The sequence below is a fragment of the Rhodobacteraceae bacterium S2214 genome, from assembly GCA_025141675.1.
GTDB lineage: Bacteria > Pseudomonadota > Alphaproteobacteria > Rhodobacterales > Rhodobacteraceae > Yoonia.
In genome coordinates, this window is the sequence record CP081161.1 from 287,962 (window position 1) to 747,217 (window position 459,256).

A 459,256-nucleotide genomic window follows, 5' to 3' on the forward strand; every position below is an offset into this window, starting at 1 on the left:
CCAACCTTCCATGCCTCCCGCATCCAAGACGTCGCAACAGCCCGCCACGCGATTGCGGAAGGTCATCTCGACATGGTCGGGATGACCCGTGCCCATATGGCTGATCCGCATGTCGTGCAAAAAATCATTGCCGGTCGCGAAGCCGAAATTAGACCCTGTACCGGGGCAAACTACTGTCTCGACCGGATCTATCAGGGTGGTATGGCGCTTTGCATCCACAACCCGTCCACGGGTCGCGAACAGGAGATGCCGCACAGGATTACGAAGGCCGAAACCAAGAAGAAGGTCGTGGTCGTCGGCGCTGGTCCCGCTGGTTTGGAAGCCGCGCGCGTCGCCGCCGAACGAGGTCACAAGGTCGTTGTATTCGAGGCCGCAGATCAGGCTGGCGGTCAAATTCGACTAACCGCACAGACACCGCGGCGTGCCGAGATGATGCAGATTATCGATTGGCGGATCGCAGAATGCGAACGGCTTGGCGTGACGATCCGGTACAACACCTTCGCGGATGTTGCTGACATCACCGCAGAAAACCCCGACATCGTGATCATCGCAACAGGCGGGATGGCGAACATTGCGCTTTATGAAACGGGCCAAGATGCGGAACACGTTGTGTCGTCTTGGGACATCATTTCTGGCGATGTGACACCAGCACAGTCGGTTTTAGTCTATGATGAAGCAGGCGACCATGCTGGTCTGCAAGCAGCTGAGATTGCGATGAAAACAGGCTCTAATGTTGAGATTATGACGCCAGACCGCACCTTCGCACCAGAGGTCATGGCGATGAACTTGACCCCCTATATGCGTGCGTTGCAAGCGGACAACGTGACGTTCACGGTCACGCAGCGCCTGAAAGCCGTGGCAAAAGATGGCAATCGGTTGGCTGCTACCATCGGCACCGATTATTCGGATCGCACCACGGTGCAACACTACGACCAAGTGGTCGTAAATTATGGGACGTTGCCACTGGATGATCTGTATTTCGACCTCAAGGAATTGTCGTCAAATCGTGGCGAACTGGATCACGACGCTTTCATCGATCGTAAACCCCAGACAATCACCACCAATCCAGATGGTGCTTTTCAGCTGTTCCGGATTGGTGATGCCGTGTCTGCGCGCAATACGCATGCCGCAATTTACGATGCGTTGCGTTTGATGTCCTGCACCTAAAGAACCGCGTCGACCGCAGCTTTGGTGACCGCCACCACTTCGTCCGCTTGATCGCGCGTCAGGCAGAAGGGCGGCGCAAAACCAATGATATCGCCTTGCGGCATCGCACGGGCAATTACGCCACGCTCCAACATTGCGGCCACGATACGCGGTGCCGTTTTGTCTGCGGCGTCAAGAAACACGCGGTCGTCACGATCCTTGACCAGTTCAACGGCGCACAGCATTCCCTCACCGCGAATTTCGCCGACATTCGGATGGTCGCCCAGCGCTTCGGTCATCGCATTGTTCAAATATGCGCCGACTTCGCCTGCGTTAGACACTAATTGCAGATCGTCCAGTAGTTTCAGGTTCGCAACACCCGCCGCCGCGCAGATCGGATGTGCCGAGTAGGTCCAACCGTGACCTATGGGGCCAAATTCGTCGGTGCCACGCTCAAGCACCTCCCACATTTTGTCGGACACGATAGACCCTGACAAAGGCGCATAAGCAGATGTCAGGCCCTTAGCGATCGTGATCAGATCAGGTTTCAAACCATAGTGATCGGACCCCATCATTGTGCCAAGTCGCCCGAAACCAGTCACGACTTCGTCCGCAATCAACAGAATGTCGTACTTTTTCAGAACCGCCTGAATCGCCTCCCAATACCCCGCAGGTGGCGGCACGATGCCCCCTGTTCCCAAAACGGGTTCGCCGATGAATGCGGCGATGGTGTCCGGGCCTTCGGCCTTGATCAGCGCCTCTAGTTTCGCGGCACAATCAGCGGAAAAAGCGGCTTCATCCATGTCGCGATCAGCGCGGCGATAATAGTAGGGCGCCTCTGTGTGGATGACTTGGCTTAAAGGCAGATCGAATTTCTTGTGAAACAGTTCCAACCCCGTCAGCGACCCTGTCACAAGACCAGACCCGTGGTACCCCCGCCATCGCGAGATAATCTTTTTCTTCTGCGGGCGTCCGAGGATGTTGTTGTAATACCAAACGAGTTTGATGTTCGTCTCATTCGCATCAGACCCTGACATCCCATAGTAGACATGGTTTAGTCCGTCGGGCGCACGGTCCGCGATCATCTTGGACAACGTAATCGACGCTTCGGTACCGTGCCCGACATAGCTATGATAATAAGCCAGATCTTGGGCTTGCGCGGCAATCGCATCCGCAATTTCGGTCCGGCCATATCCGACATTCACACAATAAAGACCCGCAAAGGCATCCAATGATGACCGCCCTTCGCGGTCCGTGATGTGCACACCTTTCGCCCCTTGAATGATCCGGTTTCCCATCTCGCGCCGCGCAAATTGCGCCAAATGTGTAGAAGGGTGGAAAAAATGATCATGGTCCCATTGGGTCAATTGATCGTTTGTCAAGGTGTTGGTCATCGATTGCTCCGCCGTGGTTCACCGCGACGCTAGGACATCCGTTTCAGCACAACTACCCCCAATCACGACAAACTAGCCATGCATATGGTCGGTAGCAGACTTGTCAGGTTGTTCAAAACGGTCAAACCTGAACATGTCAGCCTATTACGAAAGCGTGAAACCCGATGACCGACCAAGACGATAACTTTAGCACCACAGAATATCGGCAACGGATCACCAAGGTACGTAAAGCGATGGAAAAGGCCGGATTAGAGGCCATTTTTGTCACCGACCCATCCAATATGGCGTGGCTTACGGGCTACGATGGTTGGTCCTTTTACGTCCACCAAGGCGTGATCCTAACGTTGGAAGGCGATCCCGTTTGGTGGGGCCGTGCGATGGATGCTGTTGGGGCGCAGCGCACTGTTTTCATGTCGCATGGAGATCACATCAGAGGCTACGACGATACGTTTGTGCAGAACCCTGAAAAGCACCCGATGCAGGAACTTGCGACATTGATGGCCGAGCTTGGCCTGCAAAACGCCAGTATTGGTGTCGAAATGGACAATTACTATTACACCGCCAAGGCGCACACTGTTCTTCTCGCCCATCTTCCCAATGCCACCTTCGCAGATGCAACTGGTCTGGTGAACTGGCAACGCGCCGTGAAGTCAGAACTGGAAATCACCTATATGCGTCGCGCCGCGCGGATCGTCGAAAGCATGCATGAACGGGTCCTTGAACTGGCGGAACCGGGATTGCGTAAGAACGAACTGATCGCCGAAATCTATGCAACCGCGATCCGCGGTGCCGATGGGCATTGGGGCGACTACCCCGCGATTGTGCCGATGGCCCCTTCTGGTCTGGATGCAACCGCCCCACATCTGACGTGGGACGACCGTCCTATGCAAAAAGGCGAAGCGACGTTTTTCGAAATCGCGGGCGCACATCGCAGGTATCAATGCCCGCAGTCCCGCACGCTTTTTCTAGGTGAAGTCCCGCAGAAATATCGTGATGCAGAGGCCGCCGTACTGGACGCCATCGAAGCCGGTCTGGCGCAAGCCAAACCCGGCAATCAGGCGCAAGACATCGCAAATGCCTTTAATCAGACACTGAATAAGGCCGGTTTTGAAAAAGACAGTCGGTGTGGTTATGCCATCGGGATCAGTTATCCACCTGATTGGGGGGAACGCACGATTTCATTCCGCCGCGGCGACACGACAATCCTTGAACCCGGCATGACGTTCCACTTTATGCCCGCGTTATGGCTTGATGACGGTGGGCTCGAAATCACGGAACCCATCCTCATCACACAAACGGGTCACGAATGCCTGTGCAACACACCTCGTTCTCTATGGGTCAAAGCATGATCACACCAACTATTCCGCTAGATGCAGACGGGGTCCATCACGGGTTTCTGAAACTGCCGTACAGCCGCAACGACAGCGCGTGGGGGTCTGTCATGATCCCGATCACGGTCGTTGCAAATGGCGACGGACCAACCGCGCTTTTGACAGGTGCGAACCACGGGGACGAATACGAAGGACCCATTGCGCTACAAAATCTCGCCGCGTCCTTGGACCCTGCAACGATCACAGGCCGTGTCATCATCCTACCCATGATGAACCAACCCGCGTTTGCGGCGGGAACGCGGTGTTCCCCAATTGACGACGCGAATATGAACCGCAGTTTTCCGGGCAAACCTGACGGGACCGTCACCCAGAAAATATGTCACTACGTTGCGACGGAATTGGTCCCATTAGCCGATGTTGTCTTGGACTTTCATTCAGGGGGCCGCACGCTTGATTTCCTGCCGTTCGCTGCGGCTCATATCCTTGATGACAAGACCCAAGAAGCGGCTTGTATGGCCGCGATGCAGGCGTTTAACGCTCCCTATTCGGTCCGGATGTTAGAGATCGATAATGTCGGCATGTTAGACACCGAAGTGGAAAGCCAAGGCAAAATCTTCGTGACCACAGAACTAGGCGGTGCAGGCACGGCGACTGCAAAAAGCGTGTCTATTGCGGTCAAAGGCATCCAAAATCTACTGATCCATACTGGTATTTTGCAAGGCGAGATGCAGATCAGCGACAGCGTTCAGCTCGATATGCCCGACGACACATGTTTCGTATTCGCGCGCGATGCGGGGTTGATCGAATACCTTGTCGATTTGGGGGAACCCGTCGCCATAGATCAACCAATCGCGCGGATTTGGCCCGCTGATCGAACGGGTGTGGCCCCAACAATCTGCCATGCCCAGCGCGCTGGTATTATGACCGCACGACATGTCCCTGGACTGGTGAAAATGGGGGACTTCGTGGGTTTGGTGGCCGTACCGATTTAGGCTAAATAGGGTGCGATCAAGCTGCGAACATCAACAACGGCTTTTAGCCGCGCGGCTAGCAGGAACATCCCCGCAAATTTGCGCTGCAAGAACAGCACGTCAATCGGCAATGGCGGCGGAACAAAGCCGTCTTCGGCCAATTTCATGCCCTCTGCCTGCATTTTTCGTGAAAGCGTCGTATCGGCAAAATCGATCACTAGTTTCGACGCAAGTTCTGCGAAGACCAGATCAATCATCGCTAGAATCCGATCATTATGTTCCGGTCTTGTCGTCCCGTCAATAAATCCAATGTCCAGCGCAACGCGTCTGATCTCTGCGGCATCTCGGGCGATCCCCGCAATGATCAGTTGCCTATATAGATCGGCAATCTCAGCCCCAATCACACGCGTCGCACCGAAATCGAGCAAAACAATCTGACCGGATGTCTGATCATAGCGGTAATTCGCAAAGTTAGGGTCTGTTTGCATCAATCCAAAGGCAAACAATTCCCGTAGCGTCAAACCAATCAGATCAGTCGCAACTTGGTCGCGTACGGTTTGCGGCGCATCGGCAAGATCCTCAATGGCTGCGCCATCCATATACGTCATCGCCAAAATCTGCGGCGTCGACCAATCGTCCTGTAAGTCTGGCACGGCGAAGGTTCCGTCATCTTTTAGCAGGCCTCGAAAGCGCATCATTTGGGCTCCTTCGCGGGTGTAGTCGGTTTCTTCGTGCAGCTGCTTGCGCGCTTCATCAATGTAGGGTGCCAGCGTGAAGCCCTTGGGCAACAACCCCGACATCCGGATCAATGCGCCGACATTCGCAACATCGCTATCAATGCTTTGCGCCACCCCCGGATACTGCACCTTGATCGCCAGATCGCGGCCATCTTTCAACGTCGCACGATGCACCTGACCAATCGACGCCGCCGCAATGGGACGCACATCGAATTTTGCAAACGAACGAAGCCACCCATCAGGCCACTGCGCGTTCAGCACCTTTTTCAGCTGGGCAGGTGGCATGATATGGGCATCGTCGCGCAACCGCGCCATGATCTGCGATAACTCGGGGGGAAGCACGTCACCCGTATCCATGGACACCAGTTGCCCGATCTTCATCGCAGCACCGCGCATTTTCGCCAATTCATCCGCGACGCGGCCTACATTGCGCGGCGTCAAAAGCAAATCACGCATGGACGGGCGTTGTCCACGACCAAGGCTTGCAGCACCACCAATCGCCATATTGCCCACAACGCCAGCGGTCATCGACCCCAATCGCGTCAACCTGCTTAGGCGGCTCGCGGGAACAGCGGTAGCGCGCGATCTGTTTCTTGGATCATCCATAGACTGCAAATAGGAGCGATACCGCCTGCGACCACCCAGAAGAGTCTCAACAAGCGAAAGATAGACTTTTACGCGATCAACGCCAGCAAGTGATCGGCAAGTACCTGATTGCTCGACATGACCGGTTTTCCGATCTCAGCAGAAATAGGACCGATCACATCAAGCGTCCGTAGGTTTGTGCAAGACAAGAAGATGGCATCAAAATCGCCCTGCAAACCAACAGCCGCAGCATGAATGTCGGCAGGGTCAATCCGAACGACGTTTCGTTCCTCCGGTTCATCAAAACTGGCAAAACTGGTGACCGCGATCCCATTTACCGCCAACACCTGTCGCAGCTTGGCCGACACTTCAGCGACATAGGGACTAATCAGGCCGATACGCGTGATACTTTGGCCGTAGCATGCCGCGATTAACGCAGAAACCGGTTCGGTCACTGCAGACGTTTGCGCACCCGCGCGGACGAATTTTGCGATCTTGGCAGGGCCGATCTCCGCCGTTCCTGATGTGCACCCGTACCCAATCGCATCAAACGTTAAACCTGGTGGAAAAAGCGCGGTGGCGGACGTTAAAACCTGCGCCATGCCCGCCAATGTATCGGACGAAACGGTCGTGTCCGATGGCACGCGCGAGACATAGACGTCGACATCAACTGGCAACAATCGCCGCATATCATTTTCCAAGGTTTCGTCGGTTTGCAGAACCGCTAACCCGATGCACTTTCGACCTGTTTCGACCAATTTGTACGGTAATGCCATTACAATACTCTCATCTGGTTCGGTCGGAAATCTGACAGAAATTGTGCGGGGCCATCTGTGATCACGATGTTCTCTTCATGGACCATCATCTTGTCGTTCTGCATCACGATTCCGGGTTCAAGGGTCAGCACCATGCCCGGTACAAGCACCGTTTCATCCGCGGCTATAATCGACGGCCATTCCGTCAGCTGCATCCCCAAACCATGCCCCAGACGTCCAGCGTCAGAGCCTGTTTTTCCAGGATTGACCACATCGTTCATGGCGTGAAAAAGGTCTGCCATCGTTGAACCCGGACGGGCCAAACTGGCACCCGCTTGTATCGCTTCCATCAAACGATCATGCGCGTTCCTAACATCGACATTCGGCGCCCCGACCGCAAAATTCCGATCAAAATCACAGAAATATCCTTCCCAAACCATGCCTGTATCCAACATGAGGACATCACCGTCTGCCAAGGGCGTATCAGACGCCGGCGAAATCACGTCACCATAGCCACCCTGACCCGCAGCGCCAGCAAGATACGGCACCCAATCGGCCCCTTCATGCAAACACAAGGCTTGGAATTCGCGAAAAACTTCTGACAATGGCACACCAATCTTCGCAAATTCATGCACCCGATCAAACGCACGTTCTGCAATCCGGCATGCGGTCCCGATCTTCGCGATCTCGGCATCCGACTTGATCATCCGCAAATTGCGCACAATCGCGCTGTCCCCGACAAGGACGCGGTCAAGCAGTCTCTGTTCAAGGGCCTTCAGCGCGGCCAAAGGCATCCGCACGTGTGTTTCCATCTGATCTGGCAATGCAATCCGGCCGCCGGACGGAGCACACTCTGCCAGTGTATCAACAAGCAGGCCAATGCCGTCATCATCGTAATCGGGCGCACGCCATGTTCGGATATCCGTAATCCACGTCAGCGCCATCAAATGCGCACCAATCGCTGGGATAACTGCGATCGGTGCCCCTTTGGACGGTATCACCACAAACCACGGCCGCGTGGGGCTTTCCCAAAACCGTGTCAGGAATCCGGTAAAATACCGCACATCCGGTTCTGTCGTGAGCAGAAGCGCATCAATGCCGTTTTGTGCCATAAGGTTCTGGGCCGCCGCGACCCGTCGTTGAAATTCAGCAGGTTTAAAACCGCGCGGCGGCGTCATGTTGCCTCTTCACTGAGAATGCATAGGACATGAGACGAAGGCGTCAGTCCAAGCTCCGCTTGATGACCCGATGCGGCGAGTAGACAGGCAATGCCCGCAGCGCCGGATGGCGTTGATGGCAGGCCCAAGGTTGCTGCGACATCCGCTCCTTTTTGACCTTCATCCTCTGAAATCAAGACAAAGAAATCCGCATCCATTGCAAGCCCTTTCAGCGCGATCAACGACGGTTCCTTACAGTCCAACCGCCCCATGTTAGACACTGGTCCGGTCGTAATCTGCGCGGATCCCGCTGCGATTGACGCATGAATGGCAGGTGCTGCGTTCGGTTCGACAACAACGATCTTTGGCGACCCACCCCACACTTTGCGGGCATACGTCGCGCAAGCAACCGCTAATCCGCCAACACCGGCTTGCAAAAAGATATGCGACGGTGGCGCATCCATTTGATCAACAGCTTCGGCCATGAGGGTCAGGTACCCTTCCATCAGCCGATGTGGCCGATCCATATATCCCGCCCACGAACTATCCGACAAAAGGGTCCACCCCTTTTCCATCGCTGCGGCTTGCGCACCGGCCATGCTGTCTTCGTAGATGTCGCCGTGGCGCACAACCGTAGCACCCATTGCGGCTAGGCGGTCTGCGAAAGCCTGTGGAACTGATTGCGACAGATACACGACCGCCTTTGCGCCGAATGCAGCAGCACCTGCAGCCACGGACAGACCGTGGTTGCCAGCGCTCGCTGTGACGTATGTTTGTCCCTTTGCTGTGCCCGCTTCTGCGTCACAGGCAATCACATAGGCAGCGCCCAGCGCCTTGAAGCTGCCCAAGCCCATACGTGCCCGTTCGTCTTTGACTGACACATGTGCGACGCCAGTCATCGCCGCCAATTCGGGCACCGATACCAAAGGCGTAATCGCAGCGGCAGGGCATCGTTGTAGCAATGCCATGGGACGGTCCGCGTCGCTGCTTGGCCAAGGCACGTCTTCAAGGCCAGAAAGGGGGGTGTGGGGGTTCGCCAGTATATCCATACCCATTTGGTAGCATAAAACTGGCACGAACCTGTTCCGTTTTCGCCTTTCTCAAGTCTTTCGACGACGGAAACGCGCGCGTTCATCCATTTGAATGTCAGGCCCCGTGCCATTGCTGCGGAAAATCGCAGGAGAGCACGGGGCGCGTTTTTGCGTGGGCAGGTACCGGGATTGCGTAGGCTTTCGATCTTCAAGCAAAGCGTAAGAGACTAGTAATCCGTCTCTTCATCTCGACGTTTCAAATGAGTCAAAAGGGAAAACAATGCGTCAGTACTTTTGTCGCGTGTTTCCTGATCAAAGTTTTGCGATGGCCCTTCTTCGGTCTGCTGTTCTTTCATGCGGTTCGATTGTTGTGATGACGCCATTTGTTCGTCCTTGTAGGATAACTGTCGAATAGGAACTCTTTATTCCCACCACACAAACGCTTGGTTAATCCCGTTTGTTCCCGTAATTCGTTGCTCTGATTCACCTTTAGCGTGCAAATCGAAACACGTTAATACACTTTATGCATGTCGGACAGCGACAGCCTAAGTTTTACGAGGTCGCAGCCGAATATGGTTAACGCCGTCACGCGAAATAAGTGAACTGACCATTCATATTGTCAATCAATCCGCCTTTGAAATGACCACTGAAGAGATCTTAGTCACTACAAAACAGCCCCATACGGCTCCTATAGGTGGATTGTTCAATCACCCATCCGAAGCACGCACTTCATAAAATGAGCTGCTAGTTGGTGACCTGCGTCCCAATGCTAATGATCTGCGGAATGAGTTGCGACAACGCACGATCCCAACGTGTGACAGGCTGTTGCGCGACAAAGATCGTGTCGTCAGGGCGCAATTCAAACTGCGCGGCCAACGTGAAGTTAGCAGCATTGCGCAGGTCAAGATTCCACGCCGTGACAGCGCCAAATTCCCGCGGATGAGTGGACCCGCGCAGGACGTATACTTGACTCACGTCGCCTGTTGATGACGCGATCCCACCATTTTCAAACAGTGCATCGGAAAGGCTCGCACGGCTTTCATACGGCAATGGGAACCGGGATTGCTGACCCACTTCACCGGCCAGATAGACATAGTCGCGGTTGTCCGCACCCAGATCGATCCGTGTTTGGAAATTCTGGCGCGCTTCGGTCAAATCGGCACGACGCAGACCGATTTCAAGCTGAAGTTCCTGCAACGCTGACTGCCGATTGCTTTGACGCACGTTGGCGATGGTAAGCTGCTGTTCGAAATACTGCTGGGCGCGATCCAGTTCAAATTCGGAATCGACGAACAACACATCACCATCTTGCAGACGGGTCCGTGTAAGTTGGCTATTCGCGTAAAGCTGTGCGAGCGGGATTTGATACAGACTACCGTCGCGGTACAGGCGGACAGAGGCAAAATCGATGTCGCTGACTGCGATCCCACCAGCGCGCGCCAATGCTTCGTCCAGATACAGGGGGACAAGCGTCACAGGGACAACCGTCGGGTTCGATACAGAACCGCCGATTGAAACACGCTGGGAATTAAACTCTGCAATCTCAAGGCTGAAATTCGGATCAACCTGATTACGCACCAATTCTTGGAACAACCGCGCCTCGGCGTCTTCAATACTCCGCCCAGCCAAATCAATCCGGCCAATGTTCGGGATGTTGATTGTGCCGTCGTCTTGCACAGTGTAACCTTGGCGCGAGTTTTGTGCGGCCAGCAAGCCGGACAATTCGGCAACGGTGTCACCGGTCGGCGTTGGCGTAGAAAGCAAAACAACGTCACCCACACCAATCTGGTAAGGTTGCGCTGGCGCATCCGGCGGCAAACGCAAGGTCAAGGATTCTGGGGCAATTTCAGGCTGCAATGGTGCATCCGGCAAAGCGCCAGCGCCGCGAATTGCACCGCCTGACCCAGCTGTTTGCGAAAAGATCGCAGGCAGCGCCGCAGGTGTGTACGGCGACCGATTAGCTTGTACGACTGTTTCGGCAGTGACAGGCACAACGCGCACGTTCGTGCCTTGGCCAGCGCCTGCAATCACGTCAGGTGTCCGATAAACAGAGTCGCAGGCCGCTAAAGCCAACGCAATCACAGCCATTCCTATCAGACGCACCCGCGTACTCCTCATCTTAACGTTCGGACACGTATCAGCGTCGCAATCTGCGCGAACATATACCGTTTCAGTGCTTGTGATCCAGTCACAAGACGGTCTCGTTCGCATATAGTTAGTTGGAATAGTACTGCGCGCCGTATCCAGCATATGCGCCATAACTACCGCCATAACCGTATTTCTTCATACCAGCCGCATCGACCTGGCTTAGGATCAATCCCGTCACCTTTTGGTTCGCGTTCTGAATCAGGCGTAGGGATTCGTCGACTTGCGGCCGCGATGTACTGTCCCATTTCACAGAGAACAGCGTCGCATCAGCGACCTGCGCGATGATCCGTGAATCGGGAACGATCAGAACGGGCGGCGTATCAATGATGATGATGTCATAATTGTCCCGTTGTTCCGCAATAAAGTCTTTAAAGCGGCGAGACGAGAAAACATCAGCCGCGTTCGCGCTGGTCTTTTCCCCGAATATGACGTCGAACCCTTTGTCTTCGAAATGCTCCACGACTTCAGATACAGCTTTGTCACCAGATAGAACCGAAACGATACCATGGGTTGGTTTCGCATCGAAGTATTGGTTCAGCGTGCGACGGCGGATATCCCCTTCAATCAAAAGAACTTTTTGACCCATGGAAGACAGGTTTTGCGCCAACGCCAATGAATTTGTTGTCTTACCTTCACCCGGGATGGACGACGTCGAAACAATCACTTTTGGCGGGTTATCAAGATCAGACAACATGATTGACGTACGCAAATCACGAACGGCTTCGGCAGCCGCAGAAGCTGGTTTCGAGATCAAATAATCCAGAACTTTCATCCGGCGACGGGCTGGGATTGTCGGGATTTGTCCCACGACGGTGACGCCAGTGTGTTTTTCCAAATCACTTGCGGTTTGGAACCCGTTCCGACGACTTGCTCGTAGCAAGACAACACCAACGCCCAACATAATTCCAAGGATGCCGGACAGCGCAACGATCCGCGACTTTTTAGGTTCGGACGGATTACGCGGAATAACCGCATCCGAAAGAATCCGACTATCCGCTTGCTGGATACCCTGTTGGGCAGAGGTTTCTTTCAAACGTGACAGGAAATATTCGTAAAGCAGACGGGTCGCTTCCGCTTCTCGGGTTAATTGCTGAAGTGCGATCAGATCACGGCTTTGCGTCGCGATCCGCGCTTCCAATTCTTGTTCCGCGTTATCCAACGCCGTGACCTGCAATTCAGCGCTTTCGACGTTCTGTTCGGCGCGCAAAAGCAGCGATGCAAAACGGACATCAAACGCCGCAACGCTGCGTGGGTCGGACGCCACGGTGTCGGACAGCCGACGCAATTGCGGGTCATTCGAAACGGCGACTTTTTCTACGATGCTCGTCGCGGATTCGAATGCGTCCAATGCGATTTCAAATTCGCTTAATGTTTCGCGGGCATCCGCTGAACGTTGGCGTAAGTCATTGAGTTCTAATTCAGAATCTTTAATGATTTCGAGAGACACCAAATCAGTGCCAGCGTTGAAATCTGCAATAGCACCTTCCGCATCCTCAAGTTCAATCTTCAATTCGGAAACGCGATTACTTAGCCAAGCGGTAGCTTGCTCCATCGCTTCGAATTTCACATTGACCTGATTGATGATGTACAATTCTACAATTGTATCAGCAATTTTCGCGGCCTTAATGGCGCTTTCGGATTCCGCAGTAATTCGAAACACAAGAGAACCGTTCACGTTCTGCACAGACGTCTTGCCAAGCAGAATATCAACCGCTGAATCGAGGGCGCGCTGGTTTGCAACATCGACAGGAACAACTTCGGGTTCAGCGCCCGACAAATCAGCGCCCGTGACAGATCCAATGGCTCCTTTTACGGACTCGATCGCAGTGGATTTCCATTGATCAATCTTGGTCTCAGGTCGCAACGACGCATTAAATTCCGGATCATTCGTCAAATCCATACGATTGACGACCAATTCCATCAGGCTGCGCGCGCGCAGAACTTCAATTTCAGATTTAACTTCCGTTGAATCGCCCGACGCACCGCTTACCACGCTCTGCAAATCAAGCACAGGTGACTGTTGATTCGTTTCCAGAATTACAACAGCTGTGGACCTGTAAATCGGAGTTGATGCAAAATACGCGACGTATACGCCAATACCAGCAGCAATAACGAAAAATAGCGCGATGATCCACTTACCAAGCCAAACCGTCCGTAGCAGCGCAAACAAATCAATTGTGTCGTCATCGACATCTTCAACAAAACGCTTTTGATCCAATGACTTATCCGCTTCTCAGTTCGGCTAGGCGGCAGCAATATCAACTGGCCACACATATTTCTTCTATCTCGGCAAACTATGCCAATTTCCCCGCAAAAACTACGGGGAACTTCGTGGGTGCTGAAACACCTGCAATTCCCCGTGTCCTAATCGGCATTTTCCATAAAAACAAGCACTCTAAGGCTTTGAATCGCGTTTGTAACATGGTATGCGATGCTAGGAAAATCTGGAGAACCCAATGGACACTAAAGTTATTCTTTCAGCTATCGCACTGACAGTTGCGGCAGCCCCTGCATTCGCTCAAGCCGTTGAGCCTGCTGCACCAGCAGCAGCTGGCGCAGCTACAGCAACAGCTCCTGTAGCGGTTACTGGCTTCACACCACTTGCTGGTGCGGCTCTCGGCGCAGCCGGCCCGCTCGCACTTGGCCTTGGCGCAATCATTGCAATCGGCGCGATCGCCGGTGGCGGTGACAGCGGCGGTACAAGCGGCACAAACTAAATTCGATACGAATTTAGACTAGGTTTTGGAAGGGCCGCAGTTTCGACTGCGGCCCTTCTTGATTGAAATATCCCATTAAAATGCCAAATACTTAGCCAGCACTCAGAAATAGCTGATTAAGAATAATATGATCAATTCGTCCCCGGTGAAACGTTCGACCAAACCAAGGTCGTTCATATCGAGGAGTGATCAATGCAACACCTTTACAATGCCAAGGCGCGGGTCTTTGACATACTGAAATTCGCGTTTGCGGCCATCATCATGGGTTCGACTGCGTCAGCGCAACCGTAATCAACGCCCGTGACCGGCACCTATGTCGAGATTTCCAATGACCGCGGCGGCTTGCTACTTGATCGCATCGCTGAATTGCAGCAATTGCGCCGAACTGGGCAAAGCGTGAAGATCACGGGCAACATCTGCTATTTGACTGCACTATGCTTCTAGGCTTACCGCAAACTTGCGTTTCACCATCAACGAAATTTGGTTGTCACGGACCCAGTTCTTACGGACGCCCGCTTGAACCGGCGCTTTTCGAACAAGCATCAAAGGTCATGGCAGAGCACTACCCAGCAGTTCTCAAAGATTGGTATATGAAGACAGGGCGTTTCGAAATTGTCGATGTCTATCGCTTTCGCGGGTCAGACATTATCAAGATGGGAATTCAATCCTGCTAGGCGGCAGATCACGCACCGCCACGGCGCAGAACGGTTTGCATCGTCCGACACACAATCCATGCTTCCAAACCAAGCGATCTATTCTGGATGTAGTGGAGGTCAGCGGCAACTTTGTTGCGCGTACCCTCTGTACTTTCGACATAACCGACTTCAGTCTGGGCATACCCGCTAATGCCCGGACGGACAGCATGCCGTTCTTTATAGCCGGGGATCGTTTCAACGTATTCATTCGCATGATCAATAAAGTCGGGACGTGGCCCAACCAAACTCATGTCGCCGTTAAGGACGTTGATAATTTGCGGGACCTCATCCAAACGGGACTTACGAAGAAAGTTGCCAAGTTTCGTGATCCGGTGCGTTTCAAGCGGGTCGTTTGCGCCGCGCTCGATCACAGGTGCACAAGTCATACTGCGGAACTTAATAGCGCGGAACGGTACGCAGTCCTTGCCCATACGGGTTTGGACATAAAACAATGGGCCCTTGTTTTTGAACGGGTTCAGAACCAAAAGTGCAACTGCTGATAGAAGCATCACTGGTGCCAGTAGAACGCACATTACTATATCAAAGGCACGTTTCGTTGTCGTGTAAACAAAACCCGGGTCAACAGTGCGCGAACGGCATGGCGATAATGCTGCGGACGCATTGGAGGCACGTGGAGTAACTGCAAACTCTTCGACTGGTTGATGCTTCACAGTGTCCCCCGGGAACTGAACTAGTAGTACGTAAAAATTTCTATTTCTCTTATAGACTACGTTTGGGTATTAACGAAGCGTAACAAATTTAGCAAATGGTGGTTGTGCATACCCCTTAAGCGTATGGCAATATTGCAAAAACTACCAGTCCAACCCTTAAGTGTTGTTAATCATGCTAAATGTTTTTGAAATTAATTTGCAATCGCTCTTAAGTGGAATTGATTGATCCGGTTTCTAAAAATTCGCGAAACGACACCGACAAAGACCGATTTCCTAAATCTTTAAGGGACTATTCTATAATAAAAAAACTGGTTCCGCGGTGAATTTTTGAAAGATGAACTCAAACCCAGAACCACAATTCTGCATCGCAGCATCAATTGTCAATCAGATGACAAAGCGAAAATGATTCGACAAAAGATCAGCGATCCATAACGTCAAATTTTTCGGCACATCGGCGACTTATCGCTAATGGTGCAGAATATGGAACTGTTCTCGGATAGCCCGATCTTGGTCTGTCGTCAGATATAGCGGGCCGTCTTCACCCAAAACGTGCTTTGCCCGCGCATTGGCCCTGTCCCATGCAGACTCAGCGCCAGCATCTGCCCAAACTTGCGGCTGGGTGCGGTCAGCGAACTTTGGGTAATGATAGTCACGTTCCATCGCTTGATACGTATGATCCGCACCAAGGAAATGCCCGTCACCCAAGATAGCGCCGCAAATCGCGTTGAACCCCAGATTATCTTCGGTCACTTCAACACCGCGCAGCGCCCGATATGTCATCGCGTGCATTTCGTCATCCAGAATGAACGCTTCGAAACTTGCCCCCAACAACGCGGCGGTCATACCTGAGCTTTCGTAAATCAGGTTTCCACCAGCCAGCGCCGCCGCCAATGACGTCATGCCTTTTTCGACCCCGTATTGCGCATCGATCCCTTTCGCATCCGTCATCGACGCAGCCACACCGGACGGGAGCCCCAACCAATTCGATAACTGGGCAGAGGCCGCGTTCAATAACGTCGTTTCCCCGCCACCGCCTGCAAAGGCCCCGCTGCGCAGATCAATCACCAACGGCCAATTCGAAAACACCATCGGATATCCCGGCGCAATAACGTTCACCATAACAAGGCTCGCAAGCGTCTCGGCTAAAGACTGCGCAAGGAAACCCGCCATCGTGGCCGGTGCCGTCGCCCCTGCTTGGGCGGCCGTAATACACGACATCGGAATGTTATGTTCGATACACTTATAGACGACATCCACAGCATCATCACCAAATCGCATCGGCGAAATAACCGGTGAGATATGGCATTTCACAAACGGTCGCTTGGCAAAGGCCCCTTCGCCGCCTGCCGCAATATCGAACATACGCACGATGGGATCGACATGTTCCGCTATCGTGAACGCAGTCGCCGTCGGTTTCGTCGTATTGCGCAGCAATGCGTATGCCGTGTTGACGTCCAAATCGAAATTGTCGGGGACGTCCGTCGCGATACAACACCGCGTGAACCATGCGACGTTATCAAGTTGATCCTGCAGACGCGTAAAATCATGTAAATCACGCAGCGTCGACGGCCGGTAAAGCCCCGTGTCCAGATCCAGCGTATTCACCGCCGCGCCACCAGTACCAAAATAAACCTTGTCACCGCCTACCTCGATTGACCGATCCGGATCGCGACCATGCAGCGTGAACTTTTTAGCAGCCTTTGCGATACAATCTTCGACCAATGCCTTTGGGAAAACAACACGCCCATCGTCGCGGAATTGTGCGCCTGCACCTAATAGGTCGGCACGCAACCGATCGGGCACCTCGCCCATTCCAAGCTCTGCCAACAACCGCAGCGCTGTATCGTAAACCTGACGCAAATCAGTCTCGGACAACGGACGATACTGGCCTCCCCGCTGCCCCGGAGGTGCCGGATTCACCGTCGGCGGCGCTGCGCGTTTCGCAAGCCTTGCATTACGTCCTGACCGCCGCGGTTTGTCTGACATCATCGTTCCTTTGCTGCCTGACAAAAACTGAAATGCCTCAGCTACGATAAAGCAAAACCTTTCTCTCGTTTTCCGGATTCCTTGACGCCCCGTTCGACAAAAATAGAACGCTGAAAATTCCATTTGACCACTGCCTATGTTTCGCTGTCATTGGGTTTAAACACACAAGGGAACTGTCACATGAAGTCGCAAACAAAGGTTGTCGTTATTGGCGGTGGTATTGCAGGGTGCTCAACTCTTTATCACCTGACCCAAGAAGGCTGGTCCGATGTTGTCTTGGTCGAACGCAATGAACTGACATCCGGCACGACGTGGCATTCCGCAGCACAGGTCACGAACTTTGGCGGCAATCAGACCATGGTTGGCCTGAAGACCCATTCGATCAATCTTTATAAAGAACTGCGCGACGATGCCGACTATCCGGTACAATACAACCACGGTGACGGCGGCATCCGCTTGGCAAATACAGAGGCGCAGATGGACGGCTACCGGCACTTTGCGTCTATGGCGCGTGGGATGGGCGTTGAATTCGAAATCCTCGATGCCGAGGAATGCGCGCGCCGCCATCCGCTGATTTCGACTGACAACCTGTTGGGTGGTCTGTGGGATGGCAACGACGGTGACATTGATCCGGCATCGCTTTGCCAAGCGCTTGCACGGCGCGCCCGCAAAGCGGGGGCCGAGGTATATCGCAACACTCCTGTGACTGGCCTGACGCAGCACAAAGATGACAGCTGGACGGTCCACACCGAACATGGCGATATCGACTGTGAAATCGTGGTGAACGCATGTGGTTACCGCGTGAACGAAGTCGGCGCGATGATGGGTGTTGAACATCCTGTTGCGTCGATGGAACACCAATACTTTGTCACCGAAGACATCCCCGCGATTGTCGAATCCGACAAGCGTATGCCGCTGCTGCGTTGCCCGATCAGCGATTACTACAGTCGTCAGGAAAAGAACGGCCTCTTGATCGGTTTCTACGAACAGGGCTGTAAAACGTGGGGCATGGACGGCATCGATCCGCATTTTGTGAATGCGCTTTGCCCCGACGACCTCGACCGGATTACCGACGTTTTGGAGGGCGCGTTTGAACGGATGCCTGTCCTGATGGAAGTCGGCATCAAGAATGTCGTGAACGGCCCGATCACCTACACCATCGACGGCGCACCGCTTGTGGGACCGATCCCCGGCAAGCGCAACGCGTTCTGCTGCATCGGTCTGCGGGCGGGGCTTGGTGAAGGCGGCGGTCACGGCTGGCTGCTGGCCCAACAGATCGTCCATGGCGAAGCGGTTTATGACACATGGTGCATCGATCCGCGTCGTTTCGGCGAACACACGAACGTCGAACTGACCGCGCTAAAAGCCATCGAAGATTACCAAAACGAATTCCGCTTCCATTTCCCCAACGAACACCGTCCGGCTGGGCGTAATGCCAAAACGACGCCTTTGACCCCAGTTATGGCGGCTGAAGGCGCAGAATTCACCATCGTAAATGGCTGGGAACGGGTGGATTACATCAAACCATCAGCGGATTTCCACCACACCCACACCTTCAAGTTCGACGAAAGCTTCGATGCCGTTGGCGAAGAAGTCAAAGCAGTTCAAACCAGCGTTGGCATCTGCGAAGTTAACGGGTTCAACCGGTTCGAACTGACAGGTGCAGACGCAAGCAATTTCCTGAACCGGATGTCATGTAGCACCGTGCCACGCAAACCGGGCCGTATGGGTCTGATCTATCTGCTCAACCACCACGGCAACGTCAAAGCGGAAGCCACAATCGCGAACATTCCTGCGTCAGATCGTGGACCTGACCGGGTTTGGTACGGTTCAGCCGCCGCGTCAGAATTGCACGACATGGATTGGTTGCAGCAGCACATTCGCGATGACGAGGACGTGCAGATCAAATCCCTGACGAACGATCAAACCATCCTGATCATTGCTGGTCCAAAGGCCCGCGATGTTCTGTCGTCGGTCAGCCGTGGCGATTGGTCAAACGAGGCGTTCAAATTCCTCGCCGTGCGCGAGGCTTACATCGGGATCGCGCCAGCGACCGTGATGCGGGTCAGTTTCTCTGGCGAAACCGCATACGAATTGCACATCCCGAACGCGTCTCTTTACGGTGCGTATTTGACGCTTCGTGAAGCGGGCAAGGCTCATGGCATGAAAATTTTCGGTGCAAAAGCGGTCGATTCCATGCGGATGGAAATGGGGTATCTGCATTGGAAAGCCGACATTCTGACCGAATTCGACCCGTTCGAAACGAACCTGAACCGTTTCATTAAAATGGACAAAGAAGACTTCGTCGGCAAAGCCGCGCTCGAAAAGAAGGGCGACCCGAAACACCTGCTCGTCTCCATGGCGCTTGATAGCACAGATGCGGCTGCGCATGGTGGATCTTCGGTCATGATCGACGGCAAAGTCGTAGGCACCGTCACATCGGGTGATTGGGGTTACCGGACCGGCCTGAACATCGCATATGCCTTTGTAGAGACTGCATATGCCGCAGAAGGCACCGCAGTCGAGGTCGATGTTCTGGGTAAAATGGTGCCCGCCAAGGTCATCCCGGCAGGTCCATATCAGGCGCAATCTAGCCGTTAAGAACCGCCGTCACGATGCTGTCCTTGGATGGCATCGTGGCCGCATAGGCAGGCCCCGTTGCGATAAAGCTTTCATCGGCGGCAAGCAGTTTCACGGGCAAATCGGTCTGCTCAGTCAAAAGCGTCACGACGCCTTCGCCCACGTTGCCCGATTTCCGGCATTCATCGACCACCAGCACGCGTTCTGCACCTGCAAGCGCTGCGATCAAATCAGTCTCTGGCAAAGGCGAAATCCACCGCAAATCAACGATCCGCGTGGCAATTCCCTTGTCTGCCAAGTCAGCCGCAGCCTGCTGGCTAAGGTAATGACCGTTGCCGTAGGTCACAATCGCGACAGGCCCGTCGCCTGTTACGCCAACGCGACCCAGCGCAATGGTTTCATCCACCGCCGGATAGGTCTGCATCCAGCCTTTGTCGACTTTTTCGTGCAGATCACGCATCGGATACAGCGCAATAGGCTCTACAAACACCACAACGCGCTGTTCTTCGCGTGCAAGCCGCACACATTCGCGCAGCATCTTGACGGCATCGTCGCCACGGCTTGGCACCGCCACGACCACGCCCGGAATATCGCGCAGCACAGCCAGTGAATTGTCGTTATGGAAATGCCCGCCAAAGCCCTTCTGATACCCTAACCCCGCGATCCGGACGACCATCGGGTTCGTGAACTGACCGTTGGAAAAGAACGACAGCGTCGCAGCCTCGCCCCTAATTTGGTCTTCGGCGTTGTGCAGATACGCCAAGAACTGGATTTCCGGCATCGGGGTAAAGCCGTTATGCGCCATGCCAATCGCCAGCCCGAGGATGGATTGCTCATCAAGCAACGTGTCGATCATCCGGTCACGCCCGAACCGCGCGGACAGCTTTTGCGTGACGCCGTAAACGCCACCCTTTGCGCCGATATCTTCGCCCATCATCGCAATGTCGCCATGCGCAAGCATCAGATCGGTCAAAGCCCAATTCAGCAGTTTCGACATCGGCTGCGGTTGGGTCATCTGTTTCAAATCAGATCCGAACGCAGCGCCTCTCGCGTCTGTCGACGGACCGTTGGTCGCAGGCAGATCGCGTTTTGGCGGCACTATGCTGTCCATGACTTGGGCGGCATTTTGCAAACGCGGTCGGGTGATCACCTCAGCCGCGACGCGTGCGCAATTGTCTTCGGTCTGCGTGTAAATCGCGGCAACCTCATCCGCCGTAGCAGCCCCTGCCGCAATCAACAAACGTGCGGAATGCAGCAAAGGATCGTCGCCTTCCCAACTTTCAAAGACGGTCTTAGGCAAATAGCTTTGCTGCATGTCTGAACCTGCATGACCATAGAGCCTAACAAGGGACAAATGCAGGAAAGCCGGTTTTTTGCGGGTACGGACGTAGGCCGCTGCTTCTGCCGCGACACGATAGGTTTCGAACAGATCAAGACCACTGGCGTGAAAGTACTTCAGCCCCGGTTTTTGCGCAAAATTCGCATGGACCCAGCCCTGCGGCGTGCGCGTTGAAATCCCGATGCCATTGTCTTCGCACACGAACAAAAGCGGCAAGGGCACCGATTGATAGGACGTCCAGCAGGCAGTGTTAATCGCCCCTTGGGCGGTGGAATGGTTCGACGACGCATCGCCAAACGAACACATCACCAAGCCATCCTCTGGGATCGATTGCTGCACAGGCGTATGCCGCTGACACATCCCGACCGAATAGGCGGCACCAACTGCCTTCGGCAAATGGCTGGCGATGGTGGATGTCTGTGGCGGAATATTCATTGCACGCGATCCCAGCACCTTATGCCGACCGCCCGAAATCGGGTCATCAGTGGATGTCGCAAAGCTGAGCAGCATGTCGCGGGTCGCATCGACGCCGACCTGGGCGGACCGACGTGTCTGGAACGCACCATCGCGGTAATGCAGAAACGCCATGTCATCTGGACGCAAGGCAGACGCGACTGCAGCCATCCCTTCATGGCCGGATGATCCGATTGTATAAAATCCTTCGCCCACCGCCTGCATTTTGCGAGACCTGCGATCAAGATTGCGGCTTAGGCACTGCGCCTCAAAAATCGCCAGCGCCTCTGCATTGGACAAGGGACCTTCAGGGACCGCGCCGTCCGGAAAATCACCTGACGCGAGACGCGCCATAAATGCGTCATGCACAATATCCGCGCGATCCATTTATGTCACCCGACTGGTTTGTTTGAACTTGGGATCATCCCACAGCCGATTGGTCATCACATCGGCAATAACATCTACGGCGCCGGTCACATCGTCCGCATCAATGTAAAGCGGCGTAAACCCGAAACGCATAATATTAGGCGCACGGAAATCACCGATGACGCCCTGCGCAATCACCGCCTGCATCGCGGCATAACCATGCTCAAACGCAAACGACACCTGACTGCCGCGTTGTGTCCCATCCCGTGGGCTGACCAGCGTCAGGTCAGGGCAACGCGCCTCAATCTCTTCAATGAACTGATCACACAACGCGATGGATGCGGCCCGCAGATCATTCATATCGACATTGTCCCAAACCGCCAAAGCAGTCTCTAACGCAGTCATTTGCAGCACAGGTGGGGTTCCAACACGCATGCGTTCAATCCCCATTGCGGGACGATAATCAGGTTCAAACGCAAAAGGCGCGTCGTGGCCTAGCCAACCTGAAAGGGCTGGAGAAATATCACCAACGATATCAGGACGCGCATAGATAAACGCGGGCGCACCCGGTCCACCATTCAGGTATTTGTAGGTACAACCAACGGCGAATTCGCAGCCACATCCGGCGACATCAACAGGCAAGGCCCCTGCACTATGCGCAAGGTCCCACAGCATCACGGCACCCACATCGTGCGCCTTGGTCGTCATTGACGCCATATCGTGCAGACGTCCCGTCCGATAATCCACCTGCGTGATCATCGCGACGGCAACGTCATCGGTTAGCGCGTCCATCACATCTTCAGGTTCCACGATCCGTAGTTCATGCCCCTTACCAAGATGCGCAATCAGGCCTTGCGCCATATACAAATCGGATGGGAAATTTCCACTGTCGGACAGGATCACCTTGCGATCCGGCCGCATTTCAAGCGCAGCCGACAACGCCTGATAGACCTTGACCGACAGGGTATCGCCCATAGTAACGGATGCTTCCGGTGCACCGATCAAACGACCGACCATGTTCCCGACACGCATCGGTTGTCCCATCCAGTCATCGACGTTCCACGCCTTGATCAAATGTTGGCCCCATTCATCAGTCACGGCAGCCTGCAGCCGCGCATTCACCGCTTTGGGCAAAGGGCCAAGAGAATTCCCATCAAGATAAATCATGCCCTCAGGCAAGACGAATTGATCTTTCAGCGGCAGAGTCATGATACGCGTCCTTCGTTAGCCAACAAAGGCATGTGTGATCCGACTGTCAGGGTCCTTCAACCCCTCAATCACCGAGAAATGGTCGCGACCTTCGTTGATTTGACAGGTGATCTGCGCGCCTTGCGCTGACCATGCCCGCCCGAACAACTGCGCTTGGCGGATAAATTCGGGGCGTTCATTGCCACCAACCCACGCGGTGATCCGGGCCGTCGGATGTGGGTTCAACAAAGCCGGGCTTTCGCGGTCAGCCTCTGCTTCATCAAGACGCAAAGTCGCGTTCATCTTTGTCTGCATCAACGGGCGCAGATCATGGACGCCGCTGATCGACAACGCGTGGTCAATACGATCCGCAATCTGGCTATCGGCACAAACCATCCGCGCAACCAGATGCCCACCTGCCGAATGCCCCGCGATACGAATAGGTCCCGACACCAAAGTCGCTGTATGGGCAATCGCGGCAGTGATCTGTTTGGTGATGTCGCTGATGCGCGCCTCTGGGGCCAGTGTATAGCTTGGAAAACACACTGCCCAACCCCGCGCACGCGCCCCTTCGGCATATGCCGTCCACATGGATTTATCGGTTTGCATCCAATAGCCGCCATGCACAAACACGGCCAAGCCCTGCGGTGCCCCATCCGGTAAAATCAGGTCAAACACTTCGCGCGGGGCTGCGCCATATGCGATGTCTTGTTCAATCTGGATGCCACTGTTGCGGTATGCTGCGGCCTCGGATGTCCAGCGATCCGGAAAGGTTTCCGATCCCGGAATGTAGGCTGAATTGGCGAATGCATCGTCCCAATCAAAATCCGTCACGTTTGTTCAACACCTTCTTCTCGCAGCACGACAAGGAAACTTAGCAGCTTTTCCTTGTCGATTGGTTTTGCCAGCAGCTTAAGCGAAAGCGCCGCGCAATCGCGACGCAACGCCTGACTGTGATCCGCCGAAATAACAGCCGCAGGCACATTCCCGTAAGCCGCTTGTAGATCGCGATACAAATCAATGCCGGTCACATCGCTGCCAAGCTGAAAATCCAGCAAGACCACATCAGGCACCAATTGGATTTCTTCGAGCAAGTCTTTCGCGTCTTGCGCGTTGCTTGCTGGCAGAACCTCTGCTCCGTGGCTTTCCATCATGAATGTCATGGCTGTGGCCAACTGCGCGTCGTTTTCCACCAACAGAACGATCATCCCGTCAAGCGCATCTCCCCAATCCGCCTGAAACTGCGGAATTGACACAAGGGTATCACCGCTGCCCAGCGCGATCTTCGTATCCACCGCAAAACAACTGCCGCGCCCGATTTCGGACCGCAGGTTCAAATCATGACCAAGGCCCTTTGCCGCGCGATCAACAATCGCAAGCCCAAGGCCAAGCCCGTCATTCGGTGTCGCCCGGTCCAATCGTTCGAATTCTTGAAACACGGCTTGCTGGTCTTTGTCCGCGATACCCGGTCCGGTGTCCCACACTTCGATGCGCGCTGAACCTTCATGGCGGCGCACCCCAACCAAAACGCGGCCAGCCCTCGTATATTTGATCGCATTGGAAATCAGGTTCTGCATGATCCGTCGCAGATACCCCGGATCGCTTTGCACACTAAGGCTGCTTTCAATGATCGTTAGGGATAGACCTTTTGCCGCCGCCACAGGTGTTAGTTCATCGCGCAACGGGCCAAAAATCGCAGACAATCTGACAGGCTGAACATCGAACACGGCTTTGCCCGCGTCCAGTTTGGAAATATCCAACAAGGCGGCGATGATGTTTTCAACGCCAGCAAGCGCAGTCTCTGCTTTGCCTAGAACGCTCAGGGTTTGCGGCGTATCCAACTGATCCGACAGAGACGACATGAACAATTTAGCGGCAGACAACGGTTGCAAAAGGTCATGCGATGCAGCCGCAACAAAGCGCGATTTCGACGCATTCGCACGTTCCGCTTCGGCCAGCGCCACACCTAGTTCTTCGGTCCGCGCAATTACGCCCGCTTCCAGTGTTTCGTTCATGTCGAACAGCGCCCGCGCCGCTTGGCGTTCCGACGTGACATCGGTGAAACTAATCACAAAACCCCGATCCGGCATTTCCTGTGCAAAGACGCTTAGGATTTGGACATCATTTCGGGTGACTTCGAACGCAATCGGCTTGCGCCGCGACCGACGATTGGCCCAGCGCGACAACCGCGCGTCGTCAAAGCCATCATGGAAGGTCAATTCGTTACGGATGTTGTCCAATAGCGCCGAAAACGTCAGCCCATGTACGCTTTCATCGGCCGGCATCGCAGCAAAATCGCTCATTGTTTTATTCCAACCGACCAGTTCTTTGTCGTGGTTGAAAATGCAGACCCCTTGGTTCAGGTGATCAAGCGTGGCCTGTAGAATGCGCGCTTGCTGATCCAGCAATTGATCACGCTGTTGCCGTTCGGACCGCATCATGTCGGTCACATCTGTTTGCAGAATAACCGTCCCGCCCCGCGCCGTGCGGTGTTCGGAAATCTGCAACCAGCGGTTCCATCTCAGTCGGACGTTAAACACAACGTGGTCGTGGCTATGACGGGACAAACGGGCAGCAGCCCAATCTGCAGGGCTTTCCCCGCTTTCGTGCGCCAAATGCGGGCTTCGCGAAACGAGCTCGACGTATTCCTGAAACGGTAATCCTTCGGCCAGATCGTCGGCAACATCAGCGATATCACGGCAAAACCGACTGTTGAACAACACCAGCCGTTCATCCGGATCAAACAGCGCAAAGCCTTCGTTAATCGTTTCAATCGCTTCGGTGATGTTCGTTCGCGCAGCTTCGGTTTCGAAATTCGCCTGCTCCAACCGCGCATTGGAATCCTGTAGCAGATCAAGCGTCCGTTCCAGTTCCTGCGTTCGCTGCCGCACCTGCGTTTCAAGCAACGCCGCGCGTTCAAACTGCTGATACGCCAACCCCGACTGATCGTTCTTCTGTTCGACACGCCGCATCAACGACTGGGCAATCACCAATAACTTTTCGTTCTGCCGTTCTAACGGATCATTCGGGTTTACGATCGACATACGGTGCTATCTTTGCGATAAAAGGCAACGCCAGTCATCGTTTGGTTCACATGCAACGGGCCAATTTGTTCGCCATATGTGGAAAAGCCGGTCACGTTATTCTTGGCCATGATGGACGATAATTCGTTCGTCATTTGGGTTTGCTCGGCCTCAATACGACGCAGGATGCAATCACACCCGATGATATCCGTGAACGGTTGATCAGCGGCCATGTCTGCCATTTTATCCGACAGATGGCTGGCCATATTCTGGGGAGTCGCCACCGTCAAAACCATGCCTTCATCAATCGCAGAAAAGAAAACCAATTCGCCCGCGTCGTTAACCTGCTGAATGGCGCGCACATGGTGATCTCCACCAATCCGTACGACCACGGGATGCGACGCGAACGTAAACCGGTCAAGCTGTTCAGGGTCCTTACCTACAATCCGCGCATATTCGCGACCAGCGGGTTCCGCGTTGATCGATTTCACGATCCGCAGTTCTGGATCAGCATTCGTCACAACCATCTGTGTGTTTGTCGGCACAAGGTGATCAAGGCTGAACACTTTGGTGCGGTGGCGACTGCGGATCATGTTCAAGACAGCACCGTTCGCCATGATTTGCCCGTTCAAAGCGACCAGCGTTTCAGTGAAATCCGCGCCATCCCCAGCCGACGCACCAAACAACGGCATATCGCGCAGTGCAGGTGAAATCGTCGTCGTCAGCGCATCTTCACGCAGGGACAAGCCGTCAACAATCAAGAAGGCAAACCCTTCTTCCATCTCGGGGCTACGGTCTTGCAAGGCGACGCGTTCTTGGGCGACGCGGTCCATTTCGAATTCGACCTGAAAGTTCTCGAGATCGGTAAAAGCCAAAGACTTGGACGCGAAATCAGCGGCTGGAAAGCCGACCGCAACGATCAAACCATCATCGTAACCCATTGCGCCAATTTCGCCCGCCGTAGTGCAGGCAACGACATCAGTATCCTGATAAAGTTGGCCAGCTTCCGCAACAACGCTTGGAAAATCGGCCTGCGACGTGACGAAAAGCGCCAATAGCGCAAGCGGTTCATCACCCAGCAGTTGCCGTAATGCTTTGACTGGCGCGGTTGTTGTACACCGCACCTCCGCCTTACAGAGCACGCTCTGGCGGACTCCCCCCGTCGTCGTCATTGTCGTTTCTCCCTGACCGAAAGATATGATCAGGTCTCTCCGTTTGGCAATCTGTTAAAGAACCGCGCTTCTTGCGCGACCAACACCGCTTGTGTCCGGCGCTGCACGCCCAGTTTACGCATGATCGCGGTGACATGGACCTTAACGGTGCCTTCCGCGATCGACAGATCAAACGCGATTTGCTTGTTCAGCTTGCCTTCGCAAATCAATTCCAGAATACGCCCCTGCTGGTTCGTCAAAGACGATAGTCGGGTCAGAACCTGTTCCAGATCATCCCCTTGGGCCGATTCGACAAAACCTGCGGGCTTATAAACGCCGCCCAGCGCAATCGCGGCCAAGGCTTCTTTGAAAACGGCCCTGCCGGAATGCTTTGGTACAAATCCAGACGCACCAGCCGCAATCGCCCCGCTGATGATCGCGTTGTCGGTCATCGACGACACGATCACGACGGGGGTTTTTTCCGCAGCACGCTTGATGCGGATCAATCCATCAAGACCACTGACGTCAGGCAAATTCAGATCAAGCAATATCAACGCAGGACCGGGTGATCCCCTGTCCGCCAAAACACGAAGCCCCTGTTCAATACAGTCGGCAGTGACAACTTCGGTGAAGTCATCCAACGCGCTAAGCGTCAATTTCAACGCGTCACAAAAAAGCGGGTGGTCGTCGATGATCAATGCCCAGCCGCGGGTGTGCGCAAAACGCGTATCGGCGGAAGCAGTTTGAAGATCATTTGTCATAACGCCAGTAAATCAGCCAATTGCAGCCACGCCAATACACCAAAGGTCTAAGGGCGCCTTGTGACACGACCGCAGAAATGTTTTGGCGAAGCGCAGTCTTGGTGTCATCATCTGTACACGACTCCTGCGTCACTAAGCCCTTGGTCGTATATCGCCAAGAAGATCGGGGTCCTAGGCTAAGCTGCGCAAGCAAAACGGAATACCTTATGAAATTAACCGATAGCCGTAGAATTCAAGCGGACGTGACCACAATCTGGGCAGGGCTTCTGAACCCTGACGTGTTGAAAGAATGCGTACCAGGATGCACCGAAATGTCCGGATCCCCCGAAGAGGGATTCGAAGCTACAGTCGTGCAAAAGGTGGGGCCAGTGAAGGCGACCTTTAAAGGCGCAGTGCAATTGTCCGACATGGTCGAGAACGAAAGCCTCGTGATGACGGGCGAAGGCAAAGGTGGGCCAGCGGGTTTTGCCAAGGGCGGCGCGAACGTGCGGCTAGAGGCCGATGGCGACGCCACGATCCTGCATTACGAAGTCGAAGCAAACGTCGGTGGCAAGCTCGCGCAGCTGGGATCGCGGATCATCGACGGCTTTGCCAAAAAGATGGCCGATCAGTTCTTTGCGAACTTTCAGGATGCGGTGGAACCACCCGATCCAGATGCGGCCGACGCAGAAGACGATACAAAAAAGAAAGGCTGGTTCCGGCGCATGACGGGCAGCTGAGACAAGAAATCCAAGGGAGGATGCGATGACAAAAGTCACGATGACCATCAACGGAAAAGAAGTTTCCGGAGACGTAGAAGGGCGCACATTGTTGTCGTCCTTCTTGCGTGAAGACTTGCGCATGACGGGGACTCACATCGGCTGTGATACGTCGCAGTGCGGCGCCTGTGTTGTGCATGTCGACGGTAAAGCGGTGAAATCCTGCACGATGTTTGCAGCAGAAGCGGACGGCGCGCAGGTATCCACGATTGAAGGCCAAGCGAATGCAGACGGGTCTTTGAACGTGATCCAACAGGCGTTTCAGGATCACCACGGCCTGCAGTGCGGATTCTGCACACCGGGCATGGTGATGACGACGGCTGCACTGCTCAAGGAAAACCCGAAACCGACCGAACAGGAAGTGCGCGAGCACCTTGAAGGCAACATCTGCCGCTGCACCGGTTACCACAACATCGTCAAAGCGATTTTGGCGGCATCGGGTCAAGATGTCAGCGCAATCGCCGCGGAGTAAGCAAATTTCTAGAAAATTTGGACGTCGTGTCGAGGAGGGCGCGATGGACAAAGGGAGGAACGTAAATGCCTAAAGATGGTGGAATTGGCGCAGCAACCACGCGCCGCGAAGACGTCCGGTTCTTAACCGGATCAGGAACATACACCGATGACATCCAAACAAATGCCGAATGCGCGGCTGTGTTTGCACGCTCAACCGTGGCGAACGGTGTTATCAAATCAATCGATACAACAGCAGCCGCTGGCATGCCCGGCGTTCTTGCGATCTTCACTGGGGAAGATTTCGCAGAGGTTGGCGGCAACCCCGCTGGCTGGCTGATCAACAGCCGCGATGGCGAACCAATGAAGGAACCAAAGCGTCCGGTTCTGGCGCATGGCAAGGTCCGGCACGTCGGCGACGCATACGCCGCTGTCATCGCTGAAACAGTCGCGCAGGCCCGTGATGCGGTTGAGGCGATTGAGGTAGATATCGAAGAACTGCCCGCAGTCGTGAACATGAAAGACGCCCTTGCTGGCGACAATTATGTGCATGACGAAATCGGGACAAACCAGTGTTTCGACTGGGGTTGGATCGAAGACAACCGCGCGGCAACCGATGAGGCGATCAAGAACGCCCATCACGTGACGACGCTGGAATTGGTCAACAACCGTCTTGTGCCAAACGCAATGGAGCCACGGTGTTCCATCGGTCATTATCACCCCGGTACTGGCGACTACACGCTGCACACCACATCGCAGAACCCGCATCTGACACGGTTGCTAATCTCTGCGTTTGTGATGGGCATTCCTGAGAACAAGCTCACTGTGATTGCCCCAGATGTAGGCGGTGGTTTCGGGTCGAAGATCTATCACTACGGTGAAGAAGCGCTTGTTCTGGCAGCCGCCAAGAAACTGGGCCGCACAGTCAAATGGACCGCCGACCGGACAGAGGCGTTCTTGACGGATGCACATGGTCGCGATCACGTCACCAAGATTGAGCTGGCGTTGGACAAGGACGGCAATTTCCTTGCCTTCCGCACAGAAACACACGCCAACGTCGGCGCGTATCTGTCAAACTTTTCCACCGCGACGCCAACCTTCCTGCATGGCACTTTGATGGCGGGCAACTACACGGTGCCGCTGGTCTACGTGAACGTCAAAGCAGTGTTCACCAACACTGCTCCCGTCGATGCGTACCGTGGTGCCGGACGGCCAGAGGCGACTTATTCGCTAGAGCGTGTCATCGACATGGCGGCCCGTGAAACTGGTCGCGATCCGATTGAGCTGCGCCGTCAGAACTTCGTCAAACCGGATCAATACCCCTTCGCGTCAGCGGCTGGTCTTGAATACGATTCAGGCAACTACGACGCCCTGATGGATAAGATGGAAGAGGTCGCCGATAAGGCTGGTTTCGAAGCCCGTCGCAAGGAATCCGAAGCCAAAGGCATGCTGCGTGGTTTCGGCGTGAACGCGTATATCGAGGCCTGCGGCATCGCGCCGTCAAACCTTGTTGGTATCCTCGGCTCGCGCGTTGGGCTGTATGACGCCGCAACTGTCCGTGTAAACGCGACTGGCAATCTGTCCGTCATGGTCGGTGCGCACAGCCACGGCCAAGGCCACGAAACGGTGTTCCCACAAGTGGTCGCTGAAATGCTGGGCATCGACCCACAAAGCATCGACATCGTTCACGGTGATACATCCAAAATTCCGTTCGGAATGGGGACCTACGGGTCACGTTCCTTGGCGGTTTGTGGGTCAGCTGTTGTGCGGGCAACCGAGAAAATCATCAACAAAGCGAAGAAGATCGCAGCCCATATGCTGGAAGCAGCGGAAGGTGATATAGACTTCACGGATGGTGAATTCTCTGTCGCTGGGACCGACAAAAAGGTCAGCTTCGGCGAAGTCGCGTTGAAGGCCTACATCCCCCACAACTTCCCTCTCGAAGACATCGAACCGGGTCTTGAAGAAACAGCCTTCTACGACCCTGCAAACTTCACCTACCCATCGGGTGCCTATTGCTGCGAGGTCGAAGTTGACCCCGAAACCGGCAAAGTGCGTGTAGACCGGATGACGGCCGTCGATGACTTCGGTAACGTGATCAACCCGATGGTTGTGACCGGTCAGGTGCATGGGGGTCTGGGTCAAGGGATCGGGCAAGCGTTGCTTGAAAACACGACCTACGACGAAAACGGGCAACTCTTGTCTGCGTCCTACATGGATTACACCATGCCGCGTGCCGATGACCTGCCGAACTACATCGTCGATCATAGCCAGGGGAATGCCTGTACGCATAACCCATTGGGTGTAAAGGGCTGCGGCGAAGCAGGCGCAATTGGGTCACCGCCAACGGTGGTCAATGCCGTAATCGACGCGCTACAGTCCGGCGGTAATAACGTCACGCACATCGACATGCCTGTCAGCCCGCATCGGGTTTGGGCTGCCATGAACAACGCTGAATAAGGAGAGCGGACCATGTATGCATTTGACATTGAACGGCCCGCAACGGTGGCAGACGCCGCCGCGGCGTTGGCAAACGAAGACGCACAGGCGCTGGGCGGCGGTCAAACGCTGATCCCGACGCTGAAAGCACGGCTTGCCAGCCCGGAAAAGCTGGTCAGCCTGTCTGGTATTGCTGAAATGCAGGGCATGTCGTCGGAGGACGGCAATCTGCGGATCGGTGGTGGAACTATCCATGCGACCGTCGCATCCGAGGCAGGCGCGATCTATCCAGCGCTCGCCGGTCTTGCGGCCAACATTGGCGATCCTGCCGTGCGCAATCGCGGGACCATTGGCGGATCAATCGCTAACAACGACCCTGCAGCGTGCTATCCTGCGGCAGCCTTGGCATCCGGTGCGACGATCGTGACAAACACACGTGAAATCGCAGCAGACGACTACTTCCAAGGAATGTTCACGACGGCACTGGAAGAAGGCGAGATCGTCACAGCGGTATCTTTTCCAGTTCCGGAAAAGGCGCACTACGAAAAGTTCGTGCAGCCTGCGTCACGCTTTGCGCTGGTTGGGGTGTTTGTCGCCAAATACGCGGACGGTGTACGCGTCGCCGTGACAGGCGCATCCAATGATGGCGTGCATCGCTGGACGGCCGCAGAAGAAGCGCTTTCCGCGAACTTCTCGGCAGACGCCCTGGCGGATCTGACAGTCCCAGCGGATGATCTGATCAGCGACCTGCACGGGACCGCTGAATATCGGGCACATCTGGTCAAAGTCATGACCGGACGGGCTGTTTCGAAAGCCAGCTAAGACCAATTGAAAACAACAGAAGGCCTCGCAGTTTGCGGGGCCTTTTTCATTCTGGGTTGGGGTCACTTAATCTTAGGAAATGTGGGTTATGTTCGGCGTCGTAACGGATGAAGAACGTGGACCTCATGTTAACGGACGATCAAATTGATCTCATTAGGGATTCCGCCGAACGCATTGCCGAAACCAATGTGGCGGCAACAAATGCGTTCTATGCAAACCTGTTTTCAGCCGCACCAAGCATCCGAAACCTGTTTCCGGACGACATGTTCAACCAAAGCGAAAAACTTTGGAATTCCATCGTCATGGTTGTGGAAAGTGCAGACGACCTTGGTGAAATCACGGACGCGCTGAAACAACTGGGCGCCAGACACGTGCAATACGGCGCTGAACCGGAACATTACGAACTGGTGTCACAGATTCTGATCGAAACGATCTCTGCGCTCATGGATAATCACTGGACCCTTGCACATCAGGATGCGTGGCAGACTGCACTCAATGCGGTTTGCACTACCATGCTGAAAGGTGCTGCTGACAGTGGGACCTAAAGAAACACAACGACCGACAAGCCATACTTCATTTCACATGGCCCGTTTCAGTGTGCTGCTAGACGAAGTGCATAACCTGCGTCTTGCCAGCCATAATTTCGCGATGTTGTGCTTATCTGCCAGTACATTGTCCGATAGCGGGCCAAACGACGCACGTGTTGTGCGTCAGCGATTGCGTGAAATATCTGGTTTGTGGGCCCGTTTGCGGAATGCAGGTGATCACATTCTGTACGGAAGCGACAGCCACCTCATTCAGATCATGTCAAAAGCGTTTACGCGCCAAACTGAGGATTCGTTCCGATGCTTTGAAGACATCGGCATTAGCATCTGCACTCAGCTTCTGTTTGACCAACGCCCCGAAACAACGGAATTGCGCGAACTGATGCGGATCGTGACCGAAGAATTGCATCAAACGATAGACGGGTTATTGGCGGCGGCCCGACATGTTGGCCAGATCGGGGATCAAAGCGCATCCAGATTGGCGTCTGTCGATGAACTGACTGGTTTGCCAAATCGGCGCGCATTGTATGACCATATCCAACGGTACGACGCAGGACATTGGCCCCATAGCAACGTCGCTGTGATGCAGATCGATCTGGATCGTTTGAAAATCATCAATGACACGATGGGGCATGCGGCCGGTGACAAGGCGCTGCGCCACGCGTCATCCGCGATGATATCCACCGATCATCCCAACATGTTTGTCGCGCGGACGGGTGGGGACGAATTCGTCCTTCTGCTATTCGGCGACTTCGAATCCGACGCGCTAAAGGACATTGCCGATCAATTGATCGCCACTATTTCCACCCCTTTCATCGTAGAGGGCAAGGAATGCTACGCAGGGGCGAGCGTTGGTATCGAAACAGGTAATTTTGCGGATGGTCTGCCGCTTGATTCATACATTCGGAACGCTGATCTCGCCCTTTACACTGCAAAGAATGGCGGGCGCGGTAAAAGCAGGTTCTTTTCGCCCACATTGCGAACCCAGATTGAGAAGGTCGAAGAACTACAATCGGACATGCGCGAGGGTCTGCAAAAAGGGGAATTCAGACCGTATTTCCAGCCGCAGGTCGAAGGACGATCGGGCAAAATCGTTGGTTTTGAATCCTTGGCGCGATGGCATCACCCTTCACGCGGGGTGCTAACACCATTCCATTTCCTGTCTGCCGCCGAAGATGCAAGATTGCTCGATCAGCTTGATCAGCACCTGATGGTCAGCACCTTTACCACGCTCCGTACATGGATTGATCAAGGGCTCGACGTGCCACAGGTTTCCCTGAACCTGACAACAAGCCGCCTGTTAGATGTCGATCTGGTTGATACCATTCTGTTCGCGGCAAGCGATGCGGGGGTCGATCCTAGCAAGATCAGCGTCGAAATTCTCGAAAGCGCGATGATTGATAACACATCAAAGCGCATGATCGAGAATATCAAAAATCTGTCCGCTGCAGGTATCAAAGTGGAGCTGGATGATTTTGGAACAGGCCATGCGTCGATATCAAACCTACGGCATTTCAGGGTGGACCGGATCAAGATTGATCGCAGCTTTGTCAAAGACGTCCATCTATATTCCGAACTCGCTCGCATCACATCCGCGATGATCGGGTTAGCGCATTCTTTACGGATTGATGTGTTGGCGGAGGGGATCGAAACACCCGAGGAACGGCTCGTGCTCAATGCGCTTGGCTGCGATCACATTCAGGGGTTCGGCGTGGCGCATCCGATGCCAGCAAGCGATGTGCCTGACTGGCTTCAAGCAACGCAAAAGATAAAAAAGCTACCGCCGCGCCGTCGTAAAAACAGCGCGGCATAGGTTTTTATCTGACATGACCTGGTTTTGGATCGGTCTCAGCCGCGGCATCTACCTCTGGCGCATCGACAACTTCTTCGGCGTCTTCGATTTCAACAATGATAACATCGTTATCAGGGGTCGCTACATCTTCTGGTTCCGCAGGCTTCGCCAACTGACCAACAATCAACGGCAGCATTTCAGTTCCAGATGGCATCGCCACATCGCCCTTTGTCGGTGTCGTCCACGCCAATGTGTCAAAGGAAGAACAATTGTCACACACAGGCACCCAAACCGGATGCACGTGCTGGCATGTTGAACAGACCCACTGCGGACCACGTGATGCGGTCAGCGCTTTGGTCAACCAACCACGAACAACTTCATCACTTTTGCCTTCACCGCGTTCAATCGCCGCCATAAGTGTCAGGCTACGCGCAGTCGGATCCGTTGTGACAAGATCGCCAAGCGCGCGTTTTGCTTCTGGGAAGTCCTCTGCGGCGATGTTCAATTCGGCCAACAGCATCTTCGTTTCGGGATGATCCGGCTTCACTTTCGTCAACGTTTTGAAACGCTTCAGACGTGCAGCGGCGGTTTCATCCGGTGCAATCTCGGCAAAGGCAGCCGCCAAATCAGGGTGCGGCTGGGCGGTCCACGCCTTTACAATCACACGTGACGCATAGCGCGCATTGCCAGCGGCAACGTAACCACGGGCAGCCATACAAGCAGCTGGGATCAGATCCGGTGACATCCGGTTCGCTTCAATCGCAGCTTCGCGGGCTTCAACATCTTTGCCTTCGTTCAGGATATCCTTGGCTTCGGACAGCGCCAGAACGGCATCACGACGACGGTGCACATCGCGCGGCAATGATCCCGCTTTCAGTTTCGCATTCAGCGTTTCGCGCGCACCTTTCCAGTCTTCTTTCTCAGCTTGCAGCTTTATCAGAACGTCCTGTGTTTCAGTGTGCTTTGGCTTCAGCGCGAACGCCTTTTGCGCCAGTTTCAACGCCGTATCGGTTTCGCCATCATCCAGCTTTTGCTTGAGAATACCGCGCACACCAACAAAGCGCGTGCTGTCATCTGCCAACAGCTTTTTGTACGTCGCCTCGGCCTTACGACGATCACCGGCCATTTCAGCGGCTTGGGCTGTCAGAAGGTTCGTCAGCTTCGGGTTATCAAGGTAACGTTCAGCGCGGGACGCTTTTGTCATCGCAAGGTGACCTTCACCGGATGCCAGCGCCATCATCCCTTCGGACAGCGCTTCGAACCCTTTGCGTTCACGGTTGCGGTCGAAGTAGCGCGAAATCGCGGTTTCATCACCGTTCAAGAACTTGAACGTCGCGATCAGCAATTTGACCAACCGCAGACCCAGCCACACCAGAACGACCAGCGCGATAAAGGCAAAGACCGCTTCTAGCACCGACAGTGTAATTTCGATCCCGCCGATGGTCAGGGCAACGCCGCCTTGCACCTCGAGCAGTTGGGTCGCGCCGTATGTCAGGCCAGTGACAATAAGAATGAAAGCCAGAATTTTGATCAGGGACCAGAGCATCGCGTTGACCTTCAGTTATCGTTTAAGGAAGTAGAAATGTCGTTCGCCGCAGCCAATGCATCAGCACGGGCCTGCGCCTGTTGCACCCAGCCGGCCAATGGACCAGCGGCACCTTCAGGAAGGGCGGACACTTCGGACAATGCGGTTTCAAGCTGGCCTTCTTTCAAAGCAGCTTCCGCACGTGACAATATGGCATCTGCGTCATCCCCATCACGGGGTGCAACAGACCGGACGTTAAATTGTTCCCGCAAAAACGATCCGAATGCGCCCGTACTTTCGCCGGATGACCCATCAGATCGCGCGTCGGACAATGCTTGACGGGCCGCAGGTGGAAAGTCGCCTTGCAGCTTTGCCAATGTCGGCACGCCTTCGGCAACTGCCGTCAAAGCGTCCGGCGCAGGTTCGCCCAGCACATCTTCGAGTTCAGCCAACGCAGCGGTCATCGGTGCGCCAGTATCCAAAGAACTGCGGATCTGTGCCAGTGCTGCGCGACCTTTCGCGTTACGCGCGGCCAACAAAGCAGCTTCTTCAATCGCTGCCGCTTCTTCGCGGGTCGATTCAAGTTGCGCAAAAGCGGCGCTTGCTTGTTCTTCGACTTGGGCACGCAGGTTGTCCAGCTCTGCCTGATAGGCCTGCAGCGCAGTGTCTTGTAGCGTGCCATCCGCACTTGGCTGTTTTTCCAGCGCGACTAGGCGGTCTTCGAAAGAGGTGATTCGTTCGTCCACGGACGCGAATTGGTCAGTCACTTGACCGCTAAGTGCCGCGATTTCGTCCGTCAAAGGTGTGATGTCAGGACCTGTTCCCAAACCCGCGATTTCAGCCTGCAGATCCGCAATCGCAGCTTCATTTGTGTTCATCGTATCAACCATCGCTGGTTCAAACCGTGGGATGAAATAATAAGCAGCGCCAAATCCAAGACCCGCTGCAATCAAGCCGCCTAATATGGCGGGCAAGAACACACTATTCGATGCGGAATCGTGTGGCTCAGGAGACGTGTGGACCTGTTGCGTAGGCGTTTCCGGCGATGACACGGGTGTATCATCAACGATCGTCTCTTCGACGATAGGTTCCGGTGTGATCTCTTCTGCAACAGCAACTTCTTCTGGCGTGTCGGGGATCGTTTCCTCGGTGACGTCTTCTGTCACCTCCGGTGTTTCGTCAGGCGTTGCCTCGGCAATCGTTTCTTCGGCTTCGACCACGTCTGGGGTCTTATCCTTTTGACTAGATTTGCTCTTCTTGGCCAACGTATCGCCCTTTCCCAACTCATCAACGCGACCCAAAGGCCGACAGTTCACGTTATAACGCGTAGCACAGACCCTCAAGCCATGATCAGGGGGAGATTTCGGCATATCGCGCCAAAGTCGCCGCAACCATCCCCGCCCCATCGCGGGACTTTGCAACTGCGCGACTGACGACGGGCGCGTTTTGCTGCACGACATCAATCGCTTCACTTATGACGACGAGATGCAGCGGTGCAGAGAAATCCGCAATCTGTCCGAACAGTTTCGCACTGCGTGGCGAAAAAAGTGGCACAATTATAGGGGTTTCGCCCTTTAATGTATCAAGCGCCAATTGCGTGGGCGCAATCGCAACCTGATCATAGGCGATCACAGCTTCGCAATTGATACCTGCAGCAGATACATCGTCGACGACAGTGCCAGCGACATGACGACCCCGCAGATGAACCATCCGACCAACCGGTGCCTGTGCGACAATAAGCGCCACAAGACTGCGATTATTCCCATCTGCGATCCGTACATCAAACCCAAGCTCGGCCGCCGCCTGCGCAGTCCGCGATCCAACGCACCACGCTGTTATGCCAACAGGGATTCCCACGCGCATCGCTTGCGAAACACCATTCATGGACGTGAAAACGACGTGCTTCATGTCATCCAACGCCCCGACAACCGCAACCGGCGCGATTTCAATCAAAGGAGAGATAACACAGTTCACGGGCCCACCATGCGCCGCTTCCAATGACGCGGCAAACGCTTCTGCCTGCGCTTTTGGTCGTGTGATCAGCACAGTTGCTGACATGTCGGATCGCCCCGCCGTTGTTTTGCCCTGTGCAGAGTGTTACCTGCGAAACGGAAACAGGCAATGGGCGCATGATGACTGATACTCTGACCGTTCTTGGGATCGAAAGCAGCTGCGACGATACAGCCGCCGCCGTGGTCCGGTTGAATGGCACCGCTGATGTGCTGTCCTCTGTCGTCTACGGCCAAACTGCGCTGCATGCCGATTTCGGCGGCGTCGTCCCAGAAATTGCAGCACGTGCGCATGCTGAAAAGCTGGATCATTGTGTGGAAGACGCCCTGTCTCAGGCAAATCTGACGCTATCGGATCTTGACGGGATCGCGGTCACGGCGGGTCCGGGTCTGATTGGTGGTGTGTTGTCCGGCGTCATGTGTGCGAAAGGTCTATCCGCTGCGACGGGGCTTCCCCTGATCGGCGTGAACCATCTTGCGGGCCACGCTTTGACGCCGCGCCTGACAGACGACATCGCCTATCCATTCCTGATGTTGCTCGTATCAGGTGGGCATTGCCAATTCCTGATCGCGAAGGGCCCCGACGATTTCAAACGTCTTGGCGGCACAATCGACGATGCACCGGGTGAAGCGTTCGACAAAACCGCCCGCATTCTGGGCCTGCCACAGCCGGGTGGTCCGTCAGTTGAAAAGGCAGCGGCAAACGGTGACCCCAAACGGTTCAAACTACCCCGTCCGCTATTGGATCGGGAAGGATGTGATATGTCGTTCTCGGGCCTAAAAACCGCAATGCTGCGCGCCCGCGACGGTGTCGTGGCCGAAAAACAGGGTCTAACGCAGGCAGATCAGGCAGATCTATGCGCTGGGTTTCAAGCAGCGATCACAGATGTCCTTGTCGAAAAATCGCGTCGTGCGTTGACTGAATATCTTAAACTGAACCCAACGACGCCAACTTTGGCGGTGGCAGGCGGTGTCGCTGCGAACACAGCGATCCGCGCGGGGTTGCAAGACCTTTGCGCGAAACACGATGTCGCCTTCACTGCACCGCCTTTGGCACTTTGCACCGATAACGCAGCGATGATCGCCTATGTCGGACTAACGCGACTGGCCAAGAATGACGTGGATGATTTGACCCTATCAGCGCGCCCGCGCTGGCCCTTGGATAACACCGCCGCACCCATGTTGGGATCCGGCAAGAAAGGCGCAAAAGCATGAGCATCGCAGTCATTGGTGCCGGCGCATTTGGCGCAGCATTGGCCATAACATGGGCGCAATCAGGTCAAGACGTCACCCTTTGGGGCCGTGACGCAGACGTCATGAATGCGATGCAGACAAACCGCAAAGTGCCGCGCCTGCCAGACGCATCGCTACCCGCAAAAATTACCTGTTCTGCGAATTTAAACACTACATTTGCACAGGACACGATCGCGTTGGCGCTGCCTGCACAGGCAATGCGCCCTTTTTTGGAAACCCACAATCAGGCCCTTTCCGGCAAATCGCTGATCGCTTGTTGCAAAGGGATCGATCTGACCACGATGACGGGCCCAGTTTCGACAATCCGGCAAATCGTCCCAAACGCCAATGCCGCGATGCTCACCGGACCCAGCTTTGCTGCAGATATCGCAAAGGGCCTGCCAACGGCGCTGACGCTCGCGATCTCTGACGACGCTATCGGCACAACGTTACAGACCCAACTGTCCACCCCGACGCTGCGCATCTACCGCGCGACCGACACGATTGGCGCGGAACTGGGCGGCGCGTTAAAGAACGTGATGGCAATTGCGTGTGGCGTGGCCATCGGCGCGGGCCTTGGCGATAGCGCACGGGCCGCGCTTATGACGCGCGGGTTTTCTGAAATGCTGACGCTCGCGGATAAATTGGGCGCGGAACGTGCAACGCTTGGTGGCCTGTCTGGCTTCGGTGATCTTGTACTGACCTGCACCTCTACCCAATCCCGCAACTTCCGGTATGGGCAATCGCTGGCCCGCGAAACCGGCTTTGACAAAACTACGACTGTCGAAGGTGCCGCCACCGCAAAATCAGTGACTAAACTGGCGAAATCGCTTGAATTGGATCTGCCGATCTGCACGGTTGTGGCTGATCTGATTGATGCAAAAACCGACGTGTCCACGGCGCTAGAGGCGCTGATGGCCCGTCCCTTAAAGGAAGAATAGACATGCTTGTTGCACTTATGGCCCGCGATAAATCTGGTGCTTTGCAAACGCGGCTTGATAATCGCGAAGCACATCTGGAGCATATCAAAGCGTCCGGTATCGTTGAAATGGCTGGGCCATTGCTGGACGCAAACGGCGGCATGTGCGGATCGCTGATCGTGCTAAACGTCGAAGACATGGCGCAAGCGCAAGCATTTGCTGACAATGACCCATATGCAAAAGCGGGCCTGTTCGAAAGCGTCACTTTGGATGCTTGGAACAAGGTGATCGGCTGATGGCCTACTGGCTTTTCAAATCAGAACCCGATGTCTTCGGCTGGGATGATCTAACCGCCAAAGGCGACGCAGGCGAAGAATGGGACGGCGTGCGCAACTACCAGGCACGCAACAACATGCGGGCGATGGCCAAAGGGGACCGTGGTTTTTTCTACCATTCGCGGTCCGGACTGGAAATCGTCGGGATCGTTGAAGTCTGCGCTGAAGCCCACCAAGACAGCACAACAGACGATGAACGCTGGGATTGCGTCGATGTCAAAGCGGTGCGTCCCTTCGCAAAAGCGGTGACATTGCAGGACATCAAAGCGGACGACAGGTTGTCTGAAATGGCGCTGGTGAAATCGTCGCGGCTTTCAGTTCAACCTGTCACCGATGACGAATGGGCCATTGTCTGCGCGCTAGGCGATACAAAACCCTAGGCGTCCAGCCAAACGTCGCCCATAGTTCACACCATCCAAAATAACGGAGGGGACTATGGGATTTATTGCAGTGATTGTAGCAGCCGTCGCTGGCTGGGCATTCGGGGCAGCGTGGTACATGTCGCTGTCAAAGCCATGGGTGGCTGCGGCCAAGATCGAAGTTGACGAAAACGGCAGACCTCTCGGGGATTCCGCGGCACCCTACATCATGTCGATGATCGCGATGATTTTAGTCGCAGGAATGATGCGGCACACATTTGCATTGTCCGGCATCGAGACCTTCGGGAAAGGCCTGATTTCCGGACTTGGTGTCGGTCTATTCTTCATCAGTCCGTGGATCATGATCAACAACGCTTACGGCATGCGGCCGTTCAAGCTGACGTTGATTGATGCTGGATACGCTACCTTTGGCTGTGCGGTGATCGGGGCCGTTTTGGGCCTGTTCTGAACCGAAAAAGAGGGTCCGACGCGCCACCGGACCCTCTTTCACCCCGCGTGCTCCCTAGCACCACACGCGTATCTGAATTCTGGTCGGGGCCGTTCTGGCCGTGATAATTTGATACACCACTCAGGCGCAGATCGCGAACAAACGTTGTCCAAAATTTGAACCAAAACGAAAAAAAGCCCGCCAACAACGGGCGGGCCTTTCCTAAATCTAAACCGTCGGCTTAACCGTAAACGGATTCTTTACCGAAGTGCTTTGTCAGCATGTAGTAGACAACAGCGCGGTATTTGTTGCGCTCTGATTTGCCGTAAACTTCGATCACAGAATTGATTGCTTCCATCAGCTCTGGACCGTCTTTCAGGCCAAGCTTTTTGATTAGGAAGTTGTTTTTGACGGTTTCAAGCTCTGACGCTTGGCTGCCCGCAACTGTAGATGCATCGGCGTTATAGATCGAAGGACCGCAGCCAATCGTAACCTTTGTCAGCAAATCCATGTCAGGCGTCATGTTGCATTTGCCCTTAAGATCTTCCGCGTACTTTGCGATCCAATCGTCTCTCTTACCCATTTTGTCGTCCCCGTTCATGTATTTGGCCGATTTTGGCCGGGTATCGCGCGGTCTCCGCGCGCATTGCGGTTACGTTAATCCGTCGATTCGTCCTGCGTAAAGGAAAAATCAGGGGGAAACTTTGCATGAGCGGATCAGCGACACAAACCCCAGCCACTTGATTGCACATGAAAGTGGTCGGCATGCAGGGCGTTGTAGTCCGGCGAAAGTGTCACACGGAACCAATCGCAGGCACTATCACGCGCCCGACGCAGGAACGCGCCCTTCGGTCCACCGTCATCCCAATCGTTGATCAACCGCAAGCGTGTTCCATCGTCTAGACGAAACCCCGACACATCAATCGCATCCGCGGTCGCATGGGTGCTCCAACGTTCAGACGACCCCCTGATCCGCCTGCAATTGTAGCTGCCGATGTGGTCAATCTGTGAAATCTGCGCGCCAAACAGGTCGTGTGCAGCGGGCTGTAGCGCGTGTTCTTCCCACATCGCCATACGCAACCCAATGGCGCAACGCGTTTCAATCGATGCTAGGGACGCGTCACCAACCCCACGCAAATCCACGCGGCCTGTGATGTGGCAAGTGTCAGATGCCTCTAGATCCGGCATCGCCGTATATCGGGCCGCAGACTCTAACACAGCCAAACAGCTTTGCGTCGACGCAAGCGCACGATCCAATTTCCATCCGGTGATCGGGGTCACGTCGTCCGCCACTTGCAACGGCAACGTTGGATTCCAACCGCGCGGCAGTGGCGTCTGCGGATGGTACAACGCCTGGTAACCACCCCAGACAATACCACAGACCAAAAGCAAAGACACCGCCCGCCCCAACAGGGACGGACGGCGTTTTTCATGTTCAGGTCGTAGGTGAGGTTTCACCCCAGACGCCTTAGTAGCGGTAATGCTCTGGCTTGAACGGGCCTTCTGGTTTCACGCCGATGTAAGCTGCTTGTTCGGCATCGAGTGTCGACAGTTTCACACCGATGCGGTCGAGGTGCAGGCGCGCAACCTTTTCGTCCAGATGCTTGGGCAAAATGTACACGCCGGGCGCGTATTCAGCCGTTTTCGTCCACAATTCGATCTGGGCCAGCACTTGGTTTGTGAACGAAGCGGACATCACAAAGGATGGGTGCCCAGTCGCGTTACCAAGGTTCAACAAACGGCCTTCAGACAACAGGATCAGGCGATTGCCATTCGGCATCTCGATCATGTCGACCTGTTCTTTGATGTTCGTCCACTTGTGGTTCTTCAACGACGCCACTTGGATTTCGTTGTCGAAGTGACCGATGTTGCCCACGATCGCCATGTCTTTCATCCGGCGCATATGTTCGATGCGAATGACGTCTTTGTTGCCTGTAGTGGTGACAAAGATATCAGCGGTTTCAACGACATCGTCCAGCGTCGTGACTTGGTAGCCGTCCATTGCAGCCTGCAACGCACAGATTGGATCAACTTCGGTCACGATCACGCGTGCACCAGCACCGGACAAGGATGCGGCGGAACCTTTCCCGACGTCACCATAACCCATCACAACAGCGACTTTACCAGCCATCATCGTATCAGTGGCGCGGCGGATACCGTCGACAAGGCTTTCCTTACAGCCGTATTTGTTGTCGAATTTGGACTTTGTCACAGAGTCGTTGACGTTAATCGCTGGGAACGGCAGACGACCTTCCCGCTGCAGTTCATAAAGACGGTGAACACCTGTTGTTGTTTCCTCGGACACGCCAAGGATCGCTTCTTTGGTTTTTGTGAACCAACCCGGTGTTTCTGCCATCCGCTTTTTGATCTGTGCGAAAACGGCTTCTTCTTCTTCGGATGTCGGCACTTCGATCAGATCGGTTTCGCCAGCTTCAACACGGGCACCCAACAGAACGTACAATGTCGCATCGCCACCGTCGTCCAAGATCAGGTTCGCGCCTTCTGGGAACAGGAAGGACCGGTCAAGGTAGTCCCAATGTTCAGTCAATGACTGACCTTTGATCGCAAACACGGGAACGCCGGATTCCGCAATCGCCGCGGCTGCGTGATCCTGCGTGGAAAAGATGTTGCAAGACGCCCAGCGCACATCGGCACCCAACGCGACCAGCGTTTCGATCAGAACCGCTGTTTGAATGGTCATGTGAAGCGAACCAACGATCCGCGCACCCGCGAGTGGTTTGCTGTCGCCATATTCAGCGCGCAACGCCATCAAGCCCGGCATTTCAGTTTCAGCGATGTCCAGCTCCTTGCGGCCGAAACCGGCGAGCGCGATGTCTTTGACGATATAGTCTTCAGCCATGGAAAAAGTCCTGATGCATGTGAATTTGGGTCGCCATAACATTCCCAGCCGTTCTCGACAATGCGACGCACTGGTGCAAAAAAGAACGCAGAGCTTAAGAAAGATAAAACATGAAACAACCACGTGCGTGGCAACGGATGCTATCAGGCCGCAGGTTAGATCTGCTTGATCCAACGCCCGTTGATATCGAAGTCGAAGATATTGCGCATGGCCTTGCTTTTGTGGCGCGTTGGAATGGCCAAACAGCGGGCGATCACGCGTATTCGGTCGCCGAACATTCGCTTTTGGTCACGGACCTGTTCTGCCGCATGCAACCCAAAGCCCCTGCAAAATGGCAATTGGCCGCGTTGCTACATGACGCGCCTGAATATGTGATTGGCGACATGATCAGCCCCGTGAAAAACGCGGTCGGTCCGGGATATGAGGCGCTAGACGAACGGTTGGCCGCAGCCATTCACATCCGGTTCGGTTTGCCTGCAAAAATACCAGCAACCGTGAAGAAACAGATCAAAAAAGCGGACAAAGTCAGTGCATGGATGGAAGCCACGCAGATTGCAGGCTTTACTGTTGCAGAAGCGGACAAGTTTTTCGGTAAGGTAGACCAAACGCTGATGAGCGGGTTGACCATTACACTACGCCCAGCGCCCGACGTGCGGGCGGATTTCACAACAAAACATGCACAACTCTTAGGCCAATTATGACCCTGACGGCACGCCCATCCCAAGAATCCGATCTTCCTGCTCTCGCCGCGCTGTTTAACCACACGGTCAGACAGGGCGGCACGACAGCACATGAAGAAGAATGGGACGCGCCAACCTTCAAAACTCATTATTTTGATGACCCCGTTATGGTCCACACTGTTCTGAAAGATGACCAACCCGTCGGTTTTCAAGCGGTTTTTGCACTGCCAGACAACGGCTTATCTATCGGCAGCTTTACGGATCAACAAAACCCTGTACGGGGCGCAGGGTCTGTTATGTTTGAGGCGACCAAAGCCGCGGCCATCGCCGCCGGTTACGCGTTTATCAACGCCAAGATCAGGGCCGACAACGTCCCCGGCTTGGCGTACTACACGAAGATGGGCTTTACGGATCACGCAATCGACAAAGACGTGCCGTTAGCAGACGGCACGCCGATGGATCGGATTACAAAGCGACTGATGCTTTAAACCTCAACTATCGCCAAATCCCGATGTCTTTCGCCATGCGAATCCGGTGTTCATCCGCTTTACGTTGCTGGCGGTGATATGTGTCTTGGTGCAAGTTGTGCTTCCAATGATCAGGCGCACGCCAGTCATCAATCATAGTTGCAGTCTTGATCGTACGGTTGAAAATACCAAACATTGTGCGTTCCTTTCGTGTTTTCCTGCATTTTTGATAAAACACTTGCGTCCAGACACCGAGTCAGGAAGAATTTCGATATGTTAGCTGAACTATCATATGAACTGGCGTGACATCCCATCGCTTGCAGCCCTAAAGGGTTTCGAAGCCGCCGCGCGTGCGGGATCATTCAGCGCGGCTGCGCGTGAACTGAACGTCACCCATGCCGCCATCGCACAGCACGTCAGATCCGTTGAAGCACACTTGGGCATGTCCCTCCTTAACCGCGAAGGCCGCAAAATGGTCCTGACCGATGCCGGTGCGCAGCTCGCCAATGATCTGGGAACGGGGTTCAGCACAATCATTGATGGGGTGGCCCGCATTGTTGAAGACGTGAATACACGCCCTTTAACCGTCACTGTGACCCCGAACTTTGCGGAATACTGGTTAATGCCGCGGCTCTGTGGTTTCTGGAGCCAGCATCCCGAGATCACGGTCACTGTCCACGCAAGCAATGACCTGATTGATCTGCGCCGCGACGGATACGACATGGCCATTCGCTATGGCGAAGGCGACTATCCGGGCCTTCAATCACAGTTTTTGGTGGCGGGCGACTACGTCGTCGTCGCCACACCTGACCTGTTGGGGAACCGCAGGGTCGATACGTTAGCCGATCTGCAGGATTTGACTTGGCTGTTTAGCCCCACCCTGCCCGTCTATAAGCGCTGGGCGTCCGAAAACGGGTTGGACGTGGATGTCTGCACGATCCGCGAAGTCAGTTCCATGAGCATGATCACATCGGCGGTACGCGCAGGGGGCGGGATTTCGGTGGTGATCCGCGCGATGGTCGAAGACGACATCGCATCAGGTCGGTTGATCGTAGTGCAAGAAGGCGCAGCTGCGCCAAACCTAGGTTACTACGTTGTCAGCCAAGACGGCGCCGAAACCAATAAGGTCAAAACATTCCGCAAATGGTTGCTGTCGCACAGGTAACTCTGGGGCTTTCGTGACAATTTTTTGCAGTCCAAGCGACGGAAACGTGTGACGTCTGCGTTTAACCATCAACGCATTTTTAGAGAATTACGAAAAGCCATGTTACACCGCACTGCCATTGCCGCCGTCTCTGCTGCCATTCTGACAATGACACCTGCTTTCGCTGATAGCGTTGAAATCTATCTGGTCGATATGCTGGACAACACACAAAACGGCTATTGTGTCGATATCGCACGCGCGCAGGGGACAGCCGCAAACCCAGACGACGGCTTGCAAGGCCATACATGCTACAGCCCGTCCGGCGAACTGATGGTTGACCAAATCTTTGATACTGAAAAGTTCGTGGATAACGTGCTGTATATGCCTGAATTCGACGTTTGCGCTGAAATCGCGTCTGACGAAGCGGGTACAGCCATTGATCTGGCGACCTGTGATGGCAGCGATGCGCAAGCGTTCAACTTCTCTGGTGAAGGCACAATCACACCGGTTTCCAATGACACGATGTGTTTCACTGTCGCCGAAGACACCCGCACAGGGCGCAGCGATGCCAATCAGATCAAAGTGCTGTCACTGGAAACGTGCACAGATGACAACGCAGCCTATCAGACATGGAACGTACGCACCGCATCTGAATAATGCCGCCTAGCAAAGCCCGTTAACGCGGGCTTCGCTTTGCCAAAATGCGCTGCAATGTCCGGCGATGCATGTTCAAGCGACGTGCAGTTTCAGACACATTGCGGTCGCATAACTCGTACACCCGCTGAATATGTTCCCAACGGACGCGATCCGCGCTCATCGGGTTTTCAGGGGGTGGTGGTAGATCATCACCGTTGGCAAGCAAGGCGTTCGTGACATCAGTTGCATCCGCGGGCTTTGACAAATAATCGGTTGCGCCGATTTTGACCGCAGCCACCGCTGTTGCAATCGCACCATATCCGGTCAGGACCACAATGCGGGCGTCAGGCCTGCGTTCGCGCAAAACTTCGACGACATCCAAACCGTTCCCGTCGCCAAGACGCAAATCCACGACAGCATATGCAGGTGGGCGCGCTGTCGCGATGGCCTTTCCTGCTGCAATTGAATCGGCCGTTTCCACGGCGAAACCGCGCTTTTCCATCGCTTTTGCGAGGCGTTTCAGAAAAGCTTCATCATCATCAACTAATAGAAGTGACGGGTCTTCGCCGATGGGCAGTGCATTATTTTCCGCAGTCATCACCGTTTCCTTTGTTCGAAACAGGACTTAGACCAACGGAACGCCGGGTCAAATGCGACCTTTTCCCCTAAGTGGCGTTCACGAAGCAGCTCACCGTCTCTGCAACTTCCTCTGCAGTATTGGTGTTTCGGAAGAATTCCACAAACCCTATTTCAGGCAACGTCAAATAGGTCAGGGTTGTGTGTTGCATCAGGTAGTAGTCAGGATCACCGCTGGAATCCTTTTGATAGAAGGTGCGGTAGGCTTTTGAAGCCGCATCAACCTGTTCTGCGCTACCGGTCAAACCAATGGCCTTGTCATGAAAATTATAGGCGTAGTCGCCCACGATTTCAGGCGTGTCGCGTTCTGGGTCAATCGAAATGAAGACAGGCGTGGCTTCAATCCCCTGTTCGGCCAACAGATCAACGGCTTGTGAATTGCGCGCCATATCGACCGGGCAGAAATCTGGGCAAAAGGTGAACCCGAAATAGATCAGCGTCGGTTCTGTGATGATATCTTTGTCCGTGACCAGTTCGCCGTTTTTGTCCAACAGTTCGAACGATCCGCCAATATCCCCACCCGCAACAGCAGTCGCACCGCATTCTTCGATACCGCCGCCAAGTTGCGTGACGGCAATCGTTCCGCCAATCCCTAGACCGACAACTGTCGCCGCCGCTATCGCAAGTTTCTTTGACATAGTCTGTCCCTTTTTGGTCGCATGGCCCGTGTATAACGTATCCTGTATGTAGGGGTACATAACAGACAGGTAAACGGCGATCACATGGACGTTTCTGACTACCACATCGGCGAAGACCGCGAACGCAGCAATTGGGTCAGGCTACGCACGCTTTTGCGCGTTCGATGGTTTGCGATTGCGGGACAATCTGCCGCAATCCTTGTGGCGGTCCAGCTCTATGGATTGCAGATGCAAACGGGGTACGCGACCGCAGTGATTGGTTTGGCGATCATCGCGAACCTGTATTTCACGTCCGTCTATCCCGAGAACAAGCGCCTTTCAGAACGTGAAGCATTCTTCATGCTGATCATCGACATCTTTCAGCTGACACTTTTGCTGTATGTGACCGGTGGCTTGGTGAACCCCTTTGCGGTCCTGATCTTGGCACCTGTCACTATCGCCGCAACCGTTCTGCAGTTGCGCAGTACTTTGGTCCTGGGGATGGTCGCGATCACATTGATTTCACTGATCTCGCAGTTCTCGCAACCCATTGCGACGGCGGACGGGATCGTCCTGACGTTGCCCCCCTTGATCCAGTTCGGGTTTTGGACCGCCTTGGTCATCGGGATCACTTTCCTTGCGGTCTACGCCCGCCAAGTCACGATGGAAATGCACACGATGGCAGAGGCGCTTTTGGCGACTCAACTGGCATTGGCGCGCGAACAAAAGCTGACCGATCTAGGTGGGGTCGTGGCCGCAGCGGCGCACGAATTGGGCACGCCATTATCAACGATCAAGCTGATCAGCAGCGAATTGATGGAAGATCTATCCGAAAATACAGATCACTACGACGATGTCGTTTTGATTGGGGAACAAGCCGATCGGTGCCGTGATATTCTGCGATCCATGGGCAGGGCCGGCAAAGACGATCTTCACGTTCGGCATGCCCCATTGGAAACCGTGGTCCGCGAAGCCGCTGAACCCCACATGAACCGCGGGAAAACGGTTATGTTACGGGTTGGCCCAATGGATGACGATTCAATGGCGCAACCGTCCATTCCGCGTCGCCCTGAAATCGTGCACGGTCTGCGCAACCTTATCCAGAACGCGGTCGATTTTGCAGAAACAAGCGTCCAGATCGAAGTCGCATGGGGCGAAGACCTAATTAAAGTGCGGATCATGGACGACGGCGCAGGGTTTCCAGCGTCGGTCATCGGCCGCATCGGCGATCCCTTTGTCCGACGCAGACGCCAAACCAACGACCGTCCCGGGTACGAAGGTATGGGGCTCGGTATGTTCATCGCAAAGACGTTGCTGGAACGGTCTGGCGCGACACTGACCTTCGCCAATAGCCGCATCAAAGGGCAGGCTGGTTGGGCGGGTCAACCGCTAGGTGGTGCGATCGTATCTGTCCGCTGGCCCCGCAATATCGAATTCATCGCGACCCCTGATGCTGATGAACCACTTGGTGAAAACCAACAATTTTCATAACGGTCAAAACGAATTTTCTGAGTCTCACTAAACGTTTACCCAACATTAACCTTACAAAGCGACTCTCAGCCTGGGCAAAATTAGGTTGGGCAAATGGAATCACTAGGGCTTTTGGAGGTGGCGTTGATCGCTACCATATCGTTGGGTGGGACTGCGGCTGTCGCATTAGGGTTTTGGTTTTACTGCACGCTCGGTTTGAACCATCGCTACGCGGGTTTAGACAACATCGTTCCGACATTTCTGTTTGATGGGAACGAATTGCGCGACGCAACACCCGACGCACAGATGTTGATTAAGGACGTCCCGCCGCACATGAACGAACGGGAATCCATGTTGCATATCTTAAGTGCGCGCTTTCCGACACTGAACACAGTCATGGACCGTATCGGTCGAAATGAAGTGCATACACTGACGGCAACGGACGATTCAGCCATTTCTCTTGAGGTCACCGAAATCGACGGTTTGATCCAAGTAAAACTGATCGGGACATGCACCCAAGATAGTTTGACGATCAGTGCAATCGCCGCGCAAGATGCGATGCTTGATGAACTGACCATGCTTCGGAACATCGCGGACAAATCCCCGCACATGGTATGGCAGCAAGACAGCGACGGGCAGCTAAATTGGGCCAATCAGGCATATCTCGACCTGTGCGACCTCATATCTGACGATCAGAATAAGTCCGTTAAATCGTGGCCAAGCGAACCTGCTTTCCCCGATTTGCATCACGATATGACCGCCGACGATCACGTGTCGCGGCGTAAATCGATCGATATTCCGGCCAAAAATGGCGAAGCGTGGTTCGATATCACAACCTTCAAAAACGGAAACGACGCGCTACATTTCGCGAGCAATGCGAATAAGGCAGTCCTTGCGGAACAGGAGAAACGCAAAGCCGTTCAAATGTTTGGCCGTATATTCGCGCAACTTTCGACCGGACTTGCAACTTTTGACGCGAACCATCGCCTGACGATGTTTAATCCGGCGCTCATCGAAATGACAAATCTGGCGCCGGAATTTCTAAGCAGCAAACCGTCGATGCAAATGTTTCTGGACAGCCTGAGAGAAGCACGGCTGCTGCCGGAACCCAAAGATTACGTCAAATGGAGAGAACAATTCCCGCTGAACGATTCATCTACGAAACGCACAGCCTATTGCGAAAACTGGGAAATCGCCGACGGGCAAACGTTCAAGGTAATCGGCCAGCCCGCACGAGATGGATCTTACGCCTTCTTCTTCGAAGACATCACTGCTGAAATTTCCATGACCCGCCGTTTTCGGTCAGACCTCGAAACCGGACAAGGCGTTATGGACGCTTTACCCGATGCAATCGCTGTTTTTTCAGCAAACGGTACATTGGTGACAACGAACAAGGCCTACGCCGACCTTTGGGATGTCGACTATGACACAACTGTGCGCGTGCACGATCTACGGGCAGAAATGATGATGTGGCAAAGCCATTGCGCCGCTGCACCGATTTGGGGCGAATTGCGCGACTTCATTGGCAAAAGCGGGCATCGCAAACTGTGGACCGATCGCGCGATTTTGGACGATGGACGACAGTTTACCTGTAAGGCGCAACCAATTGCTGGTGGTAAGACGATGATTTCATTCTCCGTCCTGTCGCGGATGAGCCCTCGGGTTCAGCAAAAATTGGCCATGCCTGACCCAGCGATCTACGGGCTGAAAGGCTGAATTCGCTTGCAGGTACAGCGTCAGGTCATAATCATGGGATATGACCACGACCTCGCTATTTTTCCCGCTTGAATCCGATACGCAGCGCTTTGCCGCGCAAATGTCGGCTGTCCTAGCCCCCGGTGATACGATCCTGCTGTCAGGTGACATCGGGGCCGGAAAGTCGGCATTCTCAAGGGCGGTCATTCGGGCGATGGTTGGTGCAGAAATCGACGTTCCATCGCCAACCTTCACCCTTGTCCAGACATACGAAACGGAGACCGCAGAGATTTGGCACTGCGATCTCTATCGGCTCACGCATCCGGATGAAGCGTTCGAACTCGGGCTTGATGAGGCGTTTGAAACTGCGATCTGTTTGATCGAATGGCCCGATAGATTGGGCGACGATGCCCCGTCAAATGCCCTAACACTGCATTTCCAGGCCTTGGAAAATGGCCATTCAGTCACCTATTCGCCAAACTCGGCATGGGCCAAACGGTTGGAACATCTCAATGACTGATCGGGCATCGTTGATCGGCGATTTCCTGAAAGGGTCGCAGTGGGAAAATTGGGCGCAACACGCACTTGCCGGTGATGCATCATCGCGGCGTTATCTGCGCCTGACCAATGAAAACCAGTCGGTCATTCTCATGGACGCGGACCCGCAGACGGGACAAAGCACTGCGACATTTGTGAAAATCGGTGACTGGTTGGCGGATCAACATCTGCGCCCCCCGCAAACCCTGATTCATGATCCGAACAATGGTCTACTGCTACTCGAAGATCTCGGGCGCACCGATTTCACAATCCAATTGACCCACGCACCCGATCAAGCAACCCAGCTTTATACAGCTGCAACCGACATTCTGGTGGCACTTGATCGCGCAACCCCGCCACCAGACCTGGCACGCATGACACCCGAGGTCGGCGGCGAAATGCTGGAAATCACTGCCGAATGGTACGGTGACCCCCAGCAAACACAGATCGCTACCGAAATGTCTGACCACATGGCACGGCTCTGTCCAACGGCTGATAAGATTGCGCTGCGGGACTATCACGCCGAAAATCTGATTTGGCGCGCCGATAAAAAGGGCACCGACAGAGTTGGCCTGCTTGACTATCAAGACGCATTTATCGCGCCGCGTGGCTACGATCTTGTTTCGTTGCTCCGTGATGTCCGGCGCGTCGTTGATCCCGATCTGGCCCGCGCCATGACGGACCACTTCATCGTCGAAACCGACGCTGATCCCAATGCCATGCAAGCCGCACTTGCCTGTCTGGCTGTCCAACGGAACCTGCGCATTTTGGGTGTTTTCGCGCGGCTCGCACGTCGCGACGGGAAAACACGATACATGGCCATGATCCCGCATGTGAGGCAAATGATCCAAACCGATCTTGCCCACCCTGCCCTGCAAAAATTGCAAAAATGCGTTGAACAGACACTACCTGCGCCGGAAAATGCGGCAATTAAGGACCTGCTATGACCTCTATCATGTTATTCGCGGCGGGCCTTGGCACGCGCATGGGTCCACTGACCGCCGACAAACCAAAACCGATGGTAGAAGTCGCGGGACGCCCGTTAATCGATCACGCGCTTGATCTGGCCAAAGGTCAACCGTTGGATCCACCCGTCGTGAACCTGCACTACAAAGCAGACATTCTGCGTGACCATTTGACTGATCGATCTGTCGTGTTTTCCGACGAAACCGATTTGCTGCGCGATACCGGTGGTGGACTGCGTCACGCGCTTCCGCTGCTGGGCCCCGATCCCGTCGTCACGCTGAATACGGACGCCATATGGAACGGGCCAAATCCGATTGCGCAGCTGCTGAACGCGTGGCGTGATGACATGGAAGGTCTACTTATGTTGATCCCGACTGCGCAAGTTCTGGGTCACAAAGGCAATGGCGACTTCGTCGTCGACGACACAGGACGCCTGACCCGCCAACCCGGTCACATTTACAGCGGCCTGCAAATGATCCGCACCGATGGTTTGGCCGAAATTTCGGACGACGTATTTTCCCTTAACCGCCTATGGGACAACGCAATTGCACGCGGCACTTTGCACGGGATCACATATGCGGGCCGTTGGTGCGATGTTGGCCAACCTGACAGCATCCCGGTCGCAGAAACACTGATCGGTGAGAATGCCGATGTTTGAACCAAGCACAAAACCACGCATTTTCGGCCTGCAACCGGGATCAGATTTCGCGACCGCACTAGTGGCCGGATTGCTGGACTACGCGGGCGACATGCCTCCGCAGGACTTCGCGAAAATCCAGATTTTTGTAAACACATCACGCATGCAACGCCGCATCAGAGACGTGTTCGACGCCGGCCCTGCACGATTGCTGCCGCGTATCCGGTTGATCACCGATCTCGCTAAAGACCCCATCGCCACGGATGTAACGGCACCTGTGTCACCATTGCGCAGACGGTTGGAATTGGCCAAGTTTGTGTCTGCTTTGCTCGACAAAGAACCCGAACTCGCCCCGCGCGCAGCGCTTTACGATCTGTCCGATAGCCTCGCAAAATTGATGGACGAAATGCAAGGCGAAGGGGTTACGCCTGACAACATCAGCGGCCTCGACATCACCGATCAATCCGGACATTGGGACCGCGCGTTAAAGTTTCTGAACATCATCGCGCCTTACTTTGCGGCCGACAGCGCAGAACCTGATATCGAGGCCCGCCAACGCCAAGTCATTGAAACCATGATCGCGACATGGGCTGATACACCGCCCGCCCATCCGATCATTGTCGCAGGATCGACCGGGTCGCGGGGGGCAACGGGATTGTTCATGCGCGCGGTTGCGAACCTACCAAACGGCGCAATCGTCTTGCCCGGTTTCGATTTCGACATGCCGACGCACGTCTGGAACGCGCTAGATGGCGACAAAGGCGTTGCAGAAGATCACCCGCAATTCAGGTTTCGCAAACTGATGTCTGCGATGGATCTGCAGCGTGACGATATCCAGCACTGGGGCAACTACCCTGCCCCGAACCCTGCCCGTAACGCATTGGTTTCACTGTCATTACGTCCAGCTCCCGTGACGGATCAATGGCTGGCGGACGGCCCCGATCTTGGTGATCTCACCGCCGCGACCAAAGGATTAACGCTGGTCGAAGCCCCATCCCCACGGGCAGAGGCCGAAACGATTGCCCTGCGCCTACGCCAAGCAGCAGAGGACGGTGTCACCGCCGCCTTGATCACGCCAGACCGAAACCTGACGCGCCAAGTCGCCGCTGCCCTTGATCTGTGGAACATCGTGCCGGACGACAGTGCGGGCATGCCGCTTGCCCTATCGCCGCCCGGTCGGTTCCTGCGGCATGTCACTGACGCATTGAACCGCCCTTTTACCAGTGAAGCGTTGTTGACGTTGCTCAAACATCCGTTGTGTCATTCAACCGAGAACGACCGCGGTCCGCATTTGTTATCCACGCGGGAATTAGAGCTGTTTATCCGCCGCAACGCTGTCCCTTTCCCAGATGAACAAACGCTAATCGATGCCTCAAATCACAAGGGATTTCGTGTTGATCCGGATTGGTCCGCATGGGTGCAAACGATCCTGCAATCTGTTTCACCGTCACCAAAACAGTCTCTATCAAGCCATATTGAACGCATTATTGATCTGTCAGAGGCGCTGGCGCGTGGTCAAAGCGATGAAGGGTCCGGTGGTCTTTGGGATGAAGCAGCCGGTCGCGAAGCCTGCAAGGTTTGCGACACAATCCTGCGCGACGCTGACGCCAGCGGCGACATGTCCGCTACCGAATTCACGGGCCTGTTCGGCGCGCTGCTGGCGGCAGGCACCGTGCGCGACCGCGATGCAGGCCATCCAAACATCCTGATCTGGGGGACGTTAGAGGCGCGTGTGCAAAGCGCCGATCTCGTCATTCTTGGCGGCATGAACGAAGGTGTCTGGCCAGAAGCACCCACACCCGATCCATGGCTTAACCGCAAAATGCGGGCACAAGCGGGGTTACTGCTGCCCGAACGGCGCATCGGATTGTCCGCGCACGATTACCAGCAGGCCGTCGCAGGGGCCGAGGTCTGGATCACACGCGCCAAACGTAACGCCGACGCGGAAACCGTTCCGTCGCGCTGGGTGAACCGCCTAACCAATCTGCTCAGCGGTTTACCGGATCAAGACGGTCCTGCCGCGCTGAAGGCGATGCAATCCGAAGGCAACCGTTGGATCGCAATGGCCGCACGGTTAAGCGTGCCTGACGCACCAACAAAACCTGCGCACCGTCCATCCCCGAAACCGCCGGTCAGCGAACGCCCCGACACAATCTCGGTCACGCAGATCAAGACCCTAATCAGGGACCCTTACGCCATTTACGCGTCAAAAGTGCTGCGCCTGCGTGATCTCGACCCTCTTGTCCCGACCGCCGATGCACCACTGCGCGGGGTCATCATCCATGCGATCCTTGATGAATTCATTGGTAGTAAACCTGACGCGAAAGACCCTGCCGCATTCACGCAACTGATGGAAACCGCGGCACGCCATTTCACCGCAAACTGCCCATGGCCCACCATCCGCGCCCAATGGATGGCGCGGATGGAAAAGCTCGCGCCGGTTTTCCTCGCCGCTGAAGCAATGCGGCAAGCCAAAGGTAGCCTTGCAGTATCCGAAGGGTGGGGCGAAATGCACATGCCCTCCGTCGGCATCTGCATCACCTGCAAAGCGGACCGGATCGACCTGACGCCGGAAAACACCGCCCTGATCTACGATTACAAAACCGGAACGGTGCCCACCAAGGACGTGCAGGAAAAGTTCGACAAACAGCTTCTGGCAGAGGCCGTGATGGTATCGCGTGGTGCGTTCAAAGATCTTGGCGAAAAACACGTGGACGAAGCGGTTTTTCTCGGCGTGAATGCAGCCATGCGCGACGTGCCGGCACCCTTGGATGAGAACCCGATTGAAGCGGTTTACGCTGGATTAGAGACGCTTTTTGGCAAATGGAACACGCAAACTACAGGCTATAGCGCTCGGATGGCGATGTTCAGTAAAGACGACTTCAGCCCCTATGACCACTTATCACGCTTCGGCGAATGGACGATGGCGGATCTGCCAAAACCGGAGGATTTGTCATGATGCGCGACGATGCGACCCAACGACAGGTCAACGCGGCCGATCCACTCAATTCTACATGGCTGTCTGCCAACGCAGGGTCGGGGAAAACACGGGTACTGACCGACCGCGTGGCGCGGCTTTTGCTCGAACAGGTCGATCCGCAGAACATTCTGTGCCTGACCTACACCAAAGCCGCCGCCGCCGAGATGCAGAACCGACTGTTCAAACGGCTTGGCGCCTGGGCGATGATGCCTGACGACGCGTTGCGGGCTGATTTGACAACACTTGGTTTTGACAAAACGATCACGAAAGAAGAACTTAATCGCGCCCGCACCTTGTTTGCGCAGGCGATTGAAACGCCGGGTGGTCTGAAAATTCAAACGATCCACTCATTCTGCGCGGGCGTGCTGCGTCGGTTCCCGCTAGAGGCCGCCGTCAGTCCACAGTTTCGCGAAATGGAAGACAGGCAGGCCGAGTTGCTGCGCGCAGAGGTCATGGATGATCTGCTGCTTGGCCCGCACGCCGACACGGTTCACACGATGTTGCGGCATTTCACGGGGGCAGATGTCGCGGCATTGACCGCTGAAATCGCGAACAAACGCAGCCTGTTCACCGCAAAAACCAAAGACAGCGATCTGCACGCAGCGCTCGATTTGGCGGAAGGGGTGACAGAGGACATTCTGCTCGACACCGTATTGGGGCCGGAAGAACGCAACACCTTGAAACGCCTGCAAGCGGTGCTCGCGAAAGGCAGCAGCACAGAGGTCAAAGCCGCAAATGCGCTAGCGACAATCGACTTCAATGCGCCACCGAAACTAGCCGATATCGCCACATTAGAGTCTGTTTTTCTATTCGGTCCGACTGCCAAAGCCCCCTTTGGCGCGAAGATCGACAAATTCCCGACTAAGGCGACACGCGAAGCGAACGCAGAACTGATCGACGACGTGAACATCATCATGGAAACTGTCGAACAGGCTCGCAACGACCGTCTGGCTTTGATGGCATTTGAACGCTCAACCGCGCTGAACCGGTTCGGCGCGGCCTTCGTGCCTGCATACGAAGCCCGCAAAACCGCGATGGGAATGCTGGATTTTGACGACCTGATCCAGAAGACCAAAGGTCTGCTCACCGACCGTCGCGTTGCCCAATGGGTTCTGTTTCGTCTCGACGGCGGTATCGACCATGTCCTGGTGGACGAAGCACAGGACACCAGCCCCGATCAGTGGGCCGTGATCAAACAGCTGACGCAGGAATTCACTGCGGGCGAGGGCGCTGATCCATCGCGCCGCCGCACCATTTTCGTCGTCGGTGACAAAAAGCAGTCGATCTATTCGTTTCAGGGCGCTGATCCCGCCGCGTTCGATCAAATGCGCGACCACTTTGAGGAAGGTCTCGCAGCCGTCGATGATCGCTTGCATGGCGAAGCGTTGCTGCATTCTTTCCGGTCGTCGCAGGCGATCCTGCGCGTCGTGGACGAAACATTCACCCGCGACCGCGCCGCTGGACTGGAACCAAACGTGCAGCATCTGGCATTCAAACAAAACATGCCGGGACGCGTTGATCTATGGCCCGTGGTCGAACCATCTGACGAAAAACCCGACATCGACTGGACCAATCCTGTTGATGTGATCAGCCCCGATCATCACGTCGTCCGGCTTGCCGATCAGATCGCATTCGACATCAAACGGATGATCAAAGAAGAGACTATTCCAGTCGAAATCGGCCATTCCGGCACCTATGATCGTCGTCCCGTGACCGAAGGCGACATTCTTATTCTGGTGCAACGGCGATCTGAGCTGTTTTCGGAAATCATCCGCGCCTGCAAAACCGCCAAACTGAAGATCGCGGGCGCAGATCGATTGCGAGTCGGGGCGGAACTGGCCGTCAAAGACCTCGCAGCACTTCTATCCTTCTTGGCTTTGCCAGAGGATGATCTGTCGCTAGCCGCTGCGTTGAAATCCCCGCTGTTTGGCTGGACCGAACAGGATCTTTACACGCTCGCACACCATCGTCCGCAAAAGGGGTACCTTTGGCCCGCCTTGCGTGACAGCGATCAATACGAGACTACCAAAACCGTCTTGCGCGATCTTCGCAAACAGGCCGATTTCTTACGCCCTTACGATCTGATCGAACGCATTCTGACGCGCCACGACGGGCGTCGCAAACTTCTCGCGCGGTTGGGATCCGAAGCCGAAGACGGTATCGACGCGCTGCTGTCCCAAGCACTGGCCTATGAATCCACCGGCGTCCCCAGCCTAACGGGGTTTCTTGCGTGGATGGCGACCGACGACCTAGAGGTTAAACGCCAGATGGACAGCCAAGGCGACCGGATCAGGGTTATGACCGTGCATGGGGCCAAGGGGCTAGAGGCACCGATCGTATTCCTGCCCGAAACGGCGGAACGCAAAAACATCGTGCGTAGTGAATTGATCGAAAAGAACGGTGTCGCGTTATGGAAAACCAAATCCGACAGCACGCCACCCGCAATCGCCGAAAAGCTGGACGCGATCAAAGCCAAGCAGACCGAAGAACGGATGCGGCTTCTTTACGTTGCCATGACGCGGGCCGAAAAGTGGCTGATCGTGGCAGCTGCGGGCGATGTCAAAGACGGTGATGACAGTTGGTACAACATCATTTCGGACGGCATGAAGCAGGCAGGTGATGTGGTCGAAAGGGTCGGGTATCACGATATCCGCCGCGTCTCACACCTTGACTGGAACGCAGGCGAACGTCGCGAAAAAACAGTCACTAAAAAGGCAGAAGTTCAGAAAATCACATTTGGTGAAACCCCTGAAGGGACACGATCACAGACCATTTCACCGTCCGATCTGAAAGGCGCCAAAGTGCTGCCCGGCGATCCGCGCGACGCCGATCAAGAAACCGCAAAGGCACGCGGCACCATGATCCATCGCTTGCTGGAACACCTGCCACTTGCCGAACCAGAAAACCGCTATGACCTTGGCCTGAAAATACTGAACGGGCAGGGAGATGACACCTTTGACACCGACCTGATCGACCATGTCATTGGTTTGCTGAACACGCCGGACCTGACGCCAATCTTCGCCCCCGATGCGCTTGTCGAAGTTGATGTGACCGCCGATCTGCTCGAACTGAACGACGACCGTATTCACGGCGCGATCGACCGGTTGATCGTCACAGATACCAAAGTGCTGGCTATTGATTACAAGTCGAACCACAAAGTGCCGGATCAACCACAGGACGTCCCTGTCGGCCTATTGCGTCAGATGGCGGCCTACCAATCCGCGTTGCACCAAATCTTTCCAAACCACGCGATTGAAACTGCAATCCTTTGGACACACACAGCAAATTTGATGCGGCTGCCTGCGGACATGACCCGCGATGCACTACGTACGGTAACTGACGCGTGAACGCCGCTTGACCCTCCCCGCGCTGGTTCATAGGTTCTGGCCAAGCACATAAATCTAGGAGAGCCATCATGGCCACAGTAGCCGTCACCGACGCCACATTCGACGCCGAAGTCCGTCAGTCCGATATCCCCGTTGTTGTGGATTTCTGGGCAGAATGGTGCGGTCCATGCAAACAGATCGGCCCGTCTTTGGAAGAACTGTCCGCTGAAATGGACGGCAAGGTTAAGATCGTCAAAGTCAACGTCGACGAAAACCCGAACTCACCAGCACAAATGGGCGTGCGCGGCATTCCTGCGTTGTTCATGTTTAAAGGCGGCGAAGTCGTCTCTAACAAGACGGGCGCGGCACCAAAAGCTGCGATCCAAGGCTGGATCGAAGAATCCATCTAAACCAATCACTTTGGTTCGAAAGGGCGTCCATTGGGGCGCCCTTTTTGCGTTTTGGCAGCCGCTATTGTCAGCAAACCATCGGATTGCCATATAGACGCTAAGCAACAAAGGACGCGACCCATGGCAAACGACGACTTTCCCGGCTGGCACGGCACCACAATCATCGGCGTGCGTAAAGGTGACGAAGTGGTCATCGCAGGCGACGGTCAGGTCAGCCTTGGCCAGACGGTGATTAAAGGCACAGCACGTAAAGTGCGGCGACTTTCACCGGGCGGGCACGACGTGATCTGTGGATTTGCGGGATCGACAGCAGATGCGTTTACACTGCTGGAACGTCTGGAAAAGAAACTCGAAGCCACACCTGGTCAGCTCGCGCGCGCATCTGTTGAACTGGCCAAAGACTGGCGCACCGACAAATATCTGCAAAAACTCGAAGCAATGTTGATTGTGTCCGATGGCAGCGAACTGCTTGTGATCACGGGGGCAGGGGACGTGCTGGAACCCGAACACGAGGTCACAGCGATCGGATCAGGCGGTAACTACGCGCTGGCAGCGGGTCGCGCCCTGATGGACAGTGATCTGAACGCCGAAGAAATCGCCCGCAAAGCGATGGCAATTGCATCTGACATCTGCGTCTACACCAACGGTAAACTGACTGTTGAAACAATCAAAAAGCCCACGTCGTAAACGCGGACTCTTTTTCTTTTGGTCGTAAATATCTCGGGGGTTTGGGGGCTGGCCCCCAATTACTTGGCGGATGCAATCGCCAAACCAACGCTGAACTTTTCGCACCAAATCCAGACTTCGTTGTAGTCATCGGGGTTCACGCTAGGGCGCAATTCCCATGACGACGCGCCCTTGTATTGGCTCGGCTGCAAGACAAGCGTATGCACCGTTGCCGGATCGTACACGCCATCCTTGCCCAGCGCGATACGAGGATCGGGTGCGCTGTCAAAGTTGAAATCATCCAGCAGATACACAGTGTTGCCCACAATCTCTGCGGTGCCAGTTACGGTGTGGTTGTTGATTCCGCGAAACGAAAACAGCCGGCCATGTCCGCCAGCGAATGCAGCAGGGGCAGCAGTTGTGGCAAGTGCGGCAGCAAAAAAAGTACGACGGTCCATTGGTATCCTCCGGTAAATGGCCTCTTGCGACAGACCCTAGCGACGAAAAATCTGTCAGGATACCGCGCATACGCGTTTGTGAACTCTCGCGAAAATCATGTCATCACTTGGCCTTTGGCCCAACAGACCATAGGTATCTGACATGATCGAAACTGATGACATCCGCGCAAGCGTCGCCGCAGGCATTCTGTCCGAAAAGCAGGCCGCGTCTCTGACCGCCCTCGCGCACAGTCGCCGTGGCGCGCGCGAAGGCCTGCATCCTGGCGATGAACCGTTTGAGCTGTTCAAAGGCTTCAACGAAATTTTCATCATCGTGGGCCTGCTGATCCTGTCGCTTGGCTGGGTCGGCCTGATCACCGCCGTCTTCGACACGCAAATCATCGGATTTCGTGATGCAGCACTTTGGTACGGTGTCCCCGGTGCGGCATTCCTTTGGCTGCTGTCCGAATATTTCATCTGGCGCAGGCGCATGGTTGGCCCCGCGATTGCCCTGTCGATCCTGTTTGGTTTGAACGCTGGCGTTACGCTTGTCGCCTACTTCGCCGAACCCTTCATGATCGGCCAACAAGACTACAGCAGTCTGCCTTTCCCACTTGCCATGACCACCGTCGCTGTCGGCCTTTTCTGGCTGCGGTTCCGTGTACCCTTTGCGATGGCGATGATTGCCGTCAGCTTGTTCATTGTCGCGATGATGGTCGCAGCCATTAACCAAGGGACGCCCCAAAACCCCGCTGACCTGTTTCTCCTTTCCGCTGGCGGACCCTTCGCGTGGATCACTCTTGGCCTTGGCATCGCAATCTTCATTGCCGCTATGGCGTTTGATATGTCTGATCCGCACCGTGTCACGCGCCGCGCCGCCAACGGGTTCTGGCTGCACGTTGTCGCCGCCCCCGCGCTTGTGAACACCATCGCCCTGTCGCTGATCAACGACGAAAACATGACCGTTCTTCTGGCGTTCCTCGCCGTGATCGCTGTCATCGCAATGATCATCGACCGCCGGTCGTTCCTGATCACGGCCATCGGTTATGTCGTGGCCGTCGCAGGCACCGTCTTTGGCGGCGATGGCATCGCGACGACGATCCTTGCCCTTGGCATCATCCTTCTCATCTTAGGTGCATTCTGGGAAAAATTCCGCGCAAGGCTGCTACGCCTCATGCCCGGTTTCATCCCGCTGCACCGTCTTCCTCCTGCTGAATAAGAGACCCTTATGACTGACCTGACCCCCCGCGAAATCGTGTCCGAACTGGACCGCTACATTATCGGCCAAAAAGACGCGAAACGTGCTGTTGCCGTGGCATTGCGTAACCGGTGGCGGCGCAACCAATTGTCCGACGATCTGCGCGATGAAGTGTACCCGAAAAATATCCTGATGATCGGGCCCACTGGCGTTGGTAAAACTGAGATCTCGCGGCGTTTGGCAAAACTCGCGCGCGCACCTTTCATCAAGGTCGAAGCGACCAAATTCACCGAAGTCGGCTATGTCGGCCGTGATGTCGAACAGATCATCCGCGACCTGATCGAAATCGCAATCAACGATACCCGCGACCACATGCGCGAAGACGTGAAAGCCAAAGCGCGCGAAGCAGCAGAGGAACGCGTCATCACCGCCGTAGCCGGCACCGACGCCCGCGATCAAACCCGCGAAATGTTCCGGCGCAAACTGAAATCAGGCGAACTCGACGACACGATTATCGAACTCGAACTCGCCGACACATCCAACCCCATGGGCGGTTTCGAAGTTCCCGGTCAGCCCGGCGGCATGGGCGGCATGATGAACATCGGCGACCTGTTCGGCAAAATGGCAGGCGGACGCACGGTCAAGAAAAAGATGTCCGTCGCGGACAGCTATGACGCCTTGATCGCGGACGAGGCCGACAAACTCCTCGACGATGAAAGCGTGACAAAGGTCGCGCTGGAAGCGGTTGAAAAGAACGGCATCGTGTTCCTTGATGAGATCGACAAGGTCTGTGCAAAATCTGATGCACGCGGCGCTGATGTGTCGCGCGAAGGTGTGCAGCGCGACCTGCTGCCGTTGATCGAAGGCACAACCGTGTCCACCAAACACGGTCCCATCAAAACTGACCACATCCTGTTTGTGGCATCCGGCGCGTTCCACGTCGCGAAACCGTCTGATCTGTTGCCAGAACTACAAGGTCGCCTGCCGATCCGCGTTGAATTACGCGCACTGACCGAGGACGACTTCATCCGCATTCTGACAGAAACAGACAACGCGCTGACCCTGCAATACACGGCGCTCATGGGCACTGAAGACGTAAAAGTCACCTTCGCACCCGAAGGCATCGCAGCCCTTGCCAAAATCGCCGCGGAAGTGAACGAAAGCGTTGAAAACATCGGTGCGCGCAGGCTCTACACCGTGATGGAGCGTGTCTTCGAAGATCTGTCCTTCAACGCGCCCGACAAAGCAGGCGACGAAATCACGGTCGATGCAGCCTTCGTCGAAGAACATCTTGGCGAACTCAGCCGCTCCACAGACGTCAGCCGTTACGTACTCTAAACCCGCATCCCGCGCCCCTTTCTTTTGGTAAAAAATATCTCGGGGGGTGCGGGGGGCTGGCCCCCCGCCTGTCTCTGCAAAAGCGGTCTTTCCTTCCAATCCGCATCGGCGCAATGTCGCGCCATGACTCCAGGCTACATCCAGTTCATTCGCGAAAACGCGCCCTTTCTTGCGACGGGCGCTTTGCTGTCATTTCTGTCGTCCTTCGGGCAGACGTTTTTCATCGCTGTGTTCGCGGGCGATATCAGGACCGAATTCAATCTGTCCCACGGTGACTGGGGGTTATTGTATATGCTGGGCACGGGCGCATCCGCCGTCGCAATGGTGTTCGCAGGTGGTTTGGCCGACAAATTCCGCGTGCGCAGCCTTGGCATCATCGTCGCTGCCATGCTCGCCGCTGCCTGTTTCACGATGGCCTACAATACGACGGCCGTCATCTTGCCGTTTGTGATCTTTGCGCTGCGTTTCACTGGCCAAGGCATGATGACCCACACTGCCGTTGTTGCCATGGCCCGCTGGTTTGTCGCGACACGGGGCAAGGCGCTGGCAATTGCAGGGCTTGGTTACATGTTGGCCGAGGCAACATTGCCGCTCACCTTCGTTTGGCTGAAAACATTCGCAAGCTGGCGCACGTTGTGGATCTGCGCGGCGATCTTCACGCTTGCAATGATCCCCGTGTTGATCCGCCTCTTGCGCCTTGAACGCACACCGCAATCGGTGACCCAAGAAAATGCGTCACCGGGCATGGGCGGCCACCATTGGACGCGCCGCGACGCTTTGCGCCACCCGCTTTTCTGGGCGTTGACGCCCACCATCATGTTCTTTCCGGCCTTCGCGACGGCCTTTTGGTTCCACCAAGTTCATTTTGCAGACCTAAAAGGATACAGTCACCTCGCGCTCGTGTCCGTTTTTCCCATCGGGACGGGGGTGCTTGCTGTATCTAGCATCGCTTACGGATGGTTGATCGACCGGATTGGCGCCAAGATCATTCTACCGTTTTACTTGTTGCCGTTGGTCGCCGCCTTCACCCTGCATTGGTCCGCCGACCACCTTGCATGGACCGCGTTGGCCGTATGTCTCATGGGGCTCGCGGGTGGTGGGCAGGCGACCGTATTGATGGCGATCTGGTCCGAATTCTACGGCACGCGTCACATCGGATCGATCAAGGCGGCGGCGACGGCCGTGATGGTGCTGGGCTCTGCAATCGGTCCCGGATTGTCGGGTTGGTTGATCGACATAGGTGTCGGGTTTGAACAGCAAATGTTGGGGTACGCGGCATCGTTTATCGTTGCTATTTTGGTGATGCTAATTCCGCTCAAGAACGCATCCAAAGATCTACCGACTGCGCCGTAGATACACGTAATAAGCTCCGTGCCCGCCATGTTTCAGATGGGCAGGGGTCACCTGCAAAATCGCCTGCGCCATCGGCGGCAAAGCAAGCCATTGCGGCACCTGATGCCGCAAAATCCCGTTGCGCACGGGGATCGCATACCCTTCGTCGCGTTCTTTACCCTTACCTGTGATCACCAGCACCAGCCGTTTGCCAACGGCCTGCGCGCCTAGGATGAACGCAACCAATTCAGGATGCGCTTCGGCCAATGTCATCCCGTGCAGATCAAGCCGTCCTTCGGGTTTCAACTTGCCCTTCGTCATCCGCCCGTAGTTCTTGGCGTCCATATTCACAGGGGCCGATTGCAGTCGTGCACCAACAGGTTTCAGCACATCATTGGGGCGTTTCGGGTCGGCCTTCGCGCCAACCATGAAATCCTGAATAATATCGCGTTCGCGCGGGGCTGCCTTCTTAGGTGGCGCAACAGGTTCCGGTGTCTTTGGCCGTTTTGGATCAAGCGGTTTCATCCGGCCTGCCACGGAATCCCATAAGTCCCGTTCTTCGGGTGACAGATGCCGTGGCTTGCGCATTATTCAATCACATCGTCTGGCAGCTTCGCGAAAGCACGCTGGATCGGCAACAGCACAACAATGCGGCCCGTGTCCTTGATCCGACCCGCATCGCGTCCTGCTTGATCACCCGTGCCGTAGAAAATATCGGCGCGTTGGGCACCCTTGATTGCAGAACCGGTATCCTGCGCAATCATCAGACGATTGAGCGGATCAGCGCCTTCTTTTTCAATCCAAACCGGTGCACCAAGCTTTGTGATCGACGGATCAACAGCAATAGACCGCATCGTCGTAATCGACCTGTTCATCGCGCCAAGCGGGCCTTTGTCGGCAGGTACTTCACTGACTTCACGGAAAAAAACGTAGCTGTCGTTCACCCACAACAATTCGCGACCTTCTTCGGGATTATCATTCACCCAATTACGGATCACATCGGCGGACACCTGATGCTGTTCAAAAATCCCGCGGCTGACCAGTTCCAGCCCAACGGACGAATAATCTCGACCGTTCTTACCGCCATATCCGACGCGCAAGCCACCACCATCTGGCAGCTTCACGCGACCCGACCCCTGCACCTGCAAGAAAAACAGATCAACGGGATCAGCCAGCCAAGCGATTTCCAATCCCTTGCCGGCCAGCAGATCACCTTCCTGCAATTCACGGCGGGTGGCATAGGGTTGACCGGGGACAAGATCGTCAGGGACCGCATAGATGGGATGTTGGTAGTCGCCACCGCGGGTCCGTGACCCCCGCAATTCGGGTTCAAAATAGCCTGTGAACAACATCGGCTCACCATCTTCGATCAGCACAGGCTGAAAGAACAATTCAAAGAACGCCTTCGCATCAGGTGCATCAGCCGCGTAGGCGCACAGATTTTCCCATTCGGGGTCATTGATATCGCGGCAGGTGTTCAAAAACGTGGAAAGGGCCGCCTGATGATCATCAGCGGCCCAGCCATTCAGGTCGTCAAACCCAAGCATTGTATATGTCGGTTCAGCCAAAGCGGCCCCCGCTGGCATCAAGCCAAGCCATGCAAATGCGACCGCACGACCCAGCATGAAATATTATTCACCCGTGGCGACAAGACGCCAATTCGGATCGTCGGACCCCATGTCATGAGCAAAGGTCCAAACATCTTTCTGGCGTTTGATCTCGTTTGGATCGCCTTCGACGATGTCGCCACCTTTATCACGGACCAGATAGGCCAGTTCAGATTTAAAGCGGACGGTCAGTTCGGCCTCTTTCGTGGTCTCATCAAATTCCGCATCAACAAGCGCCAGGTCAGACAGGCCAACAAACGTGGCTTCAATCGTCAGACCTTGCTGTTCACGCTGGTCAATCACGCTGGCGAACGCTTCGAACACGTCTTCGGAAATGAACGGCACAACGCCTTCCAATTCACCTTGTTCAAACGCCATCAGGATCATCTCGTAGGCACCTTTAGCACCGCCGAGGAATTCACCCACGTGGAAAGACGGATCAACGCGTTTCATCGCAGCCAAGGCTTTCGCCATATCGCTGCCTTCTTCCGCATGATCGGTGATGTCCAGATCAGGACCACCTTCGATCACTTCAAGATCAGGACCGCGGCGCTGCGGCTGGACCACTTCGGGTTTTTCAAAACCTTCCCGCGTTCCCAGAACACTGCGCAGACGCAAAATTAGAAACACAGCAATGCCAACCAATACCAGCAGCTGAATAATCGAGTTGTTCATTCGGACCTCATCCTCGGAAACCATGGAAAAACGCATAGCAATGCTTATGTAGGTTCGAGAAGGGTGCGAGTCCACCTTTCGCACCAAGAAGTCGCACAAGAGGCACCCTTATGTGGTTGTTATTCGCATTTATCGCCGTTCCGCTGATCGAAATCGGTCTTTTTATCGAAGTCGGCGGCGCGATTGGCCTTTGGCCGACGCTGTTGATCGTCCTTTTGACGGCAATGCTGGGGTCGTGGCTGGTTAAATCGCAAGGCGCGCGTGAACTGGCAAATCTACGTGGGTCGTTCAATGAACTACGTGACCCGACCGAACCGTTGGCGAACGGGGCGATGATCCTGTTTGCAGGCGCACTCTTGCTGACACCGGGATTCTTCACCGATGCCTTCGGATTTGCGCTGCTGGTCCCGCAGTTTCGCGCAGCTGCGTTTCGTGCAGTGAAATCGCGGGTGAACGTACAAAGCTTCACAATGGGCGGTGCCGAAAACCACCAACCCCACGAACACCATCATCGCGGCCCGCAAGATCGTGTCATCGACGGTGAATTCAGCGACGTCACACAAACCCACGACAGCCCGCGTGGTCCATCTGGGTGGACAAAACACTAACGTGGTTGAGGCTGGTGCAACGTCCTGCTACCAATTCGCGAAATCAATTTTTAAAGGCCGGAGCATCCCATGGCAGACGAAACACCAGAGACAGCAGCAGCAACACCGCAAGAACAAGCCATGCAGGCGAAAAGCCGCGTTTTGGCACAGTACATCCGCGACCTTTCTTTCGAAAACATCCTTGCGCAAAAGGGTGCCAGCCCTGATGCGAAACCTGAAATCAAAGTTCAGGTAAACCTTGATGCGAAAAAACGGTCTGCTGAAAACCAGTTCGAAATCATCACAAAGCTGAACATCACCAGCAGCGCGAAAGACTCGGGCGAGCCGTTGTTCGTACTGGAACTTGAATATGCTGGCATCTTCCACGTTGAAGGCGTACCAGAAGAACAGATGCACCCGTACCTGTTGATCGAATGCCCACGCATCACGTTCCCATTCGTGCGCCGTGTGGTCAGCGATGTGACACGTGACGGTGGTTTCCCGCCGCTGAACCTTGAAACGATCGACTTCTTGCAGCTGTACCGCTCTGAAATCGCGCGTCGTGTTGAAGCGCAAAAAGCGGAAACACCTGTTCAGTAAGGTTTGGGCGCTAGTTTAGCGTCTTCCACAAAGCATCGTCGCCCAAGCTATCAATGAATTTAGCGTGGGCGGCGGCCTCTTCTTCGGAAATACGCGAAGGCAGGGGATCAGGACGGCGCGATGGCCGCCAATCTTCATCAGGTCCACCCGCCTTTTGTGTCGTAGCCGCCTGCAAAACCATGCCGGGCTGGCGACCACCGATCAGCTCCAGATACACTTCCGCCAGAATTTCACTATCCAGCAACGCGCCGTGCAGCGTCCGGTTTGTGTTGTCGATGCCAAACCGGCGACACAACGCATCCAAAGACGCGGGCGAACCAGGGAATTTACGCCGTGCGATGGCGAGCGTGTCCAGCGATTGATCCATCGGCAAAAGCGGACGCTTCAGCCAGCCAAGTTCGGCGTTCAAAAACTTCATATCAAAGGCCGCGTTGTGGATCACCATGCGGGAATCCCCAACAAAATCGATGAAATCCTGTGCGACATCAGCAAAGACTGGTTTGTCCTTTAGAATAACCTCACCCGGTTTCGGATCGCGCGGCACGTCAAGCAAATCGGGACCAATCCCATGCACGCCAAACGCACCTTCCGGCATCGACCGCATCGGGTTGATATATTGGTGATACGTCCGGCCCGTGGGCACGTGGCCGATCAGTTCAACCGCACCGATTTCAACGATCCGGTCGCCTTCATGCGGTTCAAAACCTGTGGTTTCGGTATCAAGAACGATTTCACGATCAGCCATGGGTAGCCTTCAAGTCAGTCATCAGTTTCGCGACAGCATCACGGGTCGCATCCAGTTCAAGCGTCTCAATGACATGATCCGCCTTCGCGCGCTTATCGGCATCCGGCATTTGGTGGGACAAGATCATATCAAACGTCTGTTTTGTCATGCTCTTACGCGATAGAACGCGGTTTTCCTGCACGTCAGCAGGGGCAGAGACACAGATCGTCACGTCGATCCATTTCTCGGCACCCGTTTCAAAGAGCAGCGGAATATCCAGCAGAACAAAATCGGCGTCTTTATGATCATCCAGAAACGCCTGACGATCAGCAGCGACAAGTGGGTGCACTATTTCCTGAATTTTCTCCAACACACCATCGCGGTCGGCCATCATATCTTTCAGCTTACCACGATCAACGGCACCATTCGTAATCGCCATCGGATAAATGTCAGACACAGGACCAACAGCCGTCCCACCAACGCTATAAATGCGGTGAACAGCGGCATCCGCATCCCAAACAGGTACGCCAAGATCCGCGAACATCTGTGCCGTCGTGGATTTTCCCATCCCGATCGAACCCGTCAGACCAAGTGTGATCATCGTAGCATCACCTGCCGCAGATCATCGTCAACTTCAGGGCGGACACCAAACCACCGTTCAAACCCCGGGACACCTTGGTGCAGCAACATCCCAAGACCATCAACAACGGTGCAACCCGCCTTTTCAGCTTCATCCAACAACCGCGTACGCAACGGCGTGTAAACCAGATCGGTCACAACCATACCCGGACGCAAACCATCTAACGGCACACGGAATTCGGCGGCACCCTTCATCCCCAGCGATGTCGTATTCACAACTGTGCTGGCATCATCCAACATATTACCCGCCTGCACCCAATCCACGACTTTGATCCGTGCACCAAATTCCGATTTCAGCGCTTCGGCCTTGGGGCGTGTCCGGTTCGACAGGTAAATCTCGGGCACACCCGCATCAGCAAGTGCCACAATCACAGCACGCGCCGCACCACCGGCACCAAAGATCGCAGCAGGGCCGGCCTTTGGATTCCAGTCTGGCGCGTTTTGTTTGATATTCGCCATAAACCCGTAGCCATCGGTGTTATCGGCGTAAATCTTACCGTCTTTCTTAAAGATCAACGTATTGGCGGCACCAATTAACGTGGCGCGGTCGCTGACCTGATCAGCAATCGACATCACGTTCACCTTATGCGGGATCGTGACGTTTGCACCGGCAAAGCCCATCAAGGGCATCGACCGGATCACACGTTCCAGATCATCCTCGTGGACATGTAGCGGAACATAATCCCCCAACAGGCCATATTTACGCAGCCAATATTTGTGCATCTTCGGTGATTTCGAATGGGAGATCGGGTTCCCGATCACACCGGCCAATGGAATAACAGTCACACTCATCCGTCTAAAGTCCCGCGCAAGGTTAGATACGATAGTAACTCTAGTAACGGCAGACCAAGCACATTGAAATAGTCGCCCTCAACACGGTGAAACAGGCGTGCGCCTTCTTCTTCCAGTTTATAGGCACCAACCGCGTGACGAATGCTGTCCCAGTTCCGGTCGACATAGCTTTCAAGATAAGCGTCAGAGGCATCGCGCATATGCAAACGAACGACGCCAACATGACGCCATTGCGGTTTACCCTCGCCATAAAGAACAGCAGCCGACAACAACTGATGGACCTTGCCACGCATCATCTTCAACTGGGCAAGGGCATCATCCGGCGATGCGGGCTTGGATAACGTCTGTTGTTGAAAGGCTAACACCTGATCACAGCCAATCACCAAAGCATCGGGATGTTTTGACGCAACCTTGCGGGCTTTCATCTCGGCTAATGTATCGGCAATGTCGCGGGGCGGGGCGTCTTCGGCCAAAAGGGCTTGTTTGATCGCATCTTCATCCACGCGGGCGATCGCGACATCAATATCGACACCAGCATTGCGCAAAAGCGTCGCACGGATTTCAGAACCAGAGGCAAGAATAATCGGATCAGCCATGTGGATAACCTTTAGGAAAAATGCGTGAAGAATCTGAGCACACATCTGAGGGTAAATCGACCCAACCAACGGCTTGGGTATAACCCCGACTTTTTGCCCAGAGTTCAGCCCGTTTGTCCACGGTGGATGAGGATAAGTCAGGCTTGTGGACGAATCGCACGCTATGCGAGAGTCAATGGATGACGCTAAGTCATCGAACGCAAAGACTGAAGAATAAACCATTGAAATAATTAAGTATACTAAAAGAAGTATACAAAAGTTCACAAACTATAATCAGCCCCAACCGGTGGATAACTTGTCGGATAAAAAAAGAAACCACAGAAAACGACGACACTATAATCATCATCATCTTTCTAATACTTAATATATATTTAAGAGTAGAAAGAATAAGGACAGCGCTATGATCGACCTGCTCAGCTATCTCTATCCATGGATCAAAATGCTACACATCGCAGCCGTGATCAGCTGGATGGCAGCGCTATTCTATTTGCCTAGATTATTGGTGCATCATGTCGAACGGACAACACCTGGTTCAGGGTCAGAGATGGATCAGACGTTCCAGATGATGGAAGAAAAACTGCACCGTGTGATCATGAACCCTGCGATGATGGTGGCGTGGGTGTGCGGATTGATCATGATCGGGCTAGGGATGCTGGATTTAGGGGCCGTATGGGGCTGGGCCAAGCTGTTGGGTGTCATCGCTATGACGGTGTTCCACGTGTGGCTGGGGAAACAACGCAAAGCGGTGGCAGTCGGGCAGGCGAAAACGGGTCGTCAGTACCGAATGGCGAACGAAATTCCGACGGTTTTGATGCTTGTCATTCTCGTTGCTGTTGTCGTCCGTCCGTTTTGATTGACTCAGCAAGCTGAAAAACCTACACAGCAAGCGCACCCCGTTCGGGGACCGCATTTTCCAGATTTGTTTTGAAAGTCGCGCAACCCACGGGCCTGCGCGTGGATAACTGCATATGACCCACCGTCTGAACCTTGCCGACCTGAAAGCGCAAAGCCCGAAGGACCTGCTGTCTCTCGCTGAAGAGCTCGAGATCGAAAACGCGTCCACAATGCGCAAAGGCGATATGATGTTCGCCATTCTGCGCGAACGTGCAGACGAAGAATGGGTGATCGGCGGCGACGGCGTGCTGGAAGTGCTGCAAGACGGCTTCGGTTTCCTGCGTTCCCCGGAAGCGAACTACCTACCAGGTCCCGACGATATTTACGTGTCGCCTGAAATGATCCGGATCCACTCCTTGCGGACTGGGGATACGGTTCAAGGGGTCATTAAAGAACCACTTGAAAATGAACGCTATTTTGCGCTGATCTCGGTTGAATCTATCAACTTTGAAGAACCGGAAAAAGCAAAACACAAAGTGGCTTTCGACAACCTGACACCGCTCTACCCAGACGAGCGGCTGAACATGGAAGTCAAATCAGAGAACAATACAAAAGATCGCTCCGCGCGGATCATCGACCTCGTGTCACCAATCGGTAAAGGGCAGCGGTCCTTGATCGTGGCACCACCGCGGACAGGTAAAACGGTTCTGCTGCAAAACATCGCGAACAGCATCGAAAAGAACCACCCTGAATGCTACCTAATCGTTCTGTTGATCGACGAACGGCCGGAAGAAGTTACAGACATGCAGCGGTCCGTGAAGGGCGAGGTTGTGTCTTCTACGTTCGACGAACCAGCGACACGTCACGTGGCTGTGTCCGAAATGGTGATCGAAAAAGCGAAACGTCTCGTCGAACATAAACGCGACGTTGTCATCCTGCTCGATTCCATCACGCGTTTGGGCCGTGCATTCAACACGACAGTGCCGTCATCCGGTAAAGTTCTAACCGGTGGTGTGGACGCCAACGCCTTGCAACGTCCAAAACGTTTCTTTGGTGCTGCGCGGAACATCGAAGAAGGCGGGTCTTTGACTATCATCGCGACAGCGCTGATCGACACAGGCAGCCGGATGGACGAAGTCATTTTTGAAGAATTCAAAGGGACCGGTAACTCTGAAATCGTGCTGGATCGTAAGGTTGCAGATAAACGTGTCTTCCCAGCGATGGACATTCTCAAGTCCGGTACACGGAAAGAAGAACTGTTGGTCGACAAAATCGATCTTCAGAAAACATATGTGCTGCGCCGTATCCTGAACCCAATGGGGACCACGGATGCGATCGAATTCCTGATCGGGAAATTGAAGCAGACAAAGACAAACGAAGACTTCTTCGACTCAATGAACACATAAATTATTATTCCTAAACAATGGGTTAGGATGATGGATACGATTTTTGCCTTGGCGACAGCACAGGGACGGGCAGGCGTTGCAGTTGTGCGCTTGTCTGGCCCCGACGCGGTGACTGCAGCGCAAGATATCATGTCAAATGCGCCAGCAGATCGCGGTGTGCGGCGCATTATCGGCGCAGATGGTGTCTTGCTTGATGAGGCTTTGGTTCTGCGGTTTCCATCTGGGCAAAGCTTTACCGGTGAAGAGGTTGTCGAACTTCAATTGCACGGAAGCCCGGCTGTTGTGGCAGCGGTGCTACGTGTTCTCGGCGATCATCCGTTGCTGCGCCAAGCAGAAGCAGGTGAATTCACCAAAAGAGCGCTCGAAAACGGGCGGCTTGATCTGGCACAGGTGGAAGGCCTCGCCGATCTGATCGACGCTGAAACCGAAGGACAGCGAAAACAAGCGCTTCGTGTTTTTTCGGGCGAACTTGGGCAGCGGGCAGAAGATTGGCGGCGCAAACTCATTAGGGCGACAGCCTTGCTGGAAGCAACCATCGACTTCGCAGATGAAGAGGTACCAGTCGACACGCGGCCCGAAGTGAAAGAACTGATTCTTGATGTACGGGAAAGCCTTGTTCGCGAACATGACGGCGTGCAGATTGCCGAACGCGTTCGTGACGGTTTCGAAGTTGCAATTGTCGGCGCGCCGAATGTTGGCAAATCGACATTGCTCAACAGGATTGCAGGGCGCGATGCGGCGATCACATCTGATATTGCGGGTACAACACGCGATGTGATCGAGGTGCGTTTCGACTTAGACGGTCTACCTGTCACGTTCCTGGACACTGCAGGATTGCGCGAAAGCGAAGATCAGATCGAAATGATGGGTGTCGCGCGTGCGAAAGACAGGGCAGCCGCAGCCGACCTTCGCGTGTACATGTTGCTTGATGGCGAAACTGCTCAACTAGATATGGTAGATGGTGATATTACCGTGCGCGCCAAAGGAGATGTTGAATCTTCCGGCGATTTTGCCATTTCCGGTAAAACAGGTACAGGTGTTGACGAACTGATCAATCGTATCGGAACAGAGTTAAAGCAACGTGTTGCTTCTGTTGGGGTTGCGATGCGCGAACGTCATCGGATTGCCCTGAAACAGGGGATCGAAGGTCTTGATGTGGCAATCGGTTCCATTGATGATCCCATGGGAATGAGCGATCTCATCGCCGAAGATCTACGCACGGCAATTCGGGCTGTCGATTCGCTTGTTGGTCGTGTAGATGTTGAACACGTCTTGGACGAAATCTTCATGAGTTTTTGCATCGGCAAATAAGGAGTGTTTCACGTGAAACATTACGACGTCATTGTTGTTGGCGGCGGGCACGCCGGAACTGAAGCTGCGCATGCGGCAGCCAGAATGGGTGTTGAAACCGCACTGGTGACACTTCGTGTGGATACCATTGGCGTTATGTCTTGTAATCCGGCCATCGGCGGACTGGGAAAAGGACATCTCGTTCGTGAAATTGACGCGCTTGATGGTGTTATGGGCACAGTCGCAGATCTGGCAGGTATCCAGTTCAGGCTTCTGAATCGCACAAAAGGTCCAGCTGTTCAGGGCCCGCGCGCGCAATCTGATCGCACAATCTATCGTCGCGAAATGCAACGTCTTACTAGCGAACAACAATATCTTGATGTCATTGAAGGCGAAGTCGCTGATTTTATCATGAAAGATGGGAAGGTCGCCGGCATCACGCTCCCTGATGGGAGCGAAATTCATGCGCAAGCGGTCATTTTGACAACGGGTACATTCCTTCGCGGGGTCATTCACGTAGGTGATGTCGCAAAACCTGGTGGTCGTATGGGTGAACAGCCTTCAATTAAATTGGCTGAACGCATCGATTCCTTCGATCTTCCACTTGGACGGCTCAAGACTGGTACGCCGCCACGCTTAGATGGGCGCACGATCGCATGGGATAAGCTTGAGATGCAGGCGGGTGATGACGCGCCAACGATGTTCTCTTTCATGTCAAAGGCGCCAACAGCCCAGCAGATTTCGTGTGGTATTACCCACACAAACGAAGCAACGCATGATATCATTCGCGAGAATCTGAAGCGCTCGGCGATGTATGGTGGGCACATCGATGGCATTGGGCCACGGTATTGCCCGTCAATCGAAGACAAAGTTGTTCGGTTTGCGGATAAGACATCACATCAGATTTTCTTGGAACCTGAAGGGGTTACCGATCATACGGTCTATCCGAATGGCATCTCAACATCGTTGCCGGTGGATGTTCAAGATGACTACGTTCATTCGATCTACGGACTGGAAGACGCCAAAATCTTGCAGCCGGGATACGCCATTGAATACGATTACGTAGATCCGCGTGCGTTGAGCCTTACGCTGGAATTGAAAGACGTGCCGGGATTATATCTTGCTGGTCAAATCAACGGGACAACTGGATACGAAGAAGCAGCAGCGCAAGGATTGGTTGCTGGTTTGAATGCGGCGCGACGAATCAAAGGTCAAGAAGCGCTGCACTTTAGCCGGCGTTCTTCCTACATCGGAGTTATGATTGACGACCTCACGACCAGAGGCGTCAGCGAACCATATCGCATGTTTACCTCTCGGGCTGAATTCCGGTTGTCGTTGCGTGCTGATAACGCCGACCAGAGATTGACGGGTTTAGGTCGTGAGGTTGGTTGTGTTTCAGATGTTCGGTGGCGGGCGTTTTCTGAAAAGATGACGGCGATTGATGCAACGAAGGCGTCTTTGGCTGATATTTCATTGTCTGCGCGAGAAATAGCGGGGCAGGGCGTGAAATTGAACGCCGACGGTCCGCGTCGTTCTGCATTGGACGCACTGGCTCTGATCGACTTTGATTTCTCTCATATCAAACAGTTGTCGGATGCGCCTTTGACAGATGATCCTGTAATCCAGCAGCAGGTGAAGTGCGATGCGCTTTATGCAAATTATATTGCGCGGCAGGAAAAGGATATTGCTGCAATGGAACGGGACGAAGCGCAGATCATTCCGACAGACCTCGATTATGGGTCAATCAATGGGCTATCTAATGAAATGGTCGCAAAACTGACAAGGGCGCGACCTGAAACCATCGCAAAGGCAGGTAGAGTTGATGGCGTTACCCCAGCAGCGCTAATGTTAATTCTTAGCCGTTTGCGGAAGTCTTCAGTTAAAAAGACCGGTAGCTAATATGATTGAAGAAATTGGCGTCAGTGTTTCACGTGAAACAATCCAACATCTCGAGGCATTTGGTGAGCTGACTGCAAAATGGACAGCCAAGATCAATTTGATCGCAAAATCGACAGTCCCAGATATTTGGAACCGACATATCATCGATTCCGCACAAGTGTTCCAATATGCGGATAGCCCGAAGCATTGGGTAGATATCGGCAGTGGCGGTGGTTTTCCTGGGATCGTTATGGCGATTATTGCAAAAGAACTGTCGCCAGATACAAAGTTTACACTGATCGAAAGCGATGCGCGTAAGTGCACATTTCTGAGAACCGCAATTCGCGAACTCGGATTGAATGCCTATGTAATACCACAACGTATAGAAAAAGCGGCTCCACAAGACGCAGATATAGTAAGTGCGCGTGCCTTGGCAAGTATCGAAGACTTGCTGCCGATGATCGAAATACATCTGCGTCCAGCGGGGCAGGCGCTTTTGATGAAGGGTCGGACATACGCTGAAGAATTGAATGCCGTTCGCGGCAATTGGGACTTTGAATTGGCTGAATACACCAGTATCACCGAACCAGACTCACGCATTCTCTCACTGAAAAGGATCGCCCGTGCCGCATAATCGCCGCAGTACCGGACCTAAAATTATCGCTGTTGCGAACCAGAAGGGCGGCGTTGGTAAGACGACAACGACGATCAACCTTGGAGCGGCGTTGGCCGAAGCTGGCCGTCACGTGTTGTTGGTTGACCTTGACCCGCAGGGGAACGCGTCAACTGGTCTTGGTGTTGAACAGGACGACCGTGATATCACAACTTACGATCTGCTCGCTGGCGAAGCGACGCTTGAAGAGGCTATTCAGGCGACGGATATCCAAAATCTTGCGATCATTCCGGCGACAACTGACTTAAGTTCTGCCGATATCGAACTGATCTCAAATGAAAAACGCAGCTTCTTGCTGCATGATGCTTTGCGCCAGATTGATATCGACCGCTTTGGTTTCGACTATGTGTTGATCGATTGCCCACCGTCGTTGAATATTCTGACGGTGAACGCGATGGTCGCTGCCGACTCTGTTGTTGTCCCCCTGCAAAGTGAGTTTTTCGCGTTGGAAGGTTTGTCGCAGCTTATGCTGACAATCCGCGATGTACGTCAAACCGCGAACCCGAATTTGCGGATCGAAGGCGTTGCTCTCACCATGTACGACAGCCGCAACAACCTATCGCAACAGGTTGAAATGGACGCGCGCGACAATCTGGGTGATCTAGTGTTCCAGACCGTAATCCCGCGGAACGTCCGGTTAAGCGAAGCACCATCTTTTGCCCTGCCAGTTCTGCAATACGACGCGCAATCCAAGGGCAGTCAAGCGTATCGCGCGCTTGCAAAAGAAATCATCGGGCGTGAACAGCCCGCTAAGCAAAGGGCCTAAACCATGTCGAACAAACCGAACAAAAACCGTGGTCTGGGGCGTGGCTTGTCTGCATTGATGGCGGATGTCGGACCTGAACAGACAGCAGCACCGCGTAAAGCTGAAACGCATTTGCCGGTCGAGCGGGTACACCCAAATCCGGACCAGCCGCGTCGTGCTTTTAACGAAGATGCATTGGCTGAACTGGCGTCTTCGATCAAAGAAAAAGGCATCATTCAGCCTTTGATCGTCCGTGCAATCGCAGATCGGCCTGACCATTTTGAAATCGTTGCGGGTGAACGCCGTTGGCGTGCGTCGCAAATCGCCCAGCTGCATGAAGTGCCGGTGATCGTCCGTGAATTTGACGACACTGAAGTTCTTGAAATCGCGATCATCGAGAACATTCAGCGTGCAGATCTGAACCCTGTCGACGAAGCCGCAGGTTATCGTCAGTTGATGGATCGTTTTGGGCATACCCAAGACCAGATGTCGCAAGCGCTTGGCAAAAGCCGCAGCCACATCGCGAATCTTTTGCGCCTACTGAACCTGCCGGATGACGTCCAACGGATGTTGGTTGAAGGTCAGCTATCCGCAGGTCACGCGCGTGCTCTTGTTGGTCATCCATTTGCCAGCGCTCTGGCGCGGCAGATTGTCGAGAATGGATTGTCAGTTCGCGACGCCGAACGTCTTGCCAAAAAAGACCCGAACGCGGGCGACCAGACACCAAAAGCGAAAAAGCCTGCCGGTAAAAAGGACGCCGATACGCTCCAGATCGAGGCAGAGCTTGCTGCCAATCTTGGCATGAAAGTCAGCATTGATCATTCCGGTGATGGTGAGGGTGGCAAGATGGTTTTGAACTACAAAAGCCTTGATCAACTTGACGACTTGCTGCGCGCTTTGGGCGGTTAATCCCGTAACAGTTCGCTCAACACAGCATTCAATAATGGGCGGCCTTTTGCAGTAACGCGCAATTGGCCGTCTTTCGTTTCGACCATGCCCATGTCGCGCAAACCTGCGATGTTTGCGTCATATGTGCCGCGGGACAACGCTTGCAGACGCGCCAATGATACGCCTTCTGTGACGCGCAACCCCATCAGTAGAAATTCGCTGGTTTGGTCGGGCAGGGATAAAGCGGTGCGATCACTTTCGCCGCTGCCGCCTTTGCGTACTGCTTTCAACCAATCGAACGGACCAAGCGGTGCTTCGGTCGCATAACGCTGCCCATCGATCGTCACGCGGCCATGCGCACCAGGTCCGATTCCGACGTAATCGCCATAATGCCAGTACAATAGATTGTGTCTGCTTTCTTGACCCGGTTTAGCGTGGTTAGACACTTCGTAGGTATGATATCCGGCATCGACCGTGATCGCTTGCGTGACTTCGTACATCTCTGTTGCACGATCTTCGTCCGGCAAACCGCGTAGCTTTCCTGCCGCGTAGCGATCCCCAAACGCAGTGCCATCTTCGATCGTCAGTTGGTACAAAGAAAGATGGTCTATTGCGAGGTTTAGTGCCTGTTTCAGCTCAGCTTCCCACGCGCTAACAGTTTGATCCTGACGCGCATAAATCAGATCAAAACTCACCCGATCAAATACACCACGTGCGACATCAAATGCTGCCATTGCTTCGGATGCAGAATGCAAACGTCCCAGCGCTTTCAAATCCGGATCGTTCAACGCCTGCACGCCCATCGACACACGGTTCACACCAGCATCGCGATATCCCCGAAACCGACCCGCTTCGACAGATGTTGGATTTGCCTCAAGGGTGATCTCAATATCGTTCGCAGCAGGCCACGCCGCGCGAACCTCTCGCAAGATCGCATCAACCAGATCAGGGTCCATCATGCTGGGCGTGCCGCCACCAAAGAACACGGATCGCAAAACGCGTCCTTCGGTTTCGGCAGCGGTCCGGCGGATTTCGCTGATATACGCGTCGCGCCAAACCGTTTGATCAATCTCGCGGACCACGTGACTGTTAAAGTCGCAGTAGGGGCATTTTGCCTGACAAAACGGCCAATGGATATAAAGGCCGAAGCCCCCGTTTTCCCAATCGTTATTCAAAGCAACCAGACACTAACTTGGCAAACGCATCAGCGCGGTGGCTGATTTTGTTCTTTTCCCAACGATCCATTTCGCCAAACGTGATGTCATATCCGTCTGGTTGGAACACGGGATCGTATCCGTGGCCTTCACTACCGCGCATCGGCCAAACCAGCTGACCGGGCATGATACCGGGAAACACCTCATCGTGGCCATCCGGCCATGCAAGGACGAGTGTGCAGTTGAACTGCGCTTTACGTGAAACGTCCGCGCCTTTGGCTGCCAACGCATCTTCGACCTTTTTCATAGCCATCGGGAAATCACGGCCATTCGGCGTTTCCGCCCAATCCGCTGTGTAAATCCCTGGTGCGCCATCTAACGCATCAACGGACAAACCACTGTCATCTGCCAATGCAGGCAAGCCTGTCGCCTTGGCCGCTGCATGTGCTTTGATCCGTGCATTGTCGATAAATGTCTGACCGTCCTCCACAGGTTCCGGAAGGTCATGATCGTCGTTGGATGAAATTTTTACACCATAGGGCGCAAGCAACGCTGAAATCTCTTCCAACTTGCCTTTGTTGTGTGTCGCCACAACCAGCTGATCACCCGTGAACTTCCGCATCTTAGGATACCGCTGCCAGCTGAACTGCTTTCAGTTCGGACACGCCCTTTTCAGCGAGGTCCAGCAAGCCGTTCATTTGTGCCCGGGTAAAAGTCGATCCTTCAGCGGACATCTGTACTTCGATCAACTTGTCACCCGTCATGATGAAATTGCCATCAACGCCAGCTTCTGAATCCTCGGGATAATCCAGATCAAGCACTTCTTGGCCCGCGTAAATCCCGCATGAAATTGCGGCTACAGGTTCAACCAGCGGATCGGACGTAATCATGCCCGCTTTCATCAATTGGTTCACCGCCAGTTTCAGCGCAACCCAACCACCGGTGATCGCGGCACACCGTGTGCCGCCGTCGGCTTGGATCACATCGCAGTCAATCTGAATTTGACGTTCACCCAAAGCCACGCGATCAACACCAGCCCGCAGGGACCGCCCGATCAAGCGTTGAATTTCTTGGGTCCGGCCAGATTGACCATTCTTCGCTTCACGGCGCATCCGCGTATGCGTCGCCCGCGGCAGCATTCCGTATTCCGCCGTCACCCAACCCAGACCGGAATTGCGCATGAAAGGGGGCACTTTTTCGTCAACCGTCGCAGTGCACAACACATGGGTGTTGCCCATCTTGATCAAACAGGATCCTTCGGCGTGGATCGTGACACCAGTCTCGATGGAAACTTCGCGCATTTCATTCGTCTGACGGCCTGATGGACGCATGGGGGAACTCCTGTCATTGGTTGCATACCTGCGATACGCGCCCCACATGAAAATTCCAAGCCTGATTGACGCCAGCAACCACTTGGTCTTAATTGCACTGCTCCTTTTGAAGAAGTCTGATGTCCGACAAGAAGCCACAAATCGAAGATATGACCGATCGGTCCCGTGAAGTATTTCAGCGGGTCGTCGAAGGCTATCTTGAAACTGGCGCACCTGTTGGGTCGCGGACTTTGACGCGGACATTGTCGGAAAGCGTATCCGCCGCGACTGTTCGTAACGTGATGCAGGACCTCGAATATCTGGGTCTTGTCGGGTCGCCCCATGTCAGCGCAGGTCGTGTGCCAACGCAGCTAGGTCTACGGATGTTTGTCGATGGTATTCTTGAAATGGGCGATCTTGGTGCAGAAGACCGCCAGCGGATCGACCAGACCATGGGCGAGAAAGACAGCGACGTAACTGCGTTGTTGGATCGTGTCGGATCTGCTTTGTCCGGCGTGACACATGGGGCCAGCCTTGTCCTGACGCCAAAGCACGAAGCGCCGATCAAACATATCGATTTTGTGTCGCTGTCGCGCGAACGTGCACTCGTGGTTCTCGTGTTCGCTGACGGCCACGTCGAAAACCGCCTGTTCACACCGCCAGCCGGACAAACGCCATCGTCCATGCGCGAAGCTGCCAATTTCCTGAACGCAATTGCCGAAGGTCATACGCTGTCCGAACTCGATGGCATCATCACGCGTGAAATCGCAGCACGGCGTCAGGAAATTGACACGCTTGCCGCGGAACTCGTCGAAACGGGCGCGGCGATTTGGGAAAACAAAGGCGAAACAACCGAACGGCTAATCGTGCGGGGCAGGGGAAATCTGTTAACGGATAACGAATCCGAGGCCGATCTCGACCGCATTCGCACCCTGTTTGATGACCTAGAGGCAAAGCGCGACATCGCCCAATTCTTGGAACTGGCAGACGATGCCGATGGCGTTCGCATTTTTATTGGGTCAGAGAACAAATTGTTCTCACTTTCGGGTTCCTCTTTGGTGGTTTCTCCTTATATGAACGCCGATCAGAAGATTATTGGCGCCGTTGGCGTCATTGGGCCGACTCGCCTTAATTATGGGCGGATTGTTCCCATCGTAAATTATACGGCACAGCTGGTGGGCAAAATGATTGCCGACCGGTCCTAGAGGTAGAAAAAGATGGTAGACGAAAACGCAGAACCGATGTCCTTGGATGACCTTGTTGCTGAGGGTGAAGAGCCTGATTTCGATCAAGGCGGCTTTGAAGAAATCGAAGCCATCAAGACAGAGCGTGACGATTTCCGCGACAAATTCATGCGCGCACTGGCCGACGTTGAAAACATCCGCAAGCGGTCTGATCGGGATCGGCGTGAAGCGGAAAACTACGGTGGGTCCAAACTCGCGCGTGACCTGCTGCCAGTCTACGACAACATGCGCCGCGCGTTGAATTCAGCGGAAGAAGCCGAAGGTGACGCAAACGCTGCGTTGTTGGAAGGTGTCGAACTGACAATGCGCGCATTGATCTCGACCTTCAAAAAGCACGGCATTGACCCAATCGTGCCTGAGGTTGGCGACAAATTTGACCCCAAACTGCACGAAGCCATGTTCGAGGCCCCGGTGCCCGGCACCAAAGCAGGGGACATCATCCAAGTCGCCGCCGAAGGTTTCATGTTGCACGACCGTCTTTTGCGCGCAGCCCAAGTTGGGGTTTCCTCAACACCAGCGTCCTAATCGACGCTTTTGCAAATATGATCAGGGCAGGGGCAGTGATGCTCCTGCTTTTTGCGTCTGCGGTGCAGGCGCAAACAACCTACCCCGATTACGAAGACCTTTACGTCAATGACTACGCGGGCTTGATTCCCAATTCGTGGGAAGCGCGGCTGCGGTATCGGCTTGAAGAACTGAATGATGCGCGGGGCATCGAATTCACCATTTTGACTATCAATCGCATGTCTGATTACGGGCACAGCGGCGCGATTGAACCTTTCGCCACTGACCTGTTCAATGAATGGGGAATCGGTAATGCGGACACGAACGACGGTATCCTTCTTCTCGTTTCACGTCGGGATCGCAAACTGCGGATCGAACTCGGCGCCGGTTATGGTACCGAATACAATGCGGAAATGAAGCGGATCATCGACACGACTATCACGCCCGCCTTTCGAGAAGATGCATATTACACCGGAATCGACGAAGGCATGATCAAGATCATCCAAGCCGTCACAGGTCGATATCCTGGTGAATATGACGCGAACCTTCTGACACGAATGTTAAACGCAACAGGCCGATTTGTTGCGATGGCGTTCTGGTGGATCTTGGGAATCGGCACGCCGTTCGGGCTCTATTTCGGCACCAAAGCGTACCGTCACCACAAACGGACAAAACCGCGCATTTGTCGGAATGACGGGTCAAAGATGTACTGGCTGACCGAAGAGGAAGAAGACGCATTCCTAAGCCAAGGCCAGATCATCGAAGAACAGATCAAGGCGATGGATCACGACGTCTGGGCCTGCCGCCAATGTGAACATGTGCGGGTCGAAGCCTATCCAGCGCTCTTCAATAGTCACAAAGTTTGCCCAAGTTGCAGCTACAAAACGCAATACATCACCAAAATCACCGACACCTATCCGACGCGAACCAGCCAAGGCCACGGCAGAGCCTATGCGCTTTGCAAAAACTGCGATCATGAAACAGTGACCACATTTGTCATTCCAAAGATCGAAGATCAAAATGTCTCAAGCAACTCCAGCAGTAGCTTTTCATCATCGTCCAGTGGATCATCATCATCCTTCGGCGGTGGCAGCTCCAGCGGCGGCGGCGCAAGCGGTAGCTGGTAACGCTTATCCGTCCGCCAAATCTCGCAATTCGTAGATCAACGCCAACGCCTCGCGCGGCGTTAATTCATCCGGCATGATTGTTTTCAACCGCTCCTCTGCAGCGGATTCTTTCACGACTTCTTTGACAGGCGCGGGCGGTGGCGCGGCAGCAAACAACGGTAGATCGTCGATGATCGCCTTGCGGTTTGACCCGCCTTCGCGTTCGCCTTTTTCCAGCGCTTCCAACACGACTTTTGCGCGTTCAACCACCGCGGGCGGCAGTCCCGCAAGCCGCGCAACCTGCACACCATAACTGCGATCTGCCGTGCCTTTGCGGACTTCGTGCAGGAAGATCACGTCGCCTTCCCACTCCTTTACCGTCACCGTCGCATTGTCGACGCCGTCCAATTTCGCGGAAAGCGCCGACATCTCGTGGTAATGCGTGGCGAACAACGCGCGGCAGCGGTTCACATCGTGCAGGTGTTCTAACGTGGCCCAAGCGATAGACAGGCCGTCATAGGTCGCCGTTCCCCGTCCGATTTCATCCAAAATCACCAAAGCCCGGTCATCCGCTTGGTTCAGGATCGCAGCCGTTTCGACCATTTCGACCATGAATGTTGATCGGCCTTTTGCCAGATCATCCGACGCCCCGACGCGGCTGAAAATCTGGCTAACGATCCCGATATGTGCGGACTTTGCCGGAACAAAACTGCCCATCTGGGCCAGCACCGCGATCAGCGCATTTTGGCGCAGGAACGTCGATTTACCCGCCATGTTCGGACCTGTCAGCAACCAGATCGACTGATCCGACAGATCACAATCATTCGCAATAAACGGCTCGCCCGCTTGGCTCAGCGCAGCTTCCACCACAGGATGCCGCCCGCCTTGCAGATCAAACGCGCGGCTGTCGTCCATCTTTGGCCGCGCCCAGTTTTCCTGTGCAGCCAGATGCGCCAAACCAGCGGTCAAATCGATCTCGGCCAAGGCGCGGGCCAACGCACCCAGTGGGCCAGCCTGTGCCACAATCGCCTGTGTTAGAGACTGATAAAGCCGCTTTTCAATGTCAAGCGCCCGCCCGCCAGCGTTCAAAATTCGCGTCTCGATCTCGGACAGTTCCACGGTTGTGAACCGTACTTGGTTTGCCGTTGTTTGCCTGTGAATGAATGTTTCGTTCAAAGGCGGCGTCATCATCTTTTCAGCGTGGGTCGCCGTTGTTTCAATGAAATAGCCCAGTACGTTGTTATGCTTAATCTTCAATGCCGACACGCCGGACAATTCGATAAATTCTGTTTGCATGGCGGCAATTACAGAGCGACCTTCATCCCGCAGCGTCCGCGCCTCATCCAGATCCGCGTCATAGCCCTGCGCGATAAATCCACCATCGCGCGCTAACAAGGGCGGCTCTGCGATCAGTGCCGCATCAAGCAACGCCAGTAATTCGTCGTGGCCTTGCAACCCCGCAGCAGCACTCACCAAAATGCCAGGTAAATTACCCTGCAACGTAGAAAACAGTGTCTGCGCTTGCCCAATCGTGTTGCGAATGGCGGCCATGTCACGTGGACCACCGCGATCCAGCGCTAACCGTGACAACGCCCGATCCAGATCATGGACGCCTTTCAGATGATCCCGTAGATCACCGGTCAGGCGGCTATCATCTGCCAAAAACGCAACCGCGTCCTGCCGTTCTTGAATGACCGCAAGGTTGCAAGACGGCGACGCCAAACGCCGTTCCAACAACCGTGCGCCACCAGCCGTCATGGTCTTATCAATAGCACCCAGCAACGATCCGGCACGACCGCGGTTCATCCCATGCGTCAATTCCAGCGACCGCCGCGTTGCCGCATCAATCTGCATCGTCGCGCGTTGGCCTTCTGACACAGGCGGGCGCAGCAGGGGCAATTTGCCCTTCTGGGTGATTTCCAGATACTCGACAACCGCCGACATCGCTGCAATCTCGGCGCGCGCAAAGGTGCCGTAAGCGTCGAGCGATCCGATGTTATAAAGGTTCAGCAACCGCTTTTCGCCAGCTGTACTGTCAAAGGCCGCAGCCCCCAGCGTGGTCAAAGCAGCGCCCGCATCAGACACTAATTCGGCGAATTCCGGCTCTGTGCCGTCAACCACGATCACTTCGCGCGGTGTCAGTCGGGCGAGTTCGGGCCCCAACGCAACACGTGGACACGTCATCACGTGAAACGCTCCGGTTGAGATATCGACCCAAGCCAATGCCCCTTCATCACGTACAGTGGCAAACGCCGCCAAAAAATTATGCCGCCGTGCATCCAACAATGAATCCTCGGTCAGCGTACCGGGTGTCACCAGTCGCACAACTTCGCGCTTCACGACCGCCTTATAGCCACGCTTCTTCGCTTCAGCCGGACTTTCCATCTGTTCACAAACAGCAACGCGAAATCCTTTGCGGATCAGCGTTAGAAAATACCCTTCGGCGGCGTGATGCGGGACGCCGCACATCGGAATGTCATTCCCATCATGCTTCCCGCGTTTGGTCAGCGCGATATCCAGCGCCTCTGCCGCATGAACGGCATCGTCAAAGAACATCTCGTAGAAATCACCCATCCGGTAGAACAGCAACGCATCGGGATGCGCCTGCTTAATCTCCAGATATTGCGCCATCATCGGCGTCACTGTGCTTTTCTCGGCAGCCACGACATTTCCCCCACGGTCATCGGGGCGACACTACCGACGCAATGTTAGCGACGAAACCCCGAAATCCACCCGTTGCCCTTTGGTTTGATCCCCCCTTACAAAGGCTGGACGCATGCGGGAGGAACACCATGGCCAAGACGAAAATGACACGGGAAGACGCACTGTCTTTCCACATCGCCCCAACACCGGGGAAGTGGGAAATTCAGGCAACCGTGCCAATGACCACACAACGCGATTTGTCGCTGGCTTATTCCCCCGGCGTGGCGATCCCCTGCGAAGAAATCGCAGCCGATTCTGCGACGGCGTACGACTATACCAACAAGGGCAATCTGGTCGCCGTTATCTCGAACGGGACTGCTGTTCTGGGTTTGGGCAACCTTGGTGCGCTCGCGTCGAAACCGGTCATGGAAGGCAAATCTGTTCTGTTCAAACGGTTCGCCGATGTGAACTCGATCGATCTGGAACTAGATACAGAAGACCCCGATGCGTTCTGCAATGCTGTGAAGCTGATGGGCCCGACCTTTGGTGGCATCAACCTCGAAGATATCAAAGCCCCTGAATGTTTCATCATCGAACAACGCCTGAAGGAAGAAATGGACATTCCCGTGTTCCATGACGACCAGCACGGGACGGCTGTGATCTGTGCTGCAGGCCTGATCAACGCACTGCATATCTCTGGCAAGAAAATTGAAGACGTGAAGATTGTTCTGAACGGTGCCGGTGCCGCTGGGATTGCTTGTCTTGAATTGCTCAAGGCGATGGGTGCGAAACACGACAATTGCATCATGTGCGACACCAAAGGTGTGATTTATCAGGGCCGCACCGAAGGCATGAACCAGTGGAAATCTGCGCATGCGGCCAACACTGATACACGGACTTTGGCCGAGGCAATGGCTGGCTGCGATGTCTTCCTTGGTGTGTCGGCAAAAGGGGCCGTGACGCAGGACATGGTGATGTCGATGGCACCCAATGCCGTGATCTTCGCGATGGCAAACCCTGATCCGGAAATCACACCAGAAGAAGCCCACGAAGTCCGCGATGACGTGATCGTTGCCACAGGTCGGTCAGATTATCCGAACCAAGTGAACAACGTCCTTGGTTTCCCCTACCTGTTCCGCGGGGCGCTCGACATTCACGCCCGCGCCATCAACGACGAAATGAAGATTGCCTGCGCCCAAGCGCTCGCTGATCTGGCCCGCGAAGATGTGCCAGACGAGGTCGCGATGGCTTACGGCAAGAAATTGTCTTTTGGCCGCGACTATATCATTCCGACGCCGTTTGATCCGCGCTTGATCTACCGCATCCCAACCGCTGTGGCGCAGGCAGGGATGGACACTGGCGTTGCGCGTCGGCCCATCGTCGACATGGAAGGGTACGAAGCATCGCTAAAGGCCCGCATGGATCCGACCGCGAACATGCTGCGTAATCTCAACGCGCGGGCGCGTTCCAATCAATCCACAGTCGTTTTTGCAGAAGGCGACGATCCGCGCGTCTTGCGGGCTGCGGTCACGTATCAGCGGTCTGGTTTCGGGACGGCGCTGGTTGTGGGTCGTGCAGATGACGTCGCAGAAAAGCTGACTGCAGAGGGCATGGCAGACGCAATCGACGAACTGACAATCGTGAATGCGGCGAATACGCCTAATTTAGACACTTATAAGGACTTTCTCTACAAACGCCTGCAACGCAAAGGTCTGGATATGCAGGACGTCCACCGTCTTGCAGCCCGTGATCGGCACGTGTTCGCAGCATTGATGGTCGCACACGGTCACGCCGACGGAATGGTTACAGGTGCGACACGGAAATCCGCGCATGTGCTGGAACTGATCAATCGCGTGTTTGATGCCGAACCGCATGATGGTGCCGTGGGTGTCACGGCGATCCTGAACAAAGGTAAGATCGTGCTGATGGCGGATACACTGGTGCACGAATGGCCGGACGAAAACGATCTAGCGGATATCGCTGAACGGGGTGCGGCGGTCGCGCGTGAACTGGGTCTTGATCCGCGCGTTGCCTTCGTGTCGTTCTCGACCTTTGGTTATCCGGTGTCCGAACGAGCTGAAAAGATGCACGTGGCCCCGAATATTCTTGATCAACGCGGTGTCGATTTCGAATACGAAGGTGAAATGAACGTCGACGTGGCACTGAACCCGGCCGTCATGGCGCAGTATCCATTCCAACGCCTGACGGGTCCGGCAAACGTTTTGGTCGTACCTGCGCGGCACTCTGCCTCGATCTCGGTGAAGCTGATGCAGGAAATGGCGGGCGCGACTGTGATTGGACCGATCTTGTCAGGCGTCGGAAAGCCTGTACAACTTTGCTCAACCACCTCTACGGTGAACGATATCTTGAACATGGCGGTCATCGCCGCTTGTCGTATTGGGTAAATCATGGCGATCTGGAATCTAGGCTCTATCAACGCGGACTACGTTTATGCGGTGCCGCATATTCCCGCGCGTGGCGAAACACTGGCAGCAACCGACCGGAAAGTTTTTCTGGGCGGCAAAGGGGCCAATATGTCCGTTGCTGCGGCGCGAGCAGCGGCACAAGTAAACCACATCGGTGCCGTTGGACATGATGGGGCGTGGGCAAAGCAACGCTTGCTCGAATATGGCGTCGATACACGCCATATCACCACGTTAGACACTGAAACCGCCCATGCGATTATCGCGGTGGATGCGGATTCAGAAAACATGATCATCCTGCATCCGGGTGCGAATGCTGAAATCCCGCAGGCGATTTTGCAGACCGCATTGTCCGAAGCCCAAACAGGCGATTGGTTCATCACGCAGAATGAAACGAACCTGCAACGCACCGGAACACAGCTTGCCAAAAAGATGGGGCTGAAGGTCGGATATGCAGCAGCTCCTTTTGATGCAGAACGCGTCAAAGCGGTTCTCGAATACATCGATTTCCTGATCCTGAACGAAGTCGAAGCCGCGCAACTGAAAGACGCAACTGGCCAAGACGCCAAAGACTTGGGTGTGGCCGACGTGATCGTAACATTGGGCGCAGATGGCGCGGACTGGTATAGCCGCGCTGGCAAACAGCATTTTGACGCGATCAAGGTTGATCCGGTCGACACGACTGGTGCCGGCGACACGTTCACCGGCTACGTTTTGGCGGGCCTCGACCGCGGTTTGCCGATGGAACAAGCCATCAATCAGGCCCTGAAAGCAGGCGCATTGATGGTCACGCGCAACGGCACCGCCGACGTGATCCCCGATCTTTCTGAAGTACAGGCTTTCCAACGATGACCGATGACCACCTGACCACCCACCAAGCCGAAGAAGACGCGCGCAACGACGACATCTTGATCTACGTTGACGGTAAAATCGTGCCTAAATCGCAGGCCGTGGTCAGCGTTTATGACAGCGGTTTCATGTTGGGCGACGGCATCTGGGAAGGGCTGCGTCTGCACGACAATCACTGGGCCTTCGCCGATGAACATCTCGACCGTTTGTTTGAAGCTGCCAAAGCGATTGATCTTGATATCGGGATGGACCGAAAAGGCGTGTTTGACGCCTTGTTAGAGACGCAAAAAGCGAACAGCATCACCACCGACGCCCATGCGCGTTTGATGATCACGCGGGGCGTAAAGGTGCGTCCGTTCCAACATCCGAACCTGTCCCAAACCGGGCCGACGTTTGTGATCATCGTGGAACATTCGAAACCGAAAATCCCGCGTCCGATCAGCCTTGCAACCGTGCCGCACCAGCGCGGCTTGCCGATGACGCAGGACCCGAAGCTAAATTCGCATTCCAAACTTAACTGCATCCTCGCCTGTATCGCCGCGCAAAAGGCTGGCGCAGACGAGGCGTTGATGCTCGACGTGCATGGCTTCGTGAACACGACCAACGCCTGCAACTTTTTCATCGTGCGCAAGGGGGCTGTTTGGACCTCGACTGGTGATTACTGCATGAACGGGATCACGCGCCAAAAGGTCATTGACCTGTGCCGCGCGAACGATATTCCTGTGTTCGAACGCAACTATTCGCTCGTGGACACTTACGGCGCAGACGAGGTGTTTTTGACCGGCACGTTTGGGGCGCAAACGCCTGTAGGGTCAATCGACGGGCGGCAAATCGGGAACGGTGAACTTGGCCCAATGACAAAACGCATCCGTAAACTTTACGCCGACCTTATCGCGCAGGAGTGCAGCTAATGCGGATCGCGATGTGGTCTGGCCCGCGTAACCTGTCGACAGCCATGATGTACGCCTTCGGCAACCGCGCCGATTTCGCGGCATGGGACGAACCATTCTATGCGGCGTACTTGAAGCAAACCGGTCTTGATCACCCCATGGCCGATCGGATTATCGCGACCCATGAAGACGATCCGGCTAAGGTCGCCGCGCGCTGTGTAGGCTCTATTCCTGACGAAAAGCCGCATTTTTACATGAAACACATGCCACACCACATGATTGACGGCATGCCGATGGACTGGACAGCCGAGTGTGAAAACGTCCACCTGATCCGTCATCCGGCGCGTGTGATCGCGAGTTATGCGGCAAAACGCGAACAGGTCACAGCGGCTGATCTTGGTTTCAAACAGCAGGTCGACCTGTTCGACAAAATCGGCGGTGCGGTCATCGACAGCAGCGATATCCGTGAAGATCCCGAAGAAATGCTACACCTGCTGTGCGACTACATCGGGCTGGATTTTGATCCGGCGATGTTGGCTTGGGATGCAGGCCCGCGTGACGCGGACGGGATTTGGGCGCAGCATTGGTATGGTGCCGTTCATAAGTCCACGGGGTTCGCGGGCGCGGAAGGGCCATTGCCAGAACTGACTGGTCGTGACGCAGAATTGTTGGAAGAAACGCTGCCGTATTTCGAACGCCTCTCGAAAGAAAAAATCTGAAGCCTGTGAAACTTTCCCAGCTGAATACCGTGACTACAGAATAAATCCAGCCGCGTTCAGAATATCGTAATGCCCCAAACATACGATGAACCGGTAAGGAATCCGCATCACGCGGGTAGTTCTTAAGTGGTATTGTGGTACTGCCCCGTTGGCCTGCGCCAGCGGGGCAATTTCTTTAGGACTTAAGCAGTTCGCCCAGCTTCAGCGCAATCCGCGCATCGCCAGACACCTTCAGCTTACCAGTCACAACACCTGTCATCGGGTTTAGCTTGCCTTTGATCAGTTTCGCCAGATTTGGCGCCGTGATCTTGATCGTGCAATCGGCGTCACGATCCACGTTTGATACAGTCTGGTCTTCCAGAATGATCACGCCATCATCGCCGCTATCAAACTTCAACGATCCTGCCAGCGGCGCATGGTTCACGCCCCGCTGCAACAATTCGGTCATCTCGGCTTGGGTCATTTCTTGCGACGATCCCGTGCGGCCAGCAATTTCAAACGCAGCGCGTTCAACTGGATAAAGCCCTGCGCATCTGTTTGATCGTACGCGCCTGCATCTTCTTCAAAGGTCACATGTGCCTCTGAATACAGGGAATTCTCGGACCAACGTGCAACAGTTGTCGCGGACCCTTTGTACAACTTCACCTTAACGGTGCCGCTGACGTGCTGCTGCGATTTATCGATCGCGGCTTGCAGCATTTCACGTTCCGGCGAGAACCAGAAACCGTTGTAGATCAGTTCAGCGTAGCGTGGCATCAGGCTGTCTTTCAGGTGACCTGCACCGGAATCGAGCGTGATTTGTTCGATCCCGCGGTGTGCTTCCAGCAGAACTGTGCCACCCGGAGTTTCGTAGATACCGCGTGATTTCATGCCGACGAAACGGTTCTCAACAAGGTCCAAACGACCAATGCCGTGCTTACCGCCGTATTCGTTCAGCTTGGTCAGGATAGTAGCAGGCGACATCGCTTCGCCGTTGATAGACACAGCATCGCCGCGCTCGAACCCGATTTCGATGAATTCCGGCTCGTTAGGCGCATCTTCCGGCGCAACCGTCCGCTGGTACACATATTCCGGCGCCTCAATCGCTGGATCTTCCAGCACTTTTCCTTCGGAAGATGTGTGCAGCAGGTTGGCATCCACAGAAAACGGCGCTTCGCCACGTTTGTCTTTGGCGACAGGAATTTGGTGCTGCTCTGCGAATTCAATCAAACGCGTACGGGATGTCAGATCCCATTCCCGCCAAGGTGCGATGACTTTGATGTCTGGGTTCAACGCATAAGCGGCCAGTTCAAACCGTACCTGATCGTTGCCTTTACCAGTCGCACCGTGGGCAATCGCGTCAGCGCCTTCGGCTTCGGCAATTTCAACCAAACGCTTGGAAATCAGCGGGCGGGCGATAGACGTGCCAAGCAGGTAGATGCCTTCGTAAACGGCATTCGCACGGAACATCGGGAACACGAAATCGCGCACGAATTCTTCGCGGACGTCTTCGATGTGGATCGCAGACGCACCCATCATTTCAGCCTTGGCGCGGGCGGGTTCCAGTTCTTCACCTTGACCCAGATCGGCGGTGAACGTGACAACTTCGCAGTTATATTCGGTCTGGAGCCACTTGAGGATGATAGAGGTGTCGAGGCCACCAGAATAAGCAAGGACAACTTTTTTAGGAGCGGACATAAGATCAAGCCTTTGATGCGGATATTTGTTGGAAACGGCGATACTGCGTTTGGGCGGGCAGGGCAAGGATAGCGGCGTTGACGGGGGTTTAACCGCGTGCAACCTAGGCGCACAATTCAACCAGACGAGTATTTTTCCATGGCGTTCAAGATTCTACTTCACACATTCCGCATGATTTTTGGTAACTTCGGGCAGGCGCTAAAGGTGTCCGTCGGACCCTATGCAATTCTGATCGGCGCCATGATGATTTTGGTCGCGATTGCGGGAACAGCGGGTAATGGTTCTGTTTCGCAGGGTTACACCACCCTTGCGCTTTTGCCGCTCGTTCTTCTTCCTGCTGTCTTCTTTGTTACCGCTTGGGTCGCTGTATCATGGCATCGCTTTATTCTTTTGGAAGAATACACGTCGTTACTACCGGCAGTGCAGAACCGCCCGATCTGGTCCTACGCAGGCAAAGCAATCTTGCTCGGGCTTATCGTTGGTCTTGCTGCAGTGCCAATATTTTTGATTATGGGTCTGTTTTCGATGGGACCGATGAGTTCGGGTTCAAACGGATCAATCCTTGGCACCCTTCTGTTTTTCGGAATTGCGATGATTGCACTGTCTGTGATCGCAATCCGTCTGGGTGTTGCGCTGGTTGGGACCGCGCTTGGAAAGCCGATGCCATTTGGAGATGCATTTCGGGCGACAAGTTCCTTAAATGGTACAATTGTTCTACTGTCTATCCTGCTGGCAGTGATCAATATCGTTCCAAGTGCGTTCATTGGTTACTTTATGTTAAGCATTCCTGCGATTGCTACGATCCTGAACTTCGCATTGCAGTGGTTGGTTATGATGCTTGGCATTTCAATCCTGACCACAATCTACGGTCACGTGATCGAAGACCGCCCTCTCGTTTCTTAACGCATTGTTAATAAACAGAGTTTCGTTGCGAAACTATCAAAAGACGCCGGCGAGGAAGTCGGCGTCTCCGTCGTTTGCCAGTTCAGCCAGTGCGACGACCGGATCAAGCCAGACTGCCAGATGTCCCGGTTCCGATGGTGGGCCAAGCGGCAGAATGGGGCGCGCCAGATAGATGTGGCAGACCTTTTCGGCGTTGATCCCGTATTCAGGCATATAGGTGAACCTGCGGAACACGCCGATCTTGCGCGGGGCGGCGATCCGGTATCCGGTTTCTTCCAAAACTTCGCGGTGCAATGCCTCGATCGGGCCTTCGCCCGGATCAATGCCGCCGCCGGGCAGCTGGAATTCATCGTGCGGCGCGCCTTGGTAGGTGACCAAAACCTTCCCGCCGCGAGGTAAAATCGCGTAGGCACCGGGCCGTTGCACGTACTTGTGTCCCGCAATCGGCGTGCTGCCATACCGTCTGATCATACCTTACCCCCTTGGACGCTACACTTGCCGCCCCTATATAGCCGCGATATGCCAATTCCTGACAAGATAGGAAAGCCGATGACCATAGGTTCAATTGCCTGGGACGATACAGTCCTGCCGTTTCAACTCGATCGTTCCGACATCCGTGGCCGCGTGGCCCGTTTGGATGGCGTGTTGGAAGAAGTTCTGAAACAGCACGACTACCCAGCCGTGATCGAAGGTCTGGTGGCTGAAATGGCTTTGCTGACCGCGATGATCGGCCAGTCGATGAAACTGCGTTGGAAGCTGTCTTTGCAGGTTCGCGGCGAAGGCGCTGCACGTATTCTGGCGACAGATTATTATGCGCCGACTGACGATGGTCAACCCGCCCGCATCCGTGCCTATGCCAGCTACAACAAAGATACGCTGGACGAGAATGGCGATGGGTTTGAACAGATCGGCAAAGGTTACTTTGCGATCATGATCCATCAGGGCGAAGACATGGCGCCTTACCAAGGTGTGACGCCGCTTGCCGGTGGGTCCTTGTCCGCTTGTGCAGAGACATATTTTGCACAGTCTGAACAGTTGCCGACGCAGTTTTCGCTGTCTTACGGTCAAAACCAGATGCCGGGCGAAGGTCCAAAATGGCGGGCTGGTGGGATCATGTTGCAGCACATGCCAAAATCCTCGATCCGCGACGCCCCTGCGGGCGACGAGGCATTGCGCGAGGATGGTCTGACTGATCCGATGGATTTCCTGAACGAGGATGAAGGTGAAAACTGGAACCGCGCGACAGCATTGCTGAGCACTGTTGACGACATGGAACTGATCGGCCCAACCGTGACGCCAACCGAATTGTTGGTCCGTTTGTTCCACGAAGAAGAGCCGCGCGTGTTTGACGCGAACCAGATCAAATTCGGCTGCACCTGTTCCGAAGACAAGGTGCGTCAGTCGTTGTCGATCTATTCCGCGAAAGACATCAAGACGATGACCACGCCGGAAAACACAGTGACGGCGGATTGTCAGTTCTGTGGGGCCCATTATGTGTTCGATCCTTTGACACTTGGGTTTGAAGCGGAAAAGGCCGCAGGCGATGACGCCTGATTACGGCCAAATCTTACGCGACGCGCTGTCCCAATCGGGTGGCGCGTCGTCTGATTTTGATCTGAACCCTGACATTGTCACGCCCGAGGGTCGCGTTTTGAAACCAGCCGCTGTGTTGGTTGGCGTGCGCGAAAACGGGAACCTGATCCTTACGAAACGCTCTGCGAAGTTGAAACACCATCCGGGGCAGATCGCCTTTCCGGGTGGCAAGATGGATGACACCGACGCGGACCTTGCGGCCGCTGCTTTGCGTGAAGCACGCGAAGAGATCGGATTGCCATCGGGTCAAGTTGACGTTCTTGGCGCGTTGCCGTGCCATGAAACGGTGACGTCCTACCAAGTCACCCCAATTTTGGCCCTGATACGCGGTGAATACACGGTGATCCCCGAAGCCGGCGAAGTCGCCGAAGTGTTCGAGGTACCGTTTACCCATTTCACCGACCCCGCAAATTACCGCATCGAAGGTCGCCGCTGGCAGGGCAGGCGGCGCGAATATTATGTGGCCCCGTTCGGCGCATATTACATCTGGGGTGCGACCGCCCGTATCCTGCGCGGCTTGGCGGATCGGATCGCATCATGAAAATCACGGCGGACTGGCTTTCTGCGACACCTGCGCAAACCGTTTGTGCGTTGTTAGCAGATGCCGGGTTCGAGGCGTGGTTCGTAGGCGGTTGTGTCCGTAATACATTGCTGGATGCGCCTGTTGCTGATCTGGACTTGTCTACGAACGCACGGCCCGACGTGGTGATGAAGTTGGCGCAAGCCGCTGAATTGACCGTTGTTCCGACGGGGATCGACCACGGCACCGTGACGATCATCGTGGGTAAGGAACCGATTGAGGTCACGACATTCCGCAAAGATGTCGCCACCGATGGCAGGCGTGCCGTCGTTGCGTTTGCCGACACGATGTTGGACGATGCCCGTCGCCGCGATTTCACGATGAACGCGCTTTATGCGGATCGTGACGGTGTGGTCGCTGACCCTTTGGATGGATTGCCGGATTTGAAGGCGCGGCATGTCCGTTTCATCGAAGATCCGGATCGCCGCATTCGCGAAGATTATCTGCGTATCTTGCGGTTTTTTCGGTTTCACGCGTGGTATGGCAATGTCGATGACGGCATTGATGCCGATGGTTTGGCGGCATGCGCCGAGAATGTTGAGGGCATCCAGAGTCTGTCAAAGGAACGCATCGGTCAGGAGATGATCAAGCTGCTCGCCGCCCCTGATCCGGCTCCTGCTGTTGCGTCTTTTGCGTCTTGCGGTGGCTTGATGCAGGTGCTGCCCGGCGCAGATCACGGCGCGTTGGCGGTGTTGGTGCATATTGAACAGAACGCGGAAATGACGCCCGATCCGATCCGTCGTTTGGCGGTTCTAGGCGGGATGGACGTGGCTGAAAATTTGCGGCTGTCAAAGGCAAATGCGCGGCGGCTGGATGTGTTGCGCAGCGATATGTCCCCGACCGAAATTGCGTATCGCTATGATAGGCAAACGGGCATGGACAAGCTGGCGATTGAATGCGCGTCTAAGGGTCAAGATATAGACACTCATCAAACGAAATCAGTAAATTTTGCAGCCAGTCAAACGTTCCCGATTACGGCCCAAGACCTAATGCCTACGTTGCAGGGTGCGGCGCTGGGCGAGGCGTTGAAGGCAGCAGAGAAACGGTGGATCGCGTCCGGTTTCACGTTGACCAAGGATGACCTGATTGACTGAACTATTGCCGCTTTTCGGGTTCGTCTTTGCTGGGCTGTTTTCACCCGGTCCGAACGTGATTTTGCTAACGGCATCTGGTGCGCGGTTCGGGTTTCGCCCGACATTGCCCCATATCCTTGGCGTGGCGTTTGGTGTTGGGATCACGTCGGCGATCACAGGATTTGGCCTTGGCGCGCTTTTGCAGAGCTATCCATCCCTGCGGCTAATCCTGCAAATCTGCGCGAGCCTTTGGATTTTGTGGATGGCGTACAAGCTGTGGCTTGCCAATCCGGTGCAAAAGAATGACGCCGCTGACCGTCCGTTCACCTTTATCGAAGCGGTGCTGTTCCAGTGGGTGAACCCAAAGGTCTGGGCGGTCGCATTGTCCGCGATGGTCTACGTGCCAATGGGATCACCGACAGAGCAGGCATTGACGCTCGGCGCTACGTTTTCGGGGATTAACCTATGTGTGTGCCTGTTCTGGACTTATGCTGGAACGTTGCTGTCGTATCTGCTGACGAACGCGACCGCATGGCGCGTGTTTTTGCGTATCATGGCCGTCGCTTTGGTTTGTTTTTCGGTGCTGGTTTTCATCTAGTGCGTGCACGACTATGTCTAGGGGATAACCCCAAAGGCTATTGTCATGTTCCGCTTCTTTGAAAAGCTGGTCGACCCCTATGTCGCCTATCCCGAAAACAACACGCCGCCGCAAACATTGCGCGCGTTTTTGTGGGACTATTTCAGGCCTTTTCGTGGAGTTTTCGTTTTTACGGGTATCGTTTCAATCGTGATCGCGATTGTCGAGATCATGCTGATTTCCTACATGGGCCGGCTTGTGAATTTGCTAGGCAGCGGCACGCCGGATCAGGTCTGGACGACCTACGGGGTCGAGCTGATTGTCGTTGCCATTGCGATTTTGACGGTGCGGCCTGTCGTTTACATGGGCCAAGTGCTGCTATTGAACCAGACAATCCTGCCAAATGTCGGCACGCTGGTTCGGTGGCGTGCGCACCGCCATGTCATGCGTCAGTCTGTTGGCTGGTTCGAGGATGATTTTGCTGGTCGGATCGCGAACCGGATCATGCAGACGCCGCCAGCGGCTGGCGAAGTGGTGTTCGAAATTTTCGATGCGCTGACCTTTGCTGTGGCTTATGTTGTTGGGGCCGCTGCGCTGTTGTCCGGCGCTGATCCACGGTTGATGGTCCCGCTTTTGCTTTGGTTAGGGTCTTATTTGTGGCTGATGCGCTGGGTCATGGCCAAGATTGGTCCCGCGTCTGAGGCATCGTCGAATGCGCGGTCCGCTGTGACGGGGCGCGTCGTTGATAGTTATACAAATATCCATTCCGTGAAGATGTTCGCGCATCATGATCGCGAAATTGACTATGCGAAGGAAAGCATCGAAGAGGCGCGCCGCACGTTCCAGACCGAAATGCGGCTGTTCACGATCATGGATGGCGGGCTGACGCTGATTAACGGGTTCTTGGTCGTCGGTGTTGTTGGCTGGGCCGTTTATTTGTGGATGCAAGGCACTGCGTCTGTGGGTGTTGTCGCGGCGGCGACCGCGCTGGCGCTGCGACTAAATTCCATGTCGGGGTGGATCATGTTCGCCGCGTCCAGTTTCTTTCGCGACTTGGGCGTTGTGAAGGAGGGGATGCAGACGATTGCGCAACCTATCACGCTGCTCGATGATCCGAATGCGGTGCCGTTGCAGGTGTCGCAAGGTGGTGTCGAGATGCAGGACCTGTCGCATCATTATGGGAAGCAGACAGGCGGACTCGACCAGATTAACCTGACGATTGCACCTGGTGAAAAGGTGGGGCTCGTTGGCCAGTCGGGTGCCGGGAAATCGACGCTCGTGAAGCTGTTGTTGCGGTTCTATGACGCCGAAAGTGGGCAGATCGTGATTGATGGACAGCCGATTAACACCGTGACCCAGGACAGTCTGCGGGCGGCAATTGGCATGGTCCAGCAGGATAGCGCATTGCTGCATCGGTCGGTCCGCGAGAACATTCTGTATGGCTGCCCAAGTGCCACCGAGGCCGAAATGATCGCCGCCGCGAAAAAAGCCGAGGCGCATGATTTTATCCTGACGCTGGAAGATAACGAAGGGAACGCCGGATATGACGCGCGCGTTGGTGAACGTGGTGTGAAATTGTCGGGTGGACAGCGACAAAGGATCGCGTTGGCCCGTGTCATTTTGAAAGACGCGCCTATCTTGTTGTTAGACGAGGCGACGTCGGCACTGGATTCAGAGGTCGAAGCCGCCATTCTAGAAACGCTTTATGGCATGATGCAGGGCAAAACGGTGATCGCGATTGCGCACCGTTTGTCGACGATTGCCCAGATGGATCGGATCATCGTGATGGACCAAGGTCGCATTATTGAAGACGGGACGCATGACAGTTTGCTGGCGGCGAACGGGCAATATGCGCGGTTCTGGGCACGCCAATCGGGCGGGTTTTTAGGGCAGGACACAGCAGGATCAAAAGCATGAGCATCGCGAACTGGATCGCCCCGTTTCAGGCGGCGGATGGGCCGCCGCCAAAGACGCTGGTCGCCTTTGCGCGCTGGGCGTTGAAGGGTAGCTTCCTGCCGATTACAGCCGGATCAGCGGTTTCGGTGGTGTCGGGCCTGATCGAGGTCGCGTCAGCGTTGATGCTGGGCATGGTGATTGACGCGGCTTTGGCGGGAAGCGCCGAAGGCTTCTTCGCCGAAAACACGGGTCTAATACTGGGCGTTTCGGTGTTTTTCCTGCTATTCCGCCCTGCATGGCTTGCCCTGTCCGGCGTGATGCAATCGGTGGTTCTGGGGCCGTCGATTTCTGCGCTGATCCTATCGCGATTGCATCGCTACACGTTGGGCCAAGCGGTGTCGTTCTTTGACAACGACTTTGCGGGCCGGATTTCACAAAAGCAGATGCAGGCGTCGCGGGCGTTGACCGATATTGTCGTGGAATTCGTGCACACGGTTGTCTTTGCTTTTGCGTCTGTGGTCGGATCGTTGATCTTGGTTATGACGCTGGATTGGCGGGCGGGTCTGGCGCTTGCGCTTTGGTTTGTCGCTTATGTCTTTTTCCTGCGTTTCTTTATGCCGCGAATCCGTAAAGCATCCCGCGCGCGGGCGGCGGCGAACGCGACCGTGTCGGGCCAGATTGTTGATACGATTGGCAACATCAAGACGGTCAAATTGTTTGCCCATGACGATCACGAAGACAAAGCTGCAATCAATGCGATGAAGGCGTTTCGCCAAAAGGGGATCGCGTGGGGCTGGGTGTCTGCGTCGTTCCGCGGATCGTTGATGGTGCTTTCGGGCGTTTTGCCTTTGATTTTGGTTGGCGTGACTCTGCTGGTCTGGAGCCGTGGCGGCGCATCGACAGGTGACATCGCGGTTGCGGGCACCATTGGGCTGCGTCTGGCGCAGATGACTGGCTGGGTCAGTTTCACGCTGATGGGCATGTACGGCAATGTTGGCGTTTTGGAAGACGCTGTGCAGACCCTGACGCCAGAACATACGCTAGGCGATGCGCCGAATGCAGGTGTTTTGGATGTGCCAAAGGGAACGATCACATTGGACGACGTGACGTTTTCTTATGGCGGTGGTCCGGGTGGTTTAAACGCTGTTGATCTGAATATCGCGAGCGGCGAACGGTTGGGCATTGTTGGTGCGTCTGGCGCTGGGAAGTCGACCTTGGTCGCGTTGCTTCTGCGGCTGTATGACACCGAAAAGGGTCGGGTTCTGATTGATGGTCAGGACATTTCGATGGTGACGCAAGAAAGCCTGCGGCGCCAAATTGCGATGGTGACGCAAGAAACAGCGATGTTTAATAGGTCAGCGCGTGACAACATCGGGTACGGATCGCCGGATGCGACCGAGGATCAGATCATCGCGGCAGCACAGCAGGCAGAAGCGCATGACTTTCTGGTCGATCTTAAGGATTTCCTGGATCGGACCGGCTATGACGCCCATCTCGGCGAACGCGGTGTGAAACTGTCGGGTGGTCAACGGCAACGGATCGCGATTGCCCGTGCGATTTTGAAAGATGCACCGATCTTGGTGCTGGACGAAGCGACGTCTGCGCTTGATTCAGAGGTCGAGGCGTCCATTCAGTCCGCGCTGGAAACGGTGATGGAAGGCAAGACTGTGATCGCGATTGCGCACCGTTTGTCCACATTGGCCCGCATGGATCGCATCATCGTGCTTGACGCGGGGCGCATCGTTGAACAAGGAAGCCACGACGACTTGCTCGCGCAAGACGGTCTGTATGCGCGGTATTGGAACCGGCAATCGGGCGGCTTTATTAATGTGAAAGATGCGGCGGAATAATTCATGGCGATGATCGAAGGGTTAACCCACCTTGGCATGGGTAAATTGGACGACGGGCGCACGTTGTTGCCGCGCGTTCTGCCGGGTGAAGAGGTTAGTGTTGATCAAGACGGCACAGTCCGGATCGTCACGCCGTCTGTGGATCGTGTGTCGCCGCCTTGTCGCCATTTCAAGACCTGTGGCGGTTGTGCGATGCAACATGCCTCTGACGCGTTTGTCGCCGATTGGAAGCAGGAAATTGTGCGCAAAGCCATCGCTGCACAGGGTCTAAACACGGTGTTTCGCGATATTGCGACGTCGCCTGCCCAGTCGCGCCGGCGTGCAAAGTTTGCGGGTCAGCGCACGAAAAAGGGCGTGATGCTGGGGTTTTACGCGAAGGGCACTGATACAATTATTGCGGTGCCGGATTGCCAGCTGATCACACCGGGTTTGCATGACGCGCGCGCAGCACTTGAGGCGCTGATCATGTTCGCGGCGTCTCGCAAATCGCATGTGTCGTTTACGGTGACCGAAACTTCAGTCGGTCCTGATATCAGCGTCGAGACGGAAAAAGAGTTAACGTCGCAATTGCGGATGGAGCTTGCGGTTTTCGCCCAAAAGCACGGTGTGTCGCGGCTTGTTTGGCAGGACGAGGTGATCGTGACGATGAACCCGCCTGCGCAGGATTTTGGTGGTGTGTCCGCTGTACCGCCTGCTGGCGCGTTTCTGCAGGCGACAAAACACGGCGAAGCGGTTCTGCGAGATGCGGTGATTGAGATTACCCAAGGCGCGAAAAGCATCGTTGATCTGTTCGCTGGGTCCGGCACCTTTGCTTTGCCTTTGTCGAAGACGGCTGAAATTCATGCGGTCGAAGGTGAAGCGGATATGATCGCGGCGCTTGATCGGGGGTGGCGCGAAGGCAAGCACCTGAAGCGCGTGACGTCCGAGACGCGTGATCTTTTCCGCCGTCCGCTGGAACCTGATGAACTGCGGAAATTTGACGCGGCTGTCATCGATCCCCCGCGTGCCGGTGCTGATGCGCAAATTGCGACGCTTGCGGCAAGCGACGTCAAGGTGATCGCGATGGTGTCGTGTAACCCTGTCACCTTTGCCCGCGACGCAAAAATGCTTGTTGCACATGGCTTTACGCTAAATTGGGTACAGGTTGTTGATCAATTCCGCTGGTCGCCACATGTTGAGGTTGTGGCAAGCTTCACGAGGAAGTGAAGATCAGTTTGACGAAGGCGCTATGGTGGCGCAAATATAGTGCATAATATCCGGCAAAACGGCAGCAGACCGACGGTGGGCAGATGACAATTTCTAGGCGAACAATGGTAGTAGGTCTGGGCGCTGCGGCGCTGACCGGCTGTTCAACAACTAAATTCCGGACGTACAGCGGACCACCCGTGACCCGCATTCAGGTGTTCAAAGCGCGTCGAACCATGCAGTTGCTAAGTGGAACGCGCCAGTTGAAGTCTTATAAATTCGAACTTGGGTTTGCACCTGCAGGTCACAAATCGTTTGAAGGCGACGGTCGGACACCCGAAGGGGCGTACCTGATTAATCGCCGGAACCCGAATAGCCGTTATCATCTTTCTTTGGGTATTTCTTACCCGAACCGTAACGACATCGCCTATGCGCGGTCGCATGGATTAAGCCCGGGTGGTGATATCTTTATTCACGGCACGCCCAATCCGTTGTCGAACGAAGACGACTGGACATGGGGCTGTATTGCCGTGACGAACGACGAGATTGAAGAAATCTATGCGATGGTCCGCGATGGGACCCCGATCTACATTTATCCCTGAAAAGTACTGCCTGCGACGGGTGCGCCAAGCGGACGAATGTCTACGGCTGCTGGCGCTTGGAACGCACCTGGTGCCGTGCCGACGCTGAGCGTCCACCAAATTTTGCCTGCAGGTTCTTGATACCATGCAAAACCGATGCGCTGGGCTGTTGGGTCAAGGATCACAGCACGGCTGTCTTGGTCTTGGGTCCATGCGGCAAGCGTTTCTAGTTCGGTTTCGTAGGATTCCGAAATGACTTCGCCAACAAGACGTCCAGAGAACCCTGCGCGACGTGCCCGATCAAGTGGTGATGATCCGTCAGACCCGAACAGCCATGGCCGGTTCTGCACGGACATGTCCCGCGAATGGGTTGCGGCAGATGCGATCAGGTTCGGATCAAGTGTGACAGGCGTTACACCCGCTGCTTGGCGCAGCGCGTTGATGCTGTCTTCCATGCGGAATTGAATGGCATCGACGTCGTTTGCCCCGATTTGGTAAACCGTCGGTAGTGGCAAGCCATCCGGGCCGATTCTTGCGACTGGTGTACCACCAGAACAAGCGGCCAAACCAAAAGCTGTCAGTCCTAAAATCAATTCGCGTCGAAACATGGGGATACTCGCGTTAAGAATGCCTTGTCTTAGCGGCATTCGCACAACACCGCAAACACCGTTCAGCAACAGTTTGCCATTATGACACATGTTTGATTTGCGCGAACGGGGTAGAATACCTAAGTCTACATCACATTATTTTGTATTTCACGGAGCGCGAGACCATGACGTCCGACTTCAAGTCCCTTTCCCGCCGCGGGTTTCTTGCGGCAACTGCAGCCACCGTTGGCACAGCCGCAATCGGTCAGACGAACAATTCGACCGAGATTGAAGGCGTGATTGGTGGTGGTGTGACACGTAACACGGCATCGTTCCGGTCGCTTGATTGGCGTCCGTATTTCCAAACGTTAGCTGGCGGTGCGATCCTGTGCGATCTGGAAAGCCGTGCGTTGCATTTCTGGTCCGAGGATCAGAGCATTTATAAACTGTATCCAACGTCCGTTCCACTGTCAGAGGATCTGACACGTCGCGGCCGCACAGAGGTTATTCGCAAGGTCGAAGGTCCATCTTGGGCACCGACACCCGCGATGCGTGAACGCAACCCGGAATGGCCTGAACGTATTGGACCGGGTCCGGACAATCCGCTTGGCACACACGCGTTGTACCTAAGCTGGCAGTATTACCGAATCCACGGCACCCACGACACGCGCAAAATCGGTCGTCGTTCGTCGAATGGCTGCATCGGTTTGTATAATGAACACATCGCGGAATTGTACGGCTTGGTCGGCAATGGCGCCCAAGTGATGTTGATCTAGGATCACCTAACCATAATTTCTGAAGCCCCGTCATGATTGGCGGGGCTTTTTTATTGGGCGAATTGGATGACCCAACTTCTCCGTGCAATTGAGCCACATTCACAACCGAAACCCAGTGGTTGCACAAGTTTCATTTTGAAATGGACAGATTTCCACGGATACTGGCCTCATAAAAATAAATGCAGGTTACCGAAGCTATTGTTCTTAAAGAGTAAAGAACGGAAGCGTTCGGATAGGCCTGTGAGGCAGATCTTGGAGTTACATAATGAATTTGAGTGAATTGCTCATTGACGGCACAGGTGCGTCTACCGCATCCGCAGGCCCGACCGTCACAATCGCAGACCCGGTTACGGGAACATTTCGTATCGCCGCAGGGACCGGACAGGTCCAGCTAGGCTTTGCCGCATCGGACATCGCATCGACGCAACAGGTAGGTGATGATCTGATCCTGACGCTGGCCAACGGCGAAGTGATCCGGCTTGTCGACTACTTCGAGGTGTTCGAAGCAGGTGCCGGATTGGCGCTGGGCGGCGCTGCTGTTGCACTGGACAGCACTGCACTGCTTGGCGCGGCGGCTGGTGCTGGCGTATTGGCTGCGGTCGCAGGCGGTGGCGGCGGTGGTTCCGACGATACAAGCGGTGGTGGAACTGGCGGTGATGGCGGTGGTGATGGTGGAACCGGCGGCGACGGCGGTGGTACGATCGTTGATACAACGGCACCGGATGCGCCAACATTCACAAGCTACCGCGACGATGTTGGGTCGATCACCAGCACGACGAGCACGGCTGTCACAACCGACGATACGCGCCCCGCGTTGAATATCGGGGCCAATCTGGCGGACACACCGAAGCTTTACGTCAACGGTGTTGAAACCGCAGCGACATATTCGGCAGCCGACGGCACATTGACGCCCGATGCCCCGCTGGCGGAAGGCGAACAGACCCTTTCGGTGACACTGACCGATGCCGCTGGCAACGAAAGCGATCAAGCAGATGCGACGTTGGATGTTGTCGTGGATACAACCGCGCCCGTGGCACCCGTTGTTGTCGCCGACGGTGACAAAGCGGTTTTGGGTACTGCAGGTGCAGGTGCCACTGTTGTGATCGATGTCGATGGAGACGGCGTGCCGGATCTTGAAACTGTCGCCGACGCTGATGGAAACTGGACGATCGAGGGTGACTTTGCAGTGGGATCGACGATCTCTGTGTTTTCGACAGACGAAGCCGGTAACACCAGCGACAAGATCGACATCACAGTCAGGCCGATGAATGAGGTCACGATTACGGGGTCAGGGGAAGCGACGGCGATCCCTGAAAATGTCTACTGGGGAAATTTTGAGGCTGGGACAAATACGATTACGTTTGAGTTCAGCCAAGCGGTCGATAGTTCTAACTTCACTGAAAGTGATATTATCGTTGCTAACGGCACACTTGTTGCAGGCAGCTTGACGGGTAGTGGCACAACTTGGACCGCAGAAGTGGTTCCTGATCTAGCCGTCGGGCATTCGAACGTCGCGGTTGATATTGCGGCGTATTCTGTGACCTCACCTTCCGGTGTGCTGAATACGGCTGGAGCAAACGAAACTAGTCTTATTTATCCGTTTTATGAGACAAGCTATCCCTATGTTTTGGATGCAGACATAACGGACTGGGACACGTCCAATCTGGTAAACATGTATGGTGCATTTTTCAATGCGAACTCTTTCAATCAGGACATAGGTGGTTGGGATACGTCAAGTGTCACTGTAATGGAGGGAACGTTTCTTAACGCGTATGTATTCGATCAAGATATTGGTTCTTGGGATACGTCGAATGTCGAATCGATGTCTTACATGTTTGCTGACGCCACGGTATTTAATCAGGACATAGGTGGTTGGGACACCTCAAATGTCGAATCTATGTATGAGATGTTCAATAGTGCAGAGGAATTCGATCAAGATATCGGTGACTGGGACACATCGAGTGTTACGGACATGAACAATATGTTTGATGGAGCTAAGATTTTCAATCAGGACATCGGTAGGTGGGACACCTCAAGCGTGACTGACATGACAACCATGTTTGGCGCCACTGAAATGTTCGACCAGGACATCGGAGGTTGGGATACATCGAGCGTTAAAAGTATGCGTTCCATGTTCAATCGCGCTGTTGCTTTCAATCAGGACATCAGCGGTTGGGATACATCCAGTGTTACGAATATGGGGTCGATGTTTAGACTAAGCAGCACATTTGATCAAGATATTGGTGATTGGAACGTCTCAAGTATCACTGAGGGGTTTCGGGCTAGTATGTGGCAGATGTTCGAGGGTGCCACAGGGATGTCGTCCGAAAATATGGATGCCACGTTGAATGGCTGGGCCACGATTGATGCGGATGCTGGTGAAACTGATTTGAAGTCGGGTGTGGAGCTAACTGTCGCTGCATCTGCGACTGACGCGACTGCGATTCAGCATTTGGAAGAAGCGCACGGTTGGATTGTTGATGGGATGGACTTCGACGCAATTGATGGTTTGCAGGTTGGCGATGCGACCGCCAATGACGTGGTTCTTGCTGCCGGTGGTGAAACGTATCACGGGCTTGGTGGTAACGACACGATTACCGGTGGTGACGGCGATGACGTGATCTTTGGTGGTACTGGCGATGATTTGATCACGTTGGGTGCTGGTGAGAACCTTGTCGTTTATGGTCACGCTGATGCGGGTGTCGATACAATCACTGATTTCGGAGCTTCGACCAACAAATTGGACGTGTCGAACCTGTTGATCGGTTACGATGAAGGTGATGACATCTCGGATTGGGTAACTGCAGCGGACGACGGGTCTGGTGGTACGACTTTGACCATTTCAGAAGTAGCGGGCGGAGCAGATACGATCACGATCAATCTGGACGGTGTTGCGCATACCACGACGCTTGAAGATGATATGGTCGCCGACGGCAGTCTTGTCGTTATCTAAAATGAAAAACGGCAGGGGGTTTGAAACCTCCTGCCGTTTTGCGTCTTTTCGTATCGTTGCGATCAACTGCGCTGTTTAGCGCCCTGCGGACGAGAACGACCGTCGCACGTCCGGGCCTATGCCCAGCCAGCTTGCTGTGACTTGTTGTAGGTGGCGCGTGATGCGGACCTTTTGCGTTTCGCCTTGTTGGAATGCTTCGAAAGCGGCTTCGCCGACGTGCGCTTCCAAATCTGCACGAATGAATTCCGGTTCTGTCAAAGGTTCGCCAGTGCGCGCATCGACCACTTGAATGCTGAAGGCGATGTTATGCACCGCGGATGGTGCTTTTGCCCGCGCGAGCGGTGTCAGTGCATGGAATTCATACAACATCACATCCAGGTTCACAGGTTTGGACCCACGCAACGGGCGTGCACCGCGACGGACGCCGTCGGTTAAGATTTCCGCGACTTGCATTCTACGATCGCCGACTGGATCTTCGTGCCAAACAACGTCAGCGTTTGGTGCGTAAGAATTCGTTTCGGTCGTCGTCAGGTCGTCTGGTATCGCGACGTTTACTTCACGTACGCGCCATTTTTGTGAAACGGTGTTTTCGATACCTGTGCCATAGTCTGTTTCCCAGCTGCCGGAACATCCAGCGAGCAAAGCAAGGCATAGCGTTAAGATTCGAGTTTTCATTGGGCTCCTCCATCGGGAAAGAAATTTATTCCAATGGAGCTACCGTCCGATTCTGTCCGGAATGCGACTTTTCTACCGACAATACCCTAAAGATACGGGGAATATTCTAAAGATAGTATCATGTTTGAATGATGCGCTGGATTCGCCGAATGCCTACCGTAGCCAGCCGCGTAAGTTCCTATTGATGATCCCTGATAGTGCATTGATATGCGCCGGATCATCGTTGAGGCATGGGATATAGGTGAAGTGTTCGCCGCCTGCTTCTTCGAAGCTTTCTTTGATCTCTTCGTTGATTTCTTCCAACGTTTCGATGCAATCGGCAGAGAATGCAGGCGCGCAGATCGCGATGTTCTTGATGCCCTCTTCAGATGCCATACGCGCCACTTCTTCGACGGTGTAGGGTTTCAGCCATTCTTCGCGACCAAAGACCGATTGGAACGTCGTGCGGATTTCGGTGTCCGCCCATCCCAGCCGTTCTTTCAGCAGGCGCGTCGTTTTCTGGCATTCGCAATGATACCGGTCGCCTTCCATCAGATACCGGATCGGCATGCCGTGGTAGGAACACACGAGCATTTCCGGCTTTTTGTCCGCCTTTGCGTAGGCGGCTTCGATGGATTTGGCGAGCGCATCGATGTAGGCTGTGTCTTCGAAATAAGGTTCAACGATCCGCGCGATGGGTTGCTGTTTTTGCGCGATCAGGGCACGGAAAAACTGGTCGTTTGCGGTTGCTGATGTGGCCCCTGCGTAGTGCGGGTACAGCGGGAAAAACAGGATTTTAGTGCAGCCTGCATCGACCATTTCCTGCACTTTGGATTTGGTGGATGGGTTGCCGTAGCGCATGCAGAAATCCACCCGCACGTCGTCACCGTATTCCGCGACCATCTTGGCGCGGATCGCTGCGGTCTGCTTTTTGGTGATGGTCAGCAGCGGGCTTTCGTTATCTTCTTCGTTCCAGATGGATTTGTAGGCCGCGCCTGACGAAAAAGGCCGTTTCGTCAGGATCACCAGCTGCAAGAGCGGTTGCCAAATCCAATTCGAGATATCGACGACGCGTTTGTCGGACAGGAATTCGTTCAGATAGCGGCGCATTGACCAATAGCCGGTGTCGTCTGGTGTGCCGAGGTTGGCCACAAGCACGCCAACACGTGCCGGTTTCACCTTCGGGTGGTCAGGCTGTGCGTGAACAGGACAAACGGCAGGGCGTTCAGATGAGGTTTCTTGTGCATCAAACATGGTCATGGCCCGTCATTATCGCGATTTGGTGGTTTATGAAATGGAATACGCGCAGGCGCGTCGATTGGACTTATTTTAGTGGTGTTTCATCGGTGCCAAGCGCATCGGCCAGTCGTGTCTTGGCGCTACCCGGTCGCAAGGGTTGCGGTTGGCTTTCTGCTGGTGCCCATCCTGTCAGCGTGATGATCTCGAAGGTGGCTGTGACCCGCTTGCCGTCTTCTGCGCGGAAGTTGTCGGCGTAGATCGTCGCGGCTTCTGTCAGCATGTTGCGGGGCGTGAAGGTTTTGATCCGGTCGGACAGTGCGTTGTTTTCACCCATCTTGCGCAGGTCGTGCATCAAGTGAAACGCGTTGGCGTAGCTGACCTGCAAGGGTGTGCCGTCTGCCACTGGCAATGCGAAACCTGCCCGTTGCAGCAAACCGCCAAGGTCACGAATTTCGCCCATGGGTGCGATGCGCGGGGACAAACCGCCTGTGACGGCGATTTCCGCTTCGGCCAACGATGTCCGCAATTCGTTCAGTGTTTGCCCACCAAAGCTGGCGGCAAGGAACAACCCGTCCGGTTTCAGTGCCCGCCGACATTGCACCAGCTGTCCAACGGGGTCGTTTGCCCAATGCAGCGCGAGTGTATGCAGGACCAGATCGTAGGTTTCGACCTCGAGCGCGAGGGTGTCGTCGTCGCCAACAATTGTGGCGTCCGGATACTTTGCCGCCCAAAATTCGGGAAAGCCGGTCACAATCGCGACCTTTGTAAACTTTCTGTTAACCTCGATCAGTCTTTCCTGAAATTCGTCGGCGACGACATCGTGCAAGAAAAGCGCGTCGGGCAAGGCTCTGTCACGGTGACGGGTCAGGGCGGTGCGGTCGGTGATGTTCGGTGGCGTATCCATACGGGGGATTTAGAGCGTGCAAGCCTTAATGCAAAGTGTCGTTCGATCAATTTATCCGCCGCAATGTGTCGCGTGCGAAACCGCAACCGAGGCCGAACATGGTTTGTGCGGCCCATGTTGGGCGCAAACCGGATTTATCAGCGGGTTGGTGTGCGACACCTGCGGGGCGCCGCAATTGGGCGAAGATCACGGAGATCGCATCCAGTGCGATGATTGCATGACGATCGCCCGCCCGTGGGAACGCGGTCGTGCAGCGTTAGAATATCGCGGGATTGGCAGGCGGTTGGTGTTGGGTTTGAAGCACGGTGACCGATTAGATCTGACGTGGCCTGCTGCCGGATGGATGGCTGCGCGTGTGCAGCCGATCCTGCGCGAAGATACGGTGATTGTGCCGGTGCCGTTGCATTGGTCGCGTTTGATTAAACGCCGCTATAATCAAGCCGCAGCTTTGGCCGTGGATCTTGGGCGTCATCTGGGGCGACCCGTGATTGTGGATGCGTTGACGCGGAGGAAAGCGACCAAACCGTTGGATGGTGTTGGCCGTACAGCCCGCTTTGCAGCTTTGACCGGTACTATTGCAGCCCATCCCAAACGGGGTCTTTTGCTGGCTGGCAAGTCGGTTCTGATTGTCGACGATGTGATGACATCCGGGGCGACGTTAGCTGCCGCAACAGAGGCTGCGCGGGCCGCTGGTGCCGCAAACGTGTCTATTGTTACTCTGGCGCGTGTGGTGAAGGATACCTAGATAGGCGCTGACCCGCACTGAAAGGATTGCCCGATGGCTAACATTGAAATGTATATCAAACCCGGTTGCCCGTATTGCCATGCGGCTGCACGCTTGCTCGACAACAAAAAGGTCAGCTACAGCACCGTCAACATTCTTGCCCAACCCAACAAGCGCCCTGAAATGATCAAGCGTGCAAATGGGGGATCAACGGTTCCACAAATCTTCATTGATGGAAAACACATCGGTGGCTTTGATGACCTGAGCGCGTTGAATGCGCGTGGCAAGCTGGACCCGCTTTTGGCTGCATGAAAGTAGCTTTACTTCAGATCACGTCAGGACCTGATCCGGTCCAGAACCTTGCGATGGTGCGCGCTATGGTGCGCGATGCTGTCCGGCAAGGGGCCGGATTTGTCCTGACACCTGAAGTCACGAATTGCCTGACATCAAGCCGCGCCGCACAGGACGCGGCTTTGTCATTAGAAGGCGACGACATCACCCTTGCCGCGTTGTGCGCTGACGCCAAGGCGCTGGGCGTTTGGATTTCGATCGGGTCACTGGCCCTGAAAACAGGTGATCCGGACGGGCGTTTTGCCAATCGGTCGTTCATGATCAACCCGCAGGGCGATATCGTCGGGCGCTATGACAAAATCCACATGTTCGACGTGACCGTGTCCGAGAAAGAGACCTATCGCGAATCGAAAGGATATCGCCCCGGAGATCACGCAACTTTGGTAGAAACGTCATTTGGTACGGTTGGCATGTCGATTTGTTACGATATTCGTTTTGCCTATCTCTACCGCACATTGGCGCAGGCTGGTGCCGATATTCTACTGGTTCCTGCTGCTTTTTCACCGGTGACGGGCGCTGCCCACTGGGAAACATTATTGCGCGCAAGAGCCATAGAAACAGGGTGTTATGTCCTTGCCGCCGCCCAAACGGGCACGTTTGACCCCGATGCCAAGCGTCCACGCACGACGTATGGACATTCGATGGTGATCAGTCCGTGGGGTGACGTTTTGGCCGACGGCGGCACAGATGCGACGATTGTAATGGTTGATATTGACCCTGCGGAAGTGTCACATGCGCGCAAACGCATTCCCGCGCTCACACATGATCGAGATTTTACAGGTCCCTGATGATTGACGACTCCGATAATCTTGCTGCGACGTTATTCAGCGAGATTTTGGCGGTGGATCAGTTGGCGCGTGCCAGTGTCGCGAAGGTGTTGCCGAAGGGGATGGAGCTGTCCCATTTTTCAGTGCTCAATCATCTGGCCCATAGCGGTGTAGAACGATCCCCCGGTGAATTGGCGCGTACGTTTCATCTGACGCGCGGTGCGATGACCAACACGTTAGGCAAGCTGGAATGGAACGGCTGGGTTCATATCCGGCCCGATTGGGATGATGCGCGGCGCAAGATGGTTGCTATTTCGCCAGCGGGCATGTCCGCACGTGACGCCGCAATTCACGCGATTTCCCCACTGATTGCCCAAATCGTCAAGGATATCGGACCGATGCGCGTCCGCAGTACGCTGCCTGTTTTGCGCGAAATGAGACAGCGGTTGGCTGACGCCTGATAGCTGCCTGACCACCTGTAAATTCAAGTCGATCACGCCAACTTGATGCTGACGCAAGGTGAGAGGAACCCTTTGCCGTGCGCCGAGTTACATCCCCAAGTTCAAGAATTGGAAAGGACCGATCTTATGAAGATTTTGATGGTTTTGACGTCGCACGATCAACTTGGTGACACAGGCAAGAAAACCGGCTTTTGGCTGGAAGAATTTGCAGCGCCTTACTACGCGTTGAAAGATGCGGGCGCAGAAGTCGTGCTTGCATCCCCGAAGGGTGGTCAGCCGCCGATCGACCCTAGCAGCGACAGCGAAGATTCCCAGACGGACGCAACACGTCGTTTCAAAGACGACAAAGATGCGCAGGCTGATCTGGCAGACACAGCTGTTTTGGCTGACGTGGAAGACGCTGGTTTCGATGCGATTTTCTACCCAGGTGGTCACGGCCCATTGTGGGATCTGGCTGAAGATGCAGACAGCATCCGCCTGATCGAAACTTTCGCGGCAAGCGACCGTCCGGTTGGCGCCGTTTGTCACGCCCCTGCAGTGTTCAAGCACACCAAAGGTGCCGACGGTAAACCACTGGTGAACGGCAAGCGCGTCACGGGTTTCACCAACACCGAAGAAGATGCGGTTCAGTTGACAGATGTTGTGCCGTTCTTGGTTGAAGACATGCTGAAAGCGAACGGCGGGCAGTACGAGAAGTCCGACGATTGGGCGTCTTTTGCGATCACTGACGGCAAACTGGTTACAGGCCAGAACCCTGCATCATCAGAAGCAGCCGCAGAGCAGCTTTTGGCCCTGCTGAAGTAAATCGATTTTAACGGTAACGAGTAATGGGGCGGGCCGATTGGTCCGCCCTTGTTTTATGCAGGTTTGATTGCCGCTGTGACGTAGTTCACCGAAAGGTCGCGATCAGAAATCCGCCAGTTCCACATGATCGGATTGAACTGGAATCCCTTGCGGTCCACAGGTTCCATGCCTGCGTTGCGCAGCAGGTCGAACAATTCGTCCGGCGTAATGAATTTGCTGAATTCATGCGTGCCTTTTGGCAGCCAGCGCATCACGTGTTCCGCGCCGACAATGGCCATCATGAAGCTTTTTGGATTGCGATTGATGGTCGAACAGATGTGCAGTCCGCCGGGTTTCAACAGTTGCCGACACGCCGTCAGGAACCCGAGCGGGTCGGCCACGTGTTCCACAACTTCCATGTTTAAAACAACGTCGAACTGTTCGCCGTCTGCTGCCATCGCTTCCGCTGTATTGTGACGGTAATCAATGGTTAGACCCGATTGCTGCGCGTGGATTTCAGCCACGGGAATGTTGCCCGCTGCTGCGTCAACGCCAACAATTGTCGCCCCGAGCCGCGCCATCGGTTCGCAAAGCAACCCGCCGCCGCAACCGATGTCCAAGATACGCAGCCCGTCGAATGGAGCAGGTCCGTTCAGGTCCCGCCCGAACTCTGCCGCGATTTGGCTGGTGATGTAATCCAACCGACAAGGGTTCAGCATATGCAGCGGCTTGAACTTGCCTTCCAAATCCCACCATTCAGCGGCCATGGCTTCGAATTTGGCGATCTCGGCGGGGTCTACAGTGTTGGTTGCTGCATCGGTCATATCGTGGTCCAATTCCTGTCTTCGGGTGATGGTTTCCCGTCTCAACACGCTATATAGGTCGTTTATGGACAAGGTCGTAGGTCAAAAGCGCACAGGCGCACATCTGTATCCCCCGATGGACCCGTTTAATCAGCAAATGCTGGATACGGGCGACGGGCATTCCATCTATGTGGAACAATGCGGCAATCCGAACGGGATTCCTGTTGTTGTCCTGCATGGCGGGCCCGGTGGTGGCTGCAGCCCTGCGATGCGTCGCTATTTTGACCCAAGCGTTTATCGGATCGTTTTGTTTGATCAGCGTGGCTGTGGTCGGTCGCGGCCCCATGCGAGCGTTATTAACAACACAACATGGCACCTGGTGGCGGACATAGAAATGATCCGCGAAGCGTTGAGCATTGATCGGTGGATTGTGTTCGGCGGCAGCTGGGGGGCGACCCTGTCGCTGATCTACGGACAAACGCATCCCGAGAGCACGGCCGCGCTAGTGTTGCGCGGCGTTTTCTTGATGACCCAACCCGAGCTGGACTGGTTCTATGGCGGAGGGGCGGGTCGGTTCTGGCCTGATCTTTGGGCAAAGTTCACTGATTTGATCCCAGAAGACGAACACGATGATTTTATTGCAGCGTATCACCGGCGCCTTTTCTCGGGCGATTTGCCGATGGAATCGCGGTATGCGCGCGCGTGGGCGGGTTGGGAAAACGCATTAGCGTCGATTGAATCAAACGGTTCAACTGGCGAAAGCCCGTCCGATTACGCCCGCGCCTTTGCACGGCTTGAAAACCACTATTTCGCCAATGCCGGATTTCTAACCGAGGACCAGCAAATCTTGAACAATATGGACAAGATTGCAGATATCCCTGGCGTGATTGTGCAGGGACGTTTTGACATGATCTGTCCGCCGGTTTCTGCCCACACGCTGGCCAGTAAATGGCCAAAGGGGCGTTTGGTCATGATCGGAAAAGCGGGGCATGCATTGTCCGAACCGGGCATCAGTCGGGAACTTGTGCACACGATGGATATGTTCGCAGACAAGCGCGACTTTCTGAATTTCTGAACCAGACTTTCTGAATCTCGAGGGTTTACAGCGGCGTCTGTGCCGTTAACTTGTAAGCATCCTCAGGGGAACTTAGAATTTTGGGCAACGTCCTAACCATTATACTTCAACGCCTTGCACTAGGCGTTCTCACGCTTCTTATTGTTTCGATTGTGATCTTTGTTGCTGTGAACTTGCTTCCGGGTGATTTTGCACAGCTGATCTTGGGTCAGGGGGCTACAGAAGAATCCGTCAATCAAATCCGCAAAGACCTTGGGTTGGATCAGCCTTTGATCACCCGCTATTTCGGCTGGCTTGGTGGAATGTTGACCGGCGATCTTGGCACCAGTTTCGCGCAGTTGAATTTTACGTCTAACTTGGGCGGCGTGAATAACGTGACCGTGCTGGATCAAATCCTACCCCGGTTAAGCAACACGTTGTTCCTTGCCGGTGTGACTGCAATGATCGCTGTGCCGATTGCTGTGACGCTGGGCATTTTGGCCGCGTTGTATCGCAATACGATCTTTGACCGTGCCGCCAATATCGCAACGTTGAGTTCGATTTCGTCGCCAGAGTTCTTCATGGCCTATGTGCTGATCCTCGTGCTTGCCGTGATCAACCCGCTGCTGCCATCGCTGTCCAACATTTATGACGGCATGCCGTTTGGCGAACGTCTGGAAAAGACAATGCTGCCTGCGCTGACGCTTACATTGGTCGTGACCGCGCATATGATGCGGATGACACGCGCGTCGATTATCAACTTGCTCGCGTCCCCGTATATCGAAATGGCCCGCCTGAAGGGTATGTCGCCGATGCGCGTCATCGTGAAACACGCGCTGCCGAATGCATTGGCCCCGATCATCAACGTGATCGCATTGAACCTTGCTTACCTGATCACTGGTGTGGTCGTGGTTGAGGTTGTGTTTGTGTATCCGGGTATCGGCCAGCTGTTCGTGGATAGTGTGAAAATCCGCGACATTCCGGTCGTCCAGGCCTGCTGCCTCATCTTTGCAGCGGCCTACATCCTGTTGAACCTCACGGCGGACATCATGTCGATCCTGAGCAATCCGCGTCTGAGGCATCCGAAATGATCAATCTCCTTATTGCACTTGTTGTGATCGCGGGCCTTGCATGGGTGATGCGGTTTGTTGGCCAAAAGGCGACGAACAACGCCCCGAAATTCCGCGACATGTCTTACGGCGTGGCCTTTGGTTATGTCTTGGGTGCTGCGTTGTTGGTCTGGCTTGCTTGGGCTTACATGCAAGCACGGTCCGACGATCCGTTAGTCGCGAACAAGTTCTTCTTTTTGAAGGCGGCGATTGAAGGGTTTGTCATCTTTGCCATTGCGGCTTGGCTGTTCAAACAGTTGGGCCAGTATGTCGGCACCGCATGGTCGAAAAAGATGTTCCGGTCTATGCCGTTGACTGCTGCTTTTGGCGTGCTGATCATCATCATTTACGTCGTTGTTGCGGTATTCGCGGGTGCAATTGCCCCATACGGCCAAGACGAGATTATCCAAGGTGCTGCCGCAAACGTAGTGGCTGGCGGTGATCCTGCGCTGGGCGGTGATCCTGCGTATCCGTTGGGTACAGATCAGATCGGTCGTGACATTCTTAGCCGCCTGATTTACGGCGCACAGAACACTGTCGGGATCGCGTTTATCACGACAGTGCTGGCCTTCTTGCTTGGCGGGACCTTCGGTTTTCTGGCTGCCGTTTTGGGTGGTTGGTTGGACCAGCTACTGTCGCGGATGGTGGATGTGTTGATGGCGATCCCGTCATTGATCTTTGCGCTTTTGCTGATGACAATCGCGAGCGTGTGGTCATCGCAGCTGGGTATTCCGCTGACGATCTTCATGGTCCTGATCATTGCTGTCATCGACAGTACCCGCGTGTTCCGTCTGGCCCGTGCTGTTGGTCAGAACATTGTTGTGATGGATTATATCGAGGCTGCGAAACTGCGCGGTGAAGGCATGGGTTACCTTGTATTCAAGGAAATCCTGCCGAATGCGACTGCACCGCTGTTGGCTGAATTTGGTCTGCGCTTCTGCTTTGTGTTCCTGACGATCGCTGCATTGTCGTTCTTGGGTGTGGGTATTCAGCCACCGTTGGCTGACTGGGGCACAATGGTGCGCGACCTTGCCGGTTTCATCAACTACGCACAATTTGCGCCGCAAGCATCGGTAACACCGTTGTTGGCTGCGGGTGCGATTGCCTTGCTGACTGTTGCTGTGAACTTTGTCGTCGACTGGATGCTACACAAAACGTCGGGGTTGAAGGAATGAGCGATCAACTGGTCAAAATCCGCAATCTCTGGCTTGAGGGCCGCAGTGACGAGACGTGGAACCCGATTATCAACGGTGTCGATCTTGACCTGAAGAAGGGTGAAGTTCTGGGGCTGATCGGTGAATCCGGTGCGGGGAAATCCACGCTTGGTCTTGCTGCGATGGGGTTTTGTCGCGATGGCGTGCGTGTGTCGAAAGGCACGGTTGAGTTTGATGGCATTGATCTTTTCAGCGCCTCTGCCGCGACGAAACGGTCTTTGCTTGGTAAACGGATCGCCTATGTGGCGCAGTCTGCTGCCGCGAGCTTTAACCCTGCGCACAAAATTCTTGAACAGCATGTTGAGGCCCCGACCCAGCATGGTGTGATGGGCAAAGCTGAATCCGAAGCCGACGGGATGGAGCTGTATCGCAAGCTGCGTCTGCCCAATCCGAATGAAATCGGGTTCCGGTATCCGCATCAGGTGTCTGGTGGTCAATTGCAGCGTGCGATGACCGCGATGGCGATGGCGTGTCGTCCTGACCTGATCATCTTTGACGAACCGACGACTGCTTTGGATGTGACGACGCAGATCGAAGTGTTGGCTGCGATCCGCGAGATTGTTGAGGAATTCAACACCGCTGCGATCTACATCACGCATGATCTGGCTGTTGTGGCCCAAATGGCCGACCAAATTAAGGTGCTGCTAAAGGGTGACGAGGTGGAAACCGCCGATACCCGCACGATGCTGGCTACGCCGACGCAGGAATATACAAAATCGCTTTGGGCTGTGCGTAGTTTTGAACGTCCGCTGAAAGCGCCTGTTGTTGCAGGTGCTGTTCCTGTGGTGTCGGTCAAGAATGTTGACGCCGCTTACGGGAAAATCCCTGTTTTGCATGATGTCAGCTTTGACATGCACGAAGGCCGAACAGTGGCTGTTGTCGGCGAATCCGGCTCCGGTAAATCGACGACGGCCCGGTGTATTACTGGTTTGCTGCCACCAAGCGCTGGCGAAATCAGCTTTGGCGGCGAAGTGATGCCAGCCAATTACAAGCAACGCACGAAAGACCAGTTGCGTCAGGTACAGATGATTTATCAGATGGCCGATACCGCGTTGAACCCGCGTGTCAGCGTCGGCAATATCATCGCCCGCCCTGTGCAGTTCTACACTGGACTGACGGGGCGTGATCTGCGCAAGCGTGTTGATGGTCTGATGGATCAGATCGAATTGCCTGCAGACGAATACTACAACCGCCTGCCGTCTGAATTGTCAGGTGGTCAAAAGCAGCGGATCGGGATCGCCCGTGCACTTGCCGCTGAGCCGAAGTTCATCATTTGCGACGAAGTCACGTCCGCGCTTGATCAGCTTGTTGCCGAAGGAATCCTGCGCCTTTTGGCGCGTTTGCAGGACGACCTGTCGCTTTCTTATATGTTCATTACCCATGACCTTGCGACGGTTCGTGCCATCGCGGACGAAGTTGTGGTGATGAAAGAAGGCCGTGTCGTCGAACAAGGCCCCAAGCGGGACATGTTTAAACCGCCGCATCATCCGTACACGGATTTGCTGTTGTCATCGGTGCCGGAAATGGACCCCGATTGGCTGACCAATTTGCTTGCAGAGCGCGGTGTGGATAACATTGGCGATGCAGCTATAGATAATATGTAAAGCATTCATCCGTTTCATACGGACGACAAAATAGGGCGGTAAACGCCTGACAACAAACTAGGGAGAAATACAATGTTACATGGAATTAGCAGACGTAGTCTGTTGAAGACCGGCGCAGCCGCTGGTGTTCTGGGCCTGACAGGTATGCCGCTTCGTGCGCAAACAAAGGGTGGCAAACTGACTGCTGGTCTTGGTGGCGCGAACACATCCGATAGCTGGGATGCGCGTACTCATTCTGACATCTTCATGATCGCAGCCGCGCACGGTACGGTTTTTGATTGTCTGACAGAGGTTGCAGCAGACGGTTCGCTTGTTGGCGAATTGGCTGAAAGCTGGGAAGCATCAGCAGATGCGAAAACCTGGACATTCAACCTGCGGTCTGGCGTGACGTTCCACAACGGCAAAGCGTTCGGCGCTGACGATGTGATCGAATCCCTGCAGATGCACATTGGTGAAGATTCAAAATCAGCGGCCAAGCCGATTGTTGAAGCGATCACCGAGATGAAGAAAAACTCTGATCTGCAGATCGAATTCACGCTTGCCTCTGGCAACGCTGACTTCCCATATCTGATGTCAGATTATCACATCTGCATGTACCCAGCTGGCATGATCGAAGAAGCGATCCAGAACGGTATCGGTACAGGCCTTTACAGCGTTGTTGCGTTTGATCCAGGTGTGCGTTTCGTTGGTAAGCGCGTTCCAGATCACTACAAAGGCGACGAAGTCGGCTACTTTGATGAAGTTGAATTCATTGCGATCAACGACAACACCGCGCGTATGAACGCGCTGATGACGGGTCAGGTTGATACGATCAACCGCATCGACTTTAAAACCGAAGGTTTGCTGAAAGCGAACCCTCAGCTGCGCATCCAAGAAGTGACGGGCAACCAGCACTACACATTCGCAATGCTGACAGACAACGCGCCGTTTAACGACGTGAACGTTCGTCGTGCCCTGAAGTACGGTATCAACCGTCAGGAAATGGTCGACAAGATCCTGCTGGGTCACGGTGCTGTTGGTAACGACACGCCAATCGGTCCTGCAAACCAGTACTACCATTCTGAAATGGAGCAGCTGGAATACGATCCGGACAAGGCAGCATTCTACCTGAAAGAAGCTGGTCTCGACAGCTTGGACGTCGATATCTCAGCGTCTAGCGCTGCGTTTGAAGGTGCTGTTGATGCGGCTCAGCTGTATCAATCATCTGCTTCCTCTGCGGGCATCAACCTGAATGTGGTTCAAGAACCATCAGACGGTTACTGGTCCAACGTATGGCTGAAGAAGAACTTTGCAGCTGTTTACTGGTCCGGTCGTGCGACTGAAGACTGGATGTTCTCGACTGCTTATGAAGCTGGTGTGCCTTGGAACGATAGCCAGTGGGGTGCTGAAGACAGCCCACGCTTCCAAGAGCTGCTTTTGGCAGCCCGTGCAGAGCTGGATACTGACACACGTCGCAGCCAGTACCATGAAATGCAGCAGATTCTGCGTGACGATGGCGGCGTTCTGGTTCCAATGTTTGCCAACTACGTGCAGGCTGTGAACAACCGGATCTCTTCACCTGACACAGTGGGTAACCTGTGGCAGATGGATAACGCCCGCATGGCAGAGCGTTGGTCAGTGGCGTGAGCCAACCAACTTGATTGAATAAAGAACGCCCCGCCGGAAACGGTGGGGCGTTTTGTATTTGCCCAAATTATTGATGTTTTGAGCCACATTTTGGCCGCAGGTCACCTTTATCGTTACCGCATTGTAAATGTGTTGGACCATTAATTATGTTATTCTCTTTAGCGCGTGTTGCCATCAAGGCCGTTCTTGTAGCGGGCATTTCTTTTGGCGTTGCCCTTCCGATCACTGTTTTTTCCGCAGAACCTGCGTTCGCCAATAATGGCAACGGCAAGGGCGGGGGTCGTTCAAATAGCAATGGGAATGGGAACAGCGGTGGAAACTCCAGCGCGTCGCGCAGCAATGGGAACAACGGTAACGTTAATGGCAACAGTGGTGGCAATGGTAACAGCGCACTTGCCCGTGAACTTGGTGGTCTAAATGCGGCTCAGGCCAGTCAGAGCGCGTTGGCGAGCGCATCAGCCAATAGCTTGCCCGGCAAATTGTACACCTACCAGCAAGCACGTCGTCATTTGGTTGAGCGTGTGAACGAGCAAAACGTAGCTTTCGCGACATACAGCCATCTGGCGGGCATGACCGAAGCGCAAGCCGTTGCTGCATACCCGAATGGTGGTCATGCACGTGCGTTGAGTGACGCAGCACATTCCTACAATGCTCTTCAAGCACAGGCCGAAGCCGCACAGTCGGTTTCCGATGCTTCTCTGATGGCGGTCAGCGGTGGTCGCGCATTGTCTAATAATGCGATGACAGAGCTGCACAGGATGCTTGGGCTGTAATTCCCGATAGCGGGGGTGCGCCTGTCGCCCCCCCCCCTTGCAGTTACGGTCCAATAGGTCTATGTCCATTGACAACAGCGGCGTCGGCTTCCACCCCCGACCCAACCGGAAATCTGAAACGGGCCGCGCGCCCGTTTTTTTGTGCCTGATAGAATGGCGAAGCTAAATGAATGATTTGATTGCAAAAGCCGCGATTGACCGTCGCATCGCAGACATCATCACCCCTGTCGTTGAAGACATGGGATTCGAAGTTGTGCGCGTGCGATTGATGTCCGGCAAAGAGACGATTCTTCAGATTATGGTCCAGCGTCCTGATGGCCAGATCGAAGTTGATGAATGTGGGCAGGTGTCCACGGCTATTTCTGCGACGCTCGACGTCGAAGACCCGATTGTAGAGGTTTATAACCTCGAGGTGTCCAGCCCGGGTATCGACCGTCCTTTGACCCGTCTCAAGGATTTCGACCAATGGCAGGGCTTTGAAGCCAAGATTGAAACCGATGAACTGATCGACGGTCGCCGCCGTTTTAAGGGCGAATTGGCCGGTGTGCAGGACGACGAAGTTCTGATCATCATTGAGGAAGGCACAATTGGTCTGAAATTTGCGTGGCTGTCTGATGCCAAGCTGGTTTTGACCGACGAGCTGATCCGCGATGTTTTGAAGGGCCGCAAGGATGCGGGCCAGATTGATGAATCCCAGTTCGATGAAATTGAAACGATCATCGACAGTGACGAAAACGCTGCCCCCTCTAAGGCGGGCAAATCCAAAAAGCGCCCGAGTTCAAAGAACAGCGCGAACAAGGAGAGTAACTAATGGCGATTACCTCAGCCAACCAGCTTGAGCTGCTGCAAACCGCAGAGGCCGTAGCCCGCGAAAAGAACATCGACCCTGTGTTGGTGATCGAAGCGATGGAAGAATCCCTCGCGCGTGCTGCGAAATCCCGCTACGGCGCGGAAATGGACATTCGCGTGTCTATCGACCGCCGCACAGGTAAAGCCACGTTCACCCGCGTTCGTACGGTTGTTGAAGAGGAAGAGCTTGAGAATTATCAAGCTGAATTCACTGTGGCGCAGGCCCGTGAATACATGGACAACCCTGAAATTGGCGATGTATTCTCTGAAGAGGTTCCGCCGGTTGAACTAGGTCGTATTGCTGCCCAGTCTGCCAAGCAGGTGATCCTTCAGAAAGTCCGCGAAGCTGAGCGTGACAAGCAGTACGAAGAATTCAAAGACAAGGCCGGCACAATCATCAACGCGCTTGTTAAGCGTGAAGAATACGGCAACGTCATCATCGACGTGGGTTCAGGTGAAGCCATCCTGCGCCGTAACGAAAAGATCGGTCGTGAAGCGTATCGCCCGAACGAACGCATCCGTTGCTTCATTAAAGAAGTGCGTCGCGAACAGCGCGGTCCGCAGATCTTCCTGTCCCGTACAGCGCCAGAATTCATGGCCGAGCTGTTCAAGATGGAAGTTCCTGAGATTTACGAAGGTGTCATCGACATCAAAGCCGTTGCACGTGATCCAGGTTCACGCGCGAAGATTGCTGTGATTTCACATGACGGGTCGATTGATCCGGTTGGTGCCTGTGTTGGTATGCGTGGTTCACGTGTTCAGGCCGTTGTGAACGAACTGCAGGGCGAAAAGATCGACATCATTCCTTGGAATGAAGATATGCCAACGTTCCTCGTGAACGCATTGCAGCCTGCCGAAGTGTCCAAGGTTGTTTTGGACGAAGAAGCTGGCAAGATCGAAGTTGTTGTTCCTGATGAGCAGCTGTCGCTGGCGATTGGCCGTCGTGGCCAAAACGTGCGTCTGGCATCCCAGCTGACTGGTCTTGATATCGACATCATGACTGAAGAAGAAGAATCCAAGCGCCGTCAGGCAGAATTTGAACTGCGCACAAAGCTGTTCATGGATACGCTGGATCTGGACGAATTCTTTGCGCAGTTGCTGGTTTCCGAAGGGTTCACGAACCTTGAAGAAGTCGCATACGTTGAAGTTGAAGAACTGCTGGTCATCGAAGGTGTTGACGAAGGCACTGCCGGTGAACTGCAGACACGTGCCCGTGAATATCTGGAAGCCCAGAACAAGAAAGCCATGGATGCTGCAATCGCCGCTGGCGTTGAGCAGTCCCTGATCGACTTTGAAGGTCTGACACCACAGATGTTGGAAGCCCTTGGCGCGGATGGCGTGAAAACGCTGGAAGACTTCGCGACTTGTGCGGACTGGGAATTGGCTGGTGGCTGGACCATCACCAAAGGCGAACGCACCAAAGATGACGGTGTACTGGAACCATTCGATGTGTCGCTTGAGGAAGCGCAGAACATGGTCATGACAGCCCGCGTGATGCTGGGTTGGGTTGACCCTGACGAACTGACTGCTGACGAAGACGAACCTGCCGAGGAGGAATCAGAAGCCTAATTTGGGCTTCTGACCTTGAATATGGCGCGTGGTGGCCAACATAAGAACCCTGAAGACGGTGCGGAACGTAAGTGCATCGTCACAGGAGAGGTGCAACCAAAGGCCGGATTGATCCGGTTTGTGGTTGGCCCCGACAATGCGGTTTATCCTGACATCTTGGGTAAACTGCCCGGCCGTGGTATGTATGTCACCGCGGATCGTGCGGTTCTTGAAGACGCGCGGAAGGGTCATTTCGCCCGCAGTGCAAAGCAAGCTGTGACTGTATCAGATACGTTGATCGACGATGTTGAACGGTTGCTTGCCCAACGTGTTGTTGAACTGCTGGGCCTTGCACGTAAGGCCGGTCGTGCTGTGTGTGGGTTTGAAAAAGTTAAAGGCTGGCTTGCTGGATCTGAGAACGTGCGCGTTCTAATGCAGGCCTCTGATGGCTCCGAACGGGGCAAAACGAAACTATGGACCCCTGAGGGGGCTCGCTATTTTGGATGCTTGACCGCGCAAGAGCTGGGTTTGGCCTTTGGTAGAGGAACTGCAATACATTGCGCGGTCTCTACTGGTGGACTCAGCAATCGTGTTGTAGAGGATGCAACAAAGCTTTCGGGCTTACGCGGGATTGATGGTCAAAAGACTGGCAAGGGCAAAGCGGCCCTTGGGAAGGATACGAATTTAAATGAGCGATAACGACGGCAAAAAGACACTTGGTCTTGGCGGTTCTCGTCCAAGCAACGTGAAACAAAGCTTTAGCCACGGGCGTACAAAGAACGTCGTGGTGGAAACAAAGCGTAAGCGCGTTGTGGTTCCCAAGCCTGGCGCGGGTAAACCTGTGCCGTCTGGTCCAACCGGCCGGCCCATCGGTGGTGACCCATCGAAACGTCCTGCAGGCATCTCTGATGTCGAACTCGAACGCCGGATGAAGGCGCTCGCGATGGCGAAAGCCCGCGAAGCCGAAGAGCAAGCCAAGCGCGAAGCCGAAGAAAAAGAACGTGCTGCTGAACGCGCAGCGCGTCGTGCGGAACAAGAAGCCAAAGAGGCTGAAGACCGCGAACGCGAAGAACGCGCCAAGCAAAAAGCCGAAGAAGAGGCTGCCAAAAAGGCAAAAGCCGAAGCTGATGCACGTCGTGCGGCAGCGGCGCCTGCTGCGGCTGCAACACCTGCGGATGATGCGCCATCTGGTGCGGCCCGCAACGCTGGCCCACGCAACAAAGCGCCCGAGCGCGACAACCGTGACAATAAAGGCGGCAAGCCTGGTCGTGGTGGCGCGAATGACGGACGTCGTTCTGGTAAGCTGACTGTCAACGCCGCGATGCGCGGTGGTGAAGGCGGTCGTCAACGGTCCATGGCTGCGATGAAGCGGAAACAAGACCGCGCCCGTGCCAAGGCGATGGGTGTGTCTGCCGAGCGTGAAAAGGTTTACCGCGAAGTGTCCCTGCCGGAAGCGATTACCGTTTCTGAATTGGCCGCCCGTATGACCGAACGTGTTGCTGACGTTGTGAAGGCGTTGATGACAAACGGCATCATGGCCACGCAAACACAGACGATTGATGCGGATACTGCCGAATTGATCATCGAAGAATTTGGCCACACTGTTGTCCGCGTTTCTGACGCTGACGTTGAACAGGTGATCACGGCTGAAGAAGATAAAGCAGAAGATCTGAAGCCACGTGCCCCGATCATCACGATCATGGGCCACGTTGACCACGGTAAGACATCCCTTCTGGATGCGATCCGCAAGACACGTGTTGTGGCTGGCGAAGCTGGCGGCATTACGCAGCACATCGGTGCGTATCAGGTGACAACCGAAAGCGGTCAGCTTTTGTCGTTCCTCGATACACCGGGCCACGCGGCGTTTACGTCTATGCGGTCACGTGGTGCGCAAGTGACTGACATTGTTGTTCTGGTTGTTGCGGCAGACGATGCTGTGATGCCTCAGACAATCGAAGCGATTGCACACGCGAAAGCGGCCAAAGTCCCAATGATCGTTGCGATCAACAAAATCGACCGCGAGGGTGCCAACCCTGACAAAGTGCGGACTGATCTGTTGCAGCACGAAGTGATCGTTGAAAAAATGTCCGGTGATGTGCAGGACGTCGAGGTGTCTGCGATTACGGGCCAAGGTCTGGATAAGCTGCTTGAGGCGATTGGCCTACAGGCGGAAATTCTTGAACTGACAGCTAACCCTGATCGCGCAGCAACTGGTGCGGTGATTGAAGCTCAGCTTGACGTGGGTCGCGGTCCTGTGGCCACGGTTCTGGTTCAGTCCGGTACGCTGAAACGCGGCGATATCTTCGTTGTGGGTGAGCAGTGGGGTAAAGTCCGCGCGCTGATCAACGACCAAGGCAAACGCGTTGAAGAAGCCGGTCCATCTGTTCCTGTAGAGGTTCTGGGTCTGAACGGTACACCAGAAGCTGGTGACGTTCTGAACGTGACAGAAACCGAAGCCCAAGCGCGTGAAATCGCTGAATATCGCGAGAAAGCTGCGAAAGATAAACGTGCAGCTGCTGGTGCGGCGACGACGCTTGAGCAGTTGATGGCGAACGCGAAAGCGAACGAAGATATCAGCGAGCTGCCAATCTTGGTGAAAGCTGACGTGCAGGGTTCTGCCGAAGCGATCGTTCAGGCGATGGAAAAAATCGGTAACGATGAAGTCCGCGTTCGTGTCCTGCATTCCGGTGTTGGTGCGATCACGGAAACAGACATCGGTCTGGCCGAAGCATCCGGCGCCCCTGTGTTTGGCTTTAACGTGCGTGCCAATGCGACGGCGCGGAACACAGCCAACCAAAAAGGCGTGGAAATTCGGTACTACTCGGTCATCTATGACCTTGTTGACGATGTGAAAGCGGCTGCGTCCGGTCTGTTGTCTGCGGAAATCCGCGAGAACTTCATCGGGTATGCCACCATCAAGGACGTCTTTAAGGTGTCTAACGTTGGTAAGGTTGCTGGTTGTTTGGTCACTGAAGGTGTGGCGCGTCGGTCTGCCGGTGTGCGTCTGCTGCGTGACAACGTCGTGATCCACGAAGGTACGTTGAAGACCCTGAAACGCTTCAAGGACGAAGTTGCCGAAGTGCAGTCCGGCCAGGAATGCGGCATGGCGTTCGAGAACTACGAAGACATCCGTGCGAACGATGTTATCGAGATCTTTGAGCGTGAAGAGGTCGAACGGAACCTCTAATCAGGTGACCGAATTCATTCGAAAAGGCGGCCCATTGGGTCGCCTTTTTGCATTTTGAGGCGGCGGAAATTCATTGGCCCTACGTTCAATACGTATGATTGACCAAAAGGTGTCCCAATGATCCGATATTCCCATATCTCGTATATTTCGCTGATCGCAGCGCTGACCTGTCTGCCAGTGATCGCAATGGCCCACGTCGATACTGACAGCATTAGCGATCAAGCCTTGGTGCAAGAGCCAGACATTGTCGCGTGTACATTAGAAGACGGAACGCAGTCCGAATGCGCGCAGTTCACCGTCAAATACCTACCGGATGATCTGGATATTGGCCCGTTTTGCCCCGCAACACTGGACGATGAAGGCGGTATTTGGGATTGGACGGGTGACGAGGCAGGATTGTACCGCATTGATCGCGCGTACTTCGAATTTCTCAGCAACCTTGGCTACACGTTTTATGACGAAGACGGCACGGTGCATATCGCGGACATCGCGACGGCCCAACCTGAAGACGACCATGCCTGCATTAACGTATCCGAGGACGCATCGGTCACGATGACGATGCTGATCCCGACGACCCCCGTTGTCGCGGATAAAAGCACTGCGCTTGGCACAGTGTCCAAGATCGGTTTGGCGCTGAACGGCGTGCCGATCTTTTCAGATGCACCTAGTATTCAACAGACGGGGCATATGCCCGCGCTGGATACGTGCGGCGGTCATGTTGATCCGGGAGGTTGGTATCACTGGCACGCCACATCAACAGATTTGAACGCTGTTTATGATGCCGTCGATGTTGCAGCGTCTTGCTATCTTGAGCAGGACAGCGCCGCGATGTTTGGTTACGCTTTCGACGGTTTCCCGCTTTACGGCAGCCAAGATGCGGGTGGTGAAGTGCCGACTGATCTAGATGAATGTCAGGGCCATGTCGGGGTCACAGAGGAATATCCCGATGGTGTCTATCACTACCACGCTGGCACAGAGTTCCCGAATTTGCCGCCCTGTCTGATCGGTGTGCAAGCCGAAGGCAACTTTACCACCACCGCCGAGGCGGGCGTTGGCGCCCAGAACGCAGGTGACGGTGGACGGAATGAACCGCCGCGTCCTGGTGACAACGGTGGGATGCCACCGAGGTTTGAAGATGCCGCCGCGCAACTTGGCGTCACGAGCGAAGCATTCTTTGCAGCGATGGAAGCAGCCGGCGGACGTGATGCGGATCTTTCACAGGTCGCGACGACATTGGGTGTGTCATTGGATGACCTGCAGGCCGCGATGCCACAGCGCCCGTAAGGCGTGATGTGCGCTAGAGCCAGTCGCGCAAAATAGGGATCAGCGGAACATCTGCAGGCGGCATTGGGTAGTCGCGCAGGTCTTTCGCTGAGACCCATTTCAACGTTTGCCCTTCGCGGCCCTGCGGTGTGCCGTTCCATTTGCGGCAAGCGAACAGCGGCATCAGCAGATGGAAGTCATCGTAGGTATGCGATGCAAAGGTCAGCGGCGCGAGGCAGCTTTCCCAAGTGTCGATGCCCAACTCTTCTTGCAGTTCGCGGATCAGGGCGACCTCTGGTGTTTCGCCCTGTTCGACTTTGCCACCTGGAAATTCCCATAGCCCTGCCATGGATTTGCCTTCGGGGCGTTGCGCCAAAAGGATACGCCCGTCGACGTCAATGAGCGCGACAGCGGATACGAGAACTGTCTTCATGACCGATAATCCGCGTTGATCCGGATGTATTCGTGGGTCAGGTCGCAGGTCCATGCTGTGCTGGTACCGGACCCAATGCCAAGATCGACGTTGATCGTGATGTCTTCGCCTTTCATGTAGGCGGCACCGGCGTCTTCCGAATAGGTCGGGGACACCCACCCGTTTTCCGCCACTTTGATATCGCCGAAACTGATGGCGAGCATATCTCGATCCGCTTTTGCGCCGGATTTGCCGACTGCCATCACAACGCGACCCCAGTTGGGATCTTCGCCAGCAATCGCGGTTTTCACGAGTGGTGAGTTTGCTGTCGCCATCGCCACCTTGCGCGCGTCTGCGTCGTTGTCAGCGCCAGTGACGTTGATGGTGATGAACTTTGTCGCGCCTTCGCCGTCGCGCACCACTTGGTGGGACAGGTCCAGCATAACCGCGTGCAGCGCTTCGGCGAAATCGTCGTTGCCCGTAACATCCACGCCGGACGCGCCCGTTGCGCCAACCAGAAGCGTGTCAGAGGTCGAAGTGTCGCTATCGACGGTGATGTTGTTAAAGGTCTTGTTGGTTTGTTCGGTCAGCAGCCATTGCAGCGCCTCGAACCCAATCGCCGCATCGGTGAAGATGTAGACCAGCATTGTCGCCATATCAGGCGCGATCATGCCGGATCCTTTAGCGATGCCTGCGATGTTCACGGTTTTGCCGTTGATGGTGATCTGCCGCGTTGACCCTTTGGCGAAGGTATCGGTCGTCATGATTGCGCGAGCAGCATCGTGCAGGCCGGAGGCGTGTTGCGCTGTGTGCAGTTCGTCGATCTTCGCGATGATCTTGTCGTGCGGCAGCGGTTCACCGATCACGCCAGTAGAGGACGTGAAGACACGGTTTGATGCCACACCTGTGGCGCTTTGGATGGCATCAGAGATGGCATTCACCGATCCCGTGCCGGCCTTGCCCGTGAATGCGTTTGAATTGCCGGAGTTCACAAAGATCGCGGCAGGCCCCGTTTGGTCACCACCGAGTTTTTCTTGGCAGTCCAGCACATTCGCAGATCGCGTGGCTGACCGTGTAAATACCCCGGCGATGGTGCTGCCGGGGGTCAGCAGGGCCAACATCACGTCGGCCCTGTTTTTGTATTTCACCCCCGCTTCCGCAGTTGCGAATGTCACGCCGTCAATGACGGGCAGTTCAGGAAAGGCCGCAGGGGCCAGCGGGGACAATGGCATTTATTTTGGCTCCAGCAGGGACAGGTCACCCAGCAGTTCAGGATCGATTGTGCCTTCTTCCGGCGTCACGATGTCTGCGGCTTCTGTCAACGCAGCGAGCCGTGCTTGAATTGCGGCCTCTTGGACTTCTGCCATCAGTTCGGACCGGACAGCGTCCAATTCAGGTGCTTCTTTGACGCGCTTTTCGATCAGGTTGATCACGTGGAACCCGAATTGGGTTTCAACTGGATCGGACACGCCGCCGACTTCCATCGCCATGACCGCATCTTCAAACGGGGTGACCATTTGGCCTGCGCCGAACCAACCAAGGTTGCCGCCGTTCGGACCGCTTGGGCCTGTTGAGACTTCTTTCGCGACTTCGCCGAATTCTTCGCCTGCATCAATGCGGGCTTTGGCAGCTTCGGCTTCTTCCAGCGTTTCAACAAGCAGGTGGGCAGCGTTAAATTCTGATTCGGATTCCGCGTTTTCGTATTTCGCGTCATAGGCGGCTTGGACCGCTTCATCTGTCATGGATGCCACAGACAGCGCGTCGATTTCTTCGCCAGCCAGCAGGGAGCGGCGTTCGTTGCGCAATGCGTAATCAACGCGGGCAGGGGGCGTTTCGACGGCATCGGCCAAAAGCTGTTGCTGGATCAGCTGTTCCAGAACACCTTCGAACAGCACGTCAGCTGGCAAGGATTGGTACTGCTGAGGCAGCTGTGCGCGTGCGATAATCATCTCGCCCAATGTGATCTCTGTCTCGCCAACGGTGGCAATAACGGTATCCGCAGTGGTTTCTTGTGCTGCAACCGGTGCTGCGAGCGCTAGGATCAGCGCCGCTGACCCAAAATATGTTGCATGTTTCATCATAAAACGATCCCTTGATGCGCCGCGCGGGTGCGCGACGTTGACACTGTTCAACCCCGACCTTAGATCAATGAAAGACCCTGAGGGGGCTGGTCTTGGCCCTTTGTAGGTGGCCTGTTCAGGGGCTACAAGCGACCTCCTCTCAATTCGATGTTAGACAGGCGTCACTGCGCCACCGGAGAATACATGCTTGGTTTAGGAACCGTCGCCAAAAAAGTCTTTGGCACCGCCAATGATCGTAAAGTGAAATCGGTTCGCCCGCTGGTCGCGAAGATCAATGCGCTTGAGCCTGAGTTCGAAAAACTGACGGACGAGCAGATCAAGGAAAAGACAGAAAGCCTGGCGCAACGTGCCATGGGCGGTGAAAGTCTGGATGATCTGCTGCCGGAAGCGTTTGCCAACTGTCGTGAAGGCGCGCGTCGTGCCCTTGGCCTGCGTGCGTTTGACACACAATTGATGGGCGGGATTTTCCTGCATCAGGGCAACATTTCCGAACAGAAGACCGGTGAAGGTAAAACCCTGACCGCGACTTTTGCGGCCTACCTGAATGCGTTGACTGGCAAAGGTGTGCATATCGTCACCGTGAACGATTACCTTGCCAAGCGTGACGCTGAATGGATGGCGAACGTTTATAACTTCCTTGGTCTGACTGTTGGCGTGATTTACCCGCAACAGCCAGAAGCCGAAAAGATCGAAGCCTACGCTGCTGACATTACGTTTGCGACGAACAACGAACTTGGCTTTGATTACCTGCGTGACAATATGAAGTCTGAATTGTCCCAGATGTCGCAACGCGCCCACAACTTTGCGATTGTTGATGAGGTCGATTCGATCTTGATCGATGAGGCACGGACGCCGCTGATTATCTCTGGTCCCGCACAGGACCGCAGCCAGATGTATATCGACATCAACAAGCTGATCCCTGAAGTGCAGGACGATCACTATACGCTGGATGAAAAGACCCGTCAGGCAACGTTCAACGATGAAGGTAACGACTTTATTGAAAAGCGCCTGTCTGAGATGGGTCAATTGCCTGAAGGGCAGACGCTGTATGATCCGGAAAGCGCCACGTTGGTGCACCATGTCAGCCAAGGCCTGCTAGCCCACAAGATGTTCCAGCGCGACAAAGACTACATCGTCCGTGGTGACGAAGTGGTTCTGATCGACGAATTTACCGGTCGGATGATGGATGGCCGTCGTCTGTCCAATGGTCTGCACCAAGCCATCGAAGCCAAAGAAGGCGTGAACCCGAAGCCGGAAAACGTGACGCTGGCTTCTGTGACGTTCCAGAACTATTTCCGTCTGTACGACAAGCTGGCTGGTATGACTGGTACGGCGCTGACCGAAGCGGACGAATTCAAAGAGATTTACGGTCTTGGCGTGGTCGAGGTTCCAACGAACCGTCCGATCGCCCGCTTGGACGAAAACGACCAAGTCTACCGGACCGCCCGCGAGAAATATCAGGGCGTGATTGATCTGACGAAAGAAGCGAATGCCAAAGGCCAGCCTGTTCTGGTTGGTACCACGTCGATTGAGAAATCCGAACTGATCAGCCAGATGCTGACTGCTGAAGGCATCGCACACAACGTGTTGAACGCCCGTCTGCATGAGCAAGAAGCGCAGATCATCGGTGACGCTGGTAAACTGGGTGCTGTGACAATTGCCACGAACATGGCGGGTCGCGGGACCGATATTAAGCTGGGCGGTAACGTCGAGATGCAGGTCGTTCAGGCGCTTGCTGCCGATCTTGAGGCGAATCCTGATGAGGTTCGTGCGCGGATCGAAGCGGAACACAAAGACGCCGAAGAAAAGGTGAAAGCCGCTGGTGGTCTGTTCGTTCTGGCAACAGAACGTCACGAAAGCCGCCGGATTGATAACCAGCTGCGCGGCCGTTCCGGTCGTCAGGGTGACCCGGGCCGGTCATTGTTTTTGCTATCGTTAGAAGACGATCTGATGCGGATTTTTGGGTCTGAACGCTTGGACAAAGTGCTGTCCACGCTTGGCATGAAAGAAGGCGAAGCGATTGAGCACCCATGGGTGAACAAGTCGCTGGAACGTGCACAGGCGAAAGTCGAAGGCCGTAACTTTGACATGCGTAAGCAGTTGCTCAAGTACGATGACGTAATGAACGAGCAGCGTAAGGTGATCTTTGGTCAGCGCCGCGAAATCATGGAAGACAGCGATCTGTCCGAAGTCGTGCGCGATATGCGTTATCAGGTTATCGAAGATCTGGTCGACGACTTTATGCCGGCGAAATCTTACGCGGATCAGTGGGACACCGAAGGCCTGTACGCAGCTGTTATTCGTGATCTGGGCATGGATGTGCCTGTAATGAAATGGGCAGCGGAAGAAGGCGTCGACGACGAAGTTATGCGCGAGCGGCTTGAAGCCGAGAGCGACAAGCATATGACGGAGAAGGAAGAAGCCTTTGGTCCGGAAACGCTGCGCAACATCGAAAAGCAGCTGTTGTTGCAGACGATTGATGCGAAATGGCGTGAACATCTGCTGACGCTGGAACACCTGCGATCCGTCGTTGGTTTCCGTGGGTATGCCCAGCGTGATCCGTTGAACGAATACAAAACAGAAGGTTTCCAGCTGTTTGAACGTCTCTTGGATGGTTTGCGGACCGATGTGACCCAAAAACTGGGTGCGATTCGACCTATGACCGCCGAAGAACAGGAACGTATGGTTGCCCAAATGCGCGAACAACAGGCCGCAGCAGCGGCTGCTGCCGCAGGTGGCGCAACTGCAGGGGGAACGACTGTTGCGGGCGCTGCAACAAACCCAGACGCCGCACGTCCCGGATTTGTAGAAGATGACCCAAATACGTGGGGCAACCCAAGCCGTAATGACGCTTGCCCGTGTGGCTCTGGTGACAAATTTAAACATTGTCACGGAAAATTAGGCTAAATTCAGCCATAATCCCGTCACGATAAAACCCCCGCGCAGTCGCGCTGGGGCCACGACTAAGGTGCTTATTGTTTCCAAGTGGGAATCGGGAGCAACCTCATGTCGCGTCTAACGAGAGTGAAAAAAGCAACGACCATCGCATCGACTTTTGCGATTGCGTTGGGCATCGGCTTTATCATGCAATACGGCGATGCAGATGCCGCGCGCTACAACGCCAATCTGCCCGTCGAAATTCGCGACCCTGTTCTGCTCGTCGATTATTCGCCATTGGCGACAGCCGATAGCTTTACGTTGAAGCCTGAAGCACCAGCCGCTCAGCGCATTGCAACGACGGCGAACCTGCCGATTGATCCGGATAGCGTTAAACTGATTGCGTTGGTCGAAGATGTTGATGACGTTGATGGTCAAAGCCTATTTGCGCAAACACAAATCAGTGCAAGCGTTTCAAAAGATTGTGAAATTCTTGCTGTGACAGCACCGAATGCGACAGGGTCTGTAATCGTCACTGTTGTGTCAGAATGTCGATCAGACATGCCGTTTACGGTGAACCACAGTGGTTTGTCCTTTTCGGCCCAAGCAGATGAAGCCGGTACGGCGATAATGACGGTTCCGGCTTTGTCTGAAGACGCGACTTTCTTTATCACGTTCGAAGATGGCAAAAGCCTTGCCGCGTCGACCTATGCGCCGCAAGCTCAGCAATACAATCGCGTCGTGTTTCAGTGGGAAGGTCATGACGGGGGTTATTTGCAATCAAACGGTCCTGAAGGGGCTCAGGTAATGCTGGACCATTTTGGGGACGACATCGGAGAAATCCCGCGGTTTGCCGAAGTGTATTCCTTTCCTGCCGACACAGATATCGCGACCGGAATGCGCGACATTAACATCGTGGCGCATGTGACAGACAAGAACTGCGGCCAAGACCTGATCGCTGAAAGCTTTTCGGTCTTCCCGGGCATCGTTGATCTGGCTTTTAAGGACATCCGTATCACACTTCCAAGCTGTGAAGAGATTGGTGCAACTCTTGAGTTGAAAAAGGTACTGGGGGAACAGACACTCGCGCTAAGATGATGCGACGCTGTTTGAACCAATTTACAGACAAGTTGAAATCTGCGGCATGTTTTGCCGCAGTTTTTCTTTGTGCGACATCTGCTTTAGCAGAACCTGTCACGGTAACATCTGACGGTGGTGGTTTGGTTCTGACAGGCGATGTCATCGGCTATGACGGTGAATTCCTGCAGCTGCGAACAGAATACGGCCCTTTGACGCTGCGCTATGCGTCGGTCACCTGTGATGGCGCCGCGTGTCCTGATCCAGATGCTTATGTGCCGCTTGTGCGCATTTCGGGGTCCGCACGGATGTCTGAGGTCGCTGTGCCTGCCTTGGTCGAGGCATTTGGACGATCCCGTGGCTGGCAATCTGTACTGACCGAAATTGACGCGTCTCACTTCACTGTCGATTTGCTGGATGCAACGGATGGGGTGCAGGCAAATTTTGCGTTCCGTGTGACGAATACCGACGAAGGTTTCGCTGATTTGATTGCGTTCGAGGCGGACATGGCATTGGCGGTTCGCGAAATACGGCCCGAAGAGGCGGAACTGGCGTTGGATGCTGGTTTGGGTGATCTGACATCACCGCGACAAAGTCGCATTATCGGTTTGGATGCGCTTGTGCCCGTCGTGCATCCCGCGTTGGAACTTGATGCGATTGCGTTGAAAGATGTGTCGCAGGTGTTCCGCGGCCTTGTCGATAATTGGGCGGACATTGGTGGGCCGGATTTGCCCGTGCAACGCCACCTTGGGCCTGTTGAAAACGGGCAGATGCAGTTCTTCGTTGACCGGATCGTTAGGCCCGATGGCGGAACTGTTGCGAAAGACATTACGCGGCACGCTGATCTTTCGGCAGTGCGGGATGCTGTTGCGGACGTCCCCGGAAGCATTGCGATGTTGCCGTTTGGCCAGACGGGCAACACGCAACCCTTGGCGCTGCGTGATGCCTGTGATTTTACTGCAAACCCTGTGTCCACGACGCTTAAGACCGAAGATTACCCACTGACCGAACCATTGTTCTTATATCTACCCGATCGACGGCAGCCGCAGATCGTCCGCGATTTTCTGGCGTGGTTGCGGGGGCCAGAGGCGCAGTTGGTTGTGCGCCGTGCGGGTTTTGTGGATCAGGGCGCAGTGCCCATTCCGCTTGATGCCCAAGGACAACGTTTTGCGAACGCGATCTTAAAGGCAGGCACCGACATTCCATTGGGTGAACTGCAACGCATGGTCCGCGTGCTGATGCCGCGCACGCGGTTGTCGACGAGTTTTCGGTTTGAGGTGGGATCAACGCGGTTAGACGCGCAATCGCGATCCAATATGATGGCGCTGGGGCAGGCGATACGGGATGGTCGTTTTGACGGGCAAAGCCTGATGTTGGTTGGGTTCAGTGATGGACGCGGGGCACCAGCCCCAAACAGGGAATTATCGAGCGCGCGTGCCGAGGCTGTGAAGCGTGCCTTGGTCGCCGCGCTGGGGACATGGCCAGAGGCCGTGACGTTGGAAACCGAAGCCTTTGGTGAAGCCTTGCCCATGGGGTGCGACGACACAGAATGGGGACGACAAATGAACCGCCGTGTCGAATTATGGGTTGATCAAAGCAATCCCTGAACCCTGAACGACACCTCGCGTGATCGGCCGATAATGACGTGATCGTGCAAGGTGATGCCAAGCACCTCTGCCGCGTTCACAACCTGTTGGGTCATGTCGATATCCGCTTGGCTGGGCGTTGGATCACCGGACGGGTGATTGTGCACAAGGATCAGGGCAGCTGCATTAAGATCAAGTGCGCGTTTGACGACCTCGCGGGGGTAAACCGGGACGTGATCAATGGTGCCTTGTGCCTGTGCTTCATCCGCGATGACAGTGTTTTGTGTATCCAGATAAAGTACCCGAAACTGTTCCGTATCACGATGTGCCATCACGGTATGGCAGTAATCAATCAAGGCGTCCCAATGCGACAGGACGGGTCGCTGCATGATCTTTGCCCGAGATAAGCGGTGTGCTGCAGCTTCGATCATTTTGATCTCTAACGCGGCCTTGCGGGTCACATCATGCACCTTCAACAGCTGATGAATGGGCGCTGAAACCACCCTGTTAAAGTCGCCGAAAGTGTCGAGTAGTTCAAAACAAATGGGGCGTACATCCCGGCGCGGGATGGCGCGATACAGGATCAATTCGAGCATTTCGAAATCGAGCATCGCTGACGCACCGCCCACAGCGAAACGATCGCGTAGGTGTTTGCGGTGATCGCCAATGTACGGTGAGACGCGTTCAGACGCAGGCAGGACGGCCTGAACGTCATCATCAAAAAGGGTACGGGCTTCGGCAAAGTGTGACATTGCCGAAGCTTGTAATGATTCTGGTGAAGGCGAAGTTAACGGTTAAGGCAATGCGCCTTAGCCCTTCATGCCATCCCAGAACGATTTCACAGATTTAAAGAACGAAGACCCTTCGGGATTGTTCTCTGCTGCGATTTCGTCGAATTCCCGCAGGATTTCTTTCTGACGGGTTGTCAGGTTCACGGGTGTTTCGACCGCAAGTTCGATGAACATGTCGCCTTGGCCACCGCCACGCAGGGCAGGCATACCTTTGCCGCGCAGACGCATCTGACGACCAGATTGTGAACCGGCTGGGATCTTTACGCGTGACCGGCCACCGTCGATTGTTGGTACTTCGATCTCGCCACCCAAAGCGGCGTTGGTGATCGAAACAGGGACGCGGCAGAACAGGTTGGTGTTCTCACGTTCGAACAATTCGTGGTCGTTCACTTCGATGAAGATGTACAGATCGCCGGTTGGACCGCCGCGCATGCCTGCTTCGCCTTCGCCAGCGAGCCGGATACGGGTGCCAGTTTCAACGCCGGCAGGGATGTTCACCGACAAAGATTTCTCTTTCTCGACGCGGCCCTGACCGTGACATTTGTTGCACGGGTTCTTGATCGTCTGGCCCATGCCGGAACAGGTCGGGCAGGTGCGTTCAACGGTGAAGAAACCCTGTTGCGCACGGACCTTACCCATACCCGAACAGGTTGGGCAGGTGACAGGTTCGGACCCGCCTTCGGCGCCAGTGCCGTTACATTCATCACAGCCGACAGCCGTTGGAACGTTCACGGTTTTCTGCATGCCTTTGAACGCATCTTCGAGGTTGATGCGCAGGTTGTAGCGTAGGTCGTTGCCGCGTTGGGCCCGTGCCCGACCGCCGCCGCCACCGCGACCACCCATCATGTCACCGAATAGATCGTCGAATACGTCAGAGAAAGCCGACGCAAAATCGCCCTGACCGCCGCCGCGTGGACCACCGCCGCCGCCGCCCATGCCGCCTTCGAAAGCAGCATGACCATAACGGTCGTACGCTGCTTTTTTCTCGGCGTTCTTCAGAACGTCGTAAGCTTCATTCGCTTCTTTGAACTGCGCCTCGGCGTTTGGATTGTCGGAATTGCGGTCGGGATGCAGTTCCTTCGCCTTGGTGCGATAGGCTTTTTTGATCTCAGCTTCAGACGCGCCTTTGGACACGCCGAGCGTCTCGTAATAATCACGTTTTGCCATAGTCATAATCCCCCTTGGGAACGGAAAAGACCGGCCCGCTTAGCAAACGGACCGGCCCAATCGTTTAGCCCGTGGGCTTAGTCACGCTTGTCGCCGTCCAGATCTTCGAAGTCTGCGTCAAGAATGTCGTCGTCGCCGCCTTCGTCTGCGCCTTTGACTTCATCTTCGCCGTTTTCTTCGTCTTGTGACGCTTTGTAGATCGCTTCACCCAGTTTCATCGCAGATTCTGTAACGTTCTGGATGCCAGACTTGATCTTGTCGGCGTTGTCGCCTTCGAGATCGTCTTTCAGCGCAGCAATCGCCAGATCGATGGCTTCGATTGTTGTCGGATCGACTTTCTCTTTGTGCTCTTCCATGGACTTTTCAGTCGAATGGATCAGGCTTTCCGCTTGGTTCTTGGCGTCGACGAGTTCGCGGCGTGCCTTATCGGCATCTGCGTTCTCTTCGGCATCGCGTACCATTTGTTCGATATCGTCGTCAGACAGACCACCGGACGCTTGGATCGTGATGTTTTGTTCTTTGCCGGTGCCTTTGTCTTTGGCCCCAACAGACACGATGCCGTTGGCGTCGATGTCGAACGTTACTTCGATCTGTGGCATGCCGCGTGGTGCTGGCGGGATGTCTTCAAGGTTGAACTGACCGAGGATTTTGTTGTCCGCAGCCATTTCGCGTTCACCTTGGAACACACGCAATGTCACGGCGTTCTGGTTGTCTTCAGCAGTCGAGAAAACCTGAGATTTCTTCGTTGGGATCGTTGTGTTCCGGTCGATCAAGCGTGTGAACACACCACCAAGGGTTTCAATCCCCAAGGACAGCGGTGTCACGTCGAGAAGAACAACGTCCTTCACGTCACCTTGCAGAACACCAGCCTGAATGGCAGCACCCATCGCAACAACCTCATCAGGGTTCACGCCCTGGTGTGGTTCTTTGCCGAAGAACTTTGTCACTTCTTCTTTGACGCGTGGCATCCGTGTCATACCACCAACCAACACGACTTCGTCGATGTCGGATGTGGACAGACCGGCGTCTTTCAACGCAGCCTGACATGGTTTGATGGACGCTTTGATCAGATCGGCAACAAGGCTTTCCAGTTTCGCACGTGTCAGTTTCATCACCATGTGCAACGGCTGACCGTTAGACCCCATAGAAATAAACGGCTGGTTGATTTCTGTCTGGCTGGAAGATGACAGTTCGATCTTAGCTTTTTCAGCAGCTTCTTTCAGACGCTGCAGCGCCATCTTGTCTTGGGTCAGGTCGACAGAGTGCTCTTTCTTGAACTCACCAGCGAGGTAATCAACGATGCGCATGTCAAAGTCTTCACCGCCGAGGAACGTGTCGCCGTTGGTGGATTTCACTTCGAACAGGCCGTCGTCGATTTCGAGGATGGTCACATCGAATGTACCACCGCCAAGGTCATAGACCGCGATCGTCTGTGTGTTCTCTTTGTCGAGGCCGTAAGCCAACGCAGCCGCTGTCGGCTCGTTGATGATGCGCAGCACTTCGAGACCAGCGATTTTACCGGCGTCTTTCGTCGCCTGACGCTGGGCATCGTTGAAGTACGCAGGAACGGTGATAACCGCCTGTGTCACATCTTCGCCGAGGTATGATTCAGCTGTTTCTTTCATCTTGCCAAGAATGAAGGCAGAGATTTGAGAAGGAGAGTATTTCTCGCCCTTGGATTCGACCCAAGCAGCACCGTTCCCACCGTCAACGACGTTGAACGGCATGTTCTTTTTGTCTTTTGCCAGTGCTTTGTCGTCGACATTACGGCCGATCAGACGCTTCACAGCAAAGATTGTGTTTTCTGGGTTAGTGACGGCCTGGCGTTTTGCCGGCTGGCCTACAAGGCGCTCGTCGTCTGTGAACGCAACGATAGACGGCGTTGTACGCGCGCCTTCTGCGTTTTCGATCACGCGGGGCTTTGACCCGTCCATGATCGCAATACAAGAGTTGGTGGTTCCGAGGTCAATTCCGATGACTTTGGCCATTTTATCAAATCCCTTACGTTTAGGCGGTTTGAGCAGCGCGAACCCGCTTACGGCACCCGCGCCTGATTAAAACTGATTCAGTTCAAGGACATGCCCTGCTCTGTGATCGAACGGTATATAGGGACGCGTTTTGGGGGCTGCAAGCAGTGGAAGGGGGATAAAACGTACCAATTTGCAAGTTTTACGGGTGATGTGGCGGTTTAGCCGAAATTGTAATCGAATGGTTAAGGTTGGCTGGGCAGTTGTCGCGGCGCATGTAATTGTATTCAGGGTGCGTGTGACCGAGGGGGCCGATGTGAAACTGACCAAAAGCCATGTGGCGATGTTGGATGACATTCTGAAATGGCGACGTGATGTGCGCCATTTTCGGCGTGATCCGATTGATCCAGATTTGCTCGCGGTTTTGCAAGACAGTATGGCCCACGCCCCGTCTGTCGGGAACGCGCGGCCATGGCGGGTGATACAGGTGGAAAGCCCTGACCTGCGGGCAGAAATTATCGCGAACTTTGAAGCGAGCAACACTGCGGCTGCCATGGATTATACGCCGGACGAACAGGCGGATTACTTTGCGTTGAAATTGGCGGGCCTGCGTGAAGCGCCCGTTCACCTAGCCGTTTTCACTGACATGTCTGTTCAGGAAGGGCGGGGACTTGGCCGTCAATCGATGCCAGAAACGTTGTCGTATTCCACAGTTATGGCGATCTATACGCTGTGGCTGACGGCGCGGGCGCATAATATTGGGCTAGGTTGGGTGTCGATCCTCGATCCGGTTGCAGTATCGGCGACCTTGGATGTGCCGAAGGAATGGTCGTTTACGGGGTATCTGTGTTTGGGGCACACGGCATCTGATTCAGATACGCCTTTACTGCACGAAACAGGATGGCAGGAAGACACGCGTCAATCATGGGATGTTCGATAGCGACTAACGGTGTGCGTCCAAGGTGCAGCAGCCTGATTGCGCCCCGTTTCCGTCTGGCGCTTCGTTAAATAGCGTCGCCTTCCAGCCGAATTCGCGGTCAGACATGCCGTCGTTGCAGTATCCTTTTTGAACGATAAGGGTCCGGTTTAACGTCGGTCCTTCTTCAAAAACTGCGATTGCGCCGTTTGGCCCTGCGTTTTCGCGGATCATATTGATATCGCGCCGGTCTTCGCCCATCGCGTGATATTCGTCGCCGCGCACCGTTACGTTCAGCGACCAGAACGGTTCAGTCCCAAAGCACGACATAGGACGCGGAAATTCGTAAGGTTGTTGATGATCCGACCGTGCAAGGAAACGCATCGCGACCCAGCCGTTCTGTTCGCCTAACCCAACGAAGCCCCATTTGCCGTCGCTGGAAATGCGGATCACTTCTATGTTCAGGGTGTAAGGGCCGTATTCCCCGATAATATCCGACATCCCGTCAGGCATCGCGCGTATATTCAGCGTATCATCAGCCGCGACCCCATCAGTTACAAAATGTGCGGGAAAGTCCTGCGCGATAGCGGGGCTGGCACATAAAATAATGGCAAACGCGATCTGCTTGATCATCGTCCGGCGTTCCAGCTGAGTGATGCGTTCTTACGTGTGTAGAATTCTGCCATGAGCCCGATCATCACAAGACCGGCGCTGACATACAGCGGATAAGTCCAAGAACTGAAATGCGGATTGTAATGCAGAAAGATAAAACCGCGTGCCTGATCAATCGCGTGGAAAAGCGGGTTCCAATCGAAGAGGACCAGCATCGAGGATGGTAAGGAATTGGCCACAAACATCTTGCCCGACGCAATCATATTGGCGCGGGAATAAACGCTGGACCCAATCGTTGCGAAGCCGGGCAACCAAGGTTTGATTGCCAGAAACATCATCCCGACACCGACGCCGGAAATCCAAGCCACGAGCACCATCCCATAGGCGCCGATCATATTGTCGATCACGACGGGGGTTACGGCGACATGGTAGATAAACAGGACTGTCACCAAAGATAGTGTTTGCAGATATAGCGATGACAGGGCCGCCGCTGTGATGCTGATGGCCGTATTCATCGGCGCGTGTTGCATCATCGGGGATGCGGGGCCTTCTGAACCGACAACGGCCCCCATTGCTTTGGTATGAGTCAGGAACAGGAAAATGCCCGACATGATATACAGCAGGAAATCACCCCGAATGGCGCTGCCGCGCATCCCAAGAAACATAAACAGCAGGAAAAACGTCATCACGAAGATGACCGTTTGCAGCATGTTCATGATTAAGCCCATGAAGGCGTTGCGGTGATCCTTGCGGACCTCACGAACAGTGGCATGATAGATCAGCTCTAGCATGCCGAAAATCGTGCGTGACCGCGTTTGTCGGGTCTCTACATGGAACATACCTTGCGATCCTGCCTAATGTGCCGCGTAAATGGTCGCTGATATAGCGATATAGCACGTAATTCTTGAAGTCTTATTACCTGTGAAGCATAAGGCGAAGAACTTTAATTTTCAATATTTCCAGCAATAGCTGGGCCGAAATGGCAGGTAGTATGATGGACTATGATCTTCTCACCACAGTAATGCGCCGTCTTTCCCTAGAGGCGGGCGACAAAATTATGGAAATTTACAACGGTCCAGATTTTGAAGTGAAGTCGAAAAGTGACGACAGTCCTGTGACGATTGCTGATGAGGCCGCTGATGCGATTATCAGCGATGGATTGCGTGCCGCGTTTCCTGACGTCGCCCTTGTGACAGAAGAGCAGGCGGCGTCGCATTCGGTAACGGCTAACACGTTCCTCATTGTTGACCCGCTGGATGGCACGAAGGAATTTATCAACCGCCGCGGCGATTTCACAGTGAATATCGCGTATGTCGTTGATGGCGTTCCTGTGCGCGGCGTTGTTTATGCGCCTGCGAAGGGTCGTATGTTCTTTACCGATGCGGATGGTGTTTCGGTCGAGGAAAGTGGTGATTTTGCAAAGGATACCGTTGGTGCCGTGAAGCCGATCAAGGTGACAAATCCAGATAACGATGCGCTGATGGTCGTCGCATCTAAATCCCACCGCGATCAGGCGACTGATGATTACATCAATAAATACAACGTCAAAGACATGAAAAGCGCAGGATCTTCGCTGAAATTCTGTCTCGTCGCGACGGGTGAAGCTGATATTTACCCGCGCGTTGGCCGGACGATGGAATGGGACACAGCGGCGGGTCATGCTGTTCTTACGGGTGCCGGTGGTAACGTTGTGCGTTTTGATGACCACACGCCGTTGCGCTACGGGAAAGAGATTTTTGCGAACCCGTTCTTCATCGCTTACGCGCCGGGCGTTGACTTGAAGCAGCCCTAATTTACCGCATTGGCTATCCATATGATGCAATTCGATGCTTATTGGCGGCAAAGTATCCTTTTTCCCCTCTCAAAATTGATAGGGATTGGATAACGCTATTATCAATTGTATCAAAAATTTTGAATTATTAATGTATGGAGTAGACTTATGAAGAAGAAAGTCACCAAAGCGATTTTCCCTGTAGCTGGCATGGGCACACGGTTCTTGCCTGCTACGAAGTCTGTTCCGAAAGAGATCATGACGCTGGTGGACAAACCGCTAGTTCAGTATGCGATTGATGAGGCTCGTGAAGCAGGCATCAAGGAATTCATCTTTGTCACGTCTCGTGGCAAAGGCGCGTTGGAAGACTACTTTGATCACGCGCCCCAGCTGGAACAATCGCTGCGCAAGTCGGGTAAAACCGAACTGCTCGACACGCTGAAGTCCACAAACATGGACAGCGGTGCGATTGCCTACATTCGTCAGCATAAGGCGCTGGGCCTTGGTCACGCCGTGTGGTGTGCCCGGCGTTTGATCGGGAATGAACCATTTGCAGTTATGCTACCTGACGATGTGATCGCAGGCGAAACCGGCTGTTTGAAGCAGATGGTTGATGCTTATGAAGAAACCGGCGGCGCAATGGTTGCAACAATGGAAGTGGCCCCGGAAGCGACATCATCCTACGGGATTTTGGACGCGGTAAACGACGGCAACAATCTGGTGAAAGCCAAAGGCATGGTCGAAAAGCCGGCCGCTGGTACCGCGCCGTCAAATTTGGCTGTCATTGGCCGCTACATCCTGACCCCAAAAGTTATGAACAACCTCAGCAAAATTTCTACGGGAGCGGGCGGTGAGCTGCAACTGACTGACGCGATCGCGATGGAGCTTGAAGAAGGTCGCGACATCTTTGGTTACCGTTTCGAAGGGCAGCGTTACGATTGCGGGTCGAAAGCAGGCTTCTTGCAGGCGACGGTCGCCTTCGCGCTATCCCGCCCTGAATTGCGCGATGATCTTTCCGCCTACTTGCGCGATGTCGTTTCTCCGCAAATAGCAGCTGGGTAATTTGTGACCGCGTCGTCCGCTTGGCAAACTTATCGGCTGCGGATTAGGCGCAAACGGTTTTTGCTGCGCGCATGGCGCAAGCGGTCACAACTCAAATCAACGATAGATCGGACGAGCGACATATGCCCGTCCGATATTTTATGTTTTGCGACTTTGCGAAATGAGCTTTTACGACTTCCGTTTTTTCTGGATCATCATCGCAAGCTGGGTGTGCGCCATTTCCTGATCGTTGATAACGGCAGCGACGATGGCACGACTGCATTTCTAGAAAGCCAACCTGACGTGTCGCTTTGGCGGACGGTGGACAGCTATAAACTGTCCCGTTTTGGCATGGATTGGTTGACGTGGCTTCAAATGCAATATGCGGCGGGGCATTGGTGTCTGACCGTAGATGCGGACGAAGCGTTGATTTATCCCGATTGGGAAACACTGGATTTGAACGCTTTGACGGCATGGTTGCAAGCCCGCAAGGTCCGGTCGTTCGGCGCGATCATGTTGGATATGTATCCCAAAGGTCCGTTGTCGCAGCAACCTTATGCCGCGGGTGACGATCCCACCGACGCATTGACTTGGTTCGATGCGGATAACTACCGCCGGACCCGAAACCCGAAGTTTAAGAACGAATGGATCCAAGGCGGTGTGCGCGACCGTGTGTTTTTCCAAGACCGTCCTGAACGTGCGCCAACCCTGAATAAAGTGCCGCTGGTCCATTGGAAAAAGAGCTACGCTTACGTCACTTCTACGCATCACATGCTGCCGACCAAGCTGAACCATGTTTTCGACAGCCAAGTAGATGGTTTGCCGTCGGGTGTTTTGCTGCATAGCAAGTTTTTGAACACGATCGGCGAAAAGTCCGCAGAGGAACGGCAGCGGCGCGAACACTTTGAAAACTCTGATCTTTATGCAGATTACTATCAATCCCTGATCAACGACATTGATTTGTGGTATGAAGGGTCAACCCAATATGAAGGCTGGGAACAGCTTGTCGCATGTGGACTGATGTCAAAAGGCGACTGGCCGGACTGATCGTTATTGCTAAACCTTGTTTAATCACAGGGTCTTGCTATTGATTGTTCCCAAATAGGGCTCGGCTTGAGATCACTCGCAACACGGAATTAACCGCGTTCGCGTATCGCAAGAAAGAGACGATCAAAAACGAGGCACGGTTGAGCGTTTTGTCATCATATCGACTTCGGTTGAAGCGGAAGCGTTATAAATTACGCGCCCGCCGCAAAAGTCGTGAACTGCGCAATCTTGCCAATCGGACCAGTGAAATTCGGCCCAATGACATCCTGCTGTTCTGCACGCTGCGGAACGAAGATGTACGGCTTCCGTATTTCTTAAGATACTACCGTGACTTAGGTGTCGATCATTTCTTGTTCGTGGATAACGGCAGCGATGATGGTGGCGCGGAATACCTTGCCAATCAGCCTGATGTTTCGGTGTGGTCTACCAAAGCCAGCTACAAAAAATCGCGGTTCGGCATTGATTGGCTGACCTATTTGCAGATGCGCTATGCCGAAGATCATTGGACACTGACTGTCGATGTCGATGAATTCTTTATCTTCCCGTTCTGCGATACGCGTCCTGTGCGCGCGCTGACCGATTGGTTGGATAGTTCCAACATCCGGTCATTTGGCGCGATGATGTTGGACATGTATCCGAAGGGCAAAGTCACGGACAAACCGTACCAGCGGGATACCAATCCGTTGGATATCGCACCTTGGTTTGATGCTGGGAATTATACGATCAGTCGAAATGGTCAGTACCGCAATCTGTGGATCCAGGGTGGTCCGCGTGCGCGGGCATTCTTTGCCGACAATCCGAGGCAGGCACCTGCATTGAACAAGGTCCCCTTGGTCAAATGGTCAAGCGATTACACTTATGTCAGTTCGACACACATGTTACTGCCGCGCGGGCTGAACCTTGTTTATGATGAATGGGGCGGTGAAAAAGCGTCTGGTGTGCTGCTGCATATGAAGTTTATCGACACGATTGGTGCCAAGGCCGCCGAAGAACTGGCGCGCGGTGAACACTATGCGGATAGTGCTGAATACAAAGCCTACGCAGAGGGTCTGAAAGACAGTCCCGATTTGTGGTGCAAGTGGTCCGAGAAATACATCAACTGGCGTCAGCTGGAAATTCTGGGGATCATGTCCAAAGGAAACTGGGCATGAGCACCGTTGGTATCGTCATTTTGGTGCACACCGCATTTGATCGCGCCGAACAGGTCATCCGCCATTGGGTGAAGGGCGGGTGTCCAGTCGTCGTGCACGTCGATTCGAGCGTGCCGGACGGGACGTTTAAGGCGTTTCAGCGCAATCTATCGCCTTTGAAGACTGTTAAATTTTCAAAACGCTTCCGATGTGAATGGGGCACGTGGGGCATGGTCGCCGCGACCCAAAACGCGTCCGAGATGATTTTGACCAGCTTTCCGGATGTGCGCCACGTCTATCTGGCCTCTGGTTCGTGTCTGCCGCTGCGCCCTGTTGAGGAATTGCGCACTTATCTTGATGGTCGCCCGCGTACCGATTTTATCGAAAGCGCGACGACCGCGGATGTGCCTTGGACTGTTGGCGGGTTGGATAAGGAACGATTTACCCTGCGCTTCCCGTTCTCGTGGAAAAAGAACCGTCGCTTGTTTGACGCTTATGTGCGGCTGCAACGCCGTGCTGGATTTCGACGGCGTATCCCTGCCGGTCTTGTCCCACACATGGGGTCGCAGTGGTGGTGTCTGACGCGGCAGACGTTGTCGGCGATTTTGCAGGACCCTGATCGACCCGCTTATGATAAGTATTTCAAGAAGGTCTGGATCCCCGACGAAAGCTATTTCCAGACGCTTGTCCGGCTCTATTCGCAAAACATTGAAAGCCGGTCGCTGACTCTGTCGAAGTTCGACTTTCAGGGCAAACCACACATCTTTTACGACGATCACCTCCAGCTTTTGCGGCGGTCTGACTGTTTTGTTGCGCGTAAAACGTGGCAACATGCGAACCGACTTTACAGCACGTTTCTGAACCCTGATCCGTCCGCGTTTAAGGCCGCAGAACCCAATCCAGGCAAGATTGACCGCATTTTTGCGAAGGCTGTGGATAGACGGACCTTGGGACGTCCCGGTCTTTATATGCAAAGCCGTTGGCCGCGTATGGACCGTGAAAACGGGCTAACGTCGTCGCCCTATTCGGTCTTTGAAGGCTTCGTCGAACTGTTCGAGAATTTTGAATTCTGGCTTGCCAAGGAAACAGGCGCGCGTGTGCATGGCCACTTGTATCACCCTGAAAAGGTGATGTTCGACGGGCGTCAGGACTATTTTCAGGGTGCAATGTCGAACAGTGCGGTGTTGCGCGATTATCAACCGCATATGTTCCTGACGAACCTGATCTGGAACACACGCGGTGAACGGCAAGCGTTCCAGTTTGGCCCCGAAGACAATCAAAAGATCGCGCCGACCTTCATTCGTGATCGTAATGCGCAGATTTCCGTCATTTCGGGGGCGTGGGCTGTGCCATTGTTCCTGTCGAACCGCAATTTTGCCGATATCCGTGTTGATGCAGCGCGCATGCAACGGATTGAAAATGCACACCTGATGGCGTTGCGAGAGGCAGACACCAAGGCGCGTGTGCGCATTTGGACAATGGCTGATTTCATTGATAGCCCGATGGAGGCATTGCAAACGATCGTCGATGAAATGACGGGCAAATCGGTGCGCACGTTGACGGAAGCGCCGCGCATGGTGGATTTGCAAGGGTTCGGGCAATTCTTGCAGAACCTGAAGAACCAAGGAATGCATCCCTATTTGATGGGTGATTTCCCTGTCGAAAACGCAATTCCCGCGCCGAAGACGAAAACACGGAAACCTTATCTGGTGCGTAAATAATGTCGCGTTTTGACTATTTTGTTGTGTTTGCCGAAATGCGGACCGGTTCGAATTTTCTAGAAGCCAATATCAACAGTTTTGACGGTCTGACGTGTCACGGCGAAGCGTTTAACCCGCACTTCGTGGGCTTCCCAAATGTCGATAACGTGCTGGGCGTGACCCGTGACATGCGTGAAGCTGACCCTGTCGGCCTGATTGAAAAGATCAAAGCTAAGACGCATGGGCTTGGCGGGTTCAGGTTTTTTAACAACCACGATGCGCGTGCATTGGACGCAATCCTGCCCGACCCGCGCTGTGCCAAGATCATCCTGACACGCAATCCAATCGACAGCTATGTCAGTTGGAAAATCGCGAAGGCGACAGGTCAGTGGAAACTGACGAACGTTAAACATGCGCGAAAAGAACCGGTGGCCTTCAATGCCGCCGAATTTGAACGGCATATGGCGGAACTGCAGGCGTTTCAGGTGACGTTGTTAAATGGTCTGCAGAAGACGGGACAAACGGCATTTTATGTGGCGTACGAGGACCTGCAAAATGTCGATGTGATGAATGGTTTGGCTGCGTTTTTGGGCTGCGAAAGCCGGATTGAAGCGCTTGACCAAAAGCTGAAAAAGCAAAATCCGGAACCGTTGGATAGCAAGGTAACAAACTTTGATGCGATGGCGCATGCGTTGGCCCGCATGGATCGTTTTAACCTGAACCGCACCCCGAATTTTGAACCGCGTCGGGGGCCAAACGTGCCAACGTATATTGCCGCCCCACGTGCGCCGCTTTTGTATTTGCCATTAAAATCTGGACCTGTTGATGTCGTGTCGGATTGGCTGTCGCAGCTGGACGATGGTGCAGAGGTGCTGACAACATTCAGCCAGAAAAGCCTGCGCCAGTGGAAGGCTGCCTATACCGATCACCGGACGTTTACCGTGTTACGTCATCCGCTCGCGCGGGCGCATGTTGCGTTCTGCGATCGGATATTGTCGACGAAAAACGATAGTTTTCCAGAAGTCCGCGAAACCCTCATCAAACAGTTTGGGCTGCCGATCCCCAAGTTTGATCCGCTGCGTGACCCTGATCAGGGTTATGATGCGGCTGTTCATAAGGCAGCATTTGTCGCGTTCTTGGGTTTCCTGAAAAAGAACCTGACCGGACAAACTAGCCTGCGTGTTGATCCTGCGTGGGCATCGCAACTGTCGTTGCTGCAAGGGATGTCGGGTTTTACGATACCGGATTTGATCATGCGCGAAGACAGGCTGGGTCACGATCTGGCGATTCTAGCCGCACATATCGGACGTGAAACGATGCCCGGCGTGCCAGACGTGACCGACCCGCATGCCGAACGTCTCGCACAGATATATGATGCCGACGTCGAATCAGCCGGGCGTGATGCATATCAGCGCGACTACGTTGCGTTTGGTTTCGGGGATTGGGCGTAACGGCTCAGGCCGCTTGTGTCGCCTGCGTTTCCGTTAGGATCGTGTGCAACGTCCCGTGATCCGCGTTTGCACGCAACTTTGCTTGCATATCCGGATCGCGCATCGTCCGCGACACAAGTGCGAGCGCTTTCAGATGTTCCACACCCGCATTCTCAGGTGCCAGCAGGGCAAAGATCAAATCGACGGGCTGACGGTCAACCGCATCAAAGTCGATTGGTTTTTCCAAACGCAGGAACATGCCGCAAACTTGGGTCACATCGGCAAGGCGGGCGTGGGGCAGGGCGATGCCATGTCCCACACCGGTTGGTCCTAGGTTTTCGCGATTGATGAGCGCATCAATGACGTCGCCCGGCTGAAAGCCATAGGCGGTTTCTGCGATATCACCGAGGTCGTGAAAAAGACGCTTCTTGCTTGTGCAAGACGTCAGCGTTTTTACGGCCTCAGCCTTCAAGATCGTAGAAAGTTCCATTCAACCCACTCTTCAATCGATTAGTTCAGTCCGCCGTTTTTGGATCGACCCAACCAATATTCCCATCATCACGCCGATACACGACATTGATTCCGTTATGTTTCTCGTTGCGGAAGACCAGTGCCGGGGCGTTGGCCAATTCCATTTGCATCACCGCTTCGCCGGCGGACAGGGACGGAATTTTTGTCTCTGTCTCAGCGATAATCATTGCGCTGACTGTATCTTGCTCCGCTTCGCCCGACTCATCTGTTGGAGCGAGGATATAGGACCCTGCGTCCGAGAGTTCAACTGGTTGTGATCGTTCCTTGTGGTGATCCTTCAACCTGCGCTTGTAGCGACGCAATTGTTTGTCCATTTTTTCGAGACAGGCGTCAAATGCTGCGTAAATTTCGTTGTCGTGACCGGTCGCTTGTGCCGTCAAACCCGTTGATAAGTGAACAATCGCTTCGCAAACATATTCATGTCCAGACTTGGAAAAGACGATATTGGCGTCCGTTGGCCGCCCTGCGTACTTATCCAGCATAACCCCAAGCTCGTCCTTAACGTGCGTTTGAAGAGCGTTTCCTGTGTCGATTTGCTTACCACTGATCTGATACCGCATCGGGTCTCCTATATTGACTGGTACACGCCGGAACGCAGGCAAAACACGCCTTTTTAGGCGGCGGTCGTGTACATTGGGAAGGATGATAACGCCAAGTTTTTCAGTGTCTTGCCTAAGACATCGGCCGAGGCGGCCCAGCAGTTGCGAAGGGTGATCAACTTGACTGTCATCCTTTACATTGGGCGCTGAATTCCGCGTTTTGTCAATGCTGGAGTGGTTAATAGGTGAACCGATCTATACGACCCGAAAGCTATCCCCAAGGTAAACGCGCCGTACGTTTTCGTCTTTGATGACGTCTTCGGTTGTTCCGCTCATCAGTACTTTACCGTCGTGCAGGATGTAAGCGCGGTCCACAATTTGCAGTGTTTCTTGGACGTTGTGGTCGGTGATCAGCACACCAATGCCCCGATTTTTCAGGTCTGCAACAAGGTGGCGGATTTCACCCACAGCAATTGGGTCGACGCCCGCAAAGGGTTCATCCAACAGTACATATTTTGGCCCAGCGGCGAGACAACGCGCGATTTCGGCGCGTCGCCGCTCACCACCCGATAGCGCAAGCGCGGGTGCCCGCCGCAGGTGTTCGATGGAAAATTCGGACAGCAGTTCCTCAAGACGATCGCGCTGCTTTTTCTTGTCAGGCACCGCGATTTCAAGAATCGCTTTGATGTTGTCCTCGACCGACAGGCCCCGAAAGATCGACATTTCTTGCGGAAGATAGCCGATGCCAAGTTTTGCGCGACGATACATCGGTAGGGTCGTGACCTCGCGCCCGTCGATGATGACCTGCCCGCCTTCCGGCGTCACAAGGCCAGCGATGGAATAAAAACAGGTGGTTTTGCCAGATCCGTTTGGACCGAGCAGCGCCACAACCTCACCACGTCCAAGGTCGATACTGACGTCACGAATGACCGTCCGCTTGCGATAGCTTTTGCGCAGATTGACGATGCGCAGGCCGACGTCGCCGTCTTGAACAGACAGGTCGTTCATCAGTTGCCCTGCTGGAACACGGTGCGTACGCGTCCTTCCATTTGGGCGTTACCTGTTTCAACATCGATGGTCATGCGGTCTGCTGACAAAGCGGATGGGCCTTGGGTCAACAGGACTTCACCGGACAGCACCAGTTTGCCATTGATCAGATCATAGTTGGCATTTTGCGCTTCTGCGGCTTCGGTGGCTGTCGTGAAGGTCACACCGCCGCTGGCCGCAAAGCTGGCGATGCCGCCGGTCGCACCATCGTAAACCACCTGCGCCCGTGCAGCCCCGATCCGAAGATCACCTTGCCCGATCAGAACGTTGCCTTCGAAAACCGCCGTGCCGGAATCCTGATCGACCGACAGACTGTCGGCTGCCACTTCGACCGGGGCGTTTGGATTGGTCGTGATGCCGCCTAAATCAATGTTGGTCTGGGCCATCACGGGGCTGGCCAAAAGCAAGGCAAAAAGCGCGATCGATCTGATCATCTGGTCTGTCCTTCCGGCCCTTAAGGCTGTGTATTCTCAGGCGTGTATAGCAGGCGGACGCCTTGTGTGAACAGCATCTGCTGCCCGTCGCCGTCTTTTGATACTGCTATCCGTACTTTGCCTGCCGACAGTTCACCAAAAGGGGCGTGTACCTCAAGGGGACCGTCAGAGATGATTTCCCCTGTGCGCAGGTCTGCGCTGATGCCGACAGTTTCCATCGTGTAGCCGCTGGATGTTGTGACGCGCGAAAGCCCGTTCAGCCGTGCGGTTCGATCTTTGCTATTCAGGATGCTCATGCCTGATGTGACATTCATGGTTGTCCCATCAGCAGAGTCGATGGCGATGTTTAGGTCTTCGACCAGCAATGTCGTTGCGCTGCCGCTTTCGGGTTTTGCGTTCTTGGCGGACACCGCGACGACTGATCCATCGTCGGTCACGCTGGAAAACTGCGGTGATGTGATCTGCTGTTCACGCGCCAGTTCTTCCAGTTGAGCCACGGGGATATCCGGAGTTTCAGACGGGCTGCGGGCGAACAGGAACATGGTGGACAACAATCCAATCGCGACCAGCGGCAGGATGATTTTCACCCATCCGACAAACCACGTATGAAAGTTCTTATAGGTTGCCACGCTGCGTCCTTAATGTGCGAAGATGTCCGCGTCGGGCCACCCGTCCAGATCAAGTTTGGCACGCATTGGCAAGAAATCGAAACAGGCTTGCGCTATTTCGGTCCGCCCTTCACGTGCGAGCATAACGTCAAATGCGGCCTTGAGTTTGTGCAAGTGCAACACATCGGATGCCGCGTAGTTCAGCTGTGCGTCGGTCAGGGTTTCCGCGCCCCAATCGCTTTGCTGTTGGTATTTGGAAATATCGACGCTGATCATTTCGTGCAGCAGGTTCCGCAATCCGTGGCGGTCTGTGTAGGTGCGAACCAGTTTCGATGCGATCTTGGTGCAATACACAGGGGCTGCAAGTGTCCCAAACGCGTTGTGCATCGCCGCGATATCAAAACGACCATAGTGGAACAGTTTGACGACGTCGGGATCGGCCAGCATTTTGCACAGGTTCGGTGCCTCGGTTTGGCCTTTCGCGATCTGAACAAGGTGGCAATCACCGTCGCCGCTAGACATTTGGATTAAGCACAAACGATCCCGATGCGGATTCAACCCCATCGTTTCGCAATCAATAGCAACCATTGGCCCTAGGTTTAGGCCATCAGGCAGATCGTTTTGGTAAAGGTGATTGGCCATAATGTGCGCTCCAAGTCGGTCAATTGCAGATAGGCTCTACAATGGTGAAGCGCAACTGAACGCAACGCGTATCGGTCAAAGACTGCTAAGGTGGTGACGTTCCAACAGGGAGAGCAAAATGTCTTTGGCGGCGATCCGGTGTTGCCTGTGCACTGTGCGCGCACGCTCAGGATCGCCGGACCGGATGGCGTCAACGACCTGGCGGTGATCGTCGTTTGATTTGGTCGGGGCGGGACGCATGTAAAGTGTGACAAGCCGCGCCCGACGGACCTGATCTGACATGACTTCTGCGATCATGCGAACGCGTTCGTTATTCCCAAGACGCACAAGTTCGCTGTGAAAAACGTCGTCGGCTGCGGCCCAATCTTCGCGACGGTCCAGTACTAGGGCTGTGTCCATGTCCACGATGGCTTGGGATAGAACCGCCAGATCGGCGTCTGTCAGATTGCGGCTTGCGGCATTTGCCGCGGCGAGACTTTCAAGCTCTGTTAGGACTTCGTAGACTTCTTCCATATCGCGTGGGGAAAACGGGGTGATGCGGACGCCCTTGCGCGGGCGAACCTTCAATAGACCTTGGCCTTCTAGTCGTAAAAGCGCTTCACGGACGGGGGTGCGAGACATGCCTAGTCGTGTCGCAAGTTCACTTTCCAGATGATCCGTTCCGGCACCAAGCTGACCCGAGAAAATCAGATCTCTCAACTGCTCGATTGCAACCATCGTATTTGACGTCGGTATTGCGCTATTGGTCATTACTTAACAATTCAACCTTTCTCATCAATCGCGCCGACCTGTAAACTGCCGCCTCGACTTCAATTACCTTGAGGTAATCATTCGCATCGTTTTCGAATGCGCCACCGTCCACAAGACACTCCACGGCACACTTCTGGAGACTAAACGTACAATCGCCCCCAAAAGTTCCCGAATTATCCTGCGATATTATCTCTTTAGCTGTAGTGCTACCAAATTGACGCAACTGCGCTGATCCGTCGCCCATCAAGGTGATGGTTCCTTCGGTGCCTTCAAACAGCCCTTCGCCCATTGTGCAGCGTGTATTTGTGGCAGCGTGATCAAGGTTGCGGTTGCCGTCCAGAAGACAGCGCATTCCGTTCGGATGGTCAAACATGACCAGCCCTGCGTCTTCTCCCGCGATCACGGGATTCACTTTCCGCAGGTCAGCATAAAGCGCGGTTGGGTTGCCAAACATAAACCGGAACGTATCGATATAATGCACGCCGGTCTCATGGATAAGGAAGCGTTCCATCTGTTGGAAGTAAGGCTGACGCGCGAGGTACGCGTCCGGTCCTTGGCCATCGCCGGGCCGTAATCGAAATGTCGCCTGAAGCGGTGTCCCGATTGCGCCATCGTCGATGGCCGATTTTATGACCCGATACCAAGGTTGGAACCGGAAGTTTTCGTGAATGATCAGCGGAATGCCTTTGGCCTGCGCCAAAGCTGTCATTTCCCGTGCTTCTTCGAGAGACGTGCAAAACGGTTTTTGGCAGATGATCAGTTTTAGATCCGCGTTCAGACCTGTGCGAATGGCTTCTGCATGTGCGCTGGGCGGCACCGCGATATCAAGAATATCTGGTGCGGTCGCCGCCAACATGTCGGACAAGGACGTATAGCTTGGGTAGCCTGTCGCGGATGCTTTGTCGGGGTCATGATCCGCCACACCAACGATGTCGGTCTGATCAATCCGTTCCCAGCCATCACGATGAAACTGGCTAAAGAACCCCGCGCCGAGACAGGCAACCTTCAGCATTAGGTCACCGCCAATTCGATTGCTGCTGCTGCCTGACTGGTCGTTGATGAACCGCCAAGGTCAGCTGTCACAGATGTTTTGTTGGCGACGGCTGCATCGACCGCTGTTCTGATCTTTGCGGCATCGTCCAGCATCGCTGCAATGTCATGTTTTGTGCCAAGCCATTCCAGCATCATGGCGGCAGACAGGATCATCGCAAAGGGATTTGCTTTGCCTTCGCCTGCGATATCCGGCGCTGATCCATGACATGGTTGAAACACTGCTTGGTGCAGTCCGATGTCAGCTGACGGCGCGAGGCCAAGCCCGCCCATTAGTCCGGCCCCTAGGTCGGATAAAATATCACCAAACATGTTTTCAGTGACCATTACGTCAAAGTCCCATGGTTTTTGCACCATCCAAAGGGCTGTAGCGTCCACATAGGCGTGGTCAGCGGTCAAATTAGGATGGCGCGCCGCTTCTTCATCAAAGATGCCCCGAAAGTATGCAAAAGAGCGAAACACATTTGCTTTATCAACGCAGGTGACCCGACCCGGGCCGCGGCCTTGTGCCTTGCGATCGTTGGCGAGATTGAACGCGAAGGCGAACAATTTCTCCGAAACGCTGCGTGTGATCTGCAAGGTTTCGCGTGCGTAGTCTTCTGTGACTTCACCGGTGCCTTGGGTATGAAAAAGCCCTTCGGTGCTTTCACGGATCAGCACGAAGTCGATGGATTTGCCTTCTGGCATCTTCAGGGGGGTCAGGCCGCCGGGGACGACGCGAACGGGGCGTACACCAGCGAATAGATTGAATTCTTTGCGTAGGTCGATCTGCGGCGAAATTTCAGTGCCGTCTGGATAGCGGACGTCAGGCAGTCCCATCGCGGATAAAAGGATCGCATCCGATTTTGATGCTTTGCGAATGGATTCAGCAGGGAGCCCATCACCCGTTTGCGCATAATGCGCGGCGCCTGCAGGCAGGTTTGTGAAAACCAAATCATAGGCGTCACTTTTCTTGGCCATAGCATTCAGAATCGCGACCGTCGGCCCCATGATTTCTGGTCCGATACCGTCACCATCGAAAACGGCAATTTGAAACGATTTGGTCATTATAGTTCCCCTTAGACAGTCAAAGAAGTTTGACAGTCACTATAATTAATGCATACGTTAAAAAATGCAATAATGCATATTTATCTGGTGACACACTAGTATGCATTACTCATACGCGAAGAAACCCTTTGGAGGGCAGGGGGAAAATGTTAATAACGACATCAAATTTCTACTGCGCACTGCAATTGGAAAAAGAAGGACAGTATCATGACTTACGCCGTTTGCGTGACATTCTCTTTGCATCCAGATCGCGTTGAAGATTTCATGCCGCTGATGATCGCGAATGCGCAGACTTCTTTGGCGCAAGAAGTAGGCTGCTTGCAATTCGATGTCCTAACGGAACCGGATCGCCCCACCGAGGTGTTCTTGTACGAACTATACAAAGATCGCGCTGCTTTTGACGTGCATCTGGGCAGCACGCATTTCAAAAACTTTGACTCTGCAGTTGGTCCAATGATTGCCGCTAAAGACATCAAGACATTCACGCAGGTTGCCCAATGACCGAATGGCTGGTCCATGCCGTCAAGTACGCGGATCGCAATGCACGGACCCGTGCCGATAGCTTTATCTTTGATGACAACCACGACGCCCCGCATGCGATGGATTATTTCATGTGGGTGCTGCGGTGCGGGGATCAAACGATTCTTGTCGATACCGGCTATGCCGGGGCAGAGGCAGAAGCGCGGGATCGTCCAATTCGCATGGATCCCGTCACAGCCCTAGCACCTTTGCGGATCAAGCCGGACGACATCACGACCCTTATCGTCACCCATCTGCATTATGATCATGCTGGCGGGCTGGACCTGTTCCCGAACGCGACCTTACATATGCAATCCGCGGAAATGGCATACGCGACCGGCCCCTGTATGTGTCACGACACGCTGCGGATGCCTTTTACGGCGGATCACATTTGCACAGCGATCAAGCGTCTTTATGCTGGCAAAGTCGTCTTCTACGACGGTGATGGACAGGTGGCGGATGGCGTGACTGTGCATTGTATTGGCGGCCATTCACGCGGTTTACAGGCGGTGCGCGTGCGGACATCGGCAGGGTGCTTGGTACTGGCGTCAGATGCGGCGCATTTTTGGGAAAATCTGCATGCCCGCAAACCGTTTCCGATTGTGGTAGATATGCAAAACATGCTCGATGGTTTCACAACGTTGGAACAATTGGCAAGTCATCCAAATCTTATCATTCCTGGCCATGATCCCCTTGTTAGAGACTACTTTCCGCAGGACATTGCGGACCATATCACCCGACTAGATCGCGGTCCAACACGAGACATAAAGACATGAAAATAGGCGTCATCGCGGATGATTTCACCGGTGCATCCGACATTGCCCTGACACTGGCCGAAGGGGGTATGCGGACGATGCAATTCGTGGGCGTTCCCGATGCCGACGTGGCGGATGTGGACGCGGGAGTTGTATCGTTGAAATCGCGCACGATTGCGGTGGATGATGCGATTGCCCAATCGCTTGCAGCTTGTGAATGGTTGCTGTCGCAGGGGGCCAGCCAGATCATTTTCAAGGTCTGTTCAACGTTCGATAGCACCGCAAAGGGCAACATCGGGCAGGTGGCGGAAGCCTTAGCAAAACGGCTTGGTGAAACACACGTCGTGACGTGCCCCGCCTTTCCAGAAAACGGACGCAGTGTCTATCAAGGGCATTTGTTCGTAAATGACGGTTTGCTGAATGAATGTGGGATGCAGGATCACCCGCTGACGCCGATGGCTGACGCGGATCTCAGGCGTGTATTGGCGTTGCAAACCACGTGGGACGTGACCCATGTGCCGATGAAGGTGGTCGGCCAAGGCGCCGATGCCATTGAAGGCGCAATCGCTGCGTTGCCCGAGTCGATGGTCATCGTGGATGCGATTGCAGATGATGATCTGCGGTCTATCGGTGCAGCCGTGAAGGACCGGAAATTGTTGACCGGTGGGTCCGGTATTGCGATTGGACTGCCTGTGAATTTCGGGCTGACGGCGAAAGCGGTGCCTTGGGACGGTGTGACGGGACCGGGTGTTGTTTTGTCTGGGTCGTGTAGCCGCGCCACGCGTGGTCAGGTTGAAAATTTCACAAAAACGAACCCTGCGAAGGAATTATCTGCCGCTGACGTGATGGACCGCGCAGGAAAGGTCGATGACATCGTGGATTGGGTGCTGGCGCAAGATATGCCGCCGTTGGTCTATACCTCTGCCGATCCGGATGTCGTGCGTGCAGCGCAAGAGACATACGGCACCGACGTGATTGCAGGCGCGATCGAAAGTATGTTTGCCGATCTTGCGGCGGCTTTGGCAGATGCTGGGATTAACAGGATGGTCGTTGCTGGTGGCGAAACGTCCGGTGCAGCTGTATCGGGGTTAAACGCGCGAAACCTGCGCGTTGGTCCACGTCTAGCGGCGGGCGTGCCTGTGCTGGCGGTGGATGACTGTCCACTGGCTGTCGCGTTGAAATCCGGAAACTTTGGTGGGCCGAATTTCTTTGCAGAAGCGTTAACACTTATGGAACGCCCGTCATAATTCGCCTTAATGATGCCTAGGCTGTGCCGTTCTGCTGGCATGATAATCGCCTAATCCTCGATCTATTCGAGTGATTTTGGTGATTTATGCCTTCGACCTATTACGTCAGCACCTTCGGCGATGATGCAAATGAAGGCACGCGTGATTTTCCCTTTGCCACAATCGACGGGATCGGCGATGCGCTGATGCCCGGTGATACGGTTTACTATCTTCCGGGTACTTATCAGAATGATACCTATGGCGATCTGATCTGGAACGGCAGCGATTGGGTCCGCGATATCTGGAAAGACAGTTCCGATACCATCGTCAAAATGAATGATGTTCACGGCACCGAAGCCAACCCGATTGTCATCAAGCCCTTGTACGAAGGCACTGTCAAATTCCATTACGACGGCAACGGCGCGATTGTTCTGCGTGACAGTAGTCACATTCGGATTGAGGGATTTGAAATCGAAGGACCCGCGACATCGGTCACTTTGGATGATGCGTTGGACGCGCAGTGGACGTACCGGATCGCGACATCCGAGGACGCGGACGGCAATCCAGTCTACGAATATTTTGAACGTGATCCTAACGAAGTGCTGGTCGAAACTGTCAACGAGATGATCCAGTTCCATGAAGACGCAGGCATCGATCAAAGCGGATCCGGCAAGCCCGTCCTTTTCAATTCTGCAGCGATATCGTTGCCAAAGGGCAGTACCCACATCGAGATCGTCAATAATGTGATCCACGATAGTGCAGCGCACGCGATTTCTGCGCACGGTGGTAACGACTACATCACCGTGACGGGCAACGAGATTTACAACAACACCCAGCACACGTCGAATGGCACCCATGCGGTGTCATTTAAGGGGCTGGATAGTTTCGATGAAAACGACGGTTTCAAGATCTTCGTGACCGACAACACGTTCCGCGACAATTACAATACTATGGTGTCGTGGGTTGGGTCCAAAACCACGGTCACCGTGAAAATTGATGAAGGCAAATCAATCCATTTTCAGAATGCGATGGACAGCGTCGATCCTGAAAGCGGCACGATGTGGGATCACGGCCAAATGCTGGTGGCCAACAATTTGATTGAACGGGCTGGTAATGCCGCGGTGACCCTGAACAACGTGCGCGGCGCGACTGTTGCGAACAACACGATTGTCGATGCCGGTTATTTGAACACGTTGCTGGCGCAAGATGATGTCGTAGGTAGCGCGTGGGAAGGGTATTTTAGCGGTCAGGGCCTTGTGTCAGGTGAACTGGCGTCGCTAGGTGCAATCAGGTTGGCAACGTCTGGCGTCAATACCATCGCGAACAACCTGATCAGCCTGAGCGATGATACTGTCTTTGCCGTGGACGCATCTGCGGATGCGACCGCCATTACGGCCGTGACGAACATGTTCGTCGGCGGACGCGGTTTGCGCATACGGGCCGAAAGCGATACAACGGGCCCAGTTAGCGGGGGATTTGAAGAAATCGCCGACGCTGGCTTCCGGGATGCTGCTTACGGGAATTACCACATTGACCCAAGCTCTGCCGCGGTTAACGCGGGCACGAACTTGTCTGCTGTCACAACAGACCTCGACGGGGAATCCCGGCTCGGGACAGTTGATGTTGGTGTGTTTGAAAGCGACGAATCCGTTGATGGCTATAACCGTGTCCGTAGGCCTGATGTGATTGATACCGGTGATCCCCTTCTTGACGAACTGATCGACGGCTTGTTGATGGACAGCGTCTATGATGCTGGCGGGGAAATCACATACACCTTTGATTTAACAGCCGATATCGCCTTTGATGATGCGAATTCGGTTCTGAACCAAGCCTCTATCGACCGCCATTTGCAGGTCTTTGCGGATGTCACCGCATACACAGGTGTGACGTTCACCGAAGTGGACGCGCTGGAACAAAATGCGGACCTTTATTTTAGCTTCCGCGAAAACACATCAACCGCATATGTCTATGGCTACAACGGCGGAGTCATGCATGTGTATAACCCCGACCGCGATACGCCGATCATGGGCGACTACGTTGACCATTTGATCTTGCATGAATTGGGTCACGGACTTGGGCTTGAACACGCCCATGACGACCATGGTCACGGCGATGAAGAACATGGTTTGCCGGAAGCCTATCAGGGTCATTCGTGGAGCGTGATGTCCTATCGCGCCCACCCGGATACGAATTCCCTGTATTATGGCACTGAACACGGGCCGGAAACGTTCATGTTGGCTGATATTGCAGCCCTGCAGTACCAGTTCGGGGCCAACTTCGAAGCCCAGTCAGACGATACACTTTACCAAGTGAACTTCAGCACAGGCGAGTTGTTGATTAACGGCGAATCCCAAGGCCTGCCGAACAACAACAAGATGCAGCGTGCGATCTGGGATGGTGCGGGCATTGATACGCTTGATCTGTCGAATGGCGAAGATCACATGACGATCAATCTGCAGCCCGGTAGCTTCACCAGTTTCGGCGAACGCTTCCTGCCAGATACGACAGGCGAAGGTGTATATTTTGCCGAAGGTAATATCGCCAATCCGTACCTTTACAACGGCAACCTGTCGTCCCTGATCGAAAATGCCATTGGTGGCGGTTTCCGCGATCTGATTATTGGCAACGTGTTGGATAACACTCTGACAGGTGGCAACGGTGAAGACGGGCTGTATGGGCTTGCTGGCAACGACACATTGAACGGTGGTCGCGATAATGATCTAATTATTGATGGTCTGGGTCACACAACGGCCACGGGCGGCGCAGGTGATGACGTGGTTGTTGCGCTGTCCGGTAACGGAAACCTTCAAGGCAACGGCAGCGACGACGTGATCATCGGTGGGATCGGCGCGGACAATCTGTCCGGCGGTGTTGGCAATGACAAGATCCGCGGCGAAGGTGGTCGTGGCCTGATGTTTGGCGATGACGTCATTATCGGCGGTCGGGATGATGATCTCCTGATGGGGGGGCGTGGTGCCGATCAGTTTGTGTTCCGTCCAGACGACGGAAACGATGTCATTGCGGGTTTTCTTGTCGGTGACATTACAACGGCCGCAAGCCGCGATATTGATCCGTCGAGCGTCGATTTCACGGTCGGTGTGGATACCATCAAACTGTCCGGTTTCCGTGATATTGACGCCTCAAACGTCATGGATTTTGTGACTGACGGTGCGCAGGGTGCTGTGTTCTCTGCCGAAGACACATCAGTCACGGTGTTTGGCGTTTCTGCCACGACGTTAAGTGCCGATGATTTTGTATTTTAAGGGTTTTCAGATGTTTGTCCCAAAGGTCATTTTGATCCCTGCTGCGGTGCTTTCCCTGACAATCCTGTCCGCATGTGGCGGCGGCAGCGGTCCAGTGGCCGTTAATGTGCCTATACCTGTCCCGACCGAGCCGACACCGGTTGATCCTGCAGACGTTGACTTGCCAGATGATCTTGCGACTTCAACCCCGCCAATCGAAGACGAAGTTGCACCGTCGTTGGATGGTGTGGGCACAGTCGCACCTGTTGAAATCGATCCAAGTGATCCGGTTCTTTTGGCGACATTGGCAGCAATCGAAGCGAACCAAACTGTGATTTCATCCGCTGCATTGGTCACAAACACCGACGGTAGCCGGAGTGTACTGACCCGCGACGGGTTGTATGAACGAATTGATGGATCGCTTAGCCTTGCTGACGTGGCTGCGTACCTCAATAATGATGTGCTGGGCGATTATGATAATGCATCTGCGTTTCATCAGGCAGACGCGGTTGGGATTGTTGGTTTGGCCACGCCGCTTGCCGATCTGCGCACGACCGGTGATGCGCGGTTTGAAGGTGGTGCATCCGGTTTTGTCATCACTGGCACAAACGGTGTCGACCTGATCAAGGGCCGCAGCGTTGTTGACGTGGCATTTGGTGTCGACCGCTTGACCGTGACGTTGGACGAATTTGAAGGTGTTAGCCAGATCAGCGGCCTTGTCGTGGATAGCCCTGTGACCGAGATCAAGCTGCGCAATGCAATCATTGCCGACGGTGCGTTTTCGGGCGGTACCTTGTCGCTGCGCGATAGTGACGGCGCTGTGGACATTACGGGGTCAGACACGACGACGGTCGCCCAAGGGCAGTTCTTTGGGTTGGATGCCGATGGCGGCACCCCTGACGAGGTCGGCGGTTTGATCCTGTCCGAAGGCACCGAGGGCATCGTCTATGGCACGTTCATCGCCGACTAAAGCGTTGGCGTCAGCGACAGCAGGTTTTTCGAATAGTCGGCCTGTGGATTGGTGAAAAACGGCTCTGATCCGCCTGATTCCATGACTTTCCCGCCTTGCAGAACTGTGATGTCATCAGACATCTGCCGCACGACGGCTAAGTTATGACTGACGAACAGCATTGTCAGTCCAAAGGTGCTTTGCAGGTCTTTGAGCAGGTTCAACACCTGGGCTTGGATTGACACATCAAGGGCTGATGTCGGTTCATCACAGATTAGGAACCGCGGTCGCGCCAGAAGCGCACGCGCCACCGCAATCCGTTGTCGTTGACCGCCTGAAAATTGATGCGGGTATTTGTCGATCGCATCAGGTGCCAACCCAACAAGCGACAACATCGCAGCACATAACGCGCGGCGCTTTTTGGCGTCGTCTTCTAACCCGTAAAGCCACAGTGGTTCCGCAAGCAGCGCGCCAACACGGTGCCGGGAATTCAGGCTACTATAGGGGTCTTGGAACACCATCTGGATGATCCGCCGCGATGGGTCTTTGCGTGCCCGTGATTTTGCGTCGGGCAGCGGTTTGCCGTCCAGCGTCATCGTGCCTGCGCTGGGCTGCACGAGGCCGGTTAAAACCTTTGCCATCGTCGATTTGCCAGACCCGCTTTCGCCCACAAGACCCATTACCGTGCCCGGTCTGACAGACATGGAAACAGAGTCTAACGCGGTGAAACTGTCGGGTTTGCGGAACAGAGACGTGCGTTCGCCTGCGAATTTCACGGTGATGTCCTGCGCTTCCAACCCGATGGGGTCTTGGATGCCACCGGCCAGTAACCACGCCTCTGCGTCCATCCCGCTGACGATTTCGGGTGCGTCGACGTCGGCTTCTGTTGCAGGAACAAGAAAGCGGTCGATCTTTTGATCCAGTCGCGGAACAGCGGCGAGCAGGGCGCGCGTGTATGGGTGTTCTGGCAGCCGCAGTACGCGTTCTGTTGGGCCGCTTTCCATCACTTTTCCGCCACGCAAAACGGTGACGTTATCGGTAATCTGCGCAATCACGCCAATGTCGTGGGTGATCAGGATAAAACCGATCCCGCGTGTGTCCGCCAGTTCGCGGATCAGGTCGAGAACCTGAGACTGAACCGCCACGTCAAGTGCGGTTGTCGGTTCATCCGCGATGATCAGATCGGGGTTCGTGCATAGCGCAAGCGCGATCACAACACGCTGCCGCATGCCGCCGGAAAACTGGTGGGGGTAGGCCTTGATCCGGTCACTGGCGTTTTTGATTCCGATCTCGGTCAGCAGATCAACGGCACGCGCGCGTGCATCAGTGTCTGAAATATCCTCGTGCGATTGCATCGTTTCGATCAACTGGTCTTCGATCCGCATCAGCGGGTTCAGGCTGGTTTGCGGGTCTTGGAAGATCATTGAAATACGCGCACCGCGCACCGCATGTGCCTGCGCGGTTGTCAGGTCGCGCAGGTTGGTGTCGCCCAAAGACATCTCGCCTTGTGCCACATAACCGGGGCTTTGCAGCAGCCCGATGATGGCGGCGCCGATGGTCGATTTGCCAGCCCCGCTTTCGCCGACAAGGCCGTGGATTTCGCCTGCTTTGACACTGATATTCACGTTTTCGATGGTCGTGAATTCACCCCGCCGCGACGGGAATTTGACGGTCAGATTTGTGACGGACAACATCAGCGCAACCTCGGGTTAAAGACATCGCGCAAGAAATCACCCAGCACGTTGATGGACACGACAAGGGCGACAAGGAACATCGTTGGTACCCACAAAATCCACCATTCGCCGGACAGCAGAAAGCCCATGCCGATGCGGATAAGCGTGCCTAACGAAGGGGAATCCGCCGGTAATCCGATGCCGAGGAACGATAGTGTGGCTTCGAGCAGGATCGCGCTGGCAAGGTCCACGGTCATGATCACCAGCAGTGGCCCCATGATATTGGGCAGGATATGCCACAGCATGACGCGCAGGGGATGTTGGCCCATGATCATCGCAGCCTGCACGTATTCTTTGTTCTTTTCGACAAAGACGGACGCGCGGGCGGTGCGCGCAAAGTTCACCCACAGCGATAGGGCAATTGCGGTTGTGAGAACGATCACCCGCAGTTCTTGATGTATGTCCGAGGGCAGAATGCCGCGCGCGATACCGTCGATGAGCAATGCGGTCAGGATCGCAGGCAGCGCCAGCTGCACGTCCGCGACCCGCATGATGATCGCGTCCAATCGGCCGCCATAGTAGCCCGCGATCAGGCCAAGGCTGACCCCAAGCACCAGCGCGATGGCCATCGCGACGATCCCGATCAGCATCGACAGGCGCGCGCCGTACAGGATCGCGGCGACCATATCGCGGCCTTGATCGTCTGTGCCAAGCGGGAAGCGGGCTGTGCCGAATTCTTCCCACATGGGTGGCAAAAGTCCGTCCATCAGCGAAAAAGACGCCAAATCATACGGATTAGTGTCTACGAGCCACGGTGCGAAGATTGCCCCGAACAGGATCGCAAGCGCTGTGAGTGCGGCGATGATGGCGGCTGGTCTGCGTCGGAAAAGCCAGAAACCGTCACTGTCCCAAAGGCGATATAACATTACGCTGCCTCCTTCACGCGCAGGCGCGGGTCGATTGCCACGTAGAGCAGATCAACGATCAGGTTCACCAACACAAAGAAAAACGCGATCACGACAAGGTAGACGCCCATGACCGGAATATCGACAAACCGGATGGATTCAAGGAACAGCAGGCCCATGCCGGGCCACTGGAAAACAGACTCTGTTACGATGGAAAACGCGATCACGCCGCCGAATTGTAGGCCAATGATCGTGATGACGGGGACCATCGTGTTCGCGAGCGCATGTTTGTAGTGCAGCGACCGCGTCGGGATGCCGCGTGCCATCGCGAAGCGGATGTAGTCGGTTTTCATGACTTCCATCATTTGCGCACGGACGAGCCGCATGGTGAGGGTCAGTTGATAAACCCCAAGCGTAAGAGCCGGTAATATCAATGACCGCCAGCCGTCGAGCGTGAGGAATGATGTGCTCCACCCGCCGATTTGTGTGGTGCCGGATCGGCCAAAGGTGGGAAGCCAACCGAGCTGCACGCCGAACAGGAAGATCAGCATGATCCCGATCACAAACGTGGGGATCGAGACGCCGACAAGGGTGGTCAGCAAGATCGCTTGGGATGCGACGCCGCTTGGTCGTAGCGCTGTGTAAACGCCAGCGGGGATGCCAATGATCAGCGATATGACCAGCGCGAAAGTGCCAAGTTCAAGCGTCGCGGGCAGGCGTTTCGCGATCATTTCGCCGACGGGTTCGCGGGTCCGGTAGGAATAGCCAAAGTCGCCTTTCAATAGATCCGTTGAGAAGCGGTAGAATTGTAGGGCAAAGGGGTCGTTCAGGCCAAGATCTTCGCGCAGGCGTTCGCGGTCCTCGACCGAGGTTTCGACGCCCGTCATCTGGCTGACCGGATCGCCCACAAAGCGGAATAGTGAAAAGGCCAGAAACGCGACAGCCAACATCACAAACGCCGATTGGACGAGCCGTTTGAAGATGAGATAGATCATCGTATTGGCCTATTCGTGTCTAGTCAGGGCCAAATGCGGCCCTGACTTTTGATAAACGCGTAACGCGTGGATTAGTTCACAGTGACCCAGCGCAACATGAAGAAGTTGTCGGCACGCTGTGTCAGATCAACGTTGTCTTTCGCAGCCCAAATCAGCGGCTGTGTGTAAAGCGGCACATAGGCAGTTTCGGCCTGTGTGATTTCGACAACCTGATCAATCAGCGCCTGGCGGGCGTCCGCATCAATTTCCTGCTGGATTTGCGGCAGCAGCGCGTCAACTTCGGCGTTGGAATAGTTGCCGAAGTTCCACGAACCCAGTTTCTTTTCGTCATCCTGAGAATGCATCAAGAAACGGATCGGGTGTTCCGCGTCGAATGTGCCTGGGGACCAGCCCAGCAGGTACATGTCGAAATCGTCGGCTCGCAGTTGTTCCCAGTAGTTGCGCACTGGCACTGTTGTCAGTTCTGCGTTCATACCAACAGCGGCCAGCATAGATGCTGCCGCACGGCACAGCGCCTCATCGTTGATGTAGCGGTCGTTTGTGCATTTCAGACCAAACGAGAACCCGTCTGGATACCCAGCTTCGGCAAGCAGTTCTTTCGCACGCTCTGGATTATATTCAGGACGGTCTGCGTTTGCTTCGGAATAGCCAGAGATGCCTTCAGGTACCAATTGGCTGACAGGTTCGATTTTGCCGCGCATCACGACGCGGTCGATGGTGTTCACGTCAATCGCATGCGCCACTGCAAGCCGCACTTTCGGATCTGTGAAAGGGTTTGTGTCCGTCACATCTTCGGAAAACAGCAGAGTGTCGTGTTCGTGGCCAAAGCCAAACATGATCACGCGGGTTTCCAAGCCTTCGAGAACCTTAAATCCATCGCGGCCTTCGACCTGACCCACATCCTGCAACGGGATTGGCTGGATGAAGTCGATCTCGCCGGACAAAAGTGCGGCAAGCCCCGTGGATGCGTTGCCGATTGGCGTAAATGTCGCCTCGGTGATGTTGTGTTCCGCTTCGTCCCACCAGCCCTCAAATGGCGCAAGCGTCGTTGTCACGCCCGGGTCGCGGGATGCAATCATGAATGGGCCGGTGCCATTTGCATTGCGGGTTGCATGGTTTTCCGCGTCACGTGCAGGCAGGGCTGCGTCGTTGTCTGTCGTCCAACCGCTGTCCATGATCATGAAATTCGCGATGCTGTCAGGGAACAGCGGGTTCGGCGCGGAGGTTACGAATTCGACGGTAAAGTCATCAACGACGCGGAATTCAGAAACCGGCGCAAACCATGACCGCACGTCTGATGCTTCGTTTGATGCGCGTTCGTAGGAGAATTTCACGTCTTCTGCCGTAAATTCGGACCCGTCCTGATAGGTCACGCCTTGGCGCAGATTAAACCTCCAGCCGTTTTCGCCTTCGAGTGGTTCCCACGATTCAGCCAAGGACGGTTCAATCGCCATATCTTTGCCGCGGCGCACAAGACCTTCATACACGTTGTTCAGGAACGACAGCACAGGGGCCGCGTTCACGGCATGGGGGTCCATTGTCTGTGGATCTGTCGTGGATGCCCAGCGCAGCGTTTCCGCAGTTGCCCCGTTCGCAATCAGCGCAAGCGCTGTCGCCGAGAGTTTAAGTTTGTTCGATAAACGCATGTGTATCCCCATTTTTGATTCCGTCCTGATCACACTGACGCCGTGCGACATTTTGTCAAATCACGCTTCATGTGCGCCAATCGCTACCTAGTCCGCTGTCGTCATTGGAAAACCCTGATTGTTTGACATTTGACCCATTTCACGCGACCGATACACATGCGCCGCCTTCCCCGATTTCTGACAGCCCTTGTGGTCTTGGCCATAGCCGCCTTGGTTAACCAATTGTCGTATCGGTATTTCGAATCCGAGGAATTGTCGAAAGCCGAAGGGCGGTTGTCGCTTTATCACAGCACGGTCACGTCCGAGCTCGCGCGCTTTTCGCACCTGACGTATGTTCTGGCCCGCGATCCGTTTGTTGTGGCGACGGCCCAAGGTGGTGACCGTGATCTGTTGAATGATCGACTGAAAGATTTCGCGGCTCAGGCTGAATTGGATGCCATCTATTTGATGCAGCCCAGTGGTGCTACGATTTCAGCGTCTAATGCGCATCTGGAGGGCAGTTTTGTTGGTCAAAACTATGCCTTCCGTCCGTATTTCCAGACGGCATTGGGCGGTGGGCAGGGTCGGTTCTACGGGATTGGTGCGACAACCGGTTTGCCCGGTTATTTTATCGCAGATGCGGTGCGCGACGGGGCCGATGCGATTGTTGGCGTGATTGCGATCAAGATCGATCTGTCCCAATTGGCGCAAAGCTGGCGAGATTCTGGTGAACAAGTTTTGTTGGTCAATCAGGATGGCGTTGTCTTGTTGGCGTCAGATGAAGCGTGGCAATACCGCACGCTGACTGCATTGACCGATACGCAACGCGGCGCCATTGCACAAAGCCGCCAGTTTTCCGGTCAGGACCTACAACCATTACAATGGTCGCCCCATGACGCGTTTCGTGCGTCGATTGGCGGTGATGAAAGATTACACGTGGTCGCGCGTGATTTGCCGCATGATTGGGCAATCCATTACTTTGCAAGCGATGACCGCGCTACGACACGCACATGGCTAGTGACTGCGGCTTTAATCTTTGCGGCGGGTTTGGCGTTTATCATGGTCCAAGTCCAAAGGTCGCGCCGTATGGCTGTGGCTTTGCAAAAATCGGTCGACGAGGAAGCAGAGCTGCGGCGCGCAAATGATCGGCTGGCCGTAGAAATTGAGGACCGCCGCAGCGCCGAACGCCGTTTGAAGCGGACGCAGGGCGAATTGGAAAGATCCAGCCGTCTGGCGGCATTGGGCCAGTTGTCCGCATCCGTGACCCATGAGCTTGGCCAACCAATTGCCGCGATGCGCAACCACATCGCCGCCGCTGAAATCAGTGCAAAGGCAGCGCCAGACATAGCAGGCAAAATCGGTGGTCTCGTGGATCGGATGGAAGGGATCACCCGTCAACTTAAGTTCTTTGCGCGGTCCGGCAGCGAACCGTTTGAACCATTCGATCTGCGTGACGCTTTGCAGGCGGCAATTGCATTGGTTGAACCGAATTACAGTGCTGGCGGAATTGCGTTGATCTCGGATATGCCTGACGAACCTGTCATGACGCGCGGGATCAAATTGCGGATCGAACAGGTCCTGACAAATGTCCTGCGCAATGCGGCGGATGCGGTTGAAGAGGCGGAAAATCCCAGTGTTAGGGTCGTATTGGGCGGTGATCCGGCGTGGGTGTCGGTCACTGATAACGGGCACGGTTTGGGGGATGCCACGCTTGCAGATTTGGCAGAGCCTTTCATGACAACCCGTGATAGCGGACGTGGTATGGGGTTAGGTCTTGCCATTTCTGCGCAGATTGTGCGCGATCACGGGGGTGATATGACTGCTGAAAACGGCGCCGATGGCGGTGCGGTTTTTCATATCCGGTTTGCCGATACGACAGAGGATACGACATCATGAGCCATAGTATTTTGATCGTTGATGACGACAAAGCAATGCGTGAATCCTTGGTCGAATTGCTGGACGCAGCGGGTTGGACAGCACATGCTTTGTCACGTGCAAGCGCTGTGGCTGATCAACTGGCAACGATGATGCCGGACGTGATTTTGTCGGATGTGCGGATGCCGGGGATGTCCGGTCTTGATCTATTGGAAAGCCTTGATCCCAATTTTGCGCCGCCGCTTGTCCTGATTTCCGCACATGGTGACATTCCGATGGCGGTGCAGGCGATCCAAAGCGGGGCCTATAGTTTCGTTGAAAAACCGTATGAGCCACGGCGATTGCTGACGATCCTGCGGAATGCAGCGAACAATCACCGTATGACCCAAGCGAATGGCCGATTGCGGGAACGGTTGCTGCAGTTGTCCGGCCTTGACCGTGTGCTGCTTGGTCAGACTTCCGAGATTAGAGCGCTGCGCGAAGACATCTTGGATATCGCCGAAGCCGATGCGCCTGTCATGGTGCTTGGTGAAACAGGGACTGGCAAAGAATTGGTCGCGCGTGCCCTGCATGATCTTGGGCGCAATCCTGATGGTCCGTTTTTGGCCCTGAACTGTGCGGCTTTGTCGGCGGAAACGTTCGAAACAGAGATGTTTGGCGTTGATGGCGGTGCCAAGGGCCGGTTGGTCGCGGCCAGTGGTGGAACGGTTTTTCTTGATGAAATTGCGGCGTGTCCCGCATTGGTCCAGGCCAAACTGCTACGCGTCATCGAAGATAAGGAGGTCTTGCCGGTTGGGTCCGCGACGCCTGTGTCCGTCGATATCCGCATTGTATCGGCCACGAACGAAGATCCCGACGCCGCCGTGACGGCAGGAGATCTGCGTCAGGATTTGTTGTTCCGATTGAATACCGTCGTTTTGAATATCCCACCGCTGCGCCAGCGTCGGGATGATGTGACGTTGTTAATGACGCATTTCTTGCGGGAATACGGCGAAGCTTACGAAATTGAACCGCCTGATATGGATAAGGATGATCTTGCTGCTCTGCTTGCACATGATTGGCCCGGCAACGTCCGTGAATTACGCAACGTGGGGGAACGTCGTGTTCTCGCGGCGCGGCGCGGGTCTGGCAGCATGGCGCGCGCCATTCGGAACGACCAGCAATTGGACGACGTGCCGGATGCGTTGCGATCTGCTGTTGCGGCTTTCGAACGCGAGTTGATTAGCAAAGCGATCACAGCGCACGCCGGACGCATGGATGCCGCCGCCGAAGCGCTAGGCATAGGCCGACGCACGCTGAACGAGAAGATTGTGAAGCTTGGTCTCGATAAAGACGCCCTATTGTAGATCAATTATCGACAAAATCACTCAGATAAGACTTGTTTCCCTTGAGGTGCGATCCATTTTAAACCAAAACGAGCCAACCATTTCGGCCTAAAGATCAGGAGTTCGCGTGTCCCTCTTCCTTATCGTTGCTTTGCCATTTTTAGGGGCGTTGCTGCCCGGCGTTATGAATGCTGCTGGCCGGACGGCCGTCGCAGGTGTCACGTTCATGGTGACTTTGATGGCCCTTGTGGGTTTGTTGACGAACCTGCCCGCAGTTCTGGCCGGTGATCTGGTCACCGCCCGCATTGATTGGATGCCACTGCTTGGGCTGAACGTGACCTTGATGCTCGACGGGCTTGGGTTCTTCTTTGCTTGCCTGATCCTTGGGATCGGCCTGCTCATTATTACTTACGGCCGCTTCTATCTGGCCCGCGAAGACAACATGGGCGAATTTTTCACCTATCTGTTGTTGTTCCAAGGGGCGATGGTCGGGATTGTTCTGTCCGATAACATACTGCTTTTGTTGGTATTCTGGGAATTGACGTCGCTGTCGTCATTCCTGCTGATCGGCTACTGGAAGCATCTGCCCGAGGGTCGCCAAGGTGCCCGCATGGCCCTGACTGTCACGGGGATGGGTGGCCTTGCGATGATCGGTGGGATGATGATCCTTGGTCAGATCGTCGGCAGCTATGATTTGTCCGTGATCCTGCAGAACCGCGACTTGATTCAAGCTGATCCGCTGTATCTGCCAGCGTTGATCCTGATCTTGTTGGGTTGTTTCACCAAGTCAGCGCAATTCCCGTTCCATTTCTGGCTACCGCACGCGATGGCAGCCCCGACGCCTGTGTCTGCCTATCTGCACTCTGCCACGATGGTGAAAGCCGGAATTTTTCTGATGGCCCGTATGTGGCCGGTGTTGTCAGGCACGCCGGAATGGTTCGTGATTGTGACCACAGCTGGATTGATCACGATGGTTCTGGGCGCTGTGATTGCGCTGTTCAAACATGATCTGAAGGCATTGCTGGCGTTCTCAACCGTGTCGCATCTGGGTTTGATCACCATGTTGCTCGGCACAGGCACCGCGTTCGGCGCGATGGCTGCGATGTTCCACATCCTGAACCATGCGACGTTCAAGGCCGCTTTGTTTATGTCTGCCGGGATCATCGACCACGAAACCCACACCCGCGACATTCGCAGGCTGGGCGGTTTGCGTCACCTGATGCCGATCACCTTTGGGATCGCGACGATTGCCGCACTTTCGATGGCGGGTATTCCGCTGCTGAACGGGTTCTTGTCCAAGGAAATGATGCTGGAAGAAGCGAACCACACGGTTCTGTTCAATTCGCCGTTGTTAGTGCCTGTTTTGGCCACCATCGGGTCGCTGTTTTCTGCCGCGTATTGCTTCCGCCTGATTGGCCACACATTCCTTGGACCGAAGCGCGACGATTACCCCGCGCATCCGCATGATCCACCTGTCGGCATGTGGGGACCACCTGCATTGCTGGCTGTTTTGGTCGTGCTGATCGGTGTTGCGCCGTTCCTTGCCGAGCCGTTCATCAAGATGGTCACTGCTTCTGTGCTGGGTGAAGCCGCAGAGGTACCAAAAGCGTATTTCAAGATTTGGCACGGTTTGGTGCCTGCGCTTTACATGTCGATCATCGCGGTTGTCGGTGGTTTGCTGATGCTCGCGATCTTCAATCCTGCGCTACGTTTGTGGGATGCGGCACCGCGCCCAGAAGCGAAAACAATCTTCGAGGCAATCATCGCGGCGTCGGTCAGCCTGTCTCGCAAGATCATCGCGCCGCTGCATGATGGTTCATTTTCACGCTATGCCGCGATCATGGCGGTAACGGTTGTTGCTGTCGGCTACCATGCTTGGGCAACCGGAACCGTGGCCCCTGCGACGCGCGAATTGCAGCCCGCCAACTTCATTCAGATTGCCGGATGGTTGATGTTGGTGGCGGCGACACTGGGGCTCGTCTTCTTGCACCGCAATCGTCTGCTGTCACTGATCCTGATTGGTATCGTCGGTTTGATGGTATCCGTCGGTTTTGTCGTGTTCAGCGCGCCTGATTTGGCGATGACCCAGCTGACTGTTGAAGTTGTCACAATCATTTTGCTGCTGCTTGCACTGAACTTCCTGCCGAACCGGACACCGATTGAAAGTAGTGCGTTGCGCCGGACATCTGACACGGTGATTTCCGTTGTCGTCGGTTTGGCTGCGATGGGTCTGTCTTACCATTACCTGCTACGGGACACGATCGCGCCGAGCATTTCTGAATATCACCTCGCCAATTCCTACAAAGGCGGCGGCGGTACGAACGTCGTGAACGTGATCCTCGTCGATTTCCGTGGCTTTGATACCTACGGCGAGATCATCGTGCTCGGGATCGCAGCGCTTTTGATCTATGCACTGACTGAGACACTGCTGTCCGGCCCTGTCCGCGCTCGTCTGTTGAACCGCAAACCCGATCAGCCGCGTGCCGGTGATATGCATCCGATGATGATGGTTGTGATGACCCGCGTGATTATGCCTGTCGTGTTGATGGTTGCGTTCTATATCTTCTGGCGCGGTCACAACGAACCGGGTGGTGGTTTCATCGCGGGTCTTGTCGCATCGATTGCGGTTGTGATGCAGTACATGGCGAGCGGCTTTAGCTGGACGTCGGCCCGTGTCCGCTATCCGTATCACGGTGTGATCGGGGCCGGTGTTCTGATCGCGGGTCTCACGGGGATCGGGTCATGGTTCTTTGGTAAACCGTTCCTGACGTCTGATTTTACCTATGTGCGTATTCCGCCATTTGAGAAATTCGAACTGGCAACCGCCGCATTGTTCGATCTGGGTGTTTTCCTTGCCGTTGTTGGTGCTGTGATGCTGTCGCTTGAAAGCTTCTCGCGACTGGCCCGCCGTGCCCATGTGGACGATCCGGATCACCCGATGGATATTGACCCATCCCGCGAAGACCATGAATTGAAAGCGGAGGCCCAATAATGGAACTTCTTGTTGCTTCCGCCATTGGCATTCTGACTGCTGCGGGTCTGTACCTGGTTCTGCGTTTGCGGACGTTCCCTGTGATTATGGGTGTATCGCTGCTGACTTATGCGGTGAACGTGTTCCTGTTCGCATCTGGCCGTTTGACTGTTGGCGCACCACCCATCCTGACGGATGCGACGACCTACACCGACCCGTTGCCACAAGCGTTGGTCCTGACCGCGATTGTGATTTCTTTCGGGATGACTGCGGTCGTCGTGATGATCGCACTGGGCGCGTTTCTCGGTGCAAACGACGACCATGTTGATGATCCAAAACCCGAACATGAGACGGGAGATGCGTCATGAGCCACTGGGTCATTCTACCTATCGTTTTGCCCGCATTTCTGGCGCCGTTCATCGTGCTGGCCGCGCGGTATCACATCGGCATTCAACGGGTAATTTCGCTGGCCGGTATTGTCGGTCTGATCGCGGTGGCCCTGGGGCTGGCGTGGCAGGCATCTGACGGCACGGTGACACTGTACCAGCTTGGTGATTGGGCAGCACCGTTTGGGATCGTGGTTGTCGCGGATCAGCTATCAACATTGATGGTCCTGCTGACATCGGTGCTTGCATTGTTTGTTATGCTCTATTCCATCGGGTCCGGTTGGGATGATCGCGGGCGGCATTTCCATGCCTTGTTCCAGTTCCAGCTGATGGGGATCATGGGCGCATTTCTGACGGGTGATTTGTTCAATCTGTTCGTGTTCTTCGAAGTGCTTTTGATTGCGTCTTACGGCCTAATGATCCACGCGGGCGGTACTGTCCGTTTGCGGGCGGGCGTCCAATATGTGTTGTTTAACCTGCTTGGGTCGACCCTGTTCTTGTTCGCGCTTGGATCGATCTACGCAGAGACAGGCACGCTGAACATGGCTGATCTTGCTGTGCGCGTGCAGATGTTCGATCCGTTGGAATCGTCCGGTATCCGTGTTGCGGCCGTGCTGCTGTTGATGGTCTTTGCGATCAAAGCGGCGATTGTGCCTCTGCATTTCTGGCTACCGTCCAGCTACGCGGAAGCACCAGCCCCTGTCGCGGCCCTGTTCGCGATCATGACAAAGGTTGGCGCCTACGCGATTATTCGGGTCTACACGATGATCTTCCCGCCAGAGCTTGAGGCGACTGTTGGTCTTCACGGTTGGTGGTTGATGCCTGCAGCACTGGTGTCGTTGGCTGTTGGCATGATCGGCGTATTGGCCGCGAAAAAGCTGGATCGTTTGATCGCGTTCTCGGTTATCGGATCAATGGGCATGGTGATGGTGTCAATTGCGCTGTTCACACCCGAAGGGATCGCTGCCGCGCTTTACTATATCGTGCATTCGACGTTGGCCGCGGCGGCCCTGTTCCTGATCGCTGACCTTGCACGCGCGGGTCGTGAAAACCTGAACCTGACGGCGCAGCCACCAATTGCAGGCGGCATCCTTACCGCTGCGATGTTCTTTGTCGCTGCTATTGCTATGGCTGGTTTGCCGCCGCTGTCCGGCTTCTTGGGCAAACTTCTGATCTTAGATGCTGCGTTTGACACGGCGACGATGGTTTGGGTCTGGGCAGTTGTGCTTGGGGCCAGCTTGATCAGCGTTGTGGGGTTTGCACGGGCTGGCAGCACAGTGTTTTGGAAAGCGAAAGGCGTCGCTGTTCCCGAAGATGCAGAGATCGCGGTACCGCCTGCTGCGTTGTCATATGTCGCGGTCGGTGGGTTGATCACGATGCTCGTGGCACACACGGTCTTTGCAGGACCCGCAACGTCCTACACCACGGCGATTGCCAAAGATTTGTTTGCGCCTGACGCGTATGTCTCGACCGTTTTGGACACACCGGGCAAGCTGTCGGATTACAAAGACGATGGGTACGGCGACGACGATCATGCGACTGATGAAGAGGGTGAGCACTAAATATGAAACACCTCATTCAAAAACTGTTCCCGCACCCTTTCCTGACGCTCTTGTTAGCAGTCGTTTGGACGATGCTGCAGAACAGCGTTTCTGCTGGGATGGTCGTCTTCGGGATCATTCTGGGCATCGTCATTCCCTTCTTGACCGCACGTTGGTGGCCGGATCGCCCTGACCGGATGCGCCTGATCCCGATGCTGAAATACTGTGTTTTGGTTGTTTGGGATATTCTTGTCGCGAACGTCCAAGTTGCTTGGATCATCCTTACGAAATCCAACGCGCAAATGAAACCGTGCTGGGTGATCATCCCGCTGGAGCTGAAGTCACCAGAGGCGATCACGATCCTTGCCGGAACGATCACGCTGACGCCTGGAACTGTTTCGGCTGATCTGTCCGACGAGGGGCACAGCCTGCTTGTGCATGCGCTGGATGCTGATGATCCGGACGCTGTGCGCGATGACATCAAAGACCGCTACGAACGCCGTTTGCTGGAGATATTCCAATGACCTTTGCAACTGATCTTGTGACATGGTGCCTGTACGCCGCGTTTATCATCGTGGCGATTTCCCAGATCATGGCGATGGTCCGATTGTGGAAAGGGCCGAGCACGGGCGACCGTATTCTGGCGCTGGACACGATGGTGATTAACGCAATTGGCTTGATCGTCCTGATCGGCATTTTCCAAGGCACGCAGATCTATTTCGAAGCGACGCTGATCATTGCAATGCTCGGTTTCGTTTCCACGGTCGCATACGCCCGATTTGTACTGCGGGGGGACATCATCGAATGACTCTTGATCTTATTCTCACCATTGGCGTCGCGATTTCGCTGATTATTGGCCTGTTTTTCACGTTTGTCGCCGCCATCGGCCTGCTGAAACTTGATAATTCAATGAGCCGCCTGCACGCCCCCACCAAGGCAGGGACCGTCGGCATCGGTGCGTTCCTGATGGCGTCGATGTTGAACTCTTTCCTGATCGGGCAGGGGTCATTGCATGAATTGCTGATCATGGGGTTCTTGTTTGTTACGGCCCCGATTTCTGCGAATTTCATGGCGAAAGTGAACATTCACAACCAATCTTGTATCACGCCTCCGCCGCCGCCACGCGATGATACATGGGCCACATTGAACGTGCCTGAAGCGGACCGCGAACTGGCAGAGACGCCTGTCGAAAGCTGAAAACTGGCTTTGCGGGAATCCGCAGAGCAGAACCATGTCGCTAGGCATTTTCTTGCATAGGCAGGTCGCAAATCCTTTGCTAGTCTTCCCTCAGACATCAGCATGTCTCTGGGAGGAAAATCATGCGTACTATTTTGAAATCATCCGCTGTTGCGGCTGTCACACTTGCATTTGCTGGCGAAGCTTTGGCCACCGAATGGAACGTATCGCTTTGGGGCAAACGCCGCGCGTTTACCGAACACGTTGAAAAGCTGGCTGAACTCGTCTCCGAGAAAACGAACGGCGAATTCACATTGAACATCAGCTATGGTGGTCTGTCCAAAAACACCGAAAACCTAGATGGTATTTCCATCGGCGCGTTTGAAATGGCGCAGTTCTGTGCGGGCTACCACCGTGACAAAAACCCATCCATCACCGTTCTGGAATTGCCGTTCCTCGGCGTGTCATCGCTTGAGCAGGAAGTTGAATTGTCCATGGCTGTTTACGGCCACCCAGCAGCCCAAGAAGACCTTGGTCGTTGGAACGCGACGCTTTTGATGCCGTCCCCATTGCCGCAGTACAACCTTGTGGGTGTCGGCGATGCGCCTGCAACTTTGGCTGACTTTGACGGTCTGTCCGTGCGTGCAACCGGTGGTATCGGTGCAGCGATGGAAGCAGTTGGCGGTGTTCCAACATCCATGTCCGCGACCGAAGTACGTCAGGCGATGGACAGCGGCGTTGTGAAAGCGGTCGCATTCGCACCACACGCACACATGTCATTCGGCACAATCGAAAACGGCACGTGGTGGACGACAAACCTGAACCCGGGCACTGTGAACTGCCCAGTTGTGGCGAACACTGACGCGTTGAACGACCTGTCGGACGATCACCGCGCTGCATTGATGGATTCCATCGACGAAGCGCTCGATCATTATGTGTCCAACTATAACGACAACACGATGGTTGCATGGGGCCCAGCATTGGAAGAGCGCGGGATCACATCTGTGACATTCACAGATGACGAAATCGCAGCCTTCAAAGAAGCCGCTGCGGCCCCTGCTGCTGAAGCATGGATCGCGGATAACGCGGGTCGTGGTTTGCCTGCGCAAGAACTGTACGATCTTGTGACTGGCATGATCGCTGGCGACAGCTAAACCCTGATACAGACCCCGTGCTGATACTGTTGGCGCGGGGTCTTTCTCATTTTTGGACGGAGACCTGCCATGGCTGGTTCATCCCTTGTGCTGTCCGACGACAGCACGCTCAGTAAAATTGACCGACAGCTCTACAAACTCGAAAGCGCTTTTGCCCTCATTAGTGGTTTGGCGGTCTTTTGTTTGATGCTGCTGGCCGTTGTGTCTGTTGGCGGGCGCAACTTTCTTAACCAACCGCTGCCCGGATATGTCGATTGGATTCAGCAGGCGATGCCGCTGATCGCCTTTATGGGCGTGTCGTTTACCCAGCGGGATGGCGGTCACATCCGGATGGACATGATCGTCAGCAAACTCAGCGGTCGCCCTTTGTATATTGTCGAACTGATCACGACACTGACCATTTTGATCCTGATGATCCTGCTTGTTTGGGGCACTTGGGCGCATTTCGCCCGCAGCTTTGATTTCGGATCTCCGATGTGGAGCCGCGATAGTTCGATGGATATCGCCCTGCCGCTGTGGCCTGCGAAACTGTTGGCGCCCGTCGCATTTGGCGTTCTGTGCCTGCGATTGATGTTGCAGGTCTGGGCCTATGTCCGCGCCATCATCCGCAATGAAGAACAGGCAATTGCTGTGCCCCTTGTCGCTGATGCCGCAACCCAAGCCCGCATGGAGGCCGAGACGGTCTCTGGCGCAGAAGAAGGCCGTTAAACATGGAACCGATTGATATTGGCCTGATCGTTTCAGGCGGCATGTTGGTGCTGGTTTTGCTGGGGATGCGTGTTGCGTTCGCGGCCGCAATGGCAGGCATGACCGGCTTGATTTGGATTTTCTGGGCGAAGAAGGGGTACGATCCCGAACAGTTCATGTGGGCGCTGACTGTTTCGGTGAAAACCGCAGGGCAGGTGCCACATTCCAAGGTCGCGTCGCAAGCGCTTAGCTTGATCCCGACATTCATTCTGATCGGTTATCTGGCCTATTATGCGGGTCTGACACAGGCGTTGTTCGAAGCTGCGAAGCGTTGGTTCGCGTGGGTGCCGGGCGGTTTGGCTGTGTCGACAGTATTCGCGACGGCTGGTTTTGCAGCGGTGTCTGGCGCATCCGTTGCGACATCAGCGGTATTCGCGCGCATCGCGATCCCAGAGATGTTGGATATTGGCTATGACAAACGTTTCGCGGCTGGTGTTGTGGCTGCAGCAGGAACGCTGGCGTCGTTGATCCCGCCGTCTGCTATTTTGGTCATCTATGCGATCATCGTGGAACAAGACGTGGGTAAATTGCTGCTTGCAGGTTTCGTGCCCGGTGCGTTTTCTGCGATCGTTTATGCGTCTCTAATCATCGGGATGGCGATGACGTTCAAGAATTTCGGCCCACCCGTGCGCGGCTTTACATGGCGTCAACGGTTTGAATCGCTGCCTCCTGCGCTGCCTATCGTGTTCGTGGTTCTAACGATCATCCTGTTCGTTTATAACCCGTTTGGCGGCGACGCTTGGGGTACGCCCACAGAGGGCGGCGCGATTGGTGCGTTCGTCGTATTCTTGGTCGCGATGTATCGCGGAATGCGGTGGCACCAGCTGAAAGACGCCTTGTTAGAGACTGCAAAACTAAGCGTGATGATCTTCACGATCATCTGGGGCGTGTTGATCTATGTCCGCTTCTTGGGCTTTGCTGACCTACCGGGTGCGTTTTCCGATTGGATCACGTCGCTGAACATGGCGCCAATGCTGATCCTGATCTGCATCTTGTTGGCCTACGCTGTGCTGGGCATGTTCATGGACGCAATCGGGATGCTGCTGCTAACACTGCCAGTGGTCTATCCGGCCGTCATGGCGCTGAACGGTGGCGAAGCGGTTGCGGCCGTGGACAGCACATTCGGCATGTCTGGTCCGATGTGCGCGATCTGGTTCGGGATCTTGGTGGTGAAAATGGCAGAGTTCTGTCTGATCACACCGCCTATCGGCCTCAACTGCTTTGTCGTGGCGGGTGTTCGCGATGACCTTAGCGTACAGGACGTATTCAAAGGAGTGACACCGTTCTTCATCGCTGACGCGATTACAATCGCCCTGCTGGTCGCGTTCCCTTGGATCGTGCTTTGGCTACCCAGCCAAGTTTAACCTGCGGCAATATTTTCTAGGGCGGCGCGGTCGATCAGACGTAAGCGCCGCCCTTGTGTATTCAGAATTCCAAGTTCTGCCCACGATTTGAGATGGCGGTTTACGTTTTCACGGGCAAGACCGCTGAATTCCCCGATTTCCGTTTGTGAAAAACGTTCGGACAGGAGTGTCGCGTTATTTTCGGCAACGCCCCATTTGTCGAACAGTCGCAATAATGCTTGCGCAAGCCGCGGCCCACCTTCGGTGATTGATTGGGTCGTGAACATGTCGGAGGCGTTGCGAACTTTGCGGCATAGTTCGGTAATGATCGCTTGGGCAATCGCAGGGCGTTCGGTCACGAATTTCAGGATGTTTTCGCGCGACAAAATTAAACCGGTCACGGGTGTTGTTGCTACCGTGTCAGCGCTGCGCACCCCGCCATCCAAAGCCGCGATTTCACCAAGAACCTCGCCCGGTCCCATATGTGCGAGCACGGATTTGCGGCCTGTCATTGATGTGACCGAAACCTCGACCCTGCCGGTCTCGATGAGCATCACCATCTGACCTGGTTCGCCCGCGGCAAAGATCATCTGCCCCGCCGGATAAGATGTTCGATGCGCGTGTTCAAACAGGATGCGGCAGTCTGCAGGGGCCATCGCTGCAACCAGAATACTGCTGCTTTCGTCCAACTTGGCGTCAAAAATGCTCATGAGGTTTTATCTGGTGTCGGGCCTGACCGGTCAAGCATTGGTCGTGCGATCCCTGTCCTTCGCATAGGTTGACAGGTGGAACTGGGCTGCACAGGGTGGTTGTGGAGGGGGGAAGGTCATGCTGCGATACGTCTGTATTTCGGATTTACACGCCGGTGCGCCGACCAGTCTTCTGATGAATTTACCCGAAGACGGCGCGATAAGGCCGCCCGAACCCAGCCCTGTCACGCATGGTTTTGTCGATGTGGTCAGCGCCTTGTTGGGCGTGCAAGACAAACCGCAGCTGATACTGTTGGGGGATGTGCTGGACCTGCAATTTTCGGACCGCACCCATGCTTATCACAATGCACAAGGTTTTCTGACGCGTCTGCAAAAAAGCGGCTGTTTTGCAGACAAAGTAGTAGCGACAGCAGGCAATCACGATCACGCTTTATGGACCGACGCCCGGCTTGCGCTAGACGTCGCTGGGATGTCGTCAAATGGCGTAACCTATCGCAACGCAACCCCCGCATTTCGCGAAGCGCCAAATGCACGCAGCCGGATGTTGGACGCTCTGGTCAAAGATGCGGGCTTTGGCGATGTCGATTTGCGGTATCCGAATATTGGAATTGAAAAGGATGGCCGCGCAGTTCTGTTTCATCACGGGCATTTCTTTGAGGAAGGATATCTGCTGATCAGCACGTTGCGCGACATCTTTTCAAGCGGTGATCGTGCGGAGCTGACTGTCGCTGATATTGCTGGTGAAAACGCTGGTTGGATTGATTTCTTTTGGTCGACCATTGGCGACGCGGGACTATCGAGTAATGCCAGTGATTTGTATCAGAACCTGCTGACAAGCACGGGTTTTCGGAAGCTATCTGCCCAAGTCGCCGAAATTGTCAGCGCCGATATGGGTGAAAAGCTGCCTTTGGCAGGTGATCTGCGCGTGCAAGAAGTGCTGCGGATCGCGTCCCGTGTGCTGTTGGACGCCACTGTCGGCAAATACCGTGACACCGAACGTTTCGCCGTTATCGAATCCCTTACCACCAAAGGTCGTGACGGTTTCGCGTCTTTCATGGGTGGTCCGATACGGCGACAGATCATGGATGAATTGGGGCATGTGCCCGAGGATTTGACCGTGATCTTTGGCCATACACACAAACCCTTTTCGGAACGGATGAAGGTGTCCGGTTTTGACGTGCCGCTAAAGGTCTACAACACGGGCGGTTGGGTGCTGAACGATCCGCGACTTGATACCAAAGAAGGGGCGGCGATGGTGTTGATCGACGATGACCTGAATGTCGTGGCTCTGCGTCTTTTTATGACGCCGCAAGCCGGAATTGTGCCACTTGGCTATCTTGAGGTTCTTAGCGAACCCCGCGCCAGTATGCAGGCGTTTGTCAAAGACCTGCAGGCGCGTTTGGCGACCCCTGACATGCAGCGCATCCTGTCTGATTTCGCTGAAACTGTTCGGGTAGCTTACGTCGATCGCCAAGCGTTGCTGCTTGATTTGACCGCGCAGAGGGTATCGTCATGACGTTTTATCTGCCGCCGCTTTCGCGATGCTTTTCGAAGGCACCTGTCGATCACAAAATCATTGTCGTCGGGTCCGGTTACGGGGGCGGCGTGGCTGCATCCCGGCTTGCGCGCACTGGTCAGGCTGTCACGGTTCTAGAACGCGGTCGCGAAATTCATCCGGGCGACTACCCGCGTGAAATGTCAGCGGCGATGGGTGAATTTCAGGTCCACCTGAGCAAGACAGAGGAAGTATTAGGGAAACCTGATGGTCTTTACGATATGCGGATCAATGATGGTGTGCATGTGCTTGTCGGGTGTGGATTAGGTGGGACGTCCCTAATTAACGCCAATGTCGCGATTGAAGCGGACCCGCGTATTTTCAAACATTGGCCTGCCCCGTTCTCGCAAAACGCCGATATCCTGAAACCTTACTATGCGCGGGCCCGCGAGATGCTGGGCTCTACCCCGTATCCGCGTACAAAGCCTAAGTTCGAGGCTCTTAAAAAGGTGGCGGACGGACTGGGTGCCGATTGTCTGCGGCCCGATATCAACGTCACGTTTGACGGGCAGCACACAAAGGCAGGGCTTTGGCAGCCGCCTTGCAACGACTGCGGCGATTGCGTGTCTGGCTGCAATTACGGGGCCAAGAACACGGTCCTCATGAATTATTTGTTGGATGCTTGGCGCCACGATGCGCAGATATTCACAGGTGCGTCAGTCCGCTATGTGACGACGATTGTTGATCCAAAGACGCATGAAACCAGTTGGGCAGTCACGGTCGGTGATCGGGTCCTGACCGCTAAGATTGTGATCTTGGCTGCTGGCACATTGGGCACGACTGAAATTTTGATGCGCAGTCGAACTAAAGGATTGCCTGTCAGTGCGCAGTTGGGGCAGCGGTTTTCGGGCAATGGTGATGTTTGGGCCTTTGGGTACAACGCCAACATGGCTGACGGCGACGGCCGATTGCCGGTGTACGGTGTCGGCGCGGGTGATCGGACCGTCACGGCGGAGACACAGGACCGCTATCTGCCCGGTCCCTGCATCACCGGCATGATCGATTTGCGTGATCGCACCGAAAAGCTGGAAGATGGGTTGATCATCGAAGAAGGCGTCATGCCCGGCGCATTGGCGGCAGGTTATGCGGCTGTTTTACCGATGATGGAGGCGTTGATGGGCGATCCGTTCCGGTTCGGGGACGTCACAGAACGCTTGAAAGATGCCGCTGATCTCGGGGCTGCGTTGATTGATGATCCGTCACAGCTGGCCGAGACGTCTTACGATGGCCCCGTTTCACGGACCTTGCCATATCTGGTAATGAGCCATGATGCCTCTGACGGGGTGTTGAAAATGTCAGGCGATATGATCGTCGTGGATTGGCCGGATGCAGGTCTTGATCCGGCGATTGTCGGTGATGCGGAGGTGCTGCGCCAAGGCAGTGATGCGATCAAAGCCGAATTTATGCCGCTTCCGTTTTGGCAGGATGCTTTTGGGAACCGTGTGATGACAGTGCATCCCATCGGTGGCTGCGGCATGGGGGAAACGGCTGCGGATGGCGTGGTGAACGCCGATTGCCAAGTCTTCGATCCTGACGGCGGCGTTCATGACGGGTTGTACGTTTGTGACGGTGCAGCCTTGCCCCACGGTGTCGGCGTGAACCCACATCTGACAATCACGGCTGTTGCAGAACGGGCGATGGAACGTCTGGCTGAGGCGCAAGATTGGACGATTGACTGGACCGATCTTGCCCCCTTGCCAAAAGGCGATAGCGCAGATGTTCAGGCTGATCCGTACAATTTGCTGAAGCGGTTGATGAAACCGCTGCGGTCTTGTCAGGTCGCGATTGCCGCTGAGGAATATGACGATGCCCGCAACGCGCTGGCGACGGCTTGGAGAAGTGTCGTCATTGGTTACAGAATCTACGTCAATTCTGACACCGATCCTGAATTCCCCATCATTTCCGCCGATGACCTGCTGGTGCTCGTCGAAAACGACGCAGTGATGAAAGAGGCTATTGGTCCGGCGCTTGAACAAATCATCACTGTGCTAGACGCGATCTTGGTCGCGCATGATGACCCTGATGGACCAAGTCTGATGTCGGTTCTGCAAGATCACATGGGTGATTTTTCGCCAACTGCCACGTTGAATGAAACGATGGTCGGTCACATTTCCGCAAATGGCCTGAACGACACCCCGCGTCCCACGCGGCCCTATCAGGTCGCCGCCGCCGTGCCCGAGGTAACGACGTTAACAACGGTCATTCAGACGCCGCAGATCCGTGCAACGCTGACTCCGCCTGACGGCATTGCCACGATCACAGAGGGTGAATTTACCAGTCCGTTTTTAGGGGGCACCTTTGACGTCGAAGGCGAATTCGCATTTTTAATGCCGAACACGGACAAGGTTGAATGCTGGGAAATGCGATATTCTGGCAAATTGAACCCGAAGGATCATGTTGGGCGCACCTTCACCTTTAACGGCATCAAGACGATCAAACGGCGTGAACAGTCCCATTGGTGGACTGATTTGACGGAAATCGAACTGGATATCTTTCATGACGATATGCTGGTCGCGCAGGGTATTTTGGTAGTTGGTGTCGAAGAAGCGATGCGGCAAGCCAGCTCCGTTCAAATCGGGTACGGCGGCGAAGATCTCCGTCAGGCGTTTGAGAATATGTATGGCGACATGCAGTTCGACAGTGAAACGATCAAGACTTTGCCTGACGTTTTGAATAATTCAGAAGTGCGGGCAAGAGTGATCCAAGCCATGGCGTATCTGCTTGATCGCAAAGCCGAGAATACAAAAGCACAATCCGCGCTAGAGGCCGCATCGAAACAGCAGGTCGCTGCCCGTTTCGTAGGAACGATTGCGCGGTGTTATGGCGATATCTACGCCTATTTAATGAACTTTCCAGCACAGGACGCTGGCGATGACATCCCGCCCGCTGACCTACCGGAACCCACGGTTTTTTATCCAAGCGTGGGGGATGACCTGACCGTCAAATTGACCCGTTATGATGGGGGCGGCAAGGGCCCAGTCATGCTGGCGGGTGGTTTCGGGACAAAGGCGTCGTCTTTTGCGTTGTCCACCGTCCACACCAATCTTGTTCAGGTGCTGTACCGTGCCGGTTACGATGTCTGGCTATTCGACTATCGCGGCAGCGGCGACATCGCTGCCAGCAGGCAACCATTCACGCTTGATGATGTGGCGATGGTGGATTGGCCAAGCGCGATTAGCTGTGTTCTAGAAAACACCCCTGATGATGTGGTGGACGTACAGACAATCGTTCATTGTATAGCATCGATGTCACTGTTCATGGCCGTGCTTGCGGGTGAAACACGGGTCCGGTCGATTATCGCATCCCAAACGGGTCCACATGCGGTTACAAACTGGGCGAATTACGCCAAAGCAGATGCAGGTTTGGCCCGCTATGTTGGTGAAGGTCTACCTGAAAACATGTGGGGTTTGGTCGATCTGATGAACCTTGGGCCGGTTCTGACGTCTATGGCTAAGACGGGTGTTGAGACGGTGGAGCCGCGATCCCCGAGCTTGACGATGATTGGTCCTGATCTTGATCCGGCTATCGACGGTCTGCTTTGGAAAGTTCCGAATTTTGCGCCGTCGGATTGCTACAGTCCCACTTGCCATCGGATCAATTTCTTCTTTGGGCCCAGCTACCATCATCCACAATTAAATCAGGCGACACATAACGCGATCCGTCACTTGTTTGGGCCGGTGCATCCCAAACCATTCCAACACATCGCCAAGATATTCGGGCAAGGGCACGCCGTCAGTATGGATGGCAAGACCAATTACCTTGATGGTGTCGCGCGTATGACGATGCCTGTTCATTTTATCGCGGGTGACTGTAATCAAGAAATGATGCCAGAAGCGACGATCCGGTCCCTGAAGTGGTTGCACGATGCTTTCCCGGATCACCAGTCACGATACAGCCGCAAGGTCATCCCGCATTACGGGCATATGGACTGCTTTATCGGCAAAGACGCAGCACGGGATGTGTTTCAGCATTTACTTGCCACGTTGGACGACACGACCTAGCGTCAACTTATGGTGAAATCGTGACGGATCCCCTTGGCGAAAAGCGGTGGACGGCCATGCTGGCGGTCGACATGGTCGACTTCACCCGGATCCTGCAACAGCTTGGGGATGAACGGGTTTTTGCGCTGCTAGAACACGTTCTTGCCATGGCCAAAGCCCAAGTGACGGCCCACGGCGGTCAGGTGATCGATACGGCGGGCGATGGGTTTTTGGCTGCATTTGGCGCGCCACGCGCGCTTGAAAACGCCAGCCTTCAGGCCTGTAAAGCAGCATGGGCATTCCAGCAGGGCATTGCGGGCGATGTTGATGTGCTTCACGCGAAATTTGGTGTCGCCCCCCAATTTCGCAGCGGCATTGCGGGCGGGAATGTCATGGTGATCAAAGGGCGTGATCAGGATGTCAAAGTTGTTGGCGATTCCGTCAATCTGGCCGCCAGATTACAGGCCATCGCAGACCCCGGCTGCATCGTGCTGTCCGAAGACATCCGACGGGAAACCGACGGATTTTTACGGACCTCGGATCTGGGGCCGCAACCTGTGAAAGGTTATCGGGTTGCTGTCCTTGTTCATCAAATGGATGGCGTCACGGCACCCCGATCACGATTTGAAGGCGCGCGCCACAGTGCGGCACCCGCATTTGTTAGTCGCGAGGTCGAGCTTGATCAAATCCTTGATGCGCAGTCGTCTGCCGGCATTTCCGCGATCATCGGCCCGCCTGGCATAGGCAAATCAAGATTGTTGTTTGAAGTCATCGGGCGGATGAAAGACAGGCCCGTCTTTGTCGGACAATGCGCTCCAATGGGGCAGGTCGGGTTTGCACCGATATATGACATTATTCGTCAAGCCAGCTCTGTTGGGGCTGAGCCAGATTTTACCGTCGCGCTGGATGCGCTGCATAAATCTCAGCCCGAGATTTGCGATCCCGCATTGATCGCTCAGGCAATCCAACCAAAGGATGATCATACCGATCCGCTGACGCGTGTTTTGCAGGAACGCGATGCGCTTATGGCAATTTTGCGCGGGTTGTCTCGATTGAATGGCGCCGTGTTTGTGATCGAAGATGTGCATTGGATTGATACGGCGACACATGATCTGATCGGATTGCTCAAGGACGATCCTGTCCCGTTGATCGCCACAAGCAGACCCACACATCTGCCAGTTTGGATTGATCCGAATGCGCCGACCACCTTCAACCTGCAACCGTTGAAGCAGGCTGATATCCGCAGCATCGTTGAGACGGGGTTTGCGCGCGCCATTTCGCCAGCAATGGCAGATGATATTGCGCAAAAATCTGAAGGAAATCCGTTGATCGCTGTCGAAATTGCGCGCGCGTTGCGTCAGGGTGATGCGTTGCATGATGGCCCCGACGGACTAGAGATCAAGGGCGACTGCCATGACTATCTGACTGGTAACTTGCAACAGATGGTACTGAGCCGCGTTGATCGTCTACCTGAAAACCAGAAGGCGATGTTGCAAGTGGCTGCTGCAATCGGGCGAGACTTTCCAACTGATATTCTAAATGCGGCGACTGAGCGGGACGATTGCACAAGTGACTTGGATCAAATGGTTGGATTGGTCGAAGCAACATCCGGCGGCGGTTGGCGTTTTGCGCATGCCTTGATCCGGGATGCGGTTTACGCGGGGCTGTTGACGGGCGCGAAGGCAGACATTCATCACCGCATTGCAATCGCGATTGAACAAAGCCCGACAAAGCTGACGGAACGTATCAGTCAGCTTGCTTATCACTTTGTGCAGGCAGGTGTCCCGCCCAGGGCCGTTCATTACCTGATCAAATCCGCAAAGCTTCAATTGGCGACATACGCTTTGGAAGAGGCGGACCAAAACCTCGAACAAGCCATGCAAATGATAGAGGCGGACCCAACCGTTATTGATGACATGGCGCTGGGCGAAATGGCTGCGACATGGTTTCACGTGTTGGATATTTCGGTGCAGCACAATCGGTCCCGCGCGATCGCAACGCGGATTTTTCCGCGGTTGGAGAAGGCCGGATATACGCCGGATCTGGGCAAAGCGCGGACGTCGCATGCAATGGCCCTGACGCATCTGCGCGATTATGAAACCGCGCTAAAGCTGGCGAAAACGACACTAACTGACGCGGGCATAGCGGGTGATGCGGTGGGGGCTGCGTGGGCCAAGGTTGTCCTGATGCGGATCTATGAAGAAACGAACTGGGAACCGCTTGAAAATGTCGAACGGCTAGCGGCCGAAGTGGAACCCGTTGCCGTTGCTGCGGGTGACCGGTTTCTGGCGATGACTGCTCTCTATCTGTTGTCGTCGATTTACCGGTCTTCGGGGCGGCGCGTGCGCGCGCTTGCGGTGGCGGATACAATTGCGGATGCTGCGCGGACCCAAAATGATCGTCGTGCTTTGTCTTTCGCCCAATGGTCGCGCGCGCTGGTCTACACGGTCGAAGGCAATCCTGAGGCGACATACCGCGCGGTGAAAGTAAGCATGCGTGACGCCATTCCGGGCACGGCGGACTACTACGCATCGACGTGTATCGAAGTATTCGCGCACAGCTTTATGTATCCCGTTGCTGATGTGCGGAAGCGGTTGCGCCCTTTGCGGGCGCGTGTTTGGGAATTAGGTGATTACAACCTGATCCATTCCCTCGATTGGATCGAAGTCGTGTTGGCAGTCAAGAATGGTAATCTTTCCTTGGGCTGGCGGTTGATCAATGCCCTGATCAAAGACGTGGACGCGAAGGGCAATATCAACCTGATCCGGCAGACCTATATCCTGAGGTCAGAAATTTTGTTGGCCATTGCGGGTTTGATCGATCCTGACGCAGAAGCCCCAGAAGGCCGTCCTGTCTTTGCCAAAGACAAACCGGGCATCGCGGACATTGCTCTTTTTGTGCAACTCAAGCTGACCGCAAAGCGCCGTGCGGCTGCCGATTTGAAGACCTTCACGACAAACCTAGGTGGCCCAAGAGGTGCGCATTTTGCGCGCGCCCAGATCGGATTGGGCCTGATTGCCTTGTCAAACCGTGAACATAAGCGTGCTGAAACGCTACTGAAAGAGGGTCTTGAGATTGCGACCGCCGAAGGGATGGCCGTGCTCATGACGCGCGCCGAAGATGCGTTGCATAAACTACACGGGTAGGGCGCTTGCGTCCTTGAGGTCTTCCATCACAATTTGGCTGTGCACCCGCCCGATTGACGGATGCGGCAAAAGCACGTCTTGGGTGAACCTGTTTAATGCCGGAAGGTCGGCGCAATAGACCCGCAGCAAGTAATCGGCGTCGCCGGTCATGGTCCACGCGCCTGTAATCTCGCGCCGCGTTTTGATCAGCCTGAGAAACGATGCGTGGGTTTCTTTCGTGTGGGCGTCAGTTTGAACTTGGATAAATGCCTGAACCGTCAGGCCGATTTTGACGGCATCGACCTTGCAAACCGTGCCAGTGATGTAGCCGTCTTCTTCAAGGCGTTGCCGCCTGCGGCTGATTTGAGATGCCGACAAGTTCAAGGTTTGGGACAGCTTTGCAGCAGATGTCTGCGCATCGGCTTGCAGCAAGGCAAGCAAATGTTCGTCTGTTTGGTCAAGTGGTCTCATGCGTCATTCATGCGTGATTTTACAAATATGCGCAAGATTGACGTGCATTCTCAGATCCAATCTAGAAATTCGCGCCCTTGCCGCACCCTTCGTGCGATACGGTGGTGAAAAGCAAATATGGAGTTTCCAATGGGTCCGTTTCCACACGACGCGCCACGCGCCACAATCACCGATGAAAATCCTGCAGGGACTGACGGATTTGAGTTCGTTGAATTCGCCCACGAAGACCCCGAACAACTGCGCGTGTTGTTCACCAAAATGGGTTACACGCATACGGCTACGCATAAATTCAAAGCTGTCGAACTTTGGCAGCAGGGCGACATCACGTATGTGATCAATAACGCAGCTGGTACGCATGGCATGGATTTTGTGACCGAACACGGTCCTTGCGCCCCTTCCATGGGTTGGCGTGTCGTGAACGCCCAACATGCATTCGATCATGCCGTGAAAATGGGTGCCGAACCTTATGTAGGCGACGGCAAAATCATGGATGTCCCCGCGATCAAAGGGATCGGTGGGTCACTGCTGTACTTCATTGAAGATTACTATGACACGAACCCGTACAATGCCGAATTCGACTGGGTGTCTGATGCGCATCCCGAAGGCGTTGGTTTTCACTACCTCGATCACCTGACGCACAATGTGCATAAGGGGAACATGGACGTTTGGTTCAAATTCTACGGCGATTTGTTCAATTTCCGCGAAATTCGGTTCTTTGATATCTCTGGCAAGCATTCGGGTCTGATGAGCCGCGCTCTGACGTCACCTTGTGGTCGTATCCGTATCCCGATCAACGAAGACCGCGGCGAAACCGGTCAGATTGTCGAATACCTGAAGCGCTACAATGGCGAAGGTATACAGCACATCGCCGTAGGTGCCCGCGATCTGTACGCCGCTACTGACGAGATTTCAGAGCGCGGGATCAAGTTTATGCCAGCCCCGCCGCCTACCTATTACGATCTTTCGAAGGAACGCGTCGGCGGTCACCAAGAACCGCTTGATCGGATGCGCAAGCACGGCATTCTGATTGACGGTGAAGGTGTGCTCGACGGCGGTGAAACCCGCATCCTATTGCAGATTTTCTCGAAGACTGTGATTGGCCCGATCTTCTTTGAATTCATCCAGCGCAAAGGCGACGATGGCTTTGGCGAGGGTAATTTTAAGGCCTTGTTCGAAAGCATCGAGGCGGATCAGATCGCACGGGGTGTGCTGAAAGCCAGTTAGGCGGATTGTATCTGGTACGCGAAACCGCTTGTGAACGGCCAAGGTGCGATGCAGCTTGGCCGTAATTCATGTGGGGACGGTGCGGATGACGCGTATCTTTATCAATGGCTTGGGTCGTATTGGACGGACCGTATTGCGGGCATGGGCATATGGTGCTGTTCCAGAAGTCGAGGTTGTTGGCGTCAATGATCTATGCGCGCCGGACCTATGCGCGCACCTGTTCGAATACGATAGTATCTTTGGTCCGTTCCGTGGGGATGTCGCGCTACAAGACGGTGCCCTTGTCATCAACGGCAAGCCAATCCCACTGCACACTACCGATGATCTCAGCACGCTTGACCTGACCGGCGTCGATGTGGCGATGGAATGTACAGGCACCGCAGGAACGGTCGCCGTCGCATCACGTGGTTTGAAAGCGGGCGCATCGCGTGTCCTGATTTCCGGCCCATCCGACGCCGCAGATGTGACGCTTGTTCTGGATGCGAACGACCATCTGTTGACGGATCAAAAGATTGTCTCAAACGCGTCATGTACGACAAACGCTTTGGCGCCTCTGGTCAAGCTGATCGACGACACTTGGGGTCTGAAAACAGGCTGGATGACAACGATCCATTGCTACACTGGTAGCCAGCCCACAATTGATGCGCCGCGCGGGGATTTCGGGCGCAGCAGGGCTGCATCCCTGTCGATGGTGCCGACAACAACTTCGGCGCATCGCTTGCTGGATCAGGTTCTGCCGCAAACCGCTGGCCGCGTCGAAGGGGCGGCAGTTCGGGTGCCTGTGGCGTCTGTGTCAGCCGTTGATCTGACCGTGACAGTCGACGCAAAAGTCGCCCTTGATGATGTGCAAGCCGTGCTTTCCCAGCAATCCGGTATCATTGGATCAACCGACAAACACCTCGTATCCACAGACCTGCGGGCGCGCCCAGAAAGCCTGATCGTCGCCTTGCCGGAAACACGCGTGACCCAAGGGGGGCTTGTCCGGATTTACGGCTGGTATGATAACGAATGGGGCTTTTCGAACCGTATGCTCGAAATGGCTGCTCGCATGGGGTGATCACAGGGGACCGACAATGGATGATAGCAATTACGTGCTCAAGGCTGATGACATCGAAAAGATGGAAGGTCTGCAGAAGACCCATTTCCTGAACCCGAATGCGCAGCGGATCAATAAATCTCTGGGTGACCTCACAGGGCTGACTGGGTTCGGGTTTCATATCATTTCGGTCGAACCGCGGTGCGAGACAACAGAACACCACGTCCATCATCATGAAGACGAATGTGTTTACGTGCTGGCGGGCACCGCAACAGCCTATATCGGCGACGAAGCGCACGAAATCGGTCCTGGTGATTTCATAGGCTATCGCAAGGGTGGCCTCGCACATTCGATCAAGAACACTGGAACCGAGACGTTTCAATGCATTGTTGTCGGGCAACGGCTGCCGCACGACGTTGGGGATTACACGCGTCTGGGTAAGCGTATTTATCGCAACGAAGGCCTGTCTTGGAACCTCGTTGATCACGGCGATATCGGGCTGACAACTGCAGGTGCCAAGATCAAGTAAGGGGTGATTCGGGGTCTTTATCAGCGACGATTCAGAGATATATTGTCTACGCAGCGTGCCCAATAGACTGCCCTTTGGTGCATTGTTTTGGAAAATCACTTGAACATGCCGAATAATTTGTCATGCCATTGCTCGAATAAGGCAGAAAGCAGCGTGGTGCTGTTGTTGCTAAAGGTGAAACAATGACTGGGTGTCGGGGAGCTTGCGTCTGAAGTTCCCCCTATAATTCTGGCAATAATCCCGGATAATTGTGTCGCTTTGGTTTACAGTGTGTCGCGCTTCGTGGATGGGCAGAGGTCAACAAACAAGCGATTGTCGAAAATCGCCACATTGAGACAGATTTGGGGCGGTTTTTCTTTGGTGACGTTTGGATGGTGACCTAAAGTGGTGAAAGCTTGGCAGCAGGCTGACGGTTGTTGGGGCAATCGTGCATCCCTCGAATCTGAGGGATGCGAAGAATGATGGTGTCTGTGGTAGTGGCCTGTTTCACGGGTGTATCCGGATGAATGGAATTGTAGCTGATGGCAGTTATGTCGTCAGGGTGTGGCTGGACGTTACGACAAGCGTTGAATGGTACGGCTTATTAGAGCCTTAGGAGAATGAGTTATGACGAAGACGATTGATTTTAATGATCTATCTGGTGGTACGATTGTTGATAATGAGTACCAGTCTGCGGGTGTGACTATTCAGGCTTGGACGGCTGGTGGTGTTGGAAATCGGGCGATGATTTTTGACACGTCGAACCCGACGGGTGGTGATTACGATCTTGCGACGTCGAACTTGGGCAATGCTTTGATTGTGTCGGAGGATGGCGACAGCCACGATCCGGATGATGCGATTGGCGGGACATTCCGGTTCCGTTTTGCGGATGGCGCTGATCTGAAGTCTCTGACTTTCCTTGATAACGAAGAAGGTGCGACGGTTCGTTTCTACAATGAACATGGTCAGCTGATTGCGACACGTCAGATCCCGACGACGGGTGACAATGGTCAGTACATTGCGACGTTTGATGTTGAAGGCGTTTATACGATGGACGTGCAGCTGCACGGGTCGGGCGCTGTTGATAATCTGGTTTATGATGACATTGGTCCTGATCTGGACGGCACGGTTGAAGGCACGGCTGGCAACGATGTGATTGACGTGAACTACGACGGTGACCCGGATGGTGACCGTGTGGACAATAACGATGCTATTTTGGCAGGCGACGTGGGCGACGACGATTTGATTGTTGCGGGCGCTGGCGATGATCTGGTCAAAGCCGGGAACGGTGATGATCTGGTGTTTGGTGGCACAGGTCACGACACGCTGATGGGCGAAGACGGTGATGATACGCTGTGTGGTCAGGACGGCGACGATGTGCTGTTTGGCGGCAATGGCGACGACATCCTTGAGGGGATGAACAACAACGATCTGCTTTACGGTGATGCGGGCAACGACGACCTGTATGGGGACGCGGGCACGGACACGCTGTTTGGCGGGTCAGGCGATGACCTTCTGAAGGGCGGCGCGGGCAACGATATTCTCGTTGGCGATGGTGCGGATACTGCAGGCACGACAGAATTCCTGATCGATTGGGATCAGTTGGGATCTGACGGCAACCAGACGCTGACGGTTGATGGCCAGTCTGTGAACGTCAGCGTGGGCACGCCACAAAGTGCGGGCGGCAAAGAATGGTTCGTCGAGAACGGCATGCTCAAAGCGTGGGACGTGACAGAACCGACCACAGCGGACATGCATTTTGACACCGAAGTCTCGAACGTATCGTTCACGCTTTTGGACGTGGATGCGCTTGATAAGATTACGATTATGGCGAAGGACGCACAGGGCAACCTTGTTGAGGTCCAGTTCGAAGATACGGGCGTTCACACAGTGAACGGCAACATGATTATTGGGTCCCAGACGAATGCTGCGGGCCCGGGTGCAGATAACAACGGCCAGGATGTTGAAGTGACCATTGCAGGTCCGATCCAGCATCTTTGGATTGTTCTGGATGACGGTCCGGAGCGGGATTATTCCGGCACGGTTGCAGTCACAGACATCACGTTTGAAATCCCTGCGATTGCAGACGGTGTTGACGGCAACGATGTCCTGATGGGCGGCGCAGGTGATGATGTGCTGCTGGGCAATGGCGGCAACGACAACCTTGACGGCGGTATCGGCAACGACACGCTGGAAGGTGGCGACGGCGATGACCGTTTGTTTGGCAACGACGGCGACGACACCCAGTTTGGCGGCGCGGGCAACGACGTATTGGGCGGTGCTGATCGCGGCAACGACGTGTTCTACGGCGGCGACGGCGACGACATGGTTGAAGCCTCTTACGGCAACGACACGATCTACGGCGATGCGGGCAATGATAACCTGTGGGCGTCTGCGGATAACGATCTTGTTTACGGCGGCACAGGCGACGATAGCGTCTACGGCGGCCACGGTCAGGACACGGTTTACGGTGACGCGGGCAACGACACGCTTTCCGGCGGATCAAATGACGACACAGTTTACGGCGGATCCGGCAACGACGTGATCGAAGGCGACGCGCTGTATAAAGACGATACCGGTGCGGCTGGTAATGACGAACTTTACGGCGGTGCGGGCGACGACACCATCAACGGCGGCGCAGGCGATGACCTGATCTGCGGTGATGATGAAGACGGGGCCACGGGCCGCGTTGATCAGCTGACACTGCAGTGGACCGAAGCTTTGCCAGCGGGCACGGCCCTTGGTGCGACGCAGACGGTTGCGGTTGACGGCATGAACGTCACGATCGGTTTTGCGCAAGAAGACGAAGGTGCGACAGCCGACGTTGAAAACACAGCGATGTATGTGGAAGCGGGCGAAGCGTTTGATCCGAACTCCGGTTTGCACCTGCACGGTCTGGGCGGCGAGGGCGGTGTTGATAACACGTCCACCACGACACTGAGCTTTGCATCAAATGATGCAGCGTACGGCGACGAAGTGCAGGACGTGTCTTTCCGGATCAACGACATTGATAACGGGACTGATGCGGACGACCACATCGATATCGTGACAGTGCGGGCCTATAACGCGGCTGGCGAAGAGATTGCGGTCACGATCACAGCTGAATCCGGTGCGCAGATCATCAACGGCAACACAGTGACGGGTGGTGTTGAGCACACAGATGGCGTGACACCAGCGGCACAGGCCGGATCGGTTCTGTTTGAAATCGCAGGCCCTGTTGCGCGGATCGAGATTGATTACGACAACGGCGAGACGACAGATCAGCGCGTTGACGTGTCTGACATCAACTTCTTCACAACCGCATCCGAGGGCACATCCGAGGCTGGCAACGACGTTCTGAACGGGGACGCCGGCGATGATGTGATCTACGGCAAAGGTGGTGACGATGTCATCACGGGTGGTACTGGCGCAGATGAAATCTATGGCGGCGACGACGCGGATACGATCATTGGCGGTGCCGGTGATGTGGTCGATGGTGGTGCAGGCGGCGACGATAACGACGTGCTTGACCTGACGGGTCAGGGATCGTTCATCCTGACAGGTCCGGACGGCACAGGTAGCCCGATCCCTGATAGCAACGGCAATGGCCTTGATGGTCAGGTTGTGTTTGTGGACGCCGATGGCAACCCAACAGGCGAGACGATCTCCTTCACCGAAATCGAAGAGATTGTGGGTGATGAGGTCACGAACTTTGACCCTGATGCGCTGGATGATGTTGTTGATGCAACCGAAGACGGTGTGTCCGATCTGGGCAACGTGCTGGACAACGACACGGACGCAAATGCGGGCGACACGCTGACAGTGGGTGCTGTGAACGGGGACGAGACACTTGTCGGCACACCTGTTGAAGGGTCTGACGGCGGTCTTGTCACAATCAACCCGGACGGGACTGCATCCTTTGATCCAAACGGCGACTTTGAGGCGCTTGGGGAAGGTGAAACAGCTACAACAACAGTGACGTACACGGTTGATGACGGCAACGGCGGCACCGACACGGCGACTGTGACCATCACAGTGACCGGTACAAACGATGCGCCAGATGCGACGGCGGATGTTTACACACAAGATCAAGACGCAGACGGTAGCCCTGCGATTGGCAATGTCATCGGTGACAACACAGGTGCGGGCCAAGACAGCGATCCTGAAGGTGACACGATCCGTGTGACGTCTGTGACGAACGGCACAGACAGCGCTGATATCACAGATCCATTTGGTGCCTTTGGCCAGGGTGTGACTGTTGCGGGCGACAATGGTGGTCTGGTGACGATCAACAACGGCGGCAACATCTACTTTGATGCCAATGGTGAGTTTGACGCATTGGGTGAAGGCGACACAGCCACCACCACAGTGACTTACACACTGACAGACGAGAACGGTGCGACTGATACGGCGACTGTGACGATCACTGTCACGGGTACAAACGATGACCCTGTTGCGGTAGCTGACACGGGTGACGCGACTGAAGACGGTGTGACCGATCTGGACAACGTGCTGGGGAATGACACGGACGTTGACGGCGACGATCTGACGGTTGGTGCGGTGAACGGCGATGAGGCACTTGTTGGCACGCCTGTAGCGGGCGACAATGGCGGTCTGGTCACGATCAACGAGGATGGCACAGCCAGCTTTGATCCAAACGGTGACTTTGAAGCATTGGGTGAAGGCGAAACAGCCGAGACCACAGTGACTTACACTGTGACGGATCCATCAGGGGCCACATCAACCACTACGGTGACTGTGACAGTGACTGGCGTGAATGATGCGCCAAATGCTGTGGATAGCGCTTATGTGGTCTCGCAGGATGAAACATCCGGCGATGTGGATGCCAATGCGATCACTGACGATACAGGTGAAGGCGCGGACAGCGATCCTGAAGGCGATGATCTGACAGTTGTGCGTGTGGACAACCAGACTGGTAACGTGGGCAACGCGGTTGCTGGCGACAATGGTGGTCTGTTCACTGTGAACGCAGACGGGTCTGTGGACTTTGATGCCAACGGCGAGTTTGACGATCTGGGCGCGGGCGAAGACGCGACCACAACGATCACTTACACCATCGCAGACGAGAACGGTCTGGAAGACACAGCGACTGTGACCTTTACGGTGACTGGATCGAACGACGGTCCTGTGGCCGTGGCGGACGATCTGACAGCGGGTGAAGATGATCCTGCGGGCGTGATCGGCAATGTGCTGGACAACGACTCTGATCCGGATGGTGATCCGCTGACAGTGGGTGCGGTGAACGGCGATGAAACGCTTGTTGGCACACCTGTTGACGGCTCTGACGGTGGCTTGGTCACGATCAATCCGGACGGCACGGTTACATTCGATCCGAATGGCGACTTTGACGATCTGGGTGAGGGTGAAGAGGCCACAACAACGGTCACGTACACTGTGACCGATCCATCCGGTGCAACATCCACAGAAACTGTGACGATCACAGTGACGGGGACAAATGACGCGCCAGTGGCTGTGGCGGATACGGACACAACCGATCAGGACACTGTCATCGATCTGGACAACGTCTTGGGCAACGACAGCGATCCGGAAGGCGATGACCTGACGGTTGGCGCGGTCAACGGTGATGAGACCCTTGTCGGGGCACCTGTTGCAGGTGACAACGGCGGTCTGGTCACGATCAACGCCGATGGCACTGCCAGCTTCGATCCAAACGGCGACTTTGATGATCTGGGTGCAGGCGAAACCGCTGACACCACAGTGACCTACACCGTCACGGATGAAAACGGTGCGACAGACAGCACAACAGTGACTGTCACAGTGACGGGTACAAACGACGGCCCAACAGCAGTCGCGGATACGTTTGACGCTAATGAGGACGACGTGACCGATCTGGGCAACGTGCTGGACAACGACAGTGATCCGGACGGTGATCCGCTGACGGTTGGTGCGGTGAACGGGGATGAAACCCTTGTTGGCACACCTGTGGACGGCTCAAACGGTGGCTTGGTTACAATCAACCCAGATGGCAGCATCAGCTTTGATCCAAACGGCGACTTTGAAGACCTTGCCCCGGGTGAAACTGCTGAGACCACTGTCACATACACCGTGACTGACCCGTCAGGTGCGACATCCACGGAAACTGTGACCATCACAGTGAACGGCGTGAACGACGGCCCTGATGCGACAGACAACGCCTATGTGGTGTCCTTGACAGAGACTGCGGGCGATGTGGACGGAAACGTCATTACGGGTGACACTGGTAACGGTGTGGACAGCGATCCGGAAGGCGACGCCCTGACGGTTGTGGCGGTTGACGGTGACGCGGCCAACGTTGGCAACGTGGTTGCGGGCGATAATGGCGGCACATTCACGATCAACGCTGACGGGACTGTGGACTTTGACGCAGGCGACGACTTTGACGATCTGGGTCTGGGGGCGACACGCGACACGTCTGTCACCTACACGATCGTTGATGAAAACGGTGCGACAGACACGGCAAACGTGACCTTCACAGTGACCGGCATCAATGACGGGACAGTCCAAGGCACCGATGGTAACGATGTGATCAACCCGAACATTCCTTATGTGGATGCGGATGGTGACATCGTTGATGCCGGCGACGGTATCTTGCCGGGTGACGAAGGCACAGACAACGACGTGATCGAAGGCTTTGGTGGCGATGACGTGATCTCGGCGGGTGCCGGGTCGGATGATGTGTTTGGCGGTGACGGCAACGACACGATCAATGGCAACCAAGGCGACGACAACCTGTTCGGCGGTCAAGGCGAAGACACCATCAACGGTGGTCTTGGCAACGACACCATCAACGGTGGTGCGGACGACGATCAGCTGAACGGCCAGGATGGTGACGACACCATCGCGGGTGGTGCAGGCAACGACAACATCAATGGCGGTGCAGGTGACGATGAGCTGCGCGGTGGGTCAGGCAATGACATCATCGAAGGCTCTGAGGGTGAAGACACCTTGTTCGGTGGCACAGGTGACGACGATCTCTGGGGAGGCCAGGATGATGACACCGTCATCGGTGGTGCCGGCAATGATACTGTGGCCGGTGAAACTGGCGACGATGAATTGCACGGCGGCCTTGGCGACGACACGTTCTTTGGCGGTGCAGGCAACGATGTGATCGAAGACCGTGAAGGCAGCGACACAGTCGATGCAGGCGACGGCGACGACATCATCAACGTGGGCTCGACCCAAGGGGATGAAGCGCCAGACGTGGGCTATCCGGAGCAGCCATCTGCGACGATCCCGGGTCTTGTGTTCCCGGGCTATGATGCGGACGAGGATCCAAACGACGACAAAGACTTTGTCGACGGCGGGGCTGGCAACGACATCATCAACACAGGTGATGACGACGACAGCATCATCGGTGGGTCCGGCAACGACACGATCAACGCAGGCTTTGACGACGATACTGTTGACGGCGGCACAGGCGATGACTTCATCGAAGGTGGCGAAGGCAACGACGTGATCGAAGGCGGTGCGGGCGACGACACCATCTACGGTGGTCTCGAAGATCCACTGGCCGATGCGGTCAGCTTCCCGGATGACGAACCGGACGCCGCGGGCTTCCAGGATCTTGTTCCTGAGAACAACGGGGACACGATCTTTGGCGGTGACGGCAACGATACGATCTTCGGCCAAGACGACGATGACACGCTGTTTGGTGGCGCTGGCAACGACGTGCTGGACGGCGGCGTGGACGACGACCTTCTGGTTGGCGGCGACGGCGACGATGTTTTGATCGGTGGTCAGGGCAACGACAGCATCGATGGCGGAACTGGCGAAGACACGATCTTTGGCGGTGCCGGCAACGACGACCTCGAAGGTGGTCTGGGCAACGACACGATCGACGGTGGTGAGGGTGAAGACCTGATCTACGGTGGTGAGGGTGTTGATGACCTGTCCGGTGGCACAGGCTCGGACACATTCTTCGGCGGTAACGGCGGTGATGTGGTCACGGGTGGCGAAGACGCTGATGGCCAGGACATCGATGTCCTCGACCTGACTGGGTCGAACGTTGACCGGATCGATTACGTAGACGGCGACCCGGAAGCAGGTACGGTGACGTTCCTCGACGGGTCCACGATGACCTTCTCGGAAATCGAAAACGTCATCCCGTGCTTCACACCGGGCACATTGATCGCGACACCAAAAGGCGAGCGTCTGGTCGAAGAACTGCAAGTCGGCGACCGGATCATCACCCGCGACAATGGCATCCAGGAAATCGCATGGATGGGCCACAAGCCGATGTCAGGCCAGCAGCTGGTGCAAAACCCGCACCTGCAGCCTGTTCTGATCAAGGCAGGGGCACTGGGCCACGGTCTGCCGGAACGTGACATGATGGTGTCACCAAACCACCGCGTGCTTGTGTCGTCAGACAAAACGCAGCTGTACTTCGAAGAAAGCGAAGTGCTGGCTGCAGCCAAGCACATGGTCGGCGCGGAAGGCATCCACACGGTCAACGTGATGCAGACAACTTACGTGCACTTCATGTTTGAGCGGCACGAAGTGGTGCTGTCAAACGGGGCATGGACGGAAAGCTTCCAGCCAGGGGACTATTCCTTGAAAGGTATCGGCAACAGCCAGCGGAACGAAATCTTCGATCTCTTCCCTGAACTGCAGTCCAAAACCGGCCTGGAAAACTACCAGTCAGCACGCAAAGCGCTCAAAAAACACGAAGCAAAACTCCTGCTCAAATAAGCGCAAAAACAAAAAACACAAAAACAACGCCCGCTGGATACAAAAAAACAGCGGGCGTTGGCACGTGGGAAGTGATGTTAACCATACGTTAAGTAAGATTTTCCTAAGATGAACGCCTGTTCTGCTTTGGGGTGTTCATCATGACAATATTTCGTACCTACGCCGCACTGGGATGTCTGACTGTTCTCGCTGCATGTGGCGGATCGTCGGGATCGGGTGTTTTATCTACCTCTGGCCCGATCAGCATTCAGGACGTCAACGCTGCGGGTGACGCTTATTTCAGGTTTGCCGCAGATGGTTTCATGGCGCTTGATCAAGCGGCGTTGGAAGCGCAAGGATCGGCGTCTTATGACGGGTATATGCTGGCGGTCCCGAACGGGTCGTCTGATGCGTTGGTCGGGCGGGCGCAGATTGATGTGACCTTCACAAACGGTGGTGATCTCTCGGGTGATGTGCGTGATCTTGTGCTTATCCCCGAAAATGAAGACGTCGTTGCGATCCTACGCGCCGACCCCGCAGACGGCTACACTCCGATCGGTGACGCGACAGCGCTGACGCGATTGTCTGGTGAATTGGACCTATCTGGCGGGGAACTGCGCGGGTCGAGGATTGATGTCGATGTGTCCGGGACTGTGGATATTCCTGGCGCCGCATTTGATGCGCGCCTCAGCGGCACAGAGACATTTGATGTGAGTGGAAGCCTGCAGAGTCTGGTCGCCGAGACGGGTGAATTTGTTGGACAGGGTTCGCTATTTGCGCGTGGGTCAAGATTACAATTCAACCTAGGGGCTGTTGTGTTTGCTGAATAATTCTGCGCGGTGACCTAAAGTAATTGGCTGGAGAATGACACATAAACTGGGTCATTGTTCGCGACAAAACGGCGTGGTTAGGCCAGTTATTGCTTCTTCATACTGAGGGCGCTGTGCTGTTTTTGATAAGATTATCACCCCAATCACACCGGAATAAATAATATAAAACAGTGTCTTAAAAGAAATATCATCAACTACTAATATTTTAGTTTGACAAAACACGCCCGTCGCGACGACAGTAGGGTGTCGGCGAAATCCGGCTCATAACATCTTTAGGGAGGAGAAAAGATGCGTAAGTATCTGCTCTCCGCAGTTGCGGTTTCAGCCGTGGTTGCGGGGTCCAATAGCGCTTTGGCTGATGAAGCCGCAGCACAACGTTGGATTGATCAAGAATTCCAGCCATCCACATTGTCCAAAGACGATCAGATGGCCGAAATGCAGTGGTTTATTAACGCTGCAGAACCGTTTTCTGGCATGGAAATCAACGTCCTGTCCGAAGGCATCCCGACACATTCCTACGAAAGCGAAGTCCTGACAAAGGCGTTCGAGGAAATCACGGGCATCAAGGTAAACCACCAAATTTTGGGTGAGGGCGAGGTCGTTCAGGCCGTGCAAACCCAGATGCAAACGAACCGGAACCTGTATGACGGTTACGTCAACGATTCCGATTTGATCGGCACACATTCCCGTTTGCAGCAGGCCTATAACCTGACGGAACAAATGGCGGGTGACTGGGCGGCGACAACGTCCCCGACGCTTGATTTGCCTGACTTCATGGGCAGCCAGTTCACCACTGGTCCGGATGGCAATCTGTATCAGTTGCCGGATCAGCAGTTTGCGAACCTGTATTGGTTCCGCAAAGACTGGTTTGACAATGCTGATTACCAAGCAGCGTTTGAGGAAAAGTATGGCTACCCATTGGGTGTACCAGTCAACTGGTCCGCTTACGAAGATATCGCCGAGTTCTTTAGCAACGACGTGAAAGAAATCGACGGTGTCGCAATCTATGGTCACATGGATTACGGCAAACGTGCGCCTGACCTTGGTTGGCGGATGACGGATGCGTGGCTGTCTATGGCAGGTGCCGGATCGAAGGGCGAACCAAACGGTGTGCCGATCGATGAATGGGGCATCCGCATGGAAGAGGGCAGCTGTAACCCAGTGGGTGCATCTGTCACACGTGGTGGTGCGGCGAACGGCCCAGCAGCTGTTTATGCGATCCGTAAGTGGGACGAATGGCTGCGGGCATATGCGCCTCCGGGTGCTGCGTCTTATGACTTCTACCAGTCTTTGCCAGCATTGGCCCAAGGCAACGTGGCCCAGCAGATCTTCTGGTACACAGCGTTCACAGCCGACATGGTTGCCCCGCGATCCGCAGGTAACAACACGGTGGACGAAGAAGGCACACCGCTTTGGCGTATGGCCCCATCCCCGCATGGTCCATACTGGGAAGAAGGTCAGAAAGTCGGCTACCAAGACGTGGGCAGCTGGACGTTCCTGAACTCTACACCGTCTGATCGTGCGCAGGCTGCTTGGCTTTATGCCCAGTTCGTCACATCCAAGACTGTGGACGTGAAGAAATCCCACGTAGGTCTGACATTCATCCGCGATTCATCTGTGAACCACGAAAGCTTTAGCGAACGTGCACCACAGTTGGGTGGTTTGGTTGAATTCTACCGTTCTCCGGATCGTGTGGCTTGGTCCCCAACCGGCATCAACGTGCCTGACTATCCAAAGCTCGCGCAGATTTGGTGGCAGCAGATTGGTGACGTGAATTCTGGCGCGTTTACACCGCAAGAAGCCATGGATCGTCTGGCCGAAGAAATGGACATCACCATGGGTCGTATGCAGGCAGCTGATGAAGCCGCCAATGTTTACGGCGGATGTGGTCCACGTCTGAACGACGAACAAACTGCGGAATACTGGTACGCAAACGGCGGCGCAAAGCCACCGCTTGAGAACGAGAAACCGCAGGGTGAAACCGTCAACTACGACGAACTCGTTGCTCGCTGGGCGGCACAGTAACCTCCCTGTTGGGCATCTGCCTAACGCACGCTGGGGCCTTTTCATTGGGGCCCCAGCACTTACGACACATCTGACCGGCAAGGGCCGTTATGACACTCCAAGTAAATGATATTTCCAAAGTGGTTGGTGGGCAGACCCATATCAAACCAACGACTTTGACGCTTGAGACAGGCCATTTCAATGTCCTGCTTGGGAAGACCGGATCGGGCAAAACGTCACTGATCAAAATGATGGCCGGACTTGATCCGATTGCCAGTGGCCAGATCATCATGGAAGGCCAAGACGTGACCAAGCTGACGACGCAAAAGCGTAACATCAGTCTCGTCCATCAGTTCTTTGTAAATTACCCGCACATGACCGTGTACGACAACATCGCCTCGCCGCTGAAAGTGGCTGGGATGGCGAAGTCGGAAATTCAGGGTCGCGTGGAAGAAGCCGCAGATATTCTGCAATTGCGCCCGATGCTGCATCGCAGGCCACATGAATTGTCCGGTGGGCAGCAACAACGCACCGCGTTGGCCCGTGCGATTGCAAAGGAAAGCCGCGCAGTGTTTCTGGACGAACCGCTAGCGAACCTTGATTACAAACTGCGTGAAGAATTACGCGAACAGCTCCCCGAACTTTTCGCAGGTCGCGGCGCGGTCGTGGTTTACGCAACATCCGAACCAGAAGAGGCATTGCTGCTGGGCGGCTACACCGGATTGATGGACGACGGAAACGTCGTCCAGTTCGGCAAGACTGCCGAGATCTATCGCACGCCCGGATCGCTGATGGCCGCTTCTGTATTCTCTGACCCGCCGATCAACACGGCCGTGGTGAAGAAATTGGGCGATACTGTTTCGATGGGCGACGCGACTTGGCAAGCCGCAAATGGGTTGGTCGATGGCACCTACACGATGGCTGTCCGTCCGCATCACGTCACACCTGTGGCTAGCGCCCAGAATACCGTCGCGCTGTCCGGTAAGGTGCTTGTGACGGAATTGTCCGGCTCGGAAAGTTCTGCGCATTTCGCGATGCCGGGGGCGGATTGGGTGTCGCTGGCACATGGCGTCCACCCCTATGAGATCGGCGAAGATCATCCATTCTACCTTGATCCGACCGCCTGCTTTTACTTCGCGCCTGACGGGTCGCTTGTCATAGGGGAATCCGTCTGATGGCCAAGATTACACTATCTAAACTGCGGCATAGCTACATGCCCAACCCGAAATCCCCTGCTGATTATGCCTTGAAAGAGATTGATCTGGATTGGTCCGATGGCGGTGCTTACGCCCTGCTTGGTCCGTCTGGTTGTGGCAAATCTACGTTGCTCAACATCATTTCTGGCCTGTTGGAACCGTCCGAAGGGCAGATCCTGTTCGACGGCAAAGACGTGACCGCGTTGCCGCCTGATCAACGCAATATCGCGCAGGTATTTCAGTTTCCGGTGATCTACGACACGATGACTGTTTACGATAACCTTGCCTTCCCGCTGCGCAATCGCGGTGTTGCCGAGGACCGCGTGAAGCAACGCGTGACCGAGATTGCAGAGATGTTGGAAGTCACGGAAATGCTAGGGGCGAAGGCGGCTGGTCTGTCGCCTGACAACAAACAAAAGATCTCCATGGGACGGGGATTGGTGCGGGACGATGTCAATGTGGTGATGTTCGACGAACCGCTGACTGTCATCGACCCGCATCTGAAATGGAAGCTGCGGAGCAAGTTGAAAGAGCTGCACCAAAAAGTGCGCGCGACGATGATCTACGTGACGCATGACCAAACCGAAGCGTTGACCTTCGCCGACCAAGTGGTCGTGATGCAGGACGGCGAGATTGTGCAGATCGGCACGCCGGTTGAGCTGTTTGAACGGCCAGCACATACCTTTGTTGGCCACTTCATCGGATCGCCCGGAATGAATGTTCTGGATGCAGAGGTCCGCGATGGCGGCGCGTTCTTGCAGGGTCATCATGTGGGTCTGGAAGGCACAATCAATACAAATGCGGGCACACCGCAGATCGGCGTGCGGCCAGAGTTTGTGACGCTTGGCGATACGGGCCTGCCTGCAACGGTGCGCAAAGTGTCCGACATTGGACGGCATAGCGTTGTTGAGGCGATGATCGGCGATACAGCCGTGAAAGCCGTGACCGAAGGCGCTGTTCCCGAAAAAGGCGCCGCTGTGCACCTGCAATTCCAACAAAACCAGACGCGACTTTACCGTGACGGCTGGCTTGCCACGACGGGGAAAAACCCATGAAAACCGAATCCCAAAAGGCGTGGTTCTTCGTGCTGCCAGTCCTACTGCTGGTCGCCTTCAACGCCCTGATCCCGATGATGACCGTGGTAAATTATTCGGTCCAAGAAACATTCGGTAACAACGTCTTCTTCTGGGAAGGCCTGCGTTGGTTCGAAGAATTGCTGCATTCCGAACGCTTTCACGCGGCATTAGGGCGCCAGTTCCTGTTCACGGGCATTATCCTCGCGATCGAGGTCCCGCTAGGCATCATCATCGCCCTGTCCATGCCGCGCCAAGGCATGTGGGTGCCGGTTTGTCTTGTCCTTATGGCACTACCGATGTTGATCCCGTGGAACGTGGTTGGCGCGATGTGGAACATCTTTGCGCTGCCTGACATCGGCTTGCTTGGCTATTTCATGAACACGACGCTTGGCATTGACTATGACATGACGCAAAGCCCGCTTGCAGCGTGGGCCACGATTATCACGATGGATGTGTGGCACTGGACGTCGCTGGTTGTCTTGCTATCTTACGCAGGCCTCGTGTCGATCCCGGACGCCTATTACCAAGCGGCCAAAATTGACGGCGCATCGCCCTTCAAGGTGTTCCGCTACATTCAATTGCCGAAGATGAAACAGGTCCTGACCATCGCGATCCTGCTGCGGTTTATGGACAGCTTTAACATCTACACAGAGGTCTTCGTGATGACCGGTGGTGGGCCCGGTAATTCGACCACATTCCTGTCGATTGATCTGGTGAAAATCGCACTTGGTCAGTTTGACCTTGGTCCGGCGGCTGCCATGTCACTGATCTATTTCGCGGTCACGCTGCTGGTCAGCTGGTTATTCTACACACTTATGACGAAGGATGACGCGCCATGAAAAAGCGTAATCTGATCCCGATTATCTACATCTTGTTTCTGCTGTTGCCGATCTACTGGCTGGTGGCGATGTCATTCAAAACCACGAACGAAATCCTCGCGGGGTTCAGCCTGTTCCCGCAGACGTTCACGGTGGAGAACTACACGACGATCTTCACCGATCCGACGTGGTACTGGGGCTACATCAACTCGATTATCTATGTGTCACTGAACACGGTAATCTCCATCGCGGTGGCCCTGCCTGCGGCCTATGCATTCAGCCGGTATCGGTTCTTGGGCGATAAGACATTGTTCTTCTGGTTGCTGACCAATCGGATGGCGCCGGCTGCGGTCTTCGCCTTGCCGTTCTTCCAGCTATATTCTGCGGTCGAATTATTCGACACCCACCTTGCCGTAGCTTTGGCGCATTGCTTGTTCAACATCCCGCTGGCGGTGTGGATTTTGGAAGGCTTCATGGGCGGCGTCCCGAAAGAGCTGGACGAAACCGCCTATGTCGATGGCTACTCCTTCCCGCGCTTTTTCATGACGATCTTCTTGCCGTCAATCAAAGCGGGTGTTGGGGTCGCGGCGTTCTTCTGCTTCATGTTCTCGTGGGTGGAACTGCTGCTGGCGAAAACCTTGACGGCGGTGGACGCGAAACCAATCGCTGCAACAATGACGAAAACGGCGTCCTCTGCGGGGTACGAGCTTGGACTGTTGGCCGCGGCTGGTACGCTCACCATTATTCCGGGCGCCATCGTGATCTATTTTGTGCGCAACTACATTGCGAAGGGCTTTGCCCTCGGGAGAGTTTGATATGTTGACTTGGATGGCATGGACGTGGCCAACGGCACTGTTCTTTATCGGGTTGTTCAGCACAATGGGCGTGATCACCTTCATCGAAATCCGCTACCCCGGCACGTCAGAACGCAAAGGGGCGCTGGGGCTGACGACAACACGGGGTGACAGGTTGTTCCTGTCCCTGCTCGGAACCGCCTATATCTTTCTCGCATGGCTGTTCTTTTTCGGCATGCCGCTCTGGGGGCCGCTCGCGATCAGCATCGCATGGGGCGTGTTCTGTTTCTGGAAGGTTTGATGCAGAGATGGACGACAAACAGCTTTGACGTATGGGTTGCGGGTTAAGAGAAAGACGAAAGCCGGGCGATCGTGTCGTATGCAGCGAATGACGGCTTGGAGCCCTGACTCGCCAGCACCTAGACCGCGCTCAGCGGTTGATGAGGCAACCATTCTGATTGAACGCGATTGTAGTGAACTGGTTGGGGATAGAGAATGGGCCAGGTTTAATAATGGCCATTATCGCGCTGGTCGTCCCCGGTGGAACGTTGCTCGGCAAAGCCTTATTAGCACCTTCGCCGGTTAGATGATGTTGGATGTCCAGTGAGATTATCGCAGCTTCAAATGACTGTTTTGATGCACATCCATGAGCTGCCGCCAGAGAGTAAAGTTGCAGAAATGAACTCTGGCGCTTTGCATTTTGCTTTAGTACAGAAATCTCGACTGCTTGATATGCAAGAAGTACAGCCATTGCGAAGAACACAACGATGATCGAATATTTCATCATTAGTACTTCGTACGGAACCGAACCAAGAAATGCAATTAGTCGGTCTAGCCTAAGGGCAGCAAAGTCCGCATTGCCGACCTTTGTGCTGTTATCGGTTTGGCCTGAAGATGCTCGCCACTTGGGGCGTCGTTGCATAACGCAACGCCTTAGGGCCCGAACCGCAGCTACCGTGCGATGGTGCAAAGTTGTTGGGTAGCTCACAAAAAACTTGGTGATACGAAAGTCTTAGTATTTAATGCCTCAAGGGAGAGAGCAAACCAGACAAGAGCGGGATCACCCATGCGGCAAAAGAAAAAGAGCGAGTTTCTGACTGAGGTCGAGCTAGAGTTCATGACTGAACTTTGGGCGCTTGGTGAAGGAACAGTGCGCGATGTGCTGGCCCAATTGGCGCCGGACCGCGACCTTGCTTACACATCCGCCGCCACGATCCTGCGGATTATGGAACAGAAGGAATTTGTCACAAGCGAAAAGCAGGGCAAAACTTTCGTTTATAAACCGGCCTTGGCCAAAGATGCCTACCAGACAAAAACGCTCCAAGACCTGTCGAACAAGCTGTTCGATGGGACACCGGCGTCGATGGTTGCGCGTTTGGTGAATGACAAAGGCATGTCTGAAGCAGCATTGGAAGAAATACGGGCGTTATTGGACAGGAGATTGACTGATAATGACCCCTGAACATCTGCTAAGCGTTTATATTGACACGAATATCGTTCTACTGACCGTGGCCGCGGTCTGGTTCTTTGCCAAACGCCTGATCGCACGAACGCCTTTGAAAACGGCGTATTTGACACAGCTTCATCTGCTTTACGGGTTGATCGCGATGGTCGTCGTATCCCCGATTGTGATTTACGGCATGGATATGGGCCAGCGGCTGGGCTGGCTGTCTGGGCCAACCGGCATTAGCGTGTCCGACTTCCTTATTTCCCAATATTTGCACGGCAACATCGCGATGACCCCGTCGAAGTTCGAGCATCTGTTGATGATCCGGACCGAACTGACCCATGAGATCGCATCGATGACAAGCTGGCTTGGCTATGTCGTGCTTGGCAGTTTGTCCGCAGGTTTTGCAATCATCGTCGTCCGCAATGCCCGTGACACGGTGCAGCTGATGGGGATGATCCGTCGCAGCTATGTCTTGCGCCGCATTGGTCGGATTGATGTCCGTTTTACCCATGAAACTTGTGTGCCGTTCTCGACACGTGGCCTGTTCCGTCATTACATCGTGCTGCCAACCGGCTTGCTGGCCCAAAGTAATGATGTTCGCATCGCTGTCAGCCATGAAATCCAGCATGTGCGCCAACGCGATCTGACGTGGGAAATCGCGTTGGAATTGGTCCGCCCGTTCTTCTTTTGGAACCCTGCCTTTGCGTATTGCAAACGCGATGTGGAACGCATCCGCGAACTGGCCTGCGATCAACAGGTCTTGGGCCGCAACACGCATCCGATCCGCGATTATTGTGAATGTCTATTGCGTGTCTGTCAGACCAGCCTCATGGGCGACCGCACTAACCAGATCATCACGCCAAGCGTGCCCTTCGTGCAGATCGACAAACGGGCAAACGCGAGCCACACGGAAAGCTTTCTGAAAACGCGCATTATGTCCGTGCTTGATGACGAACACCCGCAGAATACCCGACATATGGGGTCTGTGCTGATGTTGTCGCTGTTCGCTGTTGTGGTTTGCGCGACGATTGCGCTGCGCCCTGTTAATGACTGGAGCCATGACAGGCTGATGTTGTCGACAATCGTGAACCTTGAACGGTTGAATAGTCGCACTGTTAGTCCGTGAACATATGTCTGTGCGGCCGGAGCTCTTTTCCTTTGGATGATGCGACATTAGGATCCACCTAACACCATACAGGGGCGCTTCATGTCATCCATTGTTTCCGTGCGCGATTTGCGCAAAGCCTATGCCGGCGGGTTTGAGGCGCTGAAAGGCGTGTCGCTTGAAATTGAAGAAGGCGAAATTCTCGCACTTCTCGGGCCAAACGGGGCCGGTAAAACCACACTGATTTCAACGATTTGCGGGATTACGGTTCCAACATCCGGGTCTGTTGCGGTTGGCGGTCACGATACACAGACCGATTTTCGCAAAGCGCGCGATCTGATCGGTTTGGTTCCGCAAGAGATCAATCTTGAACCGTTCGAAACGGTCATGAGCACGGTGCGCTTTACGCGTGGTTTGTTCGGCAAGCCGCGTAACGACGCGTATATCGAACAAATTCTGAAAGATCTGTCTTTGTTCGATAAGAAGGACAACAAGATCATGATGTTGTCTGGCGGTATGAAGCGCCGCGTGTTGATTGCCAAAGCGTTGGCGCATGAACCGCGTGTCTTGTTCTTGGATGAACCAACCGCAGGCGTGGACGTCGAGCTGCGCAAGGACATGTGGGACGTGGTCGCGAAGCTAAAGCAAAGCGGCGTCACGATAATTCTAACGACCCACTACATCGAAGAAGCGGAAGCTATTGCAGACCGTGTTGGTGTGATCGCAAAGGGCGAAATCCTATTGGTCCAGGATAAGGCCGACTTGATGGCCCAGATGGGGCAAAAGCAGTTGAAGATCGAAGTGTCTGAACCAGTACCATCGGTTCCAGCAGCCTTGGCCGGTTACGCGCTAGAGGCAGACGGGACGACACTCACTTACACCTACGACACCAAAGGTGAACGCACCGGCATCACCACGCTTCTGAATGATCTGCAAAAAGCGGGTATTCAGATGGTAGATATTCAGACCGAACAAAGCAGTCTTGAAGACATCTTTGTTGGTCTTTTGAAGGAAGACGCATGAACCTGATAGCTATCCAGTCGATCTACCGCTTCGAAATGGCGCGGTTCTTTCGGACGTTGACCCAATCGTTGATTTCGCCAGTCATTTCGACGGCACTTTATTTCGTTGTTTTTGGCGCAGCCATCGGTAGCCGCATGGAAAACGTCGAAGGCGTGCCATACGGCGCGTTTATCGTTCCTGGCCTGATCATGTTGACCGTGATGACCCAAGCCACGTCAAACGCGTCGTTCGGCATCTATTTCCCCAAATTCATCGGGACGATCTACGAACTATTGTCCGCGCCTGTGAACTTCCTAGAGATCACTATCGGCTATGTTGGGGCGGCGGCGACGAAGGCGTTGATTATCGGGATGATTATTCTGGGCACGTCCTACCTGTTCGTTGATATCACCATCGCCCATCCGCTTGCGATGCTGGCGTTCTTGTTCCTGACAGCACTCAGTTTTGCGCTGCTGGGTTTCATCATCGGCATTTGGGCGGGCAACTTTGAACAACTTCAGCTGATCCCGCTATTGGTTATCACACCGCTCGTCTTCCTTGGCGGGTCATTCTATTCGACGTCGATGCTGCCGCCAGTTTGGCAGACCATCACGCTGTTTAACCCGGTGCATTACTTGATATCCGGTTTCCGTTGGTCGTTCTTTGGTGTGGCTGACGTGCCGGTTGGCATCAGTTTGATCGCGATTGCGGTCTTTACGGGGGCCTGTGTCACCGCAATCTGGTGGATATTCCGCACAGGTTGGCGCATTCGGCAGTGACGCCCTTGCTGGACGGGCAGCCGCGGCCTATTTGAGGGGGATGAAACGCTTTATCCCCTTTATGAAGTCCGAACCTGTCGTGTCAGTTGTCCGCCTGCAAGGCGCGATCACCAATGGCGGGCGCGGTCTGGATGACGTCAGCCTCGCACCAGTGTTGGAAAAAGCCTTTACCAGAGGCAAACCCAAAGCGGTCGCTTTGCAGATCAATTGTCCGGGCGGATCGCCTGCGCAATCGTCGTTGATCGCAGCACGTATTCGCAGGCTGGCTGACGAAAACGATTTGCCCGTCGTGGCCTTCGTCGAAGATGTGGCCGCGTCTGGTGGGTATTGGCTTGCCTGCGCGGCGGATGAAATCTTTGTCGATGAAAGTTCGATGACCGGATCTATCGGTGTAATCACTGCCGGGTTTGGGCTAGACAAAGCGATCAGCAATTACGGGATCGAACGGCGGGTACATACGGCTGGGAAATCCAAATCGATGCTGGACCCGTTCAAGCCTGAAAAAGAAGAAGATATCACGCGGTTGAAAGGCTGGCTGGAAGAATTGCATGGCATTTTCATCAGCTACGTTAAATCGCGGCGCGGCGACAAACTGTCCGACAATCCTGACCTGTTCACGGGCGAAGTCTACTTTGGCCGGAACGCGATCAAAGAAGGGCTGGTTGATGGACTTGGCCATCTGGTACCTGTGATGAAGGACCGTTTTGGCGAAAAAGTCCGGTTCCGCAAATACGGCGAAAAGAAATCGCTGTTGTCACGGTTTGGCATGTCGATGATGCAAGACGCCGTTTACTTGGCAGAGGATCGGGCAGCATTTGCACGATTTGGCCTCTGAGTGATTTTTAAAATTATTCTCCTCTTTCTTGCTTTCATGGCTGTGTTAGCCATGTTCGGAAAATGGCGGTTTCCGGGGCAGGAACAACTCGCAGCGGCAAAGTGTAAAAGCTGCGGGCGTTACAGAATTGGTAAAGGCCGTTGTGCCTGTAAGAAAAGGTAGAACGGAATGGATTGGGTGTATGTCGTCGTAGGGCTAGTTATCCTACTCTTGGCGGGTGATAGCCTTGTCAAAGGTGCGGTCAACATGTCGCTACGTTTGGGCGTCCCTGCCTTGATCGTATCGTTGACAATTGTTGCTTTCGGTACCTCTGCACCAGAGCTTTTGATCTCTATTCAGGCGATTTGGGACGGCGTACCGGGTTTGGCGCTTGGCAACGTTGTCGGATCAAACACGGCCAACGTTTTGTTGGTGCTTGGTATTCCGGCGCTTTTGGCTGTCATGCACACCAGCGAATGCGACACGCGCAACAGCTACCTTCAGATGATCGCGGCGTCGGTTTTGTTCATCGTGCTTTGTGCGATGGGTCCTTTGACTTGGGTATCTGGTATCATCCTGTTGGCAGCACTAGCCGCGATGCTGACGTACGCCGCAATGTCAGCGAACAAGCACCGCAAACAATCCTCCGAAAGCGCAGCTGAAGAGGATGAAGAAGAAGAACTAGAAGGCGCTGACCCGAACCTTGGTTGGGGCAAAATTGTTGGTTTTCTGGTGTTGGGCCTCGTTGGTCTGCCGCTTGGCGCATCCCTTCTTGTCGATGGATCGGTGAACATCGCGCGTCAATTCGGTATTTCCGAAACAGTCATTGGTCTGACATTGATCGCGATTGGGACGTCATTGCCGGAACTGGCTACGACTGTGATGGCTGCATTGCGCCGTCAGGCAGACGTGGCTTTGGGCAACGTTATCGGATCAAACATGTTCAACTTGCTTGGAATCATGGGCGTCGCGTCACTTGTCGGTACGATCCCTGTTGATCCGCAGTTCCTGTCGTTTGACTTGTGGGTCATGCTGGGCGCGTCGTTGTTGTTGATCCCGTTTGTTTTCATGAAAGTGGATATCAACCGCACGTGGGGCGTGATGTTGTCGGCTGCCTATGTGGCGTATCTGCTGTTTGTTCTCGCCTGATGCCGGGGGCGCTAGTCACAGGCGCTGGTGCCAGACTGGGCCGCGCGATGGCGCTGTATTTGGCGCGCCGTGGGCACGACGTAGCGGTACATTACGCGTCGTCTGACAAAGGCGCGAACGCTGTCGTGGATGAGATTAAGGCCCTTGGCCGGAACGCGGTCGCCATCCAAGCGGATCTGCTGGATGAAAACGCGACACAGGGCCTGATCGGTCGTGCTGTCGATGCCATCGGCCCGCTGTCTGTTTTGATCAACAACGCGTCTATCTTCGAACATGATGATCTGAAAACAGGGACTCGTGACAGTTGGGATCGCCACGTTGAAACGAACCTGCGTGCGCCATTCGTGTTGACCCAAGGATTTGCAGATCAAGCGCCGAAACCAGAGCTCGACGCGCGCGACGAACCTGTCGCACAGGCGCTGATCATCAATATGTTGGACCAACGCATCCACAAACTGACACCTGAATTTGCGTCATATACAATCGCGAAAATGGGGCTTTGGGCGTTGACCCAAACGTCGGCACAGGGGCTTGCGCCAAAGGTGCGCGTGAACGGGATCGGACCTGGTCCAACGTTGCAGGGCGCGAACCAATCGCAGGCGCAGTTTGATCGACAGCGGGCTGCGACGGTTCTGCAGCGTGGCGCAAATCCCGATGACATTACAGCGGCTTTGGGTTACTTTCTGGATGCCAAAGCTGTGACCGGACAGATGCTAAGCGTCGATGGTGGCCAGCATTTGGCGTGGGAGACACCTGACGTAGCGGGAGTTGAGTAATTGAAACGGCCCCAAAATTGAGACTCGGCCCGCAAAGTTGTGCACTACGCGTTTGTTCCGTTCACCAATGTAAATATTTTATGAATAAAATCAGTAATTTGCCAATAGGTAAATAAAATATTCATAAATAACAAGGCATTAAGAATGTGCCTAAAAATTAGGCAGATACATGAACACCCCTAAAAACAACGAAAAATCCGGTGTGTTAACGTTTTGCCCACTGACTTATCCACAAGACTCGTGGATGCCTTTACCCTTGTTCCCTTCGCGGCTGTATGCAGAGCAGCCCAGAATCACGGACCTGTGACCGATGAGTGATGAGATCGATAATCAGAACGACGCCAAGATCGCGCAGCCCGTGACCGGCTACGACCGTATCCACGGTTATCTCAAGACGATCGACAGTTCTCCAGGTGTTTACCGGATGTTGGATGCGGACAGTCGGGTGCTTTACGTGGGTAAGGCGCGCAATCTGCGGAACCGTGTCAGTAATTATTCACGCCCGTCCGCCCAGCATTCGGCGCGGATCACCCGTATGATCCGTGAAACCGCGTCGATGATGTTCTTAACGACGCGCACCGAGACTGAAGCGCTTTTGCTTGAACAGAACCTGATCAAGCAGCTTAAGCCGCGGTACAACGTGCTGTTGCGTGACGATAAATCGTTCCCGAATATCCTCGTGTCCAAGAACCACGATTTCCCACAGCTTAAGAAGCACCGTGGCGCGAAGAAGGAAGAGGGCAACTACTACGGCCCCTTCGCCAGTGCCGGTGCGGTGAATCGGACGCTGAACCAGTTGCAACGCGTGTTCCTGATCCGCAATTGCACCGACAGCGACTTTGAAACGCGCACGCGACCCTGTTTGCAGTATCAGATCAAACGGTGTTCGGGTCCGTGTTGCGGTCTGATTTCCGAAGGCGACTATGCACAGACTGTGGCGGATGCGGAAAAGTTTCTGTCTGGCCGTACAAAGGGCATCCAAGAAGCGCTCGCCGCGCAGATGAACAAAGCCTCTGAAGAAATGGAATTCGAACGGGCCGCTGCGTTGCGCGACCGGATCAAGGCGTTGACGCAAGTGCAGACCGCGCAAGGCATCAATCCGCAAAACACCGAAGAGGCGGATGTGATCGCGCTTCATGTGGATGGCGGGCAGGCCTGTGTACAGGTGTTCTTTATCCGCGCGAACCAGAACTGGGGGAATCACGACTACTATCCTCGGATCAGCGGTGACGAGGATCTTGCAGAAGTGATGGAAGCCTTTGTCGGTCAATTCTATGCAAACCGCGAACCGCCCAAGGTTCTGCTGTTGTCGCATGGCTTGGACAACGACGACCTGATGGCGCAAGCCTTGGGGGATAAAGCGGGGCGAAAGGTCGAAATCATCGTGCCACAAAGGGGCGAGAAGGCTGAACTCGTGTCCAGTGCACTGCGCAATGCCCGCGAAAGTCTGGCGCGCAAAATGGCAGAGACGGCGACGCAGAGCAAATTGCTCAAGGGGCTGGCCGAGGCGTTCGCGCTCGACGCGCCGCCCAACCGGATCGAGGTTTACGATAACTCGCATATCCAAGGTGCCCATGCCGTTGGTGCGATGGTGGTGGCCGGACCTGAAGGGTTCGAGAAAAGCAATTATCGCAAGTTCAACATTCGCGGGGATGATCTGACGCCGGGCGATGACTTTGGCATGATGAAAGAAGTCATGACACGACGGTTCGGTCGTTTGCTGAAAGAAGACCCCGAACGCAAAAGCGGAGCATGGCCCGATCTTCTGCTGATCGACGGCGGTGCCGGACAGGTGTCGTCGGTCCGCGAAATCATGGATCAGATGGGCGTCAGCGATATCGCGATGGTCGGCGTGGCTAAAGGCGAAGAACGCGATGCCGGTAAAGAGGTGTTCCACCGGACGGGCAAACCCGTGATGGCGCTGCGCCACAATGATCCGGTGCTGTATTTCATCCAGCGGATGCGGGATGAGGTCCACCGTTTCGCCATCGGAACCCACCGCGCGAAACGCGCCAAAGCGATGTCAGCGAACCCGTTGGATGATGTGCCTGGTGTTGGGGCCGCACGCAAACGCGCATTGCTCGCGCATTTCGGGTCGGCCAAGGCGGTGGCGCGCGCGAACCTTGCGGATTTGAAAGCGGTCGAGGGCGTGTCCGGCAATATGGCGCAAACCATCTATGATTTCTTCCACGAGAACGGCTAAAAGATTTGATGCCTCCGGCGGGGATATTTCCGGCCAAAAGACAGGTGGCGTTGCGTATGGCAACTTTGCCGTGGTTTGGGTAGGTAAGTGACATGCAGTGGAACATCCCAAATATCCTGACGCTTTTGCGTCTTCTTGCAGCCCCCGGTGTGGTGCTGATGTTTCTTTATTTCTCACGCCCTTACGCGGATTGGTTTGCGCTGATCCTGTTTGTCGTGGCGGCCGTGACCGACTTTGTGGACGGTTATCTGGCCCGTGCGTGGAAGCAGGAAAGCAAATTCGGTGCGATGCTGGACCCGATCGCAGACAAGGCGATGGTGGTGATCGCATTGGTCGTCATTACCGGATTTTCCGGCATGAACCCTTGGATTTTGTTGCCAGCAACGATCATCATTTTCCGCGAAGTGTTCGTGTCCGGTTTGCGCGAATTTCTCGGCGATACAGCTGGAACACTGAAGGTGACGAACCTCGCCAAATGGAAAACGACTGCCCAAATGGTCGCCATCGCATTTCTGTTTGCGAAAGGTGCGTTTGAACACTTCATCATCGAACAGACGATCGGGATGGATCAGGCGACGGTTGATGGCATTCTGGATGGCACGATTGAAGACGTTGTTGGGCTTGGCTGGAAAAACTTTGGATGGGATTTCAGCTGGTATGGCGGGATCATCCTGCTGTGGATCGCCGCGGTTTTGACGTTCATCACAGGGCTTGATTACCTGCGCAAAGCGATGCCTTACCTGAAAGGAGCCAAGTAATGGATGTCATGTATTTTGCTTGGGTCCGCGAACGGATCGGGTTGCCAAAAGAAAAGATCGAAACGCAGGCCGTGACCGTGTCTGATCTGGTGGCTGAACTGGTTGCTCGTGAAGAACGGTATGCGGCAGCCTTTGCCGATGTCAGCGCATTGCGCGTGGCGTTGGATCAAGAATTATCCGATTTTGACGCGCCATTGGCCGGTGTCCGCGAGGTCGCATTCTTTCCGCCGATGACTGGTGGTTAAGGTGATTGTTCGGGTCCAAGACACTGTGTTTGACGCGGGCGCCGAACTGAACGCCTTTGCGACCGCACGGCCAGAGGTCGGCGCGATTGTGACGTTTACGGGTCTTGTCCGCGATGTTGCGGGTGGTCTTCAGGGAATGGAAGTCGAACATTACCCCGGCATGACAGCGAAAGCGATTGAGGCGATTGCAGTAGAGGCGCAGAACCGTTGGTCCTTGGCCGATGTGCTTGTCATTCATCGCTATGGTGTTTTGCAAGCGACGGACCCGATCATGATGGTCGCTACTGCGTCAAAGCACCGTGCAGACGCCTTTGCTGCCGCTGATTTCTTGATGGATTACCTGAAATCCCGTGCTCCGTTCTGGAAAAAAGAAACGACAGGCGATGGCGCGTCTTGGGTCGCCGCCAAAGACGAAGACGAGGCGGCGCTGGATCGCTGGTCCTAAGCCCCGTGACGGTGGCAGGTCACGATGTGATCGTTCACCAAACCGCAGGCTTCCATGAAGGCGTAGACAATTGTCGGGCCGCAGAATTTAAATCCCGCTTTCTTCAAGTCCTTTGAAATTTGCACGGACAACGGTGTTTGGGTCGGTACATCCGCTTGGGTCGCGAAGCTGTTGATCAGTGGCGTGCCGCCGACGTAATCCCATAGGAACCTATCAAAGCCTTGTTCTGCTTCGATCCTTTGCCACGCCTGTGCGTTCGTGATCGTGGCCGCGATCTTGCCCCGATGCCTGATGATACCTGCATTGCCCAACAAACGCGCGACATCGTCGTCACCCCATTCAGCGATGGTATTGGGATCGAATCCCGCGAACGCTTCGCGGAAATTGTCTCGTTTCTTAAGAATCGTGATCCATGACAGTCCAGCCTGAAACCCGTCCAAGACCAGCTTTTCCCACAACGCGCGGCTGTCGTATTCCGGAACGCCCCATTCGGTATCGTGGTAGGCTTGATAAATCGGGTCTTCGCCGGGCCAGCCACATCTTTCTACCATGGTCGAGCGTCCTGTCTTAACTGCATATTAGCTGATTTCTGGGCAGAATGACGCATCCCTGATGAGATGCCAACATGCTCGCACCTTCTAATGCTTCTGACGATGACCGTCCTCTTGATCCGTTTCAGGCTGCTATGGCCAGTAGGGATAGCGATGTTCTGACGCTTGTCAGTGATGCGCTGGCGGCCGGGCGAACGCGGATGGCGTATCAACCGATCATGCTGGCGGGGCAAAAGCCCGGCATCGCGTTCTACGAAGGTTTGGTGCGGGTCTTAGACGAAGCTGGGCGGGTCATCCCTGCCGCGCATTTCATGTCGGTCATTGGGGAAAATGATCTTGGACGCGAAGTGGATTGCACGACATTGCAGCATGCCTTTGCGCTGCTTCGCCAACGACCGGATTTGCGTATTTCGATCAATGTGTCTGCGCGGTCGTTGGCGGACGGCAAATGGCGCGACATTCTGCGCGACGGTTTGGACACCGATCAGAACGTGGGTGATCGGCTGATCTTTGAAATATCCGAAACGTCCGCGATGGAACTGCACGAAATCATGATTCGCTTCATGGTTGAGATGCAGCCAAAAGGCGTTGCTTTTGCCTTGGACGGCTTCGGTGCGGGCATGACAGCGTTCCGACACCTGAAAGAATTCTTTTTTGATCTGGTCAAAATCGACAAAAGCTTCGTACGCGGCATCCACGAAGATCCTGACAATCAGGTCCTGACCGAAGCCTTGATCATGGTTGCCCACCAATTCGAAATGTTTGTTGTGGCAGATGGGGTTGAGACCGCAAAAGAAGCAGAATTTATGACCCAGCTTGGCGCAGATTGTTTGCAGGGATACCACTATGGAGTCCCGAAATTCGACATCTAAGACACGACATGCAAATGCTGCATTGCAGCAATGCAGCCGCAGAAACTTATTGCCCTAACGTAAACTAAGCCTTAAAGAAGCCCCAATTCGCAGGTTGGGGCCTGTACTTATATGCACGTTGTGCTCCAGTCTGATCACAGAATAAATCTGAGAGGACTCACTATGACCAACGTCGTTATCGCTTCTGCTGCCCGTACTGCCGTCGGCAGCTTTGGAGGCGCTTTTGCAAATACTCCTGCCCATGATCTTGGTGCTGCCATTCTTGAGGCCGTCGTTGAACGTGCTGGAATTGACAAAGCTGAAGTATCCGAAACGATCCTCGGTCAAGTTCTGACTGCCGCTCAAGGGCAGAACCCTGCGCGTCAGGCGCACATCAATGCGGGTCTGCCAAAAGAAGCATCTGCTTGGGGCATTAACCAAGTATGTGGTTCCGGTTTGCGCGCCGTCGCACTTGGTGCGCAGCACATCCAGTTGGGCGACGCGTCTATTGTCGCCGCTGGTGGTCAAGAAAACATGACGCTGTCACCGCATGCCGCACACCTGCGTGCTGGCCACAAGATGGGCGATCTGAAATACATCGACACAATGATCCGCGACGGTCTGTGGGATGCGTTCAACGGTTACCACATGGGTCAAACTGCTGAAAACGTTGCTGATCAATGGCAAATCTCCCGCGATATGCAGGACGAATTTGCGGTCGCGTCACAGAACAAAGCCGAAGCTGCGCAGAAAGCTGGCAAATTCGCAGACGAAATCGCCGCCTTCACCGTGAAAACACGCAAGGGCGACATCATCGTCGACCAAGACGAATACATCCGTCACGGTGCAAACCTCGAAGCGATGGCAAAGATGCGTCCTGCTTTTGCGAAAGAAGGCTCCGTCACTGCTGCAAACGCGTCCGGTCTGAACGACGGCGCGGCGGCCACATTGCTGATGTCCGTTGATGACGCCGCCAAACGTGGGATCACGCCGCTGGGTCGCATCGCTTCTTATGCGACTGCTGGTCTCGATCCGTCCATCATGGGTGTCGGTCCGGTTATGGCATCCCGCAAAGCGCTGGAAAAAGCCGGTTGGTCCGTTGGTGATCTTGATCTCGTAGAAGCAAACGAAGCTTTCGCGGCTCAGGCCTGTGCTGTGAACAAAGACATGGGCTGGGATCCGGCAATCGTGAACGTCAACGGCGGCGCGATTGCGATTGGTCACCCAATCGGTGCGTCAGGTTGCCGCGTACTGAACACCCTGTTGTTCGAAATGCAGCGCCGCGACGCCAAAAAAGGCCTTGCGACGCTGTGCATCGGTGGCGGCATGGGCGTCGCGCTGTGTGTCGAGCGCGACTAAAAAATCGAGGGGTGGCGTAAAGTTACCCCTCATCCGTCGCGTAATAATATTGCGCCAAAATTTATATCTGTATAATTTGGTTACAACATCAATCTCTTGGAGGAGAATCCTATGTCCCGTGTTGCACTTGTTACCGGCGGTTCCCGCGGTATTGGCGCTGCCATTTCTACCGCACTCAAAGACGCAGGTTACACCGTTGCCGCGACTTATGCTGGTAACGACGAAAAAGCCGCAGCATTCACAGCTGAAACAGGCATCAAGACTTACAAATGGGACGTTGGGTCTTATGAAGCTTGTGCCGAAGGTATCGCAAAGGTTGAAGCCGAAGTTGGTCCAATCGAAGTGTTGGTGAACAACGCAGGCATCACCCGCGACGCGCCGTTCCACAAAATGTCACCGACCCAGTGGAAAGAAGTCATGGACACGAACCTGTCCGGCGTCTTCAACATGACCCACCCGATCTGGCCAGGTATGCGCGAACGCAAATTCGGCCGTATTGTTACCATTTCTTCAATCAACGGCCAAAAAGGTCAGTTCGCTCAGGTGAACTATGCGGCTGCGAAAGCGGGCGATATCGGCTTCACAAAGGCGCTTGCACAAGAAGGCGCACGCGCTGGCATCACCGTGAACGTCGTGGCTCCGGGTTACATCAACACCGAAATGATGAGCACGATCCCAGAAAAAGTCATGGATTCAATCGTTGGCGCGATCCCAGTGGGACGCTTGGGTGAAGCTGCTGAAATCGCACGCGCTGTTGTGTTCCTTGCATCCGACGATGCGGGCTTCATCACAGGGTCCACAATTTCCGCAAACGGCGGTCAGTACATGTCGTAAGGACGCGGTCCTTACCTGAAATACAAGAAGGGCCGGTCGCAATGACCGGCCCTTTTTTGTGATCCGATCGACTGGGAGGAAGATCGTGGATCATATTGCAACGCGTGGGAGGAGCGCGTTGGTAATGTCTTAGGCAGCCTGTGGTGCAACGCCTGTTGCAGTGTTTGGCTTACGTGTGAACATCGCGACAAAGAAGGCGCGGATCGCTGCGTTCCGCTCTGCGTGGGCGCGTTCGATGATTTTGCGTGTCGCTTCGTTTGTTGTGATCGCGTGCATTTCGTTTACTCCTGATGAAACAAGTTCATTTGATCTGTCCTTAATATGGGGCCCAGCAATAAAACTGACAAACGAGTCTTTTCATAGCTTCAGTTAAGATATACTAATGTGAAATGCCTGATCGTTTACCCCCTTTGACAGCCTTCCGTGCGTTTGACGCTGCGGCACGCCACATGTCGTTCGCGAAAGCAGCGGACGAGTTGAATGTCACTCCTGCTGCTTTATCTTTTCAAATCAAATCGTTAGAAGAACATCTTGGCCATGCACTGTTCCGGCGACTGAATCGCGCTGTCGAATTGACCGAATCTGGAAAGATTTTGGCACCCGGTGCAGCAGACGGTTTTGAAACTTTGACGAAGGCGTGGTCTGCTACCAAACGCTTACATGATAACAGAACCTTAACTGTAACGGCTGGCCCCAGCTTTACGTCCAAGTGGTTGGCACCGCGCCTGTTTCAGTTTGTGCAAAACAATCCAGATATCGACCTACGCTTTTCTGCCAGCCTCAAGATGATGGATTTCACGCGGGACGAGGTCGATGTCGCAATCCGGTTCAGCCAGCATGATGACGAAGGGTTCTATAGCGAACCAATTATCGAAGAATGGTTGTGCCCGATGGTTGCGCCGGCGTTGGCGGACAAGATCAAAACAGCGTCCGATATCTTGGATTTGCCGTTGCTGCATCAAGACGACATCACGTTTCTACATCCACCGGCTGATTGGGACACATGGTTTCAGGCCGCCGGGCTAAAGCCGCCGACGACCGCAGGCACGCATTTCAGCCAAAGTGACCATGCCGTGAATGCAGCATTGTCAGGGGCAGGCGTTGTTTTGGGGCGAATTTCGGTATCGGAAAAACATTTGACCGACGGCAGACTGGTCATGCCGCTTGATCTCGCGATTTCGGGTCACGCAAGTTATCGGATTGTCTGCGCAAAAGGAGCAGAGAATCGCCCGCAGGTTGCACGGCTCATGTCATGGATCAGGGAAGAAGTTGCGGCAATTGATGCTTTGACAAAAACACGGACATTCGCCTGACTTCTGTTTGCCAAGATGGGTCGGCGCAACCCGCGCCAACCCGAAGTCGTCAAGATTAACTGGCGCTTAGGCGCGTAATCTCTTCTTTGAGGTGGAGTTTTTGTTTCTTGAGACGCGCGATCTCAAGGTCGTCGGTCCCAGCGCTGCGCTGCATGACCTCGACATTGTCCGAGAGGTGTTGGTGCTTCTTTTTGAGTTCCTGCAGGTGTGAACTTAAGCTCATTATTATCCTCCAATATGTGTGAACACGACTACTGCACCACAGATTTGACCACCTGTCACGCCGCAGAGCAGCAAAACGCGATCTAGGCAACGTGCGGCCAAAAGGTTGCTGAAACGTTAATCAGCGGGGTTCACGAATGGGGAAAGAAGCGCCATCGCGCAAAATCGCCTTTACTTGTGGTGTGTAGCTTTCAGCATCGCCCTTTTTTATAAGGTCGCCGTGCATAATCAGCGGGGCGGACATATGAAATGGTGCGCGGCCGCTGTGGATCGCCTGCAACAAAAATAGGCCCGGTGCAGCGTGCGAATGGGCGGCGATTGGACGCAGAATAACCGACCCTAACCTTCCGGTTAAGGCTGCCAATACCTCTGGTAGGCGGGCGATATGCTGGATGATGGTTAGTGTACCCTTCGGTGCAAGGCGACGTACACCAATATCAAGCCAATCAGACAGCGGCGTATCCCCCGCCAGTGCCACATCACGGCCAGCGTCCTGCGATGCGTGTCCTTGTGCCCGATCATAATAGGGGGGGTTCATCATCACATGATTGAACTGCTGCTGACGTAAATCCGCAGGCAGATTTCGTAAATCTGCGCAGACAACTTGCATCGCGGCACCAGCCATCGCCGCGTTCTGTTCGGCAAGGTCTGCATATTCGGGTTGTAGTTCAACGCCGGTCATCCGCAATCCGGTCACGCGTGCATCAAGACATAGTGATGCCACCCCAACCCCGCAGCCAATTTCCAGAACCGTTTCACCCGTTCTTGCAGGCACGCTTGCCGCCATCAGGACGGCATCAATACCGGACCGAAATCCCTTCTTTGGCTGTAAGGCGTGGACCTTACCCCCCAGAAACGCGTCATTTGTCGTGTTTTCGGTCACTGGCCCAAATCGATCTCTGCGTCGCGCATGATCGCCTGTGCCATAAACAAATCACGATCTGCGACCATCAACCGGCGCGGCATTATGCCTATGCTACCTTCCATGACGCTCATGTTTACGTCGAACTGGAATGCGGTTATATCCTCGCTATCCAGAAGGGCCGTAGCGAGGGCGATGACTGTAGGGTCGTTGGTGCGCAAAAGCTCTTTCATAGTCCTGACGTAAGATGCGAAAGTGTCTTTGTCCATAAACCGCCGGATACCGTGATGAGCCTTGATATCGCCGCCACCAAACCACACGAACGCTTGGCAGCGGCGCTGTCGGATGATCTGACTGCGGTCAACGATATGATCCGTGCGCGGATGGCGTCTGAACATGCCCCGCGAATCCCCGAAGTGACAGCACATTTGGTAGAGGCAGGCGGTAAACGTCTGCGCCCGATGCTGACGTTGGCGGCGGCGCGGATGTGCGGCTACGATGGTCCGTTTCATGTGCATTTGGCTGCGACGGTCGAATTTATTCATACCGCGACGTTGCTGCATGATGACGTTGTCGACGAAAGCAACCAACGGCGCGGGCGTCCAACTGCGAACCTGCTCTGGGATAATACATCGTCTGTTTTGGTTGGTGATTACCTGTTCGCACGGTCGTTCCAACTGATGGTCGAAACCGGATCAATGCGGGTCCTTGATATCCTTGCCAATGCTTCTGCCACGATTGCGGAAGGCGAGGTTCTGCAGCTGACTGCCGCGGCTGATCTGGCAACCACCGAAGAGATCTATTTCAAAGTTGTGCGCGGCAAAACGGCTGCGTTGTTCTCTGCGGCGATGGAAGTCGGCGGCGTGATCGCAGATCAGGATGATGCGACTGTGAAGGCGTTGTTCGATTACGGCGACACATTGGGCATCGCGTTCCAGATTGTTGATGACCTGCTGGACTACGGCGGAACAACTGCGACTGGTAAAAACGTCGGCGATGATTTCCGTGAACGCAAATTGACCCTTCCCGTTATTCGCGCGATTGCAGCGGCTGACGATGTGGAACGGGACTTTTGGACGCGAACCATAGGCAAAGGCCGCCAAGAAGACGGTGATCTTGAACACGCGATTGCGTTACTGGCGAAACACGGCACGATGGAAACAACGCGTCAAACAGCGCTGGACTATGTGGCGCAGGCAAAAAACGCTTTGGCCCTGCTGCCGGATACCGATATCCGCGAGATGTTGATTGATCTGGCTGATTACGTCGTGGCGCGTATCACATAAGCCCTTTAGGCGCTTAGGATCTGCGCGGGTGTCACCCACCACCCCATTTCAGCGACTTGGATAATACGTGCAGCGTGCCGTGCGTCGGCCATGTTTTTGGTAATGCCAAAACACGTAGCGCCCGATCCGGACATGCCTGCAAATGCGACCTGCGGAATCTTGTTCAGGCGATCAAGGGCTGATTGAATGACAGGCGCTGCCTTGATGGCGGCAGGCTGCAGGTCATTGCGTTGGCGGGCAAGCCAATCGGTGAACGTGTCAAAATCCATTTTCTCAGGAATATCTGCCATCGACGGGTTCAGTTTGCTGGCCAAACCGTCAAACACTGCTTTGGTCGGTACAGCAATCTTCGGGTTGATCAGAACCATCGCAAAGTTTGGCAAATGCGGGGCAGGGGTCAGGTCCTGCCCAATGCCTTGCATACGGATGGGTGCAGGTGCTGCGAGGCAGACAGGCACGTCTGCGCCTAACATAACGACTTCGGGTGCAGACATAGGCAGCGGTTCGACGTCCCACATATCCGCGAGCAATTTTAACGTCGCAGCCGCGTCAGATGACCCGCCGCCAAGACCCGCCTCGTTCGGTAAGTGTTTTTCGACCGTGATCGCGGCGCCTTTGATCACGCCGCGCATCCGCCGCAATGTCTCAGCGGCCCGCAGGATCAGGTTTGTCCCGTCAGTGGGTACGCCTGCCGAAAAGGGTCCGGTGACGGTCAATGTCAGTCCATCCGCAGGTGTCGCCGTGATCAGATCGCCTGCGTCCGTGAAGGCAACAAGACTATCAAGTAGGTGGTAGCCGTCAGCCCGTTGCCCGGTCACATGAAGTGTCAGGTTCACCTTGGCCGGAGCGACCGTTTTCTTAATTGCCATCAGCTACTCTAATAGGGTCTGCGCCTTCTTCGATCAGAACAGCATCAAGACCAATTTCAATTTTCCGTCTGATCCGCGCGGCATCTTCGCTCGTGTCATCCGAAAACGACAGGGCGCGGTGCCATTGGAACTGTGCTTCGGTGGCGCGACCAACGGCCCAATAGGCATCGCCCAAATGATCGTTGATCACCGGATCCACAGCTTCGAGGGCGGCTGCATTTTCAAGATGGCCAACGGCGTCTTCGTATTGGCCCGTTTGGAAAAGAACCCAACCCAGACTGTCCACAATCGCCCCGTTTTGCGGTTGAACGGCAACGGCACGTTCAATCATATCGAGCGCTTCGTCCAATTTTTCACCCCGTTCAACCAGCGAATAGCCAAGATAGTTCAAGACCTGTGGCTGGTCAGGGCGGAATTGCAGCGCAGACCGGAAATCGGATTCTGCCTGTTCCCATTGGTCAAGCTGATGGTGGGTGATTGCACGCGTGTAGTAAACGAACCACCGTGCCGGATCATTGGCGTCAAACAGATCAAGCGCCATACTATATGCATCGTTCGCGTCTTGCGTCTGTTCGGATTGGCGCAAGGTATCGCCCAAGCTGACATAGATACTTGGCATGTCCGGATAAGAACGCGACATCGCGCGCAGCACTTCGATGGCACCTTCATAATTGCCATTCTTGCGCAGTGCTTCGGCACGTCCGATTTCGGCGACAGCATAGGCCGGATCGTCACGCGATACACGTGTGTAGGTTTCGTTCGCGAGACTATATAGATTCAGATCTTCCAGCAGATCGGCCACCAACAGCAACACTTCGGTGTTGTCAGGTGTCAGGAATTCGGCGGCACGCGCGTAGATAAGCGTGTAGTTCTCGGGAACATCGGCACGCAGGGCTTCGGCGACGGCCAGATAGACTTCGCTCATGCCTTCGGTCGGATTGGTCACGACGTCATATGGGGTGGGGGACCCATCAGCGATCCTGCTGCGTAGATCGGTCAATCCGGGGTCCAGATTGTCACCAAACACTGTATCAATTACAGCAAGCGCATCATCGCGGCGGTCAAGCTGGCTTAGAATTTGAGCGTGTGCCATCGCACTGCGGCGGTTGTGGCGCAGCCCGCTGTCGGTTGTTGTCAGATCAAAGATGCGCACAGCCGCGTCGAAATTCCCGACAGAGGCCAGCGCCAACGCTTTGTGATACGCGCCAAATGACTGCAATCCAGTGGTTTCGCCCAGTTCATCAAAGCTTTGTAGGGCTTCATCAACCTCACCCAGCGCCATATGCGCCCATCCTTGGGATAGGCCGTCCACCACGGGACCGACGGTGCGATTCATTTCAAGGGCTGTGAATAATTCGGCCCAATTGCCTGATTGCACGGATTGGACAGCGTTGACGATGTTGGAATGCTGACGATTGATCCCTAACGCGATCATCCCGTCCGCAATGGCAATTGCATCCTGAAACTTGCCGCGCGACATATTGGCGGTCAAAGCGTTTTCCAGCAAAATAGCGTTGTTTGGATCAGCGACAAGGGCCTGCGCATAAAAGCGGGCACTGTATTCAAAATCGGAAAATTGGGCGGCTTGTCGTGCTGCGAGATACGCACCAGCGTTCGGAACTTCGGCCAAGGCTGGCGTGATCATAGTGCTGGTAAAGAGTGCAGCAATCAAAGTGCTGCGCAGTTTTTGTTTTAACAAGCTTATCGCCCCTGTTTTGCTGCCCAACTCAAAGCCTAGGGGACGAATCGGATCGACGCAAATGATTGATCCAAAATGGGCGGATCGTTGCGAATATGAAAAGGGCCCCGCAATTGCGAGGCCCTTTGATCGTGTCGTGTTGATTGTTACATGTTCGGGTAATTCGGCCCGTCGCCACCTTGCGGCGTAGTCCATGTGATGTTCTGGCTTGGATCCTTGATGTCGCAGGTTTTGCAATGAACGCAGTTCTGGAAATTGATCTGGAACTTGGTTTCCGCACCTTCGCCGACAAATTCGTAAACACCCGCTGGGCAATACCGCGCTGATGGACCTGCAAAGTCGCGCAGATTTGTGTCTACGGGAATGCTGGCGTCTTCCAGTTTCAGGTGCGCCGGCTGGCTTTCCTCGTGATTGGTAAAGCTGAATGCGACGTTCGTCAGGCGATCAAACGACAGTTTGCCGTCCGGCTTTGGATAATCAATCGGCTTGTGGCGCAGCGCTTTTTCAGTGGCTTCCGCATCGGATTTGCCGTGCTTCAGCGTACCAAGCAACGAGAAACCGAATGTGTTCGTCCACATATCGAATCCACCCACGGCCAATGACGCAAGCAAACCATGCTTGGACCACAGTGGTTTCACGTTGCGGACCTTTTTCAGGTCCTGCCCGATTGGGCCTTCGCGCACCTCTGTGTCGTAGCTGTCCAGCGTGTCGCCGGATTGACCCGCACCGATGGCTGCAAACGCGGCTTCAGCGGCGTGGATACCCGACAGCATCGCGTTATGGTTCCCCTTGATGCGCGGCACGTTGACCATGCCCGCAGAACAACCCAACAGCATACCACCCGGGAATGCTGTCTTTGGCATCGACTGATACCCGCCTTCGGTAATGGCACGTGCGCCATATGCGACGCGTTTGCCGCCCTCCAAAAGGTCAGCAATCATCGGGTGATGTTTGAAGCGTTGGAATTCCATGTAAGGGAACAGATGCGGGTTCTTGTAGTTCAGGTGAACTACGAAACCCACGTACACTTGGTTATTCTCAAGGTGGTAGATGAACGACCCGCCACCCGCTTCACTGCCCAAAGGCCAGCCCATCGTGTGGGTCACGGTGCCTTCTTTGTGCTTGGCTGGATCGATTTCCCAGATTTCTTTCATGCCAAGGCCGTACTTCTGTACGTCCGATTCGGCGGAAAGGTTGTATTTCGCGATCACTTGCTTGGACAACGATCCGCGGACGCCTTCGGACAGGAATACGTATTTGCCGTGCAACTCCATGCCCGGTTCGTAGTTCGGGCCGTGGGAACCGTCTGCTTCGATCCCGAATTCGCCAGCGACGACGCCTTTGACTTCACCGTTTTCGCCAAACACCAGTTCGGAGCAGGCCATGCCTGGGAAAATCTCGACGCCCAGTTCTTCGGCTTGTTCGGCCATCCAGCGGCAGACGTTGCCCATTGAGACGATGTAATTGCCGTGGTTATTCATCAGCGGCGGCATCGCCATGTTTGGCACGCGGATTTTGCCCGCTTCGCCCAGCATGTAGAAATTGTCTTCTTTCACAGGGACATTGATCGGTGCGCCTTTGGCTTTCCAATCAGGGATCAGCTTGTCGATACCGGATGTGTCCAGAACAGCGCCGGACAGGATGTGCGCCCCAACTTCGGACCCTTTCTCCAACACGACGACGTTGATGTCAGCATCTAGCTGCTTCAGCCGGATTGCCGCAGACAGGCCCGCAGGACCGGCCCCGACGATAACGACGTCATATTCCATTGCTTCGCGTTCAGTATCGGCCATGTCGCACCTTTTTGTCCTTTGGGGGCGCACCCCCGCAATATTGTTGCGAACCGAGTTAACGCATCCGCAAAAACAGGGCAATCAAGACGCGACGGTAAAACGACCGACTGCGGCGATATCGCACAAAAAAGCGCCCCGTACACAGAACGGGGCGCGCAATGTCTCGCTACGTGGGCAGATTAACCAGCCATGAGAACCTGCAAACCAGTGAAATCATCGCCGTCGGATAAGATATTGATGTAGACGGTGACGTTGCCGCGCATGATCCATTCGGCCACTTCAGGGGCGATACCACCGGCCGCACGGATCATCGTAGGAATATTCGCGCGGGCATCGGCGCTGCTGAACAAGGGATCGTTGCTGTCTTCACCATCGGCCAGGCCAAAACGATGATAGTTGGCACGGTCCTGCCGGATGACGGATGCCGCATCACCCAAACGGGCACCGGATGAATTTGTCAGATCATCCGCGCTAATATGGGCGGCATAGGTCGCGGCGACGAAATCTTGGGCAACCACAGGGGACGCAAAAAGGCTGGCGGCAAGGGCGATGTATTTCATAAATCTCTCTAAGCTATCAAAATGTAAGCCGAACTTTATACGGGACATGCAGGTTCGAAAGTCAGGAATTCCACCAGTGAAGCAGGAATGTTTCGCCGATGGATGACGCTTGTACTTGACTTTGCTCTCCCCAAATAGGCTATGAACGTCCGATGTAGAATTTTGGCCAAAAGGGTCGCTGTTATGGAAAAAATCCCGCTCACACGTGCTGGCTTTGACAAGCTGGATGCGGAACTGAAGCACCTTAAGACAGTCGAACGTCCGACGATTATTCGGGCGATTGCAGAGGCGCGCGAGCATGGCGATTTGTCAGAGAACGCAGAATACCATTCGGCGAAGGAAAAGCAGTCCTTTATCGAAGGGCGCGTAAAGGAATTGGAAGGCGTTATTTCATTGGCTGACATCATTGATGTGGCCAAGATGAAGGGTGCCGTCAAATTTGGCGCGACTGTCACCATGGCAGACGAAGATACGGACGAAGAAAAGACCTATCAGATCGTTGGCGAATATGAGGCCAACATCGAAGAAGGTCGGTTGAACATGAAGTCGCCAATCGCGCGTGCCTTGATCGGTAAAGAAGTCGGCGATAGCGCCGAAGTGCGCACGCCTGGCGGTGTCAAAAGCTACGAAATTGTTGAAATCGCTTACAAATAGACCCGTTTGGGTTTGGTGAGACGAACATGGCGAAACGCCCTCAAATGACCACAGCGGCATTCACGCCGAGCCGTGCAGAAGTTATCGCGCTGATTCTTTCGGTGGGATGGATGCTGGCCGTGAGCATCTTTTTCTTGGTTGTGCCAAGCGAACCTGCGGAAACGGGCTTTGACAGCCTGCGGTTTGTGCTGACGTTGATCGCGCTGTTCCTGCCTGTGGCGATGATCTGGGTGGCGGCTGTGGCTGCGCGGTCTGCGAAAATTATGTGGGACGAGGCGCGAATGTTGCACAGCGCCATCGATGATCTGCGCGAAAACGTCATGACCGAAAAGCAGGGCAATCCGTTGACGTCAAAGGCGTCCGTCGAACGCAAACTGAACCAGATCGCTCAAGCGACAAAAAAGCCGGATGTGCCATTGGCGACATTCACCAGTTCACGTGAAAGCGGCAGCAAGTTGGAAATCACGTCTGCGAAAACGATCCAGCCGGAACAGCCTGCATTGGGTCTAGAGGTCCAGCCAGAGGATAACACCCCGCCGCTGCCCCGCGTTGATCTGATCCGCGCGTTGAATTTCCCTGATACCGAAGGCGACGCTATTGGCTTTGCTGCCCTGCGCAAGGCGCTGAAGGATCGGTCGGCGCGGCAACTCGTGCAAGCCAGCCAAGACGTGCTGACGCTGTTGTCACAAGACGGGATCTACATGGATGATCTGGCCCCTGATCGGTCACGTCCCGAACTGTGGCGGCGGTTTGCCCAAGGCGAACGGGGCCGTGCTATCGGTGCGCTGGGTGGTGTGCGGGATCGCACGTCGCTTGCGTTGACCACGGCACGGATGCGCGAAGATCCAATTTTCCGCGACGCCTGTCACCATTTCCTGCGCCACTTCGACAAGATGCTCGTGTCATTCGAAGTTGTGGCGACAGACGCCGAACTGGTTGAAATGTCCGACACCCGCACCGCCCGCGCATTCATGCTGCTCGGCCGTGTGACGGGGGCGTTCGATTGATCGCCGTTTTCTTACAGACTTTGCCGTTCTTCGGGCTTATCGCCCTAGGGTACGCTGCTGTAAGGACAGGATTTTTCAGCTCAGATGCAATCGGTCACCTGACCAAATTCGTGTTCTATTTCGCGCTGCCCGCGATGCTTTTGCTCTTCGCCGGATCGCTTGATCTCGCTGATGTGCTCGACTGGAACTTCGTCGCCGCCTACTTCGTCGGATCGTTTGCAATATACGCATTGGCGACGCTGGTGTCGGTCATCCGCGGCCTGAAAATCGCAGAAGCGGCGATTGAGGCGCAGTGCGCGATTATCGGCAATGTCGGCTTTTTGGGCATCCCGATGCTGGCTTTGCTTTTGGGCGAAGGCGCAATCGGCCCGATCATGATGATCTTAGCCGTTGATCTGGTGTTCTTTGGATCATTGGTCGTGATCCTGATCACAGGGTCGCGTGACGGGCGGTTACGTTTGGGCACGCTGAAAACCGTGGCCGTCGGTGTCGCGAAGAACCCGATGGTCGTATCAATCGCGCTGGGACTTGTGATGTCGCGCCTTGAAATACGTCTGCCAGAACCCGCGATCAGTTTTCTGACGCTTCTTGGGGCCGCAGCAACACCGGGTGCGTTGTTTGCCATCGGCGGGTCTCTGGCTGGTAAATCCGCCGAACGGATGAGCGTCGCGGGCTGGCTGACATTTTGCAAACTCGTCCTGCATCCAGTCGCCGTTGGCATCGCAGCTTTGTTCGTGTTCCATGTTGATCCAATTGCGGCGGGCATGATGATCGCAACGGCAGCACTGCCCGTTGCTGGTAACGTCTATATCATCGCGCAGCACTACGCAGTTGCCCCCGCGCGCGTGTCCGCCGCGATCCTTGTCTCAACGGTGCTCAGCATTCTTACGATCCCGTTCGTCATCGGATGGGTGACAAGTCTTTAACGCTCAGATAGCCCTTAGCAAAACGAAAGGGTTGCGCGATGAAAACGATCTCTGAGAACAAGTGTTTTGGCGGGACGCAAGGCGTCTATTCCCACGAATCGACGGCAACGGGTACGGACATGACCTTTGGTCTGTTTTTGCCTGCAGAGGCTTCGGACGGTCCCGTTCCAGTCCTGTGGTATTTGTCCGGCCTGACCTGCACCCACGCCAACGCGATGGAAAAGGCTGGTGCGCAGTCTTGGGCGGCGGAACACGGTATTGCGCTGATATTCCCTGACACATCGCCGCGCGGTGAGGGCGTGCCAGATGATGAAGCCTACGATCTGGGCCAGGGTGCCGGTTTCTACATCGACGCGACGCAGGCCCCGTGGGACAAACATTTCAAAATGTGGACTTACATCGCAGAAGAACTGCCTGCGCTGGTTGGCGAAAATTTCCCGTTGGATATGGGGTCGCAGGCGATCACGGGCCATTCAATGGGTGGGCACGGTGCGCTGACGCTTGCCATGGCTCTACCGGGTCGGTTCCGGTCTGTGTCGGCCTTTGCCCCAATCTGTAATCCAACCAACAGCGATTGGGGTCGCAAACAATTCGGCGCCTATTGGGGGGACGAAGCCAACTGGGGTCCGCACGACGCGACCCTGTTGATGCAAAGCGAAGGGTTCGATGGCCCTGTTCTAATCGACACAGGCACCGATGACCAATTTGGCGATTTGCTGGGAACGGCAGCTTTGGCAGGCGCGATGGCTGAAAAACGCCAAGAGGGCCATTTGCGAATGCAAAAAGGCTATGACCATTCCTACTACTTCGTGTCCACCTTTATGGAAGACCACATCATCTTCCACGCAGAGGCATTATATAAATGATCTATGTCGATGCGGACGCATGTCCGGTCAAAGCCGAAGTCGAACGTGTCGGCACGCGTCACAAACTGAAGATGTTTGTGGTGTCGAACGGCGGCATTCGGCCTTCAGCGAATCCGTTTGTCGAGAATGTCGTCGTGCCTGATGGGCCAGACGTCGCCGATATGTGGATCGCGGATCGTGCGACCAAAGGGGATGTGGTCATCACTGGCGATATTCCCTTGGCGGCAAAATGCGTGGAAAACGGTGCGCTGGTGCTCAAACATAATGGTGAACCGCTAACGACTGCGAACATCGGCAACGTGCTTGCGACCCGCGACCTGATGGCCGACATGCGCGCCGCTGATCCGTTCCGGCAAGGCGGCGGCAAACCGTTTTCAAAAGCGGATCGGGCGCGTTTTCTGGATGCGCTTGAACGCATGGTGCGGGCAGCGGCCAAATTATGATGCGGCTGTCATCGGGGCAGCTTGGGTCTGTTTGCGCATTCTTCGCGGTCTTCTTTTTTGTGACCAACGACACGACAATCAAATTCTTGTCGGGCGACTACGCGTTGCATCAGGTTGTGCTGATCCGGTCGCTGTTGGCTCTGGTTTTGACAATGTGCGTCATCGCGCCATTCAACGGCGGTTTTGCGATTTTCAAAACAAAGCGCTTGCCGCAGCATTTTCTGCGCGGCGGCTTCACGGTCATGGCCAATATGACGTTCTTTCTGGGATTGGCCGCGATGCCCTTGGCGGACGCGACCGCGATCTTCTTCATTAGCCCGATCCTGATCACTTTGTTTTCAATCATCTTTTTGGGCGAAAGCGTCGGCCCATGGCGCTGGGCGGCGATCCTGATCGGGTTCGTGGGCGTCCTGATCATGATCAAACCCGGCACAGGGTCGTTCCAATACGCGTCGTTCTACCCCTTGGTTGCGGCCCTTTGTTACGCAAGTCTCAACACGATGACACGGCAGATGGGGTCCACCGAAAGTGCGGCGACCCTGTCGGTCTACATCCAAGTGACGTTCATCATCGTCACGCTTTTGATCGGCTTGGCGATCGGAGACGGAAGATACGGGGATCAAACCGATCCGGCGCTGAAATTCTTGCTGCGGGAATGGACGTGGCCCAACCTGTCCGATCTCAAATACTTCATCATCATCGGGATTGGCGTCGCCGGTGGCGGTTTCCTGATCAGTCAGGCGTATCGCGTCGCAGAGGCGGCATTCGTGGCACCGTTCGAATACGTGGCCATGCCGCTCGCGGTTTTATATGGCATCTTCATCTTTGATGAATGGCCCGAACCTATGGCCTATCTCGGGATGACGTTCATCGTTGGGGCAGGGATCATTACGATCTGGCGCGAGGCGGTCAATCGCAAGGCCGCGCAACGTCCGCGGACACGTCGTTAAGCTAGACGAACGCGGCGATCTGGCTAATGTGTGGTTAACTCAAAGGAATGCCAAATGCCTACAATTAACGCCGTCATCTTCGACATTGGAAACGTCCTAATCGAATGGCAACCAGAGCGGTTTTTTGACAGCGTGATCGGTGCCGAACGGCGGCGGGCGATGTTCGCCGCGATTGATCTGCACGGCATCAACGATAAGGTGGATCGGGGCGAAAATTTCCGCGATACGATTGTGGCAGCAGCCCAAGCCAACCCCGATTGGCACGACGAGGTCATGATGTGGCACGACCGCTGGATCGAAATGGCGGCTCCTCCGATTGACCGTTCTGTGCGGGTGTTGCGAGCCTTGCGCGCCGCTGATGTTCCTGTGTTCGCGCTGTCGAATTTTGGCATCCAGACATTTGACATCGCAAAGCCGGTCTATCCGTTCCTAACCGAATTCGACCGCAGCTATATTTCGGGCCACATGGGCGTGATCAAACCCGACGCGGACATTTATCAACAGGTCGAAGACGACTGCGGGCTTGATCCAAAGACGCTTTTGTTCACGGATGACCGGATCGATAATATTACAGCGGCACGGGCACGCGGCTGGCAGACACATGTGTTCACTGGCGCAGATGGCTGGGCGGACCGACTGGTGTCTGAAGGGTTATTGACGGCTGAGGCCGCGCAATGACGCAAATGATCCCCTTCCCAGAAGCGGATGCGATCCTGAACTGGATCGACCTAACGGACGCATTGGCGGCAGGCCATGATTTGCCGCCTGCGCAGGTCGAAGATGTGTTCCTTTACCAAGGCGAAAACACGCTGTTGAACCGCTCTGCTTGGATCAAGGGTCTCGGTCTTGCAGTCAAATGCGCCACGATCTTTCCGGGCAATCGCGCGGTAGACAAGCCAATGGTGAACGGCGGTGTCACGCTCTATTCCGATGAAGATGGATCCCTGTCCGCGATCCTTGATTTCCATCTTGTGACAAAATGGAAAACGGCAGGTGACAGCCTTCTTGCGGCGCGTCGATTGGCACGACCCGACAGCCGGAACATTCTGATCGTCGGGGCTGGTACCGTTGGCCGTTCCCTGAAACAGGCGTATAGCGCTGCGTTTCCAGACGCGACATTCACCATATGGAACCGGAGCAAAGCAGGGGCGGAAGACTTCATCGCTGATTTTCCGGACGTTGCCATTGCTGATGATCTGGAAACGGCAGTACGCCGCGCGGACATTGTCACCTCGGCCACCATGTCGACTGATCCATTGATCAAAGGCGATTGGCTGCAGCCCGGCCAGCACATCGACCTGATTGGCGCGTATCGACCCGATATGCGCGAAGTCGACGATGCGGCCCTGCAAAAATCGCGCATTTTTGTTGATAACAAAGGCACCACGATGGACCACATCGGCGAATTGAAAATTCCGTTGGCAGGTGGGGTTATTCAGCCAAGCGATATTAACGCCGACTACTACGACATCGACGCCTTTGAGCGTCATAGTGATGACGAAATTACGCTGTTTAAGAACGGCGGCGGTGCGCATCTTGATTTGATGACAAGCAGTTATATTCAAGCGGTTTGGGCGCAACGGCATAATTAAACGGTATATCCGGCGAAACATCTTTTGATGATCGCTGGTTTGGAATTGGAAGGCGGACAGATGGTCTGGTTTATTGTTGGCTTGGTTTTGCTCGCGGTCGTCGCAGCACCGAAGGTTTTGGAATCGCGCCGTACACCCATGACGGCAAAAAGGCGTCAAAAAGCACCGGGTGCCTTTGCAGACCTGTCCCAAGGAATCACCCATTACCAATGGATTGGTCCGGTCCGGGGCCCCGTTGCCGTCCTGATACACGGCCTATCGACCCCTTCAACGGTTTGGACGGATGTCGCACAGGTACTGGCCGATACTGGTTACCGCGTGCTTGTTTACGATCTGTATGGTCGTGGTTTTTCCGAAGCGCCGAAGGGCAAGCAAGACGCAACTTTCTTTTTGCAGCAACTCAATGATCTGTTGGAACATGAAGGATTAGCCGACGACCTGACGCTCGTGGGGTATTCGATGGGCGGCACGATTGCGACGGCATTTGCAGCGCAACAGCCGCACCGCATGAAGCGGTTGATCTTACTGGCGACTTGCGGCGTTGAAACACGCGAAAGCGATTTTTCCGCGTTTTGTCGCACGAAACCTATCATCGGTGATTGGTTGCACGGGCTATTCGCAGGCGCACGGATGCGTCGCGCGCTTTTGGCTGATCCGGCAGGGCAAGCTGCACCGGCGGTGTTGGCATCGCAGCTTTCCGAACTCAAACGGCAAGGGTTTTTGCCTGCCGTTCTTTCAAGCCGCCGCAATATTCTAGAAGTGACGCAAGAAAAAGAACACCGCGCGATCAGTCGCGACGGTATTCCGGTGATTGCAATCTGGGGTGAACAGGATGCTATTATCCCCTTGTCCGCGGTTGGAACGTTTGCCCAATGGAACCGTACTGCCCACCAAGAAGTCGTGCCAGGCGCAGGTCATGCCGTGCCGTATAGCCACGGCGAAGAGCTTTCGGTGTTCTTGCGAACGATGCTCCGCGAACAACGCTGACATTACGCGATCCGTTCTTGGGATTTGCCTACAAGGGCCTGGGCGACGTTTGCAGTATTTTCCCACGCAAAGGCGACGCAGTTGCGACCCAGTTTTTTCGCTTGATACAGCGCCTCGTCAGCGCGGGCGACAAATGTCAGGAAATCCGGTCGATCGGACAACCATTCTGCACCGATACTGATGGTGACGGACATCGCGCCCCCGCTGTCTACAATTGCTGTTTGCGCAATGATTTGGCGACACCGCTCCGCGATGCGGCAGGTTTCTTCTTCGGTCACAGATGGCAGGATTATCAGGAATTCATCGCCGCCCAAGCGCGAAAAGACATCGGATGGCCGTAGTATCTTCCCGATTCGCGTCGAGATTTCAGCAAGAACCTTGTCCCCTAGAACATGACCGAATGTGTCGTTCACCGCTTTGAAATTATCGACATCGAAACACAGCATCGCGGTGCCGTGGTCGCTTTCGATTGGTGGGGGCATTGCATCGTAGGCGGCGACAGCACTACGGCGATTGTGAAGTCGGGTCAGTGGGTCCGTCGTCGCGGCGTTAAGAAGGGCGATATTCTCTGCGGCAAGTCCTTCTTCTCTGCTCATCAATGCCCCGATCAGAACTGCGCCAACCAGATTGAATGCCAGCAAGACCGGAACAATTTCGTAGATTAGTTTCCACATCATTTCGGTCGGTAGCACAGCCACGGCGAATAGGTGGCTTGAAATCACAAGGCCAAGCACGACATAGCTCAGCGCCGATTTCGACATCTTGTCTCGAATTTTATACGCCCATATCGGTCCCGCAATCGCGGCGATTGCGATGCCTAGCATGCCAGAGGCTGCACCGGTGCCCCCAAGATAAAAACGGGTGGCAAGTCCCATGGCACCCGCAATAACTGCCCCGGGAATGCCGAAAAAAGCGCCGGACAGGCCGACAAGAAGGCTGCGCATATCTATGATGATACCGTCCGAGAAAACGATCGGGGTAAACATGGCAAGCACAGCGCCAATCCCAAAGGTGAACCCCATCGTTGCCTGATGGACCCAAGTCTTAGAGGTCAGCCGAACAATGAAGCCGTAGATATAAATCACGGCAATCGCGAGCAGCATGGGGTCGATAAGGATAACGGCAGTCTTGAGCAATGAAGTCATGGGGGCCTCGGCTTGTGATGCCGCGACGCTACCGTTGGACGGTGTGCAGAACCTTAAGAGAACGCAGAAAGTTCCCTGTGGTCTGGCGAAATTTCTACATAATTCTCTACAATTTTAGCTAGCCGCGACCAGCGTCGATCGGTTTTCTTTGATCGGAAGGTGGACGATTGCACTAAACGCTCCGACTGCCACACCGACCCACCAGACATAGGTGTAGGTGCCGTAGGCGTCGTATAGCGCCCCGCCAAGCCAGACACCCATGAACGATCCCAGCTGGTGCGAAAAGAAAACGATCCCGTACAACGTGCCCATATACCGCAGACCATATAGGTGCGCGACAAGCCCAGACGTCAACGGCACGGTCGCCAGCCACAGCGACCCCATGCCAACCGAAAACAAGATGACTGTCGTGGGTGTCATGGGCGTCATGATAAAAGCAGCCGCAATGATAGTCCGCCCCAGATAGATGCCAGCCAGCAGATACTTTTTCGAATACCGCTTCCCTAGGTAGCCCGCGAAAAGTGTGCCGCCGATGTTGGCCAAACCGATCAGTGATATCGCAACCGCGCCCAACGCGCTGGTGGTTGTGATGCCCATACTGGCAAGCGCGCCACCGGGCGCAATAGGTCCACACATTTCAGTCACGAATGCCGGAAAGTGGGCGGTGACAAAGGCCAGTTGGTAGCCGCAGGAAAAGAAGCCTAGAAAGATGAACGTATAGGACGGGTCCTTGAACGCACGGATCAGGATTGCGCCCATGCTTTCTTCCAGTTCCGCTTTGGTTGCGACCTTTTCAGATCGCATCATCGGCAAAACCAGCAACACAGCCAAAATCAAACCCGCGAAGGTCACGAAGGTCATCTGCCATGTCATGAAGGTCAAAAAGTATTCGGCAAGCGGCGCGCCAAAGACCTGTCCTGCAGAACCAGCCGCGGTCGCAATGGCCAAGGCCATGGACCTGTTGTCATCTGACGCGGCCCGTCCAACCACGGCAAGAATGACGCCAAACCCAGTTCCTGCAATCCCAAACCCCACCAGCACCTCGTACATCTGGTGGGCAATTGGTGTGGTTGCGCCTGACGACAGCAACAGTCCGGCAGCATAAAACAATGCGCCAAGTATGATTGCTTTGCGGTCCCCAATCTTTTCAGCAATGGCGCCAAAGATGGGCTGACCGATGCCCCAAGCAAGGTTCTGGATCGCAATGGCGAGCGAAAAGTCGGTACGCAGCCAGCCGAATTCTGTCGCGATCGGGATTTGGAACACACCAAATGATGCACGGATCGCAAAGCCGGTCATGATGATGACGCAGCCCGCAATCAGGACTGGATTGATCAGGGCGGATTTCGATTGGGTCATGGCAGCACTTGATTGGCGCAAGTGCCGCGTGTCAACGCCGCAATTGTATCGGTACAGACCAGCCATAGATGTGGTCCGTGTAACCGTCAGCGTCTGTTTCGTTCTTCAAATGGATGCCGCCGGCGTTGATGTAGAAATCAATCGCACGGACATTTCCTTTCAACACGGCGGCGGTGAACGCGGCCCCTTCGGTGACATGAGCCAAAAGCGCGATACCCGCGCCAGTGCCATGATGGGTCCGCAGGACGTAAAGCGATTGTAGGGCGAAAGGGTACCTATCGCGCAGGTCTTGGTCCTGTTGTGGTCTGCGCAATGCAAAACCGACGCCGGGAATGATGCTTGTGGCGTTATCTGGATTCGCCAGAACCTGTGTCCAAAGATTGGCCCTATTGATCAGGTCACGGGACGCAATTTCTGACGCGGGTAAAAGATCGGGATAGGTTTCCTGCCAGCTTTGCACGTGCATTTGCGCGATATCCAAGACGTCGTCAGGAGTTGCTTGGCGTGGTGTCATCTGATCGCGTCCGATGTGTTGTTCGGTTGGAAAGCTAGTCGAATTTTCGCGAAAATGCGATGCCTCCGGCGGGGATTTAGAAAACGTCAAAGAAACGAAGGGTAGTTTTCAATTCTAGGCTGACGGGCTATGCCGAAGACGATGACAATGCACGAGATATATCAAGCCAAAGTTGCTGCAGGCGAGCTGACGTCGGATGCCGCACAGGTTTCGGTGATGGACCAGTTGGAACGGGTGCGCGCGGCGATGGCGGCCCCTGCACCCAAGCGCGGGTTCTTTCGCAAAGCCCCTGATCCAGAACCGGGTCTCTATATGTGGGGCGGTGTCGGGCGCGGGAAATCCATGTTGATGGATCTGCTATACGATGCGGTCGACGCGCCTAAGCAACGCAGCCATTTCCACGCTTTCATGCAGTGGGTGCACGCCCAGATGACCGAAGCCCGTAAATCGGGGGTTGATGATGCCATTGCGCCCGTGGCTGCTGATTTGGCGGGGCGTGTCCGGTTTCTGGCGTTTGACGAGATGCAAATCACCGACATCACCGATGCGATGATCGTGGGGCGTCTGTTCGAGGCGTTGTTTGCTGCGGGCGTTACGATTGTAACAACGTCGAACCGCCCACCTGATGATCTGTATAAAGACGGGCTGAACCGCCAGTTGTTCACGCCATTCATTGCACTGATCAAAGAACGTTTGGTGGTGCATGAACTTGTCAGCGAAACAGACTACCGTCAGGGACGTCTGGCCGGAACGCCGACTTATTTCACGCCGTTAACATCCGAAGCGCGCGCTCAAATTGATCGGGTCTGGGACGACCTGACACAAGGCGACGCCGCCCCGTTGGTGCTGCATGTCAAAAAACGCGAAGTCACACTGCCCGGATTTCATAATGGTGCCGCGCGGGCGTCGTTTTATGATTTGTGTGGGAAACCACTGGGTGCAGCCGATTACTTGACCTTGGTGGATGCCGTCCGCGTGCTTATTTTGGAAGATATCCCGCAACTGGGACGGTCTAATTTCAACGAAGCCAAACGTTTTGTGACCCTAATAGACACGCTTTACGAAGGGCGCGTGCGGTTGATTTGTTCTGCCGCGGCCCCCCCCGAGATGCTGTATCTTGAAGGTGAAGGGACGTTTGAATTTGAACGGACAGCCAGCCGTTTGCGCGAAATGCAGGCGGCAGACTGGGCAGTTTGATCAGAAGGCGGGAACGCTGATCGTTGTGCCTGCGATCATCTGTTCAGGACGGGCCAAGGCCATCGGGTTCGCTTGAATAAGGCGGCTTGTTTGGGTCACATCGCCGTAGAATTTTACCGCAATGGCAGCAAGGCTGTCTGTCGCGGTGATCACGTAGTCATAACCATCAACTGAAATAATTGCCGCCGGGTCATTGGACAGGTCAGGTACGACAGGTTCCGTGCCTTCGGTCACCAGCACCGCCGTTGTGACAACCGCACGCAAAAATGTCGCCAGATCAATCTCACCGTCCGCAGTGACCAATCCAACGGGGATGGCCAGATCCCCTGCGCGCGCGCGGTCCGCGATCGTCTGCGTGATTTCCGTATCTGGCACCCCAGCCCGTAAAGATTCGCCGATCAGCGTTGCAAACCTCTTGTCCGGAACAGCGGTTTGGACATCGGGCACTTCAAGACCAAGGACGGCAAGCGTGTCACGGACCGCCGTACCTACGGGAATGGACGCCGTAGGGTAGCCAAGATCGCGCGCCACGATAGCGTTTATAATCTGGGCTGCGGTTTCTTCGGTCGCTGCGATGTCGTCTTCATTTGCGGGTGCTTCGATGATCGGATCAGGCGCGGTTACCGCCGCATCGCGCTGCGGTAAGATGCCTCCGTGTTGCGCATTGATAATATACGCGCACAACGCGACAGCGAATATAAACAAACCTATGACAAAGCGGATCATGTTGCGGCCTTCGTGGGCGTGATGGGTGGGCTTGCATGGCGAATACACCAGAACGGTTTAAAAGACATGCCCTTCTCGCGATGTCGTATCGTCAAGGCTGGATGCGTGATTTGCTGAGCGCCGCAACAGACCGGCAGTCAGGCGTGACCGGATCGTAGGTTGCAAAGAACGTGGTTTCGGGGTCAATGCTGCTTGGTTCGATGTATTGACCGTTAATGCAGACATCTTGCGCGAAATTACCTGCGTTAAACCCAAACCCTGGATTGCCGCAATCATCGACATTGCCGTTCGCGTTCCATTCTTGGGACACTTGGCGGTTCAGGTCGATCGCGGTCGGGAAGGTGAATGTCGCCGGATCGAAGTAAAGCGACCATGATGTATCCGGCGTCTTTTCGATCAGGTTCCACGACCCCACGCGGGTCCCATTGAAATAGCCGGTGATCTTGAACGCGGTGATGTCCGTTTCGCGCACCAACGTTTTGCGCATGGCACTGTCGGGCAATTCCATTCTGCCCGTCATGGTGTAACCGTTGCCGCCGGTCCAGCACATGTTCAACGTGGCCGCGGTTGCGGTCTGTGCAAACGCAAACATGCAGGCCACAAGGACCTGCATGCTGCGGACTGCTCGACGGGTTGGTCCCATCTGTCGTCTATCTCTTTTGCGTCTGGACCTTACGCATTTGGAATGCGCAGGCGTTGACCGATCTGCACTTTGTCAGGTGACGAAAGCTGATCGCGGTTTGCTTCAAAAATACGTCCATATTCGCCGGTCGCGCCGTAAAACTGCAGTGCGATATAGGCAAGGCTGTCGCCGCTTTCGACTGTGTAGAACCGTTCGCCGCCAACCGTTTCGGTTTCGGCTGTAGATGCTGCGAATGCGCGCAATTGCAGTTCGCGGGCCGCTTCAACTTCGTCAGCGTTCCCGTTTTCCAGCGACCGTTGCACCAGATCAAACAAAAGCGTTTGCGGATCGACATCACCATCGCTGGTGCTGATCGCATCAGGTACGTCGATTTCGCCACTGGCGGCAGCAGCGGCCAAAATACCTTCCAACGATTCTGCAGTCGTCGCTGCGTTGCGGGGCTGCAGGGCAATGCGTGTTCCGGTGCCGTCTGCGTTTTCGGTCGTCACGTCGTACAAACCAGCGACAACGCCTTCGGTCAGCATTCGCAACTGGTTGCGGTTGGCGATTGCGATGGCTTCGGCGATTTTATCTTCTTTACTGCGAACGTCTTCTGCCGTCGGGGCAGATGCTGCAAGCGCTGCGGTCGCGGTGGGGATTGATGGCGCTACAGCTGCAGGTGCGGAAACTGCGACGACGTCTGGTTCAGGCGCTGGTGCGACTGGTGTTGCGGCAACTGGCGCTGGGGCTGGAATTGCCAACAAATCAGCGGTCTGCGCACGGCTGACTTGGATATCGGACAGCTGTGCTACGATAGATGACAGGGCTTCGGCCTGCGCACGCTGTTGGTTCTGGGTCATGTAAAGCGTGCCCATCACACCAACGGCGAACGTCACAGCCCCAACAGTGATCGCCCACGGCAATACGTTAGAACGCGGCTTTGGGCCTACTGGTCCGACTTGTCTCATGATGATGTCCCCTCGGTCGTCAAACCGAGCGATGACCAAACCTGCATCCCGCCTCGGTAATATTTGATTTTGTCAGCAGGATATCCTGCATCGATAAGTGCGTTGACCAAATGGTGGGCATCCATTGTCGTTGGGCCCGCATCAAACACAACAAGGGTCATTGCATCGGAAAAATTAAAAGCACCCAACATGCTACGTGCGCCAAGTGCCTTCAGAATATCGGGCAAGAGCGGATTGTCGGGTGTCACAAGTGTATGTGGAATACTGGCCGAGGCAGGCAAAAAGCCAATTGCGCGATCAGATGGCAGGCGGCTGTCGATCAGCAGACCCTGCCCATTGGCCAATTCGTTGGCCATGAAATCAATCACACGGTTTTCGGTGATCGTTTCAACGTCATCAGCGGCGGTATCTGGCGCAATACACAGACCGTCACAGCCGCCGTGCAGATCGTAAAAGCGGGCGGCAGAAATCGCATCCGCACGGGGTGCTTGTGCGATGATCTTGTCTTGGCCTTGATACGTAAAAGTGGCGTCAGTGGCCCCTGCGGTGGTTTGCGCAGTCGCCTCAGAGGCGAAAATTGCCCCAGCCAACGCGACAGCCATAACTGTTCGCGACATAATGCCGATCCCCCAATATGAAGCACCATATCTTGAACAGATGGCTGGCAGGCCCGGTGCTTTTCGTAATTACGACTAGATATAGACGCAGAGTGATTCGGTCGTCAAAGAGAAAACGAATCATCTGGGAAATTATCGAAAAGGGGAAAGTTTAGATGTTTTCCCGCATAACGGCGCCAGCCAGATACAGTGACCCACAAATCAGGATACGCGCATGAGGTGAATTTGCGGTGATATCCCTGATTGCATGGGCAACATCGGGTGCTGCCTTTGCGTCAAGCCCCACAGTTGCGGCGATCCTTGCGGTTTCTTCTGCGGGGATCGTGTTTGCTTCGTTCGGGATCGAAACGGCGGTCAAATTTGTCGCAACTTCGGCAAGTGGCGCAAGATATCCACTGATGTCTTTGGTATTCAGCATGCCGCAAATCAGGTGTGTTGGGCGCGGTGGCTGTTGTTTCAGCGTCGCAGCAAGCGCACGACCGGCGGCCGGATTATGCCCCCCATCGAGCCACAGTTCAGCAGGTGCTGCCAAATCAACCAACGCACCTTTGGTCAGTTTTTCCATTCGTGCGGGCCAATAGGCTTGGGTCATCGCCGCTTCGCAGGCGGCTTCATCTTTGTCCAAGGCGCGCAGCGCGGCAATCGCGGCACCTGCATTCATAATCTGGTGTGGGCCGGGCAAGGCAGGAAGGGGAAGATCAAGCAATCCGCGTTCGTCCTGATACACCAACCGCCCGCGTTCTCCGGACACATGCCAGTGCTGACCATGGGCCAGCAATGGCGCACCCAAACGGGCAGCTTTCGCTTCGATCACGTCCATCGCTTCGTCATGTTGCGGACCCACGACGCAAGGCACGCCTCGTTTGATGATACCCGCTTTTTCGCCTGCGATGGCTGTCAGCGTATCACCAAGGAACGCCTGATGGTCCAAATCTATCGGGGTGATGATCGTCAGAGCAGGGGAATCGATGACGTTTGTGGCATCCAGCCGTCCACCCAGACCAACCTCAAGCAGCGTGTAATCCGCGGGGGTTTCCGCGAACGCCAGTAGACCCGCGACTGTCGTGATCTCGAAGTAGGTGATCGGGTCCGGCCCATTGGCGTGGTAACAGCGATCCAGCACTTCGGTCAGCGCATCTTCGGTGATCAGTTCACCAGCGAGCCTGATCCGTTCATGAAAATGGGCAAGATGCGGGGACGTATAGGCATGAACGGCAGCGCCCGATTTTTCCAAACCCGCACGGATCATGGCTTGGGTCGATCCTTTGCCATTTGTGCCTGCGACGTGGATGACGGGCGGCAATTTCTTTTGCGGATTGTCCAAGGTCTCTAACAGCCGCCAAACACGGTCGAGCGTCAGGTCGATGACTTTCGGGTGCAGCGCCATCATGCGGGCAAGGATCGCGTCGGAATTGGTCGTCATGTTGTAGCTTTTCCAGTTTGAACAAGGCGAACAAGCGATACGCCAGCGGCAATATCAAAAGCACCACACATTGTAGGCCACCAAACGGGGCCGGGTGCGCCGATTACATGCAGGCCGATGTCGAGAATACCATGCCCGATCAATCCACCCGCCAGCAAATGTGTGCCACGCTGAAACCCGAAGCGGGCCAGTGTCGCAAAGCCAATGAAAATGATCAGATGCAGGGCAAGGTTGCCGGTGTCCGCTTCTTGTGCCGCGAAGACGGGGTAGAATAGTGCGATAGCGCAAAGGAACACGGCTGTGCCGGAACGTTCCGCAAGCATCCCTGCGTGGAACATCATCAACATCGCTAATCCACCCAATCCCGCGCCCACAAGCGCGGCAATTAGGATCACGCTTTTGCTTCCTCAGCTTCCGGTGTCTCGGCGTCTGGCGCAGGCAAATCGCCTTTGATTGCAGGTGGCTGTTTCATCAAAAGACGCATGATCGTGATCAATTCGTCTTTCAATTCGGTCCGCTTTGTCACGCGGTCTAGCATCCCGTGATCCAACAGGTATTCGGCGCGCTGGAACCCTTCGGGCAGTTTTTCACCGATGGTTTGTTCGATCACACGGGCACCGGCAAAGCCGATCAACGCATTTGGTTCCGCAATCTGAACGTCGCCCAGCATTGCGTAGGATGCGGTCACACCACCCGTCGTCGGGTGTGTCAGAACCACGATGTAAGGCAGGCCTGCTTCTTTCAGCATCTGCACAGCAATTGTCGTGCGTGGCATCTGCATCAGGCCAAGAATACCTTCCTGCATCCGCGCGCCACCAGCGGCAGAAAACAGGATCAGCGGGCATTTCAGTTCAATCGCACGTTCGGCAGCCGCAATGATCGCGTTGCCCACATACATCGACATAGACCCACCCATAAAGGAAAAGTCCTGAACAGCCACAACGGCTTTCGTGCGGCCAATGTCGCCTTCTGCTACCAACATCGCGTCGCGTTCGCCGGTCTTCTTGCGGGCGTCCTTGATACGGTCGGTATATTTCTTTTGGTCTTTAAAGTGCAGCGGATCAGCGACAGGTTCGGGGACCTCGACCTCTTTGAACATGCCCAGATCGAACAGCGCCGTCAGACGATCACGCGCACCAATCGCCATGTGATGATCGCAGTTCGTGCAGACGTTCAGGTTGTCCGACAGTTCGCGGTGGAACAGCATCGTGCCACATTCGTCGCACTTCTGCCAAAGGTTCTCTGGAACCTCGCGCCGCGAAAACAGCGAATTAATCGTGGGTCGGACGTAGTTCGTGATCCAGTTCATAGCAAAATGCCCCTGCGTTGTTGACGCAGAGATATGCGCGGGCGACACGAAATGCAATCAACGGCGTGCCGCCCGTGATCTTGTTATTCGGGTAAGGGTGCCACTGGCACGGTCTCTTCCGATATCGCAGGCTCTGTTGTGCTGATCGGTGCTGTCTCAACTTGATCACCACTGTAGACGTAAATCCCGCCGACAATGGCAACAATCACCACAACGGCAAGGAACCAAGGGGCCGCACTTCCTTCGTTACCCTGACTTATGCCATTGCGGATGTCGCGTTCCGCACGGCGTAAATTTTCTTCGTCAATCGAGGACATGGTCGTCTCCTTTTCACATGTGAAAGTTAAACGCCGTCAGCATAGCCTTGCGACGTGGTCTCGCACCCTGCCGATTGATTACTGCGCAAAACTGGCCTGAACTCGCCGTTTTTGCGAACGCGCAGGCCGTAATTAGCCGAAACCAACCGACAAAGGCTGGCTTAAACCGCTTGTCACGCCTGCGCCCCTTATTTAGACCCGTTTCAAATGATATTTCGGGAGGCCGACCCATGACTAAAGTAGACAAAACCCACCTGCCAAGCCGCCATGTGACCGAAGGGCCATCGCGCGCCCCGCACCGGTCCTATTTTTATGCGATGGGTTTGGACGAAGAAGCGATTGCGCAGCCATGGGTTGGCGTCGCGACATGCTGGAACGAAGCGGCCCCATGTAACATCGCCCTGAACCGTCAGGCGCAGTCTGTGAAGCTCGGCGTGAAAAAGGGTCTCGGCACCCCGCGCGAATTCACCACAATCACCGTGACCGACGGCATCGCGATGGGCCACGAAGGCATGCGGTCTTCGCTCGCGTCCCGCGAGGCGATTGCGGATACCGTTGAATTGACGATGCGCGGACACTGCTATGACGCGCTTGTTGGTCTGGCTGGTTGCGACAAATCCCTGCCGGGTATGATGATGGCGATGGTGCGTTTGAACACGCCGTCTGTCTTTATTTACGGTGGGTCCATCCTTCCGGGCCGGTTGCACGGCAAAGACGTGACCGTGCAAGACGTATTCGAGGCCGTGGGTCAGCACCAAGCTGGCAACATGTCCGACGCTGAATTGGAAGTTCTGGAACGCGTGGCCTGTCCATCTGCCGGTGCCTGTGGTGGCCAGTTTACGGCGAACACAATGGCCTGTGTGTCAGAGGCGATTGGCCTTGCGCTGATGAATTCGTCCGGTGCGCCTGCGCCATACGAATCCCGCGATCAATATGGTGTGGCTTCTGGTGAAGCCGTGATGAACCTGATCGCGAAAAACATCCGTGCGCGTGACGTTGTAACCCGCAAATCGCTCGAGAACGCGGCGCGTGTTGTGGCCTGTACCGGTGGTTCCACCAACGCTGGTCTGCACCTGCCTGCGATTGCGCATGAAGCTGGCATCGACTTCGATCTCTTCGACGTCTGCGACATCTTTAAAGACACGCCTTACTTCGTCGACCTGAAACCAGGTGGTCAGTACGTCGCGAAAGACCTTTATGAAGCGGGCGGCGTTCCAGTCGTGATGAAGGAACTGCGCAAAGCGGGCCTGATCCACGAAGACTGCATGACAGCATCTGGCCGTGAAATGGGCGAAGAACTCGACATGATCATGGGCGAAGCTGATGATCGCGTGATCTACCACATCGACAGCCCGCTGACGAAAACCGGTGGTGTTGTTGGTCTGAAGGGCAACCTTGCGCCCGAAGGCGCCATCGTAAAGGTCGCTGGCATGGCAGAAGCGGAACAAGTCTTCTCTGGTCCTGCGCGTTGCTTCGAAAACGAAGAAGAAGCGTTCGCCGCTGTGAAAGCACGCAAATACGAAGAAGGCGAAGTTCTGGTCATCCGCAACGAAGGCCCAGCAGGTGGTCCGGGCATGCGCGAAATGCTGTCCACGACGGCTGCGCTTTCCGGTCAGGGCATGGGCAAGAAGGTCGCATTGATCACTGACGGTCGTTTCTCCGGTGCGACACGCGGGTTCTGCGTGGGCCACGTTGGGCCAGAAGCGGCACACGGCGGTCCAATCGCATTGCTGAAAGACGGCGACATGATCACCATGAACGCTGTGACGGGTGAATTGTCCGTTGATCTGACAGACGAAGAACTTGCCGCACGTAAAGACGCATGGGCGGGTCCAAAGGAAACGATCTACGCATCCGGTGCGCTTTGGAAGTTCTCGCAACTCGTCGGGGCCACACGTTTTGGGGCGACGACCCATCCGGGCGCAAAGGCTGAAAAACACATCTACATGGATCTCTGATCGCTGTGTTTTCGTTTGTAGGTAAGTATATTGTATTCGGCGCGGCCCTGCTGGTTGCGGGCTGCGCTGAAATTGGGTCACTGGGGGCGCCGACGCCTCCGACACCAGCACTGGCACTTTATGGTGGCGACGTGATCGCAGCCGTGCCTGAAGGGTATTGTATCGAAACCAAAGCCAGCAAACCGCGTAGCGGTTTTGCGGTAATGGTTGGCTGCGGCGTGATCGCGGGCACCAACGACAGGCCACGCCTGAACGGCTTTGCGACAGTTCAAGTCGGGCCTGCGGGATCAGCAATCGTGACAGAAGACCCCGATGGGTTCGAGGCGTTTTTGTCAACGACCGCAGGTGAAACCCTGCTCAGCGTCAATGGCAATGCAAGCACGGTGTCTGTAGGCGGGGTCAAACAAACCTCGGGTGCTGTGACTGTGCGGTTTGCGGATCAAGCGGCGCCACCTGTTGCGGGATTGCAGACGACCGAATGGCGTGCATTCGTTGACATCAAAGGACGGCTGACCACAATCGCCGTGCGGGGTATGGCCGAAACACCGTTGACCGCGTCACAAGGTCAAGCGCTTCTGGAAAGTGTGCTCGCGTCGATGCTTGCAAACAACCAGATCGCAGAAACGGTTGCCGAAACCTGACAACGGTTTGCTTTTTGGAAACGGTTCGGCAGATAAAGAGTAAGACACCATCTGAAAAGGTCACAGTGTGGCGCATCAGCGATCAGGATTGTTAGATAAAATTGTTCACCGTCGTGCTTTGGCGCGCTGGAAAGCTGCTGCGCGTAATGCGGAACGGGCTGACCTGTCGACATTGCGTGAACAACGCAGCCGTGCGCGCCAACTGCGCGGCGCGGTTGATCAGGTCGTACATGTGGCGGAAAGCAGATTGGCCTTGCCGCGTGTAGGGTCCAACAACTTTGCCAAACCACCCAGCACCAAATGGTCGTGGCGACCTGCACTTTGGCGTGGTCCGATTTCACCCAGAGGGGCGACAGGTCTGCGCAACGGGGACCACATCAGCGACGACATCAAGGTATTCCACGATTGCAAAGTGTCCGAAATGACATTGCGCCAGATCCGGAACACGCGCGAAGGGGATTTGGCACCCTTCGGCTTGGAAATGGATGTATTGGGTTTCGACGGCAGTTTCCTGTCAGTGGCGATTGATTTGCCTGCGGACGCGGCTGACGGTCTACGCAAGCGTGACATCGTGCGGGTCCAAGGATTGATCCGTACCGAACGCCCTGCGACGGTCTTTGCGCGGCTTAACATCAAATGCGGGCCGAATACCGAAAACCTCGTCCAAGAACTGCCGCTTCTTGACCGCGAGGTATCTGTCGATTTCGATCTGGCTTACGCTGATCTGAATGAAAACCGGATCGACGGCATGTGGCTAGACCTGATCATCGAAGATCCGGCGATGAACCAACTGCGTATTCGGGATTTGACTTTCTGCCGCTATCCGCGCGCTGATCTATAAGGGAACGGTGGCATGACTGATTACACACTGCTGAAAAACCGACTGCACGCGGGCGTCTGGGAAGGAACCCTGACCGGACCAAAGGACGCATCGCCGGTGCTGGTATTGCGCCATGACGATGAAATCGTGCCGGGACTAACGACTGAATTTTCCAGCGATGGCACATGGGTCGTGCGCGCACCTGTGCCTGCTGACCGGATCAACGACGACGTCCAGACCTACGTGATTGTCGAAGAAAACAGCAACACGATCCTCAACAGCTTTACCATTTTTGCAGGCGACCAAATGGCAGATGCCCTGCAGGTCGAAGTTGATTTGTTGCGCGCCGAGCTAGATCTTCTCAAGCGGGCGTTCCGCAAGCACTGCGTCGAAACGGCCTGAAACCTTTCAACGCGGTTTTGCGAAGACGGCGCCGCGCGAAAAGACGCAGGTGACGCGGCGTTTAGGGTGACGTGCGCGTCAACTTTGCACAATGTATGCGAAGTTTTGGGAGAGAACACATGACCACCACCTATCCGCACCTGCTGGCCCCGCTTGATCTTGGCTTTACGACGTTGAAAAACCGCGTGCTGATGGGGTCAATGCACACCGGTCTGGAAGAAACCAAAGATTGGAACCGTGTCGCCGAATTCTACGCGACCCGTGCGCGGGGTGGCGTCGCGTTGATGGTGACAGGTGGCATGGCCCCCAACAAAGAAGGCGGCGTATTTCCCGGTGCCGCTGGCCTCTTTAATCAAGACGACATTGCGAACCATAAAATTGTGACCGACCGCGTCCACGACGCAGGCGGCAAAATCGCGATGCAAATCCTGCACGCAGGTCGTTACGCTTATTCGCCCGAATGTGTGTCCGCCTCTGCCGTGAAATCCCCGATCTCTCCATTCCCGCCGAAGGAATTGGATGCAGAAGGTATTGAAAAACAGATTAGCGATATGGTCACCGCCGCCGTGCGTGCCCAAGAAGCTGGGTATGACGGTGTCGAGGTGATGGGGTCCGAAGGGTATTTCCTGAACCAGTTCCTTGTCACCCACACCAACAAACGCGACGACGAATGGGGCGGATCATACGAAAACCGGATGCGCCTACCGGTCGAGGTCGTGCGCCGCGTCCGCGAAGCGGTCGGCACTGATTTCATCGTCATCTACCGCCTTTCCATGATCGACCTGATCCCGAACGGGTCCACATGGGAAGAAGTCGTGCAGTTGGCCAAAGCGATTGAAGCTGCAGGTGCCACGATCATCAACACCGGCATTGGTTGGCACGAGGCCCGCATTCCGACGATTGCGACATCTGTCCCGCGTCGCGCCTTTAGCTGGGTCACAAAGAAACTGATGGGCGAGGTGTCGATCCCCGTCATTACATCGAACCGGATCAACACGCCCGAAGTGGGTGAAGATGTGTTGGCAGACGGTTGCGCCGATATGGTCAGCATGGCCCGTCCGTTCCTTGCCGATCCCGATTTTGTGGCCAAAGCCGCCGCTGGCGACGCCGCAAAGATCGCGCCGTGTATTGCATGTAACCAAGCCTGTCTGGATCATACGTTTGGCGGCAAGCTGTCGTCCTGCCTTGTGAACCCGCGCGCGTGTTATGAAACCGAACTGGTGGTCACGAAAGCAGAAGCACCAAAAACTGTTGCAGTGGTTGGCGCAGGCCCTGCAGGTCTGTCCGCAGCGCTGACCGCCGCAGAGGCAGGTCACAGCGTCACGATCTTCGACAAAGCGGCAGAGATTGGCGGCCAGCTGAACATGGCCAAACAGGTGCCGGGCAAAGAAGAATTCTGGGGGCTGGTCGATTATTACCGGACGGCGGTTGCCCACGCGGGCATCACGCTCCAGTTGGAAACCACCGCTGACGCAGACGCGCTGGACGATTTCGACGAAGTGATCATCGCGACTGGTGTTGTCCCGCGTGATCCGCAGATTCCGGGTCAGGACGGGCCGAACGTCCTGTCCTATATCGATGTGTTGCGCGGTAAGGCCCCTGTGGGCAGCCGTGTTGCCGTGATCGGGGCAGGGGGCATCGGTTTCGACATTGCCGAATATCTAGTAACCGATGACAGCCCGACCGAAGACTTGGATGCGTGGCTGGAAGAATGGGGCGTCGGTGATCCGGAAAATGTCCGTGGTGGTTTGCGACCCGAAGGCCCGCAACCTGATGCACCTGCGCGCGAAGTCACGTTGTTGCAACGCAAAGCGCAGAAGCTGGGTAAAGGCCTTGGTAAAACGACAGGCTGGATTCACCGCGCTGGGCTTCAGATGAAGAACGTCAAAATGGTCGGCGGTGTGAATTACGAAAAGATTGACGCAGACGGCCTACACGTCAGCGACGGCGAAGCGCGTGAAAATCCACGTGTCATCGCGGTCGACACTATTGTTCTGTGCGCTGGGCAATTGCCGGAACGCACGCTTGCAGACGATCTGATGGCGAAAGGGCGGTCCGTGCATATCATTGGCGGTGCCGATGTGGCGGCAGAACTGGATGCGAAACGTGCCATTGATCAGGGCACACGATTGGCCGCGAGCCTATAACGCATGGCCAAAGCACCGGACCTTGATGAAGCAACCAAAAGCGAAGTGATCGAGATGGCTTTGTCCGATCACATTGCGTTTGCGGACATCAAGGCCCAGCACGGATTATCCGAAAAAGAGGTCAAGGCGGTGATGCGATCCGCCTTGAAAACCGGCAGTTACAAAGCGTGGCGCAAACGTGTGCGGACCTTCGGTGACCGCCGCGAAAGCTATAAATAGCATAAAAATATACGGAATCTGCGTTTCCGATCTTGCTACAAAACTATGCAATACCCCGTTATTGTCAGGCCATCGTCCCATTCCTGCCCGATTTCAGGGGCAAAAGGTTGCTTGTAAGTAGCCAGAATGAGGATCGCGTATGGATCGCCTGACAGAAATGGAAGCCTTTGCCACGGTCGTAGACCAGGGTGGTTTCACAGACGCGGCCAAAAAGATGGGGATTTCCAAATCCGCTGTCTCAAAGCACGTATCTTCTTTGGAAGCCCGCCTTGGTGCGCGGCTTTTGAACCGGACGACCCGCAGGGTTAGCCCGACCGAGATTGGTCTGGCCTACTACGACCGCGCCCGCCGCGTTCTGAATGATGCTGGCGAAGCCGATGCGCTTGTCACGTCAATGCAATCCGCACCCTCTGGCTTGTTGCGGATTTCCGTTGCGACAGACTTCGGCGTGAACCATTTGTCCCCTGTTTTGGGCGAATTCCTGTCTGAATTCTCGGACATCACGGTCAACATGGTGCTGAACAACCGCTACGTTGAACTTATCTCTGAAGGCTTCGACATGGCCGTTCGGATCGGCGAACTGGAAGACAGCACACTGCGTGCCCGCAAGTTGACTGAAACGTCCAAACGGATGATTGCGTCACCTGCTTACTTTGAACAATACGGTCGTCCTGAAAAGATCGACGATCTGAACGAACACAAACTGCTGCACTATTCCAACCAAGCCAACTCGGCTGTTTGGAAACTGACAGCGCCGTCTGGCGAAAAACGCCAAGTCCGCACTGCTGGTTGGCTGACAGTGAACGACGGTCAATCCCTGCTGAACGCCTGTATCGGTGGGCTGGGTATCGCTTACCTGCCAAGCTTCCTTTACGCTGACGCGATGGCGCAAGGTCTGGTCGAAGTCGCGATCCCTGATCTGCCCGTCGAAACTCAAGGTGTCTACGCGGTTTATCCGCCAGGCCGTTTCACACAGCCGAAAGTGCGCGCTTTCATCGACTTCCTTGTCCATTCGTTTGCGGACAAAGGCCCGGACAACTGGAAGTAAACCAAATTTCCCCCCGGTGTTACACACCATACCTAGGCGCTACTTCCCCTCCCGAAGTAGCGCCTTTTTTCTGTTTGAAGTTGATTGGTTAGCGGTCATTCGGGAATTGACGGGCTCAGGATCCGTTTCTATGGTGGTATGCACGTTATGATTGTGGTCTCGCAATTCTGGACGCGCATAAAATAGACCGATGATGGAAAGGGCTTTGATGAAGTCTAGCGAAGCCTACGGCAGACGCCGTGACCCTTGGATAGTTGCGTTTGTTTTCGCGATATCAATGGCCGCAACTCTGGCGCTGACGCTGTATGAAAAACAGCGAAACTTTCAAACAGGCCTGATCCGGTTCGAACAGGAAACCGGCGTAATCGAAACCAGCCTGCGCACAACTTTTGACGCCTATGCACAGGTCCTACGCAGTGGTGTGGCACTGTTTGAAGCGACCGAAAACGTTGATCGGACCGTTTGGCAGGATTACGTTTCAAACCTCAAGCTCGAAGAAAATTATCCCGGTATTCAGGGTCTTAGCTTCAACGCCATTTTGCATAACCGTGCAGAAGTGGACGCATTGGTTGCTGATGTTCAGGCGAAAGACTGGGCTGAATTCGATCTCAGGCCCGATGGCGAACGTCCTATTTATGCGCCGATTTTGTATCTGGAACCTTTTATCGGACGCAATCGGCCCGCGTTGGGATTTGATATTTATTCGGAAACGAACCGACGAGCAGCCGTCGATCGGGCGCTTCTGCTGGGTGAACCTAGCATGACGTCAAAAATCACGTTGGTGCAGGACGACGAAAGCCTGAACGACGAAACGAAAGCTGGCGTTTTGGTCGTTTTGCCGATCTTTGATCGCACAACCACAGCGATGGCAACGCAACGCGAGAAAGCCAAAGGTTTGATCGTCAGCGTCTTCCGTATCAAGGATTTGATGGAAACCATCCTGAAGGCCAATTTCGATGGCGAAGGGCTTTACCGCAAAGATGTCAGCCTGTTCGAAGTGACCCCCGAAGGTGAACTGCTTTCAATGTATCAGGACGTGCCTGAACCGGATCACACACCGGTCTTCGCATCTGAAAACACCTTTTCAATGTATGGCAAAACGTGGCGGTTGATGGCGACATCCACCAGCGTGTTTGAAAAGGCCACCGCACTGAACAGCCACATCATTGTTCTGCTGACGGGTGTATTGATGTCCATGCTTCTGACGTTTCTGGTTTGGGGGCAGGCGGTGCGTAACCGTGAAAGCCAGCGGGCAGCGGATGCATTGGCGAAGGGGAATGCGCAAATTGCCTTGTTAATGAAAGAGGTGAACCACCGCTCCAAGAACCTGCTCAGCTTGATCCAAGCCATCGCGCGCCAGACCAGCGCCAGCAACCCGCAAGATTTTTCAAAATCGTTTTCCCGTCGGCTGACGTCGTTGTCCGCGAGCCAGGATTTGCTGGTGCGCAACAATTGGGAAGACGTCGATTTACAGGATTTGATCACGTCGCAGCTTGGGCATTTCAAGGATTTGATTGGATCCCGTATTTTGTTGACCGGACCGAAAACGTTGCTGAACGCTGCGAATGCGCAAACGATCAGTATGGCGATCCACGAATTGGCCACCAACGCGACCAAATATGGTGCCCTGTCGAATGATGTCGGGGTGGTGAACGTCGACTGGACCACTACGGGAACCGGCCCCCAAGCCATGTTTGAACTGCACTGGGTCGAAAGCGGTGGACCGCCGGTCGTGGCACCTGAAACGAAAGGGTTCGGTTCCAAAGTCACCGGAACAATGGTTAAACTGTCGTTAGAAGGCGAAATCGAAACAAGATTTCAGCCCGAAGGGTTTGAATGGCACCTCGCGTGTCCCGCATCCAGTTTGGCTAAGTTGGACTAGAAATGGCTGTATCGGTATTTGGGTTGGTGTTTTGACGAAACGTATCTTGATTGTCGAAGACGATGTCCTTTTGGGGCTCGATTTGGCTGAACAGCTTGAAGCATCCGGTTTCGAAGTCATCGGCCCCTGTATTTCTGCCGCTCAGGCATTGGTAGCCTTCGAAAAAGAAGGATGCGATGCGGCGGTTCTGGACATCAATTTGGGGCACGGGACGTCAGAACCGGTCGCACAACGCCTTCAATCGCTCTCGATCCCCTTTGTCGTGGCGTCGGGGTATTCCGATGATCAATGGCCGCAGGTGTTTCGGGGGCAAGCATCCGTCACAAAACCATTTCAGGCGGAAGATCTCGTTGATCTGTTGACCGCCGTTTAGGGGATCACTTGGCCTCTGTGCTGGTCACAATCGCTTCGACCCTGCGGTTCGCATCGCGGCCAGCTTCGGTCAGATTGCTGCCAACCGGTGACAGATACCCCATTCCCTCTGCCGCTAATTGGCGACCCGGAATGCCGTAGCTGTCGATCAGGCGTTGCCTAACCGCGCGGGCGCGTCGTTTGGATAGGCCGATGTTTCCTTCCAACGATCCTGCGGAATCGGTGTGGCCCACTAAAGCGATCTGCAAATCAGGGTGCGCGCGCAGGTAAGCAGCAAGCGTTTCAAGCGACGCATAAGGCCCATCCGCCAAATCGGACGATCCGGGAACAAAGCTAAGATCGGTCAGCACCGCGCGGCCAATCTGGGTCAGCGCCGTGGCCATATCTGTAGGTGGTGCGCTGTTGGCAGAACTGGACGATGGTGCGGTGGCGGCGACAACGGAACTGCCCCGACTGGAAACGCGCCCCAGATCGCCGTCGTTCGAAACACGGTCAATCTGGACATAGGCCGCCCGCGCGATTTGGCTGATAAGCAGGACGGTATGTTCCGGCCCTTTGTCACCATCCTTGAAACCCGCCCAGTACCTGAAATCGCCTAGGTTTACCTGCATGTCAGGCGGCGGCAGCACGTCCAACGCAAAGCGAAAATCAAATCCGCCACAAGCGTCACCCTCGCAGGTGAAAATTTCTGTGTACCCATCGGCCAACAATTGATCGCGAAGCGGCTGCAAGATTTGCAACGTGGTCAGTCCCGCCACCGAGATCTTCCAAGCACCCTGCGCAACTGTGCCTTCTGCAATGGCATTGGGGACGGCACCGTCTGCCCATGGTCCGGTCGCAATCATCAACGTGTTCGGTGCACCTGCTTCTTGATAGGTGACAACAGCGTTCCCCGGTAGCCGCAAATCTTGCGCTGCCGCGAGGCAAGGCAGGCATAACACAGCAAGAAGGGGAACGGCACGGATCATCGTGACTGGCTGTGATACCCGTCATTCGGGCGCATATCGGTGGCCGACGCCACACGGTTTGTCATGTTGAAAAAGCCAGCAACATTCGCGATGTCCCAAATATCACGATCCGTAAAACCGACAGTGCGCAACGCGTCGCGGTCTTCTTCGACGATCGTCGCGCTCGCCATAGTGATCTTTTCCGCAAACAGGCACATGGCCGTTTGGCGGGCGTCCAGATCAGCAACGCGCCAGTTCATCACCAGCATCTCGCCCAGTTTGGGATCACCGGATAATTCGCGTACAGCGGCACCATGCGCGGTCAGGCAATAGAAACATTTGTTGATCGACGACACGACCACGGCAATCATCTCGCGTTCCAGCTTGGTCAAGCCGCTGTCTGCAAGCATCAGGTCGTTATAAAGCGTCGTAAAGGCGTTCAATTTGTCGATATCGAACGCATAGGCCTGCAACACATTCGGGATCATGCCCAGTTTGTCTTGGCAGATGTCGAAATATTTCTGGGTGTCTGCGGGCAACGGGTCAACCATCGGAAGATCAAGGGCAGTCACTTTGTCGGTCATGTATTCAGTCCGGTTTGATACGATAGTGGTACTGTCCCACAACCTGCATCCCGAGGGAAGTGTAGAGCGCATTTGCTCCGGTGTTCCCCGCCACAGCGGCCAAAGTGAACCACTTTGCACCCTGCGATTGCCCCCAAATGGCGCTGGCACGGGTCAAATTCGCGGCAAGTCCCTGTCGACGGTCGTTTTGCAGCACCTCAAGCGAATGCAGCATCGTGCAATCATGCGCGACACCCGCAAAGGCGGTGCCTGCGGGGCGATCATTCACGCGCCCCAGAAATGTCGCCTTCGGACAATCCGCGCGTTCCATCACGGCTAATCTGGCCGGACCCGTCCCGCCTTCCGCCCAAATCTCGCGTTGGGTGGCAAGCGGCGGCCAGACCTGAAAACTGGTCACGGGCGGGGGCTTCACATCCGTGATGTCGGCCGATGGTATCGCGTATAAAAGCGTAGTGTCTTTTGCGACGTAGCCCGCGCTATCCAGATAAGCCGCCAAAGCATCATCACCGGGCCTGATCATGAACAGCGGGACCTGACCAAGCGCGCACATCGCGTCCTCTGCGCCCGCGATCTGTGTCGGATCGAATGCACCGACCGTTGTCGCGGCACTGACACGTTGGCCGCCGCCCTTGCCTTCGCGAATGGTGAAGCCCGGCACAGCGGATTTCGCAGCAGCTGGCCATGTTACATCAAGTGCATCGCAAACGGTCTGGGCATCGGGCAGGTTCATGCGGGAAATATCTTCGCCAGCTCTGCCATCGCGCCATCTAAACGCGTCGCATCAGCGCCACGGACAACAACGTTTGACCCGTATTTCCCATCTTTCTGGAACGGATAGGACCCGACTGACAGGTCAACATAGGTCTGTGCAAATTGCCCCAACGGGCCTGCAATAACCCCTTCACCACGATCAACGCGCAATGTCCGTGACAATAGTGGCGCGCCGCCCGTCAGGGTCGGCAAAACGCTCGCCACCATGGCCTGAAAGACCGACGGCACGCCCGCCATGACATGCACGTTCTGGACGGTAAAACCGGGCGCGGTACTGACAGGGTTGTCGATCAGCGTAGCGCTGTCGGGGATGCGGGCCATACGCAGGCGGGCATCATTCAATTCCTGTCCGCTGCGGTCATAGTGTGCTTGTAGCAAAGCACGAGCATCGTCGCGAACGTCGATGTGATCGTCAAACGCAGCGGCGATGCAATCCGCCGTAATATCGTCATGGGTCGGGCCGATCCCGCCACTGGTAAAGACGGTATCATAGGCGGCAGACAACGCCTTCACAGCCGCGACAATCGCAGGGGCATCGTCGCTGACCACGCGGACTTCTTTCAGGTCGATACCTGCTTGGGTCAGCTGACCTGCCAGATAATGCATATTGGCGTCGCGTGTGCGGCCCGACAAGATTTCGTCACCAATGACAAGCATTGCGGCTGTGGGATTTGGCATTGGTGGTCTCCTTGGTTACGACCATGTTATAGGGCGGTCCATGCAGTTTGCCACACCCCTTATCCCCGCCCGATTGATCAAACGTTACAAACGGTTCCTGTCCGATATGACATTGGAGGACGGAACGCAGGTTGTGGCGCATTGTGCCAACCCTGGATCAATGATGGGGCTGGCGGAACCGGGGATGAAGGTATGGCTGGAACCAAACGATGACCCGAAGAAAAAGCTGAAATACGGCTGGCGTCTGGTCGACCACGAAAACGGGCATTTCACTGGCGTGGATACGTCCGTGCCGAACCGTGCGCTGAAAGCCGCGTTCATGGATCATCGGGTGCCGGGGTTCGACTACGATCTTGTGCGACCCGAAGTGAAATACGGTGAAAATTCGCGGATCGATTTTCTGCTGACGGGACAGGAGCCGGATACCTATGTCGAAGTGAAAAGCGTGACGCTTTCACGGACCGCCGGGCTGGCTGAATTTCCAGATTCTGTGACGAAACGCGGTGCCAAACATCTGGCCGAATTGTCCGAAATGGTTCGGCAGGGCCACCGCGCTGTGATGTTGTATTTGGTGCAACGGACGGATTGCGCGGGCTTCACCCTCGCCGCGGACATCGACGTCGCCTATGCGCGGGCCTTTCGCGAGGCGCAGGCCGCAGGTGTTGAGGTGACGGTGTTTGATTGTGCGATTTCGCCAGATGGTGTGGACATTCGCAATCCGTTGGATTTTGTTGCGCCGTAAGGGTGCCTCCGGCGGGGATATTTACGACCAAAAGAATTGGGTCGGCTGCACTACTGGTTTTGTTGGGCATGATCGCTTATGTCGCGGGAAACGTGTTGAGGACGAGATGATGACGAATAACGGCCGCGTGACCAAAGATGGTATTCGGATTTACGAGCCAAGCGATTTTGCGGGCATGAACAAGGCTGGCCGCTTGGCCGCCCAAATTTTGGATGATGTGGCTGCCTTGGTCGCACCCGGTGTGTCGACCGCTGCTTTGGATCAGTTTATCACGGATCAGGTTGAACTGGCTGGCGCAACGTCTGCAACGATTGGCTACAAGGGCTATCAGCACGCAAGCTGCATTTCCGTGAACCACGTCGTGTGTCACGGTATTCCCGGTGAAAAGACGCTAAAAGACGGTGATATCCTCAATATCGACGTCACGGTCATCGTTGATGGTTGGTTTGGCGATACGTCCCGGATGTATGTCGCGGGTAAAATGTCGCGCAAGGCGGAACGTCTGGTGCAGGTCACCCATGATGCGCTGATGAAGGGCATTGAGGCTGCGAAGCCCGGCAATACGTTTGGCGATATTGGTCATGCCATTCAGGTTTACGCTGAAAGCAACCGCATGTCTGTGGTCCGCGATTTTTGCGGACATGGGCTTGGCCGCGTGTTCCATGCCCCGCCAAATGTGCTGCATTATGGTCGCGCGGGCACCGGTGCTGTGCTGGAAGAAGGCATGTTCTTTACCATCGAGCCGATGATCAATCTGGGCCGTCCCGAAACCAAGGTTCTTGCTGATGACTGGACCGCCGTGACCCGCGACAAAAGCCTGTCTGCGCAGTTCGAACATTCCATCGGGATCACTGCCCAAGGGGCCGAGATTTTCACGCTGTCCCCTGCCGGTAAATTTCACCCGACCTACGAAGTCTAAGCAGGCGGCATCGCGACGCTGATCAAGCCAGCGATGTCGCGCATCGACCTGACTTTTTCGACATCCACACGTGCGAGGTGGGCAAAACTACCGCTTGGGTCAAACCCGAAAGTGCGCACACCTGCGGCGATGCCTGCACTCGCCCCCGTAGGACTGTCGTCGATGAACACCGTTTCTGCAGGCGTTACACCCGCAATCTTCATCGCATGATGGATCATCGCCGGATCGGGTTTCGGAACATAGTCATGGCCGGAATAAATCCGGTCTGCAAAACGGTCAATTAACCCTGACGGCGTCAACGATATCGCCATTTTCTTTGGTGGGCCGTTCGATGCGATTGCGGTGGCGATGCCTGCGGCGTCCAATTGATCGAGGAACAAATGCACGTCATCGAAAACCTGCACGCCTTTCGAAAGCGCAGCGAACATTTCGCTGTAGATTTCGTCCAACCATCCGTCGGGCAGCGTTGCCCCCATGTCGCGCGCCGTTGTCATGACACCCGCCATGGTGCCGCCGACAAACAGGGTGTCCACGTCTTTAACTGAAATCTCCAATCCGTAGCGCGACAGGTTTTCCGCAATCACGATATTTGTCGTCGGTTCAGTATCCACCAACACGCCATCGCAATCGAAGATCACAAGTTTTACGGTCATCAGTTCAGCTCCAGCAGGGTAATCCACGTGTCGCCGTAGCGTCGTTGATCCAGTTTTCGAAACCCCGGTGGGGCAGGTAGGGCGGTGTTGTCTTCCAGTACAATCAGCGCGTCATCGGCGATCCAGCCTGATGCGCGCGCGGATCGGAGTGCAGCCGGACCAAGGCCCTGACCGTAAGGGGGGTCCGCAAAGATCAGGTCGCAGGGTTCGTCCGCGTCGGGCAGTTGCGTGACATCGCATGTCAGCATCTTGGTGTCTGCCGCCCGTCTACATTTGTCGATGTTTGCCGCGATCAGTTTTTGCGCTACGCGCCCACTGTCCACAAAGGTCGTGAAGGCGGCCCCGCGCGACAACGCTTCAAGCCCAAGCGCACCGGTCCCCGCAAACAGATCCAGCACCCGTGCCCCGTCAATAGGGTTGCCGTATTTGCCGCCCTGCAACACGTTGAACAGGCTTTCGCGCACGCGGTCGGATGTGGGGCGCAAATGAGCTGCCGCATCACCTTTCCCGACATCTGCAAGGGTCAATCCGCGATGCTGCCCGCCAATGATCCTCATGCTTTCAGCAGTGCTTTCATATCCGTATCGGGGTCAGTGATCAGATCAGGCGCGGGGCTTTTGCCCGCTTCAATCAGGCGTTTGCCGATCATGTAGTTGCGCGGGTCGTTCATCGCATCCACGGCAATCAATTGGTCACCCTTGTAGTACCAGTGCGACTGGGCATCGCCGGTTTTACGCACATAAACGGCGTCATAGCCGATGTTCAGGCCCGCAATCTGAAGTTTGCAATCGTATTGATCGGACCAGAACCACGGCTTTGGCACATAGGGCGTTTCCATCCCTGCGATATTCTTTGCCACCACTTCGGCCTGATCAATCGCGTTGCCGACGCTTTCGATCCGGATTTGATGACCGTCCAGCGGGGCAGAGGCACAGTCGCCAGCAGCCCAAATCGCAGGGTCGGATGTTTGCCCAAAACTGTTCGTCGCGATCCCGTTGTCGATGGTTAGACCAGCACCTTCGGCAAGGATTGTGGCGGGCGCAATGCCGACTCCGACAACTGCAAAATCAATATCAAGCGTCGTGCCGTCGGTCAGGACGGCGCCGGTCACCACGTCATCGCCGATCAAACACTCAAGGCCCACGCCCTCAACGATTTTCACGCCATGCGACGCATGCAGGTCGCGGAAGTAATCAGAGGTTTCAGGCGCCGCGACACGTTGCAGAATCCGATCTGCCATCTCGACCAACGTCACAGATACCCCGCGTTTGGCCGCCACGGCTGCCGCTTCCAGCCCGATATACCCGCCGCCGATGATCAGGGCCTTTTTCCCGTCAGCAAACGCAGGCGCCATGGCATCCGCATCCGCCAGATCACGGACGCTGAACACATTCCCCAGATCGCCGCCAATCGCGCTGGGCAATGTACGGGGATGCGATCCGGTCGTGAGAACAAGATGATCGTAGGTCAAAACGTCGGTATTCTCCAACGTCACCGTTTTACCCACCGGATCAATCGCCGTCGCGCGCGTAGATAGACGCAGATCGATGGTGTTGTCGGCATAGAAACTGGCGGGGCGCAGGTACAAACGTTCTTCGGCCATATCGCCGAGCAGATACGCCTTGGACAAGGGCGGGCGTTGATAGGGGGGCACTGGTTCACCACCGACAAGCGTGATGTCGCCGTCGAATCCTTCCGCGCGCAGCTTTGCCACACATGATGATCCGGCTTGGCCCGCACCGATAACGACGACATGTGGCATATGTTTGGTCCTTGAACTGGTCTTGGTTACCCCTCAAACCTATATTGTTGGCAACAACAGGTGCAATCGAAACAAGGATACAAACATGACGATTTCAATTGGGGCCACTTTGCCCGACGCGACTTTGCTTTACATGGGCGACGAAGGCCCGACTGGCGTACAAATGGCTGACAAATTGAAAGACCGGAAGGTCGTCATTTTTGGTCTTCCGGGTGCCTACACCGGCGTTTGCACCACGTCGCACGTGCCTAGCTTTATGCGGACCAAAGACGATTTCGCAGCCAAAGGTGTGGACGAAATCATCTGCGTATCGGTCAACGATCCATTTGTGATGGACGCGTGGGGCAAAAGCACGGGTGCGGCCGACGCTGGTATCACGATGCTGGGCGACGCCGAAGGCGCGTTCACTAAGGCCATCGGTATGGATTTCACGGCACCACCTGCGGGCCTGATCGGGCGATCCAAACGGTATGCGATGGTTGTCGAAAACGGCGTCGTCACTGCGCTGGGCGAAGAAGCAAGCCCCGGCGAATGCGACATCTCGGGTGGGGAAGCTCTGCTCGCCAGCATCTAACGCGCTGCCCAGAATCGATTTCAACGGCCCCTTGCGTCATTGTCGCAAGGGGCCTTTTTTGTGGGTGTAGCACTGCCCGCCTATCCGAATAGGGGATCGCCAAAATAAAGTGACGCTACGTCCGTTTTCGTTTTCAAGTGTGCCTTCCGCATAGGTTTTTAACTGAAATAGCAAAGCACTATACGGCAGACACCTAGAGAATCCGGGCCAATTGAGGGGAAATAGGAACTGGGGTTCCCATCGAACTTCATCCTCAGAGAGACGCAAGATCTCAGTAAGCGAAACAAGGCAATGCCATGAACCAGTTTATCAGTTCTTCGATCGACACTCAGGCAAGAGCCATCTTCGCGGGTACAGTCCCGGCCTCACAACAACAACGACTGACCCGCGAAGAGCTTCGTAAGCAATTTGAAGAAGACCTCGATGTTTTCACAAAAAAATCCCCTGCTGGAACAAATAAACGGAGCATCGATCATGACACCCATGATGATTAAGATACTAAGTCAATCGATCGAAGCTATTGCTCAGGGCACAGCAGGTCACGAGATCGACCGCGGCCATTATGACCGCTATCGCGGCATGCAGAAGATCGTGAACCGTCTGGCCGCAATGGATCTTGTCGTATTGGCCGAAACTGTTGAGGCAGATAAAATTATCCTAACGCCGACGCCGCGAGCCTATGAAGTCATGCAAAACGGCGCAACCAGAGCGGCGATTTGCAAAGCCGCTTAGGATTCGCTTTGCACAATTGTCCGCGTTGGGAACGGAATATCGACACCAGCTGCATCAAGGGCTTCTTTCACCTTACGCTTCATGTCGGCCTGATACTGAAAATAATCAGCCGACGGACACCAAACGCGCACCAGAAAATCCACAGAACTGGAATTCAGCGTATTCACCTGAATGAACGGTTCCGGATCATTCAGCGACCGTGAATCGGACATGATCGTATCGCGGATCACATCTTCGGCTGTTTTCAGGTTGGCACCATACCCAACTCCAAATTCCCACTCTGCGCGGCGGGTATCGTAGATGGAATAATTTTCAATCGTATTTCCCCACACGTCAGAATTCGGAATAATGATCTGAACATTCCCAAGCGACGCAATCTCCGTGAAGTTCAGGGTAATGTCTTTCACGGTCCCCATCTTGCCGTCGACTTCAACGAAATCGCCGATCTTGATGGGGCGGAAAAAGATGATCATCACGCCGGCCGCGATGTTGGACAGCGTGCCTTGCAGCGCCAGACCAATGGCCAAAGATGCGGCACCGATGATCGCGACCACGGACGTGGTTTCTACGCCAAATGTGTTGAGAACAAACAGGAACGCAAAGCCGATGACGACGTAGCGGACGATATTGCCAAGGAAATTGAACAGCGTTTCATCAAGATGCTGATGGCGTTCGCCCAAATGAACAAGCCGCCGACGTGCCCAGCCACCGATGACGAAACCGATAAACAGAATTGCGATAGCTGCCAGAACGGACCCCACGATAGAGGCCAGAAAATCAATGGTTAAGACATCGGCGACCGTCTTGCCGTTCATGATTTCGGTGTTCAGTAGCTCTTCCATCGTTATTCCTTTGCGAGCGCGTCCATTTTGGCGCCCAATTTTGCGTCTAGCGCGCTGATCCCATCGCAATCATGGGTCGTTAGCGTCACGTCGACGGTCTTGTATACATTTGACCACTCTGGGTGGTGGTTCAGCTTTTCCGCCCAGATAGCGGCTTTTGTCATAAACCCGAAAGCGTCAATAAAGTTCCGGAAAACAAACGACTTTTGGATTGCATCGCGTCCATCGGTCATCGCCCAGCCGTTTGCAAGAAGCGGCGCAAGCTGCGTTTCGCGTTCCGCGTCGGTCAATTTCTCGGTCATTGCTGTTCCTCTCGGTTTTCCTTTTTGAACGGGCCGTAAGATGTCAGGATTTCGATCTCGTTGTCCACCGCGTCACGTTCCGCATCAAGGTAATTGGCAACGGCTTCGCGGAACCCCGGATCGGTGAAATAATGCAGCGAATGTGTCGCCACGGGCAGATAACCACGGGCGAGTTTGTGTTCGCCTTGCGCACCCGCTTCGACGCGGCTCATGCCGTGTTCAATCGCGTATTCAATCGCGCGGTAATAACACAATTCAAAGTGCAGACAGGCGTGGTGTTCGACACATCCCCAATACCGTCCGTACAGCGTTTCGCGCCCGATAAAATTCAGCGCTCCCGCAATGTACTGCCCGTCGCGGACAGCCAGCGACAGCAGCATGTCGTCGCGCAGGTGTTCTTGTGCTTGATCAAAAAACGCCCGCGTCAGATAGGGCGTACCCCATTTGCGGTTGCCAGTGTCTTGGTAAAACCGCCAGAACGCGTCCCAATGTTCGGGCTGGATATCGTCGCCCGTCAACATCAGGATATCGCCGCTAAAATCATTGGCCTGTGCGCGTTCCTTACGAATATTTTTGCGTTTGCGGCTGGCAAGGCTGTTCAGGAAACCATCAAAATCAGCATAGCCGTCGTTTTCCCAATGAAACTGCTGTCCAATGCGGGGCAACAGGCCCATTTCTTCGCCCGCAATTGCTTCTGCCTCTGTGCAGAACGTCACATGAACGGACGACAGCTGGTTGTCGGCGGCAATCTGGATCGCGCCTTGAACGATCGCGGACATACCTATGACTTCAAACCCCGGACGGGTCAGAAAACGCCGTCCAGTGGCAGGGGTAAACGGCACCGCCATTTGCAGTTTCGGATAATAGCGTCCGCCTGCGTTCTCGAACGCATGGGCCCAGTTGTGATCGAAGATATATTCGCCCTGCGAATGTCCCTTGGCGTACAAGGGCGCAACAGCAATAACCTGATCGCCTTGCTTTGCTGTCAAATAGCGGGGCTGCCATCCGGTGCCCGGCCCGACTGATCCGCTGTCTTCTAGGGCCTTCAGAAACCGATAGGTCGTAAAGGGATCATAAGGCCTGCCGTCCTGCGTTTCGAGGCAAGCGCAAGCGTCCCAATCGGCCTGCGCAATGGTGCTCAGGTCGGGGTGGGCGGCGATCTCTATGGCGTCATCAGTCATGAAGGTTGATGTGTGCGCAAAATGCGGTGGGTCAAGCGAGGTAGCCTTCAAAAGTCACGTTATCGACTATTTTGCGCGCTTGCGCTTCCTCTTCAGCAGATTTGATCGTCCAGCATAATATATTGGCACCTGCGGCTTTCAATTCGGCGACGCGGGGGCGGTCCAGATCATGTGCTTCGTGACTGATGAATGATGCGCCCGTGCGGTCATAGTCAGGGATTTCACGCAGCCGTTCACACAGATCGACAGCTAACGGTTCCCAATCGGCGGGGTCATAACTGCTGGTCACCAAACCGCGTGGAATGTGCGGCGCAGCTCCGCCAAACGCGATCACAGCGTGCGGGTTAAACGACATCACAGCGACGTCGCCAGCGTAGCCCGCCAAGACATCGGCTGTCGCTTGCTGCAATGATCCAACATTTGGTCCCATGTTCAGGTCTTGATCTTTGATCTCGATCAGCAGCGGAACACGGCCATCAACAAGGGCCAAAACCTCTGCCAACGTAGGGATGCCAGCCTTGCCACCGCTCAACGGGATTTGCCCAAGCTCTGCCGCCGTCCGCATCGTGATCGGGCCCTGTTCGGCAGTCAAACGCGCGAGATGATAGTCGTGAAACACCATCGGCACACCGTCCTTGGACAACTGCAGATCAATCTCGATCGCGTAACCTGCATCAATCGCAGCGGTGATCGCCTCGATAGAATTTTCGGGGCGACCGTCCGTTTTGTCATGCAACGCCCGATGTGTGATGGGGCGCGTTAGGAATGCTGCGGGAAGTTTCATTTGATCTGAAACACACCATCAATTTCGACAGCAACACCCAGTGGCAGGCTTGGTGCGCTGACAGCGGCACGCGCGTGACGGCCAATATCGCCCAGTGCTTCGACCAGAAAATCAGATGCGCCGTTGATGACCTTTGGCTGATCCGTGAAATCAGGGGTCGAATTCACAAAACCACCCAGCTTCACAACGCGAACAAGCCGATCCAGATCGCCGTCACATGCGGCTTTCAACTGGGTTAGCAGGTTGATCGCACAGGTTTTGGCCGCAGCCATGCCTTGATCAACCGTGTAATCATCCCCCAACTTGCCCGTCAGTGGACCAGTCACATCCATCGAAATCTGGCCGGATACAAACACCATGTCGCCCGCAATCACGTAGGGCACATAATTGCCCGCAGCAGCAGGGGCTTCGGGCAACGTCACGCCGAGTTCGGCAAGTTTGGTTTCAATCGCAGATGTCATTGCGTGCTCCTTTAATGAACTTAAAGGAACGCTATCCTTGGCCGTGAGCAGGCGCAATGCACTCCGCGATCACGTCTCGCGGAATGCCTTGGCAAAGTAGTCAGCCAGCGGCTTGATCAGGTAATCCATCGGGCTGCGATCTGCGGTCCGGACGAAGGATTCCACCGGCATACCGGGGATCAACGTCATGTCCTCGGGCAGGCGATTGATTTCACCTTCGTTCAGCCGCAGTTCCACACGGTAGAATGAAGCCGATGTGTTTTCGTCCTGAAACGCATCAGCCGAAATCAGCGTCACAGTGCCAAATAATTCCGGCGTGCGGCGTTGATCAAACGCAGAAAAGCGCATCGTCGCTTCTTGGCCCACATAAATCTGGTCCACATCGGTCAGTTGCACTTGGGCGGCGATCACCAGCGGGCGGTCTTGCGGAACAAGAAACATCACCGGATCAGCAGCGCGAATAACAGATCGTTCAGCAAACACGGTCAGGCCGTACACGATGCCGGACAAAGGCGCACGAATATCCAACCGGTCTAGCTGTTCGGTCAACGTGCGCTGGCGTTCGGACAGTTCCAGTTCGTTGAACTGCAGATCGCGCAGACGCGTGATGGCTTCTTCGCGACGGGTGGTATCAAGGCTTAGCACCTCGATTTCAATCTCGGTGATCTGCTCTGCGGCTTGGGCTTCAAGCGCTGCCAATTCGCCAACGCGTCCCAGCATATCAGCTTGTTCACGCTGCAACGCCGACACGCGGCTGGCTTGGGCAAGACCACGGTCCAGCAGGCTTTGCTGGTCGGCAAGTTCCTGAACGATCAGCGACTTCTGACTTTCCAACGCTTCTTGTTGGGCTTTGATGCCTGCGATCTGGCTGACGATTTGGGCACGCCGTTGGCCTAACTGTTCCTTGGTCTTGGCCGCCGATTCCAGCCGCGCCTGAAACAAGCGTTCCTGACCTGCGATCAGGCTATCGATTTCGGGGCGATCAAAGGCGAGCAGTTTTTCGGGGAACGTAATCGTGTCACTTCCATCGCGTTCGGCTTCCAATCGGCCACGACGCGCAAGGATTTCAAACAACTGGCCTTCGACGATCACCAATTCGGATTTCAACGCGTTCGAATCTAGCTGGATCAACAGATCGCCCGCCTCAACAACATCGCCTTCATCGACCAAAATCGCCTCAACGACACCGCCATCAGGATGCTGGATCACTTGGCGGTTGCGGTCGACTTCGATCTGGCCGGATGCAATCACAGCGCCTGTGATCTGCGCCATGACGGCCCACGTGCCAAAGCCGCCGACAAGCACCAGCATCGCCAGCAGGCCAATGATCATCGGCTTGGCGACAGACCACCGTTTATTCGGGTTTTGCTCGCTCATGATACGCCCCCGCCTTGACCGGTTGTCTTTTTGATTTGATCGGCATTCTTGACCATCTCCTGGAGCACCTGATCCTTCGGGCCAAAGGCACGCCGCGCCCCGTTTTCAATCACCAACAACAGATCGCATTCCTGAATAGCAGCAGGACGATGCGCCATGATAAACACGATTTTGCCTTCCTCTTTGGTCAGCTTGATCGCGTTGTTCAGTGCGTTTGATCCTTCGTTATCAAGGTTCGAATTTGGTTCATCCAGCACCAGCACAACAGGGTTGCCATACATCGCACGCGCCAGCCCGATCCGCTGAATTTGACCGCCCGACAGGCGACCGCCATTGGACGCCACGCGGGTGTCGTAGCCATCAGGTAGCTTGAGGATCATCTCATGCGCCGCCGCCTTTTTCGCAGCTTCCACCACGGCGGCATCATTCGGCTGCATCGACATGCGGGCAATGTTTTCTTTGATGGTGCCGTCAAACAACTGCACGCGCTGCGGCAGATACCCAATATGTTGGCCCAGAACGTCAGGGTTATACTGGTCCAACGCAGCCCCATCGAGCCGGATTTTCCCACCCGCAGGACGCCAGATGCCGGTCAATGCCCGCGCCAATGTCGTCTTGCCCGCACCCGATGTGCCGATCACCCCAACCGCTTGTCCGGGCTGGACGGCAAAGCTGATCATACGCAGCGACGCGGTCTGTTCCCCTGGCGGGATCACAGTGACCTGATCCGCGACAATGCGTGCAGCGGGTTGCGGCAGGGTTGTCCTAGCATCATCGGCAGGCACATTACCCAAAAGCGTTGACAGATTGCGCCAGCCTTCACGGCCCTTTTGGAACGTCGCAAACTGTCCGACGATCAATTCAATCGGTGCCAAAGCGCGGCCCAGCAGGATGGAACCGGCAATCATAGCACCCGGCGTCAGTTCGCCCTGCAACACCAGATATGCACCAAGCCCAAGCATCGCGGATTGCAAAAACAACCGGAACGTCTTGGTCATCGCGCTAAAGGTGCCCGCGCCATCTGCGGCCGCAATCGTCGCATCAAGACTTTCGCCACGGGCGATCTGCCACCTGCTAAACGCGGCATCGCGCATACCAAGCGCGTGCACCATTTCGGATTCCTGCCTGATCTGAGCGCCCATCGTTTCGGATTGGAACGTCGCGGCATTCGCCTTTTGCAGCGGCTTGCGAGTGGTCAGCTGGTTTGTGATCGCAACACCAATCAAGATCACGCCACCAACAAGGCCAAGCAGGCCCATCAAAGGGTGAAAGATAAAGATGCCAAGAAAGAATAGTGGCGTCCAAGGCAGATCAAACACAGCCATCAGGGCAGGCGATGTAATCAAACGCTGGACGCTTTCCAGATCACGCAGACCTGTGGCCGCCTGTTTCGTGGCTTTGTTAATCGTGGACGCTTTCAACACAGCCGCAAAAACACGGCGGTCCATTGTTGCCTGAAAACGGGCTCCGACGCGGCCCATAATCCGACCACGCACGTAATCCATGATCCCCATCATCCCGTAAAGGAAGGCGACCAAAACAGATAAGGCGATCAACGTTTCTAAGCTACGCGACCCCAAAACCCGATCATAAACATTCAACATGTAAAGCGGGCCGGTCAGCATCAGCATGTTCACGAAGAAACTGAACACGGCGACCATCCAATACAGGCCCCGGCTTTGTTTGCGCGCATTGATTAATTCAGCGCGACCTTGTGCTGTCAATTCGTCTGCCATTGGCGGTTCATCGCTCTATTTATTTTTTGTTACTACTTGGGGTATCAATTACCCGATAAAGACAACAACGCCACTGCAAACTAAGGTTGTTGCAATTTTTACGGACAAGCGTCACATCACAATCACCTCTTTTAAAGATCGAAACTGTTGAATTCATGAAGTCACCTTTTGCCATTTGCTTGACCCTATCCTTGCTTGGCGCATGTAGCGTCGCCCCCGAAGGGGTTTCGGTCCATGATCCATACGAGGCCCGCAATCGGTCTGTCCACGAATTCAACAAAAACCTCACAGGTGGCTTGGGCAGTGGTGAAAGCAGCGGCCCGCGCATTCCCGCGCCAATCTCTGAACGTGTGATTGATTTCGCGGATAACGTCGCTTTGCCGGGTGTGATCCTGAATAACACATTGCAGGGCGATCTGGGTGCTGCTGGGTCCAATTCCCTGCGGTTCCTGATTAATTCAGTTTTCGGTCTTTTTGGCGTATTTGATCCGTCCGATATCATCGGGCTTGAAGAAATTGATGCCGATTTTGGTCAAACGCTATCTGTTTGGGGCGCACCAGAAGGCGCGTACCTCGAATTACCGCTCATTGGCCCGTCAACCGAACGCGACACTGCGGGTATGATTGTGGATGTCCTCATTGATCCGCTGGGTACTTTTTTGAACGAAGACCAATTGCTTGTCGCTTCAGTAGGATCATTGGCCGGACGCGTCGCCAAAATCGACCAAGTGGGCGATACCATTGGTGATGTTCTGAACGAAAGCGCGGACAGTTACACACAGGCACAGCTGATCTACCTACAGAACCGCCGTTTTGAAATCGGGGCCGAAGCGGCTGAAGTCGCCGACCCCTACGCCGACCTATACGGAGACCCGTAATGATCCTGAACCGTCGTCAAATGATCGCGGCCACCAGTGCCGCAGTGCTCATCCCGCAATCTGCGGCAGCCTTGTCCGTGCAGCAGTCGCAGGCGATCGTCACGGCCCTTGTGACCGAAGTGAACGCGGTCATCGCATCCGGCAAATCCGAAGCCGCCATGATCCGCGATTTCGAGGTGCTGTTTGATCGCTATTCCGATGTGCCGACAATTGCGCGGTACTGCCTTGGCGCAGACGCCCGCAGCGCAAGCGCGGCCCAAATGCAGGCCTATACCGTTGCCTTCCGCAGCTACATCGCCAGCAAATACGGCCGCCGTTTCCGTGAATTCGTGGGCGGTGAAATCGTCGTTGAAGGCGCGGCACCCGTCAAAAGCTGGATCGAAGTTGAGACAACCGTGAAATTGCGGGGGCGTTCCCCGCTCCGCATGGATTTCCACGTCTCTGATCGGTCCGGTTCGCACAAGTTCTTCAACTTCATCATCGAAGGCGTGAACATGCTATTGACCGAACGGGCTGAAATCGGGGCGCTGCTTGATCGGCAAGGCCGTAACCTTGATGCGCTGACAGCCGAAATCGGGGCAGCCTGATGCGTAGGCTCGCCGCGATATTGGCTCTGATGCCGACGCTTGCTGCGGCGGGGCCTTACGATGGCACCTACAAACAGGTTGCCAACGCGGATTGCGCGAACGTCGGCGTTGATGGTGGTGCGCTGAAGATCGAAGAAGGCATTTTCTTTGGCGTAGACGTGCAATGCCGCATGACGCGTCCGGTGGACGTGCTGCAAATGGATGCGACGCTCTACACGATGCAATGCTCCAACGACGACGAAGTCTGGACAGAACGCGCGATGCTGATGGACGCAGCGGACGACGACGGGATCATCATGATTTGGAACGGTTACGCGTTTGCCTATTCGGCCTGCGAACCTGAATAGACCTGACTGCTAGTTTGCGTTGTTTAGGATGTTATTCAACACATCCAGAATGGCACCGTCATTTGGCGATTCCGGCGCTGCGGGTGCGGGCGCTTGTGGTGCGGCGACGCCCGGCTGGAAATTCGGATCGCTGCGACGCAACTGATTGCCCGGGCCTTGCATCGGCAGCGGCACAGGCTGCTGACCGTCAAGCACACGCGTCATCGTCTCGCGCCAGATATCAGCAGGCAGACCTCCACCAGTCACACCGGACAGCGGGCTGTTGTCGTCATAGCCCATCCAAACGCCTGTCACGTAATCGCCTGTAAAGCCGATAAACCAAGCATCCCGCGCGGATTGAGTCGTGCCGGTCTTGCCTGCAATCTGCCAGCCATCAATCTTCGCACGCGCGCCAGTGCCGCGATCGACCACTTGGCTCATCATCCACGTCAGTTCGCGGGCGGACCGTTCACGGATCACACGTTCTTTGATCCCGCCAGCAAGGGCTGGAAAAATCTCGTTCGTGGCGGCGACTTCAAGTTCGACAAATCCGTAAGGATCAACAGCGGACCCACCGTTCAGGATACCCGCATAAGCACCTGTCATTTCGATCAATGTGCTTTCGGATACGCCAAGCGCCAGCGCTGGACCATCGGCTAGATCGCTTTCGATCCCGAAGCCTTCTGCGACAAGCCGCACAATATCGCGGCCCACGTTTTCTGACAGGATCACCGCTGGAATGTTCCGGCTTTCGACAAGGGATTCCGTCAGCGTCACCGGACCTTTGAACTGGCGGTCATAGTTTTGCGGACACCAATCGCCAGATCCGGGTGTGGACCAGCACATGTCAGTATCGTTGACGTAATCGTTGGGCGAGAAATCCATTTCCAAAGCAGCCGCAAAGATAAACGGCTTAAACGCCGATCCGGGCTGTCTACGGGCCTGAATGGCGCGGTTGAAATCACCGGGGTTCGGGGCAGATCGCCCGCCGACCATCGCCCGTACAGCGCCATCTGCGGACATCACAACAATCGCAGCTTCAGCTTCTGATCCTGCTTTCACCTTGTTTTCAAAGACCCAAGTCAGGGCGTCTTCGGCGCTGGCCTGAATGTCTTGATCGAACGTCGTGTGAATGTTCACGTCTTCTGTCGTGTTGCGCGTGAAGAATTCGGGGCCGGACGCCATCACCCAATCGGCGAAATATCCGCCGGTGTCTTGTTTCGCAGCAGACGACAACGTCGCTGGGTTCGCGCGGGCATCAGCGGCCAGTTCGGGCGACAGACGTTCTTGCACCTCCATCAAGCCAATGACGACGTTCGCGCGTTGTTGGGCAGCTTCCAGATTGCGGGTCGGCGCGCGCGAAGATGGGGCGGGAAGCAAACTCGACAGCATCGCAGCTTCCGCAGGGCGCAGGTCACTGGCTGATTTCCCAAAGTAGCGTTCAGATGCAGCCGCAAATCCACGCGATCCCGCACCCAAATAGGCGCGGTTCAGGTAGATCGTCAGAATTTCGTCCTTTGTGTACGCGACCTCCATGCCCATCGCGTAAACGGCTTCTTTGACCTTCCGCCACAAAGTGGTGCGGCGGCAATCGGCCTCATATGCGGCTTCTGAATCCCATTGGTTCGGATCAAACGGGGTGCCAAGGCACAGCAGCTTCGCCACCTGTTGCGTGATCGTAGACCCGCCGTTGCCGGACAACGGGCCACGGCCAGCGCGTAGGTTGATCCGGACCGCAGAGGCGACACCGCGCGGCGAAATGCCAAGGTGACGGTAGAACCGTTTGTCCTCGGATGCGACGACGGCGTTGACCAAATGGGGGCTAACCGTGTCGGTCGTGATCATCCCGCCGAACTGGTCGCCACGCCAAGCAAATGTATCGCCAAAGCGGTCCTGCAATGTCACCGAACCACGGGCGCGGCCATCAATGACGCTATTTGCAGGGGGCATTTGTGACGCGAAGTAGAACACGCCAAGACCAACCATAATGCAGACAATTGCAGTGCCGCCCCAGATCAAGCGCCAGACGGCGCGGAAAATGCCGCCAATGAACGCGGTTAACAGCCCGATAGGGCCGCGACGTTTGGCTGGCGCACGTTTTACGGCCTTGCGCGCACGCGCAGGTTTCTTGGGTGCGGGCTTTTTCGGTGCGTCCGCAGCATACCGTTTTTCAGCAACCAATGGGCTGCGTTTCTTACCATTTCCGCTCATGTCTCGCCTGCACCGTTCCGGTATCTTTCGGCCATCATACGCGCTGCAAGTACGAATGTAGAGAACCCAGATGGCCCAGCGGCGCTTTTATGTTTCGTCTAATTTTTAGGCGAAACGATTAATTTGTGCAAAAAATGTGCAAATTGCGTTGAGCACGCCCAAAAAGGGCCTCCAGAATCGTTGTTCCCCTCGGCGAGATACCGCCACTTAGGCCCACAGCCGCACGGTCGCGGCATTTGGGCAGAACGACAAGGGGACCCCTCGTGAAACTGATCATAGCAACAATCAAACCATTCAAGCTGGAAGAGGTCCGCGAAGCGCTGACCGGCATCGGTGTGCGTGGGATGATGGTATCTGAAATTAAAGGCTTCGGCGCACAATCCGGGCACACAGAAATCTACCGTGGCGCAGAATACGCCGTGAATTTCGTGCCGAAAGTGAAGCTTGAGATCGTCGTGCAGGACAGCATGGCAGAACAAGTGGTTTCCACAATCGCCACCACAGCCAAGACCGACAAAATCGGCGACGGCAAAATCTTTACGCTTGATGTGGAAGGCGCGATGCGCGTCCGCACTGGCGAACTAAACGACGACGCTATCTAAGGGACCGGGACAGATGAAACTCACCAATACACTTTTTGCGGGGGCAGCACTGGCAGCATTGCCAAGCTTCGCCTTTGCCCAAGAGGCAGCCGCACCGGGGTTCGATGAAATCGGCCCTTACATCATGACAACCTTCTTGTTCTTGGTTGCAGGCTTCCTCGTGTTTTTCATGGCCGCAGGCTTTGCAATGCTCGAAGCTGGCCTTGTGCGCGGCAAAAACGTTGCCATGCAGCTGACCAAAAACATCGCGTTGTTCTCTATTGCGTCCATCATGTACTGGCTGGTTGGCTTCAACCTGATGTACCCGGGCGAATTCAACGGCTACCTCGGCCCAATCTTCGGCACAACAACATGGCTCGAGCCAGTTGGTCTTGATGCAGCTGACGCAGCACTTGATTACGCATCAGTTGCATCCGACTTCTTCTTCCAGCTGATGTTTGTTGCGGCAACTGCGTCCATCGTTTCTGGTGCACTTGCTGAGCGTATCAAACTGTGGCCGTTCCTGATCTTCGTCGCAATCCTGACAGGCCTGATGTACCCAATCTCGGGTTCTTGGCAGTGGGGCGGCGGTTGGTTGTCCGAAATGGGCTTCTCTGACTTCGCCGGTTCTACAATCGTACACTCTGTCGGTGGCTGGGCTGCTTTGGCTGGTGCGATCATCCTTGGGCCACGTCTGGGCAAATACAAAGATGGCCGTACTGTTCCAATGCCGGGTTCAAACCTTGCACTTGCAACACTGGGTACATTCATCCTGTGGCTCGGTTGGTTCGGCTTTAACGGTGGTTCACAGCTTGCTGCGGGTACTGTTGGCGACATCACTGACATCGGCCGTATCTTTGCGAACACAAACATGGCAGCAGCATCCGGGGCAGTAGCCGCGCTGATCCTGACGCAAATCATGTACAAAAAGGTCGACCTGACAATGGTTCTGAACGGCGCGCTTGCTGGTCTGGTTTCCATCACAGCTGAACCGCTTGCTCCAACACTGCTCGGCGCATTGCTGACAGGTGCTGTAGGTGGTGTGATCGTGGTCTTCGCGGTTCCGCTTCTCGACAAGCTGAAAATCGACGACGTTGTTGGTGCGATCCCTGTTCACCTGCTTGCAGGTATCTGGGGTACACTCGCAGTGGCCTTCTACACAGGCAACTGGGGCGCACAGATCACTGGTATCGTAGCTTACGGTGTCTTCACATTCGTCATCGCTGGTGTGATCTGGTTCATCCTGAAAGCAACAGTAGGTATCCGCGTCAGCGAAGAAGCCGAGATCAACGGTCTCGACATGGCTGAGCTCGGCATGGAAGCTTACCCAGAGTTCAACAAAGGCTAAACCCCTCCTCCTTCCTTCCTAGGGGACTAGCAAACTTAAGCCCGGCCGCATCATGTGGCCGGGTTTTTTCGTTCCAGCAGGAGGAATTTCAACAGTCCTAGCTGTAGTGTGGGATAATCTTGCTTGAATTACGATAAATGCGGGTAATTCTTCCGATCACAGTTCGATTGGTGCCAATAAACGGAAAACCTTGCGCAATTTCTGGGCCATTCTCCCATCAACCACGAATCCTTCTATCTGCGGAGTGCCACCGATGATCCAGACACCATACCTTCTGTTCTTGGGCGACGCGCCTGACCAACTTGCCGCCAAAGTTGCCATCGGCATCAAAGACTGGCGTCCAGAGAATGCTGTCGGTCAATTCCGCATGGCGGGTTGCGGGGCTGATCTTGGGATCACTGAGATGACGCTGGAAGAAGGCCTTGCCGCTGGTGCCAAGACATTGGTCATCGGCGTGGCCAACCGGGGCGGCGTGATTTCCGACGCTTGGAAAGAGGTGCTCGTTCAGGCGTTGAACATGGGCTACGACATCGCGTCCGGTTTGCATAACCTGCTGCGCGACGAAAACGAACTGATGGCAGCGGCCCGTGTAAATGGCCGGACATTGTTCGACGTGCGTATCCCGTCTGTAGCGTACCCAATCGCGAATGGTGTGAAGCGGACAGGCAAGCGGTGCTTGGCCGTCGGGACCGATTGTTCCGTGGGCAAGATGTATACTGGCCTGTGCATGGACGCTGAAATGCAGAAACGCGGGATGAAGACCACGTTCCGCCCTACAGGCCAGACAGGTATCCTGATCACCGGTGGCGGTGTACCTTTGGACGCGGTTATCGCCGATTTCATGGCGGGTGCGGTCGAATATTTGACACCTGACAACGACGCGGATCACTGGGACCACATCGAAGGGCAGGGCAGCCTATTCCACGTGTCTTATTCTGGCGTGACAATGGCCCTGATCCACGGCGGCCAGCCTGACGCGATTGTTCTGGCGCACGAACCAACGCGGACGCATATGCGCGGTTTGCCGACCTATGACCTGCCATCGCTCGAGGCGTTGCGCGACATGGTCCTGCCGATTGCGCGTGTGGCGAACCCCGATTGCCAGATCGTCGGTATCTCCGTGAACACGCAGCATCTGTCGGATGAAGAGGCGAAAGTCTGTGTCGCGGAAATCGAAGACCGCATGGGTCTGCCAACCACCGATCCGTTCCGCTATGGTGCGGCAAAGCTGGTGGACGCTCTCGAAGCGATCTAAACATCTGCAAACGGGGGCGAATTTTCGTGAAAATTCGTCGGGGGCCAGCCCCCGTACCCCCGGGATATAGAGAAACCCAAAGAAGGTGGGCCGCATGGACATTCAAGTAACGCGTGACGTGTTTCAACTGGCGCAGGTGTTTACCATCAGCCGTGGGTCGCGGACGCAGGCCGAGGTATTGACGGTGCGGGTTGCGGACGGCGATCACGTCGGTATGGGTGAATGTGTGCCCTATGCACGCTATGGCGAGAGCCTTGATAGCGTCACGGCCGAGATTATGGGGCTGCCTGCGGATCTGACACGCCAAGCGCTGCAAGATCTGTTGCCGGCCGGCGCTGCCCGCAATGCCGTTGATTGCGCGTTGTGGGATTTGGAGGCGAAGCAGGCGGGCAAGCGCGTTTGGGATATGCTGGGTGTTCCTGCGCCAAAGCCAGAAATCACTGCGTATACCTTGTCGCTTGATTCCCCCGAAAAGATGCAAGAGCAGGCGGCGTTGAACGCCCATCGTCCGCTTTTGAAGATCAAGCTTGGCACGCCGGACGATATGGCCCGGTTGGAAGCTGTACGGCGCGGTGCCCCTGCGTCTCGGATCATTGTCGATGCCAACGAAGGCTGGACTGCTGAGGTTTACGCCGAACTCGCCCCGCATTTGCTGCGCCTTGGGGTGCAGATGGTGGAACAGCCGTTGCCTGCGGGTGACGACGACATGCTGTCCGAAATCGCACGCCCGCTGCCTGTTTGCGCCGATGAGGCCTGCCATGATCGCACGTCTTTGCCCAAACTGAAGGGCAAATACGACATGGTGAACATCAAACTGGATAAAACCGGCGGGCTGACAGAGGCGCTTTTGCTCAAGCAAGATGCTATTGCTGCGGGCTACGATGTCATGGTCGGCTGCATGGTCGGATCATCGCTTGCCATGGCCCCAGCGGTACTTTTAGCCCAAGGTGTGGCGTTCACGGACCTTGACGGCCCGCTTCTGTTGGCCGAAGACCGCGATGAACCTTTGATATTTGACGAGGCGGGCGTGCACGCACCTACCGCCGGACTATGGGGATAACGCGATGCGCACAGTATATTTGAACGGCAACTACGTACCTGAAAACGAAGCGCAGGTGTCGATCTTTGATCGCGGCTTCCTGATGGCGGACGGCGTTTACGAAGTGACGTCAGTCTTGGACGGCAAGTTGATCGACTTTGACGGTCACGCGAAACGTCTGGAGCGGTCCTTGAACGAACTTGGCATGCAAAAGCCTGATTGCTTTGACGATCTGCTGGCGATCCACCGCGAGCTGGTGAAGGTGAACGAAATCAACGAAGGCATGATCTATCTGCAAATCACGCGGGGCGCGCCCGATGACCGTGATTTTGTCTACCCTGATCCCGAAACGGTAAAGCCGACCGTCGTTCTGTTCACGCAGAACAAGCCGGGTCTGGCCGATAGCCCCGCTGCCAAGAAGGGGATGAAAGTGATCTCTATTGAGGATCAGCGCTGGGCCCGTCGCGACATCAAGACCGTTCAGCTGCTGTACCCGTCGATGGCGAAGATGGCTGCGAAAGCAGCTGGCGCTGATGATGCATGGATGGTCGAAGATGGCATGGTGACCGAAGGGTCATCCAACAACGCCTATATCGTCAAAGGCAACACGATCATCACGCGTCACCTTGGCAACGAAATCCTGCACGGGATCACCCGCGCTGCCGTTCTGCGCTTCGCCCGCGAAGCCCAGATGCAAGTCGAAGAACGCAGCTTTACCATCGCAGAAGCCCAAGAGGCTGACGAGGCGTTTATCACCTCTGCGTCCACTTTCGTGATGCCGGTGGTCGAGATTGACGAAAAGCCAATCGGCGACGGCACGCCGGGGTCCATCGCGCCGCGTCTGCGCGAAATCTACCTCGAAGAAAGCCGTAAGATGGCGATCTAAGCCAGATCACCACGCACAAAAAAGGGGCGTCCTTTGCGAAAAGGACGCCCCTTTTGTTTGATTTATTAGGATGTGGCTTCGGGGATCAATGCCACGACATTGATGTTCGTCGCTGTTGTCAGGCTGATCCGTGCGAGGATCGCAACCTCTTGCCCGTCAACCGTCACAAGCGTGTCCGCGCCGTTGTTCACAGGGCCAAGCGTGATCGTGCCAGTCCCATCACCCATCGCGATATTCAGGATATCCTCGGCCGGATCGAAATCCTTGATGGTCACGGGATCATCGGTCACGTCTTCGACGCTGACGACGGCCAGATCGTTACCTGCACCCAATTTCACAAGATCACCGTCGTCGGCCAAAACAGCGTCATCGCCAGAGCCGAGCGTCACCTCGTCTGCGCCATCGCTGGCCAAATCGCGGACATCGACGATATCGTTCTCGGACCCGCCGCGCACGGTGTCGTTGCCATCGCGATCAACGACAATATCGTTGCCCGCACCTGCCTTGATTAGATCATCACCGGCACCACCACGGATCAGGTCGTCACCGCTATTGCCTGCAATCACGTCATCGCCGGACCCGCCATACAGCACATCCGTCTCGCGCCCGCCGTCGATTGTGTCGTCGCCCGCGCCGCCATAAGCGATGTCCTGACCCAGACCCGTATCAATCGTTTCATCGCCATCGGTACCCGCAATAAGATCAGAGTCTTCGTCGGCGGTTTGCACGATTTCCCGACCGAATAGGCTGATGTTCACGGTTTCGGGGTCGGTTACGCCTTCAAGGATAATCGCGGTTTGGTCGCCTACGTTGATCAACGTATTTTCACCCGCTTCATCAGGCGTGATCGTCAGTTCGCTGCCGTCAAAGATCGCAGGAATTTCCAATTCGATCCGTTCGCGGGCCTCATAATCGGTGATGGTTGTGGGTTCGCCTTCGTTATCCCACCGCACGGCAAAGGCGTCGTTGCCACCCCCACCTGAAATCTCGTCGCCTTCATCACCAATCAGGATGTCATTGCCGAAGCCGCCGAATAGCGTGTCGGCTTCATCTTCACCGGTGCCCGCATCAAGCGCCATGATCAGGTCTGCGCCAAGATCGCCATAGATCGTGTCCGCACCGGCGTCGTCCATGATCGCATCGTCGCCATCACCACCACGTGTCAGATCATCGCCTTCGTTATTTCCGGCAGAGAAATCATTCCCCTCCCCCAAAAACACGCGGTCATCGCCCGCGCCGCCCGTGACTGTATCATCGCCGTCGAATGCACGGATCAGGTCGTCGCCTTCGGTGCCTTCTTCGGTGTCATCGCCTGCGGTCAGATCCAGAAAGTTTGTGACTGGGGCCGTGGCCGCCGTTGGTGTGTCCGGCTGATCCGCGTCATCACTAGAGCCGCTATCGCCTGCGACGTCACCGGCAGATGAACTGCCGCTGTCGCTAAACAAAAGGCCCGATAAGCCAAGCAAAATCAGTACTGGTAAAACAAATTCCATATTCGACCCCCATCGAAATGACTTTTACGCTGCACCCGTTGATCGGCGTGCAGCGCTATAATGACCCCAATAGGACCCGTTCAGGCTGTATGGTCAAGCAGTTAGGTTGAGGGTGTTTCTTATTGTGGATCAATGCGATGCCATGGCTCGCATTGTTTCCGCATCGGATTACTTCTCTGGATGGCTTTCCGCGAATGCGGCTTTGGCCGCATCGGACGCGTCTGTCTGGTGTTTGTCGCGCCAATCGGCAAACGGCATTCCGTAGAACGCTTCACGCCCTGCGTCTTTGTCCATCTCAATACCGCGTTCATTGGCGGCTTCTTGGTACCAGCGGCTCAGGCAATTCCGGCAAAACCCTGCAAGGTTCATCATATCGATGTTTTGGGCGTCAGGCCGATCTTCCATTAAATGCTTCTGCAGGCGGCGGAAAGCGGCGGCTTCGATCTCGATGCGGGTTTGGTCGTCCATGGTCTTATCCTTTCACAGGCCGGTATCGGCCAGAACTTTGTCTAATATCGGGGCGAGCCTGCCAGCCCACAAGGCCTGTCCGGCAGCATCCGCGATCAAATCATTGCGCAATTCGATCAGGACATTCGGGCGATTGTGGGCCGTTGCATGACGATCAATCGCATCGTCGGGGAAATAGCCAACATAGGGGGCGTTGTCGCCGACACACCAACCCATCGCTTCACAGGCGGCAATCAGCGGACGCGCCAGACGGTCATCATCCGCATAAAGCACACCGATCTCCCACGGGCGCGGCGGGCGTCCTCGCATTTGTGGCGTAAACGAATGAACAGAACAAATCACCGTGTCGTCGCGCCGAGCAGCCAGATCAGCAAGTGCGGCGTGATAGGGGCGATGCAACCGGTCAAGCCGACGTTCCTTTTCAACTGCATCTGCGTAATGGTTGGCGGGAATGATTGTGCCATCGGAAAGACGCATCAGCAGGGTCGGGTCACGTTCACCACGGTTCGGATCAATCACCAACCGCGAGAAGTTGGATAGAATCGCAGTTGCCCCTAGGGCAGTTGCAAGCCCGTGGGTCACCCCAGCGGCGCCAATATCATAGGCAATGTGGCGTTCCATGTCCGCCGCAGGCAGGCCAAGATCGCCCCCATTCACCCATTCCGGCACGTGATTTGACGCGTGATCGCTCGTAATTAACCAGCGAGACGGGTTTTTGGGCTCAAGAGTGGTGAAATATTCAACAGTCATACGTGTTTCATCAAAATAGAGTTGAGTGCAGTTGTGACGTCCGGGGTTATAAGCAATAAGGGCGCCAAAAGGTGTTATCGCTAACGAAGGCACCTCACGCAGTTGAAGTATAAGGATCACCCGTATGAGACGTCACCGCAATGTCAAAATCGTCGCAACACTAGGACCAGCATCTAACGACTACGACATGATCCGTAAGTTGGTTGAAGCCGGTGCCGACGTGTTCCGTCTGAATATGTCCCACGGTGATCATTCCGAAATCAAAGTGCGTCACGAAATCATTCGCCAAGTTGAAAAAGACCTCAACAGCCCGATCGGTATTCTGGCCGACCTTCAGGGGCCAAAACTGCGTGTTGGTGTGTTTGCAAACGACGATGGCGAAGAACTGGTGCCGGGCGCAGATTTCCGTCTCGACCTTGATGACGCGCCGGGTGATCTGACCCGCGTACAGCTGCCGCACACTGAAATTTTCGACGCACTTGAACCGGGCGCGCACCTGCTGGTGAACGACGGTAAGATCAAGCTGCGTGTCAAAGACTGCGGCGCGACTTTCGCGAACTGCGAAGTCATCGTTGGCGGCGTGATTTCCAACCGTAAAGGCGTGAACGTGCCTGACGTGACACTGCCATTGGCCGCGCTGTCTCCAAAAGATCTGAAAGACCTCGAATTCGTGTGCGAATTGGGCGTGGACTGGCTGGCGCTGTCCTTCGTGCAGCGTGCCGCTGACGTCGAACAAGCCCGCAAACTGTGCAACGGGCGTGCGGCGATCTTGTCCAAGATTGAAAAGCCAAACGCGGTGAAGGCGTTCGAAGAAATCCTCGCGGTGTCCGACGGTATCATGGTTGCGCGTGGCGATCTGGGTGTTGAACTGCCTGTGCAGAACGTCCCACCAATCCAGAAAAGCTTGATCCGTAAATGCCGTGCGGCTGCCAAGCCAGTGATCGTGGCGACACAGATGCTCGAATCCATGATCGACAGCCCGATGCCGACACGTGCCGAAGTCTCTGACGTCGCAACCGCGATCTACGAAGGCACGGACGCGATCATGTTGTCTGCAGAATCTGCGGCTGGGTCTTATCCGGTTGAAGCCGTGACAACGATGTCCAATGTAGCCGCCGAAGTCGAAGCTGACCCAACCTACACCGACATCATCGAAGCATCCCGCAATTCCACTGGTAAAACAGTGGCCGACGGGATCGTTTCTGCGGCGCGTGAAATTGCGGAAACCACAGACGTCAAAGCAATCTGCTGTTTCTCCCAATCTGGGACAACAGCATCCTTGGTTGCACGCGAACGCCCGCGGGTGCCGATCGTTGCGATGACCAGCTCACCTGAAATCGCGCGGCGTTTGTGCCTGACATGGGGCACCAACTGCGTGGTCACGGGCGACGTTCACCGGTTTAAGGATGCGGTGATCGCGGCTGTGCGTGCGGCAAAGGCTGAAGACTTGGTCGACGAATCCGACATGATCGTTGTAACAGCTGGTGTGCCCTTCAACACACCGGGTACGACGAACATCTTGCGGGTTGCCCCATGTGCAGAAAAGTTGATTTTCACAGCAGATGCTGATTAAGGTTTCCTAACGCGAAACAATCGCAGGAAACGGGCATGGATTCAGACGTCTTATGTGTTGTGGGCTTCATCATTGCGGTGCTGTCCATTCCGGCAATCGTGTCTGCGTTTTCCGACAATCGGTCGCCTCGGGTGCCTGCAATTGTTGTGCTGATCGGGGCCTTGATGATCGGTTATGCGATCAACGAACGGCCCGGCGCCTATAACTTTGATACTTTGCCGGACGTCTTCGTTCGGGTGATCGGCAAAGTCCTGAACTAAATGGCCTCAGGTGGGCATGTTTTGCCCACTTATCGCTTGCTTTCCAAAGGACACAGACCTAAAGAAGCGCTTCCACCCGCGCGACCGGCCAATCTGGCATGCCGAGTCGTGCGTTCAACCGAACTCAAGAGGAGACGGAAATGCCTAAGATGAAGACAAAATCGAGCTGCAAAAAGCGGTTCAAGACGACGGCGTCAGGCCGTGTCGTCGCAGCCCAAGCGGGCAAGCAGCACGGCATGATCAAGCGCACAAACAAATTCCTTCGTAACGCTCGTGGCACAACCACTTTGAGCAAAGCAGACGAAGGTATCGTTAAATCAATGATGCCTTACGCACGTTAATTAGAGGGATTTAGGATATGCGCGTTAAAGGTGGTACAGTCACTCATCGTCGTCACAAAAAGGTTCTCGACGCTGCCAAAGGTTATTACGACCGTCGTTCCAAGACTTTCAAAGTCGCGAAACAGGCCGTCGACAAAGCGAACCAATACGCTACTCGCGACCGTCACAACCGCAAGCGGAACTTCCGCGCGTTGTGGATCCAGCGGATCAACGCTGGTGTACGTTCGGTAGACGAAACATTGAACTACTCCAAGTTCATCAACGGCCTCGTTCTGGCTGGCATCGAAGTCGACCGTAAGGTTCTGGCTGACCTGGCCGTAAACGAACCAGACGCATTTGCGACAATCGTCGGCAAAGCAAAAGACGCACTGGCTGCCTAAGTCAAACGTCGATCAGAATACGAAAGGGCCGTCCACCATTGGGCGGCCCTTTTGCGTTAGTGACCAGCGGCGAAAACGCCAGTTTGCTGCCCCGTTGTTGTAATGCTAGCGTTGTTCTGCGCGCGAGTCGTAACAAATGATCGGGTGACGGTCCCTACAAGTTCGGCGCCTTCCGCCGTCGAACCGCCTAGCACACCAGAGTAATCAGTTGTCTCGATAGTCTCTCTACCGTCTTCTTCATTAACGGTGGTCTGCTCATCAATTGTACCAAAGGTCCCGTCTGCGAGAATGGTGCTTTCAGGAAAGCTAATTCGAGCGTCTTCATCTAGCACGAATGGCAAACCAAGCTCGAACAAATCCGTTGTCGCCTCTGTCACCTCACCACTGATCGTCATCGCGTCCAGGTCCACGTCAAACACGGCAGTACCTGTGATATAGCTTCTGAACGTGTCATTTTCGGAATTCTCAAAAACCCCGACGTAGCTGCCTTCTAATGTTGCGCGCCCCGTTGGCAGAGCACCCAACTGAGCGGTGCGACCAAAGAACGTTTCTGCCACGACGCCTTCATTGCGGGTCAATAAGATTGCAGCAAATGTCTCATCGCCTTCGCTCAGCGCGAGGATTTGACCTTCGCCGTCCTCCAATTCCGCAGCGCCTAGGAACGACCCGGCGTCAAATCTTTCGTTAAGTGGGAGCACAAGGTCATTATTTTTTGTTTGAAACGCAATGGTTTGACTATCTACCGTGAAAGACGGGACGTCTGTTGTTGAACCACAAGCGGCCAAAGTAAGACATCCCAGTGGGGTAAGTGAACGAATTAGAGAATGCACGTCGGGTCCAATCAAAGCTTTATGTAGGCCAACTGTGATCACCTATGCATCGAACTTCAAACAAAAATTGACGTTTCTGGCCTGAACGGCTTTCTTTGGGGCGACTCGGAACGCAAGGATTTCACACCATGGCACAAAACGACTACGACGCCGGTCGTTTGAACCTTCCCTTCGTTGGCATCTCGACCTTCGGCAAGCGGCCTTACGTTTCAAATTGGTCTGCCATCGACGCCGACGTCGCCATTCTTGGCGCCCCTTTCGATTTCGGCACCCAATTCCGCCCGGGCGCCCGGTTTGGTCCGCGTGCCGTGCGCGAGGCGTCGACCCTGTTCAGCTTCGGTCACGGCGGGGCGTATGACCACGAAGACGACGCCACCTATCTCGGGTCCGACGTCCGTATCGTCGATATCGGGGACGCAGATATCGTCCACACAGACACCGACAAAAGCCACACGAATATCAAACAGGGGGTCGCGGCGATCCTCAAAGCGGGGGCGTTGCCCGTCACCATTGGCGGTGATCATTCAATCAACATTCCCTGCATTGATGCCTTCGCGGATCAAGGCGACATCCACATCCTGCAAATTGACGCGCATCTCGATTTTGTCGACGTGCGGCATGGCGTACGCAACGGGCATGGCAACCCAATGCGCCGCGCGGCGGAAAAGTCATATGTCACCGGCCTGACCCAAGTCGGCATCCGCAATGTGTCGTCCACTGCTAAAGAAGGCTACGACGACGCGCGCAAAATGGGGTCCGACATCATCTCGGTCCGGCAAATGCGCAAACTCGGGGCTGATGAGGTGATCAACCGTATCCCCAAGGACGCCCGCGTCTACGTCACCATCGACATCGACGGGTTTTGCCCGTCCATCGCCCCCGGCACAGGCACGCCCAGCCATGGCGGGTTCCTCTATTATGAAGTGCTCGAAATGCTACAGGCCCTCGCCAATCGAAACGATGTCGCCGGTATTGATCTGGTCGAAGTCGCCCCCGCCTACGATCAAACCGACAGCACCGCGATCCTCGCAGCACAGGTCCTGTTGAATTTCCTCGGCTTCATCTTCCACGCACGGGGCTAGTGACCGACGGTTATCTCAGGGGCGTCGACCGATGCCCCACCGATCAATCCAGCGTCGTTTGCCGTCTCTTCGAACACGGCATCGCGCGTATTTTCACCCGAGATTGACACGCCCCCCACGCTTGCAACCCATCCCCCCATTCACTAACACCACATCAACCCATTCAAGAGGCGCGCCATGGACGATCTCAAATCCAAATACCTGACCCTGATTGCCGATGCTGGCGATGAAAACACCCTCGAAGACCTCCGCGTGCAGGCGCTTGGCAAAAAGGGCGAGATTTCCTTGCAGATGCGCGAGCTGGGCAAAATGACGCCAGAGGAACGCCAGACAGCGGGCCCCGCGTTGAATGCGCTCAAGAATGAAATCAACTCTGCGCTCGCCGCCAAGAAATCCGGCCTGCAAGACGCAGCGCTTGATGAACGCCTGCGCTCCGAATGGCTCGACGTCACGCTGCCCTCGCGCCAGCGCCCTGCAGGCACCATCCACCCGATTTCACAGGTCACGGATGAGGTCACCGCGATCTTCGCCGACATGGGCTTTTCGGTGGCCGAAGGCCCGCAGATTGAATCCGATTGGTACAACTTCGACGCGCTGAACATTCCGGGTCACCACCCTGCGCGCGCCGAGATGGACACGTTCTACACGCACCGCGCCGAAGGCGATAACCGCCCGCCGCACGTCCTGCGCACGCACACATCACCCGTGCAAATCCGGTCGCTCGAAGCCAACGGCGCACCCATCCGCATCATCTGCCCGGGCCGCGTTTACCGCGCCGACTACGACCAAACCCACACGCCGATGTTTAACCAAGTCGAAGGCCTCGCCATCGACAAAGACATCTCCATGGCGAACCTGAAATGGGTGCTCGAAGAATTCGTGAAAGCGTTCTTCGAAGTCGACGACGTCGAACTCCGCTTCCGCGCCTCCCACTTCCCGTTCACCGAACCATCCGCAGAGGTCGACATCCGCTGCTCATGGGAAGGCGGAACACTGAAAGTCGGCGAAGGCGACGACTGGCTCGAAATCCTCGGCTCCGGCATGGTGCACCCGAAAGTGCTGACAGCAGCAGGCGTCGATCCAAACGAATACCAAGGCTTCGCGTTCGGCGTCGGCATCGACCGCATCGCGATGCTTAAATACGGAGTCCCCGACCTCCGCGCCTTCTTCGACAGCGACCTGCGCTGGCTGCGACACTACGGTTTCCGGTCATTGGACGTGCCGACATTGGATGGTGGCCTGTCGCGGTGACGCTGAGAGAAATATGGTCATCTTTAGCATTTGCTGTGGATGACTATGTGTTTCATTTTAGCAGCGTCGGACTATTAGATTGGCCACTGTATTATCTAATCCCAACAGGGATTGTCGCGTGTTTCTTCGCGCTTTTGGCAATGGCTATATGCGAATCTTTGCTACGGTCAGTATACAGATATGTCATGGATGGCTTCGCGGGAAAAATGCTGTCATTTTTTCAGCGGAGATTTGGCGCTGTTGTTGGGTGGATTATCTTTTTGTTCGTCGCTGCCGTCAGCTTTGTGGTGTTGCTTAAGGTGTTTTCGGTGTACCTAGCTTGGCTTGAAACCATATGAAGTTTTTTATGCTCTGAAGCGGAAGACCAATTGACATAACATCAGGGCCATTGCCCCAAGCTAACCTCCCCGAGGCCCGCGCACTCTCCTCTGACGGAAAGCCCCACAAATGCTCTTCGACAACACCCACCACAAACACCCCGATCAACGCCGCCGCTACGCGCTCTACGAACTCGCCTACACCTTCGTCGATTTCTCGGCGGCCATCCTGTTTATCATCGGCTCCGTCATGTTCTTTTCCGACGAATGGACCTACACAGGCACATGGCTGTTCGTCATCGGCTCGATCTGTTTCGCGCTGAAACCGACCATCCGGATCGCGCGCGAAATCCACATGATCGCAAAAGGGCGGGCCGACGCCGTCGCAGACAACCTGAACAGGGACGAAAACAATGGCTGACACCGAAGACCTGAACGACACATATCCGGGTGCGGGCACGTTCCAGTTCGGCGATAACAAAGAAATGTGCCAGCGTCTGATCGACCTCGTCCGCAAAGGCAAAAAGACCGCCACCTGCGGGGCGGCCCGCGATTTCGAAGACGAACCCGAAGCCATGCCCGTCGTCGGCCGCTGCGACATCGCGGCAAACTGGGACACCACGCCCGCGCTGGTGATCCGCACAACAGCCGTGCACAAAATCCGCTTCTGCGACGTCCCCGAAGAACTGGCGCTCAAAGAAGGCGAAAACGAAGCGCTTGTCGGCTGGCGCAAAGACCACAAAGCCTTCTTCAAACGCAACGGCGGCTACGACCCCGAAATGATGCTGATCTTCGAAGAATTCGAACTCGTCGAAGACCTAGACGGACGCGCACTCTAACCCCATCGTCTCACACCACGGCAATCATCGCGCGAGACCTCGGCTTCTTTGGGTCCTTCCAAATCCCCGCCGGAGGCTCCCGCACGTCCAACACGCGCCACGCACAAAATCGTCATGTGACATCAGCCACGACACAGCTACAAAAGTCACATGATACGCATCCTGATTTTCCTCGCCTTGTTCTCCACCCAAGCGAACGCCCAAACCAACCCCGATTCAATCCTGCCCGACAACCCGTGCCACGGCCAAACGGCCTGCGAACTCGACGGGCGGGAATACCACGTCAAAGAACCGGACGGATGGGACGGCGTGTCACCGCTGCCCGTCTTGCTCCATTTCCACGGTTGGGCGCGGACAGGGGCGGGACCAGTCTATAACGGGCGCATATCTGGCGCGACCCGTCGCCGCGGCGTCCTGCTCATTGCCCCCACAGGCATCAACAAAACATGGAACTTCCGTCAATCCGGCAGCGCGGACGTTGATTTCGCGAATGCAGCCCTCGAAGACGCCGCAAAACGCTATCCCATCAACACCTCGCAAATCTACGTCTCGGGCTATTCCTACGGTGGCCTGATGGCATGGCGCTACGCCTGCGAAAGCGGTGATCGGGCGCTGGCGGTGATGAGCATCAGCGCGACGCTCGCGTCTTCTGGCCACTGCGACCAGCAGCCAACCGAATTCCGCGAAGTCTACGGGCTGCGCGACACCGTACTCGATTTCCCCTACGGCCCAGACGGGGACACCACATTCCCTGTCATTTTCTGGCGCGACCAATACGGCTGCGGGGACGCGACCGACGAAATGGACTACGCGATCACCCAGCGGCGCACCTTCACGCGCACAACATGGGATTGCGGCCCGAACAAAGTCACGCTCGACGTCCACCCAGGCGGCCACCTGATCCCGCGCGGCTGGATCGGGCGCCAGCTTGACGAACTGCTGGACCGGACGCCCACCTATCCGTGACCCGCACTTCCCCCCAGCACAGCTTTGGGTTAGGACAGCATCAACACATCTGATGCACGGACGACGTTCATGAAATTCACGCTATCTTGGCTAAAATCCCACCTCGACACCGACGCTTCTGTAGCGGACATCGCAGAGGCGCTGACCGACCTCGGGCTCGAAGTCGAAGGCATCGAAAACCCGATTGAAAAGCTGTCAGCCTTTACCATCGGCTACGTTGAAAGCGCGGAAAAACACCCCGACGCGGACAAGCTGAAAATCTGTCAGGTCGCAACCAAAGACGGGCCAACACAGATCATCTGCGGGGCGCCAAATGCGCGCGAAGGGATCACCGTCGTGATCGCATCGCCGGGGACTTACGTTCCGGGCCTTGATATCACCATCGGCGTCGGCAAAATCCGTGGCGTCGAAAGCTTCGGCATGATGTGTTCCGAAAAAGAGATGGAGCTGTCCGACGAACACGACGGCATCATTGAACTGCCATCAGGCGACGTCGGGCAAAGCTACACCGACTGGTTGGCAGCGAACGATCCGTCCAAAGTTGACCCTGTGATCGAAATCGCCATCACACCAAACCGGCCAGATGCGCTTGGCGTACGCGGGATTGCACGTGATCTGGCGGCACGTGGCCTTGGCAAAATGAAACCGCGCGACGTCGATGTGGTGCCCGCGACGATCACATCCGATCTGTCCGTCACCATCGCGGACGACACGCTGGACGGTTGCCCCGTCTTCACGGGCCGCCTGATCAAAGGCGTGAAAAACGGACCGTCGCCTGCGTGGTTGCAAGACCTGTTGCGGGCGATTGGACTGCGTCCAATTTCCTTCCTCGTCGATGTGACCAACTTCTTCACCTACGATCTGAACCGCCCTTTGCATGTCTTCGATGCCGATAAGGTCGCGGGCAATCTGCGTGTGCACCGTGCGGCTGGCGGTGAAACGATCACTGCGCTGGACGAAAAAGAATACACGTTGCAAGCGGGTCAGATGATCATTTCCGATGACAATGGCGCGGAAAGCATCGCGGGCATCATGGGTGGTCTTGATACGGGCTGCACCGAAGAAACAACCAACGTCTTTGTCGAATCCGCGTACTGGGATCCGGTGCAGATTGCCTACGCAGGCCGTGCGCTGAAGATCAATTCAGACGCGCGCTACCGCTTTGAACGCGGCGTTGATCCGGCGTTCACGCCCGAAGGTCTGGAACACGCGGTGCGCATGATCGTCGATCACGCAGGCGGTGAAGCGTCCGAGATGATCGTCGCAGGTGCCGTGCCGGACGTGTCGCGTGCGTATAAATTGGACGCCAAACGGGTGATTTCACTTGTTGGAATGGACATCCCTGAAAGCACACAACGCCAGACGCTGACAGCCCTTGGGTTCCGTCTTGAAGGTGACATGGCGCATGTGCCGTCATGGCGGCCTGATGTGCAGGGCGAAGCTGATCTTGTTGAAGAAGTCGCACGGATTGCGTCGCTTACCAAACTGGAAGGCAAACCACTGCCGCGCATGGCTGGTGTGCCGAAACCTGTGCTGACACCGATGCAGCTGCGGTCTTCTGCAGCACGGCGTACTGCTGCGGCTTTGGGCTATAACGAATGCATCAGCTATTCTTTCATCGACAAAGAAGCAGCGAGCCTTTTTGGCGGCGGTGACGATGCAACGATGCTGGAAAACCCGATTTCCAGCGATATGTCGCACATGCGTCCGGGCCTTCTTCCGGGCCTTTTGCGGGCAACATCGCGCAACCAAGCGCGCGGTTTTGCTGATATGGCGCTGTTCGAAGTCGGGACAGCCTTCCAAGGCGGCGAACCGGGCGAACAACACACCCAAGTGGCTGGCATCCTGATTGGACGGACTGGTCCGAAGGACGTGCTAGGCGAAGCGCGTGACGTTGATGTGTACGACGCGAAAGCAGATGCAGAAGCGATCCTGTCCGCCGTTGGCGCCCCCGCAAAAGTACAAATCCTGCGTGGCGGTGAAGGATGGTGGCATCCCGGTCGTCACGGCCGGATTTGTCTGGGGCCAAAGAAAGTGCTGGGTGTCTTCGGTGAAATTCACCCGAAAATCCTGCGCGAAATGGACATCAAAGGTCCGGCCGTTGGGTTCGTGATTTACCCTGAACAAGTGCCCGTGCCGAAGAAGAAATCACCGGCGCGACCTGCTTTGAAGGCCACAGATCTGCAAGCCGTCGAGCGCGACTTTGCCTTTGTGGTGGACGCGGAACTAGAGGCCTTGACGCTGGTCAATGCAGCGACCGGTGCAGACAAGGCGTTGATCACTGACGTGCGTATCTTCGATGAATTCATCGGTGGGTCACTGGGCGAAGGTAAGAAATCGCTTGCGATGACCGTACGTTTGCAGCCCGTTGATACGACGCTGAAAGACAAAGAGATCGAAGCAGTTGCTGCCAAGATCGTCGAAAAAGTGACGAAAGCCACGGGCGGTACGTTGCGCGGCTAATGCCGCGCCAGATTGGGGGCCAGCCCCCAAACCCCCGAGGTATTTTTGACCAAAAGAAAGGGAACGTCCCGATGAAAGTCTATCTGTCCGGTGAAATTCACACTGATTGGCGCGATGAAATTATTGCGGGTGCTGGCGCGCTTGATGTGACCTTTGCAGCCCCTGTGACCGATCATGCCGCATCCGATGATTGTGGTGTTGCGATCATGGGCGCTGAGCCGAACAAGTTCTGGCACGACAACAAAGGCGCCAAGCTAAACGCGATCCGCACGCGGCACGGCATTGAAACCGCTGATGTTGTGGTCGTTCGTTTTGGCGAAAAGTACAAACAGTGGAATGCGGCATTTGACGCTGGCATGGCAGCCGCCCTTGGTAAATCACTGATCGTGATGCACGGCGCGGATCATCAGCATGCGCTGAAGGAAGTGGATGCTGCGGCGTTAGCCGTTGTGGAAACGCCGCAGCAAGTGGTTCAGATTTTGGAATACGTCCTGTCAGGATCGCTTCCGGGTTAAACGGGCCGCGCCGGAATGTTCATAGCTTTGCCCACGGCAGGGCGCGCCATGAAACGTTCCAGATAGGCGGGCACGTTTTTCAGATCGTCAAAACCGACAGCGTCTCGCGTTCCGTAGAAGTTCAACGCGTTCAGCCAAGGCGCGATCGCCATGTCTGCGATGGAATAGTCACCGGCGATCCAGTCTTTGCCTTCCAGCGCGCCATCCAACACGGCCAGCAGCCGTTTGGCTTCATCGCGGTAGCGTTCGCGCGGGCGGGGATCTTCGATTTCTTTACCTGCGAATTTGTAGAAAAATCCCATTTGACCAAACATCGGCCCAAGGCCACCCATCTGGAACATCACCCATTTCGTGACCTCTGCTTTTTCGGCAGCGTTGGTCCCAATGAACTTGCCGGACTTTTCACCCAAATACAGCAGGATCGCGCCGCTTTCCCACAACCCGATCGGGCCTGTCGGGCCATTCGGATCAATGATCGCGGGGATTTTGTTGTTCGGGTTCAGCGACAGGAATTCGGGGCTTTTGACGTCGCTGTCAGACAGCGTCACCAAATGTGGTTCATATGCAAGACCCATTTCCTCAAGCGCAATGGATACCTTCACGCCGTTTGGTGTCGGAAAGGAATACAGCTGGATGAGGCTTGAATCTTTTGGGGCCCAACGTGTCGTGATCGGGAAGTTCGCGAGAGATGTCATGTGACATAGCCTTAAATGAAAAAACGTTATCCCCAACTTAGGGGGAATGGCCCTGAATAAAACCCATGGAAATCTATCACGACTGCAGTAAAGATGTGCGTATTCGCGCAGCTGGCATCAGATCAGACGCGTTTGGAACTGAAATGTGGGGACTACAATGATCAACGAATTCAAAGATTTTATCGCCAAAGGCAATGTCATGGACATGGCTGTTGGTATCATCATCGGTGCGGCGTTCACGGCAATCGTGGGCAGCCTTGTGGCCGACCTTATCAATCCAATCATCAGCCTCTTTATGGGCGGTCTGGACTTTAGCGGCATGTTCGCAATTCTGGGCGACGGCGAGTTTGCAAACATCACAGCCGCTGAAGAAGCAGGCGCTGCGGTCTTCGCATACGGTCGTTTCATCATGGCCATCATCAACTTCCTGATCATCGCGTTTGTGGTGTTCATGCTGGTGAAAGCAGTGAACAAAGCCAAAGGTCCAGAAGTGGAAGAGCCACCAGCAGCACCAGCTGGCCCAACACAAGAAGAACTGTTGGCCGACATTCTGGTACAGTTGAAGAAGTAATTCGCATTCATTGCGAAGTGAGAAAGGCCCGCACATTGTGCGGGCCTTTTGCGTTTTAGGCTTTCAAAGCAAGCTGCGGCGACAACACATCAATTCCCAACGCCTTGCCGACGGCGAAATACGTCAGCTTGCCTGCGTGAACGTTCAGACCGTTCAACAAATGCGGATCGTCTTCGCAGGCCTGACGCCACCCCTTGTCGGCCAAGGCCAACATGAACGGCATCGTTGCGTTCCCAAGTGCGATGGTAGACGTGCGGGCCACAGCCCCCGGCATGTTGGCGACGCAATAATGCATGATCCCATCGACGTCGTAGATCGGATCTTGGTGGGTTGTGGCTTTTGATGTTTCAAAACACCCGCCCTGATCAATCGCCACGTCGACAAGCGCCGCACCCGGTTTCATCTCGGACAATTGCGCGCGTGAAATCAGCTTGGGGGCAGCCGCACCAGGGATCAGGACAGCCCCCACAACCAGATCAGCCTCGCGGACCAATTCAATCGTGTTGCCGGCGCTGGCATAAGACGTCTTGAACTGGCCACCAAACACATCGTCGAGATACCGCAAACGGGGCAGGGACCGATCCAGCACGGTCACGTCAGACCCCATGCCAGCCGCGATTTTCGCGGCATGCGTCCCAACAACACCGCCACCGATCACAACCACCTTCGCAGGGCCAACACCTGGCACACCACCCATCAAAACACCGCGCCCGCCGTTCGCCTTCTGCAAGGTCCACGCGCCAACTTGCGGCGCAAGACGGCCAGCAACTTCGGACATCGGGGCCAGCAAAGGCAGGCCGCCGCGATCATCGGTCACCGTTTCATAAGCAATGCACGTCGCACCAGATGCGATCAGGTCATGGGTCTGTTCTGGATCAGGGGCGAGGTGTAGATACGTGAACAGGATTTGCCCTTCGCGCAGCATTTTACGCTCAATCGCTTGGGGTTCTTTGACCTTTACGATCATGTCGGCGGCGGCAAATACTTCGGCGGCGGTGCCAACCATCTGGGCACCTGCATCCGTGTAATCGGCGTCGGTAAAACCCGCGCCGACGCCTGCGCCAGCTTCCATCGTGACGGTATGGCCGTGGGCTACGGCTTCGCGGGCGGCGTTTGGTGTCAGGCCAACGCGGAATTCCTGTGGCTTAATCTCTTTGGGGCAACCGATGTGCATGGTGATTCTCCTTCTCCCTATCGCCCGATAGTCTGCCGCTCCGGTTGCAAATGCTTGTGGAATACCGTTGCTTGTTAGCGAAACCATTCGTAGGTTCGTGCAAGGCTGTGGCAAATATTCGAAGGATCGTGCGCCAAATGGAAATAGACCACATCGACCGCCGCATCCTAGAGGTGTTGCAAAAATCGGGCCGGATGTCGAATGCGGACCTGTCGGAAATGGTGAACCTCTCGGCCTCGGCCTGTCATCGGCGGGTACAACGGTTGGAAAAAGACGGCTTCATTCGGGACTACGTGGCGCTGCTGAACCCGCGCAAAGTCGGGCGACCCACGACCGTGTTTGTCGAAATCACGTTGTCAGGGCAGGCGGACGAGGTGCTCGACGCTTTTGAGAAAGCCATCGCGCGTATCCCCGATGTTTTGGAATGTCACCTGATGGCGGGGACGGCGGATTATCTGCTCAAGGTCGTGGCTGGCGACACGGAAGATTTCGCGCGCATCCACCGCCGCTACCTCGCAACGCTCCCGGGGGTGGCACAAATGCAGTCATCATTCGCGCTGCGAACAGTGCGGAACACAACAGCGATGCCGGTTTGAGTGTGAATGGCTGGATTGCGGGACAAAGCGGACTCCGACACTTTGTCTTTAGCATAGGAATTCACTTTGGCTTTGAGGCTTTTTCTTTTCGGACAATGGCTTTCACGCCGTCCCATTCGGTTGAACTGAGTTGATTTTCAGACAAGCGCCAAAGAAAATCTTTAGTGCTTCTGAAGAGTGGGTCAGCGATTAAGTCGAAGTCTTTAACTACCGGAGCCAGAAGTTCATCAAAAACCTCGAATTTGGTTCTCCAACTGTTTGGAATGCTTGTGTCGAGAAACTCCCAACTCTCTATTCTACTGAAGAAAACATCTCCAAGCATGTCGGAATATGGTATGAGCAAAAGCAGGCATCGTCCGCCCCTTTTGCTAACGCCCCAAACGTTCACTTCTGCCCCCACACCCATCTCATTGAGATGGGATTGCCAGCTGTGGGCTAAGTCCTCATCGAGTTCCTGCTGAGCTGGAAAAGGTTGTAGTCGCACTCTCATTGCTGAATTCCGGTGGAATTTGAATTGATTGTCACCAACCAAATTGCATGGAGAATATAGAAAATACTAGGGCAGGTATGGGCTCAAAGCAGACGCAAGGGTCCTGTCCTAACGTTCAAGCCTTTGAGCCCCCGAAATCACCCATCCTCCAATATCAAATCAGACGCCTTTTCCCCGATCATGATCGCGGGCGCGTTGGTGTTGCCTGACACGATCTCTGGCATGATCGAACAATCCGCGACCCGCAGCCCGCTGATCCCGTGTACCCGCAATCGCGCATCGACGACCGCGTTTTCGCCTTCACCCATCCGGCAGGTTCCCGTCGGGTGGTAGATCGACGCGGTGTTGTTGCGTGCCCAATCCAATGTTTGATCGTAGTCATCCATCGGCATGTCTTTGTTCGGACGATATTCTTCCGAGATTTTTTCAGTGAGGGGCGCATTACGGGCAATTTTGCGGGCGATATTTACACCTGCAACAACCGTATCGCAGTCGGTTTTCGTCGACAGGTAGTTCGGAATGATCGCCGGATAGGCGCGCGGATCGGATGATTTCAGGCGAATCTCTCCCTTTGATTCGGGACGCAATTGGCAGACTGACATCGTGAACGCCGAGAATTTGTCAGCCCCTTTACCCGGATTTTCGGCCGACAAAGGTTGGACATGGAATTGCACGTCAGGCGTTTCGACCTCTGGCCGTGTCTTCATAAAACCGGTGGCAAGGGACGCGGCCATGGCCATCGGGCCGGTGCGGGTGGTGATATATTTCAGCCCGATTTTGGCCTGACCGAACAGCGATGACACCTCGTCATTCAGAGTCGGTTCGTGTGTCTTGTAAACCAGCCGCGCTTGCAAGTGATCTTGCATGTTTTTGCCAACGGCCCGCAGGTCCTGCTTCACCTCAATCCCGTTCTCGATCAACTGCTCTGCGTCGCCCACGCCGGACAACATCAATATCTGTGGAGAGTTAATCGCACCCCCCGACAACACGATTTCTTTGCCCGCTTTGACGATCTGCTTTTTGCCAGCACGGTCTGTATATTCAACACCCACAGCACGTCTGCCTTCGATGATCACGCGGTCCACTTGGGCATGTGTCCGAATTTCGAGGTTCGGGCGTCCCTTGATAGGATTCAGATACGCCACAGCCGCAGAACACCGACGACCATTTCGGGCGGTCAATTGAAAAAAGCCAACGCCTTCTTGGGTTTCGCCATTGTAATCGGGATTAAACGGATAACCGCCTGCTTCGGCAGCGGCGACCCATGCATCGGTGATCGGGCGCTGAATACGCATGTTGGAGACGGACAGCGGCCCTTGGTCGCCATGGAAATCATCCGCACCGCGTTCGTTGTTTTCCGCGCGTTTGAACAGCGGCAAAACATCGTCCCACGACCAGCCGGTATTCCCCATCTGGGCCCAGCGGTCATAGTCCTGCGCTTGACCGCGCACATACAGCAAACCGTTCAGGGACGACGATCCACCTAGAACCTTGCCGCGCGGCCATTCAATCGACCGGCCATTTAGGCCGGGATCAGGTTCCGTCTTATAACACCAGTCGACTTTGGGATTATGGATCGTCTTGAAATAGCCAACGGGGATATGAATCCACGGGTTGATATCACGCCCACCTGCTTCAAGCAGGATGACCTTGTTCGTTGGATCGGCGCTCAACCTATTGGCAAGCACGCAGCCAGCTGACCCGGCTCCGACGACGATGTAATCTGCGTGCATTTCGACCCCTTCCTGCGATTGTTGAAAAAAAGTCTATGCAGAACGCTCATCCCATACTAGTCTTTTTTTGAAACTAAAAGTCTCAATAATACGAGACGCCAAAGGGAGGAACTACAATGAGTGTTGGAAACAAGCTAAGTCAGATCTCGCGTCGTGATCTGTTTAAGCTCGCGGGCCAGTACGGGATGAGCAGCACGCTCATGGCGGCTGGTACGTTTGGTGGCGCAATGTCACTGGGCAATCTGGCGTCCGCTGCTGAATCGACATACGAACGCCGCTTCGCGAAAGAAGCAAAGCATACGCTAAAATTTGGCGCTGCGGGCTTTAACGCACGCAACTTGCTGATCGAACGCGCTGGCGCACTTGAATTTGCACGTGATCTGGAGGCCCGTACTGACGGTGAGATCCGTGTTGAATTTATCGGCGACAACCAAATCTGCGGTCAGACATCCTGCGTTGAGAAAACACAGCAGGGTATCGTAGACATCTACGCTGCATCCACACAGAACTCTGCGGGTGGTGCGCCATACCTTAACGTTCTGGACTACGCGTATATGTTCCGTAACCGTGCGGATCAGTACCATTTCTTGTACTCTCCGAAATCTCAGGCATTGCTGCGTGATCCATATGAAAAGCGCCACGGCCTGAAATTCTTGTTCTCACACGCTGAATTGCGCGGCATCCAGCTGGGTCTGGCATGGGAAGACAAGGACACAGTCACAAGCATCGACCAGCTTGCAGGCACAAAGAACCGCGTTACAGGGACACAGCTTGGCCGTATCGCCATGGAAGCGTTGAACCTGAACCCAGTTCCAGTGGCGTGGGAAGAAACACTTGATGGTCTAAAGCAGGGCCTGATTGATGGTGCTGAAACATGGGCGTCTGCGGTTGCATATGCGAACATGTCACCTGTTGTATCCCAGTCTGTTCACCTGAACTTCTTCTGCGGGACAGAGCACACAGCAATGTCAGCATCCATCTTTGATGGCATGACAGGCGAATTGCAGGATGCGATCATGGAATCGTCTTACTGGGCACAGACACACGTGCAGGCCGCAAACGAAGCCGCACTTGTGAAAACTGTTGGTCAGTCCGATCCACAGCTTCCAAACACAATCTTCGCGCAAAACAACGTTCGCAACGCGTTCTTGTCTGCCGAAGAAATTCGCAAAGCCGAAGAAATGTGTTCACCAGAATTCCAACCACAGCTGTGGGAAGAATGGCGCGAGCGGCTTAACGGCTGGTCCGGTGGTCTGGATACATATCAGGAAATCTATGACGAAGTACGCACAATCGATGCGGACACGCTTCCTGAAAATGTTGAACCACGCCGCTGGTGGAAGGGCTAATTTAGCGCTTTACTCATTGCGAGGGCCGGCCGAGGGAGGAACTGTTCGGCCGGCCTTTTCACATAGAACGCATTCCGCGCAGGCGCGGTTTATCAAGTTGGGGGAGACCTTCGGATGTCACTTATCACCGAAGCATTGGCAGTCGTGCCAGCCATCTTTTCAGGCTCTGCCTGGGAGATGCGGGACGCTTTTTATACAGATGGAATGTGGCTCTTCTGTTTCTTTTTGACGATTGCCGCAGGATTTCTAGGGCACTACTTTTTCCGGTTCCTGCCGTTTATGGATCGCCACCTTGAACGCGGTATCGCAGTTGCGACTTATATCATGATCGCAGCGATCATCTGTTGGGGCGTCATCGACCGGTTCGTATTTTCCAGCCAATGGTCTGGGTCAACGACAGTGCCGCCGTTCCTGTTCATGATCATGGCATGGTTCGGGTGTTCGTATAACGTCCGCCTGCGGACCCACCTGTCCTTCAACGAATTCCGCAACAAGATGTCGCGCAACGGCCAGATGGCCGCGCTGACAATGGACACTGTGCTTTGGTTCGGCTTCTGCTGGATCGCGATCACAACGTCCTTGAAATTCACCGCGTATTCCGCCGACAACTTCCAGTTGGTTGATGGCGTCGACAACACAATGAAGTGGTGGTTCTACATCACCGTCCCTGTAGCCTTTGGACTGATGTCCGGCCGCGTATTTGGAAACTGGATCGAGGATTGGAAGAACTACAAATCCGGTGATCCGATCTTGAAACAAGCTGTTATTGGGGGGGACGTCTGATGACTGATGGTACTTTGATTACGCTCATATCTGTTGGTGTGACGATCCTTTTCATGCTCGGCGCGCCCGTGCTTCTGGTCATTTTCTATTGGGTAATCGGCTGTAGCTTTGTCATCGACCTGCCCATCGACAACACAGGCAATGAACTGCTGAACGTATTTAACAAGGGCTTCGCGCTACTCGCGATGCCGCTGTTCATCCTGACGGGGGACTTGATTAACCAATCAGGGATCGCCCGACGATTATCGGATTTCGCGTATTCCTGCCTTGGCTGGTTGCGCGGAGGTCTAGCGATGGCGTCATTGGCGGCATGTGGTCTGTTCGCAGCGATCTCTGGGTCGAACTCAGCGACGACAGCGACCATCGGGTCCATGTTGCACCCTGAAATGGTCAAAGGCGGCTACGACGAACGGTTCTCGGCGGCGACTGCTGCTGCGGGTGGTACGGTCGGGATCATCATTCCGCCGTCAATCATCTTCATCGTTTACGGCTTCTTGCTGAACCTGCCGATCTCTGACCTGTTCGTCGCCGGGATCATTCCGGGTGCGTTGATGGTCTTGGCCATGATGACCGCGTGTTTCATCATCTGTACGCTGAACGGTTGGGGCTACCTGATCCGTTTGTCCGTAAGCCGCATCTTCAAAACGGCCATCGGGGCTTGGCTTGGCTTCTTTGCCATCGGTCTGGTGCTTTGGGGCATCTACACCGGCAAGTTCTCTCCGACTGAAGCCGCAGGCGTGACCGTTGGGTTCTGTATGCTTGTGGGCCTTCTGTGCTTCCCGTTGAACAAAATCATGGGCAGCAGCGCGGATTTGCCTGCCGAAGAAAAAAGCGTCCTGTCCATGTTCGTGGTCGAAGGGTTCACATTGCTGCAACTGCCGGCCATCGTGTCGCGGTCCGCGCAGATCACAGGTATCCTTGTGCCACTGATCGCGGTTTCTGTGGCGATGCAGCAGGTGATGTCATCACTTGGGGCGAAAGAATACATCGGTGACTTTGTGACGGGGATGGGCGGCTACTACGCAGTTCTGTTCACATCCATGGCCATCGTTTTCGTGACCGGGATGATCCTTGAATCCCTGCCAGTGACGATCATTCTCGCACCAATTTTGGCGCCGATCGCAGCCTCTGTGGGCGTCGATCCAATCCACTTCTCGGTGATCTTCCTTGTGGGTGCATCCATCGGGTTCATTACGCCGCCGTACGGGTTGAATTTGTACGTCGCGTCAGGTGTGACAGGCGTTCCATACTTTAGATTGTTACGTTACACGGTCCCATACCTCGTCGCGCTGATCTCAGTCTGGTTCCTTGTAGCACTGACACCGGAGTTGGCGTTGATGTTGCTCCCTGAGTAAGTGGAAATAAGAAAATGGCACGCGACGATCTAAACGAGAAACAGAACATCCCAACCAACATGCGGTTGCTCTTGTTGCTCGAAGAGGTCGCAGCGACCGGTGTGCCTGTCACACCCACCGAAGTGAACAGTCGGCTTGGCCTGCCCAAGCCGACGATCCACCGCCTATTTGCCACCCTCGAAGAGGCAGGTTTCCTGCAACGTGATATCGACGGACGATCCTATAGTCCGGGCCGCAGGCTGCGGCAGATGTCGGTCGATATTCTATCAAGCTTACGGATCAGAACCGCACGCCTTGCTGTTCTGAATGCACTTGCGTCAGAGGTCGGCGAAACCTGTAACGTCGCCACACCTGACCGCGACGCCATGATTTATCTGGATCGCGTCGAAACCAAATGGCCCCTGCGTATTCAGTTGCCTGTCGGGACGTCGGTTCCGCTACATTGCACAGCATCGGGCAAGATGTACCTGTCGTCGCTACAACCCAGCCATCTGGAACAATATCTCGGGGCGGCGCATCTGGAAGAAATGACGCCTCAGACGATCACCGATCCAGTCAAGCTGGCAGAACGGCTGTCGCAAATCAAAGAGCAGGGTTATTCGACCGACAACGCGGAATTCATGGAAGACATGGTCGCGTGCGCCGTCCCGATCTTGGATGGGCGCGGGCGTTTAGTGTCAACACTGTCGATCCACGCACCCACGCAACGCATGAGCCTTGACGACGTCAAAGCACATGTTCCGTTGATGCATGAAACAGCAGCGAAGCTAACGCACCTGGTTCTGGACGACTAAAGCTTTGGGCGATTAAAGACCGGCCAACTGAATGACGGCTTCAGCATTGCTCAACGCGGCAAAACATGCGGCCAATACAACCATGACAGCAGCGACCAGCTTCAGGTTCAGACCGCGAGACCGCTTTGTCTGCTCAGGGCCTTCCTCATGATATTCCGGCATCGGTTGCGGAACAATCGTTGGATCCAGCGACATTGGTTTGAACGGCGGGATCGTCTTTTGACGACCAAAGCGGCCAGCAAATTTCGGCCTTTCGTCCAGTTCAATTGCACCATCATCAACGCCGTTGCGGGTTTCTTCGTTGAATTCTTTCACCCAATCAGCAACGTCGGTTGACGTGTTTTCCTGCAGCAATTCCAACGGGGTTTTCTTTAGTGGGGTCGGTGGAATTGTCAGCAATTCCTTGTTTGTCTCGGACACCAGACTGGTCAGCGTCATGCCAAGACTTTCGTTCACAACGGGGCGGACATAATCGTCGACATGCGTGTTGTGCGGGTCAACCATTTCAAACCACGAACGGGCGGACTGGAGACGGTCTTTGGGTGCGATCTGCATCGCTTTGTCGATCGCGGCCAAGAACAATTCGTCATATTCAGGGAACGATCCGACCAGCGGACGGCAAGGATCAGGGTTCTTTACCGCAATTTCGGCAACGCGGGTCTGACTGTTCACGGGGGCTTCACCCGAAATCAGATGATAGAACGTGGCGGCCAACGCATAAAGGTCGCTGCTTTCGTTCTGATTGCTGCCAGCGAAATAGAATTCCTGCGGAGAATATCCGTCTTTCACAACCATCAGCGTCGAAACGGTGCGGGTCTTCTTGCTTGCCTCTTCACGAGCAGCACCAAAGTCGATCAGGAACGGATTGCCCCACTTATCCAGCAGGATATTGTCAGGCGAAATGTCACGGTGCAGCAAATCGTGTGCATGCACCAGTTCAATGGCGTCTAGGACCTTGAACAACATATCGCGGATCTGAGTAGGTGTCAGATCGCGATTGTCATCTTCAATGATCTCTTTCAGGTCACGCCCTTCGATCAGATCAAGCGCCATATAGGCGGTGTGATTGTCTTCGAACACGCGGTGCACGCCAACGATATTGGGGTGGCGCATTTTCGCGATACTGCGGGCTTCGCGCATGAACATGTGCACGATGGATTTGTACTGGTCTTGATGTGTGGACGACCGAACGATGACGCTACAATTGTCGCGGCGGTTACAGAATGCCTCTGGGAAGCATTCTTTGATCACAACGGTCCGGTTCAGGCTGTTGTCGCGGGCGAGATACGTAATCCCGAAACCACCACGGCTAATCTGCCCTGTAATAGTAAATTCGCCGTCCATCAGCAATGTGCCGTCAGGAAGACCTACGTCGTCAGAAGAGACATCATCGATCAACTTTGGTATCGCGGTCATACGGTCACCGGTCATCGCGCGTGAAATAGCGCGTCCTTCACATTAAAAAACTGTTGGCACATCTGACGACGCGAATGTGTTGGATTTGAGACGAATTTGAGGAATCCTGCTACACAGCAGCTGCGCGCGCGACCTCGGCACTAGTCAAACCGTATTTCGGGGCGAAGCGTTGGCGGGCCGAAACAAGACGCGGATCATCAGGCCGCAAACCCAAAGTGCGAATAAATTCAATGCGTTGTTGTGATCGCAGCGTGTCGCGATCAATGGCCGTGCCCATCGCCCGATCAATCACCTCACCTCCGGGCGACACGTGAAACCATTTCGAAAAATCGCGGAAATGGTGCTGGTTGTGCAGCGTTGTGACATACCGTTCGACCCGCGTTTTGGGGATATTCAGGTGGGATGTCATGTGGAACCATTCGTATCCCAAGAACGTCAAAACCCCTCCCACGACAACAATTGCAACCGCAATTTCAAAGGCAAACGGCAGTCCGATTATCGCGGCAACACCCCAAACCAGACCAAAGTTGAACGCCAAAACGGGTAGGGCGACCCAGACCGGCACAAAGAACAATCCGTGGTTCGTCGGGAAATCGTGATGGCCGTAATGCGCCTGATACAACAGGTCAAAGGCCCACTGTCGTTTCGGCGGGGACAGGTGAAACACATAGCGATGCAGGTTGTATTCGTTCAGCATTTGGGCACCGATCCCAAGCGGGACAAGCAGCCAAACCCACCACGGGGCACCGGCGAGCACGACAATGCCAACGGCGGCGGCAAGTGCCATCAGAACGACGCTCAAATGCGAAAACATGATCTTTAGTCGCGCCATACTAGCCTCCCGCGTGGGGGAAGTATTGGCGCGACCACCAGACCTGTCAAACGCGACGCTACGACAGCGTTAGATCGCGACGGGCTGGCCTGTCTCGCAGCTTTGCGTCGCGGCATCGGCAAGCATCTGTGCCTGCAGCCCATCGTGGATCGTCGGGGTGACGGGGGCACCTTCGTTCAGGCACGCTACGAAATGCTCCATTTCGCGACGGTACGCGCTCTCGTACCGCTCAAGGAAGAAATTCAGCGTGGGCGCACGACGATAACCAGCCTCTGTCGCGACCTCGACTGTATTCTCAAGATGGTTCTCGGCGCGCAGCATCCCCTTGGCACCATGCACTTCGATCCGCTGGTCATAACCATAGGTGGCACGACGCGAATTGCTGATCTGACAAATCTTGCCGGACACCGTTTTCAGCATCACACCAGCAGTATCCACATCACCGGCTTTCCCGATCTCGGGATCAACCAAGGCAGACCCGTAAGCGACAACCTCAATCGGGTCTTCGCCCAACAGGAAACGCGCCATATCCAGATCGTGGATCATCATGTCGCGGAAGATACCACCGGATGATTTTACATAAGACAGTGGGGGCGGAGACGGGTCGCGGGAGAGGATCGTCACCATCTCAACGTCCCCCACTTCACCAGCAGCGATCCGCGCCTGCACATTGGCAAAGCTCGGATCAAAGCGGCGATTGAAAGCGGTCATAAACTGAACGCCGGTTTCCTCGACGATCTTGATCAGGTCGCGAATGCGATCCGCAGACATATCAACGGGCTTTTCGCAGAAGATATCTTTGCCCGCTTTTGCGGCGGCGGCGATCAGGTCAAAATGCGTGTCGGTTGGCGTGCCAATCACGACAGCATCCACGTCTTCGGACCGCATAATCGTGTCGTTATCCCGCACCTCGGCGCCAAGCGTATCAGCAAGCGCTTTGGCCGTTTCGGGAAAGAAATCTGAAACGGCCGTGACCGTTGCATTGTCCATGCCACGGATCGTACGGGCATGCACTTGGCCAATGCGGCCAGCGCCTAACAAAGCGAGTTTGATCATCGTTTTAGCCTTTCATCATGGGGGCCGCAAAAGCGCGCAGAACAGTTTCTGCAGCGGCTTGAACGGGGGCATGGGTGTCTTTCAGGATCGTATTGCGATCAAAACGGTCAGGGTCTGCATTTACGGCGTCGCGCAAGGCGGAGCCAAATGCCATGCGTAATTCGGTCCCAATGTTAAATTTGCACACGTTTGACGTCTTAGCCAGCAACGTGCGTTGATCCATCGGAACACCGGACCCACCGTGAATAACCAGCGGCACGGTTGTCACAGCCTCAATCGCTTTGATCCGGTCCATGTCCAATCCGCCGGATTTATCTTGCTGCAAATGGACGTTGCCGACGGACACAGCCATCGCATCAACGCCGGTCTCGGTTGCGAAAATCGCAGCCTCTTCCGGATCAGTGCCTGCTGACGCCTCACCGTTGTCGTAGCCCACAAAACCAATCTCGCCTTCGCAGGAAATACCAGCGGCATGGGCCATATCTGCGATCTTTTTCGTCTCGGCGATATTGTCGCGCAACGCCTTTCGCGATCCATCAAACATCAAAGAGGTGAAACCGCTGTCCAGCGCCTCAGAACAATCATCATAGGTGTAGCCATGGTCGAGATGAGCGACGACAGGCACCGACGCATGCTCTGCCAAATGGCGGAACATCTTCCCCAAAATCGGCAGCGGCGTATGTTCGCGACAACCGGGACCGGCCTGTAAGATCACAGGACAGCCCACGGCTTCGGCAGCGGCGACATAGGCGTGCATATCTTCCCAGCCAAGGGTCACAAGGCCCCCAACGGCATAACCGTTTTTTAGGGCTGGTTGCAGGACGTCTTTCAGTGTGACGAGAGGCATGCGTATTCCTTTAGCATAGCGCTTGTGGAGAGTGCGGACCCTCCGGGGGGGATATTTTTGACCAAAAGAAGCGGGGCGCGGTGCCCTACTTGAACTTCGCGATCATGTCTTTGATGCCTGGAATCGTTTCCAACTGATCCGCGTGGGATGGCTGGAAAAACTGCACGAGACTGCGTTGCGACAGACCACCAAGGATCGTGAAATAATACATCTCGTAACCCGGAAGAACGGCACAAGGATGATAACCGCTGTCGAGACAGATCGTTGATCCATCAACGAGGTGATACGCATCACCGGCTTTGCCGTCTTCGCGTTGCAGCATCTGCACGCCGGACCCGTGGTTCGGTTTGAAACGGAAATTGTAGGTCTCGTCATGGCGCGTCTCAAGCGGCAGGCGATCCGTGTCATGTTTATGCGACGGGAAACCGGACCAGCCGCCAGCGCCCACGGTGAACAATTCGGACACCAACAAACGGCCGACTTTATCGTGGTATTTCGTGCCCAAGATATGTTTGATCTTGCGGTGCGTTTTGGTGTCATCGGACCCGTATTGCACCTTGTCCAACTCGTCAGAGCGGACAGCGAAGGCGTCCAGCACCTTGTCGTAACGCGCACCCGCGACGAACACTTCGGCCTCGTCGGACATGCAGACCATCGTAGCCTTAGCCGCTGTCGGGACATAAACACCTTCAGGTTCACCGTCCCAAACGTCAACGACACGGTGGCCCAATCCGGCGACCTTGAACCCTTCGATATCGACGTCGATTGTACCCGTCGCAGGCACGATGCAGGTCTCGTAACCGGGCACGCTGTATTCAAAGGCCTGACCCTTTTTCAGCTTTACGATGTTGAAATAGTTCAGCGGCACAGTGGCGTCATCGACATCGACGATTGGATTATTCTGGTTATCAAACGGGGCAATATGCATGGTCTATCCTTCGTCGCGCGGCACAGATGCGCCGGGGTGAGTGTTCAAAAATTCTGTAAGGTCAGCGGGGTAAGGCATCGCAGGCGCGCAACCCGGCTTGCCGACGACGATGGCCGCACAAGCAGAACCGCGCAAAACGGCGTCTTCCAGATCGTATCCATCGGCGATGGACGACAGCATGCCCGCCATAAAACTATCACCGGCCCCTGTCGGTTTCAGCGCCGTGACGTTGTAGATGCCCGTGCGCAATTCACCGTCTTTGGTGATCGTCACGGCGCCATGTTCGCCCATTTTGTAGACCACAATGCTGGCCGTGTTGGCTGCTAATTCGCGGGCCTTATCCAGCCCTTTTTCAATCCCACCAGCCATAAACCCGAATTCTTCGTCATTGCCGACGATCACGTCCGACAAAGCACCGGCACGGGACAGCACATCGGCTGCGACTTGTGGCGATGGCCAGCTATAGGGGCGGTAATCCACGTCAAAGATAATCGGCAAACCGGCCTTGCGCGCCAGATCGAACGCGGTGAAGGCTGCTGTGCGAGACGGTTCGGCGGCGAACACCGTGCCCGCAGTCACCAACGCGCCAAAGCGTTGGTAATCAACCGCGCGAACATCATCCTCGGTCATTTCAAAGTCAGCCGCGCCATTGCGGTAAATCACCGACTGATGCCCCGCGATCCGGCTTTCGTACAAAGCCAGCGAATTGCGTGCCTCCCCGCCGACGGTCTTCACGTAGGTATCATCGACGCCGTATTTATCGCGCAACATTGTCTGGCAGGTGCGCCCAACCGCGTCATCAGACACAGATGTGACCAACGCAGCTTTGCCGCCCAGCTTCACGATGCCCGCCGCGATATTGGCGGATGATCCACCCATATCTTTGGTGAATGCCGTGGCCTCTTCTATGCCGATCCCAACCTCGGTCGGAAACAGATCAAGCCCCACGCGACCCACAACGACAAAGTCGTTTTTCCGAATGCCTTCAATCACATCGTTCACTTGCGACCTTCCGCATTCCCGCCCGCATCGGCGTCCAAAATCTTAGGGTAAGGGTAATTCATGCCAAGCAACTGGCGCATGTCAGGGCATGCCGCATCAAGGAACTCTTGCGGCAGGGCGGCGGGCATATCCTCAAGTGGTTTCACGAACTTGGGCAGGTAGTTAATCAAAACGGCGTTCCGATCGTGATCCGCATTGTTCGGCATCGCACAGTGCCACATCACACCGTAAAACAAGACGACATCACCGACATCGCCGGTCATCTGCTCGCATTTATCGTAGAAATTGTCGGCCTCTGTCGGATAGCGCAGCTCCTTTTGCGATCCGGGCACATAGCCCGTGGCACCGCTTTGCTCGGTAAACGGATCAAGAATAATCGACACCTGCGCATTCATCGGAAACGACCCGTTGAGCCCAATCGGATGGCTGTCAGCGTTGTAAAAATCCCAATAGGGGTAATCGACATGCGGCTCTTGGCCGGGACCACCGGGCAAGATGCGGTTGGCCGCGATAGAGCCCATGATGAACTCTGTCCCCAGAAACTTGCGCAGGATATCCATCAACACCGGATGGGCGGCCATCCGCGAAAATACCTCGCCTTTCGCCAGCAAATTCCAGACCCTGCGTTGCAAGTTCAATTTGCCATCATCTGCCGCAGCCCCTTGAAAATGCGTGGTCTTGTCGGCGTCGTTTTCAGAATGCGCCATAATAATCCGGCGCGCTTCAGCTATATCCGCATCGTCAAAAAGACCCTTGATCGCGACAACACCGTCGCCATTCAGAAGGGCATCAACGATTGTATCAGGTTCAGCAGTTTCAGCCGTAAAACGCAGCATCACACGCCCTTCCGCTGTTTCGGACGCGAGGATTCCCAATCGACATGGGCATCGCGGACCTTGTCAGAGGTCGTGATGTGCGGCGTTCCGACTTCCCACCACGCATGGCCTTCGGTCGTCCAGCCTTCGTATGGATCGACGTTCATCACGATGACGCTGGTGTTTGTCGCCTCTTTCGCGCGTTTGAATGCCTCGCCCAATTCGGCCGCGTTCGATACGGTTTCCGCATTGGCGCCCATCGCGCGGGCGTGCGCTTCGAAATCCACCCCAACTTGGTTCACAGCCGTCGGTGTATCCGCAATCAGGTTGTTGAAACTCTCGTTGCCAGTGTTGTTTTGCAGCTTGTTGATGACGGCAAAACCGCCGTTATCCAGCACGCAAATGATCATCTTTTTGCCAGTCAGCACGGCGGAATAGATGTCCGAATTCATCAGCATATAGGATCCGTCACCTGTGAAGACGACGGTATCTGCGTCCGGTTCATTCTCGGCCTGCGCGATGCGCGCACCCCAGCCACCGGCGATCTCGTAGCCCATACAGGAAAAGCCGAATTCAACATCGACAGTCCCGATATCCAGCGTTTTCCAGTTCGCCGTGACTTCCGCAGGAAGTCCACCAGCCGCCGCAACCACACGGTCACGCGGGTCCATCAGATCATTCACGACGCCGATGGCTTGCGCATAGGAATTCGGGCGGTTCCCCGGTTTGCAGTTCTCGGCGACATAGGCGTCCCACTTTTTGCGCTCGTCTTGGGCAAAAGCGGTCCAATCCGCAGGGGCCTTATAATCGGTATCCATCGACGCGAGGCAAATCGCGGCATCGCCAACCACAGTCAGCGACATATGCTTTGCGGCATCATGGCGACCAACGTTGATCCCCACGATCTTTGCGTCATGGGCAAACGCCGTCCACGATCCGGTGGTGAAATCCTGTAAACGAGTCCCAACGGCGAGGATCACATCAGCCTTCTCAGCAATACTATTCGCCGAATCCGACCCCGTGACCCCAATCGGCCCGCAGTTCAGCGGGTGATCGTTGGTCATATTCGCGCGGCCCGCGATGGTCTCAACCACAGGAATACCTGTAGCCTCCGCAAAGGCGGTCAATTCTGCCACAGCACCAGAATACTGGACACCACCGCCTGCAATAATCATCGGACGTTTAGCCGTTTTCAGCAGGGCCATCGCATCGACAACCTCTTCCATATCAGGGGCTTGGCGGCGAATGCGGTGCACGCGCTTGTCAAAGAAGCTTTCAGGATAATCATACGTCCAACCCTGCACATCTTGCGGCAGGCCGATAAACGCAGGCCCGCAATCCGTAGGGTCCAGCATCGTGTTCAACGCAGCAGGCAGGGAATTGATCACTTGGGCCGGATGCGTGATGCGATCCCAGAACCGCGATACGGCCTTGAAAGCATCGTTCACACCCAACGTCGGATTGCCGAAATGCTCTAACTGCTGGAGAACCGGATCGGGCAGGCGGGTCAAAAACGCATCACCACACAGCATCAACATCGGCAAGCGGTTCGCGTGCGCCAACGCAGCAGAGGTCAGCAGGTTCGCTGTACCTGGACCAGCCGAAGCTGACGCAAACATAAACCGACGCCGCTTGTGATACTTCGCATAAGCCGCCGCCGCGAATCCCATCCCTTGTTCGTTCTGACCACGATATACGGGCAGTTCGTCGCGATGATTATACAACGCCTCACCCAGACAGGTGACGTTGCCATGGCCAAAAATGCCAAAGCCCCCGCCACAAACACGGGTCTCAACCCCATCAATTTCAATATATTGGTTCGCAAGCCAGCGGATGATGGCTTGGGCTGTGGTCAGCGTCACAGTTTTGTTTTTCGTGGTCATGCGTTTCGCCCATTGACGGTCATTCGAATCTTAGGTTACTCATTTTGCAACCGGTTGCAAACCGTAAATTGATTGGACAAGCAATGAAGCAGATTGGCATTGGGATCGTGGGCGGCGGCTACATGGGCAAAGCGCATGCTGTGGCGCATTCTGCCGTTGGCGCCTTGTTCGATACAGCGCTGCGCCCACGGCTTGAAATGGTCTGTGCGACCAATGATGCATCCGCCGAGAAATACAGAAATGCTTACGGATTTCAGCGCGGTACGTCCGATTGGAAGACGCTTGTGCTGGACGAAAAGGTAGAGGCAATCGTGATCGCCTCCCCCCAGTCCACGCACCGCGAAATCGCTGAGCTGGCCTTCAGCGTCGGCAAGCCCGTGTTCTGCGAAAAGCCGCTGGGCCGCGACGTCGCAGATAGCCGCGCGATGGTGGCCGCTGCCGAAAAGGCAGGGGCGATTAACATGAGCGGTTTCAACTACATCCGCACCCCCGCTAGCCAATACGCAAAGCAATTACTGGACGAAGGTGTCATCGGCGACATCACCAGTTTCCGCGGCGAACATACCGAAGATTTCATGGCCGACCCGCAGGAACCCGCGACATGGCGAACGGACGGCATTGCAAACGGTTGTATGGGGGATCTATCCCCGCATCCGATCAATTGCGCACTGCGCCTGATGGGCCCGATCGAAAAACTGATAGCAGAGGTCGAAACCGTGATCCCAACCCGTCCCGGGGGCACCGTGACCAATGATGACCACGCGCAAATCATGTGCCGATTCGCATCCGGTGTGCTTGGCAATATCTACGTCAGCCGCACGGCGACGGGCCGCAAGATGGGGTACAAGTACGAAATCACAGGGACCAAAGGCGCGATTTATTTCGACGGCGAAGACCAGAACGCGATCCACCTCTACAAAATGGACGGACTTGACGCGCAACGCGGCTTTACCAAAATCCTGACAGGTCCCGCGCACCCCGATTACAAACCCTTCTGCCTCGGACCGGGGCACGGGACGGGCTATCAGGATCAAATCATCATCGAAGCCAAGGATTTCCTGACGGCAATCCACACCGGCGAAAACATCTGGCCCACATTCCGCGACGGGATGGAGGTCAATCAAATCGTAGCTGCGTCGCTTGCATCCTCGCAGGCCAAGACATGGCTCAACGTCAACGACTTCTGAAGAAAGCACCTGTCATGACAATCACCATCGGCAACGCGCCCTGTTCTTGGGGCATCGAATTTCCGTCTGATCCGGCATACCCCACATGGGAATCGGTTTTGGACCAATGTGCAGCGGCGGGCTACTCAGGCATCGAACTCGGGCCAATCGGCTACATGCCGGAAGACCCTGCAGTCTTGGCACCAGCCCTCGCAAAACGGGGCCTCAGCATCATCGGCGGCGTTGTGTTCCAGCCGTTCCATGACGCGGACAAATGGGACGTGGTCATGGATGCAGCGCGCCGGACCTGCGAAGCGTTGAAAGCACACGGCGCAAAACACCTCGTGCTGATCGACAGCATCTCGCCACGTCGCGCACCAACAGCAGGCCGTGCTGACGAAGCCGAACAAATGGATGACGCCGAATGGGCCACTTTCCGTGACCGGATCGTCGCGGTGGCGAAAATGGGGGCCGAAGAATACGGGCTGACCGTCGGCATCCACGCACACGCGGGCGGCTTCATCGATTTTGAACCAGAACTGGAACGCCTGCTGTCCGAAGTGGACGAAAGCATCCTCAAAATCTGCTTCGACACGGGCCACCATTCCTATGCTGGTTTTGATCCGGTTGCGTTCATGAAGAAACACATCAACCGCATCAGCTACATGCACTTCAAAGACATCGATCCCGTGGTGAAGGCCGACGTGGTCAAAAACCGCACCGATTTTTACAAAGCCTGCGGTCAGGGCATTTTCTGTAATTTGGGCGAAGGCGACGTCGATTTCCCAGCCGTGCGTCAGGTGCTTCTCGACAACGGCTTCACCGGCTGGTGCACCGTCGAACAAGACTGCGATCCATCCATGCCCGGCACCCCGCTAGAGGACGCCGAATCCAACCGCAAATATCTCGAATCTATCGGCTTTTAAGGCTGCAACGGCAGTGCACGGGTCGTGCACGCCTTGTGCACGCAAGTCACAAGCTGATTTTTGGTAAGGAATACACAGATGACAAAACTCAAATGGGGCATGATCGGCGGCGGCGAAGGGTCGCAAATCGGACCAGCACACCGGCTTGGCGCGGGGCTCGACGGGCTGTTCGACTTTACGGCTGGCGCACTTGATCACCGGCCTGACGAAGGCATCGAATACGGGAAACGCCTTGGTCTGGGTGATCGCGCCTACGGGTCGTGGCAGGACATGTTAGAAGGCGAGAAAAAGCGTGGCGATGATCGCGTTGATCTTGTGACAGTGGCAACGCCAAATGCGACTCATTACGAGATTACAAAGGCTTACCTCGAAGGCGGGTTTCACGTTCTTTGCGAAAAACCAATGACAATGACGGTCGAAGAAGGCGAAGCCATTGTCGAAATCGCTAGTAAAACCGGCAACATTTGCGCGGTGAACTATGGTTACTCCGGCTACTCACTCGTGCGGCACATGAAAGCCATGATCGCACGCGGCGACATCGGTGCGGTGCGGGTCGTTAACGCGGAATTTGCACATGGGCACCATGCTGATGCGACGGACGCCGATAATCCCCGCGTGCGCTGGCGGTATGATCCGGCACAAGCAGGCGTTTCAGCACAATTCGCAGATTGCGGCATCCACGCAATGCACATGGCGTCGTTTGTCACAGGGCAGGAGGTCACGAAACTCTCGGCAGATATCGTATCCGCAATTCCTGTGCGGACTCTCGAAGACGACGCGATGGTCAATTTCCGCATGGATGGGGGTGCAGTAGGCCGCCTTTGGACCAGCTCCATCGCGATTGGTCGGCAGCACGGGCTCGGCATCCAAGTCTTTGGCGAAACTGGTGGCCTGCGTTGGTCACAAGAACAGCCGAACCAACTGTACTACATGCCGCTTGGCGAACGCTTGCAAATCATCGAGCGGGGTGAAGCAAACCTGTCGCCAGAGGCAGATCGCACAACCCGCGTCACCATCGGTCACGCCGAAGGCATGCCGCTGGCTTTCGCCAATATTTACAAAGACTTGGCCGAAGCAATCAGCGCACGCAAAGAAGGACGTGTGATGGATGCAGCGGCAAATCTGTACCCCCGCGCCGAAGACGGCCTGCGGTCGATGGCAGCCGTTGTCGCAGTCGCGGAATCAGGCAAAGCAGACGGCCAATGGCTCGACGCACGCCCGCCAATGTTCCGCTAAACAAAAGGGCCCGTGCAAATGACGGGCCCTCTTTCTTTTGGTCATAAATATCCCGGGGGTTTGGGGGCTGGCCCCCATATCGAATTTTCTGGAAAATTCGTTATCCGGCTGCTTCCGCCGTCAGCCGATCCATCATTTCGCATACAGCGGCTTCATCCCCAGCCGCTGCTGCGGCTTCCAGTTCTGTTTGCATTTGCGCGACAAGCGCTTGGGCCTTGCCTGGATCCACCGCCATCAACGTTTGCACAGCAGCAATCAGATCGCCCTGCTTTGCCTGAACGTCCGCAGGTGTGCATGCCAACGCTTGGTTGGCAGAGATTACGACAACGGCGACAGTCGCAAGGATACGTGTTTTCAACATCTTAAAGCCTATCAAATTGTTCGGACCTGTTAGACCCAACTGATAGGGCCAAATCAACCACGGATCGGGTCTATCGGCGCGGTTTCGCCTTACGGCAAAGGACGCAGGGTCCCACGTTCGATCACAGAGCAGTCAAACAAATGGGCCTTTGGTGTTATCGTCGTGTCATCCACAATGGCGGCGACAAGCTCGATCGACTTGGCGATGATGTCTTTCAACGGGTTGTGGATCGTCGTCAGGTTGATGTTTTCCCAACTGGCCATTTCCATGTCATTCAGGCCGATGATGCCAATGTCCTCGGGCACCCGTAATCCAGCGTCTTCGATTGCGGATAAGGCCCCAATCGACAGCACGTCATCGCCGCAAAAATATGCCTCGGCCGGGGCGCCTTCTGCCAGCAAACGCTGCATTTCGGCCCGACCTGCGTCAAAAGAATAGGCTGTTGCTGCACTTGTTGTGACAGCCACATCGGACGCGGTGGCCAGTTCGGTAACAAAACCTTTTTCGCGGTCTTGGGTCGATGTTGCGGACCGTGGACCGCCTAAGAAACCAACACGTTTGTAGCCACGCGCGACCAACGTCTTTGCCGCCAGTCGGCCTGCAGAGATGTTGTTGATCCCAATGACATTGACCTTCGGGCTGACCGCATGGCGGCCAAAGGAATGGACGACGGGAACGCCAGCTGCGCGAAATGCCTCTGCGAAAGAGGCGGGCAGGGTGGAGGACGCGACGATCACACCGTCTACCGAATATTGGCGCAACATCCGCACCGAATTTTCAGCGTCGGTTTCATCGGTCAGGTTCACCAGCAAAGGGCGCAAGCCGCGATCCTGTAAGCCACGGGTGAACAGGTCGAACACCTCTAGAAAGATGGGGTTATGAAAGTTGTTGGACACCAGGCCGATCATCTTGGTTCGTCCGGTGGTCAACGAAGAGGCCAGCGCATTGGGGCTATATCCCAAATCAGCGGCGGCCTTTTCGATCTTCTTACGGGTCTTGGGTGAAACCGATGCCCCTTCGGTATAGGTCCGTGACACGGCAGAGCGTGAAACACCGGCGCGTTCTGCGACGTCTTTCAGCGTGACTGCCATTTGGAACCCCCTTTAACCACTTAATCGTTCTGACGAGGTTCTTTAGCGGGGTCTGCGATGGCCGCATAGTCGATTGTTGCAAATCGCTGGCCGCAGATGACCGAAAGTCCGATAAAGAATATCGCCCAAAAGGTATTCCCGCCCGCGATCTCAACCAGTCCCCAGACAAAACAAACGATGACCACGGCCACCCGTACCCAAACAGGTTTGAAAAACGGGTGGGCGAGATCAAAAAGTTTCATCAGGCGACGCCTTCGTATTCGGCGCCGGTCTTAGCACCCGTGATATAGGACACCACATCGTTACCGTCCGTCTCTTTGACGTTCAGGTTGGCGCAGATGCGGCCACGGCGGAATACGATGATCCGGTCCACAAGGTCAAACACCTGCCGCATGTTGTGCGACACAAGGATCAGGCTTTCGCCCTGTTCCTTGAGCGTGCGAACGATGTTTTCCACCTGAGCCGTTTCTTGAACACCCAAGGCAGCCGTTGGTTCGTCCATGATCGTTAGCTTGGATGCGAACGTCGCTGTGCGGGCAATCGCCACACATTGACGCTGACCACCAGACATGTTGGCGATGGTATTTTTGATGTTGGGGATCTTTACGCCGGTTTTCACCAGCCCCTTCATCGTGTCTTCTTTCATCGCTTTGTAGTCCAGCAGACGGAACGGGCCGAGCCAGTCGAACTTCGTCTTTTCACGGCCAAGGAACAGGTTGTCTGGCACGTTCAGGTCATCGGCCAATGCCAGCGTTTGGAACACGGTTTCGATCCCCGCCTCGCGCGCATCCAATGGCCCTGCAAAGCTGACGGGTTGGCCGTCAAAGATGACCTCACCCCGCGTGCGTTGTTCAACCCCGGTGATCTGACGCACGAAGGTGGATTTACCCGCTCCGTTATCGCCCATGATCGCCACGTGTTCACCGCGTTTCAGTTGAAAATCGGCGTCTTCCAAGGCATGCACACCACCGTAGTGTTTGGTCAGCCCTTTGGTTTCCAGAATGTAATCTGACATTGTTCAGGTCCTCCCGTCTTATGCCCGCGACGCGGCGCGTTGTTGTTGCCATTGGTCCAGTGCAACCGCACTGACGATGATCATGCCCAGTACCATTTCTTGGTAGAAGGCCCCGAGTTTCAGGAACGTAAAGCCGGATGTAATCACACCGATAATCAGCGCACCAATCACTGTACCGATGATCGACCCACGCCCCCCGAACAAGGACACGCCGCCGATCACGGCCATCGCAATCGCTTCGAGTTCATAGGTTAGCCCCATGCCGGATTGCGCTGTCAGGTTCTTGGACGTCAGGATGACAGCCGCCAAACCAGCCAACATACCAGCGATGATATAGACCAGCACCAGATGGCGTGGGACGTTGATACCGGACATGCGCGCGGCTTGTTCGTTTGATCCAATCGCGTAGGTGTGTTTGCCGTAGACAGTGTAGTTCATGATGAAGTGGAAGAGCACAGCTAGCGATAGGAAGATAATCACGGGCATCATGCCAGCGCCGATCTTTGCGTAGCTTTCTGTCGGGAAAGACACAGGGTTGCCGCGCGACCACCACTGCGCCACGCCGCGTGCAAACAGCATCATACCAAGCGTTGCGATGAATGGGGGGATGCGGGCAAAGGCCACGAGAAGGCCGTTGATGCACCCCGCAATCAGCCCGACGCCAAGCCCCACCATGACGGGGATCAACCATGGCAAATCAAGCGCCCATTCGCCAAAGATGGCCTTTGGATTTGGTGCGCCGTTGACTTCGGCGACCTGTGCGAAGCTCATCGCGATCATGGCCGTTGCACCAACGACAGATCCGGATGACAGGTCAATGCCAGCCGTGATGATCACTTGGGTCACACCAAGGGCGATAATGCCGATGATGGCCACTTGGACGATGATGATCCGCAAGCGTTGTTCGTTGAAAATAGTGTCAAAACGGTCGCGTGTATCAAACAACAGGCTTTGACCGTTCATATAAGGGAGCACTTGGCCCAGCACTTCGAAGATAATGATAATCAAGATCAGGGCGCCGAAAACGTTCAGCTCATTTGGCCATTGCCGTTTGGATTTGTCGAAGGTCAGGCCGCCTGTCCCGTCGCTATTGTCTGACATCTGTCAGCTCCCCTTAAAAATGTAGGTGGGTGGTCGTTTGATGTGGGGCAGCGCCGGGCCGCCCCACATGGTCATTTTGGCCGTTGTAAGTCGATTAAACTTACTGAAAGTCAGCCAGATTTTCAGGTGTCACCAGTTTGAATGGGATGAAGACCGTCTTGTCGACTTCTTCGCCATTGGCCAGCGCCATAGCTGTTTCGATGGAACCAGCGCCTTGACCTGCAAGGTCTTGGAAAACTGTAACGTCCATGTCGCCAGCGGACATCGCCAGCAGCGCGTCGGATGTCGCGTCAACACCACCAACGACAACGTCGTCCATGGAAATGCCAGCGGCTTTCATCGCTTGGATCGCGCCCAGTGCCATTTCATCGTTGTTGCCGAAGACAGCATCGAATTCATCACCGGAAGAGATCCAGTTTGTCATCAGGTCGTTGGCTTCGTCGCGGGACCAGTTTGCTGTCTGCTCATCCACGATTGTGATGAAGTTACACATGTCCATGCCGATCACGTCATGGAAATCTTTGGTCCGCTGAACAGCAGCTTGGTTGGACAGCTGGCCAACCAGAACATATGCAGCTGCACCGCCTGCTTTGCCTTCAGCGCGCAGCTGACGGCACATTTGGAACGCGGCCAATGTGCCGGATTCGATTTCGTTAGATGCCACGAACGCCTGACCATCTGGCAGTGTGTCCATGTTGATCGGCTGGCGGTTCACATAAACCAGTGGAACGCCCGCAGACGCTGCTGCGTTGGACATCGCTTCAGTTGCGTTCGTGTCAACTGCGTTCACGATGATCGCATCAACGCCGGACGCGATGAAGTTGTTGATCTGGTCAAGCTGCTTGGCCACATCATCAGTCGCGTCTTCAACCTGCAATGCAACGTCGTCGCTTGCTTCGTCAAATGCTGTCATGCCGTTCCGCATCACTGTCAGGCCGTTGTCGTCGAAACGTGCAACGGACACACCGATCTGCATTTCAGCAATCGCTGTCGTGCCCATCAGGGTTGTCAGGCCAGCGGCCAAAAGTACTTTTTTCATTGTTTTCCTCCCAAGGAATGTGCCCGGCGCACATGATTCAAAAACCGGGGCCCTGTAGTTCAGGGCGTTGAGTTCATCCCCCCTCATGCGGCTTGCGCCGAAAGGTTTGAGGTGATGAATGCGATAGACTTTGCCAGCGCTGTGGCGGGGTCTGTCATGGCGTGAATATCTGGAGCGAAGCATTCAAATGATGCGGCCCCTGCGTAGCCTTGTGACCGTAAGGCTTTCAATTGAATGACGTTGCCAAGCCGATCTTCGGTATCAACCAAAACGCGGTAGGTATCCGTCATGTCTTGCGTTTTTGGGATAGGATCAGTGATGCCGGAGATATGAACCAATCCGGTGAGGTTAGCGTGAAAAGCGGTATCACCTGACAAATGATGGTGGAACGTATCATGGACGATCTTGAAACAGGTCGGATTCCCCATTTCAGCCAGAACAAGTGCCACATCATCCTTGTGCCGTAGCGTGCTGGTCTCAAATCCAAGCGGTTCGATGAACCCGATCAGGTTCATATCGGTCAGCATCGGTTGAAAGATGTGTAGCGCGTTCCGCAACGCGTCCCGCTGCTGAGTGCGATCAACGATGCCGCTAGCTACGGCTGGGATCAATGCGACACCATGTGCGCCACACGCCTGCGCCGTTTCCATAAGGTTTTTTGCGGCGGCTACCTTGGTTTCGGGCGCGTCGTTGAACGCTTTCACCTCAGCCAAAGCAAGAATGTCGATCTGCATGTCCGTCGCCAAATCTTTGATGTGGTGCGCTGATGTGCCTTCGAAGAGCGGACGGTTCAAATCATTGCGAAATTCGACGCCCACGCAGCCCAATGCGGCCGCCAGTCCAAGCACGTCCTGCGCCGACAATGTCGGAACCGTCATGTGATTGAGCGCCATTGGCAACATCTGAAAAGGACTCCCCCGGATTTCGTATCACCACTGTAGGCATGGGATTTTCATTTTGCAACCGGTTGCATTAATGGGTGCAATAATTCGATCAAAGCGTTGAAAATGCTAAGTTAAGATTGATATTTTTGTTTCAAAGAAGCGGAGAAACGTCTCTTGAGGGATTCGCAAATCATTCTGTGCGGGGTGTGTGTGCGACTCGGTTCCCGTTTTAGGGCGCTGTCATCATTTTTCGTCGTCGGACCGCGTCAGGCCATATTTCGCGGCAAGTTTCCATACGTGGTCGGGGACCATGTTCTTCATTTTGGCCGGCTCTTCGCGACGCAAATGCAGGATCGTTTCGACGGCTTTCATGTCCAAACGTGCTTTGGCAAATTCGAGCCCCTTTGGCCCCAGTAACGGCATCAAGACCCCCATAATGGGGCGCAACCAATTGGGCATGCGTCGCAACGGCAATCCACCTGCCGCTAATTTGGTGTTCTCTAAAAAACCTTTGACGGACGATGTACGATTGCCTTTGGAACTGGGCGCCGTCAGCGATACCTCGTTGCCCAATCCGGCTAGCATTTCCGCACCACGATCGTTGCGGACGATCACCCATTGGTCGCCCATTCCGGCCATATATCCCACCGTGATATCCGACAGCCGGTTTGTATAATCGACACAGGTCTTGCAGGTCAGCGGGAAAAAGTCGCGGGGCAGATCGGACAGGGGCAGCTGTAGGAAAGGAATGTTGCGGATGGTGCCATCGGTAAAACGCAATTCAACATGGTAGTCTGCTTTGAATTCCAGATATGTGACGGTGTCGGGTTGATCCGTTAGCCTGCCAAGAAAGTCATGGAAATTCGCGGTTGTTGTGTTGTCCGAACAAGGGGTGCCTATGACATAAATGCGGTCGAACCCCAGCTTTGCCTCAACCGCACGCAACGCATAGATCTGACAGGGTATTCCGATCACGGCGATCCGTGTGTGCCCTGCTGCAATTGCCGGTTCGAGCAGCGCAAGAAGCGGCGCGTAGCCCATACGCATCCCGCGCGCTTGTGCCATGTTCGCGGCTTGCGTAATCAGCGCGGGTTGCGGTTTCCAGCGATCGTCAGGATCGGGCACCATGCAAAGCACCGCATCAACTGTTCCGGTTTCGAGCAACCGTTCGGCGAGCCGCGTTGTCAGGCCGGTCCATTGTGCGCCTTGGCGCGGGTTCTTCAGGGCGGCGCGATACATTTTCTGAGTTACCCCAAAGAAAACCTCGTCCCCTGACGACATCGCAGATCGTCCGTGTGTCTGTGTCTCAGCCAACGGATATGTGGGTTTGATGAATTGGCAAGCGGTGCCACACGCGCTTGGGTCCTTCATGCGGGACACGCCACAGTCGGTGCATAAGTTGCGTGGGGCAGGGTCAGCGAAGGACGGAGTTTCGATCATACTGTCAGCTTATCCTGACAGAAACATGTGTCCAGCGTTTCCGCCTCTTGTTGCCCATCGCGCTGCATGTCAGACATCACCTGCCTGAGGGAGGGTCACCAAAATGCGTATTGCTTGTCTTCACACCGCGCAGGTTCATGTCGCAACATTTACCGATTTGTTCGCTGACAAAGCGCCCGATGCTCAGCTCATTCATGTGGTCCGCGACGATCTTTTGGCGCAGGCCCAAGTTGGCGGCATCGCGATGGTCGAAGAACCGTTCATGAACGCGGTCGCGGCACTGGATGAAGCGGACGCGATCCTGTGCACCTGTTCGACGCTGGGTCCGCTGGTAGATCAGCTTGGCAATCCGAAAGTGGTGCGAATTGATCGGCCTGTTATGAACGTGGCTGCGGGCGTTGGTCCAAAGCCGCTATTGGCGCTTTGTCTGGAAAGCACACGTGCCGCATCGCTTGACCTGTTGATGGAGGCGGGCGCAAATCTAACCCCGACCGTCCACCTTTGCGATGGCGCGTGGGCCTTTTTCGAAGCAGGCGATATGGCGGGGTTCGCCGATGCGATTGCCAGCTCCATTCGCGCCGTTGCTGCTGGCCATGATTGCGTTGTCTTGGGGCAAGCGTCGATGCGTGTTGCGGAGCCTGCATTGCGCGATCTTGGCATTCCGGTTCTTTCATCACCTGCGCTGGCCGTGGATCGCACTATCGGAGTTGCGTTGTTATGAAGTTAGGCATTGCAGTATTGGTGCTGGCGTACGGCCTGTCCCAGTTTTACCGCGCGTTTTTGGCGGTTCTGGCACCTGATCTGCAGGTCGATATCGGCGCGATGCCAGATGATCTTGCCGCCGCATCCGGTGTTTGGTTCCTCGTCTTTGCGGCGATGCAGATTCCGATTGGCGTCGCGCTGGATCGTGTCGGGCCAAAATTGACGGCTGTTGTGATGTTCGCGCTGGGCGCGGGCGGGGGCGCGTTTGTTTTTGCGATGGCCCAAAGCCCGATCCATGTGATTATTGCGATGGGTCTGATCGGCCTTGGCTGTGCGCCTGTTTTGATGGCCAGTTATTTCATTTTTGCGCGCACTTATTCGCCAGCTGTCTTTGCGACATTGGCGGGTGCGACAATCGGGATCGGGTCGCTTGGCAATCTGGCGGGCGCGTCGCCGATGGCGTGGGCGGTCACGACCTACGGTTGGCGCGAAACGATGCAGGGGCTTGGTATCGTGTCGCTATTGGTGGCTGTGCTGATCTGGGTCACGGTCAAGAACCCGCCAACGGTTGAAACCGAACATCGAGGGTCGGTGTTTGATCTGCTGAAGATGCCGCAGCTTTGGCCGCTTTATGCGCTGATGTTCGTGAACTACGCACCGGCGGCTGGTCTGCGCGGTCTATGGGCTGGCCCTTATCTGCGCGATGTTTATGGGGCAGATGTCAGTCTGATCGGGCAAGTGACCTTTGTGATGGGCCTTGCCATGATCGCGGCAAGTTTTGCATACGGGCCGTTAGAACGGCTATTTCGAACCCGCAAATGGGTCATCATTGCGGGCAATACGCTGAGCGTTGTGTCGCTTCTGATCCTGTCAATCGTCCCCGATCCCGGTGTTTGGGTATCCGCGGCGCTGTTGGCAGCTATCGGGTTTGGCGGCAGCACGTTCCCGCTGCTGGTTGCCCATTCCAAGGCGTTCTTTCCTGCCCACCTGACAGGGCGCGGTGTGACACTGGTCAACCTGTTTAGCATCGGCGGTGTTGGCGTTGCGCAATTCGCGACTGCGCCGCTGCATACCTATGGTGTCGGCATGGCGGGTGGCTTTACCACCGCATACGGCCTGATCTTTGCGTTCTTCCTTGTGACAGTCTTGTGTGGCTTGATCGCTTATTTCTTCGTGACCGATCGCACGGATTAGTGATCCCCCTTTCTTTTGCTGGACCTGCGCGGTAAAGGGGCGTCGGTTTAACCAAGGATAGGATCAATGGGTTACAAAATCGTCATCGTTGGCGCCACAGGCAATGTGGGTCACGAAATGCTCAATATCCTCGCGGAACGTCAGTTCCCTGTGGATGCAATTGAAGTACTGGCCAGCCGTAAATCGCTGGGCACGGAAGTGTCATTTGGCGACAAAACCCTGAAGACGAAAGACCTTGATACGTTTGACTTCACGGGCTGGGACATGGCGTTGTTCGCTGTCGGTTCTGAAGCGACAAAGAAATACGCACCAGTAGCTGCGAAAGCGGGCTGCGTGGTCATCGATAACTCGTCTCTGTACCGCTACGATCCGGACATTCCGCTGATCGTGCCAGAGGTGAATCCAGAGGCCGTGCACGACTACAAAAACAAGAACATCATCGCGAACCCGAATTGTTCGACCGCACAGATGGTTGTGGCGCTGAAGCCTTTGCATGACCGTGCGAAGATCAAACGCGTTGTTGTGTCCACGTACCAGTCCGTGTCTGGCGGTGGTAAAGCTGCGATTGATGCGCTGTGGGACGAGACAAAGTCGATCTACAACCCGACGGACAACAAGACCCAAGACGTGTTCACCAAGCAGATCGCGTTCAACGTGATCCCGCACATCGACGTGTTCATGGAAGACGGCACCACGAAAGAAGAGTGGAAGATGGTCGTCGAGACGAAGAAAATCGTCGACAAGAACATCAAGGTGACGGCGACCTGCGTGCGCGTGCCTGTGTTCGTTGGCCATTCAGAATCGATCAATATCGAGTTTGAAGAATTCCTCGACGAAGACGAAGCCCGCGATATCCTGCGCGAAGCACCGGGCATCATGGTCATCGATAAACGCGAAGACGGCGGCTACGTGACGCCAATCGAATGCGTCGGCGATTTCGCGACGTTCATTTCGCGCATCCGTCAGGACAGCACAATCGACAACGGCCTGAACCTGTGGTGCGTATCTGACAACCTGCGCAAAGGTGCTGCATTGAACGCGGTCCAGATCGCAGAGCTGCTGGGACGCGAGTGCCTGAAGAAGGGCTAAATTTCCTGAGAGATTGTAGAAAAGGCCTCGCAGTGATGCGGGGCCCTTTTTGTTTGGGGCATTTGCCTTGCGCTAAGAGTCCTTCGGACCGTCGTCGTTTGGTTTTTCGCCAAAGGTTAAACGATACCATCTCGAAAACCATCCAAGCCCGGCTTGGCCGCGATCACCTAGTTCACTTAATGGCTGCCCTAGGCGCTTTATCAAGAAGATCGGGACGCCCACTGGGCCTTTCACGGCACCTTCAAGGAAGTCACCACCAGACTTCGCAAGTTCATTGTTTCGTTTTCTAATTTGGCGTTGCTGTTCCTCAGTATGTTCGGCAAGCCCTAAGGACAGTTCGCGGGTTGATGACGAAACGGCTTTGACTTCAACTTCGCCTGAGTCAGGGAGTTGGACCTGATCAACCTCCGCGCGGTATTCGTCCGCGACGTCTTTATCGACGCCATCAGTCGTTTCCAGAACGTCGGCGACCTGCACAAACGCCGCTGTGTTAGCGTCTTGGCTAACTGTCGACGTCGGCGCGGGTTCGGCATTGTAGGTAACCCAATCGGGGAAGCGTTCCACATAGACGAGCAAAGCCGCTGCAAAGTCGCGCATGTCATCTGCAGCACCGGTTGGTAGATTCTGAACAAATTCGGTATTTTCCGCGAGCCGCACAAGCCGTTGCGCCTGAACCCCAATACGGATGACGTTCTTTGGATCGTATTCATAACCCATGGCGCGGTCGAATGCTTCTAATCGACGGGGAAGTGGTGCATAATTGGATGGATTGAAATCAGCAGCAAAGTCGGTGCGGTATTCCTTTAAAGCCTCCCAACCAAGTTTCGCGAGCTCGTTAGCATCGTTTCGGGGGAGCCCTTTGCTGTTTGCTCGTGTTACCAGTGTTTCTGAAACGAGCACCTCAAGCGGGGCTGGCTTTCGTTCAGGGAGCTTGCTTTCAGTATTGCTAGACGTTTCACCCGGCAGCACCCAATCTTCGAGGTAATCAAACAATGTGCGGGCGCGTTCGCTGTTGTCTTTGATCTCTGCAATCTCCGCAATTCGGGAGTCAAGGTCGCAGGCTTTGCATTCCCGCAGGGTTAGGCCGTCGAGTTCGGGAGCTTCGATAAGTCTTTTAAGCGAGCGCAATGGACGTAAATCGACAACCTGTGAGCCGCTGATGTCGAGCCACGTCATCCCGATCATCCCTACGATTGGCGAAATATCTTTGATTTGTGTATCTGCGAAGTGAAGCGTCTCGATCCACGTCATCCCTGCGATTGGAGAAAGGTCAGTGACTTGTGTTTCATTAAGGTAGACCGTTGTGACATTTTTCATCCCAGCGAGGGGTGCGAGATCGGAGATCGCTGTTTGGTCTAAGTCGAGTGTCATGATCCCCGACATTCCTGTGATGTCTGAAATATCGGCAATCTGTGTTTTGCGAAGGTTTAGTCTGCGGATCGCTGTCAACCTCCTGATGGTCGAGAGATCGTTGATCGCCGTTTCGGAAAGATTTAAGTATGTTAAAGAAGTTGCTGTTGTGATGTCCGCGTTCAATTCGGACAGCGATGCGAAACCCTTGAGGCCGGACAGGTCCAGCGTATCCGCCCCCGTCTCAATCGCTTCTCTGATCCGCCGCTCTGCTTCTTTGATGTCGTCTTGGTCGCTCATGCCGTCCTCCGCAGTTTAGATATGGCCGCCGTACCTGCGAAACACAACCAGCGGCTTAGCCTTCCTTTCCCGCTTGGACCGCTAGTGGATTGCGCCTAAGGTCCGGTTGACCCGTTCATGAAAGCCCAGCCCAGATGTTCGCAGTTGATCAGTTTGCCTTGATGATTGCGGTCATTTTTATCTTTGCGGGGTCTGTGAAGGGGCTGGTCGGGATCGGGATGCCGACGGTGTCGATTGGCATCATGAGCCAGTTCAGCCAGCCCCATTTTGCGATTGCCGTCGTCGTGTTCCCTATGCTGGTCGCGAATATCTGGCAGGTGTACCGTACGGGCGTCGGGCTAGATACGTTGCGCCGGTACAAGGTGCTGGTCGCGTTTATGGTCGTATCCCTGATGATCACGACCTTTTTCACGGCCAAGGTGCCCCCTGATTTTCTGATCGGTGTGATTGGCGTCGCTATTGTGATTTTTGCAGTCACCAGCCTTGCCCGTACCCCGCCTGCGTTGCCGGATAATCGTAACGGGCTTGGTCAGGTGATCACGGGGATCGCTGCTGGTGTGCTGGGTGGCTTCACGAGCATTTGGTCGCCGCCGTTGGTGACGTATCTGATTGCCCGCCGCGTGGAGGCCGAGGAATTTGTGCGTGCCGCTGGCGTTTTGATCCTGATCGGGACGGTTCCGTTGATCGTGGGTTTTTGGCAAACCGGATTGCTGAACGGGGAAACTGCCCCGATGTCGATCATGATGATTGTGCCCACGTTGATTGGTTTCACAATCGGCGAGGCGATCCGCAGGCGTATGGACCCCCAAAAGTTCCGGCAGGTCATTTTGTGGGTCTTCCTGCTGATGGGGATTAACCTGCTACGGCGCGCTTTTTTCTAACGCTTGTCAGGCAAAAATTTTGTGACTACCCATTTTTGAAATGTTTGGGAGAACAAGATGCAAAAGACTGTCGTCAATAGCTGGAACGAATGGGATCCATTGAAGCATGTGATCGTTGGCCGCGCTGATGATTGCCATATTCCGCCGGAAGAACCAGCCCTTGATGCGAAGGTCCCCGAAGACAGTGACATGCGCGGTCAATGGGGGCGCCGTCCGCAGGACACGATTGATCGGGCGAATGAACTGCTCGATATTTTTGCGGCCCAATTGCAGGCCCGTGGTATTCGTGTGGATCGTCCGACGAGCATTGATCATTCATTGCCCGCGACGACGCCTGACTTCCACACGGATAGCCAGTTTGGCTGTATGCCGCCGCGTGACGTGCTGCTGACGGTCGGGTCTGAAATGCTAGAGGCGACGATGTCGTATCGCTGCCGCTGGTTCGAATACCTGAACTATCGCCCGCTGATGCAGCAATATTTCAATGAAGACCCGAATTTCCGTCATGAAAGCGCGCCAAAGCCGCGTTTGACGGATGCGGATTATCATCCCGATTATCTGAGCGATAAGATTGGCAACGCAAAGCGCCTGCAATGGGCCGCTGAGAAGTTCTTTGTCACCACCGAGGAAGAACCGCTGTTCGACGCCGCTGACGTGCTGCGATTTGGCCGCGATCTGGTTGTGCAGCACGGGTTCACAACGAACCTGAAAGGCATCGAATGGCTGCGGCGTCATTTCCCTGATCACCGTGTGCATACTGTTAATTTCCCCGGTGATCCTTATCCGATCCATATCGACGCGACTTTTACGCCGCTGCGCCCAGGATTGATCCTGAACAACCCGCAGCGTCGTTTGCCAGACGATCAGCGGGCCATGTTTGAAAAGAATGGTTGGGAAATCCACGATGCGGCACAGCCCGCGCATAATACGCCGCCGCCGCTATGCTATTCATCAACGTGGCTTTCAATGAACGTGCTGGTGCTCGATCCGAAAACGGTCTGTGTTGAGAAATCAGAGGTCTACCAAGCTGAACAAATGGACAAGCTGGGTATGGAAGTTGTCGAAGTCGAATTGCGCGATGCCTACGCTTTTGGGGGCGGTCTGCACTGCTGTACGGCGGATGTGTATCGCGAAGGGAATTGCGAAGACTATTTTCCGAATATGTGAAGCCTGTTATGAATTTAAAAGCGAAGAGGCGGTGTGCAATTAAGCAGCCGCCTTTTCGTTGGCTGTATCAATTGATTTAGTTAATTTCATGTTAATAAAATATTAACGAATTAGTGAAAAGGTATCATACATCGAAATGCGTTAACTATTATGGCGAAATATTGTCATTGCTTCCAATTCGGCAACAGCCCAGTTTTGTTAACTTTTTGCATTAAGCAAGAAAGATAAACAGTATCGGGAATCTAATCGATTCTGTTTCGATTCGATGCAATTTTGAGGCCGATGTGCGCTCATTTTGCGGACAAAAGTTAACGAAAATTGGGCGATTCTGGCGAAAACTGTCTATTTCTAAGTTTTTTTCAAAATTGCCTTCGTATTGATTTTACGGTTTTTTTCTCATTTTTACGTTACGTCCGGGGAAATAGAAAAGTCACTTCCCATGAAATTCACTTTCGTTTTGCGAGATTAATTAATCAATCCGCAACTGGGGGCGATGAAATGAAACTGACGATAAGCAAAGGAGCTGCCACTCCTTTTCCTGAGATTGAAGGCGACTTTTTAGACCGACTGACGCGTAGTGCTGATGATATCATGCAAGACCGTGCCGACGAAAAGAAGCCAGCACAAAAAGCGCAAAACGTTAACGGACCTGTGTCTCGTACCAGCCGCGCAATCAAGTGCGTTGTGTCTCATACAGAGTACCAAATCACACCGCTATTGCGGTTGATCGTTTCCCACCGTGTTCCGAATGGCGCACGGACTGCCTAACACCAGAATTATACTACAAATCTCAAAACAGACGTTCACCAAAAAGGAAGAACCATGTTCAAAATTACTTTTGCCGCAATCGCTCTTTTGTCCACAACAGCCTGCATGGGGACAAGCAGTCAAACTGTTTCGACCAAAATGACAAGCCTTGTGGACGGCTGTCCGCATTACACCGGCATTAGCCGTGAATATTCCCGTACCGCACCTGGTTTGCCTGTACGCTGTGGTCCGCAGTCCGAACTTCCGGTTACGTACCTTGATTGATCCTGATCGTGTTGCTGGCCTTGTTTGAGGCCAGCACCCGTTTGCTGAACACCGATGCCCTTGGCGGGGGCCTGCTTCGCTGGACGCTTATGTGATCTGCGTCGATGTGAGGGGCGGTGTGAAGTAGAAAAGGGTGGTTCCCGAGGGGAGCTACCCTTTTTCTTTTAGTTTCGAAATGCGCACAATGATATTAAATTGCGCCATTGTTTCGACAAATTGATTTGGTCTTCTGATTTTGTAAACGTCGTTTTTTACCGCGGCGCGTTAAGTTCTAGAGGTTCCAAATGAATAATTTTATAAAAGGCGCAGTTGTCTGCGCAATTGCTTTGCCGTCTTCGATTTCGGCCGCCACCCAAAGCAACGCAATCGATATCGCATGTGGCCAGACCTATACAGTTGTCAGTGGTGATACCCTAAGCGGTATTAGTCTGCGGGCCTACGGGTCGCTGTTGTATCAACCAATCTACACCGCAAACGTCGATACCATCGGTGCAAACCCTGATATGATCTATATTGGTCAGAATTTCATGGTGCCGTGTCTGTCTGATGATGGAACCGTTGTGGCGGCTGTCGAAGATCAGTTGATCTTTACCTTTAACAAAGCATCCGCCCCGCCATTCATCATTAACAGCGGAATTGTTGATGCCTATCTCGCTGAAATTGCAGAGGTGACCGAAGGGCGTGTGACCTTCGTTGATCCAGAAGTCATGAACCGTGATCATGCAGCCCAGCTTGATCTGGTCACAAGCGGTGCGGTGGATGCGACATATGCCCTGAATTCACATTTGGCAGACAGCCACCCGTTGCTGCAATTGTCGATGGAGCCGATGTTCGGTGGCTCCGCCGAACAGACCGCTGTTTCTATGTGGCGGTTGCACGAGGATTATTTGGCGAAAGCTGACTATTTCCCTGAAGCAGAGCTGCTTGGCTTCATCGCCTCGCCAGCTGCTCATATCTGGCGTGACGAAAGCATGCCGGTTGTCGCTGGTGAAGGCATAGCTGCGAAAAACGATTATGCGATCCCGTATTTTGACGGGCTTGATACACGTGGTCCAGCCGCGATGCGGGCTGAAGTCGCGGATTGGACTGCGACCTATGAAGCGACCCACGACAATGATCCGACGTTCTTTTTGGCACACGGTGCTGCGATCGCGCTTGGCATCTGGAACGAAGAATCGACCGTTTCAGTGATGGAAGTTGATAACGGCCTGTATACGCCAACGTTTTCGGTTGTGATGTCAAACGACGCATGGGCGCAAATTTCGGCTGAAGATCAGGCTGCGATCCGCGAAGTATCGGGCGAAGCGCTGGCCCATCGGTCTGCCGCATGGGATGATTTCGACAACTCTTTCCGGTCGCGGATGTTGGACCTTGGTCTGAACTTTGCAAAAGCAGATAAAGCTTTGCTTGATGACCTTTGGTTGAGTTCTTTGACGGATTTGAATGCTTGGACCCAAGCCGCGACAGATTTGGGTATCCCAGCGAACGAAGCGGTTAATGCCTACCTTGCCGATCTACGGTCGTTGGAAAACCGCCTGATGTACCGGTCTGACGAAACCTACGTGGACCAGCACCCGTTTGTGACTGGCGGTCTATAGGCGCTTAAGAATGTAACCTAATGATTTTGAACATAGCGAACGGGCCGTGCATATTGCGCGGCCCGATTGCGTATCAGAACCGTTCTGCGCGTAGCACTTGCGCGTCAGTCACGGACACCACGCCGATATGGGGTTCAACCACTGCGAATGCGGCTTCGAGCAGGCCGTCCAGCCGTTCTGGTTTAATCAGGCACACCACGTTCACCATGCCCGATCTGCCGACTTGGCCGTCGCGGGTCCACTGTCCGGATCGGCCTGATCCACCGATCACTGGCATGATCGTGTAGCCCGTCACCCCTGCTGTGTTTAAAGCGTCGGTTAGGCGGCTTTCCAGTGGGGCTTCGATGACGATAGACACCCGTTTTGCGTCGTGCATTTCCATATCAGGCTCCAGTCATGGCTTGGGCAATCGCGAGGTAGATCGGAATGCCGAGTGTCAGGTTGAACGGGAACGTTACCCCGAGCGACAGTGTCAGGTACACTGCCGGATTCGCTTGTGGCAACGCCACCCGCATCGCGGCAGGCACGGCGATATAGCTGGCAGAGGCGGCAAGCACCATCATCAGAACGATCCCACCCAGCGACAGGCCAATCAACATTCCCAGTGCCAGTCCGGCGATGCTACCGACAAGCGGCATGGCGATGCCGAAGGCGACCATCGGTAGTGTCACGACCCCTTTGGCTTGGCGCAGTCCGCGCCCCGCGATCAGGCCCATGTCGAGCAAGAACAGGCACAGCACGCCTTTGAATGGGTTCACGATAAAGGACTCAATTTCAGCCAAGCCTTTTTCGCCCGTCACCGCGCCGATTGCGAAGGCACCGACGAGCAAGACAATGGACCCGTTCAGCATGATTTCCCGCATCAATCCGGGCGCCATTTTGCCGCCTGATCCGGAACGGGCGACCAACCACAAGGCGGACAGGATCGCCGGTGCTTCCATCGCGGCGGCGACGGCGACCATGTAACCTTCAGCGGCGATCATTTTGCCTTCAAGGACGGATGTAGCGGCCACAAAGGTCACGATCGAAATTGACCCGTAGTGCGCGGCGACGGCGGCGGCGTCAGTCGCATCCAGTCGGGTCAATATTTTCAGCAGGGCAAAGGCGATGAATGGCAAGCCGAACGACAGAACGATACCCGCCGCGACTGCCGACAACAGCGTGCCATCCACACCGTGGGCTGCAACCGATGCGCCACCTTTGAAGCCGATGGCGAACAAAAGGTAGATCGACATGCCTTTGGCCACGGCTTCGGGGATCGTCAGGTCGGATCGGGCAAGTGCTGCAGCAAGACCAAGCGCAAAGCTAAGAATAATTGGCGAAATCAGGTTCGCGGCGGCAAGATCGAAAATGTCGGTCATGTCGGTCCTTATGCAGTTTTAGCTTACTTAGCGTTACGTCCAGATGCTGCAAGTGCAGAATTCCGAGAAAAGCGAAGACAACCTGCGGAATTTCGCAGTCTGGCAGGCAATTGGTGCGCGGATTTCTTCATGAATGCGATGGTGGCGCTGCTATAGCCTCTTTTTTGAGCAGAAAATAGATAATGCTGGGAGGAGATACAATATGACCAGAAGCCTAATCGCGACAGCCGCCACGATCCTTTGCGTGAGTACACAAATCGCAGGAGCCGCCGAATGGGACGTTTCGCTGTGGGGGGAACGTCGTGCCTTTACTGAGCACGTCGAAAAGTTGGCTGAACTGGTTGCCGAGAAGACGAACAACGAATTTAGGCTGAATATTTCCTACGGTGGCTTGGCGCCTAGTCGCGAAAATTTGGATGGAATTTCAAAGGGTAGCTTTGAAATGGCGCAGTTCTGCGCAGGATATCATCCGGAAAAGAACCCAACGATCACAGTGCTTGAACTGCCGTTTTTGGGGGTGACATCGCTCGAACAGGAGATCGCGCTTTCGTTGGCTGTTTATCGTGACCCGATCACCCAAATCGATATGTCACGCTGGAACGCGACCCTTTTGATGCCGTCGCCGTTGCCACAATACAATATCATGGGCGCTGGAAACCTGCCGTCTTCCCTGTCCGATTTCACTGGATTAACCGTCCGCGCAACGGGCGGTGTCGGCAAAGCGATTGAAGCGCTCGGCGGTGAATTGGTGTCCATTCCGGCGCCGGAAGTTCAAGCGGCTATGGCATCCGGTGAAGTTCGCGCCGTCAGTTTTGCACCGCATGCCCATATGGCATTTGGCACCGTTGATCAGGGGTCATGGTGGACCAGCAATTTGAACCCCGGAACTGTGAATTGCCCGGTTGTGGTGAACACGAAGGCGTTGAGCGCCCTGAACGAAGCGCACCGTGATGCGTTGATGTCATCCGTGGATGAGGCGCTTGATCATTATGTTGCGTATTACGAAGGGGCCACAATGGACGCGTGGGGTCCGGCATTGGCGGAAAACGAAATTGCGGTGCTGACATTGCGCGACGATATCATTGCGTCAATCAAAGACGAGGTTGCGACACCTGCGGCGCAGGCGTGGATCGAAGAATACTCAGCCCGCGGTTTGCCGGCTCAACAGCTTTACGAAAAGGTCATTGCGATCATTGAAGGCACTGAAAACTAAAGCGTCGTTTGCCACCCGCCTCAAACTTGCGCAAAGCGTTTGGAGCGGGTGCATATCGTGTAAAGTCGACTGACTATTGGTCAGATTGCGTGATAGCCGTTTTCGAGATCGAATTCTTCCAGCGTGCCTTCGCCGATGTCGTTCCACAGCCCATGAAGTGACAGGCGTTCGCCTTCTACAGCGTCCTTGACGAACGGGAAGGTCATCAGGTTTTCAAGCGACACCAGCACGGATTCTTTTTCCAGCGCTGTGAGCCGTTCTTCGTCAGTCCCGTTAGGCAAACGGTCGTAACCCGGACGTAAAATGTCCATCCACCGGCCAACGAAGCTGGTTTTTTCTTCCAGTTCCGGCGCGTTGCCTGAACACATGTGGTAGCAACCAGCGACCCCGCCACAGGTCGAATGCCCCATCACGATAAGATGCGACACCTTAAGCGAATTCACAGCATATTCGATGGCCGCAGACGTCCCGTGATAGTCACCGTCCGGATTGTAGGGCGGCACAAGGTTGGCCACGTTCCGGTGAATAAAGAATTCGCCTGAATCCGCCCCGAAAATTGACGTCACATGGACCCGACTGTCGCAGCAGGAAATGACCATCGCACGTGGATGCTGCCCATCTTCCGCCAAATGCTTGTACCAACTTTTGTTCTCTGTGTAGGTCGTGGCTTTCCAACCTTGGTAGCGCTTGGCCAGATAGGCGGGCAGGGGGCGGCGGTATGGCATTGTGGTACTCCCGAAAAGTTCCTTGGCTGATATGTCGAATTTGCTCGGATTTCGAGAGGTTTTTGAACCTTTTCAATTGTCCGGATCAACACTTCGGATACCAACACACGCTATAACAAGGGTATGACTTATCACAGCCCCCTTCTGGCACCGCCGCCAGCCCGCCCCGCTGCCCGCATCGCTGTCTTGCGATGTGAGGAACAGTTTACAATGGATCCGGCCCCTTTACGCACGTTGTTCGCCGCATTGCCTGATCATGAGGCCGAAGATATCGTTTGCCGCGCTTTGGAAGATATCGCCGCCAAACTGGACTATCTGCAGAATGGCCGCACAACGGGTGCGTTTTCGGAAATTTCCGCCCCTGCCAAGCGTTTAGCTGCCGTTGCCGAACAGATTGGCCTGACCGAAGTTGCTTTGGTTGCACGACACACATCTAACGCGGCTGAAATGCAGTGCGGTGTGGCGCTTGGGGCGACTTTGGCTCGTCTCGAACGCGCGTTTGATGCGGCAGTCAGTCATGTTTGGGATTTCCGCCACTATTCCCACTGATCCGGTCCAGAGGCTCCCGGCGGTTCCGTCACGATCATCCTTGCAGCCCGGACCTGTGTTGCTAGTCTGGTGCAAAATGCCCGAAATAGGATGAGATATGTCGCTGACGTTTGCCCCGGACGATGCAGAAAGCATCCCTCTTTACGTAATTTCTTCTGAAAATTTGGACGCTATTCCCGCCGAAGCGCGCGCTTGGGCGGATACCAACGCTTTTGTCGGCAGCTTGGGGCAGACCTTAGTCGTGCCTAGTGCGGATGGTGCGATTGCCTGTGCGCTGGTTGGATTTGGGACTGCGAATGCCCGCGCGCGTGGTCGGTTCCAAATTGCGGAAGCCGCGACAAAGCTGCCTGTCGCAACCTATCACATTGCCGCTGGTCTGGATGGATTAGCGTTGGAAGAAGCTGCGCTTGGTTGGCTTTTGGCGGGATATTCGTTTGACCGGTACGTCAAGCCGTCGAAACCAATCGCTCAATTGAAAGCACCCGAAGGTGTTGATGCGGCGCGGCTGGAAATCATTGCGGCAGGCGAGGCATTGACCCGCGATCTGATCAACACGCCAACCGCCGACATGGGCCCCGGTGATCTGGAGGCCGCGACACGTGCTTTGGCTGACGAGCATGGTGCGTTGCTGCATGTGACCTCGGGTGATGATCTGCTCGAACAGAACTTTCCCATGATCCACACCGTTGGCCGTGCCGTTGGTCCCGACCCACATCGCGCCCCGCGCTTGATGGACATGACATGGGGTGACGATGGTCCGACACTGGCATTGGTCGGCAAAGGCGTGTGTTTTGATACGGGCGGTCTGAACATCAAACCGGGCGCATCTATGGGACTGATGAAAAAGGACATGGGCGGTTCCGCGACTGTGCTTGGCCTCGCACACATGATCATGGCGCTTAAACTGCCATTGCGGTTGCGGGTGCTGATCCCTGCCGTCGAAAACAGCATTGATGGTACAGCGTTCCGACCGCAGGACATTTTAACGTCTCGCAAAGGTTTGACTGTCGAGATCAACAACACCGACGCCGAAGGACGGCTTGTGCTGGCCGACGCGCTTGCGCTCGCGGATGAAGCGACGCCTGATCTGGTGATTTCCATGGCGACGTTGACCGGCGCTGCGCGTGTGGCGGTTGGCCCTGACATTTCGCCGTACTTCACCAACGAGATGAAATGCGTCCAAGCGCTTGAAACTGCTGCGATTGATGTGGCTGATCCGGTCTGGCGGTTGCCGTTCCACGAACCTTACGAATCCATGATCGAACCGGGGATTGCTGATCTGGACAACGCGCCCAAAGGTGGATTTGCGGGAACGATTACTGCAGCGCTTTTCCTGCGCCGATTCGTTGAAGCGCCTTACGTGCATTTTGATGTCTACGGATGGCAGCCTGTCGCGCAACCAGCCCGTCCAAAGGGCGGCGTTGGCATGGGCGCGCGCGCGATCCTTGCGGCGTTGCCTGCGATGCTTGACCTGTGACGGACCGCCGGATCACACCTGCAAACGGACGCGTCGCGGCGCGCCATTTGCAGGGCATTGCCGCCGCTGAAAAATACGTGGACGGCACGCCAATGCGGGTCACGCGCCCTATCGTTGATCTTTGCGCAAAGCCTGCGGGAAAACGGGATCGTCAGCTGTTGCTAGGGGCGGGCGTGACTGTGTTTGAAACCCACGACGGGTGGTCATTCATTCAATCAGATGCGGATGGATACGTAGGCTATGTGCCCAGCGATACGCTTGACGACACCAAAGCGCCCACGTTTCGGATCGCGACGGCGGCGACCCATGCTTACGAGACCGAAAGCTTCAAATCAGCCGACCTGATGCGCCTGACTTTCGGGGCGCAGGTCACGGTCATTGATGAGCGGCCCAAGATGTACGAGACGCCGCAGGGCTTCATTCCGAAAAAGCATTTGCGCCCGCTTGATCGGCCATTCGCCGATCCTGTCACAGTCGCACAGCTATATTTTGGAACACCTTACCTGTGGGGTGGCAATAGCACCGCAGGTGTCGATTGTTCGGGACTGGTGCAAGCCGGTCTACAGGCCTGTGGTCAGTTTTGTCCGGGCGATAGCGATATGCAGCAAGCGGAACTTGGGCAAGATATCGCGCCCGACGCGCTGCTACAGCGCGGTGATCTGATTTTCTGGAAAGGTCATGTTGGTATCATGGTCGATGCGGATGTGTTGTTGCATGCTAATGCGCACCACATGGCGACGGCATATGAACCCATCACAGCCGCAACCATCCGGATCAAAGCGCAGGGCGATGGAGACATCACCGCGCGGAAACGGATCGTTTAGGCGCCATCGTTGCTACGCCAGACGTTTAATCGACGATGCGGATCAATTTGCGTTCAAGCACCCGCAGCACGGATTTCAGGTCGTTGCCGCGTTTCAGCACCTGACCATCAATGCCGATCAGCACATATTGGCCCTGTTTCATCCGCAATTTGGGGCGCTTTTCAATTCGGTAGATCGGATTTTCGGCGGTCCGTTTGAAAACAGAGAAAACGGCAAAATCCCGAAGGGATGATATCCCGTAATCCCGCCATTCACCAGCTGCCACCATCCGACCGTAAAGCGACATGATCACGGATAATTCGGTGCGGTGAAAAGCGACCTGTTCGGGCAGCGGGCGGTGTAGTGATGTCAAAGTCATAGGAATCATTTTGGGGCAACAGGGCAAGGAATCAAGGCTTTTACCCACAACGCCCCAATCTTGCCCCAAAATGAACGGTACAATGCCTTGGACCGAACGACATGCTGCCACTTGCAAACGTCAAACCAGTACTCAGCAAAGTGCTACTCCGGTGCTGCATTCGATAGCCCCCACCCAGTGTGCGGCACCGGAGACTTTGTGAACCTTCCCACACATCAAACCACATGCCGACGCATTAGGCTGATGGCTTTTAGCCGCAGATGATCCGGCGGATCGTGTTGTTCGCACCGATCTCGAACCCAAGCCGGTCGGGGTGGTATTCTTGGCTTGCCACAGTGCCGGGGCGGATGATCCGGATTTCGCCGGGCCGGAAACCGCGTTCCAGAACAAAAGCATCTTGCCCGATGATCCCGCTATACCGCGCGGCCCCGCAAGTATCGTCAAGACCGGTCGGGATCGGATTCGCGACCGGTGGTTCAATGATCGGGGTCGCAGGGATGCAAGCTGTGCAAAGGGTGCCAAACAAGGCCAAAATAGTTAACCGCATGTGATTGTCCGGATGCTTTCATCCGCTCCAATATAAAAGTTGATACGTTCAGGTCGCAGATCTTCGGTCACGGCGTCCCCTGGTCTGATGACGCGGACTTGGCGCAGGATCAGGACGCGTTCAAGCGCTGTTGCATCTTGGCCGACCAGATAGCCATAAGGTGTGGCCCCGCAGGTATCCGCTGCCCCGACGGGGACCGGATCAACCGAAGGTGCGATAATTGCTGGGGGGCGGGTGCTACATGCCGCGAGGGCGCAAAGTACTGCAATGCCAACCGTTATCCGCATGACAGACCAATAATCATGCCATCTGCGTTGGTTTCGATATTCAACCGACCGGGCACGTAATCTGTGGTGACAACGGTGTCAGGCCCTACGACCCTGTCATTCAGATCAGCAGGCAGTGTCACAGCCGCGATGTTCGATCCAAGCAGTGCGGTATGGCCTTGCACCCCACACGGGTCGGTTTCGTCGACAGGCGCGTTGCCTGATGTACCTGCGCAACCGCCGAGAACAACAGCGGCAAAAGCGGAAAGAAGAACATAATTTTTCATGAATGCACTTTGCCGCGTCGTGGTTTGTCTTGGCAAGCCCTGAACGCTGTCTGATTGCACCCTTGAAAGAGGATGTTTTTGCCCGCAAGACTGACATGAGACACATTATAGAAAGGTCACGCCCATGCGTACTCGTGCAGCTGTCGCCGTAGCGGCCGGAAAACCACTTGAGATTATGGAGGTCAATCTTGAAGGCCCGCGTGCGGGTGAAGTTTTGGTCGAGATCAAAGCAACGGGTCTATGTCACACGGATGAATTCACCCGTTCTGGCGACGATCCCGAAGGTATTTTCCCCGCGATCCTAGGCCATGAAGGCGCAGGCGTTGTCATCGAAGTTGGTGAAGGTGTGACATCGCTGGAAGTCGGCGATCACGTGATCCCGCTCTACACGCCTGAATGTCGCGAATGCGAATATTGCCTGAATCCGAAAACGAACCTGTGCCAGAAAATCCGGTCTACGCAGGGCGCTGGGCTTCTACCCGACGGATCAACACGCTTTTCCATGCTCGATGGCACGCCGATCCATCACTACATGGGCTGTTCCACCTTCGCGAACCACACTGTTGTGCCTGAAATTGCGCTCGCGAAGGTCCGTAAAGACGCCCCTTTTGATAAGATTTGTTATATCGGTTGCGGCGTGACGACGGGCATCGGGGCTGTGATCAACACGGCGAAAGTCGAGATCGGATCGACCGGTATTGTCTTTGGTTTGGGGGGCATTGGCCTGAACGTGATCCAAGGTCTACGCCTTGCGGGCGCGGATCAGATTGTTGGTGTTGATCTGAATGATGGCAAGGTCGAGATGGCGACGCATTTCGGCATGACCGACTTTGTGAACCCTTCGAAAGTCGAAGGTGATCTGGTTGCCCATTTGGTCGAACTGACTGGCGGTGGTGCGGATTATACCTTTGATGCCACGGGCAATGTCGGCGTGATGCGCACAGCACTTGAAGCGGCGCACAAGGGCTGGGGCGAAAGCATCATCATCGGCGTGGCCCCTGCCGGTGCCGAAATTTCCACACGGCCATTCCAGTTGGTCACAGGTCGCAGCTGGCGCGGGACCGCGTTTGGTGGCGCATCTGGCCGGACGGACGTGCCGAAGATCGTGGATTGGTACATGGACGGCAAGATCGAGATTGACCCGATGATCACCCACAAGCTGTCATTGGATGAGATCAATCATGGCTTTGATCTGATGCACGAAGGCAAATCTATTCGGGCCGTTGTTGAATTCTAAACCACCCAAATGAACACGAGAGGGGTCGCGCTTTGCGGCCCCTTTTACGTTTTGGCGGGGTTTGTCCCGTAACAGGCCATGAACATAGCCACGGCGCCATCGACGACACGGTCAATCTCTGCCTGTGAAAACGTCCGGTCCATGTTGAAGACAATGCGCGGGAACAGGTCTGCTTTGCAAAGCTCCGCAAATTGGTCTGCCGCCAAGGGCACATCTGCGATGTGTAGATCGCCACGCAGGGTCGCATCGGTCAAATAATCGACGATCCGCGAGCGCACCATCATGGGGCCGCTTTCGTAGAATTCTTGTCCAAGTTCGGGAAAACGGTCACTTTCACCAACACAAATCCGAAAGATGCGCAGTCCGAAATCCGACGTGAGAAAGTGGACCATTTGCAGCGCTATGTCGTGCAGAACGTCCCGAACTGGACCGTCCATGTCGATGGTCGCGATCGCGCCTTCGGCTTGGCGTTGGCATTCGGCCCGCGCGACTTCCATGAACAACAGGCGTTTGTCGGGAAAGTAGCTGTACAGCGTCGCCTTGGACACCTGTGCCGTTTTGGCAATGTCGTCGACGCTGGCCCCTTCAAAGCCGTCAGCCATAAAGACTTTGCGCGCGCCTTCTAGAACTTGCGCAAACTTGCGACCTTTTTTGACTGTGGGCAGGGTGCCGTCGGGCATGGTGTATTGCTTTCATAGGGAGGTGAGGGGAATATAAACTATTCAGTTTACTTTGGGCAAGTGCGCGCGCCTTGCCCCTTGCGGAACTTTGCCTATATTAGAATCATTCTAAATTGAGGTCTGCTATGATTCCCGGATTTGCCCATCGTCGTCAGTTCAAAGATTTGTCTGAACAGGAAATATTAGCGCTCGCCATATCATCCGAAGAAGATGATGCCCGCATTTACCGCCAATATGCGCAGGCGTTGCGCGAGGACTATCCGGCGTCGGCTGCGGTATTTGACGGCATGGCTGTCGAAGAAGACGGCCACCGTCAGCGTTTGATTGATCTGCACCAAACGCGGTTTGGCGATATGATCCCGTTGATCCGCCGCGAACATGTGGCGGGTTACTATGCCCGTCGCCCCGTTTGGTTGATCGAGAACCTGTCGCTGGACCGTGTCCGCAGTGAAGCGTCACAAATGGAAAGCGATGCCCAACGGTTTTATGAAACGGCTGCCGCCCGTGTGACTGATGCCGCCACCCGCAAATTGTTAGGCGATCTGGCAGCCGCCGAAGCGGGACATGCAGAATTGGCCGATGATTTGGCCGAAACCCATCTGGGTGCTGATGCCAAAAGCCAAGAAGATGATGCCGCCCACCGCCAGTTTGTGCTGACATGGGTTCAACCTGGTCTTGCAGGTCTGATGGATGGATCCGTTTCGACCCTGGCCCCGATTTTTGCCGTGGCATTTGCGACGCAGGATACATGGACGACTTTTCTCGTCGGGCTGGCCGCATCTGTTGGTGCGGGTATTTCGATGGGTTTCACCGAAGCCGCATCTGATGATGGTCAAATCTCTGGCCGAGGATCGCCGTACAAGCGCGGCGTTGCTGCGGGTGTCATGACCACCATCGGCGGGTTAGGCCATGCGTTGCCTTATCTGATCACGGATTTCTGGACCGCGACGATCATCGCCTTGATTGTGGTGTTCGTTGAGCTTTGGGCGATTGCATGGATTCAGAACAAATACATGCAGACGCCGTTTGTGAAGGCCGTCTTTCAGGTTGTTCTGGGCGGTGCGTTGGTCTTTGCAGCAGGTGCTTTGATCGGGTCGGGTTAAGTATTTTTCTGCGAAAAATGTGAGGGCGCTGCCCTCACACTCCCGAGATATTTAAGACCAAAAGAAGATCAGAGCGCTTTGATCATCGTCGTAGCGCTGCGGAATTTGAAGATGTGACGTAGCGGGCCGAGATGGCTGGTTTTTAGTTTTGTAAAACCGTGGCGTTCGTAAAGCGATTTGGCGCGGGGGTTGGTGTCGATGACATCAAGGCGCAATTCCGGATATCCGCGATCGCGTCCTTCTTGCATAATGGTGTGGAGCAGGGCGCTACCGATCCCTTGTCCACGGGCAGCGGTGTCCACGAAAATACCGTCCATGAGGAAGCGTTTGTTTTCGACATCGCGGTCAAGCAGTGCAAGCAAACCTGCCCGCCAGATCGCCCCGATGTGGCCATAGATCGCGACCAGATCGCTGTAATCGCCGCCGACGAAGGCACCGTCATAGGTTTTGAAACCGACGACCCCTAACAATTGGCCATCATCATCGGTTGCACAGATCGCTTGGTTCGGATCCATGACCCGCTGAATGAACCGGAGCGCCTTGTCGCGCGGCCCCATCGTCATCCCGAGCTTCTGTCCGAATGCGTCCCAATAAAGCGCCGCTGCATGTGCTTCGGCCCCATCGGGGATGCCTGCCTGAATGCGCATTTTGATGCCCTACAAACCCATTTCAGTAAAAGGCATGTAGGTAACAGGCGTGCCCGGTTCAATGGACATGGCATGATCGGGTAGGGCTACAAGACCGGTCGCCCAGCTTAGCCCAGAGACACGGCCCGATCCTTCGGACCCGAAGATTTCAACCTCGCCCTGGCGGGTCAGGCGCGCGCGCAGGTATTCCTGACGTCCTGCCTTTTTGGTTTTGCTGAAAGCAGCTGGCAATTGGTAGCAAATCGGTTCTGCCCAGCCCGCGCCCGCCAAGACTGACAACGCAGGTCGTGCAAAGATCATTGCGCAAACGGCGGCTGCAACGGGATTACCTGGTAAGCCGAAAACAGGGGTTTTGTCCCAGATGCCAAGCGCCAAGGGGCGACCTGGTTTGATAGCCATTCGCCACAGTGCTAATGATCCTGTGTTGGCCAGCAAAGCAGATATGTGGTCTTCGTCACCGGCGGATGCACCGCCGGATGTCAGAATGACGTCGCAATCTTGTGCGGCTTGATCCAGCGTATTCTTGATCGTGTCGCGGTCATCACCAGCGATGCCAAGGTCGATCAGATCGTAGCCCCACGCCTTGATGGCGGCGCATAGCATCGGGCGATTGGCGTCATAAATCTTACCCGGCCGCGCCATTGTGCCGGGTTCAATCAATTCATCACCGGTCGACAAAACGCCCACACGCAGCCGTTTGCGCACGTTCAGTCGACCAACACCCGCAGAAGCGAGGGTCGCCAAATCGCATGGCGACAGCTTGCGGCGCCCTTGAAAAATGGTGGCGCCCTTTGCCATGTCTTCGCCCGCCTGCCGCGCATTCGCGCCGGTTTTCAAAGGCCCGTGAAAGGCTATGGCGTCTGCGCTGCTGGTAACGTCTTCTTGCAAGATGATGGTGTCGGTTCCTGCAGGTACGTCCGCGCCCGTCAGAATACGAACGGCGTGGCCGGATGGCACCGTGCCTGCGAACGGATCGCCAGCGGCGGCGCGTCCTGCGACGAGCGGGAGTTCATGCGGCCCGTCAGGAATAGGCCCCTTGAACGCATACCCGTCAACAGCGGCGTTTGTGACTGGCGGATGGGCACGTAGCGCAATCGCAGGTCCGGCCAAAATACGATCTGTACCTTCGGCCAGCGGAATACCCTCTGCCCCGCACACAGGGTGCAATTTTGCGCGCAAATGGGCCAGCGCATCAGACACAGGTGTCCAATGAGCGCCTTGCGGCATTGCGAAACAATCGTTCCGCAGAGGAGGAGGTATCAGGCCCATGGTCATAAGTGTGGGTCTCTCACGCCAAGAATCCAACCCTCGACAGGGGCGCTGATGTGCAAGTCTGCGTGAAGTTGTGTAACAGTTCTTTGTGCAAGATGGTGCGCGGTTGCCATGACCTGATGGGCGTCTTTGATGATATGATCGGGGCCTTGGCCTGCAAAAATCGTTGGCCAGATTTCAACAAAACTGATTGGGGCGGTGAGATTTTCGAACGGCCAGACGTTGATTTGATCAGGAAATGCCAGCCTTAGCTTTTGCAAGACAGGCAGGCCCATAATGATTTGAGACCCGACAGCACCAGCCCCTGACAGCTGCCAACAGGTGAATGCGCCCTTGGCAAGATGTTCGACCGCACGCCGTTCGGGGAACGGATTTTGCGTGCGTGTCAGTCCTTTGCGGGGCAAGTGATCAATATCGCGCCCCAGACCATTTCCCCAGAACGGACCAATACCCGGCAGGGTCGCGTTGATCTGTCCTGCTAGATCGAAGCGATTATTGGCTTTGGGGGCGTCTTCCACGCGGTCGGCGAACCAGTCCCAGATCGCAAGCGGATCATTGGTGCCTGTCAGGTGTTGGCCAAATCCTGCGGGATACCCGAACGGAAAATCAAACCCGATCATGGCAGTGCGGCCAGCAGTCAGTTCTGTTTCGATAAAATCCTGCGCCCAGATCGCAAAGACCTGTCGATTGCGAAAATACATCGGATTTTCGGACGTATCACCCCGACTGATACCCACCCAAATTGCATCACTGGTCGGTTTCGTCCCCCGATCATTGCCGCCGGACCAATCGACCATGACAAAGCTGTCGTAGGTCATAAGCCCGTCTCTGACAGGATGAAGTCTGCGATGGTTGCTGTGTCGTTCAGGTCAAAAACCGGACGGTCAAGGTCAAGCTGGGTGTCCGAAGCAACAGCCTTGATCGTCGGATCGTCCGTGGCGATCAACGGGTTGTTTGGTGCAGCGCGAAAGGCTTCGATCTTAGGGTGGTTGTCGCGTTTCCACCCTTCAACTAAAATCAAATCGACAGGCGCCATGTGTGCGAGCAGATCGGCAAGCGGTGGTTCCGGCGTGTCGCGCAGTTCGGTCATCATCGCCCAACGATTGCCAGATGACAGCACAACCTGATGCGCCCCCGCGGCGCGATGTCGGTAGCTGTCTTTGCCGGGATGGTCGATGTCAAAACTATGGTGCGCGTGTTTCAGCGTCGAAACGGTAAATCCGCGCCCTGTGATTTCCGTCACCAGACGTTCCATCAAACCGGTTTTGCCTGCGTTTTTGTAACCTGTGACCCCAAAAATTTTCATAGCATCGCCTCTGCTGTCTTGTGGTCTTCGGGCGTGTTCACGTTGAAGAACGCTTGATCATCAGGGAATTCAGCGGTGCCAGCGTTGTGCTTTTGCGTCCACATCACGACTTTGCGCAGGCCATCGTTTAATGCAGCGCGCAGATCGTCGCGCAATGCGACCGGCCACAGACCAAATGTGGGTTGCCTGCCGGACGGGGACGCGGCGAGCGCAAGACCAGTCGTTTCGCTTGCAAGCAAAAGCTGGGGCGTCAGGTCGCACGGGAAAAACGGGGTGTCGGCGGCGGCTGTGATGATATGGCTGTGCCCCAAATCAGCCGCGTGATCCAAGCCCGCAAGAACGCCGGACAGGGGACCAGCGAAACCGGTGATGCTGTCCGCCACAACCTTGATATCGTAGTCGGCAAATCGGGTTGCGTCGCCATTGGCGTTCAGGATCACGCCGTCCGTCTGCGGGTCCAGCCTGTCGATCACCCGCTTGAGCAGGGTTTGCCCGCCAAGGGGCAGCAGACATTTGTCACCGCCGCCCATACGCGTGGCCTGTCCGCCTGCAAGGATCACACCGAGTGGTTGTTTCATGGGGTCGGCCTTGTGCAGGGTGTTGTTTCGGACAGGTTAAAAGTCAGGCGGGATTTCTTCATCCCGCTTTCCGTCCTGATTTGCGCGGCTCATCGGCGATTTGCGATGGGTCCGCGTCGCGGATGAGTCGGTGTTCGCCGGACAGGCAGACGAAGCGCTGTCCTTTCATGCGCCCGATCAGGGTCAGCCCGCATTGCTGCGCAATTTCAGCGCCCCAAGCGGTGAAACCCGACCGTGATGCGAGAACCGGAATGCCCATAAGCGCGGTTTTGATCACCATCTCGGACGTCAGTCGCCCGGTTGTGTAAAGTATCTTGTCAGCGGCGGGCACTTTTTCAGACAGCATCCAGCCTGCGATTTTATCGACGGCGTTATGGCGGCCGACGTCCTCCATATACACCAGTGGTTGGTTGCCTTGGCACAGCACGGTCCCGTGGATCGCCCCCGCGCTCAGGTAAAGCGATGGTGTCCGGTTGATGTGGGCCGCCAGTGCATAAAGGTCGGATGTCTTTACAGTCGTTTCGGGCAGCGTGACGTTTTCCAACCCTTCCATCATATCGCCAAAGACGGTCCCAACCGCACAGCCGCTGGTGCGTGTTTTCTTTTGCAGCTTTTCTTCAAAGGTGGTCGCAGATGCGGTGCGCACAACTACGGTTTCCAGTTCTTCATCGTAGTCGACGCCCGTCACGTCTTCGCCATCGGCCAGCATGCCTTGGTTCTTCAAGAACCCTAGGGCGAGGAATTCCGGATAGTCCCCGATTGTCATCGCTGTGACAATTTCGCGGCTGTTGAGAAAAATGGTCAGCGGGCGTTCTTCGACGACATTCAGGTGCGTCGGTTGCCCGTGCTGATCTGTTCCTTGAACGGCTCGCGTCAGCCGTCCCGCAGAAGGGTCGGGCGCAATGATATAGCCGGAAATATCGTCAAGCTGAGCCAATTGTCATTCCTTTGGGTCGGCGCTAAGCGTTAAGGGCCGCACAACAACTTAGGCCGAACCCATGTTATCTGCTACTGAGAAATCCGCCTATCTTGCAGGCATTCGCGACGGTTGGCCGTTTGTGTTTGTCGCAGCCCCGTTTTCAATGCTGTTTGGTGTCGTTGCAATTGAAGCTGGGCTTAGTTTATCGCAGGCGATGGGGTTTTCTGTCGTCGTGATTGCAGGTGCGGCCCAATTTGCCGCGATGCAGATGATGGTGGACGGAGCATCTATTGCGCTGGTCCTGTTGGCCGCGTTGGCGGTGAACCTGCGCATGGCGATGTATTCCGCGTCATTGGTGCCGTGGTTGGGAACGGCCCCGCTTTGGCGGCGCGCTGCGGTGGCGTATTTCCTTTTTGATCAATGCTACATGGCGTCAATGTCTGAATATGAATCTACACCGATGTCAGTTTCGGACAGGTTCTGGTTCTTTATGGGGACAGCGACGCCATTGGTCCCAGTGTGGATCATGTTTACGGCCATTGGCGCGATTGTCGGAACGTCGATCCCGCCGGAATACGCGTTGGATTTCGCTTTGCCGATTACGTTTTTGGCGATGATCGGGCCGATGATGCGAACTTTGGCGCATGTAGTTGCTGCATTTGTGTCGATGTGTGCCGGGCTTGCGTTGATCTGGTTGCCATCCGGATCGGGCCTGCTGATTGCGGCTGGTTGCGCGATGGTGACAGGCGTCGTCGTTGAAAGCTGGATGGAGAAGCGGACATGACCTTTTCAGATGCAGAAATTTGGCTGATCATCGTGGCGCTTGGGATCGGGACCTACCTGATCCGGTTTTCGTTCTTGGGGCTGATTGGTGATCGCCCAATGCCGCCGATTGTGCTGCGCTTGTTGCGCTATACGCCAGTCGCCGTGCTGCCTGCGATGGTGGCACCTTTGGTCGTTTGGCCGGATGCAACTGGCGGTGATCTAGACCCTGCGAGGATGGCAGCCGCTATTGCAACGCTTGCTGTCGGTATTTGGAAGAAGAACCTTTTGTGGGCAATCGGGGCAGGGGCGGTCACGCTTTATGCGGGCCTGTACCTGACAGGGCAGTTTTAGTCCTGTTCGCGCACTTCACGCGTAGTCACGCCAGTTACGGCTGCAAAATCGTCCGATAGATTATTTGGAAACCACGAACTACCAACCGCATCAAAGCTGGGGAGCTGCGTCAGCAACCCGGAAATGGCGCGGCTGCAATGTGCTTTGGGTTCTGCGCCATTGGCGAGTGCAAGCCGCAACGCCTGATTAGCAACGGCTGGTGATACGGCCACTTTTTGGATGACGACGTAAAATTCGGTGCGGGCGTGGAAAGAGATATAGGCCTGTTCCGCCGCAGGGCTAAAGCCGAACAAAACGTCGTTGCGTTCCGGTGTGCTGGTTGCTTTGAAGCTTCCGGCCGGATCAAACAGAACGCGCTGTTCTGCATCGATCAGCAGTCCAGAATGGGCCCCATTGCCAGAGCTAGTATTCTTGACAGTAAACAGGGTCAGCGCGCTTGGGCCATTGCTGCGATATACTGCGGCGTTCACCGCCGTATCCGGTGCCCAAACCGGTTCAGCCGAACAGGCCGCAAGCGCAAAAGGTGCGCCCACCACAAACGCGCGTCGGGTGAGCGTCGCAGTCATTAGCCGCCGACGAGCGCCAAGAAGATCAGAAAGACGATGATTGCGATCGTGCCGCGTGTCACCATCTTGATAAAGCCGTCAAACGTCTTTTCTTGAACTGTGATGTCCATTTCGCCGTGCTTGTGGTCTGCCATGATCGTGGCCCTTCTTGATAGATTTTGCGCTGTCCTAGCTGATTCAGTGTGCACTGTCACGTGTGTAGGGCGGGTTAAGTTGCCGCATCTTCCGCATCACGTTCCAGCGCAGAGGCAAGTTGAAACCCGATCCGGTTCGGTTCGGCCTGATCAACACGCTTTGGACTCGACACTAACATGACATTCAACTGGCTGACGTGTTGCACCAGCTGCGTTTTTGCACCGGCGCCATTGGTCCCGTAATAGGTGACGATGTCGGGGTCAAAATATCCCAAACCTTCGATTTTCATGACACCGGCGTCGCCGCCGACGAAACCAAGCCCAACTTCGTGATCGCTGTCGAGTTGTTTCTCGAAATTTTGGATATAGAGGATGATCCGCTCGTAGGCCCATTGCGCCGGGCTTTTCTTGGCTGCGGGTTCTTTCATCGCTTTGGGTAGATCACCTGTCGACGGGCAGTCCTGATCGGTGGTGTGCACCTCTTTGATTTTCGGCAAGATGTCATTTTCAAGCGCTTCGGCTGAAGTTACGATTTCGTCGTTCATGAGAGGGGCACCGCCGTTGTTTCTTTGATCTCCTCCATAACAAAGCTGGCCGAGATGTCCGATACAGAAATTCGTGATGTTAGTCGTTTGTAGAAGGCGTCATAGGCGGGCACATCTGCGACCCGAACGCGTAGGACGTAATCCAGATCCCCTGTCATCCGGTAAGCCCCGACAATTTCGGGCATCCCTGCCAATGCTTTGCGGAACGTATCGATCCAACCTGCTTCGTGTTGGTTCGTCTTGATCAGAACCATCGCGGTCAATGGGCAGCCGGCGCGTTTGGGATCGACCAAGGCGACGCGGCCCGTGATCACGCCGTGCTGTTCCAACTGTTTCACGCGCCGCCATGTGGCGTTGCGCGATAGGTTCACGCGTTCGGACAGGTCGTCGACGGACAAAGTGGCATCTTGTTGCAGGTGCGTTAGGATCGACTTGTCGATTGTGTCTAATTGTTCAATCATATTGGGATCATGTCCCATCATTGGCGTAAGTGGAAGGGATGTTTGGGACGTTTTTTGCGGGATGCGATGTTAATGTTGCAGCAACACATGCACAGGAGCCGCCCCAATGTCTGATTTGTCTTCCTCGACCCAATCCGGTGTCATCGCACGCCTTTTCACTGACCATCCGGCAACTGTGAACGAAACCTATTTTGGTCACATGAAATTCGCGTTTAGCTTTGCGTTTTGGTTAGGTGTTGCGGCGTTTGCGGCTTTGCTTCACGCAATTATCCCTGCCTTATGTGAAACGACAGCAAGCCGTATCTTGATGCGCTTGCATGGTCGGATCACGGCCCGTCACTGATGTGCCGGATCGCGTCGTATATCGGGCCTGAAATCCCGCTTGAGAATATCATCGTCCGTCCGAACCATTCGTTGCTGGCTCAAAGCCAGAAAGCGAACGAAGCCAAGCTGGCCGTGAATGGCGACGGGTTTGGTGTCAGTTGGTACAATGACACATCGGATTTGCCCGGTTTGTACCGCGACGTGCTACCTGCGTGGGCGGACGACAATCTGACGAACCTGTGCCGCATGGTGCGGTCGCCGTTGTTTATCGCGCACGTGCGCGCATCAACAATGGGCGAAACCAGCCGCGTGAATTGCCATCCGTTTAGCCACGGGCGTTGGTCCTTTTGCCATAATGGTCAGATCCCGCACTTCCCCGCGATCCGGCGGCAGATGGAGGCGGCTTTGCCCGATGATCTGTATGCTGCGCGTCGTGGCACGACAGATAGCGAGATGATCTTTCTAACGCTGCTTGCGAACGGTTTGGATGATGATCCGGCAGAGGCGATGCGCAAAACGGTTGCTGCCATCACAGCACAAGAAGTCATGAGCCCCGTGAAAATGACATGTGTGCTCAGCGACGGTGAAAGCCTGTACGGTTTCCGCTACGGGTCCGACGGGATTGCGCCAACGCTGTACGTGTCAGGTACGCTCGATAATGGTGGCCGTGCGATTGCGTCAGAACCGTTGACTGGCATGGCGACGGGGTGGGACGCCATCGAACAGCATACTTTGTGCCGCTTAGGTCCAGAACAAAACGAGATGCGATCGCTCGTCGCTTAAGTCTGCCATCGCCATGCGCCATCGTCCCCCATGGTGCGCGTGGCGATGCCTGTCTGGTGCAGGTGGTTGAGGTGTGCCAGCGCCTCGACCAGCGCCAGACCGTAAGCACTGCGCCCGATCTTGCGTTTGAACAGTGGCACAAAGCATTCGCCACCTGTGCGCGGTTCTTTCAGGTGTTCGATCAACCGTTCCAGCGCCCCGTGATGATTTTCGATCATCTGACGTAGGCGTAGTGGCAGACCTGTGAACGGCAGTTTGTGACCCGGCAACACCAACTGGTCATCCGTCGCAAAGGGCTGAAAGCTTTCGCAGGCGTCGAGCCATTCTTGGACCGGATCAGCGTCTGGTTCGGTTGGATACACACCAAGGTTCGCGCTGATAGAGGGCAGCAGTTGATCGCCGCCGACGACCAGATTGTCATCACGAGACCAGAAGGTCGCATGTTCAGGGGCGTGGCCGTCGCCCATGCGGATGTCCCATGTGCGGCCACCGAATTGGACGGTGTCCCCATCGATCAGCCGCGTGTAGCCCATCGGCAGGGGATCAACACAATCGGCAAAGTTAAATGGACGTTCGGTTTTGCGATGCGCGAATTCTTCGGCAGACATGCCAGCGCGGCGATAGAAATCAAGCGCTTCGTCTGTATAGCTGGCTTGTTCGTCCAGCGTCAGCATCCGTGTCATCAGCCAGCCGGTGCGCGGCATCAGCAATTCGGCACCTTTGGCGATGAACCAGCCAGCAAGACCGACGTGATCAGGGTGGTGATGGGTGACGATCAGGCGGGACACGGGTTTACCTTGCAGTGGGCCCGCCAGCAGGGTTTCCCAGATTGCCTTGCCTTTTCGCGATGAAAAACCGGTATCGATGATTGTCCAGCTGTCACCTTCATCGAAAGCAAAGATGTTCACGTGGTCCAGCGCCATGGGCAGCGGTAGGCGCATCCAAAGGACACCGTCGGCGACCGTGATCGCCTCACCCTCGGGTGGTGGTGTGTCCCAAGGGTAGGTAATCAACGGCGTTGTCATTGCATGTCCTGTCGGCGTTGGCCGCTTAGGCTGCGAAGTCGTCTGGTGTGATGGCCATCAGATCAGCGCTGCCAGTGCGCGTATGCGCCAAAAGGCTGGCGTGCTCTGGCAGTAACCGATTGATATAGAACCGTGCAAGGCGTTCGCGCGAAGCGTCGCCTGCGACAGCGGCTTGCAGATGAGCGTGACCACCCAATACGCGCGCAAATGCACGCAGATAAGGAACCGCGCCTGCGAAACGGTCGGTCAGGTCATCCTGCGCGACCAACCATTCGGTCGTTTCACGCAGGTTTTCGATGGCCTGCCAAACAGCTTCGGCGAGGTTCGGGAATTTCTTCTTCGTGGCGTCCGTAATTTCTTGAATTTCTTCAAGCAAAGCAAAGGCGGCATCACCGCCGTCCATCAGTTTACGCGCAACGAGGTCCATGGCTTGGATGCCGTTGGTGCCTTCGTAGATCGCGGTCACGCGGACATCGCGGGAATATTGCGCGGCCCCTGTTTCTTCGATGAAGCCCATGCCGCCGTGCACTTGCACACCCATAGAGGCCACATCGATACCCGTGTCTGTTCCGAATGCTTTGCAGATCGGCGTCAGGAACGCAGCGCGTGCTTTCCATTTCGGATCGTCAGTCGCCGTTGTCATGTCGATGGCGACAGCGTTCATCAAAGCGATAGCGCGGGCGGCAAAAACCTCTGCCTTCATCGTCGCCAGCATGCGGCGCACGTCAGCGTGTTCGATAATCGCACCCGTGCCCGGTGCTTTGCCTTGTTTGCGTTCATTTGCGTAAGCAACCGCGTGCTGCAATGCGCCTTCGGCAACACCAAGGCCCTGCACACCCACGCCCAAACGGGCGTTGTTCATCATCGTGAACATGGCGGCCATACCGCCGTTTTCAGGACCGACGAGCCAGCCTTTCGCACCGGAATATTCCATCACAGCGGTCGGGGACCCGTGCAGGCCCATTTTGTGTTCCAGTGACACAACGCGCAGTTCATTGCGTTCGCCAAGGTTGCCGTCTGCGTCTGGAATGAACTTTGGCACCATGAACAGGCTGATGCCTTTGGTGCCCGGAACGCTATCCGGCAGACGGGCCAGCACAAGGTGGCAGACGTTTTCGGTAAAGTCGTTGTCGCCCCAAGAGATATAGATTTTCTGGCCGGAAATCGCATAGCTGCCGTCGCCGTTTGGTTCGGCCTTTGACCGCAGCGCACCCACGTCAGAACCGGCCTGCGGTTCGGTCAGGTTCATTGTACCGCACCATTCGCCGGAAATGAGCTTCGGCAGATACAGATCTTTAATTTCGTCTGACGCGTGATGCTCCAGCGCTTCGATCTGGCCCTGCGACATCAGCGGGTTCAACTGCAACGACAGGCAAGCAGACGACATCATATCGTTCACAGCCGTTGTCAGCGTCATCGGAAGGCCCATGCCGCCAAAGTCAGGCGCGGCTGAAATCCCGATCCAGCCGCCTTCTGCGATTGCTTTGTAGCCGTCAGCGAAACCCGGGGATGTGCGCACAACGCCGTTTTCCAGAACAGCCGGATGTAGGTCACCGGGTCGTTGCAATGGCGCGAGTACGTTTTCGCACATCTTGGCGGCTTCTGTCAGGATGGCCTCTACCGTGTCAGACGTCGCATCCGCGAAGCGATCGGTGTCCGCAACGGCGCCGAAGCCTGCGATGGTGTCCATGAGAAAACGAATGTCTTGGACCGGTGCACGATATGGCATGAGGACCTCCTGAGGGCGGCTGCGGCTTGGCAAGAACGCAAGCCGCGCTTATGGGTAAAAGTTACCCGCAAAATGTGCCATGTCCGGCACCCCATCAACTGAAACGCCACGTCATGACTTTTGCCGCCTCACGTCGACTGACCGCAGACCCGCGCGGAATCGCACAAGCGGCGCATATTTGGGCGGACGGTGGGCTGGTCGCGGTCCCGACTGAAACTGTGTACGGGCTTGGCGCTGATGCACGCGATGATACAGCCGTTGCGCGCATTTACGAAGCAAAGGGGCGTCCGTCATTCAATCCGTTGATTGTGCATGTCCCCGACTTGGCGGCGGCAGAGATATATTGTGTTTTCAATGATGATGCGCAGCGTTTAGCGCAGGCATTTTGGCCGGGCGCATTGACGCTGGTGCTGCCGATTAAGCCTGACGCGGGCATCAGCAAGCTGGTCACGGCAGGATTGGACACATTGGCCGTGCGTGTGCCCGATCACCCGCTCGCGCGTGATGTCCTAAATGCGTTCGGTGGGCCGATCGCGGCCCCTTCAGCCAATCTGTCGGGACGGATTAGTCCGACGACGGCCGATCATGTTTTGGCGGGCTTGGATGGTCGGATTGATGCCGTGCTAGATGGCGGTGCTTGCCCCGTCGGCGTCGAATCGACAATTGTTGCCTGTGTGGGTGTGCCTGCATTGCTACGCACAGGGGGCGTTCCCGTCGAGGCGTTGTCGGCCTGTCTTGGTCAGCCGCTTTTGCAGCCCGATGATCCGGACACCCCGCAAGCACCGGGACAATTGGCATCGCATTATGCGCCGCAAGGAACGGTCCGCTTGAACGTGACGGAACTGCACGACGGTGAGGTGCTTCTGGGGTTTGGTCCGGTAGATGCGGACGTCAATCTGTCGCCAAGCGGTGATCTGATAGAGGCCGCATCGCAGTTGTTTGCCTGCCTGCATCAGTTGGACGAGATGGGTGCTGCGCATATTGCGGTATCGCCAATTCCACAAACCGGATTGGGTGCCGCAATCAATGATCGCTTGAAAAGAGCGGCTGCCCCGCGCGATTGAGGTCGAATCTTCTGTTAAAGTCCGAGCCTTATCCGGCGTTTTGCCGTTCGATATAGCTGCGCAGTTCTTCCGCCTCGCGCCGTGCTTCGCGTAGGCCATCCATGGCGGCCCGCAATTCGGCTTCGGTTTGGGCGTGTTGGTTGGTCATCTCAGCTTCACGTTGCTGCAAATAAGTGATCGCCTGATCGCGCGTTTCTTCGGCGTCGTGCAGGGATTGGGCCATCTTATCCAATTCACCGATTTCGGCTTTGGTCACACGGGTAAACCGGTTGATCAGCCAGCTCGCAAACCATCCAAGGGCAAAGGCCACAAAAAGGATAATTGCGGTGGCAATGATAAATTCGGTTCTATTCACGTCAGGTCCGTTCTTATTCTTGTGCTGGTGCTTCGGCTTCTTCTAGCGCCGTTGGTACTTCGGGTGTTGTTTCGGGCACAATAAGCCGGAATTCAATACGCCTGTTCGCTTCACGACCTTCGGCTGTGTCATTATCCGCAATTGGATCAGCCTCACCATAGCCTTTTGCTTCAAAACTGGAAACCGGAACACGGCGGGCACGCAGCGCATCAAGCACGGCGCTGGCCCGTTCTTGCGACAGTTGCGCATTCATTTCTTCGCGGCCTTGGCTGTCTGTATAGCCCGCAATTTCGATCCGCAGATCAGGGCAGCGTTTCAGAATATCCGCGATTTCATCGACAACAGCTGTTGTGTCGGACGTGATCGACGATGCACCGGGATCGAATGTAATTTTCCGGACAGCCGTGACTTCGGTGATCTTGGCGACGCATTCTTCGGGCGTTGGCAGACCTGCAATCGGATCAAGTTCTTTGACATATTCAACTTCGATATCGAATTCGGCCGATTGTCCCAGTTTATCAATCAGCAGGCGAGAGATATCAGCCTGCGCTGTCTCTGAACCGGTTTTCCCGCGCACAGTGACGGAAGCTGGTTCAACGACGACGGACCCGTTAGACAATTCAGACATCGCTTCAATGCCGGCCAACACGCGGATGACCCAACCGGAGGGAAGATCGTCAACAACGCGCGTGCCAATCGTTACGTTGCTTTGCCCGAACTTTGCGGATGCATAGTTGCCCGCTGTTGTATTGGTCAGTTCGTCCGGCACGCGTCCGCGCAGCTGCACAGCACCTTCAGGGCTACGTGTAATCGTGAATTGCGGTGGGCCCGCGGATGGATCGGTCGGTGCGCGTGGTAGATCGGACGCAAGCGCATAGACGTCTGGCAACGCATTTTCCAACTGACCGACAACGCGGTCGAATGTCGTTTGCGCGGTGCCTTGCTGCGCGACAAGCGCGATATCGGTGTCAGAGATCGTGACAGTGCCGCCGCCAAGATCTTTGACCGCTGTGATCGACAAAGCGACCGCTTCGCCCCACGTCCGTGATGGCACGCCAAGCGCCTCGATACAGCCGGGGTCGCCTGTAAATCCTGCATCTTCTGCGGCAGCAACGATGGCGGACAATGCTTCGGTGCTATCAACGGCACAGGCATCGAAACGCGCGCCTTCTTCATCGATTGCAAAGCGTGTGGTGAATGGAGAAATGACAGGTCGCGGTGCCGTTAGATCGACCGTAACCCAGACATTTGTCGGTTTATTGCGGGACAGGTTGCTTTCCAGTTCCGCTTTTTCCAGTTCGGAATCGGTGATTGCATTCACAAGCACACGTTTCGACGAAACAGAGATTTTCGAGCGCGGCAAATCAGACAAGGCGCGCAGCGCATAGTTCAGGGCGGGTTGCCACGTTTCGGGAACTGGATAATCCGCAACTTCGAGCAGATCAGTGACGTCTTGGCCGTCTGCGATGTCCGCGATCCGTTCAGCCAGCGCTTCGCGGTCGGTATCGGCGGGGATTAGCCCAATCAAGGATACGCCGCTGTCGTTGCGCAGAATTTCAATCGCAAATTCGGGCGGCGCGATGGACTGCGAATCAATCACGTCCATGTTGTCGATGACGCGGCTGGCGTCCACGATGCTCCCTGCGGCGGAAATAGCGCGGAACCGAACAGCTTCGGATGGGGCTTGGCCTTCCAGCACAACTTGCAGTCCATCACTGACCACAGAAGCCCAGTCATGCCCTTGATCTATTAGGACTTCACGCACGCCCACGACGGACCGTTCTTCGATGAATGTAACCGCGGCCCGCGCAGAGACGACGCAGACGCCAGCGGCGGCTGCAAAAACGACGAGGCGGGTGAATAAGGCAGATAGACGCATTACTTTTGAAATTTTCTCATATTTGCATCAACTGCATAGGCCCCAAATGCCTAAGGTTCAATCAAAGGAAAAACGCGACGGCGAAAAAGACCAGCGGGATTAAGCCTGCGTTCCGGTTTGACCGGAATAGCATCAGCAACCTGTCGTTGTCGTCAGGGTCGAACCGGCCCAATTGCCACATCAGGTGCCAACCCATCGCCCAAGGCCCGCCAAGAGCGACGACAAGCGACAAGAACGACCGATCAATGGTCGCAATGACAACGGCAAGTCCCAGCAAAAGGACTGTCCCGATCAGGAAATATCGTAGCCAGGTTCTGGTATTATCACCAAACAAACGGGCCGTTGACTTAACCCCGATCAGCGCGTCGTCTTCAGTGTCTTGATGTGCATAGATGGTGTCGTAGAACAACGTCCACGATATCCCAGCGACATACAAGACGACCGCCGGCCAGCCTAAGCTGCCTGTTGACGCGGCCCATGCCAGCAGCGCGCCCCAGTTGAATGCAAGACCCAGAAACACCTGCGGCCACCATGTGAACCGTTTTGCGAATGGATAGATGGCGACAGGAATAATAGACAAGAACCCCAGTCCGATTGCGGTCATCGGGAAGGTCAGCAAGATCGCAAGCGAAACCAGCGCCTGCGCGGCCATCCAGATATAGGCGCCTTTCACGGACACCTGTCCCGATGGAATTGGTCGTGATCGGGTTCTAGCGACCTTTGCGTCAAATTCGCGATCAGTGATGTCGTTCCACGTGCATCCCGCGCCACGCATCAGGAATGCCCCAATGCCGCATCCTGCGATGATCCAAACGCTAAACGTCGTGAAACTGCCTGTCATGAGGCTCGCCAATGCGACCGCCCACAGACAGGGAACATACAACAGCCATGTCCCAATAGGCCGATCAGCACGCGATAAACGTAGATACCCACGTGTTGGGGAAGGCGCGAAATGGTCGACCCAATTGTCAGCGCTGTCCGCAACGGTCCCGAATTGGGCTTCGCCCTCTGGCGTCTTGTCGATCTCGGTCATAAAGTCCGCCTATGGCATCGAAAGTTCGTCTTTATGTAGATCATCCCCTTGGTGAAGGGCAATTGGTTCCGTTGTCGCGGGATCAAGCCCATTATCTATTCGGGGTGATGCGTATGTCCGCTGGCACAGTCCTGTCGTTGATCAACGGGCGTGATGGTGAATGGGACGCAGAAGTCGCCGAGGCAGGCAAACGCAGCGGCGTGCTGGCCTGCCAGGCGCAGACCAAGCCAATGCAGTATCCCCCTGACCTTTGGCTCTTGTTCGCGCCGATCCGCAAAGAACGCATGTCGTTCATCGTGGAAAAAGCAACCGAACTCGGGGCGGCAAAGATTATGCCGGTGCAAACTGCCTATACGAATAACGGGGACCGCGTGCGGCTTGAGAAACTGCAAGCGCAGGTGGTCGAGGCGACCGAACAATGCGGCGGTACTTTCGTGCCTGAAATGACCGCGCCTGCGAAGTTGAAACAAGTGCTGGCCGGATGGGACGCATCGCGCACGCTTTATTTCTGCGACGAGGCGATGATTGGCGAAACTGCTGGTTTTACCGGACCGCCACCGGAAAATGGTGCCGCTATCCTGATTGGGCCAGAGGGTGGTTTTTCCCCCGAAGAACGCGAAATACTGCGAAATCTGCCATATTCACAGATAATTAGTCTGGGTCCGCGTATATTGCGGGCAGAAACAGCCGCTGTGGCTGCTTTGACGCTTTGGCAGAATGCGATGGGCGATTGGCAATGATCCGTGTAGACGACGGGGATCGGGAAGCCTTGGTCGATTTCATGCTCGCCCACGCGCCAATCCTGATGTTCCCACTGACAAACCTGACCCGCTACGGCATGGGCAGCAGCCATCCACGCGCGATCAGTGCTTGGGTGGCCAAAGATGGCGATAAGATCACGGATGTGTTGACGATCAGCGCAGAAGGGATCGTATTTCCATGTTGCCCGAACGGCGATTGGGCCAGCGTCGCGTCGGTGATCAAAGGACGGCAAATCAAAGGGTTCATTGGCGAAGGCCAACAGGTCGCAGCTGTACGCCACGCGACTGGCCTGACGCGCAAGGCAAACCTTGACGCCACTGAACCGTCGTTTGTTCTGAACATTGCGGATATGGGAATGCCGGATGTTGATGGTTTTTCGCTCCACCCGCTGTCCGCAGCATCACGCGCCTTATTGATCGACTGGCGGGCCCATTATCAAATGGACACGCTAGAGGCTCCAAAAGACGTGGCGCATGATCGGGCGATCAGGGAAATCGACGCCTACCTCGCGGCAGATTCGCACCGCGTTCTGTTTAAAGATGGGGTGCCTGTTTCAATGACAGGCTTCAACGCGCAACTCCCAGAGATCGTGCAAATCGGCGGTGTTTATACGCCACCAGAATTCCGGTCACGCGGTTTTGCGCGGGTGGCTCTTGCGATGCACCTCATGGAAGCGTCTATTGATGGGGTCACAACAGCGGTGTTGTCGGCGGCGAATGATGCTGCGGCACGCGCTTATGTGGCGATTGGATTTGAACGCACCGGCAGTTTTGCCATCGCGATTTACGAGGATGCACAGGTCGCCCATGGCTGATTTCTTTCGACCCGAAGCGAAAGCCACGATCTGGCGGTTTCGCGATGTTTGGGGTGCCTTGCTGGTGTTGGCGCTTGGTGTTTGGTGGTCGATCACCGGCCTCGGGTTTGTGACTTGGCTGGGATATATCATTGCGGCGATTGGTGTGATGCTGTTGGTCGCGGGCATCCAGCGTGGGCGGTTTCGCCAAGGCAGTGATGGCCCAGGGATTGTGCAGATCACCGAACGTAGGTTGGCCTATTTCGGCCCGCTTGATGGCGGTGTCATGGACATCAACGATATGTCGCGGCTGAGCTTTGACCCCACTGGGCATCCCGCCCCTTATTGGGTGCTAACCGGACCAGAGGCGCGCGACATCGCGATTCCAACAACAGCCACAGGGGCCGAAGCCTTGTTTGATGTGTTCTCAGCCTTACCTGACCTAAAGACTGAAAAGCTGTTGGGCGTTCTATCTGATCCACCAGCACAACGTGTTGTGATCTGGCAGAGACCAGTTCATCTCTTGCATTAACCCGCGACTGGGTTCACCAGATAAATCCAGAATATTCCAAGTTGAGAAAGACCAGCAGATGTCCATTCCCCAAACCGGCGGCGGCCTGATCGAAGATCATTCTCAACTGGCAGAAATGCTATCGAAGGGCTGCAAGCCAAAAGAAGACTGGCGTATCGGCACCGAGCACGAGAAATTCGGGTATTGCCAAGACAGTCTGATGCCACTGCCATACGAAGGCGATCGGTCGATCAAGGCGGTGCTGAATGGCCTGAAAACCCGTTACAACTGGGCACCTGTCGAAGAAGGCGGCAACATCATCGGCTTGACCAAAGACGGTGCAAACGTGTCGCTCGAACCGGGTGGCCAGTTGGAACTGTCTGGTGCTCCGCTCGAGACGATTCACCAGACCTGTGACGAAGTGAATACCCACCTTGAAGAAGTGAAATCTGTCGCGGACGAAATTGGCGTGAAGTTCATCGGTCTGGGCGCTGCCCCCGAATGGACGCACGACCAAATGCCGCTGATGCCCAAGGGTCGTTATAAGCTGATGAACGCTTATATGGAAAAGGTTGGCACGCACGGGACCCAGATGATGCGTCGGACCTGTACCGTTCAGGTAAACCTCGATTTCGGGTCTGAAGCCGACATGGTGCAAAAGCTGCGCACATCGTTGGCATTGCAGCCTGTGGCGACTGCGCTTTTTGCGAATTCACCCTTCTTTGAAGGCACGTCGAACGGTCACAAATCGTGGCGTTCGCGCATCTGGCGTAGCTTGGATGACAGCCGCACCGGCATGCTGCCTTGGGTGTTCGAAGACGGCATGGGGTTTGAGCGCTGGGTCGATTGGGTGCTCGATGTGCCGATGTATTTTGTCTACCGCGACGGAAAATACATCGACGCGCTGGGCATGTCGTTCCGCGATTTCCTGAAGGGTGAATTGCCTGCGCTACCCGGTGAAAAGCCGTTGTTGTCCGATTGGGCGGATCATCTGACAACCGTTTTCCCTGAAGCGCGGATCAAACAGTTTATTGAAATGCGCGGCGCGGATGGCGGCCCTTGGCGGCGGTTGTGCGCCTTGCCCGCGTTCTGGGTTGGCATGATGTACGACCAGACGGCTTTGGATGCCGCGTGGGACTTGTGCAAAGACTGGACCGCTGAGCAGCGCGAAGCGTTGCGGTTTGCTGCATCCATTGATGGTCTGCAGGCCAAGGTCGACGGCATCAATATGCATGATCTGGCGCGCGAAGTGGTAGCGATTTCACATGCTGGCCTGAAAGCACGGGCGAAACCCGGTGCGGGCGGTATGGTCGCGGACGAAACCCATTTCCTGAACGCGCTGCATGAAACCATCGAGACAGGCAAAACGCCTGCGGATGAATTGCTGGATCACTACAATGGCGACTGGAACGGTGATCTGAAAAAGATCTACAGCGATTTTTCCTACTAAGCGCTGGTTTAAAGACAAACGTTGAACATTTGCGATCCTGTCCGGCTTTGCCAGACATATTCATCCGCCACTTTAGGCGGCCATTGGATGCTAAGCCACGCGTTCGGCGCGGCGCATGATCAACGTTTGTCTTACGTCACATTTGAACGATTCGCCCTAACACGTGGTTAACGCGAACCGTCATTCTCTTAAGCAAGCGGGTCAGGACCGAACCGGTTTGGTCCTTCGGTGCCTTTGAGGCAGAAAATGATGATCAAGGCGATGGCGCCGACCGCGGGAATAAAGGCGATCAGGTACCACCAGCCGACCATGTCGCGGTCGTGCAGGCGACGCACGCCAACCGCAATGCTAGGTAAAAGGATCGCAAGCGAACCGATTGCATTCAAAATCCCAAACGTGCCCAACATCGCATCCAACGCAGTTGTGACCAGCCCAAGGACGAAGGCAAACAGTGCGAACCACCACAGTTCTGAACGACGGGCGCGACCCGTAAAGTCGGCGTATTTATTGAAGCACGTTTTGACGGAAGTTTGGAAATCCATGAGAAATGGCCTTTGTCGGTGAGAAATGAAATGTTTAATGATGTGTGAAGAGTAACGAGACCTGCGTGCCTGACGCAAGGTCCGGTTTTCCGCACCGTGTGCTGCCGCCGCCACCGGTTTCAGTCCTAGGAAAGGGGCACTTTGTCGTTTCTACTGAACCCTCGTTGGATCATGATCATTCTACTGGCTTTGCCGGTGACCGGGATCACTGCATTACACCCTCAGGCGGGAAGCGCCTTTGTTATGGGAGCGTGGGCTGGTGTGCTTTTCGCCGGCCCGCCGATCTTTTTCATCGCTTGGGTGCTGCGCATACAAAGCCTTGCAGACACGCTGCGCCCGTTAATGCACCTTCCAATCCTGATCGCGTTGACGATCGCGCTGTTATATTACGCGGGCGTCGATTTTGGGCCGCTCGGTGTTTTTGGCGGTGTCGGGGCGGCTGCATGGTGGATCAGGCGGAAGGTGTCATTCGGCCTTCTTTGATCCGATCTTGGTTTCTGTCCCTGCCCGCAGACGGCCAATGTTGGCGCTGTGGCGGAGGTAGACCAGCACGGCGAGGACCAGCAGCAATACAATCAATGGACCGTATCCGAAGAAAATGGCGAAGGCGGGTGCAAACCCGGCGGCCAGCAAAGCGGCCAGCGACGAAAACCGGAACACGGCTGCGACGACTAGCCAAGTCAGACAGCATGCCAGCCCAATCGGCCATGCCAATGCCCACATCATCCCGAGATGGGTAGCGACACCTTTACCGCCTTTAAAGCCCAACCAGACAGGAAAACAATGGCCCAGAAACGCGGCCAGTGCTGCGATTTGCACCGCATCTTCGCCCGCGAAGGCCCGTGCGAGCAGAACGGCGACCGCCCCTTTGCCTGCATCAAAGATCAGCGTCAGCGCGGCCGCTTTTTTGTTGCCGGTCCGCAAAACATTGGTCGCCCCGATGTTGCCGGACCCGATTTCGCGCAGATTGCCAAGGTTCAGTGCCTTCGCGATGATCATGCCGTAGGGCACGGACCCCAGCAGATATCCGATCGCAGCCCAAAGCAGCAGACCGCCCATTCCTGTCGTCAATTCTGGCATGATTATTCCCCCGCCACGCGATTGCCTGCGGCCCACGTTCCCAAAACGCGGCCTTGCATTCGTGCGCCATCAAACGGCGTATTTTTGGATTTTGACTGTAGCGTTTCGCGGTTCAGCACGAATGGCGCATCTGCATCGAACAAGACCAGATCGGCAGGCGCACCTTCCATCATGCGTCCGCTTTCCAAACCCAGCAGACGTGACGGGTTCAGAGAAAGTGCTCTGAACAAGCGTGGCAGGTCGATTTGGTCTTCGTGGTATAGGCGTAGTGCGGCAGGCAGCAACGTTTCTAGTCCAACCGCCCCGCTTGCCGCTTCTTCATATGGCAAGCGTTTGCTTTCTTCGTCTTGTGGTGTGTGCATCGAACTGATGATGTCGATCAGGCCATCCGCGACCGCTTGGACGACCGCGACCCGATCTTCTTCGGACCGCAACGGCGGTTTGACCTTAAAGAACGTCCGGTAGTCCGCGACATCCAATTCGTTTAGCGTTAAATGGTGGATGCCAATGCCGGCGGTCACTTGCAAACCGTTCCGCTTGGCGCGTTCCAGCGCAGGCAACGCACGCGCCGTGGTGATTTGGTCAGCGTGGTAGCGCGCGCCAGTCATTTCGATCAAACTAATATCGCGATCAAGCCCCATGCGTTCGGCCATTGGCGACACGCCGGGCAGGCCACGCAGGGACGCAAACTTGCCCGATGTGACGGCTGCGCCATGCGACAGACCCGGATCTTGGACATGGGCAATCACAAGGGCATCAAGCGATTTGGCGTAAGTCAAAGCCCGCGAAAAAACCTTTGTATTCGTCACGACGCGGTCGCAATCGGTGAACGCGACGGCACCAGCATCGGTCAGTAGCCCGATTTCCGTCATTTCACGCCCCTCGCGCCCTTTGGTTAGGGCCGCCATCGGCAGGACACGCACGGGCGCATCCAACGCGGCACGGCGTGCGACGAATTCAAGCGTTTCAGGGGTATCAATCGCGGGCGTCGTGTCTGGACGCGTCACAATCGTGGTGACACCACCAGCGGCGGCGGCACGTCCGGCAGACCGGAAGCTTTCCTTGTGCCGCTCACCGGGTTCAGAGACCTTAACGCCAATATCAACGATCCCAGGCGCCAGACATTTACCACCACAATCCACGACCGTGGGGCCTGTCATGTCGGGGTGGGCGTCGTCGAACACGCGGGTGATCGCGCCATCTTCGACCAGTATCGCGCCAGCCTTGTCGGTCAACGCCACTGGGTCGATCAAACGTGCGTTTATGAACAAGAGCTTAGTCATTGCATGTCTTTCTAAAGGGCTGAACCGTTGATGTGAGACGTGTCATAAATCGGTGTCTCCGGCAAGTTTGCGCATCTGGATGAACACTTCGCGGGCATCAGCAATACGTTCGAAACCGATGTCTGTTGAGGTCCGCCCGTTGGTCTGCGTTGCGAAGTAGATCGAAGGCGGCGTGCCATTGCGATAGATCAGGTCATCGAGCGGCGGGATTGGATAGCTGGCGGATCGCACACCAATCGGTTTGGTAATCAACATGCGTTGATTGGTCAGGCGATAGCGTGTGTTGTAACGGGTCAGACTGTCCATCACCGGACCTGCGAAAACGATCACCACACCTACGACGATGCCAGGCGCAAGGATCGCCCAATAGCTGCCGGTATTGGCGCGATCAATCACCGTCGCGAGACCAAGACATGCCAGCACCAATGCAACCGCAAAAATGCCTGTGGCCATTGTCGCCATGCCAAACCGCAGTTTGGTGTCAGGGCGACCTTCCCACAGGATTTCTTCGTCGGGCTGAAGGGCTGGAAAGTCGGACATTAACCGCCGACCCAAATCATCAGCCAAACCAACAGCCCCATGACGATCAAGGCGGCGGTTGCCACCATGCCACCAATACGGGCGTCGGATTTTGGTTTCTTCGCGAGGGCATTCGGTGGGACGATCGTGCCTTCTGAACTATCGGATGTGAGCGGTGTCATCGGTGGTGGCGCTGCACCTTCTTCGGTAAATGTCGCGACCAACTTGGCTGCACCATCTGTGCGCAGCACTGCGCCCGCTTCCCCGAATGCGCCAGAGCGGACGATGGCAAAGTCCCCTTTGAGACTATTCAGCTGGTCCATTTCTGGCGTCATATCGGCCTGAGATATCCCGTAACCAAGCATCAGAAATTGCGCCAAACCAATGTCGTTAAGGGTTTCCGCTGATACGACCTGAACGTCATCGGGTGCCGTGATCGGTGCATTTAGTGCATTAGCAAGGGCGTCATAAGTGTCACCCAACAGCCCAGACAAAGCCGGATCAAGCTGAAACACGCGAACACGACCGTGTTCATGGGGAAGGATCACATTGGTCACGCCATGACACCTTCGATTGCAGCACCGCGTCGCGCCCGTAGGTTTCGCGCGAGCAAATCCATCGCGGCCATGCGCACGGCAACCCCCATTTCGACCTGTGTCTGGATAACTGACCGGTTGATGTCGTCGGCGATCGTCCCGTCGATTTCAACACCGCGATTCATCGGGCCGGGGTGCATGACAATGGCGTCAGGCTTGGCATGCGCGAGTTTCGCAGCATCGAGGCCATAGCGGTGGTAATATTCACGTTCTGACGGGATGAACCCGCCATCCATCCGTTCCTTTTGCAGCCGCAGCATCATGACGACATCGACGTCCTTCAGGCCTTCTTCCATGTCGTGGAAAACTTCGCAGCCGAACTGCGCAACGCCTGATGGCATCAATGTCGGCGGGGCGATCAGGCGGATGCGGTTTTCCATTTTGCCAAGCAGCATGATGTTGGATCGCGCGACGCGCGAATGGGCGATATCACCACAAATAGCGACGGAAAGCCTGTGCAAACGGCCTTTTGCGCGTCGAATTGTCAGCGCATCCAGCAGGGCCTGCGTCGGGTGTTCATGTTTGCCGTCGCCCGCGTTCAGAACAGCACCGTTGACCTTCTGGGCCAGCAAATCGACCGCACCGGAATGTGGATGCCGTACGACCAACAGATCGGGGTGCATCGCATTTAGGGTCAACGCCGTATCAATCAGCGTTTCCCCCTTCTTCAGCGATGACGCCTGCATCGCCATGTTCATCACGTCAGCGCCTAGCCGTTTGCCTGCCAGCTCGAAACTCGCCTGTGTGCGGGTCGAGTTTTCAAAGAACATGTTGATTTGTGTCATGCCCGCCAATGTACTGCGATGCCGCGCAGAATTAGGATTGTCGGCATATTGATCGGCCAGATCGAGCAGGGCTGTGATTTCTGTGGGGTGGAGCGGCTCTATCCCCAAAAGATGCTGGGCGCGAAACGACATGGGACGGCTCCTTATGCGTGGTTTGCGCCGTTATATGAAGCAGGCTGCGATCACGCAACGGGGTGCGCGCAATCAGCGCTACCGTAGGTCCGATTTGAAGGATATGAATGGGGTCATGGATTCTGTGGATACATATTGGGACGACCGCGCGCTGCTGGAATGGCAGGTCGAAGTAGGCGCTGATGAAGCGATCAGTGAATCGCCCGTGAACCGCTATGATCTGGAGCCAGCCAAACCTAAAACGCCGCCGAACCCGAATGCGGGTGGCAAACCGCCGATTCCCGTGGCGGTGAAGGAACTGGATACAGTCGCACTCGCGCAATCTGCGGCAGCCGGCGCTGGTGATATCGACGGGCTTCGTGCGGCGCTTGACGGATTTGAACATTGCCATCTGAAAAAAGGTGCCCGCAAAATGGTGTTCGCGGCTGGTCAGCCTGCGGCGCGCGTGATGATCGTAGGCGACGCACCGTCACGCGAAGAAGACGTGGCCGGTATGCCATTTGCGGGTGTCCAAGGTGATTTGCTGGCCAAGATGATGGATGCAATTTCGCTGCGTGTGGACGCAGAAGATGAGGCCCGGTCCGTTTATCTGACGACCGCGATGCCGTGGCGGGTGCCGGGCGATGCACTGCCCAATGCCAAAGACCTCGCAATGATGCGTCCGTTTCTGGAACGCCACATCGCGCTGGCAAACCCCGATGTGGTGATCTTGATGGGCAATACGCCTTGCCAGATGTTGTTGGGGCGCGGCGGGATCAGGGGCCTGCGCGGTAAATGGACCGATGCAGTTGGACGTCCTGCGATGCCGATGGCGCATCCTGTGTCGCTGCTGAAGAACCCGCTTGCGAAACGCGATGCTTGGGCTGATTTGTTGTCGGTGCAAGCCAAACTCAGGGATCTCGCCACATGACCGACCGCGCTTTTTTGCCAACACGTATCGCGGTGCTGACGGTTAGCGACACGCGGACGCTGGACGATGATAAATCGGGCAACACGCTTGTGGCACGATTGGAAGACGCGGGGCATCTGCTTGCGGATCGTATGATCCTGCCCGACGAACGTGATCAGATCGCGGATCAACTGCGTAAATGGTGTGCGGATGATGCGGTGGATGTTGTCATCTCGACCGGCGGGACAGGCCTGACAGGCCGTGACGTGACCGTCGAAGCGCACCGCGATGTCTACGAAAAAGAGATCGACGCCTTCGGGACCGTTTTCACCATCGTTTCCATGCAAAAGATCGGAACATCCGCGATCCAAAGCCGTGCGACGGGTGGTGTTGCGAACGGAACGTACCTGTTTGCACTGCCCGGCAGTCCGGGAGCGTGCAAAGACGCGTGGGATGAAATTCTCGTGAAGCAGCTCGACTATCGCCACATGCCCTGCAATTTTGTAGAAATAATGCCACGTTTAGACGAACATCAGCGACGGAAATGATTTCTCGCGTCGTTTGATACAGTGAATGATCCGTCTGCGGGGCGCGGGCGTATTGATTTCAGGAGTATACAAACATGCGATTTTTACGTCGAAGCCTTGTTGGCATCTTCCTGTTGTCTGTCACCTTGGCGTTGATGGCGTGGGCCGGAAACATGGTGCGTGGGGCTGTCACGGAACGGATGGCACAAGAACCGCGTAGTTTTCCGCAACGCGAACGGGTCTTTGCAGTCAATGTGGTGACGTTAGAACCGCAGACAATCGCGCCCATTATGACTGTCTTTGGTGAACTGCAAAGCCAGCGTAGTCTTGATCTGCGCAGCCCTGTTGGGGGGACCGTGCTGGAAGCAGACGTAAACCTGACCGAAGGCGCGCTGGTGAAGGCAGGGCAGGTAATTGCCCAGATCGATCCGTTTGAAGCCCAGTCCGCCTTGGACCGTGTGCGCGCGGATTTGCAGGACGCGCAGGCCGAATTGCGCGATGCAGAACGCGGGCTTGCACTGAACGAAGACGAACTTGTCGCGGCGCAATCACAGGCGACATTGCGTGCGGCAGCCCTGACGCGTGCGCGTGATTTGCAGACACGTGGTGTCGGTACGGCAGCCGCAGTCGAAACCGCAGAGCTTGCGGCATCAGCATCAGACGCGGCGGTTCTGTCACGCAGGCAATCAGTGGCGCAGGCCGAGGCACGATTGGACCAAGCGACGACCAGACTTGCACGCGCTCAAATTACCCTTAGCGAAGCAGAACGTACGCTCGCCAATACACGCGTCACGGCTGATTTCGACGGTGCTCTGTCCGACGTTGGCGTTATTCCCGGCGGTCGGATTACTGCAAATGAACGGATTGCCCAACTGATCGACCCTGATGCGCTTGAGGTGTCGTTCAGGGTGTCGACGTCGCAATATGCCCGTTTGTTAGATGGGGCTGGTGATCTGCTAAACGCGCCGATTTCCGTCGGACTTGATGTGTCAGGTGTTGATCTGATCGCGACAGGTCAGATTACACGCGAAAGTGCCGCTGTTGGCGAAGGTCAGACAGGGCGACTTTTGTTTGCGCGTCTTGAAGGATCTGGCGGTTTCCGACCCGGCGATTTCGTAACGGTTCGGATCGAAGAACCCGTGCTGAACCGCGTCGCACAGGTGCCCGCGACGGCCGTCGCAGCTGATGGCACGGTTCTGGTCGTCGGCGAAGAAGACCGTTTGTCGTCAGAGCAGGTCGAACTTTTGCGCAGGCAGGGTGACGACGTGATTATCACCGTGCGCGGTCTTGCAGGTGAAACGATTGTTGCGGAACGGTCGCCTTTGTTGGGCGCGGGGATCAAGGTCGATCCAATCCGGCCCGGTCAAGCGGATGAAGCTCCGGCAGAACCTGAAATGGTCACGCTTGATCCTGAACGCAAGGCAAAGATCGTTGCTTTCGTCGAAGCATCCCGCATGCCCGACGACGCGAAGGCCCGTATTCTATCCCAATTGGACGCTGACGAAATTCCCGTCGCAACAGTGAACCGGATCGAAGGCCGGATGGGGGGCTAGATCATGGCAACGGGTGGCGCGATCTTGACGAAAGGGGCAGGCGGCATCCTGTCATATTTTACACGGCACCGCACGGCGGCGAATTTGCTGCTGGTGTTGATGCTGTCTGCGGGTTTGTTCGCATTCCCCAATATGCGGGCGCAGTTCTTTCCTGACGTTGTCGTCGACGATCTGTCGGTCAATGTCTCGTGGTCGGGTGCCGGCGCAGAAGACGTCGACGCGGCCATCGTGCAGGTTTTGGAACCAGTGTTGTTGGCAGTAGAAGGCGTGTCATCATCGGCAGCCACATCGCAAGAAGGCCGCGCAAGCATCCGGTTAGAGTTTGAACCCGGCTATGACATTGATCGTGCCGCCGAAGATGTGCAGCTCGCTGTCGATAGTACAAATAACCTGCCCACAGATGCGGAAGACCCAGAGATCAGGCGCGGCGGGTGGCGTGACCGCGTGACCAACGTCATGCTCACTGGTCCGGTCGGCGTCGAACAATTGGGCCGTTTTGCGGATGAAATGGTTGTGCGCCTGTTTGCGGAAGGGGTCACAAAGGTCAATATTCGCGGCGTTGCAGCGCCTTCGACAATCGTCGAAGTGCCGTCACTGTCGCTAATCGAATATGACATCGGGTTGTCTGACATCGCAGACCGGATCGGCGAAGAAGCCGCCGCTGATCCTGCGGGTGATGTGTCCAACGCGGCCCGAGTGCGCACAGGTGTGGCAAAACGATCTGCCGATGAAATTGAGGCCATTGTTCTGCGGGCTAATCCTGACGGGTCTAGTCTGACGATCGGCGATGTGGCCAATGTGCGCGTTGAAGGTGTAGACCGTGAACGCGCCTATTACGTGGGAGGAAACCCCGCGATCCAAATCGAAGTCCAGCGTACCGCGCAAGGCGATGCGATTGGTATCCAAGACACTGTTCAAGAAGTCGCGGACGAACTGAAGGCGTCACTGCCACAAGGTGTCGAAATTGATCTCGTGTCCGCGCGGGCAGAGGTGATTCAGGCGCGTCTGGATATCCTGCTGGAAAACGGCCTGATGGGGTTGGCGTTGGTCGTCGGATTATTGTTCTTGTTCTTGAATGCGCGCACCGCGTTTTGGGTCGCGGCGGGTATTCCGGTCGCGATGCTCGCGGCGATTGCGCTGATGTATGTCTCGGGCCTGACGATCAATATGATCTCGCTTTTTGCGCTGATCATCACGCTGGGGATTGTGGTCGATGATGCCATCGTTGTCGGTGAACACGCGGATTTCAGGGCGCGTAATCTGCGCGAACACCCTGTCGAAGCTGCCGAGAATGCAGCGCGGCGCATGTTCAGTCCGGTATTTTCTTCGACGATCACAACCATCATCGCGTTCTTTGGTCTGGTTGTGATCGGTGGACGGTTCGGCGATTTGATCGCGGACATTCCGTTTACCGTAATCGTTGTTTTGGCGGCATCTTTGGTCGAATGTTTCCTCATTCTGCCGAACCACTTGTCGCACGCGATTGCGACGACATCGAAAGAACATTGGTATGATATGCCGTCGCGGATTGTGAACCGCGGGTTTGATGCGGTGAAAGAAAACCTGTTCCGGCCTTTCATGGCGGGTGTCATTTGGGCGCGATACCCTGTTTTTGCGGGCGCGTTGGTGCTGCTGGCGTCGCAGGTGGCTTTGGTCATCACGGGCGACGTGCAATGGCGCTTTTTCTCTGCGCCTGAACAGGGGCAGGTGACAGGTAACTTTGCCATGCTACCGGGGGCCACGCGCGACGATACCTTCGAAATGATGCAGGAAATGCAACGCGCGACCGAAGCGCTGGGCGCGAAATATGAAGATGAACATGGGATCAATCCGCTTGTTTATGTCTTCGCGCAAATCGGTGGCAATTCTGGCCGCGCCCTGTCTGGGGCTGACAGTAAAAGCGCGGATCAACTGGGCGCGATTACGATTGAATTGGTTGACGCGGATAGCCGTCCTTACACGAGCGGCACGTTTGTATCAGAACTGCAAGACAGCGTCCGCCAACATCCTATGGCCGAAACAGTCAGCTTCCGGTCTTGGGGCAGTGGTCCGGGGGGCGATAGCCTTGATATCCAGATGTTTGGGGCAGATGCCGAAACGCTGAAAGCAGCGGCCGAAGCGTTGAAAACCGAACTGCTCCAATTCCCAGAGATTTCTGGTCTCGAAGACACGCTGGCCTACGACAAAGAAGAACTGATCCTTGATCTGACACCGCAAGGACAGGCATTGGGGCTGAACATTGACGGACTTGGCCGTGTTCTGCGTGAAAAACTGGGTGGTATTGAAGCGGCGTCTTATCCTGATGGCACCCGCTCTGCGACGATCCGAGTCGAGCTTCCGGCAGGTGAATTGTCCGCTGATTTTCTGGATCGGACGCAAATCCGAACACCGAGCGGCGTTTATGTGCCATTGTCTGACGTAGTGACAGTCGAAAGCCGGACGGGGTTTTCCACGGTGCGGCGTGAAAACGGTGTATTGCTAATTTCTGTGCTGGGCGACTTGGATGACGAAGACGCCGACCGTGCCGCCCAAGTGCAGCTTTCGATTAACGAAGATATCTTGCCGGGAATCGAGACGCGGTTTGGTGTCGATACGGCGTTGTCGGGTCAAAGCGAACAGGAGCGTGCTTTTGTCGAAGACGCGCGTAATGGGCTGATTTTGGTTCTGGTGGGCATCTATCTGGTGCTTGCTTGGATATTCTCAAGCTGGTCGCGTCCAATTGTCGTGATGTCGGTTATCCCATTTGCATTGATCGGGACGATCTACGGACACAACGCATGGGGCATCCCGATGAGCTTGTTCACGGTCGTCGGCATGTTGGGCATGGTTGGGATCATTATCAACGACAGTATCGTGCTGGTCACGACGATTGATGAATACGCTGCTGATCGCGGTATCTTTCCTGCGATTATTGACGGGACAGCGGACAGATTACGTCCTGTGCTACTGACAACATTGACGACGGTTCTTGGGCTGGCACCACTGCTTTACGAAGGATCGAACCAAGCCGAATTTCTGAAGCCAACCGTTGTGACCTTGGTCTTCGGGCTTGGGTTCGGAATGGTGTTGGTGATGTTCATCATCCCTGCGCTGATGGCTATTCAGGCTGATGTCGGCAAACAAATACGGGCCGCGAAACGTGCGCTGCGTGTCCGCAAATTCGGGGCAACATGGCCTGCGATGTTGGGTGCATGTGTGGCGGTTGGATTGTTTGCAGTCACGTTGGGGCCCGTGATCGTCACGGGTGCTGCGTTGCCTCAAGCCGTCGCGTTCCTGCCAGCACTGTCGGGCGGGTTCGGGGCTGCGTTCGGGATATTCGCAGGCGGTTTGGCCGTCGCGCTGATGGGAATCTACATGATCGCCGGCATTGGGTTGGCGTTGCGGTGGCGCAAGGCCTAACCTTTTGGGCAGCCACGCACGTCAACGGCGTAATCACTGCCAAGGACGGTGATCCGGATCGCTGAACGATCAAGGGCAAAGCTGCTGGATGACGCGTGGATCATATCCACGGTCGCCTGCAATGTATCGCCGTTACGCGTTATGTCGGCCTGCGACACCCAAACTTCCGGATTGCCTGCTTCGACAATGACGGCCTCTGTTTGACCTGCGGGGGGCATCGTTAACGTGGCAGTTACCATCAAGCCGCGTTCCCCCGGGGACACATCACAGGTTGCGGTTTGCACACCGGCATCGCGCGCAGAAACCGGCTGGTTCAGCAACGACGCGGTGATAGCGCCGTCGCGGCGTCCATCAGCGGGAAGCAGGGCATCGAATGGCAGTGAAACGGGCACGCAAATGTCTTCGCACACGCCAATGGTGACTTCGCCAGACATGTGAATGGGCGCATTCGGGTCGATCTGGGTCAATTCGATCGGCAGAACCAGCGTATCGTGATACCCGATTGACTGCATGGCACCTTGTTCAAAGACCTGTGGGACGGGCCAATGAAATTGGGCGGCAGTGATGTTCTGCGATCCTGTCCACGAAAACTGCGGCGGGATGCCTGCGTCACCGGGTGCACGCCAATAGGTTTTCCAGCCGGGCCGCAATGTCACGCGGACACCAGCCATATGCGTACCTGACGGCGTTTGCCATCCAGGGATGACGTCGATTCGGGCAAGATCGTCAAAAGGGCCCGCCATCGCGGGTGAGGCCAGCGTCGCAGCCATCAAACAAGTCGTCTTAAGAATCGCGGTTAGTGTTTTCATAACCTCTACATAGTCAGGAACGGCTGTAATTGAACTCACGTCTTGGCGAGCAAAATTTTGTGTGACTTGTACTACCGGCATAAGCTTGCAAGAATTGGAATATGACTATGCAGCCAACAAATCTTACCGGTAAGCTTTTAATCGCCATGCCCATCATGGGTGATGATCGTTTTGCGAAAAGCGTCGTCTACATTTGCGCCCATTCCGAAGACGGCGCGATGGGTATCATCGTCAATAAACCATCCACGGAAGTCCGGTTTGCGAACCTTCTGGAGCAGCTTGAAATTGAAATGGCACCGACGGCACGAAAGATACGAATCCATCTTGGTGGGCCTGTCGAACAGTCGCGCGGGTTTGTTTTGCATTCCACCGATTACGCGTCCGAAGGCGGCACTATCGAAGTTGACGACAATATCTCGATGACCGCCACTATGGATGTCATTGAAGAAATCGCGCGGGGCGCTGGCCCGACAAGCGCAATGATGGCGCTAGGGTACGCGGGATGGGGACCCGGCCAGTTGGAAGGTGAGATCGGGCAGAATGGGTGGCTGACCTGCGACGCGGATGATGACATCGTGTTTGGTCGCGCCAATGATCACAAATGGACCGCCGCCCTAAAAGGTATGGGCGTCGATCCGTTGATGTTGTCTGAAACGGCTGGGCGGGCCTAGTTTTTCTTCTTTGCCAATGCTTTGAGAAGTACGAACGCGCCAAGCACCAGCGTAAACGCATCAATCGCACCCGGTCCGGACATGCCCGGCGCACCACCTTGCGGCAGGAACGGTTTGGCTTGTTGAATGGTTGCTTGTGTGTTGGTCGGGGCTGCGGTGCCGATGATACCTGTTTCGGAATGCTTTGCCGTCTTTGACCAGTTCTTCAGGGCGGATGAAATGCCTTTCAACGCGCGTGTTTCGGCGTTGTCGCCGCCGTAGAACTGCTTGGACAATTCGTCCAGTTCCGCGATGACCTTGTCCAGAGCATTGGAAATCTGTTTGACGTTGTTCTGCCCACTTTGCAGGCGCTGGTTGGCCTGATGGTCTTTGGGACCACCCGGATTGTGCCGATGAACCATATGGTTGAAGTGGCTTTGCGATTTCATGTCGCGCTGCACAAGCTTGATGGTCTGTTCCCAGCCTTCGATTTTGCTGGCCAACTGGGTATGCGCCAGTTTTCTTGGGTCAGGCGCACCGGGCAGAATTTTGATCGTTTCAGCCCGAATCGTCATGGCTAATTGTTCGAGGCGGATCACTTTTGCTTGGTGCGACATGTAACAAGTCCTTGGTTTAACCGGATTCGGTGGACCGTATCATGCTGATAATGACAGTAAAGCGACAATCAGGGATTGTTACTCCTGCGCCATGATCGCCTCGAGGATGGCAATTGCGCTTTCGCTATTCCAGTGCGCGTCACCTTGAAGTCGCGCGATTTCGCGGCCTTCGGGATCGAGGATAAGGGTCACTGGCAGGCCTAAAACCCCCATGTCGCGGGCCAATGTCGATCTGGGATCTGCGTGTAAAGGCAAATTGTCGACTTCAATTTCGTCAAAGAACCGTTCCATCGCGGGGCGTGGGTTGCGGCCGGTCGCAATAGTGACAACAGAAAATTCGTCGCTGCCAAGCTGGTCTTGCAGGTCTGAAAGTTGCGGCATTTCGGCCCGGCAGGGGGCACACCATGTGGCCCAAAAGTTGACCACCGCGAATTGGCCTTCGTACGCGCCAAAGGTCATTTCGTTTCCGTCTTCACCGACAAATGTTTCATCAGATGCTGGTTTCGGCTCGGAATGGAAGTTCAGCTTGCGCATATCGCCCTCGCGCAGCGCCTCAAATGTGCTGACATCCGCCATGGCGGTATTTGCAAGCAGCCCAAGGGCCGTATAAAGCAAAGCAGATTTCAAATTCAGCACGGGGCATCCTTTCTCATGACCAAATCCGCGAACACAATGTGGGGTGGCCGTTTTGCCGCTGGACCGGACGCCATTATGGAAGCGATCAACGCATCCATCGGGTTCGATCAACGTCTAGCTGCCCAAGACATTGCTGGTTCACGTGCCCATGCCGCCATGTTGGCCGCCACAGGCATCATAACGGATAACGACGCCGAAGCGATCCGTGAAGGCCTGCTCACGGTGTTGTCAGAGATTGAAACCGGAGAATTTCCGTTTTCCACTGCACTCGAAGATATTCACATGAATGTCGAAGCGCGGCTGAAAGATTTGATCGGCGAACCGGCTGGTCGTTTGCACACGGGTCGGTCGCGGAACGATCAGGTTGCCGTCGATTTCCGTCTATGGGTCCGTGACCAATGTGACGCGGCTGATGCAGCACTTGAGACGTTGATGAAGTCGTTGTTGGGCCAAGCCGAAGCGGGCGCCGACTGGGTCATGCCTGGTTTCACGCACCTGCAGGTCGCGCAGCCTGTCACGTGGGGCCACCACATGCTGGCCTATGTCGAAATGTTCGCCCGTGACCGGTCCCGTTTTGCGGATGCACGCAAGCGGATGAATACATCGCCATTGGGGGCTGCTGCTTTGGCCGGAACGTCGTTCCCGATTGATCGTGACATGACGGCGCAGGCGCTTGGGTTTGATCGGCCTATGTCCAATTCGCTGGATGCAACGTCTGACCGTGATTTCGCATTGGAATTCCTTGCTGCGTCTTCGATCACTGCGATGCACTTGTCACGCTTGGCCGAAGAACTGGTGATCTGGTCCTCTGCCCAGTTCCGGTTCGTGAAAATGTCCGACAAATGGTCCACCGGATCGTCGATCATGCCGCAAAAGCGTAACCCTGACGCCGCTGAACTGATCCGTGCCAAGATCGGCCGGATTTTCGGGGCAAATGTTGCGCTGATGACCGTGATGAAAGGTCTGCCGCTGACCTATTCAAAGGACATGCAAGAAGACAAAGAGCAAGTGTTCGACGCCGCTGACAATTTGTTCCTCGCGCTGGCCGCGATGGCAGGTATGGTTGCCGATATGGAAGCCAACGTTCCGTCATTGGAAGCCGCCGCCGCGACGGGGTTCTCCACCGCGACGGATTTGGCCGATTGGCTGGTCCGCGAATTGGGCCTGCCGTTCCGCGATGCGCACCACGTGACAGGATCGCTGGTTGCGATGGCAGAGGCGAAATCTTGCGACCTGCCAGAATTGTCCCTAGCCGACATGCAGTCGGTCCACCAAGATATCACACAATCGGTGTTTGACGTGCTGGGTGTGAAAAACTCTGTCGCGTCGCGCACCAGCTTTGGCGGCACAGCCCCTGCTAACGTACGGGCGCAGGCCGCACGGTGGAAGGACGAATTGGGATGAAAATTGTTGTGCTGATGGTTGTTGCTGTGGGTCTTGCGGGATGCGGGGCCAACGGCGCACCGTTGCGCCCGTCAGGTAGCACAAGCCTTTCGGTCGGGTCTGGCGGCGTGTCGGTCGGCAATTCCCTTGGGCTGTCGAACGGCACCTTTTCGCTTGGAGTGAGCCAAAGCTCTTCGTTGAACTAGGTCATGATCCGCGTCGTCGCTATGTGCCTGATGCTAGCAGGATGTGACGATGCAGCCCTTGTTTTTGACGTCGATAGCGACAGTTTACGTCCTGAGCAGCTGCGCGAACCATTCGGCGGCGATGACCTAAGGCTGGAGTTGTGACGATGCGGATGATTTGGCTGGCACTGGCGATCTGGGGTGCAATCCACCCGATGTATTATTTCATCCAATGGTTTCAGGCGAACGGCTGGGACATCATGGCGATGGTTGATGCATGGCACGCCAACGCGGCCAGTTCGGGTCTTGTTTGGGATTTGACCATTGCGGCGGTAACGCTGACAATCTGGATTATCGTTGAGGTCGTGCAAACCCGTGCGTGGATTCGGCTTGTGGCGATCCCTGCAACATTCTGTATCGGTGTCAGCTGCGGTTTGCCGCTTTACCTTTATTTCCGGTCCGCACACAAAACTTAACTGTAGCCTAGCGCCTTGATGGCATTGCCGTGGTCGCGGGCCACTGTCTTGATTTGATCGGCCGTCAGGATATCGCGCCAAGCCCCTGCAATTCCTTTGCGGAAAAAGCGTGGTTGGTGTTCCGTGTTTTCGGTGAATCCGTCCGCTTTTTCCTGACGTTTCAGTTCCTCGAAACGCGAGTTATTGATCGCACGTGCTAACTTCGCCTTATCCACGGCCACACCGATATGGCGCAGGACGCGGCCGAAAGTTTCGACTGGTGTATCATGCATGTCTTCATAACGAATGACGCGCACGTTGTGGGTCTTGGCACCCGCCCAGCTTTGCACGTGAGACGACCAATCGGATGTGAACTGCAGTGCCGTGCCTTGGGACCCGCCGACGACGGCGTTATGTTCGCGCATCCGCTCAATCGCTTCGTCGATGCTTAATCCGTAGTGGCTGGCGAATGAAATCGCCACATCGCCGGGGTGGCGCGCAACGTAGATGGCACCGCGCGTGTACGGGGCGGGGATCAAAGGCGTACCGTTAATTGTACTGTTGTAATTGTGGGTTTTGACAAGCGCCACCTTCGGTCCGGTGATCGCAGTTCTCAGCAGGAACCTATTGCGCAAAGCGACCGTCTTGGCCGCATCAGCCAGATCGTAATCTCCGCCGTTGGCGCGTTCATAGTGGCGGGCGTCCGCGTCTGCATAGCCAAGCTTGCCGACCGAATTGATCGACAAAGCGTCTTCGCCGCCAAGCAAATAGTTGGCGAGAAAAACACGAAGCCAAGTGTTGCCAGATTTCGGATATGACGCAATCCAAAATAGGGACTGACGGGGCGGCTGTTCCATCGTGGAAACCTTCGGGGCGAAAAATGGGACTTACGAAACATTACGTCGAATATAGCCCCCACTTAATCCTCTCATTTCTGAATGCACCCCCAAGTCGTAAAAATGTGATCAGAACGGCGAATTTTCTCTGACGCGATGAAAGAATAGGCGCTTGGGCTTCACACGGAATCTGGTAATAGACGCGGAATCTGTTTGAAAGGTCGGGCCCATGGATCATTTTCTGTATCGCGATGGACAATTGTTCGCTGAAGACGTTCCAGTCGCTGAAATCGCGGCAAGCGTCGGCACGCCGTTCTACGTATATTCGACCGCGACCCTGACCCGTCACTTCAAATTGTTCGACGATGCGCTGGACGGTTTGGATCATCTGGTTTGTTTTGCCATGAAATCCCTGTCCAATCAGGCGATCATCAAAGTTTTAGCCGATGCTGGCGCTGGCATGGACGTGGTGTCTGGCGGTGAATATTTCCGCGCAAAGGCGGCCGGCGTTCCGGGCGACAAGATCGTTTTTTCCGGTGTTGGCAAAACCGTTGATGAAATGCGCATGGCATTGGAAGGTGGCATTCGCCAGTTCAACGTCGAAAGCGAACCCGAAATGATCGTGCTCGACCGCGTGGCGCAAGAATTGGGTGTTGTGGCCCCGATCACCGTCCGCGTGAACCCTGATGTGGATGCCAAAACCCACGCCAAGATCGCGACTGGCAAATCTGAAAACAAATTCGGCATTCCAATCAGCCGCGCCCGCGAAGTTTATGCGATGGCCGCGAAATTGAAGGGCCTGAAGGTCATCGGGATCGACGTGCACATCGGATCGCAGCTGACTGATCTTGAACCGTTCGAAGCGGCCTACCTGAAGGTTGCGGAACTGACGGAAACACTGCGCGCGGATGGTCACGAAATCACGCGTCTTGATCTGGGCGGTGGTCTGGGTATCCCTTACGCGCGGTCCAACGAGGCCCCGCCGTTGCCGTCCGAATATGGTGAGCTGATTAAACGGACCGTTGGCCACCTAGGTTGCGAGATCGAGATTGAACCGGGTCGTCTGATTTCAGGAAACGCTGGACTGCTCGTGTCGAAGGTCATCTACATCAAAGAAGGTGAAGACCGCCAATTCATGATCATCGATGGCGCAATGAACGATCTGATCCGCCCCGCAATGTACGAAGCCTACCACGACATCGACCCGATCATCGAATCGGTGCCGGGGGCGGAACCTGCGAAATACGATATCGTCGGTCCTGTTTGTGAAAGCGGTGATACCTTTGCCAAAGGTCGCGTGATGACTGAGGTGAAGGCCGACGATCTGATCGCGTTCCGGTCTGCTGGTGCTTACGGCGCCGTGATGGCGTCCGAATATAACTCGCGTCCATTGATCCCCGAAGTTCTGGTGAATGGCGATCAATTTGCGGTTATTCGCGCACGCCCTACCTATGAAGAGATGATTGCACGCGATACGCTTCCAACATGGCTCTGATCCGTTAAGGTAAGGGTCAGATAAAAGGACCCGATACCCTGACACAGCGCCCGACAGCCCCTGACCAAATGCGCCACTTGGCGTTTCCCATCGCTGCGACCCGTCTGGGCATGGTGGCCGAAGGCGTGACACGGGCGTTCTGGCCGTTTTGGTCTGTGCTGTTTGTGTTGATCGCACCGCTGATGTTTGGCTGGCATGATCTTCTGACGCGTCCTTGGATTTGGGGTTTGGGCACCGTCAGTGTCGCGTTCCTGATTGTGGCATTCATTTGGGGCCTGCGTCGGTTCAAAATGCCAGAGCGGGAAGCCGCCGTCGCGCGTGTTGATGCGGCGTTGCCCGGACGGCCTATCGCCGCGATTGCCGATACCCAAGCGATTGGCGCAGGTGATCCCGAATCTGAAGCCGTGTGGAAAGCCCATGTCGCCCGCATGGAAGACCGCACCAAACAGGCAACTTTTGTCGAACCTGATCTGCGCATTTCCGACCGCGACCCTTACGGGCTGCGCTTTATCGCGCTGCTGTTCTTTGTTGTTGCGTTGCTTTTCGGATCGGTACTGCGAGTTGGCACATTGGTCGAACCCACTGGCCAAACGCTTGCCACTGGCCCTGTCTGGGAAGGCTGGGTCGAGCCGCCTGCCTATACGGGCAAGCCTTCGATCTACTTGAACGACATCCCCGAGGGCGTGCTGCGCGTGCCGGAAGGGTCGCAAATCACGATCCGGCTTTACGGCGAAGTGGGCGCATTGACCGTTGCGGAAACTGTATCGGGCACGGTGGCTAACCCAGATGAAGAACCCGAAACACAGCAGCAATTCGTCGCCGTGCAGGATGGTACGCTCGCGGTTGAAGGTGAAAATGGCATCGTTTGGAACCTGCTTTTGGTTGCCGATCAGCCGCCGCTGGTTGAACTAACCGGACCGATTGAATCAGACGCGATGGGCGAGATGTCCCAACCGTTCTTGGGGATGGATGATTACGGTGTCGTGTCCGGCACGGCCACCATCGCGCTTGATCTTGATGCCGTTGATCGGCGTCATGGTTTGGCCGTTGATCCTGATGGATTTGAAACGCTGGTGTTGGACCTGCCGATGCCGTTCACGGGCGACCGAACTGATTTCGAAGAATTCCTCGTTGATGATTTGTCCGAACACCCGCTTGCGAATTTGCCTGTGACCATGACCTTGGAAGTCACAGATGCCGCTGGTCAAACGGCGCAAAGCCCGTCCGAGCCGTTGATCCTGCCCGGTCGCCGGTTTTTCCAGCCATTCGCGAAATCCATCATTGAACAACGCCGCGACCTGATGTGGTCGCGTGATAACGTGTCGCGGATTACGGATGTGATGAAAGCGATTTCACACCGCCCCGAAGGGCTGTTTTCGAACGAGACAACATATCTGCGGATGCGCGCGATCATTCGCCAGCTTGATGGATTCGTGGACGACGGGATCACCGAGGAAGGTCAGGCAGAAGTCGTGACCGCGCTTTGGGATCTCGCCATTCAGCTGGAGGATGGCACACTTGCCGATGCCCGGGAACGACTCGCCCGCGCCCAAGAACGGCTAGCCGAGGCGATGCGCGATGGTGCGTCGGACGAAGAAATCGCAGAGCTGATGCAGGAATTGCGCGAAGCGACTGATCAATACATGCAACTGCTTGCCGAAGAAATGGACCCGAATGAAGACGGGACAGATCAGGCGGATAATTCGGAAAACACTCAAGAATTGTCTGGCGACGAACTGCAGGCAATGATGGACCGCATCCAAGAACTAATGGAAGAAGGCCGCATGGCCGAAGCTGCCGAACTGATGGAACAGCTGAACCAGATGCTTGAGAATATGCGCATCACCCAAGGTGACGGCAGCGGCAATGGCCCGCGCACGCCGGGTCAGCAGGCGATGGAAGACCTAGAAGATACGCTGCGCGAGCAGGAAGAACTGTCTGATGATGCGTTCCGCGAATTGCAGGAACGGTCTAATCCAGAACGCCAGCAGGCCGAAAACGGCCAGCAGCAAGGTCAGCAACCCGGTCAACAGCAACCGCAAGGTGGTGAGCAGGGACAGCAACAGGGCCAACAAGGTCAGTCGCAGAACCAGCCGGGTCAAGATGGTCAGCAAGGATCAGGTCAAGGTGTCGGTGAGGACAGCCAAGGTGGCGGTCAAGATGATCAGGGTTCTGGTGGCGAAGGTTCAGGTGCCGAAGACGGGCGGTCGCTGGCAGAACGGCAGCAGGCCCTGCGCGATGAACTGGAACGTCAGCGTGGTGCGCTGCCGTCGCTTGATGGTGAGGCTGGCGAAATCGCAGAGAATTCGTTGAACCGTGCCGAACGCGCGATGGAAGGTGCGGAAGACGCATTGGGTCAAGGCAACCTTGCCGAAGCGATTGATCGCCAAGCTGAAGCGCTAGATGCGTTGCGTAACGGGATGCGGTCACTCAGCCGTGCATTGGCCGAAAACCAATCCGAAGAACCGGGTCAAGGCGAACAGGACGGTGGGGCGACCCAACGTGCGGAACAATCCCAGCGTGACCCGCTAGGCCGCGAAATGGGATCAGAGGGCGGTCAGTTCGGAACAGACGAAGGCATGTTGCAGGGCGGTGATGTTTATCGCCGCGCCGAAGAACTGCTTGATGAATTGCGTCGTCGCAGTGCCGATCAGGAACGGCCGGAAATCGAACGCGATTACCTGCGCCGCCTTCTCGACCGTTTCTGATATAGGGCGCTATTCGGTGGCGATTGCCGTCAACATGGCCTGCACGTTGTCGTCCAACCAAATGCGGGCAACATCGACAGCATCCACGTAGCTTTGCAATGCGCCAGCAAGCGCTGGAACAGCCGCGGCGATCCGGTCCGCCTGCACGTAGATCAGCACAAGCACCATGATAATTAGCAAAACCGAGATGAAACCGCGCCGGAAACTTTTGCGGTTGGCTTCTGCGGCTAGGGCTGGAACTGCTGTTCCGTCTTCGGCGCGTTCCGCATCCGAACGCAGGCTCGAATTGATTTCTTCGATATCAGGCAGCAAATCACGACGGGATGCATGGGCGGCAGCAGCGGCACTTGCTGCTGTGCTTGCCGTTTTGGCAGCTGCCGCATCTTGATCTTCGGCCGTTGGTGCGACGTCCGACGTCGGTTCCGGGGCTTTGATCGGCGCAGGTGCTGGATCGCTGAGGCCAAGATCAGACTGGCTTTCCATGCTCACCGCGGATTCGGATTTACGCTGTGCGGCTTCAAGTGCAGCTTCTTCACGCAAGATATCCGCAACCGACGGATCCACAGGTTTGCGGTTCTTTGGTGGTTGCGGTGCAGGCGCCAGATTGTCGTCGTCAGACACATCTTTGAAAGCATCATCAATGGATCCACTGAACTTGTCAGCATCTGCCGCTGGGCGTTCTGCCGCTGGGCGTTCAGGCGCGGGTGGTGGCGTGATCTTCCGTGGTTCCGGTGGTGTGTCATTCGCCGACGCACCTGGTGTTTCAAACCACGTGTGCTGACAATTTGAACATTGCACGTCCCGGCCACCGCTGGGAATTGCGTCATCGGCAACCGCGTATTGGGCGCCACAATTTGGGCAAATTAGCCGCATGGATGTTTTCCTTCTGCCAACAAACGGCAGTTAGACTTGTGAGTGTTAACCAACAATTATCAATCACAGCGCGAAAGGCCAATGATTTGCAACGAAGTTGGACGCGAATTGATTGAAACCTGTTGCAGTTTTGGGCAATACACATCCCAACCGGGAAAAGGAAAGTTCGTGTGATTGCACTTGATAACGTTGCCTACCACTATGGCGGGGCAAAACTTTTCTCTCAATTGACCCTGACGTTGGAACCCGGTTCTTTTCATTTTCTGACCGGTCCGTCTGGGGCGGGGAAGACCACTTTGCTCAAACTGTGCTACGGCGCACTGCAAGCCACTGAAGGCGAAGTTCGCGTTTTTGACACGCCAGCCACTGCGTTGGATCGCGATCAGGTTGCAATGATCCGTCGGCGTATCGGGGTGGTTCATCAGAACTGCGAATTCCTGGATCACTTGTCGATTGCAGAAAACATCGCCTTGCCGCTGACCGTATCCGACAGGCTTGATCTGATGGAAAACCTGACGGATCTGCTTGGCTGGGTTGGTTTGACAAAGCAAATGGATCAGTTGCCGCCGGAACTGTCCGGGGGCGAACGTCAGCGGGCTGCTTTGGCCCGTGCAGTGATTATGTCACCGGATGTGATCATCGCAGATGAACCCACAGGCAATGTTGATTGGGAAATGTCGCAGCGGTTGCTAACGTTGTTGGTTGAGCTGAACCGGATGGGTAAAACAGTTCTGATTGCGACCCACGACCTGAACCTGATCCGGACTGCTAAGTCGCAGGTTGCCGCACGCGTGTTACGTTTGAAGGATGGCCAGTTGCTGCAGGCGGGGGCAGAACTATGAACACGTTGCGCAAGATTTTCGAACTGCTCGTTGGTGACGCCCAAGCAGACCGGACGGTGCCACCCACAGGGTTCACCGCGCGTTTGACTGTCTTCACGGCAGGCGCAATGGCGTTTCTGGCCGTGTTCGCATTGGCGTTGTCCTTGGCCACAGGTCGTCTGGCGGATCGGTGGGGGGCAGAACTGGCCCGCACATCGACATTGCGTATTTCCGCACCAGAAGATCAGGCCGCCGCCCAACTACAAGCCGCGATTACCGTGCTTGAAACCACCCCCGGCGTGGGGTCCGCGCGCGCATTGACGTCCGAAGAACAAGAAGCGTTGCTAGAGCCATGGTTCGGCCCCGGCTTGCCGCTGGACACATTGCCGATCCCGCAACTGGTCGAGATTATCGAAGACGGCGACGGATATGACGCGACCGGGCTACGGGCACGTTTGCAGGCCGAAGTACCGGGTGCCGTATTGGACGACCACACGCGCTGGCGCGAACCACTGATTGAAGCCGCCTCGCGTCTCCGTAGTCTCGGTTGGGTCGCGATCCTGCTGATCGGGGCATCCATGGTCGCTTTGATCACCTTGGCGGCACAAGCGGCCTTGGCAGCCAACGCTCAGGTAATCCGGGTAATGCGGCTGGTAGGCGCAAAAGATACCTATATCGCCCGTGCATTTGTGCGGCGCTTCACCCTGCGTGGGCTTGGCGGGGCCGCGATTGGCACGCTATTGGGTCTGGGTGCAGTCTTGTTGTTGCCAAGCGCTGATGCCGCGGGCGGTTTTCTGACTGGTCTTGGCTTTCAGGGCATCCAGTGGATATTTCCACTAGTGATCCCACTTGTCGGCGGCATATCCGCCTTTATTGCGACGCGTATGGCCGCCTTGCGCATGTTGAAGGAACAATCATGAGTTACGCTATCCAATGGGTCCGTTCCCTTGTGTTTAACCTCAGCATGTATGTGGTGATGGCTGTCATCGGTATCCTGTGGGCACCGTTTGTCTTGTTTTCGTCGCGGGCGGCGGTTTATGCCTGCCACCTGTACTGCCACACAATCATCTGGATGGCGGGGTGGATGATCGGCCTAAAGATCGAATACCGAGGCACGCCACCAACGCACGAGACGATGATCGCAGCGAAGCACCAGTCGTTTCTGGATGTTCTCGCGATCTATGGGGCGGTGCCGCGTGGCAAATTCATCATGAAACGCATCCTGATGTATGCGCCGATCTTGGGTTGGTTCGGCCTGCGTGTCGGCTGTATTCCGGTTGATCGCGGCAAACGGGGTGCTGCAATCATCAAAATGCTCGCTGATGTGAAAGCCGGTGCAGCACAGCCCGGGCAGTTGATCATTTACCCACAAGGTACGCGCGTCGCACCCGGTGTGGATGCGAAATACAAGACAGGGACAGGCGCATTGTACCGTCAACTTGGTCAGTCTTGCGTGCCAGTAGCGCTGAACATCGGTGTGTTCTGGCCAAAGCGTGGCATTTACCGCAAACCGGGCACAGCAGTGGTTGAATTTCTTGAGGAAATCAAACCGGGTCTGCCGCAAAAGGAATTCATGGAGCTGATCGAAACACGCATCGAAGCCGCGTCAAACCGTCTGAATGCCGAAGCAGGATTTGTTCCAATTGAAAAAGCCTGATCAAATCGCCGATATTGCATCGCTCGAAGCGTTGTATGGCACGCCGGCCAGGGCGTCAGTGATCAAGGTCACGGATCATCTGATCCCAACCTATGCGGCTTGGATTGAACGATCTCGGTTCTGTATCCTTAGCACTGTGGGTGATGCGGGCACGGACGCATCGCCGCGCGGGGATGATGGCCCTGTTGTCCGGATCGCGGATGCGAAAACGCTGTTGATGCCGGACTGGCGCGGCAATAATCGTATGGACAGCCTGCGCAATATTGTCAGTGACGGACGTGTCAGCCTGATGTTCATGGTCCCGGGATCAAACAATGTGATCCGCGTGAACGGAACGGCGATTGTGACGGCTGATCCTGATGTTTTGGACGGTTTTTCAGACAAGGGGCGCAAACCGCGGTCCGTAATCGTGATCACCATTGCCGAAGTGTATAGCCAATGCGCCCGCGCCCTAATGCGGGCCAAGACATGGACATCGGGCGATGAAAGCGCGGGTTTACCAACGGTAGGCGATATGTTGGCAGAGGTTGAAGCGGGCTTTGACGGCGCTGCCTATGATGCGGAATGGGAACCGCGTGCAGCAAAGACGATGTGGTAATCTAGCTGGTCTTCCCGAATGTGATGTTCGACGCAGGACCAAGGCCGCGCCACAGGCTAACCCCGATCACGACAAGACTGATCACCAACCAAATACCGCCCCACATGACCGTTGCCCCGCCAAATTCCTCGGCGAGCATCCGTGCGTCTGACCGCAGATTCGACCGTTGGATCGTGTCGCTGAAAATGTCGTAGGGCACGTAGATCATACTCGTCAGGCCGATCACCCGCAGGATCAGATCATTGACGTCATGGGGCAGGAACCGCGCAGTGGCGAGCATGGCCGCCCCCGTACCGACGCAAAACAGGATCGCGAAACCGTCGCGGATATAAAGCGCGGTCACCAGCAACATCAATGCACCAAACAGGCCCATGATGATCCGGTCCGCGTGTGACCTTGTCGCCGCGATCAGCAGGGCCAGCCCGATCAGTAACGACCCCAGATAACCCGCTGTCAGTGTGAGGAACCGGTTGCCGCCGCGTGACCAAACAGCCCCGCCTTGATCAGCAGAAATGGTAAGGCTCAGCACATCACCGCCCGTGAAAACAGTCATCGCCGCATGAGAAAGTTCATGCAGGAACACGATCAGAATCTTCAACGGTATGATGACAGGCGTGGGCCACAACGCGAACACAAGGCCGATCAGGACGATCAGCTGCCAATGTCCGCGCAGGGCTTGCATGACTTAGGCAGCCAACCCTTTAGAGCCAAGGTTGAGATATTTCTGACGGCGCGCTTTGCGCACTTCTTCGGCCGGAAGTTTGGCCAGATCATCGACCATCGCGATCAACGCGGATTGAACGGACGCGATAGCATCTTCGCTGGCACGATGTGCGCCACCTTTGGGTTCGGCGATGATCATATCACAGACGCCCATTTCGTGCAGGTTTTGGGCGGTCAGGCGCAATGCCTCGGCCGCTTCATTCGCTTTGCCAGCATCTTTCCAGAGGATGGATGCACAGCCTTCGGGGCTGATCACGGAATAGATGGAATGTTCCAACATCGCGACTTTGTTCGCCGTGGCAAAAGCAACAGCGCCACCTGACCCGCCTTCACCAATCACAACGGAAATCAGCGGAACGGACAGGTCGAGGCATTTCTCGGTAGACCGCGCAATTGCTTCGGATTGACCACGTTCTTCGGCGCCTTTGCCCGGATATGCACCGGGTGTGTCGACAAGGGTGATGACAGGCAAACCGAAACGGTCGGCCATATCCATCAGGCGGATCGCTTTGCGATATCCTTCGGGGCGGGCCATGCCGAAGTTGCGTTCAATGCGGGATTTGGTGTCGTTGCCTTTTTCATGGCCAATTACCATTACGGGACGCCCATCCAGACGAGCAATGCCGCCCATGACGGCGTGATCGTCGGCAAAGTTCCGGTCACCAGCCAGCGGCGTGTATTCGGTGAAAATGGCGTCGATGTAGTCTTGGCAATGCGGGCGTTCAGGATGACGCGCCACTTGGCATTTCCGCCAAGGTGTCAGGTTTGCATAAAGCTGGTCGAGCAGATCAACGGCTTTTTGATCAAGCTGTGCCGCTTCTTTTTCAACATCGGCTTCCGGATTTTCGCGGGCCATGGCGCGTAGTTCGTTAGCTTTGCCTTCGATCTCGGCCAGTGGTTTTTCAAACTCAAGATATTGGGTCATGACGCGCCTTATGTTTCGTTGCGTCAGATATAGGGTGTGATGTGGGGGAGTTGCAATGGTTTGAGCGCGGGTTGGCAGGGAGACGTGCGGCTGCGCCGACACCCCTCCCGCCATCCCGTAGGTATTAGCCTGCGATCAGTTCGGATTGCGCGACGATCACTTCGGCCTGTTTGATGGAGGCGATGTCGACAAGACGACCTTTATAGACGGTTGCCCCTTCTCCCCGTGCTGTTGCGTCCTTCATTGCCGCGAGGATTTCGCGTGCTTCGGCAACGGCTTCATCTGATGGTGTGAACACTTCGTTCGCCAACGCGATTTGCTTCGGATGGATCGCCCATTTGCCGACCATACCCAATGTCGCGGATCGTTTTGCTTGGGCACGGAAGCCATCGTCGTCAGAAAAGTCGCCGAACGGCCCATCCACAGGCAGGATGCCATGGGTCCGGCAGGCTGCTACAATAGCGGCTTGTGCCCAGTGCCAAGGGTCTGAGAAATGACGGTTTTCACCGTGCTGCATGTAGTAGTTTTCTTGCGTTCCACCGATGCCGGTTGTTTGCATACCCATGGACGCGGCAAAATCTGCAGCACCAAGGCTCATCGCCTGCAAGCGCGGGGAAGACGCCGCGATTTCTTCGACATGCGCGATGCCGGCTGCGGATTCGATGATGACTTCAAGTGACACTTGTTTCGTCCGGCCTTTGGCCCGTTCAATCGCGGTAATCAGGGCGTCGACGGCATAGATATCGGCCGCGCATCCAACCTTTGGGATCATGATCTGGTCGATGCGGTCGCCAGCCTGTTCGAGCAGGTCTACGACGTCGCGATACCAATACGGCGTGTCGAGTGAATTGATCCGCACGGACAGGTATTTCGTGTTCCAGTCGATCGTATTGATCGCTTCGATGATATTGGCGCGCGCGGCGTCTTTGTCAGACGGGGACACGGAATCTTCGAGGTCGAGGTTGATGACGTCTGCGTCGGACGCCGCCATTTTCGGGAATAGTTTCGTATTCGATCCCGGCCCAAAAAGCTGGCAGCGGTTCGGGCGTGCAGGGGCCGTTGGTTGCAGGCGGAATGACATGCGTGATCCTTTGAGCAGTAAAGTTTCGTTTTGAGTTGCTCAATGGGTAGAATGTTGCGCATCGGTTGGCAAGGCGCATTTTGCGACCGCAGCATTCTGACGCTGCGATGCAGTGTCATTTGGACCCTAGATGCCTCCGGCGGTGATAATTGCGGCCAAAAGAAAAGGGGCGGTACCGTTATGGCCCGCCCCGATTGTCTTAGATGCCTGCGTCGACAATCGCCTTGGCGAGTATCGGGACCGTTTTTTCGTTCAGACCCGCGATGTTCATGCGGCTATCGCCAACCATGTAGATGCCGTGATCGGCCCGCAGTTTTTCAACCAGTTCAGGTGTGGTGCCAAGGCGCGAGAACATACCGCGGTGATCCGCAAGAAAGCTGAAGCGATCCGAATTCGTCAGGCGTTTCAGTTCATCGGCCAGCTGTTGACGCAGAGCCAGCATGCCATTGCGGGTTTCTTCCAGTTCCGCTTCCCAATCGGCCCGTAGGTCTGGGTCGTTCAGAATAGTTGTCACAACGCGTGCGCCGTGATCTGGCGGGAAGGAATAGTTCTGGCGGTTCAAGAACTGCAATGTTTGCTGGGTCAGCGGCTGCGCGTCGGCAGTCGCAGAAATCGCCATTAGGATGCCAGTCCGTTCGCGGTAGATGCCGAAGTTTTTCGAACAAGACGCCGCAATCAGCACCTCATCAAAGGAAGACGCAATTTTGCGTGTTGCTGCCGCGTCATCGTCCAGACCGTCGCCGAAACCTTGGTAGGCGATATCGACCATCGGGATCGCACCGCGTGATTTGAGCAAGGTGATGACCTGCTCCAATTGATCCGCCGTCAGGTTTGCGCCAGTTGGATTGTGGCAGCAGCCGTGAATCAGCACGACATCGCCAGCAGGCACTGTGCCGAGGTCTTCGAGAAGGCCTGCGAAATCAACGCCGCGTGTATCGTTGTCGAAATACCGGTATTCTGACATCTTCATACCGAGGTATTTGATGATCGACGGATGGTTTGGCCAAGTTGGGTTCGACAGCCAAACAGTTGCATCAGGGGCTGCCATTTTGATCAGCTCTAGCGCCTGGCGAATGGCGCCAGTGCCGCCAGGTGTTGCGACGGCAGCGATCCGGTCGCGGGCAACGGCGTCGCCCAGCACGAGGTCGATCATCGCGTTGCCAAATTCTGGATCACCAGCAAGGCCTGTGTAGGCTTTAGATGACTGGTCTTCCAAAATCCGCTTTTCGGCAGCTTTCACGGCGCGCATGACAGGCGTGTTGCCTGATGCGTCTTTGTAAACGCCGACGCCAAGGTCAACTTTGGTGTCGCGCGGGTCGGCCTTGTAGGCGGCCATCAAGGCAAGGATTTTATCGGCAGGTTGGGCTTTAAGTGCTTCAAGCATTGTATTTATCCGGTTTGTATCGGGAGATCGGCGTACATGCCCCATTCGGACCATGAGCCGTCGTAAAGTGCGTGATCGGTTTTGCCGATCCGTTCGAGAGCCAGCGCCAGTACGGCGGCTGTCACACCTGAGCCACATGTAGTGATCACAGGCTTCGTCAGGTCAGCCTCTGCCGTATGAAAGACGGCACGGATGCCGTCAGGGTCTTTCATCGTGCCGTCGGTGTTCAACAGCGTCGTAAAGGGAACGTTCACCGATCCCGGAATATGGCCTTTGCGCATACCTTCGCGGGGCTCGTCTGCCTCGCCACGGAAACGGTCGGCGCTGCGTGCGTCGATGATCGTGTAGTCGCCCAGCTTTGCGGCGCGGGCCACTTGGGTCACGTCCTTCACCATTTCGTTGCGCGGGGTCACGGTCATGTGGCGATCGCGGATCGTTGGTTTGTCCTTGGTGATCGGGTGTCCTGCTGCCAGCCATTGGGGCAGGCCGCCGTCTAGTACGGCGATGTTCTTTTGCCCCATCAAGCGGAACAACCACCACACGCGAGCCGCCGAAAACAGGCCAAGCGCGTCGTAGACCACAACCTGATGGCCGTCACCCACACCCATTGCCCGCATGCGGGACATGAACTTTTCAACCGGCGGGACCATATGTGGCAATTCAGACCGCAGATCGGCGATTTCGTCGATGTCGAAGAACCGCGCACCGGGAATGTGACCTGCGGCGTATTCGGCTTTTGCGTCGCGTTCCATGCCAGGCAGGAACCACGTGGCGTCGAAAATACGCAGATCGGAATCTTTGAGATGTGCCGCAAGCCAGTCGGCGCTGACAAGAGTTTGTGGGTCGTCGGTCATGATAGGGCCTCCGCAAAGATCGAGGCCGTGATTATAGGGACAGGCGTGTACTGACAAGCAAACATTGGCCCAAAACGAAAAAGGGCGCCCCAATGGGACGCCCGAATTCGAAAGCGGTTAAAGATTAACCAGCCATTTTGTTTTTGATCATACCAACAACGGCAGTCAGGATCGCGCCACCGGCACCACCACCAACGGCAGACCCGATGATGTCGCCAAGACCGCCACCTGGTGCCGCCGCTTCGCCAGCAACCGCCGCGCCGCCTGTCAGCATGCCAAGGATCTGACCGCCGCCAAGGCCACCGATCAGACCAACGATAGAGTTCATTGTTGTGCCCATAGAGGCAGATTTAACGCCTGCGCCTGCAGCGTTACCGCCAACTGCACCCGCGATAAGCTGTGTAATAAGTGTTTCCATAGTCCCCGGTCCTTTATCTATTGCGCGTATTGCACAATTTATGGACGGAACGTTAACACGGATTTGGAATAACGCCAGATGGGAGAATGTATGCGTTATTCCCCGTGCCGCAAAAGACGTTGCTTCTGACGGCCCCAGTCGCGTTTTGCTTCGGTGGCCCGCTTGTCGTGGTTCTTTTTACCCTTTGCGGTGGCGATCTTGAGCTTCACCATGCCTTTGTCGTTGAAATACATCACCAGCGGGACAAGCGTCATGCCCTCGCGGTTGGTGGCATTCGACATCTTGATCAGCTCGCGCCGTTTGCACAGCAGCTTGCGCTTGCGCCGTACTTCATGCGGGAACATCGCGGCCTCGTAAGGGGCGATATAGGCGTTGGTCAGCCACAATTCGTCATCTTCAACCGACGCATAGCTTTCGGCAATATTCGACTGGCCGATCCGAAGGGATTTCACCTCGGATCCGGTAAGAATGATCCCAACTTCAAGGTCTTCCTCGATTGCATAATCGTATCGGGCACGCCGATTTTCGGCGATGACTTTGTAATTGGTCTTTTCTTTGGGTTTCTTGTTCTTTGCCATGGTCGCATTGAGATAGGCGATAGGGTGTTGTTCTACAAGGCCAGTCTGGGCAGAGTGTTGATTGACGTTGACCTTAAGGCGGACCACCAATGTTCCTACAAATCTTCATCGGCAGCTTGCTTTTGCTGGTGTCCATCGGTGTCGCCAGTCTTGGGTATTGGATTATGGAAACCTTGTTGGGGCGTGCCAGAGAATGGTTGGGCCGTCCGCCACACCGACTAAAGATGTTTATGGTGTTGGCTGCCGTATCGACTTGGATTCTCGGGCAGATCACCATCGGCGTTTGGCTCTGGGCCCTGACATTTTTGGGTCTTGGTATTTTCGAGACATTGGAACCGTCCGTCTATTTCGCTCTGGTTGCGTTCACGACGTTGGGCTTTGGTGACATCCTCTTGCCGACGGAATGGCGGATTCTTGGCGGCATGGCCGCGGCCAACGGGCTGTTGAATTTCGGGCTGCTGACCGCTGTCTTGATCGAAGGAATGCGTTTCGCCCGTGTGCAGCAGCGCAATGAGCGGGAGAAGAAGTTGTGACCGTAGCCGTTATCCCAAATGCAAAGGCCCGCCATATCTTTTTAGCGAAGCACGGGCTGGTCACAGCCCCAGTTGGCGTTGGAAAAGGGGCGGATTTGCAAGAGGTCGTGAACGATCTGGGGTTTGTTCAGCTCGATTCCGTCAACACGTTCGCACGGGCCCACGACCTGATCATGTGGTCGCGCAGGCAACAATATCGACCGACGCATCTGTCAAACCTGCTTACCAAAGATCGTGGTGTGTTCGAACATTGGACCCACGATGCGTCCGCGATTTCGATGGATCATTTCGTGCACTGGCGGCTCAAATTCGCCCGCGACGCGGCGTGGCTTGAAAGTCGCTGGAAAGAATGGCGGCGCGACGACTTTACCAAGAAAATCGACGAAGTTTTGCGCCACATCGACGGAAATGGCTGTTGTACCTCGGGCGACGTTGGGACGGACGAAGAACGCGGCAAAGGTGGCTGGTGGGATTGGCATCCATCAAAAACCGCATTGGAATATCTGTGGCGGTCAGGGCAGGTATCGGTGGTACGCCGCGAAAACTTCACCAAGATTTACGACCTGACGGAACGGGTTATCCCGCCCGAGCATTTGAATGCCCGCTTGGCGGAAAAAGATACGGTCGATTGGGCCTGTGGATTTGCTTTGGATAAGCTTGGATTTGCCACATCCGGTGAAATTGCAGCGTTCTTTGCGCTGGTGACACCGGTTGAGGCGCGGGCGTGGTGTAAGGCTGCGTTGGCAGATGGCCGTGTGATCGAGGTGGATGTCGCCGGTGTCGACGGCAAGCTGCGTCGCAGTTTCGCGCGGCCCGATGTACATGACCTAAACCTTCCCGACCTGTCCCAACGCGTGCGGATCATGTCGCCGTTTGATCCTGCTTTGCGTGACCGGAAACGGGCAGAGCGATTGTTCGGCTTTCACTACCGCATCGAAATCTTCGTGCCCGCGCCAAAGCGCCAATACGGGTATTACGTCTTTCCAGTCATGGAAGGTGATCAGCTGATCGGTCGGATCGACATGAAACGCCAAGGGACGACGCTTGTCGTGACCGCGTTCTGGCCGGAACCATCGGTGCGTATGGGGGCTGGTCGGATCAAGCGGCTTCAGTCTGAAATCGGACGTGCGGCGCGATTTGGTGGCTGTGACGACGTGGCATACGCCGAAGATTGGTTGCGGGGATAAATACAAAAACACCGCCTGCTGGGGATGCGGACGGTGTTTTGTGGGTAGAAGGTCTGGATCGGCCCGGGGACGAAGGCCGATCCAGAATGTCGCCTTAGCGACGGTCGTAGTCTTTTGTCAGCACTTCTGAACCGTTGACGTTCAGTACTGCGAGGATGTCGCTGTTTGCGCCGAGACCCAGGTCAACTTTGACGTTTGTGTTCACGCCGCCACGGATTTCTTCAGAACCGAGCAGTGCGCCACGTACACCGTTTGAGTAGTCATAGATTTCAACTGTGCCAGCGCCGTCAGCTTGTACGAAGTCCAGCTGCAATTGGTCAGTCTGTTCAAATGTCTCACCGAATGGGAAGGCGTTGTATGCAGATGCTGTAGTTGCAGTAGCAGCGATAGTTGCGGCGGCGAGTACGATTGTTTTCAGGTTAGTCATTTTCATATTCCTTTGATGTGTGTGTGACCGAATGGTCGTTATCTGTTGTGAGTGGTGGAAAAGGCGTGATTAGCGACGGTCGTAGTCTTTTGTCAGCACTTCTGAACCGTTGACGTTCAGTACTGCGAGGATGTCGCTGTTTGCGCCGAGACCCAGGTCAACTTTGACGTTTGTGTTCACGCCGCCACGGATTTCTTCAGAACCGAGCAGTGCGCCACGTACACCGTTTGAGTAGTCGTAGATTTCAACTGTGCCAGCGCCGTCAGCTTGTACGAAGTCCAGCTGCAATTGGTCAGTCTGTTCAAATGTCTCACCGAATGGGAAGGCGTTGTACGCAGATGCTGTAGTTGCTGTTGCTGCGATTGTAGCTGCTGCGAGTACGATTGTTTTCAGGTTAGTCATGATCGTGTTCCTTTAATGTGTGTGACCGGGAGGTGGTCGGTTATTTGTTTGAAGCGACAGTAGCTTGCCGCGTTTCGATGAGATGAAGATGGGATCAAAAACGGGGTTCGGGAAGGGGACACCCTGTCACGAAAAAGAGAACGCATTTGATGCTCTGATCCCCTTGATTTTGTTTTTGGCGACCATTTGGCGAGTTCCGTGCAACCCTGCACAACGGCCGTTTCCAAGCCGCACAGAACAGGCCATTTTCGCGCTTTTTGCGGGTAGAATTATTTCAATTCCAAACAGCAATGATCACGAAAAAAAACCCCGCTCCAGAATGTGAAGCGGGGTTGTTTCAATGTCGTCGCTGGCGCGTGATTGTTTGTTGCGCGATTGCTTCAACGGCTCGCGTGGCCGTGAGCAATTGAAGGCGAATCTAGTCGATCAGACCGGCGAATTGCATCGCGGATTTAACCTTCGCTTTGGTTTCGTTCGTCAAACCAACCAAAGGTAGGCGCACTTCGTCGCTGCATAGGCCCAAAAGGGACATGCCATACTTTGCGCCGACCAAACCGGGCTCTGTGAAGATGGCTTCGTGCAGGGGCATCAACCGATCCAGCAATTCTAGCGCCTTTGGATAGTCGCCAGCCAGCGTCGCCTGCTGGAATTCGGCGCAAAGTGCGGGTGCGACGTTCGCCGTGACCGAAATACAGCCCACACCGCCATGCGCGTTGAAGCCGAGCGCAGTTGCGTCTTCGCCGGACAATTGGACGAAGTCTATGCCACATGTCATGCGCGTGCGCGGGACACGTGCCAAATCGCCGGTCGCGTCTTTAACGCCGATGATCATGTCGTGCTTGGCAAGCTCGCCCATCGTCGCTGGTGTGATGTCCACAACCGACCGACCGGGGATGTTGTATAGGACAATCGGCAAACCGCAGTCAGCTGCAGCTGTGAAATGTGCGATCAGACCCGCTTGGGTCGGCTTGTTATAGTATGGGCTGACAACCAGCGCGGCCGCAGCCCCTGCTTCTTTCGCAGCTTTCACAAGGCGCACAGTTTCAATCGTGTTGTTTGAACCTGCACCGGCGATAACCGGAATGCGGCCGTCTGCTGCTTCGACCACGATCCGTACAACATCATCGTGTTCTGCGTGGGTCAGTGTCGGGCTTTCGCCGGTGGTACCAACAGGGACCAAACCGTTGCTGCCCTGATCAATATGCCAATCGACCAGCTTTTTGAGCGCATCACGATCCACCTGGCCGTTCGTAAACGGCGTGACGAGCGCGGGAAGAGACCCTGTGATCATGACGCATTTCCTTATGTGCGAGGGGCAGATTCGCCCCATTTGAAGTCGCGCGGAACCTAGACAGCTTTCCGCCGATGAACAAGTTCAGCATTGTGTATTAGCCTAAGACACTTACTTTGATGATACACCTCTCCAAAGGCCTTTGTTCATGCGTTTGATCCTATCTGCTCTTGCTATCGCCATCGGCGCAACGGCGACCGTCGCACAAGACAGCGACGCGGCCTTGGTGGCTGCGATCCAATTGGCAGATGATGGTGACTATCAAGCCGCCTTTGAAAGCGTCGATGACGCCGTGTCGCGGGATGTCCTGACGTGGATGCAATTGCGTGACGGTAACGGATCGTTCGATGACTACCGCACTTTCCTAGACAATCATCCGGATTGGCCCGGACAAACGCGACTATATACAAGAGCAGAGCGCGCGATTGAAAAAGGTGGCGATGCCGCCGACATCATCGCGTGGTTCGGTGACCGGACGCCGGAAACGGGCATAGGGGCAGTGCGCCTTGCCGAAGCGTTGATTGTGCAGGGTGATCCTGACGCGGCAGAAGACGTGATCATCGCGGCGTGGCTGAACCTGCGATTATTGGCTGAGGATCAAACCGCCATTCTCGATGGTTTCGCGGACGTAGTCGCACCCCATCACGTCGAACGTGCCGACAATCTGTTGTGGCGCTGGCTGACCGATGAAGCGGCGCGCATGATACCTTTGTTGGATGATGATCAGGCCGCACTTGTCGCGGCGCGGATCGCCTACATTCGTGAACGTGGGATCAATGACGCCATCGCCGCCGTGCCTGCTGCGTTGCGGACAAACGCCGGATTGGCCTATGACCGTTACAACTGGCTTGCCAGCGATGGCGAGCGGACAGAGGCGATCGCGATCCTGAAAGGTCGATCAACGTCGGAAGATGCGTTAGGCGAACCATTCCGGTGGTCAAGTTGGCGCCGTGTTCTGGCGCGTTGGGAAATGCGCGAAGGCCGTATTCAAAGCGCCTATGATCTCGCGTCCAACCATTTCCTAACCGAAGGCAGTTCTTACGCCGATCTGGAATGGCTGTCGGGCTACATTGCACTGCGCTATTTCGATGATGCGACCTTGGCGTTGTCTCATTTTGACGCAATGGTAGCTGCCGTCGATACGCCGATCTCGCTCGGACGTGCGGGATACTGGCGCGGGCGTGCCTATCAGGCGCTGGGTGATGCAAATGCAGCGGCGCTTGCTTATGCCGAAGCGTCGGATCATCAAACCAGCTTCTACGGATTGCTCGCGGGCGAACAATTGGGCATGGCTCTTGATCCTGCTTTGACGGGGCGGGCGGATGCGCAGGATTGGCAAGGCGCTGATGTTTTAGAGAATGAACTCGTGATTGCCGCCCTTGCATTGCTTGAGGCGGGCGAACGAGGGCTGGCCACGCAGTTCTTCGCGCAACTCGGCCGACAGCTGGACGCGGATGATACGGGGCGTTTGGCGGCTCTGATGGAAGAGATGGACCATTCATATTACGCAGTCTTGCTTGGCAAAGCGGCAGCGGCGCGGGGGATCATTGTGCCATCCGCTTATTTCCCGATGCACGGCGTCGCCGACATGGACTTGCCGGTTGAACCCGCATTGTCCTTGGCGATTGCGCGGCGTGAAAGCGAATTCAACGCAGGTGCAGGCAGCCCCGTGGGGGCGCTGGGCCTGATGCAATTGATGCCCGCGACGGCACAAGAAGTCGCAGGGTTCTTGGATCTTCCCTATTCCAAGGCGCGATTAACGTCCGATTGGACCTACAACGCCCAGCTTGGATCAAAGTATCTGTCTGTGCTGCAAGACCAGTTCGGCTTTTCACCTGTCCAGATCGCAGCCGGTTACAATGCAGGCCCCAGCAGGCCGTGGTCATGGATGGACCAGCGCGGCGATCCACGGATCGGTGAAGCGGATGTGGTGGATTGGATCGAACACATCCCGTTCCGCGAAACGCGCAATTACGTCATGCGGGTCACTGAATCGATCCCTGTCTATCGTGCGCGTCTGACCGGACAGACAGGCCCCATCGCGTTTACGGCTTTGTTGGTCGGGGACAAGCCATTGGTGCGACCGCAAATCCGACCGGTGCCGCAGCCCGTTGAAGAACCGCTCAGCGTTTCAACGTCTGACGCACCAGCTATCGCGGCACCCGCCCCCGTTCCAACACCAAATGGCGTACCGGGGATCAGACCAATATCGCGTCCGGGCAACTAGGTCTTGGCAGCTTGCCTTGCCCGCCAAACGGTAAACAGCCCCGACGCGATGACAAGACCCGCGCCCACTGCCACGTGAAGCTCTAACACTTCGCTAAAAACAATGATCCCAATCGTGCTGGCAAAGACCAATTGCAGGTAGGCGAAGGGCTGCACAGCACTGGCCTCGGCCACTTCATAGCATTTGATCAGCAGGAAATGCCCAAGCGCGCCAGTGATACACAGTGCTGACATCCACGCCCAATCAGGGGCGGTCATCGGTTCCCACGATGAAATGCCGATGGCGGTCAGCAAAACTGCCCCGACCGTGCCTGTCCAAAAGAAGCTGGTGGCGGCGGTGTCTTTCCGCGCCGCATAACGGGTCAGCAGCGAATAAAGCGCAAACATCAGAGCGGCGATCAACGGAACAATCGCGGCAGGAGCAAAGACGGTGATACCCGGTTGTAGAATGATCAACACACCGATGAAGCCCACACCAATCGCGGCCCATCTGCGCCACCCGACAGCTTCACCCAAGATCGGACCGGACAGGGCGGCAACGATCAGTGGGTAGCTTGCGAAAATCGCGTGGCTTTCGACAAGGCCCAACAGGACAAACCCCGTGACCATCACGCAAATCTCGGCACCCAGCAAAAGGCCACGAAATATCTGCAACGCGGGCTGCTTGGTCGCCGCTGCTGCCTTGATCGACCCGGCTTGGCGGCGGGCGATGGCGATGACGAAGGCGGCAAAGAACCAATAGCGGATCATCACAATCATCAGGACGTTGTATTCGCCCGCCAAATGGCGCGAAATCCCGTCTTGCAGGGCAAAGACGAATGTCGTCCCGATCATGTACAGAATACCAAGGCGCGTATTATTGGACTGCATCAGATGTCTTTCACAGCACGGGTCATATGACGTTTGCGGCCGAAGCCCGGTGTACGCGTGACGGTCAACCCAGCCTCTTCCAGCGCCCGCCTGACATGGCCCGCCGCAGAATATGTGGCGATGGTACCTTGCGGGGCGGTGTGATCGGCGACGGATTGCATGACGTCTGCCCCCCACATCTCGGGGTTTTTGGCGGGCGAAAATCCGTCAAGAAACCAGGCGTCGGCCTGCGCGTTCCACGCGGGCAGGGTTTCGCGGACGTCGCCAGTGATCACTTCTAGCGTTACGCCCGGCGCGTAAATCGCGGGGCCTTCCATCGCGCCATCCCAAATCGACAATAACTGCGGTGCGAGATCACCCAATTCGGGAAATGGGGCATGGGCGGTGCAGGCTACGTCGGCTGTCAGCGGAAACCCTTCGAAACTTGTGAAATGGAACGTGCCTTTGCGGCCTGTGTCGATCCACGCCTGAACAGTCGTCAGGAAATTCAGCCCTGTCCCAAATCCCAACTCTGCAATGTGAATATGCCCACCAAACCGCGCAGGCAGATCGTTGCCATCCAAGAACACATGCCGCGTTTCCGCCAAACCGTTATCCAGCGAATAATACGGGTCATCAAACTGGGTCGAAACAGGCACGTCCCCCAGTTCGGTTTTGCGCCAAGATAGGTCAGTTGTCTGGTCGCGCATGGGGTTTTGCCTTACGTGTCGCATGTGTCTTGGGGTTAAGGCATCTTTGCGGGGATAATACGACGATGGCAATCGCAGATGTGACGATCATGGGGGCAGGGGTGTTTGGCCTTTCGGTCGGATATGCCTGTGCGGTGCGCGGTGCAGCGGTGCAGATCATTGATCCCAACGGTGTGGCGTCAGGGGCCAGCGGTGGTCTGGTTGGCGCATTGGCCCCGCATGTGCCGGAAAACTGGAACAGTAAGAAAGCGTTTCAATTCGAAAGCCTGATGATGGCTGAAAAGTTCTGGACCGAAGTGCAGGCATTGACCGGACAGGACGTCGGTTACGCACGCTCGGGGCGTTTGCAGCCATTGGCGGATGATGCCGCTGTGGATTTGGCACGTAAGCGGGCCGTCTCAGCAGCAGAACTGTGGGAAGGTCGGGCGATCTGGGGCGTGGTTCCTGCGGATACACTCGGGGCATGGATCCCGCCGTCGCCATCCGGTTTTGTCGTGCGCGATACGTTGTCCGGTTTGATCCATCCGCGACGGGCGACCAAAGCGTTGGCCGCAGCAATCCTAAAACTTGGCGGGCGGATCGAAACTAACGGCAAGGCCGAGGGCAAGGTCGTATGGGCCACAGGCTGGCAAGGGTTGGTCGACATGACAAACCGTCATACGCGCCAGATCGGTAACGGCGTGAAGGGCCAAGCGCTGTTGTTGCAACACGCAGCAATCGGCGCACCGCAATTGTTTGCCGACGCCTTGCATATCGTGCCGCATGCGGACGGCACGGTCGCGGTCGGGTCCACGTCCGAGCGTGAGTTTGATGATCCAACCGCCGTGGATGCGCAACTGGATGACATCCACGCCCGCGCCATCGCGGCGTTCCCTGTGCTATCAGGCGCACCGGTGATTGAACGCTGGGCGGGGGTCCGCCCGCGCAGCCGCAGTCGTGCGCCGATGTTGGGGCGTCATCCGTTCGACGGCGGTGCTTTTGTAGCCAATGGCGGGTTCAAGATCGGCTTTGGTATGGCGCCATTGGTCGGACAGGTCATGGCCGATCTGATCCTAGACGGCGTCGACCGCATTCCTGATGCGTTTCAGGCGGATCAGAACCTTTAGGCGGTGATTTGACCGCTTGTGCACAACCGACCATCGCCGCCACGCACCCAAAACTGGCCGTCATTGGCGCAAAGCGTGGCTGTTTCCCCCAAGATCAATGGGGACGATCCGCGATAGCTGAAATCGGTGAAACCGCCGCGCAGTTTGACGGCTAGCTGCATCATCAGATGCGCCAACAATGGGCCATGCACAACAAGACCGGCGTAACCTTCGGCATCGCGTGCATAGTCAGCGTCGTAGTGAATGCGGTGGCCGTTGAATGTCAGGGCGGAATACCGAAACAACTGGGTCGACGTGAATGCGAGCGGTTCGGAATGCGCCGCAACCTTCGGCGCAGGTGTTGGGTCGGCTGGCTGCGCGTCTTGCGGGCGATACACCAGTTCCTGCCATTCCGTCACGGCCAAGGCGTGACGCTGTTTGATGTCGTGACGGACGCGGACAAATGCCAACGGGCCTGAACGCCCGTCTTTGCGCGTCACGGCTTCCACGGTGCTGACTTTTTCGGCCTTGATGCCTGCCTTCAACGGTTGATGTTGCACAATCCGACCCGCGGCCCACATGCGGCGCGGCAATCCGAGGTCAGGGATAAACCCGCCCGTCGCAGGGTGGCCATCGGGGCCAAGCGCGTCAGGCGTCTGGGCATCCCAAAAATAGATATGATGGGCAAATGGCGGCAAGGCATCACCGCTTTGGATCGACGGTGTTTGTCCAAGCGTAGCTTCCAAGGCCGCGGCCCGCGCCGGATCAAGCGTGTCGGTGATGGATTGCGTTTGATGGGTTTTCGACTGCATGATGTGGCCTAACCCGAATGGAAGGAGGGTGCAAATGCCCGCAGTCACGTCGCTTGATCATCTGGTTTTGACCGTCGCGGACGTTGATCGCAGCATCGCATTCTACACGCGGATTTTGGGTATGACGGCAGAAGCATTCCAACCTGCCGATGGGTCAACGCGCTGGGCGCTGAAGTTCGGGGATCAGAAGATCAACCTGCATCCAGCAGTTTCGCCATTCGCGCCCCATGCCATGACTCCGACGACGGGCAGTGCGGACCTGTGTTTTCTTAGCGAAACCCAGCTTTCGGTGTGGCACGCCCATTTCGATAAACGTGAGATCAAGGTTCTCGAAGGCCCCATCGCACGCACAGGCGCTGCGGGGCCAATCGTTTCTTTGTATATCAATGACCCCGACGGAAACCTGATCGAGATATCGAACCGCGCTTAAATTGCAGCTTTCAACCGATCCATCAAATCGTTGAGCGCTTTGAGGTTCACTTCGTTTTTCAGCAAACCGCCTTCGTCGAATTGTTCGTAGTTTGCGCCAACAAGAACCTCTGGCCCAAGGATCAGTTTTGGCCGGAATGGCGCAAGGACTGAGACAAGGTGTGTTTGTGTCCGCTCACCGCCAGATCGACCGGCTGTGGCCGACATGATAGCAACGGGTTTGTCTGCCCACGGCGCGCCTTCTGTCCGGCTGACCCAGTCAAACGCATTCTTCAACACGCCGGGGATATTTTTGTTGTACTCGGGTGTCGAAATGATCACCGCGTCTGCCTGTGCAATCTGATCGGTCAGTGTCTGGACGGCAGCAGGAATGCCTTCATTTTCTTCGAGATCACCATCGTAAAGCGGAACCCGCAGGTCAGCTTCGATAAACGTATCTGCGCCGAATACTTGTGCTGCGTGGCGCACGAGCATGGTGTTAGTGGATTTTGCGCGTAAAGCGCCTGATATGCCAAGAAGCGTAGTCATGTGTTCATCCTTCGTAATCTGTTGCTAAAGGACTTAATCTGACTGCCGGGTTTTCCAACTGAAAAGGCTGTGCAGTGACGCGACCTGATTGAGCGCAGATGCGCACACGATTGTTTGCAGGGCCATCCGGCCCTGCGATTATGCCTCGCAAAGGAGATTGGGGGCCAAAAGACGCGGTTAGGCGTCGCTTTGCTGCCAGTTGTCTTTTTGACTGGGCAAAAACGCCTCGATTGCCGCTGTTGCGATTACTACCGTGTCACCGGTTTCTGCGTTCGCTACGTTCTGTCCGCCTTTGATTGCCGTGACCGCGGCGCGTCCACGCGGCAGCATCTCTGCGAGTGCTTCAGTGTCCAGTTTGTCTGGTTCCTGCACGCCAACCGTGACCTGAACCCGCATCGTGTCGGTTTGCAGGTCTATGCTTTGAAACAAGGGTAGGGTCGAATGGCGAAACGCGTCTTCAATCGCGCGTTTGGCCGCCTTTTGGTAATCCATGCCGTGCAGATCGTTGCCCATACCCATTTCGATGATAACGCGCTGGTCCATTATGTCCGCTCCATCATAAACGACACATTGATCGCGGCGTTGGCGATGACTGTTGGTTTGCCGTCAGGGCGCGGCACATCAAGCCCGCCATGGTGTACCGTCACACTGGGTTGTCCGTAAGGAAAGATATCGAGTAACGCATCGGTATCGACTTGATCCGGATTCTGCACCGCAATTTCTACGTCAATGATCATGGCTTCTTTCGGGAACCCAAAGAGTTCGGCCATGTTGATGGAATTATGCCATAGCGCGTCTTGCAGCGCCCGTTTGGCCGCTTGGGTATAATCCTGACGGCGGAGCGACGTGCCCATGCCAAATTCGGTGAGGACGCGGTGTTTTGGCATCGGGGACTCCTGTCTAGTTCAGACTAAATTGACGTTGTTTGGCGTCCCACCGCAAGCCGGTTTTCGCAGCAAGACGTTTGCAGCTATCGTCAAGACCCAGCGCGTTGCACCAATCATTGATGGATCTGACGGGGATCGCGTGAATATCGCCGAACCCATCCACAAGAACACACTCTCGCGGCCCCTGTTGGCCTGCGTAGTCGCGATGGCCAAACACGAAATTGCGTGCGGTCATATCACCGGCCCGAATGCCAAAACGGTACAGACGTGCGATGGTGTCGTTGAACAACGCAAGATCGGTGGCACTCAGATTGTCCTTGGTCGCGTGCAGCGTCTGACCAAGCCCACCGTCAGTGACATTTTCTGAAATGCATCCCAGTCCCCTATCCGTCTGTACAAACCCGTACATATGCGTAATGGGCGGAATATCGGTGGGGGCGATGCGGAGCATCATACGCAGGTATTCGCCATATTCCTTACGGGTCCAGCGGGTGCGGATGCTCGGAAAATGGCGTTCCGTAAACGTGGCGAGCTTCGCGCGGCGCTTGGTGTCTGCGATGGGTTTGAGCACTTTGATCAGTCTGGTTGGATCGGTCGGGTGCACGTAGATGATCCGCTGCGATCCTTCGGCAACAGGGGTAAGGTGGCTGAGCTTCAAAAGCGGTTGAAAGGTCTGCTGCATGGGCCCATCAACAACGGGGGCGGCAGGTTGCTTGGACATGACGTTCCCCTTGCACAAGTTGTACGGCCTCAAGGCATCGGTAAAGCCTGTCGCTTTTTTGGGCAAGTGACTGTTGAGTGATCAGCTTGACCAAAGGTAAATGGAAAGCCTGCGAATGGTACATTGCAAACGTCAAAAGCATTTACCATTATCAGGGATCACGCCTTATATTATGAAGGACCGCTTCGTTGTTAGCTGAAAAACATCCCCAACAGGATCAACGTCTTGCAACTTTGGCGTCGTACGACGTTCTCGACTCCGCGAATGAGGCCGATTTCAACGATATTGTTGCCTTGGCATCGGCTATTTGTGACGTACCCGTGTCGCTGATCAGTTTGGTTGATGATGACCGCCAGTGGTTCAAGGCGCGCGTTGGTTTTGATCCGACGGAAACGACATTGGACCAATCTGTTTGCTCGCATGCGATCTTGGAAGATGACTTCTTGGAAGTCTCCGACATGTCCAAGGACCAGCGCACAGCGGATAACCCACTTCATACTGGTGAGGTTGGCGTGCAGTTCTACGCAGGGGCGAATTTGGTGGCCCCTGACGGCATGCCAATCGGGACGCTTTGTGTGCTGGATCACAAACCGCGGCAATTGACGGAGTTTCAGAAGCAATCACTGAAGACGCTATCGCGCCAAGTGATGGTGCAGCTTGAACTGCGCAAACGGCTCGCGTTGGAAGAAGCGCTGAAGGCCGAGATGGATCACCGCGTGAAGAATTCCTTGCAGACGATTGCATCGGTTTTGCGCGTCGCGGCCCGCAGTATCGACGACGTCGATGCGCAAGGTGTACTGGATACGGTTGAACGCCGGATTTCCGCCGTAGGGACGCTGCACAGTGAACTGATGGGCAGCAAAGGACACAATTCGGTTGATACCAAGCCGTATCTTGATCGGGTGGTGCGACTGCTTGCCGATGTTGCCCCTGATAATGTCGAGATGACAGTTGATGCGGTTGATGTGGCGCTTGATGCGCGCAAGGCGTCTGCGTTGGGGATGATCGTCAGTGAATTTGTCGCCAATTCCATCAAGCATGCCTTTCCTAACGGGCGGGCGGGTGTCGTGGAAATCGCGCTTACGACAGATCAGGCTGAAGGGCGGTTGACCTGTCGTGATAACGGCGTGGGCAAAGACGGCGGTCACGATGCAGAGGCAGACGGGCGCAGCGGAATGGGCGCACGCCTGATGTCTGCTGCCGCGGTGCAATTGAACGGGCACCTTGACTATGAAACGCAAAACGATGGCACAATGCTAAGCGTCGTGTTCGCGATCTAAGGGGGTTCGCGCAGGAAGGGTTTAGTATTCTACCCCGATTTGCGCTTTGATCCCTGACCGGAACGGGTGCTTGACCAGCTCCATTTCGGTCACCAAGTCCGCGATTTCGATCAGGTCGGCGTGGGCGTTGCGGCCTGTTAGCACGACGTGCGTCATGTCTGGCTTTTGGGTGGCAAGGAATTCCACGACTTCGTTGATATCCACATAATCGTAGCGGATCGCGATGTTGATCTCGTCCAGCAGGACCATTTTGTTGGTCTCGTCCAAGATCAGTTCTTTCGCCTTGGCCCATGCTGCTTGTGCCATTTCGGTGTCACGGCTCTTATCCTGGGTTTCCCAGGTGAACCCTTCTCCCATCGTGTGGAATGCGCATTCGTCGCTGAATTTCGACAGGATCAGATCGCGTTCGCCCGTTGACATACCGCCTTTGATGAACTGAACCACGCCACACTTCATATCATGCGCAATGCACCGGAAAATCATCCCGAAGGCAGCAGACGATTTACCCTTACCTTTACCAGTATGGACGATCACAAGACCCTTTTTGTCGGTCTTTGTCGCCATGATTTTATCGCGCGCGGCCTTCTTCTTGGCCATTTTCATTGCATGGCGGTCGTCGGGCTGGGGGGTGTCGGTCATGGGGGCATCCTTTGTGGGTGGTCTACCCAGTGTGTTACGTGTTGACCACAATCACAAGACATGGCGTCACCTTGTGATTTTTCCCCTCACGGTTCTGTGAATAAGGCGATATCAAGGCAAAAAACGAGACAAGACATACCGAGGCAGTTCAGATGCGTTTATTTTCTATGGTTCTTTTTGCGAGTTATCTGGGCGTAGCGGTATTGGCTGCTGGCGTCTAAGCCGTCTCACCTTTCCAATCCCAAACAAAAAAAACAGGGACCGAAGTCCCTGTAGGTTCACTGTGCGGAGTAGCGCATTCAGTGGGTTACGTACTCTGTGAGCGGTCACTGTGGTTATGGGGCACGTTCATTGGGGGTCGTAATAAAACGGCTGGTTGGTAGCCTGTGGACGTCGTTTGGGTCTAGCGAACCACGGTCAGCGTATTCGTCGTCAGGCATCAAGGCGCGCTTTAAGACGATGGGAAGCGCAAGGCCAAGCAAGTAGGCGACGATACAAGAGAGTGCGTTAAGTCCTAGAGGCTCGCAAGCCATCTGCACGAGATGTGCACACACAAGCGACGCCATAAGTGTCGGTATAGACAGGTAGCGCGGGTTGCGTTGCGTTGGCGTTTTGTAAGTCATTTTGTATCCTACTCTTTCGTATCGTTACCTTACGTAACAACATTCCTCATGGCGACGTGAACATTTGCAGCAGTACCTCTGCAATTCTGCAGCCGGATATCTGTGGGTAATGCGCATATGCGCACTATACTTACGGGCAGGTTAAATGCGCTGTTGGGGCGCTTCTTAGTCTCTTGCACCTGTTCTCTGATCGTTAGGCATGCCCCATACGTCAAATGGTTAGTTTTGGAATTACCATGATGGGGATCAACCGAAATGATGGATTGGAACGACCTGCAATATGTGCTGGCTTTGAAAGAAGGCGGAACAATGAAGCAGGCCGCTATACTATTGAGAACAGACCCTACGACGGTTTCGCGACATATTAAGCGGATCGCGATCCATTTCGAGACAGACCTGTTCAAGATGCAGAAGGGTGGGAAATGGGTTCTCACGACGCAGGGCGAAGAACTGACGACCTTAGCAAAGAATTTCAAAAAGGGTTTGGATCAATTTCAACTTGGTGAAGGTGGTTCTACAGAGTGCGAGACAATTGTAATTACGTCGCTTGAATTCTTGTTGACCCATTATCTGTCGCCGAAAATTGAAAGCGGAATGAATTGCTTTCCCGATACGAAATTGTCGCTGGTCGCCGCGGATCGACGGTTGTCTTTGGCGTATGGCGAAGCAGACATCGCATTGCGTTTTGGTCGGCCGACAGAAGGCCATCTCATTACCAGCAAAATTGCGGACATTTCTTTTGACTTGGTCCAATTACGCGGAACGAAACCGAAAGAATGGATTGGTCTGCAAGAAGACCTGGATTGGACGCCGGACATGCGTGGCGGCGTTGGGCACTTCGGAAAGCCTCCGATCTTGCGCGTGTCGTCATATGCCGCAGCCCGTGAAGCCGCGATAGCAACGGGCCATGCCACGGTGGGCCCATCGGTTATCATGCGCGAAGGCGGCCAGCTGGAAACCATGCCGGATACATCACCGGTTCACCGCGAAGTTTGGAGCGTCATCCACGAAACCCGCCGGTTGAGCCAGCGGTTGGCTGCGGTCCGCACATGGATCAAGAACGCTGTGCTTGAGATGCAGCTACAGCAACACAACATGGCGTAGCGGTTACGGAACCGCCGCGACGATTTCCTGAATACGTGCCGCCGCCGAATTGGATCGCGGCTGCCAAAGATCCCGATCAATCGCTTCTTGCAGCCTTTGTGCGATTTCGATCAATGCGGGCGCGTTGTGTTCGTTGATGAAATCTCGGACGGTGTCGTCCTCCAAAAATGCGTTCTCGACAAGATCGAAATGGTGATTGCGAACGGCACCAGTCGTTGCCGCAAATGCGAACAGATAGTCCACGGTCGCGGCCATCTCAAACGCGCCCTTGTAGCCGTGCCGCATGACCCCGTTGATCCATTTAGGATTCACTACGCGGGACCGCACAACCCGCCCGATTTCATCTTCGAGCGTACGAATGACAGGGCGTTCGGGGCGGGAATGGTCGTTGTGGTAGATCGGGCGATCCTGACCTTGCAACGTGCTGATGGCAGCGGCGGCCCCGCCTTCGAATTGGTAATAATCGTCACTATCGAGGATATCGTGTTCGCGGTTGTCTTGGTTTTGCACGACGGCTTCGGTCTGGGTCAGGCGTTGTTCAAAAGCAGCCCGCTTTTCTGCGCCATCATTGCCAGCGCCATAGGCGTATGATCCCCATGTCAGGTAGGCCTCGCCAAGGTCGGATTTGTCGGCCCAAAGGCGTTCGTCGATCATGGCTTGCAGGCCCGCACCATAGGCGCCGGGCTTTGATCCGAAGACACGGGCGGTATCTTCGCCTTTTTGGGCGCGTGCGGCGGCAGGGTTGAGATCAGCTGGCTCATCAAGCTCTTGGACGGCTTTAGCGGCAGAATCGACAAGCGTGATGAGTTGGGGGAACGCGTCTCGGAAGAAACCGGAAATACGCAAGGTGACGTCGACGCGCGGGCGGCCAAGCACGCCTTGTGGAAGGATTTCGAAACCGGTGACGCGACGGTTGGCGCTGTCCCACTTTGGTTTGACGCCCATAAGGGCGAGCGCCTGTGCGATGTCGTCGCCGCCAGTGCGCATGTTGGCGGTGCCCCAAGCGGTCAGAAGCATGGTGCGCGGCCAGTCGCCGTGGTCTTGCAGATGTTTTTCAATGAGTAGGTTTGCCGATTTCCACCCGAGCGCCCAAGCCGTCGGTGTGGGCACGGCCCGGCTATCGACGCTGTAGAAATTGCGCCCTGTAGGAAGCGTATCAAGCCGCCCGCGGGTGGGCGCGCCGGACGGGCCCGGTGTGACGAAGTGCCCTGCAAGGGCGGTGAGGAGCGCCGCTGACTCTGCCGGGCCACATTGCGTGACTTTGGGCGTTATGTTCGCGGCGATCTCGTCGAGGACGGGTTGTGACGCTCGTGGGACTACGCCCACATCGCCCCACCCCCCGTCCCGCAGGAGGTGCTGAGACAGAATTTCAAGGCGTTCGACCGTATCCCCGTTTGTTCGCCACTTGTCGGATGTGAGTCCCCCGAGCAGTTCAGGTTTTTCGAGTGCGGGCGCAGCCAGATCGCAATCAAGCGGGTCAATTGTCAGGTCGAGGTCTGACGCGATCGCCCGAAGTAGCGAAGCATTCCCATCTTTCCCTTCACCGCGCGGTACGCGTGCTAGGGCGATTGTCAGGTCGCGGGCAAGATCATCAGTCGGCGATTGTCCGAAGATATGCAGACCGTCCCGAATTTGCGCTTCTTTCAATTCACATAGGTAGGCGTCAAGCTTTGCCAGATCGCTGTCTTGGTCACCGGTGAAGGCTGCATCTTTGGACAATCCGCTGACATCTGAAAGCGATAGGATTTCGCGGCGCAGGTGGTCGATGCGACGTGGGTCAACGCCTGCAGCCTCATAGTATTCGTCGACCAGCGCTTCGAGATTGCGCAGTGGTCCGTAGCTTTCCGCCCGTGTTAGCGGTGGCGTCAGGTGATCTATGATCACCGCTGATGTCCGGCGTTTGGCCTGGGTTCCTTCGCCCGGATCGTTGACGATGAATGGGTAGATATGGGGCGTTGGGCCAAAGACGGCTTCGGGCCAGCAGGTTTCCGATAGCGCCACGGCTTTGCCCGGCAGCCATTCGAGGTTGCCGTGTTTGCCCATGTGAATAAGGGCGTCAGCGCCCCAGTGGTGCCGCAGGTAGAAGTAGAAGGCGAGGTAATTGTGCGGCGGTACGAGGTCCGGAGAATGGTAGGTTTCGGTCGGGTCGATGTTGTATCCCCGTGCCGGTTGCAGGGCCACGACGGCATTTCCGAAGTGATGGATGCTGAGTTTGAAACCCGCGGATTGTGCATCCGTCTTTTCGCTGATGAAGGGATCGGCATCGGGCGTCCCCCATCTGTCTGTGATCTGTTGTTTGACGTCCCAAGGGAGCGCGTTGAATTGCTGCTCATAGACATCAAGCGGCAGGTACGATCCGCCGTCTGTATCTGCCCGATCCGTGAGCCAGTTTGTCGGCCCTGCCATGATCTGATCCATCAGAGATTTGGCGTCACTCGGAGCATCGATTTTGTACCCTGCGTCTTTCAAAAGCGTGAGCGCGTGGATTGTAGCTGCGGGTGTATCCAGGCCTACGCCGTTTGCTAACCGTCCGTCTTTGTTAGGATAATTGGCAAGGATGAGGGCGGTCTTTTTGTTTTCCGCGGGTGTTTCCCGCAGCTTTGCCCAGTTTGCGGTGAGCTGTGTGACGAAATCAATTCTGTCGCCGCGTGCTTGGTAGGTGGCAATGGGGCATTCGGTGGCTTCGTCGAAGAAGGCTTCGCCTTTGAAGCTGACTGCGCGGGACAGCACGCGCCCGTCGACTTCGGGCAGGGCCACGTTCATCGCGATGTCGCGTGCGGATAGGCCTTGGGGGCTGTCTGCCCATGCGTCTTCGGAAGCGCTGGACAGGATGACCTGGAACACCGGTGCGTTGTTTGCAGAGCCCATAGTTAAAGGGTTTTGCGGGCTGTCGTCGCCGTCGTGGGGCGACCCAACGGCGAAGGCTGTGCAGTTCAGGATTACCGAAGGCGGTGCGTCTTGGAATATCTGGTCGAGCGTCGCTACGGACAGTGGATCTTTCAATGACGCCACGAAAACCGGCATCGGTTGAAGTTCCGCACGCAGCAGGGATTTCACCAGTCTGTTGATCGGATTGAGCCCGCCGCCCTGCACCAAAGCACGGTAAAAAATGATTGGCACAACGCGTGCACAAGGCGTGCACAATGCGTGCACCGCCGCGACCGACGAAATGCCGGTTCCAGGCCAGTAAACGCCTGCCCGTAAAAGCGGCGACGCGGCCTGCGGTTTGGTCCCGCCATCAATGATGGCCTGCGCATAGCTGAGGAAGTTTGTGCTGTTCTGCGGCCCGCCTTCAACCAAATAGGACCAGAGCGCGTCATAGTCGTCGTTGGCGCATGTGCTGAGATCACGCAGTTCTTGATCGGGCTTGTCGTCACCGGGTAGCGCGACAAAGGTGACGCCTGCTTCGCGTAGGCGTGCGGCGTATTGCACAAGGCCGTATTTCCAATAACCCGCACCGCCCAGAACACGCGCGATCACGAGGCGCGACTTGGTTGCGCAATTGTCGAGGTGCAGGTCGACAGACATCGGATGCTGGAGGTGCATCATATTGGCGAGCCGCAGGGACGGTGGATTGTCCATTTCGGCACGCGCCTCAGACAAGGCTGCCAGTTCTGTGTCCGCCGCAGAGATCACGATGACGTCCGCAGGGGTTTGCCCGAGGTCGACTGGTTCTTGTCCGTCGTCGATTGCACCGGGGGTGGCGGCTAGCAGGTGCATCTGGTTGGACCTCGTGTTAGGTGCGCCTCAAATGAGAGGTTTGGATCATGGATTATAAAGCTGCGGGTGCCCCCAAGAAGGGCAAAAACCAACCGCGTCATAGTGAACACAACGCACACGGGTCCGGCAAAAAGCCGTTTGGCGCGCGTGAAACGAAAGCGGAATTGCTGGCGCGGATGAAAGCCGCGGCTGAAGCGAAGAAAGCAAAGTGAGAATGGGGGCCAGCCCCCAAACCCCCGAGGTATTTTTGACCAAAAGAAGAGCCGCCGGGGCGCGTCATGTCAGGGGTTTTTCCATGAAGATGGAAGAACCTGCTGCATTGTAGGGCGGGAATGCGTCGCAGCGTTTGAATCCGTGGGATTCGTAGAGTTTGTGGGCTGCGTGTAAAACGTCGCCGGTTTCCAATTTCATCATTGTTGCACCCGCGTCCCGCGCTGAGTCTTCGAGTTGGCGCAGGATTGCGCCTGCCACGCCTTTGCCGCGTGCGTCTTCGGACACGAACATTGATTTTACCTCTGCGTAGTCAGGTTTCAGCGCGATTGCGCCAGTGCCCAGAACCGTGCCGTTTTCGCGTGCCGTGTAGAATTTGATGTCTGGTGACACGAGGTCATCGACGTCGAGATAGAAGTTATCTTCGGGCGGAAACAGGGATTCCATCAACGCGTGGCTTGCTTTGAGCAGCGCTGTGGTTGCGGGTTCATGCGGGTCAGTTTCCGCCACGATGATCATGCTGTCAGCGCTTTTGTGATGGCTGCTTGGTCAAGTCCAGCTTCGCCGATGACAACCAGACGTGTTTCGCGTGGTGCGTCGCCGAAGGGTTGGTCGAAGTAGGTATCGACCCGCGGACCAACCGCCTGCAGCGTTTGCCGCATGGGTTTGCCTGTGACCGCGACGAAGCCTTTGAGGCGCAGGATATTGTGCGCGCGGATTGTGTCGCTGACTTGCGTGGCGAAGGTTGCCGCATCAGCGATTTCGCCCCGTGTGACGATGAAGGATTCGAATTCGTCGTGGCCGTGTTCATGTTCGTGATCATGGTGATGATCGTCGTCGTGGTGGTCATCATCGTGGTGGTGATGATGATGGTGGATTTCGTGGCGGGCTTCGAGGTCGGCCTCTGATCCGATGCCTTGGCCAAGCAGTACGTCGACAGGTAGGGCGCCCATGGCGGCCTTGACGACTTGCACGCCAGCGCGGCTGTCGGTTTTGAGTTTGGTGGTTAACGTTGTGACCTCGTTGTCGGACAGCAGGTCTGCCTTGTTCACGACGATCATGTCGGCACATGCGATCTGGTCTTCGAACAATTCGGACAAGGGCGTTTCATGGTCGAGGTTTTCGTCCTGCGCCCGTTGCGCGTCGACTGCCGCGATGTTGTGCGCGAATTGGCCGTCGGTGACAGCGCGCCCGTCCACGACGGTCACGACGCCGTCCACGGTGACTTTGGTTGAAATGCCGGGCCAGTTGAAGGCGCGGACAAGTGGTTGCGGCAGGGCAAGGCCGGAGGTTTCGATCACGATGTGGTCGGGTTTTGGATCGCGGGCCAGAAGCTGCTCCATCGTTGGGATGAAATCATCCGCCACGGTGCAGCAGATGCAGCCGTTGGACAGTTCAACGATATCGTCTTCGGTGCAGACCTCGTCGCCGCAGCCTTTGAGGATGTCGCCATCAACGCCAAGATCGCCGAATTCATTGATGATCAGCGCGATCCGTTTGCCCTCTGCGTTTTGCAGCATGTGCCGGATGAGCGTGGTTTTGCCGGCCCCAAGGAAGCCGGTGACGACGGTGGCGGGAATTTTAGCTGCCATGATGTATGTCCAATGTCTGGGTGGCTTGGTATGGGATCATTATGACCAAGCGACTTGTGATTTGTAAAACCTGTGACGGACCCGGTGTGGCGCTTGCAGATGCGTTGCGCGGGCGGGCGACAGGGTGGGAAGTTGTGATGCACGAATGCCTGTCGGCCTGTGCAGAGCCTGTGTCGATGGCCGTCCAAGCAGATGGAAAGGCCACGTATGTGTTTGCCGGACTGACCGACGCGGATGCGGATGATGCGGTGGCATTTGCGCGGTTGTATGATGACACAGATGACGGATGGGTGGCTGACGCCCGGCCTGCCGGACGGCTGCGGTTTTGTTTGAAGACGCGGGTGCCAGCACTGTAGGTCATGGGGCTGTGATCTCGACGGCCAGTGGTTGCCCGTCTTTGCCCCATTCCGCGTGATTGTCGGCGTTGAGGGTGACGCGGATCACTTGGCCGGTCTCGATATGATCGATGTGGAACCAGTTGCTGTAAGCGCGCGCCAGTTTCACCCCGTCGATGTAGATGTGGGCGTGGCCTGTGCCTTGGGTCGGGTCTGTGTTGACCGTTTCTGGCGTGAAGGTGAAACCGTCCGCCATGATATGCAGGTTCGCCGCGTCGCCCATTTCCGGCATCAGCATGATGGACAGGTCGGGTGCTGTGCCTTCCCATTCCAGAAGGCCGGACATGTCGTGGTCCATGTCGCCATGACCCGCATGGTCGTGTGATGACGGGCCCATGCCGCCAGCCACAAGAAACCCGCTGCCAAAGCCGAAGGTCAGGCCGATGATAAAGAGGAGGAGCAGACGCATCACGCTTCTCCTAGATTTTTGGACCAAACCGCGCCGAGCAGCAGGCCAAGCACCGCCCAGACGGCAAGGCCCGTGCCGATGGCGCGTGCCGCGAATTCGGCGCCCAGTTCAGGTGGGGCGGGTCCGGTCAAGGTGTCGGGCATGGGCGCGCCGATGATATGCGGTGCGGCGAGCAGGATGATGGCAACGCCCCACATCGCCCAATTGCGTCCAAAGGCGACGAACCACAGGCCAAGGCCCGTTGCCGCAACCGTGGCGAACCACCAGATTTGCCGCGCTTCGACATCAGCGGCGTTCATGCCGGGGAGTTCTGGGGCAAGGCCAAAGGCGGGGGCCATCTGTACGGTGATCCAACCCGCGACGCCCCAGATCAGTCCTGTGCGTGCTGTGATTGGTTGACCACGTTCTTCGGCAAAGACCATCAGCGCGAGTAGCATAAGCGCGTAGCCCACGTAGATCAGCGCAGAGAACATGATGCTGAGACCATCGCGCATAATGTCGATGCCGCCTTCGTGTGCGACATGGGCCGCGGACGGATCAGCACCGAAATGAGTTAATGCACCGGTTTCAAACAATTCAGCGTGTAGCAGAATAGGCTGCACGAATGCGAATTGGAGCACGGCTGCGAACAGACCTGCCCCAAAGCCAGCGATCAATGCGCTGACGACAACTTTGCTAAACATGACGTGTGGTGTGTTTAGTGGCAGGGAAAGCCAGTTGCGTGACGCACGTCGTGTGCAGCGTCATGCAATGTGGATGCCTGTACGTGGCCAGCGACAGCGATGATGCCAAGGCCGATAAATGCGGCGGCAAACAACGACAATGTCGAGGATACGGATTTAGTCTGTGGAGCGGCGATTGCGCGTGCTTCGGTCTTCATGTCTTTTCTCCTTTGCCCGTCACACCCGACGGGGATGGGTTGTCGTCATGCAAGGCCGGTCTCCTGGCTTGCGGGTCTATGCGCTTTGTTGCCTTCCCGGTTTCCCAGTGGCGTCTTAACAAAGCACTCTCCGCATACAGTCGCGGGGGCGGCTGTGGTTTTGGGCCTCCGAATTGGGATCGGCCCTGTCCACATTCCCGTTTGATCCCCTGATGCTTTGCACCGTGCGGGGAACCATGCCTGTGTTTTGTGCGCTGTGCGGCGCGGCGGGTCAAGGATGAAACCGACGCGATTTGTTTGTGATGCGGCGTCAGCGGTGGCTAGGGCACGATTTATCCAGAAAAACAGGATGTCCCCGGCGGGCGGCGTCTTGAACAGGTGAAAGGCCGATTTGCGCAATATCTTGTGGATAAGTGGCTGGATTTGGCCATATGCGGGGTGGATTTGTTGACTTTGTCCGCTGTCACGGGCGATGGTTTCGGACCGTTAGAATCACTGTAGGCCCTGTATCTGTGCGTTTTAGTAAGCTTCGCTTGAATGGCTTTAAAAGCTTTGTCGATCCGACTGATTTGATTATCGCGGATGGGCTGACTGGCGTTGTGGGCCCGAATGGATGCGGAAAATCCAACCTTCTTGAGGCTTTGCGCTGGGTCATGGGCGAGAATCGCGCCAAGGCCATGCGTGGCGGCGGTATGGAGGATGTGATTTTTGCAGGCACGGCGACCCGTCCTGCCCGTAACTTTGCCGAAGTGTCGTTGCAGATTGATAACTTCGATCGGCTTGCCCCTGCTGCGTTCAACGATTCGGATAATCTGGAAGTTGTGCGCCGGATCACGCGCGATGCGGGCTCTGCGTATAAGGTCAGCACGAAAGATGTCCGCGCGCGTGATGTGCAGATGTTGTTCGCCGATGCATCAACCGGTGCACATTCGCCTGCCTTGGTCCGTCAGGGTCAGATTTCAGAGTTGATTAACGCGAAACCGAAAGCCCGTCGTCGGATTTTGGAAGAAGCCGCCGGGATTTCGGGGCTGTACCAGCGGCGTCACGAAGCGGAACTGAAGCTGAAGGGCGCAGAGACAAACCTCGTGCGCGTTGATGATGTGGTTGAGCAGTTGGCGTCGCAACTGTCGCAGCTTGCCCGTCAGGCGCGCCAAGCTGCCCGTTATCGCGAAATTGGCGATGCGTTGCGTCAGGCCGAAGGCATGTTGCTGTATCGGCGTTGGCGCGAAGCCGACGAAGGTTTGATCGCCGCTGCTGGTCAATTGCGTGAACGTACGGTTGCGGCTGCTGCTGCGGAAAAAGAGGCGTTACAGGCCACGACGGCACGCCAATTGGCAGAAGAGGCATTGCCTGCGTTGCGCGAAGAAGAAGCGATTGCGGCAGCGGTTCTGCAGCGGTTGATGGTGCAGCGCGATACCTTGTCTGAGCAGGAAAGCCGCGCGGTTGAAACGATTGCGACGCTCGAATCCCGTATCGAGCAGCTGACCAAGGATATGGAACGCGAAGGCGGGTTGAACCGCGATGCGGGCGACACCATTGAGCGGCTGGAATGGGAAGCGGCAGAGATTGCGAAGGCCGGTGTCGGTCATGATGATGCGCTTGAGGAAGCGAATGACGGTGCCCGTGAAGGGGCCGCAAAGCTGCAAGAGCGTGAAGATGATCTGCAGACGTTGACCGAAGATGTGGCGCGGCTTGCTGCCCGTCACCAGTCCGCGAAACGTCTGTTGGACGATAGCCGCACGACGCTGGAGAAGAACGAAACGGAAGCGGCCCGCGCGAAAGAGGCGATGGCTGCGGCGACTGAGGCGTTGGAAAAGGCCGAAGCGGATTTCGAGATGGCCGAGGCTGCCGAAGAGCAGGCTGTGGCGACGGCTGCGAATGCCGATGAGACGCTTGTGGAGACCGAAGCTGCCCGTGCTGAATGCCAGACGATGGAAAGCGATGCGCGGTCCCAACGGTCGGAGGCTGAAGGCGAGGCGAATGCGCTGCGTGCTGAGGTTAATGCGCTGGCGAAATTGGTTGAACGGGATACGGCTGAGGGTGGGCAGGTGCTTGATCTGCTGACCGTGCAGTCGGGGTATGAAAAAGCGCTGGGTGCGGCTTTGGCCGATGATTTGCGGGCCCCTGCGATTTCGCCTGATGCGGCGTCTGGCTGGGCGAATTTGCCTGCGTATTTGTCGGTGCAGGCTTTGCCGGATTCGGTGCAACCGCTGACGACATATGTTGACGTACCAGAAGTGCTGGAGCGGCGGATGTCGCAGGTCGGGCTGGTGAAACAGGAAGAAGGCGCGCAGTTGCAGGCGGTTTTGAAACCGGGTCAGCGGCTGGTGTCTGTTGAGGGCGATGTTTGGCGCTGGGACGGGTTCAGAGCGGCGTCAGAGGATGCCCCGTCGGCGGCTGCATTGCGGTTGCAGCAGTTGAACCGGTTGGTCGAATTGAAGCGTGATCTGGAAGAGGTTGCTGCAAAGGCCACAGGTGCCGCACAGGCGCATGAGATTTTGACGCGTCGTTTGGCGGATTTGACGGCTGCGGATCAAACTGCGCGGACAGCGCGGCGTGATGCGGACCGTTTGGTGGCTGAAGCGAACAGGGCGGCGTCGCGTGCTGAGGCGGATCGTGATCTCGCGAGCGGGAAGTTGGAAGCGTCCAACCTTGCGATGAAGCGTTATGTCGAAGAGGCAATGATTGCGCGGAAGGCGCTGACCGAGGCAGAGGCGGCTGCGACGGGTCTTGAAGATCTGGATGAGGCGCGTGGACGCGTTGAAGATATCAAAATGACGGTGGAAGCGGCGCGGATCATGATGATGACCCGTCGGTCTGCCTATGACGAATTGCGCCGCGAAGGCGATGCGCGGTTGAAGCGGTCGCAGGAAATCACGAAGGAAGTGTCCGGCTGGAAATATCGGCTTGAAACGGCGAATAAACGGACGTCTGAGCTGGCGGATCGCAGGGCTGCGTCCGAGGCAGAACTGGCTGAGGCTGCGGCGGCACCTGAGGAAATCGCTGAGAAGCGGGCCGAATTGGCGGATGCCGTGGACGAGGCTGAAGGGCGGCGCGCTGCGGCGTCTGATGTGTTGGTTACGGCGGAAACTGCGCTGCGTAATGCAGCGGTGGCAGAACGGGATTCAGAGCGCACGGCATCAGAGGCCCGCGAGGCGCGAGCGCGGTCCGAGGCGCGATCAGATGCGGCGAAAGAAACCGTGGCTTATGCCGAAGAACGGATCATGGAAGCGCAAGAAATGTCGCCTGCTGAACTGCTGACGCGGTTGGATGTTGACGTGGACAGCATGCCCGCCGTTGATGTGATCGAAGGTCAGGTGAACCAGTATAAGCGGCAGCGTGATGCGCTGGGCGCCGTGAACCTGCGGGCCGAAGAAGACGCGAAGGAAGTGCAGGAAGAGCACGACCTGTTGGTCAACGAAAAGTCCGATCTTGAGGGTGCGATTGCAACGCTGCGCACGGGGATTGCATCGCTGAACAAAGAGGGTCGTGAACGGCTGCTGACGGCGTTTGAACAGGTGAACGAGAACTTTGGTTTGCTGTTCACGCACCTGTTTGGTGGCGGTGAAGCGCGGCTCGAATTGGTGGAATCGGACGATCCGCTGGATGCGGGTCTTGAGATTTTGTGCCAGCCACCGGGCAAGAAGCTGTCCACGTTGTCGCTGTTGTCAGGTGGGGAACAGACCCTGACCGCGATGGCACTGATCTTTGCGGTGTTCCTTGCGAATCCTGCGCCGATCTGTGTTCTTGATGAGGTGGATGCGCCGTTGGATGATGCCAACGTGAACCGGTTCTGTGATATGCTGGACGAGATGACGCGCCGCACGGACACGCGGTTCTTGATCATCACGCACCACGCGGTGACGATGTCGCGGATGGATCGGTTGTTTGGTGTGACGATGGGCGAGCAGGGTGTGTCGCAGCTTGTGTCCGTAGACCTGAAGAAGGCCGAGGCGATGGTTGCTTAAACGGCAGGGAGACGCGCGTGCAAGCACGACGCCCCTCCCGCCGTCCCGTTATGTTGGTGCGTGACCTGGCATGCGTTGTTTCCACAAAGCGCGTGCTTCTTCTGGTGCAAGGCGTTCGACCTTCATCTTTTCCGCGCGTTCGGCTTTGTGTTTGTCAAAGCGGTCGATGTAGACAAGCGTGGCCCCTGCGCTGAGCAGGCTGATCGTCCAGAGCCAAAATACCAAACTGAGGCCCAGTACAATTCCGATATCGCGCGACCATTGGAACGGAATTTTTTCATCTGCCATCAAATCGATAATTGTCAAAGTTCCGGATAAGCGATCACCTTGCCCGATCAGAGCTGCGAAGCTTTCAAGAGCAGGCAGGCTAAGTTCGGACATCAGATAAACGATAAACACAAGCGCCAGAAGTGGCACGAACCCTGCACCGAAGCCTGCGAGCGGTGTGTGGGGGTTACCGCTGGGGTCACGACCAATCGCGACAGAGGCCAGCGGCACAAGCAAAGCCGTGTAGAATGCCGTAAAGCCCAACCATGACACTGTACTGAGCTTCACCATCATCGGGATGTCAGTCACAACTTTAGTCAGGACGTAGTCGAGTGTCGCATTTTCCAGCAGAACAACGATGTCGTTAACGCTGAGCGAAACCGATCTCAGGTAAAAGAATGCAGCAATCATTGCGATTAGCGTAGTCGCAAACCCAACCAGCAATCCGTAGCCTGCTGCTGGAAGGATCAGTTTCCAAAAGTTAACCGCAGGCTTATGGCCTCTTGTGGTTAATCCAAGTCGTAGTCCGATCAGCATAGGAAAAGAGTAAATTGCAGACAGCAAGATCGCGAATAGCGCGGACGTAGCAATCAAGGCAAAGGTGCCGCGAAAGTCGCCCATCCCGTTGCGGGCGTACAAAATGTAGATGTCAAAAGTGACAATGAATGCGAGTAAGGTCAGCCCGATAAGTCCGCACACCATGATCGGGAAAACGATGATGTATTGCCACAGGATGTTGAACGAAAACGGAATTGCGCGGAGTGCTATCATTGGACCAGCTCGAAAACTCATTAGGAATAATTATCCTAAAAGGGTGACCGAGCCCTGTGTCAGGATTTTGACCACAGCGTGGAGTTGTTGTGTGGGGCTTTGACTATCGCGCTAGTTTGGCAGTCGTGCCCGTAGCACCCGCAGCATGTTTTCACCCATGACTTTGCGAATTTGCGTTTCGGGTGTGCGTATGTCGACAAGCGCCTGCGTGATGGCCGCCAGTTCTGAGGTGTCGAGCGACGTTGTGACCGACCCGTCGAAATCTGACCCGAGGCTGACGTGGTTTTCGCCGACCAGATCAATCGCGGCCTGAATGCTGCGTGCGATGCCCGCTGGACTGTCGTCACAGACCGCCGTGCGCCAATAACCAATGGCGATGACACCGCCTTTGGCTGCGATATCTTGCATCAGCCCGTCGTCGTAGTTCCGTTCGCTCGGGCAGGCCCCAAAAATGCCGGTGTGGCTGACCACGATGGGCATGTCCGTGATCGCAAGCACGTCGCGTGCGACCTGGGGTGACGAATGGGCCAGATCGAGGATAAGGTTGCGTTGTTCAACTTGCGTCACAACTTCGCGGCCAAAATCGGTGAGCCCTGCGTTGTTTTCGCCATGCAGCGATCCGCCGAGTGCGTTGTCGAAGAAATGTTGCAGCGCGATCATGCGGTGGCCCGCGTCGGTAAGTTTTGCGAGGTTTGCGATATCGCCCTCGAGCGGATGCGCGCCTTCGATGCCCAGAAGCCCGCCGACCACGTTTTGGCCTGCAGCCCGATCCGCGAGGAGCTGTTCGAGGTCGGATTGCGTTTCGATGACCCGCAACTGTTCGCTCTTGTCCGCGAAGTGGTGCAGTTTTTCGGCTTGGTACAGCGCTCGTTCCAACAGGCTGTTCCATGTGCGGGGCGGCCAGAGCTGCCCGATTGCCAACAACGTAATGTTGTCCGTGGCGTCGGCCGCATTTTCATGAATGTTTTGGCCTGCCGGACTTTTTGTGACGGCCGTGAACATCTGGATGGCGACATTACCTTCTAGCAGACGCGGGATGTCGACGTGTCCGATGTCGCTGCGCTTGAGCAGATTGCGATCCCAAAGCAGCGCGTCTGCGTGCCAATCGCCGATGATCAGACTGTCGTGAAGCGCCTGTGCCTGATCGCTGATCGGGTAGGGCGCGTGTGGTCGCACGGCATTGCGTTCGGCGGCGACATAGTACGGCGCGAAATAGAAGAACGCAGCAATTGCGATAAGAACGAGAACAGCGAATGCTTTGAAAAACCGTTTCATAGTGCGTTCAAAAGTCCAGTGGTTGGCCATGCGTCCGCGGGTAGGCCCAGCCGTTGTTGTTCCAACTGGATCGCATCGCGAGTTTTCGCGCCGAGGATGCCGTCGATGCCGCCTACGTCATGCCCGCGTGCCGCAAGTTTGCTTTGTAGCGCTTGCATTTGATCGCCCGACAGGCCCGGTGTCGGGTTGCCTGCATCGTAGACCGGACCACCTGCGAGCCGTGTCGCGAAATAGGCGGCGGTGGTGACGTAAACGAAGCTTTGGTTCCATTCGAAATAGACATCGAAGTTGTCGTAGGCGAAGAACGCTGGCCCGTTGCGCCCCATTGGCAAAACGACGCGAGCCGTCAGGTTCGTGGGGGCGGTTCCGTCGCGGGAAGTCACGCCAAGTGCGTTCCATTCGGCGACGGTTTTAGGGTGTTTCAGGCCGGTTTGCGCCCAATCCAGCGTGTCCGGCACGCGGATTTCTTGCAACCATGGTTGGTTAGGTTTCCATCCCAAACCGGACAGCACATTTGCGCCGGACATCAACGCATCTGCGGCTGATCCTTTCAGATCAATTTTGCCGTCTCCGTCGCCGTCCAACCCGCTTTCGATGATATCACCGGGCAGCATTTGGACTTGGCCGATTTCGCCCGCCCATGCGCCTGTTGTTGTGTCGGGGTTAAAATTGCCGCGTTCGTTCAATTCAATCGCTGCGATCAACTGCGGGCGGAACAGTTCGGGGCGGCGGCAATCATGCGCCAACGTCACAAGCGCGTTGCGTGTGTTAAAATCACCTTGGAAGCTGCCGTAGTCGGTTTCAAAAGCCCAAAAGGCCAGAATGACTTCGCGGGGGATGCCGAATTGCGCTTCGATCCGGTCAAAGGTGGCAGCGTTGCGTCGTGCAGCCGCAACGCCATTGTCGATCCGGTTTTGGCTGATCAAAGCACGGGAAAACGCGATGAAGTCTTTTTGAAACACGCCTTGGGACCGATCCGCGTTCAGCACGCGTTGATCAATTCGCGCCCCGTTCAGCACGCCATCGGCGGCGGTGGGGGACAACCCGTTCGCGACGGCTTCGGCTTTGACGCCTGCAAGAAACGCGGGAAGCGGGCCACCGCAGGTTTGCGCCACAGCAGGGCTTGCGAGCATGGAAAGGGCGAAAGCGAGGCGGCGCATGGCGGTTCCTGTCAGTTAGGTTTTGCGAAAGGTAACAGCCGTGCCACTGCGCGCAACGGCTGCGATTAGATGATGGCGACAAACAGCGCGATGGCGAGCGTCACCCACCACGCCGCCCACAACGTTTGCGTGGTTTGGGCGATGTCGTCGGGGCCGAGGGTGTGTTTGCCCGCCTCGTTGACATAGGGGAATAGCGTTAGTTTGCCGTCGTAACTGCGTGGGCCAGCCAGTGCGACGTTTTGCTTGTAGGCCATCGCGGCCTCTGGCCAACCTGCGTTGGGGGACCTGTGCAGGTTTGCGTCGTCGGCGATTTTGGCAAATGGTGTTTGGCGATCTGTCGCCCAGATCAGCAGTGCTGTCAGGCGGGCAGGCACCCAGTTCAGCAGGTCGTCGAAACGCGCCGCTGCCCAGCCGAATTGAAGGTGGCGCGGTGTTTTGTAGCCGATCATGCTGTCGGCGGTATTGGTGATCTTGTAGACCAGAAGGGCCGGAAGGCCGCCAATTGCAAACCAGAAAATCGGGGCGATGACCCCGTCGCTGAAATTCTCGGATCCGCTTTCAATCGCGCTGCGCGTGACGTCTGATATGGTCATGTCGCGGGTGTCGCGGCTGACGATCATCGCCACGGCACGGCGCCCTTGTTGCAAAGACATGCGCAGGCCAGTGCCGACGGCGGCCACGTGTTCGACAAGGGATCGTTGTGCAATCAACATCGCCCCAAGAATGACGTCCGCCCAAATGCCCGGAATGGCGGTGATAAGCATGCCCAGGATAAGCGCGCCAATCACCAAGGCCGCGAAACTGATCGTGCCTTTGGTTTTGCGGTTTTCGCCTGTGTTGTATGTCGTGTCGATATGGCCGACGGCCTTTCCCATGATGACAGCAGGGTGCGGGATGCGCGACCACAGCCATTTGGGTTCGCCAAAGATCCCATCAAGGATCATCGCGAAAAGAACGGTCAAAAGGCACCTTCAAGCTGGTCCCACCGATCCGGTGCGGGCAAGCCAAGGCGCAGCCATGTGTTGTCGTATGGGAATGTCCGGGACCAGATTTTGGATTGCGCAAGTTGGGCTTGGGCGGCTTTTGCGTCATCGACTTCGTACAGGCGGAACAGGCTTGTGCCACCAAGAGTGATCGCGCCTTTGCTTGCCAATAAGTCGTCCAAGCGGTTTGCATCTGCGGACAGGCGGGTGCGGGTTTCATCCGCCCATTGGGGATCGGCCAAAGCCTCTGCGCCGATTTGCAAGGCTGGGCCGGACACCTGCCATGGACCTAAGGCTTCTTTTAGGGCCGTGATGATCGCCGGATCGCCAATGGCAAAACCAAGACGCAGCCCCGCGAGCCCCCAAAATTTGCCAAAGCTTTTCAGGATGACCGTGCCGGGTTTGGCGGCCTCTGCGATGAGGGATTGATCGGGGATCACGTCAGCAAAGCTTTCGTCGATGATCCGCAGGTCGCCGGTGATGTCCGACGCCTGCCATATCCGCCCGTCAGGGTTGTTGGGATGCACGGCGACGGTTGCATTTGCCCCGTCCGGATCTGCAAACCAGTTCGCGGATTGAAACGCGGCTGCATGTTCATTGTATGTGGGGCCAGGGATATTCACGCGGCCAGCAGTTGTCAGGCGTGGCAATTGCGCAATGACCGATGATGCGCCTGCCGTCGCGAGACAGGCTGCCGCTTTCGGTACCGACCAATAGGCGCGGGCGCGTGCTGTGATCAGGTCAAATGCGCCGCTGTCAGGCAGGGCTGTCCATGCGTCAGGCGACAGCGTCGGGATCGGGTAGGGTACAGGATTTATACCCGTGGACAGGTCCAGCCACTGCGCGCGCGTGCCGCCGTACTGTGCAATTGCCGCATCCAGCCCGCCGCCGTGGTCGCGTTTTGCAGGGGCATCAATCATTCTGCGGTGTCGTCGGTTGGGATCGGTTGGTGGCGCGTGACGAAGTGCCCTTTGATCGCTTGCGGCCATGTGCGGTAGGGCACTTGGCCTGTTTCGGATGCCGCGTGTGATGTCGCGTAGGTCACAATACCCTCGGCAGCGTCCTGTTCCGGTGTGAAGTCGCCCAAGGTGTAGGCCAGTTTTCCGTGGGCTTGGATCGACACGTTGCAGCCGTGTTTGCAGCCCATCAGGCAGGAAACACGTCGTGTTTTGATGTCTGGCACGCCTGCAGCGGCGGCTTCAACGAGGCTGGCGAGCTGTTCTCCGTCGGTGATTGTGTCTTCGCCTTCGGTCCATTCCGGACGCTTACAGGTGTCGCAAACCGTGATCCAAGTTGTCATTCTTGACGTGCCTCATACAATTTTGATGCGTTTCAAGCTGATTTTGGCCGGTTCGGCAAGCGAATTGGCGGGATCGTGCCTGTTTTGAACGCAGGCTGATTGGCAGTTAACCATTCCTTAGGATTTTAGGCACAGAAAGCTTGAGCAGCCGTTAATGATTGTAGTGGTAACCGTTCGATTCCTCGAACCAAAGTCTAGTGAGAAGGTGCCATGCGTGTATTGATCGTACAAAGTAAGACCGAATTGGGGGCCTTGTGGGCCCGCCACTTGGAACGATTGCAGGCAACTGTGACGGTCGTCGAAACGGGCGACGACGCGCTTGTTCTTCTCCAAAAGCAGAGCTTCGACGTGATCGTGCTTGATCTGGTCCTGCGCGAAGGCAGCGCGCTGACCGTGGCGGACTTTGCTAATTTTAATCAACCACGCGCAAATGTCGTTTTTGTGACAGATACGACCTTCTTCTCGGATGGATCGATTTTTTCGCACAGCGCCAACGCCCGCGCCTTTGTTGAAACAGGAACGCCGCCAAGTGACTTGGCGGCGATCGTTCATCATTATGGCAATTCTGCTAGTCGGGATACCCGCGCAGCAGGCGCCTTTTGATCACCCGCGCCCGTGTGGCGCATCAAAATCAATCACAGGATTGGTCGGAATAATCCGGTTCGGATTAATTGTGTCGTGGCTGTAGTGATAGTGGCGCACGATGTGGTCCATGTTCACCGTCTCTTTCACGCCCGGCCATTGATATAGTTCGCGCGTGAACCCCCAAATATTCGGGTAATCGATGATCCGTTTGCGGTTACATTTGAAGTGTTGGTGATAGACCATGTCGAACCGGATCAGGGTCGTCCAAAGCCGCCAGTCTGCTTCGGTGATCGTGTCGCCGGTCAGGTAGCGGTTTTCGGACAGGATACCTTCGATCCAGTCGAGACTGTCGAACAGCGGGCCTACTGCGTCGTCGTATGCGTCTTGTGTCGTCGCGAAGCCGGATTTGTAGACGCCGTTGTTCACAGTGTCATAGATTCGCGTGTTGATTTCTTCGATCGCGTCGCGCTGGGCCTCTGGCCAAAAATCGGCGGTGTTACCGGTGATGTCGTTAAACGCGCTGTTGAACATCCGAATGATTTCGGACGATTCGTTGGACACGATTGTGTTCTGCTTTTTGTCCCACAGGATTGGCACCGTCACACGGCCTGAAATTTGCGGATCAGCTTTCAGGTAAATGTCGCGGGCAAACGGCAGGCCAAACAGTTTGTCGCCTGTCGCGCCATTCCCGTCTTTTTCGAACGTCCAGCCATCAGACAGCATGTCGGGGTGGACCACAGAAACGTCGATGTGGTCGGTCAGGTCTTTTAAAGTGCGAAACACCATTGTCCGGTGCGCCCATGGGCAAGCGTTTGAAATATAGAGATGATAGCGCCCGCTTTCGGCTTTGAAGCCTGCGTCGCCTGTTGGTCCCGCAGACCCGTCTGCGGTGATCCAATTGCGAAACTTTGCGGTGGACCGCACAAATGCCCCGCCGGATTTCTTTGTGTCGTACCAAACGTCATGCCATTCGCCGTCAACAAGTTGTCCCATGGGGGATGTCCTTTCAAAACTGTGTTGTGACTGATTTAGGCGAGGTCGGACTGCCGACAAACCCCTGTTCAAGCGCAGGTTCTGCGCATTGATGCACACATCTACGCGTCGCATTCGGCGCACGACTGCCGTTTTGTCCCATTGCGGGTCATGCCGTTGGTCCATATACCACCCCAATAGACGAAGCCCGAAAGGGCCAGAGAGGTTGGTGATCCGTCCGGTTGACCCTAGAGGGGACCATGGATCACGTCGTCGGACCTCCCTCATGCGGTTGCGTGGGGTTTCTGGCGTATAGGGCAGAACTTGGAGGATCAGATGCGGATCATTTTGACACTTCTCTTGGCGGTTGCCGGATCATCGGTGCAGGCCCATCCGGGGCATTTGGCCGATTTGGCAGGTCACGACCATTGGGTTGCGGGGGCTGCGATTGGTCTAGCGATCCTGACCGGCATTTACGGGGCCCTAAAGGGCAAGAAAGAGACCGACGCAGAGGTCGAACCCGAACTGGAAGAAGAAGGGGAACCCGCGTGAAAACAGGTGTCATGATTTGCGGCCACGGGTCGCGCAGCCAATCTGCGGTCGATGAATTTGCGACCTTGGCGGATAAACTGCCTGCGTTGTTGCCCGACGATTGGATGACCGACTACGGCTATCTGGAATTCGCAAACCCTGTGATCCGCGACGGTTTGGATAAGCTGCGCGAAGCAGGTTGCGATCGCGTGCTGGCCGTGCCGGGCATGCTGTTTGCGGCGATGCATGCAAAGAATGACATCCCGACTGTTTTGAATACCTACGCGGCGAAGCACGGCATCACCGTGTCTTATGGACGTGAATTGGGTGTTGATCCCAAGATGATCGCGGCTGCCGCTGGTCGTATTCGCGAAGCTGTTGATCAAGCGAATGCCGATTTGGGCGAATTGCCGTTGGAAGAGACCTGTTTGGTCGTGATTGGCCGTGGTGCGTCTGATCCGGATGCGAACGGCAACGTCGCCAAGATTGCCCGCATGGTTGCCGAAGGCATGGGTTTTGGCTGGCACGAGGTCGGGTTTTCCGGCGTGACCTTCCCGCTGGTCGAGCCGTGTTTGCAGCATGTGACGCGGCTTGGGTACAAGCGCGTCATTGTGTTCCCGTATTTCTTATTCTCGGGCATTTTGATCGACCGGATTTATGGATTTACGGATCAGGTTGCCGCCGAATATCCCGACATTGATTTTGTGAAAGCCGGTTATCTTGGGGATCATCCGCAGGTGCTGGCGACGTTTGCAGAGCGGATCATCGAGCAGGTTGGTGACAACCCGCCGCCAAATTGCGGGACATGTCAGTATCGGACGCAGGTGCTTGAGGTTGGCGGCGGTGACGTGCGCAAGATTACGCCTGAACAGCGCGAACAATTGTCGGGTGGCGATCATCCTGCTTTTGCTGCCGTGCCGCCCCCGACCTGTGTGCTGTGTAAGTACCGCACGGGCGTCGTCGGGTTTGAAGGCGAAGTCGGGGCTGTTCAAGAAAGCCACCACCATCATGTTGAGGGCCAAGGGGCAAATGCGCCGGGGTCGAATGTCGCGGATTGTGCGCTGTGCGATACATTCTGTACGGGGATGTGCCGACTGGTTGAGGCGGATCACCATCATCATCATCACGACCATGGGCATGGCCACGATCATCATCACCATGATCACGACCATCACCACCACGCAGAATACCCCCATGCGAAACATCCGCACGGGCCGGAAAGCGCGCGGAAATCGAAATCCTGATCAGAAGGCCAGCCAGTGCGACCGTATGAAAAAGATCCCAGTGCTATTTATGCGGCCAGCTTTGCGACCGTGCGGCGCGAGGCAAAGCTCGATCGCTTTGCCCCTGCAATGCAGCCTGTTGTCACGCGGTTGATCCATAGCTGCGGCATGGTGGAGATTGCGGATCGTTTGGCGTTTTCGCCTGATGCCGCGGTTCGAGGTCATGACGCATTGAAAGCAGGCAAGCCTGTGTTGTGTGACTGCGAAATGGTTGGTGCAGGGATTATTCGTCGGTATTTGCCTGCGGATAACGATGTGATTGTGACGTTGAATGATCCGTCTGTGCCGGATCGTGCGAAGGATATCGGGAATACGCGTTCTGCTGCCGCGGTTGAACTGTGGGCTGATCATCTGGACGGGGCTGTTGTGGCGATTGGCAACGCGCCGACTGCGCTGTTCCATCTGCTTGAGTTGATTGATGCGGGGGCGCCGAAACCTGCGGTGATCCTTGGGTTTCCTGTAGGGTTTATTGGCGCTGCCGAAAGCAAGGCAGAGCTTGCCGCTGATCCGCGCGGGTGTGGTTTCATTGCGCTGCGTGGACGAAAGGGTGGATCGGCGATGGCGTCCGCTGCTGTCAATGCGCTGGCTGCTGGTCTGCCGGAGGACAAAGTATGACGACAACGCCTTGGTTGCATGTTGTGGGGATTGGCGAAGACGGACTTGATGGTCTTGTGCCTGCGACCCGTGCGGTTGTGGAAGCGGCTGAAGTGATCCTTGGCGGAGAGCGGCATCACGCGTTGGCCGAGGCGGTGCAGGCCGAACGGATCGCGTGGCCGACGCCCTTTGATGCGATGATCGAAACGATTGAGGGGCTGCGGGGCAAGCGTGCCGTGATCCTCGTCACTGGCGATCCGCTGTGGTTTTCTGTGGGAGCGCGAATTGGGCGCGCGATTGATCCGGCGGAGATTGTCTATCACCCGCAACTGTCCGCATTCCAGCTGGCGTCTGCCCGCATGGGGTGGTCGTTGCCGGATGTTGAGACGTTGACCGTGCATGGCCGTCCTGTGGAGCAGATGATTGCCTTCATCCAGCCGGATGCACGGTTGTTGGTGCTGACGACGGGGGCGCAAACGCCGGCGCAGATCGCGGCATTTTTGACCGAACGTGGCTTTGGGCAGTCGAAGCTGACGGTGTTAGCTGCGATGGGCGGTAAAGACGAGTTGCGTTTTGATGGTGTGGCCGAAAGCTGGGATCACCAGGTGCCTGCGTTTAACACGCTCGCAGTTGAATGTATCGCGGCCCCTGATGCGGCGTTGCTGCCGCGTGTGCCGGGATTGGCGGATAGTTTGTTTCAGTCCGATGGGACGATGACGAAACAGGAAATTCGTGCGGCCACTGTGGCCAAGCTGATGCCGATGCGCGGGGCGCTGTTGTGGGATATCGGCTGCGGCTGCGGATCCGTTGCGATCGAATGGATGCGTGCGGCGCGGTATGCGCGTGCTGTCGGGATTGAACCGCGTGCTGATCGGCGTGCGATGGCGGGTGCGAATGCGCTGGCGCTGGGCACCCCGAAGTTAGAATTGGTGGACGGGTCCGTGCCTGCCGCGTTGGACGGGCTTGCGGCGCCTGATGCGATTTTCATTGGTGGCGGGTTGAGCCGTGCGACGTTTGATGCTGCTTGGGCGGCTTTGCGTCCTTTGGGCCGGCTGGTGGCGAATGCTGTGACCTTGGAAAGCGAGGCGGAGTTGATCGCGCTGCACCGTGATTTTGGCGGTGATTTGGTGAAGCTTATGGTGCACCGTGCCGAACCTGTGGGTCGGTTGACGGGGTGGCGCCCGGGGATGCCTGTGACCCAGTTGAGTTTGGTGAAACGATGACTGGAGACGCGCGTGCGAGCACGACGCCCCTCCCGCCATCCCGTGGTACTTTGTATGGTGTTGGCTTGGGGCCAGGTGCGCCGGATTTGATGACTTTGCGGGCTGCGCGCTTGATTGAGGCTGCTGACATCGTGGCCTATCCGACGTTGGCGGGTGGCGAGAGTTTTGCACGGTCGATCGCGGCCGATTTGATCAAATCGGATGCCGTGGAGATCGTGATGGATGTTCCAATGTCTGTGGAACGCCAGCCTGCGCAAGATGCTTATGATGCGGGTGCTGCCGCGATTGCGGAGGCTTTGGAGGCTGGCCGTGATGTGGTGTGCCTGTGCGAAGGTGATCCGTTTTTCTACGGGTCGTTCATGTATATTTTCGCGCGTCTCGCCGATCGGTTTGACGTGCAGGTTGTGCCGGGCGTGACGTCTGTGACGGCCTGTGCTGCGTCAGCGCGGATGCCGTTGGCTGCGCGTAATGAACGGCTGACTGTGCTGCCGGGTCCGTTGCCTGAGGACGAGTTGCGTGACCGGATCGCGGGCGCTGAGAGCGTTGTGATTATGAAGGTCGGCCGTCATTTGGTGAAGATCAGAGGCGTGATTGACGCGCTGGGCCTGATGGACGGCGCTGTTTATGTGGAACGTGCGACTTTGCCTACACAGATCGTGCTGCCGCTGGCGGATGCCCCTGAAAAGGCACCTTACTTTTCGATGATATTACTGACTAAAGGGGCCGATCCATGGCTGTGAAACCTGTTGTTTTGGCGCTTTCCCGTTCGGGAGAGGCCGTGGCCCATCGTGTGGCAAAGGTGCTTGGTGCGCAGGTGCATGGCCGCGAAGGTCGTGTGGATCAGGCGGATGCGTTTTTTGCGCATGCGTTGGATCATACGCGAGAATTGTTCGCGGCTGGGGTTCCGATTGTGGGCGTTTGTGCGTCGGGGATCTTGATCCGCGGTGTTGCGCCGTTGTTAGCCGACAAAACGACAGAGCCACCGGTGATTTCTGTGTCTGATAATGGGGCTGTTGTTGTACCATTGTTGGGTGGGCATCGCGGCGCGAACCGCTTGGCGGCTGAGATTTCTGATGCGCTGGGTGCTGTCGCTGCTGTGACGACGGCGGGTGACGTGGCGATGGGCGTGGCGTTGGATAGTCCGCCTGCGGGGTGGCGTTTGGTGAACCCTGATGACGCAAAGGATGCGATGGCGGGGATGTTGTCGGCTGGCGGTGCTTTGCTGGCTGAGGACGCGTCGGTGCGTGCTGAATGGTTGGATGCGGTGCCGTTTGCTGAGGATGGCACGCGGTTGTCCTGCACGTCGGCTGCTTTGCCGGATTTGGGCGGCGATCATTTGCAGTTTGCGCCGCAGGTTTTGACGTTGGGTGTTGGTTGTGCGCGGAATTGTCCGCCTGAGGAACTGGCTGCATTGGTGCAGTCGGTTTTGGATGAAGCAGGGCTAGCGCCTGAGGCGATCCATTCGGTGAATACAATCACCCTGAAAGGCGATGAGCCTGCGATTATTGATCTTGCGGCATCGCTTGGTGCGCCGATGCGTTTGTTTGAGGCGGATGTTTTGGAATCGGAGACGCCGCGTCTTGCGAATCCATCTGATGTGGTTTTCGCCGAAGTGGGTACGCATGGCGTGTCTGAGGCTGCGGCCTTGGCGCAAGGTGGCGCGGACGCCGTGCTGACCCATCCGAAGCGCAAGACGGCGAATGCGACCTGCGCGATTGCGATGGCACCTGCCCCCTTGGTTGATCTGAAGGGAAGGTCGCGTGGGCGGTTGTCGATTGTGGGTATTGGACCGGGGCAGGCGGCATGGCGCACGCCTGAGGTATCGCGGCTGGTGTCTGAAGCTGAGGAATTGGTGGGATACGGGCTTTATATTGATTTGCTGGGGCCGTTGGCTGTGGGCAAGGAGCGGTCTGATTTTCCATTGGGCGGCGAAGAGGATCGGTGCCGGTTTGCGTTGGAACAGGCAGCGTTGGGCAAGAACGTGGCCTTGGTCTGTTCGGGTGATGCAGGCATTTATGCGATGGGCGCGTTGGTGTTCGAATTGCTGGATCGGTCGGTGGATCAGATGGGTGTTTCTGATGCAGCGCACCGTGTCGAGGTTGTCTGTTCGCCGGGGGTTTCTGCGTTGCAGGGGGCTGCTGCGCGGGCTGGTGCCCCGTTGGGACATGATTTCTGTGCGATTTCATTGAGTGATTTGCTGACCCCGCGTGAGGATATTGTGAAACGTCTGAAAGCCGCTGCCGAGGGCGATTTTGTGATCGCGTTCTATAATCCGGTGTCGATGCGGCGTAGGACGTTGTTGGCTGAGGCGCGTGATATTTTGTTGCAGCATCGCCCGCCCGAGACGCCTGTCATGTTGGCGTCGTCGCTTGGGCGGCCTGAGGAGCATGTCCGCTACCGCCGCTTGGATGAGTTGGAAGTCGATGAGGTGGATATGTTGACCGTTGTGCTGGTTGGGTCGTCGCATTCGCGGCTTGCCCAATTGGGGACGGGTCCACGGATGTTCACGCCGCGTGGCTATGCCCGCAAGATTGATGGGGATTTGGCGTAGAGACGCGCGTCCTTTGGACGACGCCCCTCCCGCCATCCCGTATGGAGTTTTGAGATGACTGTTTATTTTATTGGTGCAGGTCCGGGTGATCCGGAATTGCTGACGTTGAAAGCTGCGCGTGTGATTGGCGCATGTCCTGTGTGTCTTTATGCGGGGTCGTTGGTGCCTGCTGAGGTGGTTGGTTGTGCGCCGGACGGTGCGCGTGTTTTGGACACCGCCCCGATGACGTTGGATGATACCCATGCGGAGATTTTGGCGGCGCATGCGCGTGGTGAAGACGTTGCGCGTGTCCATTCCGGTGATCCGTCATTGTATGGCGCGATTGCGGAACAGATCCGCCGATTGAAAGAAGACGGGATTTCTTACGAGATTATTCCAGGCGTGCCTGCTTATGCTGCTGCGGCGGCTGCTTTGGGGACAGAGTTGACAGTGCCTGAGATCGCGCAGTCTATCGTCTTGACACGTATGTCGATGAAATCGACAGGGATGCCCGAGGGTGAGACGCTCGAGAATTTCGCCCGCACGGGGGCAACATTAGCGATCCATTTGGGGATCAGGGCGCTGCGTGAAATCGAACGCCAACTGATTCCTTATTATGGCGAAGACTGTCCTGTGGTCGTGATTTACCGCGCCTCATGGCCGGATCAGTTGATCATTCGTGGCACCTTTGCCGATATTCGCGAAAAAGTACGGGCCGCAAAAATCACGCGTACTGCGTTGATTATGGTCGGTCCTGCGTTGTCAGATAATCACGGTTTCCCTGATTCTGCGTTGTATGATGCGGCGAAACCGCATGTCTTGCGCCCGAAGGTAAAAGAAAAATCTTGAACAATTTGGCAGGTTTACGCTGCGGCGCGGCGGACGTCGTCACTTGATATTTACAATTAGAAGTACATCCTAGGGTTCCAGACAAGGAATCGGCACGATGTTTCAAATGTTTCCGCAAGAGGTCCGCGAGGGCCTAGAACAAGCCCGTAAACAATCGCTGAAGCGCAACGATCGGCTTTGCGTTCACGACGGTGACGACGTCTATCGTATCCTGCGTTTGTGGGACAATGGCTTTGCTTTGGATGCGAAAACGTCGCCGCGTTTGCGGGGACGTGTCGAAATTTACGACGGATCGCGTCATCTGTACCAATGTCTTGTGATTGATTCCGAATTGGACGGTCAAGAACGTGTGTTTGATTTCAAGTGGGTCAACACAATTCCCGACCGTCCGCCCGCGGATTTTGTCCGCGAGCAGGATGCGCCGATTGCGTTGCTACCGCGCTAGTTACTGAAGATCGCTGAACGCGGACTGAAGGCGGGCGACTGCCTCTTCGATTTGCGCCCGTGGTGCGCCGAGATTGAAGCGTAGGAAGCTATCGCCGCCAGTGCCGAATGTCGGGCCGTGGTTGGCTGCGATCTTTGCTTCGTTTTGCACCCGTGCTGTGAATTCTTCGCGCGACATGCCCGTGCCCGAAAAGTCGACCCACGCCAGATACGTCGCATCGAGTGGCATTGATCTAAGCCCCGGAATGGCGTTGATCCCGGCGTCGAACACCTGCCGGTTGCCGTCGAGATATGCTTTCAACGCGTCGACCCATTCGGCCCCTTCGGGTGAATAGGCTGCCGTTGCCATGAACAGGCCAAAGCTGTTCGGTGACAGGCCAAGGGCCGCCATGCGTTTCCCGAATTGCGCCCGCAAATCCGGGTCTTCGATGATCACATTACCCGAATGGCTGCCTGCGATGTTGAAGGTCTTGGTCGTGGCCGTCATTGTTACTAGCCGGTCTGCGATCCCGTCGATATGCGCCGTCGGGATGTGGGTGTGGCCGGGCATCGTCAGATCGTGGTGGATTTCGTCGGACACGAGGATCAACTGGTGCCGTTTCGCGAAAGCCGCAACGCCTGCCAACTCGGCGCGCGTCCAGACGCGCCCACCAGGGTTATGGGGCGAACAAAGGATCAGCATCCGTTCGTTGCCGGTCATCTGCGCGTCGTAGGCGTCAAAATCCATCTCGTAGCGGCCATCGTTATTGACTAGTTCACATTCCACGACTTCACGCCCTGCCGCTGCGATGACGCGCGCAAAGGCGTGGTAGACTGGTGTGAACAGAACCACACCATCGCCGGGGTTGGTGTAGGCGTCGACGCACATCCCTGTTCCGTTGACCAAGCCGTGCGTTGTGAAAATCCATGACGGATCGATCTGCCAGTTGTGGCGTGTTTTCATCCACCAGCAGATCGCGTGTTTGTACGGGCCTTCGTCGCCGTAGTAGCCGTAAACGCCGTGGTCGTGCATTTTCTTGATGGCATCCTGCACGCATTGCGGCGGCTGGAATTCCATATCTGCCACCCACATAGAGATGCCATCGTCAGGGGAGACGCCGTAAATCGCTTCCATGCTATCCCATTTCACCGAATGGGTGCCGCGCCGGTCGATTTTCTGGTCAAAATTCATTGGTCTCTCCGCAACTGACTTTTTTGTAACGTGCTTTGACGCGCGAGGGGGTGCAAGTCGAAAACGGTCACACTTGCGGGATGGTAGGCGAGACGCTAGATGGACGCGCATGACATTGCGCAAAATCCTGATCCACCCCGACCCGCGGCTGAAAGCCAAATGCACCCCTGTTGTGGACTTTTCCACGGACCGGGCGAAGCTGGCCGATGATATGCTGGAAACGATGTATCACGCACCGGGTATTGGTCTGGCCGCGCCACAGATTGGGATCACCGAGCGGATGATCGTCATGGATTGCGTGAAGGAAGAAGGCGGCACGCCCGAACCTATGGTCTTGATCAATCCAGAAGTGGTCTGGCAAAGCGACGAACGCAGCGTCTACGACGAAGGATGTCTGTCGATCCCTGATCAATACGCCGAAGTGGAACGCCCCGCTGCGGTCGAAGTGAAATGGCAGGACGTTGACGGCAAAGAACGGAACGAGAAGTTCGATGAACTGTGGGCGACATGTGTCCAGCACGAGATCGACCATCTCGATGGCAAATTGTTCATTGATTATCTGAAGCCGCTCAAGCGCCAGATGATCACCCGCAAGATGCAGAAGCTGAAACGCGAAATGGCGCGCGGCTGATGGCGGTGATGCCGATTGTGCAAGCGCCCGATCCGGTGCTGTCGCAGGTGGCCGCCGAGATTGTGGTGTTTGACGACGCGCTGATCGGCTTGGCCGAGGACATGTTGGCGACAATGTATGCCGCCAATGGCCGTGGGATTGCAGCACCGCAGGTTGGCGTGTTGCAACGTCTGTTCGTGATGGACGCCACGTGGAAAGACGCCGATCCGCAGCCGGTGATTTTCGTGAACCCCGAGATCGTGTCGGCGTCCGAAGAAATGTCGACCTTGGCCGAAGGGTGTCTGTCGATTGCAGGCGATCTGATCAAGGTGACGCGCCCTGCGTCGGTTGTTGTGCGCTGGCGTGATGTGGATGGCGGGTTTCTTGAGGCCAGCTTTGACGGTTTTTCGGCAGCCTGTGTGCAGCACGAGATCGATCATCTGAACGGTATTTTGATTACGGATAAACGCCAATGACCCGACCTTTTGTAATGTGGCCGCACAAGGCGCTCCGCACGGTTGCTGATGATGTGACAGAGGTCACGGATGAAACCCGCGCGATCTGGGACGAAATGATCGACGCGATGGAAGCAATGCCGGGTGTCGGACTGGCTGCGGTGCAGTTGGGGGTTATGCAGCGGCTCGCGGTCGTGGATGCGTCCGAAAAACGCGGCCAAGCCGTGTGCATGGCGAACCCGGAAGTGCTGCATGCATCGGTGGAACTGCGCCCCCATGCTGAAGCGTCGCCGAATTTGCCGGGTCAATCTGCGCTGATTAACCGCCCACGTGCCGTGACCGTTCGGTTCATGAACCGTGACGGCGAGATGGAAGATCGCGACTTTGTTGGTCTTTGGGCCACGTCGGTGCAGCATCAGATCGACCATTTGGCCGGTAAGATGTATTTCGACCGTTTGAGCAAGACAAAGCGCGATATGTTGCTACGGAAGGCACGCAAAGCGGGCCGGTGATGCGTTTTCCGAATAGATGAAAGGGATACCAATGCGAGTGATCTTTATGGGGACGCCCGATTTTTCGGTGCCTGTTCTGGATGCTTTGGTTGATGCTGGCCACGATGTGGTTGCCGTCTATTCACAACCGCCGCGGCCAGCTGGGCGCGGAAAGAAGGATCGTCCGTCGCCCGTGCAAGCACGGGCCGAGGCGTTGGGTCTGCCTGTCCATCATCCGGTGTCTGTGCGCAATGAAGACGCCCAAGCAGTTTTCGACAGTCACAACGCCGATATCGCTGTTGTCGTGGCCTATGGTTTGATCCTGCCGCAGGTGATTTTGGATACGCCAACCCATGGCTGCTTGAATATCCACGCGTCTTTGTTGCCGCGTTGGCGGGGTGCGGCCCCGATCCACCGTGCGATTATGGCTGGGGATGCCGCGACTGGCGTGTGCATTATGCAGATGGAAGCAGGGCTGGATACCGGCCCTGTTCTGCTGCGCCAAGCCACGCCGATTGCGCCAGCTGAAACAACGGGTCAGCTACATGACAGATTGTCAGCAATGGGGGCTGCGTTGGTGGTCGAGGCGTTGGATCGGTTGCCCGAATTGACGCCCGAGACGCAGCCGGAAGACGGCGTGACCTATGCCGCCAAGATCGACAAGGCGGAGGCGCGCGTCGATTGGGATCGTCCTGCCGCCGAGGTTGCGAACCACATTTGCGGGTTGTCACCGTTTCCGGGCGCGTGGTGCGATGTGGATGGTGAACGTGTGAAGCTGCATGTCGCAGAGGTCATCGACGGCGTTGCAGCACCGGGCACTGTATTGCAAGGTTTCGACGTTGCATGTGCGACAGGTGCGGTCCGCATCACCCGCGCCCAACGCCCCGGCAAAAAACCAATGGATGCGGCGGATGTGCTGCGTGGTTTGGATCTTGGGGATCGCCTGAGTTAGGCGATCTTTGTCCTAGCGTAATCGTTTTAGTTGGGTTAGCTTTTCTCCAAATGAGGAGGAGAGCCGGATGCTCAATACGATACCGCGCATTGGATACGGGACATGGAATCGCTTGGGCGATGCGGCCTATGACGGGACCCTGACAGCGCTTGATGTCGGGTATCGTCATCTGGATTGTGCTGAAGGGTACGAGAACGAAGAACACGTCGGCCGCGCGATTGCTGATCACGGTGTTGCCCGTGATGATCTGTGGGTGACAACGAAGGTCGCACCGGAAAGCTTTGGTCCCGGTCAGATCAGGCCGCATGTTGATGCGTCGCTCGAAAAGTTGGGCGTTGGTCCTGTTGATCTGTTGTTGCTGCACTATCCGTCGATCAAAGATGAATACGATATCGCAGATTACATGGCGCAGCTGGCTGCCGTTTATGACGCCGGTTTGTGTCGCAATATCGGGGTGTCGAACTTCACGAAGCCCTACATTGCGAAAGCAATGGATTTACTGGGGGATCGTCCGATTTTCACCAATCAGGTGGAGCTGCATGTTTACCTGCACAACACGCCAATCGTGTCAGATTGTCGGTCAAAGGGCATCCCGATGACGGCTTATTCGCCGTTGGCGCGCGGTGCCGTGCTGGATGATCCTGTGTTGCAACGCATTGGTGCGGCACACGGTGCCACGGCTTCGCAGATTGCGTTGGCGTGGCTGCTATCAGAGGGCCATATCATCATTCCATCGGCGGGCAGCCGTGACCGGATTGCGGAAAACCTTGCCGCCGGTGATATCGTTTTGACCGATGCGGAACGTGCCGAGATTGCAGGTTTGAATAAAGATATGCGGTTGGTCGACGGGCCGTGGTGCCCGACATGGGACGTCGCATGACAACCCCGCCGTTCAGCCTAGTCGGGATCGATCATGTGGTGTTCATCGTGGATGACATGCCCAAGGCGCTTGCGTTTTATCAGGACGTTTTGGGCTGTGTTCCGGGGTATTCCTATCCGACGTTGGGGATGGAACAGGTTTGGGCAGGTGCCGCGTTGATTGTGCTGTGGGACACCACGCATCCGGGTGCGGCGAGCGCTGTTCCGCCAGTAAAGGGCGGTCGAAATGTGGATCACCTGTGCATCGCGACATCGCCGTTTCAGCCCGACGCAATGCGGGCGCATTTAGCGGCGCATGGTGTGGAAATCGACCGTGAAGCCACCCATGGCGGTGCCAGAGGTGTCGGCCTCTCATTCTATATTTTCGACCCCTTTGGGAACAAGCTAGAGATTAAAGGACCAGCGGAATATCCGGATGGGCGGGATTGGTGACAGGCCTATAAGGCGCCAGCGTCGCGCGAAACTGATCCAGTCAAACTAGTGTCGGGGGACGACCCAGAAAAACGTCTCTGCCTGACCTTTGGTGATCTTGGTTTGGGCGCGATGGCTGCTTAGGTGTTCGGTCAAGGAGCACACTTATGCAGACATTTTCGTTACTTGATCTTTCGCCAGTCCCCGAAGGCAAAACGGCCGCAGATGCGCTCGCTAACACGGTCGCGCTAGCCCAAGCTGCAGAAGCTGCGGGATATCATCGTTATTGGCTGGCGGAACATCACAACATGCAAGGTATCGCAAGCGCTGCAACGTCGGTCGTGATTGGTCACGTGGCGGGCGCGACTAAGACGATACGTGTCGGCGCAGGCGGTATCATGCTGCCAAATCATGCGCCTTTGGTCATCGCCGAACAATTCGGCACGCTAGCCACCTTGTATCCCGACAGGATTGATCTGGGTGTCGGGCGTGCGCCCGGAACGGACATGGCGACGGCCCGTGCTTTGCGCCGTCACATGGCCCCTGATGATACCTTTCCACAGGATGTGCAGGAATTGATCGGCTACTTTGGTGACGTGCCGGATCAGGCATCGGTTCGCGCTGTTCCAGGGGCAGGGACAGATGTGCCTGTCTGGGTGTTGGGGTCCAGTTTGTATGGTGCGCAACTGGCCGCCCATCTGGGATTGCCATACGCCTTTGCGTCGCATTTTGCCCCGGATCTGTTGGGGCAGGCGTTGCAAGTTTACCGGTCGTCATTCAAGCCATCGGCGTATTTGGAAAAGCCTTACGCGATGATGGCGGCGGGTGTTTGTGCCGCGCAAACGGATGCAGAGGCGGAATATCTGCGGTCGTCGCAGTATTTGGCCTTTGCGAACCTGCATATGGGGAAACCCGGAAAGCTGCCGTATCCGGTGCGTGATTTAGCGGCGCAGGTGCCCGGTCAAATTCTGACGGGTGTAAAACATGCGTTGTCCTGTTCTGCTACAGGATCGGCTGCGTCCGTGAAAACGCAGTTGGCTGGCTTGATTGATACCTACCAACCGGATGAAATCATGGTGACAGGGATGATCCATGATAACGCAGAACGGGTGAAGTCATTCCAGATCGCGGCAGAGGTTCTGACGGAGCTGTGTGACTGAAAGTGCTGTTGATGAACGTCGGCCGCAACTACCGCATCGGTTCAAATTGCGCGCTTTGCATGGTGCAGTCGCGGATTACGTCGGTCCCGCAGTCGCGGAATTCGAGGTCTCGGGTGAGGCAGATGCGTGCTTCTTGGATGTAACCTTGGCGGCAGGTGATTGTGATTTGGTCGGGTTCGAGCGTCGGGTTCGACTGGATGAATGCCTCTTCGATCAGGGATGCGGGCAAGGTCACGGGATCGGTGAGTTTGCGTAGGACTTCGGGCCGTGTGACTTTGTCGTAGGCGACGCGGGACAGGGCATAGTAATCTTCGGAATCGAGACCTGTGCAGACCCCGTGTTTGTTCCACTGGTGCCAAGCCAGCCCCGATGTTCCCATGATGTCGGCCATGTCGCCGGTTTGCCCACGTGATGGCGGGCGGAATGATGTCCGGCAATCGGCGGGATAGCCGCGTTCATATTGCGGCCACAGACCGTGCAGGACCCAGCCGTGATCGCGCGCGGGATCACATTGCGGGGAATCGCGGTCGTCGCCTTCATAGGCGCACCAGTTTGCGGACCAAGACAGGGACAAAACGTAGTAATCAAATTCACCGGCAGTGTCCTGTGCCGATGCCATACCAGCCCAGGTCAAAAGCCCTAAAACCATCCGCCACATTTTGATCTTCCCTAAATTGCTTGGCATCCTTATATAGGCTTCAAGTTCCCCGACAATGCGAACCCGGCCCAAGCGGTCAGCCCCTTCAAGGGCGCGGGAAAGGCTTGTCATTTTGATGAGGAGACATTTGATGTCCGATAAACCGATTATGGCAAAAGCCACAGCAGTTTGGCTGTGTGACAATACCACAATGACGTTCAAGCAGATAGCTGATTTCTGTGGCTTCCACGAGCTGGAAGTACAGGGAATCGCGGATGGTGATGTGGCAACTGGCGTGAAGGGTTTTGACCCGATTGCGAACAACCAACTGACCCAAGAAGAAATCGACAAGGCCGAGGCGAACCCGCTGCATAAGCTGAAGTTGAAGTTCTACAAAGCCGCCCAAGGCGAAGAAAAACGCCGCGGTCCACGTTACACGCCGCTGTCCAAGCGTCAGGATCGTCCTGCGTCGATTTTGTGGTTGGTGAAGTTCCACCCAGAGCTTTCCGATGGTCAGATTTCCAAGCTGGTCGGCACAACAAAGCCAACCATTCAGGCGATCCGCGAACGCACGCACTGGAACATTTCCAACATTGATCCGATTGATCCGGTTGCGTTGGGTATGTGTAAGCAGGGCGAGTTGGACATGGCTGTTCAGAAAGCCAACGCCAAAGCCGCCAAAGAAGGCAGCGCGATGTCTGATGACGAGCGCCGCAAGTTGGTCAGCACCGAACAATCCCTTGGTATGCCTGCCGAGCCGAAGATGCCGAGCGCGATTGCCGGTCTTGAGACATTTTCACTGGCTGAAGACGATGCGGACGATCTGGAGACGAAGTCTGCAGATATGGACGTGTCCGATGCGGATAGCTTCTTTAACCTGCCAGATGATGCGGACGAAAAAGACGAAGACTAAAGTCTGCGTCACCTTCGTAAAAAAGTATGGAAATCCCGGCCTTTGCGCCGGGATTTTTCGTTTGAGCCTGCATCCGTTCATCGCCTAATCTGGATTGGATAATTTAGGAGATTTTGATGCGTTTTTTGACGGCTATATTTTTGACTTTGACCCCGGTGACAGCGGTCGCTGATGCGCTTTGCGACGAACTTTGGCTGACCCGCAATACGGTCTTTGATCGCGGTGGGTATTGTTTCGGGTCTGAATTGGGCAAGTCTGTTTTTGATAACAGTGATTGCACCACGTCTTCGCCGAAACTGAGCGCGGAAGACGAATTGATCGTCGCGCAAGTGCGGGAAGTCGAAGACGAATTCAGTTGCGCGGTGGATACGTCCCGCCAGTCGCTTGATGTTGATTATGTGGATCAACGCCGTGCATTGGCTGATCTGCCGGTGCGGACTGGTTATGAAAGCGCGTGTTTGGGATACGACGGGCCTGCGCTGTTGATGACAGCGGGGCGGCATCCGGATACGGCGTTTTTTGGTGAAATCATGCCCGGTGATAATATTGATTTTGGTTACATCACCGTGGATGGGATGGAGTTCATTGATATGGGCGATGGCCGCATGGGATGGGTTGGCGGTCTGTTGTTTTCGCCAAAAGTCTGCGCGGGCGGCATGGCGGGTTAAATGCTGCGGCGCGCATTCAAGGCGGCGGTAATTGTACCGTCGTCGAGGTAGTCCAGTTCGCCGCCCACGGGCACGCCTTGCGCCAATGACGTGACAGTGATGCCGGGCAGTTGGTCCGCGATGTAATGCGCGGTGGTTTGCCCGTCGATGGTGGCACCAAGCGCGAGAATCACCTCGGTTACGTTTTCGGATTTGATCCGGTCGATTAGTTTGGGGATGCGTAGTTCTTCCGGCCCCACGGCATCAAGCGCGGACAGGGTCCCGCCGAGCACGTGATAGCGGCCTTTGAAGGTCTGGCTGCGTTCCATCGCCCACAGATCGGCCACGTCTTCGACGACGCAAATCTGACCGATCGCCCGTTTTTCGCTTTCGCAGATATCGCAGACGTCGGTCGTGCCAATGTTCCCGCAGTTCAGGCATTCGCGGGCGGTAGCACCCACGCGGTGCATGGCTTCGGCCAGCGGGATCAATTGCAGGCTACGCTTTTTGACCAGATGCAACACGGCCCGCCGCGCAGACCGCGGTCCAAGACCGGGCAGCTTGGCGAGCAGCGTGATCAGGTTTTCAAGATCATCGGTGCCACTGGTCACGTGCGGCCCCCGAATTTTGGGCGAAAAATTGGCACTTAGAACGGCAGGTTCATGCCCGGCGGCAAGCCAAGGCTTTCGGTCATTTTCTGCATTTCGGACTGTGCCCGTTCGCCAGCCTTTTGTTGCGCGTCTTTGATTGCCGCAAGGATCAGATCTTCGACGACTTCTTTTTCGTTCGGATCAAAAATCGACGGATCAATGTCGAGCGCCTTCAGCTCGCCCTTAGCTGTTGCCGTTGCTTTCACAAGACCTGCACCGCTTTCGCCCGTGACCATCATGTTTTCGAGGTCTTCTTGCATCTGGGCCATTTTGCCCTGCATTTCCTGCGCGGATTTCATCATCTTGGCCATATCACCAAGGCCACCAAGCCCTTTGAGCATTTTATCATCCCTTTGTGCGTGTTCGTTTTTAAATAGGTCTTTTGCGGGGTGGTAACAAGTCGGGGCTTGTATCCGACTAAAAGAGTCGGTTAACCCTTATTCCGACAGAATCACTCAGGAAAAGGAAATCCCATGTCACTTACTCTTTTTAGCCATCTGCCGCGCGCCGCATCAGTCGTGGCGCTGTTATGTGTATCGTCGGGGGCAACCGCCCAAGATGCATCACCTCAAGACCTCGTCGCGGCACTTCAGGAAGGCGGATTGGTGATCTATGTGCGGCACGCCACGACGGAAAGCGATTATGCGGATCAGGTTCATGCTGTGATGGGTGATTGTGCGACCCAACGCGTGCTGAGCGCAGAAGGCTGGTCAGAAGCCAAAGGTATTGGCGCCGCGGTGCACGCGTTAGAGGTTCCGGTCGGTGGCGTTGTCAGCAGTGGGTATTGCCGTGCGTGGCAGACTGCTGATCTGGCATTTGGTCATTATCACACGGATGAAGCGCTGCATTTCGCAAAGGCAGAGGATTATTCTGACGCGGATATCGCGCAAATGCGTGAAAATGTATTGCCGTTTCTGACCGAAGTCGTGGCAGAGGGAAATCGCGTTGTGGTTGGCCACGACGACCCGTTTGAAGCTGCGACAGGTATCTATCCCGAACCGCAGGGTGTCGCATATGTTGTGCGTCCAGAAGGCGACAGTTTCACTGTGCTTGGTCACATTGATCCGGATGCTTGGCCAACAAACTAAGCCGACCTGACGGGGCTCATTCGTCGTCGAATGGGTCCCATTCATCATCGACTTCTGGCAACGCATCTGTAAATGCGTCTTGCGTTTTTTCCGCTTCGGTCCGGATGTCGGTGATTTTGGCCTTCGGGAATGCCGCGATGACCGCCTGCACAAGCGGGTGTGCCGCTGCTTCCGCTTTGATCGCGTTTTCGGCCGCGTCGCGGATTTCCGCGATGGTTTCTGCCCCGCCTTCGTCGCGGACAGTGATCACCCAGCGATTGCCTGTCCATGCCTGCAATCGTGACCCCAACCTGCCGACCAAATCGGTGGATGCATCTGCCGTTGGTTGCACTTCAATCCGGCCGGGTTGGTAGGCCACCAAACGGATGCCTGTTTCGACTTCCACCAGCAGTTTCACGTCGCGATGCCGCCGGATCAGGTCTACGACATCTTCGAAGCGTGCGTAGTGCTGCAGCGCGTCTTCGGCCAAGGCCACCGCGGTTTGCGCACCAGATGCCGATGGACCGGACGGTCCGCTGTGCGTTGGTACGGGCGTGCTGCCCATCGCGTTTGTGGTTCCGCCGCCTTGCGGGGCAGGGCGTCCGCCGCCTGTGGGGCCGCCCGTTGGTGGTGTCGCGTCTTTGAGTTTGCGCACCAGTTCGTCGGGCGTTGGCAGGTCGGCCACGTGCGTCAGTCGGATCACGGCCATTTCGGACGCCATCATCGCGTTGGGTGCCGCTGCGACCTCTTCCAAGGCTTTGAGCAACATCTGCCACATCCGCGTCATCACGCGCATGGGCAGTTGGTCTGCCATTGCTTGGCCGCGGGTCCGTTCATCGGGACTGATTGTGGGGTCGTCTGCCGCGTCCGGCGTGATCTTGATCACGCTGATCCAATGGGTGATCTCGGCGAGGTCGCGCAGGATCGCGAGCGGATCGGCACCGTCGGCGTATTGCGCGGACAGTTCGGTCAGGGCAGCCGCCGCTTCGCCGCGCAGGATCATGTCGAACAGGTCAAGCACACGCCCACGGTCGGCAAGGCCCAGCATTGCGCGAACCTGATCGGCGGTTGTTTCGCCAGCGCCGTGGGAAATCGCTTGGTCGAGCAAAGACGTCGCATCGCGTGCTGACCCTTCGGCGGCACGGGTGATCAACGCAAGCGCGTCGTCGTGGATTTCAGCGCCTTCCGCCTTTGCGATCTTTTGCATCAGCGCGATCATGACTTCGGGTTCGATCCGCCGCAGGTCAAAGCGCTGGCAACGTGACAGCACCGTCACGGGGACCTGCCGGATTTCGGTGGTCGCAAAGATGAATTTGACGTGCGCGGGTGGTTCTTCGAGCGTCTTCAGAAGCGCGTTAAACGCGTTCTTGGACAGCATGTGGACCTCATCGATGATGTAGATCTTATAGCGGGCAGAGGCCGCGCGATAATGCACAGAATCGATAATCTCACGGATGTCACCGACGCCTGTCCGCGATGCAGCGTCCATTTCCATGACGTCGACGTGCCGCCCTTCCATGATCGCGGTGCAATGTTCGCATTCGCCGCAAGGTTCCGTCGTTGGCCCGCCGTTGCCGTCTGGCCCGATGCAGTTCATGCCTTTGGCGATGATCCGCGCGGTGGTGGTTTTACCTGTCCCCCTGATCCCTGTCATGATGAAGGCCTGCGCGATCCGGTCCGCTGCAAACGCGTTTTTCAGCGTGCGGACCATGGCGTCTTGGCCGACAAGATCGACAAAGGTCTCTGGCCGGTATTTGCGGGCGAGGACCTGATAAGCGGGGGCGTCAGACATTTGCGGGCTTTCGGGGTTCGGGTGTTTGCGTCAAACTATGCGTTAGGGCGGGCGGCGTCTACCGCTAGCGGGGCGAAGATGGGATTTGAGATTTACGAGATTGCTGTCGGTGGCGGAGTTGTAGCGCTTTGCCCGATGCCAATGTTCGAACAGGACGTCGCGTTGGTGAAGGCGTGGGAACCGGATCTATTTGTATCGCTGACAGAGCTGCACGAAGGGGCGACCGCAACTTTTGCTGCGCAGTTTGCGCGTTGGGCCCATGTGCCTGTCGTGGATTTTGGTGTGCCCGATGACGGTGCTTTGGATGGAGTGATCGCCCAGAGTGTCGCGGTTATTCGCGGTGGCGGGCGCGTTTTGTTTCATTGCATGGGCGGATGTGGACGGTCCGGCATGGCGGTTTTGCGGGTGATGCATGTGATGGGGGTGCCGGATGCGTTGTCCGTTTTGCGTGATGTCCGCCCTTGTGCCGTAGAGACGGATGAACAGGCCGCGTGGGCGATGCGGCCTGTGTGATTGCGTTTAGCGCTTTTTCTTCTTCACAGCTTTTTTGACGCCTTTGGTGAACTTCTTGCTCCGCAGACGGGCTTGGGCTGTTGTTTCAGTCGCGATGGCATCTTCGCGGCGCAGTTTCTGGAACCGTTTGAGCCGGTCTGGCGTCACATCACCTGCTTCAATCGCTGCCGTTACTGCACACCCCGGTTCGCCTTCGTGTTTGCAATCCCTGAAGCGACATTGGTTTTCGAGAACGGAAATCTCGGAAAACACTTCGTTGATGCCTGCGACCACATCAGCGACCCCAAGCCCGCGCATGCCCGGCGTGTCGATCAGCCACCCGCCCGACGGCAGTTCGTGCAGACTGCGGCCCGTGGTTGTGTGCCGCCCGCGTGCGTCGTCTTCGCGGATGCCTTGGGTGGCCCCGTCTTCGCCCGTCAGCGCATTGGTGAGCGTCGTTTTGCCAACGCCGGAGGAACCGGCAAGCGCCACGGTTTGCCCTTTGCCGCACCAAGGCGCCAGTTTCGTCGTCTCTGTCACGTCGCGCGCATCGAGTGCCACAACGGCAAGGTCGGGTCCAAGCGCCTGCGCTTCGTCGATGTAGTGCTGCACGTCGTCGGTTTGGTCCGATTTGGTGAGCAGGATCACAGGCGTGACGTCCGCATCGTAGGCCAGCGCCAGATAGCGTTCCAATCGCGCGACGTTAAAATCCGCGTTGCAGGATGTGGTGATAAACAGCGTGTCGATGTTTGCCGCGATCAGTTGGCGTTCACCGTGCTGATAATCGGACCCGCGTTGCAGCGTCGATATCCGGTCCAGACGCCGGATCATCAACGCGGCCTTCGGATCGCAGAGCACCCAATCGCCAATGGCGATTTCTGACGTCGACATGCCGGGCTCTAACGTGAGGTCGGTTTTGCCTTCGGTCGTAATGACCGAAATCTGCGTGCGGTGAACGCCGCGCACGCGTGCGGGCGTCGTTGTTGTGACTTCGTCAATGTCGACTTGGGATTGGTAGAAGTTGGTCCAACCTAGGTCGGCCAGTGTTGTTGTGGTGGTGGTCAAAGCGATATCCCTCGCAATAGATCATAACACGTCATTGGTAGACATGGATCGACAAGGGAAGCGGGATCGCTCAGCGCTGCCCTGTCTGGGCGGAGGATGAAACAGTCATAAAAGTCCTCCTTTGCTGAAAGGTTTCGTCGCTGGCGCGCATAATCGAGCGCGTAGGTGAGAGGCTGGACATCGACCCAAGTGGGGCTCGTTGTGGCTGCTTCCTTCCGGACCTGACCAGGTTGGCGAGGCACCTGCCCGCGCCAACCTCTCAGGGCCTATATAGGGCGGTAATTTATATCGTGCAAGAGCGGGTCAGCCGTCGAATGACAGTGTGAAGGATCGAAACCCGTCGGCATCGACACCGTTATCGACCAATGACCTGTCGGTGCTTGAAACATCGGCCTCTTTACAGGTTCGAAACACAGCTGTTGTATCTGGTAAGGGTGCGAAATCCCAAACGAACGGGCAGGGGACTGTCACGGGTGACTGCCGTTTTAAGGACGCGATGAGCACGTCTTGCGAGTTCTCATTTGCGACATGGATGATGTCGTCAGGTGGAATATTGTGTCCCTGTTCAAGGCGGTTTGTCGCGGACACCAGCACAAAGTGATCCGTGTCGCGCACCAATTCACCGTGCCTGCGAATCTGGCTGATACGATCACCCGGCGGGGCGCTGACGTCGATCCGATAGGTCAGACCAAACACGGTATCGAAGAAATATGGCGGGACATGTGGATCGATCAAAACCTGATTCTGTCGGCCCTTTTGGATGGGGCGGTACAGAAGTGCCGACGCTTCGAGCCAATCTTTGATTTGCGCCCCATTTCGCAGAATGGCGACTGCCGTGTTGTTGAACGGATAGATGGCCGTCACGTCGCTGCGCTTGATCGGACCGGGGGGGATGCAAATGAAGTCATTCGGGTTGGACCTGCTGCCCGTCGAAAAGGGCGCAGCCGTTGTGAGAAACGGTAAGTCGGCAAAGCGCGTGTCTTTCAGAATGTCCTGCATATGCAGTTGGCGTGCGCATGACAGCAGATACTGGGTCAGGTCAGGCTGGATCAGGCTAAAAGCCGTCGACAGGGGCAGGGTCGTCCGTGCGATTTCTTGCTGTAGGGACGTAATCGTCGCGTCATGCAAGGGGCGAACCGTTGCGAATGCTTTTGGTTCAGCCTGTTCTGTCGGCCTGTAAAGGCGTGTGTTTTGATCAACGATTGCGACGTGATCTGCGCGGCGTTCAAGCGCCAGATCAATGACGCCAAGGTAACGCCCGAACGCACCCGACATAACCGTGGGTTTGCCGCAAATTGTTCCGTTGCGTGCATCAATCGTCGGGCCGCCGCGCGTTGTGCCCAAGGGAAAAGTTTCATGCGTGTGCCCCGCCATGACGACATCGACACCCTCAATGCCAGCGATGTCAGCGGCAACGTTTTCGATGTGGTCGTCGGGGTCGATACCGAAGTGGCAAAGCGCGACAATGATATCGGCGTTCTGTTCCTTGAGCTGGGCCACAACGGTTCTTGCTGTGCTGACGGGGTCTGCGGTGCTGACCGCCGGCGCGCCGTCGTCTGTTGTTAGCGAAATGACTGGCGTTGTCAGACCGATGACACCGACACGAATGGGTGGGCGACTAGGCCCTGTTTCAACGTTGATGATTGTTGAATTGGGATAGGTCGTCTTATCGTCGTTTGTGCTGACGTTGGCGGATAAAACGGGGCAATCGATCTGCTTGATCGTCTCGGACAGCGGTTCAACGCCATAGTCGAAATCATGGTTTCCAAGGACAACGGCGTCATATTTCAGCGTGTTGAATGCGTCTGCGATGGGATGGATGTCCGATGATGGTCCTTGCATTGCGGCATCGGCAAGCGGGCTGCCCTGCAAAAAGTCACCAGTGTCAAACAGCAGCGTTGGAATGCCGTCTTGGCGCAAAGCGCCGATTTCACCCACGAGGTTTGCAAGGCCGCGTTGGGGTGTCGGGCGCAACGTTTTGTAATCATACGGCAAAATGTGCATGTGCAGATCTGTTGTCTGCAGCAGCCGTAGCTTTACGATCGGACTGAATTGATCAGTTGCCGACTCATCTATCTCGATCCGCTGGGGTGCGAGGGTCATTTTCTGCGCCTTTGGGTTGTATTCGGTGTCCTACGAATTGGCGGGCAGAATTGTTCCCGTAGAGAATTGAAATTTTTGGCATTACGTGACACTGCGACATCTATGAAACATGCAGAGACAGTAACGTTCGGTGGGTCCGGTTTGGATCGGGCCGCTCATGAACGCAAAGATGTGCAATCGCTTTGGCTTGATCCAACAGTACGCTTAATTGTGCTGTGGCGGGGTAAACCGATGGTCACAATAGACCATTCAAAGCTCGTTACGGTTGAAGTTGACCATGACATTGTCGCTGACGCAAGCGCTGAGCATGTCTATCTGGGGCGCGACAACGGCACACCCGTGTTTGCGATCGACATCAGCGCTTGGGAACCCGAAGCGTTTGATGACACCACCCTTGATACATTTTTGGACCCGTCGGAACAGGCGCATCCAACTATAAAAGACACGGCTGTCTTTGCGGAATTACGCGCGATCATGACGCATCTGTCGCCCCGTGATGCGGAATTGGCAGCAACGGCCCGTGCGATTTTCGGGTGGCATGCATCCCATCGGTTCTGCAGCACATGTGGGCACCTGAGCGATTTTGCGATGGGCGGGTGGCAACGCAATTGCCCAGCGTGTGCGCGATCCCATTTTCCACGCACCGATCCGGTCGTAATTATGCTGATCACGCGCGGCGATAGCGTCTTGGTCGGGCGATCCCCGGGTTGGCCCGAAGGGATGTATTCGCTGCTTGCTGGTTTTGTCGAACCTGGTGAAACATTGGAAGCCGCTGTCAGGCGCGAGGTGATGGAGGAAAGCGGCATCACCGTCGGTGCTGTGTCCTATTTGGCGTCGCAACCATGGCCTTTCCCTGCGTCTTTGATGTTCGGGTGCATGGGCGAAGCTTTGGACGACGATATCACGGTCGATGTGGAAGAACTGGAAGATGCGATGTGGATCAGCCGCGCGGACATGCATATTGTTTTTGCAGGGCAACACCCGGTTATGAAACCAGCGCGTAAAGGCGCGATTGCGCATTTCCTTTTGGACAATTGGCTATCGAATACGCTGGATTAGGAACGGACGATTCGGGACTGTCGTGTGCGGAAGCGATCTGACTAACAATGGGATGAATAATGAACTTTTCGACGCATAAAGACATCGAAGCGCCAATTGATTTTGTATTCAGCAAAGTGACGAACTTTGATGGCTATGAACGGCAGGCGTTGCGTCGTGGGGCTCAGGTGACGCGCGTGGATGGCGCGGGGCCCGTGCGTGTCGGATCGGCATGGGATGTGGCATTTACCTTCAGAAGCAAGGATCGCAATCTGCGTGCAACCGTCACAAATATCGATGCGCCCAACGAGCTAGAGATCGATACCGTGGCGACTGGTCTTAACAGTGCGACAGTTGTGAACCTGATTGCCTTGTCACCCAAGACGACACGTGTGGCGGTGACGGTCGACATGAGCGCTAAGTCGTTGTCAGCCCGTCTGCTTTTGCAGTCCTTGAAACTGGCCAAGTCCAACCTGAACCGTCGTTTTTCACGTCGGGTAAATGAACAGGTCGCAGGTATCGCCGAAGACTACAAACGTAGCACCTAGCCCTTAATTCATGGGGTCTTGACGTTTTGACTTACGATGACTGACGCTGCGATGCGCGGGGGTAGACTCCCATCAGTCGGACCATATCCGTGAAGTAGTCCAGTTCTTCCAACGCCAGTTTGACGTTTTCGTCGTCTGGATGCCCTTCGATTTCTGCGTAGAACTGCGTCGCTTGGAACGTGCCGCCGACCATGTAGCTTTCCAACTTAGTCATGTTCACGCCATTGGTCGCGAACCCGCCCATTGCCTTGAACAAAGACGCCGGAATGTTGCGCACACGGAAGACGAGGCTGGTCATCATGCCGTGATCGCCCCGGCGCGCGCGATTTATGTCGCGGGCCATCACGATGAAGCGGGTGGTGTTGTTGTCCTGATCTTCGATATTGCGTGCAAGCACGTCGAGACCATAAATTTGGGCCGCCATTTCAGAGGCAAGCGCGCCTTGCGAAGAATCATTGCCTTCAGCTACGTCGCGCGCGGCCTTGGCGTTGTCTGAACTGACGACACCGCGAATCGTGTGTTCCGTCAGAAATCCGGCGCATTGCGGCAAAATCACAACGTGGCCGTGGGCGTGGGTAATTTCAGACAGCTGCGCACCCTTTTGCCCCAGAAGGTTGATGTGAACGCGTACGAATGCCTCATCCACGATGTGCAAACCGCTTTCGGGAAGCAGCGAATGAACGTCGGCAACGCGGCCATACGTTGAATTTTCTACAGCAATCATACCCAGTTCAGCGTCGCCGTTGCGCACAGCTTCAATCGCAGAGGTGAATGTGGGGCAGGGCAGCGGGTCATAGTCCGGACACGTGTCGGCACAGGCCTGATGCCCATATGCGCCAAGTTCGCCCTGAAATGCGATTTTGCCACTCATTCTTAACACCTCCCGACACATGATACCCAAAAAGGGCAATTGGTCGCGGCACTATACCTTGCAACCGAGGTAAGGAAGCGGATACATACCCGCAAAACTGCGAACGAATTGGAACGCGACATGTTCGACACAATGACTATGACAAAAGCCATCGGCGGCATCTGTGGCACATTTCTTGCCTTTTTGCTTGGCGGTTGGGTTGCTGAGACGATCTATCACAGCGGTGGGGGCGGTCACGGCGACGGCCACGACCAAGCATATGTGATTCCCGTTGAAGGCGGCGACGCTGCAGAAGACGTACCTGCTGGTCCCCCATTTGAAGAAGTTTTCGCAGCTGCGGATGCAGCCGCTGGTGAAGGCGCGTTTCGCCCGTGTTCTGCCTGTCACAAGGTTGACGGCACAGACGGCGTTGGTCCGCACCTGAACGGTGTTGTTGATCGTGCTGTTGGCGGTGTTGACGGGTTTGGTTATTCCGGTGCGCTGGTTGCTGTGGCCGAAACATGGACACCTGAGAACCTGAACGCATTCTTGGAAAGCCCGAAAGGCTACGCACCAGGTACAGCGATGAACTACAACGGGATGCGCAAGATCGAAGATCGCGCCAACCTGATCGCATATCTCGCGACACTGAGCGAATAATCATCGCCAGTTATGACCTAATCAAAGCCGTCCCATGTCACATGGGGCGGCTTTTTTGTGTCTAAGTGATTGGAAACGGTCCGTTCACGCCGAGTTCACGCATTCTCAACTTGATTGTTTGGACCGTCCGGTTAGCTTTGATAACAAAGTTACGTTTCGACACCCCTTGGGAGAACAAGATGCAAAATCGCCACCAAAATCGTGCTGTAGCCCGTACCAAACAAGACACACGCGCCAAAACTGCGATGTGGATGTCGGGAACTGCGATATTGGTGGGCATGTCGTTGCTTGCGGGGCAGGCGTTTGCTGACGGGCATGTGACCGTAAGCCATGCGTATAACGAATACGGCGACATCAAATATCCTGCCGATTTCGCCCATCTTGATTACGTAAATCCCGACGCGCCATTGGGGGGTGAAATTTCGGTATCGTCCAGCGGCACGTTCGACAGCATGAACCCGTTCGCCACGCTGGAAGGAACGCCGGGCGCCCTTGCGTCGGCTGTGTGGGAACGTTTGATGACAACGACGTCAGACGAAGTTGGCACATACTATTGTTTGGTGTGCGAGACGCTCGAATATCCGGATGACAATTCTTACGTGATCTTCAATCTGCGCAAGGACGTTACATTTTCGGACGGCAAGCCGATGACGGCAGCCGACGTGATCTTCACACATGAACTGATGCGTACCCAATCGACTCCGTCGTTCCAGCAGGGGATTACGGCTTTGGTCGAATCCTACGAAGCCTTGGATGACTACACCGTGAAATTCACGTTTGCTGAAGATGCGCCCGCTCGTGGCCGGATTGGCCAGATGGCGAACGCATTGGTGATGCAAAAAGCATGGTTCGAAGAAACGGGCGCACGTTTGGACCAATCGAGCCTAGAGGTGTCACCGGGCACATCTGAATACATGACCGGATCTATCGATCCGGGTCGTCAGATCATTTACGAACGTAACCCCGACTATTGGGGCAAGGACCTGCCGATCAACGTAGGTCGGGGCAACTTTGATAGTATCCGTATCGAATATTTCGCTGATACCTCTGCCGCGTTTGAGGCGTTTAAAGCGGGTGAATTCACATTCCGTCGTGAAAACAGTTCGATCAACTGGGCCACATCCTATGATTTCCCAGCGATTGAAAATGAATGGGTGACGCGTAAAGAACTGGAAGATGGCACTTTGCCTGCCGCGACGGGTTTTGTGTTCAACTTGCGTGATCCAAAGTTCGCTGATCGCCGCGTGCGGCAAGCGATTGGGTTGGTCTATAACTTCACATGGACCAACGACAATCTGCAGTACGGGCTGTTCCAACAACGGGAAAGTTTCTGGGAAAATGACCGGCTCAAGGCTGCGGGTCTGCCCGAAGGTCGTGAGCTGGAAATTCTGGAATCCCTTGGCGACAAGATTGATCCCGAAATCCTGACAACAGAGGCTGTGTTGCCCCATACGTCAGGCGATCGCCCGCTGGATCGTGGCAATCTGCGTGCCGCTTTGGCACTGATGGAAGAAGCCGGATACACCACTGGCGATGACGGTCTGCTAATCGATGCGGACGGCAATACGTTGGATGTGGAATTTCTTGAGACCCGCCAAAGTTTTGACCGGATCATCAACCCGTATATCGAAAACCTGAAACGCCTTGGCGTGAACGTGACCTACAACCGTGTCGATCCCGCGCAATACCAGGCCCGCACCCAAGACAACGATTTCGAGATGATCTTTGGTTATTGGGTCAATGGTCTGCAAGAAGGCACCGGCTTTAGCCAGAAATACGGCTGTGAAGACAAAGAAGACGTGTTCAATCCTGCCGGTTACTGTTCCGAAGCGATTGATGAACTGGGCGACCAGATTGCTGCTGCCGAAGACTACGATGAAATGGCAGCTCTTGTGCGTGCCGCCGACCGGATTATGCGTCACGAATATTTCATTGTGCCTGTTTGGTATCTTGGCAAAAACTGGGTCGCGTATTTCGATATGTTCGAGCACCCTGAAAACCTGCCCGAATTTGGTCTTGGCCATCTCGACTATTGGTGGTTCAACGACGAAAAATATCAGGCCCTGAAAACGGCCGGCGCGCTG

457 protein-coding genes, 1 other RNA gene, 1 pseudogene and 1 riboswitch (2 of these 460 running past the window's edge) are annotated in these 459,256 nt (G+C 55.5%); of the genes and pseudogenes, 256 read left to right on the top strand and 203 right to left on the bottom strand.

What is annotated here, in order from left to right:
- Positions 1-1,167: the 3' portion of an NADH:flavin oxidoreductase gene (locus K3729_01345; GenBank protein UWQ99472.1), read on the top strand. It extends 879 nt beyond the left edge of the window; the window shows 1,167 of its 2,046 coding nt (coding positions 880-2,046); its start codon lies beyond the left edge, outside the window; its stop codon occupies positions 1,165-1,167.
- On the opposite strand, the gene K3729_01350 is transcribed toward K3729_01345, so the two are convergent.
- Positions 1,164-2,540, bottom strand: a complete 1,377-nt coding sequence (locus tag K3729_01350) for an aspartate aminotransferase family protein (protein UWQ99473.1) — start codon at positions 2,538-2,540, stop codon at positions 1,164-1,166. The genes K3729_01345 and K3729_01350 overlap by 4 nt on opposite strands.
- A 164-nt stretch (positions 2,541-2,704) precedes the next feature.
- On the opposite strand from K3729_01350, the gene doeA reads away from it, so the two are divergent.
- Positions 2,705-3,889, top strand: a complete 1,185-nt coding sequence (gene doeA / locus K3729_01355; protein ID UWQ99474.1) for an ectoine hydrolase DoeA — start codon at positions 2,705-2,707, stop codon at positions 3,887-3,889.
- A complete protein-coding gene (gene doeB, locus K3729_01360; protein UWR00897.1) occupies positions 3,874-4,863 on the top strand; it encodes a N(2)-acetyl-L-2,4-diaminobutanoate deacetylase DoeB in 990 nt (329 codons plus the stop codon). The genes doeA and doeB overlap by 16 nt, the downstream gene beginning before the upstream one ends.
- Here the strand turns inward: doeB and K3729_01365 are convergent.
- The 7 genes from K3729_01365 to K3729_01395 form a co-directional block, all read right to left on the bottom strand.
- Positions 4,860-6,185, bottom strand: a complete 1,326-nt coding sequence (locus K3729_01365; protein ID UWQ99475.1) for an AarF/ABC1/UbiB kinase family protein — start codon at positions 6,183-6,185, stop codon at positions 4,860-4,862. The two genes, doeB and K3729_01365, sit on opposite strands and share 4 nt — an antisense overlap.
- Before the next feature lie 68 nt (positions 6,186-6,253).
- The gene (locus K3729_01370; GenBank protein UWQ99476.1) at positions 6,254-6,940 is read right to left on the bottom strand and encodes an Asp/Glu racemase; all 687 of its coding nucleotides are present in this window, start codon (positions 6,938-6,940) and stop codon (positions 6,254-6,256) included.
- Positions 6,940-8,097 (bottom strand): Xaa-Pro peptidase family protein, encoded by a 1,158-nt coding sequence (locus K3729_01375; protein UWQ99477.1) that lies wholly within the window; start codon positions 8,095-8,097, stop codon positions 6,940-6,942. Before K3729_01375 ends, K3729_01370 begins: the two co-directional genes overlap by 1 nt.
- A complete protein-coding gene (locus K3729_01380) occupies positions 8,094-9,125 on the bottom strand; it encodes a pyridoxal-phosphate dependent enzyme (GenBank protein UWR00898.1) in 1,032 nt (343 codons plus the stop codon). Before K3729_01380 ends, K3729_01375 begins: the two co-directional genes overlap by 4 nt.
- Before the next feature lie 209 nt (positions 9,126-9,334).
- A complete protein-coding gene (locus tag K3729_01385; protein UWQ99478.1) occupies positions 9,335-9,490 on the bottom strand; it encodes a hypothetical protein in 156 nt (51 codons plus the stop codon).
- Between the two features lie 361 nt (positions 9,491-9,851).
- Positions 9,852-11,195: a polysaccharide biosynthesis/export family protein gene (locus K3729_01390; protein UWR00899.1), complete on the bottom strand. Its 1,344-nt coding sequence runs from the start codon at positions 11,193-11,195 to the stop codon at positions 9,852-9,854.
- Positions 11,196-11,322: 127 nt separating this feature from the next.
- Positions 11,323-13,473: a polysaccharide biosynthesis tyrosine autokinase gene (locus K3729_01395; protein ID UWQ99479.1), complete on the bottom strand. Its 2,151-nt coding sequence runs from the start codon at positions 13,471-13,473 to the stop codon at positions 11,323-11,325.
- A gap of 238 nt (positions 13,474-13,711) precedes the next feature.
- Between K3729_01395 and K3729_01400 the strand changes: the two genes are divergently transcribed.
- Entirely contained in the window at positions 13,712-13,972 is a 261-nt protein-coding gene (locus tag K3729_01400) for a hypothetical protein (GenBank protein ID UWQ99480.1), read from the top strand.
- 682 nt (positions 13,973-14,654) lie between these two features.
- On the opposite strand, the gene K3729_01405 is transcribed toward K3729_01400, so the two are convergent.
- On the bottom strand, positions 14,655-15,200 hold the full coding sequence (locus K3729_01405; protein ID UWQ99481.1) for a sugar transferase: 546 nt from the start codon (positions 15,198-15,200) through the stop codon (positions 14,655-14,657).
- A gap of 603 nt (positions 15,201-15,803) precedes the next feature.
- Positions 15,804-17,327 (bottom strand): trimethylamine methyltransferase family protein, encoded by a 1,524-nt coding sequence (locus K3729_01410; protein UWQ99482.1) that lies wholly within the window; start codon positions 17,325-17,327, stop codon positions 15,804-15,806.
- Positions 17,328-17,504: 177 nt separating this feature from the next.
- On the opposite strand from K3729_01410, the gene K3729_01415 reads away from it, so the two are divergent.
- On the top strand, positions 17,505-19,925 hold the full coding sequence (locus tag K3729_01415) for an FAD-dependent oxidoreductase (protein UWQ99483.1): 2,421 nt from the start codon (positions 17,505-17,507) through the stop codon (positions 19,923-19,925).
- Here the strand turns inward: K3729_01415 and K3729_01420 are convergent.
- The 6 genes from K3729_01420 to K3729_01445 are packed head-to-tail and all read right to left on the bottom strand — an operon-like array spanning position 19,915 to position 28,185.
- Positions 19,915-22,083: an MFS transporter gene (locus tag K3729_01420; GenBank protein ID UWQ99484.1), complete on the bottom strand. Its 2,169-nt coding sequence runs from the start codon at positions 22,081-22,083 to the stop codon at positions 19,915-19,917. The genes K3729_01415 and K3729_01420 overlap by 11 nt on opposite strands.
- Complete coding sequence (gene kynU / locus K3729_01425) at positions 22,084-23,271, bottom strand: kynureninase (GenBank protein ID UWQ99485.1); 1,188 nt, start codon at positions 23,269-23,271, stop codon at positions 22,084-22,086.
- Between the two features lie 15 nt (positions 23,272-23,286).
- Positions 23,287-24,084, bottom strand: coding sequence for an alpha/beta hydrolase (locus K3729_01430; GenBank protein UWQ99486.1), 798 nt, complete (start codon positions 24,082-24,084; stop codon positions 23,287-23,289).
- Entirely contained in the window at positions 24,081-26,294 is a 2,214-nt protein-coding gene (locus K3729_01435; protein ID UWQ99487.1) for a PAS-domain containing protein, read from the bottom strand. Before K3729_01435 ends, K3729_01430 begins: the two co-directional genes overlap by 4 nt.
- Positions 26,282-27,445, bottom strand: a complete 1,164-nt coding sequence (locus K3729_01440) for an FIST C-terminal domain-containing protein (GenBank protein UWQ99488.1) — start codon at positions 27,443-27,445, stop codon at positions 26,282-26,284. Before K3729_01440 ends, K3729_01435 begins: the two co-directional genes overlap by 13 nt.
- 29 nt (positions 27,446-27,474) lie before the next feature.
- Positions 27,475-28,185, bottom strand: a complete 711-nt coding sequence (locus K3729_01445) for a response regulator transcription factor (GenBank protein ID UWQ99489.1) — start codon at positions 28,183-28,185, stop codon at positions 27,475-27,477.
- 206 nt (positions 28,186-28,391) lie between these two features.
- On the opposite strand from K3729_01445, the gene K3729_01450 reads away from it, so the two are divergent.
- The 6 genes from K3729_01450 (at position 28,392) to K3729_01475 (ending at position 35,012) form a co-directional block, all read left to right on the top strand.
- A complete protein-coding gene (locus tag K3729_01450) occupies positions 28,392-28,904 on the top strand; it encodes a carbon monoxide dehydrogenase subunit G (protein UWQ99490.1) in 513 nt (170 codons plus the stop codon).
- A gap of 25 nt (positions 28,905-28,929) precedes the next feature.
- Positions 28,930-29,415: a (2Fe-2S)-binding protein gene (locus tag K3729_01455; protein ID UWQ99491.1), complete on the top strand. Its 486-nt coding sequence runs from the start codon at positions 28,930-28,932 to the stop codon at positions 29,413-29,415.
- Positions 29,416-29,480: 65 nt separating this feature from the next.
- Positions 29,481-31,853 (top strand): xanthine dehydrogenase family protein molybdopterin-binding subunit, encoded by a 2,373-nt coding sequence (locus tag K3729_01460; protein ID UWQ99492.1) that lies wholly within the window; start codon positions 29,481-29,483, stop codon positions 31,851-31,853.
- A 12-nt stretch (positions 31,854-31,865) separates the two neighbouring features.
- Positions 31,866-32,654 (top strand): FAD binding domain-containing protein, encoded by a 789-nt coding sequence (locus tag K3729_01465; protein ID UWQ99493.1) that lies wholly within the window; start codon positions 31,866-31,868, stop codon positions 32,652-32,654.
- A 116-nt stretch (positions 32,655-32,770) separates the two neighbouring features.
- Positions 32,771-33,199, top strand: a complete 429-nt coding sequence (locus tag K3729_01470) for a hypothetical protein (GenBank protein ID UWQ99494.1) — start codon at positions 32,771-32,773, stop codon at positions 33,197-33,199.
- A 37-nt stretch (positions 33,200-33,236) separates the two neighbouring features.
- Positions 33,237-35,012: an EAL domain-containing protein gene (locus K3729_01475; GenBank protein UWQ99495.1), complete on the top strand. Its 1,776-nt coding sequence runs from the start codon at positions 33,237-33,239 to the stop codon at positions 35,010-35,012.
- A 4-nt stretch (positions 35,013-35,016) separates the two neighbouring features.
- Here K3729_01475 and K3729_01480 read toward each other — a convergent pair whose 3' ends face one another.
- The 3 genes from K3729_01480 to K3729_01490 form a co-directional block, all read right to left on the bottom strand.
- A complete protein-coding gene (locus tag K3729_01480; protein UWQ99496.1) occupies positions 35,017-36,537 on the bottom strand; it encodes a tetratricopeptide repeat protein in 1,521 nt (506 codons plus the stop codon).
- Between the two features lie 11 nt (positions 36,538-36,548).
- A complete protein-coding gene (locus K3729_01485) occupies positions 36,549-37,781 on the bottom strand; it encodes a hypothetical protein (protein ID UWQ99497.1) in 1,233 nt (410 codons plus the stop codon).
- An 85-nt stretch (positions 37,782-37,866) separates the two neighbouring features.
- Positions 37,867-38,574: a uroporphyrinogen-III synthase gene (locus K3729_01490; GenBank protein UWQ99498.1), complete on the bottom strand. Its 708-nt coding sequence runs from the start codon at positions 38,572-38,574 to the stop codon at positions 37,867-37,869.
- A gap of 74 nt (positions 38,575-38,648) precedes the next feature.
- On the opposite strand from K3729_01490, the gene tsaD reads away from it, so the two are divergent.
- From tsaD to K3729_01515, 5 genes are read left to right on the top strand one after another with little or no spacing between them, the layout of a single operon-like run.
- Entirely contained in the window at positions 38,649-39,740 is a 1,092-nt protein-coding gene (gene tsaD, locus K3729_01495) for a tRNA (adenosine(37)-N6)-threonylcarbamoyltransferase complex transferase subunit TsaD (protein ID UWR00900.1), read from the top strand.
- Complete coding sequence (locus K3729_01500; protein ID UWQ99499.1) at positions 39,737-40,699, top strand: NAD(P)-dependent glycerol-3-phosphate dehydrogenase; 963 nt, start codon at positions 39,737-39,739, stop codon at positions 40,697-40,699. Before tsaD ends, K3729_01500 begins: the two co-directional genes overlap by 4 nt.
- A 2-nt stretch (positions 40,700-40,701) precedes the next feature.
- Entirely contained in the window at positions 40,702-40,974 is a 273-nt protein-coding gene (locus tag K3729_01505; GenBank protein ID UWQ99500.1) for a YciI family protein, read from the top strand.
- A complete protein-coding gene (locus K3729_01510) occupies positions 40,974-41,393 on the top strand; it encodes an EVE domain-containing protein (protein ID UWQ99501.1) in 420 nt (139 codons plus the stop codon). Before K3729_01505 ends, K3729_01510 begins: the two co-directional genes overlap by 1 nt.
- Positions 41,394-41,448: 55 nt before the next feature.
- Complete coding sequence (locus tag K3729_01515; GenBank protein ID UWQ99502.1) at positions 41,449-41,841, top strand: DUF1761 domain-containing protein; 393 nt, start codon at positions 41,449-41,451, stop codon at positions 41,839-41,841.
- A gap of 220 nt (positions 41,842-42,061) precedes the next feature.
- Here the strand turns inward: K3729_01515 and K3729_01520 are convergent, their stop codons facing one another.
- The 3 genes from K3729_01520 to ahcY form a co-directional block, all read right to left on the bottom strand.
- Positions 42,062-42,403, bottom strand: coding sequence for a DUF2853 family protein (locus K3729_01520; GenBank protein ID UWQ99503.1), 342 nt, complete (start codon positions 42,401-42,403; stop codon positions 42,062-42,064).
- 134 nt (positions 42,404-42,537) lie between these two features.
- Positions 42,538-43,278, bottom strand: a complete 741-nt coding sequence (locus K3729_01525; GenBank protein UWQ99504.1) for an extensin family protein — start codon at positions 43,276-43,278, stop codon at positions 42,538-42,540.
- A gap of 10 nt (positions 43,279-43,288) precedes the next feature.
- Positions 43,289-44,680, bottom strand: coding sequence for an adenosylhomocysteinase (ahcY, locus tag K3729_01530; GenBank protein ID UWQ99505.1), 1,392 nt, complete (start codon positions 44,678-44,680; stop codon positions 43,289-43,291).
- 110 nt (positions 44,681-44,790) lie between these two features.
- Here ahcY and K3729_01535 point away from each other — a divergent pair, with 110 nt between their 5' ends.
- Together K3729_01535 and K3729_01540 are read left to right on the top strand one after the other, a co-directional pair.
- Positions 44,791-45,381, top strand: coding sequence for an HD family hydrolase (locus K3729_01535; GenBank protein UWQ99506.1), 591 nt, complete (start codon positions 44,791-44,793; stop codon positions 45,379-45,381).
- Entirely contained in the window at positions 45,378-45,848 is a 471-nt protein-coding gene (locus tag K3729_01540; GenBank protein ID UWQ99507.1) for a GNAT family N-acetyltransferase, read from the top strand. The genes K3729_01535 and K3729_01540 overlap by 4 nt, the downstream gene beginning before the upstream one ends.
- A gap of 7 nt (positions 45,849-45,855) precedes the next feature.
- Here K3729_01540 and K3729_01545 read toward each other — a convergent pair whose 3' ends face one another.
- Positions 45,856-46,023, bottom strand: coding sequence for a hypothetical protein (locus K3729_01545; protein UWQ99508.1), 168 nt, complete (start codon positions 46,021-46,023; stop codon positions 45,856-45,858).
- Positions 46,024-46,119: 96 nt separating this feature from the next.
- On the opposite strand from K3729_01545, the gene K3729_01550 reads away from it, so the two are divergent.
- Both K3729_01550 and K3729_01555 read left to right on the top strand, forming a co-directional pair.
- Positions 46,120-46,992, top strand: a complete 873-nt coding sequence (locus K3729_01550; protein UWQ99509.1) for a LysR family transcriptional regulator — start codon at positions 46,120-46,122, stop codon at positions 46,990-46,992.
- 99 nt (positions 46,993-47,091) lie between these two features.
- A complete protein-coding gene (locus tag K3729_01555) occupies positions 47,092-47,628 on the top strand; it encodes an RICIN domain-containing protein (GenBank protein UWQ99510.1) in 537 nt (178 codons plus the stop codon).
- 19 nt (positions 47,629-47,647) lie between these two features.
- On the opposite strand, the gene K3729_01560 is transcribed toward K3729_01555, so the two are convergent.
- Both K3729_01560 and K3729_01565 read right to left on the bottom strand, forming a co-directional pair.
- A complete protein-coding gene (locus tag K3729_01560) occupies positions 47,648-48,205 on the bottom strand; it encodes an ActR/PrrA/RegA family redox response regulator transcription factor (GenBank protein ID UWQ99511.1) in 558 nt (185 codons plus the stop codon).
- A 67-nt stretch (positions 48,206-48,272) separates the two neighbouring features.
- Positions 48,273-48,881 carry an SCO family protein gene (locus K3729_01565; GenBank protein ID UWQ99512.1) on the bottom strand — a complete coding sequence of 203 codons (609 nt, stop codon included), beginning with the start codon at positions 48,879-48,881 and terminating at the stop codon, positions 48,273-48,275.
- Between the two features lie 84 nt (positions 48,882-48,965).
- Between K3729_01565 and K3729_01570 the strand changes: the two genes are divergently transcribed.
- The 9 genes from K3729_01570 to hslV all read left to right on the top strand — a co-directional run bounded on the left by K3729_01570 (position 48,966) and on the right by hslV (position 61,568).
- Positions 48,966-50,351: an ActS/PrrB/RegB family redox-sensitive histidine kinase gene (locus K3729_01570; protein ID UWQ99513.1), complete on the top strand. Its 1,386-nt coding sequence runs from the start codon at positions 48,966-48,968 to the stop codon at positions 50,349-50,351.
- A 93-nt stretch (positions 50,352-50,444) separates the two neighbouring features.
- Positions 50,445-52,046: a PAS-domain containing protein gene (locus tag K3729_01575; protein UWQ99514.1), complete on the top strand. Its 1,602-nt coding sequence runs from the start codon at positions 50,445-50,447 to the stop codon at positions 52,044-52,046.
- Positions 52,047-52,086: 40 nt separating this feature from the next.
- Positions 52,087-52,545, top strand: a complete 459-nt coding sequence (gene tsaE / locus K3729_01580) for a tRNA (adenosine(37)-N6)-threonylcarbamoyltransferase complex ATPase subunit type 1 TsaE (protein UWQ99515.1) — start codon at positions 52,087-52,089, stop codon at positions 52,543-52,545.
- Positions 52,538-53,509: a phosphotransferase gene (locus K3729_01585; protein UWQ99516.1), complete on the top strand. Its 972-nt coding sequence runs from the start codon at positions 52,538-52,540 to the stop codon at positions 53,507-53,509. Before tsaE ends, K3729_01585 begins: the two co-directional genes overlap by 8 nt.
- Positions 53,506-54,186 carry a nucleotidyltransferase family protein gene (locus K3729_01590; GenBank protein ID UWQ99517.1) on the top strand — a complete coding sequence of 227 codons (681 nt, stop codon included), beginning with the start codon at positions 53,506-53,508 and terminating at the stop codon, positions 54,184-54,186. The genes K3729_01585 and K3729_01590 overlap by 4 nt, the downstream gene beginning before the upstream one ends.
- Positions 54,179-57,124, top strand: a complete 2,946-nt coding sequence (gene addB / locus K3729_01595; GenBank protein UWQ99518.1) for a double-strand break repair protein AddB — start codon at positions 54,179-54,181, stop codon at positions 57,122-57,124. The genes K3729_01590 and addB overlap by 8 nt, the downstream gene beginning before the upstream one ends.
- Positions 57,121-60,492, top strand: coding sequence for a double-strand break repair helicase AddA (gene addA / locus K3729_01600; protein ID UWQ99519.1), 3,372 nt, complete (start codon positions 57,121-57,123; stop codon positions 60,490-60,492). The genes addB and addA overlap by 4 nt, the downstream gene beginning before the upstream one ends.
- A gap of 68 nt (positions 60,493-60,560) precedes the next feature.
- The gene (gene trxA / locus K3729_01605) at positions 60,561-60,881 is read left to right on the top strand and encodes a thioredoxin (protein ID UWQ99520.1); all 321 of its coding nucleotides are present in this window, start codon (positions 60,561-60,563) and stop codon (positions 60,879-60,881) included.
- A gap of 159 nt (positions 60,882-61,040) precedes the next feature.
- On the top strand, positions 61,041-61,568 hold the full coding sequence (gene hslV / locus K3729_01610) for an ATP-dependent protease subunit HslV (GenBank protein UWR00901.1): 528 nt from the start codon (positions 61,041-61,043) through the stop codon (positions 61,566-61,568).
- A gap of 59 nt (positions 61,569-61,627) precedes the next feature.
- On the opposite strand, the gene K3729_01615 is transcribed toward hslV, so the two are convergent.
- Positions 61,628-62,005, bottom strand: a complete 378-nt coding sequence (locus K3729_01615; protein ID UWQ99521.1) for a DM13 domain-containing protein — start codon at positions 62,003-62,005, stop codon at positions 61,628-61,630.
- A gap of 142 nt (positions 62,006-62,147) precedes the next feature.
- Between K3729_01615 and K3729_01620 the strand changes: the two genes are divergently transcribed.
- The 3 genes from K3729_01620 (at position 62,148) to K3729_01630 (ending at position 65,873) form a co-directional block, all read left to right on the top strand.
- A complete protein-coding gene (locus K3729_01620) occupies positions 62,148-63,203 on the top strand; it encodes a hypothetical protein (protein ID UWQ99522.1) in 1,056 nt (351 codons plus the stop codon).
- A gap of 9 nt (positions 63,204-63,212) precedes the next feature.
- A complete protein-coding gene (gene hslU, locus K3729_01625; GenBank protein ID UWQ99523.1) occupies positions 63,213-64,520 on the top strand; it encodes an ATP-dependent protease ATPase subunit HslU in 1,308 nt (435 codons plus the stop codon).
- Between the two features lie 123 nt (positions 64,521-64,643).
- On the top strand, positions 64,644-65,873 hold the full coding sequence (locus K3729_01630) for an MFS transporter (GenBank protein ID UWQ99524.1): 1,230 nt from the start codon (positions 64,644-64,646) through the stop codon (positions 65,871-65,873).
- Here the strand turns inward: K3729_01630 and K3729_01635 are convergent.
- The 3 genes from K3729_01635 to K3729_01645 are packed head-to-tail and all read right to left on the bottom strand — an operon-like array spanning position 65,856 to position 68,134.
- Complete coding sequence (locus tag K3729_01635; GenBank protein UWQ99525.1) at positions 65,856-66,440, bottom strand: Smr/MutS family protein; 585 nt, start codon at positions 66,438-66,440, stop codon at positions 65,856-65,858. The genes K3729_01630 and K3729_01635 overlap by 18 nt on opposite strands.
- Positions 66,440-67,477, bottom strand: a complete 1,038-nt coding sequence (locus K3729_01640; protein ID UWQ99526.1) for an MltA domain-containing protein — start codon at positions 67,475-67,477, stop codon at positions 66,440-66,442. Before K3729_01640 ends, K3729_01635 begins: the two co-directional genes overlap by 1 nt.
- Before the next feature lie 6 nt (positions 67,478-67,483).
- Positions 67,484-68,134 carry a Tim44/TimA family putative adaptor protein gene (locus K3729_01645; protein ID UWQ99527.1) on the bottom strand — a complete coding sequence of 217 codons (651 nt, stop codon included), beginning with the start codon at positions 68,132-68,134 and terminating at the stop codon, positions 67,484-67,486.
- Positions 68,135-68,244: 110 nt separating this feature from the next.
- Here K3729_01645 and K3729_01650 point away from each other — a divergent pair, with 110 nt between their 5' ends.
- On the top strand, positions 68,245-68,742 hold the full coding sequence (locus K3729_01650) for an FxsA family protein (protein ID UWQ99528.1): 498 nt from the start codon (positions 68,245-68,247) through the stop codon (positions 68,740-68,742).
- Between the two features lie 69 nt (positions 68,743-68,811).
- Complete coding sequence (gene secB, locus K3729_01655) at positions 68,812-69,321, top strand: protein-export chaperone SecB (protein ID UWQ99529.1); 510 nt, start codon at positions 68,812-68,814, stop codon at positions 69,319-69,321.
- Between the two features lie 10 nt (positions 69,322-69,331).
- Here secB and dnaQ read toward each other — a convergent pair whose 3' ends face one another.
- Genes dnaQ through K3729_01675 form a run of 4 tightly spaced genes read right to left on the bottom strand, consistent with a single transcriptional unit; the run spans position 69,332 to position 72,072 of the window.
- Positions 69,332-70,066: a DNA polymerase III subunit epsilon gene (gene dnaQ, locus K3729_01660; protein ID UWQ99530.1), complete on the bottom strand. Its 735-nt coding sequence runs from the start codon at positions 70,064-70,066 to the stop codon at positions 69,332-69,334.
- Positions 70,059-70,646: a dephospho-CoA kinase gene (coaE, locus tag K3729_01665; protein ID UWQ99531.1), complete on the bottom strand. Its 588-nt coding sequence runs from the start codon at positions 70,644-70,646 to the stop codon at positions 70,059-70,061. Before coaE ends, dnaQ begins: the two co-directional genes overlap by 8 nt.
- A complete protein-coding gene (locus K3729_01670) occupies positions 70,643-71,476 on the bottom strand; it encodes a shikimate dehydrogenase (GenBank protein ID UWQ99532.1) in 834 nt (277 codons plus the stop codon). The genes coaE and K3729_01670 overlap by 4 nt, the downstream gene beginning before the upstream one ends.
- A complete protein-coding gene (locus tag K3729_01675; protein UWQ99533.1) occupies positions 71,473-72,072 on the bottom strand; it encodes a Maf family protein in 600 nt (199 codons plus the stop codon). The genes K3729_01670 and K3729_01675 overlap by 4 nt, the downstream gene beginning before the upstream one ends.
- Before the next feature lie 400 nt (positions 72,073-72,472).
- On the opposite strand from K3729_01675, the gene K3729_01680 reads away from it, so the two are divergent.
- From K3729_01680 to K3729_01710, 7 genes are all read left to right on the top strand, one after another.
- A complete protein-coding gene (locus tag K3729_01680) occupies positions 72,473-72,925 on the top strand; it encodes a CopD family protein (GenBank protein ID UWQ99534.1) in 453 nt (150 codons plus the stop codon).
- Positions 72,926-73,040: 115 nt separating this feature from the next.
- Positions 73,041-74,312, top strand: coding sequence for a transcription termination factor Rho (gene rho, locus K3729_01685; GenBank protein ID UWQ99535.1), 1,272 nt, complete (start codon positions 73,041-73,043; stop codon positions 74,310-74,312).
- 30 nt (positions 74,313-74,342) lie between these two features.
- Positions 74,343-75,623, top strand: a complete 1,281-nt coding sequence (mnmE, locus tag K3729_01690) for a tRNA uridine-5-carboxymethylaminomethyl(34) synthesis GTPase MnmE (GenBank protein UWR00902.1) — start codon at positions 74,343-74,345, stop codon at positions 75,621-75,623.
- A 12-nt stretch (positions 75,624-75,635) separates the two neighbouring features.
- Complete coding sequence (gene mnmG / locus K3729_01695; protein UWQ99536.1) at positions 75,636-77,501, top strand: tRNA uridine-5-carboxymethylaminomethyl(34) synthesis enzyme MnmG; 1,866 nt, start codon at positions 75,636-75,638, stop codon at positions 77,499-77,501.
- 1 nt (position 77,502) lies between these two features.
- Entirely contained in the window at positions 77,503-78,114 is a 612-nt protein-coding gene (rsmG, locus tag K3729_01700; GenBank protein ID UWQ99537.1) for a 16S rRNA (guanine(527)-N(7))-methyltransferase RsmG, read from the top strand.
- Positions 78,104-78,919 carry an AAA family ATPase gene (locus K3729_01705; GenBank protein ID UWQ99538.1) on the top strand — a complete coding sequence of 272 codons (816 nt, stop codon included), beginning with the start codon at positions 78,104-78,106 and terminating at the stop codon, positions 78,917-78,919. The genes rsmG and K3729_01705 overlap by 11 nt, the downstream gene beginning before the upstream one ends.
- A 3-nt stretch (positions 78,920-78,922) precedes the next feature.
- Positions 78,923-79,807, top strand: a complete 885-nt coding sequence (locus K3729_01710) for a ParB/RepB/Spo0J family partition protein (protein UWQ99539.1) — start codon at positions 78,923-78,925, stop codon at positions 79,805-79,807.
- On the opposite strand, the gene hemW is transcribed toward K3729_01710, so the two are convergent.
- From hemW to rph, 3 genes are read right to left on the bottom strand one after another with little or no spacing between them, the layout of a single operon-like run.
- Positions 79,804-80,961, bottom strand: coding sequence for a radical SAM family heme chaperone HemW (hemW, locus tag K3729_01715; protein ID UWQ99540.1), 1,158 nt, complete (start codon positions 80,959-80,961; stop codon positions 79,804-79,806). The genes K3729_01710 and hemW overlap by 4 nt on opposite strands.
- A complete protein-coding gene (gene rdgB, locus K3729_01720; protein ID UWQ99541.1) occupies positions 80,954-81,562 on the bottom strand; it encodes an RdgB/HAM1 family non-canonical purine NTP pyrophosphatase in 609 nt (202 codons plus the stop codon). The genes hemW and rdgB overlap by 8 nt, the downstream gene beginning before the upstream one ends.
- Before the next feature lies 1 nt (position 81,563).
- Positions 81,564-82,271: a ribonuclease PH gene (rph, locus tag K3729_01725; GenBank protein UWQ99542.1), complete on the bottom strand. Its 708-nt coding sequence runs from the start codon at positions 82,269-82,271 to the stop codon at positions 81,564-81,566.
- Positions 82,272-82,390: 119 nt separating this feature from the next.
- Between rph and hrcA the strand changes: the two genes are divergently transcribed.
- The 3 genes from hrcA to K3729_01740 are packed head-to-tail and all read left to right on the top strand — an operon-like array spanning position 82,391 to position 85,125.
- On the top strand, positions 82,391-83,455 hold the full coding sequence (hrcA, locus tag K3729_01730; protein UWQ99543.1) for a heat-inducible transcriptional repressor HrcA: 1,065 nt from the start codon (positions 82,391-82,393) through the stop codon (positions 83,453-83,455).
- 12 nt (positions 83,456-83,467) lie between these two features.
- On the top strand, positions 83,468-84,019 hold the full coding sequence (locus K3729_01735) for a nucleotide exchange factor GrpE (GenBank protein UWQ99544.1): 552 nt from the start codon (positions 83,468-83,470) through the stop codon (positions 84,017-84,019).
- A gap of 38 nt (positions 84,020-84,057) precedes the next feature.
- Positions 84,058-85,125 carry a TPM domain-containing protein gene (locus K3729_01740; GenBank protein ID UWQ99545.1) on the top strand — a complete coding sequence of 356 codons (1,068 nt, stop codon included), beginning with the start codon at positions 84,058-84,060 and terminating at the stop codon, positions 85,123-85,125.
- Between the two features lie 3 nt (positions 85,126-85,128).
- On the opposite strand, the gene mutS is transcribed toward K3729_01740, so the two are convergent.
- The gene (mutS, locus tag K3729_01745; protein UWR00903.1) at positions 85,129-87,738 is read right to left on the bottom strand and encodes a DNA mismatch repair protein MutS; all 2,610 of its coding nucleotides are present in this window, start codon (positions 87,736-87,738) and stop codon (positions 85,129-85,131) included.
- A gap of 158 nt (positions 87,739-87,896) precedes the next feature.
- Between mutS and K3729_01750 the strand changes: the two genes are divergently transcribed.
- Genes K3729_01750 through K3729_01765 form a run of 4 tightly spaced genes read left to right on the top strand, consistent with a single transcriptional unit; the run spans position 87,897 to position 92,628 of the window.
- Entirely contained in the window at positions 87,897-90,152 is a 2,256-nt protein-coding gene (locus K3729_01750) for an NADP-dependent malic enzyme (GenBank protein ID UWQ99546.1), read from the top strand.
- A 3-nt stretch (positions 90,153-90,155) separates the two neighbouring features.
- Entirely contained in the window at positions 90,156-91,022 is an 867-nt protein-coding gene (locus K3729_01755) for a ribokinase (GenBank protein ID UWQ99547.1), read from the top strand.
- Positions 91,019-91,930 (top strand): aminotransferase class IV, encoded by a 912-nt coding sequence (locus K3729_01760; protein ID UWQ99548.1) that lies wholly within the window; start codon positions 91,019-91,021, stop codon positions 91,928-91,930. Before K3729_01755 ends, K3729_01760 begins: the two co-directional genes overlap by 4 nt.
- Complete coding sequence (locus tag K3729_01765; protein UWQ99549.1) at positions 91,930-92,628, top strand: HAD family hydrolase; 699 nt, start codon at positions 91,930-91,932, stop codon at positions 92,626-92,628. Before K3729_01760 ends, K3729_01765 begins: the two co-directional genes overlap by 1 nt.
- Before the next feature lie 175 nt (positions 92,629-92,803).
- Here the strand turns inward: K3729_01765 and K3729_01770 are convergent, their stop codons facing one another.
- Both K3729_01770 and K3729_01775 read right to left on the bottom strand, forming a co-directional pair.
- Complete coding sequence (locus K3729_01770) at positions 92,804-93,091, bottom strand: SCP2 sterol-binding domain-containing protein (GenBank protein ID UWQ99550.1); 288 nt, start codon at positions 93,089-93,091, stop codon at positions 92,804-92,806.
- On the bottom strand, positions 93,088-94,305 hold the full coding sequence (locus K3729_01775; protein ID UWQ99551.1) for an argininosuccinate synthase: 1,218 nt from the start codon (positions 94,303-94,305) through the stop codon (positions 93,088-93,090). Before K3729_01775 ends, K3729_01770 begins: the two co-directional genes overlap by 4 nt.
- A 138-nt stretch (positions 94,306-94,443) precedes the next feature.
- On the opposite strand from K3729_01775, the gene K3729_01780 reads away from it, so the two are divergent.
- The gene (locus K3729_01780) at positions 94,444-95,208 is read left to right on the top strand and encodes a hypothetical protein (protein UWQ99552.1); all 765 of its coding nucleotides are present in this window, start codon (positions 94,444-94,446) and stop codon (positions 95,206-95,208) included.
- 36 nt (positions 95,209-95,244) lie between these two features.
- Here the strand turns inward: K3729_01780 and K3729_01785 are convergent, their stop codons facing one another.
- Positions 95,245-95,679 carry an NUDIX hydrolase gene (locus K3729_01785; protein UWQ99553.1) on the bottom strand — a complete coding sequence of 145 codons (435 nt, stop codon included), beginning with the start codon at positions 95,677-95,679 and terminating at the stop codon, positions 95,245-95,247.
- 78 nt (positions 95,680-95,757) lie between these two features.
- On the opposite strand from K3729_01785, the gene K3729_01790 reads away from it, so the two are divergent.
- The 8 genes from K3729_01790 to K3729_01825 all read left to right on the top strand — a co-directional run bounded on the left by K3729_01790 (position 95,758) and on the right by K3729_01825 (position 104,564).
- Entirely contained in the window at positions 95,758-96,762 is a 1,005-nt protein-coding gene (locus K3729_01790; GenBank protein UWQ99554.1) for an Hsp33 family molecular chaperone HslO, read from the top strand.
- Positions 96,752-97,342, top strand: a complete 591-nt coding sequence (locus K3729_01795) for a CoA pyrophosphatase (GenBank protein ID UWQ99555.1) — start codon at positions 96,752-96,754, stop codon at positions 97,340-97,342. Before K3729_01790 ends, K3729_01795 begins: the two co-directional genes overlap by 11 nt.
- Positions 97,339-98,475 carry a CCA tRNA nucleotidyltransferase gene (locus K3729_01800; protein UWQ99556.1) on the top strand — a complete coding sequence of 379 codons (1,137 nt, stop codon included), beginning with the start codon at positions 97,339-97,341 and terminating at the stop codon, positions 98,473-98,475. The genes K3729_01795 and K3729_01800 overlap by 4 nt, the downstream gene beginning before the upstream one ends.
- On the top strand, positions 98,468-99,052 hold the full coding sequence (locus K3729_01805) for a LysE family translocator (protein UWQ99557.1): 585 nt from the start codon (positions 98,468-98,470) through the stop codon (positions 99,050-99,052). The genes K3729_01800 and K3729_01805 overlap by 8 nt, the downstream gene beginning before the upstream one ends.
- Positions 99,053-99,097: 45 nt before the next feature.
- Entirely contained in the window at positions 99,098-100,948 is a 1,851-nt protein-coding gene (locus K3729_01810) for an ABC transporter ATP-binding protein/permease (GenBank protein UWQ99558.1), read from the top strand.
- Complete coding sequence (locus K3729_01815; GenBank protein ID UWQ99559.1) at positions 100,945-102,777, top strand: ABC transporter ATP-binding protein/permease; 1,833 nt, start codon at positions 100,945-100,947, stop codon at positions 102,775-102,777. The genes K3729_01810 and K3729_01815 overlap by 4 nt, the downstream gene beginning before the upstream one ends.
- Before the next feature lie 3 nt (positions 102,778-102,780).
- Positions 102,781-103,983, top strand: coding sequence for a class I SAM-dependent RNA methyltransferase (locus K3729_01820; GenBank protein UWQ99560.1), 1,203 nt, complete (start codon positions 102,781-102,783; stop codon positions 103,981-103,983).
- A gap of 83 nt (positions 103,984-104,066) precedes the next feature.
- On the top strand, positions 104,067-104,564 hold the full coding sequence (locus K3729_01825) for a L,D-transpeptidase family protein (GenBank protein ID UWQ99561.1): 498 nt from the start codon (positions 104,067-104,069) through the stop codon (positions 104,562-104,564).
- Here the strand turns inward: K3729_01825 and K3729_01830 are convergent.
- The gene (locus K3729_01830; GenBank protein UWQ99562.1) at positions 104,555-105,151 is read right to left on the bottom strand and encodes a CAP domain-containing protein; all 597 of its coding nucleotides are present in this window, start codon (positions 105,149-105,151) and stop codon (positions 104,555-104,557) included. The two genes, K3729_01825 and K3729_01830, sit on opposite strands and share 10 nt — an antisense overlap.
- A gap of 164 nt (positions 105,152-105,315) precedes the next feature.
- Here K3729_01830 and K3729_01835 point away from each other — a divergent pair, with 164 nt between their 5' ends.
- Together K3729_01835 and K3729_01840 are read left to right on the top strand one after the other, a co-directional pair.
- Positions 105,316-105,906 carry a L,D-transpeptidase gene (locus tag K3729_01835; GenBank protein UWQ99563.1) on the top strand — a complete coding sequence of 197 codons (591 nt, stop codon included), beginning with the start codon at positions 105,316-105,318 and terminating at the stop codon, positions 105,904-105,906.
- 265 nt (positions 105,907-106,171) lie between these two features.
- The gene (locus tag K3729_01840; protein ID UWQ99564.1) at positions 106,172-108,859 is read left to right on the top strand and encodes a BspA family leucine-rich repeat surface protein; all 2,688 of its coding nucleotides are present in this window, start codon (positions 106,172-106,174) and stop codon (positions 108,857-108,859) included.
- A gap of 75 nt (positions 108,860-108,934) precedes the next feature.
- Here K3729_01840 and K3729_01845 read toward each other — a convergent pair whose 3' ends face one another.
- The 3 genes from K3729_01845 to K3729_01855 form a co-directional block, all read right to left on the bottom strand.
- Complete coding sequence (locus K3729_01845) at positions 108,935-109,534, bottom strand: hypothetical protein (protein UWQ99565.1); 600 nt, start codon at positions 109,532-109,534, stop codon at positions 108,935-108,937.
- Positions 109,535-109,687: 153 nt separating this feature from the next.
- Positions 109,688-110,773, bottom strand: coding sequence for a ferrochelatase (gene hemH / locus K3729_01850; protein UWQ99566.1), 1,086 nt, complete (start codon positions 110,771-110,773; stop codon positions 109,688-109,690).
- A 64-nt stretch (positions 110,774-110,837) separates the two neighbouring features.
- Positions 110,838-111,656 (bottom strand): methyltransferase domain-containing protein, encoded by an 819-nt coding sequence (locus K3729_01855; GenBank protein ID UWQ99567.1) that lies wholly within the window; start codon positions 111,654-111,656, stop codon positions 110,838-110,840.
- Positions 111,657-111,684: 28 nt separating this feature from the next.
- Between K3729_01855 and K3729_01860 the strand changes: the two genes are divergently transcribed.
- The 5 genes from K3729_01860 to K3729_01880 all read left to right on the top strand — a co-directional run bounded on the left by K3729_01860 (position 111,685) and on the right by K3729_01880 (position 114,763).
- Positions 111,685-112,401, top strand: a complete 717-nt coding sequence (locus K3729_01860; protein ID UWR00904.1) for a double zinc ribbon domain-containing protein — start codon at positions 111,685-111,687, stop codon at positions 112,399-112,401.
- 33 nt (positions 112,402-112,434) lie between these two features.
- Positions 112,435-112,692 (top strand): glutaredoxin 3, encoded by a 258-nt coding sequence (gene grxC, locus K3729_01865; GenBank protein UWQ99568.1) that lies wholly within the window; start codon positions 112,435-112,437, stop codon positions 112,690-112,692.
- Entirely contained in the window at positions 112,689-113,519 is an 831-nt protein-coding gene (locus tag K3729_01870; GenBank protein UWQ99569.1) for a carbon-nitrogen hydrolase family protein, read from the top strand. The genes grxC and K3729_01870 overlap by 4 nt, the downstream gene beginning before the upstream one ends.
- Positions 113,519-113,959: a MarR family transcriptional regulator gene (locus K3729_01875; protein UWQ99570.1), complete on the top strand. Its 441-nt coding sequence runs from the start codon at positions 113,519-113,521 to the stop codon at positions 113,957-113,959. The genes K3729_01870 and K3729_01875 overlap by 1 nt, the downstream gene beginning before the upstream one ends.
- Positions 113,960-114,085: 126 nt before the next feature.
- Positions 114,086-114,763 carry a type 1 glutamine amidotransferase domain-containing protein gene (locus tag K3729_01880; protein UWQ99571.1) on the top strand — a complete coding sequence of 226 codons (678 nt, stop codon included), beginning with the start codon at positions 114,086-114,088 and terminating at the stop codon, positions 114,761-114,763.
- A 53-nt stretch (positions 114,764-114,816) separates the two neighbouring features.
- Here the strand turns inward: K3729_01880 and ubiG are convergent, their stop codons facing one another.
- Entirely contained in the window at positions 114,817-115,566 is a 750-nt protein-coding gene (ubiG, locus tag K3729_01885; protein UWQ99572.1) for a bifunctional 2-polyprenyl-6-hydroxyphenol methylase/3-demethylubiquinol 3-O-methyltransferase UbiG, read from the bottom strand.
- 64 nt (positions 115,567-115,630) lie between these two features.
- Here ubiG and pip point away from each other — a divergent pair, with 64 nt between their 5' ends.
- From pip to K3729_01940, 11 genes are all read left to right on the top strand, one after another.
- The gene (pip, locus tag K3729_01890; GenBank protein ID UWQ99573.1) at positions 115,631-116,620 is read left to right on the top strand and encodes a prolyl aminopeptidase; all 990 of its coding nucleotides are present in this window, start codon (positions 115,631-115,633) and stop codon (positions 116,618-116,620) included.
- 80 nt (positions 116,621-116,700) lie between these two features.
- The gene (locus K3729_01895) at positions 116,701-117,690 is read left to right on the top strand and encodes an ABC transporter permease (protein ID UWQ99574.1); all 990 of its coding nucleotides are present in this window, start codon (positions 116,701-116,703) and stop codon (positions 117,688-117,690) included.
- A complete protein-coding gene (locus tag K3729_01900) occupies positions 117,687-118,883 on the top strand; it encodes an ABC transporter permease (GenBank protein UWQ99575.1) in 1,197 nt (398 codons plus the stop codon). Before K3729_01895 ends, K3729_01900 begins: the two co-directional genes overlap by 4 nt.
- A complete protein-coding gene (locus K3729_01905; protein UWQ99576.1) occupies positions 118,880-120,526 on the top strand; it encodes an ABC transporter ATP-binding protein in 1,647 nt (548 codons plus the stop codon). The genes K3729_01900 and K3729_01905 overlap by 4 nt, the downstream gene beginning before the upstream one ends.
- 72 nt (positions 120,527-120,598) lie before the next feature.
- Positions 120,599-122,152 (top strand): twin-arginine translocation signal domain-containing protein, encoded by a 1,554-nt coding sequence (locus K3729_01910; GenBank protein UWQ99577.1) that lies wholly within the window; start codon positions 120,599-120,601, stop codon positions 122,150-122,152.
- A 146-nt stretch (positions 122,153-122,298) separates the two neighbouring features.
- Positions 122,299-122,925 (top strand): hypothetical protein, encoded by a 627-nt coding sequence (locus K3729_01915; protein ID UWQ99578.1) that lies wholly within the window; start codon positions 122,299-122,301, stop codon positions 122,923-122,925.
- Positions 122,926-123,091: 166 nt separating this feature from the next.
- Positions 123,092-123,736: a ribosome maturation factor RimP gene (gene rimP / locus K3729_01920; GenBank protein UWQ99579.1), complete on the top strand. Its 645-nt coding sequence runs from the start codon at positions 123,092-123,094 to the stop codon at positions 123,734-123,736.
- Positions 123,736-125,343: a transcription termination factor NusA gene (gene nusA / locus K3729_01925; protein ID UWQ99580.1), complete on the top strand. Its 1,608-nt coding sequence runs from the start codon at positions 123,736-123,738 to the stop codon at positions 125,341-125,343. Before rimP ends, nusA begins: the two co-directional genes overlap by 1 nt.
- A gap of 21 nt (positions 125,344-125,364) precedes the next feature.
- Entirely contained in the window at positions 125,365-126,021 is a 657-nt protein-coding gene (locus K3729_01930; GenBank protein UWR00905.1) for an RNA-binding protein, read from the top strand.
- On the top strand, positions 126,011-128,509 hold the full coding sequence (gene infB / locus K3729_01935; GenBank protein UWQ99581.1) for a translation initiation factor IF-2: 2,499 nt from the start codon (positions 126,011-126,013) through the stop codon (positions 128,507-128,509). Before K3729_01930 ends, infB begins: the two co-directional genes overlap by 11 nt.
- A 117-nt stretch (positions 128,510-128,626) precedes the next feature.
- Entirely contained in the window at positions 128,627-129,793 is a 1,167-nt protein-coding gene (locus tag K3729_01940; GenBank protein ID UWQ99582.1) for a YHYH protein, read from the top strand.
- Positions 129,794-129,806: 13 nt separating this feature from the next.
- Here the strand turns inward: K3729_01940 and mutT are convergent, their stop codons facing one another.
- From mutT to K3729_01955, 3 genes are read right to left on the bottom strand one after another with little or no spacing between them, the layout of a single operon-like run.
- Entirely contained in the window at positions 129,807-130,205 is a 399-nt protein-coding gene (mutT, locus tag K3729_01945; protein UWQ99583.1) for an 8-oxo-dGTP diphosphatase MutT, read from the bottom strand.
- Positions 130,202-131,416, bottom strand: a complete 1,215-nt coding sequence (argJ, locus tag K3729_01950; protein UWQ99584.1) for a bifunctional glutamate N-acetyltransferase/amino-acid acetyltransferase ArgJ — start codon at positions 131,414-131,416, stop codon at positions 130,202-130,204. Before argJ ends, mutT begins: the two co-directional genes overlap by 4 nt.
- A complete protein-coding gene (locus tag K3729_01955) occupies positions 131,417-132,265 on the bottom strand; it encodes a peptidylprolyl isomerase (protein UWQ99585.1) in 849 nt (282 codons plus the stop codon).
- A 183-nt stretch (positions 132,266-132,448) separates the two neighbouring features.
- On the opposite strand from K3729_01955, the gene secA reads away from it, so the two are divergent.
- The 3 genes from secA to K3729_01970 all read left to right on the top strand — a co-directional run bounded on the left by secA (position 132,449) and on the right by K3729_01970 (position 137,826).
- The gene (gene secA / locus K3729_01960) at positions 132,449-135,172 is read left to right on the top strand and encodes a preprotein translocase subunit SecA (protein UWQ99586.1); all 2,724 of its coding nucleotides are present in this window, start codon (positions 132,449-132,451) and stop codon (positions 135,170-135,172) included.
- A gap of 99 nt (positions 135,173-135,271) precedes the next feature.
- Positions 135,272-136,240: a hypothetical protein gene (locus K3729_01965; protein ID UWQ99587.1), complete on the top strand. Its 969-nt coding sequence runs from the start codon at positions 135,272-135,274 to the stop codon at positions 136,238-136,240.
- Positions 136,240-137,826: an OmpA family protein gene (locus tag K3729_01970; protein ID UWR00906.1), complete on the top strand. Its 1,587-nt coding sequence runs from the start codon at positions 136,240-136,242 to the stop codon at positions 137,824-137,826. The genes K3729_01965 and K3729_01970 overlap by 1 nt, the downstream gene beginning before the upstream one ends.
- Here K3729_01970 and radC read toward each other — a convergent pair.
- The 3 genes from radC to dnaK all read right to left on the bottom strand — a co-directional run bounded on the left by radC (position 137,811) and on the right by dnaK (position 141,751).
- A complete protein-coding gene (gene radC, locus K3729_01975; GenBank protein ID UWQ99588.1) occupies positions 137,811-138,557 on the bottom strand; it encodes a DNA repair protein RadC in 747 nt (248 codons plus the stop codon). The genes K3729_01970 and radC overlap by 16 nt on opposite strands.
- Positions 138,558-138,614: 57 nt before the next feature.
- The gene (gene dnaJ, locus K3729_01980) at positions 138,615-139,763 is read right to left on the bottom strand and encodes a molecular chaperone DnaJ (protein ID UWQ99589.1); all 1,149 of its coding nucleotides are present in this window, start codon (positions 139,761-139,763) and stop codon (positions 138,615-138,617) included.
- Positions 139,764-139,840: 77 nt separating this feature from the next.
- On the bottom strand, positions 139,841-141,751 hold the full coding sequence (dnaK, locus tag K3729_01985) for a molecular chaperone DnaK (protein ID UWQ99590.1): 1,911 nt from the start codon (positions 141,749-141,751) through the stop codon (positions 139,841-139,843).
- A 295-nt stretch (positions 141,752-142,046) separates the two neighbouring features.
- Between dnaK and bluB the strand changes: the two genes are divergently transcribed.
- Entirely contained in the window at positions 142,047-142,670 is a 624-nt protein-coding gene (gene bluB / locus K3729_01990) for a 5,6-dimethylbenzimidazole synthase (GenBank protein UWQ99591.1), read from the top strand.
- Between the two features lie 3 nt (positions 142,671-142,673).
- On the opposite strand, the gene K3729_01995 is transcribed toward bluB, so the two are convergent.
- A complete protein-coding gene (locus K3729_01995) occupies positions 142,674-143,279 on the bottom strand; it encodes a hypothetical protein (protein ID UWQ99592.1) in 606 nt (201 codons plus the stop codon).
- Positions 143,276-144,097 carry an ABC transporter permease gene (locus K3729_02000; GenBank protein UWQ99593.1) on the bottom strand — a complete coding sequence of 274 codons (822 nt, stop codon included), beginning with the start codon at positions 144,095-144,097 and terminating at the stop codon, positions 143,276-143,278. The genes K3729_01995 and K3729_02000 overlap by 4 nt, the downstream gene beginning before the upstream one ends.
- Positions 144,098-144,252: 155 nt before the next feature.
- Between K3729_02000 and cysQ the strand changes: the two genes are divergently transcribed.
- The 6 genes from cysQ to K3729_02030 all read left to right on the top strand — a co-directional run bounded on the left by cysQ (position 144,253) and on the right by K3729_02030 (position 151,398).
- The gene (gene cysQ / locus K3729_02005) at positions 144,253-145,050 is read left to right on the top strand and encodes a 3'(2'),5'-bisphosphate nucleotidase CysQ (protein UWR00907.1); all 798 of its coding nucleotides are present in this window, start codon (positions 144,253-144,255) and stop codon (positions 145,048-145,050) included.
- A gap of 147 nt (positions 145,051-145,197) precedes the next feature.
- Complete coding sequence (galU, locus tag K3729_02010; GenBank protein ID UWQ99594.1) at positions 145,198-146,091, top strand: UTP--glucose-1-phosphate uridylyltransferase GalU; 894 nt, start codon at positions 145,198-145,200, stop codon at positions 146,089-146,091.
- Between the two features lie 36 nt (positions 146,092-146,127).
- A complete protein-coding gene (locus K3729_02015; protein UWR00908.1) occupies positions 146,128-147,117 on the top strand; it encodes a glycosyltransferase family 2 protein in 990 nt (329 codons plus the stop codon).
- Between the two features lie 140 nt (positions 147,118-147,257).
- Positions 147,258-148,268: a glycosyltransferase family 2 protein gene (locus K3729_02020; protein UWQ99595.1), complete on the top strand. Its 1,011-nt coding sequence runs from the start codon at positions 147,258-147,260 to the stop codon at positions 148,266-148,268.
- Entirely contained in the window at positions 148,265-149,968 is a 1,704-nt protein-coding gene (locus tag K3729_02025; protein UWQ99596.1) for a beta-1,6-N-acetylglucosaminyltransferase, read from the top strand. The genes K3729_02020 and K3729_02025 overlap by 4 nt, the downstream gene beginning before the upstream one ends.
- On the top strand, positions 149,965-151,398 hold the full coding sequence (locus K3729_02030; GenBank protein ID UWR00909.1) for a sulfotransferase family 2 domain-containing protein: 1,434 nt from the start codon (positions 149,965-149,967) through the stop codon (positions 151,396-151,398). The genes K3729_02025 and K3729_02030 overlap by 4 nt, the downstream gene beginning before the upstream one ends.
- A 4-nt stretch (positions 151,399-151,402) precedes the next feature.
- On the opposite strand, the gene K3729_02035 is transcribed toward K3729_02030, so the two are convergent.
- The 9 genes from K3729_02035 to K3729_02075 form a co-directional block, all read right to left on the bottom strand.
- Positions 151,403-151,867, bottom strand: coding sequence for a PTS sugar transporter subunit IIA (locus K3729_02035; GenBank protein ID UWQ99597.1), 465 nt, complete (start codon positions 151,865-151,867; stop codon positions 151,403-151,405).
- 25 nt (positions 151,868-151,892) lie between these two features.
- Complete coding sequence (gene raiA, locus K3729_02040; protein ID UWQ99598.1) at positions 151,893-152,468, bottom strand: ribosome-associated translation inhibitor RaiA; 576 nt, start codon at positions 152,466-152,468, stop codon at positions 151,893-151,895.
- Positions 152,469-152,702: 234 nt separating this feature from the next.
- Positions 152,703-153,455, bottom strand: a complete 753-nt coding sequence (lptB, locus tag K3729_02045) for an LPS export ABC transporter ATP-binding protein (GenBank protein UWQ99599.1) — start codon at positions 153,453-153,455, stop codon at positions 152,703-152,705.
- Positions 153,455-153,928, bottom strand: a complete 474-nt coding sequence (locus K3729_02050; GenBank protein UWQ99600.1) for a lipopolysaccharide transport periplasmic protein LptA — start codon at positions 153,926-153,928, stop codon at positions 153,455-153,457. The genes lptB and K3729_02050 overlap by 1 nt, the downstream gene beginning before the upstream one ends.
- Before the next feature lie 20 nt (positions 153,929-153,948).
- Positions 153,949-154,557: a hypothetical protein gene (locus tag K3729_02055; GenBank protein UWQ99601.1), complete on the bottom strand. Its 609-nt coding sequence runs from the start codon at positions 154,555-154,557 to the stop codon at positions 153,949-153,951.
- 9 nt (positions 154,558-154,566) lie between these two features.
- Positions 154,567-155,178: a ribonuclease D gene (locus K3729_02060; GenBank protein ID UWQ99602.1), complete on the bottom strand. Its 612-nt coding sequence runs from the start codon at positions 155,176-155,178 to the stop codon at positions 154,567-154,569.
- A gap of 75 nt (positions 155,179-155,253) precedes the next feature.
- Entirely contained in the window at positions 155,254-155,928 is a 675-nt protein-coding gene (locus tag K3729_02065) for a GntR family transcriptional regulator (GenBank protein ID UWQ99603.1), read from the bottom strand.
- Positions 155,918-156,940 carry a Gfo/Idh/MocA family oxidoreductase gene (locus K3729_02070; GenBank protein ID UWQ99604.1) on the bottom strand — a complete coding sequence of 341 codons (1,023 nt, stop codon included), beginning with the start codon at positions 156,938-156,940 and terminating at the stop codon, positions 155,918-155,920. Before K3729_02070 ends, K3729_02065 begins: the two co-directional genes overlap by 11 nt.
- Positions 156,940-158,025, bottom strand: coding sequence for an isocitrate/isopropylmalate dehydrogenase family protein (locus K3729_02075; protein ID UWQ99605.1), 1,086 nt, complete (start codon positions 158,023-158,025; stop codon positions 156,940-156,942). Before K3729_02075 ends, K3729_02070 begins: the two co-directional genes overlap by 1 nt.
- A 207-nt stretch (positions 158,026-158,232) precedes the next feature.
- On the opposite strand from K3729_02075, the gene K3729_02080 reads away from it, so the two are divergent.
- From K3729_02080 to K3729_02100, 5 genes are all read left to right on the top strand, one after another.
- Positions 158,233-158,526, top strand: a complete 294-nt coding sequence (locus K3729_02080) for an antibiotic biosynthesis monooxygenase (protein UWQ99606.1) — start codon at positions 158,233-158,235, stop codon at positions 158,524-158,526.
- On the top strand, positions 158,523-159,320 hold the full coding sequence (locus K3729_02085) for an N-acyl homoserine lactonase family protein (protein ID UWQ99607.1): 798 nt from the start codon (positions 158,523-158,525) through the stop codon (positions 159,318-159,320). The genes K3729_02080 and K3729_02085 overlap by 4 nt, the downstream gene beginning before the upstream one ends.
- A complete protein-coding gene (locus K3729_02090; GenBank protein UWQ99608.1) occupies positions 159,317-160,546 on the top strand; it encodes a four-carbon acid sugar kinase family protein in 1,230 nt (409 codons plus the stop codon). The genes K3729_02085 and K3729_02090 overlap by 4 nt, the downstream gene beginning before the upstream one ends.
- Positions 160,547-160,632: 86 nt before the next feature.
- Positions 160,633-163,788, top strand: coding sequence for a M10 family metallopeptidase C-terminal domain-containing protein (locus K3729_02095; protein UWQ99609.1), 3,156 nt, complete (start codon positions 160,633-160,635; stop codon positions 163,786-163,788).
- A gap of 10 nt (positions 163,789-163,798) precedes the next feature.
- Entirely contained in the window at positions 163,799-164,737 is a 939-nt protein-coding gene (locus K3729_02100; protein UWQ99610.1) for a hypothetical protein, read from the top strand.
- On the opposite strand, the gene K3729_02105 is transcribed toward K3729_02100, so the two are convergent.
- The 4 genes from K3729_02105 to K3729_02120 form a co-directional block, all read right to left on the bottom strand.
- A complete protein-coding gene (locus tag K3729_02105; GenBank protein UWQ99611.1) occupies positions 164,734-166,410 on the bottom strand; it encodes an ABC transporter ATP-binding protein in 1,677 nt (558 codons plus the stop codon). The genes K3729_02100 and K3729_02105 overlap by 4 nt on opposite strands.
- Positions 166,410-167,315: an ABC transporter permease gene (locus K3729_02110; GenBank protein UWQ99612.1), complete on the bottom strand. Its 906-nt coding sequence runs from the start codon at positions 167,313-167,315 to the stop codon at positions 166,410-166,412. Before K3729_02110 ends, K3729_02105 begins: the two co-directional genes overlap by 1 nt.
- Positions 167,315-168,289, bottom strand: a complete 975-nt coding sequence (locus K3729_02115; protein UWQ99613.1) for an ABC transporter permease — start codon at positions 168,287-168,289, stop codon at positions 167,315-167,317. The genes K3729_02110 and K3729_02115 overlap by 1 nt, the downstream gene beginning before the upstream one ends.
- A gap of 71 nt (positions 168,290-168,360) precedes the next feature.
- Positions 168,361-169,935: an ABC transporter substrate-binding protein gene (locus K3729_02120; GenBank protein UWQ99614.1), complete on the bottom strand. Its 1,575-nt coding sequence runs from the start codon at positions 169,933-169,935 to the stop codon at positions 168,361-168,363.
- Between the two features lie 156 nt (positions 169,936-170,091).
- On the opposite strand from K3729_02120, the gene K3729_02125 reads away from it, so the two are divergent.
- The 11 genes from K3729_02125 (at position 170,092) to K3729_02175 (ending at position 182,453) form a co-directional block, all read left to right on the top strand.
- Positions 170,092-171,810, top strand: a complete 1,719-nt coding sequence (locus K3729_02125; protein ID UWQ99615.1) for a sensor histidine kinase — start codon at positions 170,092-170,094, stop codon at positions 171,808-171,810.
- On the top strand, positions 171,807-173,135 hold the full coding sequence (locus K3729_02130) for a sigma-54 dependent transcriptional regulator (protein ID UWQ99616.1): 1,329 nt from the start codon (positions 171,807-171,809) through the stop codon (positions 173,133-173,135). The genes K3729_02125 and K3729_02130 overlap by 4 nt, the downstream gene beginning before the upstream one ends.
- Positions 173,136-173,241: 106 nt before the next feature.
- Positions 173,242-176,106, top strand: coding sequence for a monovalent cation/H+ antiporter subunit A (locus K3729_02135; protein UWQ99617.1), 2,865 nt, complete (start codon positions 173,242-173,244; stop codon positions 176,104-176,106).
- The gene (locus K3729_02140; protein ID UWQ99618.1) at positions 176,106-176,453 is read left to right on the top strand and encodes a Na+/H+ antiporter subunit C; all 348 of its coding nucleotides are present in this window, start codon (positions 176,106-176,108) and stop codon (positions 176,451-176,453) included. The genes K3729_02135 and K3729_02140 overlap by 1 nt, the downstream gene beginning before the upstream one ends.
- A complete protein-coding gene (locus K3729_02145; GenBank protein ID UWQ99619.1) occupies positions 176,450-178,033 on the top strand; it encodes a monovalent cation/H+ antiporter subunit D in 1,584 nt (527 codons plus the stop codon). The genes K3729_02140 and K3729_02145 overlap by 4 nt, the downstream gene beginning before the upstream one ends.
- Positions 178,034-178,035: 2 nt before the next feature.
- A complete protein-coding gene (locus tag K3729_02150) occupies positions 178,036-178,536 on the top strand; it encodes a Na+/H+ antiporter subunit E (protein ID UWQ99620.1) in 501 nt (166 codons plus the stop codon).
- Complete coding sequence (locus tag K3729_02155) at positions 178,533-178,820, top strand: K+/H+ antiporter subunit F (protein ID UWQ99621.1); 288 nt, start codon at positions 178,533-178,535, stop codon at positions 178,818-178,820. Before K3729_02150 ends, K3729_02155 begins: the two co-directional genes overlap by 4 nt.
- Positions 178,817-179,209 (top strand): monovalent cation/H(+) antiporter subunit G, encoded by a 393-nt coding sequence (locus tag K3729_02160; GenBank protein UWQ99622.1) that lies wholly within the window; start codon positions 178,817-178,819, stop codon positions 179,207-179,209. Before K3729_02155 ends, K3729_02160 begins: the two co-directional genes overlap by 4 nt.
- 122 nt (positions 179,210-179,331) lie before the next feature.
- A complete protein-coding gene (dctP, locus tag K3729_02165) occupies positions 179,332-180,342 on the top strand; it encodes a TRAP transporter substrate-binding protein DctP (GenBank protein UWQ99623.1) in 1,011 nt (336 codons plus the stop codon).
- A 69-nt stretch (positions 180,343-180,411) separates the two neighbouring features.
- On the top strand, positions 180,412-181,050 hold the full coding sequence (locus K3729_02170; protein UWQ99624.1) for a TRAP transporter small permease: 639 nt from the start codon (positions 180,412-180,414) through the stop codon (positions 181,048-181,050).
- 2 nt (positions 181,051-181,052) lie between these two features.
- Positions 181,053-182,453, top strand: coding sequence for a TRAP transporter large permease (locus tag K3729_02175; protein ID UWQ99625.1), 1,401 nt, complete (start codon positions 181,053-181,055; stop codon positions 182,451-182,453).
- Here K3729_02175 and K3729_02180 read toward each other — a convergent pair.
- Positions 182,450-183,142, bottom strand: coding sequence for a Crp/Fnr family transcriptional regulator (locus K3729_02180; GenBank protein UWQ99626.1), 693 nt, complete (start codon positions 183,140-183,142; stop codon positions 182,450-182,452). The two genes, K3729_02175 and K3729_02180, sit on opposite strands and share 4 nt — an antisense overlap.
- 118 nt (positions 183,143-183,260) lie before the next feature.
- On the opposite strand from K3729_02180, the gene K3729_02185 reads away from it, so the two are divergent.
- Genes K3729_02185 through K3729_02195 form a run of 3 tightly spaced genes read left to right on the top strand, consistent with a single transcriptional unit; the run spans position 183,261 to position 191,823 of the window.
- Positions 183,261-184,658, top strand: coding sequence for a metallophosphoesterase (locus K3729_02185; GenBank protein ID UWQ99627.1), 1,398 nt, complete (start codon positions 183,261-183,263; stop codon positions 184,656-184,658).
- Entirely contained in the window at positions 184,655-188,698 is a 4,044-nt protein-coding gene (locus K3729_02190) for a GMC family oxidoreductase N-terminal domain-containing protein (protein UWQ99628.1), read from the top strand. The genes K3729_02185 and K3729_02190 overlap by 4 nt, the downstream gene beginning before the upstream one ends.
- Positions 188,699-188,718: 20 nt before the next feature.
- Positions 188,719-191,823 carry an AAA family ATPase gene (locus K3729_02195; protein ID UWQ99629.1) on the top strand — a complete coding sequence of 1,035 codons (3,105 nt, stop codon included), beginning with the start codon at positions 188,719-188,721 and terminating at the stop codon, positions 191,821-191,823.
- Here K3729_02195 and K3729_02200 read toward each other — a convergent pair.
- Entirely contained in the window at positions 191,812-192,273 is a 462-nt protein-coding gene (locus tag K3729_02200) for an Lrp/AsnC family transcriptional regulator (GenBank protein ID UWQ99630.1), read from the bottom strand. The genes K3729_02195 and K3729_02200 overlap by 12 nt on opposite strands.
- 129 nt (positions 192,274-192,402) lie before the next feature.
- On the opposite strand from K3729_02200, the gene hppD reads away from it, so the two are divergent.
- From hppD to K3729_02255, 11 genes are all read left to right on the top strand, one after another.
- On the top strand, positions 192,403-193,497 hold the full coding sequence (hppD, locus tag K3729_02205) for a 4-hydroxyphenylpyruvate dioxygenase (protein ID UWQ99631.1): 1,095 nt from the start codon (positions 192,403-192,405) through the stop codon (positions 193,495-193,497).
- 85 nt (positions 193,498-193,582) lie between these two features.
- Positions 193,583-194,554 (top strand): aldehyde dehydrogenase, encoded by a 972-nt coding sequence (locus K3729_02210; protein ID UWQ99632.1) that lies wholly within the window; start codon positions 193,583-193,585, stop codon positions 194,552-194,554.
- Between the two features lie 16 nt (positions 194,555-194,570).
- Positions 194,571-195,062: a cupin domain-containing protein gene (locus K3729_02215; GenBank protein ID UWQ99633.1), complete on the top strand. Its 492-nt coding sequence runs from the start codon at positions 194,571-194,573 to the stop codon at positions 195,060-195,062.
- A 606-nt stretch (positions 195,063-195,668) separates the two neighbouring features.
- Complete coding sequence (locus tag K3729_02220; protein ID UWQ99634.1) at positions 195,669-203,729, top strand: tandem-95 repeat protein; 8,061 nt, start codon at positions 195,669-195,671, stop codon at positions 203,727-203,729.
- Between the two features lie 140 nt (positions 203,730-203,869).
- The gene (locus tag K3729_02225; GenBank protein UWQ99635.1) at positions 203,870-204,538 is read left to right on the top strand and encodes a hypothetical protein; all 669 of its coding nucleotides are present in this window, start codon (positions 203,870-203,872) and stop codon (positions 204,536-204,538) included.
- A gap of 288 nt (positions 204,539-204,826) precedes the next feature.
- On the top strand, positions 204,827-206,563 hold the full coding sequence (locus K3729_02230; GenBank protein UWQ99636.1) for an ABC transporter substrate-binding protein: 1,737 nt from the start codon (positions 204,827-204,829) through the stop codon (positions 206,561-206,563).
- 89 nt (positions 206,564-206,652) lie between these two features.
- On the top strand, positions 206,653-207,717 hold the full coding sequence (locus tag K3729_02235; GenBank protein UWQ99637.1) for an ABC transporter ATP-binding protein: 1,065 nt from the start codon (positions 206,653-206,655) through the stop codon (positions 207,715-207,717).
- The gene (locus K3729_02240) at positions 207,717-208,793 is read left to right on the top strand and encodes an ABC transporter ATP-binding protein (protein UWQ99638.1); all 1,077 of its coding nucleotides are present in this window, start codon (positions 207,717-207,719) and stop codon (positions 208,791-208,793) included. The genes K3729_02235 and K3729_02240 overlap by 1 nt, the downstream gene beginning before the upstream one ends.
- On the top strand, positions 208,790-209,653 hold the full coding sequence (locus K3729_02245; protein UWQ99639.1) for a sugar ABC transporter permease: 864 nt from the start codon (positions 208,790-208,792) through the stop codon (positions 209,651-209,653). Before K3729_02240 ends, K3729_02245 begins: the two co-directional genes overlap by 4 nt.
- Positions 209,650-210,447, top strand: coding sequence for a carbohydrate ABC transporter permease (locus K3729_02250; GenBank protein UWQ99640.1), 798 nt, complete (start codon positions 209,650-209,652; stop codon positions 210,445-210,447). The genes K3729_02245 and K3729_02250 overlap by 4 nt, the downstream gene beginning before the upstream one ends.
- A 1-nt stretch (position 210,448) precedes the next feature.
- A complete protein-coding gene (locus tag K3729_02255; GenBank protein UWQ99641.1) occupies positions 210,449-210,727 on the top strand; it encodes a DUF2160 domain-containing protein in 279 nt (92 codons plus the stop codon).
- A 129-nt stretch (positions 210,728-210,856) separates the two neighbouring features.
- Here K3729_02255 and K3729_02260 read toward each other — a convergent pair whose 3' ends face one another.
- Entirely contained in the window at positions 210,857-211,348 is a 492-nt protein-coding gene (locus tag K3729_02260; GenBank protein UWQ99642.1) for a hypothetical protein, read from the bottom strand.
- A 144-nt stretch (positions 211,349-211,492) separates the two neighbouring features.
- Here K3729_02260 and K3729_02265 point away from each other — a divergent pair, with 144 nt between their 5' ends.
- The 11 genes from K3729_02265 to K3729_02315 all read left to right on the top strand — a co-directional run bounded on the left by K3729_02265 (position 211,493) and on the right by K3729_02315 (position 221,152).
- The gene (locus tag K3729_02265) at positions 211,493-211,888 is read left to right on the top strand and encodes a BlaI/MecI/CopY family transcriptional regulator (protein ID UWQ99643.1); all 396 of its coding nucleotides are present in this window, start codon (positions 211,493-211,495) and stop codon (positions 211,886-211,888) included.
- Positions 211,878-213,002, top strand: a complete 1,125-nt coding sequence (locus K3729_02270; GenBank protein UWQ99644.1) for a M56 family metallopeptidase — start codon at positions 211,878-211,880, stop codon at positions 213,000-213,002. Before K3729_02265 ends, K3729_02270 begins: the two co-directional genes overlap by 11 nt.
- A gap of 81 nt (positions 213,003-213,083) precedes the next feature.
- A complete protein-coding gene (locus tag K3729_02275) occupies positions 213,084-214,004 on the top strand; it encodes an ABC transporter ATP-binding protein (protein UWQ99645.1) in 921 nt (306 codons plus the stop codon).
- The gene (locus tag K3729_02280; GenBank protein UWQ99646.1) at positions 214,001-214,762 is read left to right on the top strand and encodes an ABC transporter permease; all 762 of its coding nucleotides are present in this window, start codon (positions 214,001-214,003) and stop codon (positions 214,760-214,762) included. Before K3729_02275 ends, K3729_02280 begins: the two co-directional genes overlap by 4 nt.
- Before the next feature lie 40 nt (positions 214,763-214,802).
- Positions 214,803-215,597: a S49 family peptidase gene (locus tag K3729_02285; GenBank protein ID UWQ99647.1), complete on the top strand. Its 795-nt coding sequence runs from the start codon at positions 214,803-214,805 to the stop codon at positions 215,595-215,597.
- 168 nt (positions 215,598-215,765) lie between these two features.
- Positions 215,766-216,725, top strand: coding sequence for a calcium/sodium antiporter (locus K3729_02290; GenBank protein ID UWQ99648.1), 960 nt, complete (start codon positions 215,766-215,768; stop codon positions 216,723-216,725).
- Positions 216,725-217,501, top strand: coding sequence for an SDR family oxidoreductase (locus K3729_02295; GenBank protein UWQ99649.1), 777 nt, complete (start codon positions 216,725-216,727; stop codon positions 217,499-217,501). Before K3729_02290 ends, K3729_02295 begins: the two co-directional genes overlap by 1 nt.
- Before the next feature lie 310 nt (positions 217,502-217,811).
- Entirely contained in the window at positions 217,812-219,704 is a 1,893-nt protein-coding gene (uvrC, locus tag K3729_02300) for an excinuclease ABC subunit UvrC (protein ID UWQ99650.1), read from the top strand.
- Between the two features lie 92 nt (positions 219,705-219,796).
- A complete protein-coding gene (gene pgsA, locus K3729_02305) occupies positions 219,797-220,462 on the top strand; it encodes a CDP-diacylglycerol--glycerol-3-phosphate 3-phosphatidyltransferase (protein ID UWQ99651.1) in 666 nt (221 codons plus the stop codon).
- Complete coding sequence (gene moaD / locus K3729_02310; protein UWQ99652.1) at positions 220,462-220,707, top strand: molybdopterin converting factor subunit 1; 246 nt, start codon at positions 220,462-220,464, stop codon at positions 220,705-220,707. Before pgsA ends, moaD begins: the two co-directional genes overlap by 1 nt.
- Before the next feature lies 1 nt (position 220,708).
- Positions 220,709-221,152: a molybdenum cofactor biosynthesis protein MoaE gene (locus K3729_02315; protein UWQ99653.1), complete on the top strand. Its 444-nt coding sequence runs from the start codon at positions 220,709-220,711 to the stop codon at positions 221,150-221,152.
- Here the strand turns inward: K3729_02315 and K3729_02320 are convergent.
- Positions 221,149-221,703: a DNA-3-methyladenine glycosylase I gene (locus tag K3729_02320; GenBank protein UWQ99654.1), complete on the bottom strand. Its 555-nt coding sequence runs from the start codon at positions 221,701-221,703 to the stop codon at positions 221,149-221,151. The genes K3729_02315 and K3729_02320 overlap by 4 nt on opposite strands.
- Positions 221,704-221,777: 74 nt before the next feature.
- Between K3729_02320 and K3729_02325 the strand changes: the two genes are divergently transcribed.
- The 3 genes from K3729_02325 (at position 221,778) to phbB (ending at position 224,747) form a co-directional block, all read left to right on the top strand.
- Positions 221,778-222,575: an EAL domain-containing protein gene (locus K3729_02325; protein ID UWQ99655.1), complete on the top strand. Its 798-nt coding sequence runs from the start codon at positions 221,778-221,780 to the stop codon at positions 222,573-222,575.
- Between the two features lie 162 nt (positions 222,576-222,737).
- Complete coding sequence (locus K3729_02330; protein ID UWQ99656.1) at positions 222,738-223,913, top strand: acetyl-CoA C-acetyltransferase; 1,176 nt, start codon at positions 222,738-222,740, stop codon at positions 223,911-223,913.
- 111 nt (positions 223,914-224,024) lie between these two features.
- Positions 224,025-224,747 carry an acetoacetyl-CoA reductase gene (gene phbB, locus K3729_02335; GenBank protein ID UWQ99657.1) on the top strand — a complete coding sequence of 241 codons (723 nt, stop codon included), beginning with the start codon at positions 224,025-224,027 and terminating at the stop codon, positions 224,745-224,747.
- Between the two features lie 129 nt (positions 224,748-224,876).
- On the opposite strand, the gene K3729_02340 is transcribed toward phbB, so the two are convergent.
- The gene (locus tag K3729_02340) at positions 224,877-225,023 is read right to left on the bottom strand and encodes a hypothetical protein (protein ID UWQ99658.1); all 147 of its coding nucleotides are present in this window, start codon (positions 225,021-225,023) and stop codon (positions 224,877-224,879) included.
- A gap of 113 nt (positions 225,024-225,136) precedes the next feature.
- Here K3729_02340 and gcvA point away from each other — a divergent pair, with 113 nt between their 5' ends.
- Positions 225,137-226,060, top strand: a complete 924-nt coding sequence (gcvA, locus tag K3729_02345) for a transcriptional regulator GcvA (protein ID UWQ99659.1) — start codon at positions 225,137-225,139, stop codon at positions 226,058-226,060.
- A 55-nt stretch (positions 226,061-226,115) separates the two neighbouring features.
- Here the strand turns inward: gcvA and K3729_02350 are convergent, their stop codons facing one another.
- From K3729_02350 to K3729_02360, 3 genes are all read right to left on the bottom strand, one after another.
- Positions 226,116-226,283, bottom strand: a complete 168-nt coding sequence (locus K3729_02350; protein ID UWQ99660.1) for a YdcH family protein — start codon at positions 226,281-226,283, stop codon at positions 226,116-226,118.
- 120 nt (positions 226,284-226,403) lie between these two features.
- Complete coding sequence (locus K3729_02355) at positions 226,404-227,165, bottom strand: methyltransferase domain-containing protein (protein UWQ99661.1); 762 nt, start codon at positions 227,163-227,165, stop codon at positions 226,404-226,406.
- On the bottom strand, positions 227,162-227,377 hold the full coding sequence (locus tag K3729_02360) for a DUF2007 domain-containing protein (protein ID UWQ99662.1): 216 nt from the start codon (positions 227,375-227,377) through the stop codon (positions 227,162-227,164). Before K3729_02360 ends, K3729_02355 begins: the two co-directional genes overlap by 4 nt.
- Positions 227,378-227,431: 54 nt before the next feature.
- Between K3729_02360 and K3729_02365 the strand changes: the two genes are divergently transcribed.
- Positions 227,432-228,430 carry a polyprenyl synthetase family protein gene (locus K3729_02365; GenBank protein UWQ99663.1) on the top strand — a complete coding sequence of 333 codons (999 nt, stop codon included), beginning with the start codon at positions 227,432-227,434 and terminating at the stop codon, positions 228,428-228,430.
- Between the two features lie 5 nt (positions 228,431-228,435).
- Here the strand turns inward: K3729_02365 and K3729_02370 are convergent, their stop codons facing one another.
- The 4 genes from K3729_02370 to K3729_02385 all read right to left on the bottom strand — a co-directional run bounded on the left by K3729_02370 (position 228,436) and on the right by K3729_02385 (position 233,351).
- The gene (locus tag K3729_02370; protein ID UWQ99664.1) at positions 228,436-229,299 is read right to left on the bottom strand and encodes a 4-(cytidine 5'-diphospho)-2-C-methyl-D-erythritol kinase; all 864 of its coding nucleotides are present in this window, start codon (positions 229,297-229,299) and stop codon (positions 228,436-228,438) included.
- Positions 229,289-230,944 carry a tetratricopeptide repeat protein gene (locus K3729_02375; GenBank protein ID UWR00910.1) on the bottom strand — a complete coding sequence of 552 codons (1,656 nt, stop codon included), beginning with the start codon at positions 230,942-230,944 and terminating at the stop codon, positions 229,289-229,291. The genes K3729_02370 and K3729_02375 overlap by 11 nt, the downstream gene beginning before the upstream one ends.
- A gap of 200 nt (positions 230,945-231,144) precedes the next feature.
- Complete coding sequence (locus K3729_02380; protein ID UWQ99665.1) at positions 231,145-232,791, bottom strand: electron transfer flavoprotein-ubiquinone oxidoreductase; 1,647 nt, start codon at positions 232,789-232,791, stop codon at positions 231,145-231,147.
- A 179-nt stretch (positions 232,792-232,970) separates the two neighbouring features.
- Positions 232,971-233,351 (bottom strand): hypothetical protein, encoded by a 381-nt coding sequence (locus tag K3729_02385; GenBank protein UWQ99666.1) that lies wholly within the window; start codon positions 233,349-233,351, stop codon positions 232,971-232,973.
- 183 nt (positions 233,352-233,534) lie between these two features.
- On the opposite strand from K3729_02385, the gene greA reads away from it, so the two are divergent.
- From greA to K3729_02430, 9 genes are read left to right on the top strand one after another with little or no spacing between them, the layout of a single operon-like run.
- Positions 233,535-234,005 carry a transcription elongation factor GreA gene (gene greA / locus K3729_02390; GenBank protein ID UWQ99667.1) on the top strand — a complete coding sequence of 157 codons (471 nt, stop codon included), beginning with the start codon at positions 233,535-233,537 and terminating at the stop codon, positions 234,003-234,005.
- Between the two features lie 44 nt (positions 234,006-234,049).
- Complete coding sequence (locus K3729_02395; GenBank protein ID UWR00911.1) at positions 234,050-235,012, top strand: hypothetical protein; 963 nt, start codon at positions 234,050-234,052, stop codon at positions 235,010-235,012.
- Positions 235,009-235,938: an AEC family transporter gene (locus K3729_02400; GenBank protein UWQ99668.1), complete on the top strand. Its 930-nt coding sequence runs from the start codon at positions 235,009-235,011 to the stop codon at positions 235,936-235,938. The genes K3729_02395 and K3729_02400 overlap by 4 nt, the downstream gene beginning before the upstream one ends.
- Positions 235,939-235,976: 38 nt before the next feature.
- Entirely contained in the window at positions 235,977-236,804 is an 828-nt protein-coding gene (gene fghA, locus K3729_02405) for an S-formylglutathione hydrolase (GenBank protein ID UWQ99669.1), read from the top strand.
- Positions 236,801-237,247 (top strand): YaiI/YqxD family protein, encoded by a 447-nt coding sequence (locus K3729_02410; protein UWQ99670.1) that lies wholly within the window; start codon positions 236,801-236,803, stop codon positions 237,245-237,247. The genes fghA and K3729_02410 overlap by 4 nt, the downstream gene beginning before the upstream one ends.
- Positions 237,244-238,197, top strand: a complete 954-nt coding sequence (locus K3729_02415) for a DMT family transporter (GenBank protein UWQ99671.1) — start codon at positions 237,244-237,246, stop codon at positions 238,195-238,197. Before K3729_02410 ends, K3729_02415 begins: the two co-directional genes overlap by 4 nt.
- 54 nt (positions 238,198-238,251) lie before the next feature.
- Complete coding sequence (locus K3729_02420; GenBank protein UWQ99672.1) at positions 238,252-238,875, top strand: HAD family phosphatase; 624 nt, start codon at positions 238,252-238,254, stop codon at positions 238,873-238,875.
- Entirely contained in the window at positions 238,872-239,789 is a 918-nt protein-coding gene (locus K3729_02425) for an ornithine cyclodeaminase (protein UWQ99673.1), read from the top strand. The genes K3729_02420 and K3729_02425 overlap by 4 nt, the downstream gene beginning before the upstream one ends.
- A 60-nt stretch (positions 239,790-239,849) precedes the next feature.
- Positions 239,850-240,776 carry an alpha/beta hydrolase gene (locus tag K3729_02430; protein ID UWR00912.1) on the top strand — a complete coding sequence of 309 codons (927 nt, stop codon included), beginning with the start codon at positions 239,850-239,852 and terminating at the stop codon, positions 240,774-240,776.
- Positions 240,777-240,778: 2 nt separating this feature from the next.
- Here the strand turns inward: K3729_02430 and K3729_02435 are convergent, their stop codons facing one another.
- The 3 genes from K3729_02435 to K3729_02445 all read right to left on the bottom strand — a co-directional run bounded on the left by K3729_02435 (position 240,779) and on the right by K3729_02445 (position 243,794).
- On the bottom strand, positions 240,779-241,921 hold the full coding sequence (locus K3729_02435) for a diguanylate cyclase (GenBank protein UWQ99674.1): 1,143 nt from the start codon (positions 241,919-241,921) through the stop codon (positions 240,779-240,781).
- A gap of 114 nt (positions 241,922-242,035) precedes the next feature.
- Entirely contained in the window at positions 242,036-243,280 is a 1,245-nt protein-coding gene (locus K3729_02440) for an MFS transporter (protein UWQ99675.1), read from the bottom strand.
- A gap of 31 nt (positions 243,281-243,311) precedes the next feature.
- The gene (locus K3729_02445; GenBank protein UWQ99676.1) at positions 243,312-243,794 is read right to left on the bottom strand and encodes a hypothetical protein; all 483 of its coding nucleotides are present in this window, start codon (positions 243,792-243,794) and stop codon (positions 243,312-243,314) included.
- Between the two features lie 141 nt (positions 243,795-243,935).
- Here K3729_02445 and K3729_02450 point away from each other — a divergent pair, with 141 nt between their 5' ends.
- Positions 243,936-244,991: an AFG1 family ATPase gene (locus K3729_02450; protein ID UWR00913.1), complete on the top strand. Its 1,056-nt coding sequence runs from the start codon at positions 243,936-243,938 to the stop codon at positions 244,989-244,991.
- Here K3729_02450 and K3729_02455 read toward each other — a convergent pair whose 3' ends face one another.
- From K3729_02455 to K3729_02490, 8 genes are all read right to left on the bottom strand, one after another.
- Entirely contained in the window at positions 244,992-245,717 is a 726-nt protein-coding gene (locus K3729_02455; protein ID UWQ99677.1) for a hypothetical protein, read from the bottom strand.
- Between the two features lie 91 nt (positions 245,718-245,808).
- Positions 245,809-246,330: a hypothetical protein gene (locus K3729_02460; protein UWR00914.1), complete on the bottom strand. Its 522-nt coding sequence runs from the start codon at positions 246,328-246,330 to the stop codon at positions 245,809-245,811.
- Between the two features lie 59 nt (positions 246,331-246,389).
- Positions 246,390-247,307: a LysM peptidoglycan-binding domain-containing protein gene (locus tag K3729_02465; protein UWQ99678.1), complete on the bottom strand. Its 918-nt coding sequence runs from the start codon at positions 247,305-247,307 to the stop codon at positions 246,390-246,392.
- The gene (locus K3729_02470; protein UWQ99679.1) at positions 247,304-247,924 is read right to left on the bottom strand and encodes a hypothetical protein; all 621 of its coding nucleotides are present in this window, start codon (positions 247,922-247,924) and stop codon (positions 247,304-247,306) included. The genes K3729_02465 and K3729_02470 overlap by 4 nt, the downstream gene beginning before the upstream one ends.
- A 151-nt stretch (positions 247,925-248,075) precedes the next feature.
- Complete coding sequence (locus K3729_02475) at positions 248,076-249,347, bottom strand: bifunctional folylpolyglutamate synthase/dihydrofolate synthase (protein UWQ99680.1); 1,272 nt, start codon at positions 249,345-249,347, stop codon at positions 248,076-248,078.
- The gene (locus K3729_02480; protein UWQ99681.1) at positions 249,344-249,742 is read right to left on the bottom strand and encodes a hypothetical protein; all 399 of its coding nucleotides are present in this window, start codon (positions 249,740-249,742) and stop codon (positions 249,344-249,346) included. The genes K3729_02475 and K3729_02480 overlap by 4 nt, the downstream gene beginning before the upstream one ends.
- Entirely contained in the window at positions 249,739-250,656 is a 918-nt protein-coding gene (accD, locus tag K3729_02485; protein UWQ99682.1) for an acetyl-CoA carboxylase, carboxyltransferase subunit beta, read from the bottom strand. Before accD ends, K3729_02480 begins: the two co-directional genes overlap by 4 nt.
- Before the next feature lie 83 nt (positions 250,657-250,739).
- Positions 250,740-250,973, bottom strand: coding sequence for a hypothetical protein (locus tag K3729_02490; GenBank protein UWQ99683.1), 234 nt, complete (start codon positions 250,971-250,973; stop codon positions 250,740-250,742).
- A gap of 230 nt (positions 250,974-251,203) precedes the next feature.
- On the opposite strand from K3729_02490, the gene ilvD reads away from it, so the two are divergent.
- The 9 genes from ilvD to K3729_02535 all read left to right on the top strand — a co-directional run bounded on the left by ilvD (position 251,204) and on the right by K3729_02535 (position 260,463).
- Positions 251,204-252,931 (top strand): dihydroxy-acid dehydratase, encoded by a 1,728-nt coding sequence (gene ilvD, locus K3729_02495; protein ID UWQ99684.1) that lies wholly within the window; start codon positions 251,204-251,206, stop codon positions 252,929-252,931.
- A gap of 5 nt (positions 252,932-252,936) precedes the next feature.
- Positions 252,937-253,572, top strand: a complete 636-nt coding sequence (locus tag K3729_02500) for a dihydroxy-acid dehydratase (GenBank protein ID UWQ99685.1) — start codon at positions 252,937-252,939, stop codon at positions 253,570-253,572.
- 67 nt (positions 253,573-253,639) lie between these two features.
- Complete coding sequence (locus tag K3729_02505) at positions 253,640-254,413, top strand: hypothetical protein (protein ID UWQ99686.1); 774 nt, start codon at positions 253,640-253,642, stop codon at positions 254,411-254,413.
- Positions 254,414-254,425: 12 nt separating this feature from the next.
- Positions 254,426-254,794 carry a hypothetical protein gene (locus tag K3729_02510; protein UWQ99687.1) on the top strand — a complete coding sequence of 123 codons (369 nt, stop codon included), beginning with the start codon at positions 254,426-254,428 and terminating at the stop codon, positions 254,792-254,794.
- A 119-nt stretch (positions 254,795-254,913) separates the two neighbouring features.
- The gene (locus K3729_02515) at positions 254,914-256,941 is read left to right on the top strand and encodes an NADPH-dependent 2,4-dienoyl-CoA reductase (GenBank protein UWQ99688.1); all 2,028 of its coding nucleotides are present in this window, start codon (positions 254,914-254,916) and stop codon (positions 256,939-256,941) included.
- A gap of 3 nt (positions 256,942-256,944) precedes the next feature.
- The gene (locus tag K3729_02520) at positions 256,945-257,160 is read left to right on the top strand and encodes a TIGR03643 family protein (GenBank protein UWQ99689.1); all 216 of its coding nucleotides are present in this window, start codon (positions 256,945-256,947) and stop codon (positions 257,158-257,160) included.
- Positions 257,161-257,299: 139 nt separating this feature from the next.
- Entirely contained in the window at positions 257,300-258,208 is a 909-nt protein-coding gene (locus tag K3729_02525) for a LysR family transcriptional regulator (GenBank protein ID UWQ99690.1), read from the top strand.
- 208 nt (positions 258,209-258,416) lie between these two features.
- Positions 258,417-260,090, top strand: a complete 1,674-nt coding sequence (locus tag K3729_02530; GenBank protein ID UWQ99691.1) for a CHASE domain-containing protein — start codon at positions 258,417-258,419, stop codon at positions 260,088-260,090.
- 31 nt (positions 260,091-260,121) lie between these two features.
- Positions 260,122-260,463: a response regulator gene (locus K3729_02535; GenBank protein UWQ99692.1), complete on the top strand. Its 342-nt coding sequence runs from the start codon at positions 260,122-260,124 to the stop codon at positions 260,461-260,463.
- A 4-nt stretch (positions 260,464-260,467) separates the two neighbouring features.
- Here K3729_02535 and K3729_02540 read toward each other — a convergent pair whose 3' ends face one another.
- Genes K3729_02540 through K3729_02555 form a run of 4 tightly spaced genes read right to left on the bottom strand, consistent with a single transcriptional unit; the run spans position 260,468 to position 263,442 of the window.
- Entirely contained in the window at positions 260,468-261,430 is a 963-nt protein-coding gene (locus tag K3729_02540) for an OmpA family protein (protein UWQ99693.1), read from the bottom strand.
- Positions 261,427-261,993 (bottom strand): peroxidase-related enzyme, encoded by a 567-nt coding sequence (locus K3729_02545; protein ID UWQ99694.1) that lies wholly within the window; start codon positions 261,991-261,993, stop codon positions 261,427-261,429. The genes K3729_02540 and K3729_02545 overlap by 4 nt, the downstream gene beginning before the upstream one ends.
- Positions 261,994-261,997: 4 nt before the next feature.
- A complete protein-coding gene (locus K3729_02550) occupies positions 261,998-262,723 on the bottom strand; it encodes a GNAT family N-acetyltransferase (GenBank protein ID UWQ99695.1) in 726 nt (241 codons plus the stop codon).
- Positions 262,720-263,442 carry a competence/damage-inducible protein A gene (locus tag K3729_02555; GenBank protein UWQ99696.1) on the bottom strand — a complete coding sequence of 241 codons (723 nt, stop codon included), beginning with the start codon at positions 263,440-263,442 and terminating at the stop codon, positions 262,720-262,722. The genes K3729_02550 and K3729_02555 overlap by 4 nt, the downstream gene beginning before the upstream one ends.
- Before the next feature lie 40 nt (positions 263,443-263,482).
- Between K3729_02555 and sfsA the strand changes: the two genes are divergently transcribed.
- Positions 263,483-264,184, top strand: a complete 702-nt coding sequence (gene sfsA, locus K3729_02560) for a DNA/RNA nuclease SfsA (protein ID UWQ99697.1) — start codon at positions 263,483-263,485, stop codon at positions 264,182-264,184.
- Between the two features lie 106 nt (positions 264,185-264,290).
- Positions 264,291-265,103: a type I methionyl aminopeptidase gene (gene map, locus K3729_02565; GenBank protein UWQ99698.1), complete on the top strand. Its 813-nt coding sequence runs from the start codon at positions 264,291-264,293 to the stop codon at positions 265,101-265,103.
- Here the strand turns inward: map and K3729_02570 are convergent.
- The 3 genes from K3729_02570 to K3729_02580 are packed head-to-tail and all read right to left on the bottom strand — an operon-like array spanning position 265,100 to position 267,518.
- Complete coding sequence (locus K3729_02570; GenBank protein UWQ99699.1) at positions 265,100-265,756, bottom strand: HAD-IA family hydrolase; 657 nt, start codon at positions 265,754-265,756, stop codon at positions 265,100-265,102. The genes map and K3729_02570 overlap by 4 nt on opposite strands.
- Positions 265,756-266,313: a 16S rRNA (guanine(966)-N(2))-methyltransferase RsmD gene (gene rsmD, locus K3729_02575; protein UWQ99700.1), complete on the bottom strand. Its 558-nt coding sequence runs from the start codon at positions 266,311-266,313 to the stop codon at positions 265,756-265,758. Before rsmD ends, K3729_02570 begins: the two co-directional genes overlap by 1 nt.
- Positions 266,310-267,518 carry an FAD-dependent oxidoreductase gene (locus tag K3729_02580; protein ID UWQ99701.1) on the bottom strand — a complete coding sequence of 403 codons (1,209 nt, stop codon included), beginning with the start codon at positions 267,516-267,518 and terminating at the stop codon, positions 266,310-266,312. The genes rsmD and K3729_02580 overlap by 4 nt, the downstream gene beginning before the upstream one ends.
- 85 nt (positions 267,519-267,603) lie before the next feature.
- Here K3729_02580 and K3729_02585 point away from each other — a divergent pair, with 85 nt between their 5' ends.
- From K3729_02585 to K3729_02595, 3 genes are all read left to right on the top strand, one after another.
- A complete protein-coding gene (locus K3729_02585) occupies positions 267,604-268,092 on the top strand; it encodes a peroxiredoxin (protein UWQ99702.1) in 489 nt (162 codons plus the stop codon).
- A gap of 296 nt (positions 268,093-268,388) precedes the next feature.
- A complete protein-coding gene (locus K3729_02590; GenBank protein UWQ99703.1) occupies positions 268,389-268,586 on the top strand; it encodes a hypothetical protein in 198 nt (65 codons plus the stop codon).
- Positions 268,567-268,824: a hypothetical protein gene (locus K3729_02595; protein ID UWQ99704.1), complete on the top strand. Its 258-nt coding sequence runs from the start codon at positions 268,567-268,569 to the stop codon at positions 268,822-268,824. Before K3729_02590 ends, K3729_02595 begins: the two co-directional genes overlap by 20 nt.
- Here the strand turns inward: K3729_02595 and K3729_02600 are convergent.
- From K3729_02600 to K3729_02630, 7 genes are all read right to left on the bottom strand, one after another.
- On the bottom strand, positions 268,821-269,666 hold the full coding sequence (locus tag K3729_02600) for a mechanosensitive ion channel (GenBank protein UWQ99705.1): 846 nt from the start codon (positions 269,664-269,666) through the stop codon (positions 268,821-268,823). The two genes, K3729_02595 and K3729_02600, sit on opposite strands and share 4 nt — an antisense overlap.
- A 2-nt stretch (positions 269,667-269,668) precedes the next feature.
- Positions 269,669-269,968, bottom strand: coding sequence for a 4a-hydroxytetrahydrobiopterin dehydratase (locus K3729_02605; protein UWQ99706.1), 300 nt, complete (start codon positions 269,966-269,968; stop codon positions 269,669-269,671).
- The gene (locus K3729_02610; GenBank protein UWQ99707.1) at positions 269,965-271,149 is read right to left on the bottom strand and encodes a GNAT family N-acetyltransferase; all 1,185 of its coding nucleotides are present in this window, start codon (positions 271,147-271,149) and stop codon (positions 269,965-269,967) included. The genes K3729_02605 and K3729_02610 overlap by 4 nt, the downstream gene beginning before the upstream one ends.
- 31 nt (positions 271,150-271,180) lie before the next feature.
- Complete coding sequence (locus K3729_02615; GenBank protein ID UWQ99708.1) at positions 271,181-271,933, bottom strand: phosphodiesterase; 753 nt, start codon at positions 271,931-271,933, stop codon at positions 271,181-271,183.
- The gene (locus K3729_02620; GenBank protein ID UWQ99709.1) at positions 271,930-272,394 is read right to left on the bottom strand and encodes a RidA family protein; all 465 of its coding nucleotides are present in this window, start codon (positions 272,392-272,394) and stop codon (positions 271,930-271,932) included. The genes K3729_02615 and K3729_02620 overlap by 4 nt, the downstream gene beginning before the upstream one ends.
- Before the next feature lie 69 nt (positions 272,395-272,463).
- The gene (locus tag K3729_02625) at positions 272,464-273,771 is read right to left on the bottom strand and encodes an HlyD family type I secretion periplasmic adaptor subunit (GenBank protein UWQ99710.1); all 1,308 of its coding nucleotides are present in this window, start codon (positions 273,769-273,771) and stop codon (positions 272,464-272,466) included.
- Positions 273,768-275,507, bottom strand: coding sequence for a type I secretion system permease/ATPase (locus K3729_02630; GenBank protein UWQ99711.1), 1,740 nt, complete (start codon positions 275,505-275,507; stop codon positions 273,768-273,770). The genes K3729_02625 and K3729_02630 overlap by 4 nt, the downstream gene beginning before the upstream one ends.
- Before the next feature lie 155 nt (positions 275,508-275,662).
- Here K3729_02630 and K3729_02635 point away from each other — a divergent pair, with 155 nt between their 5' ends.
- Genes K3729_02635 through K3729_02645 form a run of 3 tightly spaced genes read left to right on the top strand, consistent with a single transcriptional unit; the run spans position 275,663 to position 277,319 of the window.
- Complete coding sequence (locus K3729_02635) at positions 275,663-276,385, top strand: VacJ family lipoprotein (protein UWQ99712.1); 723 nt, start codon at positions 275,663-275,665, stop codon at positions 276,383-276,385.
- On the top strand, positions 276,385-276,972 hold the full coding sequence (locus K3729_02640; protein UWQ99713.1) for an ABC transporter substrate-binding protein: 588 nt from the start codon (positions 276,385-276,387) through the stop codon (positions 276,970-276,972). Before K3729_02635 ends, K3729_02640 begins: the two co-directional genes overlap by 1 nt.
- Positions 276,972-277,319, top strand: coding sequence for a hypothetical protein (locus K3729_02645; protein ID UWQ99714.1), 348 nt, complete (start codon positions 276,972-276,974; stop codon positions 277,317-277,319). Before K3729_02640 ends, K3729_02645 begins: the two co-directional genes overlap by 1 nt.
- Before the next feature lie 9 nt (positions 277,320-277,328).
- On the opposite strand, the gene K3729_02650 is transcribed toward K3729_02645, so the two are convergent.
- Positions 277,329-279,509 (bottom strand): penicillin-binding protein, encoded by a 2,181-nt coding sequence (locus tag K3729_02650; GenBank protein ID UWQ99715.1) that lies wholly within the window; start codon positions 279,507-279,509, stop codon positions 277,329-277,331.
- A gap of 263 nt (positions 279,510-279,772) precedes the next feature.
- Here K3729_02650 and K3729_02655 point away from each other — a divergent pair, with 263 nt between their 5' ends.
- From K3729_02655 to K3729_02675, 5 genes are all read left to right on the top strand, one after another.
- The gene (locus K3729_02655; protein ID UWQ99716.1) at positions 279,773-280,111 is read left to right on the top strand and encodes a P-II family nitrogen regulator; all 339 of its coding nucleotides are present in this window, start codon (positions 279,773-279,775) and stop codon (positions 280,109-280,111) included.
- 13 nt (positions 280,112-280,124) lie between these two features.
- Positions 280,125-281,438, top strand: a complete 1,314-nt coding sequence (locus tag K3729_02660; protein UWQ99717.1) for an ammonium transporter — start codon at positions 280,125-280,127, stop codon at positions 281,436-281,438.
- A 253-nt stretch (positions 281,439-281,691) separates the two neighbouring features.
- Positions 281,692-282,693 carry a DUF1611 domain-containing protein gene (locus tag K3729_02665; protein UWQ99718.1) on the top strand — a complete coding sequence of 334 codons (1,002 nt, stop codon included), beginning with the start codon at positions 281,692-281,694 and terminating at the stop codon, positions 282,691-282,693.
- Between the two features lie 94 nt (positions 282,694-282,787).
- Positions 282,788-283,753, top strand: coding sequence for a dipeptide epimerase (locus tag K3729_02670; protein ID UWQ99719.1), 966 nt, complete (start codon positions 282,788-282,790; stop codon positions 283,751-283,753).
- A gap of 4 nt (positions 283,754-283,757) precedes the next feature.
- Complete coding sequence (locus tag K3729_02675) at positions 283,758-284,618, top strand: D-amino-acid transaminase (protein ID UWQ99720.1); 861 nt, start codon at positions 283,758-283,760, stop codon at positions 284,616-284,618.
- 65 nt (positions 284,619-284,683) lie between these two features.
- Here K3729_02675 and K3729_02680 read toward each other — a convergent pair whose 3' ends face one another.
- The 3 genes from K3729_02680 to K3729_02690 form a co-directional block, all read right to left on the bottom strand.
- A complete protein-coding gene (locus K3729_02680) occupies positions 284,684-286,111 on the bottom strand; it encodes a hypothetical protein (GenBank protein ID UWQ99721.1) in 1,428 nt (475 codons plus the stop codon).
- 168 nt (positions 286,112-286,279) lie between these two features.
- Complete coding sequence (locus tag K3729_02685) at positions 286,280-286,579, bottom strand: DUF1244 domain-containing protein (protein ID UWQ99722.1); 300 nt, start codon at positions 286,577-286,579, stop codon at positions 286,280-286,282.
- Positions 286,580-286,591: 12 nt separating this feature from the next.
- The gene (locus K3729_02690) at positions 286,592-287,329 is read right to left on the bottom strand and encodes an N-formylglutamate amidohydrolase (protein ID UWQ99723.1); all 738 of its coding nucleotides are present in this window, start codon (positions 287,327-287,329) and stop codon (positions 286,592-286,594) included.
- 124 nt (positions 287,330-287,453) lie between these two features.
- On the opposite strand from K3729_02690, the gene pyk reads away from it, so the two are divergent.
- From pyk to rplT, 4 genes are all read left to right on the top strand, one after another.
- Positions 287,454-288,902, top strand: coding sequence for a pyruvate kinase (gene pyk / locus K3729_02695; protein ID UWQ99724.1), 1,449 nt, complete (start codon positions 287,454-287,456; stop codon positions 288,900-288,902).
- Positions 288,903-288,937: 35 nt separating this feature from the next.
- Positions 288,938-289,162: a hypothetical protein gene (locus K3729_02700; GenBank protein ID UWQ99725.1), complete on the top strand. Its 225-nt coding sequence runs from the start codon at positions 288,938-288,940 to the stop codon at positions 289,160-289,162.
- Positions 289,163-289,302: 140 nt separating this feature from the next.
- Positions 289,303-289,503, top strand: coding sequence for a 50S ribosomal protein L35 (gene rpmI / locus K3729_02705; protein UWQ99726.1), 201 nt, complete (start codon positions 289,303-289,305; stop codon positions 289,501-289,503).
- Between the two features lie 17 nt (positions 289,504-289,520).
- Positions 289,521-289,883 carry a 50S ribosomal protein L20 gene (gene rplT / locus K3729_02710; protein ID UWQ99727.1) on the top strand — a complete coding sequence of 121 codons (363 nt, stop codon included), beginning with the start codon at positions 289,521-289,523 and terminating at the stop codon, positions 289,881-289,883.
- A gap of 56 nt (positions 289,884-289,939) precedes the next feature.
- Here rplT and K3729_02715 read toward each other — a convergent pair whose 3' ends face one another.
- Positions 289,940-290,581, bottom strand: coding sequence for a hypothetical protein (locus K3729_02715; GenBank protein ID UWQ99728.1), 642 nt, complete (start codon positions 290,579-290,581; stop codon positions 289,940-289,942).
- A gap of 260 nt (positions 290,582-290,841) precedes the next feature.
- Between K3729_02715 and speB the strand changes: the two genes are divergently transcribed.
- From speB to K3729_02750, 7 genes are all read left to right on the top strand, one after another.
- Positions 290,842-291,795: an agmatinase gene (speB, locus tag K3729_02720; GenBank protein ID UWQ99729.1), complete on the top strand. Its 954-nt coding sequence runs from the start codon at positions 290,842-290,844 to the stop codon at positions 291,793-291,795.
- A gap of 177 nt (positions 291,796-291,972) precedes the next feature.
- A complete protein-coding gene (gene pheS, locus K3729_02725) occupies positions 291,973-293,046 on the top strand; it encodes a phenylalanine--tRNA ligase subunit alpha (protein ID UWQ99730.1) in 1,074 nt (357 codons plus the stop codon).
- Between the two features lie 447 nt (positions 293,047-293,493).
- On the top strand, positions 293,494-293,784 hold the full coding sequence (locus tag K3729_02730) for a YrhK family protein (GenBank protein ID UWQ99731.1): 291 nt from the start codon (positions 293,494-293,496) through the stop codon (positions 293,782-293,784).
- Complete coding sequence (locus K3729_02735; protein UWQ99732.1) at positions 293,777-294,202, top strand: ASCH domain-containing protein; 426 nt, start codon at positions 293,777-293,779, stop codon at positions 294,200-294,202. The genes K3729_02730 and K3729_02735 overlap by 8 nt, the downstream gene beginning before the upstream one ends.
- Positions 294,203-294,352: 150 nt before the next feature.
- The gene (locus K3729_02740) at positions 294,353-295,168 is read left to right on the top strand and encodes a polyhydroxybutyrate depolymerase (GenBank protein ID UWQ99733.1); all 816 of its coding nucleotides are present in this window, start codon (positions 294,353-294,355) and stop codon (positions 295,166-295,168) included.
- Positions 295,169-295,237: 69 nt separating this feature from the next.
- Entirely contained in the window at positions 295,238-297,631 is a 2,394-nt protein-coding gene (gene pheT, locus K3729_02745; GenBank protein ID UWQ99734.1) for a phenylalanine--tRNA ligase subunit beta, read from the top strand.
- Positions 297,632-297,702: 71 nt separating this feature from the next.
- Positions 297,703-298,146: a YtoQ family protein gene (locus K3729_02750; protein ID UWQ99735.1), complete on the top strand. Its 444-nt coding sequence runs from the start codon at positions 297,703-297,705 to the stop codon at positions 298,144-298,146.
- Here the strand turns inward: K3729_02750 and K3729_02755 are convergent.
- Entirely contained in the window at positions 298,143-298,841 is a 699-nt protein-coding gene (locus K3729_02755) for a glutathione S-transferase N-terminal domain-containing protein (GenBank protein UWQ99736.1), read from the bottom strand. The two genes, K3729_02750 and K3729_02755, sit on opposite strands and share 4 nt — an antisense overlap.
- A gap of 157 nt (positions 298,842-298,998) precedes the next feature.
- Between K3729_02755 and mscL the strand changes: the two genes are divergently transcribed.
- The gene (gene mscL / locus K3729_02760) at positions 298,999-299,412 is read left to right on the top strand and encodes a large conductance mechanosensitive channel protein MscL (GenBank protein ID UWQ99737.1); all 414 of its coding nucleotides are present in this window, start codon (positions 298,999-299,001) and stop codon (positions 299,410-299,412) included.
- A gap of 55 nt (positions 299,413-299,467) precedes the next feature.
- Here mscL and ald read toward each other — a convergent pair whose 3' ends face one another.
- The gene (ald, locus tag K3729_02765; protein ID UWQ99738.1) at positions 299,468-300,586 is read right to left on the bottom strand and encodes an alanine dehydrogenase; all 1,119 of its coding nucleotides are present in this window, start codon (positions 300,584-300,586) and stop codon (positions 299,468-299,470) included.
- 137 nt (positions 300,587-300,723) lie between these two features.
- Between ald and K3729_02770 the strand changes: the two genes are divergently transcribed.
- Complete coding sequence (locus tag K3729_02770) at positions 300,724-301,182, top strand: Lrp/AsnC family transcriptional regulator (GenBank protein UWQ99739.1); 459 nt, start codon at positions 300,724-300,726, stop codon at positions 301,180-301,182.
- A gap of 61 nt (positions 301,183-301,243) precedes the next feature.
- Here the strand turns inward: K3729_02770 and K3729_02775 are convergent, their stop codons facing one another.
- Together K3729_02775 and K3729_02780 are read right to left on the bottom strand one after the other, a co-directional pair.
- The gene (locus K3729_02775; protein UWQ99740.1) at positions 301,244-301,672 is read right to left on the bottom strand and encodes a hypothetical protein; all 429 of its coding nucleotides are present in this window, start codon (positions 301,670-301,672) and stop codon (positions 301,244-301,246) included.
- Positions 301,673-301,809: 137 nt separating this feature from the next.
- A complete protein-coding gene (locus K3729_02780) occupies positions 301,810-303,405 on the bottom strand; it encodes a choline dehydrogenase (GenBank protein ID UWQ99741.1) in 1,596 nt (531 codons plus the stop codon).
- Positions 303,406-303,521: 116 nt separating this feature from the next.
- Between K3729_02780 and K3729_02785 the strand changes: the two genes are divergently transcribed.
- The 4 genes from K3729_02785 (at position 303,522) to K3729_02800 (ending at position 307,686) form a co-directional block, all read left to right on the top strand.
- Positions 303,522-304,754, top strand: a complete 1,233-nt coding sequence (locus K3729_02785; protein ID UWQ99742.1) for a TRAP transporter substrate-binding protein — start codon at positions 303,522-303,524, stop codon at positions 304,752-304,754.
- 114 nt (positions 304,755-304,868) lie between these two features.
- A complete protein-coding gene (locus K3729_02790; protein ID UWQ99743.1) occupies positions 304,869-305,537 on the top strand; it encodes a TRAP transporter small permease subunit in 669 nt (222 codons plus the stop codon).
- Positions 305,537-306,892 (top strand): TRAP transporter large permease, encoded by a 1,356-nt coding sequence (locus tag K3729_02795; protein UWQ99744.1) that lies wholly within the window; start codon positions 305,537-305,539, stop codon positions 306,890-306,892. The genes K3729_02790 and K3729_02795 overlap by 1 nt, the downstream gene beginning before the upstream one ends.
- Positions 306,893-306,906: 14 nt before the next feature.
- Positions 306,907-307,686 (top strand): IclR family transcriptional regulator, encoded by a 780-nt coding sequence (locus K3729_02800; protein UWQ99745.1) that lies wholly within the window; start codon positions 306,907-306,909, stop codon positions 307,684-307,686.
- A 12-nt stretch (positions 307,687-307,698) separates the two neighbouring features.
- On the opposite strand, the gene K3729_02805 is transcribed toward K3729_02800, so the two are convergent.
- From K3729_02805 to iolD, 8 genes are all read right to left on the bottom strand, one after another.
- Positions 307,699-309,102 (bottom strand): serine/threonine protein kinase, encoded by a 1,404-nt coding sequence (locus K3729_02805; protein ID UWQ99746.1) that lies wholly within the window; start codon positions 309,100-309,102, stop codon positions 307,699-307,701.
- Positions 309,103-309,211: 109 nt separating this feature from the next.
- Entirely contained in the window at positions 309,212-309,934 is a 723-nt protein-coding gene (locus K3729_02810; GenBank protein UWQ99747.1) for a sterol desaturase family protein, read from the bottom strand.
- Positions 309,935-310,003: 69 nt separating this feature from the next.
- Positions 310,004-310,990: an inositol 2-dehydrogenase gene (iolG, locus tag K3729_02815; GenBank protein UWQ99748.1), complete on the bottom strand. Its 987-nt coding sequence runs from the start codon at positions 310,988-310,990 to the stop codon at positions 310,004-310,006.
- 4 nt (positions 310,991-310,994) lie between these two features.
- Complete coding sequence (locus tag K3729_02820; GenBank protein UWQ99749.1) at positions 310,995-311,837, bottom strand: class II fructose-bisphosphate aldolase; 843 nt, start codon at positions 311,835-311,837, stop codon at positions 310,995-310,997.
- 85 nt (positions 311,838-311,922) lie between these two features.
- Positions 311,923-312,765: a 5-deoxy-glucuronate isomerase gene (locus K3729_02825; protein ID UWQ99750.1), complete on the bottom strand. Its 843-nt coding sequence runs from the start codon at positions 312,763-312,765 to the stop codon at positions 311,923-311,925.
- Between the two features lie 3 nt (positions 312,766-312,768).
- Positions 312,769-313,767, bottom strand: a complete 999-nt coding sequence (iolC, locus tag K3729_02830) for a 5-dehydro-2-deoxygluconokinase (GenBank protein UWQ99751.1) — start codon at positions 313,765-313,767, stop codon at positions 312,769-312,771.
- Positions 313,764-314,603, bottom strand: a complete 840-nt coding sequence (locus K3729_02835; GenBank protein ID UWQ99752.1) for a phytanoyl-CoA dioxygenase family protein — start codon at positions 314,601-314,603, stop codon at positions 313,764-313,766. The genes iolC and K3729_02835 overlap by 4 nt, the downstream gene beginning before the upstream one ends.
- The gene (gene iolD / locus K3729_02840) at positions 314,603-316,465 is read right to left on the bottom strand and encodes a 3D-(3,5/4)-trihydroxycyclohexane-1,2-dione acylhydrolase (decyclizing) (protein ID UWQ99753.1); all 1,863 of its coding nucleotides are present in this window, start codon (positions 316,463-316,465) and stop codon (positions 314,603-314,605) included. Before iolD ends, K3729_02835 begins: the two co-directional genes overlap by 1 nt.
- A gap of 83 nt (positions 316,466-316,548) precedes the next feature.
- On the opposite strand from iolD, the gene K3729_02845 reads away from it, so the two are divergent.
- The 3 genes from K3729_02845 to K3729_02855 all read left to right on the top strand — a co-directional run bounded on the left by K3729_02845 (position 316,549) and on the right by K3729_02855 (position 319,793).
- A complete protein-coding gene (locus K3729_02845; protein UWQ99754.1) occupies positions 316,549-317,652 on the top strand; it encodes a Gfo/Idh/MocA family oxidoreductase in 1,104 nt (367 codons plus the stop codon).
- 14 nt (positions 317,653-317,666) lie between these two features.
- The gene (locus tag K3729_02850; protein ID UWR00915.1) at positions 317,667-318,557 is read left to right on the top strand and encodes a sugar phosphate isomerase/epimerase; all 891 of its coding nucleotides are present in this window, start codon (positions 317,667-317,669) and stop codon (positions 318,555-318,557) included.
- Between the two features lie 78 nt (positions 318,558-318,635).
- Entirely contained in the window at positions 318,636-319,793 is a 1,158-nt protein-coding gene (locus K3729_02855; GenBank protein ID UWQ99755.1) for a Gfo/Idh/MocA family oxidoreductase, read from the top strand.
- 100 nt (positions 319,794-319,893) lie between these two features.
- On the opposite strand, the gene K3729_02860 is transcribed toward K3729_02855, so the two are convergent.
- From K3729_02860 to K3729_02895, 8 genes are all read right to left on the bottom strand, one after another.
- Positions 319,894-320,154: a hypothetical protein gene (locus tag K3729_02860; protein ID UWQ99756.1), complete on the bottom strand. Its 261-nt coding sequence runs from the start codon at positions 320,152-320,154 to the stop codon at positions 319,894-319,896.
- An 89-nt stretch (positions 320,155-320,243) separates the two neighbouring features.
- Positions 320,244-321,245 (bottom strand): LacI family DNA-binding transcriptional regulator, encoded by a 1,002-nt coding sequence (locus K3729_02865; GenBank protein ID UWQ99757.1) that lies wholly within the window; start codon positions 321,243-321,245, stop codon positions 320,244-320,246.
- A gap of 20 nt (positions 321,246-321,265) precedes the next feature.
- Entirely contained in the window at positions 321,266-321,487 is a 222-nt protein-coding gene (locus K3729_02870; protein ID UWQ99758.1) for a hypothetical protein, read from the bottom strand.
- Positions 321,487-322,260, bottom strand: a complete 774-nt coding sequence (locus K3729_02875; protein UWQ99759.1) for an ATP-binding cassette domain-containing protein — start codon at positions 322,258-322,260, stop codon at positions 321,487-321,489. Before K3729_02875 ends, K3729_02870 begins: the two co-directional genes overlap by 1 nt.
- An 18-nt stretch (positions 322,261-322,278) precedes the next feature.
- Complete coding sequence (locus K3729_02880) at positions 322,279-323,361, bottom strand: ABC transporter permease (GenBank protein ID UWQ99760.1); 1,083 nt, start codon at positions 323,359-323,361, stop codon at positions 322,279-322,281.
- A 100-nt stretch (positions 323,362-323,461) separates the two neighbouring features.
- Entirely contained in the window at positions 323,462-324,400 is a 939-nt protein-coding gene (locus K3729_02885; GenBank protein ID UWQ99761.1) for a sugar ABC transporter substrate-binding protein, read from the bottom strand.
- Positions 324,401-324,483: 83 nt separating this feature from the next.
- Entirely contained in the window at positions 324,484-325,293 is an 810-nt protein-coding gene (locus K3729_02890) for a TIM barrel protein (protein UWQ99762.1), read from the bottom strand.
- 234 nt (positions 325,294-325,527) lie between these two features.
- Entirely contained in the window at positions 325,528-326,724 is a 1,197-nt protein-coding gene (locus tag K3729_02895) for a Coenzyme F420 hydrogenase/dehydrogenase, beta subunit C-terminal domain (GenBank protein UWQ99763.1), read from the bottom strand.
- A 103-nt stretch (positions 326,725-326,827) separates the two neighbouring features.
- Between K3729_02895 and K3729_02900 the strand changes: the two genes are divergently transcribed.
- The 3 genes from K3729_02900 (at position 326,828) to K3729_02910 (ending at position 329,709) form a co-directional block, all read left to right on the top strand.
- Positions 326,828-327,445, top strand: coding sequence for an aspartate/glutamate racemase family protein (locus K3729_02900; protein UWQ99764.1), 618 nt, complete (start codon positions 326,828-326,830; stop codon positions 327,443-327,445).
- Complete coding sequence (locus tag K3729_02905; GenBank protein UWQ99765.1) at positions 327,442-328,620, top strand: MFS transporter; 1,179 nt, start codon at positions 327,442-327,444, stop codon at positions 328,618-328,620. Before K3729_02900 ends, K3729_02905 begins: the two co-directional genes overlap by 4 nt.
- Before the next feature lie 66 nt (positions 328,621-328,686).
- A complete protein-coding gene (locus tag K3729_02910) occupies positions 328,687-329,709 on the top strand; it encodes an aspartate-semialdehyde dehydrogenase (GenBank protein ID UWQ99766.1) in 1,023 nt (340 codons plus the stop codon).
- A gap of 72 nt (positions 329,710-329,781) precedes the next feature.
- Here K3729_02910 and K3729_02915 read toward each other — a convergent pair whose 3' ends face one another.
- Entirely contained in the window at positions 329,782-331,359 is a 1,578-nt protein-coding gene (locus tag K3729_02915; protein ID UWQ99767.1) for a hypothetical protein, read from the bottom strand.
- Positions 331,360-331,493: 134 nt separating this feature from the next.
- Between K3729_02915 and K3729_02920 the strand changes: the two genes are divergently transcribed.
- The 5 genes from K3729_02920 (at position 331,494) to K3729_02940 (ending at position 336,037) form a co-directional block, all read left to right on the top strand.
- Positions 331,494-332,240: a sulfite exporter TauE/SafE family protein gene (locus K3729_02920; GenBank protein ID UWQ99768.1), complete on the top strand. Its 747-nt coding sequence runs from the start codon at positions 331,494-331,496 to the stop codon at positions 332,238-332,240.
- A gap of 57 nt (positions 332,241-332,297) precedes the next feature.
- Complete coding sequence (locus tag K3729_02925; GenBank protein UWQ99769.1) at positions 332,298-333,407, top strand: serine/threonine protein kinase; 1,110 nt, start codon at positions 332,298-332,300, stop codon at positions 333,405-333,407.
- 318 nt (positions 333,408-333,725) lie between these two features.
- On the top strand, positions 333,726-334,175 hold the full coding sequence (locus K3729_02930; GenBank protein ID UWQ99770.1) for a hypothetical protein: 450 nt from the start codon (positions 333,726-333,728) through the stop codon (positions 334,173-334,175).
- Between the two features lie 54 nt (positions 334,176-334,229).
- Positions 334,230-334,439, top strand: a complete 210-nt coding sequence (locus K3729_02935) for a hypothetical protein (GenBank protein ID UWQ99771.1) — start codon at positions 334,230-334,232, stop codon at positions 334,437-334,439.
- Positions 334,440-334,723: 284 nt separating this feature from the next.
- Positions 334,724-336,037 carry a LysM peptidoglycan-binding domain-containing protein gene (locus K3729_02940; GenBank protein UWQ99772.1) on the top strand — a complete coding sequence of 438 codons (1,314 nt, stop codon included), beginning with the start codon at positions 334,724-334,726 and terminating at the stop codon, positions 336,035-336,037.
- A gap of 73 nt (positions 336,038-336,110) precedes the next feature.
- Here K3729_02940 and K3729_02945 read toward each other — a convergent pair whose 3' ends face one another.
- Entirely contained in the window at positions 336,111-336,419 is a 309-nt protein-coding gene (locus K3729_02945; GenBank protein ID UWQ99773.1) for a transcriptional regulator, read from the bottom strand.
- 1 nt (position 336,420) lies between these two features.
- Positions 336,421-337,398 carry a sodium-dependent bicarbonate transport family permease gene (locus K3729_02950; protein UWQ99774.1) on the bottom strand — a complete coding sequence of 326 codons (978 nt, stop codon included), beginning with the start codon at positions 337,396-337,398 and terminating at the stop codon, positions 336,421-336,423.
- A gap of 202 nt (positions 337,399-337,600) precedes the next feature.
- Here K3729_02950 and K3729_02955 point away from each other — a divergent pair, with 202 nt between their 5' ends.
- Positions 337,601-338,611 (top strand): C4-dicarboxylate ABC transporter substrate-binding protein, encoded by a 1,011-nt coding sequence (locus K3729_02955; GenBank protein ID UWQ99775.1) that lies wholly within the window; start codon positions 337,601-337,603, stop codon positions 338,609-338,611.
- Between the two features lie 80 nt (positions 338,612-338,691).
- Here K3729_02955 and K3729_02960 read toward each other — a convergent pair whose 3' ends face one another.
- Positions 338,692-339,336, bottom strand: a complete 645-nt coding sequence (locus tag K3729_02960; protein UWQ99776.1) for a carbonic anhydrase — start codon at positions 339,334-339,336, stop codon at positions 338,692-338,694.
- 210 nt (positions 339,337-339,546) lie between these two features.
- Between K3729_02960 and K3729_02965 the strand changes: the two genes are divergently transcribed.
- The 3 genes from K3729_02965 (at position 339,547) to K3729_02975 (ending at position 342,186) form a co-directional block, all read left to right on the top strand.
- Positions 339,547-339,885 (top strand): hypothetical protein, encoded by a 339-nt coding sequence (locus tag K3729_02965; protein UWQ99777.1) that lies wholly within the window; start codon positions 339,547-339,549, stop codon positions 339,883-339,885.
- Positions 339,886-339,982: 97 nt separating this feature from the next.
- Positions 339,983-341,362 (top strand): leucyl aminopeptidase family protein, encoded by a 1,380-nt coding sequence (locus K3729_02970; GenBank protein UWQ99778.1) that lies wholly within the window; start codon positions 339,983-339,985, stop codon positions 341,360-341,362.
- Positions 341,359-342,186, top strand: coding sequence for a C40 family peptidase (locus K3729_02975; protein ID UWQ99779.1), 828 nt, complete (start codon positions 341,359-341,361; stop codon positions 342,184-342,186). The genes K3729_02970 and K3729_02975 overlap by 4 nt, the downstream gene beginning before the upstream one ends.
- A gap of 25 nt (positions 342,187-342,211) precedes the next feature.
- Here the strand turns inward: K3729_02975 and K3729_02980 are convergent, their stop codons facing one another.
- From K3729_02980 to K3729_02995, 4 genes are all read right to left on the bottom strand, one after another.
- Positions 342,212-342,544, bottom strand: a complete 333-nt coding sequence (locus K3729_02980) for a DUF2794 domain-containing protein (protein ID UWQ99780.1) — start codon at positions 342,542-342,544, stop codon at positions 342,212-342,214.
- 250 nt (positions 342,545-342,794) lie between these two features.
- Positions 342,795-343,091 (bottom strand): hypothetical protein, encoded by a 297-nt coding sequence (locus K3729_02985; protein UWQ99781.1) that lies wholly within the window; start codon positions 343,089-343,091, stop codon positions 342,795-342,797.
- The gene (locus tag K3729_02990) at positions 343,082-343,378 is read right to left on the bottom strand and encodes a hypothetical protein (protein UWQ99782.1); all 297 of its coding nucleotides are present in this window, start codon (positions 343,376-343,378) and stop codon (positions 343,082-343,084) included. Before K3729_02990 ends, K3729_02985 begins: the two co-directional genes overlap by 10 nt.
- On the bottom strand, positions 343,369-343,644 hold the full coding sequence (locus K3729_02995) for a hypothetical protein (protein ID UWQ99783.1): 276 nt from the start codon (positions 343,642-343,644) through the stop codon (positions 343,369-343,371). The genes K3729_02990 and K3729_02995 overlap by 10 nt, the downstream gene beginning before the upstream one ends.
- A 124-nt stretch (positions 343,645-343,768) precedes the next feature.
- Here K3729_02995 and K3729_03000 point away from each other — a divergent pair, with 124 nt between their 5' ends.
- On the top strand, positions 343,769-344,881 hold the full coding sequence (locus K3729_03000) for an S-(hydroxymethyl)glutathione dehydrogenase/class III alcohol dehydrogenase (protein ID UWQ99784.1): 1,113 nt from the start codon (positions 343,769-343,771) through the stop codon (positions 344,879-344,881).
- Between the two features lie 44 nt (positions 344,882-344,925).
- Here K3729_03000 and K3729_03005 read toward each other — a convergent pair whose 3' ends face one another.
- A complete protein-coding gene (locus tag K3729_03005; GenBank protein UWQ99785.1) occupies positions 344,926-345,561 on the bottom strand; it encodes a TetR/AcrR family transcriptional regulator in 636 nt (211 codons plus the stop codon).
- A gap of 125 nt (positions 345,562-345,686) precedes the next feature.
- Between K3729_03005 and K3729_03010 the strand changes: the two genes are divergently transcribed.
- Complete coding sequence (locus K3729_03010; protein UWQ99786.1) at positions 345,687-346,664, top strand: rubrerythrin family protein; 978 nt, start codon at positions 345,687-345,689, stop codon at positions 346,662-346,664.
- 68 nt (positions 346,665-346,732) lie between these two features.
- Here the strand turns inward: K3729_03010 and K3729_03015 are convergent, their stop codons facing one another.
- The 6 genes from K3729_03015 to K3729_03040 are packed head-to-tail and all read right to left on the bottom strand — an operon-like array spanning position 346,733 to position 351,404.
- Complete coding sequence (locus tag K3729_03015) at positions 346,733-347,311, bottom strand: GNAT family N-acetyltransferase (GenBank protein UWQ99787.1); 579 nt, start codon at positions 347,309-347,311, stop codon at positions 346,733-346,735.
- Positions 347,312-347,320: 9 nt separating this feature from the next.
- A complete protein-coding gene (locus K3729_03020; GenBank protein UWR00916.1) occupies positions 347,321-348,580 on the bottom strand; it encodes a molybdopterin molybdenumtransferase MoeA in 1,260 nt (419 codons plus the stop codon).
- A 2-nt stretch (positions 348,581-348,582) separates the two neighbouring features.
- Positions 348,583-349,380, bottom strand: a complete 798-nt coding sequence (locus tag K3729_03025) for a molybdopterin guanine dinucleotide synthesis (protein UWR00917.1) — start codon at positions 349,378-349,380, stop codon at positions 348,583-348,585.
- A gap of 17 nt (positions 349,381-349,397) precedes the next feature.
- Positions 349,398-349,889: a molybdopterin-guanine dinucleotide biosynthesis protein B gene (mobB, locus tag K3729_03030; protein ID UWQ99788.1), complete on the bottom strand. Its 492-nt coding sequence runs from the start codon at positions 349,887-349,889 to the stop codon at positions 349,398-349,400.
- Positions 349,886-350,467: a molybdenum cofactor guanylyltransferase MobA gene (mobA, locus tag K3729_03035; GenBank protein ID UWQ99789.1), complete on the bottom strand. Its 582-nt coding sequence runs from the start codon at positions 350,465-350,467 to the stop codon at positions 349,886-349,888. The genes mobB and mobA overlap by 4 nt, the downstream gene beginning before the upstream one ends.
- 58 nt (positions 350,468-350,525) lie before the next feature.
- Positions 350,526-351,404 carry a formate dehydrogenase accessory sulfurtransferase FdhD gene (locus K3729_03040; protein UWQ99790.1) on the bottom strand — a complete coding sequence of 293 codons (879 nt, stop codon included), beginning with the start codon at positions 351,402-351,404 and terminating at the stop codon, positions 350,526-350,528.
- A gap of 61 nt (positions 351,405-351,465) precedes the next feature.
- Between K3729_03040 and K3729_03045 the strand changes: the two genes are divergently transcribed.
- Both K3729_03045 and K3729_03050 read left to right on the top strand, forming a co-directional pair.
- Positions 351,466-352,170 (top strand): AzlC family ABC transporter permease, encoded by a 705-nt coding sequence (locus tag K3729_03045; GenBank protein UWQ99791.1) that lies wholly within the window; start codon positions 351,466-351,468, stop codon positions 352,168-352,170.
- A complete protein-coding gene (locus K3729_03050; GenBank protein UWQ99792.1) occupies positions 352,167-352,502 on the top strand; it encodes an AzlD domain-containing protein in 336 nt (111 codons plus the stop codon). The genes K3729_03045 and K3729_03050 overlap by 4 nt, the downstream gene beginning before the upstream one ends.
- On the opposite strand, the gene K3729_03055 is transcribed toward K3729_03050, so the two are convergent.
- The 4 genes from K3729_03055 to K3729_03070 form a co-directional block, all read right to left on the bottom strand.
- Positions 352,499-353,068, bottom strand: a complete 570-nt coding sequence (locus K3729_03055; protein ID UWQ99793.1) for a hypothetical protein — start codon at positions 353,066-353,068, stop codon at positions 352,499-352,501. The genes K3729_03050 and K3729_03055 overlap by 4 nt on opposite strands.
- Positions 353,068-353,202 (bottom strand): aa3-type cytochrome c oxidase subunit IV, encoded by a 135-nt coding sequence (locus tag K3729_03060; GenBank protein ID UWQ99794.1) that lies wholly within the window; start codon positions 353,200-353,202, stop codon positions 353,068-353,070. The genes K3729_03055 and K3729_03060 overlap by 1 nt, the downstream gene beginning before the upstream one ends.
- Positions 353,203-353,276: 74 nt before the next feature.
- The gene (locus tag K3729_03065; protein ID UWQ99795.1) at positions 353,277-353,747 is read right to left on the bottom strand and encodes a hypothetical protein; all 471 of its coding nucleotides are present in this window, start codon (positions 353,745-353,747) and stop codon (positions 353,277-353,279) included.
- Positions 353,744-354,208 carry an Lrp/AsnC family transcriptional regulator gene (locus tag K3729_03070; GenBank protein UWQ99796.1) on the bottom strand — a complete coding sequence of 155 codons (465 nt, stop codon included), beginning with the start codon at positions 354,206-354,208 and terminating at the stop codon, positions 353,744-353,746. Before K3729_03070 ends, K3729_03065 begins: the two co-directional genes overlap by 4 nt.
- A 106-nt stretch (positions 354,209-354,314) precedes the next feature.
- Between K3729_03070 and K3729_03075 the strand changes: the two genes are divergently transcribed.
- Positions 354,315-354,551, top strand: coding sequence for a hypothetical protein (locus tag K3729_03075; GenBank protein ID UWQ99797.1), 237 nt, complete (start codon positions 354,315-354,317; stop codon positions 354,549-354,551).
- Complete coding sequence (locus K3729_03080) at positions 354,551-355,315, top strand: class II glutamine amidotransferase (protein ID UWQ99798.1); 765 nt, start codon at positions 354,551-354,553, stop codon at positions 355,313-355,315. The genes K3729_03075 and K3729_03080 overlap by 1 nt, the downstream gene beginning before the upstream one ends.
- On the opposite strand, the gene K3729_03085 is transcribed toward K3729_03080, so the two are convergent.
- On the bottom strand, positions 355,312-356,340 hold the full coding sequence (locus K3729_03085) for an MBL fold metallo-hydrolase (GenBank protein UWQ99799.1): 1,029 nt from the start codon (positions 356,338-356,340) through the stop codon (positions 355,312-355,314). The genes K3729_03080 and K3729_03085 overlap by 4 nt on opposite strands.
- 25 nt (positions 356,341-356,365) lie before the next feature.
- Complete coding sequence (locus tag K3729_03090) at positions 356,366-358,069, bottom strand: acyl-CoA dehydrogenase (protein ID UWQ99800.1); 1,704 nt, start codon at positions 358,067-358,069, stop codon at positions 356,366-356,368.
- Between the two features lie 113 nt (positions 358,070-358,182).
- Here K3729_03090 and K3729_03095 point away from each other — a divergent pair, with 113 nt between their 5' ends.
- A complete protein-coding gene (locus K3729_03095) occupies positions 358,183-359,133 on the top strand; it encodes a threonylcarbamoyl-AMP synthase (protein ID UWQ99801.1) in 951 nt (316 codons plus the stop codon).
- Between the two features lie 28 nt (positions 359,134-359,161).
- Here K3729_03095 and K3729_03100 read toward each other — a convergent pair whose 3' ends face one another.
- The 3 genes from K3729_03100 to ubiA all read right to left on the bottom strand — a co-directional run bounded on the left by K3729_03100 (position 359,162) and on the right by ubiA (position 362,400).
- Positions 359,162-359,488: a hypothetical protein gene (locus K3729_03100; protein ID UWQ99802.1), complete on the bottom strand. Its 327-nt coding sequence runs from the start codon at positions 359,486-359,488 to the stop codon at positions 359,162-359,164.
- A gap of 13 nt (positions 359,489-359,501) precedes the next feature.
- Complete coding sequence (locus tag K3729_03105; protein ID UWQ99803.1) at positions 359,502-361,367, bottom strand: OmpA family protein; 1,866 nt, start codon at positions 361,365-361,367, stop codon at positions 359,502-359,504.
- 61 nt (positions 361,368-361,428) lie between these two features.
- Positions 361,429-362,400: a 4-hydroxybenzoate octaprenyltransferase gene (gene ubiA, locus K3729_03110; GenBank protein UWQ99804.1), complete on the bottom strand. Its 972-nt coding sequence runs from the start codon at positions 362,398-362,400 to the stop codon at positions 361,429-361,431.
- 11 nt (positions 362,401-362,411) lie between these two features.
- Between ubiA and K3729_03115 the strand changes: the two genes are divergently transcribed.
- Genes K3729_03115 through K3729_03130 form a run of 4 tightly spaced genes read left to right on the top strand, consistent with a single transcriptional unit; the run spans position 362,412 to position 365,916 of the window.
- On the top strand, positions 362,412-363,140 hold the full coding sequence (locus K3729_03115; GenBank protein UWQ99805.1) for a 16S rRNA (uracil(1498)-N(3))-methyltransferase: 729 nt from the start codon (positions 362,412-362,414) through the stop codon (positions 363,138-363,140).
- Positions 363,137-363,976, top strand: a complete 840-nt coding sequence (locus K3729_03120; GenBank protein UWQ99806.1) for a GNAT family N-acetyltransferase — start codon at positions 363,137-363,139, stop codon at positions 363,974-363,976. Before K3729_03115 ends, K3729_03120 begins: the two co-directional genes overlap by 4 nt.
- Entirely contained in the window at positions 363,969-364,487 is a 519-nt protein-coding gene (locus tag K3729_03125; GenBank protein UWQ99807.1) for a hypothetical protein, read from the top strand. The genes K3729_03120 and K3729_03125 overlap by 8 nt, the downstream gene beginning before the upstream one ends.
- Positions 364,488-364,545: 58 nt before the next feature.
- Positions 364,546-365,916: a glutamate--cysteine ligase gene (locus K3729_03130; GenBank protein ID UWQ99808.1), complete on the top strand. Its 1,371-nt coding sequence runs from the start codon at positions 364,546-364,548 to the stop codon at positions 365,914-365,916.
- Positions 365,917-366,104: 188 nt separating this feature from the next.
- On the opposite strand, the gene K3729_03135 is transcribed toward K3729_03130, so the two are convergent.
- Positions 366,105-366,458 carry a DUF805 domain-containing protein gene (locus K3729_03135; protein UWQ99809.1) on the bottom strand — a complete coding sequence of 118 codons (354 nt, stop codon included), beginning with the start codon at positions 366,456-366,458 and terminating at the stop codon, positions 366,105-366,107.
- Between the two features lie 141 nt (positions 366,459-366,599).
- Here K3729_03135 and K3729_03140 point away from each other — a divergent pair, with 141 nt between their 5' ends.
- On the top strand, positions 366,600-366,941 hold the full coding sequence (locus tag K3729_03140; GenBank protein ID UWQ99810.1) for a hypothetical protein: 342 nt from the start codon (positions 366,600-366,602) through the stop codon (positions 366,939-366,941).
- Here the strand turns inward: K3729_03140 and plsY are convergent.
- From plsY to K3729_03165, 5 genes are read right to left on the bottom strand one after another with little or no spacing between them, the layout of a single operon-like run.
- Positions 366,924-367,538, bottom strand: coding sequence for a glycerol-3-phosphate 1-O-acyltransferase PlsY (gene plsY / locus K3729_03145; GenBank protein UWQ99811.1), 615 nt, complete (start codon positions 367,536-367,538; stop codon positions 366,924-366,926). The two genes, K3729_03140 and plsY, sit on opposite strands and share 18 nt — an antisense overlap.
- A gap of 2 nt (positions 367,539-367,540) precedes the next feature.
- Positions 367,541-368,821, bottom strand: a complete 1,281-nt coding sequence (gene pyrC, locus K3729_03150) for a dihydroorotase (protein ID UWQ99812.1) — start codon at positions 368,819-368,821, stop codon at positions 367,541-367,543.
- Positions 368,822-368,863: 42 nt separating this feature from the next.
- Positions 368,864-369,361 (bottom strand): hypothetical protein, encoded by a 498-nt coding sequence (locus tag K3729_03155; GenBank protein UWQ99813.1) that lies wholly within the window; start codon positions 369,359-369,361, stop codon positions 368,864-368,866.
- A complete protein-coding gene (locus K3729_03160; protein UWQ99814.1) occupies positions 369,361-369,897 on the bottom strand; it encodes a hypothetical protein in 537 nt (178 codons plus the stop codon). The genes K3729_03155 and K3729_03160 overlap by 1 nt, the downstream gene beginning before the upstream one ends.
- Complete coding sequence (locus tag K3729_03165; protein ID UWQ99815.1) at positions 369,894-370,853, bottom strand: aspartate carbamoyltransferase catalytic subunit; 960 nt, start codon at positions 370,851-370,853, stop codon at positions 369,894-369,896. Before K3729_03165 ends, K3729_03160 begins: the two co-directional genes overlap by 4 nt.
- 115 nt (positions 370,854-370,968) lie before the next feature.
- On the opposite strand from K3729_03165, the gene K3729_03170 reads away from it, so the two are divergent.
- The 4 genes from K3729_03170 to K3729_03185 all read left to right on the top strand — a co-directional run bounded on the left by K3729_03170 (position 370,969) and on the right by K3729_03185 (position 377,221).
- Complete coding sequence (locus tag K3729_03170; GenBank protein UWR00918.1) at positions 370,969-371,763, top strand: uracil-DNA glycosylase; 795 nt, start codon at positions 370,969-370,971, stop codon at positions 371,761-371,763.
- On the top strand, positions 371,760-372,290 hold the full coding sequence (gene moaB / locus K3729_03175; protein UWQ99816.1) for a molybdenum cofactor biosynthesis protein B: 531 nt from the start codon (positions 371,760-371,762) through the stop codon (positions 372,288-372,290). The genes K3729_03170 and moaB overlap by 4 nt, the downstream gene beginning before the upstream one ends.
- Before the next feature lie 74 nt (positions 372,291-372,364).
- Entirely contained in the window at positions 372,365-373,822 is a 1,458-nt protein-coding gene (locus K3729_03180) for an efflux RND transporter periplasmic adaptor subunit (protein UWQ99817.1), read from the top strand.
- Positions 373,823-373,825: 3 nt separating this feature from the next.
- Complete coding sequence (locus K3729_03185; protein UWQ99818.1) at positions 373,826-377,221, top strand: efflux RND transporter permease subunit; 3,396 nt, start codon at positions 373,826-373,828, stop codon at positions 377,219-377,221.
- Here the strand turns inward: K3729_03185 and K3729_03190 are convergent.
- Positions 377,218-378,030, bottom strand: coding sequence for a hypothetical protein (locus K3729_03190; protein ID UWQ99819.1), 813 nt, complete (start codon positions 378,028-378,030; stop codon positions 377,218-377,220). The genes K3729_03185 and K3729_03190 overlap by 4 nt on opposite strands.
- A 107-nt stretch (positions 378,031-378,137) precedes the next feature.
- Here K3729_03190 and K3729_03195 point away from each other — a divergent pair, with 107 nt between their 5' ends.
- Complete coding sequence (locus K3729_03195; GenBank protein ID UWR00919.1) at positions 378,138-378,701, top strand: YqgE/AlgH family protein; 564 nt, start codon at positions 378,138-378,140, stop codon at positions 378,699-378,701.
- Here the strand turns inward: K3729_03195 and K3729_03200 are convergent.
- Entirely contained in the window at positions 378,698-379,297 is a 600-nt protein-coding gene (locus K3729_03200) for a hypothetical protein (protein UWQ99820.1), read from the bottom strand. The genes K3729_03195 and K3729_03200 overlap by 4 nt on opposite strands.
- Before the next feature lie 78 nt (positions 379,298-379,375).
- Positions 379,376-379,873 (bottom strand): TlpA family protein disulfide reductase, encoded by a 498-nt coding sequence (locus K3729_03205; GenBank protein ID UWR00920.1) that lies wholly within the window; start codon positions 379,871-379,873, stop codon positions 379,376-379,378.
- 75 nt (positions 379,874-379,948) lie between these two features.
- Between K3729_03205 and argH the strand changes: the two genes are divergently transcribed.
- From argH to K3729_03225, 4 genes are read left to right on the top strand one after another with little or no spacing between them, the layout of a single operon-like run.
- Positions 379,949-381,337 carry an argininosuccinate lyase gene (gene argH / locus K3729_03210; protein UWQ99821.1) on the top strand — a complete coding sequence of 463 codons (1,389 nt, stop codon included), beginning with the start codon at positions 379,949-379,951 and terminating at the stop codon, positions 381,335-381,337.
- The gene (locus K3729_03215; GenBank protein UWQ99822.1) at positions 381,334-381,522 is read left to right on the top strand and encodes a hypothetical protein; all 189 of its coding nucleotides are present in this window, start codon (positions 381,334-381,336) and stop codon (positions 381,520-381,522) included. The genes argH and K3729_03215 overlap by 4 nt, the downstream gene beginning before the upstream one ends.
- 3 nt (positions 381,523-381,525) lie before the next feature.
- A complete protein-coding gene (locus K3729_03220; GenBank protein ID UWQ99823.1) occupies positions 381,526-381,666 on the top strand; it encodes a hypothetical protein in 141 nt (46 codons plus the stop codon).
- Between the two features lie 2 nt (positions 381,667-381,668).
- Positions 381,669-381,977: a DUF2834 domain-containing protein gene (locus tag K3729_03225; protein UWQ99824.1), complete on the top strand. Its 309-nt coding sequence runs from the start codon at positions 381,669-381,671 to the stop codon at positions 381,975-381,977.
- Here the strand turns inward: K3729_03225 and K3729_03230 are convergent.
- Complete coding sequence (locus K3729_03230; protein ID UWQ99825.1) at positions 381,974-382,813, bottom strand: sulfotransferase domain-containing protein; 840 nt, start codon at positions 382,811-382,813, stop codon at positions 381,974-381,976. The two genes, K3729_03225 and K3729_03230, sit on opposite strands and share 4 nt — an antisense overlap.
- A gap of 208 nt (positions 382,814-383,021) precedes the next feature.
- On the opposite strand from K3729_03230, the gene lysA reads away from it, so the two are divergent.
- Positions 383,022-384,287, top strand: a complete 1,266-nt coding sequence (lysA, locus tag K3729_03235) for a diaminopimelate decarboxylase (GenBank protein UWQ99826.1) — start codon at positions 383,022-383,024, stop codon at positions 384,285-384,287.
- Between the two features lie 68 nt (positions 384,288-384,355).
- Positions 384,356-386,995 carry a DUF4175 domain-containing protein gene (locus tag K3729_03240; protein UWQ99827.1) on the top strand — a complete coding sequence of 880 codons (2,640 nt, stop codon included), beginning with the start codon at positions 384,356-384,358 and terminating at the stop codon, positions 386,993-386,995.
- A gap of 9 nt (positions 386,996-387,004) precedes the next feature.
- On the opposite strand, the gene K3729_03245 is transcribed toward K3729_03240, so the two are convergent.
- A complete protein-coding gene (locus K3729_03245; GenBank protein ID UWQ99828.1) occupies positions 387,005-387,868 on the bottom strand; it encodes a zinc-ribbon domain-containing protein in 864 nt (287 codons plus the stop codon).
- A 170-nt stretch (positions 387,869-388,038) separates the two neighbouring features.
- Between K3729_03245 and K3729_03250 the strand changes: the two genes are divergently transcribed.
- From K3729_03250 to K3729_03265, 4 genes are read left to right on the top strand one after another with little or no spacing between them, the layout of a single operon-like run.
- Positions 388,039-388,710, top strand: coding sequence for an ATP-binding cassette domain-containing protein (locus tag K3729_03250; protein ID UWQ99829.1), 672 nt, complete (start codon positions 388,039-388,041; stop codon positions 388,708-388,710).
- Positions 388,707-389,609, top strand: coding sequence for a cell division protein FtsX (locus K3729_03255; protein UWQ99830.1), 903 nt, complete (start codon positions 388,707-388,709; stop codon positions 389,607-389,609). Before K3729_03250 ends, K3729_03255 begins: the two co-directional genes overlap by 4 nt.
- The gene (locus K3729_03260) at positions 389,606-390,346 is read left to right on the top strand and encodes a 1-acyl-sn-glycerol-3-phosphate acyltransferase (protein ID UWQ99831.1); all 741 of its coding nucleotides are present in this window, start codon (positions 389,606-389,608) and stop codon (positions 390,344-390,346) included. Before K3729_03255 ends, K3729_03260 begins: the two co-directional genes overlap by 4 nt.
- Positions 390,309-390,944 carry a pyridoxamine 5'-phosphate oxidase family protein gene (locus tag K3729_03265; GenBank protein ID UWQ99832.1) on the top strand — a complete coding sequence of 212 codons (636 nt, stop codon included), beginning with the start codon at positions 390,309-390,311 and terminating at the stop codon, positions 390,942-390,944. The genes K3729_03260 and K3729_03265 overlap by 38 nt, the downstream gene beginning before the upstream one ends.
- Before the next feature lies 1 nt (position 390,945).
- Here K3729_03265 and K3729_03270 read toward each other — a convergent pair whose 3' ends face one another.
- The 7 genes from K3729_03270 to smpB form a co-directional block, all read right to left on the bottom strand.
- Positions 390,946-391,626, bottom strand: a complete 681-nt coding sequence (locus K3729_03270; GenBank protein UWQ99833.1) for a M50 family metallopeptidase — start codon at positions 391,624-391,626, stop codon at positions 390,946-390,948.
- 3 nt (positions 391,627-391,629) lie between these two features.
- Positions 391,630-392,592: an acetyl-CoA carboxylase carboxyltransferase subunit alpha gene (locus K3729_03275; protein UWQ99834.1), complete on the bottom strand. Its 963-nt coding sequence runs from the start codon at positions 392,590-392,592 to the stop codon at positions 391,630-391,632.
- A 124-nt stretch (positions 392,593-392,716) separates the two neighbouring features.
- Positions 392,717-393,673: an L-malyl-CoA/beta-methylmalyl-CoA lyase gene (locus K3729_03280; protein ID UWQ99835.1), complete on the bottom strand. Its 957-nt coding sequence runs from the start codon at positions 393,671-393,673 to the stop codon at positions 392,717-392,719.
- A gap of 199 nt (positions 393,674-393,872) precedes the next feature.
- Positions 393,873-395,057, bottom strand: a complete 1,185-nt coding sequence (locus K3729_03285; protein ID UWQ99836.1) for an aspartate/tyrosine/aromatic aminotransferase — start codon at positions 395,055-395,057, stop codon at positions 393,873-393,875.
- A 5-nt stretch (positions 395,058-395,062) separates the two neighbouring features.
- Positions 395,063-395,911 carry a 3-mercaptopyruvate sulfurtransferase gene (gene sseA, locus K3729_03290; GenBank protein ID UWQ99837.1) on the bottom strand — a complete coding sequence of 283 codons (849 nt, stop codon included), beginning with the start codon at positions 395,909-395,911 and terminating at the stop codon, positions 395,063-395,065.
- Between the two features lie 124 nt (positions 395,912-396,035).
- Positions 396,036-396,329, bottom strand: coding sequence for a hypothetical protein (locus K3729_03295; GenBank protein ID UWQ99838.1), 294 nt, complete (start codon positions 396,327-396,329; stop codon positions 396,036-396,038).
- A gap of 95 nt (positions 396,330-396,424) precedes the next feature.
- Positions 396,425-396,907, bottom strand: a complete 483-nt coding sequence (gene smpB, locus K3729_03300; GenBank protein UWR00921.1) for an SsrA-binding protein SmpB — start codon at positions 396,905-396,907, stop codon at positions 396,425-396,427.
- 89 nt (positions 396,908-396,996) lie between these two features.
- Between smpB and K3729_03305 the strand changes: the two genes are divergently transcribed.
- Together K3729_03305 and K3729_03310 are read left to right on the top strand one after the other, a co-directional pair.
- A complete protein-coding gene (locus K3729_03305) occupies positions 396,997-397,440 on the top strand; it encodes a two pore domain potassium channel family protein (protein ID UWQ99839.1) in 444 nt (147 codons plus the stop codon).
- A complete protein-coding gene (locus K3729_03310; protein ID UWQ99840.1) occupies positions 397,437-398,627 on the top strand; it encodes a winged helix DNA-binding domain-containing protein in 1,191 nt (396 codons plus the stop codon). Before K3729_03305 ends, K3729_03310 begins: the two co-directional genes overlap by 4 nt.
- A 94-nt stretch (positions 398,628-398,721) precedes the next feature.
- On the opposite strand, the gene K3729_03315 is transcribed toward K3729_03310, so the two are convergent.
- The 3 genes from K3729_03315 to dapA all read right to left on the bottom strand — a co-directional run bounded on the left by K3729_03315 (position 398,722) and on the right by dapA (position 400,747).
- The gene (locus tag K3729_03315; protein UWQ99841.1) at positions 398,722-399,054 is read right to left on the bottom strand and encodes a hypothetical protein; all 333 of its coding nucleotides are present in this window, start codon (positions 399,052-399,054) and stop codon (positions 398,722-398,724) included.
- A 69-nt stretch (positions 399,055-399,123) separates the two neighbouring features.
- A complete protein-coding gene (locus K3729_03320; GenBank protein UWQ99842.1) occupies positions 399,124-399,456 on the bottom strand; it encodes a hypothetical protein in 333 nt (110 codons plus the stop codon).
- A 418-nt stretch (positions 399,457-399,874) separates the two neighbouring features.
- On the bottom strand, positions 399,875-400,747 hold the full coding sequence (gene dapA / locus K3729_03325; protein ID UWQ99843.1) for a 4-hydroxy-tetrahydrodipicolinate synthase: 873 nt from the start codon (positions 400,745-400,747) through the stop codon (positions 399,875-399,877).
- A gap of 74 nt (positions 400,748-400,821) precedes the next feature.
- On the opposite strand from dapA, the pseudogene K3729_03330 reads away from it, so the two are divergent.
- Positions 400,822-402,974: pseudogene (locus tag K3729_03330) on the top strand (lytic transglycosylase domain-containing protein).
- Here the strand turns inward: K3729_03330 and K3729_03335 are convergent.
- A complete protein-coding gene (locus K3729_03335; GenBank protein ID UWQ99844.1) occupies positions 402,971-403,843 on the bottom strand; it encodes a DMT family transporter in 873 nt (290 codons plus the stop codon). The pseudogene K3729_03330 and the gene K3729_03335 overlap by 4 nt on opposite strands.
- A complete protein-coding gene (gene mnmD / locus K3729_03340) occupies positions 403,843-404,532 on the bottom strand; it encodes a tRNA (5-methylaminomethyl-2-thiouridine)(34)-methyltransferase MnmD (GenBank protein ID UWQ99845.1) in 690 nt (229 codons plus the stop codon). Before mnmD ends, K3729_03335 begins: the two co-directional genes overlap by 1 nt.
- Before the next feature lie 65 nt (positions 404,533-404,597).
- Between mnmD and K3729_03345 the strand changes: the two genes are divergently transcribed.
- On the top strand, positions 404,598-405,638 hold the full coding sequence (locus K3729_03345) for an FAD-binding oxidoreductase (protein ID UWQ99846.1): 1,041 nt from the start codon (positions 404,598-404,600) through the stop codon (positions 405,636-405,638).
- Here the strand turns inward: K3729_03345 and K3729_03350 are convergent.
- Positions 405,635-406,429 (bottom strand): acyl dehydratase, encoded by a 795-nt coding sequence (locus K3729_03350; protein UWQ99847.1) that lies wholly within the window; start codon positions 406,427-406,429, stop codon positions 405,635-405,637. The genes K3729_03345 and K3729_03350 overlap by 4 nt on opposite strands.
- 34 nt (positions 406,430-406,463) lie before the next feature.
- On the opposite strand from K3729_03350, the gene K3729_03355 reads away from it, so the two are divergent.
- On the top strand, positions 406,464-406,859 hold the full coding sequence (locus K3729_03355; GenBank protein UWQ99848.1) for a VOC family protein: 396 nt from the start codon (positions 406,464-406,466) through the stop codon (positions 406,857-406,859).
- On the opposite strand, the gene K3729_03360 is transcribed toward K3729_03355, so the two are convergent.
- From K3729_03360 to K3729_03375, 4 genes are all read right to left on the bottom strand, one after another.
- Positions 406,856-407,386 (bottom strand): NAD(P)H-dependent oxidoreductase, encoded by a 531-nt coding sequence (locus K3729_03360; GenBank protein UWQ99849.1) that lies wholly within the window; start codon positions 407,384-407,386, stop codon positions 406,856-406,858. The two genes, K3729_03355 and K3729_03360, sit on opposite strands and share 4 nt — an antisense overlap.
- Positions 407,387-407,563: 177 nt before the next feature.
- Positions 407,564-407,932 carry a Lin0512 family protein gene (locus K3729_03365; GenBank protein ID UWR00922.1) on the bottom strand — a complete coding sequence of 123 codons (369 nt, stop codon included), beginning with the start codon at positions 407,930-407,932 and terminating at the stop codon, positions 407,564-407,566.
- Positions 407,929-408,273, bottom strand: coding sequence for a Lin0512 family protein (locus K3729_03370; protein ID UWQ99850.1), 345 nt, complete (start codon positions 408,271-408,273; stop codon positions 407,929-407,931). Before K3729_03370 ends, K3729_03365 begins: the two co-directional genes overlap by 4 nt.
- A 13-nt stretch (positions 408,274-408,286) precedes the next feature.
- Positions 408,287-408,955 carry a PhoP regulatory network YrbL family protein gene (locus K3729_03375; protein UWR00923.1) on the bottom strand — a complete coding sequence of 223 codons (669 nt, stop codon included), beginning with the start codon at positions 408,953-408,955 and terminating at the stop codon, positions 408,287-408,289.
- Positions 408,956-409,182: 227 nt separating this feature from the next.
- On the opposite strand from K3729_03375, the gene K3729_03380 reads away from it, so the two are divergent.
- Complete coding sequence (locus K3729_03380; GenBank protein ID UWQ99851.1) at positions 409,183-410,274, top strand: ATP-binding protein; 1,092 nt, start codon at positions 409,183-409,185, stop codon at positions 410,272-410,274.
- Positions 410,275-410,295: 21 nt separating this feature from the next.
- Here the strand turns inward: K3729_03380 and cobO are convergent, their stop codons facing one another.
- Complete coding sequence (gene cobO, locus K3729_03385) at positions 410,296-410,913, bottom strand: cob(I)yrinic acid a,c-diamide adenosyltransferase (protein UWQ99852.1); 618 nt, start codon at positions 410,911-410,913, stop codon at positions 410,296-410,298.
- 878 nt (positions 410,914-411,791) lie between these two features.
- Here cobO and K3729_03390 point away from each other — a divergent pair.
- Positions 411,792-412,640: a LysR family transcriptional regulator gene (locus tag K3729_03390; protein ID UWQ99853.1), complete on the top strand. Its 849-nt coding sequence runs from the start codon at positions 411,792-411,794 to the stop codon at positions 412,638-412,640.
- Between the two features lie 3 nt (positions 412,641-412,643).
- On the opposite strand, the gene cobN is transcribed toward K3729_03390, so the two are convergent.
- On the bottom strand, positions 412,644-416,360 hold the full coding sequence (cobN, locus tag K3729_03395; GenBank protein ID UWQ99854.1) for a cobaltochelatase subunit CobN: 3,717 nt from the start codon (positions 416,358-416,360) through the stop codon (positions 412,644-412,646).
- Between the two features lie 47 nt (positions 416,361-416,407).
- On the opposite strand from cobN, the gene K3729_03400 reads away from it, so the two are divergent.
- A complete protein-coding gene (locus K3729_03400; protein UWQ99855.1) occupies positions 416,408-416,572 on the top strand; it encodes a hypothetical protein in 165 nt (54 codons plus the stop codon).
- A 64-nt stretch (positions 416,573-416,636) separates the two neighbouring features.
- Here the strand turns inward: K3729_03400 and K3729_03405 are convergent, their stop codons facing one another.
- Both K3729_03405 and cobW read right to left on the bottom strand, forming a co-directional pair.
- A complete protein-coding gene (locus K3729_03405; protein ID UWQ99856.1) occupies positions 416,637-417,089 on the bottom strand; it encodes a GNAT family N-acetyltransferase in 453 nt (150 codons plus the stop codon).
- Positions 417,086-418,162 carry a cobalamin biosynthesis protein CobW gene (gene cobW, locus K3729_03410; GenBank protein UWQ99857.1) on the bottom strand — a complete coding sequence of 359 codons (1,077 nt, stop codon included), beginning with the start codon at positions 418,160-418,162 and terminating at the stop codon, positions 417,086-417,088. The genes K3729_03405 and cobW overlap by 4 nt, the downstream gene beginning before the upstream one ends.
- Before the next feature lie 41 nt (positions 418,163-418,203).
- Here cobW and K3729_03415 point away from each other — a divergent pair, with 41 nt between their 5' ends.
- Positions 418,204-418,518 (top strand): DUF1636 domain-containing protein, encoded by a 315-nt coding sequence (locus tag K3729_03415; protein UWQ99858.1) that lies wholly within the window; start codon positions 418,204-418,206, stop codon positions 418,516-418,518.
- A 1-nt stretch (position 418,519) separates the two neighbouring features.
- On the opposite strand, the gene K3729_03420 is transcribed toward K3729_03415, so the two are convergent.
- The 3 genes from K3729_03420 to K3729_03430 are packed head-to-tail and all read right to left on the bottom strand — an operon-like array spanning position 418,520 to position 419,825.
- Positions 418,520-418,966, bottom strand: coding sequence for a hypothetical protein (locus K3729_03420; protein ID UWQ99859.1), 447 nt, complete (start codon positions 418,964-418,966; stop codon positions 418,520-418,522).
- Positions 418,966-419,649, bottom strand: coding sequence for a CbtA family protein (locus tag K3729_03425; protein ID UWQ99860.1), 684 nt, complete (start codon positions 419,647-419,649; stop codon positions 418,966-418,968). The genes K3729_03420 and K3729_03425 overlap by 1 nt, the downstream gene beginning before the upstream one ends.
- A gap of 14 nt (positions 419,650-419,663) precedes the next feature.
- On the bottom strand, positions 419,664-419,825 hold the full coding sequence (locus tag K3729_03430) for a CbtB-domain containing protein (protein UWR00924.1): 162 nt from the start codon (positions 419,823-419,825) through the stop codon (positions 419,664-419,666).
- A gap of 56 nt (positions 419,826-419,881) precedes the next feature.
- Positions 419,882-420,100: riboswitch (cobalamin riboswitch) on the bottom strand.
- Positions 420,101-420,358: 258 nt separating this feature from the next.
- Between K3729_03430 and smc the strand changes: the two genes are divergently transcribed.
- Positions 420,359-423,814 carry a chromosome segregation protein SMC gene (gene smc / locus K3729_03435; GenBank protein ID UWQ99861.1) on the top strand — a complete coding sequence of 1,152 codons (3,456 nt, stop codon included), beginning with the start codon at positions 420,359-420,361 and terminating at the stop codon, positions 423,812-423,814.
- Positions 423,815-423,862: 48 nt separating this feature from the next.
- Here the strand turns inward: smc and K3729_03440 are convergent, their stop codons facing one another.
- The 6 genes from K3729_03440 to K3729_03465 form a co-directional block, all read right to left on the bottom strand.
- On the bottom strand, positions 423,863-424,852 hold the full coding sequence (locus K3729_03440) for a hypothetical protein (protein UWQ99862.1): 990 nt from the start codon (positions 424,850-424,852) through the stop codon (positions 423,863-423,865).
- A 111-nt stretch (positions 424,853-424,963) separates the two neighbouring features.
- Positions 424,964-426,127 carry a membrane dipeptidase gene (locus K3729_03445; GenBank protein UWQ99863.1) on the bottom strand — a complete coding sequence of 388 codons (1,164 nt, stop codon included), beginning with the start codon at positions 426,125-426,127 and terminating at the stop codon, positions 424,964-424,966.
- Positions 426,124-427,287, bottom strand: coding sequence for a lytic murein transglycosylase (locus K3729_03450; protein ID UWQ99864.1), 1,164 nt, complete (start codon positions 427,285-427,287; stop codon positions 426,124-426,126). The genes K3729_03445 and K3729_03450 overlap by 4 nt, the downstream gene beginning before the upstream one ends.
- Positions 427,288-427,352: 65 nt before the next feature.
- Positions 427,353-428,231, bottom strand: a complete 879-nt coding sequence (gene cbiB, locus K3729_03455; GenBank protein UWR00925.1) for an adenosylcobinamide-phosphate synthase CbiB — start codon at positions 428,229-428,231, stop codon at positions 427,353-427,355.
- Positions 428,232-428,245: 14 nt separating this feature from the next.
- Positions 428,246-429,190, bottom strand: a complete 945-nt coding sequence (locus K3729_03460) for a pyridoxal phosphate-dependent class II aminotransferase (GenBank protein UWQ99865.1) — start codon at positions 429,188-429,190, stop codon at positions 428,246-428,248.
- Positions 429,187-429,570 (bottom strand): DUF1636 domain-containing protein, encoded by a 384-nt coding sequence (locus K3729_03465; protein UWQ99866.1) that lies wholly within the window; start codon positions 429,568-429,570, stop codon positions 429,187-429,189. Before K3729_03465 ends, K3729_03460 begins: the two co-directional genes overlap by 4 nt.
- A 210-nt stretch (positions 429,571-429,780) precedes the next feature.
- On the opposite strand from K3729_03465, the gene K3729_03470 reads away from it, so the two are divergent.
- Positions 429,781-430,173: a hypothetical protein gene (locus tag K3729_03470; protein ID UWQ99867.1), complete on the top strand. Its 393-nt coding sequence runs from the start codon at positions 429,781-429,783 to the stop codon at positions 430,171-430,173.
- On the opposite strand, the gene K3729_03475 is transcribed toward K3729_03470, so the two are convergent.
- Positions 430,174-431,148 carry a glutathione S-transferase family protein gene (locus K3729_03475; GenBank protein ID UWQ99868.1) on the bottom strand — a complete coding sequence of 325 codons (975 nt, stop codon included), beginning with the start codon at positions 431,146-431,148 and terminating at the stop codon, positions 430,174-430,176.
- 315 nt (positions 431,149-431,463) lie between these two features.
- On the opposite strand from K3729_03475, the gene K3729_03480 reads away from it, so the two are divergent.
- The 8 genes from K3729_03480 to K3729_03515 all read left to right on the top strand — a co-directional run bounded on the left by K3729_03480 (position 431,464) and on the right by K3729_03515 (position 438,582).
- A complete protein-coding gene (locus K3729_03480; protein UWQ99869.1) occupies positions 431,464-431,679 on the top strand; it encodes a hypothetical protein in 216 nt (71 codons plus the stop codon).
- A gap of 11 nt (positions 431,680-431,690) precedes the next feature.
- Complete coding sequence (locus K3729_03485) at positions 431,691-432,902, top strand: sirohydrochlorin chelatase (protein UWR00926.1); 1,212 nt, start codon at positions 431,691-431,693, stop codon at positions 432,900-432,902.
- Positions 432,903-432,917: 15 nt separating this feature from the next.
- Entirely contained in the window at positions 432,918-433,556 is a 639-nt protein-coding gene (locus tag K3729_03490; protein UWQ99870.1) for a precorrin-8X methylmutase, read from the top strand.
- Complete coding sequence (gene cbiE, locus K3729_03495; protein UWQ99871.1) at positions 433,553-434,758, top strand: precorrin-6y C5,15-methyltransferase (decarboxylating) subunit CbiE; 1,206 nt, start codon at positions 433,553-433,555, stop codon at positions 434,756-434,758. The genes K3729_03490 and cbiE overlap by 4 nt, the downstream gene beginning before the upstream one ends.
- The gene (gene cobI / locus K3729_03500; GenBank protein UWQ99872.1) at positions 434,755-435,498 is read left to right on the top strand and encodes a precorrin-2 C(20)-methyltransferase; all 744 of its coding nucleotides are present in this window, start codon (positions 434,755-434,757) and stop codon (positions 435,496-435,498) included. The genes cbiE and cobI overlap by 4 nt, the downstream gene beginning before the upstream one ends.
- A complete protein-coding gene (gene cobJ / locus K3729_03505; GenBank protein ID UWQ99873.1) occupies positions 435,489-437,309 on the top strand; it encodes a precorrin-3B C(17)-methyltransferase in 1,821 nt (606 codons plus the stop codon). Before cobI ends, cobJ begins: the two co-directional genes overlap by 10 nt.
- Before the next feature lie 54 nt (positions 437,310-437,363).
- Entirely contained in the window at positions 437,364-438,137 is a 774-nt protein-coding gene (gene cobM, locus K3729_03510; GenBank protein ID UWQ99874.1) for a precorrin-4 C(11)-methyltransferase, read from the top strand.
- Positions 438,138-438,234: 97 nt separating this feature from the next.
- Entirely contained in the window at positions 438,235-438,582 is a 348-nt protein-coding gene (locus K3729_03515; GenBank protein ID UWQ99875.1) for a hypothetical protein, read from the top strand.
- On the opposite strand, the gene K3729_03520 is transcribed toward K3729_03515, so the two are convergent.
- Positions 438,583-439,752, bottom strand: coding sequence for a pyridoxal phosphate-dependent aminotransferase (locus tag K3729_03520; GenBank protein ID UWQ99876.1), 1,170 nt, complete (start codon positions 439,750-439,752; stop codon positions 438,583-438,585).
- A gap of 109 nt (positions 439,753-439,861) precedes the next feature.
- Between K3729_03520 and def (K3729_03525) the strand changes: the two genes are divergently transcribed.
- The 7 genes from def (K3729_03525) to K3729_03555 all read left to right on the top strand — a co-directional run bounded on the left by def (K3729_03525) (position 439,862) and on the right by K3729_03555 (position 444,710).
- Positions 439,862-440,383 (top strand): peptide deformylase, encoded by a 522-nt coding sequence (def, locus tag K3729_03525; GenBank protein UWQ99877.1) that lies wholly within the window; start codon positions 439,862-439,864, stop codon positions 440,381-440,383.
- Positions 440,383-440,838 carry a peptide deformylase gene (def, locus tag K3729_03530; GenBank protein UWQ99878.1) on the top strand — a complete coding sequence of 152 codons (456 nt, stop codon included), beginning with the start codon at positions 440,383-440,385 and terminating at the stop codon, positions 440,836-440,838. The genes def (K3729_03525) and def (K3729_03530) overlap by 1 nt, the downstream gene beginning before the upstream one ends.
- Positions 440,835-441,329, top strand: a complete 495-nt coding sequence (def, locus tag K3729_03535; GenBank protein UWQ99879.1) for a peptide deformylase — start codon at positions 440,835-440,837, stop codon at positions 441,327-441,329. Before def (K3729_03530) ends, def (K3729_03535) begins: the two co-directional genes overlap by 4 nt.
- Positions 441,330-441,360: 31 nt before the next feature.
- Complete coding sequence (gene fmt / locus K3729_03540; protein UWQ99880.1) at positions 441,361-442,260, top strand: methionyl-tRNA formyltransferase; 900 nt, start codon at positions 441,361-441,363, stop codon at positions 442,258-442,260.
- Between the two features lie 67 nt (positions 442,261-442,327).
- Positions 442,328-443,140, top strand: a complete 813-nt coding sequence (locus K3729_03545) for an aldo/keto reductase (GenBank protein UWQ99881.1) — start codon at positions 442,328-442,330, stop codon at positions 443,138-443,140.
- The gene (locus K3729_03550; GenBank protein ID UWQ99882.1) at positions 443,125-443,571 is read left to right on the top strand and encodes a VOC family protein; all 447 of its coding nucleotides are present in this window, start codon (positions 443,125-443,127) and stop codon (positions 443,569-443,571) included. Before K3729_03545 ends, K3729_03550 begins: the two co-directional genes overlap by 16 nt.
- Before the next feature lie 146 nt (positions 443,572-443,717).
- Positions 443,718-444,710: an LLM class flavin-dependent oxidoreductase gene (locus tag K3729_03555; GenBank protein UWQ99883.1), complete on the top strand. Its 993-nt coding sequence runs from the start codon at positions 443,718-443,720 to the stop codon at positions 444,708-444,710.
- A gap of 28 nt (positions 444,711-444,738) precedes the next feature.
- On the opposite strand, the gene K3729_03560 is transcribed toward K3729_03555, so the two are convergent.
- Positions 444,739-445,368, bottom strand: a complete 630-nt coding sequence (locus tag K3729_03560) for a ribonuclease T2 (protein ID UWQ99884.1) — start codon at positions 445,366-445,368, stop codon at positions 444,739-444,741.
- A gap of 130 nt (positions 445,369-445,498) precedes the next feature.
- Between K3729_03560 and K3729_03565 the strand changes: the two genes are divergently transcribed.
- Both K3729_03565 and K3729_03570 read left to right on the top strand, forming a co-directional pair.
- Complete coding sequence (locus K3729_03565; GenBank protein UWQ99885.1) at positions 445,499-446,260, top strand: DUF1013 domain-containing protein; 762 nt, start codon at positions 445,499-445,501, stop codon at positions 446,258-446,260.
- Between the two features lie 116 nt (positions 446,261-446,376).
- A complete protein-coding gene (locus tag K3729_03570) occupies positions 446,377-446,928 on the top strand; it encodes a DUF4453 domain-containing protein (protein ID UWQ99886.1) in 552 nt (183 codons plus the stop codon).
- Here K3729_03570 and recR read toward each other — a convergent pair.
- A complete protein-coding gene (recR, locus tag K3729_03575) occupies positions 446,925-447,518 on the bottom strand; it encodes a recombination mediator RecR (protein UWQ99887.1) in 594 nt (197 codons plus the stop codon). The genes K3729_03570 and recR overlap by 4 nt on opposite strands.
- 35 nt (positions 447,519-447,553) lie before the next feature.
- On the bottom strand, positions 447,554-447,898 hold the full coding sequence (locus tag K3729_03580) for a YbaB/EbfC family nucleoid-associated protein (GenBank protein UWQ99888.1): 345 nt from the start codon (positions 447,896-447,898) through the stop codon (positions 447,554-447,556).
- Between the two features lie 132 nt (positions 447,899-448,030).
- Between K3729_03580 and K3729_03585 the strand changes: the two genes are divergently transcribed.
- Positions 448,031-448,645, top strand: a complete 615-nt coding sequence (locus K3729_03585; GenBank protein UWQ99889.1) for a hypothetical protein — start codon at positions 448,031-448,033, stop codon at positions 448,643-448,645.
- Positions 448,646-448,661: 16 nt separating this feature from the next.
- On the opposite strand, the gene K3729_03590 is transcribed toward K3729_03585, so the two are convergent.
- Positions 448,662-450,416, bottom strand: coding sequence for a DNA polymerase III subunit gamma/tau (locus K3729_03590; protein UWQ99890.1), 1,755 nt, complete (start codon positions 450,414-450,416; stop codon positions 448,662-448,664).
- 78 nt (positions 450,417-450,494) lie between these two features.
- On the opposite strand from K3729_03590, the gene K3729_03595 reads away from it, so the two are divergent.
- Positions 450,495-450,929 (top strand): protein phosphatase, encoded by a 435-nt coding sequence (locus K3729_03595; GenBank protein UWQ99891.1) that lies wholly within the window; start codon positions 450,495-450,497, stop codon positions 450,927-450,929.
- A gap of 6 nt (positions 450,930-450,935) precedes the next feature.
- On the opposite strand, the gene rsgA is transcribed toward K3729_03595, so the two are convergent.
- The 3 genes from rsgA to K3729_03610 all read right to left on the bottom strand — a co-directional run bounded on the left by rsgA (position 450,936) and on the right by K3729_03610 (position 454,076).
- On the bottom strand, positions 450,936-451,973 hold the full coding sequence (rsgA, locus tag K3729_03600) for a ribosome small subunit-dependent GTPase A (protein UWQ99892.1): 1,038 nt from the start codon (positions 451,971-451,973) through the stop codon (positions 450,936-450,938).
- A 163-nt stretch (positions 451,974-452,136) separates the two neighbouring features.
- Positions 452,137-452,235, bottom strand: an RNA gene (gene ffs, locus K3729_03605) — signal recognition particle sRNA small type.
- Positions 452,236-452,276: 41 nt separating this feature from the next.
- Positions 452,277-454,076: a 5'-nucleotidase C-terminal domain-containing protein gene (locus tag K3729_03610; GenBank protein ID UWQ99893.1), complete on the bottom strand. Its 1,800-nt coding sequence runs from the start codon at positions 454,074-454,076 to the stop codon at positions 452,277-452,279.
- A gap of 102 nt (positions 454,077-454,178) precedes the next feature.
- Between K3729_03610 and nudC the strand changes: the two genes are divergently transcribed.
- Entirely contained in the window at positions 454,179-455,135 is a 957-nt protein-coding gene (gene nudC / locus K3729_03615; GenBank protein ID UWR00927.1) for an NAD(+) diphosphatase, read from the top strand.
- Between the two features lie 59 nt (positions 455,136-455,194).
- The gene (locus tag K3729_03620; protein ID UWQ99894.1) at positions 455,195-455,662 is read left to right on the top strand and encodes an SRPBCC family protein; all 468 of its coding nucleotides are present in this window, start codon (positions 455,195-455,197) and stop codon (positions 455,660-455,662) included.
- A 31-nt stretch (positions 455,663-455,693) separates the two neighbouring features.
- On the opposite strand, the gene K3729_03625 is transcribed toward K3729_03620, so the two are convergent.
- Positions 455,694-456,533, bottom strand: coding sequence for a prephenate dehydratase (locus K3729_03625; protein UWQ99895.1), 840 nt, complete (start codon positions 456,531-456,533; stop codon positions 455,694-455,696).
- 120 nt (positions 456,534-456,653) lie between these two features.
- On the opposite strand from K3729_03625, the gene K3729_03630 reads away from it, so the two are divergent.
- On the top strand, positions 456,654-457,172 hold the full coding sequence (locus K3729_03630; GenBank protein ID UWQ99896.1) for a c-type cytochrome: 519 nt from the start codon (positions 456,654-456,656) through the stop codon (positions 457,170-457,172).
- A gap of 278 nt (positions 457,173-457,450) precedes the next feature.
- Positions 457,451-459,256 carry the 5' portion of an extracellular solute-binding protein gene (locus tag K3729_03635; GenBank protein UWR00928.1) on the top strand. It continues 6 nt past the right edge of the window, so the window shows 1,806 of its 1,812 coding nt (coding positions 1-1,806); the start codon lies at positions 457,451-457,453; the stop codon falls past the right edge of the window.

Excerpts from the sequence above, each read along its gene's own strand:
- K3729_02890 (UWQ99762.1), bottom strand. The coding sequence starts at position 325,293 with ATGGCGCTCAATCACATGACGGTTCCGACATTGTCGGCGCAGGACGTG.
- K3729_02645 (UWQ99714.1), top strand. The coding sequence starts at position 276,972 with ATGCGTAGGCTCGCCGCGATATTGGCTCTGATGCCGACGCTTGCTGCG.
- K3729_01930 (UWR00905.1), top strand. The coding sequence starts at position 125,365 with ATGGCGCGTGGTGGCCAACATAAGAACCCTGAAGACGGTGCGGAACGT.
- K3729_02555 (UWQ99696.1), bottom strand. The coding sequence starts at position 263,442 with ATGCCAAATCCCACAGCCGCAATGCTTGTCATTGGTGACGAAATCTTG.
- K3729_02755 (UWQ99736.1), bottom strand. The coding sequence starts at position 298,841 with ATGACATCTCTCGCGAACTTCCCGATCACGACACGTTGGGCCCCAAAA.
- ubiA (UWQ99804.1), bottom strand. The coding sequence starts at position 362,400 with ATGACCGAGATCGACAAGACGCCAGAGGGCGAAGCCCAATTCGGGACC.
- K3729_02685 (UWQ99722.1), bottom strand. The coding sequence starts at position 286,579 with ATGGACGACCAAACCCGCATCGAGATCGAAGCCGCCGCTTTCCGCCGC.
- K3729_01845 (UWQ99565.1), bottom strand. The coding sequence starts at position 109,534 with ATGAAAACTCGAATCTTAACGCTATGCCTTGCTTTGCTCGCTGGATGT.
- K3729_02075 (UWQ99605.1), bottom strand. The coding sequence starts at position 158,025 with ATGACCAAATCGTTTCAAATTGCCGTTTTCGATGGTGACGGTATCGGA.
- cobW (UWQ99857.1), bottom strand. The coding sequence starts at position 418,162 with ATGGCAGCTAAAATTCCCGCCACCGTCGTCACCGGCTTCCTTGGGGCC.
- K3729_03255 (UWQ99830.1), top strand. The coding sequence starts at position 388,707 with ATGAACACGTTGCGCAAGATTTTCGAACTGCTCGTTGGTGACGCCCAA.
- K3729_02520 (UWQ99689.1), top strand. The coding sequence starts at position 256,945 with ATGGCCAAAGCACCGGACCTTGATGAAGCAACCAAAAGCGAAGTGATC.
- K3729_02580 (UWQ99701.1), bottom strand. The coding sequence starts at position 267,518 with ATGCCACATGTCGTCGTTATCGGTGCGGGCCAAGCCGGATCATCATGT.
- K3729_03420 (UWQ99859.1), bottom strand. The coding sequence starts at position 418,966 with ATGCGTCTGCTCCTCCTCTTTATCATCGGCCTGACCTTCGGCTTTGGC.
- addB (UWQ99518.1), top strand. The coding sequence starts at position 54,179 with ATGTTTGAACCAAGCACAAAACCACGCATTTTCGGCCTGCAACCGGGA.
- K3729_01710 (UWQ99539.1), top strand. The coding sequence starts at position 78,923 with ATGTCGAACAAACCGAACAAAAACCGTGGTCTGGGGCGTGGCTTGTCT.
- K3729_03000 (UWQ99784.1), top strand. The coding sequence starts at position 343,769 with ATGCGTACTCGTGCAGCTGTCGCCGTAGCGGCCGGAAAACCACTTGAG.
- K3729_02590 (UWQ99703.1), top strand. The coding sequence starts at position 268,389 with ATGAACCAGTTTATCAGTTCTTCGATCGACACTCAGGCAAGAGCCATC.
- K3729_01645 (UWQ99527.1), bottom strand. The coding sequence starts at position 68,134 with ATGAACAACTCGATTATTCAGCTGCTGGTATTGGTTGGCATTGCTGTG.
- K3729_03445 (UWQ99863.1), bottom strand. The coding sequence starts at position 426,127 with ATGAAACGGTTTTTCAAAGCATTCGCTGTTCTCGTTCTTATCGCAATT.
- K3729_02735 (UWQ99732.1), top strand. The coding sequence starts at position 293,777 with ATGGCTGACACCGAAGACCTGAACGACACATATCCGGGTGCGGGCACG.
- K3729_03460 (UWQ99865.1), bottom strand. The coding sequence starts at position 429,190 with ATGATTGATGCCCCTGCAAAACGCGACCACGGCGGCGGGCTGGATGCG.
- K3729_03520 (UWQ99876.1), bottom strand. The coding sequence starts at position 439,752 with ATGAATTTTGACCAGAAAATCGACCGGCGCGGCACCCATTCGGTGAAA.
- K3729_03095 (UWQ99801.1), top strand. The coding sequence starts at position 358,183 with ATGACTTTTGCCGCCTCACGTCGACTGACCGCAGACCCGCGCGGAATC.
- K3729_01860 (UWR00904.1), top strand. The coding sequence starts at position 111,685 with ATGCAAAGTGTCGTTCGATCAATTTATCCGCCGCAATGTGTCGCGTGC.
- K3729_03390 (UWQ99853.1), top strand. The coding sequence starts at position 411,792 with ATGATGGATTGGAACGACCTGCAATATGTGCTGGCTTTGAAAGAAGGC.
- K3729_01905 (UWQ99576.1), top strand. The coding sequence starts at position 118,880 with ATGAGCGATCAACTGGTCAAAATCCGCAATCTCTGGCTTGAGGGCCGC.
- pheT (UWQ99734.1), top strand. The coding sequence starts at position 295,238 with ATGAAATTCACGCTATCTTGGCTAAAATCCCACCTCGACACCGACGCT.
- K3729_02105 (UWQ99611.1), bottom strand. The coding sequence starts at position 166,410 with ATGTTGTCCGTCACAAATCTGACCGTCAAATTCCCGTCGCGGCGGGGT.
- K3729_01440 (UWQ99488.1), bottom strand. The coding sequence starts at position 27,445 with ATGACGACGACGGGGGGAGTCCGCCAGAGCGTGCTCTGTAAGGCGGAG.
- rsmG (UWQ99537.1), top strand. The coding sequence starts at position 77,503 with ATGATTGAAGAAATTGGCGTCAGTGTTTCACGTGAAACAATCCAACAT.
- dnaJ (UWQ99589.1), bottom strand. The coding sequence starts at position 139,763 with ATGGCAAAACGTGATTATTACGAGACGCTCGGCGTGTCCAAAGGCGCG.
- K3729_03280 (UWQ99835.1), bottom strand. The coding sequence starts at position 393,673 with ATGTCATTCCGCCTGCAACCAACGGCCCCTGCACGCCCGAACCGCTGC.
- K3729_02880 (UWQ99760.1), bottom strand. The coding sequence starts at position 323,361 with ATGTCAGACAATAGCGACGGGACAGGCGGCCTGACCTTCGACAAATCC.
- K3729_02180 (UWQ99626.1), bottom strand. The coding sequence starts at position 183,142 with ATGAGCATTTTTGACGCCAAGTTGGACGAAAGCAGCAGTATTCTGGTT.
- doeB (UWR00897.1), top strand. The coding sequence starts at position 3,874 with ATGGGTCAAAGCATGATCACACCAACTATTCCGCTAGATGCAGACGGG.
- K3729_03515 (UWQ99875.1), top strand. The coding sequence starts at position 438,235 with ATGTTTCAAATGTTTCCGCAAGAGGTCCGCGAGGGCCTAGAACAAGCC.
- mnmE (UWR00902.1), top strand. The coding sequence starts at position 74,343 with ATGGATACGATTTTTGCCTTGGCGACAGCACAGGGACGGGCAGGCGTT.
- def (UWQ99879.1), top strand. The coding sequence starts at position 440,835 with ATGACCCGACCTTTTGTAATGTGGCCGCACAAGGCGCTCCGCACGGTT.
- K3729_02170 (UWQ99624.1), top strand. The coding sequence starts at position 180,412 with ATGGCTGGTTCATCCCTTGTGCTGTCCGACGACAGCACGCTCAGTAAA.
- K3729_01735 (UWQ99544.1), top strand. The coding sequence starts at position 83,468 with ATGGTAGACGAAAACGCAGAACCGATGTCCTTGGATGACCTTGTTGCT.
- K3729_01810 (UWQ99558.1), top strand. The coding sequence starts at position 99,098 with ATGTTCCGCTTCTTTGAAAAGCTGGTCGACCCCTATGTCGCCTATCCC.
- accD (UWQ99682.1), bottom strand. The coding sequence starts at position 250,656 with ATGAACTGGATCACGAACTACGTCCGACCCACGATTAATTCGCTGTTT.
- K3729_03180 (UWQ99817.1), top strand. The coding sequence starts at position 372,365 with ATGCGATTTTTACGTCGAAGCCTTGTTGGCATCTTCCTGTTGTCTGTC.
- K3729_02660 (UWQ99717.1), top strand. The coding sequence starts at position 280,125 with ATGAAACTCACCAATACACTTTTTGCGGGGGCAGCACTGGCAGCATTG.
- K3729_02550 (UWQ99695.1), bottom strand. The coding sequence starts at position 262,723 with ATGAACCTGCCCGATGCCCAGACCGTTTGCGATGCACTTGATGTAACA.
- K3729_01375 (UWQ99477.1), bottom strand. The coding sequence starts at position 8,097 with ATGACGCCGCCGCGCGGTTTTAAACCTGCTGAATTTCAACGACGGGTC.
- phbB (UWQ99657.1), top strand. The coding sequence starts at position 224,025 with ATGTCCCGTGTTGCACTTGTTACCGGCGGTTCCCGCGGTATTGGCGCT.
- K3729_03205 (UWR00920.1), bottom strand. The coding sequence starts at position 379,873 with ATGGCGGATGTCAGCACATTTGAGGCGCTGCGCGAGGGCGATATGCGC.
- K3729_02600 (UWQ99705.1), bottom strand. The coding sequence starts at position 269,666 with ATGGAAGAGCTACTGAACACCGAAATCATGAACGGCAAGACGGTCGCC.
- K3729_02700 (UWQ99725.1), top strand. The coding sequence starts at position 288,938 with ATGGATTCAGACGTCTTATGTGTTGTGGGCTTCATCATTGCGGTGCTG.
- K3729_02035 (UWQ99597.1), bottom strand. The coding sequence starts at position 151,867 with ATGGAACTTTCTACGATCTTGAAGGCTGAGGCCGTAAAAACGCTGACG.
- mnmD (UWQ99845.1), bottom strand. The coding sequence starts at position 404,532 with ATGCGCGACCAGACAACTGACCTATCTTGGCGCAAAACCGAACTGGGG.
- K3729_03185 (UWQ99818.1), top strand. The coding sequence starts at position 373,826 with ATGGCAACGGGTGGCGCGATCTTGACGAAAGGGGCAGGCGGCATCCTG.
- K3729_02690 (UWQ99723.1), bottom strand. The coding sequence starts at position 287,329 with ATGACTGTTGAATATTTCACCACTCTTGAGCCCAAAAACCCGTCTCGC.
- K3729_01415 (UWQ99483.1), top strand. The coding sequence starts at position 17,505 with ATGAAGTCGCAAACAAAGGTTGTCGTTATTGGCGGTGGTATTGCAGGG.
- K3729_01670 (UWQ99532.1), bottom strand. The coding sequence starts at position 71,476 with ATGAGTGTGACTGTTATTCCATTGGCCGGTGTGATCGGGAACCCGATC.
- K3729_02950 (UWQ99774.1), bottom strand. The coding sequence starts at position 337,398 with ATGACCGACATTTTCGATCTTGCCGCCGCGAACCTGATTTCGCCAATT.
- K3729_03245 (UWQ99828.1), bottom strand. The coding sequence starts at position 387,868 with ATGCGGCTAATTTGCCCAAATTGTGGCGCCCAATACGCGGTTGCCGAT.
- K3729_01640 (UWQ99526.1), bottom strand. The coding sequence starts at position 67,477 with ATGCTGGGTCGTGCGGTCGCATTTGCATGGCTTGGCTTGATGCCAGCG.
- K3729_03070 (UWQ99796.1), bottom strand. The coding sequence starts at position 354,208 with ATGATTGAACAATTAGACACAATCGACAAGTCGATCCTAACGCACCTG.
- K3729_03165 (UWQ99815.1), bottom strand. The coding sequence starts at position 370,853 with ATGTCGTTTCGCGCCCAGCATCTTTTGGGGATAGAGCCGCTCCACCCC.
- K3729_01370 (UWQ99476.1), bottom strand. The coding sequence starts at position 6,940 with ATGGCATTACCGTACAAATTGGTCGAAACAGGTCGAAAGTGCATCGGG.
- rph (UWQ99542.1), bottom strand. The coding sequence starts at position 82,271 with ATGCGTCCATCAGGCCGTCAGACGAATGAAATGCGCGAAGTTTCCATC.
- K3729_02885 (UWQ99761.1), bottom strand. The coding sequence starts at position 324,400 with ATGAAAAAAGTACTTTTGGCCGCTGGCCTGACAACCCTGATGGGCACG.
- K3729_02680 (UWQ99721.1), bottom strand. The coding sequence starts at position 286,111 with ATGGAATTTGTTTTACCAGTACTGATTTTGCTTGGCTTATCGGGCCTT.
- K3729_01825 (UWQ99561.1), top strand. The coding sequence starts at position 104,067 with ATGACAATTTCTAGGCGAACAATGGTAGTAGGTCTGGGCGCTGCGGCG.
- rimP (UWQ99579.1), top strand. The coding sequence starts at position 123,092 with ATGAATGATTTGATTGCAAAAGCCGCGATTGACCGTCGCATCGCAGAC.
- greA (UWQ99667.1), top strand. The coding sequence starts at position 233,535 with ATGGAAAAAATCCCGCTCACACGTGCTGGCTTTGACAAGCTGGATGCG.
- K3729_03550 (UWQ99882.1), top strand. The coding sequence starts at position 443,125 with ATGGGACGTCGCATGACAACCCCGCCGTTCAGCCTAGTCGGGATCGAT.
- K3729_02615 (UWQ99708.1), bottom strand. The coding sequence starts at position 271,933 with ATGAAACTTCCCGCAGCATTCCTAACGCGCCCCATCACACATCGGGCG.
- K3729_02860 (UWQ99756.1), bottom strand. The coding sequence starts at position 320,154 with ATGTTGAAAACACGTATCCTTGCGACTGTCGCCGTTGTCGTAATCTCT.
- K3729_01575 (UWQ99514.1), top strand. The coding sequence starts at position 50,445 with ATGGAATCACTAGGGCTTTTGGAGGTGGCGTTGATCGCTACCATATCG.
- K3729_02425 (UWQ99673.1), top strand. The coding sequence starts at position 238,872 with ATGACGCAAATGATCCCCTTCCCAGAAGCGGATGCGATCCTGAACTGG.
- K3729_03010 (UWQ99786.1), top strand. The coding sequence starts at position 345,687 with ATGATTCCCGGATTTGCCCATCGTCGTCAGTTCAAAGATTTGTCTGAA.
- K3729_03545 (UWQ99881.1), top strand. The coding sequence starts at position 442,328 with ATGCTCAATACGATACCGCGCATTGGATACGGGACATGGAATCGCTTG.
- K3729_03085 (UWQ99799.1), bottom strand. The coding sequence starts at position 356,340 with ATGACAACGCCGTTGATTACCTACCCTTGGGACACACCACCACCCGAG.
- K3729_02980 (UWQ99780.1), bottom strand. The coding sequence starts at position 342,544 with ATGACTTTGACATCACTACACCGCCCGCTGCCCGAACAGGTCGCTTTT.
- K3729_02330 (UWQ99656.1), top strand. The coding sequence starts at position 222,738 with ATGACCAACGTCGTTATCGCTTCTGCTGCCCGTACTGCCGTCGGCAGC.
- mscL (UWQ99737.1), top strand. The coding sequence starts at position 298,999 with ATGATCAACGAATTCAAAGATTTTATCGCCAAAGGCAATGTCATGGAC.
- K3729_02490 (UWQ99683.1), bottom strand. The coding sequence starts at position 250,973 with ATGTCCTCGATTGACGAAGAAAATTTACGCCGTGCGGAACGCGACATC.
- K3729_02270 (UWQ99644.1), top strand. The coding sequence starts at position 211,878 with ATGACCCCTGAACATCTGCTAAGCGTTTATATTGACACGAATATCGTT.
- K3729_02420 (UWQ99672.1), top strand. The coding sequence starts at position 238,252 with ATGCCTACAATTAACGCCGTCATCTTCGACATTGGAAACGTCCTAATC.
- K3729_03590 (UWQ99890.1), bottom strand. The coding sequence starts at position 450,416 with ATGTCTGACGCCCCCGCTTATCAGGTCCTCGCCCGCAAATACCGGCCA.
- K3729_02340 (UWQ99658.1), bottom strand. The coding sequence starts at position 225,023 with ATGCACGCGATCACAACAAACGAAGCGACACGCAAAATCATCGAACGC.
- K3729_02965 (UWQ99777.1), top strand. The coding sequence starts at position 339,547 with ATGGATCCGGCCCCTTTACGCACGTTGTTCGCCGCATTGCCTGATCAT.
- K3729_02865 (UWQ99757.1), bottom strand. The coding sequence starts at position 321,245 with ATGGCAGTCACGCTGAAAGACGTCGCAGAACGCGCCGGTGTTTCACGC.
- K3729_02210 (UWQ99632.1), top strand. The coding sequence starts at position 193,583 with ATGACGCGTATCTTTATCAATGGCTTGGGTCGTATTGGACGGACCGTA.
- K3729_02525 (UWQ99690.1), top strand. The coding sequence starts at position 257,300 with ATGGATCGCCTGACAGAAATGGAAGCCTTTGCCACGGTCGTAGACCAG.
- K3729_02250 (UWQ99640.1), top strand. The coding sequence starts at position 209,650 with ATGAAAAAGCGTAATCTGATCCCGATTATCTACATCTTGTTTCTGCTG.
- nudC (UWR00927.1), top strand. The coding sequence starts at position 454,179 with ATGAAACATGCAGAGACAGTAACGTTCGGTGGGTCCGGTTTGGATCGG.
- K3729_03555 (UWQ99883.1), top strand. The coding sequence starts at position 443,718 with ATGCAGACATTTTCGTTACTTGATCTTTCGCCAGTCCCCGAAGGCAAA.
- K3729_01620 (UWQ99522.1), top strand. The coding sequence starts at position 62,148 with ATGATCGAAACTGATGACATCCGCGCAAGCGTCGCCGCAGGCATTCTG.
- K3729_03305 (UWQ99839.1), top strand. The coding sequence starts at position 396,997 with ATGTTCCTACAAATCTTCATCGGCAGCTTGCTTTTGCTGGTGTCCATC.
- K3729_02120 (UWQ99614.1), bottom strand. The coding sequence starts at position 169,935 with ATGCGTTTATCGAACAAACTTAAACTCTCGGCGACAGCGCTTGCGCTG.
- K3729_01775 (UWQ99551.1), bottom strand. The coding sequence starts at position 94,305 with ATGTCCGCTCCTAAAAAAGTTGTCCTTGCTTATTCTGGTGGCCTCGAC.
- K3729_01970 (UWR00906.1), top strand. The coding sequence starts at position 136,240 with ATGCGACGCTGTTTGAACCAATTTACAGACAAGTTGAAATCTGCGGCA.
- cobJ (UWQ99873.1), top strand. The coding sequence starts at position 435,489 with ATGGCTGTGAAACCTGTTGTTTTGGCGCTTTCCCGTTCGGGAGAGGCC.
- K3729_01650 (UWQ99528.1), top strand. The coding sequence starts at position 68,245 with ATGTGGTTGTTATTCGCATTTATCGCCGTTCCGCTGATCGAAATCGGT.
- K3729_02255 (UWQ99641.1), top strand. The coding sequence starts at position 210,449 with ATGTTGACTTGGATGGCATGGACGTGGCCAACGGCACTGTTCTTTATC.
- K3729_02350 (UWQ99660.1), bottom strand. The coding sequence starts at position 226,283 with ATGAGCTTAAGTTCACACCTGCAGGAACTCAAAAAGAAGCACCAACAC.
- K3729_03480 (UWQ99869.1), top strand. The coding sequence starts at position 431,464 with ATGCGGATCATTTTGACACTTCTCTTGGCGGTTGCCGGATCATCGGTG.
- smpB (UWR00921.1), bottom strand. The coding sequence starts at position 396,907 with ATGGCAAAGAACAAGAAACCCAAAGAAAAGACCAATTACAAAGTCATC.
- gcvA (UWQ99659.1), top strand. The coding sequence starts at position 225,137 with ATGCCTGATCGTTTACCCCCTTTGACAGCCTTCCGTGCGTTTGACGCT.
- K3729_01420 (UWQ99484.1), bottom strand. The coding sequence starts at position 22,083 with ATGGATCGCGCGGATATTGTGCATGACGCATTTATGGCGCGTCTCGCG.
- K3729_03015 (UWQ99787.1), bottom strand. The coding sequence starts at position 347,311 with ATGCGCATTCAGGCAGGCATCCCCGATGGGGCCGAAGCACATGCAGCG.
- K3729_02100 (UWQ99610.1), top strand. The coding sequence starts at position 163,799 with ATGTTTGTCCCAAAGGTCATTTTGATCCCTGCTGCGGTGCTTTCCCTG.
- K3729_02280 (UWQ99646.1), top strand. The coding sequence starts at position 214,001 with ATGAACCTGATAGCTATCCAGTCGATCTACCGCTTCGAAATGGCGCGG.
- K3729_02970 (UWQ99778.1), top strand. The coding sequence starts at position 339,983 with ATGTCGCTGACGTTTGCCCCGGACGATGCAGAAAGCATCCCTCTTTAC.
- moaD (UWQ99652.1), top strand. The coding sequence starts at position 220,462 with ATGGATGTCATGTATTTTGCTTGGGTCCGCGAACGGATCGGGTTGCCA.
- K3729_03060 (UWQ99794.1), bottom strand. The coding sequence starts at position 353,202 with ATGGCAGACCACAAGCACGGCGAAATGGACATCACAGTTCAAGAAAAG.
- hppD (UWQ99631.1), top strand. The coding sequence starts at position 192,403 with ATGGGTCCGTTTCCACACGACGCGCCACGCGCCACAATCACCGATGAA.
- K3729_02460 (UWR00914.1), bottom strand. The coding sequence starts at position 246,330 with ATGCAGGTCCTTGTGGCCTGCATGTTTGCGTTTGCACAGACCGCAACC.
- tsaE (UWQ99515.1), top strand. The coding sequence starts at position 52,087 with ATGACCACGACCTCGCTATTTTTCCCGCTTGAATCCGATACGCAGCGC.
- K3729_02665 (UWQ99718.1), top strand. The coding sequence starts at position 281,692 with ATGATCCAGACACCATACCTTCTGTTCTTGGGCGACGCGCCTGACCAA.
- K3729_01510 (UWQ99501.1), top strand. The coding sequence starts at position 40,974 with ATGGCCTACTGGCTTTTCAAATCAGAACCCGATGTCTTCGGCTGGGAT.
- pgsA (UWQ99651.1), top strand. The coding sequence starts at position 219,797 with ATGCAGTGGAACATCCCAAATATCCTGACGCTTTTGCGTCTTCTTGCA.
- galU (UWQ99594.1), top strand. The coding sequence starts at position 145,198 with ATGAAGAAGAAAGTCACCAAAGCGATTTTCCCTGTAGCTGGCATGGGC.
- pip (UWQ99573.1), top strand. The coding sequence starts at position 115,631 with ATGGACAAGGTCGTAGGTCAAAAGCGCACAGGCGCACATCTGTATCCC.
- ald (UWQ99738.1), bottom strand. The coding sequence starts at position 300,586 with ATGCACATCGGTTGCCCCAAAGAGATTAAGCCACAGGAATTCCGCGTT.
- K3729_03285 (UWQ99836.1), bottom strand. The coding sequence starts at position 395,057 with ATGCTTGAAGCACTTAAAGCCCAACCTGCCGATAAAATCCTTGCCTTG.
- K3729_02450 (UWR00913.1), top strand. The coding sequence starts at position 243,936 with ATGACAATGCACGAGATATATCAAGCCAAAGTTGCTGCAGGCGAGCTG.
- K3729_01400 (UWQ99480.1), top strand. The coding sequence starts at position 13,712 with ATGGACACTAAAGTTATTCTTTCAGCTATCGCACTGACAGTTGCGGCA.
- dctP (UWQ99623.1), top strand. The coding sequence starts at position 179,332 with ATGCGTACTATTTTGAAATCATCCGCTGTTGCGGCTGTCACACTTGCA.
- K3729_02800 (UWQ99745.1), top strand. The coding sequence starts at position 306,907 with ATGGCACGCGACGATCTAAACGAGAAACAGAACATCCCAACCAACATG.
- K3729_01565 (UWQ99512.1), bottom strand. The coding sequence starts at position 48,881 with ATGTCAAAGAAACTTGCGATAGCGGCGGCGACAGTTGTCGGTCTAGGG.
- K3729_03240 (UWQ99827.1), top strand. The coding sequence starts at position 384,356 with ATGCGCCACTTGGCGTTTCCCATCGCTGCGACCCGTCTGGGCATGGTG.
- K3729_01965 (UWQ99587.1), top strand. The coding sequence starts at position 135,272 with ATGTCGCGTCTAACGAGAGTGAAAAAAGCAACGACCATCGCATCGACT.
- K3729_01955 (UWQ99585.1), bottom strand. The coding sequence starts at position 132,265 with ATGATGAAACATGCAACATATTTTGGGTCAGCGGCGCTGATCCTAGCG.
- K3729_02845 (UWQ99754.1), top strand. The coding sequence starts at position 316,549 with ATGAAGCAGATTGGCATTGGGATCGTGGGCGGCGGCTACATGGGCAAA.
- def (UWQ99877.1), top strand. The coding sequence starts at position 439,862 with ATGACATTGCGCAAAATCCTGATCCACCCCGACCCGCGGCTGAAAGCC.
- K3729_01590 (UWQ99517.1), top strand. The coding sequence starts at position 53,506 with ATGACCTCTATCATGTTATTCGCGGCGGGCCTTGGCACGCGCATGGGT.
- raiA (UWQ99598.1), bottom strand. The coding sequence starts at position 152,468 with ATGCGGTATCAGATCAGTGGTAAGCAAATCGACACAGGAAACGCTCTT.
- K3729_02545 (UWQ99694.1), bottom strand. The coding sequence starts at position 261,993 with ATGACCGACAAAGTGACTGCCCTTGATCTTCCGATGGTTGACCCGTTG.
- K3729_01870 (UWQ99569.1), top strand. The coding sequence starts at position 112,689 with ATGAAAGTAGCTTTACTTCAGATCACGTCAGGACCTGATCCGGTCCAG.
- K3729_02770 (UWQ99739.1), top strand. The coding sequence starts at position 300,724 with ATGGAAATAGACCACATCGACCGCCGCATCCTAGAGGTGTTGCAAAAA.
- argH (UWQ99821.1), top strand. The coding sequence starts at position 379,949 with ATGACCAAATCCGCGAACACAATGTGGGGTGGCCGTTTTGCCGCTGGA.
- K3729_02630 (UWQ99711.1), bottom strand. The coding sequence starts at position 275,507 with ATGGCAGACGAATTGACAGCACAAGGTCGCGCTGAATTAATCAATGCG.
- K3729_01875 (UWQ99570.1), top strand. The coding sequence starts at position 113,519 with ATGATTGACGACTCCGATAATCTTGCTGCGACGTTATTCAGCGAGATT.
- K3729_01750 (UWQ99546.1), top strand. The coding sequence starts at position 87,897 with ATGGCCAAGACGAAAATGACACGGGAAGACGCACTGTCTTTCCACATC.
- rpmI (UWQ99726.1), top strand. The coding sequence starts at position 289,303 with ATGCCTAAGATGAAGACAAAATCGAGCTGCAAAAAGCGGTTCAAGACG.
- K3729_01795 (UWQ99555.1), top strand. The coding sequence starts at position 96,752 with ATGACGCCTGATTACGGCCAAATCTTACGCGACGCGCTGTCCCAATCG.
- K3729_01365 (UWQ99475.1), bottom strand. The coding sequence starts at position 6,185 with ATGGATGATCCAAGAAACAGATCGCGCGCTACCGCTGTTCCCGCGAGC.
- K3729_02155 (UWQ99621.1), top strand. The coding sequence starts at position 178,533 with ATGACCTTTGCAACTGATCTTGTGACATGGTGCCTGTACGCCGCGTTT.
- K3729_03050 (UWQ99792.1), top strand. The coding sequence starts at position 352,167 with ATGACCTTTTCAGATGCAGAAATTTGGCTGATCATCGTGGCGCTTGGG.
- K3729_03620 (UWQ99894.1), top strand. The coding sequence starts at position 455,195 with ATGAACTTTTCGACGCATAAAGACATCGAAGCGCCAATTGATTTTGTA.
- fmt (UWQ99880.1), top strand. The coding sequence starts at position 441,361 with ATGCGAGTGATCTTTATGGGGACGCCCGATTTTTCGGTGCCTGTTCTG.
- K3729_02475 (UWQ99680.1), bottom strand. The coding sequence starts at position 249,347 with ATGACGACCAATTCCGACGCGATCCTTGCCCGCATGATGGCGCTGCAC.
- K3729_03155 (UWQ99813.1), bottom strand. The coding sequence starts at position 369,361 with ATGTCCGACTTTCCAGCCCTTCAGCCCGACGAAGAAATCCTGTGGGAA.
- K3729_03215 (UWQ99822.1), top strand. The coding sequence starts at position 381,334 with ATGAAAATTGTTGTGCTGATGGTTGTTGCTGTGGGTCTTGCGGGATGC.
- K3729_01630 (UWQ99524.1), top strand. The coding sequence starts at position 64,644 with ATGACTCCAGGCTACATCCAGTTCATTCGCGAAAACGCGCCCTTTCTT.
- K3729_02805 (UWQ99746.1), bottom strand. The coding sequence starts at position 309,102 with ATGACCGCGATACCAAAGTTGATCGATGATGTCTCTTCTGACGACGTA.
- K3729_03610 (UWQ99893.1), bottom strand. The coding sequence starts at position 454,076 with ATGACCCTCGCACCCCAGCGGATCGAGATAGATGAGTCGGCAACTGAT.
- K3729_02435 (UWQ99674.1), bottom strand. The coding sequence starts at position 241,921 with ATGACTTCATTGCTCAAGACTGCCGTTATCCTTATCGACCCCATGCTG.
- K3729_02650 (UWQ99715.1), bottom strand. The coding sequence starts at position 279,509 with ATGAGCGGAAATGGTAAGAAACGCAGCCCATTGGTTGCTGAAAAACGG.
- K3729_02080 (UWQ99606.1), top strand. The coding sequence starts at position 158,233 with ATGACTTACGCCGTTTGCGTGACATTCTCTTTGCATCCAGATCGCGTT.
- K3729_02185 (UWQ99627.1), top strand. The coding sequence starts at position 183,261 with ATGCTGCGATACGTCTGTATTTCGGATTTACACGCCGGTGCGCCGACC.
- K3729_02915 (UWQ99767.1), bottom strand. The coding sequence starts at position 331,359 with ATGAGCGACCAAGACGACATCAAAGAAGCAGAGCGGCGGATCAGAGAA.
- K3729_02115 (UWQ99613.1), bottom strand. The coding sequence starts at position 168,289 with ATGATCTATCTCATCTTCAAACGGCTCGTCCAATCGGCGTTTGTGATG.
- iolG (UWQ99748.1), bottom strand. The coding sequence starts at position 310,990 with ATGATCAAACTCGCTTTGTTAGGCGCTGGCCGCATTGGCCAAGTGCAT.
- K3729_03130 (UWQ99808.1), top strand. The coding sequence starts at position 364,546 with ATGTCCATTCCCCAAACCGGCGGCGGCCTGATCGAAGATCATTCTCAA.
- K3729_02145 (UWQ99619.1), top strand. The coding sequence starts at position 176,450 with ATGAGCCACTGGGTCATTCTACCTATCGTTTTGCCCGCATTTCTGGCG.
- K3729_02905 (UWQ99765.1), top strand. The coding sequence starts at position 327,442 with ATGAAGTTAGGCATTGCAGTATTGGTGCTGGCGTACGGCCTGTCCCAG.
- K3729_02295 (UWQ99649.1), top strand. The coding sequence starts at position 216,725 with ATGCCGGGGGCGCTAGTCACAGGCGCTGGTGCCAGACTGGGCCGCGCG.
- radC (UWQ99588.1), bottom strand. The coding sequence starts at position 138,557 with ATGTCACACTTTGCCGAAGCCCGTACCCTTTTTGATGATGACGTTCAG.
- K3729_02455 (UWQ99677.1), bottom strand. The coding sequence starts at position 245,717 with ATGATCCGCTTTGTCATAGGTTTGTTTATATTCGCTGTCGCGTTGTGC.
- K3729_02945 (UWQ99773.1), bottom strand. The coding sequence starts at position 336,419 with ATGGAAATGCACGACGCAAAACGGGTGTCTATCGTCATCGAAGCCCCA.
- K3729_03295 (UWQ99838.1), bottom strand. The coding sequence starts at position 396,329 with ATGGAAACACTTATTACACAGCTTATCGCGGGTGCAGTTGGCGGTAAC.
- dapA (UWQ99843.1), bottom strand. The coding sequence starts at position 400,747 with ATGATCACAGGGTCTCTTCCCGCGCTCGTCACGCCGTTTACGAACGGC.
- nusA (UWQ99580.1), top strand. The coding sequence starts at position 123,736 with ATGGCGATTACCTCAGCCAACCAGCTTGAGCTGCTGCAAACCGCAGAG.
- K3729_02855 (UWQ99755.1), top strand. The coding sequence starts at position 318,636 with ATGACAAAACTCAAATGGGGCATGATCGGCGGCGGCGAAGGGTCGCAA.
- K3729_01520 (UWQ99503.1), bottom strand. The coding sequence starts at position 42,403 with ATGGGTAAGAGAGACGATTGGATCGCAAAGTACGCGGAAGATCTTAAG.
- K3729_02245 (UWQ99639.1), top strand. The coding sequence starts at position 208,790 with ATGAAAACCGAATCCCAAAAGGCGTGGTTCTTCGTGCTGCCAGTCCTA.
- K3729_01940 (UWQ99582.1), top strand. The coding sequence starts at position 128,627 with ATGATCCGATATTCCCATATCTCGTATATTTCGCTGATCGCAGCGCTG.
- K3729_02260 (UWQ99642.1), bottom strand. The coding sequence starts at position 211,348 with ATGCAACGACGCCCCAAGTGGCGAGCATCTTCAGGCCAAACCGATAAC.
- speB (UWQ99729.1), top strand. The coding sequence starts at position 290,842 with ATGGCACAAAACGACTACGACGCCGGTCGTTTGAACCTTCCCTTCGTT.
- tsaD (UWR00900.1), top strand. The coding sequence starts at position 38,649 with ATGACTGATACTCTGACCGTTCTTGGGATCGAAAGCAGCTGCGACGAT.
- mutS (UWR00903.1), bottom strand. The coding sequence starts at position 87,738 with ATGATGGCGCAATATCTGGAGATTAAGCAGGCGCATCCCGATGCGTTG.
- K3729_02470 (UWQ99679.1), bottom strand. The coding sequence starts at position 247,924 with ATGTCGCGAACAGTTATGGCTGTCGCGTTGGCTGGGGCAATTTTCGCC.
- K3729_02140 (UWQ99618.1), top strand. The coding sequence starts at position 176,106 with ATGGAACTTCTTGTTGCTTCCGCCATTGGCATTCTGACTGCTGCGGGT.
- K3729_02065 (UWQ99603.1), bottom strand. The coding sequence starts at position 155,928 with ATGACCAATAGCGCAATACCGACGTCAAATACGATGGTTGCAATCGAG.
- K3729_01815 (UWQ99559.1), top strand. The coding sequence starts at position 100,945 with ATGAGCATCGCGAACTGGATCGCCCCGTTTCAGGCGGCGGATGGGCCG.
- K3729_01820 (UWQ99560.1), top strand. The coding sequence starts at position 102,781 with ATGGCGATGATCGAAGGGTTAACCCACCTTGGCATGGGTAAATTGGAC.
- K3729_02275 (UWQ99645.1), top strand. The coding sequence starts at position 213,084 with ATGTCATCCATTGTTTCCGTGCGCGATTTGCGCAAAGCCTATGCCGGC.
- K3729_02320 (UWQ99654.1), bottom strand. The coding sequence starts at position 221,703 with ATGGTAGAAAGATGTGGCTGGCCCGGCGAAGACCCGATTTATCAAGCC.
- K3729_02960 (UWQ99776.1), bottom strand. The coding sequence starts at position 339,336 with ATGCCATACCGCCGCCCCCTGCCCGCCTATCTGGCCAAGCGCTACCAA.
- ahcY (UWQ99505.1), bottom strand. The coding sequence starts at position 44,680 with ATGGCTGAAGACTATATCGTCAAAGACATCGCGCTCGCCGGTTTCGGC.
- K3729_01755 (UWQ99547.1), top strand. The coding sequence starts at position 90,156 with ATGGCGATCTGGAATCTAGGCTCTATCAACGCGGACTACGTTTATGCG.
- K3729_02985 (UWQ99781.1), bottom strand. The coding sequence starts at position 343,091 with ATGCGGTTAACTATTTTGGCCTTGTTTGGCACCCTTTGCACAGCTTGC.
- K3729_02130 (UWQ99616.1), top strand. The coding sequence starts at position 171,807 with ATGAGCCATAGTATTTTGATCGTTGATGACGACAAAGCAATGCGTGAA.
- K3729_01390 (UWR00899.1), bottom strand. The coding sequence starts at position 11,195 with ATGGCTGTGATTGCGTTGGCTTTAGCGGCCTGCGACTCTGTTTATCGG.
- K3729_02530 (UWQ99691.1), top strand. The coding sequence starts at position 258,417 with ATGAAGTCTAGCGAAGCCTACGGCAGACGCCGTGACCCTTGGATAGTT.
- K3729_02910 (UWQ99766.1), top strand. The coding sequence starts at position 328,687 with ATGGGTTACAAAATCGTCATCGTTGGCGCCACAGGCAATGTGGGTCAC.
- K3729_01880 (UWQ99571.1), top strand. The coding sequence starts at position 114,086 with ATGAAGATTTTGATGGTTTTGACGTCGCACGATCAACTTGGTGACACA.
- K3729_01380 (UWR00898.1), bottom strand. The coding sequence starts at position 9,125 with ATGGATATACTGGCGAACCCCCACACCCCCCTTTCTGGCCTTGAAGAC.
- K3729_02070 (UWQ99604.1), bottom strand. The coding sequence starts at position 156,940 with ATGCTGAAGGTTGCCTGTCTCGGCGCGGGGTTCTTTAGCCAGTTTCAT.
- secA (UWQ99586.1), top strand. The coding sequence starts at position 132,449 with ATGCTTGGTTTAGGAACCGTCGCCAAAAAAGTCTTTGGCACCGCCAAT.
- pyrC (UWQ99812.1), bottom strand. The coding sequence starts at position 368,821 with ATGACTAAGCTCTTGTTCATAAACGCACGTTTGATCGACCCAGTGGCG.
- K3729_03265 (UWQ99832.1), top strand. The coding sequence starts at position 390,309 with ATGCCGAAGCAGGATTTGTTCCAATTGAAAAAGCCTGATCAAATCGCC.
- K3729_02150 (UWQ99620.1), top strand. The coding sequence starts at position 178,036 with ATGAAACACCTCATTCAAAAACTGTTCCCGCACCCTTTCCTGACGCTC.
- K3729_03200 (UWQ99820.1), bottom strand. The coding sequence starts at position 379,297 with ATGTCGCACCAAGCAAAAGTGATCCGCCTCGAACAATTAGCCATGACG.
- addA (UWQ99519.1), top strand. The coding sequence starts at position 57,121 with ATGATGCGCGACGATGCGACCCAACGACAGGTCAACGCGGCCGATCCA.
- K3729_01995 (UWQ99592.1), bottom strand. The coding sequence starts at position 143,279 with ATGATCAAGCAGATCGCGTTTGCCATTATTTTATGTGCCAGCCCCGCT.
- K3729_02240 (UWQ99638.1), top strand. The coding sequence starts at position 207,717 with ATGGCCAAGATTACACTATCTAAACTGCGGCATAGCTACATGCCCAAC.
- K3729_02415 (UWQ99671.1), top strand. The coding sequence starts at position 237,244 with ATGATGCGGCTGTCATCGGGGCAGCTTGGGTCTGTTTGCGCATTCTTC.
- K3729_01550 (UWQ99509.1), top strand. The coding sequence starts at position 46,120 with ATGAACTGGCGTGACATCCCATCGCTTGCAGCCCTAAAGGGTTTCGAA.
- def (UWQ99878.1), top strand. The coding sequence starts at position 440,383 with ATGGCGGTGATGCCGATTGTGCAAGCGCCCGATCCGGTGCTGTCGCAG.
- K3729_02365 (UWQ99663.1), top strand. The coding sequence starts at position 227,432 with ATGAGCCTTGATATCGCCGCCACCAAACCACACGAACGCTTGGCAGCG.
- secB (UWQ99529.1), top strand. The coding sequence starts at position 68,812 with ATGGCAGACGAAACACCAGAGACAGCAGCAGCAACACCGCAAGAACAA.
- K3729_02110 (UWQ99612.1), bottom strand. The coding sequence starts at position 167,315 with ATGTTATATCGCCTTTGGGACAGTGACGGTTTCTGGCTTTTCCGACGC.
- K3729_02230 (UWQ99636.1), top strand. The coding sequence starts at position 204,827 with ATGCGTAAGTATCTGCTCTCCGCAGTTGCGGTTTCAGCCGTGGTTGCG.
- K3729_02395 (UWR00911.1), top strand. The coding sequence starts at position 234,050 with ATGACCACAGCGGCATTCACGCCGAGCCGTGCAGAAGTTATCGCGCTG.
- plsY (UWQ99811.1), bottom strand. The coding sequence starts at position 367,538 with ATGCCAGAATTGACGACAGGAATGGGCGGTCTGCTGCTTTGGGCTGCG.
- K3729_02935 (UWQ99771.1), top strand. The coding sequence starts at position 334,230 with ATGTTCAAAATTACTTTTGCCGCAATCGCTCTTTTGTCCACAACAGCC.
- rplT (UWQ99727.1), top strand. The coding sequence starts at position 289,521 with ATGCGCGTTAAAGGTGGTACAGTCACTCATCGTCGTCACAAAAAGGTT.
- dnaK (UWQ99590.1), bottom strand. The coding sequence starts at position 141,751 with ATGGCCAAAGTCATCGGAATTGACCTCGGAACCACCAACTCTTGTATT.
- K3729_02640 (UWQ99713.1), top strand. The coding sequence starts at position 276,385 with ATGATCCTGAACCGTCGTCAAATGATCGCGGCCACCAGTGCCGCAGTG.
- hrcA (UWQ99543.1), top strand. The coding sequence starts at position 82,391 with ATGTCCGACAAGAAGCCACAAATCGAAGATATGACCGATCGGTCCCGT.
- K3729_02625 (UWQ99710.1), bottom strand. The coding sequence starts at position 273,771 with ATGAGCGAGCAAAACCCGAATAAACGGTGGTCTGTCGCCAAGCCGATG.
- K3729_02810 (UWQ99747.1), bottom strand. The coding sequence starts at position 309,934 with ATGGCGCGACTAAAGATCATGTTTTCGCATTTGAGCGTCGTTCTGATG.
- K3729_02610 (UWQ99707.1), bottom strand. The coding sequence starts at position 271,149 with ATGACTGATGACGCCATAGAGATCGCCGCCCACCCCGACCTGAGCACC.
- K3729_02370 (UWQ99664.1), bottom strand. The coding sequence starts at position 229,299 with ATGGCAATTAAGAAAACGGTCGCTCCGGCCAAGGTGAACCTGACACTT.
- K3729_01675 (UWQ99533.1), bottom strand. The coding sequence starts at position 72,072 with ATGGCTGATCCGATTATTCTTGCCTCTGGTTCTGAAATCCGTGCGACG.
- K3729_02515 (UWQ99688.1), top strand. The coding sequence starts at position 254,914 with ATGACCACCACCTATCCGCACCTGCTGGCCCCGCTTGATCTTGGCTTT.
- K3729_01545 (UWQ99508.1), bottom strand. The coding sequence starts at position 46,023 with ATGTTTGGTATTTTCAACCGTACGATCAAGACTGCAACTATGATTGAT.
- K3729_03090 (UWQ99800.1), bottom strand. The coding sequence starts at position 358,069 with ATGCCATATCGTGCACCGGTCCAAGACATTCGTTTTCTCATGGACACC.
- K3729_02175 (UWQ99625.1), top strand. The coding sequence starts at position 181,053 with ATGGAACCGATTGATATTGGCCTGATCGTTTCAGGCGGCATGTTGGTG.
- K3729_01490 (UWQ99498.1), bottom strand. The coding sequence starts at position 38,574 with ATGTCAGCAACTGTGCTGATCACACGACCAAAAGCGCAGGCAGAAGCG.
- K3729_01740 (UWQ99545.1), top strand. The coding sequence starts at position 84,058 with ATGCTCCTGCTTTTTGCGTCTGCGGTGCAGGCGCAAACAACCTACCCC.
- hemH (UWQ99566.1), bottom strand. The coding sequence starts at position 110,773 with ATGACCATGTTTGATGCACAAGAAACCTCATCTGAACGCCCTGCCGTT.
- K3729_02775 (UWQ99740.1), bottom strand. The coding sequence starts at position 301,672 with ATGAGAGTGCGACTACAACCTTTTCCAGCTCAGCAGGAACTCGATGAG.
- cobM (UWQ99874.1), top strand. The coding sequence starts at position 437,364 with ATGACTGTTTATTTTATTGGTGCAGGTCCGGGTGATCCGGAATTGCTG.
- K3729_03570 (UWQ99886.1), top strand. The coding sequence starts at position 446,377 with ATGCGTTTTTTGACGGCTATATTTTTGACTTTGACCCCGGTGACAGCG.
- K3729_02225 (UWQ99635.1), top strand. The coding sequence starts at position 203,870 with ATGACAATATTTCGTACCTACGCCGCACTGGGATGTCTGACTGTTCTC.
- K3729_01680 (UWQ99534.1), top strand. The coding sequence starts at position 72,473 with ATGATCGACCTGCTCAGCTATCTCTATCCATGGATCAAAATGCTACAC.
- K3729_01555 (UWQ99510.1), top strand. The coding sequence starts at position 47,092 with ATGTTACACCGCACTGCCATTGCCGCCGTCTCTGCTGCCATTCTGACA.
- K3729_03355 (UWQ99848.1), top strand. The coding sequence starts at position 406,464 with ATGCCCGCAGTCACGTCGCTTGATCATCTGGTTTTGACCGTCGCGGAC.
- K3729_01515 (UWQ99502.1), top strand. The coding sequence starts at position 41,449 with ATGGGATTTATTGCAGTGATTGTAGCAGCCGTCGCTGGCTGGGCATTC.
- K3729_02750 (UWQ99735.1), top strand. The coding sequence starts at position 297,703 with ATGAAAGTCTATCTGTCCGGTGAAATTCACACTGATTGGCGCGATGAA.
- K3729_02780 (UWQ99741.1), bottom strand. The coding sequence starts at position 303,405 with ATGCACGCAGATTACATCGTCGTCGGAGCCGGGTCAGCTGGCTGCGTG.
- K3729_02595 (UWQ99704.1), top strand. The coding sequence starts at position 268,567 with ATGACACCCATGATGATTAAGATACTAAGTCAATCGATCGAAGCTATT.
- K3729_03115 (UWQ99805.1), top strand. The coding sequence starts at position 362,412 with ATGGCATCGAAAGTTCGTCTTTATGTAGATCATCCCCTTGGTGAAGGG.
- K3729_01560 (UWQ99511.1), bottom strand. The coding sequence starts at position 48,205 with ATGACTGCGGAAAATAATGCACTGCCCATCGGCGAAGACCCGTCACTT.
- kynU (UWQ99485.1), bottom strand. The coding sequence starts at position 23,271 with ATGACTCTGCCGCTGAAAGATCAATTCGTCTTGCCTGAGGGCATGATT.
- K3729_01455 (UWQ99491.1), top strand. The coding sequence starts at position 28,930 with ATGACAAAAGTCACGATGACCATCAACGGAAAAGAAGTTTCCGGAGAC.
- moaB (UWQ99816.1), top strand. The coding sequence starts at position 371,760 with ATGACCGACCGCGCTTTTTTGCCAACACGTATCGCGGTGCTGACGGTT.
- K3729_03195 (UWR00919.1), top strand. The coding sequence starts at position 378,138 with ATGCAGCCAACAAATCTTACCGGTAAGCTTTTAATCGCCATGCCCATC.
- K3729_03335 (UWQ99844.1), bottom strand. The coding sequence starts at position 403,843 with ATGCAGTCCAATAATACGCGCCTTGGTATTCTGTACATGATCGGGACG.
- K3729_02990 (UWQ99782.1), bottom strand. The coding sequence starts at position 343,378 with ATGCGGATAACGGTTGGCATTGCAGTACTTTGCGCCCTCGCGGCATGT.
- K3729_02870 (UWQ99758.1), bottom strand. The coding sequence starts at position 321,487 with ATGAAACTTTTTGATCTCGCCCACCCGTTTTTCAAACCTGTTTGGGTA.
- K3729_03350 (UWQ99847.1), bottom strand. The coding sequence starts at position 406,429 with ATGCAGTCGAAAACCCATCAAACGCAATCCATCACCGACACGCTTGAT.
- pheS (UWQ99730.1), top strand. The coding sequence starts at position 291,973 with ATGGACGATCTCAAATCCAAATACCTGACCCTGATTGCCGATGCTGGC.
- argJ (UWQ99584.1), bottom strand. The coding sequence starts at position 131,416 with ATGCCATTGTCCCCGCTGGCCCCTGCGGCCTTTCCTGAACTGCCCGTC.
- K3729_01505 (UWQ99500.1), top strand. The coding sequence starts at position 40,702 with ATGCTTGTTGCACTTATGGCCCGCGATAAATCTGGTGCTTTGCAAACG.
- K3729_03405 (UWQ99856.1), bottom strand. The coding sequence starts at position 417,089 with ATGATCATCGTGGCGGAAACTGACCCGCATGAACCCGCAACCACAGCG.
- K3729_01570 (UWQ99513.1), top strand. The coding sequence starts at position 48,966 with ATGGACGTTTCTGACTACCACATCGGCGAAGACCGCGAACGCAGCAAT.
- K3729_02325 (UWQ99655.1), top strand. The coding sequence starts at position 221,778 with ATGCTCGCACCTTCTAATGCTTCTGACGATGACCGTCCTCTTGATCCG.
- cobO (UWQ99852.1), bottom strand. The coding sequence starts at position 410,913 with ATGACCGACACCCCCCAGCCCGACGACCGCCATGCAATGAAAATGGCC.
- hslU (UWQ99523.1), top strand. The coding sequence starts at position 63,213 with ATGACTGACCTGACCCCCCGCGAAATCGTGTCCGAACTGGACCGCTAC.
- K3729_02090 (UWQ99608.1), top strand. The coding sequence starts at position 159,317 with ATGAAAATAGGCGTCATCGCGGATGATTTCACCGGTGCATCCGACATT.
- K3729_01855 (UWQ99567.1), bottom strand. The coding sequence starts at position 111,656 with ATGGATACGCCACCGAACATCACCGACCGCACCGCCCTGACCCGTCAC.
- infB (UWQ99581.1), top strand. The coding sequence starts at position 126,011 with ATGAGCGATAACGACGGCAAAAAGACACTTGGTCTTGGCGGTTCTCGT.
- K3729_03270 (UWQ99833.1), bottom strand. The coding sequence starts at position 391,626 with ATGCAAGCCCTGCGCGGACATTGGCAGCTGATCGTCCTGATCGGCCTT.
- K3729_01635 (UWQ99525.1), bottom strand. The coding sequence starts at position 66,440 with ATGCGCAAGCCACGGCATCTGTCACCCGAAGAACGGGACTTATGGGAT.
- K3729_02850 (UWR00915.1), top strand. The coding sequence starts at position 317,667 with ATGACAATCACCATCGGCAACGCGCCCTGTTCTTGGGGCATCGAATTT.
- K3729_03470 (UWQ99867.1), top strand. The coding sequence starts at position 429,781 with ATGCGTGTATTGATCGTACAAAGTAAGACCGAATTGGGGGCCTTGTGG.
- K3729_03345 (UWQ99846.1), top strand. The coding sequence starts at position 404,598 with ATGGCAATCGCAGATGTGACGATCATGGGGGCAGGGGTGTTTGGCCTT.
- K3729_01790 (UWQ99554.1), top strand. The coding sequence starts at position 95,758 with ATGACCATAGGTTCAATTGCCTGGGACGATACAGTCCTGCCGTTTCAA.
- K3729_02510 (UWQ99687.1), top strand. The coding sequence starts at position 254,426 with ATGACTGATTACACACTGCTGAAAAACCGACTGCACGCGGGCGTCTGG.
- K3729_02095 (UWQ99609.1), top strand. The coding sequence starts at position 160,633 with ATGCCTTCGACCTATTACGTCAGCACCTTCGGCGATGATGCAAATGAA.
- K3729_02465 (UWQ99678.1), bottom strand. The coding sequence starts at position 247,307 with ATGAGACAAGTCGGACCAGTAGGCCCAAAGCCGCGTTCTAACGTATTG.
- K3729_02795 (UWQ99744.1), top strand. The coding sequence starts at position 305,537 with ATGACTGATGGTACTTTGATTACGCTCATATCTGTTGGTGTGACGATC.
- K3729_02160 (UWQ99622.1), top strand. The coding sequence starts at position 178,817 with ATGACTCTTGATCTTATTCTCACCATTGGCGTCGCGATTTCGCTGATT.
- fghA (UWQ99669.1), top strand. The coding sequence starts at position 235,977 with ATGAAAACGATCTCTGAGAACAAGTGTTTTGGCGGGACGCAAGGCGTC.
- cbiE (UWQ99871.1), top strand. The coding sequence starts at position 433,553 with ATGACGACAACGCCTTGGTTGCATGTTGTGGGGATTGGCGAAGACGGA.
- K3729_03045 (UWQ99791.1), top strand. The coding sequence starts at position 351,466 with ATGTTATCTGCTACTGAGAAATCCGCCTATCTTGCAGGCATTCGCGAC.
- K3729_03320 (UWQ99842.1), bottom strand. The coding sequence starts at position 399,456 with ATGACTAACCTGAAAACAATCGTACTCGCAGCAGCTACAATCGCAGCA.
- K3729_03260 (UWQ99831.1), top strand. The coding sequence starts at position 389,606 with ATGAGTTACGCTATCCAATGGGTCCGTTCCCTTGTGTTTAACCTCAGC.
- ilvD (UWQ99684.1), top strand. The coding sequence starts at position 251,204 with ATGACTAAAGTAGACAAAACCCACCTGCCAAGCCGCCATGTGACCGAA.
- K3729_02540 (UWQ99693.1), bottom strand. The coding sequence starts at position 261,430 with ATGATCCGTGCCGTTCCCCTTCTTGCTGTGTTATGCCTGCCTTGCCTC.
- K3729_02925 (UWQ99769.1), top strand. The coding sequence starts at position 332,298 with ATGCAAAAGACTGTCGTCAATAGCTGGAACGAATGGGATCCATTGAAG.
- K3729_03075 (UWQ99797.1), top strand. The coding sequence starts at position 354,315 with ATGTCTGATTTGTCTTCCTCGACCCAATCCGGTGTCATCGCACGCCTT.
- K3729_03565 (UWQ99885.1), top strand. The coding sequence starts at position 445,499 with ATGTCCGATAAACCGATTATGGCAAAAGCCACAGCAGTTTGGCTGTGT.
- K3729_03585 (UWQ99889.1), top strand. The coding sequence starts at position 448,031 with ATGTCACTTACTCTTTTTAGCCATCTGCCGCGCGCCGCATCAGTCGTG.
- K3729_03125 (UWQ99807.1), top strand. The coding sequence starts at position 363,969 with ATGGCTGATTTCTTTCGACCCGAAGCGAAAGCCACGATCTGGCGGTTT.
- cysQ (UWR00907.1), top strand. The coding sequence starts at position 144,253 with ATGGACTATGATCTTCTCACCACAGTAATGCGCCGTCTTTCCCTAGAG.
- K3729_01445 (UWQ99489.1), bottom strand. The coding sequence starts at position 28,185 with ATGACAAATGATCTTCAAACTGCTTCCGCCGATACGCGTTTTGCGCAC.
- K3729_02605 (UWQ99706.1), bottom strand. The coding sequence starts at position 269,968 with ATGACCGAGAAATTGACCGACGCGGAACGCGAAACGCAGCTTGCGCCG.
- K3729_02375 (UWR00910.1), bottom strand. The coding sequence starts at position 230,944 with ATGATCACGCCAGCCTTGGCCGAAGTTCCGAACGCTGGTGCGTATCTC.
- K3729_03580 (UWQ99888.1), bottom strand. The coding sequence starts at position 447,898 with ATGCTCAAAGGGCTTGGTGGCCTTGGTGATATGGCCAAGATGATGAAA.
- iolD (UWQ99753.1), bottom strand. The coding sequence starts at position 316,465 with ATGACCACGAAAAACAAAACTGTGACGCTGACCACAGCCCAAGCCATC.
- K3729_01770 (UWQ99550.1), bottom strand. The coding sequence starts at position 93,091 with ATGACCCAAGCCGAGATGACCGAATTGTTGCAGCGGGGCGTGAACCAT.
- rsmD (UWQ99700.1), bottom strand. The coding sequence starts at position 266,313 with ATGAGGATCATTGGCGGGCAGCATCGCGGATTGACCCTTGCAGATGTC.
- K3729_03230 (UWQ99825.1), bottom strand. The coding sequence starts at position 382,813 with ATGGAACAGCCGCCCCGTCAGTCCCTATTTTGGATTGCGTCATATCCG.
- K3729_02835 (UWQ99752.1), bottom strand. The coding sequence starts at position 314,603 with ATGCTGCGTTTTACGGCTGAAACTGCTGAACCTGATACAATCGTTGAT.
- K3729_01910 (UWQ99577.1), top strand. The coding sequence starts at position 120,599 with ATGTTACATGGAATTAGCAGACGTAGTCTGTTGAAGACCGGCGCAGCC.
- K3729_01915 (UWQ99578.1), top strand. The coding sequence starts at position 122,299 with ATGTTATTCTCTTTAGCGCGTGTTGCCATCAAGGCCGTTCTTGTAGCG.
- K3729_02995 (UWQ99783.1), bottom strand. The coding sequence starts at position 343,644 with ATGAAAAATTATGTTCTTCTTTCCGCTTTTGCCGCTGTTGTTCTCGGC.
- K3729_02125 (UWQ99615.1), top strand. The coding sequence starts at position 170,092 with ATGCGCCGCCTTCCCCGATTTCTGACAGCCCTTGTGGTCTTGGCCATA.
- K3729_02875 (UWQ99759.1), bottom strand. The coding sequence starts at position 322,260 with ATGTCAGATTACATTCTGGAAACCAAAGGGCTGACCAAACACTACGGT.
- K3729_01585 (UWQ99516.1), top strand. The coding sequence starts at position 52,538 with ATGACTGATCGGGCATCGTTGATCGGCGATTTCCTGAAAGGGTCGCAG.
- K3729_02670 (UWQ99719.1), top strand. The coding sequence starts at position 282,788 with ATGGACATTCAAGTAACGCGTGACGTGTTTCAACTGGCGCAGGTGTTT.
- K3729_02440 (UWQ99675.1), bottom strand. The coding sequence starts at position 243,280 with ATGACCCAATCGAAATCCGCCCTGATCAATCCAGTCCTGATTGCGGGC.
- K3729_02060 (UWQ99602.1), bottom strand. The coding sequence starts at position 155,178 with ATGGCCAATCACCTTTACCAAAACGATCTGCCTGATGGCCTAAACCTA.
- K3729_01435 (UWQ99487.1), bottom strand. The coding sequence starts at position 26,294 with ATGTCGATCGTAAACCCGAATGATCCGTTAGAACGGCAGAACGAAAAG.
- K3729_03375 (UWR00923.1), bottom strand. The coding sequence starts at position 408,955 with ATGCAGCAGACCTTTCAACCGCTTTTGAAGCTCAGCCACCTTACCCCT.
- K3729_02385 (UWQ99666.1), bottom strand. The coding sequence starts at position 233,351 with ATGAAATACATCGCCCTTGCCGCCAGCCTTTTTGCGTCCCCTGTGGTT.
- K3729_02900 (UWQ99764.1), top strand. The coding sequence starts at position 326,828 with ATGCGTATTGCTTGTCTTCACACCGCGCAGGTTCATGTCGCAACATTT.
- K3729_03475 (UWQ99868.1), bottom strand. The coding sequence starts at position 431,148 with ATGGGACAACTTGTTGACGGCGAATGGCATGACGTTTGGTACGACACA.
- K3729_01480 (UWQ99496.1), bottom strand. The coding sequence starts at position 36,537 with ATGCTCTGGTCCCTGATCAAAATTCTGGCTTTCATTCTTATTGTCACT.
- K3729_02825 (UWQ99750.1), bottom strand. The coding sequence starts at position 312,765 with ATGCATATTGCCCCGTTTGATAACCAGAATAATCCAATCGTCGATGTC.
- K3729_02430 (UWR00912.1), top strand. The coding sequence starts at position 239,850 with ATGGTCTGGTTTATTGTTGGCTTGGTTTTGCTCGCGGTCGTCGCAGCA.
- K3729_01500 (UWQ99499.1), top strand. The coding sequence starts at position 39,737 with ATGAGCATCGCAGTCATTGGTGCCGGCGCATTTGGCGCAGCATTGGCC.
- K3729_01800 (UWQ99556.1), top strand. The coding sequence starts at position 97,339 with ATGAAAATCACGGCGGACTGGCTTTCTGCGACACCTGCGCAAACCGTT.
- K3729_02620 (UWQ99709.1), bottom strand. The coding sequence starts at position 272,394 with ATGACATCTGCGATTGAAACCAAACTTGCCGAACTCGGCGTGACGTTG.
- K3729_02265 (UWQ99643.1), top strand. The coding sequence starts at position 211,493 with ATGCGGCAAAAGAAAAAGAGCGAGTTTCTGACTGAGGTCGAGCTAGAG.
- K3729_01840 (UWQ99564.1), top strand. The coding sequence starts at position 106,172 with ATGAATTTGAGTGAATTGCTCATTGACGGCACAGGTGCGTCTACCGCA.
- K3729_01900 (UWQ99575.1), top strand. The coding sequence starts at position 117,687 with ATGATCAATCTCCTTATTGCACTTGTTGTGATCGCGGGCCTTGCATGG.
- K3729_01410 (UWQ99482.1), bottom strand. The coding sequence starts at position 17,327 with ATGATGTCAGACAAACCGCGGCGGTCAGGACGTAATGCAAGGCTTGCG.
- K3729_03360 (UWQ99849.1), bottom strand. The coding sequence starts at position 407,386 with ATGACTACGCTTCTTGGCATATCAGGCGCTTTACGCGCAAAATCCACT.
- K3729_02790 (UWQ99743.1), top strand. The coding sequence starts at position 304,869 with ATGTCACTTATCACCGAAGCATTGGCAGTCGTGCCAGCCATCTTTTCA.
- K3729_03595 (UWQ99891.1), top strand. The coding sequence starts at position 450,495 with ATGGGATTTGAGATTTACGAGATTGCTGTCGGTGGCGGAGTTGTAGCG.
- K3729_02585 (UWQ99702.1), top strand. The coding sequence starts at position 267,604 with ATGACGATTTCAATTGGGGCCACTTTGCCCGACGCGACTTTGCTTTAC.
- K3729_02955 (UWQ99775.1), top strand. The coding sequence starts at position 337,601 with ATGACCAGAAGCCTAATCGCGACAGCCGCCACGATCCTTTGCGTGAGT.
- K3729_03220 (UWQ99823.1), top strand. The coding sequence starts at position 381,526 with ATGATCCGCGTCGTCGCTATGTGCCTGATGCTAGCAGGATGTGACGAT.
- K3729_03170 (UWR00918.1), top strand. The coding sequence starts at position 370,969 with ATGGATTCTGTGGATACATATTGGGACGACCGCGCGCTGCTGGAATGG.
- K3729_03120 (UWQ99806.1), top strand. The coding sequence starts at position 363,137 with ATGATCCGTGTAGACGACGGGGATCGGGAAGCCTTGGTCGATTTCATG.
- trxA (UWQ99520.1), top strand. The coding sequence starts at position 60,561 with ATGGCCACAGTAGCCGTCACCGACGCCACATTCGACGCCGAAGTCCGT.
- K3729_01615 (UWQ99521.1), bottom strand. The coding sequence starts at position 62,005 with ATGGACCGTCGTACTTTTTTTGCTGCCGCACTTGCCACAACTGCTGCC.
- K3729_03065 (UWQ99795.1), bottom strand. The coding sequence starts at position 353,747 with ATGAACGACGAAATCGTAACTTCAGCCGAAGCGCTTGAAAATGACATC.
- cbiB (UWR00925.1), bottom strand. The coding sequence starts at position 428,231 with ATGATCCTTGATGGGATCTTTGGCGAACCCAAATGGCTGTGGTCGCGC.
- K3729_02220 (UWQ99634.1), top strand. The coding sequence starts at position 195,669 with ATGACGAAGACGATTGATTTTAATGATCTATCTGGTGGTACGATTGTT.
- K3729_03105 (UWQ99803.1), bottom strand. The coding sequence starts at position 361,367 with ATGCGTCTATCTGCCTTATTCACCCGCCTCGTCGTTTTTGCAGCCGCC.
- ubiG (UWQ99572.1), bottom strand. The coding sequence starts at position 115,566 with ATGACCGATGCAGCAACCAACACTGTAGACCCCGCCGAGATCGCCAAA.
- K3729_01385 (UWQ99478.1), bottom strand. The coding sequence starts at position 9,490 with ATGGCGTCATCACAACAATCGAACCGCATGAAAGAACAGCAGACCGAA.
- dnaQ (UWQ99530.1), bottom strand. The coding sequence starts at position 70,066 with ATGGCTGATCGTGAAATCGTTCTTGATACCGAAACCACAGGTTTTGAA.
- K3729_02200 (UWQ99630.1), bottom strand. The coding sequence starts at position 192,273 with ATGAGACCACTTGACCAAACAGACGAACATTTGCTTGCCTTGCTGCAA.
- K3729_03485 (UWR00926.1), top strand. The coding sequence starts at position 431,691 with ATGATTTGCGGCCACGGGTCGCGCAGCCAATCTGCGGTCGATGAATTT.
- K3729_02675 (UWQ99720.1), top strand. The coding sequence starts at position 283,758 with ATGCGCACAGTATATTTGAACGGCAACTACGTACCTGAAAACGAAGCG.
- K3729_01535 (UWQ99506.1), top strand. The coding sequence starts at position 44,791 with ATGAAACAACCACGTGCGTGGCAACGGATGCTATCAGGCCGCAGGTTA.
- K3729_03135 (UWQ99809.1), bottom strand. The coding sequence starts at position 366,458 with ATGGATTTCCAAACTTCCGTCAAAACGTGCTTCAATAAATACGCCGAC.
- K3729_03005 (UWQ99785.1), bottom strand. The coding sequence starts at position 345,561 with ATGCCCGACGGCACCCTGCCCACAGTCAAAAAAGGTCGCAAGTTTGCG.
- K3729_02730 (UWQ99731.1), top strand. The coding sequence starts at position 293,494 with ATGCTCTTCGACAACACCCACCACAAACACCCCGATCAACGCCGCCGC.
- K3729_03080 (UWQ99798.1), top strand. The coding sequence starts at position 354,551 with ATGTGCCGGATCGCGTCGTATATCGGGCCTGAAATCCCGCTTGAGAAT.
- cobN (UWQ99854.1), bottom strand. The coding sequence starts at position 416,360 with ATGCACCTGCTAGCCGCCACCCCCGGTGCAATCGACGACGGACAAGAA.
- K3729_02920 (UWQ99768.1), top strand. The coding sequence starts at position 331,494 with ATGTTCGCAGTTGATCAGTTTGCCTTGATGATTGCGGTCATTTTTATC.
- K3729_01540 (UWQ99507.1), top strand. The coding sequence starts at position 45,378 with ATGACCCTGACGGCACGCCCATCCCAAGAATCCGATCTTCCTGCTCTC.
- K3729_02235 (UWQ99637.1), top strand. The coding sequence starts at position 206,653 with ATGACACTCCAAGTAAATGATATTTCCAAAGTGGTTGGTGGGCAGACC.
- K3729_03415 (UWQ99858.1), top strand. The coding sequence starts at position 418,204 with ATGACCAAGCGACTTGTGATTTGTAAAACCTGTGACGGACCCGGTGTG.
- K3729_02000 (UWQ99593.1), bottom strand. The coding sequence starts at position 144,097 with ATGTTCCATGTAGAGACCCGACAAACGCGGTCACGCACGATTTTCGGC.
- K3729_02445 (UWQ99676.1), bottom strand. The coding sequence starts at position 243,794 with ATGACACCACGCCAAGCAACTCCTGACGACGTCTTGGATATCGCGCAA.
- sseA (UWQ99837.1), bottom strand. The coding sequence starts at position 395,911 with ATGACCGACGACCCACAAACTCTTGTCAGCGCCGACTGGCTTGCGGCA.
- K3729_03020 (UWR00916.1), bottom strand. The coding sequence starts at position 348,580 with ATGGGCCTGATACCTCCTCCTCTGCGGAACGATTGTTTCGCAATGCCG.
- uvrC (UWQ99650.1), top strand. The coding sequence starts at position 217,812 with ATGAGTGATGAGATCGATAATCAGAACGACGCCAAGATCGCGCAGCCC.
- K3729_02740 (UWQ99733.1), top strand. The coding sequence starts at position 294,353 with ATGATACGCATCCTGATTTTCCTCGCCTTGTTCTCCACCCAAGCGAAC.
- K3729_03440 (UWQ99862.1), bottom strand. The coding sequence starts at position 424,852 with ATGATAGCACTCCGCGCAATTCCGTTTTCGTTCAACATCCTGTGGCAA.
- K3729_02190 (UWQ99628.1), top strand. The coding sequence starts at position 184,655 with ATGACGTTTTATCTGCCGCCGCTTTCGCGATGCTTTTCGAAGGCACCT.
- coaE (UWQ99531.1), bottom strand. The coding sequence starts at position 70,646 with ATGATCACACTTGGTCTGACGGGTTCGATCGGGATGGGAAAATCCACG.
- K3729_03025 (UWR00917.1), bottom strand. The coding sequence starts at position 349,380 with ATGGTCGATTGGTCCGGCGGCAATGATCGGGGGACGAAACCGACCAGT.
- K3729_03425 (UWQ99860.1), bottom strand. The coding sequence starts at position 419,649 with ATGTTTAGCAAAGTTGTCGTCAGCGCATTGATCGCTGGCTTTGGGGCA.
- K3729_03370 (UWQ99850.1), bottom strand. The coding sequence starts at position 408,273 with ATGCCAAAACACCGCGTCCTCACCGAATTTGGCATGGGCACGTCGCTC.
- K3729_02410 (UWQ99670.1), top strand. The coding sequence starts at position 236,801 with ATGATCTATGTCGATGCGGACGCATGTCCGGTCAAAGCCGAAGTCGAA.
- K3729_01760 (UWQ99548.1), top strand. The coding sequence starts at position 91,019 with ATGACCGATGACCACCTGACCACCCACCAAGCCGAAGAAGACGCGCGC.
- K3729_03275 (UWQ99834.1), bottom strand. The coding sequence starts at position 392,592 with ATGACCCAATATCTTGAGTTTGAAAAACCACTGGCCGAGATCGAAGGC.
- K3729_01780 (UWQ99552.1), top strand. The coding sequence starts at position 94,444 with ATGGCGTTCAAGATTCTACTTCACACATTCCGCATGATTTTTGGTAAC.
- K3729_02895 (UWQ99763.1), bottom strand. The coding sequence starts at position 326,724 with ATGATCGAAACTCCGTCCTTCGCTGACCCTGCCCCACGCAACTTATGC.
- K3729_03560 (UWQ99884.1), bottom strand. The coding sequence starts at position 445,368 with ATGTGGCGGATGGTTTTAGGGCTTTTGACCTGGGCTGGTATGGCATCG.
- K3729_01460 (UWQ99492.1), top strand. The coding sequence starts at position 29,481 with ATGCCTAAAGATGGTGGAATTGGCGCAGCAACCACGCGCCGCGAAGAC.
- K3729_01765 (UWQ99549.1), top strand. The coding sequence starts at position 91,930 with ATGCGGATCGCGATGTGGTCTGGCCCGCGTAACCTGTCGACAGCCATG.
- grxC (UWQ99568.1), top strand. The coding sequence starts at position 112,435 with ATGGCTAACATTGAAATGTATATCAAACCCGGTTGCCCGTATTGCCAT.
- K3729_02290 (UWQ99648.1), top strand. The coding sequence starts at position 215,766 with ATGGATTGGGTGTATGTCGTCGTAGGGCTAGTTATCCTACTCTTGGCG.
- K3729_03630 (UWQ99896.1), top strand. The coding sequence starts at position 456,654 with ATGTTCGACACAATGACTATGACAAAAGCCATCGGCGGCATCTGTGGC.
- K3729_02570 (UWQ99699.1), bottom strand. The coding sequence starts at position 265,756 with ATGACCGTAAAACTTGTGATCTTCGATTGCGATGGCGTGTTGGTGGAT.
- K3729_03625 (UWQ99895.1), bottom strand. The coding sequence starts at position 456,533 with ATGAGTGGCAAAATCGCATTTCAGGGCGAACTTGGCGCATATGGGCAT.
- K3729_01450 (UWQ99490.1), top strand. The coding sequence starts at position 28,392 with ATGAAATTAACCGATAGCCGTAGAATTCAAGCGGACGTGACCACAATC.
- K3729_02085 (UWQ99607.1), top strand. The coding sequence starts at position 158,523 with ATGACCGAATGGCTGGTCCATGCCGTCAAGTACGCGGATCGCAATGCA.
- K3729_01830 (UWQ99562.1), bottom strand. The coding sequence starts at position 105,151 with ATGTTTCGACGCGAATTGATTTTAGGACTGACAGCTTTTGGTTTGGCC.
- K3729_03055 (UWQ99793.1), bottom strand. The coding sequence starts at position 353,068 with ATGACTGCGACGCTCACCCGACGCGCGTTTGTGGTGGGCGCACCTTTT.
- K3729_02285 (UWQ99647.1), top strand. The coding sequence starts at position 214,803 with ATGAAACGCTTTATCCCCTTTATGAAGTCCGAACCTGTCGTGTCAGTT.
- K3729_01835 (UWQ99563.1), top strand. The coding sequence starts at position 105,316 with ATGACGTCCGACTTCAAGTCCCTTTCCCGCCGCGGGTTTCTTGCGGCA.
- map (UWQ99698.1), top strand. The coding sequence starts at position 264,291 with ATGATGACGAATAACGGCCGCGTGACCAAAGATGGTATTCGGATTTAC.
- K3729_03225 (UWQ99824.1), top strand. The coding sequence starts at position 381,669 with ATGCGGATGATTTGGCTGGCACTGGCGATCTGGGGTGCAATCCACCCG.
- rho (UWQ99535.1), top strand. The coding sequence starts at position 73,041 with ATGACCCACCGTCTGAACCTTGCCGACCTGAAAGCGCAAAGCCCGAAG.
- mutT (UWQ99583.1), bottom strand. The coding sequence starts at position 130,205 with ATGAAGACAGTTCTCGTATCCGCTGTCGCGCTCATTGACGTCGACGGG.
- K3729_03450 (UWQ99864.1), bottom strand. The coding sequence starts at position 427,287 with ATGCGCCGCCTCGCTTTCGCCCTTTCCATGCTCGCAAGCCCTGCTGTG.
- K3729_01465 (UWQ99493.1), top strand. The coding sequence starts at position 31,866 with ATGTATGCATTTGACATTGAACGGCCCGCAACGGTGGCAGACGCCGCC.
- K3729_01405 (UWQ99481.1), bottom strand. The coding sequence starts at position 15,200 with ATGTGCGTTCTACTGGCACCAGTGATGCTTCTATCAGCAGTTGCACTT.
- K3729_02215 (UWQ99633.1), top strand. The coding sequence starts at position 194,571 with ATGGATGATAGCAATTACGTGCTCAAGGCTGATGACATCGAAAAGATG.
- rdgB (UWQ99541.1), bottom strand. The coding sequence starts at position 81,562 with ATGCGGAAGTTCACGGGTGATCAGCTGGTTGTGGCGACACACAACAAA.
- K3729_01475 (UWQ99495.1), top strand. The coding sequence starts at position 33,237 with ATGGCCCGTTTCAGTGTGCTGCTAGACGAAGTGCATAACCTGCGTCTT.
- K3729_02380 (UWQ99665.1), bottom strand. The coding sequence starts at position 232,791 with ATGGCCGATACTGAACGCGAAGCAATGGAATATGACGTCGTTATCGTC.
- lysA (UWQ99826.1), top strand. The coding sequence starts at position 383,022 with ATGGATCATTTTCTGTATCGCGATGGACAATTGTTCGCTGAAGACGTT.
- pyk (UWQ99724.1), top strand. The coding sequence starts at position 287,454 with ATGAGACGTCACCGCAATGTCAAAATCGTCGCAACACTAGGACCAGCA.
- K3729_02360 (UWQ99662.1), bottom strand. The coding sequence starts at position 227,377 with ATGAAAGAGCTTTTGCGCACCAACGACCCTACAGTCATCGCCCTCGCT.
- K3729_02635 (UWQ99712.1), top strand. The coding sequence starts at position 275,663 with ATGAAGTCACCTTTTGCCATTTGCTTGACCCTATCCTTGCTTGGCGCA.
- K3729_02025 (UWQ99596.1), top strand. The coding sequence starts at position 148,265 with ATGAGCACCGTTGGTATCGTCATTTTGGTGCACACCGCATTTGATCGC.
- cobI (UWQ99872.1), top strand. The coding sequence starts at position 434,755 with ATGACTGGAGACGCGCGTGCGAGCACGACGCCCCTCCCGCCATCCCGT.
- K3729_03400 (UWQ99855.1), top strand. The coding sequence starts at position 416,408 with ATGGATTATAAAGCTGCGGGTGCCCCCAAGAAGGGCAAAAACCAACCG.
- doeA (UWQ99474.1), top strand. The coding sequence starts at position 2,705 with ATGACCGACCAAGACGATAACTTTAGCACCACAGAATATCGGCAACGG.
- sfsA (UWQ99697.1), top strand. The coding sequence starts at position 263,483 with ATGCAGTTTGCCACACCCCTTATCCCCGCCCGATTGATCAAACGTTAC.
- mobB (UWQ99788.1), bottom strand. The coding sequence starts at position 349,889 with ATGAAAATTTTTGGGGTCACAGGTTACAAAAACGCAGGCAAAACCGGT.
- K3729_02820 (UWQ99749.1), bottom strand. The coding sequence starts at position 311,837 with ATGCCTCTCGTCACACTGAAAGACGTCCTGCAACCAGCCCTAAAAAAC.
- K3729_03190 (UWQ99819.1), bottom strand. The coding sequence starts at position 378,030 with ATGAAAACACTAACCGCGATTCTTAAGACGACTTGTTTGATGGCTGCG.
- K3729_01350 (UWQ99473.1), bottom strand. The coding sequence starts at position 2,540 with ATGACCAACACCTTGACAAACGATCAATTGACCCAATGGGACCATGAT.
- K3729_02940 (UWQ99772.1), top strand. The coding sequence starts at position 334,724 with ATGAATAATTTTATAAAAGGCGCAGTTGTCTGCGCAATTGCTTTGCCG.
- lptB (UWQ99599.1), bottom strand. The coding sequence starts at position 153,455 with ATGAACGACCTGTCTGTTCAAGACGGCGACGTCGGCCTGCGCATCGTC.
- K3729_03315 (UWQ99841.1), bottom strand. The coding sequence starts at position 399,054 with ATGACTAACCTGAAAACAATCGTACTCGCCGCCGCAACTATCGCTGCT.
- K3729_02785 (UWQ99742.1), top strand. The coding sequence starts at position 303,522 with ATGAGTGTTGGAAACAAGCTAAGTCAGATCTCGCGTCGTGATCTGTTT.
- mobA (UWQ99789.1), bottom strand. The coding sequence starts at position 350,467 with ATGAAACAACCACTCGGTGTGATCCTTGCAGGCGGACAGGCCACGCGT.
- K3729_01785 (UWQ99553.1), bottom strand. The coding sequence starts at position 95,679 with ATGATCAGACGGTATGGCAGCACGCCGATTGCGGGACACAAGTACGTG.
- K3729_03465 (UWQ99866.1), bottom strand. The coding sequence starts at position 429,570 with ATGACAACTTGGATCACGGTTTGCGACACCTGTAAGCGTCCGGAATGG.
- K3729_02050 (UWQ99600.1), bottom strand. The coding sequence starts at position 153,928 with ATGATCAGATCGATCGCGCTTTTTGCCTTGCTTTTGGCCAGCCCCGTG.